The sequence below is a fragment of the Sulfitobacter sp. GN1-4 genome (genome assembly GCF_055693825.1).
In genome coordinates this window covers 2,344,693-2,804,625 of the sequence record NZ_JBVFUQ010000003.1, presented here as the reverse complement: position 1 = coordinate 2,804,625, position 459,933 = coordinate 2,344,693, and the positions used below count along the sequence as shown (strand labels likewise).

Below are 459,933 nucleotides of genomic sequence, written 5' to 3'. Positions count from 1 at the left end.
ATAGTTCAACCGCGAGCGATCCCGCGCGCTGCCGTTGTTGATGTTGGAGTTTGGCGCGAAGGTGAATGTCAGGTCCGTCCGCCAGGGATTGCGCCGTTTGACATAGCGGAAATCCCGTTTGGCCCGTTCGCGCAGCAGATCGTTGGGCGCGTGCTGCACAGCCCGGCGCAGCCACAGCTGGGACCGCGTGCGTTTGCCTTGGCTCGACAGCACCTGCGCTGTGATCAACGCCGAGGAATACCGCTCCTCTTCCGTGTCAGCCAGCCGCCAGGCGGTGCGGGCGGCCTCACGGGCGACGCGGGTGTCCCCCATGTCACGCGCGGCGCGGGCGAAAATAAGCTGGGCGTTCAGGTCATCGGCGTCCCGCGCGATCAGGGCAGCGGCATAGCTGCGCGCTGTTGCGGGATCACCGCCGCGCAATGCCACCGCTGCGGCTTGGCGCAGGGCGTCTGGGCTCAGCGCTCTTTGATCCTGCGCAAGGGCAGGGGCGCAGAGCGCCATCCAGCCCGCTGCCACCCCGCTCAAGAGCTGTCTGAACATGCTTATTCGCTGCGGTAAATGGTGAAGCCCGTGGTTTCGCGTACCGCTTCGGCTGAGGGATCGACGCTGCTGGTCAGCACCATGACGCCCACCAGTTCCTCGGCGTTATCGCCCGAGATGATGCCGTAGTAGTTGCCCGCCTCATATTCCACCGCCTGGCCTGCATCATTCGCAAACCGCGAGCTGAGCGTGCCGGTGATCTCACCATTGGTGTCCAGCGCATTGGTTGAGATGGTGAACACAGCCGTCGGGATCGCCGTCAAAGAAGAACTGCTGCCCTCATTGATGCGCGCCAGCACGTCGGTTGTGATCTCATTGCCGTCCAGATCAAAGATCCGCCGGTCAAACAGGAACCCATCCACCGCACCGCCATACCGGCCGGTGTCGGCGTTGAAATCGTCAAAGTCGATGGCGATCTGAACCGATGAGGTGGTGTATTCCAGCCCGCCGCGTCCGTCATAATCGCGCAGACCCGCGCCTGACCCGTCATAGCGCGCCTGACCCGAGGTCGGCAGCGTCACAGAGCCGTTGCGCTCATACACAAACCCGCCAAAGCCGTAGCCCACGTAATCGCCCGTCCGCACAATCGCGAATTCGGTCTGACCAGAGGTGCTCACCCCGTAAATCGCGCGGTGCCGGAACTGCGCGATGGTCTGGCTGGTCTGGCTGTCTTCAACAACCGACGGTGCCTCATAGACGGCATATGGCCCCAGGCTGCCCACTGCTGTGCCGCGGGTATAGGGCTCGCCGTCGGTGCCATCAAAGGGCAGGTTGTCCACAAAGAACGTATCATTGCTGGAATCATAACGCACGCCTTCGGCAAACCCGTTGCCTGTGCTGCCCTCCTGCGATTCCTTGCGGAAAATCGTCTCATCCGACTGCGGAGAGGTCGTGCCCGGGGGCAGGGTGCGATCACTGTCGATGGTGTCGTCTGTGTTGCTGCCGCCCACCGCGTCTTGCCCGAACGGCGCATCACCGCCGCCGCACCCAACAAGAACGGTACACAACGCAAGCCCTGCTGCTTTGATTTTCATGATCGCCTGCCTATCAAAAGATGTTTTGCGAACAATCCCAACAACATGCCGCCCTTGTCAACGCCGCCCGTTTGATGCGGCCAATTCAGTGCAGGGTGGTGATGAAAAAACAATACCGCATATAGATGTTCCTGCACCTGCACGGGCAAGATATAGTAGTCACCGAATCCTACTTGTAGAAGGACCCGCGCCATGCCCCTGAGCCCCGAACAGACCGCCGAAATCGAAGAGTTGCGCGGCAACACGCAGCCCACCTTGCGCGCCACCGTCCCGGGGATGGAGGCGCATCTTTACAAGGCCCACGCCGTGCTCGACCACGGCTTTGTCCGCGTCATCGACTATATGGGCGATGATGCCGCGATCTGTCAGGCCGCCCGTGTCTCTTATGGCCGGGGCACCAAAAGCGTGCAGAACGACACCGGCCTGATCCGCTATCTGATGCGGCACTGGCACTCGACCCCGTTTGAGATGTGCGAGATCAAGCTGCACGTCAAACTGCCCGTCTTTGTCGCGCGCCAGTGGATCCGCCACCGCACCGCCAACGTGAACGAATACTCCGCCCGCTACTCCATCCTGGACCGCGAATTCTATATCCCCGCGCCCGAAAACCTGAACGCCCAGTCCGTGGTCAACAATCAGGGCCGTGGTGCTCTGCTCGAAGGCGAGGAAGCTGCGCGGGTGCTGGAATACCTCAAGGCGGATTCAACCCGCGCCTATGACCACTACGAAGAGATGATCTCCCAGGACGGCCAAGACGGCCTGGCCCGAGAGCTTGCCCGCATGAACCTGCCCGCCAACATCTATACCCAGTGGTACTGGAAGGTGGACCTGCACAACCTCTTCCATTTCCTCCGCCTGCGCGCCGACGCCCACGCCCAATACGAGATCCGCGTCTACGCCGACGCGATCTGCAAAGTCGTCGCCGACTGGGTCCCGGCGGCCTATGGGGCGTTTGAAGACTACCGCCTGGGTGGAGCGCAATTGAGCGCCACAGCTCTTGAGTGTGTGCGGCGGATGTTGAAGGGGGAGGCGGTGACGCAGGAGACGAGCGGGATGAGCAAGGGGGAATGGCGGGAGTTTGAGGGGGTTATTGGGTGAGCGGTGTTCCGAACGACCCGTAGGGTGCGCATTCATGCGCACCATCCACCATAAAACCACCATCCACCACCGCCCAAAGGTGCGCATAAATGCACACCCTACGCCTCACGCCGATTCAAACCCATGGTGCGCATGAATGCGCACCCTTCGGGTGGTCCCGATGCCATGACGAATATGGCCAATCCTCCACCCGCTCGACAAAACCGTGCTTCACCGGATTGTGCCAACAATATGCGATGTGGTTTTCGTAATCGGTGGCATCGCGAATGTGATGCTCCCAAAACCGCCGCTGCCAAATACCTTTCTCCCGCCGTGCTACATGGCTGGCCCGTCGGAACCCCTCGGGCATCTGTCGCGAAAACCGCGCCTTGATCGATTGTACGCGCGCCGCATACCCGGCATCGCCTTCCGGTAAGGTCCAGACGCAATGCATGTGATCTGGCAAAACCACCCAGGCATCAATCCGAAAGGGCCGCGATGCCGGGGTCGCCTGCACCGACCGTCGCAAGCTGTCGATCTGGTCGACCAAGGTCGTTGAACCGCGCTGGGCGAGCGTTATGGTCAGAAAAAGACATGCGCCGGGCCGACGGGGCCGGATGTAATTGGACATGGGGCATGCTAGGCACGTCATGGTTAACGAAATCTGAAATGCCCCCCGCGCCACACTCCAAGCCCGCCTCGATGCCCTAGACGCCGAAGACGTCGCCACCCAGGACGCCACGCGCCCCGTGACGCTTGATCAGCAATCCACGGGCCGGCTCACCCGCATGGATGCGCTGCAGAACCAGGCCATGGCGCAGGCCCAGGTCCGCCGCCGCGCAGCAGAGCGGCAGCGCATCCACGCTGCGCTCAAACGGATCGAAGAGGGCGCGTGGGGCTATTGCACCGATTGCGGCGATCAGATCGACGCGGCGCGTTTGAACGCGGACCCGGCCATCCCGCTTTGTCGCGATTGTATGGCCGGGTAGAGCGGCCGCTTAACCCTTTGGCGCAACGGACGTGGCGGCACGGGTGTATGCCGCTTTGGTGCACAGGCGGTGCACAATGTGTGACATCGGGTTTGGCAGGGCGGGGGCGTGGTAAGGTAAGGGGCAGGGGCGCCGGCTGCGGCACCCTCCCGGCAGGCCCAATGGCCCCCAAATATGCCCCCGGCCTGCGCCACAGCCCCTAAACTGGGTAGTGACACCTATAAAATGCTGGACTTCAATGGCGCGAAGGGTCAAAATCTCGCCATAAAGAAATGTTAACACATTCGAGCAGACATCCAGAAAGCGAGGGCCTTCATGCGCCTAAGATCCCAACTCATCGCCGGTGTGCTCTACGCCGCATTTGGCCTTGCCCCCGTGGCTGCGCTGGCGATTACGCCAACGCCTGAGACGCCGGAAACACCTGTGACGCCGGAAACGCCCGTGACGCCAGAGAACCCGGTCAAGGAAACGCCGACTGATCCAGAGAACCCTGTGGTGGAAAACCCAGAGGATCCGGTTGATCCTTTGACCAAGGAAAAAGAGAAGAAAGTCGTTGAAAAGCCTAAGGAAAAGGTTGTTGTCAAAAATCCAGGCAAGCCGAGCGTGATGATCTATCCGGTCAAATCAAAGCACAACTTCTGCCCTGCTGGTCTGCAGCCTGTCACCATCGACGGCTCGGTCAGCTGTGGCACGCCGAACAAGGCCGTCACCTACAACCAAATGATGGCGAACCCCGCGCCGGTGCGGCGCAAACAGCCGGTCTTCCACCGCTCCGCGCGACCGTCAAATTGTCAGCCCGGTGTAAAGGGATGTGTCGACCGCTAAGACGCGAAGACGAAAGGCATTTGAACCGGCGGTCCCCCGCCGGTTTTTCCTTTCAAAGCAACGTGATATCCGACGCCATCTGCCGCCCGTCACGCCCTTCAGTCAGCTCAAAGCTGACCTTTTGGTCATCCGCCAGACCGGTCAATCCTGACCGTTCCACAGCAGAGATATGTACAAATACATCATTGCCGCCCCCTTCAGGGGCGATAAAGCCATAGCCTTTTGTGGTGTTGAACCACTTCACGGTGCCTGTTGGCATAGTGTCCGTGCCTCCTTTGCCTTTCCAGTCCCTGCGGTTGGCAGGGGCGCACGCTGGCCGGGGCCCCTGGTGCGCACTATTTGAGATTGCGCGCTTGCAGAAAAAATCAAGGAATGGCGCAGGAAACTTTTTCGTGTATGCCACCAAACAGAGGTGAAGTGATGCTGATCTATGGACTGAAAAACTGTGATACCTGTCGCAAGGCGATGAAGGCTTTGCCGGGGGCGGAGCTGCGCGATGTGCGGGTGGACGGGGTGCCGCAAGAGGTGCTTGAGGCCGCGTTTGCGCAGTTTGGTCAGGCCCTTCTCAACACCCGTTCCACGACCTGGCGGGGCCTGTCTGAGGCGGAGCGCGCAGCCGCGCCGATGGCGTTGCTGGGCGCGCATCCCGCTTTGATGAAGCGGCCACTCATCGCTGTGGACAACCAGCTTTTCTTAGGCTGGAACAAGGATGTAGAGGCCGCGGTTCATGCAGCGGGCTAAGGGCTGCATGACCTCAGACTGTGGTTAAGGGGCGGGCCGTGGCTTGAGCGCGCGGTCAAAGGACAGCGGGCCCGCGCCTTTGATTACCAAGACCAGCAGCAAGAAGATCCAGAGCGCGCGTTGATCTGCGATGATGGCATCTGGAAAGCGGTCAAACCACGCGCCGATCACGCTGTCCTGTCCGTGGCCGTAGACATCTGTCAGGGACTGGACGATCACAAAGCCGATCATGCCCAGGGCGGCCAGCCGCGTCAAAATGCCCAACACGATCAACGCAGGCAAAATGAACTCAGCCCAGGTGCCGCCCAGCACGACAAGCGTGTGATACAGGCTGAGCGCAGAGGTATCGTAGCTTGCGGCCTCCAGCGCTTTGGGGAAGATCTGAGCATAGGCACCGACCGAGGGCGAGAAGATGCCCATGATCCCGTCGCCCAGCTTGGTCATGCCTGAGTTGAGGAAATAGACCATCAGAATCGCGGCAAAGAGCAGCCGGGCCAATGTGGGCAGCAACCAATCAGCGCGATCAAGGCGGGCGGCGATGGCAGCGTAAAGCGACAACAGTTTCGTCATGGTCAGTCCTTATGGTGGAGAGTGGCAAAGGCCTGGGCCGAAAGGGCCAAGGTCAATGCGGCAGTAAGATCAAAGTCGGCCACACGGGCCTGCGCGGCTTCATGGGCGGCCCCGAAGCGTCGCGCCGCGCTTAAGTTCGTGCAGCCAGGTGGCCGCGCCGGGCGGCATGGCATGGGGGACCGGATCGAATTCCGGTCGCGTAATCAGGACGTTCTGGGCCAGGTTGCGGGGCTTGGGGGCACCGTCGGCGTTGTTGAAATGCCAGATGTCAAAGAGCGGCCAGCGGGATTGGATGATCTGGGTTGCGGGGGCCAGTGTGAAGGTGGCCTGCATCAGCACCTCCGGGGGCAGGGCCTGCATCAGGCCCGCATCAAAGGGCGTTGCATCGGCGGCGTGATAGGCGTGGCGCATGCCAAGATCCAGCCGTGCGGCATCCGGCAGATAGCCCAGATGCTGAAGCGGTGCGAAGCCATCGAGGAAGGCGGGAAATTCGGCCCCGTAGAACATCATCACCGGTGAGCGCGGCGGGTGGGCGCGGACAAAGTGCGGCACCAGGCTGTCGAAATTCTGCGGCCCCAAGAGCTTGCGCACTAGGGGGAAGGCGGTCTTCATCGCCTCAATAAGCGAAACGGTGACGTTGTTGCGGTAGACCGCATAGCGCTTGCCAGCCGGGCGCTCCACCCCGTCCAGAAGGCCGTCAGGCACGGGGTGCGCGGGGTCCAGCAGACCTGCGCGGAAGGCGGTTTGGGTTGTCACGAGGCCAACGCACGGGCCGCGCGCGCGGCTTCTGCGCGCAGTTCGGGCCACTCAGGGACATCTGTGTCCCATTCCACCAGGACCGGCGCGGGCCCGGTTTGGGCAAGCGTATAGTCCAGCAAAGACCAGACCGGATCGACAACCGGCTTGCCGTGGCTGTCGATGAGCAGCGGCGCGCCGTGATCGTCTTCGTCTTCATCGTGGCCGCCGACGTGGATCTCACCGACCTTGTCGGTGGGATAGGCGTCGATATAGGCGGTGGCGCTGAGGCCGAGGTTGGTGGCGGAGATGAAAACGTTGTTCACATCCAGCAAGAGCCCGCAGCCGGTTCTGTGGGTAAGTTCCGCCAGAAAGTCGGTTTCTGAAAAGGTGGACGCCGCAAAGCTGAGGTAGCTTGATGGGTTTTCAAGCAGCATTTGCTGGCCCAGCGTGTCTTGGACCTGGTTGATATGTGCAGCCACCCGCGCCAGCGTGTCTTCGGTATAGGGCAGCGGCAGCAGGTCATTCAGGAACTCGGCCCCGTGGGTGGACCAGGCCAAGTGTTCGGAAAAACTGGCCGGTTTGATCCAATCGCAGAGCTTTTTCAGGCGTGCCAGGTGATCTGTGTCCAGGGGATCTTCGCCACCGATGGACAGACCAACGCCGTGGACGGATACCGCAAATTGTTCTGAGAGGGCCGCAAGCTGCGCCAGAGGGCGGCCGCCGTCGCCCATATAGTTTTCGGCGTGCACTTCGATCCATTCAACGGCACCGGGGTTTTCGCGCAGTTCCGTGAAATGCTGGGGCTTATAGCCGACACCGGGTGCATGAGGCAGCCGGTCAAAGCGAGGGGACGTATCAAGCATGCCGCACCTTAGGCTGAAGGGTGCCTCAGGCCGCAAAGCCGCCTGAGGCGAGGGTCATTTATGCTGGCAGATCGCGCTCCAGCGGCTCAAGGGAGCCTTCGCGCTCTGTGCCGTCTGCCATTGTGGGCAGTTCGATTTCTTCGCAGGTGCCTGCGTCAACCAATGTCCAGGCGTTGCCCTGGTAGTCTGTGACAGATGTGCCTGCGCATGTGGTGCCTGGGCCCGCAGCGCAGTCGTTTTCGCCTGCCAGAGACACACCGTAGCATTTCTCTTTTGCCGCCGCTTCGGCGGTTGTTGTGGAATGCGCGGTCATTGCAGCAGCTACAGCACCGGCGATGGCAACAGATTTCATCACGTTAGACATGGATCATCCTCTTTGTTGATCTGTGAAAACTTGGTCGTGAGCACACTAAAACACCCAGAAGGTTTAAACGCCACTCACGACGGAGTGTGTCACGATCCTGTCAGGGGTTGCGTTAGAATGCGCGGGGAAAATTCGGTGATTTTGGGGAAAAGCTGGAGTTTTGTTACAAAATCGGCCCGCCAAATTGCGAAATTGAAACGCGGGCGGGCCGAAATGTTACAGTCTGATCACGCGCGCAGGTCGGGCGGCGTGGCGTCATAGGCTAATGTTACAGCCACATCCGCAAGCGGCTGGACCGAGGTTTGCTTGTCGCCCAAGCGGCGGACGGAGACGGTTTTCTCCTCCACCTCGCGGTTGCCCACGGCCAGGATGACCGGCACTTTGCCGACGGAGTGTTCGCGGACCTTGTAGTTGATCTTTTCGTTGCGCATGTCCGCCTCGGCGCGCACGCCTTTTGCTTTGAGGGTCTCGACGACCTCTTGCACGTAGTCATCCGCCTCGGACGTGATGGAGGCCACAACCACCTGGCGCGGGGCCAGCCAGAACGGCAACTTGCCTGCGTGCTCTTCGATCAGGATGCCGATGAAACGCTCAAATGAGCCCACGGTGGCGCGGTGCAACATCACAGGGCGGTGCTTGGCCCCGTCTTCGCCGATGTAGGTCGCATCAAGCCGTTCGGGCAGGACGAAATCCACCTGGTGGGTGCCGCATTGCCAGTCACGGCCAATGGCGTCGGTTAGCACGAACTCCAGCTTGGGGCCATAAAACGCGCCTTCACCGGGGTTCAGCTCAGGCTCAATGCCTGCCGCACGGGTGGCGGACAGCAGCGCCTCTTCGGCCTTGTCCCAAGTTTCATCGGAGCCTGAACGCTTTTCTGGACGGTCAGAGAATTTGACCTTGAAGTTTTCAAAGCCCAGATCGCGGTACATGGAGGACAGGAATTCGATGTAGGTCGCGGTCTCTGATTCAATCTGATCCTCGCGGCAGAAGATGTGGCCATCGTCCTGTGTAAACCCGCGCACGCGCATGATGCCGTGCAGCGCGCCAGAGGGTTCGTAGCGTGCACAAGAGCCAAATTCGGCCATCCGCAGGGGCAGATCGCGGTAAGATTTGATGCCCTGGTTAAAGATCTGGACGTGACAGGGGCAGTTCATCGGCTTCAGGGCATTCACCGCTTTTTCGCGGGCGTGTTCCTCATCAACCTCAACGATGAACATGTTTTCCTGGTACTTTTCCCAGTGGCCGGACTGAATCCACAGTTTGCGGTCCACGACCTGGGGGTGTTCACCTCAACATAGCCGCCTGCACGCTGCTTGCGGCGCACGAAATCCTGCAGTTCGGTATAGATCCGCCAGCCATTGGGGTGCCAAAAGACCTGGCCGGGCGCCTCTTCTTGCATGTGGAACAGATCCATCTCGCGGCCCAGCTTGCGGTGGTCACGCTTGGCGGCTTCTTCCAGCATGTTCAGGTGCGCGCGCAGCTTTTCCTTGCCGGTAAAGGCCACGCCGTAGATGCGCTGCAACATAGCGCGGTCTGAATCGCCGCGCCAATAGGCGCCCGCGATGGACATGAGCTTGAACGCATCGCCCGGCACCTGGCCGGTGTGCTGCAAGTGTGGGCCACGGCAGAGGTCCTGCCAGTCGCCGTGCCAATACATGCGCAACGGCTCATCACCGGGGATCGCATCGATCAGCTCAACCTTATAGGGCTCATCGTTGTCTTTGTAGAATTGCACCGCGCGATCGCGGTCCCAGACCTCAGTGCGGACGGGATCGCGTTTGTTGATGATCTCTTTCATCTTCTTTTCAATCGCGCCCAGGTCTTCGGGTGTGAAGGGCTCTGCGCGGTCAAAATCGTAATACCAGCCGTCCTTGATCACCGGTCCGATGGTAACCTTGGTGTCAGGCCAGATCTCTTGCACGGCGCGGGCCATGATATGCGCCAGATCGTGGCGCACCAGCTCATTGGCCTGCTCTTCGTCGGCCATGGTGTGGATGGCGATGTCGGCATCTGCCTCAATCGGCCAGGCCAGATCATAATGCGCGCCGTTCACAGTGGCAGAGATTGCCTTTTTGCCCAGCGATTTGGAGATATCGGCTGCGACCTCGCCCGCAGTGATACCTGCGTCATAGGATCTTGCATTGCCGTCGGGAAGGGTGAGTGAGATTTGGGCCATCTTGGCGCTCCTCGTCAGTTTGGCGCCCACGAGACGCCCGGTTGCGGGTTATGTGTGCGCGCCTTTTGTACCTGAGAGAAGGGGGCGTCAAGAGTGGCCACGCGCCTTTGGGGCAAAGCGTGTTGAAAGCACCAGATGCAAAAGTGCGATGGTTGAGGTGAGGCCCGCCGCCGCGCCAAGGGCCAGGATCCCGTAGGTTGCGATGACAAAGCCGCCAATGGCAGAGCCAATAGCCGCCCCGATGTAGATGGCTGCCGCATTCAGCGCCAGCACCACCGGGGCCTGTGGGCCAGCCAGGCCGATCAGGCGGGATTGTTGACCGGCCATGAAGGCCCAGCCAAAGAGGGACCAGAAAAACGACAGCCCCAACAGCAGAGGCATGCTGAAGGGCAAAAGCGAAAAGGCCGGCATGATCAGCATTTGGCTGAGGCACAGAAAGCTAAGTGTGATGCGCCACCCAAGCCTGTCTGCCAGGACGCCCCCCATGATATTGCCGCCCACCGCGCCGATCCCGAACACCAGCAACACAAACGCAATGCCGTCCCGGCCCAGGCCCATCGTGTCGCTGAGCAAGGGCGCGATGTAGGTGTAAAGAACGTAGATGCCGCCAATAAAGCTGGCGGTGAACATCACGGCCAGCATCATGCGGCCTTGTCTGAGCACTTGGCCCAGGTCGTTCATTGTCACGGGTTGAAACCGCAAGCCTGCGGGGACGCGGACCCAGATCATCCAGATCAGCGGCAGGCCAAGGGCAAAGATCATCCAGAAGGTCAGACGCCAGCCAAAGCTATAGGCCAGCCAACTGCCTGCGGGCACGCCCACCACCTGGCTGAGGGTGAGGCCAAAGAAGACCGCCGCCAGCACCTTGGCCCGCTGCGCTTCTGGGTAGAGGGCGGTCGCCACAGCGGCGGCGATGGGGGTGTAGATGCCAGCCCCCGCAGCGGCCACAATGCGGCCTAGGTTCAAGACGCCAAATGTGGGTGCCACAGCTGAGATCAGCGCGGCCAGGCAAACCAACGCGATGGCCGCAGCCAGCACCCGGCGGCGCCCGATCTGGCCGCAAAGCGCCACCAGCACTGGCGACAGCACCGCATAGGCCAGCGCATAGACCGTCAGCAGCTGTCCCGCGCTTGCGGCAGAACGTCCCATATCATCGCCCAGCGGCTCTAGAATGCCGACGATGGCAAAGCCTGCCACCCCAATCAGGAAATTCCCCAATGACAACAGAGGGATGAGAAGAGGGTCGGCGGCGCGAGATGACATCTGTTAGCCCTATCATCTGAGCCTGGCTGCGCAAGGTGGCGTGAGGGCGCGGCACAAAGGGCTGCCAGATCCTGTGCCGAGCGGCGATTGTATACCTAGATATACGTTGACTGCGACGTTTACGTGTTTAAATACGACATAAGTTCACTATCGGAAACAAAACTGGGGGCACGCATGCCAGCATATAATCGGAACTTTGAACTTTCGATCGACGACGTAGACCTGATTGAAGAATCCTTGCGTGCACGTGGCCGGGAACTTTGCCTGATGCGCCGTGCGCTGAGTGATGAGAACCCTGCAGGCATCCAAGCCATCCGTGTGATTGAGGAAGACCTGCGGCGCGGTGAGGAATTGTTGGGCCGGCTGCATGACCAGAAGGTCTTTTACCGGCCCAAGACAGTGCCCTACGTCAGCGGCTGACCCGCGTCCCGCTTAAGCGGCTGCAAAGAACGCGTAGCCCATCAACAGGCAGCACAACCAGCCGCCTGTGAAGATCAGGGGACGCAGGGGCAGTTTGGCCCAGCCTGTGACGTAGCCCACCGCGTGGGCCACGCGCAGCCAGAAAAAGGCGATGGCCGTCCAATAGGTCAGCGCCGTGAAACCATCCACGCGGTCCACCAGCAGTACCAGAATGGCAAAGGGCACACCCTGTTCCAGCAGGTTCAGGTGCGCCCGGTAGGCGCGTTGCACCCAAGGCCGGTGCAAGGCGGGGTTTGCGATGCGGATAAAACCGTCTGGTGCATCGGGGGGCAAGGACCCTTCGGGCGCGCTGTTCACGCCGACGATGTAGGGGATCCAGAGGCTGGCCGCGATCAGGGTGAGGCAGGCCAAGACGCCCAATTCTGTGGGTAAGGTTTCCATTCCTTTGTCCTTTCTGTCTGAAGCTTTTCTGAAGGCTGCTCTGAATGCTACATGGCTGCTTTCAGGCCGGTGCCGGTTTCCAGATAGGACTTGAGCGATGCCGCCAGCCGCGCCCAGCCTTCGGCCACGCCTTCGTGACCTTCGGGAAGGTCGTAGTGCTCAATCGTTAGCTTGCAGGCGGGGCCTTGGGGCTCAATCAGATACACCATCCGAGAGGCAGGCGCGCCGGGGCCAAAGAAATGCGGCTCAAACGTTGTCTCAATGCGCGTCTTCGGCTCCACCTTCGTCACGGATTGGCTGAGCATTGGGCTGCCGTCGGGCCGGATAAAGCGGATGGTTTGGCCTTCTTCTGCGCGGCCTTCTGCGATGTCGCAGGCAAAATGGTAGGCCGCCATGCACTCAGGATCGCTGAGCGCGTGCCACAGCGCGTCTTGGGTGCAACGGATAAACGTCTGCATCATGAAGTCAGGCTTTGTCATTGGGTCTGTCCTTTCCAGGGCCGATTTGAGGTTAAGCACCGCCCGGGCCGCCGGTTTTGAGCGCATCGGCTCAATCCAGCGATCAATCGTCTGTTGCAGGGGCACCGCGTTCAAATAGTGGTATTTGAAGCGGCCCTTCTTGTGGGTCACGACAAGTCCGGCGTCCTCAAGCACGTTGAGGTGCTTCATGACGCCAAAACGTGTCATCTCCAGCAGTTCCGTCAGCTCTTGCAGGGTCTGGCCGTCCTTCTTGCGCAGCGCGTCAAGCAGGGTGCGGCGGGCCTCATCGGCAAGGGCTTTGAAAACAGCGTCCATGGGGGGGTTATAAGTTACTAATTAGTCACGTGACAATATAGTCACCTAAAAATTCATCTGTTGTGCTTGCAGCGTTGCTTGCGCATGATCGAAAAAACGTGAGGGGGAGCCATGGGCGAGACGCAGTTTTTATCAACAAAACAAGGGCGAAAGCTGGCCTATCACCGCACAGAGGGCGCGGGGCCTTGCGTGGTGTTTTTGGGCGGTCTGAAATCCGACATGGAAGGCACCAAGGCGGTGTTTTTGGAGGAATGGGCGCAAAAAGAGGGGCGCGCTTTCCTGCGGTTTGACTATTCGGGTCATGGTGAGTCGTCTGAGGATTTCACCGACGGATGCATCGGCGACTGGGCTGAGGACACGCGCGAAGCGGTCGCTGCACTCACCCAAGGGCCGATCATCCCCGTTGGCTCATCCATGGGGGTGGCAGGCATTGTTGCTGGCCAAGGCGAGCCCCGAGCGGATCGCCGGGATGGTGACAATCGCGGCGGCGCCCGATTTCACCGAAGATGGCTATTGGGCCAACTTCACCCCGGCGCAAAAGCAACAGTTGGAAGAGGGCGGGCAGGTAGAGCTGCCGTCCGATTATATGGAGCCCTACATCATCACCAAACGCATGATCGAGGATGGCCGCACCCAATTGGTGCTGCGCGACGCGCTGGATCTGCCGTTTCCCGTGCGGTTCCTGCAAGGCACCGCCGACACAGCCGTCAGCGTGGATACAGCCGTGCGCCTGCTCGGGCATGCAACGGGCCCGGACATGCAGCTGCGCTTGGTCAAAGACGCAGATCACCGGTTTTCAGACGGGCCGTGCCTGGATCTGATCCTGACCGCTTTGCACGAAGTGATGGAGGCAAGCGCATGAAAAAGCTGTTGAAACGCATCGGCATCGGCCTGGGCGCCTTTGTCCTTGTGATCGGTTTGATCCTGGGAGGGCTGTTTCTGTTTGGCCCCGTGGAAGACGTGACGCTGACGGCCACCTTTGATGACACCCAGCTGGAGGGCGGTGTTGATGCCTATTTCGCCGCCCGCGAAGCGGCGTTTGATGACATCACGCCGGGCGTTGAAAAACAGGTTATCTGGGCAGGCGCGCCTGAGACGGAAACGCAGTGGTCCGTCCTATACCTGCATGGGTTTTCCGCCAGCGCGCAAGAAATCCGTCCGGTCCCTGACCGTGTGGCCGAAGCGCTGGGCGCAAACCTGGTTTTCACGCGTTTGCAAGGTCACGGGCGCAGCAGTGCTGCGATGGCTGAGGCCACCGTGCCGGGGTGGATGGCTGATGTGGCCGAAGGCTTGGCTGTCGCGCGTAAGGTGGGTGAAAAGGTGCTGGTGATCTCCACCTCAACCGGGGGGACGCTTGCGGCGGCTGCTGCGTTGGACAAAGAGCTGTCCAAAGACGTGGCCGCGATGGCGTTTATCTCGCCCAACTTTGGGATCAACAATGGCGCGGCCCCTTTGCTGACCATGCCTGCCGCACGCTATTGGTTGCCACCCTGGTAGGGGCGGAGCGCAGCTTTGAGCCGGCGAATGAGGGGCAGGCGACCTATTGGACCACGACCTATCCCAGCGTTGCCGTGCTGCCCATGGCCGCCTTGGTCAAAGAGGTGGTCGCGCTGGATTTCAGTGCCGCCAAGATACCGGCCCTGTTTTGGTACGCAGAAGAAGATCAGGTGGTCGTGGCTGAGGTGACAGGCCAGATCGCAAAGGCCTGGGGCGGGCCGCATTTCGTCGTGCACCCCGCATTGGGAGAGGGCGATGACCCCTTTGCCCATGTGGTGGCGGGTGAGATCATGTCGCCCAACCAAACCGATCTGGCGGTGGATGGCATCGTTTATTTTGTGGAAGGGTTGTGATGGAACAGCGCCTGTCTTTGATCACATTAGGCACAACAGATGCCGAACGGCTCGCGCGGTTTTATGATGCGTTGGGCTGGCGCCGGGTCGACACCCAGGATGGTGTCATTGCCTATGATCTATTGGACATGACCCTGGGCCTTTATCCGCTGGACAAGCTGGCCGAAGACATCGGCCTGCCCACCGAGGCATTGGGCCACGGGGCGATGACGCTGGGCCATAATGTGCGTGATAAGTCGGATGTTGCCGTCATTCTGGCCAAGGCTGAGGCCGCGGGCGCAAAGATCCTCAAACCCGCAAGTGATGTGTTTTGGGGCGGGCATCACGGGTATTTCGCAGACCCCGAAGGCAATATCTGGGAAGTGGCGCATAACCCGTTTTCGCCCCTGCGCGAGGATGGGGCGTTTCGCTGGAACGGCTACGGCTGATGCGCAAACCGGGCAGCATGTGGAGCCTTGAGACCTTTGGTCGCCAGCGGTTGTCCAAGTACTTTTACATGCGCGATTTCATGTTTTCTGAGATCGCAGCCTTTCATGGGCGCACCAACATCCCGGAAAACCCCGATCTGGTGTTGGAAAACGGGCGTGCGTTTTGCCAGGCGCTGCTTGATCCGTTGGAGGAAACCTTTGGCCGGGTCGCTGTGCGCTCAGGCTACCGCGCGCCTGATTTGAACCGCTATGGCAACGAAAACCGCCTGAATTGCGCGCGCAACACCCATCCGCTGGAATGCCACATCTGGGACAGAGGAGCGGGGGAGGAGGCGATTGCCGGAGCTTCTGTCGTGATCCCCTGGTTTGCCGATCAATATGATCAGGGCCGCGATTGGCGTGATCTGGCCTGGTGGTTGCATGATCATCTGCCCTATTCAGAGATGTGGTTTTTCCCAAAGCTTGCTGCCTTAAACCTGGTGTGGAGGCCAACACCCTGGCGCACGATTTCCAGCTATATCGCGCCGCGCGGGACATTGTTGCGCAAAGGGGCCAGCCCCGATGAGCCCTTGCCGCAAAGACAGGCGCGATATGCGGATTTTCCACCATTTCGGGGGCTGATTTTTCCACAGGCTCCGGTTGATATTGCGGCCCATTCAACCCGTGATATAGATGGATAAAGAAGCAGATCAGGGCGCGTAAACCCCGTGTTATTTCAGGCGAGTTTCTCTCATGGCTGAACCTTTGGTGCTTTTGCCGGGGATGATGTGCGATGCCCGGTTGTTTGGGCCTCAGATCGCTGAGCTGTCGGCTGAGATGGCCGTGATGGCCGCCCCGGTCACGCAGGGTGAGCGGATTGAGGAAATCGCATCGGGGTTGCTGGATATGTTGCCTGCGCGGTTTGCGCTGGCGGGTTTGTCGATGGGCGGGATCGTGGCGATGGAACTGCTGCGCCGCGCGCCCGATCGGATCACCCGGATTGCCTTGATGGATACCAACCCCTTGGCTGAGACACCCGTCGTCGCCGCCAACCGTGAGCCGCAGATCGTCAAGGCGCGCTCTGGTCGGTTGCTGGAGGTGATGCGCGATGAGATGAAGCCGAACTATCTGGCGCCCGGCCCGCAACGTGCTGAGGTGATGGAACTGGTGATGGACATGGCCGAGGTTCTGGGGCCTGAGGTTTTCATCCGCCAATCCCGCGCGCTGCAACGCAGGCGGGACCAGCAGGCGGTTTTGCGCAAATGCCGCGCCCCGGCGTTGGTTCTGTGCGGCGAACACGACCAGCTCTGCCCAGTGAAACGGCACACGTTCATGGCGGAACTTATCCCTTATGCGGAATTGGTGGTGCTGCCGGATGCAGGCCATCTGCCCACGCTAGAGCAGCCAGCGGCCACAACAGCGGCCCTGCGCAAATGGATGCGGCAGCCGTTGGTTTTGCAGTAAAATCAGCTGTTTGCGGCCAGAAGTGCTGCTTTTTCTTCTTTCGAAATCAGCGTCACAGGCGCGATGGGCTTGAGGGTTTTCACGTCATAAAGCGGTGTCTGTCGCCATTTGCCCGATGCGCTGGCACCCAAAGCCCGCATGACCAGCCGCACCAGCGGCCAGATGCCGATGTGTTTGGTTTTGCCGTTTGCCTTGGGCACGAAGGATTTGACGACAACGGGGCCCAGATCGGCTTTGTTTTCAAACCGTTGCGCGGTGATCGACATGAAGGCTGTCTTGGGGTTCGGCTGGCTTGAAAACATCTGCACGCCGCAGCATTTGGTTTTCCACCGCAGGATGCCTTTGGGGCTGAAGGCGAAGGGGGCCAATTGATCCAGCCCCTGGCTGACCTGCACATGCTGTGGCGGCGTGAGGTACAGGTCCAACGGCGCATCTGCTTGCTGATGTGCCCCGCAGTAATTCGCCCCCGCGCGGCAAGAGGCGCAGAAACACTCCAGATGGGCCCCTTTTTCAGGCGTGGCGGTCACGCGGCCTTTGACCTTGCCGCAAGAGCAGGAAAAGGCCGCCGTGCCCATCGCTTAGGCCGCTGCGTTTTTGTTGGCGACTTTCTTCTTGCGATACCCCGGAGGGGTCGCTTGTTCATTGTCGTCAATGAAATCAACCACAAGCGGGCGGATGTTGTTGCGCCAGCTTTTGCCGGCAAAGATGCCGTAGTGGCCTGCGCCTTCTTCGACGTGGCTGGCTTTCTTGCTGTCTGGCAGCCCGGTCAGCAGGTCGAGCGCCGCGATGCACTGGCCCGGGGCCGAGATGTCATCCTTGGAGCCTTCGACGGTTTTGACAGCGACATTCGTGATCTTGCCGATGTCCACCTTCTTGCCTTTCACGGTAAAACTGTTTGAGGCAATCTCACCTGTCTTGAACACCCGCTCCACCGTTGAGAGGTAGAATTCAGCCGTCATATCCATCACGGCCAGGTATTCATCGTAGAACTTGTTGTGCTTGTCGTGATCATGCGCATCGCCATTGGCAACGCGGGTGATCTGATCGGTGAAGGCCTTCATATGCGTCTCACCGTTCATGGAGATGAAGGAGGCCAGCTGCAAAAGCCCAGGATAGACCATGCGGCCCACGCCTGCGTATTTGAAGCCAACGCGCTGGATCATCATCTGCTCCAACTGGCCCATGGTGACGGAATGGCCGAAATCGGTCACTTCGGTGGGGGCCGCGTTGGGATCAATCGGGCCACCGATCAGCGTCAGCGTGCTGGGCTGTGCGGCGGGATCTTCCTCAGCCAGGTATGCAGTTGCAGCAAGAGCAAGCGGGGCAGGCTGGCACACGGCGATCACATGGGTGTTGGCACCAAGTTCGCGCAGGAACTCAACCAGATAGAGCGTGTAATCTTCGACGTCGAACTTGCCCGCGCTGACGGGAATGTCGCGCGCGTTGTGCCAATCTGTGATAAAGACGTCGCAATCGGGCAGCAGGCTGATCACGGTTGAACGCAGCAGCGTTGCATAGTGGCCAGACATTGGTGCCACCAAAAGCACCTTGCGTTTGGGCACCGTGCGGCCCTGCACACGGAAGTGCAGCAGATCGCCAAAGTCCCGTTTCAAAACGATTTCTTCGACAACGATGCGGTCCTGTCCGTTTGAGCCCACGAAGGGGGGATGTTCCAATCGGGCTTTGCCACCATGCGGGCGAAGGTGCGTTCGGTCACTTCTCCCCATGCAGCCATCCAGGACAGGCCGGGATTTGGAAACATCGCAAAAGCGGGATAAGATGCCATGGACAGCGCCGTGGCGCCTAACCACTGATTGGTATTTCTAACTGTTTCCATCAGGTCGTAGGTTGCCATATAGCGCATAGGGGGTCTCCTTTGGTGGCCCGGTTTTGGGCATGTCGTCGCTCCGGCCCCTTAAACGGGCGACGCTATGCTGCAAGTGCGAAGATAGGAGACAAGAGTTAACATGACAACTGAAACCACGGATCATGACGCAACGACACGAGTATCCATGGAGCGGATGTCTGAAAACCTCAAGAAATTAGAGGGGCTTACGGAGCGTCTGAGCAAAGTCATGGCGACCCGAAAGACACACCAACAAGCGCTGGATGGGCCGAATCAAGAGCTGTTTGCAAAGGCAGCACAGTCCTACATGGCTGAGGCAATTAACAATCCGGCCAAGCTGGTTGAGCATCAGATGGACTATTGGGCCAAGTCGCTGGTGCATTTTGTTGACGCGCAACAAGCGCTGGCAAGGAACCCGCTGGAAGCCCCCGAGGACCGCACGCCGACAGACCGCCGGTTTGCCAACCCCCTGTGGGAGACCAACCCCTATTTCAACTTCGTCAAGCAGCAGTATCTGATCAATTCAGAGGCCTTGGAAAAGGCCGTTGATGACATCACCGATATGGATGTGCGCGAGAAGAACCGCACTGGCCTATTTCAATCGCCAGATCATTGATCTGATGGCACCCACCAACTTTTTGGCAACCAACCCTGACGCGCTGGAACGCGCGATGGAGACGGAGGGGAGAGCCTTGTCAAAGGGCTTGAGAACCTGATCAGCGATCTGGAGGCCAATGACGGGGAATTGGTTGTGCGTCTGGCCGATGAAAGCGCGTTTGAACTGGGCGGCAACATCGCGACCAGCCCCGGCAAAGTGGTCTTTCGCAACCGGATGTTTGAGTTGATCCAGTACAGCCCCTCAACCGAGGAAGTGCACAAGACGCCGTTGCTGGTGTTCCCGCCTTGGATCAACAAATTCTACATTCTGGACCTGAAAGCGCAGAACAGCCTGGTGAAGTGGGTGGTTGATCAGGGCTATACCCTTTTCATGGTCTCGTGGGTCAATCCTGATCCCAGCTATGCGGATGTGACGATGGATACCTACGTGGAAGAGGGGTATCTGACGGCCATTGATCAGGTCAAACAGATCACAGGCGAAAAGCAGATCAACGCTGTGGGATACTGCATCGCGGGGACAACGCTGTCCCTCACACTGGGGTTGCTGAAGCAGCGGGGCGACACATCCGTCAAATCGGCGACTTTCTTTACTGCGCTCACGGATTTCTCTGATCAGGGCGAATTCCAGCCGTTCCTTACGGATGATTTCATCGATGGGATTGAGGGAGAGACCGCAGACAAGGGCATCCTGCCCTCAGTGATCATGGCGCGCACGTTTTCGTTCCTGCGTTCCAATGACTTGGTGTATGGCCCTGCCGTTAAAAGCTACATGATGGGCGAGACGCCGCCGGCCTTTGACCTGCTCTATTGGAACGGTGATGGGGCGAACCTGCCCGGGGCCATGGCGATGCAATACCTGCGCGGCCTGTGCCAGCGCAATGAACTGGCTGAGGGTGGCTTTGACATTCTGGGCCATCACGTGACCTTGGATGAGGTGGATGTGCCGCTTTGTGCAGTGGCCTGTGAGACGGATCACATCGCCCCGTGGAAGGACAGCTATCGCGGGATCCAGAAGATGGGGTCAAAGGACAAGACCTTTATCATGACCCAGTCCGGGCATATCGCAGGCATTGTGAACCCGCCGTCAAAGAAGAAGTACGGCCATTATACCAACGCCGATCTCAGCCTGGATCACAGCGCCTGGCAAGAGGGGGCTAACTTCACCGAAGGCTCTTGGTGGCCCCGGTGGGATAAGTGGCTGACAAAGCGCTCTGGCAAGATGGTTCCGGCACGCAAGCCGGGGGACAATGGGCAAGAAATTCTGGGCGATGCCCCGGGCACCTATGTGGCCAAGAAGGCAAACTACTGAATTTCTGGCGCTTTTACGCTAGGTCAGCTGATTTTGCTGCAGTGCAGAAAAAACTTGAAATGCCGCACTGCAGCATGTATATCCTTTTGCAGATGCAGCATGCGGGGCAGGACCTCGCGATATGCCGAAAGGATAAAGACATGACAAATACACCGGATATGACCGCGATGTTCAAAGACGTAATGGGTTCATTCCCAGTGGACGGCTCCGCGCTGGAAGGCGCGTTCAAGACATCCGCTTCTCTGAACGAAAAGCTTTCCACCGTTGCGCTGAGCGCTGTTGAGCAGTCTGCCGACATCTCTTCCAAGTGGACAAAAGACACCGTCGCAAAGCTGACCGAGCTGTCCAAAGCCAAGGCTGAGCCAGCTGACTACACAAAAGCGATGACAGATTTCGCATCTGCCTACGCTGAAACAGCGTCTGAGCACATGGCGGCCTTCGCTGAGGTGGCTAAGAAAGTACAGATGGACACAGTTGAATTGCTGATGTCCGCTGGCAAAGAGATGCAGGAAGAGACAACTGCAGCTGTTAAGAAAGCCACAGACGACGCATCCAAAGCCGCTAAGAAAGCGACTGCGAAGTAAGAGCGTCAACAAGAACTACGCGTCACAGATCCCTTTGTGACGTGAGCGAAAGGCGGGCACCTCGGGCCCGCCTTTTGTTTTGCGGCGGGGTAGGCGGGGCGTGCGCGGCAGGCGTTTGCGTCAGCGCCGCGCAGCAACCTGGGCCAGTTCAGTGCGCAGCACGTCAAAGACCTTGCGGATGCGCGGGGTTGATTTCACCTCAGGGTGTGCTGTCAGCCAGATGGGCAGATACCCCAGCGGATCAGGACCTGAGACGCAGACAAGATCTGGCGTTTGCTCTGCCACTGCGGCCTGGTTGAAGCCGATGCCCAGGCCCGCCTTGACCATCTGCCAACACACCACCTGGTCATCGCTGCGAAAACAGAAAAACTCCCGGTCCACATGCAGCCCCACATCCCGCATCCCGTCGATGATCAGGGTGGATTTGTCATATCCGATGATGTCATGAGACATCAGATCCTGCGGGTCCGGCCCCGGCAAGCCGCGCCGCGCGATGTAGGAGGGCGCGGCATAGGCGGCAAACCCAAGGTCCCCGCAATGGGAGGTGATCACATCCAGCTGTGAGGGGCGGTACATGCGGACGGCGATGTCAGCCTCGCGTCGCAACAGGTTGTCGGTTTCATCCGAGGCGATCAGCTCAATATCAATCTGGGGGTGCTGCGTTCGAATTCTGACCAGGATGTCGGGCAGCAAAAACGTGGCCATGATCCGGCTTGCTGTCAGCCGGACCGTGCCCGACAGCACGTCCCCTGAACCCTCCAGGCTTGCGCTGATCTGTGCCGCGGCATCAGCCATTTTGGCGGCATGCACCAACAGGTTGGCCCCGCTTTCGGTCAGGACCACCCCGGATGTTTTGCGGTCAAACAGGCGGGTGCCCAGTTTGGTTTCCAGTAATGAGATATGTCGGCTGAGCGTCGGCTGGCTGCTGCCCGTTGCCCGCGCCGCAGCCGATAGGGTGCCATGCTCGGCCACGGCGACAAAGGACTGTAGGTAGGACCAGTCTGGCTCTTGTGGGATATTCATATGTGAATGACCTATTTCCAAATTAGCGAAATGATATCCGAATATTGATGAACTACCTAGGGGGCATCACCAAGTTGGAGGATCAAATATGTCAAAAGTGATTGTTCTGGGCGCAAAAGGGCGTTTTGGGCGGGCCGCGACAGCCGCCTTTGCCGATGCGGGATGGCAGGTTCTGGCCTTTGCACGCGCATGGGACACCGCCCCTGAACGCGGGGTGCAGCCATTGACGGGCGATGTGATGGATGCGCCGACGTTGCAGGCCGCTTGTGCGGGCTGTGATGTGATCGTCAACGCCGTGAACCACCCCTATGAGGATTGGGCAGAGATGCTGCCCGGGCTGACAGCCGCTGTCATCGCCGCCGCGCAGCATACAGGGGCCACGGTGATCGTGCCGGGCAATGTCTATAACTACGGGGCCGATGCGGGTGTACACCTGACGGAGGACACCCCGTGGCGGCCCACCAGCCGCAAAGGGCAGCTGCGCGTTGAGATGGAGCAGACCTACCGCGCCTCTGGGGTGCGCACGATTGTCTTAAGGGGCGGCGATTTTCTGGAGGAAGCGGCCAGCGGCAATTGGTTTGATGCCCATATCGCGGCCAAATCGGCTGAGGGCAAAACCATGTATCCCGGCCCTCTGGATCAGGTACACGCCTGGGCCTATTTGCCTGACATGGCCCGCGCATGTGTCGCGCTGGCTGAGCAACGGGGGCGGTTTGCGCCTTTCGAAGAATTTGGCTTTCCCGGCTATGCGCTGACCGGGGCTGAGCTGGTGGGTGCCATTGAAACCGCGGTGGGCCGTCCGCAAAAAGTATCGTCGCTTCCATGGTTTGTCCTGCGCATCCTGGGACTTTTTCAGGCCACGCTGCGCGAGGTCTATGAGATGCGCTATCTGTGGCGGGTGCCGCACCGGATTGAGGGGGCAAAACTGCACGCGGCGCTGCCTGATTTCGCCCCCACACCGCTTGATGTGGCCATGAAGGAGATCCTGCCGGGCTAAATCCAGACCAAGGCGGCAACATGCTTTTCATTTCTCCCCGTTGTGCATAAGCTGCGGTGCAGCACGTCTTCGGGGAGGATCACCGTGTCGGAAAAGTCAAAGCCCTTGTTGATCAAGCGGTATGCGTCGCGGCGGCTCTATAATACAGAGACCAGCGATTATGTGACCCTTGAGGATATCGCCGGTTTTATCCGGGACGGGCGCGAGGTGCAGATTGTTGACCTGAAATCAGGGGATGATCTGACGCGCCAGTATCTGCTGCAAATCATTGCAGAGCATGAGAGCCGCGGAGAATCCGTGCTGCCGGTTGACGTTCTGAACGATCTGGTGCGCAGCTACATGTCTGGCAATGTTTCAGTCGTGCCGCAGTTCTTGCGCGCGTCTTTTGACATGCTGCGCGATGGGCAGACCAAAATGATGGAGAACATGAACTCCATCAACCCGATGGCAAAAATGCCCGGGATGGAGGCGATGCAAGCCCAGCAAGAAGCCTTTATGAAAGCGATGACTGCAGGCTGGGCCGGTGCCATGAAAACCACCACGCCGCAAGATCCTGAGCCGCAACCGGAAAGCGGTGAGGATTTGGATGCCATCAAGCAGCAGTTGGCGGATTTGCAGGATAAGCTTTCCAAGTTAAAATAGACGCTGCTGTCGGGCGTTTGGTCAGGTGGCAGTGCTGAAGGCTCTGTCGCCAGCCGTCCGGCGCGTGGCTTCAAGCGTGGCAGAGTGCGGCGTTTGTTACAGCCCCAACCGGTCGCGCATCGCGTACCATGACATTGCCAGCACCAGCAGCGGATTGCGCATCGCTGGCCCGCCGGGGAAGGGCGTGTTTGGCAGGCTGGCCATGGTGTTGAACCCGGAATCCTGACCTGTGATGGCCTTGGCCATCAACAGCCCTACCTGCGTGGCCTTGCCCACACCGTGACCAGAGTAGCCTGATGCTGAAAGGATGTTCCGGCCCACGCGCGCCAGATAGGGCAGGCGGCGCATGGTAATGGCCAGGGTGCCGCCCCAGGCGTAATCGAACTGAACGTCCTTCAGGTGCGGAAAAATCACCGACATCGGTTTGCGGACCTTTGCGGCGATGTCTTTTGGAAAGCGGTAGCCATAGCTTTCCCCACCCCCAAAGAGCAATCGGCCATCGTGTGACAGGCGGAAGTAGTTCACAACAAACCGGCTGTCGGCCACGGCGACGTCACGGGGCAGGACGTCTTTGATACCATCCCCCAAGGGCGCGGTGGCTGCGATGAAGTTGTTGATCGGCATGACCCGCGCCGCGACCTTGCGGTTGAGCCCGCCCAGATAACCGTTGCAGGCCAGGATCACATGATCTGCGATTACATGCCCCGCGTCGGTCTGGACTTTAAGCGTTTTGCCTTCTTCGATGTGATGCACGGCGCTGCCTTCGTGCAGCCGCGCGCCTGCGGCATCTGCTGCCTTTGCCAGGCCCAGGGCGAAGTTCAGGGGGTGCAAATGCGCGGCCCCCATATCAAGAACGCCGCCAAGATAGTCAGGCGAGGGGCAGACCGTTTGCAAGGCTGTGCGGTCCAGCACCTCTGTCTGGGTATAGCCATAGTGTTTTTCGAGATGGTCGGCATATTTGAAAAGCGCATCCACGTCGGCCTGGGTTGAAGCGGTATGCGCGACGCCGGGTTTGAGGTGGCAGTCGATCTGGTGTTTGGCGATCAGTTCTTTGACCAGTGCTTTTGCCTCTTCGGCCAGCGTCCAAAGCTGGCGGGCGGCATCCAATCCGACCAGCGTTTCCAGCGCGTCTTGGTCCATGCGTTGGCCCGTACCCAGCTGCCCGCCGTTGCGCCCTGAGGCGCCAAACCCCACGCGCTGCGCGTCCAGCAGCACCACATCGCGGCCGGCCTGCGCCAGATGCAGGGCCGCCGACAGGCCCGTGTAGCCACCGCCGATCACACAGACATCTGCCTTGGTTGCCCCCTTTAGCGGGGCAAAGCGCGCCAATGGCGTCGCCGTGGCGGCGTACCAGCTTGCAGGATAGGCACCGCGCGTATCGTTTGCGTAAAGCAGGTTCATGGATCAGACGTTGAGCAGCAGATGCTCGCGTTCCCAGGGGAGATTACTTGCAAGAACTCTTCGTATTCGGCCCGTTTCACAATGCTGTAGACGCGGGCGAATTCGGGGCTCAGCACCTCATGCAGAGCGGTCGCTTGGTCAAATAGATCCAGCGCCTGGCCCAGGACCTGGGGGATGTCCCCATCCCCATCATAGGCGTCGCCCTTGAACTCATCTTGCGGCAACACGCCTTCGGTCAGACCAAGATAGCCGCAGGCAAGTGAGGCTGCGATGCCGAGGTAGGGGTTGCAATCCATGCCCGCCAGCCGGTTTTCGACCCGGCGCGCCTTGGGGCCAGACAGCGGCACGCGGATGCCGGTGGTGCGGTTGTCGCGGCCCCATTCCAGGTTGATGGGCGCTGCGTGGTCTTTGACGTAGCGACGGTAGCTGTTCACATAGGGTGCGATCACGGCCAGTGCAGAGGGCATGTGGTTTTGCATCCCGGCAATGTAGTGCAGGAAGGCTTGCGTTTCTGAGCCGTCGGGATTGGAGAAGATATTCTCGCCGGTTTTGCTGTCCAGAATGGAATGATGGATGTGCATCGCTGAACCAGGTTCATCCGCGATGGGTTTGGCCATGAAGGTGGCATAGCAATCGTGGCGCATCGCCGCTTCGCGGATCAGACGCTTGAAGTAGAACACTTCGTCGGCAAGCTTGACCGGGTCACCATGCAGCAGATTGATCTCTAGCTGCCCGGCACCGCCTTCCTGGGTGATGCCGTCAATTTCAAACCCTTGGGCTTCGGCAAAATCATAGATGTCGTCGATCACCGGGCCGAATTCGTCCACCGCCGTCATGGAATAGGCCTGGCGCGCGGCGGCGGGGCGGCCTGAGCGGCCGATCATCGGCTCAATTTCATGGGCAGGGTCGAGGTTGCGGGCGACCAGAAAGAACTCCATCTCAGGGGCCACAACCGGCTCCCAGCCCTTGTCACGATAAAGATCCACCACCCGTTTGAGCACGTTGCGCGGCGAGAATTCGACCGGCTTTTCATTCCGGTCATAGGCGTCGTGGATAACCTGTAGCGTCCAGTCCCCCGTCCAGGGCGCTGCGCTGGCTGTGGTCATGTCGGGCTTGAGGATCATGTCCTTTTCAATAAAGCCTTCATCCCCCGCAGCCTCACCCCAGTCGCCGGTGATGGTCTGGTAGAAAATGCTGTCAGGCAGGTGGAAAAAATCCTGCCGGTCGAATTTCGACGCAGGCACCGCTTTGCCCCGGGCGATGCCGGGCAGGTCAGAGATGATACATTCCACTTCGTCCAGACGTTTCCCATCAAGATAGACCTGGGCAGGCTCGGGCAGACGTTTGATCCAGTCGGCCATCAGGCCCTCTCTTTCTTAAAGAACGCGGCCATCTTCTGGGCGACGGTTTCTTGTGCCAATGGGGTGCCAAGGCGGTCGCGGGCAGCCGATAGTTGATCGTCAGGCACCACGCCGCGGCCGCGATAGGAAATCAGCCCTTCGATAAAGTCATGGCCGTATTCGGGGTGCGGCTGGATGGTCCAAAACACATCATCATAGATCAGCGCGGCATTGGCGCAGAAATCCGTACTGGACATGACCTGGGCTTGCTGGGGTTTTTCGACCACCTGATCCTGGTGCCAGGCATTGATGGTAACCGTTTCACCGTCCAGCGGATAATCCACCGCGCCAACCGACCAACCCTTGGCGAATTTCTCAACCTTGCCGCCCATGGCCTGCGCGATGATCTGATGCCCAAAACAGACGCCAATCATCGGCACACGTTTGTCAAAGCAGGTGCGGATGAACGCCTCAAGCGGGGGGATCGAGGGGTGATCCTCATAGGCCCCATGGCGTGAGCCGGTGATGAGCCAGCCATCAGCCTCATCCACCTTAGCAGGCAGTTCGCCGCCCTCAACATCCCAGCTGGCATAGGTAAAGGACTGGTCCCCCAGCAACCGTTCAAAATAGGCGTCATATCGGCCGTTGTGGGCCATTTCGGCAGGGGGATGCCCCGTCATCAGAATACCGATTTTCATGCCAGCACCTTACACTGTCCCCAAATAGATCTCGACCTGTTCTTCCGGCGTCAGCTCAGCCATATCGCGCAGCTCTTGCCGTTTGGTCAGGACATAGTTGCGCATCAGATCCGTCGGGAAAATCCGCGCCATATGCGGATCGGCCTCAAAGGTGTCGATCGCGGTTTTCCAGTCGCCGGGGATCTGCGGCAAATCCTGCGTATAGGCATTGCCGGTGATGGGGGCAGGGGGCTCTGCGCCATCCTCAATCCCGTTCAGGGCGGCCCCGAGGACGGCGGCCAGCATCAGGTAGGGGTTCACATCGCCGCCGGCCACGCGATGTTCGATCCTGCGCGCACTGGCGGGGCCAGAGGGGATGCGGATTGCCGAAGTGCGGTTTTCATAGGCCCAGCTGATGCCCGTCGGGGCGTGGGCACCGGGCACCATGCGGTCAAAGCTGTTGGCATGGGGCGCAAAGATCAACGCAGACCCGGGCATCGCCGCCAGACAGCCCGCAACCGCGTGGCGCAGCGCGGGCGTGCCGTCGGGTCCGCCGTTGTCAAAGATGTTCTGCCCCTCTTCATCCAAAACGGAGAAATGCATATGCAAGCCAGAGCCTGAATAATCCGCATAGGGTTTGGCCATAAAGCTCGCGGCAAAGCCGTGCCTGCGGGCCAGACCAGAGACCAACATCTTAAAGAGCCAAGCATCGTCCGCCGCACGCAAGGCATCGTCGCCGTGCATCAGGTTAATCTCAAACTGGCCCAGGCCCGCTTCGGAAATGGCGGTGTCTGCGGGGATGTCCATCGCTTCGCAGGCATCATAGAGATCGTTGAAAAAGGCATCGAACTGATCCAGCGCCCGCATGCTGAGGATATCGCCCGCCTGACGCCGTTTGCCCGACCGGGGTGAGGGAGGGATTTGCAGGGTGCGGCCTGAGTCGTCGATCAGAAAGAACTCAAGCTCAACCGCACAAACAGGCGTCAGACCTTTGGCCTTATACCGTTGCACAACCGCGTTCAGCGCATGCCGGGGATCGCCTGCAAAGGGGCGGCCATCGTCGTGATACATCCAGATGGGCAACAGGGCGGCTGGTGTTTCCAGCCAGGGCATGGGCAGGAACCCGCGTTCTGTTGGTTTCAAAACGCCGTCTTTGTCACCGCTGTCCAGCACCAAGGGGCTGTCTTCGATATCCTCGCCCCAGATATCCAGGTTCAGGACAGAGAACGGGAACCGCGTGCCCCCCTTGAGCGCCTTATCGGCGTAGCGGGTGGGAATACGTTTGCCACGTGGCTGCCCGTTCAGATCCGCCGCAGCGACCCGGATGGAGCGGATATGAGGGTTCTTGCGAAGCCAATCGTTCATCAGACACCATTAAGGCCGCAGTCATCGGGCGGTGGTCTGTACCGCCCTGGCAACCGCTGGCCAAATAATTTGATCAAATTTTGATACTACCTGATCAGGTTGGGACGCAAGCGCAATTTTGGTGTCTCAGATTTGGGCAAATGGCGGTTTAGCCGTCCGTTCACCAGCCCAAAGAGGCCGATAATGATCAGGGTCAGCAGGATGAAATACCCCGCCAGGATCGGATAGGGGACGAAGGGGTTGAATGTCTTGTCCGCGAAATACTGCGCATAATAAAGCGCATCGGCGCGCTGTTGCAGTGCGGGAAAGCCGCTGAAATAGACCAGCGTGGTGGCGTGAAAGAGAAAGATCGCCTCATTGGTATAGGCGGGCCAGGCCAGCCGCAGCATGGTGGGCCAGATCACCCGCCGAAACCGGGACCACCCGGTTAGGCCGTAAGCATCTGCCGCCTCAATATCGCCTTTGGGCACCGATTGCAGCGCGCCGTAGAAAATCTCACCCGTGTAGGCCGCGGTGTTCAGAAACAGCACAATCAACGCGCCCATCCACGCAGCTGAGAGGGGGTCAAAGATCGGTGAGACTTGCTTAAGGCTTAGAAACAGGAAGTAGGCAAAGAAGAACTGAATAAAGAGCGGTGAGCCTCGGAACAGAAAGATAAACCATTCAGCTGGTTTGCGGATCAGCGGGTTGGCGTTGGCTTTGCCAACACCGACAGCCGTGGCCAGGAAAAAGCCCAGACACAGGGCGACAGTGCCAAAGTAGATGTTCCACAGCATACCTGAGCCGATGAGCGTGACTTGTTCGCACAGCGTGAAGCCTTCGCGCGGCAACAGCCGTTCGCCATAGCCAAGCGATCGCAGCCCATAGTCCTGGATCGTTTGCCAGCAACTCATGCCGTTTTCCTTTGCGCTTCGCCCGCCAGGGTGGCCTGGCCACGGGTCAGACGCAGCATGAGCCGGTCAAGGACAACTTCGGACACGCGCGTGAAGGCAAGATAGAAGATCAGCAAGGCCAGGAAATACCAGACCCGCCAGTCGGGATGCGGATAGTCAGTGAAGCGGGGCGTTTTGGCGCTGCCCAGTTCGCGGGCCCAATAGACGATGTCTTCGACGCCCAGCAGGAACAAAAGCGGTGTCGCCTTGATCAGGACCATCCAAAGATTGCTGAGGCCCGGCAGGGCAAAGACCCACATTTGCGGCACGGTGATGCGCCAGAAGGATTGGCGCGGTGACATGCCGTAGGCCTCTGCCGTTTCGATCTGGGCGCGCGGCACCGCACGCATGGCCCCAAAAAGAACATTTGCGGCAAAGGCCCCAAAAACGATGGCAAAGGTCAGCACCGCCAGCGCAAATCCGTAAGCCTCATGCACGGTTTGCGGCGCGCTGCCCAGGGGCATTTTGGCGGCTTGGCACACGATAAAATCGCTGCCCTGGCGGATAGGTTCATCCCAGTCGGGACATTTCCATTTGTGACGCAGGTATTCGATCCCCTGATCCAGAGCGATCACGAAGAACAAAAAGAACGCGATGTCCGGCACGCCGCGCACAACAGCGATGTAGCCTTTGCCAAACCAGCGCAGCGGCATCAGCCGCGACCGTGCGGCCATCGCGCCGCCAAAGCCAAAGGCGAGGGCCGTGGGCGCTGTGACAGCCAACAGCAGCAACACCGTGCCGAAGGCCGAATAGAACGCCATGTGCTTGCCCGTCGTCAGATAGCAGCTGAGCCAGGTCAGCCCTTCCAACGTGTCAGGGTCAGCGCAGTAGGTGAACATCTATAGGGTCTCGGGCTGAGGGGCGCAAAAAAACGGGGGCGGATGTGACCGCCCCCGTCTGAGGGGTTTATTCGTAGACGGCAGCGTCTTCGCCGAACCACTTGATGATGGCGGCATTGAGCGTGCCATCTTCTTTCATGGAGGTGATCGCGGCGTCGAACTTCGCTTTCAGCTCAGCGTCGCTTTCGCGCAGACCCATGCCAACGCCACCGCCCAGAGGCACGTCTTCGCCTGCAAAGGTCAGCTCACCACCGGATTCCTCAACCGTCGGGGCCAGGGCGTCTTTGTCGGCAAAAACCGCATCCGCTTCGCCTGACATGACCGCAGCAACGGTTTCGTCATAGGTGGCAAATTCCAGCAATGTCGCACCGGATTCCGCGATAAAGCCCGCCTGGATGGTGTTCGTCTGGGCCGCGATGATGCCGCCTTCCAGATCTGCATCTGTGGATTTCGCCACGAAGGCAGAAGAGGCTGGTGGGATGTAGTTCTGTGTGAAATCAATTACTTCGTCACGTTCGTCGGTGATGGACATGCCTGCGATGATCGTGTCGTAGTTGCCTGATGTCAGGTTGGGGATGATGCTGTCCCAATCGTTGAGCACCCATTCACAGGTCAGCTCAGCGCGGGCGCAAAGCTCATCGCCGACTTCGCGCTCAAAGCCGTCAACTTCGCCGTCGTCATTGAGGAAGTTGTAGGGAGGGTAGGCCCCCTCAGTTCCCATACGGATGGTTTTCGCATGGCCGTCTGCCAGCGCAAATCCAGCTGTCATCGCCAGTGCTGCGGCGGAAAGGACAAGTGTTTTCATTGGTGATACTCCCGTTTTTCGGTTGGTTACGTTGCGAGGGTTGCAGACAAGAACCCGCGCAGGCGTTCTGATTTGGGCGCGCCGAACAACGTCTCAGGCGGCCCTTCTTCTTCGATCAATCCTTGATGCAGAAAGATGACGTGATCTGACACATCCGCGGCCAGCTTCATGTCGTGGGTCACGATGATCATGGTGCGGCCTTCGCGGGCCAGGTCCTTGATCACCTTGATCACTTCTTGTTCCAACTCTGGATCCAGCGCTGAGGTGGGTTCGTCAAAAAGCAGCGCTTCGGGTTCCATGCACAGCCCACGGGCAATCGCCGCCCGTTGTTGTTGCCCACCCGATAGCTGCGCGGGATAGACGTCGCATTTGTCGCTGATGCCAACCTTTTCAAGGTATTTGCGCGCAGCGGCCTCCACCTCGGCTCGGTCGCGTTTCAAGACGGTCAGCGGGGCTTCCATCACGTTTTGCAAGATGGACATGTGCGACCACAGATTGAACTGCTGGAACACCATCGACAGGTTGGTGCGGATGCGCATGACCTGTTTGGCATCGCCGGGGCGGCGGAAATGCCCGTCACCTTTCCAAGTGACCGGTTCGCCTTTGAACAAGATCTCGCCCTGTTGGCTGTCTTCCAGCAGGTTGCAGCAGCGCAGCAGGGTTGATTTGCCGGACCCTGACGAGCCGATGAGCGAAATAACCTCGCCCCGGTTTGCAGTCAGGCTAACGCCTTTGAGGACTTCCAAAGCACCATAGGCTTTGTGCAAGCCGTTGATTTGGATCACCGGGCGTGTGGTTGTCACTGAATGGTCTCTTCCTGATTCCAAGAGGTATAAAGCGGCAGTTTCACACCAATTGCAATGCAGATCGGGTGCGCTGGGGTCAGCTCACGCTAGGTCAAGAAAGAATTTGCGCGGTTAAGAGGCGTTTTGCACCCGCTGGCGCGCCATGCCGCTGTCGGCGTCCGTGACACCCAAAAGGCTGGCAATCAGTCGCAGCAATGCGTTTTCCTCATCCGACCGGGCACCGTCGGCCAAAACCACTTTCCACAAGGCTTCTATCACACCCAGCCGGTGATCATAGGGCACCGCGTCCTTGATCGCGCGGGTAAAGCGGACCGTGTCCGGGGCTTCGCCTTCCAGGGTTTCGGCATCTTTCAGCAAGGCTGCCGCGTCGTCCTGGCCAAGACCGTAACGGGTGATGATGATGTCGCGGATCATCTCCTGCTCGGACTGGGCGTAGTGGTTATCAGACCGGGCGACACGCACCAAAAGCGCGCTCAGCGCAAGACGCGCGTCGGTATCGGGCAGCGGGGCGGGGTCCGGCTCTGTCAGCCGTTTGAGGAAATCACCAAACATGAACCGGATATAGTCAGCCCGCGGGAAAAGGCCAAGTCACCCAGACCCAGTGGCCGCAATCCGAAGCGCTTCGATGTCAATGTCGGTCAGGCCAAGGGCTTTTTCGATCTCTTGCAACTGGGCCTCTTCGCTGCTGTCCATATGCCCGTCGGCCTGTGCAACGCTCCACATCGCGGCCCCCAAGGCAAGCCTGTCGGCATAATCCACTTCTTCACGCAGGATCTGCGCAAACTCGGGCGTTTCAGGCGCATCGCGTTCCAGCGCTTCGCAGGTGGCGCGCAGCTTGGCCGCGTCGATCGGACCAATATCGAACGTGTGGCTAAGGATGCGGTCGATCTGGCCAATTTCGCCGGGGTGATAATTGCGGTCGGCAAAAGCGACACGGACCAAAAGCGCACCCAAGGCCAGTTGCGCATTGGGTTGGGGCAGCGGGGCCGGCGCAGGTGCGCGGCGCGGGAAGAGACGTTCAAACATACGAAAGGGTTAACTCAGGTCCGGGATTTTTCCAAACCGTATCGTATCAATGGCAAGGCCTTGAGGATCTTGGTTGGTGATGATGAAGCCTGCTAGATCGGCCTGACCGGTGCTGCGCAAGAAGCCAACGGCGAATTCTCCAGTTGGCGAGATTGGCACCACCCCCACCTGCGCGCCGTCGCGGCTGTAGAAACTGACATAGGCGACGCCATCCTCGCCCCCGCGCAGATCGAAGGCCAGGGCGGATTGGTCTTCGTCAAAAAGCACGGCAATGGCCCCTTCGCCCTGAGCCTCGCGTCTGGGAAAGCCCGCGGGGCCAAAGCCGTTGATCACCGTCTCACCGTAAAATTTCACGACCGACAGGTTTTCCCCCTTGGCCCCGGGCATCATGGTGAGCGGCCCAAATGCGCTGCCGCTGACGCGGTCGTGCGCGCCCTCCGGGCTTAGGTTTTGGCCCATGAAGCGTTCCCCAAAGCTGGCCCCGTCAAGTTTGAGCACATCTGGGATATAGCGCCCCGGTCCCATGCCGCTGCTGACGTCTTCAAAGGTGATGACGCGGGGCAGGCTGAGGCTGTCTGGATCAACCAGACAAACCGGGGCCCCGCAGGCCAGAGCGGCACCGGGAAGCAGGGCGAAACATGCAGCAAACAGTGGTCTCATGTGCAAAGGTTAGCACAAGTTTTGCAATGCGCACCCTAGAAGTGTGGATGCGCGGCGCAAATGCGATCCGCGTGCCCATCTCTTTGGCAGATTTTCCGGCGCTTATGAGAGATTTCGGGTAGGTGCACAGGAACCAGCAGCGCTGACAGTGTTCCTAACAGCAGACGTGGGCGAGCCTGCGTGCCACCTCATGTGCCGAGCTAAACGCACGCCACGCTATTTCAACCGCGCAAACTTGTCAGACAGACGTTTGGCTTCCTCTGCCAGTCCGTAGGGTGGATTGATCACAAAAAGCCCCGATCCCACCATCCCGTGGCCCGGCTTGGCCGGTGGAAAGCGGACCTCCGCGCGCAATGCTTCAGGGTGGTCCTGTGTAAGAGCGCGGAGCATCGGATGATGCGCGCCATTGGTCAGCACCGGATACCACAGCGCGATGATCCCCACATTCCAGGCCTTGGCGTATTTGGCGATATGACGCGGAATGGTCTTGTAGTCGTCCTTGACCTCAAAACTGGGATCGATCAACAACAGCCCCCGCCGCGGGGTGGGCGGGGTGAGCGTATGGGCCAAGGCAAAACCATCCTGCTGGTAGATTTTTGCGGCAAAGGGTGACATCGCGAGCGTTAACGCGGCATGCTCTTGTGGGTGAAGCTCGGCCAGGTGCAGGCTGTCCGTCTCACGAAGCAGATGTGCGGCAATCATCGGAGAGCCAGGGTAGCTGCGCGGCCCATGCTCTTGCCGAATGTCCTGCAGCACTTGCAAATAGGGGTGGGCCGCATCAAACCACCCGATGCCCTTTTCAATGCCCTGCGCCGCTTCGCCGGTTTTCAGCGCGGCCGCATCCCCCAAATCATACAGCGCCCGGCCACTGTGGGTCTCAATATAGCTAAGCGGTTTATCTTTGCGGGTCAGATAACTCAGCATCCACGCCAGCAGTGCGTGTTTGTGGACATCAGCCAGATTGCCCGCATGAAAGGCGTGTTGGTAGGATAGCATGGGCCAGATGTGCTTGGGCCGCGCCTGGGATGCAAGCGAATTGCGCAAGGATGCCTCTATCCGCTGTGCGCCCCAGGTATCGGGGTGCGCGGGGCCTACGTTGCTTTTGAGTTTTAGAGGAAAGATGAAGCGGGACGGTGTCGCTTCATCTTTCCCTTATAATTTTTCCACAGAGGCTGCACGTGGCACCCTTTGCGTTCAATCACGCAAAGCGCTGCGTTCTGGATTTAGGACAAGTTTGCGTTCGGCGTCAGGCCTTTGAGCAGTGGCGCGCTAGACCAGGCGCGACATCTCTTTGGCGGCGCGCACAAAGTCTTTGAACAGGGGGTGAGGCGCGAAGGGTTTGGATTTCAGTTCGGGGTGGAATTGCACGCCGATGAACCAGGGATGGTCTGACCATTCCACGATCTCTGGCAGTTTGCCGTCAGGGGACATGCCGGAGAAGGTCAGACCGGCCTTTTCCAGCTGATCGCGGTATTTGATATCAACCTCGTAGCGGTGGCGGTGGCGCTCATCGATGCTGGTGGTGCCATAGGCCTCAGCGACCCGAGAACCTTCGGTCAGCACCGCGTCATAGGCTCCAAGCCGCATGGTGCCGCCTTTGTCATCGCTGACCTTGCGCTCAACCTTGTGGTTGCCCTGCACCCATTCCTTGAGGTGATAGACAACCGGCTCAAAGCGTCTTTTGCCGGCCTCGTGATCAAACTCTTCAGAGCCTGCGGATTTGACGCCCGCCACGTTGCGCGCGGCCTCAATCACCGCCATTTGCATGCCCAGGCAGATGCCAAGATAAGGCACCTGGTTTTCGCGGGCATATTGGGCGGCCTTGATCTTTCCTTCTGTGCCGCGTTCGCCAAAGCCGCCGGGCACCAGGATGGCGTTGAAGCCTTCCAGGTGGGGGGCGACGTCTTCGCCTTGGTCGAAAATCTCGGCGTCCACCCATTCCACCCTGACCTTCACCCGGTTGGCCATGCCACCGTGTGTCAGCGCCTCGGCGATGGATTTATAGGCGTCTTCCAGCTGGGTGTATTTGCCGACAATCGCCACCCGCACTTGACCCTCGGGGTTATGAATGCGGTCTGCCACATCGTGCCAAACGCTCAGATCTGGACGCGGTGCGGGGGAGATGTTGAAGGCGTCCAGGACCGCTTGGTCCAGACCCTGCGCGTGATAGGCCAGCGGGGCCTCATAAATGGATTTCAGATCATAGGCGGCCACCACCGCCTCTTTGCGGACATTACAGAAAAGTGCGATTTTCTCGCGTTCCTTTTCCGGGATGGGTTGTTCGGACCGGCACACCAGGATGTCGGGGGCGATGCCGATGCTTTGCAGCTCTTTGACGGAGTGTTGGGTGGGCTTGGTTTTCAGCTCACCCGAGGCTTGCAGATAGGGCAGCAGCGTCAGATGCATAAAGATGCATTGGCCGCGCGGTTTATCGTGGCTGAACTGGCGGATGGCCTCAAAGAAGGGCAGGCCCTCAATATCGCCCACCGTGCCGCCGATTTCGCACAGCATAAAATCCACTTCATCATCGCCGATGCCAATGAAATCTTTGATTTCATTGGTCACATGCGGCACCACCTGAATGGTTTTGCCCAAGTAATCGCCGCGACGCTCTTTTTCCAAGACGTTGGAATAGATCCGACCGGAGGAGACGGAATCCGTCTTTCGGGCGGGCACGCCGGTAAAGCGTTCGTAGTGCCCCAGATCCAGATCCGTCTCAGCGCCGTCGTCGGTGACAAAAACCTCGCCATGCTCAAACGGGCTCATCGTGCCGGGGTCAACGTTCAGATAGGGATCAAGTTTGCGCAGCCTTACCGAAAAGCCGCGGGCCTGGAGCAAGGCCCCCAAGGCAGCTGAGGCCAATCCCTTTCCCAAAGAAGAGACCACACCGCCGGTGATGAAAATATAGCGCGCCATGTCTCAGAAGACCCCCGTGAACCAATACTTATGCGGGAAACCCGCCCGAACGACGGCAAAAATCCGTTGCTCACGGGGTTAAAGAATAACAGGATTCGGTGTTCGGAGGCAAGCCCAGCCCGCAACATCCTGTTGCTTGCCCTCCAAAAACCTCAACGGGTGGTGTCAGATGTTAGTCGCCCAAGGGCACCAGCGGTGCATTGTCGTCAGCGGTCGGTGGCAACAACAGATCGCCCGATGGCACCTCAGTATCGCTTGGTGTGGCCGCAGGCGGTGTCACGCCCAGACGGTCGATCACAGATGCACCCGAGGATTGCTGCGCCACGATCACGGTCAAGGTGATGGATGTCACGATGAACGCGGCCCCCAAAAGCCAGGTGAGTTTGGTCAGCGCAGTTGCCGCAGACCGGCCCGAGACGGCTCCGCCGCCGCCACCAATGCCAAGGCCGCCACCCTCAGAGCGCTGCATCAGCACAACGACGATCAGCCCAAGGGCCAGCAAAAGGTGGATGATAAGAACGACGTTTTCCATGGGTCGGTGCAGCTTTCGTTGTCCGTTTGGCGCTATCTATGCATCTTTGCCAAAGGGGGCAAGACGGAAGAGCGCCGCAGGCCGGCTATTCGCGTCAACCGCCGCTGGGGGGCAGGACGGGCGCGGGTGGACAGCGGATGGACAAGACGCGCGGGCTGGGGCAGTCTTTGGCCATGCCCCATGACCATTCTCATGATGATGACCCGCACGCCCTGTTGCCCCCTGACCCCGCTTTGCGTGTCAAAGCGCTTGAGACGTTGTTGACGCAGAAGGGATTGATTGATCCTGCCGCTCTCGATGAGATCATCGACACCTATGAAAATAAGATCGGGCCGCGCAACGGCGCGCGCGTTGTGGCCCGGGCATGGACGGATCCCGCGTTTCGTGCGGCTTTGTTGGAGGATGCGACGGCTGTTGTCTCTGAGATGGGATTTTATGGCCGTCAGGGTGAGCATATGGTTGCGGTGGAAAATACCGCAACCCAGCATAACATGGTCGTTTGTACCTTGTGCAGCTGTTATCCTTGGCCGCTGTTGGGCATCCCGCCGGGCTGGTACAAATCAGACGCCTACCGCGCCCGTGCTGTGCGTGAGCCGCGCAAGGTGTTGGCTGAGTTTGGCGTGAGCCTGGGGGCGGATGTGGCAGTGCGGGTCTGGGATTCGACCGCTGAGATGCGGTATTTGGTCATTCCCCAGCGCCCTGCGGGCACGGAAGGGATGGATGAAGAGGCGCTGATGGCGCTTGTCAGCCGCGACAGCATGATCGGCACAGCACTGGCGGGCCGGGCATGACGCGCCCGCATGACATGGGGGGGCGGTTTGGCGATGGGGCCGTGGTGCCGGAGCCTGAAGACGGTGATGTATTCCACGAAGACTGGCACAAGCGTGCGCTGGCCCTGACGCTGGCCTGCGGCAGTTTGGGGCAGTGGAACCTGGACATCTCGCGGCATGCGCGCGAGCGGTTGGCACCGCCTGATTACGCGCGCTTTAGCTATTATGAAAAATGGATGGGCGGGCTGGCGATGCTGTTGGTGGAGCAGGGGGTTGTCAGCCGTGCAGAACTTGCAGGGCAGGCTGAGCCATCGCCCAGCGACCTTGCGGAGCGGGCGCTACGCGCCTCAGATGTGGCGGAGGTCTTGGCCAAAGGCGGGCCGGTGGACCGGCCCAGCGACCTTGCGGCGGCCTTTTCGGTAGGGCAGCGCGTGATCGCGCGGCCGCAGGCCGAGAATGCCAAGGTGCCCGGCGGGCATACCCGGTTGCCTGCCTATATCGCCGGGGCAGAGGGCCGGATCCTGCGCCATCACGGCAGCCATATTCTGCCTGACGCCCATGCCCATGGGTTGGGCGAAGCGGCAGAGCCGATTTATGCGGTGGCTTTTGCGGCCTCTGCGCTTTGGGCGCATCCTGAGCATCCACAGGACGAGGTTATTGTCGACATGTGGCAAAGCTATTTGCTGCCTGCGCCATGAAACCTGAACCGGTTTTTGAAGCGCCTTGGCACGCGCAGGTCTTTGCGCTGACCGTTCATTTGAATGAGGCGGGGCATTTTAGCTGGTCCGCCTGGGCTGACCGGTTCGGAGCGACATTGCAGCGGCACGGGGTGGCGCGCGCGTTGAACGGGGGCGAGGATTATTTCGCGGCTTGGCTGGAAACGCTGGAGCAGTTTCTGGCCGAGATCGGGATGGCGGCACCAACCGAGGTTGCCGCATTGCGCGACGCTTGGGAGGCGGCCTATCTGCGCACGGCCCATGGGGATCCTGTGCGGCTGACGTGAGCTGTTTTTATTGTGGAATGGCTGGGCGCTTGAACGTGGACGGGGGCGTTAAGCGGCACGGGTTGAATTGAGTTTTAAGGGAAAGATGAAGCGATGGGCGGTGGATTTCGGCGCTCATTGCGGGTGCGGAGAGGTTTTTTGGCGGGGCCGTCGGCGGGCGCGTCCTAGATCCCCAGCCTTAGGGGCGGCTGTAGATCCCTGCCTTGCGCAGGAAGCGTTTGAACGATCCTTTGCGCGGTATCCATGATGTGACCACGCGCGACGTGCCTGCGAGGCGATTGAATTCATGGGTGTCGATGATGCGCTCAGCACAGCCGCAGCCCTCTCCTGTGGCGACCTTGTCAAAGTAGAACTTCTGGAAGTCTTCGGTTTTGCCCGGTGTGCGGCCCATGATCATGCTCCTGAAGGATTGGGGGCAGTTTGCGCAAGTCTTTTGCAAAAGTCCATCACATCAGCGGGGGCAAGAAACGTGCGAAGGGTGCGTTTTCCAGTTTCGCGCGGCCCAGCATCTGGGTAAGAGGGGCGCGAAGTTTCTCAGAGGATTGATCATCATGGCAAACGTCGTTGTTGTCGGCGCCCAGTGGGGCGACGAGGGAAAGGGCAAGATCGTAGATTGGCTGTCAGAACGCGCCGATGTGATCGCGCGCTTTCAGGGCGGGCATAATGCGGGCCATACCCTGGTGATTGATGGTGAGGTCTATAAATTACACGCCCTGCCGTCAGGTGTGGTGCGCGCAGGCAAGCTGAGTGTGATTGGCAACGGCGTGGTGCTGGACCCTTGGCACCTGATGAAAGAGATCGCGACCCTGCGCGCCCAGGGGGTGGAGATCACGCCTGAGACTTTGATGATTGCGGAAAACACACCGCTCATCATGCCGTTTCATGGGGAGTTGGACCGGGCGCGTGAGAACCAAAACACCGTGGCCAAGATCGGCACCACCGGGCGCGGCATCGGCCCGTGTTACGAGGACAAAGTGGGCCGCCGGGTGATCCGGGTGGCGGATCTGGCGGATGAAGCGACGCTGGCTTTGCGGGTGGACCGCGCGTTGGTCCATCACGACGCGCTGCGCCGGGGGCTTGGGCTTGAGCCGGTGGACCGCGATGCGCTTTTGGGCCTGCTGCAAGAGATCGCGCCGCAGATCCTGCCCTTTGCGGCACCAGTGTGGAAGGTGCTCAACGAACGCAAAAAACGGGGCGAGCGGATCCTGTTTGAAGGCGCGCAAGGGGCGCTGTTGGACATTGATTTTGGCACCTATCCTTTCGTGACCTCGTCGAATGTGATCGCAGGTCAGGCGGCCACGGGTGTGGGCGTGGGGCCGGGCTCTATTGAGTATGTGTTGGGGATTGTGAAAGCCTATACCACACGCGTAGGCGAAGGCCCGTTCCCCACCGAATTGCTGGACGACGACGGCCAGCGCCTGGGCGAGCGCGGTCATGAATTTGGCACCACCACCGGGCGCAAGCGCCGCTGCGGGTGGTTTGATGCGGTACTGGTGCGCCAGACCTGCGCGACATCGGGTGTGAACGGCATCGCGCTGACCAAGCTTGACGTGTTGGATGGGTTTGAGACGCTGAAGATCTGTGTGGGCTATGATCTGGACGGCGAGCGCACTGGAATATCTGCCCACGGCGGCAGATCAGCAGGCTCGCTGCACCCCGATCTATGAGGAAATGCCGGGGTGGTCGCAATCAACCGAAGGCGCGCGCTCTTGGGCGGATCTGCCTGCGGAGGCCATCAAATACGTGCGCCGGGTGGAAGAGTTGATCGATTGTCCGGTTGCCCTACTTTCCACCTCACCCGAGCGCGAGGACACAATCCTTGTGACGGACCCATTCTCGGATTGATCATGAGGGGCTGACATGGCGCTGAGCTACAAGGCACGCAAACGGTGGTCTTTGGTGATCCTGCTGGTGGCGATGCCGCTTTATGTGATCGTCGCGGTCAACGTGGTTGAGATGTTTGACCGGCCACCGCTGTTGGTGGAGCTGGCGATATTCGTGGCCTTGGGCATTGTCTGGGTCATCCCGCTGAAATCCATCTTTAAAGGCGTCGGCCAAGCGGACCCGGACGCGGAAAAGTGACGCCGCCCCTGCTGGATCGCGGGCATCTTGCCGTGCCGGGTGGGCACCAGATTTATTGGGAGATGGCAGGCAACCCTAACGGCACACCGGCCATCATGTTGCATGGCGGGCCGGGGTCGGGGTGTCAGCCGGGGCATTACGCGCTTTTTGATCTGACGCGGTATTGCGTGATCTTGCTGGATCAGCGCGGGGCAGGGCGCAGCCTGCCTGCCGCGGCTGAGGATGTCGCCGCACTTGATCACAATACCACGGATGATTTGCTGAATGATCTGGAGCTTTTGCGCCGCCATCTGGGGATTGACCGTTGGCTGGTTGCCGGGGGGTCCTGGGGGACCACATTGGCGCTGCTCTATGCGCAGGCTCATGCTGACCGGGTGATTGCGCTGGTGCTGTCGGGGGTTGCGACAACCGGGCGGCGGGAGCTGTTGTGGCTTTATGAGGATGTCGGCAACTTCTTTCCCGAAGCCTATGCCGATTTCACCGCCTTTGCGCCGGAGGCGGCGGACACCTGGGCGTTGATTGCTGCCTACGGCGATGCGCTGTTGGATCCAACGCGGGCCCAGGCGGCTGCCGACAGGTGGTGCCGCTGGGAGATCGGCATTTTCGAACAGACCCTTGAGACCGCCACAGGTCCCTTTGCAGATCCTGCGTTCCGGTTGGGATTTGCGCGGGTGGTCACACATTACTTTCGCAACTTCATGTGGCGGGAAGACAGACATGTGCATGACAACATGCATCTGATCCAAGATCTGCCGGGGGTCATGATCCACAGCCGCTTTGACCCGTCCTGCCCGCTGCGCAGCGCACTGGGAGTTGGCGCAGATTTGGCCTGCTGGCAGGTTGGATGTTTTGGGCGGCAGCGATCATTCGTCACTGTCGGACGCAATGCGGGAGCGGATCCGCGCCGCGACCGACCAGTTTGCAGGGCGGACGTAAAAGGGGCGGCACCCATGGCACCGCCCCGTCAATCATTACAAACCGAAAACGCTTATCCAGCGGCACGCTCATCTGGGCGGAAACCAATGTCGTCTGACACGGTAAAGCGGCCGCCTTTGATCTTTTCGATCTTGCCGGTGCGCAACAGCTGGCCAAAGGACCGCAGCCCTTCTTCGCGGCTAAAGCCCTCATCCCCGCCGGCCTGACGCACCTTGGTCATCAGCTGTGGGCGTGAGAATTGTTCGCGGCCTTCAACGAAGGACAGATAGGCTGCCGCTGCTTCCAACAGCTGCGGCAGGGTGGTCGCGCCAACCTCTTCTGCAAATTGTACAAAGCTTTCGCCGTCGCCTTCGGACTGCATGTCTGCCATCGCGGCCACCCGGCGAGGGCGCACGGGGCCGGAGGCCTTGGGCTGTTCCACATCAATCCGCTGCTCGGCCACCAGTTTCAGCGGGGCCGGACGGCTTTCATCTGGGCGGGACGTGCGGCCCTCTTTCGCCTTGGGACGACGGGGGCGCACAACCTCGGCCAAATCGTCACGGTAGGCGTTGTCGGATTTCCGCAAGGCTTCTTCGGCGTCAATCGTCGCGTCAGCCTTTTTCGCGGCCACTGCGGCGCGCAGATGTTCAAAGGCTTTCCGGCGGTCCGCGCTTTCCGGCTCGTCCAGCTGCTGATCTGTCTCAGCCAGCAGGCGGTTCACGTCAACATTGTCGGCGTCAAGCGATGGCAGGCGGCCACGACCGGGCGCTGCATCGTCGCCCTCACCGGCGGTTGCAGGCTCTGGCGTCTCATCGGCGGGCGTGGGCTCAGCCTCAATGCTGGCGGCAATCGCGTCCAGGGCGGCATCGTCATCGGCGGTGTCTTCTGCAGTGTCTTTTGTCACGTCCGCTGTTTGTGCGGCGAGCGTCTCAACTGCGTCTGATGCTGTGTCATCCGCATCGGCTTGTTCCGATTTGATGTCGGCTTCCAGCTCTGCCAGCTCACGAGCCAGATCGGCCTGGTCTTCTGGGCTGAGCGTTGTTTTGTCGCTTTTTGCGGGGGCCAGATCATCCAAACCTAAGGGCTTGTCCTCAACCGCTTCCGCGGCGTCCTCGGCCACCTCTTCAAGATCGCTTTCATCAATCGCGGCTTCCAGATCCGCGCGCTTGACCTTGAGCACCTGAACCGGCTCATCGGCAGGGCTTTCATCGGTGCTGTCGCCTTCAAAGAGGTTTTCGTCCTCAGTCACGGCTTGCGCCTGTGCGGCAGGGGTCTCCTGCGGCGCGGGGGCTTCGGCGACGGGCACTTCGCTCTCAAGACGGCTGAGGATGCTGGCCACGTCGTCGGCATCATCTGCGGCAGCTTCTGCCGCATCCGCCGCATCCGCTGCGTCATCAATGCTGAGTGCGTTCTCCGCTTCCTCGCGGACCTCTTCGATCAGCGCAGCGGAGCGTTCCACGGCAGGAGAGGCCTTGGTTTCCGCATGCTCGTCTTCGAGGTAGTCGTCTTCTTCGTCGGTTTCTTCGTGGCGGGCCACAACGGCGCGGATGCGCTGCAGCTTGGCGGCAATGTCGTTTGCGCCTGCCTGAGATTCGGGTGCCTCGGACGCGTCTTCCGCGACGGCCTCCTCAATCTCATCCTCGGCTGTTTTGCCAGCAAAGAACGCTTCTACCTCAGCATCGGGCTGACCCGGGACGATGTCGTTGACGTCCTCTGCGATGGGCGCGGCTTTGGCGGGGTTGGCGGCAACAGCGGCCTGGATGGCAGCGATGTCAGCGGCTGTTGGGCCCTGCTCAGCTGCGGGCACGTCGCTGTCAACTGCTTGAGGTGCTGCCTCTTTTTCGGTCACTGCATCAGCCACGATGTCTTCAACATCGGCGTCATCAACCACCGTCTCTGCCGGTGTGATGTCTTTGTCGGTTATGTCTTCGGCCACGGCGTCATCCGCTGCCGGTGCCTCAGGGCTCAGGCTGATCTCAATCGCCTCATCAAGGGCGTCGGGCGCAGGGGTAACATCGGCCACTGACGCTTCAGACAGGTCAACCACTGCAGGCTCTTCGGCGGCATCTGCTTTATCATGGGCCAGCGCAGAGACCACCGCAGGGGCAAAGGAGGCAATCGCAGCGGCTTTCGCTGGTTTGGCAACGGCGGCGGAAGCTGGTGTTTCGACAGCCTCTTCAACCGCCACATCCGCGGCGGCCACGTCAGCGTCACTATCTGTTACAGCAGCTTCCACAGGTGCGGGGGCATCGGCTTCAGCTTCGGCTTCGGCTGCAACGTCGGGGCTGTCGGCCTTTGCCGCAGGTGTGTCAGCTGCTGGGGTTTCCTCAGCAACAACATCTTTTGATACCGCATCCTCTGCCACTGCATCCTCAGCCACGGGTGCGGCGTCGGCACTGCCGTCTTCCAGCGCGCTCAGAACAATGGTGCCATCCTGTTCGCGGGCCTCAACCCGGCGGGCGACTTCCTTTTGAGCAATCCGCGCCAGCATCTCTGCATCGGGCTGCGGGGGTTCCGCACCGAAGTAGCGGTCATCCGCCGCAAGATCCCGGAAATATTCCGCGATGGCTTTCATCGTGCCAAAGGAATCTTCAAACCCCTCCAACGTACAGGAGAAGGTGCCATAGGAGACCGTCAGGATCTTGTTGTTGTTTATCATCGGATGCTCGTCCTCTGGATTATGCAAGAGACCGTTTACCACGATATCCTAGACCAAAGCGGCCCGAATCTGTGCCCTCGACCGTATCATTTCGTGACGAGATTGTGATCTGTTTCCGAAAAGGGCAGTAATTGCCACATGAAGACCTCAATTGTTGCCAGTAACGCGCCGGTTACCCTCATTGGTGGGGGGAAGCTACGGCACAGGACATTCATAACGCGTTAAAGCTTGCACCGCTTTGTGTGGCGGCAGATGGCGGGGCGGATGCGGCGCTGGCCGCAAAGGTCGTTCCGGATGCGGTTATTGGCGATTTTGATTCCGTCTCGGCCGCAGCACTGGCCCCCGTGCCCAAGTCGCAGCAGCACCGCATTTCAGAACAGGACAGCACGGATTTTGAAAAATGCCTGACCCGCATCTCTGCCCCCGTGGTGCTGGGCGTGGGGTTTCTGGGCGCGCGGGTCGATCATCAGTTGGCGGTGTTCCACGCGCTTGCCAAATTCCCCGACAGGCCCTGCATCTTGCTGGGCGCGCATGAGGTGATTTGTCTGGCCCCGCCCCGGACCCGGTTGCCGACCCTTGCGGATGAACCGGTGTCCCTGTTCCCGCTGGGGCCCGTGACGGCGCACAGCGATGGCCTGGCTTGGCCTCTTGATGGGATTGCGTTTTCACCGCTCACTCAGATTGGCACCTCAAACCGGGCGACGGGGGCGGTGGAGATATCTGTGGATGCCCCGGCGATGTTGTTGATCCTGCCCCGGCGGATCATGCCGGCGTTGGTGTCGGCTCTGTCGGCACCTGACGCTGCGCGATGGCCCGCTCTCTGAGTATGATATATAGACCTGCGGCAATGGTCAGCATAATGCCACAGGCGGCAAGGCCGTTGGGCAGTTCCTGAAAAAGCACCAGACCAATGGCTGTGGCCACGGGGATTTCCAAGTACTGCATCGGGGCCAAGGTGGCCGAGGGCGCATAGCGCAACGCCCAGGTCATCGACAGATGCGCAAGCGTGCCAAAGACGCCAATTGCCAAAAGCAACATCCATTCCGTCGGTGTTGGGCTGATCATCTGGAATGCGGGGATCGGCACCGCTGTGCCAAGTAAGAGAAGCGGGATGATCAACGCCATTGCCATCACGCCGCTGACCGCTTGCAGGCCAACCGGGTCGGTGTCTTTGGCCAGCTGACGGGTCAGCAGCATGAAGACCGCAAAGTTGGCCGCGACAAAGACCGGGATCAGCGCGGGCCAGCCCACGGCCTGAAAGCTGGGTTGGATCACCAACAACGTTCCGGCAAAGCCAACGGCGCAGGCCATTAACCTGCGCCCGCCCACTTCTTCGTTCAGGACAAACTTGCCCAAGAGCAGCATGAAGAACGGCAGGACAAAGACAATGGCAATGGCATCGGCCAGCGGCAGATACCGAAGCGCCAGGAACATCGCGGCGATGCCAATGATGTGCAATGAGGTGCGCAGCCACGCCAGCCACAGGATGCGCCCGCGCAGACGCCACATCCGCTGGCTGCCCCAGACCAGAGGGATCAGCAGCGCCACTTGTACGGCAAACCGCAGCAGGACAACCTGGCCAATGGGGACAGCGTTGCTGAGCATTTTGGCGATGGCGTCGCCCATCGGGGCGATCACGCAAAACGCGAGCATCAGCGTAATGCCGGTAATGGGACGGTCTGGCAGCATGGGGGAGGCTATCTGTGATACGGGTGCTGCGCAAGCATGAGTTGTGCGCCCTCCGTAAATGCACGTAATGTTTGAGGTTTGCCGCTCGGGTTATGGTGCGCGCCTTGTCGGATGATCGGGAACAGCGCTGCGGAACTATGCCCTCAGGCGGCGGGGCGACTCACCTGGACCTGATTGCGGCCGTGCCCCTTGGCTGAATAAAGTGCGGCGTCGGCCTGTTCGAGGATGGCGCGGCCCACATCCTCTGGCACGGTGTCTTGTAGATCAACGCCTTTGGCCAGGGCGGCACCCACGCTGATGGTGATCCTGATGGGCGCGCTACTGCCGGGTACGGTAAAGGGCTGGTCAGAGATGCCCGCGCAGATGCGCTGCGCCATGCGTTGGGCATCTGACCGGGTTGTGCCGGGCAGGATGATGATAAATTCCTCCCCCCGGTGCGCGCGACCATATCGGTCTTGCGCACAGCTTGGCGCAGGCGGTGCGCCACTTCGACCAGCACCGCATCCCCCGAGGCGTGGCCGTAGGAATCATTCACCCTTTTGAAGTGGTCCAGATCGGCCACCAGCACCGCAAACCCCTTGGATGTCGTCTGGGCATGGGCCGCGATACGCGACAGGTGGGGGACAACATAGCGGCGGTTATAAAGCCCGGTGAGCGGATCAAAGACAGCCGCCTGCAGGCCGGTGCGCACACTGGCCCGCAATTGCGCGCCCATTTTCTTGCGGCGCGTGACCGCCTTGATCCGCAGCGCGAGTTCAGCGGCGTCAAAACCGTCGGTCATCAGATCGTCCGCGCCCAGATCAAGAGCTTCTGCGCCCAAGGCTGGTTCGGCTTCGGTTTGCAGGACAATCACGCCGGTTTCCCGCACACGCGGGGCGGCGTGCAGTGCCGTGATGCTGCGCAACTCTTTGCGGGCTTTCGCGGGGGTTTTTGACAGCACCAGCACAATCGTATCGGGGGAGAGGCGGTCGTGACACGTTCCATCATCTGATCAATGGGGGCCGTCTTCACCTGATCTTTCAGCCGTTGGGAGAGGGCGGTCGCATATTCAGACAGCGCGGCGCTGTCTTCGCCCACCAGCAGGTGCGTGCCGCGATGGCCAAAGTCGCCGGCAGCCTCAGCCAGGCCAAGCGCCTGGCAGGTATCTTCGCGCATGCGCCATTCCGCACTCTGGTGGTGGGATTTGATCAGGCTGCGGATGCGTCCCAACAGCAGTTGTTCGTCAACAGGGTGGCGCATGACGTCCTGCGCGCCCGCTTCCAGCGTTGCAATCCGGGCGGCGCGGCGCGCCTGTGCCGCCAGAACGATCACGGGTATCTCTTTCGTATGTGGTTTGCGCCTGAGGTCTTGGATGAAACCTGCCGCATCCCCATCCGGTAAAGACTGGGCGCAGATGATCAGATCGGGTTGGACATCTTTCAGCGATGCGCGCGCCTGCGTAAATGAGGTGGCCTGCGCCACCTGATAGAACGCATTTTTGAGCGCGACGCAGAGCGCAATGCGATTGGTCGCGATACTGTCAATGATAAGAACGTCACCTTGCACGCGTCACTCAAACGAAAGAAATGGGACCAATGTATTTCATGCCCTAGTCTTTCGTCCTAATGGTTAACAAAGTGTTTCCGAAACACGTAAATTGGGAAGTTTCGCGTGAGCTATTCACAAGACGCAGCAGAAACCCTTGCGCTTCAGGCGCTTGCTTGGTTGGCCTCAAACGAAGATCTCTTGCCCGTTTTTCTGGGCAGCACCGGTGCCTCAGAGGCCGATCTGAAATCCTCCGCCACGGATCCTGCTTTTCTGGGCGCGGTCTTGGATTTTATGATGATGGATGATGCCTGGGTCGTGGCGTTTTGTGACAGCATTGCTTTGCCTTATGACCGATTGATGATGGCACGCGCGGCCTTGCCGGGTGGCGAACAGGTCAACTGGACATGAGCATGATCAAAGGCATCCTTTTTGACAAAGACGGCACGCTCTTTGATTTCGCAGCAACTTGGGAAAGCTGGGCGCAGGCGTTGCTTTTGCGTTTGGCAGGCGGGGACCGCGCGATGGCCAGCCGCGCCGGGCAGGCCATCGACTTTGATCTCGACACAGCCAAGTTTGCCCCGACGAGCGTGGCCATTGCGGGCACGCCCAGCGAAATCGCACAGGCCTTGGCCCCGCATTTCCCATCGCTCACTCTGGACACCTTAATGCGTGTGATTAATGAAGAGGCCGCCGTCGCACCGCAGCAACCTGCAACGCCGCTTGCGCCTTTGCTGGCAGAGCTGCGCGCGCGGGGGTTACACCTTGGCGTTGCTACCAATGACGCCGAAACACCGGCGCGTGCGCATCTGGATCAGGCCGACGCCACCCCGTTTTTTGATTTCATCGCCGGGTTTGATTCTGGCTACGGCGGCAAACCGGCCCCAGGCCAATTGTTGGCGTTTGCCAAATCCATGGGGCTTGAGCCGGCGGAAGTCATCATGGTGGGCGACAGCCCGCATGATCTGTTGGCCGGACGGGCCGCTGGCATGGGGTGCATTGGGGTGCTGACCGGAGGCGCGCCGAAAGAGGTCTTGGCCCCGCTGGCGGATGCGGTTTTAGCGGACATCAGCGCGCTGCCTGAATGGCTGGATGCGCGCGCGGCGGCGATCTAGCCACAAAAACGACACTTCCCGTCGCGAACGGAAAGGCTGGGCTTTCTCCTGTCGGGCCTTCTGGGTGCGCAATACGGGGAGAGTGACATGGCAAAAGCAGCAACCAGACGCAGCAGACGGGGCGGTGGACGTGCAGGCGCGCAGGAAAGACGCGGCACAACGGTTATCGAACAGATGCCCTGGAACCCACCGGTCAACATTGACCGCCCAGTAGAACCTTTGGGCGAAGAAGGCGTGCAAGCCATTCACGACGGTGCCATGCGCATCCTCGAAGAGGTGGGGATTGAGTTTCTGCACCCAGAAGCCGTTGAAATCCTGCGCAAGGCTGGCTGCACGGTTAACGGCGAAAACGTCCGCATGGACCGCGATCTGGTGATGGAGTGGGTTGCCAAGGCCCCTTCAGAATTCACCCTCACGCCCCGCAACCTGGACCGCACGTTGACGGTGGGCGGAAACAACCTGCTTTTTGGCAATGTGTCCTCTCCGCCAAATTACTGGGATCTGGAGATCGGTAAAAAGGTCCCCGGCACAAGGGAGATGTGTCAGAACCTCCTCAAGCTCACCCAGTATTTCAACTGCATCCACTTTGCCGGTGGCTATCCGGTGGAGCCGGTGGATGTGCACGCCTCCGTGCGCCACCTCGATGTGCTCTATGACAAGCTCACTCTGACGGACAAAGTCATGCACGCCTATTCGCTGGGCAAGGAACGCGTCGAAGACGTGATGGAGATGGTGCGCATCGCAGGCGGTCTGACTCATGAGGAATTTGACGCCTCCCCGCGCATGTACACCAACATCAACTCCACCTCACCGCTCAAACACGACTTTCCGATGATGGACGGCTGGATGCGTCTGGCCAAACGCGGGCAGGGGTTGGTTGTGACACCTTTCACGCTGGCGGGGGCCATGGCACCAGTCACCATGTCAGGCGCTGTGGCACAATCCTTGGCCGAAGCGCTTTGTGCGGTGGTCTTGGCGCAGATCATCCGCCCGGGCTGCCCGGTGGCGATTGGCACCTTTACCTCTAACGTGGATATGAAATCGGGCGCGCCTGCCTTTGGCACGCCTGAGTACATGCGCGCCACGCAGATGACCGGCCAGCTGGCGCGGTTCTATAACCTGCCCATGCGCTCCTCTGGGGTTTGCGCGGCCAATGTGCCGGATGGTCAGGCGATGTGGGAGACGTCGAACTCGCTCTGGGCGGCGGTGCAATCGGGCACCAACATGGTCTATCACGCCGCCGGTTGGCTGGAAGGTGGGCTGATCGCCAGCCCGGAAAAGTTCATCATGGATTGCGAGGTCTTGCAGCACATCCAGCGCTACATGCAGCCTGAGATTTGCGCGACTGGCCCCGATGAGATTGCGTTGGATGCCATTAAATCCGTGGGCAACGCGGGCCATTTCTTTGGGATTGAGCACACGCAAGAACGTTATACCACTGCCTTTTATCAGCCCTTCCTGTCGGATTGGCGCAACTATGAGGGTTGGGAGGTCGCGGGCGGCATCTGGACCCCGGAGCGCGCGCATTACATGTTCAAAGAGATCATCACCAGCTTTGAGGCGCCTGAAATGGACATTGCCATCAAGGACGAGCTGGCTGATTTCGTGGCCCGTCGCAAAGCCGAAGGGGGCGCGCCCACAGACTTCTAACGCCGCGGGGGCAGCCCTTAAAATTCCTAAAATTCAGCATATTGGCCAAATCTTAATCTGTTTCCCGAATGATCAAAGCATCAGGATGGGAGACCTACGGCCATGCATGGGCTGATCAATCGTAGTATCCAGCTCTTTGTTTCAGAGACTTTCGGCCACGATGTTTGGCAGAATGTCACGCGCAAAGCGGGGCTGGATTTTACCGAATTCGAAAGCATGCTGAAATACCATCACAGCTGCACGGCGACCTTGTTGAACGCCACAGCTGAGATTGTCGCGCGCCCCAGAGAAGAGTTGATGGAGGATGTTGGCACCTTCATCGTGTCCAACCGCGGGTTTGAGGCTGTGCGGCGCCTGTTGCGGTTTGGCGGGATCGACTTTGTTGATTTTCTGCATTCGCTGGACGATCTGCACGACCGGGTGCGCCTGGCCATTCCGGACCTGATGTTGCCCCCCATCGAAGTGCGCCACCCGACAGAAAGCTGTTTTGTGCTGCGTTGCCAGTCTCCGCTTGATGGGTACGGCCATGTCCTGATGGGGGTCCTCAGAGCGATGGCAGATGATTATGGGGCCCTGGCCCTGCTGGAGCATCTGGGCGAAAGCGCCGGGTCAGAGGTGGTCTCCATCCGCCTGGTTGAGACAGAGTTTACAGAAGGCAGGCACTTTGATCTTGGTGCCATCGTCACGGGATGAGCCATGTAGACACAGCCGCGCTGGATGTCCTTTGCCCGATGCACATGGTGTTGGCAGCGGATGGCGAAATCCTGCACATTGGCCCCACCTTGCAAAAGATGGAGGCGCAGGGGGCCAAGGTGGGTGCCTGTTTTCTGGAAGTGTTTGAGGTAAAGCGCCCCCGCGCGTTCCGCTCGGTTTGCGATCTGCAATGGGCGGCCCACCACAAATTGCACCTCAAGCTGCGCCAATCGCCCTATACCACGCTCAAAGGAGTGATTGTGCCCACGGGCGCGGATCAGGATACCTTGGTCGTGAACCTCAGTTTCGGGATATCCATCGTGGACGGCGTGCGGGACTATGCCTTAACCAACGCTGATTTTGCCGCGACTGATCTGGCTATTGAAATGCTCTATCTGATTGAGGCCAAAACAGCCGCGATGGAGGCGACGCACCGCCTGAATGCGCGTCTGCAAGGGGCCAAAAGCGCGGCTGAGGAACAGGCCTATACCGATCCACTCACCGGGCTGAACAACCGCCGCGCGCTGAACAATCTGCTGGGCAAGCTGTTGGTGGAAGGGCGCGATTTTGCAGTCATGCAAATTGATCTCGACTACTTCAAAGCGGTGAACGATACGCTGGGGCATGCGGCGGGGGATCATGTGCTCAAAGAGGTGGCCAAGATCATGCTGGCCGTGACGCGGGCCCAGGACGCCGTGGCGCGTATTGGCGGCGATGAGTTCACCATCGTCTTTCCCCAGGTGCGGGATGAAAGAACGCTGCGGCGGATCGGGAACCGCATCATCTCCAATCTGGAAAAGCCGATCATGTTTGAGGGGCAGGAGTGTTTGCTGTCCGCCAGCATCGGTACCGTTTGGGTGCAGGCGGGCCAGGAAGTCAGCAAAGAAGAGATCTTGTCGGATGCAGATGTGGCGCTTTATGCCTCAAAACATGCCGGGCGGGCGAAACAGACGTTTTATACCCCCGACATGCGGTCCCAGAACAACGCCCAACTGCGCAGCTAAGGCGGACGGCGGCGCGTTCAAACGCCTGCCATAAATTCTGTGAATTCAAATTGTACACATTTTGTACAATGTGCTAAAACTCCCGCGACTCAGGCACGCAAGGGGGAGAGCGATGCGCACAGCAAAGGCCAGCAAGGCCGACGTCATAGCACATTTGCGCCACGCGATCCTGACCCAGGTTTTGGCCCCAGGCGAAGACCTGGATGAAACCACATTGTCTGAGCGCTGGCAGCTGTCGCGCACGCCTTTGCGCGATGCGTTGCGCCAATTGGCCGGCGAAGGCTATGTCGAGATCCGCGAAAACCGGGGCGCGCGGGTGGCCGAAATGAGCCATCGGACCCTGCGGGATTTCTTTCTGGCCGCACCGATGATCTACGCGGCGATCCTGCGTCTGGCCGCTCAGAATGCCACCGCAGAGCAGATCTCAGCCCTAAGGGCGGCGCAGGTCATCTTTAGGACAACGTTGCGTCAGGGGGATGTGGCCGCGCGTGCTTTGGCCAACAACCGCTTTCACGAAATCACCGGTGAAATGGCGGGCAATGTCTATCTGATGCCCAGTTTCCAGCGGCTTCTTATTGATCATGCCCGCATCTCCATGACCTTTTTCCGCCCGCGCGACACGGAAACCACGGAAAATCTGGACGCGGCCAGCCAACAGCATGATGCGATCATCGCAGCCATTGAGGCAGGCGATGAGGATGCCGCCGCCGACCTGGCCATCCAGCATTGGAACCTGTCCCGCAATAACATCGAAAGTTTTGTCATGCCGCAGGGGCTGAACTTGCCCCTGGGCCGCGCACATTCCGCATGAGGAGCTTATGACGCCGATCTTTGAATTTAAGGGGATCTACACCCCCATCATCACCCCGCTTCATGCGGATGGCAGCTTTCACAAAGACGCGCTGGCAGATCAGGTGGAACATCTGATTGAAGCTGGCGTGCATGGCATCATCTCGGGCGGCTCAACGGGGGAGAATTACGCGCAAACCGTCGAAGAACGGCTGGCGCTTGCGGCGTTCACCAAAGACCGCATCGCAGGCCGCCTGCCGATCATCGTGGGCACCGGCACCATGCGCACAGCGGACAGCATCGCCCTGGCCTCTGGCGCGCGGCAGATGGGGGCGGATGCGATCCTTTTGGGCACGCCGCCCTATGCCGTCCCTACTGAGCGTGAGAATGCGCTCAACGCCCCGGCCATCGACCGCGCCGCTGACCTGCCGGTGATGCTTTATAACTACCCGGGCCGGATGGGCGTGAACATGGGCGAAGAGTTTCTGGACCGCGTGGGCCGCTCCCGCAACATCTGCGCGATCAAGGAAAGCTCAGGCGATATCAACCGCGTGCACCTGCTGGCCCGTGACTATCCGCATATCCAGATGTCCTGCGGCATGGATGATCAGGCGTTGGAATTCTTTGCCTGGGGCGCACAATCCTGGGTCTGTGCAGGCTCCAACTTTCTGCCCCGCGAACATGTGGCGCTCTATCAGGCCTGCGCGGTGGAGGGCGATTTCGCCAAAGGTCGCCGTATCATGTCCGCGATGATGCCGCTGATGCGGGTGCTCGAGCAGGGCGGCAAGTTTGTACAATGCGTCAAGCACGGCACGACCATGGCAGGCATCGAGGCGGGCGGCATGATGCCACCGCTCAAACCGCTGAACAAAGACGACAAACGCAGCCTAGAGCAGGTGATCCGCGTGCTCAAAGCCACCATTGCTGAGATTGAGAAAGGCTAACCCATGGATCTGCTGACCCGCGAAGAATACGCCGCCCTGGCCGCCAACCTGACCTTTCCCACAACCGCCTTTGTCGACGGCAGCTACCGGCCTGCCGCGACTGGCAAGACCTTTGCAACGATGAACCCCGCCACCGGTGAAAAGCTGGCCGATATTGCCGCCTGTGGGGCCGAAGACGTGGATTTCGCCGTGTCCAAGGCGCGTGACGCTTTTGAGGATGGCCGCTGGTCGCGCATGCATCCGTCAGCGCGCAAAGACATCCTGATCCGTTTTGCCAAACTGCTGACCCGCAATGCGCGTGAGCTGGCGGTGATGGAAAGCCTCGACAGCGGCAAGACCATCTTTGATTGCGAAACCGTAGACATTCCCGAAACCATCCACTGCATTAAGTGGCACGCAGAAGTCATTGATAAGATGTATGATCAGGTGGCACCGGCATCGGACGACCACATCGCAATGGTGGTGCGTGAACCCATTGGTGTTGTGGGACTGGTGCTGCCTTGGAACTTCCCGCTGCTGATGCTCGCCTGGAAGATTGGCCCGGCGCTGGCCGCTGGCTGTTCGGTGATTGTCAAACCGGCTGAGGAAACATCGCTCACCGCGCTGCGCGTGGCGGAACTGGCCCATGAAGCGGGCGTGCCGCGCGGGGTGCTGAATGTGGTGCCGGGGCTGGGGCCGGAGGTGGGCGAACCCATCGGGCGGCACATGGACATCGATATGGTCAGCTTCACCGGCTCCACCGAAACGGGCAAGCGGTTTCTGGGCTATGCAGGCGACAGCAACGCCAAAGAGGTGGTGCTTGAGATGGGCGGCAAGAACCCTTGCATCGTGATGGAGGACGCGGAAAACCTCGACCGTGTCGCGGCGCATATCGTCAACGGGGCGTTCTGGAACATGGGCGAAAACTGCTCAGCCATCAGCCGTCTGATCGTGCAGAAATCCATCAAATCTGAGCTTCTGGACCGGATCGTGGCGCACACCCGTGAATGGCCCCTGGGCGATCCGCTGGATCCTGAAACGCGGTTGGGTGCGATGGTATCAAAGGCGCATTTTGATAAGGTTGCCAGCTACTTGGAAGGCGCACCTCAAGCGCATGTTGGAGGCAGCACCCAGGCCGGCACCTTTGTTGAGGCGACGGTTCTGGACGTCCCTGACAACGCCCACCGCCTAGCACGTGAAGAGATCTTTGGCCCTGTGCTGTCCGTCCTTGAGATCAGCAGCTTTGACGAAGCCATCACCACCGCCAATGACACAGCTTACGGATTGTGTGCGTCGCTTTTCACCGCCAACGCCAAACGGGCCCTGCGCGGCGCGCGGATGTTGCGGGCAGGCACGGTGACCGTAAACAGCTACGGCGAAGGTGACATCGCCACGCCCTTTGGGGGCTACAAACAATCGGGCTTTGGCGGGCGCGACAATGCCATTCATGCCCATGACCAATACACCCAGCTCAAGACCATCTGGCTGGATTTGGCAGACGATGCAGATGAGGCTGTGTCCTGATGCGGGTCGGATTTATCGGAACCGGAGAGATCGCCGTTGCCATGGTGCACGGGCTGGCCGGGCAGGGCCATGACATCCGTGTCTCCCCGCGCAGCGCGGGCAAAGCGGCAGCGCTTGCGGATCGCTTCGCGGAGGTGCAGATCGCTGAGAACGCCAACGTCGTGGCGCAGTCAGATGTCGTGTTTCTGTGCCTGATGGCCGATGTCGCCCGCGCAGAGCTGGCCCATCTGCCGTTCCGCGCTGATCAGACGGTGATCTCGGTCATGGCGGATGTACCGTTGGAGGCATTGCAACAGCTCTGCACACCTGCAGAAGACATCGCAATCACCATACCGCTCTCTGCCATCGCATCCGGTGGGTCGATGCTGCCGGTCTATCCGGCCAACGCAGTGCTGGCCTCCCTTTATGGGGGCACCAACACAATCCTGCCGGTGGCGTCTGAGACCGCGCTGAATGCGCATTTCGGCGGATCGGCTTTGTCTGCGCCGCTGATTGCGTTGATGCAGACAGGGGCAAAGTGGCTGGGGGCTCAAACCGGTGACGAAAAGGCGGCAGAGACCTATGTGGCGGGCGTTTTTGCAGGCTTCTTGCGGCAAATGGCAGAGCAGGGAGATGACTTTGAAACGCTGCTGACCAGCCTGGCCACCGAAGGTGGGCTGAACGCCAGCGTCAAGACGCACATGGCTGAGGCGGGCGCGCATGATGCACTGGTGGATGCGCTTAACTCGCTCAAACCGCGTCTGGGCCTTTGATGTACCGCGCGGCGCGCACGCCACAGTTTGCAACCCCCGCCGCCTGGGCCGAAATCCTGGGCGACTATGCACAGCCCCAACCGCTGCCTACTCCGGCCAAGGCGGACATCACCATCATCGGCGCGGGTTTTGCAGGGCTGTCGGCGGCGCGGCGGCTGCACCAGCTTGACCCAACGCTGCGCATCCTCATCCTGGATGCCCTGCGCGTTGGCGAAGGCTCAGCCGGGCGCAACTCTGGCTTCATGATCGACCTGCCGCATGATCTGGCCTCAGATGACTACGCAGGCGGGGGCGATGACCGCGAGCTGATCGCGCTCAACCGCCAAGCCATCGGTTTTGCGCAGGATGCTGTGGCCGACTACCAGATCAACCCTGCCTATGCCGAACCTGCAGGCAAGGTGAACGGTGCGGCATCCAGCAAGGGTGATGCGCATAACCGGTCCTACGCCACACATTTGCAAAGCCTGGGCGAGCGCAGCGAATGGCTTGACGCCCAAGCGATGCAAGAGCTGACGGGGTCACGGCACTATGTCTCAGGGCTTTATACGCCTGGCACACTGATGTTGCAGCCTGCGGGATATGTGCAGGGGCTGGCCGCTGGGCTCAGACGGCAGGGCGTGCAGATCGTAGAGCATTGCCCCGTCACCGCCTTCACCGAAAAGACAGCCGGATGGCAGGTTGAAACACCGCAAGGCAAGGTTGAGACCGGTCAGATCATTCTGGCCACCAACGGGCATTTAGAAAGCTTTGGCATCGCCAAGGGCGCGCTGATCCAGCTTTTCCTCTATGCCTCCATGACCCCTGAACTGTCCCCGGATGAGTTGAAGGCCATTGGCGGGGCCGCGCGGTGGGGGGTCACACCCGCAGATCCCACAGGCACCACGATGCGCCGTATCGACACCGCGCAGGGCGGCAACCGGATCATCACACGCACCTGTGCCACGGTTGCCCCGTCCATGCAGGCCAGCGCGCGGCAGACCAAAAGGGCCAGCGCCGTTCAAGCCAGAAAACTCGCCGAACGTTTTCCCACATTGGCCCAGCACCCCCCGGAATACGCCTGGGCGGGGCATCTGTGCCTCACGCTGAACGGTGTCACCGTAACCCAAGAGGTGGCGCGCGGCGTTACCACAGCTTGTGTGCAAAACGGGCTTGGCACCGCCCGTGGCACCCTGACAGGCATTGCCGCGGCTGAGATGGCACTGGGTCAGACCTCAGGTATCACTGATTTCTTCGCCCGCGAAGACAGACCCAAACCCTTGCCGCCCCAGCCTTTTGCGACATGGGGCGCAAATGCCTATCTGCGCTGGAAAGAACACCGGGCGGGGGCGGAGTAGTAGACCGCTGTGGCGAACTGGCGTATGGGGATTCTTATGAAGGGCCCTGCGCATATTCTTCGCCGTTTGTGGCACCGCAGCACTGAGCGTCGCCGCCGCTCCCGCTTTGCGCGCGCGCTGCGCCATCTGCACGGACCTACGCAGGACGCCGTCCCTGAAGGCGAGGTGCTGGCCGTCTTTCTCATCCGAAATGGGGCCTATTTCCTGGATGCGCTTTTTGACTATTACCGCGCGTTGGGCATCAACCATTTTGCTTTTATCGACAACGGTTCAACCGATGGCACGCTGGCCGGGATCAAGGCAGAGCCGGGGACGATCATTGATGAATGCCACCTGCCGCTCAGCCAATTCGAAGATCTGATGCGCGAATATCCGGCGCAAACCTACGGTCAAAACCGGTGGTGTCTTTATGTCGATATGGATGAGATCTTTGATTTCCCGGGGCGTGCGAAGATCGGGCTGAAGGGGCTGCTCAGCTATCTTGAGGCGCAAAATGCCACTGCCATGGTGTGTCAGATGCTGGATATGTTTGGCAAAGGCCCCTTGCAGGCCTCAGCGCAGTTGACGTTTGAACAATCCATTCAGGAACAGACCTATTTCGATGTCAGCACCGTTGACAAATTTCCCTACCACAGCCCCGACATCCCGTTTTCAGAGCTTCTGAAACCCAACAGCGTGCCAAACGCCGACATCGCTTTTTGTTTTGGGGGGGTGCGGGGCAAGGTGTTTGGCGAAAACTGCTGCCTGACAAAACATCCGCTAATCTTTAACGGACCCGAGGTCAGCCCGGGCCGCCATCCGCATCTGTCGATGGGGGTGCGCTGTGCCGACATCACCGGGGTGCTGAAACACTACAAATTCGCAGGCGACACCGTTGGCCGGGATACGGCGACCGTGCGGTCGGGTGAGTTCGCCCATGGCGAAGACGCCGCGCGCATTGCCGCTGTGTCTGAGGCTGCGGATCTGACGCTCTTTTCGCTGGATGCCCGCGCCTGGAACCGCGCAGAGCTGTTGGTGCGGGCGGGCTTTCTTGTGGGCTCCCCGGCCTATGACGCCTTTGTAGAAGGATACGCCCCTTGAACATCGCTGCGGTGGTGATTGGCCGAAACGAAGGGCAGCGGTTGGTGGCCTGCCTGGAGGCGTTGCAAGGGCAGGTGGGCGCGATCATCTATGTCGACAGCGGGTCTTCTGATGGCTCGGTGGAGGCGGCCCGCGCACGCGGGGCAACGGTGGTCGCACTGGACATGGATCAGCCCTTTACCGCCGCGCGCGCGCGCAATGCCGGGCTGGAAAGGGTGCCAGACACCTATGATTTCGTGCAGTTTCTGGATGGCGATTGCGTCTTGCGCGACGGATGGCTGGACACCGCCGTGGCTTTCCTGATGGACCGCCCCAAGGTAGCCGTCGTCTGCGGCAGACGGCGCGAGCGGTATCCGGAGGCGTCTGTCTATAACGCGCTCATCGACCGCGAATGGGACACGCCAGTGGGAGAGGCCAAGGCCTGCGGTGGGGATGCGCTGATGCGTGTGGCCCCGGTGCGCGCGCTGGGCGGCTACCGCGACAGCCTGATCGCGGGCGAAGAGCCTGAACTTTGCGTTCGCTTGCGCGCAGCCGGCTGGCAGATTTGGCGGCTGGAGGCGGAAATGACATGGCATGACGCCGCGCTGACCCAGTTTGGTCAATGGTGGCAGCGGGCCAAACGGGCCGGGCACGCCTTTGCAGAAGGGGCCGCCCTGCATGGGGCACCGCCCGAACGCCACTGGGTGGCAGAAACGCGCCGCGCGCTGCTTTGGGGGGCGGCGTTGCCTGCGGTGAGCGTTGTGCTTGCCGCCCTGATCGGTTGGCCTGGCGCGTTGCTATTGGCGGCATACCCGCTTCAAATCGCCCGATTGGCCCGGCGCGAAGGCACTGCATGGGCTGTTTTCACGACCCTCAGCAAGTTTCCCGAAGCCCAAGGGGCCTTGCAGTTTTACCGCAACAAAGCCACGCGGCGCCGCCAGGGCATTATCGAATACAAATAGCGTCTACCGCTGTCGCCACGCGTGCCAGGCCAGCCCCGGCAAGATGGCAAAACACTTGGCATATCGGGGAAACATCCGTCTGGGGCTTTGCAGCGCCCGCCACAGCCATTCAAGCGCCAGCATCCGCATGATCTTGGGCGCGCGCACTTGATGACCGGCCAGAAAATCAAGCCCCGCACCGATGGAGGCAAAGCCAACTTGGGGGCCAAGCTGCGCCCACGGGCGGCAAAAAGCTCCTGTTTTGGCGCGCCCAAAGCGATAAAACACAGCCCCGCACCAGAGCTTGCCAGCTCTTTGAAAATCGCGTCTGCTGCGGTGCCTTGGGCATCAAAGCCGTAGGCGGGCGCGTGGAGATATGCCACCTTCAATCCGGGCACCTGCGCCTGCAAAGCCGTCGCCGCCCCGCTCAGCGCTGCATCCGAACTGCCCACCATCGCGATGGGCACCTTCAGCTCAGCACAAAGCTGACAAAGCGGCAAAATCAGATCAGAGCCGGGCATCAATTCCACCGGCGCGCGCGCCAATTGCGACAGCCAGACCACAGGCCTGCCGTCCGCAACGATCAGATCATGCGCTTTGTAGGCGGCCAGAAAGGCGGGATCGACCGGCAATTTGGTCAGATGATCGAGGTTGATGGTGGCGAGTGCAAAGCCGTCTTTGGCCGACAAACGCTGCCGCACTGCCGCAAACAGGGCAGGGCGGCTGGCCATGTTGATGTCAATCGCCGATGCGGGCGGGCCGATGCGCACGGGGGGATCTCTTTTTTGCTGCTCTTGCCCTTTGGCTTAGGCCAGTTGCCCCAGTAAAAACACAGATATATCCGCATTTGGTGACAGTTTATGCGCTAGGGTGCCAGCATTGCCACGGCCTGTGGTAAGATGACAGATCCCGGGTGGCATGATAAGTGCCATCTCAAACGCGCGTAAAAACAGGACTTTGATGGGAAATCCGCTCGCATATCTGATGCTGGCCATCTGGCCTATGGTGTGCTTCGTGTTGTTTCGCACGGTCAAGCTTGAGCGGGCGTTGATCTGGTCAATCCTGGGCGGCTATTTGTTTCTGCCCCCGGTGACAGAGTTTGACCTGCCGCTGATCCCATCGATGAACAAAATGACCATTCCCAATCTGGCGGTCTTGTTGATCATGGTCTTTGCGGTGCGCCAAAAGGTGCATCTGTGGCCGCAATCCCGTGTCGCCGGGGTGCTTGCCGCTGGGTTTTTGTTCTGTGCCATTCCCACCGTGGTGACGAACCTGGATCCGATTTATTTTGAGATCCTAGCAGGATCAGACCCCATTCAGTTCATCACGCACCAATTGCCTGGCCAGAATCTGCGCGATGTAGGCTCGGTGTTGATCTTGCAGCTGCTGACCCTCGTGCCCTTCCTGTTGGCCCGGCAGTTTCTGTCTACAGAAGACGGGCTGCGTGAGATCCTTTTTGCCTTTATGGTCGGGACCCTGATCTATTCCATCCCCGCCTTGATTGAGATCCGGCTCAGCCCGCAGCTCAACACCTGGATCTACGGCTTTTTCCAGCATTCCTTTGGCCAGACCATTCGGGGCAGCGGCTTCCGGCCTGTGATCTTCCTGGAACACGGTCTTTGGGTCGCGCTGATGGTGTGCACTGGCCTTTTGGCCGCCGCCGCACTTGCCCCGACGATCAAGCCGATTGACCGGTGGAAATACTACCTCGCCACGGGCTATCTTTTTGTGCTGCTGTTGCTCTGCAAAAGCCTTGCGGCTTTCGCCTATGGTCTGGCGCTCACACCTCTGATCCTGTTTACGCCTTTGCACTGGCAGGTGCGGGTGGCGACGATCTTTGCCTTTACGGCTGTGGCCTATCCGATGTTGCGCAACATGCAGCTGGTGCCGATTGACAGCCTGCTGGCGCTGGCGGAATCCATCAATGCAGACCGCGCGCAATCGCTTGGCTACCGCTTTGACAACGAAGAGCAACTGCTGGCCCGCGCCGCTGAACGTCCGCTCTTTGGCTGGTCCAGTTGGGGCCGCAACCTGGTGCGCGATGCTGAAACCGCTGAGATCCTGACGATTCCAGATGGGCGGTGGATTATCGTCTTTGGCACCTTCGGCTGGTTGGGATACATCTGCGAAATGGGGCTGCTGGCCCTGCCGCTGGTGATGATCTGGTGGTCTTTGCGCTACCGCTCTGAGGTGCCGCTCTCTCCCTATTTGCCAGCCCTTTGCCTGATCCTGGGGATCACCTTGATGGACATGCTGTTGAACGCCACGCTCACCCCGCTGACATGGCTGACGGCGGGTGCGATCCTGGGGCATGCCGAAAAACGTCTGCCACAGCGCCGGACCACCCCCGCTTTGCACTGTCACAGGCGGCGATGGGCGGGCAGGGCACACCGCAGGGAAAACGCACGATTCTATAGGCAATCTCGTGCCGGTCCCGAGCGGCTTTGGAGTGAAACGTGGCGCAATTGTTCACGATGCGGCAATAATCCACGGGCTGAGGGTGAAATTGTTGTGATATTCCCCTGACCAAAGGGCAGCAACTTTGCATAAAATTCAGCGATTTTGGCGTCTGCCGGACCTAAAGGCATAAAATTGCCCAGATTGTCCCTTAGATCGAGATCAATTGCAGAACGAACCATGGCGCTCCTGTTTCATTTTCGGCGCCGCGCGGAGTGACGATACAGATGACTAGGTCTTCAAAGCCACTTGGATCCAACAACGACATTGCAATCGTTGGCATGGGCATCAATGTGCCCGGTGCTGCCGATGTGGATGCCTATTGGAACAACCTGCGCGACGGTGTGGAATCCATCCGCCGCCTGTCCGAAGAAGAGCTGCTGGCCGCAGGGGAAACACCCGAAAACATGGCGCGCAAAAACTATGTGCCAGCCGCCGCTGTTCTGGACGATTTTGACAGCTTTGATGCTGATTTCTTTGGGTTTTCTCCAAAAGACGCAGCCATCCTGGACCCCCAACACCGCAAGTTTTTAGAAGTGGCTTGGGAAGCGATGGAGCAGGCCGGTCATCCGCCTGAAACCATCGGCGGTCCGATTGGTGTTTATGCAGGCTGCGGGATGGGCAGCTATTTCTATTTCAACATCTGCTCCAACCCCGATCTGGTGGATGATGTGGGCATGTTCCTGCTGCGCCATACCGGCAACGACAAGGACTTTCTCAGTACCCGTGTGAGCCATGTCTTTGACCTGCATGGCCCCTCGATCAACCTGCAAACCGCGTGTTCCACATCGCTGGTGGCCATCCACTATGCCTGCCAAGCGCTGCGGGCAGGCGAGGTGGATATGGCGCTTGCGGGCGGGGTCACCATCGAATTGCCCCAAGGGCGCGGGTATGAATTTAAGGAAAACGAAATCCTTTCTCCGGATGGCCATTGCCATGCCTTTGACCACCGCGCCCAAGGCACTGTCTTTGGCTCAGGGGCTGGGGCCGTTGCGCTGCGCCGGTTGGAGGATGCGATCGCAGATGGCGATCACATCTGGGCCGTGATCAAAGGCTCTGCCGTCAATAACGATGGCGCGCAGAAAGCGGGCTACCTGGCCCCTTCGGTGGATGGCCAAACCCGGGCCATTGCCGCAGCACTGGATGCTGCCGGGGTGGCGGCGCAAAGCATCGGCATGGTCGAATGCCACGGCACCGGCACATATCTGGGCGATCCCATCGAAGTGGCCGCGCTGACCGAAGCCTACCGCGCGCAGACAGACGCGGTAGATTTCTGCCGCATCGGGTCTGTGAAAACCAACATCGGTCATTTGGATACCGCCGCAGGCGTGGCCGGTCTGGCCAAAGCCACACTTGCGCTGCACCACCGGCAAATGCCGCCCTCGTTGGGGTATGAAGCGCCAAACCCCGCGATCCCCTTTGACGGCTCACCTTTCCGCGTCAATGACCAGCTGACCCCTTGGCAGGACAGCGCCACACCGCGCCGTGCGGCTGTGAATGCGCTGGGCGTTGGGGGCACAAACGCCCATGCCATCCTGGAAGAGGCCCCCGCGCGCGCCCCGTCCGAGGAAAGCGATTGGCCGTTTCACGTCCTTACCCTGTCCGGTGCCTCCAAAGCCGCCCTTGACGCCAATACCGCCGCCCTTGCCGCGCACCTGCGCGCGCATCCCGACCAACCGTTGGCTGACGTCGCCTTTACCCTGAAAAAGGGCCGCCGCGCCTTTGAAAAGCGCCGCGTTGTGGTGGCCGAAACCCATGAAGAGGCCGCCGCCTTGCTTGAGGGGGGCGATACCCGCCAGGTCTTTACCCATGACGCTTTGGGTGAAAATCCCGAAACGGTCTTCATGTTCCCCGGTGGTGGCGCGCAATATGCGGGCATGGCCCGTGACCTTTATGAGACTGAGCCTGAGTTTGCCGAGTGGATGGACCGCGGCCTCGATCATCTGGCCCCGCAGCTTGATTATGACATCCGCGCCCTGTGGCTGCCTGACCCTGATGGGATGGATGCCGCGGCCGAAAAGCTGAAACAGCCCTCCGTTCAGCTGCCCCTGATTGCCATCGTCGAATATGCGTTGGCCAAGCTTTGGATGTCCTGGGGCGTGCAGCCTGCCGCAATGGTGGGCCATTCCATGGGGGAAAACGTCGCTGCCTGTTTGGCCGGTGTGATGACGTTTGAAAACCTGATTGATCTTGTGCTGCTTAGGGGCCGTCTTTTTGACGAAGTGCCTGCGGGCGGCATGCTGTCGATCTCTGCCCCGATGGAGGCCATCGCGCCGCTGTTGGGCGACGAGCTTGATATCGCTTCTGTTAATGCGCGGGAACTGATCGCAGTGTCCGGGCCGCAGGCTGCGCTCAATGCCATGCAAGACCGGTTGCGCAACGCGGGGCTGGAATACCAGCGCATCGCCATCGACATCGCCGCACACAGCCGGATGTTGGAGCCGATCCTGAAACGCTATGAGGATTTCCTCGCCACGCTGGATCTGCAAGCGCCGCAGATGCCCTTTGTCTCCAACCGTTCTGGTCAGATGATCACCGCGGATGAGGCAACAAGCCCCGCCTATTGGGTGGGCCAGCTGCGCAATACGGTAAACTTCGCCGATTGCATCGCCACGCTCAGCGCAGCGCGCAAGCGCGTCTATCTTGAGGTTGGCCCCGGCAAGGCGCTCTCTGCGCTTGCACAAATGAGCGATGATGTGGCCCCGGCCCAAGTGCTCTCCAGCCTGCGCCACCCCGATCAGGATATGGCCGATGACGCCTATTTCCTGGGTGTGATAGGCCGTCTTTGGGCCTGCGGTGTTGAGGCGGATTGGTCTCAGATCTGGGGGGAGGCACGGCGCAACCGCGTGCTGCTGCCCACCTATCAATTCCAGCGGGCGAGCTATTTCATCGAACCTGGCAAAGCCATCGCTGCTGATGTGGCACCTGCGCTGACCCGGTCTGACGACATCGCCGATTGGGGGGCTGTGCCCGCCTGGCGTCCGCGCTTTGCTGACATTGACTTGGATGTCTCGTCTGATCTGGGCGACCAGCCTCTGACCTGGCTGATGTTTGCGGATGCCGATGGCCCCGCAGGGCCAGCCATCTCCGCATTGCGCGGGGCTGGCCATACCGTCATCACCGTTCGGGCGGGCGACAGTTTTGCGGCACATGATGCCCACAGTTTCACACTGGCCGCTGAACAGGGCCGGGCAGGGTATGACCAACTGATGGTCGCTCTGAAAGAGCAAGATGCCATGCCCGACCGCATTGGCCATTTCTGGCTGACGGATCATCATATCGCACCCCGTCCCGGCTCCTCCGCATTTGATCGCAACCTCGAACAGGGCTTTTGGAGCCTGACGTGGCTGGCCCAAGCGCTGAGCGAAGCGGAGATGGATAAGGATCTGCATCTGACAGTCTTCACAACAAGTGCTGCCCAAGTGCGCGGCGAGGCTGTGATGCACCCCGAACAGGCGCTTGTGTCAGGCCCTGTGGGTGTGCTGGCCCGCGAGCTGCCGGGTGTGACCTGCGCCCAGATTGATCTGGAACCGCCTGTGCCGGCAGCGCCCGTTAAAACCGGCTGGTTTGCCAAGCCTGCGCCAAAATCACAGCCCGATGGGGCCGCCACAGAACGCCTGTTAGAAGATCTGTTGGCCGCACCGGCAAACATCATCGCGGCCTACCGGGGCGAAAAACGCTATGAGATGTCATACAAAGACATCCCACTGCCCCAGACGGAAACACCAGCCTTCCGTGCGGGCGGGACCTATCTGATCACCGGGGGCTTTGGCGGTATTGGCCAGACCCTGGCGGCGGATATCCTGCGCAATCACAAGGCGCATGTGGTTCTGCTGTCGCGCGACGCACTGCCAGAGCGGAGCGATTGGGACAGCTATTTGGCCCGCACCTCCACAACCGACCGCAGCGCGCGGCGGATGCATGCCGTCAAACGTCTTGAAGATCTGGCAGCCAGCACCGGCGGACGAATTGAGGTGGCTCATGCCGATGTGACCAACATCGCCCAGATGCGCCGCGTGGTCGAAGACCTGCAGGAACGCCTGGGCGGCCTGACCGGCGTGATCCATGCCGCTGGCCATCTTGATGACGCGCCACTTTTGGCCAAAACGGATGCTCAGATGGAGGCCGTGCTGGCCCCCAAAGTGCAAGGCCTGCGTGTCATTGACCAACTGTTGCCAGATGGCGCGTTGGAGCTTTTGGTGCTCTTTTCATCCACTTCCACCGCCACCCGTTCTGCGGGGCAGGTGGATTACGTTGCCGCCAATGCCTGGCTGAATGCCTTTGCCGCCGCGCGCAAAGACGCGTCGACCAAAGTGGTCGCCGTCAACTGGGGCGTCTGGGCCGATGTGGGCATGGCCGCCAATGCCATCTCAGGCGGGGCCAGCGATGTGTTGCCCGCACGCAAAGTCCGTGGCGCATTGCTGGATACCGCTGGTGCGGACGCGGCGGGCCACCCGGTTTTCACCGCATCACTCAAATCATCAGACTGGGTACTGGATCAGCACCGCACCAAAGACGGCCAAGCCATCTTGCCCGGCACCGGCTATATTGAGCTTTTGGCCGAAACCGCACAGGCACAGGGCCTGACCCGGTTTGAGATCAACGATCTCTATTTCCTGCGTGCCATGTCGGTGGAGGATCACGCCCAACGCGACATGCAGATCACCCTGCACCCAGGCGCTGAGGGATCTACCGTTGAGATGCGCAGCGACTGTGTGCTGCAAGGCAAATCCGGCTGGCAGCTGCATGCCCAAGCCAGCCTCAGCGAAGCGCAGGCCCCCGTGCCTGCTGCCCTGGACCTGGCCACAATTGAGGGCCGTTGTGGCCCGTTGAACCACGCCACCGTGACGGACCGCATCCGGTCCCCGCAAGAAGCCCATCTTGCCTTTGGCCCACGCTGGCATGTGCTGCGCGCCACCGGTCTTGGTGCCTCCGAAGGGATTGCGCAACTTAGCCTGGCGGAGGATCTGCAAGGGGATCTTGAGGACGGGCACCTCATGCATGCAGGACTGATGGACCTGGCCACAGGCTGGGCCATGTCGCTGGTGCCGGGCTATGAAAACAGCCATCTCTGGGTGCCGGTCTCTTATGGCACGATCCGCGTGCATGCGCCGCTGCCTGCTGAAATCCGGTCATGGGTCCGGTTGAGCGACAGCGCACAGGGCGACGGTTTTGCCGCCTTTGACGTCACGATCACGGACACCACGGGTGCCGTGCTGATTGAGGTCATGAACTTTGCCATGAAGCGGCTGGAGGATGGGTTTGATACGGCCCCGCTGACCCCGGCTGAGGTTGTGTTTGACGATGTCGAAGACACCGATGCGCCGATGTCCGCCGCCGAAGAACGCCTGGCCTATCTTGTCTCACAAGGCATCCGTGCGCAGGAAGGCCCCGATGCGCTGCGCCGTGCGTTGGCACTGGGCAAGCCCCAGGTCATGGTATCTTCGCTGCCGCTCAAAGGGCTGATCGCCCAGGCGGATCAACCCGCACAAGAGCAGGCCGCCATGGGCCAAAGCTTTGAACGTCCCGATCTGGATGGCAGCTATGTGGCGCCGCGCAATAGCATCGAAGAGCGTTTGGCCGATATCTGGCAAAACCTGCTGGGCGTCAGCCCCGTTGGCGTCGAAGACAGCTTTTTCGACCTGGGCGGCCATTCGCTGATCGCGGTTCGGCTCTTTGCCAGTGTTAAACGCGAATTCAAGGTGGAATTCCCAATATCGGTGCTGTTTGAGGCCCCGACAATCGCCAAATGTGCCGCCCTCATTGCCGCTGAAACCGGCGATACAGGGGAAGGTGCGCCCGTGGCGGCGGACGCGGCCCCGGTTGAAAAGTTCGAATTCCTTGTGCCGCTTAATCAAAGCGCTCAACAGGATGCGCCACCGCTCTTTATTGTGGCAGGCATGTTCGGCAATGTGCTGAACCTGCGCCACATCGCGATGCCGCTTGCCACTGACCGCAAGGTTTACGGCATTCAGGCCCGTGGTCTGATTGGCGATACCCCACCGCATGATGATATCACCGAAGCCGCGCGGGATTATCTGCGTGAAATCCAGCGGGTGCAGCCGCAAGGGCCCTATCTGATCAGCGGCTATTCCGGGGGTGGTGTCACCGCCTATGAAATGGCCCAACAGCTGCGCGCCATGGGCCAAGAGGTTGCCGTTCTGGCGATGCTTGATACGCCTTTGCCTGTCCGGCCGACTTTGACAAAGCCTGATAAGGCGCTGATTAAGATTGCAGAAATCAGATCTAAAGGTCCGCGCTATCTGGTGGATTGGGCCAAGGCCCGTTGGGCTTGGGAAATGCAAAAACGCTCCGGCGTTGCGGCATCTGAGGACGCGGCAGGCGGCGCGTTTAACGATCTGAAGGTTCAGGCTGGATTCCTGGCAGGTGTGGGCAAATACCAAACGCCCAACTGGGACGGCCCGCTGACGCTCTTCCGTCCGCCGCTTGACCGGCATTGGAAAGTGACCGGTCAGAACTGGGTGAGTGCCGACCGCGAATATGTCTATGAAGACAACCAGTGGCGGCAATATGCACCGCAGCTTGAGGTGATCGAAGTCCCCGGCGATCACGACAGCATGGTGCTTGCCCCCAATGTCACCACCCTTGCCGCTGAGCTGCGCGAGGTTATCGACCGCGCGCTTGACGAAGGCCAGGCCCGCTGGGCACCCGCGACGGCTGCCGAATGACCCAGATGCGCCGTCCTCATATCCTTGTGGTTCTGTTGAACTACCGCACCCCGCAAATGACCCTGCAAGCGGCTGAGGCCGCGCTTGCTGATATGGCGGGCACGCAGGCCCTGTGTGAACTGGTGGTGGTTGATAACGCCTCCGGCGATGGCTCGGGCGAGATCTTGCAACAGGCCATCCGCCAAAAGGGCTGGGATGCTCAGGGCCGTGTGCGCTTTGTCCAGTCGCCTGTGAACGGCGGCTTTGGGGCGGGCAATAACATTGGGTTGGGCATGCAGATGTCGGATGGCACGGCACCTGACTATTTCTACCTGCTCAATTCGGATGCCTTCCCGGATGCGGGCTGTCTTGGTACGCTTTTGCACCATCTGGAAATCACCGCACAGGCAGGGTTTGCAGGCAGCCATGTGCGCGGCGAAGATAACATCGCCCACACCACGGCTTTCCGTTTTCCGTCCGTTTTGGGCGAATTCGAAGGGGCCGCGCGCTTTGGCCCCATTACCCGGATGCTTAAAAACGCTGTGGTGGCACCGGCCTTGCCGGATGACACAACGCAGGTCGATTGGGTCGCGGGGGCCAGCGTGCTGATGCGGGCCGCGATGCTGGAACGGATCGGCGGGTTTGATGAAACCTTCTTTCTCTATTTCGAAGAAACCGATCTGTGCAAACGGGGTGCGGATGCAGGCTGGCAATGCTGGTATGTGCCTGCGGCCAAAGTCGTTCACATCGGCTCTGTTTCAACCGGCATGAAGGACTGGCAGCGCATTCCGACCTATTGGTATGCCTCGCGCCGTCACTACTTTGTCAAAAACCACGGACGCGGCTATGCGGCTTTGGCCTTTGTGGCCAAGCTGGCGGGCGGCGCTCTGCATACGGTGCGCTGCGCGCTCAGCCGCCGGACCCCGCAAGACCCGCCTGGGTTTTACCGCGATCTTATCCGCTTTGGCCTGGGCTTGCCGGCCCGCCCGACACCCGCTTTGTCGCACTGCCCCGTTTCGGAGGAAAAGTCATGACCGCCACCTTCAATCCCAAAGGCTTCACCGCTGTCCTGATGGGGGACGAGATCCCTCACCATCGCTTGCGGTGACATGATCCTGGCCGGTGGCCACAGCCTTGCCGCTGTTGTGACCCAAGACAGCGCCGTGCGCGGCTGGGCCGAAGGCCACAAGCTGACCGTGGCTGAGGCCCCGCGCGATCTGTTGCAGGCGGGCATTCAGGCCGATTGGTTCTTAAGCATCGCCAACCTGCGCATGATCCCGGATGATGTGCTGGCCCTGCCAAGCAAAGGGGCCATTAACTTTCACGACGGCCCACTGCCGCGCTATGCGGGGCTGAACACCCCCGCCTGGGCCATCATCAATGGTGAGCAGACCCATGGCGTCAGCTGGCATGTGATCGAAGGCGGCGTGGACGAAGGGGATCTGCTGGCCCAACGGATGGTCGATATCGCCCCGGATGAGACAGCTTTTAGCCTGAACTCCAAATGCTATGCCGCCGGGATGGAAAGCTTTGCCGCTGTCTTGGCCCAGCTTGAGGCTGGCACCTTGGACCGCACCGCCCAGGATCTGAGCCAGCGCAGCTATTTTGCCAAGGCGCAACGGCCAGAGGGCCAGGGCGTGCTTGATTTCACCCAACCTGCTGAGGCGTTGGACGCTTTGGTGCGCGGCCTTGATTTCGGCGGTTATGCCAACCCGCTCGCTTGCGCGAAACTTGGGCTGGCGGGCGCATTCTATGCGGTGGGCGGTCTGCTGGTGTCGGATCACCCCCAGGGGCCAGCGGGCGAGATCCTGGCGGTCAGTTCAGATGGCGTAACCATCGGCACCGCCACGCAGCCCGTGACCCTCACCGGCTTGCGGCACATGGACGGCAAACCGGTCGATCCCGCCACGCTATGCACCCCGGGCGCGCAGGTGTCCGCAGCGCCTGCTGCGCCCTTTGATGCCGCGGATGAGGCGCATTGGCAGGCCACTCTCCGCCGCGCGGCACCGCTAGCGATCCCGCTGCAGCAAACATCTGACGCGGCACCTGTTTTTGAAACCCGCAACCTGCAGACCCCGAATGGGGTGGATGCCGCTGCACTCTTTACCGCTGCTGCGCTGAGCTTTCAGCGCGGCGCGGGCAACGTGGCTGGCCTGCTCGCTTGGCCCGTTGCCGGCTCTCATCCTCTGGCATCCGCTTGGGTGCCGCTGCACATCTCGGCTGAGGGGGATGCAACAGTCAGCACGCTGCAGGCAGCCTTTGATGCGCAGATCACGCGCGCCCGTGGCACCGCAGGCTTTGCCCGCGATCTGATGTTGCGCGATCCTGATCTTGCTGATCTGTCACACCCCGCCATCGCCCTGACTGAGGCTGCAACACCGCTGGAAGGTGCCGCACTGACGCTTTCGGTCACCGCCGAAGGCGCGCAACTGCACCACGACAGCGGGCGTTTGAGCGCGGCGGCGGTCACGCTGATTGCCGCCCGGCTCGAAGCTGCTTTTGCCAAGATCGGCACCGCTGAAACCGTGGATGACCTATGCGCCTTGCCCGAGGCTGAGTGTGAGACCCAGCTGGCAAGCTGGAACGCAACGCAGCGCGCCTATGACCGCATCACCATCCCTGCTGCGATTGAAGCGCAGGTCGCCCGGACGCCCGCAGATACGGCGCTGGTGTTTGAAGGGGAAACGCTGAGCTACGCGGACCTGAACGCCCGCGCCAACCAGCTGGCGCATGTATTGCGCAGCAAAGGTGCCGCCCCCGGCACCACCATTGGCCTGCACACCACACGCAGCGTGGATCTGCTGGTAGGCGCTTTGGGTATTCTCAAGGCGGGTGGTGCCTATGTCCCGCTGGATCCCGGCTATCCTGCTGACCGGATTGCGCATTATATCTCGGACAGTGCCGCGCCGCTGATTGTCAGCCAATCAGCACTGGCAGACCAATTGCCTGCGCATCAGGCTGAGGTGATCCTGATTGATGCCGATCCGGCACTCCCTGCGGCCTCAACCGCCAATGTCGAAAGTGGGGCAGCGGCCGATGACCTGGCCTATCTCATCTACACCTCTGGCTCGACCGGCACCCCGAAGGGGGTCATGGTGTCCCATGGCAATGTCGCCAATTTCTTTGCGGGCATGGACGACCGCATTGATCACGCAACAGGCGCGGTCTGGCTGGCGGTCACATCGCTGAGCTTTGACATCTCCGTGCTTGAGCTTTTCTGGACGCTGTCGCGTGGGTTCAAGCTGGTGCTTGCGGGGGATGAAAGCCGCACGCTGGTGTCAAACGGTCCCATCGCGGTCTCTGATGCGAAGATGGATTTCAACCTGATGTATTGGGGCAATGACGATGGCGTTGGCCCCAAGAAATACGAGCTGCTGTTGGAAGGGGCCAAGTTCGCGGATGCCCACGGCTTTAACGCCGTCTGGACGCCTGAGCGGCATTTCCACGCCTTCGGCGGCCCCTATCCGAACCCATCGGTTACCGGGGCTGCGGTGGCAGCAGTGACGCAAAACCTCGCCGTGCGCGCAGGGTCCTGCGTGGCCCCGCTGCACCATCCCGCACGCATTGCTGAGGAATGGGCCGTCATCGACAACCTGACCAATGGCCGCGTCGGTCTGGCCATCGCCTCGGGCTGGCAGCCTGATGATTTTGTCCTGCGTCCCGAAAACACGCCACCGGCCAACAAGCCTGCGATGTACAAGGTCATCGAACAGCTGCGCCAGATGTGGGCGGGCGATCCGGTTGAGTTCCCCAAACAGGACGGCACCCTGCACGCGGTTGTCACACAGCCGCGCCCGGTATCCAAAAAGCTGCCCATTTGGGTCACCACCGCAGGTAATCCGCAGACGTGGAAAGAAGCGGGTGAGATTGGTGCCAATGTGCTGACGCACCTTCTGGGCCAATCGGTTGATGAAGTGGCCGATAAGATCAAGATCTATCACCAGGCGCTGCGCGCCGCGGGCCATGATCCGGCGGACTTTACCGTCACGTTGATGCTGCACAGCTATCTGGCCGATACCCGCGAAGATGCCGAAGCCGTCGCGCGCGGCCCGATGAAGGATTACCTGCGCTCGGCTGCGGCCCTGATCAAACAATACGCCTGGGCCTTCCCTGCGTTCAAACGCCCAGAAGGGACATCCAACGCCTTTGATCTGGATCTCGAAGGGCTCAGCGATGAGGAACTCGATGCCATCCTGGAATTTGCCTTTCAGCGCTATTTCAACGACAGCGGCATGTTCGGCACCGTCGCAGACGGTGTTGCGCGCACAGAAGAGCTCAAGCGCATTGGCGTGACCGAAATCGCCTGCCTGATTGACTATGGCATTGATCCGGCCTTGGTGATGGAGGGACTGAAACCTCTGGCTGAGGTGCGCCGCCTGTCCAACCAAACAGCGACTTTGGCTGAGGATGATTTTTCCCTTGCCGCCCAAATCGTGCGCCACGACGTGACGCATCTGCAGTGCACGCCCTCCATGGCTCAGATGCTGGTGACGAATGAGGAAGCGAAGATGGCCCTGTCGCGTGTCGATCACCTGATGGTTGGGGGCGAAGCCCTGCCAGGTACGCTGGTCAAGGCGCTGCGCTCTTGCGGCGCTGCCCGCATTCAAAACATGTATGGCCCGACGGAGACCACGATCTGGTCCACCACCCATGCGGTGACAGATGCCAGCGCGGTCACAACACCGGTGGGCACCCCCATCGCCAACACCCAAGTTTTCATCCTGGATGATAACATGCAGCCGCAAGCCATTGGGGTTGAGGGCGAATTGTGGATCGGCGGGGATGGCGTAACCCAAGGTTATTGGCAGCGCGAAGAGATGACCGCCACACGTTTTGTGGATAACCCATTTGGTCCGGGCAAGCTTTACCGCACGGGCGATCTGGCCGCTTGGGATGCCGCGGGATGCCTGCATTTCTCTGGCCGCGCAGATGCGCAGGTCAAGATCCGGGGCCACCGGATTGAACTGGGTGAGATCGAAGCCCGTCTGGCCGATCTGCCCGGGGTCACCCAGGCCGTGGTCAGCACCGTCCACATCTCAGGCAGTGCGCAGCTTGTGGCCTATGTCACGGGGACGGCGCTGGTGCCTGATGCGGCCCGCGCTGCCCTGATGAAGTATTTGCCTGAGATCATGGTGCCGCAGCATTTCGTCACCCTTGATGTGATGCCCCTGACACCGAACAAAAAGATCGACCGCAAAGCCCTGCCCAAACCGCAACCGCGCCGCGCCGCACCTGCTGCCGCTGCGGCTGCTGCACCGGTAGAGGGCACTCAAGCGGTGATTGCTGCGGTTTGGCAAAAACTGTTGGGGATCAATGAGGTGCAGGGCGAAGATAACTTCTTTACCTTGGGTGGTCATTCGCTTCTGGCGGTGCAGGCGCACCGGGATATTCGCACCCGGCTTGAGGCCAGCCGCCTGTCGATCACCGACATCTTCCGCTTTCCCACGCTCGAAGGGTTGGCCGCGCATCTGGACAAAGGCACCAGCCCCGATCCCGCGCCACAGCCGCAGGCCGAAGCCCCGGCCAAGGCCGACATGATGTCCAAACGTCGCGCCATGCGCGCCGGGCGCAGCCGCACGCGGGCTTGATGCAGCTTTTGGCACCTGATCTGTTGGAGGACGCGCAGGCGGCGATTGCGGGGCTGCTGGACCCGGGCGTTGCCGTGGCCCTGCGCGATCCGCGCCAACCGCAGCCTGCGGTCCTGCCGCAAGAGGCCGCGCAAATCGCACAAGCCGTGCCCAACCGTCAGGCCGAATTTGCAGCAGGCCGGGCCGCCGCGCGGGATGCGATGCGCCAGCTTGGCTTGCCTGCGGCCCCTGTCCTGCTGGGCGCTGACCGTGCGCCCCAATGGCCTGCGGGCCTGCGCGGCAGCATCGCCCACACCGACAGACTGTGCGCCGCCGCAGTCACCCGTGGCGGGCAGCTTATCGGGCTGGATGTGGAACACGATACCGATCTTTCCTCAGATCTGATGGACAGCATCTGTTCGGCGCAAGAGCGGGCGCGCATCGCCGGTCCCAATCAGGCGCGTCTGGCCAAGCTGATCTTTTCCGCCAAAGAGGCCGCGTACAAAGCGCAATACCCCGCCTCGGGGATGCTGTTTGGGTTTGATCACCTGGATGTTGATCTTGATCTTGATCGGCGCACATTCACCGCGACTTTTCTGGCCCCTGCGGTATGTTTCGCCGCAGGAGACCGGTTGCATGGCCGGTTTGATCACGCAGCCGGGCACATCGTGACCGCTGTTTCCATCCCACAAGCCCTGCGCAAAGGAGCCTGAAACCCATGTCCGCACTGACCCGTCGTGCCGCTTTGGGCGTGTTGGCCGTGTCGTTGGGCTACGGCGGTTTTGCCCTGTGGCAGCGCCAGCAAGGCGTCAATGCGGCCAAGGCGCTTTATGCCAATCCGCTGCCCGCGCCCGATGGCGCGCTGCGCGTCTATCATCTGGGCCATTCGCTGGTGGGCCGTGACATGCCTGCGATGCTGGCACAGCTTGCCGGGGCGGGGCACGGCTATGCCAGTCAGCTGGGGTGGGGGACATCTCTGCGCGAGCATTGGGAGCCGGATTTGCCGGTGAATGGGTTTGCGGCTGAAAACGACCACCCCTTCCACCGCCCCGCAAAAGAGGCCCTGTCATCGGGGGGCTACGATGCCGTGGTGTTGACCGAGATGGTCGAGATCGCAGATGCCGTCCGCTATCACGATAGTGCGGCCTATCTGGCCCGATGGGCCGGGCTGACCTGGGATGCCAATCCAGCCGCCCGCATCTATCTTTATGAAACCTGGCACCATACGGATGACACCGATGGCTGGTTGCAGCGCATTGACCGGGATTTGCGCAAATTCTGGCAAGGCCGCGTGAAATATCCTGCGCTTGCGCAAAGCGATGCGCCCATTCATCTGATCCCCGCAGGTCAGGTCAAAGCCGCCTTCGTGCGCGCGGTGGCGGCGGCGGGTGGGATCGCTGAGGTCCGCTCAGTAGATGACCTGATGGGCCTGCAACCAGATGGCACCCCCGACACGATCCACTTTAACGATCTGGGCGCCTATCTGGTGGCGCTGACCCACTTCGCCGTGCTCTATCACAAAGACCCACGCGGCTTGCCGCATGTTCTGCTGCGCGCCGATGGCACCCCCGCCACAGCTCCAAGCGCGCCCGTGGCGGCCGCCATGCAGCAGGTGGTTTGGGATGTGATCCGCCAACACCCTGAAACCGGGGTCGCGGCATGAGCGGGCTTGGCACGGTCTTTTCGGTGTTGATGGTGGGCCACAGCCTGTTTGGCCCCACCGCCCCCGCGATGTTGGAACAGGCGCTTACCGCCGGGCAAGGTGCGGCAGAGGTGCAGGCGCAGATCATCAACGGCGCGCCCCTGCGCTACAACTGGCAGAACGCCGCCACCGCCGAAGGCGTGGACGCGACAGAGGTTTTACCTCAAGGCGACACCACCCACCTGATCCTGACCGAAGCCATCCCACTGGCCAATCACCTGCAATGGTCTGAGACCGGCACCTACGCCCGCGCCTTTGCCGATCTTGCAGCCACTGCGAACCCGGATGTGCATGTCTATGTGCAGGAAACCTGGCATAGCCTGAACAGCGGCACCGGGGTGGCGGTTGAATATGATGACAAGGCGGATATCCCGTGGCGCCAACGCCTCGACGATGATCTGCCCGCCTGGGAAGGCATCCTGTCTGAGATCGCCGCAGGCGGTGCGGCACAGGTGTCGTTGATCCCGGCGGGCCAAGCGATGGCGCTGTTGCACGATGAAATTGCGGCCACGCGCATCCCCGGACTGCCCTCCATCTCGGCGCTTTTCTCGGATGACATCCACCTCAATGATGTGGGCCACTACTTTGTCTCAATGGTGCAATACGCCACGCTCACGGGGCAGGATCCAACGGGACTGCCGCGCGGCTTTGTCGACCGCTACGGGGCAAATCTGGAAACCCCTGAGGATGACCTGGCCACCAGCCTGCAACGCGTGGCCTGGCAAGCGGTGCAGACCTATCAGGGCAACGCCCCGGTGATTAAGGCCGCAACGGCCAGCGCGGAACCGCCCGTGGCCACCACCTTGCCCGCGACACCGGCTGAGATCGTGCTGCCACAGGGGGGCGTGACTGGCACAAATGACGTGGCCATCGGTTTGGCCTCTGTTGCGGATTGGAGCACGCAGCAGCCGTTTTTGGACATCATGAAAACGGCGCGGCCCTGGTTTGGACACCGGACAGGTCAATGGGGCGGTTTTGACAACGCCGCGCTGCGCGCCGAGGGCTTTCTTGACCCCCAGGGCTGGCCCACCGCCAAACCTGCGGGCGTCAGCAGCCTGGGCACCGTGATCCTGACCGACATGCCAGAAGCGGCGCGCTCTCTGGCTGGGCGCTACCGCTTGCAGTTTGACGGCAGCGGCATCATTGAGGTGGCAGGCCGGGCGCGCAACGTGCGTTATGCGCCGGGGGAGGTGTGGTTTGATTACACGCCAGGGCCGGGCGTGGTGGACATCCGCATCCAGCGCATGGATCCCGCCGATCCGCCCCGCGCCCTAACAGTGGTCAAGGAAGACCACATCGCGCTCTTTGAAGACGGGGCGCTTTTTAACCCAAACTGGACCAGCCGCATCAACCGCTTTGGTGCTGTGCGTTTTATGGATTGGATGGAAACCAACAACGCAGAGCTTGCCACCTGGGACAACAGGCCCCGCGTGGATCACGCCACCTATGGTCCTGGCGTGCCGATTGAGGTGCAGATTGCCCTGGCAAATGAGCTTGGCCAGGACGCGTGGTTCAACATGCCACATCTGGCCGATGATGCCTTTGTCCAACAGTTTGCGACACTCGTGCGCGATGGGTTGGATCCGGGTCTGACGGCTTACGTTGAATTCTCAAATGAGGTCTGGAACTGGCAATTCACCCAGTCCCGTTGGGCCGATGAACAGGCGCTGGCGCGCTGGGGCCAGAACGACAAGTGGATGCAATACTACGGTCTGCGCGCGGCTGAGGTGGCGCGCATCTGGTCTGCGGTTTTTGCCGATGCGCCCGAGGGCCGTCTGGTCAACGTCATCTCCAGCCAAACCGGCTGGCTGGGCCTGGAACCCGAAGCGCTTGAGGCACCGCTTGTCCAGGCCGAAGGTCTGCCAGCCCCCGCAGAGGCCTTTGATGCCTATGCCATCACCGGCTATTTCGGTGGCGTGTTGGGGTTGGAGGACCGCGCAGATATGGTGCGCGGATGGATCAGTCAAAGCACCGCCGCCGCCCGACAAGAGGCTGAGGCGCAGGGGCTGACGGGGGAGGCTATGGAAAGCTATCTGTCCCAGCACCGCTTTGATCTTGCCAGCCAACTGGCCGGGCGCGAGCTGACCGACGGGGCGATCAGCGGCCGGTCTGAGGACACGGTCAGCGATCTGATCACCCGCGTCTGGCCCCATCATGCAGCGGTTGCGGCCAACCATGGACTGGCGTTGATCATGTATGAAGGTGGCTCGCATGTGGTGGGCATCGGCCCACAGGTGGAGGATGCTGAGCTGACGGCCTTTTTCCACCACTTCAATTATTCTGCTCAGATGGGCGCGCTCTATGCGGTTTTGCTAGACGGTTGGAAGGCCGTTGGCGGCCAGCTTTTTAACGCCTATTCCGATGTTTATGCGCCCACAAAGTGGGGCGCTTGGGGGGGCTGCGGCATCTGGATGATGAAAATCCACGCTGGTCCGCGCTTTTGGCTTTCCAATGACCACCACCGTTTTGATCCCCGCCCATAATGAGGCTGATTATCTGCCCGCCTGCCTGCGTGCGCTCTTGGCCTCAACGGCGCAGGCGGTTGAGGTGATTGTGATCGCCAACGGATGTACGGATGCCACCGCCCAAATCGCCCGGGATCACGAAGCAGAGGCTGTGGCCAAGGGCTGGAGCTGGCAGGTGATTGAACTGGTTGAGGGCGGTAAGCTGGGAGCGTGGAACGCAGGCGAAGCGGCTGCGACGGGCGAGGTGCTGATTTATCTCGACGCAGATGTGCTGGTCGCACCTGACCTTCTGGGCCAGATCGCAAGTGCCCTGGCCGGTGCCGCGCCGCGCTATGCCAGCGGCACGCCCCATGTGACGGTGGCAGGCCAAGACGCCCTGACGCGGCACTACACCCGGTTCTGGCTGACGATCCCCTTTATCACCCAAGGTGTCCCCGGTTTCGGTGTCTTTGCAATGAACCGTGCCGGGCGCGACCGCTGGGAGGCTTGGCCTGACATCATCTCAGACGACATCTTTGCGCGGCTGAATTTTCAGCCCGCCGAGCGCATCTTGGTCCCGGCGCGCTATGATTGGCCGATGATCGAAGGGTTCAAACGCCTGGTTCAGGTGCGCCGCCGCCAAGAGGCGGGCGTGGCCGAGATCGCCGCCCGCTATCCTGCGCTGATGGGCAATGATGATCCGCAGGGCGGTGCTCAGCCCCTGTGGCATCGCGCAGCGAAAGACCCGTTGGCCTTTGCCTGCTACGTGCTGGTGCGCCTGACCGTGCGCCTGCCCGTGTGGCGCAACAGCACCCGTTGGGCGCGGGGGCGGTAAGGCGTTGAAATCCCTACTTAAGTGTTAATTCCGGCGTAAGGTGTTGGAACGGCGGAATAAGTCGCGTCTGTCCCCGCGGGGACAGGTGCTGTTTGGGGTGTTTTGGCAGGGCGGCATGCCTTGGGGCGGTGGCGTTTGGGGAGGCGGTGCTGTGAGTTTTAGGGGAAAGATGAAGCGCGGGGTGTGGGTGCCAGCTGCGTGGTGTGTGGTGCGGTTTGGGGTTTGCGTGTTTTTGGCGGCGTTGCGTTTGGGGAAGCGGTGTTGTGAGTTTTAGGGGAAAGATGAAGCGCGGGGTCTGCGTGCCTGCTGCGTGGTGTGTGTTGTGGTCTGGGGTTGGCGTGTTTTTGGCGGCGTGGCGTTTGGGGAGGTGGTGTTGTGAGTTGTAGGGGAAAGATGAAACGCAGGGTGTGGGTGCCTGCTGCGGTGCGTCTGGGGCTAGGGGGCTGCTGATCAGCGGATGAGGTTTGCCAGTTTGGCGGCCTCGGCGTGGACGTCGTGGCGGGCCAGCACGCGGGTTCGGGCGGCGTCGCCCATTTTTTTCAGCTTGGCCTTTGGGGCTTTGGCCAGCACATCCATCGCATCCGCAAAGGCCGCCACGTCGCCCGCAGGCACCAGCCAGCCGGTTTTGCCCTCTTGCACCAGCTCTGGCGTGCCCGCGATGTAGGTTGCAATCACGGGGCGGGCGGCGGCCATCGCCTCCATGACCACCATGGGCAGGCCTTCGGCAAAGCTGGGCATCACCAGCGCGTGGGCTGCGGCCAGCTCCGCTTTGACACCATCCTCATCCAGCCATCCCGTGAGCGTGACGCGGGCGTTCAACTGGTGCTCTGCGATCAGCTTTTCAATGGGGGCGCGCAGCTCTCCGTCTCCGATCAGCGTCAGGTGAAGATCGGTTTCCGTTTGTGCCAGCGCCTGGATCAGCGCCAATTGGCCCTTTTGTTCCACCAGACGCCCGATGGCCACGACCCGGCGGGGACCATCAGGCAGCGGGGCGGGGGTGTCGAATTTGGCGGGTTCAATCCCGCAGTGGACCACTTGGATGCGGTCCCAATCGGCAGGATCTGCCCAGCGGCAAAGCTGGGACCGGCCAAACTGGCTGATGGCGATGGTGGCCTTGGCGTGGTGGATCTTGCGCCCCAGCGAAAGTGCGCGGGGGGCGTCAAATTCCTCAGGTCCGTGCACGGTAAAGCTGAAAGGGGCACCGCCCAGCATATGGGCCAGCATCGCCACCGTGGCGGCATTGGTGCCAAAATGCGCATGGGCATGCATCACGCCTTCGGCGCGGCAGCGCTCTGCGATAAAGGCCGCTTCGGCCAGATAAATCAGGTGGCGCAACCGCCCCGTCTCAGACGCCTTTCCCATCGCCAGCGCCTCTTGCAGGGCGGTGGCAAAGCCTGCGGCATCCCGGCCAAGGGCGCGCAGCCCAGCTTGCATCAGCGCAGCTTTGCCTTCGGCCAGCACATATTCGGTCTTGTCCGCCTCTGATCTATCCTGGGCATCGACCAGCGGCACGTTTGCTGCCCGCATGGCAAAACGCAGCACCTCATGGCCCTGGGCCTCAAGCGCGCGAATTTCGCGGCGAATAAAGCTTTGCGACGGTTGGGGATAGGTGTTGAGGATATAGGCGATCTTCAAGGCGGTGGTGTCCCTTAGTGGTTACGGGTTTTTATCCTGACGCTTGCCCATGGACCAAGCGCCAGCGCTGGCCTATCAAAGATTGAGGGCAGAAGTGAGGCAAATGGGTCGTGGCAAGCCGGATCATCCAAGCGCTGGGCGGCAACCGTCTGATGGCGCGCGTTGCGCGGTCGGCGTCGTGGATTGTGCTGGGCTATGGGGCCAGTCAGGCCATCCGGCTTGGCTCTAACCTTATCCTGACGCGGCTGCTCTTTCCCGAGGCCTTTGGCCTGATGGCGCTTTTGAGCGTGATCACCGTGGGGCTGACGTTGTTTTCAGACGTGGGTATTTCGCCCTCCATTGCGCAATCCAAACGCGGGGATGATGCAGCGTTTCTCAATACCGCCTGGAGCATTCAGGTGGTGCGGGGGCTGGTGCTGTGGTTGATTGCCTGCGGTTTGGCCTATCCGGTTGCACTGTTTTATGACCAACCCGACATCGCGACCTATCTGCCGCTTTCTGCTTTGACGCTGGTGATTGCGGGGTTCAACCCGACGCGCATTGAAACGGCGCATCGGCATTTGTTGATGGGTCGGCTGACCGCCCTTGATCTGATGAGCCAAGTCATTGGGATCATTGTGATGATCGTGCTGGCCTTGATCTTGCAATCGGTGCTGGCGCTGGTGATTGGCGGAGTAGTCGGGGCGTTTGCGAAACTGGCGCTGACGCATCTGTTCCTGCCTGGGGAGGGGAACCGCTTTCAGCTGGAGCGCGCGGCGTTCAAAGAGCTGATCAGCTATGGCAAGTGGATCTTTCTGTCCACGCTGTTCTGGTTCTTTGCCAGCCAGGGCGACAAAGCGGTGCTGGGCAAATTCCTCAGCCTTGAGACCTTGGGGATTTATAACATCGGCTATTTCCTGGCGAGCTTTCCGTTCATGCTGGGCCAGACGATCAACGGGCGCATCATGATCCCGGTGCACCGCGAAAACGCGCCTGTGCGGCGGGTCAAGCTGTTGCGCTACGGGGTCAGCGGCGGGGTCATTGGGCTGTTGATTGTGATGGGCCTTTTGGGGCCCTGGCTGATTGGGGTCTTGTATGATGCGCGCTATCAAATGGCGGGGGCGATTGTGGTTTTGGTGGCCATCGGTCTGATCCCACAGATCATTGGGATGACCTATGGTCAGGCGGCCTTGGCGGCTGGGGATTCGCGGCGCTTGTTTTTCTGCAGCGCCATTGCTGCGGTGTTGCAGATCGCCTTTTTGATCATCGGGGTCAGCCTGGCGGGGCTTGTTGGGGCGATTGCGGGCATGAGCCTGTCGATGGTGCTGGCGCATTTTGCGATGATCTGGGTCGCGCGGGCGCATGGGGTCTGGGACCCGGTGCATGATCTGGTCTTTACCGCGTTGGCCGTAGGCGCCGCAGGCTTGGCGCTGTGGCTGCATTATGATGCGATCGTGGCTTTGTTGGCAGTGGCGGGCTAGGTGCCGGGCCTTTTGCACGCGTGCCGCGCTTTGATGTCTGACAGATCTGTGACGGGGCCTGCGATCAGCTGAGTTTGCTGGCGGATTGGCGTGCCATACGGGCTTCGCGCCCGCGTTTGCCAGCGGCACGGCGATCTTGCCAGATGCGGGCCAGGCCAAGGCGTTCCTTGGACGGTTCGGTTTCTGGAATAGAGACGACAGGCATCAAACCCGTTTCGCGGTGCATCTGTGCGGCTGTGCGCAAGACCGGGCTGCGCAGTTCCAGCAGGAACGCCAGACCAATCGCAGCAATGAGCGAGGCCACGCCACCTGCCAGGGCGATGTTTTTGCGCGCTGTGGTGATGGGCAGCTCAGGCACGGTGGCCTCTTCGAGCGTCACAAATTGTTCCCCGCGTGAGGCCGCTTCGAGGGTGAAGGCGACCTCTGCCTCATTACGGCGGACGGTGACCACTTCAAGCTGGCCTTGAAGCTGGGTGATGCGGCGTTCAAACTCAGCCAGACCGCGCTCCACCTCGGGTGAGGTTTCAATGCTTCGGCTCAGCGCATCGCGGCGGTCGCGCAGCAATTGGCGTTGAGTGGTCAGGCTGTTGAGCTGGCGGGTGAGTTCTTCGGTTTCGCGCTGGATCGTGGCCGCGCGGGTGTTGCCCGAACGGTCAATGTTGGTGCGTGCCAGCTGGGTGGTGATGATGTTGCGGTCCAACTCCAGCAGAGAATCATTCAGGCTGGCCAGCTCTTCGCGGCGGAATGCCAGGCTGCCTTCGATGGACAGGTCATTGGCGCGGCGGAAGTCGGCAAGCGCCTCTTCCTGCTTGCGGATCTCGCCCACCAGCGTTTCTTCTTGCTGGCGGAAAAAGGCGAGGGTTTCGCGGGTTTGCTCATCGCGCTGCGCGCTGGCCAGGGTGCGGGTTTGCTCAGCCAGGCCATGTGCCACGGCTTGCGCCTTGTAGGGATCATCCAGCTCAACCGTGATGGTGAGCACGGAAATCGCACCGTCATCGGCAAAGCCTTCGCGCACGGCCGCAACGCCAGTGATGGTGACAGATTGGCGGAACAGGGCCACACGTTCAGTGGTACTGAGCCCATCAAGTCCTTCAAAAAGCTGCATTTCTTCGATGATACGCAACACGTTGTCGCGCGCCATCAGCTGTTGTTCGATCAACTGCAAGCGCCGCGCGGCAGAGCCTTCGACGGTGGAGCGGGCCAGGTCATCCGACACCTTTGGGCCTTCGACCTGAATAACTTCTGCAGATTGATAGATATGGGCCTGGCTAAGCGCAAAGATCACAGAGGCAATGCAGCCCAGGATCGTGACAATAATGATCAGGCCCAGACGCCGCCGCACCAAATCCAGAAAGTCAGCCAGTGAATAAATCGGGCCCATTTTGACCAATTACTCTCGTCTCAATCCGTCCCGGGTCGGCCTTATGCCGCCGCAGGTTTGGTGTGTTTCACCAGAACAATACGGCCATTATAGGGCGTTTTGCTAAGAAGCGTAGAGAAACGCACCGCCGAAGGAGTAGGGCGGGACGTGACAGGATTGGATAGCACTGCGGCCTTAGCTGTAGTTTGGCACGGAATTTGCCCGCGCGCGGTTCAAGACCACGCCCAACAGCGGCACCTTACCTTCCAGCAGGCGTTCGCATTCCAGCAGCTCTTTGGCGTTGGTTTGCGAGCCGTCTGATACCATCAGCACGCCGTCCAATTGGGCCAGAAACGCGGACATATCGTCATGCACCAGCATGGCGGGCATGTCGTAGATCACCATCTCAGGCTGCAGCGCGTCGCGCATCCGCGCAAGGGTTTTGCTGGTTTGCGGGGCCTGCAGCGTTTCGGCTGCACTTTGATCAACAGCGTTGTTCAGACCCAGTGCCAGCGTATCGCTGAGGCGGACCAGATGATCACCGGCAGTTACCCGGCCAGTCAGGAAATCCTGCATGGAGCCGCGTGCGCCCATGTCAAACGCCTTGGCAACGCCAGGGTTGCGCAGGTTCATGTCCATCAGGATGGTACGCGAGCCTTCGATGCGCGACAGGCTGAGGGCCAGGTTCACGGCCGTGAATGTGTTGCCGCAGCCGGAGGTGGGGGACACCACAGCGATGTTGGTCCAGCCGTTTTCCTGTGTGGTCTGGCGCAGGCGGGTGCGCAGCAGATCGAAGGCGCGGACAGAAGTGCTGTCGCGATCGGCGTCTACCACGGGCATGGAGGTTTTGGCGGTGCGGCGGCTGCCCGCTTCAACCAGGGCCAATTCATGCCAGCGGGGCATATCCGGGGTCGGTGCATAGGCAGGGGCCTGCGGTGCCGGCACCGGAGCAGCAGCAGCGGGCACTGGCGGCAAAGGCGCGGGGCGTTCGCTGCGGCGTGCCTCAGGCTTGGCCGGGCGTGGCGCAGGTGCGGCGGTCTCAGTACGTGGCTGGGTGGCAGCCGGTGCGGGCTTTTCCGCAGCAGGGGCCACGACGGGGGCCTCTGCCTCAACCGTCAAATCCTCAAGATCTTCGATGGCGTTGCGGCGGGGACGTATGCTGTGCCGCGGGGCGGCGACGGGTGTATCGTCCAGATCTTCGAGATCCTCGATCTGCGTCATCTGTGCCATTTTGCGCATGGGGCGAATGCCGGGCGACAATGTGGGCGCTGGCGTATCGTCTTCCAGATCAAGATCCAGATCATCAAAGTTGATGTCATCCACGCCGTCACGCTCAGGCACATCGGCCTGCGCAGTCAGCGCTGTTGCACCGGCTTGGGCGCCTGTCAGCGTGTCCGCTTCCAGGCCAAAATCCAGGCCTTCAAGATCGCCGTCTTTGAGCGCGCCATCTTGCACGTTGATATCCTCAAGTCCGTAGTGCTGGAGATCGTCTTCTGCGAATGTATCACGCATTGTGCTCTCCTTTCGAAATCTTGTCATGTGTCAGGGTGTGAAGCGGGGCGGGGCGGGATGCAATGTGGCGCATCGTCAGTGACCTGTAGGGCGCAGAACCACGCCGATGGTTTTGAACAGGATCGTCAGATCCAGCTTGAACGTCAGGGCGCGTTCATAAGCGCCATCCACATCATTGCGATAGTTAAAGCGGGCTGAGTTGCGGGCAGAGACCTGCCACAAACCGGTAATGCCTGGCTTGAGGGCAAAGTAGGATTTCGGGTTGCCGTAAAGCTCAAGCTGATCGGGCAGCATGGGGCGGGGGCCAACAAGGCTCATGTCGCCCAGGGCCACGTTGATCAGCTGGGGCAGCTCATCCAGCGATGTCTTGCGCAGGAGCTGGCCCACGGGTGTGATACGGGGATCATTGCGCAGCTTTTGGATTTCGTCCCATTCGCGGCGCATCTCTGGATCCTTGGCCAGATAGTCCTGCAGCAGCTGATCGGCATTGCGAACCATGGTGCGCAGCTTGATGATCTTGAAACGTTTGCCGTTCTTGCCCAGGCGGTCCTGAGTATAGAAGGGGTTGCCGCTTTCGATCCAAAGCGCCAGGGCGCACAGACCGATGATCGTGACTGAAAAGGGCAGGGTCAGTGCGATGAACAGCAGGTCCAGAACCCGCTTGAGCATGTGGCGGTAAATGTAGACAGGCTCAGATTTCTGAGCGAGCGCTGCATTCCAGACGAGGCTATCGCTCACGCTGCGCGCCGGTTGGGCACGTTCGATAAACGCAGCATTGCCGCTAAAAGCGAGCTGAGCGTAGTCCACAGGACCAGTGACGTTGTCTTTCATCATAACCCCCAGGGTTAAACGTTACTCATACATACCCACGCCTGGCAGATGCGCGGTCACTGCTTCGTTGCTGTCGCATGAGGGATTTGGTGGGGCGGCAGCCTTTACCCATCCTTCATACATCTTCCTTACTGTGCCTCAGTGTCAAACGCTGCGTCATTTCTTGGACGCAATGTCGCAGAGAACTGGGCAAGTTCAGCGCGGTCGCAGTATTCTCGGCCAAGTCTTAGCATTTTCTCGCCCCATTTCCTAAAATGTGGGGAAAATCACACCTATTCTGACAGGTATTGACGATAGTTTAAGGGGAGAATTCGGATTGTTGCGGCATCGTCACCAATCCTGCCTTAATCCAATTTTCGATTCCTCGTAAAAATTGAGTGAATCGGCCCCGATTTGCAGGGCTGCCTTGTTTTCGGCCCAATCAGCGTAGGGCAGCGTTGCACCAATTCAGGGCAAGGTGCAAGCCCGGATGCCAGATTCGCAGATGCGCGCACCTGGCAGGGGTAGAGGTGCCGGGGGGCTGATCAGTCTGGGTGCACGTTTATGAAGAGGGGGCTGGCAGGGGCTGGATCCATCGGGTTCCGGTGGCCTAAGCCTCACCTGCCGAGCACCAAAAGGGTGACACGCGTTTTGCCTCCCTTAGTTTGGTTCGCCAGACCTATGCGCGCAATCGCGCAAAAAAGAAGGGCGGACCTAGAAGGCCCGCCCGTTCCTGCGTCATGTCAAAGCGTTCAGAATGGATTGCTTGCGTCGCTGTTGCTGCCGAACGGATCGCTGAAGTCGCCGCCGCCCACAATCGGCACCTGGCCGCCGTTGTCTGAACCTGAGCCTGAGCCTGATCCCATGCCCGCGCCTGGATCGCTGGGATCGGTGTTGCCGCCGAAGGGATCGCCGAAGTCTCCGCCACCAAATGGGTTGTCAAAATCGCCGCCGCCGCCGCCGCTGCCGTCATCTTCCAGAACTGCGCCGATGACATCAAAGTAGGCCATGGCCGTATCCGTGCCGCCGTTACCGTCTGCGATTTCGTACTCAAGACCGGTTTGGATGGACACGCCTTCGGCCAGGCTGGCGGTGTCGCCATCGACGTCACGCACCAGATACTCACCACTTTGGTTGATGCGGATCTGACCACCGTTGTCTGCATCCTGCCAATCGAACCAACCGTCTGCGTCGGCAGTTGTGTCGTTGCCGGCACGCACGATGGTGATCGCGTCGCCATCGGCGTCGCTGTCATTGTCGAGGATGTTCACCCCAAAGACAGGCAGACCGTCGGCACCAAATGGGTTTTCGCTGAAGTCGAGAGAGGTGAACTCAGGACCAAAATCGTCCATCGCCTCTGGCGGCGTGTTGGGAATGGCCACACCTGCGTTCACATCTTCCAAAGCCGCACCGCCGGTCACTTCGATGACATCCGTGGTGCTGAGGGTGACCGGGAAGCCGTCGACGGTGACTGTGACAATCCCGGTGTCCTCATTCACGTCAGAAGCACTTGAATCATCTGCCAGACCGTCACCATCGAGGTCTTCCCCCTTGGTCACAAAGGCTTTGCCCCGTTCCAGCGAGAAGCCCAGCTTGTAAGACCCGGCGGGCAGATCGTCGATGCTGTATTCGCCGGTGGCATTGTCTGTCGTTGCGACAAAGATCTTGCCGTCTGCGTCTTTGAACACAGTGCCGTCGGGGTTCAGAACCACGACTTGCTGGCCGCCAACTGCGCCATCAACACGGGCTAGAAGGGCGTCGCCGTCAAGATCTTCGAAATAGCGGCCCGCGATGCTGCCGGTGTCTGTCTCACCCAGCACCTTCACAGTCACTTCCGCCGTCTCTGCCACGCGGCCCACCAGCTCCACATTGTCCAGCAATGGGCCATAGCTGTCGTCCACACCGCCGCCGGTGAAGCCGATCACGGTTGTGCCTGCATCCAGCGTCAGGGTGATTTCATAGCGGTTGTAGGCCAGCTCATCCGAGCTGATGGTCTCAACCTCGGCGTCATCCACCATCACGATCAGCTCGCTGGTTTCGGCCGTCAGGTTGCCACGCGAGCGCGGCGCGTAGTCAAAGCTGAGCGTGTATTCACCGGCCTCTGCGATCTGGACCTCTTGGGCGATGCCTGCGTTCGTCATGTCGCTGTCGTGGCTGTCCAGTTCCACAACGGAGTTGAAACCGGGGTTGTCAGGCGTCCCGCCATGGCGGCCTTCCTGGATTTCCAACAGGCCCTGCGGCGTTGTCCAGCCGGTGATGGTGTCAAAGACGTCCCATTTGTCACCATGCGCGCCGTTGCGGTTGAGCGTGCCGTGATCCTCAAACGTGCCGTTGACGATCAGGTTCTCGGTCACATTGGTGCCGATGCTGTAGGCTAGGGTGACTTCCTCAGACTCACCATCGTTTAGCGCATCAAAGTCACCATCTGCATCGAAATCGACGGTGCCGTCGGCGTTGACCGTGACGCGGCCCTTGTCGAGCTCAATCCAGGCACCAACGTTACCGGTCTGGCCGTTGACGGTGACGACGGACTGACCGTGCATGTCGTTGACCAGGATGCTGGATTTGCCACTGTCGAGCTTTTCCAGATCGCCCGCCGCTTCTTTCTCGGTCACGGTGATTGTGTCGTCCTGAGCGACGTAATCCGTTTCGCCCTGAACGCTGACAATAATGGTTGTGGTCGCAGGGTCTGTCGGTGTCAGTTTGAAATCATCAAGGTAGACGCCGTAATTATCTTGATTGCCCGCTGATGTAACAGAAAGCGTATCAGAGCCATCGCCCGCACCCGCGATCAGATCCACGGTGAAGGTTTCAAACTCCCGTCCGTCGGGATCTGCGGTCAGGACAAGTTCGCCGTTCCAATACACCTCAACAGATTCGTCATTGCTGCTGCGGTAGCCGCGGGAGGCCATGAATGACAGGCTATAGCTTGTCCCATCTTGCAGGCCCTGCACGGCTTGGGAGATGGTCAGATCGTCGCCGCGGATGGTTTCGATGTCGAGGGCATAGTTGCCTTCGCCACTGGCGTGACGGACGTTGTTGTCCACCAACTCCACACGGGTGGCACCTGAGACATCCCACCCTTCCAGCAGACTTGTATCGCGGCTGAGCAGGCCCCAGCCCGCGCCACCAAAGCCATCCGTGCTCTCAAAATTGCCGTTGACCAGCAGGTTCGACGCCTCAGCTAGGGTGTATGTGATGGTCAGCGTTTCGCTTTCGCCGTCATTCAGGCTTTCAAAATCGCCGTCTGCGTCGAAATCGACCGTGCCGTCCGCGTTGATCATCACGCGGCCTTTATCCAGCTCAATCCAGGTGCCAACGGTGCCTTCGACACCATTGACCGTTACAATATCGCGGTCTGAGGCGTCATTTTGCAGGATCGACAGATCGCCATTGTCCAGTTTATCCAGATCGCCTGCGGCCTCGGATTCTGTGACAGTGATGACGTTGCTGCCGTCTGAGAGCGCGTGCAGGCTGATGTTGTCGAGGTCAATGTCGCCGTGCACGTAGCCTTCCCCCACAAAGGCGAAGGTTACCTTTGTAGTGCTGTCCTCTGCGGTGAACTGGACGGTCTGGGGGACACTGTCGTGCGGTGCGAGGACATCTTGGCCCATGGTTTTAAGAACCCTTGTGCCTGAGCTGTCTTCGACGATGACATGCAGCTCAGCACCGGACAGCGCGCTAACGTAACCTGTTGAGAAGGTTAGGCTGTAGGCCTGGCCCGGGTCGGTTGTGACCGTCTGTGACAGTTCTTGCCCAGCTTGACCTGACCATCCACCAAGCGCAAAGCCTGCGCCCTCGACGCGGGTGTTGCTAAAGAACACACCGCCTTCGCCGTTGTTGGTGGACCAACCGGCAGGCGTGCTGCCCTTGCCGGTGCCGCCGGAAAGATCCTGAAAGTCACCGTTTTGGATCAGGTTGTCGCCCTGAAGGACGGGGGTGCTGGGGTTTGTCGTCATGTTGTACTCCGAATAATCGTGACACTTCCGGCATCGGGGATTTGCGGAAGCATTTGTTTTTTGTTGGGGGGGAAGGGGGAGGCCGTGCTATGGGCTGGTCAGGTGCTCAACTAAGGTTACTCCGGGGTTAACGTCATTTCGGAGCCGTACTTCGAGGCGAGCTGCGGCAAATTTGTGGCAGTTTCTGTCCTTATTCTTGGCATGTTTACAAAAGGGCCAGAAACTTCCCGGTTTGGTTGATTATTCGATTGTTTGGGAAAAGATTGGACGCCTGTACGCTACTTTGGGGCTAAGCGTTGGGATGCCTCACCCAATTCTGGAGCAAGCGATTCTGATCAGGGTTTGGGGAATGAGCCGGCACTCGCCAAAAAATAGATAATCTATCAGTTGGTATCTTCAGGTCAAAAGACGGCCCCGCAGCAAGGCACCGGCGGCTACAGCGCACGATCGGCGGGCGCGGCGCGCCACGGGGGCGTAAGTCGGCGCTGTTGCTTGTACGAACGTACAAATAAAGGGCGCCGATTTTTACGAGGGATAAAGAAGGTGGTGTAAAAGAAAGGCCACCCCCCAGCCGGTACGCACATAATTTTACTGCGACTGGGGGATGACCTTAACCCGTAATTGCGGGCACGCCGGGAGATGACAGGAAGGACAGCTCCTGGCGATTTAGACTGGCGGGCCGGGGGAGAAGCAGAACGGCCCGCCACCTGCTCACTATCGCGGCTTGTTCATGAAATCGGCGAGGGTCGTACGATCCACGTCTTCTTGGGTCAAACCAGCGTCCCTAAGGGCAGCAGCGTCCAGTGCACGAAATTTGTAAAGCTGTTCCTGTGCCCGAACCAGTGCGACCGGGTTCGGGATGCGACCGAGGGCGGCGCGCAGGCTGGGAAAAGCGATTGTCGTGTTTCTTGCAATGGCCGTCTTCATAATTTTGTCTCCGCTCTGAAATGTTTCGGTCGTTGTGACCGTGAACAATGAATGCCACGCCTGCGCGTGGCGTTCTGTGAAGCGGTTCACAGAAGCGAAAGAAAATTACAAAAAGTCGGAAGTTTTTATTTTTTCCAAAGCCTCAGGGTCGATGACCTTGAGCCGTCCGCGCGCCAGTTCGACAAAGCCGTCGCGGCGCCATTCGGTAAGCGTTTTGGAGACCACTTCGCGCGAAACGCCAACGTAATCAGCCAGTTGCGCCTGGGACAGAGCGACCAATCCGGTGCCTTCGGAGAGGTAAAGAACCTTGGCAGCCAGGCGTGCGGTGGGGGAGAGGAAGACCTGATGCTCCACCTGTTCAGAGAGCCATCGCATGCGTTTTCCAGCAAAACTTAGCAGTTCTGCGGCCAGATGCGGCGCGTTTTCGATCTCTTTGATCACGGCAGACTGCCGCAGGTAGCGCAATTTACAGTCCTCAATGGCGGTTATCCCAGCGGTGCGGGTGCCGGGATCAAACATCGCGATCTCACCAAAGACCGATCCGCTGCGCAAAAGGTTCAGCGCCAGCTTGCGCCCGTTGCTGGAATAAACGCTTACCTCTAGGAGGCCGGAATCGAGGACGTAGAGTTTGTCGTCAAAGTCGTCTTGCTCAAAAAGAGTCTCACCTGCCTTCAGTTCCTGGGTGACAAAACCCGCATCAAAGAGCCGCTTGAGCTCTTGTGAGGCTTCGAGAAAGAAGGTGGCTTGATCCATTTTTATGGCCTTGCTGGGGGTCGCACAGCGGCGGCAGGCTGCCCTGCGCACCGGTGGAACAGATTAGCGCTTTTGCTTCTTTTTCAAAGCATTACTTGTGCCGATGGGGGCAGAATCGGCGAATTTCATTGGATTTTCACCCCTAGGTAGAGCCGTGGCCGGGGTTTGCTGACAAAGTCCTAAGCTGTTGTGCACGTCGGGGTTGCGGCACCGCCTTTGAGCGGTCGCGCGCCGGGTGTTCAAGGGGCGGGGATGAAAAACGTTGATCGAACGAACGTCTTGGGCTTAGTCTAGGTGCATTCAATTTTTAGTGACTGCATTTTGCACCATCATACATTTTTCGGGGGGATCGACCTATGCCCACGCCCAGCCCAGCCTTGGCAGCTGAACTGCAACCGCAACTCGACGCGCTGCGTGCCATACGAGAAGAGTGTTACCGCGATTTTTTCGCCGATCAGATCATTGAGCCTGATGAGCAGGCCATTCTGGACCGGATCGACAACAAACTGAAAGAACTGCAAGACAAGATTTCGCAGGCAGGCAACGTCAATGTCGGCAAGACGATTTCGGGATCTGTCGGCAAAGGTGCCGACAACGGCCCCGATGATGTGTTGGTCGTGCAGACCTTGCTGAACAACAATGGGGCCAGCCTGTCAGTGGATGGGGTCATCGGCCCCAAGACGCGCGCGGCAATCACGGCCTTTCAGGAAAAGGCCCTGGGCTTTGGCGATTGTTATGTGGAGCCCGGCGGCAAGACCATGAAGGCGCTCAATGGCGGAGCCACGGGTGCGCCTGAAGGGGAGGAAGGGACATCTGAGGCCGGTGGCGGCGGTGTGTCTGAGACCGACGGCAGCCAGTCCATTGGTGGATCCGGTGATGAGGGCACATCCCAGACCGGCGGCGGTGGTGTCTCTGAAACCGACGGCAGCCAATCTGTCGGCGGTGGCGGCACGGAAGAAGAGGTGCCAGAGGGCAAGCCAGTTTCAGAGGCGATTGAGGAGGCTGCAAATAGCGGTGATCCGAATGCGCCCATCGTGATCAATGAGGATCCGAACGATCCGAAGGTTGCCGAAGAGATTGTCAAAGAGAAGATGAAACATCTTCCTGATCAGACGATCACGATCAAGGAGCCTGATGATCCCAACGATCTGATTGTCGATACCCTATCTGGTTTGGGCTTTGAGGGTGCTGAGGTTTCCATCGGCGTCAGCGTTGGACCATATAATGGCACGCTGAAGCTGAAGTTGGAAAAAGATGGTCAGGTCGTGCCTGCCATTGAGGTGGACATCCAGGATAGCATCCGGATTGGCAGCGGGGCCTATGCGCTCTTTATTTCGGGTGAGTTCAAACCGCTTTCCGCCGAATTCGCCATCAAGACCACTGGCGACGAACTGACCGCCACCTGCGAGCTTTCCACAAGCGGCTCTTTGATTGCTGGCGTGGGGGCGGCTGCGGGTGAAAGCTGGGCCGGTTTGGGCAAGCAGGTTGAGCTGAAGCTGTCCCAAACCCAGGAAATGAAGGCGACCTTCTCCATCGAGAAGATCAAAGAACTGGCGATGGCTGGTATCAGCATGGCCCCTGAGAAGATGATCTTCTCCGTCCCATCGACGATTGCGTTCAAGGGCGAGGAAAGCCTAGTGCTGGGCGGCAGCGGCGATGTGAAAGCGGTTGGCGTCAGTGCGGCTGCCAAGCTGACCTTGCAGTCCTGGGACCCCATAATCGGCCTTAAGATCACCGAAAACAGCGTTGATATCGTCTATGATTATCTCGCGGAATTCGTGGCCTATCAGACGGCCAAAACGGTTCCGATTTTGAGCACGTTGATGGACGCCTATGAGAATGTGCAAGAGATCAGAAAGTTCCTGGATGATCCGGCGGCCTATGCGCAGGAACAGCGCGAGAAAGCGGAGGAATACCTCAAGTTCATCCGCGATGTGCCACAGGTGGCGCAAGAGATCGTTGCGCGCGAAGCGCGTGAGCTTGAGGCGGTGATTGATCGGTTGGAATCGGAGTTTGAGGAATCCAAACGCCAGGTGACCGAAATGATCGACGGCGTCAGGCAAGAGGCGTCCAACCTTGTTGATGAGTTGGAGGCGGCAGGTGAAGAGCTGTCTGACCTAGCGGGCGGGGCGTATGAAGATCTGCTCAATGAGATCGACAACGCCAAAGACGCAGCCGAGGAAGCGATCGAAGGCGCAGGCGATGAAATTGAGAAGGGTCGCCGCGAAGCAGAGCGGATGCTGGAAGAGATCCGCAAAAAGGTCGAAGAGGCGAAAAAGGCCGCTGGCAGCCTGTTGGAGCAGGCGGGTGAAGCGGTTGGCGACGCTGTCGATGCGGGCCGCGAGATGGCAGAAGACGCGGTAGAAACGGGCGAAGAGCTTCTTGAGGAAGGCCGCCAGATGGTCGAAGACCTCAAGAATGTGGCTGAGGAAGAGCTGGAAGAACTGGCCGATGATTTCATTGAGTTCGCAGATGAGGTCGGCGAGACCGTCGGCGGGGTTGGCAAAGACCTGTTGGATACCATCAACGAAGGCCGTCGTTTGGCGGATGAGGCCAAAAAGAAAGCAGCTGAGGAACTGGCAGAGACCGGCGAAGAGCTGTTTGATGCGGCCAAAGAGGTCGGCGAGGGCATGCTTGAGAAGGCCAATGATGCCATGGAATACGCCAACCAGGCCCGCGACAAGGTGGAAAACACTGTCGAAAATGTCTGGGACCTTGTCAAAGACGCCACCAAAGCAGCCGAGGAAAAGGCCAAATCCGTCAAAGATGGTTTGCAAGACATGGCCGGGGAGGCCGTGGACGAATTGCTGGATCTGGGCGGTGACTTCTGGGATTTCGCAGACGAGCTGTCAGATGAGGCCAAGGACAAAGTGAAATCGCTGGCCGAGGGGGCCAAGAAGGCCGCCGAGACGGCGAAAGAGCAGCTTGAAAACGCCTATAATGGTGTCGAAGAGCAGGTCTCGGAGTTTGGCGATGACATCAAGGAGGGCGCGGAAGAAGCGATCGAGTTCCTTGATGAAACCCGCCAAGGCGTTGTTGATACGGTTGAGGACATGGCCGAAGCGGCCAAGAAGAAAGCCGAATCCGTTCAGAAACAGCTTGAAGGTCTGGCGGGCGATGCGGTTGAATTTGTCGATGACGCAAAGGACGCCGTGGAAGACACGGCCGAAGGGTTGCTGGATCAATTCGACCAAGCCTTTGACAATGCCGCAGACAAGGCAGGCGATTTTGCCAAGGAGGCCATGAAAAAGGCCGAAGAGGCGCGCAAGCTGGCAGAGCAAAAGGCCAAAGAGGCTCAGGACCGTCTGGAAGAGGCCGCACAGGCCGCGCTGGACAAAGCAGCAGAGGCCAAGAAAGAGATCGAAGAGGCTGGCAAAGACCTGATGGACAAAGCCGAGGACACCTTTAACGATGTCAAAGACACGGCGGGCGATGTCGTGGAGAAAGGCAAGAACCTTTTGGGCAAGCTGGGCAGCTTGTTCGGCTAAAGCGCCGCATTTCCAACCTTTGACTAAAGCGGGCTGAGATCACGGATCTTGGCCCGTTTTTGCGTTTGAGGCCCGTTTGGATCCTGTTTGGACGCCAGGTGAAGTGCCATTCAGGCCCATTTGGGGCGCCACATATCCTTTCGGATATTGCAGATATCCCAAGTCGCGCAGCGGTAGGCTTTCGCGGGACTGCCGGTTTTCCCCTCAGACGGGCAGATTGCCCTCACCAGTCAGTGTGAGGATTGACCTGTGAAAGTAATGAGTAAGATACGACTGGGCGCGTATGCCCTTGGTGTTGGTTTCTGTGTTGCGGCGGCTTTGCCGTCAGAAGCGATGGCGCAGAAGAAGAACGCCAAGGACTACGCGGCATTTGCCTTTGATGCGGACAAGCGCAAAAAGACGCGCCGTCCCTTGGGCAAACGACTGACCTACAGCGGCAGTGTTGGCGTCAGCCATCTGAGCGAGGTGGGCCGTGTTTTGGACGATGCAGCGGCCCGCCGGGCCCGCACCGACCAGGCCAACCTGTCTTTTGCCGCACGGCTGAAAATCAATGAACAGCTGCGCGGCTTTGCGCATCTGGAGCTGACGGCCAAGCAAAAGGCATATGGTGCGGTGACCTATCCCGGTCAGACCCGCCTGCGCGTGAAAGAGGCGCATCTGAGCTATGCCCTGTCAGAGCGCACCCAAGTGTCGCTGGGCCGCATGCGGTTTTCAGACCCACGCCGCCGCGCAATGGATGCCGCCGGTGATGGCGTGCATCTGGGCTACAAGACCCCGACCTGGGGCTGGGAGCTGGCGCTCTTCAAGGAAGCCTTTGACGCACGCGGCACCTATGCGCTGGCCCATGCTCAGCGCTATGGCCGGGGCCGGGTGCAAGGGGCCTATGCGCTGATTGAACATGTTGGCGGGGAAGAACGGCTTTATCTGGCGGGCTATGCGCAGTCCAAGTTCAAGGGTGCGCCACTGTTTGATTTCGGTGTCACTGCCGTCCTTGGAGATGCGGCGGGCGGCAAACGCGCGGGCCTTTCGGCGGACGCGACGCTCACGAAAGCCTATGCGTTTCGCGGCCTGAAACCGCAGCTGTCGCTGGGCTTTGCGTTTGGCACCGAAGGGTACGTGCCTGCGCGGCTGGCGTCCAACAAGGCCAAAGAGGGCGGGCAGGCGCAATTCAAGCGGTTCGGCACGGTTTTCCAGCCTGAGTTGACCAATCTGGCGGTGGCCACGGTTGCAGTTGGCATCCGGCCTTCCCGCAAGTTTTCCCTGGATCTGCGTGCCCATGCCTATGCGCAGCTGAATGCCTCTTCGGTGGCACCTGTGGCGCGGGTCACAGGGCGCACAACAGGCCTTTCGCGCCATGTCGGGCACGAGATCAGCTTGGTAGGGGCCTGGCGTCCGTCCAAGACCACCAAAATCGAAATTGGCGCAGGCGTGTTCAAGCCCGGTCGGGCCTATGAAAGCCGCCGCTCCAGCCGCCGCCTTTTTGTGCGGCTCACCCAGTACTTCTGACCCTGAATGACCCTGAATGAGGATGAAACGATGAACATCATGGAACTTTTGTCTCAGCTGCCTGTCTTGCCGCGTGCCTGTCCACAGAAGCGCGGGCCGTTGATACCAGCCTTTATGCTGAGGCGGCACCTGAGGATGCGAGCTTTGTGCGCTTTGTCGGCTTTGACACCAGCGAGACACCGGTTTTTGGCGGCAAGACTTTTGGCCTGACAGAGGTCAAGCCGGGGGCCTATATCCCTGTGTCCTCAGGACTGCTGAAGGACGTGGCAGCGGGCAGCTATGCCAGCGTGGTACGCACGCCTGAGGGCCGCGTTGAGGTGATCACCGAAACACCGCGCAGCCGCGACGGGAAGGTGTCCATCTTTCTGGTTAACGCATCCAATGCCCCGCTTGATCTGCGTTTGGCAGATAATGCGGCAGCGGTCATCGAAGATGTGGAAAGCGGTGCCAGCGGTATGCGGGCGGTGAACCCGGTAAGCGTGTCACTGGGCGTTTTCATGCCCGGCGCAGAGGCACCGATTGAGACCTTTGATGTGACCCTGCAGCGCGGCCAGAACCTGACTTTTCTGGCAACGGATGCCGATGTTTCACTGATTAAACACAGCTTTGGCCCGGTGGCCAAGTAACGACCTGAGCAAGGAGTGGTCCCATGATCTTTTCCAGCACGATATTCATCTTCGGGTTTCTGCCCTTCTTTCTGGGCATCTATTACCTGACGCCGCGCCGGGCGAAATCATGGGTCATCCTTGCGGGCAGCTATGCGTTTTATGCCTGGTGGCGCGTGGATTATCTGGCTGTCGTGCTGGGCATGTCTTTGGTCAGCTATCTGGCCGCTGAGCTTGCCGTTTATGGCCGGTCCGAAAAGATCCGCCTCTGGGCTGTGCGGTGGGGGGTCGGCCTGGTGCTGCTGACGCTGGGCTATTTCAAATACACCATGTTCGTGCTGGGCGGTGTGGACCATCTGGCGCAGATGCTGGGGGGCAGCGGATTGACGGTGCCCGCTATCATCCTGCCGATTGGCATCAGCTTTCACGCGTTCCAATCCATCAGCTACATCGTCGATGTCTACCGTGAAGATGCGCGGCCTGCGCGCCATGTGGTTGATTTTCTGGCCTTTGGGTCGCTGTTCCCGCAGCTGATTGCGGGGCCTGTGCTGCGCTACAAGGACGTGGCCGACCAGTTCCGCTCCCGTGTGCACAGCGTGCAGGGCTTTGCCGATGGCATCGCCCGGTTTGCCCAAGGTCTGGCGATGAAGGTCTTGGTGGCCGATAACGTGGCACCCTTGGCGGATCGCATGTTCGCGCTGAGCGCGCCAACGGCGGCGGAGGCCTGGTTGGGGGCAGGGGCCTATACCGTTCAGCTCTTCTTTGATTTTGCGGGCTATTCGGCGATGGCCATTGGGCTGGGCCTGATGATGGGGTTCCGGTTCGTTGAGAACTTTGACGCGCCTTATGTCAGCCGGTCGATCACCGAGTTTTGGCGGCGCTGGCACATCAGCCTGTCACAATGGCTGCGCGACTATCTTTATGTGCCGCTGGGCGGGAACCGCCACGGCACGTGGCGCACCTATCGCAACCTGATGCTGACGATGGTGCTGGGCGGTTTGTGGCACGGGGCGAACCTGACGTTCATCCTGTGGGGTGCCTGGCATGGTGCGATCCTGGCGGCTGAGCGGATGCTGGGCGGCAAGGGTGCCGACACCGTGTGGCCGCGTGCCATCGCATGGCCGCTGACGATGGTCTTTGTGATGCTGGGCTGGGTGATGTTTCGGGCAACAGATGTGGCGGCAGCCTTGGCGATGTACCGCGGGATGGCCGGGGTGCAAGGTGCCGCTCTGTCTGGCGATGTGGCCTGGCAGATCCAGAACACCGAAGTGGCCGCGCTGATGATTGGTGCCGTGCTGAGCGTCTACGGCAAGCCGCTGAGCGCCGCGCTGCACCGGATGCCTCAGATCGCCCGGCGGGTCGGAGCGGCAGCCCTTTTTGCCTCTGCGGCCACGGCGTTGCTGGCGCAAAGCCACTCCCCTTCCTGTACTTCCAATTCTAAGAGGTTGGTCATGCATTATTCGCTTTCTTCAACAACGTTCTCAGCCGGTATCATGGCAGGGCTGTTTGCATTGGGTGCCATGGGCCACCACAGCGCCACATCCGGTCTAAACTGGGCCAGCCCCTCGATGGGTCCGCACAGGCGCTTTATGAAGCCGGGTTTGAGCGTGACTTCGCAGCACAGGCGCTGGCGGTGGATGTGATGGGTGCGGTGAAATATGCGCTCTTTTCCCAGGCCTCAGACGGGGCCATCGTCGGGCAGGACGGCTGGCTTTTCACGACCGAAGAGCTGGATGTCACGGCAGACTTTGATGCGCATATCGCCGCCTCCGCCGCGCGGGTGCGCGATGCGGTGAAGGCGCTGCAGGCACGCGGGATTGCGGTGCTGCCGGTGATCGTGCCCGATAAAGCAGAGATTTACGCAGACCAGCTGGGTCTCACCCGCCCCGATGCGGTTGCAGCCCGGCGTGATCACTTTGCGGCGCTTCTGCACGAAGCGGGCATTGAGGCGCTGGATGCAACGCCGGTTTTGCGCGACGTGAAAGAGACGCAGAATGCCTTCATGCCAGACGATACCCATTGGTCGCCTGCAGGCAGCCAAGCTGTCGCGGTGGCCGTGGCAGACGCATTGGCCGGGATCCCTTTGGCACCCGCGACCGTGACGACCACTGCAACCGGTGCCGTCCCCTTTGACGGGGATTTGCTGCGCTATGTGCCCACGGGCGACCTGCGCGGGTTGGTTGGCCCGGTGCAACAGCAGATCGCCACGTTTGATACAACGGTTGAGACAGAAGCGGGCCTTTTTGGTGATGCATCTGTCGATGTAGCGCTGGTGGGGACCAGCTTTAGTGCCAAGTCTGATTGGCACTTTGATGGGTTCCTAAAACAAGCACTGCAAGCGGATGTGGTGAATTTTGCCGAGCAAGGCAAAGGCCCCTTCGCCCCGATGGACGCTTTTCTGGCGTCAGAATTTCTAACCTCAACACCTCCCAAAGTCGTGATCTGGGAAATCCCAGCACGCTACGTCTCAAAGGAACAGTAACGATGAAACTCTTTTCAACTCTTGCCACTGTGATGGCCCTTGCAACACCCGCCTCTTTGGCCGCGGCCCCGTTTTGTGACGCGCTTGCCGATGTGGACCAACTGCCCAAGAAATACGCCAAGCGGGGGCCGTTTCATGCTGATGCCACCTCGGGGTGGGTGATCGGGTCTGACCAGTTGAAGGCGTCTTTTGATGTCACGGCTGAGACACAGGCCTTGTGGTCTGCGCTGCACCGCGCGTTTGCGGATCGTGGGGTGGAACTGGTGGTTTTGGCCGCCCCGCCGCGTCCCCTTTTCGCACCTGAAAGAGCCTTGCCGGCTGGCGCTGATCTGAACGCGTTGCAGTCAGGGTTTTCCGACTATGTTGCGGCGTTGAATGCCGCAGGCATTGTGGCCCCCGATTTGAGCGATGCGGCAGAGGGTGAAATGGCGCAGGCGTTCTATTTCGCCCGTGACACCCACTGGACGCCCAAGGGGGCGGCCTGGTCTGCGGTCAAACTGGCAGAAATGATGGGGCGTAACCCTGCGCCGTTGGCAGATGTTGCGTTCACGCAAAGCTATACTGAAAAAGGATCGTTGAGCACTGTTGTCGAAAAGGTCTGTGGCACGCGCCCTGAGGTGGAGACACGCCCGGCACCGCAATTTGCGCAGGCTGGCGGCGCGGCGGCCCTGTTGGGCGATGCGCCTGAGGCCACAGTTGCCCTGGTGGGCACAAGCTTTTCTGACAGGTATCAGACCGACGCCTATCAGGTAGCGGGTGCGCTGTCTTACGCGCTGGGCGCTGAGGTGCAGAACTTTTCTGTCACCGGTGGCGGCCTTGTGGGGGCCATGAGCGGCTTTTTGGAAAGCGGGGCCTTGGCATCACAGCAGTTCGATACCGTCGTTTGGGAAACCCCCTACACCAACCCGCTGACGCAGATCGCCGGGTTGCGCCAGATCCTGGGCGCGCTGGAGGCTGAGGGCACGAAAGCGGATGTTTATGCGGGTGCCATCACCTCTGACTGGCAGGCCGTTGATGTATCAGATGTGAGCCTTGTTGGCGGCAGCCTGCGGATTGAAACACCGGGGGTGAGCGAAGGCCAGTTGACGGTTGAGTTGTGGAGCGCGGACAAAACCAAGCTGCGCTACAAACTGCGCAAGTCTGACCGTTTGGACGCTGATGCGCGCAGCGACATTTGGCACCTTTCGCTGACGTCTTTGCCTGTGACCGATGTGTCACGGGTCAAATTCAAGCTGAACAATGAGGTGATGGACGCAAAAATCGCGCTGATTAACTGATATAAATCAAACAGATAAATAGGTGTCTATACCAAGGTATAGGCGCCTATACCCCTGCGTTATCGCCAGGCTGGCAAAGCTGGCATAGGGATAATGCAACAAATGACAGAACGAGTGTGTGAAAGGTCTCTGATCATGAAAATAGTATCGATTGCATTGAGCTGTGCGTTGTTGGCGGCCTCCCCCGTTATGGCTGACACGCTGCCCACCCCTGATGGGGACGTGCTGGTGACGCTTTCAGGCGCGCTGAGCAATGAGACAGCGAACGGCGTTGTTGAAATGGACATCGCGCAGCTGCAGGCCATGCCGCAGCAAGAATTCACGACATCCACCATCTGGATGGAAGGCACGCAGACCTTTACCGGTGTGAGCCTTAAGGCGTTGCTGGAATATGCGGGCGCAAGCGGGGCAACGATCGAAGCGGTCGCGCTCAACGACTATAAGGTTGAAATCCCGGTCGATAGCCTGACGGATGAGGCCCCTATCGTCGCCTACTTGATGGATGGAGATCGCATGTCACCACGGGACAAAGGGCCGCTTTGGATTGTGTACCCTTACGATTCGGACGCTGATTACCGCAGCGAAGTGATCTATTCGCGCTCAATTTGGCAGCTCGACCGCATCGTTGCCGTGAAATAGCCCCGATCCTGGGGTATGGTGTCCCGATGAGCGCTCGATTTTTTCGCCGTTGGTTTCCGACCTTCATTATTAGCATCAGCATCACTGCTTTGCTGGTGCTGTTCTTTTTGATTGCGCAGAAACTCACCGTCCTGCGGGAAGCACCTGGTGACAATGTCACCTGGGGGCTGTCCCAGGTGCAGGTTGACCTGTTGCATCTGACCAAGGCGGCGCAGCAAGCCCAATTGGGCACCACGCCTGACCTGCGGGATGTACGGCGGCGGTTTAACAACGCCTACAGCCGCGTGTCGGGCATTCGGCAGGGGCCTGTGTTTGGCGTCATGCGCGCGGACGCAGAATTTGCGGACACAGTGAATGATCTGCAAACACAGCTGGATGCGATGGTGCCCTTGGTTGATGGCCCTGACGGCAATTTGCAAGCGGGGTTGTCGGATGTGCTGGCGCAAGTGGACCGGATGGGGCAGGGCGCGCGCGATCTGGCGGTGTTAGGCATTGGCATTCAGTCTACCCTGTCTGATGAAACCCGCCGCGATTTTTCGCAACTGCTTTGGATGGCGGCGGCAGTTACCGCGTCCTTGATCATTTTCCTTGTGGTCATGAGCTATGCGCAGCTTTTGCAGAACAAGGCGTTTCGCAGAGTTACGCGGGCGATGGACCGGGCCAATACGCGTCTTAAATCCTCTTTTGAGGTGTCTCTTGACGCCATTGTTGTGGCCGATGATGAAGGCATCATTCTGGATTTCAACGATGCGGCGGTGTCGGTTTTCGGCTTTTCCCGGGACGAGGCGATTGGCGCGCAGATGGCGGATCTGATCATTCCCCACCATCTGCGCGGGGCACATAACGCGGGCATGGCCCGGCTGAAGCGCACGGGTCAGTCCAAATTGGTGGGCCAGGGACGGATTGAGATCACAGCTTTGCGTAAATCGGGCGAAGAGTTCCCGGTGGAAATTTCCATCGGTCAGACCCAGGACCACACCGGCACGATCTTTATCTCTTATCTGCGCGACATCACTGAACGGCTCGAAGCTGAGCAAGACCTCAAGCAAGCGCGCGATGACGCGTTGCAAGCGGAGCGGGCGAAATCGAACTTCCTGGCGGTGATGAGCCATGAGATGCGCACGCCGCTTAACGGGATTTTCGGGACGCTGGAATTGCTTCGCAAAACCCGGCTGAACAAGGCGCAAGAGAAATACCTGACCATTGCGAAGCGGTCAGGCGACATTCTGTTGCATCACGTCAACGATGTTCTGGACCTGACCCGACTTGACGCGGGTGAGCTGGAGCTTTTTGAAGACGTCTTCGATCTGCGCGGGTTTTTTGAGGACGCAATCAAAACGAATGAGCCTGCCGCCTTGCAAAGCGGCAATGCGCTGACGTTGGATATCAGCGGGATCGAACGGCAGTGGGCCTTGGGCGATGAACAACGGCTGCGGCAGATTTTGTTTAACCTGATCAGCAATGCGCTGAAGTTTACCGATCAGGGCACCGTTGCGGTGACCGGTCGGACGACGGGCGATTACGAATTTCCCTGCCTTGAGTTTGAAGTGGCCGATACAGGGGTTGGCATCTCAGATCAGGATCAGGCGCGGGTGTTTGACCGGTTCTTCACGCAAGAAAAATCCTATGACCGGATGGCGTCTGGGGCGGGGCTGGGGCTGGCTATTTGCCGTCAGATCGCTGTGCTGATGGGTGGCGATATTTCGGTCACCAGTGAAGTTGGTCAGGGATCAACGTTCAAGTTTGTCGTTCCAATTTCCTGGGCCGATGCACCGGATGAGGAAACGGAAGCCGACGCGCCCCAGATTGGGCCGGATATGTTGCAGGGCCACCATATCCTTTTGGTTGAGGACAATGAGATAAACCGCACCATTGTGCGCGAAATGCTGGAGGGCGCAGGCGCGCATGTCAGCGAAGCGCACAACGGGTTTGAGGCCATTCGCGCCGCTGAGGCAGAGGCCTATGCCGCGATCCTGATGGACATTAGCATGCCCACGATGAACGGCGTTGACGCCACGTTGGAGATACGCGGCGGGCGGTCGGTTAATCGCGAAACCCCGATCCTGGCGCTGACGGCGCATGCGCTGGAGGAAGAACAACAGCGGTTTGTCGAGGTTGGCATGAACGCCTGCTTGAACAAGCCTGTCTCCCAGATTGCCCTGGTACAGGGGTTGGCGGACGTGCTGGGGCTTGACTGCGCCTTTGCGGCGCAGGCGCAGGAAGCGGCCCCAGATGTGTTGGACCCCACGATTTTTGGCGGTTTGCAGACGATCCTAAAACCTGAACGGCTCGCTGATTTGGCGCAGAAGTTTGAAGGTGAGATTGAAGGCTTTTTGGCCTCCATTCCGGATCACCTTGAAACAGATGCTCTGGGGCCATTGGCCGAAGCCGCGCATAAATCTGTAGGCTCGGCCGGCGTGATTGGCCTGCTGTCTTTCCAAGCTGATTTGCGCGCGGTTGAGATGGCGGCCAAAGACGGATCGCCCGACGCGGTAAAGCAAGCAGCGCAGCAGGCGCAACGTGCCTGGCCCACGGCGCGGGACGCGCTGAAAGCGCAGGTTTAACCCACCTGCGTCCTGGCCGTGGCGACTATCCTTTGGGATAGCGCGGCTACGCCAATTCCCCTTTCACTGCCCAGTTGCTGTCCCCTTTTTCGGGAGAAGCCGTGGTAGATCACTCCAGTGAGAGAGCACCAGCCCAGCTGGTATAAACGTCTGGAGTATGCAATGAACATTCGCCACGAATGTCCTTTGCCGGACCTGTCCTATGCGGTCGCGGCCCCGCTGTTTGTAACAACAGCGGACGGCACCCTTTGACTGTCAAACGGTGGTCTCTTGAGGGGATCTGGATCGATCCCGACGGCCATGATCTGACCCAAGCGACAGCGCTTGGTGTGCCGTTTCAGGGCGTGGATGTGAACTTTCCCATCCAATTGGCAGAGACCGACGCACCAGATCATTATCTTTTCAAAAACCTCACCGTCCGCCAGCGCGAGACGCTTGCCACGTTTTATCAAGGTGTGCTGTCGGGCAAGATGGTCGCTGTTGGTGATGTGATCACCAGTTTGGACACGCCGGTTGATCTGGTGCCAATGGAAGAAACGGAGGCTGAGAAAGCCGAAGGCATGGCCAAAGCCCGGCCACGGGCGCTGCGGGTGGCCTGGAACGTGGTGTTTTATCTGCTGCTGGCGTCCTTCCTGACGTGGTTCATCGGCGGTCACATCTGGGAACGCCTGTCCCGGATCACGCTGGATCATGGGCGGTTTGTGGCCCCGATTGAGCAATATCTTGCACCTGATACAGGATATATCGAACGTCTATACGTCCGCGTCGGAGATAGCGTGAAACGCGGCGATATCATCGCGCGCCTCGAAGACCCGGACCGCGAAAGCGATGTTGAGGAAGTCCGTGCAGAGATCCGAATTGCCGAGCGCCGTCTGCGCGATGCAAAGGCACGACTGGCGCAGCACATCGCATTGCGCCCCCAATTCCGCGCCCCGTTTGAGGACCGGATGCGCCGGGCTTGGCGTGGGTTGCGCGATCATCATCCGGGCACCTTTCCCGAAAGCGCAGAGGCCTATGCCGCGCGCCGCGCGGTGTTGTGGTTTGATCTGGGGCGCGATCTGACACCCGGTGGGTATCATGCAATCCTGACGGATTTATCCGCGCAGGTTGATGATTTGGATCTGGATTTGCGCCGCTGGAAACGGGAGCTGCGTCACCGCAAGGCGGCTGCTGATGAATATGTGGTGCGCGCCAAAACTGACGGCACGGTCTTCGCGGTGCCGGTGACCAAAGGCGCATACGTCGGGCGCGACACCCTTGTGGCCGAGATCGAAGAGAACACACCGCGCACTGTTGTGGGCTGGCTTGACGACCGGATGGTCACATCCGTCTACATCGGGATGCCTGCCCATGTGCGGTTCAGCTTTCGCGGAGAGCAAACGGTGATGCAGGCCAAGGTGGTGGAGTTGCAGGCCGGCACGGACACCATGCAACCCGACAAATACGGGATGGTTGTCACTCTCAAGGTTGAGGGGGCGGGGCTGAAGACCTCGCGCAAGCTTTTCCGGCGCAACGCGCCTGCTCGGCTTTCGCTTGAACGGAACCCCCTCAGAGAGATGTGGGGAGGAGGGGCCGATGCAGGCTCCTGACACGGTCTATGCCTTTGAAAAGCACCTGGATGGGTGGCTCGCCACGTTGGAGGGGCCATCCCCCACGGGGCTTGCCAAGTGGACACCGGGGTTTTGGCTGCGCTTTACGATCCTCTTTAATCTGCTGCTGGGCGCCTTGGTGTTTTGGCCCAACAACTTCTTTAATCCAGAACTGCTGCATATCACCTTTGTGCTGGGGTCTTTGGGCATCTGGCGCTTTGGCTGGTGGTTCACCCATGCTGTGCGCGCTGAGGTTTTCGCGCGCACGCGCTGGCCGGGCATGCGGCGGCGGGCCAGCAACATCTGGCAGGGCGGGTGGCGGCCCCGGATGCTGCACATTCAGATGACCACCTATTATGAGGAACCGGCGATCACCCGGCGGGTGATCGGATCTATCATTGGCCAGATCCGGCGCGAGGGGATCCCCACAACGCTTTATATCGGCACCGGGTCAACCTACGACGAGGAAATCATCACCGATTTTGTGCGCACCCACGCCCAGGATGTGGATGCCGATTTGGTGTTTCTGCGGCAGAACCAGCCGGGCAAACGCATGGCGATCGGCATGATCTTGCGCGCGATGAACCGCAACGGGATTGAACCAGATGATCTGGTGATCTTTATGGACGGGGATGCGGTTTACGGCATCGATGTGCTGGAAAAGACATGTTCGATGTTTGGCGCGGATCCTGACCTGCAGGCGCTGACCACCAACGAAGAGGTGATCTGTTACGGGCCGCAGTGGATCCAAAGCTGGCTGTCCATGCGCTTTGCTCAGCGGCGTTTGGCGATGCAGAGCCATGCGTTGTCTGATCGTGTGTTGACCCTGACGGGGCGGATGAGCGTGTTTCGCGCGCGCTATATCACGGATGAGAAGTTTATCCGCACGATTGAGGCCGATCACTTGGATCACTGGCTTTGGGGACGGTTCCGGTTTCTGTCGGGCGATGACAAAAGCACCTGGTTCCACCTGCTGTCCTGCCGCGCCAAGATGACATATGTGCCCGACGCCTGCGTCTATACGATTGAACAGATCGAAGGCTCAGGCACGGGCCGCATGGTGCAGAACTTTCGCCGCTGGTCTGGCAATATGCTGCGCAACGGGCAGCGCGCGATTTCGCTGGGGCCTTGGGTGGCCAAGCCCTTTATCTGGTGGTGCCTGGTCGATCAGCGCATCGCGATGTGGACGATGTTGGTCAGCCCCACCTTGGCGCTGCTTACGCTGTTTGTGGAACCGATGTATCTGGCGCATTGCCTGATTTGGATTGTCCTGTCGCGCACGGTGCTGTGCCTGTTTCTGTTTCGCTATGCGCGCAGCACTGACCTGAGCTGGCCGTTCATCCTGTATTTCAACCAGATCATCAACGCGGGCGTGAAGGTGTTCATGATCTTCCACCTCAGCAAACAGAAGTGGTCGAACCGGGGCAATCAGTCTGCGGGCAATGGCACGTCGCTGATGGACAAGGCGCAGAACGGGATGGCTAAGTTCCAGTTGATCACAACAGTCATCGCCTTTGTCGCAGCCCTTGCCGTGATGATGGGCGTGTTGCCGATGCCCATGCTTGTGGCGGAGTTGCTGCGCTAAGCCTTGCCTATCCTTTAGGTCATATCGGCCATGCCATTGGATGCAAAACTGTCCTGTTGGTGCCGCGATTTTCTGAATTTTCTATCTTATTACAAATACATCGGCTCTGACCGAGTGTGAGTGTAAGGAGACTTTGTAATGATCTATCCCGTAATTATGTGTGGGGGCAGTGGCACCCGTTTGTGGCCCTTGTCCCGTAAAAGCTACCCCAAGCAGTTTGCAACGCTGGGGGGCGAAAAGACCCTGTTTCAACAGACCGTTGCCCGCGTCAAAGCGGACAGTTTTGAAGCACCTATTGTTCTGACCCATGCCGATTACCGCTTTACCGTGGCGGAACAGTTGGCGGCCGAAGGCCACGAAGGTGCGACCATCATGATTGAGCCAGAAGCCCGCAACACGGCCCCTGCCATCCTGGCAGCCGCGCTGCATCTGCAGGACAAGCCTGATGCGGTAATGTTGGTGATGCCCTCTGATCATGCGATCCGTGATCAAAATGCGCTGAACCGGGCCATCGCCATGGGGTACGAGGCGGCCAGCGCAGGCAAACTCGTGACCTTTGGGATCAAGCCTGACCGCGCTGAGACTGGCTATGGCTATCTTGAAACCTATGATGCGATCACCACTGAGGTGGCACATGCCCAGCCTCTGAGATCCTTTGTAGAAAAGCCAGATCTGGCCCGCGCGCAAGAGTTCCTGGCCACGCAGCGGCATTTCTGGAACGCAGGGATCTTCATGTTCCGTGTCGCAGAAATTCTCGAAGCCTTTGAGGTGCTGTGCCCGCGTTTGATGATGCCAGTGCGCCGCGCGGTGCAAGGCGCAAAGGCTGATCTGGATTTCCTGCGGCTTGATCCGGCACCCTATGCCACGGCGGAAAACATCTCTGTTGATTATGCGGTGATGGAAGCCTGCGAGACGCTTTCTGTGGTGCCAACCGATTGTGGGTGGTCCGATCTGGGCAGCTGGGCGTCTGTTTGGGAACATGGCCCCGCGGATGTCGACGGCAACGTGCAAAGTGGTGAAACCACCGCGATCAACTGTGAAAACACACTGCTGCGCTCTGAAAGCGACGGTGTTGAGCTGGTCGGTGTTGGCCTGAAAAACATCACTGCCGTGGCCATGGGCGATGCGGTTCTGGTCGCTGACATGAGCCAGACAGAGACGGTGAAACTGGCCGTTGAAGAACTGAAGGAAAAACAGGCCACGCAGGCCGAACGTTTCCCCAAAGACAACCGGCCTTGGGGGTATTTCGAAACCCTGTCCCTTGGCGCGCGTTTTCAGGTGAAGCGGATTGTCGTGAAGCCCGGTGCAGCATTGTCCCTCCAAAGCCATATGCACCGGTCTGAACATTGGATCGTGGTGGCAGGCTCTGCCAATGTGACGGTGGATGACGAGGTTAAGCTGATCTCGGAAAACCAATCCGTCTACATCCCACTGGGCGCAATCCACCGGTTGGAAAACCCGGGCAAAGTGGAACTGCATCTCATCGAAGTGCAGACCGGTGCCTATCTCGGAGAGGATGACATCGTGCGATATGAAGACATCTACGCACGTGACAAAGCTGCATAAACCAAAAACAAAAAGCACTCTCACACCACCTATGGCGGCACCTCGTGTGCCGCCTTTTTTGCGTTCGTTGCAGGTGGATATGGGCAACTATCCTTCAGGATAGCCGGTCTAGTCGAACGCCGCTCGAGCTATACGCTCAGCACAAAGATTGTTTGATCGCAAAGGGTTAGAAATCACTCAACAGTAATAAAGGACCAGTACCATGTTTGATTTCATCCCTACCCAAACCACAAATTCCGCAGCTGTCCCGCTGCGCATCATCGACACCAAGCCTGCGATTTCTGTCGTGGGGCTGGGCTATGTGGGGGCCGTCTCTACGGCCTGTCTGTCCAGTCTTGGCCACACCGTGATTGGTGTGGATCTGGACCCTGCAAAGATTGACGCCATCGGTGCGGGCAAGTCCCCGATCCATGAAAAAGACCTTGAAAGCCTGCTGAGCGAAGGCGTGCGCCAAGGGTTGGTGTCGGCCACTGATGACCTGGAACAGGCCGTTGTCGACACAGACGTGACGTTTGTCTCTGTTGGCACGCCAACAGCCGCAGATGGTGGGTGTGATCACAGCTATATTGATGCGGCTGCACGCTCCATCGGCGCTGGGTTGAAGCGCAAATCTGACTTTCATGTCGTGGTGATGCGCTGCTCTATTCCGCCCGGCGTTACCATGGGGTTCATGGCACCGATCATCGAAGAAGTCTCTGGCCTGAAAGCGGGCGTAGACTTTGGTGTCTGCTTTAACCCTGAGTTCCTGCGCGAAGGCGTCGCGGTTGAGGATTTCTATGCGCCGCCCAAAACGGTGATTGGTGCCAGCGATGACAAAACAGCGAACATCCTGCGCCGGATCTATGACGCAGTGGATGAAGCTCCGATTGTGACCTCCATTGAGACCGCCGAGATGGTCAAATACGTTGACAACGTCTGGCACGCGACAAAGGTGTGTTTCGCCAATGAAGTGGGCCGCCTGTGTAAACCTCTGGGCGTGGACAGCCATGATGTGATGGATGTTTTTGTTCAAGATACCAAGCTGAACCTGTCGCCTTATTACCTGAAACCCGGCTTCGCCTATGGCGGTTCTTGCCTGCCCAAAGAGGTGCGCGCGGTGGCGCATATCGCGCAGGCGCAGGGTGTTCATTTGCCCCTGATCGAGAGCCTGGATGTCTCCAACAAGACCCACATTGAGACGGCTGTCGAGATGGTGCGCAAAACCGGCGCCAAGAAGGTTGGTGTTCTGGGCTTGGCGTTCAAACCCGGCACGGATGATTTGCGCGAAAGCCCCATCCTGGAAGTGATCGCCGCCCTGGCCGAAGAGGGTGTTGAGATTGCGGTTCATGATGTCGCGATCACGGCCCAGACCCCACTGGCTGGTCAGTTGGCCTATGTCAAAAACGGCAGCCCAGGTCTGCAAAAGATGGCCGGTGCTTTGCCTGAGATGCTGCGTGATAATGTGGACGATGTGCTCGACAGTGCCGAGGCGCTGATCGTGACCCACAAGAACGACCTCTATTCAGAGGCGCTAGCGAAGGCAGGAGACACGCCTGTCATCGATGTGGTGCGTGCTGTGTCACCTGATCAAACCACCACGCATGTGAACGGGATCGGCTGGTAATCCAGCCGTCCTGCCCCCCAACCAAAGGAAAAGATATGTCTAGTAACGATGCCCCGACCACATTGGTCGACACCCAATCGGCTGCGCAAATGGATCCCGGCCAGTCCCCCGAATTGGCGGTTGATCCAGCAGCTGATCCTGTCCCCTCTGGCCCAGCCGGAGGGGACAGCGGTCCTCAAGATGCAAGCACCGATGGCGCAGCGGAAGCGGCACCGGTTGCCACGGATTCAGATGCAGATGCGCCGGCACCCGATGCGCCAGCAGATACCTCAGATGATGCGGCAGCAGATACGCCATCGCCAGCAGTGTCAGCTGCGGATGCGACGGCTCCCGGTGACACCGCGTCTGATGTGGCAGACATGCCATCACAAGATGCAGGCATGCTGGTAATGTCGGATGACACTGACCCCAGCTATTCAGTGAGCGACGCGCCTGCAGCCCCGGCGGATGACGCGGACCCGACTTATGCCGTGAGCGATGCGCCCGCAGCCCCGGCGGATGACGCGGATCCAACTTATGCGGTAAGCGATGCGCCTGCTGCCCCAGCGGATGATGTGGACCCAACTTATGCGGTGAGCGATGCGCCCGCGGCTCCGGCGGATGATGTGGACCCAACTTATGCGGTAAGCGATGCGCCAGCGGCTCCGGCGGATGATGTGGATCCCACTTTTGCCGCCAGCGATGCGCCTGCGGATCCGGCAGCATCCAGTGCAGCCGTCGTAGATGCGCCTTCTGATGTGTCTCCGGCACCCGCAGAGCCGACTGCGGTGGACGCGGGCGATCCTGCGGATACGTCCGCTGACACCAGCCCAGATCCCGCATCAGATCCCGACAGTGGCGATGCTTCGCCAACCGTTGTGACACCTTTGCCGACTGTGGTGATTGATGACGATGGCAGCGCAACCATGCTGGGCACTGACGTGTCAGAAGACCTCGCAGGTGCGCCTGAGATTGATGTCATTGTTGGCCTCTCTGGTGATGACAGCATCGAAGGCAGCAAAGGCGAGGACGTCATCCACGGTGACTTTGACCCTCAGAACGTGCTCAAAGGCACAGAAGGGGCCAGCAGCTTTGCCCAATATGGCGAAAGCGACGCCTGGAGCGTGCAGGAAGAGGCGGATGGCCACACCAGCATGACACAGGCGGTTGAGACCTATGCCGGTGAAACCTATTCCATCAACTTTGATCTGGCCGCGAACTATGGCTCTGGCACCGTCAGCGGTGCGGTCGAAGTGTTGTGGAACGGCGAGGTTATTGGCTCCTTTGACACCAACAGTGCGGCGTTTTCATCCACCGAGATGAACTTTGAAGGCATTGGTGGCGTTGGTGAGCTCACGTTCCGCTCCATTGATACGGATGAGCCTTCGGGGCCGGTGATCAACACCGATGGTCCGATCTATTACTATGAGACCCAGAAAGAGATTGGCGGCACCTTGGTCGACGTCAAGGCCTTTGCTGAGGCGCAGCCGAACCTCTATCAGGTGATGGATGGGCAGTTGCAGGTGTTTGATCCGGTAACGGCGACATACACCCCTGCCGGGGTGGATGCGACTGTAACAACCAATGCGATTGGCTTTAACGTCGAAGATGATCTGCTTTATGGGATTGCCGTGCGCGAAGGCACGGACAGCCTGGGCAGCGCGGTAGAGCGCGCGGATCTGGTGATGCTGGATGCCAGCGGTGCGAGCTTCCTGATTGGCTCCACGCCCTATCGGTCTTGGACCGCGGACTTTGATGATGAGGGCAACCTGTGGGCATTCCAGTCCAGCCTGGACCGTGTCACGAAGATTGATGTCGATCAGGTGGGTGACGACGGCGTTGTGGCCAGCGAGACCTTTAAGTTCGACAAGGATCTGGTGACCGACAGCCTTTGGGATGTGGCCTATGACAGTGAGACTGACAGTTTTTATGGTGTCACACGGCCGTCCCAGGAAGGTGCGAATGCGGTGCTTTATGCCACCGACATCTCAGCCGTTGCAGAAGGGGGCGCGCCAAGCATTGAAACCACGCAAGTTGTAGGCACGGTGATTGACGGCACCTTGCATGACGGCGTACCTGCTGTGACCTTTGGTGCGGCGATCAATGATGCAGAGGGCAACCTCTATGTCGCGGGTAACAGCGGCGATCATGACATGGACAACAGCACCAGAAGCTCTGGCGGCATTTACCAGGTAACGGATGGGCCGACAGAGGGCACAGTGGTACTGGAGCTGGTCAGCGACAGCCCAAGTTCAAGGTCAAATGACGGTGCTGCGGACCCGCGTGCAGCGGACCCCTTTGCCGAGGTGGACACCTATGCCACCGTCTTGATCAAGAACCCCGAAGTTACTGTGGTGGCGCAGGTCGATGATACCTATGACGACCAGATCAATGGCGGTCAGGGCGATGACCAGATTGCCACCGGTCTGGGCGATGACACGGGTGCGGGTCAAAGCGGCAATGACTATCTTGAAGGCGCGGTGGGCGATGACCGTCTCTTTGGCGGCAATGCTGACCCAACCACGCCACAGGCCGATGAGTACTATGACGAGGCGGGCAACCGCTTTGCGGCGGACGGCACCCTGTTGGCTGCTGACAACGATGTCTTGCTGGGCGGTGCTGGTGCGGATTTCCTGCACGGCGGCGCTGGGCATGACACGCTTGATGGTGGCACAGACAACGACGCCATGATCGGCGGCAGCGGCTTTGACGATCTAAGCGGTGGCGCAGGAGACGATCACTTGGCAGGCGGCTCAGAACGGGATGTTCTGCGCGGCGGTGCGGGCGATGACGTGTTGATTGGCAGCTACGGCGAGGATGAGCTTTTCGGCGACGAAGGCGCAGATGTCCTGAAAGGAGGGAGTGAAAACGACCGTCTGGATGGCGGCCTGGGCAATGATCTGCTGCAGGGCGGCGTTGGCGACGATGCGCTGATTGGTGGCGCGGGCAACGACACCCTGGAAGGCAGCACAGGCAATGACGTGTTGTCAGATGCGTCTGGCGAGAACGATCTAAGCGGTGGCAGCGGCAACGACACCTTGACCGGTGGCACCGATGTGGATGCGCTGAATGGCGGCTCTGGCTCAGATGTCCTGAGCGGTGGCGGCGGGCGCGATGTGCTCAAAGGCGGCACGGGCGACGATGTGCTGAATGGCGGCGATGACAAGGACAAGCTTTATGGCGGGTCCGGCAATGATGAGATCAACGGCGATGGGGGCAGCGATTATATCAACGCTTCATCGGGGCACGATGTCATCTATGCAGGCGCCGGGCGTGACAAGATCCTGATGGGCGCGGGGGCGGATGCGGCCTCTGGCGGGGCAGACAGCGATTGGTTTGTCTTCAACAGCCAAGACCGCGATGGCCACGGCAACACCATCTATGACTTTGTGCACAGCGGCGGCGAGGCCGACAGGCTTGATTTCCGTGGCCTATCGCTGGTGACTGAGCATCAAGATGTGGACAGCTGGATCTTACAGCACGTCCAGGCGCAAGGCAGCGCTGTCACCATCACGTTCGACGCGTTTGAGCTGACCTTGGTGGATCACCAGGGCTTGGGGGCTGCGTTCTATGATCAGGTCCGGGACGGTATTGAGCTGCTATAAGACAAATAGAGCAGGCGGGTCAGAAAAGGCCCGCCTCCTTTGCGATAATCGCTGCTTGGGTCCGGTTTTTGGCGTCCAGTTTGCGGCAAAGCGTTTTGACGTGCAGTTTGATGGTGACCTCCTGCAGGTCGACCTCGCGCGCGATTTCCTTGTTGGACAGGCCCCGCACCAGGCCGGACAGCACTTCCATCTCACGGCTAGAAAGCACGTCTTCCAGCGGATGTTTGGTGGTTTCCGTTTCCTTGGTCATGAAATCGACGGGGGCATATTTTTCGCCCATAGCCATGAAACGCACCGCGTTGATCAGGCTGCCGGCGGCCATCGTTTTAGGCAAGAACCCAGCCGCCCCAAGATCAAGCGCCTTTTGGGCGACGTTTTTGTCAGCCGTGCCTGAGATCAGCGCAACAGGCTTGGGCGAGACGAGATCAAGAATGACCTGCAACCCATCAAGGCCGTTCATGCCGGGCATTTCGAAATCCAGCAGGAAAAGGTCAAAGGGTTCGTGGGTCTTAACGGCGGTTTGCACGCCGGGCAGGTCTGCGGCCTGAAAGACTTTCAGGGTGCCTTCGCTTTCCAAAAAAGACGCAATTGTTTCGCGTACCAATTCATGATCGTCTGCCAATAGGATGCGCATCGTGGCTCCTTCGCTCTTGCCTCAGATGCACGCTAACAAAGAAAAGTGGCCTTGGTTAGGCTATTTTGGCGCAAATGACGGCGCGTTTACAAAGACACCTGCAGACATCCCCCAAGTGGGGAGCCGCGCCGGTCTTAGCGGGATGGACTTCTGTGGCTTTGCATCAGTGCTTTGATCGCGGCAGGATCCATCTGGCCCTTCAGGCCGATGCAGATCAGGCCGCTGCCTGCGTCACCGCCCGCAAAGGAGACCTCCGCACGCTGGCCTACAAGCTGGATCAGCGCGGTTTTGCCTGAAAGATCTGTCACATGTCCTTTGGCCCTCACCAGCCCCAGTGCTGGATCAGTAAGGTCTTTGGCCAGCTGTGCCGCATCGCAAGGGGTTTCGGGGGTGATCCCAAGGCTTTCGTAAAGCGCATCCGCATGGGGGGCGGTGCCGCGTGTTTTCGGGCCCTGAAAAGCCCCAAGCAGGACCGTGTTGGGCACCTTGCCGTGATCGGCCAGCACCAGGGGGGCGACCGGGTTGTGTTTGGCCAGCTTGGTCTTCAGCGTGCCCAGCTGCGGTGCTGAGATCAGGTCGGTCTTGGTCAGGATGATCAGATCAGCGTCCGACAATTGCCGTTCGATCGTGTCGCCAATGTATTCATCGCGCAGCATTTTTTCGATGTTCAGCCCATCGGCCAGCACGCAAATGCCTTCCATGTGCAAGGCGGGCAAAAGATCAACTGTTTGGGCAATGGCCCCGGGCAGGGCGACGCCTGAGGCTTCGATCACGATGTGATCCGGGCGGGGCTGCATGCCCGTCATCTGTTGCAACGCCGCCGTCAGGTCACTGCCGAAGGAACAGCAGATACAGCCCCCAGCGATCGAAATCAGATCGTCATCGCGGGCTTCAATCAGGTCTTCGTCTATGGGCAGCGCGCCAAATTCATTCACCAGCACCGCGATGCGCAGGCCATTTGCTTGCCGGAGCATTCGGTTGATCAGCGTCGTTTTGCCCGCGCCCAGGTAGCCTGAGATCAGCGTGACGGGCAGGGCGGGCGTCATTGATCGGCAGCGGCAAAGACACGCCCGCCTTGCACCGTGCCCCAGACGCCGATGTCTTTGAGGTCTTCTGCAGGACAGGCTGTGGGATCGTCTTCGAGAATGGCAAAATCTGCCTTCTTTCCGGTCTCAATTGAGCCGATCTCTCCGTCCATGTGCAGGGTATAGGCGGCCCCCATCGTGATGGCCCACAGCGCTTCTTGCACCGAAATACGCTCCTCTGCCCCCTGAACACGGCCGGATGCGGTGATCCGGTTTACGGCGGCCCAGGCGGTAAAGAGCGGTCCAAGCGGGGTGACCGGCGCGTCTGAGTGAATGGCAAGCGGGATGCCTGCATCAAGTGCTGTGCGGCAGGCGTTCATGCGGGTGGCGCGGTCTGGTCCGACGGTCAGATTGTAATGCTCATCCCCCCAGTAGAAGTGGTGGTTGGCAAAAAGGTTCACACACATCCCAAGCTTTGCGGCCTGTCGGAATTGCGCGGCATCGGCCAGTTGGCAATGCTGCAACGTGAACCGGTGATCCATGTTGGGATGCGCCTGCAGGGCGGGGCCGAATTTTTCCAGAACCAGTTGCGTGGCCTGATCCCCGTTGGTGTGCGTATGCACCTGAACGCCGGCTTCCAACGCCAGATGAAAGATCTCAGAGAGTTGTTCGGGGGCGACATACCAAAGGCCGTTGGGCGCGCCGTTGAAATAGCCAGGCCACCGCAGACGGGCTGAAAACCCCTGAATAGAGCCATCCGCCACGATCTTGATCCGGCCCAGGCGCAGCCGGTCGGTGGACATCTCTTTGAGGCGCAGCACTTCGGTGATCAGGTCTTGGGGGGACAGGCCCAAGAAGAAACGCAAAGGCACCACGCGCGCGGGGTAATTGGTTTCTGCGGTGACGCGCAGCATCATGTCCACGCTGTCAGGGTCCAGCCGTGAGGCCAGATCAGTGATCGTGGTCGTACCGGTTCTGACGCAAAGTTTGGCAAAGCGGCGCAGCCCGTCTTCGTCGGCATCCAACAGGTTGCGTTCAAAATCGACGTGCGGCCCGACAGGTGTCATCACCTCGGGGCCCTTCAGCTCGCCCGTGGGAAAGCCATCATCGCCCAGCGGGATGCCCGGATTGTTGATGCCTGTTTTCATCAACCCAGCAAGCTCAAGCGCTTTGGTGTTCACATTCATGATGTGGCCTGACGCATGCAGTATCCCGATAGGCCGGGTGGTTGAAACCCGGTCCAGATCCTGGCGCGTTACCCGCTGGTTATCCATATAGATGGGATCAAGCTGCCAGCCTGAAAGCGGTGCCTCGGGATCCTCCAGCTTGTCTGCCGCCGATTTCAGCCGTTCGATGACCGCGTCAATGGTTTTCACCCCGGGCCAGGTTTTGCCGTCAGGATCGGTGCGGTCAAACCAGCCGCAGTAGGTCTTGGCCCAGAGCGATCCTTCCATCGTGTGGGCGTGGCCTTCGACGAAACCGGGCAGGATCACCTTGTCTGCAAACCGTTCATCAAGCGTGTAGCTGCCCCAGGTCGCCAGTTCTTCCAGGCTGCCCGCGCCCAGAATGCGCCCCTCGCGCACCGCAACATGGGTGGCTGTGGGCCGTGAAGGGTTCATCGTCACGATTTTCCGGGCGGCGTAGATCTGAATGTCTGACATGAAAGGGCCTTGCGTTTGAGGGCGTTCGAAAAGGGTAGAGGGCTTTCAATCAATGAGAAAATAGATTTAATTGACGAATAACCGTGGATTTTTGGTGGAAGGGCGCCGGTGAATTTTACCCTCAAGCAAATGCGATATGTTGAGGCGGCGGGGCGGCTGGGGTCCATCACGCAGGCCGCACATGAGCTGGCGATTTCGCAATCCTCCATCACCGCAGCGATTGATGCGGTTGAGACGTCGCTGAATTACGATCTGTTTTCGCGCACCCCTGCCAAAGGCATTCAGCCCACCCCGACGGGCGAACATGCCCTGCTGCTGATCCGCAATTTTCTGCAACAAGCGCGGTATTTTGAGGCGGATTTGCAGGCGTTGGGGGGGATTCATCGGGGTTGGTGCGGATCGCTTGCTATGCCACGGCGGCCCCGGCGTTCTTGCCACCTGTGCTGCAAAACCTGACGGATAATTTTCCTGGGATGTCGGTTCAGGTGATGGAGGGCAATCTACAATCCATCACCGATTTCTTGGATGAAGGAAAGGTGGACCTGGTTTTTACCTACGCAGACAGTTTGCAGTCCAACCACAGTTTTCTGCCTCTTTTTCAGGCACCGCCCTATGCGTTGATCAATCTGGATGATCCGTTGTCTGGGCAAGCCTCCGTCACCTTTGCGGATCTGGCGGAGCGGCCCATGGTACTGCTGGATTTGCCGCGCACGCGGGAGTATTTCACATCGCTTTTTGATCAACGTGGGTATCGGCCCACCATCGCGCATACCACCCGCTCCGCCGAGATTGCCCGCGCGCTGGTGGCGGGTGGGTTCGGCTATACCATATTGAATATCCGACCCGTTGATTACGTGGAGGAGCGGCTGCGCTACCGTGCGGTTCCGATTGAGGGGTTGGACGCAGGGCAAAGCTTTGGGATTGTCACGCTCAAAAACACGCGCCCGCCCAGGATCGTGCAATCCTTTATCGACAGCTGTGTCGGGCTGAGGGGGCAGGGCGCGTTCGAGACGCTCACAGTATGGGCAGATAACAGTGAAACCGCTAAAAAATAGTGTTAGTGGCAGTAATTAATCTGTTTTCTGTTGGAAAAACCCTCGACTACGCTTTGAGATATAAAAATCAAAAGTCAGGGAGACTAGAATGAAGCAACTTATGAAAGGGTTTGTCGCTTCGGCAGCTCTTGCTGGTCTTTTGGCCGTTGGCCAAGCGACCGCAGAAGAACCCGTGCGTGGCGGGACACTTGTGACAGTTCTGGGGTCTAACGTCCGGAACCTGAACTCAGCGGTGCAGTCTGGCATCGTGACAGGTTTCCCCGGTGCCCAGCTTTTTGCATCGCCACTGCGCTATGACGAAGATTGGACGCCACAGCCTTATCTGGCGGAAACCTGGGAAGTGAGCGAAGACGGTCTGACGGTAACGTTGAACCTGGTCAAAAACGCCAAGTTCCATGACGGCACGCCGCTGACCTCAGAGGATATCGCGTTCTCGGTTGAGGTGATCAAGGCGAACCACCCGTTCAAATCCATGTTTGCACCGGTTGAGACGGTTGAAACGCCAGATGCGCATACGGCCGTTTTGAAGTTGAACAAGCCGCACCCGGCGCTGATGCTGGCGATGTCGGGGCAGCTGATGTCGATCCTGCCAAAGCATATCTACGGCGATGTGCCCATCAACGAAGTAAAGACCCACCCGCGCAACAACGAAGGCACCGTCGGCTCGGGCCCGTTCAAGCTGGTTGAATATAAGTCGGGCGAACATGTCATCCTGGAACGCTTTGATGATTTCTTCATCGACGGGCGGCCCTATCTGGACAAGATCGTGATGCGGATCATCACAGACCCTGCTGCGCGTGCGATTGCCTACGAAAACGGTGAGCTGCATATGGGCGCGTTTGAAAGCCTGCCGCGGATCATCAACCGCCTGAAAGGCGTGGACAGCCTGACTGTCACACCCGAAGGATACGGCGCGATTGGTCCGTTGGATTGGCTGGCGATGAACACCCAGCGCGGGCCACTGCAGGACGTCCGCGTGCGTCAGGCGATTGCCCATGCGGTGGATAAGAACTTTATCAAGAATGCCTTGATGCAAGGCACTGCCGCCGACAGCCGTACCGGCATCCACCCTGACAGCCCGTTCTACAACGCGGATGTGCCAGACTATGAGGTGGATCTGGACAAGGCGAACGCGCTGCTGGATGAGGCCGGCTTCCCAATGGACGGCGACAGCCGTTTCAGCCTGACCATTGATTTCGGCTGGCCCGGTGTGAAGCCGCAGGTGGAATATGTCAAAGCGGCACTGAAAAAGGTGGGCATTGACGTCGAAGTGCGCGCCAGCGCCGATTTCCCAACCTGGGCCAAGCGCATGGGTGAGATGGACTTTGATCTCAGCTGGGACACGGTTTTCAACTGGGGTGACCCGGTGATCGGTGTGCACCGCACCTATGACAGCACCAACATCGGCAAAGGCGTTTGGTCAAACACGCAAGGCTATGCAAACGCCCGCGTGGATGAGCTGATGGCGATGGCCGCGGTGGAAAGCGATCCGGCCAAGCGGACAGCGCTTTATGCGGAGTTCCAAGAGATCATCGCCAATGAGCTGCCGGTCTATCACACCAACACGATCCCCTATCACACGGTCTATTCCGACAAGGTCGGCAACCCGCCGTTGGGCATCTGGGGCACGTCGACACCGATCGACATGACCTATCTGAAAGAGTGATTTGAACCACCTGTCTGCGGCGGTCTTGGGCCGCCGCAGATCATTCGGCTAGCTGGGGACGCACCGCGTGAACACACTGCGCTCACTTTTGATCCGCCTGGGGTATGCAGTGGTTCTGCTTGCTGCGGTGTTGGTGTTGAACTTTTCGCTGATGCATTTGGCTCCTGGTGATGTCGCTGATACGATCAGCCAATCCATGGGCGGTGCAGATCAAGAGCTGCTGGACCAGATCCGGGCGGACTATGGTCTGGATCAACCCTTCCTAGTGCAATTGGGACGCTACGTTGGTGGCGTGTTGCAGGCGGACCTGGGATTTTCTTTTTTCTATAACGAACCGGTAACAGAGCTGATCCTACAGCGGTTGCCTGCCACCTTGCTGTTGGTCTTCTCAGCACAGGTTCTTGCGCTGTTTGTTGGCGTGGTGCTGGGCGTTATCTCTGCTCAGAAGCCTAATGGGGTGGCCAGCTATTTGGTCACTTTCACCGCGCTATTTGGATATTCCGCGCCTGTGTTTTGGACCGGTATCCTGCTGTTGATCGCCTTTTCGCTCCAAATCCCGATCTTCCCTGTCGCAGGTATGCGCGATGTCACGGTTGAGGGCGGGTTCTTTGTTGAGATGGCCGATATCGCGCGGCATCTGGTGTTGCCGATGATCACGCTGGCATCGGTATTTTTGGCGCTCTATTCGCGGCTCGCGCGGGCCTCCATGATGGAGGTTTTGGGATCAGACTATGTGCGCACGGCCAAGGCCAAGGGGCTGGCACCGCGCGATGTAGTCTATAAGCATGCGCTCAAAAATGCGGTATCGCCGGTGATCACGCTGGCGGGTTTGCAGTTCTCTGCCGTCATTTCAGGTGCGGTGCTGGTGGAGGCGGTGTTCAGCTGGCCGGGCCTGGGCACGCTGGCGTTCCAATCCATCATTGCCCGCGATACGCCGACGATCCTGGGGATCCTGTTTTTCTCAGCCTTAGTGGTGATCATCGGCAATCTGCTGACCGATTTTGCATTGCGCCTGGTTGATCCACGCGTCGGAGGGCGGAAATGAGCGATACGACGCCAGACATGGAAACACCCCGCGCCGAAAGCCCACTGCGCGAGGCCTGGGGTATGTTTTTGCGCAATCATGCGGCGGTGGCCGCGTTGGTTGTGCTGATCGGCATCTGTTTTATCGCCGTCTTCGGACCGTTCCTGTATCCCACCGACCCGTTTGAGATGGTCTGGGCACCGTTTTCCCCGCCCGGTGAAAATGGGTTCCTGCTGGGGACGGACTATCTGGGGCGCGATTTGTTGTCGATGATCATTAACGGGGCGCGGGTGTCGCTGTTAATAGGCCTTGCTGCTGCGGTTGTGTCCATCTTTATCGGCGTTTCGGTGGGGGCCTTTGCAGGCTTTTACCGCGGCTGGGTCGAAGAGCTGTTGATGCGCATCACAGAGTTCTTTCAGGTCTTGCCAACGCTGCTGTTCTCCATGGTGCTGGTGGCGCTTTTTGGCGCGTCTTTGCCGATGATCACCTTTGCCATCGGCGTGGTCAGCTGGACGGCCGTTGCGCGTATCACGCGGGCTGAGTTCTTGCGGATCAGAGAGTTGGAGTTCGTCATGGCCTCACGCGCGTCTGGGGTGACAAATGCCAAGCTGATGTTTGGGGTGATCCTGCCCAACGCCCTACCGCCGATCATTGTGCAATCGGCCCTCATGGTCGGCAGCGCGATCCTGTTCGAGGCGGGGCTGTCGTTTCTGGGTCTGACCGACCCCAACGTGGTCAGCTGGGGGCAGATCATCGGCTCCAACCGTCAGTACATTCTTGATGCCAGCTATACCGTGACCTTGCCGGGGCTGGCGATCTTTGTGACCGTGCTGGCCATTTCACTGGTCGGAGACGGCCTGAACGACGCATTAAACCCCAAACTGAGGCAGCGCTGATGGCTTTGTTAGAGGTTGAAAACCTGCGCATTGAATTGACCACGCGGGATGGGACTGCGCCGGTGATTGATGATCTTTCCTTTACGCTCGAAGCGGGGGAAACGCTGAGTTTTGTGGGGGAATCGGGTTGCGGTAAATCCATGACGGCGCTGGCGTTGATGGGATTGCTGCCAGACAAAATCGGGCGGGTTGCCAGCGGTGCCATCCGGTTTGATGGCGAAGATCTGACAACCGCCTCTGCATCGCGCCTGCGCGACATTCGTGGCAACGACATTTCGATGATCTTCCAAGAGCCGATGACCTCATTGAACCCGGTTTTCAACATCGGTGAGCAGATCGCCGAAGTGCTGCGGGCGCATCAGGGACTGTCGCGGCAAGCGGCTTGGGATCAGGCGGTGGAACTGCTGGATGCGGTGCGCATCCCCAATCCCAAGGGCCGCGCCACGGCCTATCCATTTCAGATGTCAGGCGGTCAGCGGCAGCGCGCGATGATCGCGATGGCCTTGGCTTGCAAGCCTAAGATCCTGATCGCGGATGAGCCGACAACAGCGCTGGACGTGACGGTACAGGCACAGATTTTCGATCTGTTGCGGGATCTGCGGCGACAAACGGGCACCTCCATCATCCTCATCACCCATGACATGGGGGCGGTGGCTGAAATGGCGGAACGGATGATCGTGATGTACGCTGGCCGCAAAGCCGAGCTGGGGCCGGTGGCGCAGATCATTGATCACGCGCGCCATCCCTATACCCAAGGTCTGATCTCTTGCGTGCCGCATTTGCATGATGTCCTGACCGAAGAGCGGCCTGAGCTTTTTGAGGTGCCGGGCATTGTGCCATCACTGCGGGATTTTGGCAAAGATGCCTGCCTTTTCGCGTCACGCTGCGCGCATGTGACAGACAAGTGCAGATCACAACGGCCCGGCTCCAAGACATTTGAAAACGGGCAGGTGTCTGACTGCTGGCACGCGGAGGCAATGTAGGATGACTGACGCGCCTTTGCTGGATGTACAAAACCTGACCGTCCGTTTTGAGGTCAAACGCGGCTGGCGGCAGAAAAGCCATCTTTATGCGGTGGACGATGTTTCATTTCAGGTGCCGCGCGGGCAAACCCTGGGTATCGTAGGGGAAAGTGGCTCGGGCAAGACGACAGCGGCGTTGGCTGTGGCCCGGCTGGTTCACGCGTATAAAGGTGTGGCCCTGCTTGGCGCGGATGACATCCTGTCCAAAGAGGGTGAAGAGCTGCGGCAGATGCGCCAGCGGGTGCAGTTCATTTTCCAAGACCCCTACAGCAGCCTTAATCCGCGCAAGCGGGTCAGCGACATCGTGCGAGAGCCGTTAGACAGCCTGTCGGACAAATCAGAGGCCGAGAAGGTTGAGATTGTGGATGGTCTGTTCGAAGCCGTTGGCCTGCGCCGCGAACAACAGCGGCTTTTCCCGCATCAGTTTTCCGGCGGTCAGCGGCAGCGCATTGGCATTGCACGGGCTCTGGCCACGCAGCCTGAGCTGATCATCTGCGATGAAGCGGTATCGGCGCTGGATGTGGCGGTGCAGGCGCAAATCCTCAACCTGTTGCGGCGGCTGCAAAAACAGTTTGGCCTGACTTATCTTTTCATCAGTCACGACCTGGGCGTGGTGCAGCATATGTGTGACAGCATCGCGGTCATGTATATGGGCAAGATCGTGGAACAGGCCGACCGGCTCAGCCTGTTTAACAACCCGCAACATCCCTACACAAAGGCCCTGCTGTCGGCGGTGCCGCGGGTGGATCACCCCGGCCAGATCAGCGACAAGCGCATCCTGATCCCGGGTGATCCACCGGACCCGATGAACCTGCCCGCAGGCTGCCGTTTTGCCAGCCGTTGCCCCAAGGTGCAGGAGGCTTGCGGTGCCAGCGAACCGGCACCGGTTGCAGTGAATGCAACGCATCACGCGGCATGTTTTTTTCTGGATGAAGCCTGAGCCGGGACGCGCGAAAGTCGTCTAGTACTCATCGCCCGCGTAGCGGTTGGGCTGGCCTTCGGCCTCTGGGCTACCGATGAAGGATGCCCAGTCTGATCCGGGCCGCCAAATGCTCTCCATATTGGCAAAGGCCGCGTCCAATGGCATGCCTGCGCCCTCTTTTGCATAGCGGTAGAAAAACGCGCTGACCCGCGCGTTGTAGATGCAATGCACGTGCACCTGTGCGTCGGGGTGGGCCTGTAATGCGGCTTTGAAAGCGTCATAATCGGCATCCGTGGGGTTTTCGAAATCCACCGGGATGTAGGTGTAGCCAAGCCCGAGGGCCGCAAGCGTGCCGGGTTCATCGGCCAGCGTGCCTGAGCCTTCGCTGTGCAGACCGAGGTTCACGATATGTGACACGCCTAACGCCTTGATCTCGGCCATTTGCGTCTCTGTGGGCTGGCCCGAGGTTGTGAGGCGGTCGTTGATGCGCCGCCAGTTCAGGATGTGGGGAAGATCAGTCATAGAAAGGCTCCGGGATCAGCTGTGCAGGTCAGCACATGCGGCATGGTCTTTGGTGAACCGTTTGGAAGAGGCGGGGAATTTTGCCAGCTTGTCCTTGGGCCGCACGGGGCGCGGGACAAAATTGCCGCCGCAGTTGGGGCAGGTGTTGGCAAAACGCGTCTCGGCGCAGTCTGCACAAAAGGTGCACTCGAATGAGCAGATCCGCACATTCTGCGCCTCGGGGGGCAAATCAGTATCGCAGCATTCGCAATTGGGTTTGAGGATCAGCATCGGGGCTCCTTTCATGGGTTAAGGCTAGACTACTGCAATCAGGTTTGGCAGAAATGCCAATATGACCGCAAAAACTGCCAAATCCCCGGATCAGACCACCGCGCCCCGCTTGGTGGTCTTTGTCGTCTATCCCGACATCGTTTTGTTGGATCTGGTGGGGCCTTTGCAGGTCTTTTCGCACGCGTTAAGGGCGGACACGCAGGCCAACGGCTATGACTGCGTGGTGGTCTCCGTTGAGGGCGCGTTGACGCCGACAAACACGGTTGTCTCCATCCCCACAACGCCCATGGCCGCCTTGGAAGGCCGCGACATCCATACGGTGGTCGTGGTGGGTGGTGACGGTGCGATACCGGCGATGCGCGATGCGCAACTGGTGTCACAGATCGCCAAACTGGGCGCACGGGCCGAGCGGTTGTGTTCTGTCTGCTCTGGCGCGTTGGTGTTGGCGGCCACGGGGTTTTTGGATGGGCGCCGCGCTGTGACCCATTGGGATGATTGCCAAATGCTGGCCGAGACCTTTCCGAAGGTGCAGGTTGAGCTTGACCCGATCTATGTCAAGGACGGATCCGTCTGGACCTCTGCGGGGATCACGGCGGGCATTGATATGGCTTTGGCGATTGTGTCAGAGGATCTGGGCCGTGCATCGGCCCTCAACGTCGCGCGGTCCATGGTGGCGCAGATGGTACGCTCTGGCGGGCAGTCGCAGTACAGCCCGGCGCTGGGGCGGCAAATGCGTGATGGGGCGGGGCGTTTTGAAGCCTTGCATGCCTGGATGGGCGAGCATCTGCGGGACGCTTTGAGTGTTGAAGACTTGGCCCAAGCCGCTGGCATGAGCGCGCGCAACTTCGCGCGGGTCTACCGGGATGTGATGGGCACCACACCTGCCAAAGCGGTGGAAGCGATGCGGCTTGAGCGCGCGCAGGATTTGTTGATCACCTCCAAAGCCAGCCTCAAACAAATCGCCGCACGCTGTGGGTTCAAAGACGAAGACCGCATGCGCCGTGCGTTTCAACGGGTGCTGCGGGTGGCACCTTCTGAGTACCGTCAGAACTTTAACGCCCCTGCGGCCTGAGTGCTGGGCCAAATTCCGAATGCCGCCTAGCGCGATTTGTCTAACCTGAGCAGAGATTTTAGGCATTTTTGACAAACGGACGGGGCAGGGTGGCTGACACTGATGCATCTGCTGATATGACATCTTCGCGTCCCCCGCCTTTGATCCGGATCCCCTTTGCATGGCGGATCAGCACGCAGCGTTTGATGCAATCGCCCGTATTCTGAAAGCCATTCATGTGGCCAAAGCCGATCCTCAGCCGGTGTTTGAGCTGCTGGTGGCATAGGCCAAGTGCCTTTTGGGGGCGCAGTTTGCGGGGCTGATCCTTGGCCGCGGGGGAGGCCATTCAGCGGCAAACCTATGGCGTGGTGCTGATGGACGTGCAGATGCCTGAGGTGGACGGGCTTGAGGCTGCACGCCAGATCAACGCGGCTTTTGCGGACCATACCCGCCCTCGAGTTATTGCGATGACCGCAAATGCAATGCAGGGCGACCGTGAAATGTGTATAGAGGTGGGGATGGATGATTACATCGCCAAACCAATTCGTGTGCCCGTTTTGATCGAAGCGCTTTTCAACGTCCCCAGCCAAGGTAGTTAAATCTATGACCGAACACCCGATTGATTTCGATACACTCAATGAGTTGAAAGAGGCCACGGATGAGGCCTTTGCCGCCGAGCTTATCACCACCTTTCTGGAAGAAGCGCCCGGCATGATCGACGAGCTGCGCCAGGCCGTGGCCACCCAAGACGCCGATGCCTACCGACGTGCGGCGCATTCGATCAAATCCAACGCTGCGACCTTTGGGGCCACGGCCCTTGCAGGTCAGGCCCGCGAGATGGAACTGGGCGATCTGCCAGCAAACGGTGAGAGCGGCGAAATTAATGCCCTCCAGTCCAGCTTTGATGCGGCGGCGGCGGCATTGCGGGGTTTTGTTGATGGCTGATCAACCCGGCCACCTGCTGATTGTCGAAGACAACAAGGTCAACCGCCTGCTTTTGGCCCGCAGTGTTGAGCTTTTGGGCCACAAGGCCGCCGTTGCGGAGAATGGCCGCGTGGCGATGGAGATGCTGTCTGCTGGGGCATATGATCTGTTACTGCTGGACATCGAAATGCCAGAGATGGACGGTTTTGAGGTCTTGGAGGCGATCAAATCCACCCCGCATCTGCGCGATCTACCTGTGATCGTCACCTCAGCGGTTGAGGGGATCGACAACATCGTGCGCTGTATTGAGCTGGGCGCTGAGGATTATCTGCCCAAGCCGGTGAACAAGACCTTGCTGCAGGCGCGGGTGTCCAGTGGCTTGGAAAAGAAACGTCTGCGGGACGAACAAAAACGCCTGTTGGAGCGGTTTGCCACAACTGAGGTGGCGCAAGATTTGCAGGAATCGGGTTTTGCCATCGGCGGCAAGCGTGTTGATGCCACGGTGCTGTTTTGTGATTTGCGCGGGTTCACGCCTTTGTCGGAAAACCTCCCTCCTGAGGCGACGATTGAGCTGTTGAACACCTTCTACACGTTGATGTTTGACGCCGTGACCAGCAACGGTGGCATTGTCAGCCTGATGCTTGGCGATGGTCTGATGGCGCTTTTTGGCGTGCCGCAACCGTTGGACAACACAGCCGAAGCTGCTGTGGCCGCAGGCCATGAAATGCACGCCATGATTGAGATGTTGAATAAAGAGCGTCAGGCCGACGGCCAGGACGGCCTGAAAATCGGCATTGGCATCGCCACAGGCGAGGTCGTCGCAGGCTATGTCGGCACCGAAAGCCGCGCGAGCTATACCTGTATCGGCTCACCCGTGAACCTATCCGCGCGGCTGGAGGCGCAGACAAAGACCACTGGCAGCCGCATCTTGGTGGACGAGGTGACCCTGGCACTATTGAACGCCCTCGAGGTGCAGGACACCTTTGAAGACACCCGGATCAAAGGATTTGCGGACCCCATGCGTATTTACGCCTTGTGACACCCGAAGGGGCCGTTATGGAACAGGCCAACGACGCAGGCCAGCGCATTGGACGTGCGCAAATACCTCGTGCGTCGGTAAACTTGGGGGAAAGTGGCAGCCCGTAGGGGAATCGAACCCCTCTTTCCAGGTTGAAAACCTGGCGTCCTAACCGATAGACGAACGGGCCACTCTGGTCGTGAGCGGTTCATTACGGAAACCCCGCGGGCCGCGCAAGTGGAAATTTCGCCTCTGGCCGTTAAAATCGTCTCAGGCAGGTGCGGCATCTTCCAAACGCAGCTGCACCGACTGGCGCCCACGCCAGTTGTTGATGTCCAAACGTCCCGCCAGATGAAAACGCGTGCCGCCGTGGTTCTCAATCGCCGGGCCAAGGGCACCGTCATAAGCCCCAAAGGCAATCGCCTCCATCGTGCCTGAAGCGCCATCCCCAAAGGTCAGTTTCAGATGGCTTTCACCCACCCGTTTGGCAAACTTGATCTGCATGCCCGCCAGCGCAAAACGCGGGGCAGGGGCGCTGGCGCCAAAGGGGCCTGCCTGCTCAATTTGTTCGGTCAGCTCTACGGTCGCGGCTTGCGGCATCAACAGGCCCGTCAGCTCAAGATCAGCAGGGCCTTTCAGATGCGCGCCTTGTTTGGCCAACAGATCTGACAGGCACGCCATGGCGGCCTCAATCTTGTCTTCGGCAACCGTCAGACCCGCTGCCATCTTGTGACCGCCCCCTTTGATCAGCAAACCTTCCGCCGCGAGCCGCTGAATGGGGGCACCCAGATCAATGCCAGACACCGACCGGCCGGAGCCTTTGCCCACGCCATCCTCAACGCCGATGACGATTGCCGGACGGTTGGCCGCTTCTTTCAGCCGGGAGGCGACAATCCCCACCACGCCGGGATGCCACCCTGGCCCGGTGGCCCAAACCAGCGGCGCGTCAAAGCCCCGCGCCTCAGCCTGGTCTAGCGCCGCCGCGCGCACCGCGGCCTCCACATCGCGCCGCTCTGTGTTCAGCGTATCAAGACGTTCTGCCAATGCGGTAGCCTCATGCGGATCTTCACAGGCCAGCAGACGCGCGCCCAAATCAGCCTGTCCAATCCGTCCCCCCGCATTGATGCGCGGACCCAAAAGAAACCCCAGGTGGTAAGACGTCGGCGCTGTCTCCATCCGCGCCACATCGGCAAGGGCCGTCAGGCCCGGCCGGTCCCGCCGCGCCATCACACGCAGACCTTGGCGGACAAAGGCGCGGTTCACGCCGGTCAGCGGGGCCACATCTGCGACAGTGGCAAGGGCCACAAGATCCAAAAGCGCCATCAGATCAGGCCCGGACCGGCCCTTGTCGCGCAGCTGGCGGCCCGCTTCAACCAACATCAAAAACACAACCGCCGCGGCACACAGATGGGCACAGGCCCCATCCTCATCCTGGCGGTTCGGGTTCACCACCGCATGGGCCTCGGGCAGGGTTTCGCCAGCCAGGTGATGGTCCAACACCACCACATCCGCGCCCTTTGCCACCGCAATCGGGCCATGGGATAGCGTGCCACAATCCACACAGAGGATCAGATCATGTTGGGCTGCCAAAGCCGACATTGCCGCGTCATTGGGGCCATAGCCTTCGTCAATCCGGTCCGGCACATAAAGCGTCGCAGTCAGGCCCATCTGGCGCAGCCAAATCAACAGCAGCGCCGCCGAACTGCCGCCATCCACATCGTAATCTGCAAAGACCGCAATTCGCTGGCGCGCGTCCACTGCCGCCAGAAAACGCGTGGCCGCGCGTTCCATATCCCGAAGCGCACGGGGATCTGGCAGCAAATCGCGCAACGCCGGCGCCAGAAAAGCCTCAGCCTCTTCCGGCGGCACGCCACGTTTGGCCAAAACCTGACACACAGCAGGCGGCAAATCAGTCCGCTGCGTCAAAAGCTCAGCGGCCCGCGTCACCTCTGTGCCGGGGCCAATCCAGCGCCGCCCGGTCAGGGAATGCTCAACCCCAAGAAACGCCGCCTCAGACACGGCCCCTCCCGGACTGAGCGCCACCCCTGCGCTTCATCTTTCCACTAAAACTCACTGCCCGGTCTCCGCGCATGCCGCCCTTTGCGGGCGGACGGCTCACAGGCTGTCGACCGGAGTGCGGTAGTTGATGCGCCGCACAGAACCGGTCTTGGAACGCATGATCAGCGTTTCGGTCGTCATCCAGCCCGGCTCGCGGCGGACCCCCGGCAAAAGCGTGCCGCCCGTGACCCCTGTCGCGGCAAAGATCACGTCCTCGGTCACCATTTCATCGCGGGTATAGACGCGGTCAAAATCGGTGATGCCCGCTTTGCTGGCGCGGCCGCGTTCGTCTTCGTTGCGGAAAAGCAAGCGGCCATACATCTGACCCCCCATGCATTTGAGGGCCGCAGCGGCCAGCACGCCTTCGGGCGCACCGCCCGCCCCCATGTACATATCAATGCCGGTGTCGGGATCTGCGCAATGCATCACCCCCGCCACATCGCCATCGGTGATCAAGCGGATGGCCGCCCCTTTGGCCCGGACCTGAGCGATCATGTCCTCATGGCGGGGGCGTTCCAGAATGCACACCGTAATGTCGGACACATCGCAGCCCTTGGCCTTGGCCAGCGCCTCAACCCGTTGACCGGGATCCATATCCAGGGTTACCACGTCGGGGTCATACCCGGGGCCGATGGCAAGCTTGTCCATATAGGTATCTGGCGCGTGCAACATGGAACCGCGCGGCCCCATTGCAATCACCGTCAGCGCGTTGGGCATGTCCTTGGCGGTCAATGTGGTGCCTTCCAGCGGGTCCAGGGCGATGTCCACACCGGGGCCGTTGCCGCTGCCCACTTCCTCGCCGATATAGAGCATGGGCGCTTCATCTCGCTCGCCCTCACCGATGACCACCACGCCCGCGATATCGAGCATATTCAGCTGCTCGCGCATGGCATTCACAGCGGCCTGATCGGCGGCTTTTTCATCGCCCTTGCCGATCAACTTGGCGGATGCGAGGGCGGCGGCCTCTGACACCCGGGCCAGGCCGAGGGAAAGCATGCGGTCTTGGAATTGTGCCGTGGCGGTCATAGGGGGGTCCTTTTGTATTGCGGATCACCGCCTGCAGCAGCAGGGCGATGACTATTCCATTTAGTGTATGCCAGAAAATATGCGTGCCGACCGGGAAAATTTCGCAAAAGGCGATGTCTACGGATCGGAAACTCAGCGATAGGGCAAAGGCAAGGGTTGCGGCCACAAACCAGCGGGTCGCCGGATGCCCTTTCAGGGCCGTGGCAGCAGAGATGACGATCATCAGCGCCAGCGCGGGCACATAGCTTTCAGAGCCATTGATGCGCAGCCCCGACACCGCAGTAAGATAGCCGGTCACACCTAGAAAGGCGACGACGCCCGCCAGATAGCCCAAAACGCGCAGCGGGCCTGCATCGCCGATCAGCGTCAGGGCGATGACCGCATAGCTGATCACAAAAAGCACAATGGGGGCCACATCCGCCAGGCTGGCCCATTGCGTCGCATGGGTGTGGAACAGAAATGAGCCCACGCCAATGGCAAAGGCCAGCGCGGTCGGGGTCCAGATACCCAGGTGACGCAATCCGCGGCGGCGGATTTCCACCACAGCCCAAAGCCCGGCCAGAATGAACGAGACATTGGTCAAGGCATTCAAAGGCTCGGACCAGTAGGAAAAATCAACCCGTTCGCAGTAGATGTCGATCTGGTCCGACCAGTTCACCTATCAGACCTCTTCGATGCGCAGGGCAACAGGCGCACCTGCCAACACACCTGTTTTCTCCATCGCTGCCAGGGCGGTATCCAGTGCGGCCTGGGTGGTTTTATGCGTGACAATCAGAACCGGCGCTTCGGTCGTGTCGTGATCGTATTGACGCATCCGGTTGATGCTCACGCCTTCTTCGCCCAAGACGGCGGCAATTTTGGCCAGCGCGCCGGGCTTATCAACCAGCGTCATGCGCAGGTAATAGGGGGCCGGCAGTTGCGATTGCGTCGCGGTTGAGGTCACAAGGCCGGTTGCAGGCTGGCCAAACACCGGTCCACGCACACCGCGTGCAATATCACAGACATCTGCCATCACTGCGCTGGCTGTGGGGCCTTCGCCCGCACCGGCACCGCGCAGGGTGATCTGACCCACCGCATCGCCTTCGAGGACAACCATATTGGTGCCCCCCTCAAGCTGACCCAAGGGCGAAGTGTCGGGGACAAGGCAGGGCTGCATGCGTTGCTCCAAGCCGCGTCCGGTCTTTTGTGCGGTGCCCAAAAGCTTGATCTTATAGCCCATGTCGGCAGCCGCGCGGATGTCTTCAATGCTGACCCGCTCAATCCCTTCCAGCTGAATGCCGTCAAAATCCACCTTCGTGCCAAAGGCGATGGTGCTGAGGATGGCCAGCTTGTGGGCGGCATCAATGCCGCCGACATCCAGCTGCGGGTCCGCTTCGAGATAGCCAAGCCCATCGGCTTCGGCAAAAATATCTGCATAGGTTTTGCCAGAGGTTTCCATCCGGGTCAGGATGTAGTTGCACGATCCGTTCATCACCCCCATCACGCGGGTGATTTCGTTGCCTGCAAGCCCTTCCATCAGTGATTTGATCACCGGAATGCCGCCCGCCACTGCCGCTTCAAAGCGAATGATCTGGCCCTTGCTTTCGGCCAGCTCAGCCAGGGATTGGCCGTGGATGGCCAGCATCGCTTTGTTGGCGGTGACGACGTCTTTGCCTGCCTTGAGTGCTGCTTCTGTCGCGGCCTTTGCAGGGCCGTCTTCGCCGCCCATCAGCTCAACAAAGACATCCACATCCGCGCGGGTCGCCAGGGCGACGGGATCGTCTTCCCAGGCGTAGCTGCTGAGGCTCACGCCGCGATCTTTGCCTTTGGACCGCGCAGAGACAGCAGAGATCGTAATCTCACGGCCTGTGCGGGCGCTCAGCAGGGCGGCTTGCTGGCGGATGATGCGGACCACGCCCACGCCAACTGTGCCCAAACCAGCAATACCAAGGCGTAAGGGATCAGTCATGACGGGTGGTCCTTCTCGTTGCAGTTTGCCGCGATGTAGCGGGTTCGGGGCGGGCGTGCAACGCAGTGTCGCCTATCTTAGCCCGTCTTTCAGACGCTTCTTTTCGGCCTCGGTGATCACGCTGCCCCGGATACGATTTGCCCGGGCCCGCAAACCGGCCAACCGGCTGGTCAGAGCGGCCTCTTCTGTTGCGGCATCGGTTGTTGGTGTTTCAACACCCGCGAGGATGGGCTCAATCGGGACAAGGGCGGGATAGTCGGCGCCGCGCAGGGTGTCGGACTGGGTGTGATCCAGCTGCGGAAACTGGGTGCATCCAGCCGCCGCGACGGTGATCAAGGCCAATGCAAAAAGGGTGCAGCGCTGCGTCATGCGGTGTTGATGCACCAGGCTGTGGCGTCGCGCAAGCGGGCTTTGCCTTTTGAACAAGCGTTCATTATTCTGTGCCAATGGCGCGAACAACCGGTTCACATGCAGATATTACAGGCCCTCGGGTGCGCAGCGCCGCGATGCGGCTTTTTGCGCAAAAGGGCTATGCCGCTGTTTCGATGCGGGCCATCGCGTCTGAGGTCGGGGTGCAGGCCGGGGCGCTGTATAATTACACGCCGGATAAGCAATCGTTGCTCTTTGATTTGATGAGCACACATATGAAAGACCTGCTGGCGGCGATGGGGCCAGGCTGGTCTGGTGCGCCGATGGCGCGGTTGCAGCGGTTTGTTGAGTTCCACATCCGGTTTCACGCCGACCGGCCAGATGAGGTGTTTATCGCCTACATGGAGCTGCGCAACCTCACGCCCGAGAATTTCGCCGCAATCGAAGCTTTGCGCCGCCGGTATGAAGACGCGCTTGAAGACATTCTGCAGGCCGGTGTCGAGACAGGTGATTTTTCCCTGCCAGACACCAAAATCGGCACACTGGCCATCATCGCGATGCTGACGGGGGTGAACACCTGGTACCGCCAAGAGGGGCGGCTATCGCTGGATGAGGTGGTGGCGCAGTATTGGGGCATGGTGCGCAAAGCGGTCTGTGCATGATGCGGTGGGCGCAGGGCCGTGCCGCATCAGCTTGAATTGACCACGTTAAAAGAGACCCCGGCGCAAGACCTGACGCATCGGGTCGGAGACCCGGAAGGCCGGTTGGTTGTTGCCGTTGTGCCCCAGCGCAATGGACACCCCAATGCGCAACGTGGTTTCGCCGTCCGCTGCATGGGTGCCGCTGAGCCAGTCATGCGTGGCTTCGGCGAACATCGACGCAGGGCTGTCGCCCAGCTGGGTTTTCACGCCAAAGGTCACGTCATGGGCCAGGGCGGAAAAGGCCTGCTCGTCGAATTCTGTGATGTCGTATTGGGCGTAGACCTGCGTGTTGGGCTGCGCCTGCCAGATCACACCCACCCCGGCGGTGATCCAATCCAGATCATTATCCGCTGAAATACCGGCTGCCGCTCGGATTTCTGCGTTCCATTGCGGCGCGATTTCAAACATCCCCGCTGCACCCACCTGACCATAGGTCGATGAGGCGTCGTTTTTGTCTGCTACCATAAAACTCAGCCCATATTTCTGCCCGGGCTTTGGGGTCATATAAAGCACCGTACCAAAGCGGCCGATGCCCCCGGTGCTGCGTTCTTCATACTGCAGGTCAAACTGCGCGCCGTGATACTGGGTGATTGCAACATCCACCGTGCCTGCGGCAAAGCCCCCTTCAAGCGGATGATCGGAAACCCCCAGGCGCAGCTCAGACCCGATAATCCCGATATCATTCTGTGCGGCTGCGGGAAGGGTCAGGGCCGTCAGGGCGACAGCGGCGATAGCGGTGGGTTTCAACATGGGGGTTTTCCTTGGCTTGTGATCCTGATGCGCCGGCCCCCGTCGGCGTGGGTTTAGATATCGCTAAGGATTGGGATTTAGGAAAGTTGAAACTAAACAGAAGGTTAACGGAAAAAAGGTTAACAACTGCGTTAACATATTGGGGGCCAGGTGTGCGACCTGGCCCTCTCTGGCGCATACACTAAAGTGTTGGATTTCAGCGGGTGCCAGCATGCCCCGTCCGATTGCGCCCCGTTTTAGTGTTGCGGTTTGATAAACGTGCCGTTGCGCAGCTCAGCAAAGGCGTGTTCCAGCTCAGCGCGGGTGTTCATCACGATAGGCCCGTGCCAGGCCACCGGTTCTTCAATGGGCGCGCCAGAGATCAGTAGGAATCGCAGCCCCTCGGGGCCGGCCTGAACGGTGACCTCATCGCCCGTGCCAAAGCGGATCAGGGTACGATCCCCCGACATGTCACGAATGTTGACCTCTTCGCCTGCAACCTCTTTTTCCAAGAGCACGCCGGAAGGTTGTGATGCGTCCGCAAATGCGCCAGCACCCTGAAAGACATAGGCAAAGGCCCGGCGATAGGTGTCAATGCGGAAGGTCTTTTTAACGCCAGCGGGCACGGTCACATCCAGATACTGGGGGTCTGCTGCAATGCCGTCCACCGGGCCGGTCTTGCCCCAAAATTCCCCGGTGATGACGCGCACCTTGGTGCCATCGTCGTCGATCACTTCGGGGATGTCCTTGGCGGTGACGTCCTGGTAGCGTGGCGCGGTCATCTTTTGATCTGAGGGCAGATTGCCCCAAAGCTGAAACCCGTGCATCTGCCCCTTGGTGTTCCCCTGCGGCATTTCCTGATGCAGGATCCCGCGTCCCGCGGTCATCCATTGCACGTCGCCTGCGCCCAAAGTGCCTGTGTTGCCCAGGGAATCGGCATGCTCCACCGTGCCTTCCAGCACATAGGTGATGGTTTCTATCCCCCGGTGGGGGTGCCAGGGAAAGCCGCGTTCGAAGTCTTGCGGGTGCTCATTGCGGAAATCGTCAAAGAGCAGGAAGGGATCCAGTTCGGAGGGATCCTGAAAGCCGAAGGCGCGGTGCAGTTTGACGCCAGCGCCCTCCATGGTGGGGACGGCGCGGCGGGTCTCAAGAGTGGGTCTGAGGGACATGTGGGTCTCCTTGTCTTGTGCTTCTGCCATAAATGGGGTGTGCGGGCGTGTAGGCAATGGGCGCGGTTGAACGGGGTCTGTGCAAAAATGCGCGGTGGGGGCGGGCCTTTTAAAAGGCCCGGGCCGAAGTCTTTGAAGACTTCGGGTGGCGCGTGGGATGCGGGGGCGGTTCATTTAAATGAACCGGTGCGAAGTCTTTGAAGACTTCGCCGCGATAGGTCGCGTTTGGGCGCGACAGGTCGGCCTTGACGCAGGCTCATGCCGCAAAACCACGGGAGAATTTCATGAAGGTAGGATTTATTGGGCTCGGCAATGTCGGGGGCAAGCTGGCAGGATCGCTTTTGCGCAACGGGGTCGACCTGACAGTCTTTGATCTGGATGCGGAACTGGTAGCCGGTTTTGCCGCGCGCGGGGCCGGGGCGGGCAGCTCCGCTGCGGATCTGATGCAAAGCTGTGATGCGGTCATCACCTGCCTGCCCAGCCCTGCCGCCTGTGCGGCGGTGATGGCTGAGATGCTCCCGCATGTCGGTCCCGGCAAGATCTGGATGGAGATGTCCACCACAGATGCCGCGCAGATCAAAGAACACGCTGAGGCCATGATCGCCAAGGGCGGTGAGGCGGTGGATTGCCCCGTTTCCGGCGGCTGCCACCGGGCAGATACAGGCAACATCTCAATCTACGCAGGCTGCACCCGCGCGACCTTTGACAAGGTCCTGCCGGTGCTGACGCACATGGGCCGGCGGATTTTGCATGTGGGCGATGTGGGCACGTCCAGCACGTTAAAGGTGATGACTAACTACCTGGCAACAATCAACCTTTTGTCACTCTGTGAGGCGCTGACAGTGATGAAGGCCGCAGGCATGGATCTGGGCGTGACCTATGAGGCGATTGCCGCGTCATCGGGCAATTCCTTTGTGCATGAGACCGAAAGCCAGTTGATCCTGTCAGGATCGCGTGATGTGAATTTCACGCTGGATCTGGTGCAAAAGGATGTGGGGCTGTTTCAAAAGCTGGCCGATGATCACGCGGTGCCACTGGAGCTGTCGCCCTTGATGATCGAGATGCTAACCGACGGTCAGAAACGCTATGGCACGCGGGCGCAGTCAGACCGGATGATTGAGCGTTTGGAGGAGGCCACAGGGCTTTCCATCACGGCCCCCGGCTTTCCGACAGAGCTGGTGGATGATGAACCCGAAGAGCGCGGGTACGAAGTGCCGGTGCGGCGGTAAGGATAGTTCTGGCCCGGTCAGTACCGACCGGGCCAGAACTTAGCTGTTAGGCGTTGGCGTGCGTCTGCGCTTATGTCTCAGACGTATCCGCATCCAGAACGCCGGTGCTGAACAACAGCCCAGCCGCTGCGCCGCCGATCATGGGGGCCACGATAAAGAGCCAAAGCTGGCTCATGGCAGCCGCACCGGAAAAGAGCGCGGGGCCGAATGAGCGGGCAGGGTTCACCGATACGCCGGTGACGTTGATGCCCACAATGTGGATCACGATCAGCGTCAGGCCGATGCCCAGCCCGGCGATTGCCGTGGCAGCTCCTTTGCCGGTGGATCCCAGGATCACCACAACAAAGAGGAAGGTGGCGATGATCTCAAAGATCAGCGCAGAGAGCATATTGAACTCTCCCAAATAGCCAGCGCCCCACCCATTGGCCCCATAGCCGCCGTCATAACCGCCCAGCTTGCCTTGCATGATGATCACCAGCGCCAAAGCGCCCAGCGTGGCACCTGCGACCTGTGCCGCCCAATACCTGATCATTTCGCTACTTTGCATGCGGCCCGCGAGCATTGCGCCCAAGGACACAGCGGGGTTGATGTGGCAGCCAGAGACCGCACCGATCCCGTAGGCCATGCCAATCAGCGCCAGGCCAAAGGCCATCGAAATACCTACCAGGCCGGGGCCCAGATCAGGGTTTGTGGTGGCCAAAACGGCAGAGCCGCAGCCCAAAAAGACCAGTGTGAAAGTGCCGATGCATTCGGCCAATAACTTGTTCATGATGCTGTCCCTTGCATGTTCATACATGATTATGGGACCAGCTATCCCCGATCCGCGCACCTGTGGCACGGGGAAAAAGTCGCTGGCTTTCCCGAAGTAACTGAGCCTAAAGCGCGGACATCAGCAATTGGGAATGTTCACCGCAAGCCCGCCCAGCGAGGTTTCTTTGTATTTCTCGCTCATGTCTTCGCCGGTCTGGCGCATCGTCTCGATGCAAGCGTCCAGCGGGACAAGATGGGTGCCGTCCCCGCGCAAGGCTAAGGATGCAGCAGAGACCGCCTTGATCGCGCCCAAACCGTTGCGTTCGATGCACGGCACCTGCACCAGACCTTTGACCGGGTCGCAGGTCATGCCCAGATGATGCTCCAGTGCGATTTCGGCGGCGTTTTCCACCTGTTCCGGCGTGCCGCCCATAACCGCACAAAGACCAGCAGCGGACATCGCGGCGGCGGAGCCAACCTCGGCTTGACACCCCGCTTCGGCCCCAGAGATGGAGGCGTTGAATTTGACGAGCCCGCCAATGGCGGCGGCGGTCAGCAGGAAATCTTCGATATGCGCCTCAGAGGCGCCGGGCACGTGGTCAAGGTAATAGCGCAGCGTGGCTGGCAGCACGCCCGCCGCCCCGTTTGTGGGGGCCGTGACCACCTGGCCGCCAGCGGCGTTTTCCTCATTCACCGCCATGGCATAAACGCTCATCCAGTCGTTGATCGTATGGGGGGCGGGCTGGTTCAGGCCGCGTTCGGCCAAAAGGGCCTCATGAATGCCCTTGGCGCGGCGTTTGACAGATAGGCCGCCGGGCAAGATGCCATCGGTGCTGAGGCCTCGGTCGATGCAATCGTTCATCACCTCCCAAAGCCGTTTGGTGCCGGTCTTGAGGTGGATCTCTCCGTTGCGGGCCACTTCGTTGGCGCGTTTCATATCAGCGATGGATTTGCCGGAGCGGGTCGACATCTCCAGCATTTCAGCTGCGGATTTGAAGGGGAAGGGCACAGGCGCGCCTTCGTCGGTGGCTTTGCCTGCGGCAAGCTCGGCCTCTGTCATCACAAAGCCGCCACCGATGGAGTAATAAACCTCGCTTAGCGTGACGTCGCCCTGGGCGTCTGTGGCCATCAGCATCATGCCATTGGCGTGGCCGTCGAGCTTGTGATCATAGTCAAAAATCAGGTCAGTTTTGGGATTGAACGCAAGTGGCGGCAGGTCTGGCACGGTGATGACATGCGCCTCTTTGATCGCTTTCAGCGTCTCATCGGCCTGCGTCGCATCATAGCTGTCGGGGGTAAAGCCCGCGAGGCCCAGGATGGTGGCGCGGTCTGTGGCGTGGCCCACGCCAGTAAAGGCCAGTGAGCCATGCAAGGACGCGCGCAGCCCGTGAAACTGAAAGGGAGAGGCGCGCATCAGGTCCAAAAAGCGGGCAGCGGCCACCATCGGCCCCATCGTGTGGGAAGAAGACGGGCCAATGCCCACTTTGAACATCTCGAATACGGACAAAAACATCAGGTGGCACTGCCTTCTGGTGGGGTGGGGAGCTGCGCGTTGCTGAACGGCTCTTTGCCAAGTCCTTCGGCCTGCCGCAAGGCATCAGTGGCACCAAGCGCATCGATCTTGCGGCAAAGGGCGTGCAAGGCGGGGTAGTTGGCCAGCTGGAACCAGGCGGTATCCGCCCCGGAGGGGTAGATTTGGGACCAGCGCAGCAGGGCACAGAGGTAGAAATCAAGCACCGTGGGTTGATCCGCTGCCAGCCATGAGGGGCCAGAGGCTGCAAGATCGTTCAAAGTGGCATAGGCGGTTTTGAGCTTGGCAGCCATCCCGGCGCGCAGGGCCTCCGCAAAAGGCGGTGCGATATAGGTCTCAGCATAAAACATTTGGCGCAGCAGGGGATGCGGCGTGTTTGAGAGATAAAAGAGCCATTTCAGAAAGGCGGTACGCTCTGGATCGTCTGGTGCCGGACCAAGCCCGCCGTGGTGATCGGCCAGCCATAACAAGATGGCCCCGGTTTCAAAGATCGGCCCTTGCTGCGTTTCGAGCACCGGGATCAGCCCATTGGGGTTGAGAGCGCGGTAGGGGGCGCTGTCTTGGGCGCGGGTGGTGCGGTCCACCAGCTGGGTGCGATAGGGAAGGCCGCGCTGCTCAAGTGCGAGGCGGATGATCAGCGATGCGTTATCTGGGGCGTAATGCAGGACATAGGTCATAGGGGTCTATTTAGCCTGCGGCGTATTTGCGTCGGGTGCAAAAACGACCCTGTGCGGGGATCATGCGGCTTTGCGGGTTTTGCATCTGGGGCGGGGTTGCTGGCGCACCAAAACCGAGTGGGTTCTTGGGAGGGGGGCGTTTCGGGGGCGCGCGCGAAAAAAGGTGGCGTTCACGCCTCGCACCTGAGCGGGAATCTCCCTATAACGCGGCAAGATTAAATACGGAGCTGCCCATGGCCGGAGAATTGTCCCCCATCGACAAGGCGAAATTTGTCGCCGCGAAACGTGCGGCGCAATTTGTCGAAGACGGCATGCGCGTGGGTCTGGGCACAGGCTCTACCGCGGCCTGGCTGGTGCGGTGTTTGGGTGAAATGGTGCGCGATGATGGGTTGCGGATCAAAGGCGTGCCGACCTCATCGCGCACGGCTGCTTTGGCGCGGGATGTGGGCATTGAGGTCATAACGCTGGATGAGGCGAAGTGGCTGGATCTGACCATTGACGGCGCGGATGAATTTGACGGCGATCTCAACCTGATCAAGGGGGGCGGCGGCGCGCTTTTGCAAGAAAAGATCGTGGCCACGGCATCGGATCAGATGGTGGTGATTGCGGATGTGGGCAAAGAAGTGGAGACCTTGGGGGCCTTTCCATTGCCCGTGGAAGTGATCCCTTTTGGCTGGCAGACGACGCAGGCTTTGTTGGAAGAGACCTTGATTTCGATGGATGTGCTGGGGCGCAATTCAACGCTGCGCATGAACGGTGATGTGCCGTTTGTGACGGATGAGGGGAACCACATCCTGGATCTACACCTCAACCGTATTGGCAATGCGCGGCAACTGGCCTTGGTGGTCAATCAGATGCCGGGCATCGTTGAGAACGGGCTGTTCATTGATATCTGTGACACGGTTGTGATCGGCTATGGGGATGGCAAGGTTGAGGTGCGCGACATAAATGAGGGCACGGTCGCCACAGAGCGGCTGGATTTTGTTGAGACAGATAACCTCTTCTCAGACCTCAGCGATTAAAGGAGCAGCCATGGCGGATGCGTTTGATTTTGACCTTTTCGTAATTGGCGGCGGTTCAGGCGGCGTGCGCGCGGCGCGTGTGGCGGCAGGCGAATATGGGGCCAAGGTGGGCTTGGCTGAGGATGACCGCTATGGCGGGACCTGTGTGATCCGGGGCTGTGTGCCCAAAAAGCTGATGGTTTTTGCCTCTGAATATGCGGGCCTGCCAGCAGAGGCGCAGGCCTATGGCTGGAGCATCGGGGAAGGCACGTTTGATTGGGCAGGTTTTCGTGGCAAGCTGAACGGTGAGTTGGACCGCCTTGAACAGGTGTACCGCAATTTGCTGTCGGGCTCAGGCGTGGAGACCTTTGATCAGCGTGCCAGCATCCAGGATGCGCATACAGTCGCTTTGGCCGATGGCACCACAAAGACGGCAAAGCATATTCTGGTGGCCACGGGCGGTCACCCGGTGCGGCCCGATATCCCTAATGCTGAGCTGGGTATTGTATCAGATGACATCTTTCATCTGGAGCGCCTGCCCAAGTCCATCCTGATCATCGGCGGCGGCTATATCGCCTGCGAGTTTGCCTGCATCCTGAATGGTCTGGGTGTTGAGGTGACGCAGTATTACCGGGGTGCCCAGATCCTGCGGGGCTTTGATGAAGAGGCGCGCGGTCTGGTGGCTGAGAGCATGCGCGAGCGTGGCATTGATCTGCGCCTGGGCAGCAACATCGTGGAGATGCAGCGGGCGGGGGATCATGTGGATGGCCCCAGCTTTACCGCCTCAGATGCCGCGATGGGGGCACCGGTACAAGAGGCCAGCGCACCGCAAGCGGCGGGTGGGCACGGCGGGCCGGTTTGGGTCAAGTCCACCAACGGCGAAGAGAAGGTCTTTGACATGGTGCTCTTTGCCACGGGCCGGGATCCTTCCAGCAAGAACATGGGGTTGGAAGAGGTCGGGGTGACTTTGGGCCGGCGTGGTGAGATCAGTGTCAACGCGTACAGCCAGACCGCGGTGCCGTCGATTTATGCGATTGGCGATGTCACGGACCGTGTGAACCTGACGCCTGTTGCGATCCGGGAGGGGATGGCCTTTGTCCAGACGGTCTTTGGTGGTGTGCCCACAGCGGTGGATCATGATCTGATCCCAAGCGCTGTGTTCACGCAGCCAGAGCTTGGCACTGTGGGCCTGACCGAAGAAGAGGCACGCGCGCAGGAAGAGGTTGAGATTTATTGCACCTCGTTCAAGCCGATGCAGACCGCTTTTGCGGGCAAATCTGACCGGGTGCTGATGAAATTGGTGGTCTCCAAAGCGACGCGCGTGGTTTTGGGCTGTCACATCGTCGCACCGGCGGCAGGAGAGTTGATCCAGATGGTGGGCATTGCCGTCAAGGCAGGGCTGACCAAAGAACAGTTTGATGCGACATGTGCGGTGCATCCGACCATGTCCGAAGAGCTTGTCACAATGCGCAATCCGATGCGAACGGGTTGAATTTGACAGGGTCAGACACACATTTGACACAGCAGAAATGTGGCGTCAGAGACGCGTGCCGCGCAGCTGCGGCGAGGAAGGGAAAAGAACTACATGGCTGGTAACAATGGCGGCCCCTGGGGCGGCGGTGGAAATTCAGGCGGAGGACGGGACGACGGTCCGGGCGATCGCCGTCCAAATGGGGGCGGACGTGGCCCAGGGCAGGGCGGTGACAAGCCGCCAATCCCCGAGATTGATGAGCTGGTCAAGAAAGGCCAGGAACAGCTGCGGGTCCTGATGGGCGGCGGTGGTGATCGTGGACGCCGGAACGGTGGCGGCGGCGGCGATGGCGGCGGCCCGCTTTTGACGCGCGGCACCGTTGGGCTTGGGCTTGTGGTCGCCTTGGCGGCTTGGGCGTTTGCCAGTTTCTACACAGTGCGCCCCGAACAGCAGTCAATTGAGCTTTTCTTGGGTGAATTCACTGGGGTTGGGACCGAAGGTCTGAACTTTGCGCCCTGGCCAGTTGTCACGGCTGAGGTGTTTGACGTGACCACCAACCGCACCGAAGAGATCGGCGTGGGGCGGGGCAGTTCCGACAATGATGGACTGATGCTGACCACAGATGAAAACATCGTGGATATTGATTTCCAGGTGGTCTGGAACATCAAGAACGCCAAAGACTTCAAATTCTCGCTGCGTGACCCTGAGCAATCGGTGCGTGCGATTTCCGAATCCGCGATGCGCGAAGTGATCGCGCAGTCCGAACTTGCCCCGATCCTCAGCCGGGATCGTGGTGCGGTGGCGGATCGCGTAAAGGAGTTGATCCAGACCACGTTGGACAACCGTCAGACCGGGATCAATGTGCTGCGTGTCAACTTGAACAAAGTGGACCCGCCCAGCCAGACGGTCATCATCACACGGGCTGACGGCACAACAGAGCAAGCCAGCGTTGTGGATGCGTTCCGTGACGTTCAGGCGGCTGAACAGGAACGTGACCGGGTGGAGCGTCAGGCGGATGCCTATGCCAACCGCCGAACAGCTGAGGCGCGTGGTGAATCTGCGCAGTTGCTGGAAGCGGCAGAAGGCTACCGCGCCCGCGTTGTGAATGACGCGATCGGTGAGGCCAGCCGTTTCTCTGCCGTCATGACAGAGTATCAGCAGGCCCCAGAAGTGACCCGCAAACGTCTTTATCTGGAGACGATGGAGAAAGTGTTGGGTGACGTCGACAAGATCATTCTTGAAGGCGGCATGGGCGGAAATGGCAACGCGCAGGGCGTTGTGCCCTATCTGCCATTGAATGAATTGCGTCGTTCAGGAGGGACAAACTAATGCGTGCTTTTGGTCTTTTGATCCCGATTGTCGTGGTTGCGATTGTGGCTGTTCTGTCGTCGCTCTTTGTTGTGGATGAGCGTGAAAAGGCGCTGGTCTTGCGCTTTGGTCAGATCAAGCAGGTTGTGACCGATCCTGGTCTGAACATGAAAGTACCGCTCTTGGATGAGGTGGTGCGCTACGAAGACCGTATCCTGAGCCTTGAGACAGAAGTGATCGAGGTGACGCCTGCGGACGACCGGCGTTTGGAAATTGACGCCTTTGTGCTCTACCGCATTGCGGACATTGTGCAGTACCGCCAAGCGATTGGTGCGGGCGGTGAACGTCAGGCCGTGAATGACCTTTCCGGTATCATGGAATCGCAGATCCGTGCGGTGCTGGGTTCGCAAGGCGTGACCTCCAACACCATCCTGTCGCCTGAACGGGCCGGTCTGATGGACCAGATCCGGGTGCAGGCGGATGCGCGTGCCAATGCGCTGGGCCTTGAGGTTGTGGATGTGCGCCTGCGCCAGACCAACCTGCCGGAGCAGAACTTTGATGCGACACTGCAGCGGATGATCGCGGAACGGGACCGGGAAGCGACAGATGAACGCGCAAGGGGCCGCGAAGCGGCGCAGCGTGTTACCGCCCTGGCGGACCGGACATACGAAGAGATCCTGTCTGAGGCCCGCAGGGATGCGCGCATCATCGAAGGTGAAGCGGATGCCGAACGGAACCGCATCTTTGCCGAAGCTTACGGTCAGGATCAGGAATTCTTTGAATTCTACCGGTCCCTGACAGCCTATGAAGAGGCGCTGCGCGGGCAGAACTCCACCATGGTGATGTCGCCAGATTCTGAGTTCTTCAACTATCTGCGCTCCGATCAGGGGGCAGCTGCTTCGCAATGATGGAACTACTGATCCTAGCTTTGGGCTTGGTCATGATTTTCGAGGGGCTGGTGTACGCACTGGCCCCTTCGCTGTTGGAGCGGATGCTTGAGACATTGCGCACCCTGCCCGAAACCGCAGTGCGCCAGATCGGGGCACTGGTGGTCGTGGGCGGTTTGATCCTGGTGTGGATTGCTTTTCAAATTGGCGTGTAATGCCGGATGGAATGGCGATCTGCTCTGTACATGCCGTTGAAATGGCTGTGACATGCCACATCTTTGATATTGCGACAGGGTGACGGGCAAGGCACTCTGACGAAAACCAGATCACGCGCCAAGGCGCAAAAGAACAAGCAGGAGACCCCCATGCAGCCACAGGGCCCCATCCAGCATCGCCGCCAGGCTCAGGCACGCGCGCGTCGTCTTACCGTGACCCCACAGATTAAGCTGGTTTGGCTTGCTCTGCTGGCCCTGGCCTTTTTCGTGGCACAGGCGGTCGTGGCCTTGGCCAAACCAGAAAGCCTGGCACCGCTGGCTGAAAAGATCAGCCCGTCGGTTGTGAACATCACAACCTCCACGGTGGTGGAGGGCCGGACAGGCCCGCGCGGGATTGTGCCTGAGGGCTCTCCCTTCGAGGATTTCTTCCGCGATTTTCAAGACCGTAATGACGATAACGGCCAGCGGCCGCGCCGGTCCTCCGCGCTGGGATCGGGATTTGTGATTTCTGAAGATGGCTTTGTGGTCACAAACAACCATGTCATCGAAGGCGCGGATGAGATCACGGTTGAGTTTTTCCTGGGCGGTGAGCTGAAGGCCACCGTGATCGGCACCGACCCCAACACCGACATAGCGCTTCTCAAGGTTGAGGCCGAAGAGCCGCTGCCATTTGTCACCTTCGGTGACAGCAACGCGGCCCGTGTGGGCGATTGGGTGATCGCAATGGGCAACCCGCTGGGGCAAGGGTTCTCTGTCTCTGCAGGGATCGTGTCGGCCCGCAACCGCGCGCTATCTGGCACCTATGACGACTACATCCAAACAGATGCGGCGATTAACCGAGGCAACTCAGGTGGGCCGCTCTTTAACATGGATGGTGACGTGATCGGCGTGAACACCGCGATCCTGTCGCCCAATGGCGGTTCCATCGGCATCGGCTTTTCCATGGCCTCCAACGTCGTGACGCGGGTTGTGGATCAGCTAAAGGAATACGGTGAAACCCGCCGTGGTTGGTTGGGCGTGCGCATTCAGGATGTGACCGAAGATGTGGCCGACGCCATGGGCCTGGAAGAGGCGACAGGCGCGCTCATCACCGATGTGCCAGAGGGGCCCGCCAAAGAGGCGGGCCTGCTGACCGGTGATGTTATCCTGTCCTTTGATGGTGTCACCGTTGAAGACACGCGCGGCCTTGTCCGGCAGGTGGGCAATAGCCCCGTGGGTGCAACTGTCCGCGTGACCGTCATGCGCGAAGGAAAAAGCCAGACGGTGCGCGTTGTGCTGGGCCGGCGTGAGGACGCAAATGCAGCAGGCGCAGGCGGTGAAAGCGCACCCGAGCCGGAGGCGGAGCCACAGACCAAAGACCTGCTGGGTCTGACGCTGGCACCTTTGACGGATACTCTGCGTTCTGAGCTGGGAACGGCAGAAGATGCCGAAGGTCTGGCGATCACGGCGGTGGACGAAGCGTCTGAGGCCTTTGAAAAAGGTCTGCGCACGGGCGACATCATCACCGAGGCGGGACAGCAAAAGGTCACCACGATCAGCGATCTGGAAGCGCGTGTGGACGCGGCCAAAGACGCAGGCCGCAAATCGCTGCTGCTCCTGGTGCGCCGCGCGGGCGATCCCCGCTTTGTCGCGCTGTCGTTGGGCGAATAATCCGCAGGCCGGGTGGGTCTGCGCAGGCTGAGTTTTGCGCGGCACCGACGAGCAATAAATGGCACAAGGGGCAAGGTTCGCTTTGCCCCTTTTGTCTGTCTCACGCGTGCCAAAAGGCCCGCGCGATCTGCCTGAGGTCTGTTGGAGCATTCCGGCGGTCAGCGGTCTTTCAGACGAAACCTCAGCTGAAGCACAGGCCCCCCCACACAGTCTTAACAGACCCTAGTCCGCCGGCGTGCGCGGCACGGCAATAAGACCAAGCGTCCGTGCCGTGCTCAGCGCCAGCACGGGGCTATCGAGGCCCTGTGTTCTCTGAAACCGTTGAACGGCCGCTTGGGTTGCAGGGTCAATCATCTGCGTGACGGCACCTGCATAGATCCCCCGCGCGGCCAATGCGCGTTGCAAGGTGGCGATGAACTCCGGTGTGAGCACATCTGCGCACGGGGTCTCAAACCAGTTTTCCTTGCGCGGCGTCACAATCACCTGACGGTCTTGCGTTTCATAAACCGGCAATTCGGCAATCGTCCCATCGGGGTTTACCTTGGCGGGCGTCACCTCAACCCGCTGGCTGACCCGTTCCACCACCGCGGGGCTGACCGTCTTGCCCCAGCAGGTGCCCTCTGGCGCCCCTTCTGGACCATCGCGGGTGGGCGCAAAGACGCCTGGTTCAGCCCGTGGGTTCTGTCCCGTGGAGGCGTCACATGCGCTAAGCGTGGCCACAACCAGCAGGCTCAGCGCCAAGGGCAAGGTTCTTGATTTGAGTGTGCCTGACATTTCAATGCTCGTTTTTTGCGCAGTCTAGTCGTTTTCCCCCCGCAATCCTAGCGCAAGGGTGGAATTGACAAGCAGGCGTGCGCCAAAGATTGCCGAGCGGCGCGGTGCGGCTGTGGCACCTCCTTGTCCCCGCCCGGCGTTTTCTGTCGCAAAGGGGGTGGAAGCCCGTCCCGGCGAGGGCTAGATATCTTCGAGGATTTTGAGGAAGGAACGCTTAGAATGGCGAAGATCACTTATGTTGAACATGGCGGCAAAGAGCACGTTGTGGACGTTGCCAATGGTCTGACTGTGATGGAAGGCGCGCGGGACAACAACATCCCCGGCATCGAAGCGGATTGTGGCGGGGCCTGCGCCTGTTCAACCTGCCATGTGTATGTGGATGAGGCTTGGGTGGAAAAGCTGCCCGCCAAAGACGACATGGAAGAAGACATGCTGGATTTTGCCTATGAGCCCAATGCGACGACATCCCGTCTGACCTGCCAGTTGAAGGTCACGGATGCGCTGGACGGCCTGCGTGTCCAGATGCCTGAAAAGCAGATCTGATGCTGATCCGGGCGGCGCTTTGTGCCGCCGCCCTGGCGCTCCCGGCGGCGGCGGAAACGATCACCGGTGCGCGGTTCGCAGAGCCGACGGCGCGGTACGGCCACGCTGTTCTGGGTGATGCCATTGAATATGGCGCGCTTGAAATGGACGTGGCCGGGCGCGGTACGGTGACAATCACTCTACCCACCGATCACGTTTTCGAAGACATCGCACCACGTCTTTGGGACGTCACCGGCGATGGCCTGCCAGAGGTTGTGGTGGTCGAAACCGACATGGCGCGGGGCGGGGCGCTGGCCATTTACACACCACAAGGCAAGCTGGCCGAAACGCCGCATATTGGGCAAACCAACCGCTGGCTGGCCCCAATCGGTGCGGCGGATCTGGATGGCGACGGGGCGATTGAAGTGGCCTATGTGGACCGCCCGCATCTGGCCAAGACCATTCGGGTTTGGCGGTTCGCTGGTGGTAATCTGATCCCAGTGGCGAATGCGGCAGGGTTCACCAACCACCGGATCGGTGAGGATTTCATCAGCGGTGGGATGCGGCAGTGCGGTGACGGGCCTGAAATGATCTTGGCCACGGCAAACTGGCGCGATGTTGTGGCGGTCCAGTTTGACGGCGCTGTGTTCACGCAGCGCACCGTTTCGGCCATTCGCGGTCCCCAGAGTTTTAAGGCCGCCCTGAGCTGCTAGGGGCCGATTTCTTGCAAGAAATCGTACCGAAGCCTTGAAAGGCTTCGCTCTGGCTCTTTTAAAAAGCCTGACCCTACGAAAGCGCCCGCCAGCCAATGTCCCGACGGCAAAACCCCTCGGGCCAGTCAATCGCATCCACGATTGCATAGGCCCGCGTTTGCGCGTCTTGCAGTGTCTCGCCACGGGCCGTGACGTTCAAAACCCGCCCCCCTGTGGCCACCACCTGACCGTCTTGCAGGGATGTCCCAGCGTGAAAGACCATGTTCTTGCTGTCCTCGGGCACCGCATCAAGGCCAGAGATGACAGAGCCCTTCGCGTAAGCCCCGGGATAGCCATCTGCCGCCATCACAACCGTGATGGCATGATCAGCCGCCCAGTTGACGCGCATGTCCGCCAACCGGCCTTCGGCGGCGGCCTGCATCAGATCAAACGCCTGTGCGCCCAGCCGCATCATCAAGACCTGACACTCAGGATCGCCAAAGCGCACGTTGTATTCCACCAGCCGAGGCTGGCCGTCCTTGATCATAAGCCCGACATAAAGGACGCCCTGATAGGGCATGCCACGTTTCGCCATCTCAGCCATCGTGGGGCGGACGATCTCATCCAACGCCTTTTGCGCCACGCTGTCACTCAGGACCGGTGCGGGGGAATAAGCCCCCATGCCGCCGGTGTTGGGGCCGGTATCGCCTTCGCCTACGCGCTTGTGGTCTTGCGCGGTGCCAATGGGCAAAACATCCGCGCCATCACAAAGCACAAAAAATGAGGCTTCCTCGCCCTGCATGAACTCTTCAATCACCACCTCAGCACCCGCCGCACCAAAGGCACCGTCAAACATCTCATCAACGGCGGCCAGCGCCTCTTCTTGGGTCATGGCGACAATCACGCCTTTACCCGCAGCCAAACCATCCGCCTTGATCACGATGGGCGCACCCTGCGCCTCAACATAGGCGCGCGCCTCTGCCTGCGTGGTGAAATGGGCATAGGCCGCGGTGGGGGCATGTGCGGCGTCGCAAATCTCTTTGGTGAAGTGTTTTGACGCCTCAAGCTGTGCGGCCGCTTTTGAGGGGCCAAAGACCAAAAAACCTGCCCCGCGCAGATCATCCGCCACACCCGCTGCCAGGGGCGCTTCGGGGCCTACGATCACGAAATCAATGCTGTTGGCTTCGCAAAAGGTGATCACAGCAGCCCCATCAAGGATGTCCAACGCTGCGCAATCGGCAATACGCGCAATGCCCGCGTTTCCGGGGGCCACGATCAGTTTATCGCATTTGGGGTTTTGCAGCGTTGCCCAGGCCAGACTGTGTTCCCGTCCGCCGCTGCCCAAAATAAGGATGTTCATGGCGTCCGCTCCCTTGGCCTTTGTTGGGGGGCGTTCTAAGCTCTGGCGGCGGCAGGGGCAAGGATACAACATGGACCTGATTGACGATGCATCAGAAGGGCTGAACAGCCCTGAATTCACGGTCACCGAAATATCGGGCGCGATCAAACGCGTGATTGAGGGTGAGTTTGGCCATGTGCGGATCAAAGGCGAAGTGGGCCGGGTCAGCCGCCCGCGCTCGGGCCATATCTATCTGGATCTGAAAGACGACAAATCGGTCATCTCTGGGGTGATCTGGAAAGGCGTGTCTGCCCGGCTTGAAACCCAACCCGAAGAGGGGATGGAGGTGGTCGCCACGGGCCGCGTCACCACCTTTGGTGGACAGTCGAAATACCAGATCGTCATCGAAGATATCAAACCTGCGGGCATGGGCGCGTTGATGGCGCTGCTGGAAAAGCGCAAAAAGATGCTGGCCGCTGAGGGGCTGTTTGACGCCGCGCGCAAGAAACCGCTGCCTTATCTGCCTGAAATCATTGGCGTTGTAACCTCCCCTTCGGGGGCGGTGATCCGCGATATCCTGCACCGTTTGCGCGACCGCTTTCCGCGCAAGGTGCTAATCTGGCCGGTGGCTGTGCAGGGGGCCAAATGCGCCCCTGAGGTGGCGCGCGGCATTGCGGGGTTCAACGCGCTGACACCCGGCGGAGCCTTGCCGCGCCCGGATCTGTTGATCGTGGCGCGGGGGGCGGATCGGTCGAAGACCTGTGGGGCTTTAACGAAGAGATCGTGGCACGGGCGGCGGCGGCCTCTGACATTCCGCTGATCTCTGCTGTGGGGCACGAAACGGACACAACCCTGATTGATTATGTCTCGGACCGGCGGGCGCCAACGCCGACGGCGGCGGCGGAACTGGCCGTGCCGGTGCGCCATGAATTGATGGCCTGGCTGGACGGGCAAGAGGCGCGGATGTCCGCGTTGATTAGTCAGGGCCTCAGCAATCGGGATCAGCGGTTGCGCGATCTGGCGCGGGCCTTGCCAAAGGCCGACAGCCTGTTGGAGGCCCCCCGCCAGCGTCTGGACCGGGCAGGGGAGCAGTTGGGGCCCGCGCTCATTGCTGGTGTGCAGCGTCGGCGGGTCAAACTGGCGGATGTTTCGGGATCCTTGCGTCCGGCCACCTTGCGTCAACGGGTGGCTGCAGACAGACGGCGGTTGGACGATCTCAGCGCGCGTCTGAACCCGGCCATGGCGCGGGCCTTGGCTGTTAAACGCGACCGGTTCGCGGACCGCAGCAAAGCCTTCCGGCCCGAGGCTTTGGCCCGCGACCGCGAACTGAAGGCTCAGACATTTGCAAAGTTGATCAACCGCTTATCCGCCGCAGGCACCCGGCAGATCCAATCCTGGCATAACCGGTTGGAGGGCATGGACCGTCTGCGTGAAACGCTTAGCTACAAAGCCACATTGGCGCGCGGCTATGCGGTTGTGCGCGGCGATGGCGCGGTGGTGACAGACACCAAGGCCGCCAAAAAGGCACAGGCGTTGGAAATTGAGTTTGCCGATGGCCGCGTAGCCTTGGGCGGCAAACCTGCCCCTGCGCGCAAGAAAGGCCCCGATACGCCCCCCGAACAGGGCAGCCTGCTCTAGCGGGCTAGACGCCCACCTTTGGGCCAAGGCAGATCATTTCCGCGTCCAGCTCCTGCGCCTCATAAAGCTCTGTGGTGTCGGGGCGGTTTTCAAACCGGGCGATCAGCCCCTTTGGCGTTTCCACAAAACTCCAGCATTGCGGGTTGGGATTGTCTTCATAGACAAAGCAAATCAGCCCCCGGTCTTCGTACCATTCGCCGGTTTTGCATTCGCCATCCAGGAACGACCATTCAACGCGTCTGTTTTCGTGATAAATCTCAGCGCCATAGGCTTCGCCGTTCTGGCCGAAAAAGAGCGTCTTTCCCTGCGTATAGGCGTCAAATTCTTCCGCCGTCATCGGGGTTTGCGCCACAGCAGATTGTGCCAAAAGGGCCAATATCAAGAGAAGCTTTTTCATGGGTGGATGTTGCCTCAAAGCGGGCGGTGGTGCCAGTGGCTTTGCGCCATACTCCGCTTGGGCGGGTTTCGTATCGGCAACAACGCACCGTCTGGGGAACAGATGCGATGCGCAGGCCGCGCAAAGCGCTGTGGAATTGTCGCTTTTTGATCGCTTGGCCCCAAGGCTTATTGGTACAAGAACGCAGCAATCGACAGGTGAGGTGCGCAATGGCGCTGGATGATCGTAGCAAATCAGGTGAAGACGCGCCGCGCAAAGGCGTTTGGAAGTCCGGCAAGGGCAAGGGGCGGCGGTTTACCAAAGGCCGTCAGCTGACCGATGCCGCATGGGATGAGGTGCGCGCGCTTTTGGGGGATAAACCCCGCGACCGTGACCTGTTGATCGAACATTTGCATCTTATTCAGGACGAATATGGCCATCTGTCTGCCGCGCATTTGCGCGCGCTGGCCGAAGAGATGCGCATGTCGATGGCCGAAGTTTACGAAGTGGCGACCTTCTATGCGCATTTCGATGTGGTCAAAGAGGGAGAGACCCCGCCGCCCGCGCTGACCATTCGGGTCTGCGATTCCCTGTCGTGTGAACTGGCAGGTGCGCAGCAGCTTAAAGCGGCGCTGGAAGACGGTTTGGACCCCGCTGAGGTGCGCGTGCTGCGTGCGCCTTGCATGGGGCGCTGTGATACCGCGCCTGTGTTGGAGCTGGGCCACAACCATATTGATCACGCCACACCCGAAAAGGTGACTGCGGCCATTGCTGCAGGCGATACCCACGCCCATGTGCCCGCCTATGAAACCTATGCCGATTATGCCGCCGAAGGTGGCTACGGGGTACTGAAAGACCTGCGCGCCAATGGCGATTGGGAAGCGGTCCGAGGAAAAGGTGCTGTCCTCTGGTCTGCGCGGCTTGGGCGGTGCGGGTTTCCCATCAGGCAAGAAATGGGGCTTTGTGCGCGCCAACGAAGGCCCCCGCTATATGGCCGTTAACGGGGACGAAGGTGAGCCGGGCACGTTCAAGGACCGCTACTATCTTGAGCGGGTGCCGCATCTCTTCCTCGAAGGCATGTTGATCTCCGCTTGGGCCGTCGAGGCTGAAAAGGTGTTCCTCTACATGCGCGACGAATACCCAGCCGTGCTGGAGATCCTGGCGCGTGAGATCAAGGCGCTGGAAGAAGCTGGTGTGGTTGAGATGGGCTATATCGACCTGCGACGCGGGGCGGGGGCCTATATCTGCGGCGAAGAATCCGCGATGATTGAAAGCATCGAAGGCAAGCGCGGCATGCCCCGCCACCGTCCGCCCTTTGTGGCGCAGGTGGGCATCTTTGGCCGTCCGACATTGGTGCATAACGTGGAAACACTGCACTGGGTCGCGCGGATCTGCCGTGAGGGGCCTGAGGTGCTTTCAGGCACCGAAAAGAACGGGCGCAAAGGGTTGCGGTCCTATTCCGTGTCCGGCCGCGTTGCCAAGCCGGGCGTGCATCTGCTGCCCGCAGGCTCCACCATCACCGATGTGATCGAGGCCGCTGGCGGTATGGCTGAGGGTCATCAGTTCAAGGCTTACCAGCCTGGCGGGCCGTCCTCTGGCATTCTGCCCGCATCCATGCACGACATTCCGCTCGATTTCGACACGCTGCAGCCGCATGGCACCTTCATTGGCTCTGCCGCTGTGGTGGTTCTGTCAGATCAAGACAGCGCGCGGGGCGCCGCACTGAACATGCTGCGCTTTTTTGAAGATGAAAGCTGTGGTCAGTGTACGCCCTGCCGTGTGGGCTGTGAAAAGGCGGTCAAGCTGATGCAAGCCGATCAGTGGGACACCGGGCTGTTGGAAGAGCTAAGCACCGCGATGGTAGACGCCTCCATCTGCGGCTTGGGCCAGGCGGCACCGAACCCCATCCGCATGGTGATGAAACATTTCCCAGATGAGATCTGATTGCCGCAAAACGGTCTGATTTCAAACGGTTCAATAACAAAGGCCTCGGAGGTACTCCGGGGCCTTTTGATTTGCCGCGTTACTCTTCCGTCTCGTCCGAGACGGTGTATTTCTCAAGCGCCACGATCTGCGTCCACAGAAAGACAAACATGATGACGGGAAAGGCAAAGGTTTCGATCTTGACCCAGGCGTCTGTGGACATGGTGCGCCACACCACCTCATTGGCCACCGCCATGCCGATAAAGAACAGGGTCAGTCGCTTGGTCAGCACCATCCAGCCTTCGTCAGTCAGCGGGATCATTTCCGACATGATATAGGCCAGATAGCTGCGTCCGCGCACCAACCCAATCGCCAGGATTGCAGCAAAGAAGGCATAGACGATGGTGGTTTTCATCTTAAAGAACCGCTCATCATTGAACCAGGCTGTCAGCCCACCAAAAAAGATCACCATGAAGGCGGTGAAGATCTGCATCCGGCTCAGCTGGCCCGTCAGCGCCCACAACACGCCCATTGCGGCCAGCAGGATTGGCACAAAGATCAGCGTGGCCACAATGAAACCGCTGTACTCGGTCCCGCCGAAGGTAAAAACATCGTCGCGGATGCGCAGATAGATCAGGAAAAAGACCACGGGCGGGCCCAGTTCAAGCACCTGTTTCAAAACGGGGTTTATCGGTTTGGGGTCTTGCATGATCCAGTCCTAGTGCGCCCGCAGGACAGGGGCAAGGCCCACTTTGGTCGGCATACCCGCGGCGGCAGGGGGATGGCCCCGGATTGGGGGTGGCAAACCCCGTGGGGGCTTAGCCGCCCATCTCAACAATCACCGCGCCTGCGGCAATCAACGCCATCAGCGCCACGCGGCGGGGGCCAACGGTTTCTTTCAAGAACGCCCAGCCGATGAGGGCTGCAAAAACGGTTGAGGTTTCGCGCAGCACCGCAGCTTCGCCCACCTTATCCAGGCGGGTGGCCATCATGATCGCCCCAAAACTCAAAAACGCCACCCAACCACCGACAAAGCCGCGCGCCATCAGCGGGCCGATCTGTGGGGGATCTGCCATGCGCTGCCACCTAATGGCGGCCACGACGGGCATCACAAGCCCGTCGATCATGAAAAACCAAGCCAGAAAGGTGAAAGGGTTGGCCGTCGCACGGATGCCGTAAGCATCATAGGTAGTGTAGAGCGCTACAAAAAGACCTGTAATCACCGCAAGCCCGAGTGCGGCGCGCAGGGTGTCACGCTCTTTGACAAGGAAGATCATGTTATAAAGCGCCAGCCCAAAGATCCCCGACAGCAGCACCGCAACCCCCAGCCACTGCACCCCGGTAAAGCGTTCATCAAAGATAAGGTAGGCACCGATCACCGTAAAAAGCGGGCCAGTGCCGCGCACCACCGGATAGACCACGGTGTAGGCCCCTTTGGTATAGGCCCAGGCCTGCAGCACTTTGTAGGTGATGTGGATCACGAAAACCCAAAAGAAGATGATCCACATGTGCGGCTCGGGCCAGGGCACCACAAAAAGCGCAAAGGGGGCGGCCATCAGCGCGTAAGAGGCATCAATCGCCCCACGGGTCAGCCAGGGATCATGCCGGCCCTTTTGCAACGCGCCAAAGACGGCGTGCAGAAAGGCCGCCAGCATCGCGAGCGCCAGCGCAACCTGGTGCCCCATGGGCGTACCTTCGATTGAGATAAGCCAGTCTGTCATGGCGCGGGCCTACCCCTGTGCATGATCAGGGTGGAGATAGACAAAACGGAACGGCGTGATGTGTTCAATGATCTGCGGGGTGAACCCATAGTCAGCCAGCGGTCCCGCATCCGTGATCAGCTGGTCCTGGGCGGGGTCAAAAGCGCACAGTGTCATGGTGTCGGGCGCAGTAAGGGTCTTGGCGCGGCCATTGTAGGCCAGCACAGCGCCCTTGCGGTTGATCACATGGGCCATGGCCGGTTTGCGGCGCACCGCGTCCCATAGGCCCCGCCAGCCCAAGTGTTTCAGGACAGAGGCCATGAGCTTGCCGTCAGATTTCGCCGTTCGGCGCAGCTGGCCTGCGCTGATCAGCGCGCCTTTCGTGCTGCGCAAATCAAACGAAACTGCGGTGTCTGTTGGTGTGATGGCACCCACACATGTCTGCGCCTGCAGCCCAAGGTACTCTGAATTATAGGCCACCACTTCGGGGCTGTCGTTCCACAGATGCAGGCTCAGCGCGCCCCAGTCCGGCTTGGTCGCCAGTGCTGCCAAGGCGGCGGCGGGGGCGTCTGGCAGGCGGGCATCTGCGTGTGGCGCGCAAAGTGCTGTGATGTGGAGTTCCAGATGCGGCCCGTGGCTGGCATCGTTGAACTGGCAGATGAAAACCAACAAAACGCCGCGCCCTGCCTCTGTCAAAACCGGAAAGACATCTTGTTCATCGAATGCCGACAAAAGGCATTGCGCGTCGCAGGTGCCCGTCAGCAGCGTGCCGTGGCCGTCGTAGACGTGATAGGGCGTAGGAGCTGCCCCGGTGGAGAGAGAGATTTGCCCGGTGATCGGGTGGTCTTGGAAAATCTGGCGGGCCTGAACGCTCACCGATCGTACCCCACCAAAGCGTCTGCAAATTCCTCTGGATCAAAGGGGGACAGATCGTCAATCTGCTCGCCTACACCAATGGCATGAATGGGCAGACCAAACTGATCGGCAAGCGCGACCAGCACGCCGCCCTTTGCGGTGCCATCCAGCTTGGTCATAACCAGGCCGGAAACATCTGAAATCTCTTGGAAAACCTTCACCTGTGACACGGCGTTCTGACCCGTCGTCGCATCCAGCACCAGTAAGGTGTTATGGGGGGCGGTTTCATCTTTTTTGCGGATCACGCGGACGATTTTGGCCAATTCCTCCATCAGATCGGACCGGTTCTGCAGCCGCCCAGCGGTGTCGATCAGCAACAAATCCGCGCCGTCGGCCTGCGCTTGGCCCATGGCATCAAACGCCAGGCTGGCCGGGTCGCTGCCCTGTGCGGCGGTCAGCACGGGAACACCCGCGCGCTCGCCCCAGACCTGAAGCTGTTCAACGGCGGCCGCGCGAAATGTATCACCGGCGGCAATCACCACCTTCTTGCCAGCGGCCCGGAACTGGCTTGCAAGTTTGCCGATGGTCGTCGTTTTGCCCGACCCGTTCACGCCCACAACCAGCACCACCTGCGGCGTGTTGGGGTAGAGCGGCAGGGGCTTGGCCACGGGCTCCATGATCCGCGCGACCTCATCGGCCATCAGCTGTTTGATCTCGGCCACCGACAGCTTTTTGCCAAAGCGCCCTTCGGCCATGTTCGCGGTGACACGCAAAGCGGTCTCAACGCCCATATCAGCGGTGATCAACAACTCTTCGAGTTGCTCAAGCATGTCATCGTCAAGGGTGCGGCGCACCACCGGCTGGGCGGTGGCCCGGCCCATAAGACGCCCCAGAAGGCCGGGCTTTGCAGGCTCTTCTGACGGCGTGTCCTCAAGCAAATCGGGGGCGACGGGTGTGAGGGTGGTGCGCAGCGGCTCTGGCGCGCTGGCGGGGGCGGGTTCCACCTCTGCGGCGGCCTCCGCCGCGCGTTGGGCTTCGGCTTTCGCTGCCGCCTCAGCAGCTGCGCGTTCGGCATAGGCTTTCGCTGCCGCCTCAGCTGCCGCACGTTCGGCATCGGCTTTCGCCGCCGCCTCGGCTGCGGCGTGCCGGGCCTCTTCGGCGATGCGCGCCTCTTCGGCCAAACGCGCCTCTTCCGCCCGCTGGGCTTCCTCGGCCAGCCGCATTTCTTCCGCCTCGCGTGCAGCCGCTTCTGCCGCTTCGCGCGCGGCGGCATCTGCGGCTTCCTGGATGGCTTTGGCCTCAGCCTCGCGCGCCAGACGCTCAGCCTCCAGCCGGGCGGCGGTCTCTTGGGCGGCGCGTGCCTCAGCTTCTTTTTGGGCTTCTGCTGCCTCTTCAGCTGCGCGCGCCTCAGCTGCGCGTTGCGCCTCAGCTGCGGCTTCGGCCTCCTCGGCCCTGCGGGCCTCTTCGGCAGCCGCTTGTTCAGCGGCCTCTTGCGCGGCGCGCGCATCAGCTTCTGCGGCGGCGGTGTCGACGATCGCCTCTTCGGTCTCTCCGCCGTCACTGACAATCGCTTCTAGGCCCTCATCAATCTTGGATGAGGATTTGAACAAACGGTCTTTGAGTTTTTTGAAAAACGCCAAGGAGGGCCTCCGCACCTGTTTGCTTTGGCTTACTCTTTCAGATGCCGATAGGGAAGGGGCCGCGCTGTGCGGACCTATTTCTTGAAAAGCTTGTCCTGTGCGCCTTTGTCTTTGCCAAAATCCGCGCGCTTGTCTGCATGCAGCGCGCGGCCCGCCTGTACGCCCGGACGGGCGGACATTTCATCCAGCCAGCGCGCCATATGAGGCTTGTCATCCAAGCTTTGCTGCTGTCCTTCCCAAAGGGACGCCCAGCCCCAGATCGAGAAATCCGCAATGGACACGAAATCACCCGCCACATAGCGATGCTTTGCAAGTTGGCGGTCAAGCACGCCATAAAGCCTGCCGGTCTCAGTGCGGTAGCGGTCCTTGGCGTAGGGCAGATCATTGGGTGGATCCATACGCGGGGCGTATTTCAGAAAGTGATGCGCCTGGCCTGCCATCGGGCCCAGACCGCCCATCTGCCACATCAGCCATTCATCCACCGCCACGCGCGCACGCTCGTCCTCGCCGTAGAACTGCCCGGTCTTGCGCGCCAGGTACTGCAGGATCGCGCCGCTTTCGAATACAGAAATCGGGGCCCCACCAGGCCCGTCTGGATCCACAATCGCGGGCATCCTGTTGTTGGGCGCTATTTTTAGGAAATCAGGCGCAAATTGTTCGCCCGCACCGATGTTGATCAGATGGGTGGTATAGGGCAGCCCCATTTCTTCGAGCGCGATGGAGATTTTCCATCCGTTCGGGGTTGGCCAGAAATAAAGGTCAATGGGGGCGTCGCGCATGATCAAAGTCTCTTGTTGGGGTGGGGGCATCATGCCGGTTTGCACGATCCGGGCAAGGGTGGCCAGAAACCGCCCATCACGTTCTTTCAAATCCCTTTGAAGTTGTTGACGCGCCGGGGCGGCAGGAGTAATGCAACCCCGTGGCGATTTGTTACCGGATTGCGGGCCACGTTAAACATCCCGCTAAAAGGTCAGGAGGAAAGACCCCTTTCGCTTGGCCGCGTCTGGGGTTTTTTTGTGCCTGTTTGGCAGGCCGGGAAGGATAAAGTAATGAGCGATACGTGGCGCAAAGGCACCAAGGCGGTGCATGCTGGCACGCGGCGAAGCCAATACGGTGAGGTGTCAGAGGCGATTTTTCTGACCCAAGGGTTTGTCTACGACACCGCAGAACAGGCCGAAGCGCGGTTTGAAGCGGCAGGGCCGGATGAATTCATCTATGCCCGCTACGGCAATCCCACAGTCGCGATGTTCGAAGAACGCATGGCCGCGATGGAGGGGACCGAAGACGCATTTGCTACTGCCTCTGGCATGGCGGCCGTAAATGGTGCGCTCATGTCCCTGCTCAAAGCGGGCGATCATGTCGTCTCTGCGCGCGCGCTTTTTGGCTCTTGCCTTTATATCGCGGAAGAGATCCTGCCGCGTTTCGGGGTTGAGGTTACCTTTGTCGATGGCAGTGACCTCAGCCAGTGGGAGGCCGCGATCCGGCCAGATACGAAAGCGGTGTTTTTGAATCCCTGTCCAACCCCACCTTGGAGTTGGTGGACATCAAAGCCGTGTCTGAGCTGGCCCACCGTCAGGGCGCTTTGGTTGTCTGTGACAATGTCTTTGCCACGCCAATCTATTCCAAAGCGGTTGAGCAAGGCGTTGATCTTGTTGTCTATTCTACCACCAAACATGTGGATGGGCAGGGCCGGGCCCTGGGCGGCGTGATCATGGGAACGCGTGAGCTGATCCGCAAAACGATTGAACCCTATATGAAGCATACAGGCGGCTCGATGAGCCCGTTCACCGCCTGGATCATGCTGAAAGGGTTAGAGACGTTGCGCCTGCGTGTGGCGGCACAAACGCAGACGGCGCAGAAACTCGCCCAAGCGCTGGCTAAGTCCCCAAAGCTAAGCAAGGTGATCTATCCGGGCCTGGAAAGCCATCCGCAACATGCGCTGGCAATGCAGCAAATGGGGGCAGGGGGCACCATGCTGGCTTTGGAAGTCGCGGGCGGCAAAGCGGCGTCTTACCGATTTCTGAATGCCTGCAAGATCGGGGTGATCTCCAATAACCTTGGGGACGCGAAAACCATCATTACCCCGCCTGCTTTCACCACGCACCAACGGCTGCCCCAAGATCAGAAAGATGCGCTTGGCATCACGCCCGGATTGGTCCGTGTTTCGGTGGGTCTGGAGGATCCAGAGGATCTGATCGCTGATTTTGAGCAGGCGTTATTGCAGTGAAAACGTCGGTTTTGCAGCGGCTTAACGCCAGCGCCTGTGCCAAAATGACATATTAGTTGGTTATCTTTGGCCTGCACCCTAAGTAAGGACCACAGGTTGATAAGGGGGCTAAGCCCATGAATGCAATCACTTCTGTGGAAAAAGCGCCAGAACGGTCCGAGGCGCAAGAAGCTCTGGCGACGCTCAAGGCGTGGGCGGCGGGTGCCTCTGCCGCTGAAATCGCGCAGCTTGACCCTGCGGTCGCACGGCTGATCGGTGATGAGCCTGGCTATCCTGAGTTCAACCGCGTCTACCCAGATGATTTTGCGGTGGGGGATGCCTACAAAAGCTCTCTGCCAGACCTGCAAAACGGGCCATCCAGCCTGATCCGCGGTGCGAAAAAGCAAATTCAGCATGTGGGCATTTCCAATTTCCGATTGCCCATCGGTTTCAACACGCGCGACAATGGCGACATCACGCTTGAGACGTCCATCACTGGCTCTGTCAGCCTTGAGGCGGATAAGAAGGGCATCAACATGTCCCGCATCATGCGCAGCTTTTACAAGCACGCAGAACGGACGTTCAGCTTTGATGTGATCGAAAGCGCGCTGGATGACTATAAGGCCGATCTGGAAAGCATGGATGCGCGCATTCAGATGCGCTTCAGCTTCCCGATGAAGATCGAAAGCCTGCGCTCTGGCCTGTCTGGTTACCAGTATTATGACGTCGCACTTGAATTGGTCGAAAAAGACGGTGTGCGGCAAAAGATCATTCACCTCGATTATGTCTATTCCAGCACCTGCCCCTGTTCGCTGGAACTGTCAGAGCATGCCCGCGCCACGCGCGGTCAGCTGGCCACACCGCATTCCCAACGCTCTGTTGCGCGGGTTTCTGCGGTGATGGAAGGCGACAGCCCGCGGTTGTGGTTTGAAGACCTGATTGACGCTTGCCGTCGTGCTGTCCCAACGGAGACACAGGTGATGGTAAAGCGCGAGGATGAACAGGCCTTTGCTGAGCTGAACGCCGCAAACCCGATCTTTGTCGAAGACGCAGCACGGCTTTTCTGTGAACAATTGCAGGCCGATCCACGCGTTGGCGATTTCCGGGTGATCGCGTCGCATCAGGAAAGCCTGCACAGCCATGATGCGATTTCAGTGCTGACCGAGGGGCCAACCTTTGAGATGCAAAGCATTGATCCGAAACTCTTTAACACGCTCTTCCACGTCGGCTAACGCCATCTGGCACAGCGTTTGAAAGGGCCGCCCGTGGGGCGGCCTTTTGCGTTTGCAGCTTTGTTGCGCGGCATGGGCAGCGGGTATGCAGAATTGTCGGTACTGATACGGGCCCGGCTGACCTATCTATCGATCAGGGTGGAGAAAACGTCCTTTTGAGATGAAAACAATGGCTTATCAAACTGTAACTCCTCATTCCGATACCCTGAACGCAGGGGCATCCTTTGTCGGCAAAATCGCAAACGGCATCGGTTCGGCTGTGCGCGTGGTATTCCAATTCATGATTGACGCCTCTATGGCGCGCATGCGCTATGAGATGGTTCAACATCTGGAGGCGCTGTCCGACACGCAATTGGCAGAACTGGGCATCAAGCGCGAAAATATCGTGCGCCACGTCTTCCTGGCCGACTAAGCGCGCGCAGACCTGACAAAGGCTCAAACGCATCTAGGGGCTGGCCCCCGAGGTGCATTTGCTGGCCATCAAAGCCGCAGCGCGCTTGACACCGCTGCGTGCCCGCGCCAACGCTGCGACCATGCTGGACTTGCGCCCTGTTGGATATGTTATTGGCCTGTTGGTGGCCGTCCTGGGCGTGGCCATGGTGCTGCCCTTGCTGGTCGATGTGGCCGAAAACCGTGGCCACTGGCTGGTGTTCGCAGAAGCCGCGCTGATCACCACCTTTGTGGGCGGGATGATTGCGCTGGCTTGCGCCAATGGGGTGCGCGAAGGTTTGACCATTCAGCAGACCTTTTTGCTGACCACGGGTGTGTGGCTGACCCTGCCGATTTTTGGGGCCATCCCCTTTATGCTGGGGGAAACCGGTTCAAACTTTACCGACGCCTTCTTTGAGGCGATGTCAGGGCTGACCACCACAGGGTCCACGGTTCTGTCCGGGCTTGATGAGCTACCCAAAGGCATCCTGCTGTGGCGCGGTATTTTGCAGTGGCTGGGCGGGGTCGGCATCATCGTTGTGGCCATGGTGTTCCTGCCAGAGCTGAAAGTCGGCGGGATGCAGATCTTTAAATCCGAAGGCTTTGACACCTTTGGCAAAATCCTGCCCCGCGCGGGTCAGATCGCCACCCAGATTTCCGTTATCTACCTTTGGCTCACCATCGCCTGCGTGCTCAGCTATCTGGCCGTCGGGATGAGCGTGTTTGACGCGACAGTCCACGCGCTGACCACCATCGCCACGGGCGGTTTTGCCAATTATGACGCGTCTTTTGGCGCGTTCTCGGGGGCGGGGGAATATGTCGCCTCGCTCTTTATGATCCTCGCGGCATTGCCCTTTGTGCGCTATGTCCAACTGCTGAACGGGAACACAATGGCGCTGCACCGTGATCCGCAGGTGCGCGGGTTTCTGTTGACCGTTCTGATCCTTGTCGCCATCGCGGTTTTCCTGCTGCGCAACCAAATGGGCCACCCCCTGGGAGCAAAGCTTTCGGCAGGGGTTGTTCAACATTGTGTCGATCATCTCGGGCACCGGGTATGCCTCGGTTGATTACATGCAATGGGGGGCTTTTGCGGTGGCGTTGTTCTTCTTTATCGGCCTCATCGGGGGCTGTGCGGGCTCAACAGCCTGTTCGATCAAAATCTTCCGCTACCAATTGCTCTTTGCCTCAATCCGCTCGCAGCTGCGCCGCATCCGCTCACCGCATGGTATATTCACGCCCCGCTATGACGGCCGCCCGGTGGGGCAGGATGTTCTCAGCTCAGTGATGTCGTTTTTCATGTTCTTCATCGTGACACTGGGCCTGGTGGCTGTGGTGCTCAGCATGACGGGCCTTGATTTCATCACCTCCGTTTCGGGGGCGGCAGCGGCATTGGCGAACATCGGGCCAGGTCTGGGGCCGGTCATTGGGCCTGCGGGCAATTTCGCCAGCCTCAACGACACGGCCAAATGGGTGCTGAGCTTTGCGATGCTGCTGGGCCGGTTGGAGCTGTTGGCGGTCTATGTCATTCTCACTGTTAAGTTCTGGAGGGCCTGATGGCTGACCAAACGCGGCCCTTGGGCGCACAAATCTCACACATGCTCAAAGACCGGGGCGTTGATGTCATCTTTGGCATACCTGGGGTTCACAATCAGGAAATGTACCGCGGCATAGAAGAGGCCGGGATCCAACATGTGCTGGCCCGGCATGAGCAAGGCGCGGGGTTCATGGCGGATGGTTATGCGCGCGCCTCGGGCAAGCCCGGCGTGGCCTATGTGATCACGGGGCCTGGGCTGTGCAACATCATGACACCCATGGGCCAGGCCTATTCTGACAGTGTGCCGGTGCTGGTGATTTCGTCCTGTTTGGACGAAGTGGCCGCCAAACGGGGGCAGCTGCACCAGATGAAAGATCAGCGGGCCGCAGCAGAAGCTGTCTGCGACTGGTCCGAAGAAGCGCGCTCGCCAGAGGCGGCCTACGGCCTGATTGACCGCGCGTTTGGCGAATTTCAATCCGCGCGGCCACGTCCCAAACATATCCAGGTGCCCATTGCACAGCTGGAAGGGGCGGCAACCCAGGGCTGGGATGCGGCAAGCCGCCTACCGGGCACGCGCACGCCGCCGCATCCAGACGTGGCGCAGGCATTTGCGGATCGTCTCATGGCCGCGCAAAAGCCGCTCTTTATTCTGGGCGGCGGCGCCGCACGTTCAGGCGGACAGGTTGCTGAGGTTATTCGGGCCTCAGGTGCTGCTTCCTTCACCAGCTATGCCGGGCGCGGCGTGATTGTGGATGATCCGCTGCACTATGGCGCCTTTCTTGCGCGTCCTGACAGTGCCGCGATCTGTGCTGAGGCTGATCTGATTGTCACCGTTGGCACGGACCTGGCTGAGGTTGATTTGTGGCGGGCCGAGCTGGGCGGGAACACCCCCTGCATCCACATCAACATTGATGATGAGGTGCTGGCCAAACGCGGCGGCCAGGATGACGCGATCAAATGTGATGCGGGCCTGTTTTTTGAAGCCATACGTCCGCTTATGACAGAGCGCCAAGCAGCTTGGTCGGCCAAGGACATCGCTGCCACCCGTGCCCGCTGGCGCGCCGAAACGGACGCAGAGCGCCCCGGTATTGTGCCGGTCGCGGATGCTTTGCGTGCGGCATTGCCTGAGGGCACGATGATCTACTCAGACATGACGCAATTTGCCTATACCGCGAAAGAGGTCTGGGACATGGACCGCCCCGGTCATTGGCATCACCCCACGGGCTTTGGCACCTTGGGCTACGCCACGCCTGCCGCAATCGGCGGCGCGGTTGCACGCCAGGGATTGCCAACAGTGGCGATTATTGGGGATTACGGCTTTCACTACACCATGCAAGAGCTGGGCGTCGCGGTTGAGTTGGGGTTGCCGATCCCGATTATTCTTTGGGACAATGGCAAGCTGAAAGAGATTGAGGAAAGCATGGTGCGCGCGCAAATTGCCCCCAATGCCGTGGTGGCGCGCAACCCTGATTTCGTCAAACTGGCTGAGGCTTTTGGTGCCTATGCAGCGGCCCCCAAGACGTTGACCGAGATGCAAGAGGCCGTGCGCGCGGCATTCGCGGCAGATGGGCCCACGCTGGTCTACCTCACGCCTGAGATTGCGCACCGTTAGGATAAATGCCGCACCTTTGGGCGGGCCTAGACCGCGCCGGGATCAGATCCCCCCGGGCGGTTATTCCCAACAGCTGACCAGCACGGTCATGCCCTGCGCCGCCAAACGCAGATCACGCGGGGCGATCGCGCCGCTTTGTGCGGAGGCTGCCAGCTGAATGCCCGCTTGCGCTGCGGCCTCGGCAATCACGGACGCATCCACGGCAAAACGCACGTCTTCGGGCAGTTGCTGTGTGCTTTGCGCTGGGGTCTGCAACATGCCCACGACGCTGCCTGCCGCATCAAAAACCGGCCCGCCTGCATCGCCGGGCTGCGCGCGCATCTCAAGCCGGTTCAACGTTTCCTCGCCGCGCAACCCTTTGACGTCAGCAATCTTGCCAAAGGTCAGCGTGGCCGCACTGAGCACGCCTTCGTAGGAATAGCCTGCCACGGACACTTCGGATTGCAGCCGGGGCGTTGCCAGATCAAAACTGGCCACCGCCAACGGCGACAGGGCGCTTTGTGGTGTCAGGATCGCAAAGCCGTGGGTGCTGTCCTGCACCGCGACCTGCGCTTCGGTGTCGCCATCAACGGTCAGCCGCCCGCAAGAGCCGACAACCTCAGATGTGGTCAGCACGCTGCCCTTGTCGTCGATGAAAAAGCCCGAGCGCGAGATTTTGGGCTGCCGTACCTGCAGCCCTGACACCAGGTCAATCGCCTGTTCTGCGTCATTGCCCGCCGCTGGATCCAGCGCGCCTGGCAGACGGGTAAAGCTTTTGGCCATTTCAGCCATAACACGGCGGCGGCGGTCTTCGTCCCCTGCAGGCCAGATCAGCATGAACCCTTTGACCTGGCCGTCTTTCAAAGACACCTGCGTCTGGCTCACAATCCGGGCATTTTCGCCGATGATTTCAAAAGAGTTGTTTTTGCGTTCGCGCGGCCCGTCTAGTGGGACAATCTCCAGCGTCTGGAGGATATCATACAGCCCAAAAAGGGTGTTCTGATCGCCTTGCTGTGAGATTAGGATCACACGCGCACCGATGTCGCCGGTGCTGTCGTAATGGGCGAAGGGAGCTTCATAGCGGGCAAAAGCCACCTCAGAGGTGGGCATGATCATTTCGATGCCCGCATCCTGATCTTGCACAACCTGCAACCCCAGACCTTCGAGAACCGCATTATATTGGCGCAGCAGGGCCGCGCGTTGCAGCGTGGTCAGAACGCCTGTGGCTTCAAAGTTATTGGCCTCTTGCCAGTCCGACATGGAGCGTCGGGTACCACGGCCAAAGGCACCATCAATTGCGGCGTCATAATAGCCTGCCCACTGCAACGCGATTTGCAGGGCTTTACGTTCATCTGCTGACAAGGCGCGTTCACTGCGGCGTGCCTCTGCCGGGGTCTCATCCGCGGGTTCGGGGGGCTCTGGTGTGGCATCTTCGGTTACCGTCGCAGTGGGTGTGGTTGCCACAGATGAGGGGGCCTCAACCACGCCTCGGTTCAGCACGTTGGCCCCGACGGGCCAGAATTGCTGGCGAAACCCGTCTGATTGCTGAATAAAGCTGTCGCGCGGCACGATCCGGTCGCGCACGTAGGTGCGCAGGACAATTTCGGCATCCGCGCGCCGGTAGGGCCCAACCGCGATGCCGTACCAGCCGCCGCCCAAAGAAAACCCGTTCACGTCCTCCAACTGTGCGGCATAGGCGCGCGCGCGGGTTGTGGCCAGCGCCAGGCTTGGCTGGGCTTCGATCTGCACCCAGACGATGTCGTCTGGTGATTGCGCCTTTGCCGCCTGTGGCAAGGCAGTGATGATCAGCATCGAAAAAGCCAGAAGAACGGGGAAAAAGCGCGTCATGGAATACCAGTTACTGTGATTCAAAGGTTGGCGCAGATAAGCAGGAAACCGCTGGGAACGCCATGCTTGCCAGGGCGATTTTGTGGCACCGATGCAATTGACGCCCAAGGGTGCGCGCCGTAGGTAGACAACGCATTCAGCAAGAGGCGATCTGATGTCCGCACCGATGGAAAAACCACGTTCCTTTCAGTCCATTATTCTGGCGCTGCAAAGCTACTGGGCGCAGCAAGGCTGCGCTGTTTTGCAGCCCTATGACATGGAAGTGGGCGCAGGCACGTTTCATCCCGCCACAACCCTGCGGTCCCTGGGCACGCAGCCTTGGGCGGCGGCCTATGTGCAACCGTCGCGCCGGCCCACCGATGGCCGCTACGGCGAGAACCCGAACCGCTTGCAGCATTATTACCAGTACCAGGTACTGATCAAACCCAGCCCGCCCAACCTGCAAGAGCTTTATCTGGGATCTTTGGCCGCGATTGGCATCGACATGGAGATGCATGACATCCGCTTTGTTGAGGACGATTGGGAAAGCCCGACCCTGGGCGCTTGGGGTCTGGGATGGGAAGTCTGGTGTGATGGCATGGAAGTCAGCCAGTTCACCTATTTTCAACAGGTCGGCGGGCATGATTGCCACCCGGTTTCGGGCGAGCTGACCTATGGGTTGGAGCGGTTGGCGATGTATGTGCTGGGCGTGGATCATGTGATGGACATGCCGTTTAACGATCCGGGCAGCGCGATTGAGCTGAGCTATGGCGATGTGTTCAAACAGACCGAAGAAGAATACGCACGCTGGAATTTTGATACCGCCAACACCGAAGTGTTGTTGCGCCAGTTTGAAGAGGCCGAGGCGCATTGCCAGGCCATCCTGTCGCAGCCTGCAGAGGATCCCAAGACAGGCAAGCGGATCGTGATGGCGCATCCGGCTTATGATCAATGCATCAAGGCCAGCCATATGTTCAACCTGCTGGACGCGCGGGGCGTGATTTCGGTCACCGAACGCCAGGCCTATATCGGGCGGGTGCGGGCCTTGGCCAAGATGTGTGCCGATGCCTTTGTGCAGACCCGCGCCGGGGGTGGCGCGCGGATGCAGCCTAGGGTCGTGGGTGCCGCCTGTGCTGCGCCTGTGGCGGGCGGGGCATTTGAGTTTTATTGGAAAGATGAAGCGCAGCGGTGCGCCCGGGTGGCGGGCCGGTGTGTGCTGGGCAGCCCGTGTGGGGGGTATGTGCCGGTATGAGTGGGAAAATCATAGGGATCGTGATCTTGATTGCTGCAGCCATCGCCGGTGGGGCGCTTTATTATTTGCAGATCTACGGGTTTTATGAGGCGGTCTATGAGGAAGACGTGCAGCTGGTCTCTCTTGTCACTGAGGCACCGGAAAGCATCGTTTTTGATAACTTTCAGGCGATTGATGCAGACAGCTCACCCATCCGTTACAGGGCGTGTTTCACCACCGCGCAGAGCCTTGCGTTTTTGACCGAAACCTATGTGCTGGTGGATGAGGCGACCCCGCGCAATGCGCCGGGGTGGTTTGACTGCTTTGATGCCGCAGCCATTGCTGAGGCGTTGGAGGCGGGCACGGCGCTTGCGTTTTTGGGCGGCAAGAACGTGCATTTTGGCGTCGACCGGCTGGTGGCCATCACCGACGATGGCCGCGGCTATGTCTGGCATGAGCTGAATGATTGCGGCGAGAAAGCCTATGACGGCACCATTGTGGGTGAGGAATGCCCGCCCTTGCCCAACCAATAGGCTAGACGCCTGCCTGTCACCCCGTTATCCCCCCCGTGAATGATCTGCCCGAGGAACGCCCGTGCCCGACCTGTTGATTGAACTTTTTTCCGAAGAAATTCCGGCCCGGATGCAAGCGCGTGCGGCTGAGGATCTGAAGAAGCTTGTGACCAATGGTTTGGTTGAGGCCGATTTGACCTATGCCTCAGCAGCGGCGTTCTCAACGCCCCGACGCTTGGCCTTGACGGTTGAGGATATGTTGGCGGCCAGCCCGTCAGTTGTGGAAGAGCGCAAAGGCCCAAAAGCCGATGCGCCTGAGAAGGCCATCGAAGGTTTCTTGCGCGGGGCAGGGGTGACGCGCGCGGATCTGGAAGAGCGCGACACGCCCAAGGGCAAGGTGCTTTTTGCCAAGATCAACAAGCCGGGCCGCCCGGCGGCTGAGATCGTGGCTGAGGTGTTGGAACAAACCGTGCGGAATTTCCCTTGGCCCAAGTCGATGCGCTGGGGCGCGGGATCTTTGCGCTGGGTGCGGCCTTTGCATTCCATCATTGCTGTGATGTCGGCTGAGGAAGGGGCTGAGGTTGTGCCTCTGGACGTGGACGGGATTGTGGCGGGTGATGTGACCTATGGCCACCGGTTCCTGGCACCAGATCCCATCACTGTGACCGGGTTTGAAGATTATGAGGCCAAGCTGGCGCGCGCCCATGTGGTCCTGCGTGCAGAGGCGCGGGCCGAGACGATTTGGAACGATGCCACCAACATGGCCTTTGCAAATGGTCTGGAAGTTGTTGAGGACAAGGGGCTGTTGGCCGAGGTTGCAGGGCTGGTGGAATGGCCCGTCGTGCTGATGGGGCCGATTGGCGATGATTTCCTGGGGCTGCCGCCGGAGGTTTTGCAGACCTCCATGAAAGAGCATCAGAAGTTCTTTTCCGTGAAAAACCCCAAAACCGGGCGGATTGAAAAATTCATCACAGTGGCCAACCGCACCACGGCGGACAATGGGGCCACGATCCTGGCGGGCAATGAAAAGGTGCTCTCGGCCCGGCTGGCGGATGCCAAGTTCTTTTGGGAGAACGATCTGCGCGTCGCGCAGTCTGAGGCGGGCATGGCCACTTGGGTCAAGGCGCTGGAAAATGTGACCTTTCACAACAAGCTGGGCACCCAGGCTGAGCTGATTGAGCGGATGGCCGTGCTCGCGCGTGCGCTCGCCCCGATGGTTGGCGCGGATGCCGATCTGGCAGAGCAGGCAGCCCGGGTGGCCAAGGCGGATCTGTCGTCCGAGATGGTCTATGAATTCCCTGAGCTGCAGGGGCTGATGGGGCGCTATTATGCCCAGGCGGCGGGCCTACCTGAGGAGGTGGCCGCGGCGGCAGAGGCGCATTATGCGCCGCTTGGACCGTCAGATGATGTGCCCACGGCCCCGGTTTCTGTGGCGGTGGCGCTGGCAGAGAAGATCGACAAGTTGGCGGGCTTCTGGGCGATTGATGAAAAGCCCACGGGGTCGAAAGACCCCTTTGCGCTGCGCCGGGCGGCTTTGGGGGTGATCCGTATCCTCATTGAGAATGATCTCTCTCTCCGGTTTGTGGATGTCGTACAAAGCGCACATGCTGGGGCTGATGCGGCAGACCTGCTGTCCTTCCTCCACGACCGTCTCAAAGTATACCTGCGCGACCAAGGTGTGCGGCACGACATCATCGACGCCTGCATCGCCATGGACGGCAACGATGATCTGACATTGCTGGTCAAACGCGCCAAGGCGCTTTCTGAAACGCTGGCCACGGATGATGGTGAAAACCTCATTCAGGGGTTCAAGCGGGCCAACAACATCCTGACCCAGGCCGAGGATGCCGATGGGGTGGAATATTCCTATGGCGCGGATGCAAAGTTTGCTGAGACGGACGAAGAACGCGCGCTCTTTGCCGCACTTGAGGCGGCAGAGGCCCAGATCAAACCGGCAATGGCCGAGCAGGATTTCACCACGGCAATGACGGCAATGGCCGCCCTGCGGGGGCCGATTGATGCGTTTTTTGAAGCGGTTCAGGTCAACAGCGACAACAGCACCGTGCGGCGCAACCGGCTGAATATCCTCAGCCAGATCCGGCAGATTTGTTCCTCAGTCGCCGATTTGACCCGGATTGACGGGTAGCGGGATGACAAAGCGGATGTAACGCTTTGGTGACACTCGCCTCTTGTCAGGCCAAGCAGAACGCCTATGCTGCGCCTGAAACCCAAAGGTGCTGCAGTGCAGAATAATCCAAATACCACCCTTGTGACCGCCACCGCGCCGATCGCCAATGCAACCCATGGCGGACGGGCCAAGTGTTTGCAAAGGCTGGTGCGTTTGGACTTGCCTGTGCCCCGGACGGTGGCGCTGTCGTTTGATGCGGTGCAGCGGATCGGCAAGGGAAATATGCCTGATCTGGCAGCGGTGATTGGGGAAATGCCCCAAGGGGCGCTGATGTGCGTGCGCCCCTCCAGCCAGGACCCTGATTGGGGCGGGCCGGGGGCTGTGCTGAACATCGGGATCAACAACACACGGTTTGAAGAGCTGTGCGGCACCATTGGCGAAGATGCAGCCGCCGCCCTTTATACCCGCTTTGTGCAGTCCTATGCGATCAACGTCGCACGGCTTGACCCTGATATGTTCGATGATGTCAGCGGGGATGGCCGCTCGGGCCTGGCGCAAAGTCTGCATGCCTATGAGGTGGAAACCGAAGAGGCGTTTCCGCAAGACCCGGCGGTTCAGCTGACAGGGGTTTTGCGGTCAATGGCACGGGCCTGGGATGGCACATCAGCGCGGTTGCTGCGCCAGGCCAAGGGGGCACCGGTGGATGCGGGCCTGGGCCTTGTCGTGCAAGAGATGGCCTTTGGCGTGGGCAAGGGGCAGTGCGGCTCTGGCGTGCTGCAACTGGTCTCCAGCGAAACCGGCCTGCCCCAGATCACCGGGCGATACCTTAGCCAAAGTCAGGGCCGCGATGCGCTGGGCGGTGATGCCGCAGCCCTTTATCTGACCAAAGACCCGCGTGGCCCGTCGCTGGAAGAGCTTGCGCCAGAGGCGTTCAAAGAGCTGGTCGCCCACGCGACGCTGATGCGCCAGCGGCTCCGCGCAGAGATGCAGGTTGAATTTGTCATTCATGACGGCGCGCTGCACATCCTCGATGGCGTGCGCATCGCCCGCTCATCCCGCGCGGCGGTGCGGATTGCGGTGGCCCTGGCCGATGACGGGATCATCCCGCGCCAAGAGGCGCTGATGCGCGTGCAGCCCCGGACCCTGTCTGAGATGCTGCACCGTCAAATCCATCCGGGCGTCAAACGCGATGTGATTGGCAGCGGGATCGCTGCCAGCCCAGGGGCCGCCACAGGTAAAATCGTGTTTTCCGGCAATGAGGCGCAGGCCAGTGCCGCGCGCAACGAAAAATGCATCCTGATCCGCCGTGAAACCACGCCGGAGGACATTCGCGGCATGCAGGCAGCGGTTGCCGTTGTCACAGAACGCGGCGGGGTCACCAGCCACGCGGCGGTGATCGGCCGGGGCATGGGCCTGCCTTGCGTAGTGGGGGCCTCCAACATGAAGTTCAACCTGCGGCGCAAGCAGTTGGTCTCAACCGACGGGCGGGTGTTCAACGAAGGCGATGAGATCACGGTGGATGGCTCCAACGGTGACGTCATTGCCGGCAGCGTTGAGATGCAAGAGGCCGCTTTGGATGAGAACTTTAACAAGTTGATGGCCTGGGCCGAAGATGCCGCTGACATCGGAGTGCGCGCCAATGCCGATACGCCGCGCGATGCCCAAACGGCGCGGCATTTCAACGCCCATGGGATTGGGCTGTGTCGTACGGAACATATGTTCTTTGATAGCGCGCGCCTGACGGTGATGCGGCAGATGATCTTTGCCGCCTCCGGGGAAGACCGCCGCGCGGTTTTGGAACGGCTCTTGCCGATGCAGCGGGCCGATTTCATTGAGCTTTTCCAGATCATGGAAGGCCAGCCCGTTTGCATCCGCCTTTTCGATCCGCCGTTGCATGAATTCCTGCCGATGGACCGCGCAGGCCAGCGTGAGCTGGCCGATGCGCTTGATCTGCCGCTGTCCAGCGTGACGCGCCGGATAGAGGCGATGACCGAATACAACCCCATGCTGGGGATGCGCGGCGTGCGTCTGGGTGTCTCCATGCCTGAGATCTATGAAATGCAGGCCCGCGCCATCTTTGAAGCCACGGTTGAAGCCAGCCGTGAGGGCGATCCGGTGGTGCCTGAGATCATGATCCCCTTGGTGTCTGCACGCCGTGAGGTGGAGCTGGTGAAAACCTCCATTGACGCGGTTGCCGCTGCGGTGCGCACGGAACGGGACGCGACATTCTCTTACCGGTTGGGGATCATGGTCGAAACTCCGCGTGCAGCGTTGCGCGCGGCTGAGATTGCGCCCAATTGCGCCTTCCTCAGCTTTGGCACCAATGACCTCACGCAGATGACCTATGGCCTGTCGCGGGACGACGCCGGGCGGTTCATGTCCGATTACGTGCAGCGCGGCGTCTTTAACGAAGACCCCTTCCATGTGTTGGATCTGGACGGTGTGGGGGAGCTGTTGACGCTGGGGGCCGCGCGGGGCCGCGCGGCGCAACCCGGCATCACGCTGTCGCTCTGCGGAGAGCATGGCGGCAACCCCGAATCAATCGCATTTTGTCGGGATGCGGGGTTTGATTACGTTTCTTGCAGTCCATTTCGCGTTCCAGTTGCAAGGCTTGCCGCAGCGCAACTTGCCATCAAACACAAGATTGGGTAGCGGCATCCCGCCTATCTGCTACAAAAGGTGGAAACCGGCAGAAAGTTGCGTGCTGCAACTGCCACGGGTTTACCCATCAGGCCAAAGAGGTTAAGCGCTCGCCGTCCGAAACTGCCGATGAGCTGCTTGATGTCCCGAATTCGCAAAACCGCTGCTGCCTTGCTTGTAGGCAGCCTGTCTTTCCTGCCGCTGACGGCAGGTGCCACGTCTGATATCGCCGCCGATCTGGGGCGGGTTGAGGCGAACGGTCTGAAGGCAGCGGGCGAAAAACGGCTGCAAAAGATGCTGACGGCGGCGGCCCCCTCGGGCGCGAGCGACGTTAAGTTCTCACGCAGCTGGATTGATGCACAGCCCAAGGCGTCAGGCTCCGCGCAGTGGCGCTGCCTGGCCGAGGCGCTTTATTTCGAAGCGCGCGGCGAGACGGTCAAAGGCCAGTTTGCCGTGGCCGAAGTGATCATGAACCGCGTCAAAAGCGGCCGTTTCCCGGACACGCCTTGCGGCGTGATCAATCAGGGGACGGGCAAGAAATACCAATGCCAGTTCACCTATACCTGTGATGGCCATGCCGAGGTGATCTCTGAACCCCGTGCGTTTGCACGGGTCGGCAAGGTTGCGCGTTATACGCTGGACGGCAAGGTGCCTGCACTGACCGACGGTGCAACGCATTATCACACCACTGCCGTGCGCCCGCGTTGGTCACGGGTCTATACGCGCACCGCGAAGATCGGCGTGCATCTGTTCTACCGCCACACCTGGCGCACCGCCTCCAACTAAGCACGGCGCGCAGACGCGCGGTTGGTGATCCCACACCACGGGCCTGATCAAAAATCTGGTGCCAACTATTGCGGGCTGGTAGGCTCGTGCGACGCAGGCTAGACACGGCCCGGCGCAGCAGGGAAAGGCCCGTTTTATGTCCAACGAAGTTCGTCTTGCCTTTGCGCATCCTTCTGAACGGGCGGAAGCGACTGCAGGGGGGATCCATTGGATCGCATTTCCCTGCGCGATCATATCGTCGAGGTTGAGATTGGGGCCTTTCAGGCCGAACGCGGGGTGACCCAGCGCGTGTGTTTTAACGTCGTTGTTGAGGTCCGCCCGCTCAGTGGGCCGATTGATGACGATGTGGACCGGATCCTAAGCTATGACCGCGTAACCGAAGCCATCGCGACAGAATTGGCCGTTGAACGGCTGGCCCTACTTGAGACGTTGGCGGAACGGGTTGCAGAGCGCATACTGCTGGAGCCTCAGGCCATCCGCGCCTTTGTGCGCATCGAAAAGCTGGACCGTGGCCCCGGTGCCTTGGGGGTTGAGATTGTGCGCGCCCGCGAAGCAGCGCCCACGCCTGAGTTGGTACAAGAAGAGGCCCCGCAGCCGCAGTTGGTCTACCTCAGCACGGGGGCCATCGCCTCGCCGCATCTGAAAGGCTGGCTGGACCAACTTGAAGCCTCAGACAAGCCGCTGATCTTATGTGTCGGTGCCTCCGATACGCCCGCCCCTCAGGTGCCCCATAAGATGGCGCAGCGGCGGATTGATCTTTTGGCGATTGAACAAAACGCTTGGGTCTTGGCCTCCAAGGATGACCGCTGTGTGGTGGTGGAAACCCGCACAGAGCTGGATTGGGGGATGAAGAACGGCCAAACCTGCGTTTGGGCACCGTCCAAGGTGGTTTTGGATTCCGTCGATACCCCGTCGGCACAGCCCCGCGATGCGGTCGCCCTGGCGGCGTGGTTCGCCGCCACCTTTGATGCACAAGAAATGGTGGTGATCGGCGACGACGTGCCCAGCGATGTCTCCGTTCCCTTGCGCGTAGTGCCTGAAACCCAGGCGGTATTGTGAGCGCAAGCCGCGATTATTTCCGCCCCCTGGTGCAAGTGGGCCCGCACCGGCCTGAGGGCGCTGCCCCGCTTGCCGGTGGTTGGGGGTGGTTCACCCATGTTGAGGTGTTAAACCGCCAGGCCGCGCCAAAGATCCTGCCGCATGAAGCCTTGCCCGCAGACGTGTTGATGGCGCTGACCGCGCCCCGGCGCGCCGTCTCAGGCCTCTCGCTGGAGCGTCCGCGCCTTATGGGCATTTTGAACGCGACACCAGACAGCTTTTCTGACGGTGGCGATCATGCCGCAGCGTCGGACGCGATTGCCTCTGGCATGGCGATGCGGGATGCGGGCGCTGATATTCTCGACATTGGCGGCGAATCCACCCGGCCCGGGGCCGACACCATCGAGCCAGCAGTTGAAACTGCGCGCACTGAACCTGTCATTGCTGGCCTTAAAGCGGCTGGGGTTCAGACGCTGATCTCAATTGACACCCGCAAAGCCGCTGTTGCTTCTGCTGCTGTGGGGGCGGGGGCAGGGCTGATCAACGATGTCTCAGGCTTCACATATGACCCGGGCTTGGCCCCGCTGGCGGCTGAAAAATCCGTGCCCGTCTGCGTCATGCATGCGCTGGGGGATCCGGCCACGATGCAGCAAGATCCGCAATATGAGGATGTCTTGCTCGATGTTTATGACTTTCTCGACCGCCAGATTGCGGCGCTGACGGCTGCTGGCATCAGCAAAGACCGCATCATTGCAGATCCTGGCATCGGCTTTGGTAAGACCTTGGCCCATAACCTGGCGCTTTTGGCGCGGCTAAGCCTCTTTCACAGCCTGGGCGTTCCGATCTTGCTGGGGGCCTCGCGCAAGCGCTTTATCGGCACCATCGGCCAAGCGCCTGAGGCAAAGGCCCGCGCGCCGGGCAGCATGGCAGTGGCCCTGGCGGCACTTTCTCATGGTATTCAGATCCTGCGGGTGCATGATGTGGCCCAGACTTGGCAGGCGATTGCCCTCTGGCAGGCAGCAATGACAGGGCAATGGCAGACAGAAGGGTGAAGATATGAGCGGGGCAGCCACATCACTTTTTGGCACGGATGGGGTGCGCGGCACGGCCAACACCCATCCCATGACGGCGGATATGGCGCTGCGGATCGGGGCCGCCGTGGGGCAGCGGTTCCGCCGTGACGGCAAGGGCGTGCACCGCGTGGTGATCGGCAAAGACACGCGGCTGTCTGGCTATATGTTCGAAAACGCCCTGACCGCCGGGCTGACCAGCACGGGGATGAGCGTGCTGTTGCTGGGCCCTGTGCCCACGCCCGCCGTTGGCTTGCTGACCCGCTCAATGCGCGCGGATCTTGGGGTGATGATCTCAGCCAGCCATAACCCGGCGCATGACAACGGCATCAAATTCTTTGGCCCCGATGGTTATAAACTCTCAGACGCGGTGGAGCATGAGATTGAGGCGCTGGTTTCAGGCGGGGTTGAGCCTGCGGCGGCCACCGAAATTGGCCGCGCCAAGCGCATCGACGACAGCCGCTATCGCTATATTGAGCGGGTAAAGTCCAGCTTTCCCAGGCAGATGCGCCTTGATGGGCTTAAGGTGGTGGTCGATTGCGCCAATGGCGCGGCCTATCACGTGGCTCCCATGGCACTGTGGGAGTTGGGGGCAGAGGTGATCCCGGTAGGCGTCAGCCCGAATGGTCTGAACATCAACAAGGGCTGCGGATCAACGCAGCCGCAGATGGCGGCGGAATCCGTGGTGGCGCATGGGGCTGATGTTGGCATCTGTCTGGACGGCGACGCAGACCGCGTCATCCTGATTGATGAAAAGGGCCAGGTCGGTGATGGGGATCAGTTTATGGCCCTGATGGCCGCGCGGTGGGCCGAAGAGGGCCGGCTGCGCGGGGATGCGCTGGTGGCCACGGTGATGAGCAATCTGGGGCTTGAGCATTTTCTGGCAGCGCGCGGCGTGGGTCTTGAACGCACTGCGGTGGGCGACCGCTATGTGGTTGAGCGGATGCGGGAAGGTGGCTTTAACCTCGGCGGAGAGCAATCAGGCCACATCGTAATGACCGATCACGCGACAACCGGCGATGGGTTGATGGCAGGGTTGCAGTTCTTGGCGGAAATGCTGCGCTCGGCCAAGCCTGCATCCGAGTTGATGCATCAGTTTGAGAAAGTGCCGCAACTTCTTAAAAATGTACGGTTTTCCGCAGGTCAGACGCCGCTTGAAGCGGACGCCGTGAAAGCCGCGATTGCCGCTGCAGAGGCAGAGCTTGCGGGGCGTGGGCGGCTTCTTATTCGCAAATCAGGGACAGAACCGCTGGTGCGGGTGATGGCCGAACATGAAGATGCAGCACTGATGGAACGCTCAGTTGACCGGGTGGTCGAAGCCGTGGAGGCGGCTGTCTCTGAGTGAAATCCAACCTGGCTGATGTGGCGTGATGCGGGCCTGATGCCCCCCCACTGATGCCCGTCAGGACCGGCTGAACAGACGGCGCAGCGCGCCAAACTGGCTCAGCGCCAGCCCCCCCAAGATCAATACCATCGCCCATAACAGCGAAGGCGGCAGTGGTTCAGCCAGAAACAGCGCGCCCAGAACCACGGACCAGACCGGCACCTGGTAGTTCACCAAAGACATGAAAACCGGCCCTGCGGTGCGGATCACCAGAACACGCAGGAAATTGGCCGCAGCCGTCGGCACAAGGCCCAGAAACGCCAGCACCCACAGCGTCTTTGCATCGGGCAGGGGCGGCGCGCCCTCGATGGCAAAGGCCAGCGGGATGCTGAATGCGGCCCCGATGATCACCAAAACGCTGGCCAATCCGATGGCATCCACCGCCGGCAAGCGGCGCATCAGGATGGATTGGACCGCATAACAGGCCGCTGCTGCAACGCAGGCAATCCGGCCTGCGGTTTCAAGGTTTTCGCCAGAGCTTTCAAAGGCTTGGCCGCCAATCAAAATGACCACGCCGACAAATCCGATAATAAAGCCCGCCGCGCGGCGCAGTGTCATTCGTTCCCCTGGGACAAAGACATGGGCCAGCGGCAGGACGATCAGCGCCACAGAAGCCATAGAGACACCGGCAAACCCGGCCGTGACGTATTGTTGGCCCCAGGCCAGCAACGCAAACGGCATGGCTGAGCTGAGTGCGGCCATGAGGCACAGCATGAACAGATGGTCCCGGTAGCTGGCCGGTGCGGTAAAAAGCGGGAAGCCTCGGCTGGCCCAGATCACGCTCATGACCCCGGCGGCAAGTCCGATCCGGGACGCGGCAAGCCAGAATGGGGTCATCCCGGTCAATGCGATTTCGGTCACCAGAAACGTCCCGCCCCAAACAAAGGCAAGCGTTATGACCATCAGCCAGCTTTTATATGTAATTTCTGGGGGTTGGGCCATGCCCCGCTTAAGCGGCGGCTGCGGCTGCGTCAACGCGCAAAGTGGTGCGCCCAAACGCGAGGGGTGTTGGGGCCTGACACACGGCCAGGCCCCAAGACGTTTTAGTTCTTGGATTTGTCGACCATTTTGCCCGCAGAGATCCAAGGCATCATGCCGCGCAGCTTTTCGCCGGTCTCTTCAATCTGGTGTTCGTCGTTCAGACGGCGCGTGCCTTTAAAGAACGGCTGACCCACGGCGTTTTCCTGCATGAAGTCACGCACGAACTTGCCGGTCTGGATGTCTGTCAGGATCGCTTTCATGCGGGCCTTTGTTTCATCGTAAGGCAGCACACGTGGGCCGGAGACATATTCACCGTATTCGGCTGTGTTGGAGATGGAGTAGTTCATGTTGGCGATGCCGCCTTCATAGATCAGGTCCACGATCAGCTTCACTTCGTGTAGGCACTCAAAGTAGGCCATCTCAGGCGCGTAACCTGCCTCAACCAGGGTCTCAAAGCCCATGCGGATCAGCTCAACCAAGCCACCGCAAAGCACGGCCTGTTCACCAAAGAGGTCGGTTTCGCATTCCTCACGGAAGTTGGTTTCAATGATGCCGGAGCGACCGCCACCGATGGCGGAGCAATAGGACAGGCCGATTTCCAGCGCTTTGCCGGAGGCATCGTTGTGCACCGCAACCAGGCAAGGCACGCCGCCGCCTTTGGCATATTCGCCGCGCACGGTGTGGCCGGGGCCTTTGGGCGCCATCATGATGACGTCCACGCCTTCTTTGGGCTCAATCAGGCCAAAGTGCACGTTCAAACCGTGGGCGAATGCGATGGCAGCCCCTTCACGGATGTTGTCGTGCACGTATTTCTTGTATGTCTCTGCCTGAAGCTCATCGGGCATTGTGAACATGATCAGGTCAGCCCAAGCCGCCGCTTCGGCGATGCCCATGACCTGCAGGCCTTCGCCTTCGGCTTTGGCCGCAGAAGGGGAGCCTTCGCGCAACGCCACAACGAGGTTTTTCGCTCCGCTGTCGCGCAGGTTGAGGGCGTGGGCGTGGCCCTGTGAGCCGTAGCCCAGGATGGCGACTTTTTTGTCCTTGATCAGGTTCACGTCGCAATCGCGGTCGTAATAAACGCGCATGGTTTTATCCTTTGGTTGGTGTCTGTCTGCCGCGCACCATAGGCCGTTCTGCCTGAGTTGTGAGTGTTGGAATTTTGAGTTGTATTAGAAAGATGAAGCGCATAATTCGTATAAATCACGATTTGCGGAAAAATCATGCTTGATGATCAGGATCGACGGTTGTTGCGGTATTGGCAGGCTGAGCCGAGTTTGTCCCCAGGTGAATTGGCGGACCGCTGCGGCATGAGCCTGGGCAAGCTGAACCGGCGGATGGCGCGGCTGGAGGATGAGGGTATCCTCAAAGGTGTCGAAGCGGTGATTGATTGGGCGGCACTTGGCTATGCCGTTGAGGTGTCGCTGCGCGTGACCTTGGACAAGACCCAAGGCAACGCCTTTGACCGTTTCCTTGCTGAGGCGCGGCAGGTGCCTGAGGTGATTGAGGTGCAGACTTTTCTGGGCCGTGTCGATGCGCGCCTGTCGATCATCGCGCGGGATATGGCACATTACCAACAGATCTACCGCAGCCGCATCCTGACCCTGCCGCATATCGCGGATATTGAGGCGTTGATGCTGGTGGCACCGATCAAAACCGAAGAGGCGCTGCCGCTGTGATTGAGCTGGACAGCATTGACCGCCAACTTCTGCGCGCCCTAGCGCAAAACGCGCGCCAGTCGGCCAGCGCCTTGGGCAAACAATTTGGTCTGTCCCAGCCTGCGACCTGGCGGCGGATCAAGCGCTTGGAAGAGGCCGGCGTGTTGCGCGGCAAACGCTTGCGGCTTGATGCCGAAAAGCTGGGCTTTGGGGTGACGGTGTTTTTGGGCATCAAGCTGGCCACCAAGGGCCGCGTGTCGCTGGAAGATTTCGAACGGGCGGTGGCGGCCATCCCTGAGGTGCAAACGGTGGAGCATGTGCTGGGGCTTTATGATTATCGCCTCCGGGTGGTGGCGCGCGACCTGCCTGATTTCGAACGGGTTTTGCGCCGTCGGATCATGACATTGCCCGGTGCCGGAGAGGTTGAGGCGAATGTGCTGCTCAGCGAAGAACAGCGCCCCGGCCCGCTATAGGAACGCGGTGTGCCGAAAGGAAACGCCGCGGCGAAGCTGACGCGATTGTATACCAAGATAGACTTTGCACATCCCGTGCCTGCGCTTTATTTCCTGCCCAATCAGATGTGGAGGAATAAAAGATGGCCCTGTTGAACACCGTTGATCCTGATGGTTTGGAAGAGTTTTCCGTGGTTTTCACCGACCGCTCGCTCAACAGCATGTCGGCTGGGTTTCAGCAGGTGATGCGCGACATTTCCGAGATGCTGAAAGAGGTCTATCAGGCCGATGCAGTGGCCGTCATCCCCGGTGGCGGGACCTTTGGCATGGAAGCCGTGGCCCGGCAGTTTGCCCGTGGTGCTGATGCGCTTGTCGTGCGCAATGGGTGGTTTTCCTACCGGTGGTCTCAGATCATCGAAACAGGCGGGCTGACCAATAAGACAACCGTTTTGAAAGCGCGCCAGCAGGGCAATTCGGCAACCTCGCCTTTCGTGCCCGCAGCGATCGAAGATGTGGTGGCCGCCATTCACGAAGAAAAGCCGCAGGTGGTCTTTGCGCCTCATGTGGAAACCAGCGCCGGGGTGATCCTGCCCGATGACTACATCGCGGAAATGGCCAAGGCGGCGCATGATGTGGATGCGCTGATGGTGCTTGATTGCATCGCCTCTGGCTGTGCGTGGATTGATATGAAGGGCCTTGGGGTCGATGTGCTGATCTCTGCGCCGCAAAAGGGGTGGTCCGCATCGCCTGCGGCGGGTTTGGTCATGATGTCGGCCCGCGCTGAGGCGCGTCTGGCAGAGACCACATCAGACAGCTTTGCGATTGATTTGGGCAAGTGGCGCGCGATCATGAAGGCCTATGAAGACGGCGGTCACGCCTATCACGCGACGATGCCAACAGATGCGCTGCGGATGTTCCGCGACACGATGCTTGAGACCAAGAACTACGGGTTTGAGCGCCTGAAAGAGGCGCAGTGGCAATTGGGTGATGGCGTGCGCAAGATGCTGGGCGACAAGGGCGTCACCTCTGTGGCCGCCGACGGCTATGGCGCGCCGGGTGTGGTGGTTAGCTACACCAGCGATCCTGAGATACAGAACGGCAAGAAATTCATGGCGCAGGGGATGCAAATCGCCGCCGGTGTGCCGTTGCAGGTGGGAGAGCCTGAGGGGTTCAGCACCTTCCGTCTGGGTCTCTTTGGGCTCGACAAGCTTTATGATGTTGAGGGCACGCTGAACCGCTTGGCCCCGGTTGTCGAAGACGTTCTTTGAAAAGACCAAGGCGCGCCGCACTGCGGTGACGGGGGTGCGCGGGCAGGTGTAACGGCCTGCTGCGCGATTAGCCTGCCTTGGGGCCTTCGCTGTCGCGCACGCCAAGTCCCATTTGCATCAGCATTTTGCGCACAGCCGGTAGGGCATAAAGCGTGTCCAACCCCTTGGCGCGCATGTCCCGCGCCAGCGGATGGCTGGCCTGTGAAACTCGGTTCAGCATGTCGATGCCATTTATGCGCAGCTGAATGTCGCCAAAGCGCACTTTGTGATAGGCCTCCAGCATGGCGGCATCGCCTAGGGTGGCGCGGTCCTTCTGGGCCAGCTGCAAAAGCGTCGCAAGGTCTTGCAGGGACATGTTCAGCCCCTGCGCCCCGATGGGCGGCAGAACATGGGCGGCCTCAGCAATCAGGGCAATCCGCTCGCCGGACAGGCGGTGCGCATGTTGGCTGATGATGGGCCAGGTGTCGCGTTTGCTGACAAGGGTCAAAGGCCCCAGCAGCTGGCAAGAGCGTTCTGTGATCTCTGCCTCAAAGGCTGCGACGGGCATCTGGGCGCGGGCCTGTGTCTTGGCCCCGTCGTCCATCCAGACAACAGCTGAGCTGGGCTGGCCATCCCGGTCGGGTAGGGGCACCAGGGTAAAGGGGCCGCCGGTGCGGTGAATTTCGGTTGAGACATTGTCGTGCGGTATGGGGTGGGTCACGCTAAAGGCCAGCGCCTTTTGCCCGTAACGGCGCGTGCTGACGGCGATGCCTGCGGCCTGGCGCATCGGGCTGGCGCGCCCGTCTGCGGCAATCACCAGCTTGGTTGTGATCTTGGTGCCATCCGACAGCCCCACCTTCGCGCCAGCGGTGCGGGTGAAGAGCGACGTTGTCCCCGTGCCGGGGCGGAAATCCACGTTTGGCAAAGCCTCCAGCCGGGCCACCAGAGCGCGCCGCAGCAGCCAATTGGGAAAGTTCCAGCCGAAGGGCAGATCCGAAATCTCAGCCGCGTTGAACGCGCGGGCCACTCTGGGGGTGGCGTCTTCTCCGCCTGCGTCAATTACCTGCATGATCTGCAGATCGGCGGCATGAGGGGCGAGCGCGTCCCAGACACCGGCGTCCTGCAGCACCGCCTTGGCCGGTTGCAGCATCGCGGTGGAACGCATGTCCGCCCCAGAGGCATCCCTGTCAGTGATGGGCGGGGTGGGATCGACGCAAATGACGTCAAAGCCTGCGGTGCCAAAGGCCGCCGCAGCGGTCAGTCCGGCAATGCCGCCGCCAGAGATGAGGATGTCGCAATCATATATCATGCCGCATACCTAATCGGTGAGCTGGCCAAGAAAACGAGACAAATCGTCCGTGTGATAATCAATATGGTCCGCCGCATGGCGGTCAGGGGCCACATGGACCGTGCGCATACCCATCGCATGGGGCACTGCAAGGTTGCGCTGTTCGTCTTCGAACATCGCGGCTGTGGCTGTGTCGATCCCGTCGGTGGTGAACACCGCCTCAAAGGCGGCCCGGTCCGGTTTTGGGTGATAGCCTGCGTGCTCCACCCCATAGACCGCATCAAAAAGGCCCGACAGCCCGCGCGCGGCCAGCACCCGTTCGGCATAGGGCGCGCAGCCGTTGGTGTAGACGATGCGCCTGCCCGGCAGGGACGCGATGCGCGCCGCCAGCGTTGGATCAGGGGTAAGCCGATCCATGGAGATGTCGTGCACGTCTTCCAGATAGGGGGCCGGATCCACATCATGCACGCGCATCAAACCGGCCAGCGTTGTGCCATGTTCGCGCCAATAAAGCGCGCGCAGCCGGTCTGCTTCTTTGGCGTCCACATCCAGCGCCCGCATGACCCAGGCCGTCATGCGCACTTCGATCAGGTCAAAAAGCCGCGCGGATGGCGGATAAAGGGTATTGTCGAGATCAAAAACCCAGGTTTCAACATGAGAGAAAGCATCGCGTGGCATTGGGGTTGGTTAGGCGGTTTGCTGGCGCGCCGCAAGTGGCACGCACGGCGGCTTGCGCAATGAAGCGGGCGCGCTAAAGTGTCGCAAAACTTGGGAAATGACTGATGCCTGTTTCGAAACCTGGACCGACGGACGCCTATTCAATGATCCTCGATGCCATTGACACCGGTGTCTTCCGGCCCGGTGACCGGTTGGTGGAAAGCGAATTGGCTGAGCGGTTCAACGTATCGCGCACCCCCATCCGGGAGGCGCTGCAGCGGCTTGAGACGCAATCCCTGCTGGCCCGCGAAGGGCGCAGCCTGATTGTGGCCTCGCTTGATCACAACCAAACGGCTGAGCTTTATGCGGTGCGCGGTGAGCTGGAAGGTCTGGCCGCTCGTCTTGCCGCGCGTCATGCGACCTCAGAAGAAATGCGCGTCCTGCGTGAGATGGTGGAGGCGGACAACGCCCTGATAGGCGATCCCATCGCCCTGTCGCGCAACAATCGGCGGTTTCACAAGCAGATCCACCTTGCCTCGCACAACCGCTATTTGGTGCAGCAGCTTGATCTGGTCTACCGCTCCATGGCGCTTATGGCGACGACGTCGCTTGCCGCTGAGGGACGGGGGAGATTGCCCAGGCCGAGCACGCCAAGATCGTCGCAATGATTGAGGCGCGGGACGAAGATGGGGCGGACGAGGCGCTGAAATCTCATATTTCGGTGGCGTTTGTGACCCGGCTGAAACAAGAGGCGGCGCGGCTTGAGCAGGAGGGCTAAGCCCATCTGACAAAGGCGTCACGCCATGCTGGGTCTTGTCCCAATAAAACGGGCTTAGGATTGCCTCATAAACTCCTTTGGCTGCAGCAAAAAAGCCCATCGCGAAATAAAGCGGCGTGGTGAAGACCCACCACATCAGATGGCGGTGTTCTTGGCCGGAAACAGCATAAAGCGATATGCCAAGGTTCACGGTTGCCGCCAGGATAAACACCCCCACCATTGCCCACAGGGTGCCGCTGCCCAGCGTCGCCTCTACAGGGTGCGGGATGGGGGTGAGCGCCAGCCAGAAGGACCACAGCAGCGGCGCGCAGAAGAATTGGCAAACCGTCGCAAACAGCATGGTCTGCACGCCCAAGAACCTGCGCCAGCCCAGATCAGACAGCAGCAGGCGGGGCGCGCGCATGTGCACGCACCACGTGATCAAAAAACCCTTGAGCCAGCGTGAGCGTTGCCGGATCCAGGGCAGAGGGCGGCAATTTGCCTCTTCATGGGTGACGGTGGGAATCAGTTCTGTAAGGCATCCCGCGCGGGCCAGTCTGACGCCCAGATCGGCGTCTTCTGTCACATTATGCGCGTCCCATCCCCCCAGCGCCTCAAGCGCGAAGCGGCGAAAGAACAGCGTTGTGCCCCCAAGCGGCAGCACCAGACCCAACCGCGCGGCACCCGGCAGCAGCACACGCCACCAGGCGGCATATTCGATTGTAAAACAACGCGATAGCCAGTTCGCGCGCGCGTTGTAGTAATCGAGAATGCCCTGCAAACAGACCACGCGCGCCGGGGCCTCGGCAAAGCGGCTGACCACCTGTTCGATCTGGTCGGGGGCGGGGGCGTCCTCAGCATCCCAGACGCCAATGATGCTGCCTTTGCAAAAGTCCATCGCGTAATTCAACGCGCGCGGCTTCGTGGTCAGCTTGTTCGCCTCAGGCACCTCAATCACGCTGATCCAATGGGGCAGCGCGGTTTTGGCCAATGTGTCGCGCGTGATGGTATCGCCCGCCTCCAGCACCAAAAGCACATCAAGCTGTGACTTGGGATAGGTCAGCTGTGACAGCCGGTGGATCAGCGCGCCTGCAATCTCCCGTTCGCGCAGCAACGGCACAAGGATCGACACCCGCGGCAATCGGTCTGGCAAGACGGGGTTCAGGGGATCTGTTTGGTATGGTGGAGGTCGGAACAGACGCGCCCAAAGCGCTGCTGCCTTGAAAAGGGTGGTCATCACAAGGGTCGTAAACGCAAACAGCGTGGCCAGCGTCAGCGTCCAAAGCGGGGCAAGGACCAGTGCCACCAACAAGGTGGCGACAGCCAGCACGGACCAGAACCGCCGGGAAAAGGCAGCAGGGTTCCAGCTGCGACAGCTGAGTTTATCTGGGGCACGCGTAGCCGCGTTCAGGGCGAGCTCTGGTCCATAAAGCCTTGATATCTGTGCTTTAACCTGCTGCGCCTGAGCAATAACAGGCAACACCGGCGGGCCGTGAAGCCCGATATCTGTGCGCAGATCCTCAAAGCTTTGCGGCGCGCTGGTCGCAACCAGCAGCAGCCCCCCCAGCGTCATCCAGGGCACGGCCTGGTGTTTCAGGCACAGCGCCGCTGGCAGACGCGCGGCGAGCGTCTTTTGCGGCGGGTCACGGTCCAGATCGACCACCTGCGCATGATGTTGCTCGGCCAGGGCGACAAGGATGTCTTCGGGGTGGGCGGTGCCTTCGGCGACAAGGATCTCACCCAAGGGGGCGTCAACGCGGCGTTGCAGCGCCAGTGCGCGCAGCAAATCCTCATTGGTGATGACACCCATGTCGACCAGATAGCGCCCCAGCGGCGCCCGCTGCCGGGGCTCCGCCACGACCTGAGGGTCTGAAAAATGCAGCCGCTGCCTGCTCATCCCGTGTCCTTTTTGCCTGTCATGAGCATGTCATGGCAGGCGCATGGTAAAGAACGGGTTAATTGTGGCGTTAAGCGTCCTCGGCAGCGCTTGCGCGTTGGGCCATCGCATCCGCGAAGCGTTCAAACAGGTAATAGCTGTCTTGCGGGCCAGGCGAGGCTTCGGGGTGGTGCTGCACCGACCAGACGGGGCGGTTTTCCATTCGAATGCCGCAGTTTGAGCCATCAAAAAGCGACACATGCGTTTCAATCACACCCTTGGGCAGTGTTTGCGCATCCACAGCAAAGCCATGATTCATAGAGGTAATTTCGACCTTGCCCGTGTCATTGTCCTTGACCGGGTGGTTGGCACCGTGGTGGCCGTGGCTCATCTTGATAGTCTTTGCGCCCAAAGCCAGGGCCAGCATCTGGTGGCCAAGGCAAATGCCAAACACCGGCAAATCTGTCTTGTCGAGAACCGAACGGATCATCGGCACAGCGTAGGCCCCTGTCGCCGCGGGGTCGCCGGGGCCGTTGGACAGGAAAACACCGTCGGGCTGATGCGCCATTACATCTTCAAAGGTTGCGCTGGCGGGCAGGACGGTCACGTCACATCCCGCAGAGGCCAGACAGCGCAGGATGTTGCGCTTTGCCCCGTAATCGATGGCGACGACCTTGTGTTGGGGTGCCTGCTGCTTGGGGTAGCCGTCAGGCCAGGCCCACCGCATCTCATCCCAGCGGTAGGACTGCGCGCAGGTGACCGTTTTGGCCAGGTCCATGCCTTCCAGCCCGGCAAAGCCACGGGCCGCTTTGATCAGGGCCTCAATGTCAAAAACGCCGTCAGGGCTGTGGGCCAGAGCGACATGGGGCGCGCCTTGCTGGCGGATGGCGCGGGTCAGGCGGCGGGTGTCGATGCCGCCTACCGCTATGCGGCCCCGTGCGGCCAGCCAATCCGACAGCGGCTGCACATTGCGCCAGTTTGATGGATCGGTGGGCATCCATTTGACAACCATGCCCGCGGCAACAGGATCGCCTGTTTCATCGTCCTCGGGGTTGGTGCCCACATTGCCCACATGGGGGAAGGTGAAGGTGACGATCTGACCTGCATAAGAGGGATCGGTCATGATCTCCTGATAGCCGGTCATGGCCGTGTTAAAGCACAACTCAGCGGTGGTCTGCCCAGTGGCCCCAAAGCCCATGCCATAAAAAAGAGAGCCGTCCGCGAGAGCCAGGCAGGCGGTCGGGCGGTCAGATACGGGCGCACTCATGTGGCAGTCTCCGATGTTTTAGCGGGGTAAACGGGTCGCAAACTACTGCCAGGGCTGGTGAGGGTCAAGGTCTGGAGCGAAATGATATCTATAATGAAATCATATGCTTACGGATATGTCTTTGCATTGCGTGTTGCGATGGCATTGGCTATGGTCGCTGGAAGTTTGCCGTTGGATCAAGGATGCCACGTTTATGCCCCTGCGCACACGGATTTCCGAGGCTTTGAAAAAAGCCATGAAAGACAAAGAAGCAGGCCGTCTGTCGACGCTGCGCCTGATCAATGCCGCCATCAAGGACAAAGACATTGATGCCCGTGCCAAGGGCAATGATGAAGGCGTGGCAGAGGCCGAGGTTCTGGCGATCCTGGGCAAGATGGCCAAGCAGCGCATGGAATCGGCGCGCGCCTATGAAGAAGGCGGGCGGCTTGATCTGGCGGAGCAGGAGCGCAATGAAATTGGCATCATCGAAGAATTCCTGCCCCGGCAGTTGAACGACGATGAAGTGAGCGCTGCGGTTGAGGCGGCCATTGCGGACATCGGCGCAGAGAGCATCCGCGACATGGGCAAGGTGATTGGTGCGTTGAAAACGAAATACACCGGGCAGATGGATTTCGGGGCCGTGGGGCCGATGGTCAAGGACCGGCTGAGCGCAGGCTAGACCTGGGCGTTTCCCCCGCTGACCCGTGCGGAGGTCGCGGTTTGGTGGCCGCTTTTTGGGTGGATTTCGGGGCCGGGTGCGGCGAGGCTTTTCAGTTTGGGTCCGGCCAGACTTTAAATGTCACACATTGTGCACCGCGCGTACACCGCAGGTGCATACAACAGATCACAGTCGGTGCGTTACAGTCGCTGCGTCAAAACCGGCGCATTACTGGCGGCGCAGGCTGCGTTGCAGATCATCGTAAAGGGCCACACGTTCTTCCTCGCTTAGAAAGGCACCGATCTCAACCTCGCGGCCTTCGCCGCGCAGGGTGATGTAGTGCGGGACGGGGCCGTCTTTTTCGTACTTGGTCACCGTGGTCCAGTAGCGGTTGCATTCCCATTCTTTGACCTCCCCCTTTGGGGTGCGGTGGGTCAGGCGCGCTGTGTCTGATCCGAGGGTAAAGACCTCTTCGATCTGGCGGGATTTGTAGTTGGATTGCAGCGCAAAATAGATCCCGCCCACGGCCATCAGCACAAAGGGCAGCATGCCCCAGAGCAGCACGGTGCCCAAAAGGGTGAAGGTCGGGATCAGGATCAGCGTGAAGGTGGCCAGCACGAAGGCCGCAAAGCCCTTGGGCGGCAGCGATTGATGCGGCCAAAGCCGCATTTGTTGCGGGCTGCGGTTGGGAGGGCTGGTCCATTCATAGGGCATGGGCGGGTCCGTCTTAAGCTGGGCGGCAACCTAGCGGATGGGCGGCTTAAGGCAATGCGACAGGATGCTCACCCTGCGGTGTATTGGATCAGATCCCAGCGGTTGCCGAAGATGTCGCGGAAAACCGCCACGGTGCCATAGGGTTCATCGCGGGGGCTTTCTTCAAAGGTGACCCCTGCGGCGGTGAGCCGGCTGTGATCGGCGGCAAAGTCGTCGGTTTGCAAAAACAGCCAGACGCGGCCTGCGCCCTGATTGCCGATCGCCGCTTGTTGGCGCGCATCGCCGGGTTCTGCGAGGATAAACCCCGCCCCGCCGCCCGCGGGTGTGACGCGGACCCAGCGTTTGTGGCCTTGGTCGATGTCTTCGCTCAGATCAAAGCCCAGCACATCGCAGTAATAGGCGATGGCTTGATCGTAGTTCGGGACGATGAGGGTGAGGGCTGAGAGGCGCATGTGAGAGTGAGGAGTTTGAGGGGGAGGCGTGCGGGTCGGGGGCAGGGGATGCTGCGTCTGTGACGGCGGGCGTTTCGGGACGGGGTATGAGGCTTTAGGAAGAGGGATGGGGCTTTAGGACTGGGGCTTTAGGATAGGGGGCAGGGGCTTCAGGCTCACCATCCCAGAGGGGCTGGATCCACCTTCGATTGACCTTGGACATGCCAGTCCATGCCTTGGGGCGCAAGAAAAATAGCCGTCTCCCAGCAGAGCTGGGGCCCTCGGCGATTTGTCTGGCCCCCAAGGCCTGGCCCGGCCTGCCTGCGCTCAAGCGAAGGCGGCTCCAGCCCAGAGAGGGAGGCGGGGGCGTGGAGCCGGTTGGCGGGCGGGGCCGGGCCGGGAGGCGAGGGCGGGGGCCGGTCTGTGGGCGGGGTTACTCCAGCTCGACCAAAAGGTCTTTGGCGTCGATCTGGCCGCCTGCGGTGACATGCACGGCTTTGACCACCGCATCGCGTTCGGCGTGGATGCCGGTTTCCATCTTCATCGCTTCGATGGTCAGCAGCAGATCGCCTGCGCGCACCTCTTGGCCAACTTGCGCACCCACGGTGGCGATCACACCGGGCATGGGCGCGCCGATGTGGTTTTCATTTGCCGGATCAGCCTTGGGCCGCTGCGCGGTGGCGGATTTGACCAGACGGTTGGGCACGCGGATCACGCGTGGCTGGCCGTTGAGTTCAAAGAACACGCGCACTTCGCCGTCTTCTGTGGTCTCCCCCACCGCTTGCAGGCGGATTTCGAGGGTTTTGCCGGGGTCAATTTCTGCGCTGATCTCTTCGCCCGGTTCCATGCCGTAAAAGAAGGTCTGTGTGGGCAGGGTGCGCACCGGCCCGTATTGGCGGTGCCGGCCCATGTAATCGAGAAAGACCTTTGGATACATCAGGTAGCCTGCAAGGTCTTCGTCGTCGACGGCTTTGCCTTCCAGCTGTTGGGAGAGATCCGTGCGGGTGTCTTCAAGGTCAATCGCCTCTAGGTGAGCACCGGGGCGGGCGGTGTTGGGGGCTTCGCCCTTGAGCACTTTGCTGACGATTTCATCCGGAAAGCCGCCGGGGGGTTGGCCCAGGTTGCCGCGCATCATGTCGATCACGGAATCGGGGAAGGCCACATCGGTTTTGGGATCCTCCACGTCGTGGCGCGTCAGGCCCTGAGAGACCATCATCAGCGCCATGTCACCCACCACTTTGGAGGAGGGCGTGACTTTGACGATGTCGCCAAACATCTGGTTCACATCCGCATAGGTGCGCGCCACTTCGGGCCAGCGTTCCTCAAGCCCGAGGCTTTTGGCCTGGGCTTTGAGGTTGGTGAACTGGCCGCCGGGCATTTCATGCAAATAAACCTCAGAGGAGGGGGCCTGCATGCCCGTCTCGAAGGCACCGTATTGGTGGCGGACGTCTTCCCAATAGTCAGAGATTTCGCGCACGGCCTCCATCGACAGGCCGGTGTCGCGGTCGGTGTGTTTGAGGGCCGAGACCACAGAGCCCAGCGTCGCCTGGCTGGTGTTGCCAGAAAAAGCGTCCATCGCGCAGTCCACCGCATCGACGCCCGCGTCGGCGGCGGCCAGGATCGTGGCGGTAGCGATGCCTGCGGTGTCATGGGTGTGGAAATGGATGGGCAGGCCCACTTCGGATTTCAGCGCCTTGATCAGCACACGGGCTTGGGCGGGTTTCAAAAGGCCCGCCATGTCTTTGAGGCCCAGGACATGGGCGCCTGCATCCTGCAGCTGTTTGGCCATGTCGACGTAGTATTTCAGGTCATATTTGGCGCGGTCAGGGTCAAAGATATCGCCGGTGTAGCAGATCGTGCCTTCGCAAACCTTGTCCGCCTCAATCACCGCGTCCATGGCCACGCGCATGTTTTCCACCCAGTTCAGGCTGTCAAAGACGCGGAAGACATCCACGCCCGAGGTTGCGGCCTGTTTGACAAAGAACTGCACCACGTTGTCGGGGTAGTTGGTGTAGCCCACACCGTTTGAGGCGCGCAGCAGCATTTGCGTCATGATGTTGGGCATGCGTTCGCGCAGGTCGCGCAGGCGCTGCCAGGGGCATTCCTGCAAGAAGCGGTAGGCAACATCAAAGGTGGCCCCGCCCCAGCATTCCATTGAGAAAAGCTGCGGCAGATTGGCGGCATAGGCGGGGGCGACTTTGATCATGTCGTGGCTGCGCATCCGCGTGGCCAGGAGCGATTGGTGCCCATCGCGCATGGTGGTGTCGGTGATCAGTAGTTGGCGCTGCTGGCGCATCCAGTCGGCGACGGCTTGAGGGCCTTTTTGCTCCAGCAGGTTGCGGGTGCCCATCATCGGGTCTGCGCGGTTTTCGGGGGTTTGGGCGCGCGGGTGCTGGGCGAAAGGCGGGGATAGCCTTTGGTCTCGGGGTGGCCGTTCACGGTGATGTCGGCGATGTAGGTCAGCACCTTGGTGCCGCGGTCCTTGCGTTTGGTGAACTGGAAAAGATCCGGTGTCTCGTCGATGAATTTGGTGTGGTAGGTGTTGTCGAGGAAGGTGGGGTGTTTGAGCAGGTTCTCGACAAAGGCGATGTTGGTTGACACGCCCCGGATGCGGAATTCGCGCAGCGCGCGGTCCATGCGGGCGATGGCAAGCTCAGGAGTTTGCGCCTTGGCGGTCACCTTGACCAACAGGGAATCGTAATAGCGGGTGATTACGCCGCCGGAATAGGCGGTGCCACCATCGAGGCGGATGCCCATGCCCGTGGCCTCGCGGAAGGCGGTGATGCGGCCATAGTCGGGGATGAAATTGTTCTGCGGGTCTTCGGTGGTGATCCGGGTCTGCAGGGCGTGGCCGTTCAGGCGCACCTCATCCTGAGAGGCTTTGCCGGTGGCCTCAGCGATGGTTTTGCCTTCGGCGATCAGGATCTGCGCCTGGACGATGTCGATGCCTGTCACCTCTTCGGTGACGGTGTGTTCGACCTGCACGCGCGGGTTGACTTCGATGAAATAGAACTTGCCGTCGGCCATATCCATCAAGAACTCAACCGTGCCTGCGCATTCATAATTCACATGGGCACAGATCTTGCGGCCCAGATCGCAGATCTCAGCGCGTTGGTCTTCGGTGAGGTAGGGGGCTGGGGCGCGTTCAACCACCTTTTGGTTGCGGCGCTGGACAGAGCAATCACGCTCATAAAGGTGGTAGATTTCGCCGTGTTTGTCGCCCAGGATCTGAACCTCAACATGGCGGGCCTTGAGGATCATCTTTTCCAGATAGCCTTCGCCATTGCCAAAGGCGGCTTCGGCCTCGCGGCGGCCTTCGAGGACTTTCTCTTCCAGCTCATTTTCATCGTAGATCGGGCGCATGCCGCGGCCACCACCGCCCCATGAGGCTTTGAGCATGAAGGGATAGCCAATCTCAGCCGCTTGGGCGCGGATGAGGTCCATGTCGTCGCCCAAAACCTCAGTTGCGGGAATGACCGGCACGCCAGCCTCTTGGGCCACGCGGCGGGCGCTGGCTTTGTCGCCAAGGGCGCGCATGGTTTCGGCCTTGGGGCCGATGAAGGTGATGCCGTTGTTGGCGCAGGCATCCACGAATTCGGGGTTTTCCGACAGCAGGCCGTAGCCCGGGTGGATCGCATCGGCGCCGCATTCCTTGGCCACGCGGATGATCTCATCAATCGACAGATAGGCGGCCACGGGGCCCAGACCTTCGCCGATGCGGTAAGCTTCGTCCGCTTTGAAACGGTGCAGGCCGAGCTTGTCCTCTTCGGCGTAGACCGCGACCGTGGTTTTGCCCATCTCATTGGCGGCACGCATCACGCGGATGGCGATTTCGCCGCGGTTGGCAATGAGGATTTTCTTAAAATCAGGCATGCTGGGCAAACTCCTTGGCAGATTTGGGCGCACCATAGGCATGATATAGGGCGGCGCAATACCCACAGATACGGAGGGGGTGCGGAATTGTGATTTCCCCTTTGGGAATATTAGTTTCCCTTTGTGAAATTTCGAGAAATAACTTTACCTTACGGCAAGATTTTCGCCTTGGGCAGCGACCTGAGATCGCGCGCACCCAGTTGGCCCATATTTGCCTCAAGGTCTTTGGCAAGGATATCAACAAGATGATCGGGGCCTTTGGCCCCGGGGCCCCCAGCGCAAAGTGAAAGGCGCGGCCCAGCATGACGAAGTCCGCGCCAAGTGCGAGGGCGCGCAGGATGTCGAGACCGCTTTCGATGCCGCTGTCAAAGATCAGGGGCAGGGTGGTTGCGGCGCGCAAGGCGGGCAGCGCCTCAATCGAGGCGGGCGCGCCGTCAAATTGGCGCCCTGCGTGGTTGGAGACCCAGACCGCATCCACGCCAATGCGCTCAAGCTCGGTCGCGTCGTCGGCGCGCAAGACGCCTTTGATGATGAACGGACCTTTCCAGGCATCGCGCAGCCAATCGACATAGTCCCAGTCAGGAGCGGTGCGCAGCAGATATCCCACGTGGGCCGTGGGCGAGCGGCCTGTGCTGGCGGCATCGGTGTATTTATCAAGACCGCGCATATGCGGCATCCCCCGCTGCGCCATGCCCATGGCCCAGGCGGGGCAGGTGGCGATCTGTGCCAGCAGCCTTGGGGTGATGCGGGGCGGGTTGGTCAGGCCTGAGCGCACCTGGCGTTCGCGGCGCGAGGCGGTGGGGACATCAACGGTCATCACCAGCGTGTCAAATCCAGCGGATTTTGCACGGGCCAGCATGTCGGTGCGAATGTCCGGATCGCGGGGGGATAAAGCTGAAACCAGGCCTGGGGGCCGATGTGGGGGGCGATGTCCTCAGGGCTTTGGGTGGCGACGGTCGACATGCAGTAGGGGATGGCGTGCCACGCCCCGGCTTGGGCCAAGAGCGGTTCGGCCCCGGGCCAAATGAGCCCCGACATGCCGATGGGCGAGATGCCGAAGGGGAGCGGGTAGGAATGGCCCATGAGATCCCTACTGAGATCGGGGGTGATTTCGCCGTGCAGGACGGATGGATCAAACCCGATCTGATCCAGTGCGCTGCGGTTGCGCGCCTTGGTGGCTTCTTGCCCGGTGCCACTGTCGAGGTATTCCCAGACGAATGTCGGGATACGGCGGCGGGCGCGGGCGCGCAGATCATCAAGGCCGGGGTAGCGGGCGTGTAGGTCCATGCGGGGCATATGCTGCGATGATGCGGTGATTGTCCAGCCGGGGATGGTTTGCGGTGCGGTGGTGCGGGCGCTGCTGGTTCACCAAAACCAAGCGGTTTCAGAGCCACCCTTGCCCGCCCCCGGCCTGACATCCCCTCACCCCGTTGCCAAGAGAAATAGCCGTCTCCCAGCAAGCTGGGGCCCGCGGCGATTTATCTTGGCAACGGGGCGCTGGGCTGTCTGTCTTGGGGCACGCAACGGTGGCTCCGAAACCAAGGTTTGGGCGGGGGGACGCAGGTGGGAACATCTGGCGAACATGGGCTTTTCCTGATGAGGGAATCCGATTAGGTTGAGGGGATGAGCAGTTTTGATGAAATGGACGCCTTTGAAGGCGCGTCACTGTCAGCGCGCGCGATGGCCGCGCGGCCACAGCCCTATCTGGACGGGCTCAACCCCGCGCAGCGCGCGGCGGTAGAGCAGATGGATGGGCCGGTGTTGATGTTGGCGGGGGCGGGCACGGGCAAGACCAAGGCCCTGACCACGCGGATCGTGCATTTGATGACCCAAGGCAAGGCGCGCCCCAATGAGGTTTTGGCGGTGACCTTTACCAACAAGGCCGCGCGCGAGATGAAGAACCGCGTGGGCGGGATGTTGGGCCAGCATGTGGAGGGCATGCCTTGGTTGGGCACCTTTCATGCGATTTGTGTAAAGCTGTTGCGCCGTCATGCGGAACTGGTCGGGCTAAAGTCCAACTTCACCATTCTGGACACCGATGATCAGCTGCGGCTGCTCAAGCAGTTGGTGGCGGCCGAAGGCATTGATGACAAGCGCTGGCCTGCGCGGATGCTATCGGGGATCATTGATGGCTGGAAGAACCGCGCGCTGACGCCTGAGAAGGTGCCAACGGCGGATGCGGCGGCCTATAACCATCGTGGCACAGAGATTTACGCGGCCTATCAGGCGCGGCTGAAAGAGCTGAACGCTGTCGATTTTGGCGATCTGCTGTTGCATATGGTGACTATCTTTCAGACCCGCGCGGATGTGCTGGCGCAGTATCAACGTTGGTTCAAGTACATCCTGGTGGATGAATATCAGGACACCAACGTCGCGCAGTATTTGTGGCTGCGGCTGCTGGCGCAGGGGCATAAGAACATCTGCTGCGTGGGCGATGATGATCAGTCGATCTATGGCTGGCGCGGGGCCGAGGTGGGCAACATTCTGCGGTTTGAGACGGATTTTCCCGGCGCTCATGTGGTGAAGCTGGAGCAGAACTATCGTTCAACTCCGCATATCCTGGCTGCCGCCTCTGGCGTGATTGCGGGCAATGAGGGGCGGTTGGGCAAGACGCTTTGGACCCAGGCCGAGGAGGGCGAGAAGGTCCGCTTGATTGGCCATTGGGATGGTGAGGAAGAGGCCCGCTGGATCGGGGATGAGGTTGAGGCGATGCAGCGCGGCACGCGCGGGCTGGATCCTGTGGGGCTGGATGATATGGCGATCCTTGTGCGCGCCTCGCATCAGATGCGCGCCTTTGAGGATCGGTTCTTGACCATTGGTTTGCCCTACCGTGTGATTGGGGGCCCGCGGTTTTATGAGCGGATGGAGATCCGCGATGCCATGGCTTATTTCCGCGTTGTCACCTCGCCCGATGATGATTTGGCGTTTGAGCGGATTGTGAACACGCCCAAGCGCGGCCTGGGCGACAAGGCGCAGCAGAAGATCCAGATGAGCGCGCGCCAGAACGGTGTGAACCTGGTGGAGGGTGCGCGGATTTTGTTGGCCGAAGGCGGGTTGACGGGCAAAGGGGCCGCGCAGTTGCGGTTGCTGATTGACGGGATCGAGCGCTGGAACGGCAAGTTGCGCGGCCTGCGCGGCCTGTGGATGTGGAAAACGCGGTGCTGGATGATGAGGACGGCCCGGTGCGCCAGGAGTACGGCCCGCCGGAGCTGAGCCATGTGGAGCTGGCTGAGATCATCCTGGACGAGTCCGGCTATACCGGCATGTGGCAGAACGACAAGACACCCGAGGCGCCGGGGCGGCTTGAGAACCTCAAGGAATTGGTCAAGGCGTTGGAACAGTTTGAGAACCTGCAAGGGTTCCTCGAACATGTCAGCCTGATCATGGACAATGAAAGCGATGATGGCGGCGCGAAAGTGTCGATCATGACGCTGCATGCGGCCAAGGGGCTGGAGTTTCCGGCGGTGTTTTTGCCCGGCTGGGAAGACGGTTTGTTCCCCTCGCAACGCTCTATGGATGAGAGCGGGATCAAGGGCCTGGAGGAAGAGCGCCGCCTGGCCTATGTCGGGATCACCCGCGCCGAAGAGATTTGTACGATCTCCTTTGCGGCAAACCGGCGGGTGTTTGGGCAGTGGCAGTCTTCCATGCCATCGCGCTTTATTGATGAGCTGCCCGAAGAGCATGTGGATGTGCTGACCCCGCCGGGGCTTTATGGTGGCGGCTTTGGTGCGGCTGCAGGCGGCATGCGATCAGATCTGCAGGAACGCGCAGCGGAGGCGAATGTTTATAACTCGCCCGGCTGGAAACGGCTGCAGGCGCGGTCGGGGGAGCGGGGGATTTCGCAACCCTCAGAGGCGCGCAATGTGACGATTGATATGAATGCGGTGAGCAGTTTCATGATGGGCGAACGGGTGTTTCACCAAAAGTTCGGCTATGGGGCCATTATCGGGATCGAAGGCGATAAGCTGGAAGTGGATTTTGAAAAAGCGGGCACCAAGAAGGTTGTGTCGCGGTTTCTGACCTCTTCTGATGATGTGCCGTTCTAAGCGACAGGCATTTGGGTCAGGGGTGCGCCCGCAGGGGATGCAGGCCGCCTTTGACACATCTATTTCAAATCAAACATTGCAAAAGCAAAACCGCCAGACCTTGGGAGGAAGGTCTGGCGGTTTCTAAGTTGGCCCGAAACGACAGGGAGGGTGCGTTTCGGGTCTGGTCCACCTGCAGCGCATCTGAGGGAGGAGAAAGAGGCGCTTTTGGTGGGACAGTCTTGCCACAGGGAGGTGCAGCAAGACCGAACTGTTTAGCAAATACCTTAACCTGAAGTTTCTACCCGGGATGAAATCGAAGATTTCGGGCGGGGATGCGATGCATGATGCCTCAGGTGATGTGTATTTTGCTTAGTGCGTGCCGCCGTAGACGGAGTCCAGTGCGATCGCGCGGATCTGTGAGCGGTGGAGACCGAGGTCTGCCAGCTCACGGTTGCTGAGCGCGCTCAGACCGTTCACGGTCTCGCGGTACTGACGGTACGTGTGAAAACGCTGACGCAGGGTTTCGATACCTGCGGTGAAGGTGCTTGCGAAGGATGCACCGGTTGCGGATTGTGTGTTCAGATATGCCATTGTGGCGCCTCGTTACTTTTCATTTTCGTTTCGGATGCCCTGTACTTACGCGCATCGTTAGCGGAAACAACGCCCATCCCGACAAAGCCGATATGCAGATTTTGCAACTGTCGCCCTCTTGCGAAACAGTTAGGGCGATCTTAGCGCATCTTGCGCATATGGGCGGCGCAGTTTCAAAGAATTCAATGCTTTAGGGAATGTGCCGGGGGCATAAGAGACAGGAAATATGCTTTGGATGCAGTCATCGTGCCATGCGCCGGGTGCATGGCGCGTTTGCCAGTCAGGGGAGAGAAAAAGGGCGGCGACATCAGGGAGGAGGAAGATGTCGCCGCCAAAATCAGACCGTTTCGGGAGGAGGATGAACCGGTCTGTGGTCTCGAAAGAAAGATTGCTCTCTCTATGTCCCTGTTATCGCTGATTTGCTGCGACTGCACAATAACAATGTTTGCAATGCTGCTATGCAGAAAAAACATGGGGGCTGTGCTTGAAAATTAGGCTGCGCGATTAAGCGTTGTGCAAATCGGCCTGACCCCTTGCCCTCGGCGTAAAAACTGCCATGTCACATCCAGCAATGTAGAGGAGCGCCCATGACCGTCACAAAAGAGCAGATCGAAGCCGCTTTGGCCCGGGTGACGCTGCCGGATGGGCGCACTCTGATACAGCATGACATGGTGCGCGCGTTGAATATAGACGGCGGCACGGTGCGCTTTGTGATTGAGGCCCCCAGCGCAGAAGTGGCGCAAGCGATGGGGCCGTTGCGGGATGCGGCGGAAAAGGTGGTGTCTGAAGTGCCGGGGGTGGCGCAGGCGCATGTTGCGCTGACAGCGCATGGCCCGGCTGCAAAACCGGCCGCGCCGCCATCGTTGAAAGTGGGCGGGCATCCCAAACCGCAAGACGGCCCCACAAAGCCCAGCGGCGTGAAGCGCATTCTGGCCATTGGCTCGGGCAAGGGGGGCGTTGGCAAATCTACGGTCAGCTCCAACCTGGCGGTGGCTTTGGCCAAGCAGGGGCGCAAGGTGGGGCTGCTGGATGCAGACATCTATGGCCCCAGCCAGCCGCGCATGATGGGCGTGAACAAGCGGCCCGCATCCCCTGATGGCAAAACCATCATTCCCCTGCATGCCCATGGCGTCACGCTGATGTCCATCGGGTTCATGATGGAGGAGGGCAAAGCAGTTGTCTGGCGCGGTCCGATGTTGATGGGCGCTTTGCAACAGATGTTGGGGCAGGTGGAATGGGGGGAGCTGGATGTGCTGCTGGTCGATCTGCCACCAGGCACGGGCGATGTGCAACTGACGCTGTGCACCAAGTCCGAATTGACTGGTGCCATCGTGGTCAGCACGCCGCAGGACGTCGCATTGATCGACGCGCGCAAGGCGCTGGATATGTTTGGCACGCTCAAGACGCCGATCCTGGGCTTGATTGAGAACATGTCGTTCTTTGTCTGCCCCGATTGCGGGTCTGAGCATGAGATTTTTGGCCAGGGCGGCGTGCGGGCTGAGGCGGAGAAGATGGGCGTGCCGCTTTTGGGCGCTTTGCCGATTGATCTGGAGACGCGGCTGGCCGGGGACAGTGGCACGCCGATTGCCGCCGGGCAGGGCGCGATGGCCGAGGCTTATGCCAAGATCGCCAAGGGTCTGATTGACGGGGGCATTGCCTAAGGCGGCGTTACTGCCCCAGGGACCGGTTTTCTATCAGGTAGCCGTAAAGCGTGGTCAGGACTGAGATAAAGACCAGCCCTTCGGCGATGAAAAGTGCTGTTTGCAGGCCAAAGACCAGATAGCTGTCGCCCACAAGCAGGGGTGCGGTGACGTAGTATAGTGCGGTATTGATCCCGGTGAGCAACAGCCCCACGCCCCAGAGCGGCGCAGAGATGCGCTGCGTTGTGTCCCAGCTTTCGCGGATGCTGAGCGTTTGGCCGAGGGCTGCGGCGGGCAGCACCAGGCTGACCCGCAGCCCGATCCAAAGCAGGACCACAGTGCCCACAAAGCCCAGCAGCGTGGCGACCGCGTCTGTTGCTGAGGCACTGCCAAACCCGGTGCCCACGGCCAAGCCCGCCATGCCAATGGCCGCCATGACCGGAATAGCGGCGAGCACTTGGAAAGCGCCAACGACAACCGCACGCCAGATGTAGCCGAAGTAAAGGCGCGCATCCGGACGCTCTGCCCCGTTGATCAGAACATGCCGATGCCACAAGACCGCCATCAGCGCATAAGAGAGCAGGGCGATCACGCCAAAGACCGCAAAGAGCAACAGGTTCTGCCCGGCGGCGGGGGGCGGGGTGAGCGTGGTGTCATCCAGTGCAAAGATCGTGTCATAGGCAAAAGAGGACAGGATGATCCCACTGACCATCACCATCAATATGGGGGGTAGCAACAGCCGGATGGTGCGGGACACGTCAAACAGCAGCATGCGCAGGGCATGGGTCAATATCGCCAGCGCGTCGCTCATGCCAGCCTCCTTGGTTTTCGCAGTGTTGTGACGTGTTGGTGTGGGGCAGGCAAGGCATTCGAGCGTAAATTAATGTCCTGTGTCCTCTTTGTGGGAATGCATGGGACAGGGTGCGGGATTTCATGGGAAGGCTTTGCTTCATCTTAAGCGGTTCGTGAAAAACGAATCGTTTTTCGGGAATATTCTCGTAAACTCGGCTGGTGTTGGGCATTGGGAGTGAGAACAAAAGTAAAACACTATTAGTGTATTAGCTGTGATCCGAAAAAAGTTGGGAATTTGTGGGAATTTTTGTCCCGCCTTGTGGTGGCACAATATATAGTGTTGATGGGCACTCGTTTCCATAATTGTGCTAATATTTTCGCGTTTTCCTCGTAATGTATGTGCGTCACAGCGGTATCTCATCCCCTTTCGTCCCACGAATTCCCAAAATAATTGTAGACGCCCATGATTTCCCATGGCATCCCTAATGCATCAGATGAGAACGGGACCGGGGCACAAAACGACCCCACACAAAAACAAAACCTAGCAGGTTTCATACAGGCACCTCGATTTCATCAGATACGGATCCGGCGCGCGGGCGAGCAGACATCCCCCCAGGTGGCGCGCGCAGTCGGAGTTCCCCGCTCAGCGGGATGAGGGCGGCGGATTGAACAGTGGCAGCAGTTCAATCCGCCGTACCGTTTTTCAGGGGTGAGATTTTCGCGAAAGGCGCGACCGAGACAACAAAGCGCATCCGCGCACAACAAAGACAGACGCATCAGCGTCAGGCAGGACGAAAACAGTGAGCCGCAGGTTCAGAGGCGAAAGCCACCACAAAGTCGATGCGAAGGGGCGGGTGTCTATCCCAGCCTCTTTTCGGCGTGTGTTGGAAGCCGGTGATCCAAACTGGAAAAGCGGCGAAACCCCTGAGCTGGTGATCGTCTATGGCGATAAGCGCCGCGCATTCCTTGAATGCTACACCATGGAAGCCATTGATGAGGTGGACGCCAAGATCGACGCCATGCCGCGTGGATCGATGGAGCGGAAGATGCTTCAGCGTCTGTTTCATGGCCAGTCCTTTCCCACAACTGTGGATGAAACAGGCCGCCTGGTGCTGCCTGCCAAGCTGCGCCAGAAAATTGATCTGGAGAACGAGGCGTTCTTTATTGCGGCGGGCGATACCTTCCAGATTTGGAAGCCTGAGACCTACGACACGGTAGAGCGTGCCAAAGAAGAAGAGTGGCTGGATGAGCTGCCGGATGACTTTGATCCGATGGCTTTCCTTGACGGACCACCGGGGGACTGACTGTGATGGCTGCTGCGGCCCCCTTCCTGAGACTGCCCCTCATATCCCTGTTTTATTGCGTCCTTTGTTGGCGGCTGTGGCCCCTGTGGGCGGCGTATGGCTGGACGGCACCTTTGGGGCGGGCGGCTATACCAAGGGCCTGCTTGAAGCCGGTGCCGCACGTGTGATCGCTGTGGACCGCGATCCGCTCGCGTTTGAGATGGCGGCGGATTGGATTGAGACAGCGGGGGGCGGATCACACCGCAACCGGGTGTCTTTTCGCAGATGGACAGCTACGGCCAGGATCTTGACGGAGTGGTTCTGGATCTTGGCGTGTCCTCTATGCAACTGGACCTTGCCGAGCGCGGGTTTTCGTTCATGAAAGACGGCCCGCTGGATATGCGCATGTCACAGGCGGGGCCTTCTGCGGCGGATATCGTGAACAGCGCGGATGAGGCGGTGATTGCCGATATACTGTTTCAATACGGCGAGGAACGCGCCAGCCGCCGGATCGCCAAAGCCATCGTCAAGGCGCGCGACCTGGCCCCCATCACCACAACGCTGGCGCTGGCGCGGATTGTTGAGGGCTGCCTGCCCCGCGCCAAGCCGGGCCAAAGCCATCCCGCCACGCGCAGCTTTCAGGGGCTGCGGATTGCGGTGAACAACGAATATGGCGAGCTTTTCAAAGGGTTGATGGCTGCTGAACGGGCGCTGAGGCCCGGCGGGCAATTGGCTGTGGTGACGTTTCATTCGGTTGAGGACCGGATGGTAAAGCGGTTTTTGACCGCGCGTTCGGGCGGCGGGGGCAATGCCAACCGCTATGCCCCCGAGGTGCAGCGTGACGCGCCGCAGTTCACGGTGACCAAGCGCAAGGCGATTGGACCAGACGCGCAGGAATTGGCGGAGAATCCGCGCAGTAGATCGGCGAAATTGCGGGTGGCCACCCGCACGGACGCGCCAGCGGGCGCGATTGATGCAAAATCAATCGGAATGCCGTTTGTTAAGGGGTTTGAGTAGGATGCGAGCGGTTCTTTATATTATGACCTCGCTTGTGGTGATCGGGCTGGCGTTTTGGGCCTACCGCGAAAACTATGCCACGCAGCAAGCGCTGAGCGAAGCGGACACCCTGCACCGCAACATCCAAGAAGCCCATGCCCGTCTGGCGGTGCTACGGGCCGAATGGGCCTATCAGAACCGACCTGACCGGTTGCGCGATCTGGCTGAAATCAACTTTGACCGCCTAGGGCTGCTGGCGTTGCGGCCAGATCAGTTCGGGCAGGTTGATCAGATCGTCTATCCGCCCGCGCCGCTATTGCCCATCACCGACCCCATTGATGTCTCAAGCGCTGCCGCTGGCGAGGAGGACCCGCTATGATCCGCACCCCTCTGCGCCCCTTGGCCCGCATTTTGGATGCCCGTCAAAAGGGGGAAAACCCCGACGCGATTGAACGTGAAAACAAGCGCATCCGACATGAACAGATGCGCGATCAATCCCGGCAGCGTGCCGAAGGGCGGTTGTTGGTGCTGGGCGCGTTTTTCTTTTGCGCCTTTGCCGTTGTTGGCGCGCGCATGGGGCTTTTGGCCACCACAGACCCGGTCGAGCCGCGCGCGCATGCGCCGGGCGCGGTGATTTCAGCCTCTCGCGCTGATATTGTAGACCGGAATGGCAGCATTCTGGCCACCAACTTTGATACCCATGCGCTTTATGCCCAGCCGCGTCACATGGTGGACCCACGTGCCGCCGCGAAGGGGCTGGTGAAAGTGTTTCCTGATCTGGATGAGGAAAAGCTGGTCAAAGACTTCACTGGGAAACGCAAGTTCCTGTGGATCAAAAAGAAAATCTCGCCCGAGCAGAAACAAGCGGTGCATGATATCGGCGATCCTGGATTGCTTTTTGCGCCACGCGACATGCGGCTTTACCCCAATGGGGCGCTGGCGGCTCATGTCATGGGCGGGGCGAGCTTTGGCAAAGAAGGCGTGCACGCGGCAGAAGTGATCGGCGTGGCGGGGGTTGAGAAATACTTTGACGACTATCTGCGTGATCCGTCCAACGGGAATAAACCGCTTCAGCTGTCGCTGGATCTGACGGTTCAGGCGGCATCAGAGCGGGTGCTTTGGGGCGGCATGAAGCTGATGAATGCCAAGGGCGCGACCTCCGTTTTGATGGACGTGAAGACCGGAGAGGTTATCAGCGTGGTGTCTTTGCCCAGCTTTGATCCCAACAACCGCCCCCGCCCTGCGACCGAAGGGGATGCCTCAGACAGTCCGCTTTTCAACCGGTCGGTTCAGGGCGTTTATGAATTGGGCTCAGCGTTCAAGATTTTCACCGCCGCGCAGGCCATTGACCTGGGTTTGGTCAATGCCAACACGGTGATCAACACAAGCGGTCCGATGAAAGTGGGCGGCTTTAAGATCGGTGAGTTCCGCAACAAAGACTATGGCAAGCTGAGCGTGGCAGACATCATCGTGAAGTCCTCAAACCGGGGGACGGGACGCATGGCGCTGCAGATCGGCACCAAGCGGCAGCAGGATTTCCTGCGAAATTTGGGCTTTTTCGAAGCCACACCGTTTGAGATTGTAGAGGCTGCGGGCGGCAAGCCCTTGTTGCCCAAGCGCTGGACGGATCTTTCTACGGTCACGATCTCTTATGGTCACGGGCTGTCTTCTTCGCCCATGCATCTGGCGGCGGGCTATGCCGCGATTGCCAATGGCGGCTATCAGGTTCGGCCTACGCTGTTGAAGCGGGAAGCGGCGGCGTTGGGGCCACGGGTGATGTCGGAACAGGCCGCGCGCGATGCGCGGATGATGCTGCGCAAGGTGGTGTCAGATGGCACGGCCAGTTTCGGTGAGGTGCCGGGCTATCATGTGGGCGGCAAGACCGGCACGGCGGATAAACCCAAGCGGCGCGGGGGGTATTACAACGACAAGGTTATCGCGACCTTTGCCTCTATCTTTCCTGCCCATGATCCCAAGTATGTGCTGATTGTCACGCTGGACGAACCGGTTGAAACCTCGGGCGACAAACCCCGCCGGACAGCGGGGTGGACAGCGGTGCCGGTGGCCGCTGAAATGATCCGCCGCGTGGCCCCTTTGCTGGGGGTGCGGCCAACTGTTGAACCTGCTCGGGCCCCCGTGATAACGCTGACCAGCAGCAACTGATAAAGAGCCCCCCTCATGGCCAGCCCGACCGTTCCGCTTTCCTCTCTTGGCCTGACGGCGCGGGGCGGGGCGAACCCCGCGATTACGGGCATTGCCGTGGACAGCCGGGAGGTGAAAGAGGGGTTTCTCTTTGCCGCCATGCCTGGCAGCCGCGTGCATGGGGCCGAGTTTATCCAATACGCCTTGCGCATGGGAGCGCGGGCCGTTTTGACAGATGCCGCAGGCGTTGAGATGGCAGCAGATGTGTTGCGTGCCTCAGACGCCGCTGTGGTTGTGACAGATGCCCCGCGCGAGGCCTTGGCGCTGACGGCGGCGCTGTGGTTTGGCCCCCAGCCTGAGACGATGGTTGCCGTGACCGGGACCAATGGCAAAACCTCTGTATCGACCTTTGTGCGCCAGATCTGGATTGAGATGGGCTTGCCTGCGGTCAACCTGGGCACCACGGGTGTTGAAGGGGCCTGGACCGCGCCGCTGGCCCACACCACGCCTGAGCCGATCACCTTGCACCGCGCGCTTGCGGATGCGGCGGCCTACGGCATCAGCCACGCCGCGATGGAGGCGTCATCGCATGGGTTGGACCAACGCCGCCTGGAAGGTGTGACGCTGCGCGCGGCGGGGTTTACCAACTTTACCCAGGATCATTTGGATTATCACGAGACCTTTGAGGCCTATTTTGATGCCAAGGCGGGCCTTTTTTCGCGTGTTTTGCCGCAGGATGGCACGGCTGTGGTCAACCTTGATGACCCCAAGGGGGTCGACATGGCCGCCATCGCCAAGGCCCGCGGCGCTGAGGTGATCACCGTGGGCCGGGACGGGGGCGATCTGCACCTGACCGCGCAGCGGTTTGACAGCACCGGCCAGGATCTGCGGTTTGAGTGGCGCGGCAAAGCCTATCAGGCGCGGCTGTCTCTGATCGGTGGGTTTCAGGCGGATAACGTCTTGCTGGCCGCTGGATTGGTCATTGCCTGCGGTGCTGATCCGCAAGAGGTGTTTGACACCCTGCCGCATCTGACAACGGTGCGCGGCCGCATGGAGCTTGCCGCGACACGCGACAATGGCGGGGCGGTCTTTGTGGATTACGCTCATACCCCCGACGCGGTGGCCACAGCGCTGCAAGCGATGCGGCCCCATGTGATGGGACGGCTTGTGGCCATTGTGGGCGCGGGCGGAGACCGCGACCCCACAAAACGGCCCCTGATGGGGGCTGCGGCTGCTGAACATGCCGATTTGGTGTTGGTGACAGATGACAATCCCCGCTCAGAAGACCCTGCCGTGATCCGTGCGGCTGTCATGGTGGGTGCGCCAGCGGCCACCGAGGTCGCAGACCGCGCCGAAGCGATCTTGCGCGGGGTCGATGCCATTGGTCCGGGTGACGCGTTGTTGATCGCGGGCAAGGGGCATGAGACGGGCCAGATCGTTGGGGATGATGTGTTGCCCTTTGATGATGCAGAACAGGCCAGCGTGGCTGTGGCCGCGTTGGATGGGAGATTGGCATGAGTTTGTGGACCAGTGCAGAGGCCGCCGCAGCAACCGGCGGTGAGGCCATTGGCAGCTGGCAGGCCACTGGCGTGTCGATTGACACACGCACGATCGCGCCGGGCGATTTGTTCGTGGCGTTGCAAGACGTGCGGGACGGGCATGATTTCGTGGCCCAAGCCTTGGACAAAGGGGCGGCCGCGGCGCTGGTGTCCTACCGGCCAAAGGACGTGGCAGAGGACGCGCCGTTGCTGGTGGTGGCGGATGTGCTGGCCGGGCTAGAAGCGCTTGGCCGGGCCGGGCGCGCCAGAACGGCGGCCAAGGTGGCTGCTGTCACGGGCAGTGTGGGCAAAACCTCAACCAAGGAAATGCTGCGCGCCATTCTGTCGGATCAGGGGCGCACCCATGCCTCTGTGGCCAGTTACAACAATCACTGGGGCGTGCCGCTGACGCTGGCGCGGATGCCGGTGGACACGCAGTATGCGGTCATTGAGATTGGGATGAACCACCCCGGTGAGATCGCCCCCTTGGCCCGCATGGCCCAGCCCCATGTTGCGATGGTCACCACTGTTGCTGCGGCCCATCTGGAAGCGTTTGAGAGCGTGGCAGGCATTGCCCATGAGAAGGCTTCGATCTTTGAAGGCGTGAAGCCCGGTGGCACGGCGGTGATCAACACCGATATTGAGCATAGCGCCATCCTGGCTGAGACGGCTGAGACCCAGGGGCTGAAATCCATCGGGTTTGGCACGCAGGCGCAGGACTTTGTTCTCAAGGACGTGGCCGTGCAGGCGGAGACAACCGTTGTGCAGGCCGCGCGGCAAGGCAGCCCGCTTTTGTTCAAGATCGCAACCCCGGGTCGGCATTTTGCGATGAACGGCCTGGGCGCTTTGGCGGTGGCTGAAGCGATGGGCGCGGACCTGGCGTTGGCGGCGCAGTCTTTGGGCCGCTGGACTCCCTATACGGGTCGGGGCGGGCGCGAGATCATTGTGCTGGACCCGGTTGAGACGCATCTGGCGCTGCATCTGATTGATGACAGCTACAACGCCAATCCCACGTCGATGGCTGCCGCGCTTGAGGTGCTTGCCGCAAGCCCGGTGACCGACGACACAGGCCGCGTCAGCAAGGGCCGCAGGATCGCGTTTCTGGGCGATATGAAAGAGCTGGGCGGCGCGGCAGACGCGCTGCATCAAGACCTGGCATCGCTGGCGGCCACCAAAGAGCTGGATGTGATCCACTGCATCGGGCCGCATATGAAGGCGCTTTATGCCGCCTTGCCCGAGCATCAGCGCGGCCTGTGGTGTGCAACCTCTGAGGAGGTTTTGCCGGTCTTGCGCAGCAAGCTCGACAGCGGCGACGTGGTGCTGGCCAAGGGATCTTTGTCGATGAAGTTGGGGCTGATTGTTGACGCGATACGCAAAATGGGCCATCCGGTTGAAGGTGTGTAAGAGGGCGGTTCGCCCACAAGATGATGAGTTAGGACGCGTTGAATGCTCTACTGGTTGACCTTGCTGTCGGATGGCGGCGACTTTTTTAACCTCTTTCGGTACATCACGTTCCGGGCGGGCGGCGCGTTTCTGACGGCCTTGGTTTTTGGGTTTTTGTTTGGCAAGCCGCTGATTGCGGTGTTGCGGCGCAAGCAGGGCAAAGGCCAGCCCATCCGCGATGACGGCCCGGAGGGGCATTTTGCCAAAGCGGGCACGCCAACGATGGGCGGTTTGCTGATTGTGGGGGCGTTGCTGACGTCCACCTTGCTGTGGGCGCGGCTGGACAATCCGTTTGTGTGGCTGGTGCTGTTTGTCACCATGAGTTTTGCGGCCATCGGTTTTGCCGATGATTATGCCAAGGTGAGCAAGCAAAACACCTCAGGTGTTTCGGGTAAGGTGCGGCTTTTCCTAGGGTTTTTGATCGCGGCAATTGCGGGATATTGGGCCGCGCAATACCACCCCGAGGGGCTGCAGTATCAATTGGCCCTGCCGGTGTTCAAAGACACGCTGATCAATCTGGGGGTGTTGTTCATTCCCTTTGCGATTGTGGTGATTGTCGGCGCGGCCAATGCGGTCAACCTCACCGATGGGTTGGACGGTCTGGCCATCATGCCGGTGATGATCGCAGCTGGCACGCTGGGCATCATCTCATACGCTGTGGGGCGGGTGGATTTTACCGACTATCTTGATGTGCATTACGTGCCGGGCACGGGGGAGATTTTGATCTTTACCGCCGGTCTTTTTGGCGGCGGCCTGGGCTTTTTGTGGTACAACGCACCACCCGCTGCGGTCTTTATGGGCGACACCGGTTCACTGGCTTTGGGCGGTGCGCTGGGGGCGATTGCGGTGGCCACCAAACATGAGCTGGTACTGGCCGTTGTGGGCGGGCTTTTTGTGGTTGAGGCGCTCAGCGTGATCATTCAGGTGCTCTATTTCAAGCGCACCGGCAAACGGGTGTTTTTGATGGCACCGATCCACCACCACTATGAAAAGAAAGGCTGGGCTGAGCCGCAGATCGTGATCAGGTTCTGGATCATCTCGCTCATTCTGGCCATGATCGGTTTGGCCACGTTGAAGGTGCGGTAAAAGGCCCTGAGAGGGCCTACTGGAGGCTCTGCCTCCAGACCTCCGGAATTGTATTGGAAAGATGAAGGGATGACAGCATGATCCCGGTACGCGGATTGGATGGGGCGCAGGTGGCCGTGCTTGGATTGGGGCGGTCTGGATTATCGGCGGCCCGGGCGTTGCGCGCGGGGGGCGCTGAGGTGCTGTGTTGGGATGACAATCCGGCCGCGCGTGAGGTTGCGGAGGGCGAAGGTTTTGCCGTCATGCCGTTCAAATCCGTTGAGCATATGGCGGGCATTGACCGGTTGATTGTAAGCCCCGGCATTCCGCATCTTTATCCCGCACCCAATCCGGTTGTGGCGCTTGCCTTGGCGGCGGGGGTGGCTGTTGATAACGACATTGGCCTTTTTTTCCAGAGCTTTGCGCAGCCTGATTGGGACAGTTTTGATGTGGCCCCTCGGGTCATCGCGGTGACCGGGTCCAATGGGAAATCCACCACATCGGCGCTGATCCATCATGTTTTGGCCCATGCCCAGCGGCCTTGTCAGTTGGCGGGCAATATTGGGCGGGGGGTTCTGGATCTGGAGCCTGCGATCAATGGGGAGGTGGTTGTGCTTGAGCTGTCCTCATACCAGACCGATCTGGCGCGCAGTCTGACGCCGGATGTGGCTGTCTTTACCAACCTCAGCCCTGATCATCTGGACCGGCATGCCGGCATGGGGGGTATTTTGCCGCCAAACGCCGGCTTTTTGCCGAAGGCGGGCCGGACCGGGCGGTCATTGGGGTGGATGAGGATGAGGGGCGTTACCTAGCCGGCCAGTTGAGCCAGGGACCAGCGGATGACCGGGTGATCCGGGTGTCGGTGGCGCAAAAGCTCACCGGGCCGGGCTGGCAGGTCTTTGCGCGCAAGGGGTTTTTGTCGGAGTACCGCAAGGGCAAGCAGGTGGGCTCCATTGATCTGCGCGGGATCGAAGGGTTGCCGGGCGCGCATAACCATCAGAACGCTTGTGCGGCCTATGCGGCCTGTCGGACCTTGGGGCTGGCGCCGCGGGTGATTGAGGCGGCGTTCCATTCCTTTGCCGGGTTGCCGCACCGTTCGCAGACGATTGCGGAACGGGACGGCGTGCGGTTTGTCAACGACAGCAAGGCCACGAATGTGGATTCGGCGGCCAAAGCCCTGAGTGCGTTTCAAAACATCCGCTGGATTTGTGGCGGGTTGGAAAAAGAGGGCGGCCTGGAAGGGTTGGCCGGGGCGGTGCAGAACGTGCGCAAGGCCTATGTGATTGGCCGCGAGGCGGCAGGATTTGCGATGCAGCTGTCGGTTGAGGCAGAGGTTTGCGGCACGATGGCTGCGGCTGTTGCCCAAGCGGGGGCAGAGGCGGAGCCGGGCGATGTTGTTTTGCTGGCACCGGCTGCGGCGAGTTTTGATCAATACGACAGTTTTGAGCGGCGTGGTGAGGATTTTGCCGCTGAGGTGGCCAAGCTTTCAGGTGGATAGGGCGCGTGCGCAGGCCATGGCGGATGACCAGGCCCATTGGAAATTATACCCCCCCAGCCAGCCGGTGACATCCACTGCTTCGCCAATGAAATAAAGGCCCGGCACGTCGTTGGCTTGCAGGGTTTTGGAAGACAGGGCCTGGGTGTCGACGCCGCCCAGCGTGACTTCGGCGGTGCGGTAGCCTTCGGTGCCTGAGGGGGTGAGCTGCCACTGGGCCAGATCTGCGCAGAGCGCGGTCAGGCGGGTGTCGGAACAATCGGCCAGGTTGCCGGACAGATCCATCTGCGATGAGAGGTGATCGACCAGACGTGCGGGCAAATGCTGGGCCAGTTCGGTGGTCAGGTTCTTGCGCCCTGATTTTTGCCTTTGATCGCGCAGGGCCGCCATCAGGTCGGTTTGAGGGGTCAGGTTGACGGTGATGGGCTGGCCTTCGGACCAATAGGAGGAGGCTTGCAGCACCGCAGGGCCGGAGAGGCCGCGGTGGGTGAAAAGCAGCGCTTCTTCAAAGGTGGTGTCAGAGGCGGTCACGGTGGCAGGGGTGGCCACGCCCGAGATTTCGGCAAAGCGTTTATCGGGAAAGGTAAAGGGCACCAGGGCTGCGCGCGTGTCTGTAAGGGGCAGGCCAAATTGGCGGGCGATGTCATAGGCAAACCCGGTGGCCCCCATTTTGGGGATGGATTTGCCGCCTGTGGCGATGACCAGCTGGCCTGTTGTCAGCTGCGTTGTCCCGTCGGGGGTGTGCAACGTCAGGGCAAAGCCACCGTTTGCGTGCGCGATGTCGCTGACGCTGCTTTGCAGCCGCAGATCTACGCCTGCGTCCTTCATCAGCCCGCGCAACATGGCGATGATGTCTTTGGCGCTGTTGTCACAGAAAAGCTGGCCCAGCGTCTTTTCGTGCCAGGCAATGCCGTGCTGATCCACCAGATCGATAAAGTCCCATTGCGTGTAACGGGCCAGGGCCGATTTGGCGAAATGGGGGTTCTGGCTGAGAAAGCGGTCGGGGGCGCAATAAAGGTTGGTGAAATTACAGCGGCCCCCGCCAGAGATGCGGATCTTTTCGCCGGGGGCTTTGGCGTGATCCACAAGCAGGACGCGCCCGCCTGCGTGGGCTGCGCACATCATGCCTGCGGCACCGGCACCAATGATCACGGTATCAAACTGCATGCCTGCGCCTTGCCCGGATTGACGCCGGGGGTCAAGTTGGCGTGAGCGCTGTTGCATCAGGCGGCGCGAAGGGTCAGCTGTTGGAGAACGGCTAAAACTGGAAAGGACGCTGAGATGAACGGATTGGCTGCGGGATCTGCATTCCCACAAATGGATGTGCCTGTTGTGGGCGGCGGCACGGTGACACTGGGCCAGCCCCGGGGGCAGGCGGATTGGCAAATGGTGGTTGTCTACCGCGGCCTGCATTGTCCGCTGTGCAAGAAGTATCTGGCGCAATTGCAGGAAATGATTGGCGAATTTAACGCCGAGGGGCTGGATGTTGTTGTGGTCTCGGGCGATCCAGAGGCCAAGGCGCAAGCCATGGTTGAGGAAAAGGAGCTGTCCTTGACCACCGGCTATGATCTGAGTGTGGCGCAGATGTCGGCGCTGGGGCTGTACATTTCTGATCCGCGCAGCCCCAAGGAAACGGACCGTCCGTTTCCCGAACCGGGTGTCTTTGTCGTGAACGCTGAGGGAAATATTCAAATCCTCGACATTTCAAACGCGCCTTTTGCGCGGCCTGATCTGGCCAGCCTGCTGAACGGGGTTCGGTTTATCCGGGCCAATGACTATCCGGTCAGAGGCACGCACAAGGCGGCGTGATGCGCCAATGAACTGCCCCACCGCCAGCAGGGTTTGGCGGTGGAAAAGCCCTAGCCTGTTGCGTCAAATGCGTTTATGGTGCCTCCAGAGACCTCAAGAATGAGGCCGCCCTTTAGGGCAATCAGGCAGTGTAAGGCAGAGCATCATGACGGCGATGGCCCATGGGACCGTTCACGTACAGGACGGTGAACCAATTCTTCCAAAATGGTGGCGCACGGTGGACCGTTGGTCTTTGTCCTGTGTGCTGATGTTGTTCGGTGTGGGGCTGCTCTTGGGGCTTGCGGCCTCAGTGCCTTTGGCCGAACGCAATGGGTTCCCGCCGTTCCATTATGTTCAGCGGCAGGCGTTTTTCGGCGGGCTGGCGATACTCGCCTTGGTTGTCACCTCAATGATGTCGCCGACCGTGGTGCGGCGCTTGGCGGTTTTGGGGTTTGTCGTGGCCTTCGTGGCGCTGGCGCTTTTGCCGTTTTTCGGCACCGATTTTGGCAAAGGGGCGGTGCGGTGGTATTCGCTTGGCTTTGCCTCTTTGCAACCCTCGGAATTTCTAAAGCCGGGTTTTGTGGTTGCGGCGGCCTGGATGATGGCGGCCTCGCTTGAGATTAACGGCCCCCCCGGCAAGGCGTGGTCCTTTGCGCTGTGTATCTCCATCGTGCTGATGCTAGCGCTGCAGCCGGACTTTGGTCAGGCCTGTCTGGTGCTGTTTGGCTGGGGCGTGATGTATTTCGTTGCTGGTGCGCCGATGGTGTTGCTGGTCGGGATGATGGCGATGGTGATCATCGCGGGCACGGTAGCCTATGCCAATTCTGAGCATTTCGCCCGCCGCATTGATGGCTTTCTCAGCCCTGATGTCGATCCGACCACGCAGCTGGGCTATGCCACCAACGCGATCCGTGAAGGGGGCCTCTTTGGCGTGGGCGTTGGGGAAGGCGAGGTAAAGTGGTCTTTGCCGGATGCGCATACCGATTTCATCATCGCTGTGGCGGCTGAGGAATATGGGCTGGTGTTGGTGCTGTGCATTATTGCTCTTTATACCTGCGTTGTGGTGCGGTCACTCCTGCGTTTGGTCCGCGAGCGGGATCCCTTTATCCGCCTCGCAGGCACCGGGCTTGCGTGCATGTTCGGGGTGCAGGCGATGATCAATATGGGCGTAGCGGTCAGGCTGTTGCCCGCCAAGGGCATGACCTTGCCTTTCGTCAGCTACGGCGGGTCTTCGGTGATTGCCTCTGGCATCGCGGTGGGGATGCTTTTGGCCTTCACCCGGACCCGGCCACAGGGCGAGATTTCTGATATTTTGGGACGGGGACGTCGATGAGCGCACCGCTGCTGATCATCGCGGCTGGGGGGACCGGGGGGCATATGTTCCCCGCGCAGTCCCTGGCAGAGGTTATGCTGGCGCGCGGATGGCGCGTGCGGCTGTCCACCGATGCGCGCGGCGCGCGCTATACCGGCGGGTTCCCGGATGCGGTTGAGATTGTTCAGGTCAGCTCTGCCACCTTTGCGCGTGGCGGGCTTTTGGCAAAGGCTTTGGTGCCTTTTAAGATTGGTTTGGGCGTTCTTGGGGCCGCCTGGCGGATGCTGCGCGACCGTCCTGCGGTGGTTGTGGGCTTTGGCGGCTATCCGTCGATCCCGGCGCTGGGGGCGGCCACGTTGCTGCGCTTGCCGCGCATGATCCATGAACAAAACGGCGTGTTGGGCCGGGTGAATGAACTGTTCGCCAAACGGGTGGACGCGGTGGCTTGTGGCACATGGCCAACTGAGCTGCCCGAAGGGGTTGAAGGCACGCACGTGGGCAACCCGGTGCGCGCGGCGATCCTTGAACGGGCAGGCGCGGGCTATATCCCGCCCGGTGATTATCCGATGGAGCTGTTGGTGATGGGCGGCAGCCAAGGTGCGCGCATCCTTAGTGACGTGGTGCCGCCCGCGCTGGCAGAACTGCCCATGGACATCTTGCGCAACATCCGCGTCAGCCATCAGGCCCGCGATGAAGATGCCGAGCGGGTGACCACCTTTTATGCCGATCATGGGATTACCGCCGATGTCCGCCCCTTCTTTGATGACGTGCCGCGCCGCATGTCAGAGGCACAGCTGGTGATCACAAGGGCAGGGGCCTCAACGATTGCCGATATGTCCGTGATTGGACGTCCATCCATATTAATTCCCCTTGCCGCCGCCATCCGGGATGAGCAGACAGCCAATGGTCGTGGTCTGGTTGAGGCCGGTGCCGCGATCATGATGCAAGAAGATGTGGCCACGCCGGAGGCGCTGCGCGACCAGGTGCAACTGGTGCTCAGCAGCCCTGACGCGGCCTTGAAGATGGCCAGCGGCGCTTTGTCCGTGGGCAAGCCAGAAGCAGCCGAAACCTTGGCCGGGATGGTTGAGGGGTTGGCAGAGAAAGGACAGAAGTCATGAATGCAGCAGCCACAAAGCTCCCAACTGATGTGGGACCGATCCATTTTGTGGGCATTGGTGGTATCGGGATGTCAGGCATCGCCGAAGTGTTGTTGAACCATGGCTATAGCGTGCAAGGCTCAGACCTGAAGGCCAGCAAGATCACCGACCGGTTGGCGCGGTTGGGCGCGCGCATCTTCGAAGGGCAAAAGGCCGAAAACGTCGCGGACGCTGAGGTGGTCGTGATCTCGTCAGCGATCAAACCCGGCAACGCTGAGCTGGACGCCGCGCGTCTGGCGGGTCTGCCGATTGTGCGGCGTGCTGAGATGCTGGGCGAATTGATGCGGCTGAAATCCAACATTGCGGTCGCAGGCACGCACGGCAAGACAACCACCACCACGATGGTGGCAGAGCTGCTGGTCGCGGGCGGGGTGGACCCCACGGTGGTCAACGGCGGCATCATCCACGCCTACGGCTCCAACGCGCGTATGGGGCAGGGCGAGTGGATGGTGGTGGAGGCCGATGAAAGCGACGGCACATTCAACCGCTTGCCTGCCACCATTGCGATCGTCACCAACATAGACCCTGAGCACATGGAGCATTGGGGTGATTTTGACACGCTGCGGCAGGGGTTTCTGGATTTCGTATCGAACATCCCGTTCTACGGTCTGGCGATCTGCTGCACCGATCATCCAGAAGTGCAAGCTTTGGTGGGCAAGATCACCGACCGCCGGGTGCTGACCTATGGGTTCAACGCCCAGGCGGATGTGCGGGCGACAAACCTGCGCTATGAAAACGGCTCGGCGCATTTTGATGTGCAGTTGCAGGCCGAAGATAAGGTGATTGAGGATTGTGTGCTGCCCATGCCGGGCGATCATAACGTGTCCAATGCGCTCTCGGCCATCGCGGTGGCACGGCATCTAGGGCTGAAGGGGGCAGAGATTCGCAGTGCTCTTGCCGCCTTTGGTGGGGTTAACCGGCGCTTCACGAAGGTGGGCGAGGTCGATGGCGTGACGATCATTGATGACTACGGCCACCACCCGGTCGAGATTGCAGCTGTGCTGAAAGCCGCGCGGCAAGCGACCGAGGGCCGCGTGATCGCGGTGCACCAGCCGCACCGTTACACCCGGCTAAGCCACCATTTCGAAGAATTCTGCGCCTGTTTCAACGACGCAGATGTGGTCGGCATTGCCGAGGTTTTTGCCGCAGGCGAAGACCCGATCCCCGGTGCCTCTCGTGATGATCTGGTGGCCGGTCTGATCCGGCATGGCCACCGCCATGCCCGCGCCGTGACCGATGAAGCAGAATTGGCGCGGCTGGTAAAAGAACAGGCCGTGCCCGGCGACATGGTTGTTTGTCTGGGGGCTGGTACGATCAGCACCTGGGCGCATGGCCTGCCTGAGGCATTGGCCGCCCTGAAAGGGGCTGCTGCGTGACGGGTGTCTGGGTCTGGCCCGGCGGTGCGGGCTGTGCCCCGGCGGTGGGCAGGCCTGTGGCGGGCAGATCTGTGGCGCACATCAAGGCGCGCCGCCTGAGAATTGAACAGAAAGCAAAGCTGGGGGCGTACCAATGACCCTTTTGTGGATTTGTGTGTTGTGGGTTTTCGCCTCAGCAACCGTGGCGATGTTACCGATGCGCCTGCAATATGTGCCGGGTGTGATCCTGTTGATCGCTGCCCCCGTCCTGATTTTCCTGATTGGCCAACAGGTTGGGTGGATCCCGGCGCTTTTGGCGCTGGCGGCTTTTGTTTCTATGTTCCGCAACCCGCTGCGCTATCTTTGGGCACGGTTGCGCGGGCAAAACCCGGAGGTGCCAAGATGAGCCTTTCGCTGACCCTGGCCTGTGTGTGGGCCGTCATTGCCAATGTCATCGCGATGACGCCCAGCAAAGACCACCATTGGCGCAACGCGTATCTGCTGATTGCGGTTGGCATTCCCATCGTGGGCTACACAACTGCGCAACATGGGCCCTGGGTTGGGCTGTTGGTGCTGGCGGCGGGCTGTTCGATCCTGCGCTGGCCGGTCATTTATCTGGGCCGTTGGCTGCGCAAGCAGCTTGGCGCGTCGGGGTGAGCGTGCCGATGCTGATCATGCTGCTGCTTTTGGGGGTATGGCTTGGGGCCTGTGCGATCTGCGGGTATCAGCGCAATGTGATGCGGTTTCTGGCGGTGCTTTTTGCCGGGCTGGCCGCCCATATGGCCTGGATGGTGTTTGGCCTGTCGGCCCATCCGTTTTCTTATGCCAGCATGATGGCCGATGCCTCCATGACGATCTTTGCGCTCTGTGCTTTTGCGGCAGGTTTCTACGCCGGCAGGCTGCGCCGGGTCTGGCATGAAACCACTGTTGATGATGACGCGGTTTGACCCCTGCACCAATTCGGATTAACCGGCCCTCATGACGGATCTTTCCCTTCCCAATGTGCGCGGCACTCTGACTCCTGACCGGGCGCTCGACAGTTTGACCTGGTTGCGCGTGGGCGGGCCTGCGGATTTCCTGTTTCAGCCTGCTGACCTCGCTGATTTGCAACACTTCATGCGCGATCTTGCGCCGGAGGTAGCGGTTTTTCCCATGGGCGTCGGATCAAATCTGATCGTGCGCGATGGCGGTTTGCGGGCCGTGGTGGTACGTCTGGGGCGGGGGTTCAACCAGATTGAGATTGCGGGCAACCGGGTTGTTGCGGGCGCTGCGGCGCTGGATGCGCATGTGGCGCGCAAGGCGGCGGATGCAGGGCTTGACCTGACATTTCTGCGCACCATTCCGGGCAGCATTGGCGGCGCTGTGCGCATGAATGCGGGCTGCTATGGGGCCTACACGGCGGATCATTTCGTATCTGCGCGGGTTGTGTTGCGGGACGGCACGCTGGTGGAGCGGACAAAGGACGCATTTGATTTTCGCTATCGTCAGAGTGACTTGCCAGACGAAGCTATTGTGATTGATGCCACCTTTGAGGCCCCTTCGGGCGATCCCGCCACGCTGCATGCCAAGATGGATGCGCAATTGGCAAAGCGCGACGCCACGCAACCTACCAAAGACCGCACAGCGGGCAGCACCTTTCGCAACCCTGCCGGGTTTTCCTCTACCGGACAAGCCGATGACGTGCATGACCTTAAGGCGTGGAAGGTGATCGACGATGCGGGCATGCGCGGGGCCACGCGGGGCGGGGCGCAGATGTCGCCCAAACACTCAAACTTCCTTGTGAACGCCGGAGGGGCGACAGCAGCTGACCTAGAAGGTTTGGGCGAAGAGGTGCGGAAAAAGGTTTACGATTCAGTAGGGATAACGTTAGAATGGGAAATCATGCGCGTTGGGGAATTTGCAGAAGCCTCTGACGCAGATGAATAAGCCAAGAAATGGCAAATACTAAAGAATAAGGGCCAGAAAGGTCCGGGACATAAGGCAGCATTCGTGGGTACGTCGAGCAGGCAAACCCCGACAGTGGCGGTAATCATGGGTGGCCCCTCGGCCGAACGCGAGGTGTCCCTGGCAAGTGGAAAAGCTTGCGCAGCCGCCTTGCGGGAAAAGGACAGTTATCATGTGGTCGAGGTCGATGCGGGCCCCGATCTTTGCGCTGTTTTATCAGATCTCAAACCAGATGCGGTGCTCAACTGCCTGCATGGCCGGTGGGGTGAAGATGGCTGTGTGCAGGGCATGCTGGAATGGATGCAGTTGCCCTATTCGCATTCAGGCGTGCTGGCCTCTGCCCTGGCCATGGACAAGCAGCGCAGCAAAGATGTCTACCGCGCGCATGGCCTGCCGGTTGTCGACAGCATCATTTGCCCCAAAGACGAAGTTGCATCCCGTCACGTGATGCCAACGCCTTATGTCGTAAAGCCCAACAACGAAGGCTCATCCGTGGGCGTGTATCTGGTCAACGAAGATGCCAACGGCCCGCCCCGGCTGGATGATGACATGCCCGACGAGGTGATGGTTGAGGCGTTTATCCCGGGACGCGAGTTGACCACCACGGTGATGGGGGACCGGGCGCTGTCTGTGACCGATATCCTGACAACCGGATGGTACGATTACGACGCCAAGTACAAAGAAGGCGGGTCGTCACATGTTGTGCCTGCCGATGTGCCCAAAGAGATTTTTGATCTGTGCATGGACTACGCCCTGCGCGCCCACAAGGCGCTGGGATGCCGGGGGTGAGCCGCACCGATTTCCGCTGGGACGAAAGCCGCGGGACAGATGGCCTGTTTTTGCTTGAGACCAACACCCAGCCCGGCATGACCGGCACCTCGCTCGCGCCTGAGCAGGGCGAGGTGTGTGGCTATTCCTTCCCCGATTTCTGCGCCTGGATGGTGGAGGACGCCTCATGTTCGCGCTGATCCGCCGCAGCAAACCAGCCAAGGTTGATCCCGCCCCGTCGCGGTGGGCCTGGCGCATGCAACGGTTGATGTTAACGCCCGCGTTCCGGTTGGCGCTGCGGGCGGGCGTGCCGTTCTGCCTGACCTTGATGGCGGGCACGATATACCTGTCAGATGATGCGCGCAGAGATGCGATTGTCCAAAGCGTGGCCGAGGCCCGCGCCAGCATTGAAGAACGCCCAGAGTTCATGGTCAAACTGATGGCCGTGGATGGCGCGCAGGGTGAGCTGGCGGCTGAAATCCGCGCGCTGGTGCCTTTTGAATTCCCCCACAGCTCTTTTGACATGGATCTGAGCGAGCTGCGCAAAGAGGTGACCGCGCTCAACGGGGTCAAGACAGCGTCGGTTCGGATCCGTCCGGGTGGGGTGCTGCAAATTGATGTGGTCCCGCGCATCCCTGTTGCGGTCTGGCGCAGTGCGGATGGGCTGGCTTTGGTGGATGATGGCGGCGCGCTGGTGGCCTATGTGGCGCAGCGCAGCGATTTTGCCGAGCTGCCGCTGATCGCAGGCAAAGGGGCCACGCAAAATGTGCCTCAGGCGCTTGGGCTCATTCGCGCAGCACAGGCTTTGGGGCCACGGGTGCGCGGCGTTGTGCGCATGGGCGAGCGGCGGTGGGATGTGGTGCTGGACCGGGATCAGCGCATCCTGTTGCCAGAGCAAAAACCGCTGCAATCGCTTGAGCGGGTGATTGCGCTGGAACGCGCGCAAGAAGTGCTGACGCGGGACGTGGTGATGGTCGATATGCGGCTGAGCCAACGGCCAACCCTGAGAATGACGGAACATGCCACCGAGGAATGGTGGCAGATAAAACAACAAAACGGCCAGTAAATGGTCGAGGCAGTCGAGGCAGTAATATGATAAGTGATTTGTATGAAAGCCAACGGTCGATGCGCCATATGCGCAAGATCGCCATGCAGCGCGGGGTTGTGGCGATCCTCGATGTTGGCAGTTCCAAGATCGCGTGTTTGGTGTTGCGCTTTGATGGGGCCGACAAGCTAAGCGAAGAGGGCACGATTGGATCTTTGGCAGGTCAATCGGGCTTTCGGGTGATCGGGGCGGCCACGACACGCTCACGCGGTGTGAAGTTTGGCGAAATTGCCACGATGGGCGAAACCGAACGTGCCATCCGCACGGCACTGCAAGCGGCGCAGAAGATGGCCGGTATCCGCGTGGATCACGTGATTGCCTGTTTTTCAGGGGCGACGCCGCGCAGCTATGGGTTGGATGCGCAGATTGATCTGGAAGGCGATACCGTCAGCGAAGAGGATGTCGCCCGCGTTCTGGCCAGCTGTGACGTGCCGGAATACGGCGAAGGGCGCGAGGTGCTGCATGCACAGCCCGTGAACTTTGCGCTTGATCACCGCTCAGGTCTGATTGATCCGCGCGGGCAGGTGGGCCAATCGCTTGCGGTGGACATGCATATGCTGACGGTAGAGGCCGCAGCGGTCCAGCATTTGGCGCATTGCATCAAACGGTGTGATCTGGAGCTGGCGGGGATTGCCTCCTCTGCCTATGTTTCGGGCATCGCGTCGCTGGTGGAAGACGAACAAGAGCTTGGGGCGGCTTGCATTGATATGGGCGGCGGGGCCACCGGCATTTCGATCTTTATCAAGAAACACATGATTTATGCCGATACGGTCCGCATGGGTGGCGATCACGTCACCCAGGACATTTCACTTGGTCTGCAGGTGCCCACCGCCAACGCGGAGCGGATCAAGACGTTTTATGGCGGCGTGCATGCCACCGGGATGGATGACCGCGAAATGATAGAGATCGGCGGCGACACGGGGGATTATGAACACGACCGGCGCACCGCAAGCCGGGCAGAGCTGATCGGCATCATGCGGCCCCGGGTTGAGGAAATCCTCGAAGAGGTGCGGGTGCGCCTGGATGCGGCCGGGTTTGATCATCTGCCAAGCCAGCAGATTGTGCTGACCGGCGGCGGCAGCCAGATCCCCGGATTGGACGGATTGGCCAGCAAGATCCTGGGCCAACAGGTGCGCCTGGGCCGCCCCCTGCGGGTGCACGGCCTGCCACAAGCGGCCACGGGTCCGGGCTTTGCCTCTGCCGTTGGGCTGTCGCTTTTTGCGGCGCATCCACAGGACGAATGGTGGGACTTTGACATCCCAACGGACAAATACCCCGCACGCTCGCTCAAGCGGGCGGTCAAGTGGTTCCGCGACAATTGGTAAGCCCGTGCAGGGCGTGACAAGCGCGCCTTGGGCGTGTACCTTTAGGGCAAGGCGTTGCGGGACTCACCTCCTGCACCAGAAATAAGCGCCATGGGTCGAGCAGGTCCCAAAGCCATATTTGAGTCGTTTTTGCGCTGAATTTTCAGGGCACGAACCCGTTTTGCTTGTGTCTGCGTCGCTCAGCGCCCCAAGATTTGGCCAAACCGGCGAAATCTCGCGTAGAATGAGGCGAGAATTGCCATATTTAGCGCAAAATTGCCGATTTAGTGGTGACTGAAAGCCGCAAGATCGTTAGAGTTGTCCTAATTTATGATGATGCAGCGCTCATGGGACGTGGGCTAAAATTATAGGCGGACAGCACATGACACTCAATCTTTCGATGCCAGGTCAGGAAGACCTGAAACCCCGTATCACCGTATTTGGTGTGGGCGGTGCCGGCGGCAACGCGGTCAACAATATGATCGAAAAAGAGCTGGATGGCGTTGAGTTTGTGGTGGCCAACACCGATGCCCAGGCATTGCAGCAGGCCAAGTCAGAGAACCGCGTCCAGCTGGGTATCAAAGTCACCGAAGGTCTGGGGGCAGGGGCCCGCGCCACGGTGGGTGCCGCAGCGGCTGAGGAATCAATCGAACAGATCGTGGATCACCTGGCGGGTGCGCATATGTGCTTCATCACCGCGGGCATGGGCGGTGGCACCGGCACGGGTGCCGCGCCGATCATTGCGCAAGCCGCGCGTGAGCTGGGTGTGCTGACCGTTGGTGTTGTCACCAAACCGTTCCAATTTGAAGGCGCTAAGCGGATGCGCCAGGCCGAAGACGGCGTGGAAGCGCTGCAAAAGGTTGTCGACACGCTGATCATCATCCCCAACCAGAACCTGTTCCGTCTGGCCAATGAAAAGACCACCTTCACCGAAGCCTTCTCCATGGCGGATGACGTGCTCTATCAAGGTGTGAAGGGCGTGACCGACCTGATGGTGCGTCCGGGCCTGATCAACCTCGACTTTGCAGACGTGCGCGCCGTGATGGACGAGATGGGCAAAGCGATGATGGGCACTGGCGAGGCGGACGGCGAAGATCGCGCGATCCAGGCCGCTGAGAAGGCCATCGCCAACCCGCTGCTCGACGAAATCTCCTTGCGCGGGGCCAAGGGCGTGCTGATCAACATCACCGGTGGTGATGATCTGACACTGTTTGAACTGGACGAAGCCGCCAACCGCATCCGTGAAGAAGTGGATCCAGAGGCCAACATCATCGTGGGCTCCACGCTGGATCAAAGCCTTGGTGGCATGATGCGTGTCAGCGTTGTGGCCACAGGCATCGACGCGGCCGACGTCGCCAACGACATCCCTGTGCCGCGCCGGTCTTTGAAGCAGCCTTTGGCACCAGCGCCGGTTGTCGAAGAAACTCCGGAAGAGCCTGTTGCAGCCGTTGTTGCTGCAACCGAAGAACAAGTGGCAGAGACGCAAGCGCCACTTTTTGAAGAGCTGGATGTGCAGCGCGCCGCTGAGCAAGAGCAGGCCGAAGACCTCTTTGAGGAAAGCACGGTTGAGGTGACAGATGATCTGCCGCCCCCAGCCTACCAGCCCCAGGTTGCCGCCTTTGAGCCGCGCCAGGAAGAAGACCTTGAAGCAGACGCCGAAAGCTTTGTGGCACCGCGCGCACCCGCGCCCGGCACCCCAACGCCTGAGGCATTGGCACGGCTGCGTGCCGCTGCGCAAAAAGCAGCACCAGACGCGGCGGCCCAACCCCGCGTGGCAGCTGCGCCAGCAGCACAGCCTGCTGCAACCCCCGCTGCTGAGAAGCCTCGGTTTGGCATCAATTCGCTGATCAACCGGATGACTGGCCACAATGAGGCTGACGCTCAGCCTGCGCCACGTCCGACCCGTCAGCAGCCGCCGGTGCAACAAGCTCAGCCCCGCGTGTCCGCCGCCCCCCAGCCGGCACAAGAGCCTGATCCCGATCAGGAGCGGATTGAAATTCCGGCATTTTTGCGCCGCCAAGCCAACTGATCGGCACAAAAACGAACGCAGAAAGGCCGCCCTGGGGCGGCCTTTTTCCTTTTGGTTACAGGGACTTGCAGCTGCATAGGCACCTTTGCGCCCATATGTTACAGCGATGTTTCAGTCCGTTGCAAAGATTGAGTTGAGCTTAATCCCCCCGCAACCTATTCCCTGAGGGCGTAAAGAGCAGAATAGCTTTTGAGGGAAATCATCGTGCAAACCACAATTAAATCCGCGATCTCATTCAGCGGCAAAGGGTTGCATTCTGGTTGCCCCGCAACTGTGACCATCCGCCCGGCGAGTGTACATCACGGAATTTGGTTTTCACGCCTTGATGTGGTGGACGGCGATCCGCTGATCCCCGCACGCTGGGATGTGGTCAACCGCACGCCGCTTTGCACCAAGCTGGAAAATGCCTCCGGTCATTCCGTATCGACGGTGGAGCATCTGATGGCCGCGCTTGCAGGCTGTGGCATTCACAACGCTTTGATTGAAATCGACGGACCTGAGGTGCCGATCCTGGATGGGTCGGCTGTGCCTTTTGTGCGCGGCTTCATGCAGCGCGGCATTCGCCAGTTGGCCGCGCCTGTGATGGCATTTGAGGTTTTGAAAACCGTGACCGTGACCGTGACGGAAGGCGATGCAACCGCAACGCTGGCCCCGTCGGACACCCTGCGGATTGATTTTGAAATCGACTTTGCCGATGCCGCGATCGGGTATCAGCAAAAGTCGCTGGTGATGAACAACGGCTCTTTCGCGCGTGAGCTGTGCGACAGCCGCACGTTCTGTCGTCAGGCCGATGTAGTTGCGATGCAGGCCAATGGCTTGGCGCTGGGCGGCACGTCGGGCGAAAACGCGGTTGTTTTTGATGGCGACCGGGTGATCAGCCCCGGTGGTTTGCGCCATGCCGATGAACCTGTCCGCCATAAGATGCTGGATGCTTTGGGCGATCTGGCACTTGCTGGTGCGCCTTTGCTGGGTCACTACACTGGCGTGCGCGCGGGCCATTCGCTGACCAACACGCTTCTGCGCAAGCTTTTTGGTACACCGGGTGCTGTGCGCATGGTGGAATGCACCGCCTTTACCGCCCGGCGCTTGCCGGGCTACGGCTTGGTTTGGGACGAAATCCCACAGGTTGCCTGACCAATGTGGCCCTGGCGCTGCCCGCAACGGCGCGCGCCCATTGAACCCAATCTTCTAGAGCGATATGTCTTTGATGTGGCTGGTTTTGCGCTGCTGCACAGGCTTGTGTTCGTTCCGGGGGATATGACCAAGAATCGGCGTTTTGCATCGCCGATTAATGTGCTAGCAAGTGGGCAAAGAAGGGTTGCCAAGACCATGGGTGTGAAGATGCGGGACGGTGTGGGCATGAGCAGGACAAAATCTGCCGCGCGGGTGATCGGTGGATTATGTGTTGTGGCCGCTTTGGCCGCCTGCGGCGGTGACCGCAACGCCGGGCGTGTTGGCGGCACATTGCTGAACCCACAGGAAATCCCGCTTGAGACCTATTCAGCCGAACAAATCTTTGAACGCGGCGAATATGAGCTGAACCGCCGGCAGGCCGGTGAGGCGGCGTTCTATTTCTCTGAGATTGAGCGGCTTTATCCTTATTCCGATTGGGCCCGCCGCGCGTTGATCATGCAGGCGTTCAGCTATCACCGCGACAAGGATTACCCAAATTCGCGTGCAGCGGCACAGCGGTTCATTGATTTCTACCCCGATGATGATGATGCGGCGTATGCCCAGTATCTCTTGGCGCTTAGCTATTATGATCAGATCGACGAAGTGGGCCGGGATCAGGGCCTGACCTTTCAGGCGCTGCAATCGCTCAGAGACGTGATTGAGATCTATCCTGAGAGCGAATACGCCAACTCAGCCATCCTGAAGTTCGATCTGGCCTTTGATCATCTGGCGGGCAAAGAGATGGAGATCGGGCGCTATTATCTCAAGCGGGATCACTATACCGCCGCGATCAACCGTTTCCGCGTTGTGGTGGAAGATTTCCAAACCACCTCGCACACGGCTGAGGCGTTGCACCGCTTGGTTGAGGCCTATCTGTCGCTTGGCTTGAACACCGAGGCTCAGACGGCAGGGGCGATTCTGGGCCACAATTTCCAATCCACCGAATGGTATGAAGACAGCTACCGTCTGTTGACGGGGCAGGGGCTGGAGCCTGCGTTCTTTAAGGACAATTGGCTCGCGGCAGCCTACCGGCAGACCATCAAAGGTGAGTGGCTGTAACAACTGGGGCACCGCCCCCTCCGATAGGCTAAGCTGATGCTGCGCGGGCTTGATATCTCGGACATGCTGATCATTGACCGGTTGGAACTTGGCTTTCAACCGGGGTTGAATGTGCTGACCGGTGAAACCGGGGCGGGCAAGTCTATCTTGTTGGATTCTTCTGGGCTTTGTTCTGGGTTGGCGTGGTCGCGCTGATCTTGTGCGGCAAGGTGCGGCACAGGGTGAGGTGACCGCCTGGTTTGATCTGCCCAAGGATCACCCTGCGCATGCCATCTTGCAAGAGGCTGGATTGCCCAGCGGGGATGAGCTGATTTTACGGCGCATCAACAGCGCGGATGGGCGCAAGACGGCCTGGGTGAATGACCGCCGGTGTTCGGGCGAGGTGTTGCGCCAACTGTCTGAGACGCTGGTGGAATTGCACGGGCAACATGACGACCGGGGGCTTTTGAACCCCCGTGGCCACCGCGCCATTCTGGATGATTTTGCGGGCAATGCCGCACTGTTGGTCAAGGTGCGCCGCGCCTGGCAGGCACTGAGTGCCGCGCGCAAGGCGCAGGCTGAGGCGGCAGAGGCACGTGCGGCCATCGCCGCCGAAGAAGAGTTTCTGCGCCACGCGGTGGCAGAGCTGGATCAGCTGGCCCCCGAGGAAGGCGAAGAAGCCATTCTTGATACCAAACGCCGCTTGATGCAGGGGGCGGAAAAGATCCGCGCGGATGTGGTCAACGCCTATGCGGTGATGGGCTCTGAGGGGGCGGAGCAAAATCTGGCCGCCGCTTTGCGCTGGCTCGATGGGGCCGCAGCCCAGGCCGAAGGCGCGCTAGAGGCGCCGATGGCGGCTTTGGGCCGCGCGATGGTTGAGCTTGATGACGCGATGGCAGGGGTGTCCCAAGCCATCGACGCAATGACGTTCAACCCCCTGGAGCTGGAAGAAACAGAAGAGCGCCTTTTTGCGATCCGCGCCCTGGCACGCAAGCATGATGTCGCCCCCGATGATCTGGCGGGCTTTGCAGATACCCTGCGCACCAAGCTTGAGGCGTTGGATGCAGGTGAGGCGGCTCAGGCCGATCATGCCCGCGCCGTCGCCGCGGCTGAGGCGGCCTATGGGGCAGCAGCAGATGCGCTTTCGGCCGCCCGCAAGAAAGCGGCGGGAAAGCTGGACAAGGCGGTCTCAGCCGAATTGGCCCCCCTCAAGATGGAGCGCGCGGTCTTTGCCACGCAGATCGCGCCGGATATGCCGGGGCCCGAAGGGCAGGAAACGGTCGGCTTTACGGTCGCCACCAATCCGGGTGCGCCTGCAGGCCCCTTGGGCAAAATCGCCTCTGGTGGGGAACTCAGCCGCTTTCTGTTGGCGCTGAAGGTATGCCTTACGCAAAACCAATCCGGTTTGACCCTGATCTTTGATGAAATTGACCGGGGCGTGGGCGGGGCCACGGCGGATGCTGTGGGGCGGCGGCTGTCGTCGTTGGCCAGCACCGGTCAGGTGCTGGTGGTCACGCATTCCCCGCAGGTTGCAGCCCTGGGCGCGCATCACTGGCGGGTGGAAAAGGCAGTGAAGAAAGGCATGACCACATCCACGGTCATTCCGCTGTCCGCCCCTGAACGGGTGGATGAGGTCGCGCGGATGTTGTCGGGGGATACCATCACCGATGCCGCCCGCGCCGCTGCCCAAGCGTTGCTGGCAGGCTGAGGGGGAGGCAAAGGTGAGCGAGCGCACTCCAGACCCCTCGTTCCTTTCCCAGCAATTCGACATGGCGCTTGGCGCCTGCAAGCAAGGCCTGCAGGTCATCCGCCAGCGCGGCCCGGGCAAGATCACCTTTTGGTTCATCGCGCTGTTGATCGGGATCGCGGCAGGCTATGCCGCGTTGATATTCCGCAAGGCGATTTATTGGCTGCAATCCACGCTTTACGGCACGGATGATGTGTTCAATTTACACACGTTTATCAGTGGGTTGGACTGGTATTGGGTGGTGCTGATCCCAACGGGCGGCGGGCTGGTTGTGGGGCTGATCCTGCACCACTTTACCAATGACGCCCGCGCGCGGTCTGTGGGAGATGTGATCTTGGGGGCGGCGCTGCATGACGGTCGGGTTGAGACCAAAGCAGGCATCGCATCGGCCATTGCATCCTGGATCACGCTCAGCACCGGTGGCTCATCGGGCCGTGAAGGGCCGGTGGTGCACATCGCGGGCGTGATCTCCACTTGGGTCAGCAACAAGATCAACGCCGATGGCATCACGGGCCGCGACCTGTTGGGCTGCGCTGTCGCAGCGGCGGTGTCGGCCAGTTTCAACGCGCCTATTGCGGGCGCTCTCTTTGCGCTTGAGGTGGTGCTGCGTCACTTTGCGGTGCACGCCTTTGCGCCGATTGTCATTGCCAGCGTTGCTGGCACGGTGATCAACCGGCTCGAGTTTGGCGGCGTCACGGAATATTCGCTGGCAGATTACGTGGATCTGCAGTTCTACGTTGAGCTGCCCGCGTTTTTGCTCTTGGGTCTGACCTGCGGCTTGGTGGCGGTTGCCTTGATGCGCAGCATCTTCTGGGCTGAGGATTTTGGCAACCATCTGCAAAACAAGACCGGCGCGCCCCGGTGGCTGCGCCCCACAGTGGCGGGGGTGCTCTTGGGGCTGATGGCGCTGTGGTATCCGCATATCATTGGGGTGGGCTATGAAACCCTGTCCTTATCGCTCACCGGCAGCATCGGCCTGCGCGAAGCGGTGGTGTTTGCGGTGTTCAAAGTCGCCGCTGTCGCGATCACCTTGGGTGGGCGTATGGGCGGCGGGGTCTTTTCACCCTCGTTGATGATTGGCGCTTTGGTGGGCTTGGCCTTTGGGCTGATTGCGACGGGGGTTTTCCCCGATGTGTCCGGCTCCTCTTCGCTGTATGCGCTGGCGGGCATGGGGGCCGTGGCCGCCGCCGTGCTGGGCGCGCCCATTTCGACAACCCTGATTGTTTTTGAGCTGACGGGCGACTGGCAGACCGGGCTTGCGGTGATGGTGGCGGTCAGCATGTCCACGGCGCTGGCAAGCCGTATTGTCGACAGAAGCTTTTTCCTCACCCAGATGGAACGGCGCGGCATTCATCTTGCCGCAGGGCCGCAGGCCTATTTGCTGGCGATGTTCATGGTGGCCCGGATCATGCGGCGCCCCAATGACCCGATGGCCGCCCCCGAAGACGAATGCTGGGCGTTGATCAACGAAGGCACCTATATCGACGGGGCCGCCACGCTAGAGGCTGCCATGCCGATCTTTGAGACCAGCGGCGCGCGGTTTATTCCGGTGGTCACCCTCTCAGCCGACGCGCCGCCAGAGCTGTTGGGGGCCTTGTTCCATATGGATGCGCTCAAGGCGTATAACCGCGCCCTGGCGGCGACGGCGGCCGAAGAACATTCATGATATCTTAAATCTTTAGGCATTTGGTGTGCCCGCGTCGGATTGTTTCCGGTGCGTGAACAATTGCGTCAGGGCTGCGGGTCTGACGAACACCCCAAGGAGAATGTCTGAATGACCGGTTTGATCTTGCTGTCTGTGCTGGGCGTGGGGGTGTTGCTGTCCTCTTTGGCACCGGAGGTGGAGGATTTTCTACCAGATGAAAGCACGGAGACGGATGATACGGTCAGCACGGATGAGGCTGAAAACCTGCTGGACCAGTTCGAACAGGATGGCACGATCAGCATCATCCGCGGCGAAAGCGGTTTGACCCATTCCCCACCCGATGAACTTGCCGGAACAGAAGGGGAGGACCGGTTGGAAAGCACTCAGGTCTCAATCACGCAGGCCTCAACCGCAACGGCTGAAGACGCGGTGGCCGCACCAGAAGTGGGGGCCGAAGACGCGCCCGAAGAGGGGGCCGACGCGGCAACAGAACTTGCGTCTCCAACAGATCCGGCCTTGGCCGCTGATGTCTCTCCAGAAGCTGAGGAGGAGGTGCTGGCCGATGCAGGGACAGATGCAGATGAAGAAAACCCGGACATTTCTGAGGTGGGATCTGCCGCCGCCGAGGATGACAGCCTGCCCGCCTTAGAAGGCCCGCTTGAAATAAGCGCTTTGGCAGATGCGGAGGCTGAGGAGGCACCGACGGAGGCCGTCGCAGATGGTGTAAACACATTGATTGGCAGCGATGGCGATGACGTTTTGATTGGGGATCAGGCCGATATGGGCACAGAGAATGACGCAACGGACATCATGAAAGTCCTAGGCTTGGACGACAGCGCGCCAAAAGGCGAAGACAAGGTCACGATGACCGATTTCAACCCAGAAGAAGACGTCCTGATCGTGGTGGACCGCAACGGCGAAGAAGTTGCCCTGACCGAAGATGAAGACACCGCCGAAGACACCACCTTTGTTGGCATCAGACCAACCGAAGACGGCGCAGGCACCGAAGTGATCTATGACAACGAGGTTGTCGCGGTGCTGCTGGGCACCGATGTGAGCACTTTGGAAGAAAACGCCGCCTGGCTGGCGAACCGAAATTCGATGGCTTTGGTGTCCTACGCCCGGATGCAGGGGTGAGCAAAAAGCTCAGCGCCCCCAACCGAGTGGTGGGAGGAACGCTTGATCAGATTTGCTCAACCGTGATCTCGTCCATCTTATAGAACGCCAGGTGATCTTTGATGTCGGCCACCGCATCCTTGGGGTCTTCGTAAGACCAGACCGCATTTTCCAGCGTCCGGCTTTTGGTCACCACAGAATAATAGCTCGCGTCGCCCTTGTGCGGACAGTGGCTGGTGCTGTCTGAGGTATCAAGAAAGGCCATCGCGATGTCTGCGCGCGGGAAATAGATGACCGCGGGGGCATCCCCTTCGATCAGCTCCAACGCGTTTGAACTTTCACCCAGCACAGCGCCGCCTGCGCGCACTGTCCATGTGCCAGGTGCCTTTCTGATCGTGATATGACTTGCCATTTTTCCACCCCCCAAATCTGTCTGCGCCAACTTACAGTGCCGCTGTCGCGTTATCCAACCATAGTTTTGTTTCGGGGGAAACACGCGGGCCGATCTTTTCCGCAACGTCCAAATGATACGCGTTCAGCCAATCGCGGGTGGCAGGCTCCAAAAGCTCGGGCACAATCAGGCGCTTGTCGATGGGCGCAAAGCTCAGCGTGCGCCACTGCAGCATCGCGCGGTGATCATCTCCGCCAGGCAGGGCCGGGGCCGGTTCCACCACCAACAGGTTTTCAATCCGTATGCCAAAAGCCCCTTCGCGGTAATATCCCGGCTCATTCGACAGGATCATACCAGGGCGCAACGGCACTTGGCTGATCCGGCTTAACCGTTGCGGCCCTTCATGCACGCTCAGATAAGCGCCCACACCGTGGCCCAGCCCATGATCGAAATCCTGCCCCGCCAACCACAGGGGCATCCGGCCAATCGCTTCAATGTGGCACCCGGCCAGACCGACAGGCCAGCGCAGCCGGCTCATCGCGATCATCCCGCTCAGCACACGACTAAAGGCGGCAGCTGCCTCGGCGGGGGGCGTGCCGATGGCCACCGTGCGGGTGATGTCGGTGGTCCCGTCCAGATACTGGCCGCCTGAATCCAACACCAGCAAATGCCCGTCTTGCAACCGGCTGTCGGTTTCCTCGGTCACTCGGTAATGCATGATGGCCCCGTTAGGGCCGGTGCCCGCAATGGTCTCAAAGCTGATGTCCTGCAGCGCGTTGTCCTTGCGCCGCGCGGCTTCAAGCTGCGTCACGACCTGGGTCTCGGTCAGGCTGCCCGGCGCTTGTGCGTCCAGCCAGGCCAGCAATTCACAAAGTGCGGCACCATCGCGCAAATGTGCCTCTGCGCTGCCCGCAACCTCAGCGGGGTTTTTGCAGGCCTTCGGGATCGCACAAGGATCGTCGCCCCAAACCACCTGATCGCCCAAGGCATCGGCAATGGCCACTGGCACAGATTGCTTGTCCAGCAACACCGCGCCGGAAAGCGCTGCCAGTTCAGTTTGCAAAGCCTGCGGTGCGTGGGCGCGCACCTCAGGCCCCAGATGTTCGGCCAAGCCTTCCAACTTTTGCAGCGCCATGAACAGATCCACGCTGCCGTCTGCGTGCAAGAACGCAAAACCATGCGCCACCGGGTTGCGCGGAATGTCAGCGCCGCGGATGTTCAAGAGCCAGTTGTGGCTGTCGGGCAGGGTGATCACCGCCGTGGCACAGCCTGCGTCCGTGACCACCTTGGCAAGGCGCGCCCGTTTGTCCGCATGGCTTTCGCCCGCAAATTCAAGCGGATGGATCTTGGCTGCGGCCATCGGCGGGGCAGGCTGATCCGCCCAGATCTGGTCCACCAGGTTGTCGCAGGCCTGCAGAGCGATGCCGCTGCCCATCAGCTCTTTGCGCACATCTTCGATCTGGCCGGGCGTGTGCAGCCAGGGATCAAACCCAACAACGCTGCCGTCTGGCAGTTGCTCTTTCAACCATTGGCCCAGGGTCACCTCGGGCCAGGGCACTGGCGTAAAATCAGCCGCCACCTGGGATTTCACCTGCGTACGGTATCGCCCGTCAATGAAAACACCCGCCACGTCACGCAGTGCCGCGCAAAACCCGGCAGAGCCGGTAAACCCGGTGAGCCATGCCAACCGTTCATCATGCGCTGCAACATATTCGCCCTGGTGCACATCGGCACGCGGAACCAGAAAACCATCCACGCAGGCCCGTGCCATTGCCGTGCGCAGATCAGCCAGCCGGGCAGGCCCCTGTTCTGGCCGGGCGGTTACCTCAAAGCTCTGGAACATCATGGCCTCCCTTCAATATTGGGCGTTTCTGTCAGCCTGCCTTGCGCATGCCCATAACACGGGCGCGCGCGCGCGGGTCACTGTCGAACAGGGCGGCAAGCTGCTCTGTCATGGCACCGGCAAGCTGATCCACGTCGGTGATCGTCACCGCGCGGTCATAATAACGCGTCACGTCATGGCCAATGCCGATCGCCAAAAGCTCAACCGCTCTGCGTTTTTCCACCATCGCAATCACGTCACGCAGGTGTTTTTCCAGGTAGTTGGCCGGGTTCACGGACAGGGTGGAATCGTCCACCGGCGCGCCGTCAGAGATGACCATCAGGATCTTGCGCGCCTCATGCCGGGCCAGCATCCGCCGGTGCGCCCATTCCAGCGCCTCACCGTCGATGTTTTCCTTTAGCAGGCCCTCTTTCATCATCAACCCCAGGTTCGGACGGGTCCGCCGCCAGGGGGCATCGGCTGATTTATAGATGATGTGCCGCAGATCGTTCAGCCGCCCAGGCTGAGTGGGACGGCCTTCGTTCAGCCAAGCCTCACGGGCCTGTCCGCCTTTCCAGGCGCGGGTGGTAAAGCCCAGGATTTCGACCTTAACGTTGCACCGCTCCAGCGTGCGCGCCAGCACATCCGCACAGATCGCCGCGATGGAGATCGGGCGCCCCCGCATGGAGCCTGAGTTGTCCAAAAGCAGCGTCACACAGGTGTCGCGGAATTCGGTGTCTTTTTCGACCTTGAAGCTAAGCGGCGTGGTTGGGTTGGCCACAACCCGCGCCAGGCGGCCCGCGTCCAATGTGCCTTCTTCCAGATCAAACTCCCATGAGCGGTTTTGCTGGGCTTGCAACCGGCGCTGCAGCTTGTTGGCCAGACGGCTGACCGCGCCTTTGAGCGGCTCAAGCTGCTGATCGAGATAGGCGCGCAAACGCTCCAGCTCGACTGGTTCGGCAAGCTCTTCGGCACCGATCACCTCGTCATGGGTGTCGAGATAAACCTGATAGTTCGGATCGGCCTCGGAGACGGGCTGAGGGGCAGGCGGCTCCAAGGGCGCTTCGCCCTCGGGCATGTCCGCCTCTTCGCCCAGTTCCTGATCGGCCATGTCGTCCATGGAAACCTGGGCTTCTGCGGAATCCTGTTGCTCTTCCTGGCTTTGCTCGGCTGAGCCTTCGGCGTCATCTTCATCCTGGTCATCCTGGCCGGTGCTGTCGGGATCCTGTTCCTCCTCAGCACCTTCTTCGGCCTCGTCTTCCTGATCTTCGTCCAGCGCGTCAGGGTCATCGCCCAGCTGATCGCCATAGCCCAGATCGGTGATCATCTGACGGGCGAATTTGGCAAAAGCGGCCTGATCATCCAAGAGATCGCCCATGTCCTCTAGCGTGCCGCCCGCCTGATCTTCGATAAACCCGCGCCACAGCTCCATCGCGTTGGCCGCACCGGTGGGCAAATCGCGCCCGGTGGCCAGATGGCGCACCAGGTATCCAGCGGCCGTGGCCAAGGGCACGTCGCTGGCCTGTTTGGCTTGGTCATAGCCGCGCCGCAGCGCCTCATGCTTGATCTTGACGTCGATGTTGCCGGCGGTGCCGGGCATGTCCCGCGCGCCCATGGCTTCGCAACGGGCGGTTTCCATCGCCTCATAAAGGTCACGCGCCATTTCCCCCTGCGGGGCATAGCGGGCGTGGGTCTGGCCGTTGTGATAGCGCCGGTTCAGCGCCAGGGCATCGGCCGTGCCGCGCGCCAACAGCACCTCTTCACGGGTCATCCGGCGGCTGACCTGCGGCAGGCGCATCGTCTCACCCGACAGACCCGACGGGTCGACCGAATAGGTCACATTCAGCTCAGGATCGTTGGCCATTACCTTGGAGGCTTCGGCCAAGGCCTTTTTGAACGCGTCTGCGGGATTGTCGGTAGGTTTGCTCATCAGCGTTAACCGTTTCTTTACGCAAGGTTTACAATTTGGTGGTGCGCTCTCATATTCAACGCATAGGCGCGAAAGGACTTCAACGGCCGACGATACCGAAAATCACACCATCCGGTTGCTGCAAGAGATGCGCGGCGAAATGCGTGAAATGCGCAAAGATATGGGCGGGATGCGTGGCGAACTGGATGCGTTTCGGCAGGAAGTGAATGAACGTTTTGACGAAACCAATCTAAGGATCGACGGTATAAGCCACATAATGGTCCTGCTGGCTGGCAATGTCGCGGGCCACGAAGACCGGCTCGACGCGATGGAACAGACCACTGGCCTGTCCACACCGTAATCGAATGCCGTAGCCCGGATCTCACCCCAAGCTCACGCTTGCCGCACTCTCTGGCAGCTCTTCGTCGAACAAACGCTGGTAGAATTCCGCCACCGTCTGACGCTCAAGCTCATCACATTTGTTGAGGAAGCTCAGGCGGAAGGCATAGCCCACATTTCGGAAAATCTCAGAGTTTTGCGCCCAGGCGATCACGGTCCGAGGTGACATCACGGTGGACAGCTCCCCGTTCATGAAGGCCGTGCGGGTCAGGTCCGCCACGGTCACCATCTGCTTGACGGTCTTGCGGCCCTCAGCGGTGTTGTAATGCGGGCATTTGGCCAGAACGATTGCTGTCTCTGCGTCAATGCTGAGGTAGTTCAACGTCGCCACCAGGGACCACCGGTCCATCTGGCCTTGGTTGATCTGCTGTGTGCCGTGATAAAGGCCCGTCGTGTCGCCCAGACCCACGGTGTTCGCTGTGGCGAAGATGCGGAAATAGGGGTGCGGCTCAATCACTTCGTTCTGATCCAGCAGCGTCAGCTTGCCGTCCACTTCCAGCACACGCTGGATCACGAACATCACGTCCGCACGGCCCGCGTCATATTCATCAAAAACGATGGCCGTCGGGTTGCGCAGCGCCCAAGGCAGGATGCCTTCCTGGAAATCGGTGACCTGTTTGCCGTCGCGCAGCTTGATCGCGTCTTTGCCGATCAGGTCGATCCGGCTGATGTGGCTGTCGAGGTTCACGCGTACCGCAGGCCAGTTCAGGCGTGACGCGACTTGTTCGATGTGCGTGGATTTACCCGTGCCGTGATAACCTTGGATCATCACGCGGCGGTTGTTGTTGAACCCGGCCAGGATGGCCAGCGTTGTATCGGGGTCAAATTTGTAGGTGCTGTCTAGCTCAGGCACACGTTCGGTGCGCTCTGGAAATCCTTTGACCACCATATCCGTGTCGATGCCAAACACCTCGCGGACAGAGATCTCTTCGGTGGGCTTCATATTGAGATCGAGCGCGCCATCGGCCATGTCGGTGTCCTTTCCTGTCCGCTTTTCGGGGAGGTAAAATCCGCCCCGTGGTGCACCATATCCTCGGCCCCTGCAAGGGCTGGCCTAACAGATTGTGCACCCATACGGCCAGTTATATGGATCAGCCGTCAGCCATGGCAACTTGTGCGCAGCCACAAGCGGCCTTTACCGGGCGATCAGCCCGCGCTTCTGCCACATCCAGACGCAGCTTGAGCATGGCCGCATCCGATGTTTTGCCCTGCGCAGTCAGACAATCGTAAAGCCCGCGCAGCGCCCAGACGTTATCGGGATGCTGGCAGGCGCGGGGCAGGCCGGGGGCCAGCCCTAAGTCCTGCCGGAACACCAATTCCGCCTCTGCATGGTGCCCCTGTTCAAACAACAACGCGCCAAGCGCGTGGCGCGTGGGCTGCATCCAGCCCCAGGGCTCATCGTAGGGCAGGGCATCATCCAGCGCCACGGCATCGCGCAAGCGTTTGAAAGCATGGTCAAAATCACCCTTGCGGTAGGCCAGCTCACCGTCCAGCATCGCGGTCGCCACTTCCAGCAATTGCTGAACGGTTGCGTTGTGCAACAGCCGCGATTCTGGCACCGCATCTCGGGCGGCTTCAAAGACGGCGTACTGCGCTTCGGCCTCTTCAATGCGGCCCAGGGCCGACAGGGCCAGCGCCTTGGCGTATTCGATCATCGCCACGCCGCTGCAATAGGTTTCGCGGTCTTCGGGCAGGTCCAGTTTCAGGATTTCTTCCCACATGCCAAAGCGGATCAGCACATGCGGCTCCATCGAGACATAGGCCTCAAAGAAATCGGCCATGGGGGGCGATTTGATCTGCAAGAGCGCGTCGGGCGTGGTGTCTTTCACCCCGCGCACCGCGCGCATGGCCGGTTCAAACTGACCCAGGAACAGCGCGCCGTACATCACGAAGTGATAGTTGTGCTGCCGGTAGCCGGTATAGATGTTAAAAGCGCCCTCGCGCTCATAATAGATCAGATCGGCCTCAATGGCCTTTTCGTTCCAGCGCACCACCCCTTCATAGTCGCCGCATTGCACGTCGATATGGCTGGGCATGTGCACCAGATGTCCGGCGTCCGGCACCAGGGTGCGCAGACGGTCACCCGCTTTCAGCGCCAGTTCCGGGGTGGGCGACATTTCCATCAGATGTACGTAGAAATGCAAAAGCCCCGGATGCGCCATGCCACCGGGCGCGCGCATCAGTCGTTCCAGCGTGGCTTGCGCCTTGGCCGTCTCAGCCCCTTCCGCGATCTGCCCTGTATGAATATCCCACATATTCCAAGGCGTTAGGTTCAAAAGCGCATCAACATAGATTGTGGCCAGATCAAAGTCATCGGGATGCGCTGCCGCGACAGCCTCCATCTTTTGGGCAAAGGCATGATCCCAGGCCTCCATCCCCTCAGCCACATCGCGCTGAGGATATCTCGCGGCAAGCGCGTCAATCAGCGCTGCTTCCGATGAGGTCAGGCCAACGTTCAACGCCTGCGCGCGGGTGAGCGCATCAAAAGCGTCCTCCAACGCCTCACGTCGCCCTTTTTCGTCAAAACGGTCCCAGGGCATGTTATAGTTTGGCCCCGCGGCATAGGCGTGGCCCCAATGGGCCATCGCGCAGGTCGGATCGGCCTCTGCTGCGCGATCAAAGCACACAATCGCTTCTTTATGGTTAAAGCCGTAAAGCCAGTTCAGCCCGCGATTGAACCACAGCTGCGCCTCAGGGCTTTGCGTGGTGACGCGGCACCCATATGTGCCCAGATCATAGGGGTAGTCCATGTGGCCTCCTTGTCCGCGGCATCAGAGGCCGCAGGTTTAATCCTTAAAGTTGCGGCTGTCCTTTAGCTGGTCCCAAGCCCATTTCACCTGCTGCAACTGGTCTTCCTGGCTGCGGTCGCCGCCGTTCATGTCTGGATGAAGAACCTTGACCAAGGCTTTGTAAGCTTTCCTGATTTCCGGCTTCGTCATATTGTCTTTGACGTCCAGAATTTCCACCGCACGGCGTTCTGTCGGCGGCAGACGGCGACCCGCTTGCGCGCCCTTGCCGGGGTTTTGTGTGGCGTTCTTGCCCAGCACCTGGTGCGGGTCTTCGATGCCCAACCGTGCCCAGGCCCGCGCCTCAGGATCGCCCAGCGGTTTGGTTTTGCGTTCCCAAACTTTGTCCTGCGAGCGCTGCGCGTTCATCTCGGCTTCGGTGGTGCCGTCGAAGAAATTCCATTTCAGGTTATATTCGCGCACGTGTTCCTGGCAGAACCAGAAATAGTCGTCCAACACGTCAGGTGCTTTGGGCGCGCGGAACTTGCCGGGCATGTCGCATCCGTCGTGATCGCAGATACGCGTCGAGGTTTCAGACGCCCCTGACATGCCCCGGCGGCCCCGGGGGTTCTTTTTCTTGGAGGAGGACACGGACATGTCGAGATCCAAAGGGATCAGGTTTGCTCATGGGTTACACCTTTCCGACTCAGGCGGTTGAGTTTAGAGGCTATCGGGCAAGATTGAAGGGGCAGAATGCAAAATGCAGGGAAAAAGATCGTGACAAAAACACAAGAGATTGAGACCCGGCTGCGCGCTGCTTTCGACCCGCGTGAATTAGAGGTTGTGGATGACAGCGAAAGCCACCGTGGGCATGCTGGGTTTCAAGAAGGTGGCGAAAGCCATTTCAATGTGCGCATCCGGTCAGAGGCCTTCAAGGGGCAAAGCCGTGTGGCCCGTCACCGCGCTGTGCATGCGGCATTGGGGGCTGATCTGATTGGCCGCATTCACGCGCTGGCACTTGATCTGGATGTTTAAGTTTACCCGCTAAGCATCAGATTTTTCTGACTTTCGACTTGTCGCCAATGCCTCAAGGCTGGTGCTGGGGGCTTTGACGTCGCTGGTGTCTTCGACACCGTTGTCGGCTGCGTCTGTTGCTTCCTTGGCCTCTGTATCCTTGCTGTCGGATGGTTCTGGCGTTGCGTCCTCAGCCGGTTTTGACGGGGCTTTCGCCTCTTCCGTCAACTTGGGCTCAGACGGCGGATCGGCCTCAGATGGGGCGGGCAGCAGCTCGGGTGAGAAGGCGTCGACATCGTCTTCGCGCAGGCGGCGGAAGACCAGGACGTTGCGCCATTCCGTGGTGCTTGAGGTCAGGCCCGCGCGTTCGACAGATGGCAGGGTTTCAGCGCGCTGATATTCCCAGCCTTTCTCGGCCAGGGTGTTCATCAAATGCTGGATTGCGTTTGAAAAACGCGCCTCTGGGGTTTTAAGCCCCTTGGCTTTGAGCCCTTTTGTGGGGGCCGGAACGACTTTGTACTCGTAACGTGGCATGGCATGTCCAATGTGGGTTTTCCCGGTTTTAGCGGCTGGTCTGCGGAAAGGGAACGGGGCGCGGTGTTAACGAAGTGTGAATTGTCACATCTTGTACACCGGGCGTACACCGCAGGTGCATACGCTTGGAAATACGGGCGTGTTAGGGCGCAGCCTTGGGCTTCAGACCGATGCGCCGCCCGATCCGCCCTTCGGGCAGCGGATCTTTTTGACCCGCTTTGTAGGCTGCCAGAGCATCCTGGATGTGTTGCGGCATGGGGGCCACTTTGGGGCCGGATTGATCCACATGCAGCGTCAGCCCTTCGCCGGTGGCGGCCAGCCAGCCGTCTTGATGGTAAAGTTCGCAGTAGAGGTGGAACCGCTTTTCATCAAAATCGACCAGATGGATGACGCAGGTCACGTCATCGCCTTCATGAAGCTCGCGCAGATAGCAGACGTGGAATTCAGCCACATAGGTGGTGCAGCCGGTCTCTTTGACATAGCTCTCCCCAAATCCCCAGGTGGGATAGAGCTGATCCACTGCCTGATCGAACAGGACGTTGTAATAGGCCATGTTAAGATGGCCGTTAAAGTCAATCCACTCAGGCTTGACCGTCTGGTAGGAGGAGCGGAACGGGATCTGCATGGGCCTTTTGGCTCAGGATTTGAGCTTTTGGCTGACCAGCTGGTTCACGACCTTTGGATTTGCCTTGCCGCCGGTGGCTTTCATCACCTGACCCACAAACCAACCTGCCAGCTTGGGGTTTTCCTGGGCCTTGGCGACCTGATCGGGGTTGGCGGCGATGATCTCGTCCACAGCAGCTTCAATAGCGCCGGTGTCGGTGACCTGCTTCATGCCTTCAGTCTCAACGATCTCATTGGGTTCGCGACCGGTGGTGTAGCTGATCTCAAACACGTCCTTGGCGATTTTGCCTGAGATGGCATCGGAGGCGATAAGGTCAATGATCTGGCCCAGCTGTGCCGGAGAGACGGGGCTGTCGGTGATGTCTTTGTCGTCTTTTTTCAGACGGCCAAAGAGTTCGTTGATCACCCAGTTCGCGGCCATCTTGCCGTCGCGGCCTTCGGCTGTCGCTTCAAAATACCCGGCACTGTCCAGATCGGCGGTCAGCACGGAGGCGTCGTAATCGGACAGACCAAAGTCCCCGATAAAGCGCGCCTTTTTGGCGTCGGGCAGTTCGGGCAGGTTGGCGGCGATGTCGTCGACCCAGGCTTGCTCAATCTCCAGGGGGAGCAGATCGGGATCGGGGAAGTAGCGGTAATCATGCGCTTCTTCCTTGGACCGCATGGAACGGGTTTCTTGTTTGTCAGGATCAAACAGGCGCGTTTCCTGCTCAACCTTGCCGCCGGCCTCAACAATGGCGATCTGGCGTTTGGCTTCAACTTCAATGGCTTGCTGGATGAAGCGCATGGAGTTCATGTTCTTAATCTCACAGCGTGTGCCCAGGTGAGAGAAATCCTGCGTTTCCTGATAACGCTCATAATCGCCCGGACGGCAGATGGAGACGTTGACGTCAGCGCGCATCGCACCGGACTGCATGTCACCGTTGCAGGTGCCCAGATAGCGCATGATCTGGCGCAGTTTGGCGAGATAGGCGGCAGCCTCTTCGGGGCCGCGGATGTCGGGGCGCGAGACGATTTCCATCAGGCAGACGCCTGTGCGGTTCAGGTCCACAAAGGACATGTTGGGGTCCATGTCGTGGATGGATTTGCCCGCGTCCTGTTCCATGTGGATGCGTTCCACCCGCACCAGCCGCGCGGTGCCATCGCCCAGTTCCACCAGCACCTCGCCTTCGCCCACGATGGGTTCATAAAGCTGGCTGATCTGATAGCCTTGCGGCAGGTCGGGGTAGAAATAGTTCTTGCGGTCAAAGGCGGATTTCAGATTGATCTCAGCCTTGAGGCCCAGCCCGGTGCGCACCGCCTGTTCCACGCAGTATTCGTTGATGACGGGCAGCATGCCGGGCATGGCTGCGTCCACAAAGGCCACGTTTGAGTTGGGTTCGGCCCCAAACAAGGTGGAGGCACCGGAGAAGAGTTTCGCGTTTGAGCTGACCTGGGCATGGACTTCCATCCCGATCACAAGTTCCCAGTCGTGCTTGGCCCCTGCAATCACGCGGGGTTTGGGGGTCTCATAGGTCAGATCAAGCATCTTATGCCTCTTGCGCAAATGTCCTTGCGCGGTCTTAGGGCAGGGGCGGTGGCGCTGCAAGAGTTGCCGGGGATGCGGGGGCAGAATGCAGGCGATTTCTGCGCCCAAGGGCTGCGAAAGCGGGCGTTAGTCGTCGCGCCCGGGTTCATCGGGGTTGCTGGCATAAAGGCCAATTTTGTTGCCCTGGGGGTCGCGCAGGTAGCCCACGTAGAAATTCGGCCCATAATCTGCGCGAAACCCCGGCGCGCCTTCGTTGCTGCCGCCTGCGGCGAGGGCGGCGGCGTGCAGGTCGCGCACCTGTTGCTGGTTGGTGGCTTCAAACGAGACCATGCTGCCGTTGCCGGTTGAAGCTGGCGCGCCGTTGAAGGGGGATTTGACGTAGAAATCCGGTTGCACAGGCCGCTGGCCTGCGGGGACCGGCAGAACATAGCTAAGATCGCCGTGGTATTCTTCGACCTCATAGCCAAGCGCGGGCAGAAAGGCGGAATAGAACTGTTCCGCCGCTTTCATATCGTCCACGCCAACGGTGATGTATCCGATCATCTGTCGCCCCTCGCGCTTTGTGCGGTCCAGCATTTGCGTTGTAGGCAGATGTCTTGGGTGGCTCAAGGGGCGTGCCGGTTTTGTGCGGGCGTGGTGCGTTAGCGGATCACGTGGACCGCGCATTTGGCGTGCCGGACGACACGGGCAGCGGTGGAGCCAAGAAAGAAATCCTCCAACCCCGGTTTGTGGGAGGCGATGATAATGCAATCCACGCCGTTTTGGGATGCGTAATCCACGATGGCTGATCCGGGATGGCCGTTGATGAGGGCGGTTTTGGCGTCTGGCAAAGCCGCAGCAGAGGACAGCAGACCGCTGTGCATGGCGTCTCGTGTTTCGGTCAAAACGGCATCGGGGATTTGGGTTGCCGCGAATTGGGGGATGGGTTCCATCACGTGCACGACGTGGAACTGCGCGTCATCGGCGGCAAGCGCTTGGGCGATGGCATAGGCCCCGGCGGTATCGTGATCATCATCCAGCAGGACGGGGACGAGAATGTTGGTGTACATGGCAGTGTCTCCTTTCAGCCTTTTGTTCGGGTGACAGGGACAGGGTAGGATGTGCGCGCGGCCAGCACCTTGATATGCGTCAAGAAAAGCTGGGCTTTGCGTTGATGTGGCGCAGGGCGTAGGGGGAGAGCGGGGGTCAGCCCGGCACGTCTGGGACCAGATCGTTGGTGGCGTAGTGGATGATTGAGGGCTCTTGCGAGCGGTCTTGGGTGCCGACAAGGATCATGCCCACGCCATTGAGCAGCATGGAGCGGCGTTGAAGGGAAAACTCTTGCCCGTCGGCGGTGATGATCACACTGCCAGATGAGCTGTGATCGGTGTATTCAAGCTGTGCTGCGCGCAGCTCAAGGCTGCCGTGTTTGCGCGACACCCAAGGGTGTTGCAGCACCACATCGCAATCAGTTGCGCGGCCCACCGTGAGGCTTTCACCGTCCTGCAGTGACCATTGCGCGCCATTGGCATTGAGCGCGACGGATTCGGTACGCCGCCCCGTTTGCGTCGTGCCGGTGGCGCCAAACAGCACCGTTTGCGTGTCCATGTCGCTGACCGCAAAGGAATGGACCTGGACCGGCGCGCCTTTGCCCTTCAGGCGCAGGCCCCCCATGTTCACCAGAATGGCCTGGGTTTTGGCATCCAGCCCGTCAAAGAGCGTATCGCCCAGCAGAACTTCGCTTGGTTTGGCTAGGCTGGCCAGACGCGCGGCGGTGTTGACGGCGTCGCCGTAGATGTCTGCATCGTGGCGGATGATGTCACCGCGATAGGCCCCCGCATGGATCGCCATGCCGTGGGCCCATGTCGTTTCGACCATGGCGCGGGCGGCCAGAAAGGCATCACCGGCATTGGCAAAGATGCTGAGGGTGTCATCGCCTTTGGAACTGACGCATTCGCCGTTATTGGCATCAATGATCCGGCGCATTTCGTCCAGAACGGCGCTGATCTGTGCCAAAGCCTCAGCCTCGGAGAGTTTTTCGTAAAGCGGGGTGCTGCCCGTGATGTCCGCAATCAGAACATGTGTTGTCTCTGATGCCGTCATGTGGTCTGCCGCCCCCTTTTTGCGCCCACGCGCGCCGTGAGCGTACCTTAGGCAGAGCGCACAATCAGTGCAACGGATTTGGGTTTGGGATTTGGGTTTGGGGAGCTGGCGAGGTGGTTTTGGGCTATAGGCTCGGGCCTTGTGACCAGAAGACGGCGGTTGCCGGGGGGCGGGCGTTATGCCCCTTCTTTTTGACCGACAAGCCGGAAGCTGTCCGGTGAGCTTTCAAATACGTCGCGCTTATTGTGATCGCTTGTTGTCTGGTGCCTCAGCCGGGACGTATTTTTTGGGCGCGGCAGAGCGCAAGCCATTGAGATTGTAAAAGATCATCTCGCTTAAGATGCGCCGACCATCATCGGGCCGTACACCATGGCTGTTAAGAAGGTAGCGCCCCGCGGCCTGTCACGTGACCGTCGCTCAGCCAGCAAAGAGGACCGATAAAGTCGCCCAGATTGGGCAGCTTTGATCATTCAGGCAGGAAGGACGCACCCCATTTGATGGGCATAGAGCCTATGAGACTTGAGCCACCGGGCCGGTATCTGTGAACACAATGCGTTTGCCGTCCGCGATTTCGCGGCTGAACATTGAGGTGATGATGCGGATCGCGTCCTCTTTGCCGGAGGCGGCAAATCGCGTGGGCGAGTGGACGCGCAGGTTGTTGTCAAAACCGCGCGCGGCATGGGCCCAGATCATCGGATGCAGTTCGGTCAGATGGTTGCGCACGATCCATTGCGCGCATTTGGCGATCTGGTTGCGGTTATGATCCGCTTTGTCGTTGCCGGAAAAGGCCTGGCCGATGGCATTGGCGCAATAGGCCGCCAAAAGGTTTGCGGTATAGGGGTCAGAGCGGCGCTGCAGGATGTCGCGCAGCCCTTCAACAAAGAACTCAACATCCAGTTTCGCGCAGGCTTCGTCATCATAGCCGATGGCATCAAATTGCACCCAAGTATAGCCGCCAGCCCCCAGGTTTCATGGGTGCGCGCGGCGGTGCGGCGGGCTTCAAGCTCAAGCTCTTCGTAGCTGCCGCTCCAACGGGGCAAAAGCTGATTTCCCATCGCACGCATCGGGCGGGGGTTGCCGGGGTTCAGATCAATCAGCGTCTCATAAAGGTCTGCGGTGCGGCGTTTGTCTGTCTCCATCCCGCCCATCAGCGCGCAGCGGGTTGCAGCCAGCAGAGGGGAGGTTGGTTTTTTCACCGAATGTTCGGCCATGATATCGCCGGCACGGTCAAAGTGCGCTTCAAACGCGGCGCGGTTGCGTTCGGGCACTTCGATGTCCCAGGAGTTGCCGCGCCAGGCCCAGCCGATGTCCATATGCGCCTGGGCCACGATGCAGGCCACGATTTGTGACTTGCTGTGCTCAGCCAAGACATGCTCCAACGCTTCGATGCCCGCCATCAGCGGGGCGTCTTTGGCGGGAAATCCATCCATCAGCGCATGTTCTGCGGCATGCACCACATCGGCACGCGCGCCATAGGCCAAAAGATCTGCGACCGGCATGGTGCCCGGCGTCATGTGGCGTTCCTTATCTGCCGTGTCGATGATGGCGATCACGTCTTCCCAGCGTTCCTGGCGCGCAAAATGCTGCGCGCGGCTGAGGTGGCGTTCACGGATGCTGTCCTCTGCCGTGGGATCGGGGCAGGCGATCATCAGCGCGTCTTCGCGTGTCTGTGCCATCACCGTGCGCTGTGATTTACGCCGGATCAGCGGGGGCACGGGCGCGACCGGGGTTTCCTCAGGCGGTGTGTCCTGAAAGAGCTTCCCCAGGGGGCGACGTGCTTTTGAATGAGGGCGTTCAAAAAGGTCATTCGATAAGGTCCGTTGGGCGGTTAATGCTGGGAAAGATGCCCATCCATTAGGGCAAGAGCGTGGCGGCGGTGCGGATTTACCGCGGTGTTTCTGTTGCATCGGCGGTTCGCTGCCGAGCCAGGGTTGATGCCCGCAACCCCTGATTGTGGCGAATGACGCAACGATTGCGTGGTTTTTGGCGGTTTGTTTCCAAAAGCGGTCCGAAATGTGGCGCTAGATTGCAATTTATCGGTGTTGTCCTGCATATTCGCGTGATGAAAGCGCTACGGGTCTTTGTGTGGATTGTGCTGGGGGGCACGGTCTCTGCTGCGGCAGAGACGGGTGCGCAGTCGCAACCTGAGGTGGTTGAGACCGTGCAGGCCGCCTATGTGGGGCAGGCAGGGTCCGAGGCTTTGCCGCGTTTTGAAACCGACATTCGCCCGCCGGCACGGCCTGCCGGCCTGCCGCGCACCCGGTGGCAGCACATGCAGGGCCATGCGCTTTGGACACGGGCGGCGCTGTCGGCGTTGAAAGACCACGGGCAACCGTTGGTTGAATTGGTGCCAGGCGATATTGACGCCTGGTGCCCCAAATACCCCAGGCCAGCGATGCTGAGCGGCGCGCGTTCTGGGTGGGGTTCATGTCAGCTTTGGCCAAACACGAAAGCACCTATCGGCCCTGGGCCGTGGGGGGCGGTGGCAAGTGGTACGGGTTGTTGCAGATCCTGCCGGCCACAGCACGGGGATATCAGTGTCATGTGGGCACGGGCACGGCGCTCAAGAACGGTGCGGCCAATCTGAGCTGTGCGGCACGGATCATGGCGACCACGGTGCCGCGCGATGGGGTGATCCACGGCTACAAGGGCCGCAAGGGCCAGGGCGTGACAGCAGATTGGGGGCCGATGCATTCAGCGGCCAAGCGGCGCGACATGGCGGGTTGGCTGCGACAGCAGACCTATTGCCTGCCGCTTGATGCCACCCGGCCCCAAGCGCGGCCCTGAGGAGCGCGCAGTCGCATAGGTTGAATTGGGGCGCTGGTGCCGGGGCGGTTTTGGGTGGGTTCACCGGATGGTCAGGGCGCATCATTCTCGCACCGTTGGTTTGACAGATTGTTCTCGTGAAAAGGTGCGTCTGCGCGGGAACGCTTGTTGCATTGCAAGCAGATGTAACGCCTCTTTCCGCGACATTTCTATGCAGTGCGCTGTTGGGCAGCGGCTCAGGGGGAAGATCCGTCAATTCCGAAGGGCGTTTAAAACCGCTTCCGTTCAGCGGCATGGGGTCTTTGCAATGAGCCCGTTCTTTTGAGCATGTATCAAACCACTGAACCTTCGTGGTTTTGACGCCAGTGGTGCGGAATGAATGGGCTCTGACCCCAGGGGTTGCACCGGCGCTGCGGCAAAGCCTGTCTGTTTTATTGCATCAGTTGGAAATGGAACCGCTTGGTGCGGATGCCGCGTGCGGTCAGCGCGTCTTCGAGCGTTTGGTGCGGGGGGTGGCCTCAAAGGGCAGGCGGATTTTGTTGCCGTCCTCCAGCACCAGTGTGACCCGCACGGAGAAATCTAGGCGGGTGTCCATGCGCACATGCTCAAGTTCGCTCAGGCGCACCTCGGCGTGGCGTTTGCCGCTGTGCCATTTGAGAGTGTCGTCATCCAAGGTCAGCCCGCTGGGCGGGTTGGTGACGAATTCCCAGCAGGCGGGCAGGGTAAAGAGTGCGAGAAACCCCACGATCCACCAGGCCGCTTGCAGCCCAAGCCAGACCGCCAGCAGCCCCAGCCAGATGCCAAGGATGGCCAGGGCTGCACACGGGTTGCGGCCCTGGCGGGTGTAGGTGAGCGGCGCAGGCATCAGGCCCCTTGGATGCGGGTCAGCATTTCTGTGGTGTCCCGGCTGAGGTTTGGCGTGGCCAGAATGCGCGCGACCTGAGCGCGGATCATCTCTTGGCGCGCGGTGTCATAGCGTTTCCAGGTCTGGAAGGCCGCGCACATCCGCGCGGTGGTTTGCGGGTTGATCGGATCCAGCGTGATCAGCCAGTCGGCCAGCAGCGCATAGGCGTCGCCTGAGGCGTGGTGGAACCCCGCGTGATGGCTGGCCAGTGCGCCAAATACCGCCCGGAAGCGGTTGGGGTTTTTGTGGTTAAAGTCGGGATGCTGGGTCAGCCGGGCTGCGGTGGCGGCAACGTCCTGAGGCTCAGCCATCATCACTTGCAGGCCGAACCATTTGTCCATCACCAGACGGTCATCCTGCCATTGGGTTTCAAAGGCGCTGAGCGCTTTGGCCCCGGCACCTGCGCGAATGAGTTGCCCCAGCGCGCCCAGTTGCTGGGTCATGTTGTCAGCGGCGTCATATTGCAGCTGCGCCGTGGCCCCGCCATCCTGCCGGGTGATCAGCGCCAGCATGACGCCTGCAAGGCTGCGCATGCCTGATTGTTCGGCATCGGGCGCATAGGGCGCGGTGACGGTGTTGGCGGCATAGAGCGTTTGCGCATCGGATCCAAAGGTGGCGGCCATCGCGGCGCGCATCGCTTCACTGGCGGCGTGGATGGCTTGCGGGTCCGGCGTGTCGCCCGCTTCATGCAGGACGTTGGCCAGTTCAGACTGGCTGGGCGTGCCCATCATCAAGGCGCGGGTGGCAGGATCAAGGCCTGTGTCCATCGCGACGGCGTGGATGCCGCTGAGATAGGCGGGGTTTGGTGCCGCCCCGGTGCGGATCATTTCCAACAGCGATTGGCGCGCCAGGGTGCGGCCTGCCTCCCACCGGGTGAAGGGATCGGTGTCGTGGGCCAAGAGCAGGGCGCGGTCTGCCTCAGACAGGGGTTGGTCCAGAACGATGGGGGCGGAAAAGCCCCGCAGAACGGAAGGCACAGGGCGCGCGGAGAGGCCCGAGAAGGTGACGCTTTGCTGGGCTTGCGTCATTTCAAAGACTTCGGTGGCGCGGACTTCGGTCCCGTCTGCGCCGATTAGGCCCAGGGCGATCGGGATCACCTGTGGTTGCGGGTCTGGGGTGGCGGTTGACGCTGGGGTGCGTTGGGTGAAGGTCAGGGTGAGGGTGTCGCCCTCAAAGTGTTCCTCGACCTTCACGCGGGGCGTGCCCGCTTGGGAATACCACCGTTTGAACTGGCTCAGATCGCGCCCAGTGGTGTCTTCGAAGACTTGCAGCCAATCTTCAATGGTGCAGGCACTGGCCATCGTGGCGGTCAAAATAGAGATCGAGCGCCTGTGCATAGGCGTCATCCCCCACGAGGGTCTTGAGCATCCCAATCACCTCAGCCCCTTTTTCGTAGACAGTGGCGGTGTAGAAGTTGTTGATCTCCTGAAAGCTCTCTGGGCGGACGGGATGGGCCAGGGGGCCTTGGTCTTCGGCAAATTGGCGGCCGCGCAGGTCGATCACGTCTGAGATGCGTTTGACGGGGGCGGAGCGCATGTCAGAGGTGAATTGCGCGTCGCGGAAGACGGTCAGCCCTTCTTTGAGGCAGAGCTGGAACCAGTCGCGGCAGGTGATGCGGTTGCCGGTCCAGTTGTGGAAATACTCATGCGCGATGATCGCCTCAATCCGCTCAAAGTTCATATCGGTTGAGGTTTCGGGCGAAGCGAGGACGGCAGAGGAGTTGAAGATGTTCAGCCCCTTATTCTCCATCGCGCCCATGTTGAAATCATCGACGGCCACGATGTTGAAAAGATCGAGGTCGTATTCGCGGCCATAGACCTCTTCATCCCATTTCATGGATTTGATCAGCGCTTCCATTCCGAAGGCGCATTTGCCCTCATCGCCCGGACGGACATAGAGGTTGAGATCCACCGCTTTGCCTGAGCGGGTGGTAAAGCGGTCGCTGTGGGCCACAAGATCGCCAGCGACCAGCGCAAAGAGGTACGCGGGTTTGGGCCAGGGGTCATGCCACTCGGCGTGATGCGTGGATGCACTGACAGGGTTACCGTTTGACAGCAGCACCGGATGCGGGCCGTCGATGGTGACGGTAAAGACGCTCATCACATCGGGGCGGTCAGGGTAGTAGGTGATTTTGCGAAAGCCTTCGGCCTCACATTGGGTGCAATACATGCCGTTGGACATATAGAGCCCTTCGAGCGCGGTGTTGTTGGCCGGGTCAATCTCAACCTCAGCCTCCCAGATGAAGGGCGCATTTGGCACGTCGCAGGTCAGCCCCTCATCGCTGAGCACCGGGTTGACCTTTTGCCCGTCGATATGTGCTGAGACCAACGTCAGCGCTTCGCCGTGCAGAAAGAAGGTCTGGTCTGTGGCCTGCGGGTTGGGGCGAAAGGCGATGCGGCTTTTGACGCGGGTTTTATGCGGGTCCAGCGTGAAATGCAGCGCCACCTCATCAACGATGAAGCCGAAGGGCGTGTAGTCGGCCAGATAGATTGTCTTGGGGGCAGCATCGCGCATGGGGGGCACCTTTTTGGAACATTTTGGCTAGGGGGCACGTTATCCCCACAGTAAACGGCCCTCAACGGGTCAAATGATAGCAATCAAAAGGAGAGCCTCATGTCGGCCCCCGACACAAACATCGGCCGCCAAGCGCAACAGCACAAACCAGCCCTGCTGGGGATCAAAGGGGCCGCCGTGTTCGGCGCTTTGATGATCATTCTGATGATCGGTGCGACGCTGATGCGGGCTGATGATCCGAATGCCCTGTCCAGTGGTGCGACAGAGACATCACCGGTGGCGCTGGACAGCTATACGCCGGGGACAAACCAAAGCAATTAAGGGCAGGGGATGACCGGTGCCGGCCTGGCACCGGTACAGAGCAGGAGGCAGCCCATGGGGCGCATGCGCAAAAAGGGCGATTTGCCCCAGAAAGTCTGCAAAACCTGCGGGCTGCCTTTCACCTGGCGCAAGAAATGGGCCAAGGTTTGGGACGAGGTAAAATATTGCTCGGACCGCTGCCGCACCACTCGAAAAACGTGAGAATGTAATTTTGGTAAGGTGAGCTTACCAAAAGTGCTTGTGTCGCCATTTCAGACGCTCTAAAGGTTTCCGAAAGGAAACAGGGGGTGTCCATATGACGCAGAGAGTGGAGAAGCACGGGCTTCAGGTAGATACAGAGCTGGTGGCGTTTATCGAGACGCAGGCCTTGCCGGGCACGGATGTGACGGCGGCTGATTTTTGGGCCGGTCTGTCTGCGCTTATTCACGATATGGGCCCCAAGAACCGGGAGCTGCTGGAGACGCGGGCGCAGATCCAGGGCAAGCTGGACGCGTGGCACAAAGCGCACGCCAATCAGCCGCATGATGTGACGGCCTATACAGCGTTTCTGAATGAGATCGGGTATTTGATCCCTGAGGGCGATGATTTCTCCATTGAGACAGCGAATGTCGATCCAGAGATTGCCAGTGTGGCGGGGCCGCAGTTGGTGGTGCCGATCACCAATGCACGCTTTGCGCTGAATGCGGCGAACGCGCGCTGGGGCAGCCTTTATGACGGGTTTTACGGCACGGATGCCATGGGCACGACGCCGCCGCCCGGTGGCTATAACAAGGGCCACGGGGCGCGGGTTGTGGCGCGGGCGCGGGTGTTTTTGGACGAAGCCTTTCCCATCGATGGGGTCAGCCACGCGGATGCGCGACGCTATTCAGTACGCGACGGGGTGTTGCGGGTGGATGACCAGCCGCTGATGCAGCCTGAGAAATTCGTGGGCTACAAGGGCCATCCCAAAGCGCCTGATGCGGTCTTGCTGCGCAACAACGGTTTGCATGTGGAGCTGGTATTTGACCGCACCCATCCGATTGGCAGCCGGGATCAGGCCGGATTGGCCGATGTGCAGCTGGAAAGCGCGGTCTCGGCGATCATGGATTGCGAGGATTCGGTGGCCTGTGTGGACGCTGAGGACAAGGTGCAGGCCTATGGCAACTGGCTGGGGTTGATGCGGGGCGATCTGGAAGAGACCTTTGTCAAAGCGGGCAGTGAGATGACGCGCCGGCTGAACCCGGATCGTGACTATCTGACGCCGGATGGGGCAGGGACGGTGACGCTGAAAGGGCGGGCGCTGTTGTTGGTGCGCAATGTGGGGCATTTGATGACCAACCCCGCGATCCTGGACCGCGACGGCAATGAGGCCTTTGAGGGGCTGATGGATGCCATGATCACCACCTTGATTGCCAAGCACGATTTGGCGCGCGACAGCGGCAATTCGGTGACCGGATCGGTCTATGTGGTCAAGCCCAAGATGCATGGGCCGGATGAGGTGACCTTCTCGGATGAGATCTTTACCCATGTGGAGAAGGTGCTGGGCTTGCCGCAGTATACGGTGAAGCTGGGCATTATGGATGAGGAGCGACGCACCTCGGCCAACCTCAAGGAATGTATCCGGGCGGCCAAATCCCGCGTGGCGTTTATCAACACCGGGTTTTTGGACCGCACCGGGGATGAGATCCACACCTCGATGGAGGCGGGGCCGTTTTCGCGCAAAGATTACATCAAGAACAAGCCGTGGATTAACGCCTATGAGCTGCAGAACGTCGACATCGGTTTGCAGTGCGGCCTGTCTGGCAAAGCGCAGATCGGCAAGGGCATGTGGGCCATGCCTGATGCGATGGCGGCGATGTTGGAGCAAAAGATCGGCCACCCCAAATCAGGGGCGAATTGCGCCTGGGTGCCATCGCCCACGGCGGCAACATTGCATGCGCTACATTACCACAAGATCGACGTTTTTGCGGTGCAGGAGAAGTTGAAGGGTATGGGGCGGCGTACCAACAAAGAGACGCTGCTGGAAATCCCCTTGGCGACCTATCAGAAGTGGAGCACCGATCAGGTCATGCGCGAGGTTGAGAACAACCTGCAGGGCATTCTGGGCTATGTGGTGCGCTGGATTGATCAAGGCGTTGGCTGCTCCAAGGTGCCAGACTTGAATGACGTGGGCCTGATGGAGGATCGCGCGACCTGCCGTATCTCTGCGCAGCATGTGGCCAACTGGCTGCACCACGGTGTTGTAAGCGAAGATCAGGTGACGGGGGCGCTGCGCAAGATGGCGGCGGTTGTGGACCGGCAGAACGCGGGTGATCCGCTTTATGCGCCAATGGCCCCAGGCTTTGACGGGATTGCGTTTCAGGCCGCCAGTGATCTGGTGCTCAAAGGCCGGGAGCAGCCGTCGGGCTATACTGAGCCGGTGTTGCATGCGCGCCGGTTGGAATTGAAGGCCGCAACGGCCTGATGCCCCAGCAGCGTGGCGCAAAGCTGCGGCTGATGGATTGAAGTTATATTGGAAAGATGAAGGAACCGGGATGAGCATATCACTACGCAAGGCGCGCACGATCATACGTAAAGCGCTTGAAAAGGGCCGTGAGTTGGACCTGAAACCGCTGTCTGTTGTGGTGCTGGATGCAGGCGGGCATGTGCAGGCCTTTGAGCGCGAAGATGGCGCGGCACCGGGGCGTTTCGCCATCGCGCATGGCAAGGCTTACGGCTCTATCATGTTGGGGATGGCAGGCACGGCGCAGATGAAGCGGGCCGAGGATCAGGCCTATTTCATGGCAGCGGTGAACGGTGTTTATGGCGGGCAGGTGATCCCGGTGCCGGGCGGCGTTTTGCTGCGCAACGCCAAGGGGGCCATTGTGGGCGCTGTTGGGGTGACGGGCGATCTGTCTGAGAAAGACGCGGAGGCCGCGGTGGCGGGGATTGAGGCCGCGGGGCTGACGCCTGAGGTTTGATGGCGTTGGTTTGATGGGCTTGATTGGATGGCGTTGATCTGACGCCAGTGATCTGATGCGGGATCTGCCCAAATTTAAGGCAAGCGCCCAGATGAGAGGCGTTTTGCACAGAAGCTGTGCGGGCCGGACGGTTGAGCGTCCGGCCTGCTCTGCTTATAAGGGGGCACTCAGGCAAGATGCAGGTGAACCATGCGACGTCCCGTTGTTGGCATTATTGGCAATTCACATTTGTTGAACGATCAATACCCGGTGCATATGGGCGGCTCGATGAACACCGAGGCGGTAGCGCAGGTGGCGGGCTGTGTGCCGATGATCGTGCCAGCCGACCCCACGCACATCAGCCTGTCTGATTTGATGACGGCCTGTGATGGCTTCTTGCTGACCGGGGGGCGGCCTAACGTCCATCCAGAGGAATACGGCGAGGAAGAGACCGAGGCGCATGGTGCCTTTGACCGGGCGCGCGATGCGCTGGTGTTGCCGCTGGTGCGGGCCTGTGTGGAACGTGGGCAGCCGTTTCTGGGGGTTTGCCGGGGGTTTCAGGAGGTGAACGTGGCGCTGGGCGGCACGCTTTATCCCGAGATCCGGGATCTGCCGGGGCGCATGAACCACCGGATGCCGCCCGATGGGACGTTGGAAGAGAAATTTGAGCTGCGCCATGACGTGACCTTTACCGAAGGCGGGGTGTTTCATCAGTTGATGGGGTCCTCCGTGGTGCGCACCAACACGCTGCACGGACAGGGGATCAAAGCGCCGGGGGCGCGGATTGTGATCGACGGGCAGGCTGAGGATGGCACGCCGGAGGCGATTTATGTGCAGGGCGCGCCGGGGTTCACCTTGGCGGTGCAATGGCATCCTGAGTGGAATGCGGCGGGCGACCCGGTATCGCGGCCTTTGTTTGAAAGCTTTGGGGATGCGGTGCGGGCCTGGGCTGCGGGCGGACAGGCACCTGCGTTAAAGGCGGTTTGAGCCTGACGCGCTGCGCGCGGGCGGTGGTTGCTTTCTGGAGTGGCGGGTAAGGCGTAGAGATGCGCGGCCCCGGTGTGGCCTTCGCGGGCCGGGGTGGTCAGGGTGATCCATGGCAAAATGGTATGACAGCGGCGATCTTGGCGCGCGGCAGATGCTGGACATCCCGCCGGTGTGGCTTGTGGGGTTTTTGGCGCTGATCTGGGTGCAGACCCGCGTGCTGCCGGGATTTGCAGTGCCGAGCTTCGGGGCCAAGCTGGTGGGCGGCATGCTGGTCGGGGTTGGCGTGGGGTTGATGGTCTGGGCGCTGGCGGCCTTTCGGCGTCATCAAACCAGCGTGGTGCCGCATCTGGTGCCTGCGCGGATCATCACCACCGGTCCTTTCGCGCTGAGCCGGAACCCGATCTACCTGGGGGATGTGCTGGTGCTGCTTGGGGCTGTCTTTTGGTGGGGGGCGTGGCTGTCTTTGGCGCTGATTCCGATCTTCATTTTGGTTTTGGCGCGACGCTTTATTGCGCCTGAAGAGGCCCGGATGAAAGAAAATTTCGGATCGGAATTCGATGAATTTGCTAAAAAACACGCCGTTGGCTTTGAAAAACGGGCAAAGCGCCCATTTTTCCTGCCTCATGCGCTTGTAGCGACCGGGTGTGCGCGCTACTTGCTGCGGACGCAAACGTGGGGGCCACAGGCCGCCGCGCTATCCGGTGACCAAATATGGGGGAAGACGGAGTGAAGATCGGAACGCCGAAGGAAACCTTCGAGGGAGAAAATCGCGTCGCGATGACGCCCGAATCCGCGACTGCGCTGCAGAAACTGGGCCATGACTGCCTGATTGAGGCGGGGGCAGGTGCCCCGGCTGGGTTTGCAGATGCTGATTATGAGGCCGCAGGGGTGCAGGTGGTCAAGACTGCCGCCGCCTTGTGGAAAGACGCAGACATCGTGGCCAAGGTGCGTGTGCCGTCTGATGCGGAGATGAAAAAGCTGCGCGAAGGGCAGACGCTGATTTCGTTCTTCAGCCCGGTTGCGGATGAAAAGAAAATGCAGGCGGCCGCCAAGAAGGGGGCCACTGTCATCGCGATGGAAATGATCCCCCGGATCAGCCGTGCGCAAAAGATGGACGCGCTGTCGTCCATGGCAAACATCGCGGGCTACCGCGCGGTGATTGAGGCGGGCAACAACTTTGGCCGTTTCTTTACCGGGCAGATCACGGCGGCGGGTAAGGTGCCCCCGGCGAAGGTGCTTGTGGTGGGGGCCGGTGTGGCGGGCCTTGCGGCGATTGGTACATCGACGTCTCTGGGCGCTGTGACCTATGCCTTTGACGTGCGCCCCGAAGTGGCGGAGCAGGTTGAATCGATGGGGGCGGAATTCGTCTACCTTGATTTTGAGGAAGAGCAGCAGGATGGGGCCGCAACGGGCGGCTATGCCTCTGTATCCTCGCCTGAGTTCCGCGAGGCGCAGCTGGCCAAGTTCCGTGAGCTGGCACCGGAGGTTGATATTGTCATCACCACGGCGTTGATCCCGAACCGTGAAGCGCCTGAGCTGTGGACCGAAGACATGGTTGCGGCGATGAAGCCCGGCTCTGTCATCGTGGATTTGGCGGCTGAGAAGGGCGGTAACTGCAAGCTTACCGTCATGGATGAAAAGATCGTGACCGAGAACGGTGTGACGATCATTGGCTACACCGATTTCCCAAGCCGGATGGCAACGCAGGCCTCCAGCCTTTATGCCACCAACATTCGTCACCTGATGACGGACCTCACCCCCAAGGTGAAGGACGAGGAAACCGGCGAAGAGCGTCAGGAATACTTCCACAACATGGAAGACGACGTGATCCGGGGGGCGACGATTGCCCATGCCAAAGAGGTGACCTTCCCGCCGCCACCGCCCAAGGTGGCCGCGATTGCCGCGCAGAAAAAGGCGGAGCCTGCAAAAGAGCTGACGCCCGAAGAGAAGGCCGCAGCAGAGGCTGCTGCGTTCAAGGCACAGACCAAGAACCAGGTGACTTTGCTGGCCATTGGGGCGGCATTGGTGCTGGGCGTGGGGTTGATCCCCGGGATGCCCGCGAGCTTTATGCAGCACTTCATCGTCTTTGTGCTGAGCGTCTTTATCGGTTTCCAGGTGATCTGGAACGTGGCGCATTCGCTGCACACGCCGCTGATGGCGGTGACCAACGCGATCTCATCGATCATCATCCTGGGCGCGTTGATCCAGATCGGATCTTCCAGCGTGTTGATCACGCTACTGGCCGCGCTGGGCATCTTTATGGCTGCCGTGAATATCTTTGGCGGCTTTCTTGTCACCCGGCGCATGCTCGCCATGTTCCAGAAGTCTTAAGGGGGCAAGCAGATGGAAAACGCATTTACCATTGCGGCCTACGTTGTTGCGGCCATTCTATTCATTCTGTCGCTGGGCGGTCTGTCCGGCCAGGAAAGCGCAAAGCGCGCGGTGTGGTACGGCATTGTCGGTATGGCGATTGCGGTACTGGCCACGCTGATTGGTCCAGGTGCCGGCCTTTGGCCGCTGTCGATTGTTCTGATCATTGGCGGCGCGGCGGTAGGCTATCAATTGGCCACGCGGGTTGAGATGACCCAGATGCCCGAACTGGTTGCCATCATGCACTCCCTTGTGGGGCTGGCGGCGGTCTTTGTGGGCTTTAACGCTGACATCATGATCAACTACATCGGCAACATCTACGAGGCCGAAGGCCTTGTGATGGGCGCTGTGGGCGAGGATGGCGTCAAAGCCATTGGTCTGCCCAAAGAGATCTATGAGGGGCTGTCCTCATTCGGTCAGCTGATTGCCAAGAAATCATCGGTTGAGATCGGCATTCTGCGGGTTGAGCTGGTGTTGGGCATCTGGATCGGTGCGGTGACCTTCACAGGCTCCGTCATCGCCTATGCCAAGCTGGCAGGCTCTTCCTCCATGCTGCCCTTTGCGGTTGACACAGGGGCCAAGAAGCTGCCGGGCGGGCATTTCCTGAACGCGGGTGCTGCGGCGCTGTCGGTGCTGTTGTTGATCATCTACCTGTCGGGGAGCGGATCCTGGGCGCTGGTGCTGTTGACGCTGGCGGGGCTCTTTATCGGCTACCATCTGATCATGGGCATCGGCGGGGCGGACATGCCTGTCGTGGTCTCCATGCTGAACAGCTATTCCGGCTGGGCGGCGGCGGCCATCGGGTTCAGCCTTGGCAATGACCTCTTGATCGTGGTGGGCGCGCTTGTGGGCTCCTCCGGTGCGATCCTGTCCTACATCATGTGTAAGGCGATGAACCGGTCCTTTGTGTCCGTGATCCTGGGCGGCTTTGGCGGCCCTGCGGGTGAGCAGATGGCGGTTGAGGGCGAACAGATCGCCATTGAAGCGGACGGCGTTGCCACGGCCCTGAATGAGGCCGACAGCGTTGTGATCATCCCAGGCTACGGCATGGCGGTTGCACAGGCGCAGGGCGCGGTATCAGAGCTGGTGAAAAAGCTGCGGGCCAAGGGCAAGAACGTGCGTTTCGCCATTCACCCCGTAGCGGGCCGTTTGCCGGGGCACATGAACGTGCTGCTGGCCGAAGCCAAGGTGCCTTACGACATCGTGCTTGAGATGGATGAGATCAATGACGACTTCCCTGAGACGGATGTGGCCATTGTGATCGGCTCAAACGACATCGTGAACCCCGCCGCACAAGACGATCCCAACAGCCCCATCGCCGGGATGCCGGTGCTGGAATGCTGGAAGGCCAAGCAGGTCTTTGTGTCCAAGCGTGGCCAGGGCACAGGCTATTCCGGGATCGAGAACCCCTTGTTCTTCAAAGAGAACACGCGGATGTTCTACGGCGATGCAAAGGCATCCTTGGACAAGTTGTTGCCGATGATCGACTAAGGTCGAGGCTATGAAAAACAACGAAACGCCCTGCCGATCTGGCGGGGCGTTTTGCGTTTGAAAACGGGTGTGTCCGCAAGTTGCATACAATTGTATTCCATTAACCTATTGAAAATAATAAAATATTTGAAATTGCTGCAGATGCATCCTATGTAACTGCGTAAGTAAGTAGAAAGCCGCCCCATGGTCCCGATCAAAGACTACCCCCAGCGCTATGCCCTGACAGGTGAGCTGCACGCGCGGCCTTTCCCGTCGTTGGAGGCACCATCGACGGCGATTTTTCTGGCCATCAAACAGCCCGAGGATGCCGCCCACCGCGACAAGCGGGCTGATCTGCAGCACCTGACGGTACTGCTGGATCACTACGGTGCACCGCGCCCTGATCCGGAGGCCACGCATTACTACGGCGAGATGGGCAAGTACTGGCTGAAATGGGAACAACACACTGAGTTTGTGACCTATACCGTCTTTCGCGATGATATGAGCGACCGGGCCTTTGACCCCGACGAATTTGAAGTCTTTCCCGACTATTGGCTCAACGATGCACCCGGCGCACGCATCACCTCTGCGCTGTTGCGGATCATGCCCAAGCCCGCCACGGAGGCTGAGATCAATGACCAGCTGAGCGATTGGTTTGTGCCAGAAAGCCTGGCTGTTGCCTCGGTGCTGGAAGGGGCGGCTGTGGTGGCAACGGACTTTCGGATTGATCCTGCGGGCCATCTGCGGATTGCGCTGTTCAAGAACGACAGCACCGGCGCGCGGCGTACGGGGCGCATCGTGCAGCGGCTGTGCGAGATTGAGACTTATAAATCCGCCTCGATGCTGGGCTTTTCCATGGTCCGCTGGCTTGCACCGCAGCTCAATGAACTTGACACCAAACTGACCGACTTGATGGCGCAGATGCGCGGCCCCGCGTCCAAGGCCGAAGACACGCTGCACAAGCTTTTGGACATCTCCGTTGAGCTGGAGACGCTGGAGGCCAAAACCGCCTTCCGCTTTGGCGCAACGGGTGCCTACCAAGCCATCGTTGACCAACGCATCCAGGTGCTGCGCGAGGTACGCTTTCAAAGCCGCCAGGGCTTTGCCGAATTTATGATGCGCCGCTATGAGCCGGCGATGCGAACCGTGCAGTCTTCTGAGAACCGCCTGAAGACCATGGCGGCACGGGCCATTCGCGCCGCCGAGCTATTGCGCACAAGGGTCGATGTGGAACGCTCTGCCCAGAACCAAGAGATTTTGGCCAGCATGGACAAACGCGCCGATCTGCAACTGCGGCTGCAAAAGACCGTTGAAGGGCTGTCAGTCGTGGCAATCAGCTATTACGCGGTGTCTCTGGCGGGCTATGTCCTCTATCCGGTGGCAGAGGCGACCGATATCAGCAAAGGCGTGCTGCAAGCGGCTGTGACGCTGCCTGTGGTGGCCGCTGTGTGGTGGATGGTGCGACGATTGCGCAAACACCTGGGCTAGGCCGGCGCGCGCCCAGGCTAGCGGCTTTTGTGTGGTGAGGCTGCTTTTGAGTTATAGAGGAAAGATGAAGCGACACCGTCCCGCTTCATCTTTCTTCTATAACTTAAATCTGAACCCTCAGCGGGTGCGACCGCCAGTGTTCAATCCCTAAGGACCCAAAGAAAAAGGAGCGACTTTTGCCGCTCCTTTTGTCGTTCTCATCTGGCGCGCGGGCCTAGCGTCCGCGGATGCGTGGGTCCAAGGCATCGCGCAGACCGTCGCCCAGGTAGTTCACGCTTAGCACGGTGAGGGAGATGGCGATGCCGGGCAGGATCACCCGTTCGGGGAAATCCTGCATCCGTTGTACGGCATCGGCCAGCAGTTTGCCCCAGGTGGGGAAGTCAGACGGGAAGCCCACGCCCAGAAAGCTCAGCGCAGATTCGGTGATGATCGCCGTGGCCAGACCCAAGGTGGCTGAGACCATGATGGGGGAGATCACGTTGGGCAGCAGATGCCGGCGGATGATCTTGCCGCTGGTTGTGCCGATGGAGCGTGCGGCCAGGATGAATTCGCGTTCTTTCAGCGCCAGGATATCGCCGCGCACGATCCGGGCGGTTTGCATCCAGCTGGTCAGTCCGATGATGCCCACGATCAGGATGAACATGCCTCCTTCGGGCCCGAAGCGCGAATTCAGCGGCTGGCGGAAGAGGGTAACAGCCAACAACGTCAGCGGCAGGATTGGCAGAGACAGCACCAGGTCGGTGAAGCGCATCAGCATGAAATCAAGCCGCTTGAAGTAGCCCGACAGCACGCCGATGGCGGTGCCGATAAAGAGCGCCAGGCCCATGGCCGTCCAGCCCACCGCCATGGAGACACGTCCCCCTGCAATCATCTGTGCCAGGATATCGCGCCCCAGCTGATCGCTGCCCGGGGTGGGTCCAACCGGCCTTGGCCTCAGGATCCCACAGCAGGGTGTAGATCGGGCGCCAGTCTTTGTTGCGAATGTTCAGCGCTTTGGGGTCCACGTCCCAAAGGAAGGGCCCCAGCAAAACGCCGAGGGTGATAAAGAGCAAAAAGCCCCCGCCAAAAACCGCGCCTTTGTGTTTGCGGAATTGGTCCCAAACGTCGCGCCACTGGCTGCGCGGTGGTTTTTGCGGCTCTTTGTCGGTGAGCGCGCCAAAGGTTTCCACCTCATCGGGGGTGGTGGCTTGATCAGTCATAGCGGATCCTCGGGTCGAGAAGGCCGTAGAGAATGTCGGCGATGAGGTTAAAGAGCACGATCAGGATCGCAAAGATGAAGGTCAGCGTCATGACCATGGGCAGGTCATTGGCAAAAAGCGCGGTGAGCAAGAGCTGCCCGATGCCGTTCACCTTGAACACGTTTTCGGTGATGATTGCGCCGCCAAAGATCGCGGGCATGCCAAGGGCAATCACGGTGACCACGGGGATCATCGAGTTGCGCAGAACATGCACGGTAACGACGACGCTTTCGCGCAGGCCCTTGGCGCGGGCGGTGCGCACGTAGTCCTGGTTGAGATTGTCCAGCATCGCGCCGCGCATATACCGGCTGATCTGGGCGGTGGTTTGCAGTGCCAGCACCATCACCGGCATGATCATCTGGAAGAACTGTATTTTGAAACTTTCCCAATCGTTGACCACATGGGTGGTGTCATAGATTGAGGGCAGCCAGCCCAGCGTGACCGAGAAGATCACAATCAGCAGTGGGCCGGTGAAGAAAGGCGGGATCGAAAAGCCGATCATCGTGATGAACGTCCCGGCCTGATCAAAGACGGAATAGTGTCTGTAGGCTGAATAGACGCCGATCGGGATGGCGATCAAGATGCCCACCAGATAGGCCAGGCCGACCACCCAGAGGGTCTGGGGCATCCGCTGGATGACGATGTCCATCACGGGTGAGCGTGTCTGCCAGGAGATCACGCGCAGTTCACCTTGATAAAAGCTGGTGTCGGGCAGCCAGCCCAGAAGGGTGCTGGAGTTGGTCAGCCAATCAATGAAAATCTTGGGTTCGATCCAGAAGAACTGGATGAGCCATTTGTAGTATTGCACATACCAGGGTGCGCCGAGGCCCAAGGCTTCGCGCATCTTTTGCTTGACGTCGGGAGGGACGGTCAGTGGCACCTGGGCCATCGGGTCGCCAGGGGCGAGCTGCAGCAGGCCAAAGATGACCAGGCTGATGAACAAGAGCGTCGGGATGGACAGGATCAACCGTCGGAACGTGAAGGTCAGCATCAAAGGTGCCCTAGGATGAGAGGGGGATGTGGTGCAAGCTGCGCCAGCGCGGCGCAGCTTGCGGGGTGGGAAAGCGGGTGCGCCGCTCAGGGCGCACCACAGCCTTTATTCCACGCGGTACCAGTCTGCGATGTTCCACAGCTCAGAGTCCCAAACGTTGAGTTTGATCCCCATCAGGCTGCTGGCATGTGCAGACACACGACCACGGTTGACCAGTGGCACGATTGTCATCGTGTCGGAGGTCAGCATCGCGTTCATCTTCTTGGCAATCTCGGCGCGTGCGTTGATGTCCTGGGTTTGAGCCAGCTCATCAATCATGGCGTCATAGGCCGGATCGCAGAAGCGGTTGATGTTTTCACCCTGCCACTGGCTGGCTGGCTTTGGCTCATTGCCGCAGCGGTAGGCCGCCAGATACTGCTGTGGGTCTGTCCCAGAGAAGGTGTTGGCGTACATTTCAACGTCCGCATAGAACTTCTGGAAGGTGTCAGGCGAGCCTGGGTCACCACCAAAGAACACGGATGCATCGAGGTTGCGCAGCTCTGTTTCAACACCGATCTGGTTCCACCAGTCTTTGATCAGCGCCTGGAAGTCCTGACGCACAGCGTTTGTGGACGTCTGGTACAGGATGGAAAGCTTGACGCCGTCCTTGTCGCGCACACCGTCGCCGTCGCTGTCAACCCAGCCCGCTTCGTCGAGCAGCGCGTTCGCACCGGCGATGTCTTGGGTCAGGCAGTCGGTGTTGCCGGACGCATAGATCGCTGGGGCAGGCACCAGATCGCAGGTTGGTGTACCGGCAGGGCCATAGCCCACTTCGGTCAGGATGTTGCGGTCCAGAGACATGGAGAGGGCGCGGCGCACCTTCTCATCGCTCAGGAACGGGTGGGGTTCCGCAACGGTGGAGCGTGTCTCAGCAGGCAGATCCGGGGATGGGTTCGTCAGGTTCATTTCCAGACGCTCAACCAGCGGACCGAAGCCAGCGACAACGGAGCCTTTGCCGCCTTCTTCCATTTTGCTGATCACTTCTGGTGCCAGCTGCAGGTTCCAGGCGTAGTCAAATTCGCCCGTTTCCAGCACGGAGCGGCCAGCGGCCAATGCGTCACCGCCGCCTTTGAAGGTCACGGATGCGAAGGCTGGCTTGCCTGCTTCACGGTAGTTTTCGTTTGCCGCATAGGTGATCACGTCGTTTGGACGGAACTCTGTTACGGTGAACGGACCGGTGCCAATTGGGTTAAAGTTGGCTTCTGTACACTCAGGCGCCTTGGCACCGAGGCAGTCCGCAAACTGAGCGGCCTGGATGATGGGCGACTGGGCACCAACAAAAGGACCGTAGGGGTTTGGTTTTGGACCAGTGAAGGTGACCTTCACGGTCAGATCGTCGATCACGTCGACAGAGGCCACACCGTCAAAGAATGCAGCCTGCGCGCAGCCGCCTTCGGGGTGCATGCAGTAATCGGCTGAGAATTTGACGTCCGCTGATGTCACGGGTGTGCCGTCAGACCACAACAGGCCGGACTGCAGCGTCCATGTGATGGAGGTCAGGTCTTCGGAGACGCCACCGTTTGCCACTGTTGGCACATCTGTCGCGAGCCATGGCACAAGTGCGCCGGTTTCGTCGTAGCGGGCCAGCGGCTCAATCACCAATGACGAAGATTCGATGTCCTTTGTCCCGCCGGACAAGAACGGGTTCAGGATGGAGGGCGCTTGCCAATAGATGATTTTGACATCGCCATCGCGGCCACGCTCACCTGAGTGGCCATCGGCGAGAACCATTGGCGTCAGAGCGGTCGTCGCGATTGCCCCCATGAGTAGGGTTTTCAACTTCATAATACTCTCCTTGTTGGACACATTTTGCAGTGCCACATATTTGGGCAGACATTGCCTGCCCGGTTTCGTCACACCGGGGGCACTTTAAGAAAACCAGCTAACGCAACGTAATGGCGTGATAATGTGGTGAACTTTCAGCGGACCCCCAGAGCGCATGCCTGCAATGACAACAGGTTTTGGCCAAATTGCAAGCCCAGAGATTGTCCGGCGCGAATTTTGCCTCACAAACAGGCAACTCGGTTTGACCTGTGCCCGCTTTGGCCCTAGCGTCTGCGGGATAACGCTGAAAAATGCGACAGGGGACCTCATGCTAGATCAGACAACCACCGCACCCATTGCGCAAATCCAAGGGCTTCGTGTCGAATTTCAAACCAAGGATGGCCCAGTTGTTGGGGTTGAGGATGTCAGTTTTGATATCAACCCCGGCGAGACGGTTTGTGTGGTGGGTGAATCAGGCTCGGGCAAGTCGGTGTCATCGCTGTCGCTGATGCGTTTGGTGGAATACGGCGGCGGTGAAATTGCCAACGGCAAGCTGCTGTTTGACCGGGCAGAGGGATCGCAGATCGATCTGGCCCAGACCCCGACCAACGACATGCGCCGCATCCGCGGCAATGAAATCGGGATGATCTTTCAGGAGCCGATGACCGCGTTGAACCCGGTGTTCACTGTGGGCCGGCAGATGACAGAAGGGCTGCGCCTGCACAAAGGCATGAACCGCGCCCAGGCCGAGGCGCGCGCGCTGGAGCTGTTGCGCCAGGTGCGCATCCCCGAGCCTGAGCGCCGCCTGCGCCAGTATCCGCATGAACTGTCGGGTGGGATGCGCCAACGTGTGGTGATTGCCATGGCCCTGGCCTGTGAGCCGCGTCTGTTGATCGCGGATGAGCCTACGACCGCGTTGGATGTGACCATTCAGGCCGAGATCCTTGCCCTGATGGACCGTTTGAAGCGCGAAACCGGGACGGCGGTGATGTTCATCACCCACGACATGGCGGTTGTGGCCCAGATGGCGGACCGTGTGGTTGTCATGTTCCGGGGCAACAAGGTTGAGGAAGGCACGGTTGAGGAGATCTTTGAGAACCCGCAGCATGCCTACACCAAGGCGTTGTTGGCGGCGGTGCCCAAGCTGGGTGAGATGACGGGCAAAAAGTACCCTGAACCGATGAAGCTGTTGGGGCGCGACAACAAAGAGATCAAACCCATCGAGGGCAAGGAAGAGGTTTTGCTGAGCGTCAAAAACCTCACCACCCGGTTCCCGGTAAAGGGCGGTTTTTTCCGGCGCACGGTGGCGAATGTACACGCGGTGGAGGATCTTTCCTTTACCATCAACAAGGGCCAAACGCTGAGCCTGGTGGGCGAATCTGGGTGCGGTAAATCCACGGCGGGGCGGTCGATCTTGCGGCTGGTAGAGCCGATGTCGGGTGAGATTAACCTGGGCGGCAAGGACATCATGGCGATGAGGCAGGGTCAGCTGCGCGAGGCGCGGTTGGACATGCAGATGATCTTTCAGGATCCTTTTGCCTCGCTCAATCCGCAGATGCAGCTTGCCGATCAGGTGGCCGAACCCATCCACAACTATGGCACGCTCAAAGGCAAGGCGGTCACGGACCGTGTGGAGATGCTGTTTGACCGGGTGGAGCTGCCGCGCAGCTTCATGCGCCGCTTTCCGCATGAACTGTCTGGCGGGCAGCGTCAGCGGGTGGCCATCGCGCGCGCTTTGGCGCTGAACCCCAAGCTGATCATCGCGGATGAAGCGGTATCCGCGCTGGATGTGTCAGTGCAGGCGCAGGTTCTGAACCTGATGATGGAACTGCAAGAAGAGATGGAGCTGAGCTTTCTCTTTATCAGCCACGACATGGCGGTGGTGGAGCGGGTCAGCCATTATGTTGGCGTCATGTATCTGGGCCGCATTGTTGAGATCGGACCGCGTGACAGGGTGTTTGAAAACCCGTTGCACGCCTACACGCAGGCCTTGATGAAGGCGGTTCCCATTGCCGATCCGCGCCAGCGCCGGGATGAAAAGGACCTGAACTTCAAGCCGATCCCGTCGCCCATTCATGGCACCAAATACAAGGCCAAGCCGTCTGAATATGTTGAGGTGCACCCCGGTCACCATCTGTTGGTGACCGACAGCGGCTATTGATCCGTGCGCCTAACCCAGATCACGCCGTTTGTACCCTGCACAGGTTTGGAAAAGCAGCTGGGGTTTTACCGCGACGTGTTGGGGTTTGAGGTGGGGTTTCAGGCCGAAAACTATGCCTTCCTGCACCGCGATGCCGCTGCTTTGCGTCTGGTTGAGGTAAGCGCAGCGGTTGATCTGACACACCCCGAGCGCGAGGGGTCATTTTATGTGGATGTCGAAGACATTGACGCGGTTTATGCGCAGATGAAGCCCCAGTTGGATAAATTGCCCGAAGGCCGGGTGCGCGCGCCTTTTGATCAGGACTATGGTCAGCGCGAATTTCATGTGCAGGATGAAGACTGCACTTTGGTGTTTTTTGGTGAAGCAGTGAGGACAGGATGAGCGTTAGGTTATCTCCGCTAGAGATCATGGAGAAGTTGATCAGTTTTCCAACTGTATCCCGGGATACGAACATTCCCTTGGTGGATTGGGTGGCGGAATATCTGGACAGCCATGGCATTGAAAGCCACCGCTATGTCGATCCAGATCAGCCCAAGCACGCGCTTTTCGCGCATGTCGGCCCCTGGGAAGAGGGCGCGATTGTCTTGTCGGGGCATACTGACGTGGTGCCTGTGGACGGTCAGCCCTGGGACACCGATCCGTTTTCTGTCGTGCAAAAGGATGGCCGGTATTACGGGCGCGGCACCTGCGACATGAAAGGGTTTGACGCGCTGGCGCTTTGGGCATTGGTTGAGGGCAAATACACTGGCCTCAAACGCCCGTTGCAGATCGCGCTGAGCTTTGACGAAGAGATCGGCTGCACCGGCGCGCCGCCGATGATTGAAGCGATGCAGCCGGTCCTGCCCAAAGGATCCGCCGCCATCATCGGTGAGCCATCGACGATGCAGGCGGTGACTGGGCACAAGGGCGGCACCGGCTATGACACGCATGTGGTGGGCTTTGAGGTGCATTCATCGCTTTTGCACAAGGGGGTGAATGCCATCATGGCGGGGGCCAAGTTGATTGAATGGGCCAATGAGATGAACACCCGCAACATGGATGCCATACCCAGTGACATCGCGGCGATGTTTGATCCGCCCTTTACCACGCTGCATGTGGGCATGATTTCGGGCGGCACGGCGCATAACATCACGGCCAAGGATTGCCATTTCGCGATGGATTTCCGGGTCGTGCCGGGGGAGGATAAGGACTATTGGTCGAAGGCCTATCTTGACAAGGTGCGTGAGGTAGAGGCCGAGATGCAATCGGTGGTTCCTGAAACGCGCATCGACATTGGCGCGCGCTTTGACGTGCCAGCCCTGCAGCCCGAAACCGATGGTGAGGCGGAAACGCTGGTGCGCCAGTTGACGGGGGACAATGCCAGCCACAAGGTCAGCTATGGGACCGAGGCAGGCCAGTTCCAAGAGGCGGGCTATTCCGCCGTCATCTGCGGGCCTGGCGATATTGCCCAGGCGCATCAGCCCAACGAATTTATCGAAGTCTCCCAGTTCAACGCGGGCCATGATTTCATGAAAAAGCTTGTCGCGCGTTTGGCCGCCTGACGATCGTTATGGAACGCTTCCCGATTTCGCACACCACGCCGGCGATGTATGGCGGGACGCCGCCTGCGGCATCTGAGGTGGTGGTGATCGGCGGTGGGATCATTGGTGTTTGCACAGCGATCTATCTGGCGCAGGACGGCCATCAGGTGACGTTGCTGGAAAAGGGCCGCATCGCGGGCGAGCAATCTTCGCGCAACTGGGGGTGGATCCGCCAGCAGAACCGGGATGCGGATGAGCTGCCGATTATGATCGAAGCCATCGCGCGCTGGAAAGAGCTGGCCGCGCAGACAAACATCGATATCGGCTTGCGGCAGACGGGGGTGACCTATCTGACGGCCTCAGAAAAGCGGCTGAAGGGGTTTGAGGCCTGGCTGCCGGTGGCAAAGGCGCATGGGCTGGACACGCGCATGATCACCGGGCTTGAGGCATCGCAGATGTTTGCGGGCATTGCCCAGCCGGTTTTGGGCGGGCTGATGACCGCCCCTGATATGCGGGCCGAACCGGCGCTTGCTGTGCCTGCGCTGGCGGGGATCGCGGTGCGCGCAGGGGCGCGGCTGATTGAGGGCTGTGCGGTGCGCACGCTGGATATTGCGGCGGGGCGTGTCAGCGGGGTGGTTACGGAACGCGGGCTGATCAAAACCAACGCTGTTGTGCTGGCCGGTGGGGCGTGGTCATCGCTCTTTTTGCGCAACCACGGCGTTGATCTGGCGCAGCTGTCGGTGCGTGAAAGCGTGCTGGCCACGCAGCCTTTGCCGCAGGTTCACGAGGGTGCCGCGTCGCATGATGGGGTGGCCTTTCGGCGGCGTTTGGACGGCAGCTATACGCTGGCCCCGTCGGGGGTGGCTGAGCTTTACGTGGGCCCGGATGCCTTTCGCGCCTTGCCTAAATACCTGCCGCAACTCAAACGCGCGCCGTTTGAGCAGACCTATCTGCCTGCCGCCCCTGAGGGGTTTCCAGATGCCTGGCGCACACCGCGGCGTTGGACGGGGGAAGAAACCTCTCCCTTTGAGCGGATGCGTGTGTTGGATCCAAAGCCCAACAAGCGGCAGATGAAACGGCTTTTGGCAGGCTTTGCGGCGCTCTTTCCGGGGCTGCCTGCGCCCCAGGCCCGCACCAGCTGGGCGGGGATGATCGACACCATGCCCGATATCGTGCCGGTAGTGGATCATTGTGCGCAGCTGCCCGGTTTGACGATTGCCACGGGGATGTCCGGGCATGGCTTTGGCATTGGCCCTGGCATGGGGCGCGTGCTGGCCGCTCTTGTGACGGGCCGGCAGACAGGTCACAATCTACATCGTTTCCGGGCAAACCGGTTTGACGACGGGTCCCCCATTATTCTGGGGCCCTGACAGGGAGAAAAGACATGCCAATCAAGAACCGTTTTGCGGAAACGCACGCGGAGATCACCGCGTGGCGCAGGCATCTGCACGCGCACCCGGAGCTGGAATTTGACGTGCACGAAACGGCAGCCTTTGTGGTGGAAAAGCTGCGCAGTTTCGGCATCACCGACATCACCGAAGGGATCGGCAAGACCGGCGTTGTGGCGGTGATCGAAGGGCGGCAGAACACCTCAGATAGGGCCATCGGGCTGCGCGCGGATATGGACGCGCTGCCCATTCTGGAGGCGACAGGCTTGCCCCATGCCTCTACCGTGCCGGGCAAGATGCATGCCTGCGGGCATGACGGGCATACCGCGATGCTGTTGGGGGCGGCGCAATACCTGGCTGAGACGCGGAACTTTGATGGCCGCTGTGTGCTGATCTTCCAACCCGCAGAAGAAGGCGGCGGGGGCGGCAATGAAATGGTCAAAGACGGGATGATGGAGCGCTGGGGCGTGCAAGAGGTCTACGGCATGCACAACATGCCCGGCTATCCCGTGGGGGCCTTTGCGATCCGCAAGGGGGCGCTTTTGGCGGCGGCTGATCAGTTTGAGATCATCATTGACGGGCAGGGGGGCCATGCGGCCGCTCCGCATGAGGCAGTTGATACCAATCTGGCGGCGGCCCATGTGGTGGTGGCGTTGCAAAGCATTGCAGCGCGCAATGTTGATCCGATCAAACAGGTCGTCGTCTCTGTCTGCACCATGCGCAGCGACACCGAGAGCCACAATATCCTGCCGCAGACCGTCAAGCTGATCGGCACGGTGCGGTCTTTGGATGAAGAGGTGCGCGATCTGGCAGAGGCGCGTCTGAAAGACATCGTGACACATACGGCGGCGGCGCTGGGGTGCCGGGCGGATGTGACCTATGAACGCGGCTATCCGGTGACGGTCAATCATGACGCGGAGACGGATATGGCCGCAGATGTGGCCGAAACCATCACCCCCGGCGTTTGGCGCGACACGCCGCCCATCATGGCGGGGGAGGATTTTTCCTACATGCTGAACGTGCGGCCGGGGGCCTATATGATGATCGGCAATGGAGACGGGGCCACCGTGCACCACCCCGAGTATGATTTTAACGATGATGCGATCCCGGCGGGGTGTTCGTGGTACGCCGAGATGATTGAGGCGCGGTTGCCGCTGGGCTGAACGGCGCGCGATCTATCCCTGCGGGGCGTGGCGTCGGGGGATGGTGTCATCTGAGGGCTGTGGCACACCCTGTCGGTGCGGTGCGGTGCGGTGCGGTGCGGGATGGCGTTTGCTATCCTTGCCAAAGCAATGTGCCGGGGTGGAACTGGGACCAGGCAAACCAGAACGCCTGATGGCTGCCAAGGTCTTGGCCCGCCGCATCAACCGCGCGGATGCCGCCGGCATCCAGCCGCAGGCGTACGTTCTCAACCGCAATCGTGCCGCCGCTGCGCAGGGTCAACAGTGCCTTGCTGCGCTGGAAGGCCACGGGTTTGCCTGAGGCGGTCACCACGCCAATGATGTCTTCATGCACGGGCAAACGCGGATCAACATCCCCCACAGGAAAGATCGGGCCGCCAGCATCGCGCCCATTACGAAAATCAAAGTCGCGGCCCAGGGCAAGCGCCTCAATCAGGACGGTGGTGTTGGGGTGCTCTTTTTTCCAGGTGCCCCAATCGGTGGTGATCACGCTGGCCTGTTGCAATTGCACGCCGCGTTTGGCCAAAGGCCCGGTCACGGCTTTGCCCAGGAAGGTGTCAAAAACGGAATAGGTTTCAACATCATACATCACCTTGTTCGAGCGGATCAGCAGGCCCGTGGTGCGCAAGACGGGGCGTTTGACGCCAGCGGGCAAACGATCCGTGAAGTAGGCCTGTGCCGCCCCGCAGAGGGTGCAATAGGGTATGCCCAGATCCCGCCCGCCCAGGGTGTCATTGACCATCTCGCGGACTTCCATGATGCGGCGCGGATAGGCGCGGGCCTCACCGTTGATTTCAATCCCGAAAACGATGTCATCGTCTTTGAGCCAGGTTGCCTCAGCCGCGCTGCTGACCTCTGGGTTGTCCGCGGCGGGGATGCAGTTGCAGGCCTCATCGGTTTTATCAAAGGGACGGTCATCAATGACCACGCCGCCCCATGACACGAGGCGCCAATCAATCTGACCTTCGACAAAGATCTGTTCCCAGCCGGGAATGATGTTGGTGAAGATGGAGCGTTTGGCGGCCAGGTAGTTGGGCGGCGCGGGGATGTCCCAGGCGATCAGGTGATCGGTTATGATGCCCTATGGGTTTTGGCGCGGGGGCTCAATCTCAAGCAGGGTGGCAGACGCCTGGCCCAACTGCGTGCTGAGCTGTGCGCCGGGTGCGAAGCGCAAAAGATCGGCCAGGATCCAGTGCCAGACGCGGATCCTCAGAGGCGGCGATCCGGTCCAGTGCGATGCTTTGGTCTGGCCCCCATTGGCCATCCTCAAAGATCTGAAATGCCACCGTTTGCACGGCGGCCTGCACCTCAGCCTCCAGCGCGCCCGTGGGGATGGCGGGCGGGGTGCCAAATTCTTGAGTGACATAATCCAGCTGGCTGTCTTGCGCGGTGGCGCAGCTGGCCAGCAGGCTGGCAACAAGTACGGTGGCCAGCAGGCGGATCAGGTTTTGCGGCAAGGCCATCGGCGGCTCCTTTTCAGATCGTATCGGGGGTGTTCCCCGGCTGGCCGCAGGGTGCGGCAGGGCGGCGCATATGGCCAATCACGCCTTATCAGGAAAGGGTGAGCATCTGTTTCAGCCGCCTTTTCTCAAACCGCCCTTTCGCCTGTCTTGGCCGCGTACTAGGTATGGGGGCAACTGTTGCCATTCCTGAAAGGACGACCATGCCCGTAAAGAACCGCTTCGCCGAATTGCATGAAGACATCACCGCGTGGCGGCGCGATCTGCATGAACACCCCGAAATCCTGTTTGAAACCCACCGGACCTCAGCCACGGTTGCAGAAAAACTGCGCGCCTTTGGCTGTGATGAGGTGGTTGAAGGCATCGGGCGCACGGGCGTTGTGGGTGTGATCAAAGGCAAGGCGGATACATCTGGCAAGGTGGTGGGCTTGCGGGCGGATATGGACGCTTTGCCGATCCATGAAGAAACCGGGGTGGCCTATGCCTCCAAGACACCCGGTGCGATGCATGCCTGCGGCCATGACGGGCACACGGCGATGTTGCTGGGGGCGGCGCAGTATCTGGCCGAGACCCGCAACTTTGATGGCACCTGCGTGGTGATCTTTCAGCCCGCCGAAGAAGGCGGCGGGGGCGGCAAGGAAATGTGTGATGATGGGCTGATGGACCGCTGGGGCATCCAAGAGGTCTATGGCATGCACAATTGGCCGGGGATGCCGACGGGCTCCTTTGGCATTCGCACTGGCCCGTTTTTTGCAGCCACTGATCTGTTGGAGATCGAGGTTGAGGGCCTGGGCGGCCATGCGGCCAAGCCCAATGAGACCATCGACACCACGGTGGTGGCCAGCCACATCGTCACCGCCTTGCAAACGATTGTGAGCCGCAATGCCGATCCGATTGGCAATATCGTGGTGTCGATTACGTCGTTTGAGACCTCATCCAAAGCGTTCAACGTCATCCCGCAAAAGGTGCAGCTGAAAGGCACCGTGCGCACCCTGTCCAATGAGCTGCGCGATCTGGCGGAAAAGCGGGTGAACGAGATTTGCACCGGCATCGCGGCCACCTTTGGTGCTGAGGCCCGCGTCAGCTATACCCGGAATTATCCGGTGATGGTCAACCACCCCGAGCAGACGGATTTCGCGGCAGAAGTGGCCAAGAAGGTTTCAGGCGATTGTGTTGAGGCCCCCTTGGTCATGGGGGAGAAGATTTCGCCTTTATGCTGGAAGAACGCCCTGGGGCCTACATTCTGGTGGGCAACGGCGAAGAGGGCGCGATGGTGCACCACCCGCTTTATAACTTCAACGACGAGGCGATACCGGCGGGCTGCAGTTGGTGGGCCGGGATCGTGGAAGAACGGATGCCCGCAGCGTAACCCGGTCTGATTTGGGTAGATCACGCGCGCATGGCCTTAGGGGCGGTGCGGGGGTTTTCCTGTGTCTGCTGCAAGGCGGTGCGGCACGTTGGTGTTGTGGCGGGGGATGGGGTGGCATTGAGTTTTATTGGAAAGATGAAGCGCGGGGTGTGGGTGCCTTAGCCGTCGGCCAGGAGGCGGCGGTAGAGGGTGGTGAGGGCCTCGGGCTTCGCGGTCGATGTTGAAATGCTCGGTGACGTGGGGGCGGGCTTTGGAGGACCAGTTGGTCAGGTGTTGGGGCGTTGTCAGCGCCTTGTGGATGGCGGTGGCCAAAGCCTCCGCATCGCCGGGGTCGACCAAGGTGCCGGTTTCTGGGGTGACGATCTGGTCAAAGGCACCCACGCGGGTGGCGATGACGGGCACGCCGCAGGCCATCGCCTCAATCGGGGTAAGCCCAAATCCTTCCCAGCGTTGCGGGGCCACGTAAAGATCCAGAATGCGGTACCAATCGGCCATCTGCTCCACCGGGACTTCCGGCAGAAAGTGCATCCGGGCGGCGATGTCTGGACCGCTGGCCTGTGCCTTGGTTTTCAGGGTCTCGAAAAAGGCGCGGTCCTTGTCGACGGCGCGGCCCATCACCAGCGCATGTGCATCGGTGTCTGCAAGGGTCTGCATGACCGCATCTACAAAGACATCGGTGCCTTTGGACGCGCGGATGCGGCCGTAGCAGCCGATGAGAGGGTTTTGTGTTGGGACACCCAGTTTTTGGCGCAAAGCGGCGCGGTCTGAGGCGGGGGAAAACCCATCCAGATCAATGCCGTGCATGATGACCTGGGCCGGAACCTCCAGATAAGAGGCGGTGCGCGCGGAAGTGGCGATGACGGCGTCCATGCGCCGGATGAGCCAGCGCGTCAGGCCGGTTTGTTGGCGTTGCGAGGCGGAGGTGAAGACCAGTTTGAGTTTTTTGCCCAGGAGGTATTTCAGGGCCAGGCCGCCGATCATCTCTGTGTTGCGCCGGGCATGCCAGACGCGCGCGCCCTTGGGGCCGTGCCGCGACAGGGTGATCAGCGCGCGCAGCGGGATTTGGGGCACGTGATCTGGCAAGACGGGGCCGGTGGCCGCGATGGCGATGTCTTGGGCCTGGCGCGGCACCAGGCGCACGACGGTGGATGTGACCCCTGAGAGGCGCTTTTTGAAGTTGGGGGCAATGACATCAAGGGTGTTGGGATCAACCGGAGCCATCACGACAGCCCCAGAGCTTTGATCAGCCGTGCGGCGATGGTGTCGAGCTGGTCTGTCTGTGCCGCTGTGAAGGCCGCAGCGGCGGCCTTGGCCTGGCGTTGTGCGTCCGCGTCGGTGAGAAAGGCGCTGACGCGGTGTGCGAGGTTTGTGCCATCTGTGACAAATCGTGAGGCACCGCGGGCCTCCATGCTGGCAAAGGTTTCTGCGAAGTTGGCAACATGGGTGCCTGAGAACACCATTGCCCCGGCCTGAGCCGCTTCAAAGGGGTTGTGACCGCCAATCGGAAAGAACGAACCGCCCAGGAAGACCACATCGCTGAGTGCGTACCAGGTGCCCAGCTCGCCCAGGGTATCGGCGAGATAGACCTTGCCTGCAGGGTGTTCCCCAAGCGAGCGGCGGGTGTAGCTGAGGCCTGCGTCCTTGATCAGCGCTGCGACCTTGTCACCGCGATCGGGGTGACGCGGGGCCAGGATGAGCGCGGCATCCGGGACATCGCGCAGCAGCCTGCGGTGGGCTTTGAGCACAATCTCTTCTTCGCCCTCATGGGTCGAGGAGGCGACCCACAGCGGGCGATTGGCCAGTGCTGTCTGCGTTTGAGACAACAGAGCCTCATCGACAGGCAGCGGATCTGACATGGATTTCAGGTTGATGCCGCGCGCGACCCGGTCGTTGGGGGCATGCATCTCAACCATGGCTTTGGCCATTTGATCGTTTTGCGTGAGAATAAGCTCAAAGACTTCAAAGAGGTAGCGGGCCAGGGAAGGGTGCTTGCGCCAGCGGGCCTGGGAACTTTCTGACAGGCGGGCGTTCAAAAGCGCCATTTTGGCACCGCTCGCATGGGTGCGGCGCAGCATTTGTGGCCAAAGCTCACTTTCCACAAAGATTGCCGCGTCGGGGTGCCAATGCGCCAGAAAACGCCTGAGCGGCGCAGGGGCATCGAGCGGGGCAAATTGGTGTTGGGTGCGCGGTGGCAGGCGGTTGGCCAAAAGTGCAGCCGAGGTTGCGGTGCCTGAGGTGATCAGGAACTGCGCGGCGGGCAGCGCCACTCCCATGCGCGTGATCAGGGCCAGCACCGACAGGCTTTCGCCCACAGAGGCTGCGTGAAACCAGATGAGCGGCCCCGCGTCGGGGCGGGGTTCTGTGGCATGGCCCAGCTTTTCATAGGCGCGCAGCCTGGGCAGGCCTGCCTGCCTGAGCTTGCGGGTTTCGCTGCGGGCAAAGAACGGCAGCAAAACCAGGCTCGCCCCAACCCAGGCACGGTAGAGTAAGGGCGCGGCCATGGGGGGTTATCCGCCGGTATGGCTCATGTGGCGGGGCATTTGGCCATCCAGCCGCTGGCGGGAATAGTCAAAATCGTGGCCTTTGGGTTTGTGCGAGATGGCCGCGCGAATGGCCTCTTGCAGGCCCGTGTTGCTTTCAGAGGCACGCAGGGGCGCGCGCAGATCGGCCATGTCTTCCTGGCCCAGGCACATATAAAGCTCACCCGTGCAGGTCAGACGCACGCGGTTACAGCTTTCGCAGAAATTATGCGACAGCGGTGTGATAAAGCCGATCTTCTGCCCGGTTTCTTCCAGCCGGACATAGCGCGCAGGCCCGCCGGTGCGTTCGGCAAGGTCGGTGACGGTATAATGCTCCGCATAGCGCGCGCGCACGTCTTTGAGTGACCAGTATTGGCCCAGCCGGTCCTCATTGCCGATGTCGCCCATGGGCATGACTTCGATCCAGGTCAGATCCATGTCGCGCTCAGCACACCAGTTGGTGATGGTGGGCAGCTCTTCTTCGTTGAAGTCTTTGAGTGCGACGGCGTTGATTTTGACCCGCAGACCGGCCTTTTGCGCCGCATCCACCCCGCGCAGCACCTGGGGCAGGCGGCCCCAGCGGGTGATGTCTGCAAATTTCTGCTCATCCAGCGTATCGAGTGAGATGTTCACCCGGCGCACGCCGGCGGCGTAGAGTTGATCGGCGAAGCGTTCCAGTTGGCTGCCGTTGGTGGTGAGCGTCAGTTCCTGCAACGCGCCGCTTTCCAGATGGCGGGTCATGCTGTTGAAAAACGTCATGATATCGCGCCGCACCAGAGGTTCGCCACCGGTGATGCGCAGTTTCTGCACGCCCATGCCGACAAAGGTGGAGCACATGCGGTCCAGCTCTTCGAGGGTCAGCAGCTCTTTCTTCGGCAAGAAGGTCATGTTTTCGGACATGCAATAGACGCAGCGGAAATCGCAGCGGTCGGTGACCGAGACGCGCAGATAGGTGATGGCGCGGGCGAAGGGATCTATGAGCGGTGCTGTCATGGGCCGAACGTATGCGGTGGCTTGGGGACGGGCAAGCGCGATTTGAGCGATTGCAGCGCGAAGTGTGGGGCTTTATCGTGCAGGCATGTTGCGTATCGGGATCATAGGGGGCGTGTTGGCCCTGTCGGCGGGATGTGCCACGATCACATCCCTTGCCGATCGTGTGGGGGGCGGCAGTGCCCCTGAGGTGCAATCGCAAGAGCCGATTGATCCCTTTGTGGATCAACCCGCTGAGGTCAGTGAGACCGTGCTGGCCCCGGCGACCGCCGCGCCGCCACCCCCTGCCACTGCGCAGACCGTGGAGGCATTGGACACCACCACCGCAAGTCAGCGTGCCGCTGCAACCGCCGCACCGGCCGCCCCGGCGGAGAGCTTGGGGACAACCGTGGCCTCGCTGGGTGATCCGACCGAGCCGGGGCTTTGGTTAAAGACCCCCTTGGTGCAGGCGGAGACCCGGGGGCGCGTGACCAACCCCGCGACGGGCAAGTCATCCCCGGTCACCTTGATCCCGCTGGCCGGGCCAGAGACCGCAGGCAGCCGGATGTCCCTGTCGGCCTTGCGTTTGATTGAGGCCTCCCTGACGGAGCTGACGGAAGTTGAGGTGGCTTTGGCGGACTAGGGAGGGGCGCTGCGGGCTTTCCAACCCGGAACGTCAGAGCCACCCTTGATTGACCCTCTGTCTGGCAGCGCGCGGGCCGCTTCCCAAGGAAAATAGCGGTTTCCCAGCAAGCTGGGAGCCTCCGCGATTTGCCTTGGCAACCGCCCCCGCACCGCCCGCCTGATGTTCAAGCAAGGGCGGCTCCGACCCGGAAGATCAGCGCGAAAGGTGGCGCAGGGCTTCTTTCACGGCGAAGGGTTTCATGGCCGCGCTATGGGTGTCGATGAAGGCCGTGACACGCGGGGCGTCGTGTTTGGACAATTCGCGCAGCCACCAGCCGATGGCTTTTTGGATGAACCATTGGTGATCTGGGACCAGCTGGGCGGCCCAGCCCAGGATGCGGTCGCGGGCGTCAAGTTCGGCTGGTTTGGGGTAGTTTTGTTTGGTCCAGGGCAGGGTGCTGACCAGGGCCGCGCGCCGGGTCCACATGTGATCTGATGTGACCCAGGCGGCCACCTGATCCAGCCGCGTGGGATCTGAGACCAGGCGCTTTTGGCCGGCCATCGCGGCGTGATCGGCAATGGCCCAGCTGTCAAAGTCCGGCGTCCAGGAGGCAATCAGATCCCAGGCTGGCCCGTCATCGGGGCGGATGCGCGCCTGGGTGAGCACTTTGGCGGCGGCCAGGCGGGCCTCATAGATGTTGGTGCGCCACAGGCCGTCTGCGATGGCAACACGGGTAGGTGTGTCCAGGCTGCGGCGCCATTCCTTGGTGATGTCGTTGATTTGCGGGTTGGACAGGCCCAGATAGGGGCGATCCGCCTTGTGATAGGACCGCATCCCGGCTGCGCGTTCGGGGTCGGCCAGCGCCTGGAGCTGCGCCAGATAGGGTTCATGCATCTGGATCGCTCAGGATATGTGTGGGCAGACCGTCGATGGTGTGTTGATTGCGTTCTTGCCAGTAGGTGGCGATGCCTTGCGGGCCTTTATCCTCTGCCCAGCCTTTCAGCACTTCGCGGGGACCTTGGTGGTCATAAAAGGGCACCGCGTAGCCGCAGGAGGTTTGTAGCGTCTCAACCGTCATATCATAGATTTGCCGTGCCCCGACGGAAGTAGGAAAGAGCGCGTTGAGATCCGCAAAGGCGGCATCGCGGGGGTGCAGGGTGCGGGCGGTGCCGTAGGCGCGCATGATCATCGGGCGCGTCTCAAAACCGCACCACATCAGCGTCATGCGGTTGTGCAGCGCCAGGTGGGCGGCGGTTTCATTGCCCGAGCCGGTGAGGTTGCGCCAGACGATGCGGTTGGGGCCCATGACCCGCAGGCTGTCCATGCCCTTGGGCGAGATGTTGACACGGCCCTCATCCGCAGCGGTGCCGCAAAAGAACATGTGTTGGGCTTCGATAAAGCTTTGATGATCGGCTGTGATGTGATCGAATTGCTTGCCCATTATTCCACTGTCACGGATTTGGCGAGGTTGCGGGGCTGGTCCACATCCGTGCCTTTGGCGACCGCCGTGTGATAGGCCAGCAACTGCGCGGGGACCGCATAGAGGATCGGGTTCAGGGCATCGGCCACTTTGGGCATTTCAATGGTGTCCCAGACCCCATGGCTGGCCTCTGACAAGCCTTCGGCATCGGAGATCAGGATCACCTTGCCTTTGCGCGCCATCACCTCTTGCATGTTGCTGACGGTCTTGTCGAAAAGCGCGTCTTTGGGGGCCATGACGACCACGGGCACCTCTTCGTCGATCAGGGCGATGGGGCCATGTTTTAGTTCACCCGATGCATAAGCTTCGGCATGTATATAGCTGATTTCTTTTAGTTTCAGCGCGCCTTCATGGGCCAGTGGATACATCTGGCCACGGCCCAGGAACAGGATGTCGCGGGCATTGGCGAGCTTGTAGGCAACTTCGCGGATGGCGGCATTTTGCTCAAGCGCGGTGTTGATGACCGCAGGCAAACCGCGCAGGGCGCTGATGTGATCTGCCATGCCCGCCGCATCCAGATGGCCGCGGTCTTGGGCCGCTTTGAGCACCATGGCAAAGAGCACGGTCAACTGACAGCTGAACGCTTTGGTGGAGGCCACGCCAACCTCAACGCCTGCGTGAATGGGCAGGGCCAGATCGCTTTCACGCGCGATTGAGGATTCCGGCACGTTGATCACAGAGGCGATTTTGTCCGCCTTTTGCGTGCAATAGCGCAGGGCGGCCAGGGTATCGGCGGTCTCGCCTGATTGGCTGACAAAAACCGCCAGCGTGCGGGCCGGGATGGGGGGCTCGCGGTAGCGAAACTCGGAGGCGACATCCACTTCGACGGGCAGCCGGGCGATTTGTTCGAACCAGTATTTGGCCGTCAGGCAGGCCAGATAGGCTGTGCCGCAGGCCACCATGGTCAACCGGTCGATCTTGGAGAAATCGAGCCCCGCGCCAGGCAGCGTTACCGCGCCGTCGGCGTTGATGTAATGGGCCAGGGTGTCGGCCAGAACAGAGGGCTGTTCGGCGATTTCCTTGGCCATGAAGTGTTTGTGGCCGGCTTTGTCGATGCGGGTGGCATCGATCTGGATGGTGCGCACGGGTCGGTTGGCCAGATTGCCCTGGCTGTCGGTGATCTTTGCGCTGGTGCGGGTGATGACGGCCACGTCGCCTTCTTCCAGATAGCAGATCCGGTCGGTGAGCGGGGACAGGGCGATGGCGTCAGAGCCCACGAACATTTCTCCATCGCCATAGCCCACCGCCAGTGGGGAGCCTTTGCGCGCGGCGATCATCAGATCGTCCTCACCGTCGAAAAGGAAGGCCGGGGCAAAGGCCCCGTCAAGGCGGGCCAGCGTCATGCGAGCGGCCTCTTCTGGTGTGGCCCCTTGGGTCATGTGGTGTTGGGTCAGCAGGGCAACGGTTTCGGTGTCCGTCTCGGTGGCGAATTTCAGGCCCACCTCTGCAAGCTCTTCGCGCAGTTCACGGAAGTTTTCGATGATCCCGTTGTGCACAACTGCCACCGGCCCGGCTTGATGCGGGTGCGCATTTGAAACGGTGGGCGCGCCATGGGTGGCCCAACGGGTGTGGCCGATGCCGGATTTACCGGCAAGCGGTTGGTGCACCAGCGCGTCCGACAGATTGACCAGCTTGCCGACTGCACGGCGACGGTCCAGCGTCCCGCTGTTGACGGTTGCGATACCGGCGCTGTCATAGCCGCGATATTCGAGGCGTTTGAGGGCCTCAACCAGGATTGGGGCGGCTTCGTGGTTGCCAAGTACACCTACAATTCCACACATTTTTAACTGCCTCTTTGCATTCTTGCTTTTTGGATTTTAACATATCGAACAATTTCTTGGCCATGCCGGGTTTTTCGACCTGTGGCGCGCGGGCCAGGGCCAGGGCATCGGCCTCCACATCTGAGGTGATCACAGAGCCGCTGCCAGTCAGCGCACCGTCGCCAATTGAAACCGGTGCGACCAGCATGGTGTTGGATCCGATGAAGGCCCCTGCGCCAATGGTGGTGCGGTGCTTCATCACGCCGTCATAATTGCAGGTGATCGTGCCCGCACCGATGTTGCTGGCGGCCCCGATGGTGGCGTCGCCGATGTAGCTGAGGTGGTTGACCTTTGCGCCTTCGGCGATCTGGGCGTTCTTGACCTCAACAAAATTGCCGATGCGCACGTTTTCGGCCAGCTCTGCACCGGGGCGCAGGCGGGCATAGGGTCCAACGGTTGCCCCGCGAGAGACATGGCATCCTTCAAGGTGGGAAAAGGCGCGGATCGTGGCACCGCTTTCGACGGTCACGCCGGGGCCAAAGACCACATTGGGCTCAACCAGGCTGTCGCGGCCAATGACGGTGTCGCGGGCCAGAAACACGGTTTCTGGCGCGGTCAGCGTGACGCCGTTTTCCATCAGCTCAGCCCGCGCCCGCGCCTGAAAGTCCGCTTCGGCCTGGGCCAGCTCTGAGCGGGCGTTGATGCCAACGGTTTCCCAAGCCTCGCAAGTGACGGCGGTGGCCTTGAGGCCCCGGCTGCGTGCGATTTCGACGATATCCGTGAGATAATATTCTTCGGAGGCGTTTTTGTTGTCCACGGCGTCAATCAGATCGAACAACAGTGCGGCGTTGCAGGCCAAGACACCGGAATTGCACAGCGTGATGGTGCGTTCAGCTTCAGAGGCGTCTTTGTATTCCACGATCCGGTCAAGCTGTTGGCCGTCCATGACAAGGCGTCCATAGCGTGCGGGGTCTTTTGCCTCAAACCCCAGAATGACCACGGCGTTCTCGGAAAGCGCGGTTTGCATTTTCTCCAACGTCTGGGGTTGGATAAAGGGTGTGTCGCCGTAAAGCACGATGGCATTGCCGTCAAAGCCCTCTAGCGCCTTGCGGGCCTGCGCCACGGCATGGGCCGTGCCCAATTGCTCGGTCTGTTCAGCCACCTTGATGGTCATGTCATGGGCGAGGGTGACATTGCGCACCGCCTCCGCCCCGTGCCCTGCAACCACAACGGTGCGCGCAGGCTCCAACAAGGCGGCGGCCTCCAGCGCATGGATCAGCATCGGTTCGCCCGCGATCGGGTGCAGAACCTTTGGCAGATCAGAGTTCATCCGGGTGCCTTTGCCTGCCGCAAGTACAATTAGGGCGGTTTTCATGCGCACTCTTTCTTTACTGCTTCTTGGCTTCTCTTTACGCGCTTGTCACAAAGGCGCAAGACTGCGGCCCATCAAACAAGGTTGCGAGTTGCAACATGGGCGGGCGGGCTTTTGCCCATTCAGGACAGGTGAGGGGAGTGCGCTGTGAAGACAGTGGTTTTTGATCTGGACGGCACGTTGGCCGATACCAGTGGCGATTTGATCGCGGCAGCGAATGTCTGTTTCCGCCAGATGGGGGCCGGTGACATGCTGGATCCTGCAACGGACGCAGGGACGGCCCTGCGGGGCGGACGCGCGATGCTGACGCTGGGCTTGTCGCGGTTGGGGCGGGGCGGTGAAACGGAGACGATTGATGCGTATTATCAAACGCTGCTAGAGGCTTACGGCCAGGACATTGACCGCCACACGGTGCTTTATCCTGGGGCGATGGAGGCGGTGGCCGGGCTGAAATCTGCTGGATTTGGCGTGGCGATTTGCACCAACAAACCAGAAGGTCTGGCGGAAACGCTGATGCAGCGGCTGGGGGTGCGCGACGCCTTTGATGCGCTGGTGGGTGCAGACACGTTGCCGGTGCGCAAACCGGACCCTGAGCCGCTTTTTGAAAGCGCGCGGCGGGCTGGGGGCGACCCACAGAAATGCGTGTTGATTGGTGACAGCGATACCGATCGCAACACAGCCCGTGCAGCGGGCGTGCCATCTGTTTTGGTGACATTCGGCCCCGCGGGCGGGGATATGGCGGCGCTGGCACCTGAGGCGCTTTTGCATGATTATGCGGACCTGCAGGGGATTGTGGTGGATTTATTAGGAGCGGCTGACGCATGAGTGAGGTTTTCAAAGGCAGTTTCACGCAACAAGAACCGATCCCCGAGGCGGGGATTGAGGCGGCCGTCGCGGTCATGCGGTCGGGCCGGTTGCACCGCTATAACACGGCCCCCGGTGAGGTCGCGGAAACCGTCCTGCTGGAGCAGGAGTTTGCCGCCCAGATGGGGGTGAAATACTGTCTTGCCGTGGCCTCTGGCGGGTATGCGATGGCCACAGCTTTGCGTGCGGTTGGGGTGAAACCGGGCGATAGGGTGCTGACCAACGCCTTTACGCTTGCCCCGGTGCCGGGGGCCATTGCGGCCGTGGGCGCTGTGCCGGTTTTTGTGGGGGTAACCCCGTCGTTGGTGATTGACCTTGAGGATCTGGCGGCAAAGGCGGATCAGGCGGATGTTTTGCTGTTAAGTCACATGCGGGGGCATCTGGCCGATATGGACGCGCTGATGGCGCTGTGTGATGCGGCAGGGGTCACCGTGATTGAGGATTGCGCGCATACCATGGGGGCCGCGTGGAACGGGGTGCTGTCTGGCACGCAAGGCAAGGTGGGGTGCTATTCGTGCCAGACCTACAAGCATGTCAATTCCGGTGAAGGCGGGCTTTTTGTTACTGATGATGCAGAAGTGGCGGCCCGCGCGGTGATGCTGTCGGGCTCTTATATGATGTATGAGCGGCATTTGGCGGGCCCGCCTGCGGCGGCTTTTGATCAGATCCGGTATGAAACGCCAAACATTTCGGGGCGGATGGACAACCTGCGCGCCGCGATATTGCGCCCGCAGCTGGCGGATCTGGCCGCGCAATGTGCCCGCTGGAATGCGCGGTATTATGCGATTGAGGCGGGTTTGCGGGACACGCCGGGTCTGACCGTGATTGAGCGCCCGGAAGCGGAGACCATCGTGGGCTCTTCGATCCAGTTTCTGCTGGAGGGCTGGCAGGCAACAGCTGTGGAAGATCTGCTGGCGCGTTGTCTGAGCCGGGGGGTGGAGCTGAAGTGGTTTGGCGGTGCAGAGCCGCAGGGCTTTACCAGCCGCTATGACAGCTGGCGCTATGTCGACGCGCCGCGCATGCCAAAGAGCGATGCGGTGCTGGCCGGGATCGTGGACATGCGCGTGCCTTTGACCTTCAGCCTGGAGGATTGTGCGCTGATTGCGCGGATCATCAAGGCTGAGGTTGGTGCGGTGTTTCAGAGCGCAGAGGCTCTTTAGCCCGCACGGGCTGCATCGCCAGGTGGCGCGCAACGTCAGGTCCTCGCTTGGGGGGCGGGGTTGGAGAATGCTGCGGGTCTCACCCTCCCAGAGAGGGGGAATCGTTGACCAACGGGGCGGGGATCGCTACGTATTGAACAAGCGTTCATTAACCCGCGGAGGAGGGGGCTGATGTTTAATGCCAGTATGAAGTTTGATTTGGGCGAAGACATCGAGGGCATGCGCGACATGGTCCATCGGTGGGCGCAAGAGCGCGTAAAGCCCATGGCCGCGGAAATCGACAAGCAGAATGCATTTCCCTCAGAGCTTTGGACCGAGATGGGCGCGCTGGGCTTGTTGGGGATCACGGTTGGGGAAGACTATGGCGGCTCTGGCATGGGCTATGTGGCGCATACGGTTGCTGTTGAAGAAATCGCGCGCGCATCTGCGTCGGTGTCGTTGTCTTATGGCGCGCATTCCAACCTTTGCGTCAATCAGATCAAGCTGAACGGCACCGACGCGCAGCGCGCGCAGTTTTTGCCCAAGCTGTGTTCGGGCGAGCATGTGGGTGCCTTGGCGATGTCGGAGACATCGGCGGGCAGCGATGTGGTGTCGATGAAGCTGCGCGCAGAAAAGCGCAATGACCATTACCGTTTGAATGGCAACAAATACTGGATCACCAATGGGCCGGATGCCCAGACGCTGGTGGTCTATGCCAAGTCTGATGCGGATGCAGGATCCAAGGGGATCACCGCGTTTCTGATCGATAAGGATATGAAGGGTTTTTCCACCTCTGCGCATTTTGACAAGTTGGGCATGCGTGGGTCCAACACGGCTGAGCTGATTTTTGAAGATGTCGAAGTGCCGTTTGAGAATGTTCTGGGCGAAGAGGGCCGCGGCGTGGCTGTTTTGATGTCTGGCCTGGATTATGAGCGGGTTGTTTTGGCGGGCATTGGGCTGGGGATCATGGCCGCCTGTCTGGATGAGATCATGCCCTATATGGCTGAGCGTAAGCAGTTTGGGCAGCCCATCGGCTCTTTCCAGCTGATGCAGGGTAAGATGGCGGATATGTATACCGCGATGAATTCCGCGCGCGCCTATGTCTATAGCGTGGCCCAGGCCTGTGATCGGGGGGATGTCACGCGCGCGGATGCGGCGGCATGCTGTCTTTATGCCTCAGAGCAGGCGATGGTGCAGGCGCATCAGGCGGTGCAGGCCATGGGCGGTGCGGGCTATCTGAGCGACAACGCGGTGGGGCGCATTTTCCGGGATGCCAAGTTGATGGAAATCGGGGCGGGCACTTCAGAAATCCGGCGCATGCTGGTTGGGCGAGAAATGCTGGCGGCGATGGGCTAGGCCCGTGCCGCGCTGGCTGTGGTGGTTTCCTTTGGGCGTTTTGACGCTGGTGACGGGGCTTTTTGTCTACCGCGCGGGGTTTGTGGCATCCAACATGACGGAAACAGATGTCATCAACCACTATGCAGCACTTTATGTGGCTGAGGGGCCGGAGGGCGCGCAGGTGACCGATTGTGCTGCCATGCCTGATCCTGTTGGGGCGGCTTGGCTGATCATCCGCTGTGCAGGTGTCGGGGGGAGGTGACCCAATACAGGGTCGACCGGTTTGGCAGGGTGCTGCAAGACCCGCCACAGAGGGCGCCTGAGACATGAAGTTGCCGGGGCTTTCAGCGGATGGGGCCTGGGATGTGCCGGCTGCGTTGAACATGGCGGCGCAATGTCTGGCCCAGCCTGGCGCGCAGACCGCTATTGTTGATCTGACAGGTGCGCACCGCCGGGACGTCAGTTTTGCGGAGCTGGGTGAGAGGGTGGATGGATTGGCCCGTGCCTTGCGCGCGAAAGTGGCGCGGGGTGACCGCGTTGGCGTCCTGCTCAGCCAGTCGCCCTGGTGCGCGGCGGCGCATCTGGCGATTTGGAAGATTGGCGCGGTTTCCGTGCCGCTTTTTAAGTTGTTCCAACATGACGCACTGGCCTCGCGCATTCAGGATGCGGGCTGTGAGATTGTCTTGACCGATGTAGAAGGGGCCGCCCAGCTTGGAGATTTGGCCACGCCGTGGCTGGCAGAGACGGCAGGTGAGCCGGGTGAGGCCGTACCATTTTGCCAAACCAGCGCTGAAGATCCGGCAGTGCTGATCTACACCTCTGGCACCACCGGTAAACCGAAAGGGGCCTTGCACGCGCACCGTGTCCTCACTGGCCATCTGCCCGGTGTCGCGGTCAGCCATGATGGCTTGGGGCAGGCGGGGGATTGTTTGTGGACCCCGGCGGATTGGGCCTGGATCGGGGGGCTTTTTGACGTGTTGATGCCGGGGCTGGCGCTGGGCGTGCCGGTGGTGGCCACGCGGATGCCAAAGTTCTCAGTCGCTGGGTGCCAGCAGGTGATCGCGGCAGCCCAGGTGCGCAATGTCTTTTTCCCGCCAACAGCCCTGCGCATGTTGAAAGCGGAGGCGGCTGAGGTGCCAGGCCTGCGCACAGTGGCCAGCGGGGGCGAGCCGCTGGGTGCCGAAATGCTGGCCTGGGGGCGGGGTGCCTTTGGCCTGGAGATCAACGAATTTTATGGCCAAACGGAATGTAACATGGTCGTCTCATCCTGTGGGGCGGCCTTTGCGGCCAAACCGGGGTGCATCGGTAAACCCGTGCCCGGACATGAGGTTGCAGTGATTGATCCAGATGGCAACAGCACGACGCAGGAAGGCGATGTCGCGGTCAGACGCGGCTCTGCGGCGATGATGCTGCGCTATTGGAACAAGCCGGAGGCGACGGCACAAAAGTTTCGCGGCGATTGGATGCTGACCGGGGATCGGGGCATCTGGGAGGGCGCGTATCTGCGGTTTGTGGGGCGGGAAGACGACGTGATCACCTCAGCAGGCTACCGCATTGGGCCAGCTGAGATTGAAGATTGCCTGCTGACCCATCCAGATGTTGCGACCTGCGGTGTCGTCGGCAAACCCGATGCGCTGCGGACCGAGATTGTGAAAGCCTATGTGGTGCGCAAACCGCAAGCCACGGTCAGCGCGGAGGACTTGCAGGCTTGGGTGAAAGAGCGGTTGGCGCGGTATTCCTACCCGCGCGAAGTGAGCTTTGTAGAGAGCCTGCCGATGACCGTGACGGGCAAGGTGATCCGCAAAGAGCTCAAGGCACGCGCAGCAGCGGAGGGGACGGGATGAAAAGGGCGATGATGGCGGCGTTTTTATGTGCGGCAGGTGGCGTCTGGGCGCAAGCGGCGGATGCAAACCCGGTGCAGGCCTGCTTTGCTGAGGCCGGACCGGGGGAGGTTGCGCCGCCTTGCATTGGGCTGGCAGCAGATGCCTGTCAGGCCGCTGGGGATGACACGACCATTGGCATTGTCGGTTGTATCCAAGAGGAAACAGCGGCTTGGGATGCCTTGCTGAACCGCGAATATAAGGCCGTTCGCGCTGCTTTGACCGCACAGGATCCGGCCCTGGGCGATGTGTTGCGCGATGCGCAACGCGCCTGGATCGCGTACCGCGACGCGGAATGCGGGTTGGACTATGCCCGCTGGGGCGGCGGCTCTATCCGGCAGATCGTATTTGCCAATTGTATGATGCTGGAAACAGCGGAACGCGCGATCGAGTTGCGCGATAAGAAAGGCTATTGATGTGAAACTGTCCTCACAGGCGCTGCCCTCCTCTGACACCTTCAAGGCCAACACGGCTGCCCATCTTGCCGCCCTGGCTCAGGTGCGCGACGCGGCTGAGGCCGCAGCGCTGGGCGGCGGCGAGAAATCGCGCGCGCGCCATGAAAGCCGGGGCAAGATGCTCCCGCGTGAGCGGGTGTCGAACCTGCTTGATCCCGGCGCGCCTTTTTTGGAGGTCGGTGCAACGGCTGCACATGGGCTTTATGATGGGGCGGCCCCTTGCGCGGGTGTGATTGCGGGCATTGGGCGGGTGCAGGGCCAAGAGGTTATGGTTGTCTGCAATGATGCCACGGTGAAGGGCGGGACCTACTACCCGATGACTGTGAAAAAACATCTTCGCGCCCAAGAGATCGCCGAGGCAAACCATTTGCCCTGCATTTACCTCGTCGATTCCGGCGGGGCGAACCTGCCCAATCAGGATGAAGTGTTCCCCGACCGCGACCACTTTGGCGCGATCTTTTACAATCAGGCGCGCATGTCCGCGATGGGCATCCCGCAGATTGCAGTGGTGATGGGGTCTTGTACGGCGGGCGGGGCCTATGTGCCGGCGATGTCGGATGTGACCATTATCGTCAAAGAGCAGGGCACGATCTTTCTTGCTGGTCCCCCGCTGGTCAAAGCGGCCACGGGAGAAGTGGTCTCAGCCGAGGATCTGGGGGGCGGGGATGTGCATACCCGCCTGTCGGGGGTGGCGGATTACCTTGCCGAAGACGACGCCCACGCACTGGCGCTGGCGCGCCGTGCGGTGGCGCAGCTTAACCGCACAAAGCCAAGCACGGTGCAATGGGAAAGCCCTGAGCCGCCCGCCTATGACCCGGATGAAATGCTGGGCGTGGTGCCCGCCGATCTGCGTACGCCTTACGACATCCGAGAGGTGATCGCGCGGTTGGTCGATGGCTCACGTTTTGATGAGTTCAAGGCGCGCTTTGGCGAAACGCTGGTTTGCGGCTTTGCCCATCTCAAAGGCTGTCCCATTGGCATCATTGCCAACAACGGCGTGTTGTTTTCAGAAGCCGCGCAAAAGGGCGCGCATTTCATTGAGCTGTGTTCTCAGCGGCGCATCCCATTGGTTTTTCTGCAAAACATCACTGGTTTCATGGTGGGGCGGAAGTATGAAAACGAAGGCATCGCGCGGCATGGGGCCAAGATGGTGACGGCTGTGGCCACCACAGCCGTGCCCAAGATCACGATGCTTGTTGGCGGCTCTTTTGGGGCCGGAAACTATGGCATGTCCGGGCGCGCGTACCGGCCGCGGTTTTTGTGGACCTGGCCCAATGCGCGGATATCGGTGATGGGCGGGCCGCAAGCGGCGGGGGTGCTGGCCACCGTCAAGCGCGACGCGATTGAGCGCGGCGGCGGCAGTTGGTCGGACCAAGAAGAGGCCGCGTTCAAACAGCCCACCATTGATATGTTCGAGGAACAAAGCCATCCGCTTTATGCCTCAGCGCGGCTTTGGGATGACGGGATCATCGATCCGCGCAAATCCCGCGATGTGTTGTTTCTAAGCCTGTCGGCGTCGCTTTGTGCGCCGATTGAGCAAACCCGTTTTGGTGTGTTCAGGATGTGAGCGCAGGGATTTTCGGGGCGCTGCCCCGGACCCCGGAATTGTATTTGGAAAGATGAAGATGAGGGGACGGCGCGATGTTTGACACGATCCTGATTGCAAACCGGGGGGAGATTGCCTGCCGGGTGATGGAAACGGCGCGTGCTATGGGGGTGCGCTCAGTTGCGGTCTATTCGGACGCGGACGCGGGGGCCAAACATGTGGCTTTGGCGGATGTGGCGGTGCATATCGGCGGCTCAGCCCCGGCGGAGAGCTATTTGCGCGGCGATGTGATCATTCAGGCCGCTCTTGATGCAGGTGCCCAGGCGATCCATCCGGGCTATGGTTTTTTGTCCGAGAACCCTGATTTTGTGGCCGCGGTTGAGGCCGCCGGGCTGACATTTATTGGCCCCTCAGCCGATGCCATTCGCGCAATGGGACTGAAAGACGCAGCCAAAGCCCTGATGGTCGAGGCAGGTGTGCCGGTGGTGCCGGGGTATCACGGGACTGATCAGGATGACGCCTTGTTGGCGCAAGAGGCCGGCAAGATCGGCTATCCGGTGTTGATCAAGGCAGTCGCCGGGGGCGGCGGCAAGGGGATGCGCTTGGTTGAGGCTGAAGAGGGGTTTCAGGCGGCGCTCGACAGCGCGCGTTCGGAGGCAAAAACCGCCTTTGGCAACGCGGATGTTTTGGTGGAGAAATTCGTGGCCCAGCCGCGGCACATTGAGGTGCAGATTTTCGGCGACGGGCAGCGGGCGGTGCATCTGTTCGAACGCGATTGTTCGTTGCAGCGCCGACATCAGAAAGTGATCGAAGAAGCGCCCGCACCAGGCATGACCCAAGAGATGCGCGATGCGATGGGGGCTGCGGCGGTCCGGGCCGCCGAGGCGATTGGCTATAAAGGGGCAGGCACGGTTGAGTTTATCGTCGACGGCTCAGATGGATTGCGCCCCGATGGCTTCTTTTTCATGGAGATGAACACGCGGTTGCAGGTGGAGCATCCGGTCACTGAGATGATCACGGGTGTGGATCTTGTCGAATGGCAGTTGCGGGTGGCAGCGGGTGAGGCTTTGCCGGTCGCGCAGGACGCGCTTGCGATCTCAGGTCATGCCTTTGAAGCGCGGCTTTATGCAGAGGATGTGCCTGCGGGGTTTTTGCCAGCAACGGGCAGGCTGACGCATTTGCGCTTCACGCCTCAGACCCGGGCAGACAGTGGGGTGCGGGCTGGGGACACCATATCTCCTTTCTACGATCCGATGATTGCAAAGGTGATTGTACACGGGCCCACGCGGGCGGTCGCGCTGTCGAAGCTGCGCGCGGCTTTGGCCGGGGTTGAGGTGGGCGGCACTGTGACGAACCTGGCGTTTTTGGGTGCCTTGGCCGCGCACGAGGGGTTCGGGCGTGGCGAAGTGGATACAGGTCTTATTGCGCGCGATATTGAGGCGCTGACCCAGCCTGCGGCGGTCGCGCCGCGCCATGCGGCTTTGGCGGGGATGGCGGCCCTAGATCTGCTGGAACCTGGTGACATGGCCGGGTTTCATCTGTGGCGGCCCTTGCGGCGGCAGGTGATGCTATCCTGGGAAGGAGAGGCGCATCTCCTGAAGGTGCGCGTCATCGCGCCAGATCACCAGGTTTGGACAGTGGAGGGCCAGGAGGTGGAGGCCGTTCGGGCGGGCGCGGGCTGGCGCGTGGGCGGGGCACCTGCGGCACCTGTGGCGGTGCATGATGGTGTGCTGACGGTTTTTGAAAGCTACGGCATGACCTTTGAGGTTGTGGATCCGCTGGCCCAGGCCAGTGGGGCGGCGGGTGATGGCAACCTGATTGAAGCGCCAATGCCGGGCCTGGTGCGGCAGGTGGATGCGCAGGTGGGCGCGGCTGTAAAAGCGGGCGACCGGCTTGCCATCCTGGAGGCCATGAAGATGGAACATGCGCTTTTGGCGCAGCGCGATGGTGTGGTGGCAGAGGTGTTGGCCCAGCAAGGCGATCAGGTTGAGGCCGGTGCCGCCCTTGTGCGTCTTGAGCCAGAGGAGGCGGCAGCATGATCACCTTGCATCATTGCCCGCAGACCCGGTCGATGCGGTCGTTGTGGCTGCTTTATGAGCTGGAGGTGCCTTTTGAGGTGAAGGTCTATGCCTTTGACAAATCCCTGCGCGATCCAAGTTATCTGAGCCTGTCGCCGGCGGGCCGGGTGCCTGCCCTGGAGATCGACGGAGAGCGGATGTTTGAGACCGGGGCGATCACCGAATATTTGTGTGAGAGGTTCAGTCCGGATCATCTGGGCCGGTCTGTTGGCGCGCCGGATCGTATGGCCTGGCTGGTCTGGGTGCATTTTGCCGAAACCATCAGCCAGCATTTGGCCGCCCTCACGCAGCAACACATCGCCCTGCGCGAAGATCATATGCGCAGCCCCATCGTGATGAAACTAGAAGCCGCGCGGGTGGCGAAATGCTATGATGCGATTGAAGCGCGGTTGTCTACACCGGTGGAGAACCGCGACTATCTGCTGACGTCGGGCTTTTCTGCGGCAGATATTTCAGTGGGGCAGGCGGTCTATATGGGGCAGTTTTTCGTGAAGCTGGATCAGCATCCGGCGGTGGCGGCCTGGTTTGAACGGATATCGGCGCGGGCGGCGTTTCAAAAATCACTGCCGGCTCAGATGGGGATCTATGCGCAATCGTTCTATCCGCCTTGGCCGGTGGCTGAGGCTTAGGGTGATATGAGTTTTATTGGAAAGATGAAGCGGGGGGATGTGGCATGAGTATGGGGCCGTGCGAGATATTTGAGGTGGGTCCAAGGGATGGGCTGCAGAACGAGGCGCGCGATATTCCGGTGGCGGAAAAGATTGCGCTGGTAGACCGGCTGAGCGATGCGGGGTTTCGGCGTATTGAATGTGCGTCTTTTGTCTCGCCCAAGTGGGTGCCGCAGATGGCCTCTTCTGGTGCGGTGCTGGCGGGGATCAAGCGCGGGGATGGCATCCGCTATGCGGCGTTGACGCCCAACATGCGGGGGTATCAGGACGCGCTGGCAGCGGGGGCGGATGAGATTGCGGTCTTTGGCGCGGCCTCAGAAGGGTTCAGCCAGAAGAACACCAATGCCAGCATCGCCGAGAACCTGGCGCGGTTCCGGCCTTTGTTGGAGGAAGCCCGGCATATCGATTTGCCGGTGCGGGGCTATGTCTCATGTGTGGTGGATTGTCCCTATGACGGCCCTGTGGCCCCTGCGGCGGTGGCTGAGGTGGCGGATGCGCTTTTTGCGATGGGGTGTTATGAGATTTCATTGGGCGACACTATTGGTGCGGGCACGCCTGACCGGATTGCGCGGATGCTGTTGGCGGTGCGCGATGTGGTCCCGGTGGGGCGGCTGGCAGGGCATTATCATGACACGCACGGCCGGGCGATGGACAACATCGACGCCTCTTTGGCGCTGGGCGTGCGGGTTTTTGATGCCGCTGTGGGGGGCTTGGGTGGTTGCCCCTTTGCGCCGGGGGCTGCAGGCAATGTGGCGACAGAGGCGGTCAATGCGCATCTGACCGGGTTGGGGTATGAGACCGGGCTGGACCAAGCCGTGATCGAAGAGGCCGCAGCGCTGGCGCGGGGGATGCGCGATGTTTGAGACCCTGACGCTGGAGACCGATGCCCGTGGGGTGGCCACGCTGCGTTTGAACCGGCCTGACAAGCACAATGCGATGTCGGCCCAGATGCTGGAGGAGCTGACCCAGGCAGCAGTGCAGCTGGGGGCCGATGACACAGTGCGGGTCGTGATCTTGACGGGGGCGGGCAAGAGTTTTTGCGCCGGTGGCGATCTGGCCTGGATGCGGGCGCAACGCGAGATGGACCGCGCCACCCGTGCAACAGAGGCCGGCAAGCTTGCCGGGATGTTGGGCGCGCTCAACCGTTTGCCCAAACCGCTGATTGGCAAGGTGCAGGGCAACGCCTTTGGCGGCGGTGTGGGCATGGCGGCGGTCTGTGACGTAGCGATTGGTGTAGATGGGCTCAAGATGGGGCTGACGGAGACGCGGCTGGGGATCATCCCGGCCACGATCGGGCCTTATATCATCGCGCGCATGGGGGAGGGGCGCGCGCGGCGCGTCTTTATGTCCTCGCGGCTGTTTGGTGCGCAAGAGGCGGTCGCATTGGGGTTGCTGGCGCAAGCGGTGCCAGTGGAGGATCTGGACGCCGCGATTGAGGCAGAGGTGGTGCCCTATCTGAGCTGCGCACCGGGGGCCGTTGCGGCGGCCAAGAAGCTGGCGCAGGACCTGGGCGGGCTGGCGTCTGAGCAGGCAGTGGCGATGTCGATTGAGGCTTTGGCGGATCGCTGGGAGACGCCGGAGGCGGCTGAGGGGATTGATGCCTTCTTTGACAAACGCAAGGCGGCTTGGATGATCTGAACAATCTTTGCAATTTGCAAATTTGCACTTAGGCTTTGCATATTTGGCGAAAAGGAGGGGCTAATGGCCATCAACTTCAAGAAACCAGAGAAGAAAGACTTTACCCCGTCCAAGACGCTGCGTGAGGCGGTGGCCAAGACACAAAAGACACCAGCGGATACCAAGGCGCTGATCAAAGCGCAGCGCGAGCTTGAGGCGGCGGTTGAGGTTTTGGGCCAGGCGATGACGGCCTCTCATGCGGCGTGCGACAAGATGGTAAAGCTGGACCCGCGGGCGTGCAAAACAGAAAAGCCGCCTGCCGTGCCTATTCCCTATCCCAACTTTGCCAAAGTGGAGAAGGAAGCCAAGAACACAGCACAAGCGGCTGAAAAGGCGTTGAAAAAGGTCAAGGTCGCGCAGAAGAATTTTGAGCAAGTCGCTGACAAGGAGCTTAAGAAACTCAGCACCTATCAAAAATCGTCAGGCGATGCGGATGCCGGTGCCGCCAAGAAGGGCCTGGTGACGTCCAAGGCCAAAAGCAAGGCGTATTTCATTCAATGGAGCATGGATGTGAAGGCTGAGGGCAAGAACGTCACGCGCTTGTCTGATATTTTGACATCGAACCATTAACCCGGCGCGGCCCAACAGTGGGCTGCGCAGCCATGGGCACCGCCTCGGGCCCAGCATTCAGGCACCTGTGTAAAAACCCCCGCCTGCGACGGTTTTACAATCCTGATCCCGTTGACCCTTCTGAGCGATAGCGGTAGACCGTTTTCAGACGTTCAGCCAGCGTCCACACCAGCCATGTGGACGGCACAGCCAAAAGGAGCCTCCCTTGGACGATATGCTGCGGGAATACCTGCCGATCCTGATGTTTCTTGGCGTGGCGATAGGGTTGGGGTTGGTCCTGATCTTGGCGGCCGTTGTGCTTGCCGTGCGCAACCCGGATCCTGAAAAAGTCTCGGCTTACGAATGCGGGTTCAACGCCTTTGACGATGCGCGGATGAAGTTTGACGTGCGCTTCTACCTCGTCTCCATCCTGTTCATCATTTTTGATCTGGAAATTGCTTTCCTCTTCCCCTGGGCTGTCGCGTTCAAAGACATCTCAATGGTCGGGTTTTGGTCAATGATGGTGTTCCTGGCCGTGCTGACGGCGGGCTTTGCCTATGAATGGAAAAAAGGAGCGTTGGAATGGCAGTAACCGACGCAGGCGCATACGGTGGCAACACCGCAGGTGCGGACAAAGATGCAGGCGCGCGGGCGATCAACGATGCGCTGCAAGACAAGGGTTTTCTGGTCACCTCCTCCGCGGATGTGATCAACTGGGCGCGTACAGGCTCGCTGCACTGGATGACTTTCGGGTTGGCCTGCTGCGCGGTTGAGATGATGCACACCTCCATGCCGCGCTATGACCTGGAACGCTTTGGCACGGCCCCACGGGCCTCCCCCGCCAGTCGGATCTGATGATCGTGGCGGGCACGCTGACCAACAAAATGGCACCCGCGCTGCGCAAGGTCTACGACCAGATGCCAGAGCCGCGCTATGTGATCTCCATGGGGTCTTGTGCCAATGGCGGCGGCTATTACCACTATAGCTATTCCGTGGTGCGCGGCTGTGACCGGATCGTCCCGGTCGACATCTATGTGCCAGGCTGCCCGCCCACGGCAGAGGCGCTGCTTTATGGGATCCTCCAATTGCAGAAAAAGATGCGCCGGACAGGGACAATTGTAAGATGAGTGACGCGCTGCAAGAACTTGGGGCCTACATTGAGGCCAAGCGCCCGGATTGCGTGCTGGCCTGGGATGTCACCCATGATGAGCTAAACCTTGACGTCACGCTGACCAACATCGCGCTGCTGACCGAGTTTCTGAAATCAGACCCGACGTGCCGTTTCTCCACTCTCGTTGATATTACGGCGGTGGATTACGCGGGCCGCGCCAAACGCTTTGACGTCGTCTACCATTTCCTGTCCATGTACCAAAACCAGCGCATCCGGCTGCGTGTGGCTGTGCGGGAAAAGGACATGGTGCCCAGCCTTGTGGATGTGCACCCCAGCGCCAACTGGTTTGAGCGTGAAGTCTTCGATATGTTCGGCATCCTGTTCTCAGGTCACCCTGATCTGCGCCGCATTCTGACGGATTACGGTTTCCGTGGCTATCCGCTGCGCAAGGATTTCCCAACAACGGGCTACACCGAGGTGCGCTATGACGAGGCGCAAAAGCGCGTGGTCTATGAGCCGGTGAACCTGGTGCAGGAATACCGCCAGTTTGACTTTATGAGCCCCTGGGAAGGGGCGGAATACATCCTGCCGGGTGATGACAAGGCGGAGGCAAGCTGATGGAGGGCTTTTGGTGGCTGATCCTTTCGGCGCTGACGGCCATCCCCATGGTGAAACTGCTGCCGTTCTTTGGCATCAACAAATACTGGGCGGCGGTCTGTCTTGTGCCGCTGGGCACCATCGCGCTGCTGTGGTGGATGGGCCTTAAACTGCAAGAGTTGGAGAAACTGTGATGATTAAGTTTCTGGAAGAATTGATTGCAGACCTGATGGGGGCCCGTGACAACGTGGCGATCCCGGTGCGGGCGGAGGATAAGCGCCCGAATGACAAGCTCTTGAAAGGGCGCAAATGATGGACGGCGATATTCGCACCAACACCTATGATGACGGCTCAGTTGATGCGGTCACTGGGGAACAGAAGATCCGCAATTTCAACATTAACTTTGGTCCGCAACACCCTGCGGCACATGGCGTTTTGCGCCTGGTGCTTGAGCTGGACGGCGAGATTGTAGAGCGTTGCGATCCCCACATCGGCCTGCTGCACCGTGGCACCGAAAAGCTGATGGAAAGCCGGACGTATCTGCAAAACCTGCCGTATTTCGACCGGCTCGATTACGTGGCCCCGATGAACCAGGAACACGCCTGGTGTTTGGCCATTGAAAAACTGACCGGCACGCAAGTGCCGCGCCGCGCCTCGCTGATCCGCGTGCTCTTTTGCGAGATTGGCCGCGTGCTGAACCACCTGCTGAACATCACCACGCAGGCGTTGGACGTGGGCGCGCTGACCCCGCCGCTGTGGGGTTTTGAAGAGCGTGAGCAGCTGATGGTGTTCTACGAACGGGCCTGCGGTGCGCGTCTACACGCGGCCTATTTCCGCCCCGGAGGCGTGCATCAGGACCTGCCGGATGCGCTCTTGGATGATATGGAGGCCTGGGCGGAGCAGTTCCTAACTGGCTTCATGGTCGACATCGACACGCTGCTGACCGAAAACCGCATCTTCAAACAGCGCAACGTGGATATCGGCGTGGTGAGCGAGGAAGACATCCTCAACTACGGCTTTTCTGGCGTAATGGTGCGCGGCTCTGGCCTGGCCTGGGATCTGCGCCGCGCGCAGCCCTATGAATGCTACGATGAGTTTGAGTTCCAGGTGCCGGTGGGCAAGAACGGCGATTGTTATGATCGCTATCTGTGCCGCATGGAAGAGATGCGCCAGTCCACTTTCATCATCCAGCAGGCGATTGCCAAACTGCGCGCGCCTGAGGGGCAGGGCGATGTCTTGGCACGTGGCAAGATCACACCGCCCAGCCGCTCTGACATGAAGCAAAACATGGAAAGCCTGATCCACCACTTCAAGCTTTATACCGAAGGCTTCCACGTCCCTGAGGGCGAGGTTTATTGCGCGGTTGAGGCCCCCAAGGGCGAATTCGGCGTCTATCTGGTGGCCGATGGCACCAACAAACCCTACCGCGCCAAGCTGCGCGCGCCGGGGTTCTTGCACCTGCAGGCGATGGACCATGTCTCCAAGGGGCATCAGCTGGCTGATGTGGCCGCGATCATCGGCACCATGGACGTGGTGTTCGGAGAGATTGACCGGTGAGCAGCACGGCTCAGGCGGACCGGGCACCGGTTGGTTTGATCGGGGTGGCTGTGGTCCTGACGGGCAAGGTTTTGACGCGGCGTGACAAAGGGGTGGGCGTTTCAGCGCCCATGCGCGCATGAACGCGGTGGGCCTGCGAAGCTTAGGCCCGAAGACAACACTGGCTGACCAGCACGGGGGCCATATGACATACACAAGCGGCGCGGATGCTGCTGGAACTGAGAACTAGGACTGGACTTCGATGCTAAGACGCCTCCACCCAGAACAACCCGACAGCTTTGCGTTTACCCCCGCCAATCAGGCGTGGGCTGAGGCGCAGATCACCAAATATCCCGAGGGGCGTCAGGCCTCAGCGATCATCCCGCTGTTGTGGCGCGCGCAAGAGCAGGAGGGCTGGCTCAGCCGTCCTGCGATTGAACATGTCTCAGAGATGTTGGGCATGGCCTATATCCGCGGGCTTGAGGTGGCGACGTTCTACTTCATGTTCCAGCTGCAACCGGTTGGTTCTGTGGCACATATCCAGATTTGCGGCACCACGTCCTGCATGATCTGCGGGGCCGAAGATCTGGTGTCGATCTGCAAAGAGAAAATCGCGCCGAACGCCCATCAGCTTTCCGCGGATGGCAAATTTTCCTGGGAAGAGGTCGAATGTCTGGGGGCCTGTTCCAACGCGCCGATGGCCCAGATCGGCAAAGACTATTACGAAGATCTGACGGGCGATAAGCTCATCGCGCTGCTGGACGATCTGGCCGCAGGCAAGGTGCCCACGCCCGGGCCGCAGAACGGGCGGTTCGCGGCAGAGCCTTTAGCCGGTCTGACCAGCCTCAAAGACCACGACAGCGGCAAGACGCAGTATAACGCCTCCGCCCAGCTGGCGGTCGATATTGGCGACACGGTCAAGCGCATCGACGGCACTGAGGTGCCTTTGCTGGCCCCGTGGCAAGGCAAGGCCGCCAACACCGGCAAGAAGCCTGCCGCGAAATCCGCAGGATCAGCAAAATCCGCAGGGTCCGCGAAGGTCTCAGAAAAGATCGCGGCGGCGGCGGAAAAAGCCACCTCCAAAGCCAAGCCTAAAGCCGCCGCAAAGGGGGCAGAGGCCAAAAAGCCTGCCGCTGATACCGCTGCGGCAGGGGCGGGCAAAAAGCCCCGCACCATGAAAGCGCCGCGCAAGGCTGGGGCGGATGATCTTAAGTTGATCAAGGGTGTAGGCCCAAAGCTGGAAAGCATGCTACACGGAATGGGCTTTTTCCATTACGACCAAATCGCCAAGTGGGGCGAGGCGGAAGTGGCATGGGCGGATCAGAACCTTGTTGGGTTCAAAGGTCGCGTCAGCCGAGACAACTGGGTGGGACAAGCGCAGAAGCTAGCGGCAGGGGAAGTGACAGCCTTTGCTGCCAAAGCCCAAAAAGACGGGCGCTATGAGGGCGACACCTAAAAGGTCTGCCCCACCAAGAGGGAAGTGAACGATTATGTCGAATAAGCAAGGTAGCTTTGATTGTGCGGTGATCTGCTGGGGGATCGCTGGGGTGATCGGGTTGATCGCCATGTTGGTCCTGTATTTTGTAACTGGTTTTGATGGCAATCAGGCATTCTTTACCGGCGGCGCGATAGGATTTGTTGTGGGCTTGGTGTTGAGCCTGTTCGTCTGCCGGGGGCAGACAGCGGCGGCGGACCTGGCCGCGGATGAAAAACCAGCCCAGCGTTACGCACGTGAAGCGGCAGAAGCAAAAGCAGCCCGCGAAGGCGCTGCGGCCCCTGCGGCAGCAGCGGCGGCAGCGGCGCCATCTGCCCCGGCGGCAGACCCTGCACCGGCAGCAAATGATGCACCAGCCGCCAGCAGCGCCGCTTCAGCGGCGGCACCAGCAGCTGCGGCCGCATCTGCGGCGTCAGCGTCCTCTGTCATCAAACCGTCGGCGTCCTTGCCCGGTGAGGCCGAGCTTGCCGAACGCAAAGGCGCGTGGAAATACGAAGGCGATGCGGCGGAAAAGAAGCCCGCCAAGAAGAAAGCTGCGGCCAAGAAGGCACCTGCCGAAAAGGCCCCCGCGAAAAAGGCACCTGCGAAAAAAGCGGCGGCCAAAGACAGCGCGCCGGCGGCGTCCGGCGGCGACACACCAATGCTCTATACCGCGCCGCCGGCTGAGGGTGCGGATGATCTCAAGCTGATCAGCGGCGTTGGTCCCAAGCTGGAGCAAACCTTGAACGACATCGGCATCTACCGGTTTGATCAAGTGGCCGCATGGGGTGCCAGCGACATCGCTTACGTCGATGATCGTTTGCGGTTTAAGGGCCGCATTGAACGGGACGATTGGATGGCCCAGGCGAAAATCCTGGCCGCAGGCGGCGAGACTGAGTTCTCAAAGCGTAAAAAGTAAACGAACGGGCGCTGCGACATGGCAAAGCACGGCGATACCCCTTTGGCAAAAAAAGGCCAGACCGTCGGTCTGGTCATTGCCATTACGATGGTATTGTGGCTGATCGCGAATATCGCAGGGCCCGCACTTGGGTTACCGGGGCGCTATGCGCTTTTGTTTGATTTTGCCGCTCTGGCGGCGCTCTTTTGGGCCATGGTGGTCATCTACCAGATGTGGCAGGCCCGACAGGACGAAAAGAAATAGCACTTAGGTGCAGGATGCATTGGCCCCAGCCAGGGCCGTTTGAGAAGAGTAGGTAGGGACATGCTTGCAGATCAGGACCGGATTTTCACCAACATCTACGGGATGCATGACCGGACGTTGGCGGGTGCCAAGGCGCGGGGCCATTGGGATGGCACAGCAGGCATCATCAAAAAGGGTCGCGATTGGATTGTGGACCAGATGAAAGCTTCTGGCCTGCGTGGACGCGGCGGGGCGGGCTTTCCCACCGGTCTGAAGTGGTCCTTCATGCCCAAGGAAAGCGATGGCCGCCCGGCATATCTGGTGGTGAACGCCGACGAATCTGAGCCCGGCACCTGCAAAGACCGCGAGATCATGCGCCATGATCCGCACACGCTGATCGAAGGCTGCCTGATCGCCAGCTTCGCGATGAATGCGAACGCCTGCTACATCTATATCCGCGGCGAATACATCCGCGAGCGTGAAGCGCTGCAAGCTGCCATTGATGAGGCTTATGACGCGGGCCTTCTGGGCAAGAACGCCGCCAAATCCGGCTGGGATTTTGACCTCTATCTGCACCACGGGGCAGGGGCCTATATCTGCGGCGAAGAAACGGCGCTGTTGGAAAGCCTTGAGGGTAAAAAGGGCATGCCCCGCATGAAGCCGCCGTTCCCGGCGGGTGCGGGCCTTTATGGCTGCCCGACCACGGTGAATAACGTGGAATCGATTGCTGTGGTGCCGACAATCCTGCGCCGCGGCCCCGAATGGTTCGCAGGCTTTGGCCGCCCCAACAACGCGGGCACCAAGCTTTTTGCCATCTCCGGGCACGTCAACAACCCATGTGTGGTTGAAGAGGCGATGTCGATCACCTTTGAAGAGCTGATTGAGACCCATTGCGGCGGCATTCGCGGCGGTTGGGATAATCTCAAGGCGGTGATCCCGGGTGGATCTTCGGTACCGATGATCCCCGGCAAGGACATGAAAGACGCGATCATGGATTTCGATTATCTGCGCGAGCAGCGGTCAGGTCTGGGCACAGCGGCGGTGATTGTCATGGACAATTCTACTGACGTGATCAAAGCGATCTGGCGTCTGTCCAAGTTCTACAAACACGAAAGCTGTGGCCAGTGCACGCCGTGCCGCGAAGGCACCGGCTGGATGATGCGGGTGATGGACCGTCTGGTGACCGGCGATGCGGAGCCTGAGGAAATCGACATGTTGCTCGATGTGACCAAACAGGTTGAGGGCCATACGATCTGCGCCCTGGGGGATGCAGCGGCTTGGCCCATTCAGGGTCTGATCCGTCACTTCCGGGATGAGATTGAGGACCGCATCAAACACAAACGCACCGGCCGCGTCAGCGCGGTTGCGGCGGAATAGGCGTGGCGGCGTTTGACGCCTACAGCCACGCCATCGCGTCGCTGGCGTTTTGGGGGCTGATCATGATCGCCCTGTCGATGATCTCCACCGGGGGCAAGGTGCCAAAGGACCGTGCCGAAAGCGGTCTGCCCAAACGCGATTACAGCAATGAGGCCTATCGCCGTCACCGGGCGTTTCAGAACGCCATTGAAACCTCGCCCGCCTTTATTGCGACCACGCTTGCCGCCATCTTGGCGGGGGCCAGCCCGCTCTTGGTGAATATCTTTGCCTCGCTCTTCATCATCTCACGACTGGCGATGGCCTATGTGCATGTGAAGACGGAAAACCAACCACTGCGCTCTGCGTGCTTTGGTTTTGGCTGGTTGATGATCATCTTTCAGGCGCTTGCCGCGTTGTGGGCCGCATTTTGATCCGGCGCTGGGGCATGGCGGTCTGCCTTGCCCTGATGCCGGTCGCGGGCGCCACCCAGGGCAAAGCACCGGCCCCTGAATTTGCGGTGGCCTATAATTTCCAGGAAACCCTTGCACGGCTCTTTGCGCAGGATTGCGCGAACCTGTCGTTTGATCATGATGGGTTTGATCGCCATGTCCGCGCGCTTTTTGCTGAATATAGTGACCGGGGCCATCATTCCCGCCGCATCCAAGAGCTGTTTGCGCCGATTCAGCCCGCGCGGTATGAACCCTATTTTGAGGCGTTCATCGAAAAATATGACCTGAACGCCGATACCCCGGATGCGGTTTGGTGTGCTGCCGGTGTGGCAGAGGCGGAATGGCGCACGCCCATCGGGCGTATGTTGAGGATTGAGAGCAAATGAAACAACCTGCTGACCATCACTTGGCCGAGTTTAATCTTGGCGTTCTCAAATACGATTGGGACGATCCGCGTGTGGCTGATTTCCAGAACGGGTTGGATCTGGTCAATGGCGTTGCCATGCGCAGCGCGGGCTTTGTCTGGATGCTGGACGGGGACGGGATGGAAGCGGCCCAACTTGACCCCAATGGCGCGCTTGGCGGAAACCCCCGAACCGCAAGCACGTTGAGCGTTTGGGAAGATGCTGCCAGCTTGGAACACTTTGTCTGGAACACCGTGCACAAACGGTTCTACGACCGCAAAGCCGAATGGTACGATCACACCGACGCGGTGCGGCTGGTGATGTGGTGGGTGCCCGCCGGGCACCGGCCCACGGTGGATGAGGCAATGGAACGCATTCGGCACTTGGAACAACACGGCCCCAGTGAATTTGCCTTTGGCTGGGCGGCGTTGCAGGATGCACAACAGTGGAAACACAAAGCCTGCGGATGAGAGGGATCATGGGCAAGCGGATGTTTGAAGCAACCTATGCTTTCGTGGCGTGCCTTTTGACCGTTGTGGCCTTTGGTTTTGCGCTTTGGGCCAGCCATCAGGCCATCACCTACGGGTTGGCACCGCCTTTGGGATATATCGCCCTTGCGGGCCTGGCGTTGGTGGGGGTGAACCTTGCCGTGTCGCTGCTGCGCCACGCGATCAAAGTGCTTAGAACAGGAGAAACCTCATGACCGACATGCATTTGGCTGAACTAAACGTTGGCCGGCTTTTGGCCCCGACAGAGGATCCGCGTGTGCAGGAGTTCATGGAAAACCTCGACCGGATCAATGGGCTGGGCAAACGGATGCCGGGGTTTGTGTGGATGATGGAAGGCTCAGGTGAGCCGGGGACCGGCAACACCGAGGCCAAGATTGACGGCGATCCGCAATATGTGTCGAATCTCACCGTGTGGGAAAGTGTCGAAACCCTCGAGACCTTCGTGTGGGGCACCATCCACAAGCAGTTTTATGAGCGTCGCCAGGAATGGTTTGAAGTGATGGGGGACATGCATTTCGTGATGTGGTGGGTGCCAAAAGGGCACCAGCCGACGTTGCAAGAGGCTCTGGAACGGTTGGACCATCTGCGCGCACATGGCGATAGTGATCATGCTTTCGGCTGGTCGCACCTGAAAGAAGCGCAGCTGCACAAATCGCACGGCTGCCGCCCGGCGGTGCCTGCGTGAACGCAGTCCTTGCCGCAGCGGGACAAGGCGGGTAACACATGGCGCATCACCCACCCGGTGCCGTTAGGTTTTGGGGTGGGGGCCAAGGCAGGCGAGGGGTGAATGATGAAAAAGACCATTTTAGCAGCAGTTGTAGGGGCTTGTGTCCTTGCGGCCTGTACCGACAGCCGCAATCGCATCCCCTTTGACGGTCAGTTTTTCCGCACCAAAGTGGCGAAGGTAGACAAGCAACGTGGTGTCTTTACTGTGACGATCCGCGATGTATCGCGGTCGCTGGATGGGGCCCGCGAAGCGGGGCGTCATGCGGGCAACGCCTATTGCGTTGAACTCTTTGGCAGCTCCAAAATTGCCTGGTCCGTGGGGCCAGACACGCCACCCGAAGAATTGACCATCATAGATGACACTTTGACCTTTCAAGGCGTTTGCCCTCAGGTCTGAAATCAGCGATAAGGAAGCGTAACGGGCTAGCCGTCCGTTATTGCATATCAAAGGGACAAAACCCCATCTGCAGCCAGGGCACATTTGCCCAAGTTACAGAAGGGAAGACACGCATGAGATACTTTGGTGCCGCACTGCTAAGTGCCGCTTTGGTGGCTGGGCCTGGATGGGCGAAACCCCCGCTTAGGGACGTGCCTGCCATTGATGATGCGCTCTTTGATCTGGGCATTGCGGACCGGATCCGCAAAGAATGTCCCAGCATTGATGCCCGCATGTTCCGCGCCATCGGATATGTGCGTGATTTGCAAAGCCAGGCCCGCGCCATGGGCTATTCCAAAGCAGAGATCGAAGCCTATACCGACAGCGATGTCGAAAAGGATCGTATGCGGGCCAAAGCAAAGGACTTTTTCGCACAAAGAGGGGTCGATACTTCGGACCCGCAAAGCTATTGTGCGCTTGGACGGGAAGAGATTCAAAAATCGAGCCGGATCGGCTCGTTACTGAAGGCGAATTGAGCATATGAGCGACCTCCGCACGATCATCATCGACGGCAAAGAAATTGAGACCGATGGGGCCATGACCCTGATCCAGGCCTGTGAGCAGGCGGGCGTCGAAATCCCGCGTTTCTGCTATCACGAACGCCTGTCGATTGCGGGCAATTGCCGGATGTGTCTGGTTGAGGTTGTGGGCGGCCCGCCCAAGCCTGCGGCCTCTTGTGCGATGCAGGTGCGCGATCTGCGCCCCGGTCCCGAAGGCCAGCCGCCCGTGGTGAAAACCAACTCTCCCATGGTCAAAAAGGCCCGCGAAGGGGTGATGGAATTCCTGCTTATCAACCACCCGCTGGATTGCCCGATCTGCGATCAGGGGGAGTGTGATTTGCAGGATCAGGCGATGGCCTACGGCGTCGATTTCTCGCGCTACCGCGAGCCCAAGCGCGCCACCGAAGATCTTGATCTGGGCCCGCTGGTTGAAACCCACATGACCCGCTGCATTTCCTGCACCCGCTGCGTGCGCTTCACCACCGAGGTCGCGGGCATCACCAAGATGGGCCAGACCGGCCGGGGTGAGGATGCTGAGATCACCTCATATTTGGGTGAAACGCTTGATAGCAACATGCAGGGCAACATCATTGATCTGTGCCCGGTGGGGGCTTTGGTCTCCAAGCCTTACGCCTTTACCGCCCGCCCGTGGGAGCTGACCAAGACGGAATCCATCGACGTGATGGATGCGCTTGGATCCAACATCCGGGTGGACACCAAGGGCCGCGAAGTGATGCGCTTTTTGCCGCGCAACCATGACGGCGTGAATGAGGAATGGATTTCCGACAAAACCCGCTTTGTCTGGGACGGTCTGCGCCGCCAGCGGTTGGACAAACCCTATATCCGTGAAAACGGCAAGCTGCGCCCCGCTGAATGGCCCGAAGCACTGGCCGCAGCAGCGGCCGCGATGAAGGGCAAGAAGGTCGGCGGTCTGGTCGGCGATCTGGCCTCGGTTGAGGCGAGCTATGCGCTCAAGTCCCTGATCGAAGGGCTGGGCGGCGCTGTTGAATGCCGCACCGATGGCGCGCAGCTGCCTGCGGGCAACCGCTCTGGCTATGTCGGCACGGCCACGGTGGAAGATCTGGACACAGCCCAGGCCATCATGCTGATCGGCGCAAACCCGGCGGTTGAGGCACCGGTGCTGAACGCGCGCATCCGCAAGGCCTGGACGCGCGGCGCTGGTGTTGGCGTGGTCGGCCCTGCGGTTGACCTGACCTATGAGTACAACCACATCAGCGAGGATCCCGCGATCCTGACCGCATTGATGAAGCGGGACCACAGCGATGTCGGTGAGAAATCATCGGTGATTGTAGTAGGCCAAGCCGCTTTGGCGCGTGAAGATGGTGCGGCGGTCCTGGCCGAAGCCATGGCGCTGGCTGAAAGCACGAAATCGAGCTTTATGGTGCTGCACACTGCCGCCTCTCGGGTTGGCGCGCTGGATGTCGGTGCCACCGCCGAAGGCGGCGTGATGGAGGTGCTGGAGGCTGAAGTGATCTATAACCTCGGTGCCGATGAGGGTGAAATCCCCGCCGGTCCCTTTGTGATCTACCAGGGCAGCCACGGCGACCGCGGCGCGCACCGCGCGGACATTATCCTGCCTGCCGCCGCCTATACCGAAGAGCCGGGGCTTTTTGTGAACACCGAAGGCCGCCCGCAAGTGGCGCAACGCGCCAGCTTTGCACCCGGTCAGGCCAAGGAAAACTGGGCCATCCTGCGCGCCCTGTCGGCCGAGTTGGAGGCAACGCTGCCGTTTGATTCCATCGCCGCCCTGCGCCAGCAATTGGTCAAAGACGTCCCCCATTTGGGCCAGGTCGACCAAGTGGCCGAAAATGAATGGCAGCCGCTGCCGCGCGGCAAGGTGGACAGCGCGCCCTTTGGGGCAGCAATCGCTGATTTCTACCTGTCCAATCCCATCGCGCGGGCAAGCCAGCTGATGGCCGAACTTTCCGCCAATGCGGCAGCGCGCGCGGCCAAACCGATGGCGGCGGAGTGAGGCGGATGATGGCCCTTGCCCCACTGGCAGTGGCCGCATGTGAGCCGGGAGTGCCGGTGGCTTCTGATTTTATCCCTGATTACAGAGGGGTAGAGACCGCATTGCTGGATGGGGATCTGGTTCAGTTCATGGTTGAAATGACCAATGCGCAAAGCGTCGCAGACGTGGAAGACTACGCCGAATGTGCGGCGGCTCAGTACACATTGATCAGAGGGTACGGATTTGCGCGACACGTTCGTACAAATGTGGCCGAAGAGGGTGGCCTTTGGCGAGGTGATGCTGTTTATACAATCTCGCCGAGCTTGCCACGCGGCATAAAGACAATCGACGCCGAAGTCGTCGCAGCACACTGCGCCGAACGCGGCATACCGACGGTATGATGAGGGACAATGGCTGACTTCTTTACGCAAACAGGCCTCGGTATGGGGCTGGTCATTGTGGGACAAATCCTGCTGTTGGTGGTGCCGCTGCTGCTCGCTCTGGCGTTCCTGATGTACGCAGACCGCAAAATCTGGGCCGCCGTGATGATGCGACGCGGCCCCAACGTGGTGGGCGTGTTCGGTCTGCTGCAGTCTTTCGCGGACTTTTTGAAATACATCGTCAAAGAGATTGTCGTGCCTGCGGGTGCGGACCGGGCGGTGTTCTTCTTGGCCCCTATGATTTCCTTCGTGATGGCGATGATCGCCTGGGCGGTGATCCCGTTCAACGAAGGCTGGGTGCTGGCCGACATCAACGTGGCGATCCTTTATGTCTTCGCGATTTCCTCGCTTGAGGTCTACGGCGTGATCATGGGGGGCTGGGCCTCCAACTCGAAATACCCGTTCCTGGGCTCGCTCCGCTCTGCGGCGCAGATGATCTCATATGAGGTGTCGATTGGCCTGATCATTATTGGTGTGATCATCTCCGCAGGCTCCATGAACCTGACCTATATCGTGAACAGCCAAGATGGGGCAGGGATCCTCAGCTGGTATTGGCTGCCGCATTTCCCGATGCTGATCTTGTTCTTTATCAGTGCCTTGGCCGAAACCAACCGCCCACCTTTTGACCTGCCTGAGGCGGAATCAGAGCTGGTGGCGGGCTATCAGGTTGAATATTCCTCCACGCCCTTCCTGCTCTTTATGATTGGGGAACTGGTCGCGGTTGTGCTGATGTGCGCGCTGGTATCGCTGCTCTTCCTGGGCGGCTGGCTGTCGCCGGTTGAATTCTTGCCCGATGGCTTCTTCTGGATGTTCATCAAGATGCTGTTTGTCTTCTTCATCTTCTCGATGGTGAAGGCGATCACGCCGCGCTACCGCTATGACCAGCTGATGCGTCTGGGCTGGAAGGTGTTCTTGCCGTTCTCGCTTTTCTGGGTGGTCTTTGTGGCCTTTGCCGCAAAGTTCGAGTGGTTCTGGGGTGTCTACACCCGCTGGGCCGTGGGGGTTTGACGCAATGACCCTAAGCCCAGCCAGCGATCAGCAAAGCCGAAACAAAGAAATACAGGGGATCAAGTGATATGAGCCAGATCGACTATTCCCGCGCAGCCGGGTACTTCCTGCTGACCGACTACGTCAAAGCGTTCTTTCTTGGGATGCGGTATTTCTTCAAGCCCAAGGTCACTCTGAACTACCCCCATGAAAAGGGCCCGCTGTCCCCGCGTTTCCGCGGTGAACACGCGCTGCGCCGCTATCCCAACGGCGAAGAGCGTTGCATCGCTTGCAAGCTTTGCGAAGCGGTGTGCCCCGCGCAAGCCATCACGATTGATGCAGAGCCGCGCGAAGACGGCTCGCGCCGGACAACGCGGTACGACATCGACATGACCAAATGCATCTACTGCGGCTTCTGCCAAGAGGCCTGCCCGGTGGACGCCATTGTCGAAGGCCCCAACTTTGAATTCTCAACTGAGACCCGCGAAGAGCTGTATTACGACAAGGCTAAGCTCTTGGAGAACGGCGAACGCTGGGAAGCTGAGATTGCCCGCAACCTTGAGCTGGACGCACCCTACAGATGACCAGCACGCCAAACCCCTTTGAAGCGCTGTTTAAGCAGGCCCAGGAGATGACGAAAGCCATCCCCATGGTCGATGCGTTTTCGCCCAAGGTTTTTGAGGCGATGATGGGCACGATGCCAAAGGACATGATGGAAATGATGTTCGGCAACACCGTGAACAAAGGCGGGTTGGATGCCAAAACACGTCTGCTGCTGACCATTGCGGGCATGACCACGCAGGGCGCGCAGGTCGATACCGTGTTCCGCCAAACCGTGCGCCACGCGCTTGAGGCCGGGGCCACAGAACAACACATCAAGGAAACCATCGCACAGACATCGGTCTTTGCGGGCATTCCTTCCATGACACGGGCGCTTGAGCTGGCTGGCCAGGTGTTTGACGAGAAAAAGGGTGACGCATGAGTGTCTTTGCCTTCTATCTGTTTGCCATTTGCGTGATCGCAGGCGGGCTGTTCACAGTGATCAGCCGAAACCCGGTGCACTCGGTGCTGTGGTTGATCCTGGCGTTTCTGTCCTCTGCTGGTCTCTTCGTGCTGTTGGGCGCCGAGTTTGTGGCGATGCTATTGATCATCGTCTACGTCGGCGCGGTCGCGGTGCTGTTCCTCTTTGTGGTGATGATGCTGGATGTCGACTTTGCTGAGCTGAAGGCCGAGATGGCGAAATACCTGCCGCTGGCGCTGCTCATTGCCCTGGTCATCCTGATGCAGTTCGTCATGGCCTTCGGCGCATGGGAAAGCAACGCTGCCGCTGAAAGCCTGCGCGCGCAGGTGACAGACGCCAATGTGCAGAACACCGCCGCTTTGGGCCTGATCCTCTATGACGAATACTTCCTGCTGTTCCAGCTGTCCGGCTTGATCCTGCTGGTTGCCATGATCGGGGCCATCGTGCTGACGCTGCGCCACCGTGTGGATGTCAAACGTCAGGATGTGGTCGCGCAGATGATGCGTGATCCTGCAACCGCGATGGAACTGAAGGACGTCAAACCGGGGCAGGGCCTCTGACCGGTGCGGTGTTTGCCCACATATCTTGCTGCCGCAGCAATGGTCATGCTGGCGGGCCAGGCGAGCGCTTTGGCGCTGTCTGACTGCACGCGCACGACGCATATCTCTCATGGTGGCGAAGCGGCGCATCAGGATCTGGGTTTGGGCCGGGTGGCCTGGCTGGACTGGTGGAGCCAAGAAGGCTCGGCACACGATATCATGATCGTGGAATGCGCAAGCGGCGACGCGCTGCGCTTTCGCACGCATGAGGACAACATGAACGCGCGCACGCCGTTCAATAAAACAGAGAAAGCACGGCAGATTCTGGAAACGGAACACCAGGGCGCGCGTGTCTTTGCCACGCTGCCGCGTCTTGCGGCCGCCGTCAAAGACGTGGCCCGCGACATCAAGATTTTCACGTTGGCGGATGAGCCCTGCGCCTGTGCAGCGCTCTACGCTGAATTGCGCGGGGACAAACCCGCATTCGAGCTAGAAGGCGCAAAGCCATGATCCGCATCCAGTCGGTTCCGACAAGACAAGGAAAGACGCCATATGATTGGACTTGAACATTACCTCACGGTGGCGGCGACGCTGTTTGTGATTGGCATCTTTGGCCTGTTCCTGAACCGTAAGAACGTGATCATCCTGCTGATGAGCATCGAACTGATGCTCTTGGCGGTGAACATCAACCTTGTGGCGTTCTCCAGCTTCCTGGGCGATCTGGTAGGCCAGGTCTTTACGCTCTTTGTCCTGACGGTCGCTGCCGCTGAGGCGGCGATTGGTCTGGCCATCCTCGTCTGTTTCTTCCGCAACCGTGGCACGATCGCGGTGGAAGACGTCAACGTGATGAAGGGGTAAGGAGCCATGGAAACCATCATCCTTTTCGCCCCTCTGGTTGGCGCGCTGATTGCGGGCTTTGGCTGGAAGATCACCGGTGAAACGGCCGCTCAGTGGATCACCACGGGGCTGCTCTTTGTCGCCGCAGCGCTTAGCTGGGTTGTGTTCCTTACCCATGACGGTGTGACCGAACAGATCCAGATCCTGCGCTTTATTGAATCCGGTACACTCAGCACCGATTGGTCCATCCGCCTGGACCGGCTGACCGCCACCATGCTGATTGTGGTGACCACGGTCTCAGCGCTCGTGCATCTCTATTCCTTCGGCTACATGGCCCATGATGAGAATTTCGGTGAGGGCGAGAATTATAAGGCGCGTTTCTTTGCCTATCTGAGCTTTTTCACCTTCACCATGTTGATGCTGGTGACCTCAGACAATCTGGTTCAGATGTTCTTTGGCTGGGAAGGCGTGGGCGTCGCGTCATACCTGCTGATCGGCTTTTATTATAAAAAGCCATCTGCCAATGCCGCTGCGATCAAGGCGTTCGTGGTCAACAGGGTGGGGGACTTTGGCTTTGCCCTGGGCATCTTTGCGCTCTTCTACCTCACAGACAGCATCCGCTTTGACGATGTCTTTGCCGCCGCACCGGATCTGGCGGAAACAACCGTCAGCTTCCTTTGGGCAGAGTGGAACGCGGCTAATCTGGTGGCCTTCCTGCTCTTTATCGGCGCGATGGGTAAATCCGCGCAGCTGATCCTGCACACCTGGCTGCCCGACGCGATGGAGGGGCCCACGCCCGTGTCCGCGCTCATTCACGCCGCGACCATGGTAACCGCGGGCGTGTTCCTGGTCTGCCGCATGTCGCCTGTGATGGAATTCGCACCTGAGGCGATGATGTTCGTCACCGTCCTGGGGGCCACAACGGCCTTCTTCGCCGCGACCGTGGGTCTGGTGCAGAACGACATCAAACGCGTCATCGCGTATTCGACCTGTTCGCAGCTGGGCTATATGTTCGTGGCCGCGGGCGTGGGCGTTTATTCGGTGGCGATGTTCCACCTCTTCACCCACGCGTTCTTTAAGGCGATGCTGTTTTTGGGCGCAGGCTCTGTCATCCATGCGATGCATCACGAGCAAGACATGCGCAACTACGGCGGTCTGCGCAAAAAGATTCCCTATACCTTCTGGGCGATGATGATCGGCACGCTGGCCATCACCGGGGTGGGCATTCCGCTGTCGGGCTGGATTGGCTTTGCGGGCTTTGCCTCAAAAGACGCGGTGATTGAGAGCGCCTATGCGGCAGGTCCCATGGGCTATGCCTTCTGGCTGCTGGTGATCGCGGCGCTCTTTACCAGCTTCTATTCCTGGCGATTGATGTTCCTGACCTTCTTTGGTGAGCAGCGCGGCAACAAACACACCCATGAGCATGCGCATGAAAGCCCGATGGTCATGTTGGTGCCGCTCGGTGTCTTGGCGCTGGGTGCCATCTTTGCCGGTGCCATCTGGTATTCCAGCTTCTTTGGCAAAACCAATGAGGTGGTGAAGTTCTTTGGCGGCAAATACGGCGAGCCGACCGCAGAGCTGGTTGAAGATGTGCATGAGCGCAGCCCCAAAGCCTCCAAGCTGAAATACGTCATGGAGAGCAAGCCGGGCGAGGCGGCCATCTATATGGCACCTGAGAACACGATCCTGCATGAGGCGCATTACGTGCCTACATGGGTCAAGCTGTCGCCCTTCATTGCGATGCTGCTTGGTCTGTTCACAGCGCTGTGGTTCTACATCTGGAACCCAAGCCTGCCCAAGAAACTGGCCGAGGATCAGCAACCGCTGTATCAGTTCCTGCTCAACAAATGGTACATCGACGAAATCTACGATTTCATCTTTGTGCAGCCCGCCAAAGCGATTGGCCGCTTCTTGTGGAAACGCGGCGACGGCTCGGTGATTGATGGCACGCTCAATGGCATCGCCATGGGCATCATCCCGTTCTTCACCCGTCTGGCTGGCCGTGCGCAGTCTGGCTACATCTTCACCTATGCCTTCGCCATGGTGATCGGCATTGCGGTGCTGGTGACCTGGATGACGATGACCGGAGGGTCAAAATAATGGACACCCATTTGCTTTCCATTGTGACCTTCCTGCCTGCGGTTGCAGCGTTGATCCTGGCGCTGTTCCTGCGGGGCGAAGATGTGGCCGCGCAGCGCAACGCCAAGTGGCTGGCCCTGATCACTACCAGCGCGACCTTCCTGATCTCGCTCTTTGTGTTGTTTGAGTTTGATCCAAACGACACTGGCTTTCAGTTCGTGACCGAAGGCGAATGGCTTTTGGGTCTGAACTACCGTTTGGGCGTTGACGGCATCTCTGTGCTGTTTGTGATGCTGACCACCTTCATCATGCCGCTGGTCATTGTCGCCTCTTGGGATGTGAAGACGCGGGTCAAAGAATATATGATCGCCTTCCTGGTGCTTGAGACGCTCATGCTGGGGGTCTTCGTTGCGCTGGATCTGATCCTGTTCTATCTGTTCTTTGAGGCCAGCTTGATCCCGATGTTCCTGATCATCGGCATCTGGGGCGGGGCCAACCGCATCTACGCCAGCTTCAAGTTCTTCCTTTATACCTTCTTTGGCTCCGTGCTGATGCTGGTGGCCATGGTGGCGATGTTTGCCGACGCAGGCACCACCTGCATCGGTGGCTGTGACGTGAGCCTCTTGAACCACCAGTTCGGGTCTGAAAGCTTCTCCATCCTGGGCGTGCAAGTGATCGGCGGGATGCAGACGCTGCTGTTCTTGGCCTTCTTCGCCAGCTTTGCCGTGAAAATGCCGATGTGGCCGGTGCATACCTGGTTGCCTGACGCCCACGTGCAGGCCCCCACGGCGGGTTCTGTGGTGCTTGCGGCGATCTTGTTGAAGATGGGCGGCTACGGCTTCTTGCGCTTCTCTCTGCCGATGTTCCCGGTGGGCAGCGATATCCTGGGGCCGGTGGTCTTGTGGATGAGCGCCATCGCCATCGTCTACACCTCGCTGGTGGCGCTGGTGCAAGAGGATATGAAAAAGCTCATTGCTTATTCCTCTGTCGCGCACATGGGTTTTGTGACCATGGGCATCTTTGCTGCCAACCAACAAGGCATTGACGGGGCGATCTTTCAGATGATCAGCCACGGCTTTATCTCGGGCGCGCTCTTTCTTTGCGTAGGGGTGATCTATGACCGGATGCACACCCGTGAGATTGACGCCTATGGTGGGCTGGTGAACCGGATGCCGGTCTACGCGCTGATCTTTATGCTCTTTACCATGGCCAATGTGGGCCTGCCGGGCACCTCTGGTTTTGTGGGCGAATTCCTGACGCTGATGGCGACCTTCCAGGTCAACACCTGGGTTGCCGCTGTGGCCACAACAGGGGTGATCTTCTCTGCCGCTTACGCGCTCTGGCTTTACCGCCGTGTGGTCATGGGCGAGCTGATCAAGGAAAGCCTCAAGGCCATCACTGACATGACGCCGCGGGAAAAGTGGACCTTTGCGCCGCTGGTAGTGATGACACTGCTGTTGGGCATTTACCCCGCGCTGGTGCTGGACCTGATTGGTCCTTCCGTCTCCGCGTTGGTTGATAATTACGCAAGCGCGGTAGAGGCGGCTGAGGCTGCCATCCAAACCGCCGAAGCTGCAAACTAAGGACATCGCGATGATTGCCGCTGACCTCAATGTGATCCTGCCAGAAATCCTGCTGTCGCTTTTCGCGATGGTCGGTCTGTTGGTCGCTGTCTACACCACCAAAGACCGGATGGGCACGCTGCTGGTCTGGGTCACTTCTGCCGTCTTTGTGGCCCTTGGCCTTTGGATCATGATGACGGGCGAGGGGACGCGCGAAGCCTTTGGCGGCATGTTCATCGAAGACAGCTTTGCCCGTTTTGCCAAGGTGACGATCCTTTTCTCAGCCGCAGCCGTGCTGGTGATGTCTGAGGCCTACATGCGCACACGTGGCATGTTGCGCTTTGAATATCCGGTGCTTGTGGCGCTGAGTGCTGTTGGCATGATGATGATGGTCAGCGCGGGCGATCTGATGGCGCTTTACATGGGCCTCGAACTGCAATCGCTGGCGCTTTATGTGGTGGCCTCTTTGCGGCGCGACTCTGTGCGCTCTACTGAGGCGGGTCTGAAATACTTCGTGCTGGGCGCGCTCAGCTCTGGCTTGCTGCTGTATGGCGCGTCACTGGTCTATGGCTATTCTGGCACAACGCTTTTCTCCGGCATCATCACAACGGCGCAAGACGGCAATACCTCTATCGGCCTGTTGCTGGGCATCGTTTTCCTGATTGCAGGCATGGCGTTCAAAGTCTCCGCAGTGCCGTTCCACATGTGGACGCCTGACGTCTACGAAGGCTCACCCACGCCCGTAACCGCCTTCTTTGCCACCGCCCCCAAAGTGGCCGCTATGGCGCTTTTCGCCCGTGTGTTGCATGACGCCTTTGGCAATGCGGTAGGCGATTGGCAGCAGATTGTGGCGCTGCTCTCAGTGTTGTCGATGTTCCTGGGGTCTGTGGCCGCGATTGGCCAGACCAACATCAAACGTCTGATGGCGTTCTCTTCCATCGCGCACATGGGCTACGCACTCATGGGTCTTGCGGCAGGCACCGCCTTTGGCGTGCAGGCGATGCTGGTGTATATGGCGATCTATGTGACGATGAACGTGGGCACCTTTGCCTTCATCTTGATGATGGAAAAGGACGGTGCACCCATTTCTGACATCGGCGCGCTGAACATGTACGCCAAGCTGAACCCGGGCCGCGCTCTGGCGATGCTGGTGCTGCTGTTCTCGCTGGCCGGTGTGCCGCCGATGCTGGGCTTTTTTGGCAAGCTTTACGTGCTGCGCGCGGCCTATGATGCGGGTCTGGCTTGGCTGGCCATCCTGGGCGTGATCGCCTCTGTCATCGGGGCCTACTACTATCTGCGCATCGTCTTTTTCATGTACTTTGGTGAGGACCGGTCAGATCAGTTGGACAACCCCAAAGGCGGCGTGCTGCCGATCTTTTTGACCGCCTCTGCACTGATCATGGTGCTGGGCATCATCAACATGTTTGGCGTTGAAGGGGCCGCGCAAGTGGCCGCTGGGGCCTTGGTCAACTGAGCTTAATGCAAACACTCTACCCGCCAAAAAGGCCAGCGGCATGAGCGGCTGGCCTTTGGGCTATACGCGCCATGTCTACGACAGCGTGGACAGCACCCTGGCAGAGGCCGCGCGCCTGGCCCCCGGCCTGACCGGCCCCACCTGGATCGTCGCGGAAGAACAGACCGCCGCCCGTGGTCGCCGGGGCCGGGCCTGGTCCACCCCGCGTGGCAATTTCGCAGGCACCTTGATCCTGGAGCGGCGCGAAGAGCCGGGCATCGCCGCCCTGCGCTCCTTCGTGGCCTCGCTTGCGCTCTATCATGCATGTGTCGCAGTGACCGGCAGGCCAGAGGCCTTCCAGCTCAAATGGCCCAACGATGTGCTGCTGCAGGGCGGCAAGCTGGCGGGCATCCTGCTTGAGACGCGCGGCGATCACCTGATCATCGGCATCGGGGTGAACCTGGCCCATGCGCCCGATCCCGCGTTGGTCGAACCCGGCGCGCTGCCCCCCGCAGCCTGAGGGGCGATCTGGGTCTGGACATCACACCGCCTGACTTTCTGGATGCGCTGGCCGCCGCCTATGCCCCGCTGGAGGCGCAGTTCACCACCTACGGCTTTGCCCCCATCCGCCAGGCCTGGCTTGAACAGGCCGCGAAACTGGGCGAGGTCATCACCGCGCGCACCATGCGCGATGAAACCACCGGCACCTTTGAGGATGTGGATGCAGCGGGTAACCTCATCTTGCAAACCGCCCAGGGCCGCGTGGCGATCACAGCGGCGGATGTCTATTTCTAAAGGAGGGTCGCGCCATGCTTTTGGCCATTGATTGCGGCAACACCAACACGGTTTTTTCCATCTGGGACGGTAGGCAGTTTCTGTGCACCTTCCGCACCTCCACCCATCATGCCCGCACCTCGGACGCCTATTTCACCTGGTTCTCGACCTTGCTGAAACACCACGGGATTGAGCCTGAGATCACGGATGTGATCATCTCGTCCACCGTGCCGCGCGTGGTGTTCAACCTGCGGGTCTTTGCCGACCAATACTATGGCTGCCGCCCTTATGTGGTGGGCAAACCTGATTGCCTGCTGCCCACGCAGCCACGGGTCGATCAGGGCACGCTGGTGGGGCCGGACCGGCTCGTGAATGCCGCAGGGGCCTATGACCGGCACGGCGGCAACCTGATCGTGGTGGATTTCGGAACCGCCACCACGTTCGACGTCGCAGGCCATGATGGCGCATATGTAGGCGGGGTCATCGCCCCTGGCGTGAACCTGAGCCTGGAAGCGCTGCATATGGCCGCGGCGGCCCTGCCGCATGTGGACATTACCAAACCGCAACGTGTAGTAGGCACCAACACCGTGGCTTGCATGCAGTCGGGCGTCTTTTGGGGTTATGTCGGCCTGGTGAAAGAGATCTGCGCACGCATCAAGGCGGAACGCGACCAAGACATGAAAATTATCGCAACAGGCGGGCTGGCCCCTCTGTTTGCCCAGACCGAAGACTTATTTGACGTCATAGAAGACGACCTAACGATGCACGGGCTGACCGTCATCCACGCATATAACAAGGACAACACCTGATCTTATGAGCAGTGAAAGATTAATCTACCTCCCCCTTGGCGGGGCAGGTGAAATAGGCATGAACGCCTATGTATATGGCTATGGGGCCCCCGGCAAAGAACGGCTGATCGTTGTGGACATCGGCGTGGCCTTTCCTGACATGGACAGCTCTCCGGGGGTGGACCTGATCATCGCGGACATCAGCTGGCTGCGTGAGAGGCGCGACCAGATTGAGGCGGTCTTTGTCACCCACGCCCATGAGGACCACGTGGGCGGCATCGCCCATACCTACGCCCAGCTGCAAGCGCCGGTTTATGCCCGCCGCTTTACCGCTAACATCGCGCAGCGCAAGATGGCCGAACACGGCCACCCCGATGATGCGGTGAATGTCGTCAGCGCATGGCCCGAGGTGGTTGAGGCGGGGCCTTTCAAGGTCAGCTTCCTGCCGATCTCGCATTCCATCCCAGAAAGCTCTGCACTGGTGATCGACACCCCTGAGGGCCGCGTGATCCATTCAGGCGATTTCAAGATTGACCACACACCGGGGGTGGGCGAACCCTTTGACCCGGAGCTTTGGGCTGAGGTGTGCAAAGACGGTGTCAAAGCGCTGATCTGCGACAGCACCAATGTGTTCTCGCCTGAACCCGGCCGCTCAGAAGGGACCTTGGGGCCCGCCATCGAAGAGCTTGTTTCAAGTGCCACCGGCATGGTCGTGGCGACCACCTTTGCCTCTAACGTCGCACGGGTGAAAACCCTGGCCGTGGCGGGCGACAAGGCGGGCCGTTCCATCGTCCTGTTGGGCCGTGCCATGAAACGGATGGTGGATGCGGCGCTGGAGACCGGCGTGATGACCGATTTCCCCACGACCGTCAGCCCCGAAGACGCCCGCGCCATTCCGCGCGAAAACCTGATGATGCTGGTCACCGGCAGCCAGGGCGAACGCCGCGCGGCCTCAGCCCAATTGGCGCGGGGCAAGTATCAGGGGATTGAGATGCAAGAGGGCGATATGTTCCTCTTTTCCTCCAAGACGATCCCCGGCAATGAACGCGGCGTGATCCGCATCATGAACCAATTCTCAGAGCTGGGCGTGGATGTGGTGGATGACAATGGCGGCAAATACCACGTCTCTGGCCACGCCAACCGTCCCGATCTGGAAACCCTGCATGATGTGGTTAAACCGCAGGTGCTGATCCCGATGCACGGCGAACACCGCCACCTGCGCGCCCATGCCAAATTGGCCAATGATCGCGGGCTGAATTCGGTGCTGGCCGTCAACGGGATGATGATTGACCTGTCCGGCAACCAGCCCAAGGTCACCGAATACATTGAGACGGGGCGCACCTATATCGATGGCTCTGTGCAGGTTGGTGCGCTGGACGGCGTGGTGCGTGACCGCATCCGCATGGCGCTGAACGGGCACATCACCGTCACCGTGATCCTGGATGAAGAGGACGAGCCGCTGGGCGAGCCGTGGGTCGATTGCATGGGCCTGCCCGAGCAGGGCAGCAGCAATGCGCCCTTGGTTGAGGTGTTGGAAGAAGACCTGAACCAATTTCTGGGCCGTGCCAAGGCCGCTACCCTGCGTGACGACAACAAGCTCAACGAAGAGCTGCGCCGCTTGGCGCGGTCCTCTGCGATGTCAGAGATTGGCAAAAAGCCGGAAGTCACCGTGGTGGTCAGCCGGCTAAGCTAAGCAGGGGGCGGCGGCGCGGATGCAAATCCCTACTTAAGGGTAAACACGCGCCTAAGCTCTTGGTGTTGAACGAAAAAGCCCATCCGTCCCCGCGGGGACAGGTGGGCTTCGACGTGTTGAGGCGGGGTTTGGAGAACACCATGGGCGTCGCGTCGGGGGGCGAGGACGGTTCAGGAGTTGTATTGGAAAGATGAAGGGGAGGTTGGTGTTCCCTTTAGGCGTGGGGACGGGATGTGAGGGGCTTGTGGTGTGTTCCAACGGTGGGGCGTATTTGGTGAGGGCATGTTAATTTGAATGCATCGCTGAGGGAAAAGGACAGGCGGCGCATAGAGTGCCGTGTCAGAATGCGCGTGGCGTTTTAGGAGTGCGCTCAGATTTGCTTTTCCAGCGCTTTTAGCGCGCTGAAATGTCCATTATTCGGGCACTTGGTTGTCTTGGACCAAGGCAGCCGTTTTGGAAGACGACTGGGGGCGAGTAGGTGATCGCTCTTGCGCCCTAATGACGGTCGGCAAAGCTAAGGCCAATGAAGTCTGGCGTATGATCGCCTAGGCCCACAACCTTGTTGTGGCCGCCCCGGTCATTGCTTCTGCCGCCGCTTTTGCCACCACGGCTGTTGCTGCGCCGGTCTGATCTTGGTTTCTCTGCGCGCGGTGCCTCGGGTGTCTGTTCCGCAGGCGCAGCAGGGCTGGCCGCCGTTGTCTCCACCGCCTCGGGCTTTGCGGCCTCTGGTGTCTCATCGCTCTTGCGTTTGCGTGAGCGGCTGCGCTTGGGCTTTTCGCTGGTCTCAGCACTCTCTGCCTCTGCCGGTGCGGCAGATTTCAGCGGGTTGTCCAGACGCGGGATCTCATGCTGCACCAGGCTTTCCACATCAGCGAGGTTTTTCTCATCGCGCGGCACGCAGATCATGATCGCCGTGCCATCGCGCCCGGCGCGCCCCGTGCGGCCAATGCGGTGCACATAGTCTTCGGCATGGCTGGGCACGTCGAAGTTAAACACATGGCTGACCGAAGGCACATCAAGACCGCGCGCGGCCACATCAGAGGCCACCAGGAAGCGCAAGCTGCCTTCGCGGAAGCCATCAAGCGTTTTTGTTCGCTGGCTTTGGTCCAGATCGCCATGGATCGGGGCGGCGTCATAGCCATATTTCTTCAGCGATTTCGCGACGATATCCACATCTGACTTGCGGTTGCAGAAGATGATCGCGTTGGTGCATTTCTCACCCTCACCATCGATTAGCGCGCGCAGCACTTTGCGCTTTTCGGTGCCTTCACGGTCCTTGCGGGACGCTTTAAATGTCAGCACGCCTTGGGTGATGTTCTTGTTCGTGGTCGCCTGACGGGCAACCTCAATCCGCTCAGGGTTGCTGAGGAAAGTGTTGGTGATCCGCTCAATCTCGGGGGCCATGGTGGCTGAGAAGAACAGCGTCTGGCGGGTAAAGGGCGTCAGGCCAAAGATGCGTTCGATGTCGGGAATAAAGCCCATGTCGAGCATGCGGTCGGCTTCATCCACCACCATGACCTTCACGTCATTCAGGATCAGCTTGCCGCGTTCAAAGTGATCGAGAAGGCGGCCGGTGTCGCGATCAACACGTCCACGCCTTTGTCGATCAGCAGATCTTGTTCCTTGAACGACACACCGCCGATCAGCAGCGCTTTGCTCAGCTTTACGTATTTGGAATAGGTGTCGAAGTTTTCCGCCACCTGTGCGGCCAATTCCCGTGTGGGGCAGAGCACCAGCGATCGCGGCATGCGCGCGCGAGCGCGGCCACGGGCCAGGGCGGTGATCATCGGGAGCGTGAAACTTGCGGTTTTCCCGGTGCCGGTCTGGGCAATGCCCAAAACGTCGCGGCCTTCAAGGGCGGGGGGGATGGCCCCGGCTTGGATCGGGGTGGGTTCGGTATAGCCCGCTTCGTCAACGGCTTTAAGGACTTTGGGGCTGAGCTTTAGATCAGAGAACTTTGTCATATGTGTCCGATTTTGGCGGACACTGACTTGGCCCGCTGCGTCTGTTATATCGGCCCGCATGGCCCAGTGGCGGCCTCTGCCGCGATATGTGGTTCGCATAGCAACTTGGCGTGCGGGCGTCAAACCAATCGCAATTTATGGGTGATATCCCGGAAAATGAGCGTTCAATGTGGTATTTAGGCCCAAATTAGCGCGACGCAGGAAACCCAGGGCCGCCAGTCTTTCGCGCAAATCGGGGCTGTCGGCGACCACTTCATCGAAAAAGCGGCGCAATCCCGGCTCACCGTTCTGCGCGTGCAGGTCCGTGAAAAGGGCGTGTAGCGTCACGCCCCCTGGGCTGCGGGTTTGTTGGGCGCAAGCTCATCGCGGTAGGATCCCTTTTGCATGCGAAAGGTGAAGGCGTGCAGCCAGTCTTCCCAAGTTTTGGCGTGACAATGGGCCAGATCGATGCCGTCTGTATCCTCAGGGCCTGTCAACATCTCGCCTGCCTGAAAGCAGTTGTGGATCTGCACCTTGATATCCGGCAGGCCGGTTCTGAGGAACACCTTACCGGCCAGATGGCTCAGAAACCCGCCTTTGATCTTGTCCCCAAAGGTTGGGTAAAGGGCGGCGACCGTTTTGGTGCGGGCCGGGCCATTGGGGATGAACGCCTTGAAATGCGTCCCGTCCCCGGCAAGCTGTTCCATGGGGCGAATGCGCGCCAGCACCTGGTCGGCGGGTAGAGCGGCCAGCACAGCGTTGATGCCTTTGGGGGCCACCAGAAACTCATCCACGTCCATATGGATCAGCCAGTCCACCTCTGATCTACGAGAGTAGGCATGGGTTGCGTTTTGGCTTTGCCGCACCTGGTGCTTTTTGGGGCGTTTGCCCTGCCACCAGCTGTCATCACACAGCACGGGCCGGATTTTCGGGTGCGCCTTGAGGTGGCGGTAGGTCTCAGCGTTCGCATCGTCCAGATAGAGGTAGAGGCGGTGTGCGCCTGCCTCCAGATGATAGGCGGCGAACTGCAGGGTTTCAGCGACAGGGGCCTTGATGGTGGCCGCAAGCCCCCAGCTGGGCATCACACCATCATCTCTTTCGTAGCGGTCAGTTTGACATCCGGGTAGTCGCGTTCAACCCGGTCAATGTCCCACTGCAGGCGGGTCAGATAAACGATGTCGCCGTCATGATCGTGCGCAATGTGCTGTTTGTTGGTATCTGTAAACTTTTCAACGGCTTGCTTGTCACCGCTCACCCAGCGGGCGGAGGTGAACTGTGAGGCTTCAAAGCGCACCGGCAGGCCGTATTCCAGCTCAATCCGGCTGGCCAGCACCTCAAACTGCAACTGGCCCACAACACCCACGACAAAGCCCGACCCGATGGAGGGTTTAAAGACTTTGGCGGCACCTTCCTCGGCAAATTGCATCAGCGCTTTTTCCAGATGCTTGGCCTTCAACGGATCGCCCGCGCGCACCCCTTGCAGCAGTTCTGGTGCGAATGAAGGGATACCGGTGACGCGCAGCGCCTCGCCTTCGGTCAGCGTGTCGCCGATGCGCAATTGGCCGTGGTTGGGAATGCCGATGATGTCTCCGGCCCAAGCCTCTTCCGCCAGCTCCCGGTCGGAGGCGAGGAACATCACCGGGTTGCTGATCGCCATTGGCTTTTTCGTACGCACATGGGTCATCTTCATGCCGCGCGTGAAATGACCCGAGGCCAGGCGGACAAAAGCCACACGGTCGCGGTGTTTAGGATCCATGTTGGCCTGGACCTTGAAAACAAAGCCCGCAACCTTCTTTTCCTCAGGCAGGATTTGGCGGGGTTGGGCGGTTTGGATCTGAGGCTCAGGCCCATAGTTGGCGATACCGTCCATCAGTTCCTTGACCCCGAAAGAGTTAATGGCAGAGCCAAACCAGATCGGGGTGAGTGAGCCTTCGGCCATCAATTCGGCATCCAGCGGTGGGAGCAATTCACGCACCATTTCAAGGTCTTCGCGCAGTTTGCTCAACAGGTTTTCTGGCACGTGTTCGGCCAGCTTTGGATCGTCCAACCCGTTAATTTCGATGCTTTCGGCCACCTTGTTGCGGTCTGCGCGGTCCATCAGCTCAAGCCGGTCGCGCAGGATGTCGTAGCACCCGATGAAATCGCGCCCGATCCCGATGGGCCAACTGGCCGGGGTGACGTCAATGGCCAGGTTTTCCTGAATCTCATCAATGATCTCAAAGACATCCCGGCTTTCGCGGTCCATCTTGTTACAGAAGGTCAGGATCGGCAGATCGCGCATCCGGCAGACCTCAAACAGCTTTTGGGTCTGGCTTTCCACCCCTTTGGCGCCGTCAATGACCATCACGGCCGCGTCCACCGCCGTGAGCGTGCGGTAGGTGTCCTCCGAGAAGTCTGAGTGGCCGGGGGTGTCCACAAGGTTGAACCGGAACTCTCTGAAATCAAACGACATTGCAGAGGCGGAGACAGAGATGCCGCGGTCTTTTTCCATCGCCATAAAATCAGACCGGGTGCGGCGGGCTTCGCCCTTGGCGCGCACTTGGCCCGCCATCTGGATCGCCCCGCCAAAGAGCAGGAATTTTTCCGTCAGTGTGGTTTTGCCAGCATCCGGGTGGCTGATGATCGCAAAGGTGCGCCGCCGCGCAATCTCGGGCGGGAGTTCTGGGCGATTTGTGTTATTGTCCAGCATGTTGCGGGGCGATCCTAAGTCAATGAAACCTCAGATCCAGCGCACTTTCAGAGCGGATCTGTTGGCGGATACACATACCTGACTGATCGGCTGAGGCAAGCCATTGCGCACGCCTTAGGCGCGTGCGCCAAAGGCTGCGGCTTGCAATTTGGTGATGGCGTCTGCGGCGGGCAGGTGATGACGGTCCAGCACCCGGCCCAAGCCGCCGGGGCGTTCTGTCCAGACGTGGTGCAGGGCTTGGGGCAGGATGGGCTGCGTTCGGGTGTCCAGGCGCGTGGTTTCGGCCCCGATGCCCTGGGCAAAGACGATCTGTTGGCGGTCAAACGCCAGCTGCACGTAATCGGCAAAGCCCCCCGTGGCCTGGGTCACCGTGGTTCCATTGACCAGATCGCGGGCGGCGATCAGCACCTCGGCCTGGCCTGCGCCGATGTGATCGGTGCGTTGGTAGACAAACAACCGGTGCGCGGCACTGACCGTCAAAGGCGCGCTGTTGTTGAGCGCGCCTGTGGCGATGGTCACAGGGGCCAGCGGCCCCGTGGCGCGCAGGGTGTCACGCGACACCCAGCACAGCGGTTGCACGCCGTCATCCCGCGTCAGCAACCGGTCGCCGGCGCGCAGGTTTTCCACAGGGGCCTGCGCGCCGGAGCCCAGCGTGATCAACGTACCTTTGTGAAAGAACGCCGCACCGTGCTGTGCCACCCGGCGGCGGGCGGTTTTACGGTCAATGCGCATCAGTTGGTATTCCGTGCGCGGCTTCAAGGGGGTGAGCGGGCTGGCAAGCACCTCATCCACATAGCCTTGCGCATCAAGTGCGACCAACACCATGATGTCTGCCGCAGGCCCTGTGGGCGACATAAAGCTAAGGATGCTGTCCAACACCAGAGGTGCAGAGGGGCCCATGCCTGCGCGTTCAAAATGCCCATCCGGGCGGCAGGACAGTTGCATGTCTTGCTGGGTGGCATCGGGTGTCAGGGCATAGATATCATCCAGCGTCAGCTCCGTGGCAAAGGAAAGCCCGTCGCCTTCGTTGGCCCCCCGGATCACCCGAAACTGAGCGGACGGCAGGATCGGCACCTGCAAGGTGCTATGGGCGAGGGGCGGTTGCGTTTTGGAAGCCATGCAAAACTACACCGCAGTTGTTTTAAGATTTGCCTAAAGGGGCCAGGATGGGTGTTCCAATGCTTGCTGTCTTTGGCTTCACCTCATGCATGGGCGCAATAAGGCCCGGCTGCTTTCGATTAACCTTGGCCTCAAAGTGCATTACCTCTGGGGCAAAGAGGAAAGGAATCATGCCATGGATTTAGGGATTGCTGGGAAAAAGGCGCTTGTTTGTGCGTCCTCCAAAGGGTTGGGGCTGGGCTGTGCTGAGGCGCTGGCGGAGGCTGGCGTGCATCTGGTTATGAACGCGCGGGGGGCGGATGCGCTGCAGGCCGCTGCGGACCGGCTGCGCACCACCTACGGGGTTGAGATTACGACCGTTGCCGCAGATGTCGCCACGCAAGAAGGGCAGGCGGCTGTTATCACCGCTGCTGAGGACGTGGATATTCTGGTCAACAACGCAGGCGGCCCACCTCCGGGCATGTGGCACGACTGGGACCGCGAAGATTTCATCAAGGCGCTGGATGCCAACATGTTGGCCCCGATCGCGCTGATCAAAGCGCTGGTGCCCGGCATGATGGAGCGCGGCTGGGGCCGGGTGGTGAACATCACCTCGCAATCTGTGCGCGCGCCCATCGGCGTCTTGGGCCTGTCCAATTCAGCCCGTACGGGCCTGACGGGCTATGTGGCAGGCACGTCGCGTCAGGTGGCGGGCAAGGGGGTGACGATCAACAACCTTTTGCCAGGCATTCACGCCACGGACCGCGCGGATGCGCTGGACGGGGGTGTTGTGGCGGCGCGGAACATCTCTCTTGATGAGGCCCGCGCTGAGCGCGCAGCGACAATCCCGGCAGGGCGGTACGGCACCAAAGAAGAGTTCGGGCAGGCCTGCGCCTTTCTTTGTTCGCAACATGCGGGTTTTATCGTGGGCCAAAGCATCCTGCTGGATGGTGGTGCGACGAACCTGACGATGTAGAGGCGCGCGGGCGGCATGGCGGAGAAATTCTCGCTCAAAGATCATCTGTTTCATGCTGGCACCGTGGGTCAATTGGCCCAAACCTTTGCCCAGTGCGGTGCCCGGCTTTGACGCGGACCGCTTTACGGACGAAGCACTGGCGGGATTTCCCACGCGTGAGCTGATGGCCCGGCTGGACTGGATGGCCGATTGCCTGGAAGGGCAGTTGGCCCACGATTTCCCGACGATGGCCGATCAGCTGACCGCCGCATTGCCCCCGCGGCTGGATCCGACCCTGAAAGACGATGACTTTGGTCACTTTATCAACGCCTTGCCGGGTATTCTTGCGGTTCGCCACGGCCTAGAGCAGCACCGCGACCGGGCGCTTGATCTGCTTTATGAGGCGACGCAGCGGTTCTCAATGGAGTTCTACATCCGCGCCTTTCTCAACCGGTGGCCAGAAGAAACGCTGGCCCGGCTGGCGCTTTGGGCGGCCGATGACAATTACCACGTGCGCCGCCTGGTCAGTGAAGGCACCCGGCCGAAGCTGCCTTGGGCCAAGGCGGTCACGCTCAGCACCGCGCAGCGTCTGCCCTTTTTGAACCGGTTGCACGCAGATCCTACGCGTTTTGTTACCCGGTCTGTGGCCAATCACCTCAACGACATTGCCAAAACGGAACCTGATGTTGTGATCGGCCTGCTGCAAGACTGGGCAAAGGCAGGCCGGCAAAGCCCAAAAGAGCTTGCCTGGATGACGCGCCACGCGCTGCGCACCCTGGTCAAGGATGGGCATCCGGACGCATTGGCACTCTTGGGTTACCGCATGGATGTCAAGGTGACCGGCACGCTGGATCTGGGCCGCGCGGCGTTCCACATCGGTGAGAAAATCCCCGTCAGCTGCCTGCTGGAGGCACAGAGCGATCTGCCGGTGATGGTGGATTACAGGCTGACCTTTGCGCGGCCCAGTGGCGTGCCTGCGGACAAGGTCTTTAAGCTCAAGATGGCTCAGATCAAAGCGGGCACGCCGCTGCGGCTTAGCAAACAGCATTTCCTCAAAGGCGACGCCACCACCTTCACGCTGCATCCAGGGCCGCATAAGATCACCTTGCAGGTGAATGGCCTGGATGTCGCATGGGCGGCATTTGAGCTTTTGGCCTGAGGGGTTGCGTCATTCCCCCGCTTGCAGGGACGCGGCCTGGCTGATAGCTGCAGCCTGAGCAAAACCATCGGATATTCATGCAGACCGTCACGCCGCGATTGGAAATCAAGAACCTGCGACGCTCCTTTGACGGGCGCGCGGTGGTGGATGGCGTTTCACTGCGCATCATGCCGGGGCAGGTGACCTGTCTTTTGGGGCCGTCTGGATGTGGCAAGTCCACCACCTTGCGGATGATCGCAGGTGTGGAAATGCAAGACAGCGGTGAGATCTATGTCGATGGCAAGCTGATCTGTGACACAGTGACCCGCGTGCCGCCGGAACGACGTGAGATCGGGCTGATGTTTCAGGATTTCGCGCTGTTTCCGCATCTGTCGGTGGCCGACAACGTGGGCTACGGCCTGAAAGGCAGCCGCGCCAGCAAACGTGCGCGTGTCGAAGAGCTGTTGGACCGGGTTGATTTGCGGCGCTTCATTGATGGCTATCCCCATCAGCTGTCGGGGGGCGAACAGCAGCGCGTGGCGCTTGCCCGCGCGGTGGCCCCAAAGCCCCGCATCATGCTGATGGATGAGCCGTTCTCGGGCCTCGACAACCGGCTGCGTGACGGCATCCGCGATGAAACCCTCAGCATCCTGAAAGAAGAAGACACCGCCGTTCTGCTGGTCACCCATGAGCCGGAAGAGGCGATGCGGATGGCCGATGAAATCGCGCTGATGCGCGACGGCAAGATCGTGCAACAAGGCGCGCCCTATAACGTCTATACCCGCCCGCATGACCGCGACGCTGTTGCCTTTTTCTCAGATGCCAATGTGATTGCAGCGACGGTGCAGGGCGCGCTGGCCCAAACCGCCTTTGGTCAGTTCCTGGCCCCCGGCATGCCGGATGGTACAGCCGTGCAGATTGTCTTTCGCCCCCAACATGTGCGGATCGACTTTGACAGGGGCGGCAAAGGCCCCAATCCCACCACCAAAGACGGTACCGCCGCCCGCGCGGTGGTCAAACGCGCGCGGTTCATGGGATCCGAAAGCCTGGTGGAGTTTGTGATGGATCATGACGGCTCTGTCCTCAGAGCCACCGTGCCCAATGTCTTCTTGCCGCAGCCGGGTGCTGTGATGTGGTTGACCATTCCGCGCGACCGCTGCTTTGTTTTTGCGCAGTCTTAGGATCAGGACCCACTAATTTCGCACCACTGGCGTCAAAACCGCGAAGTTTCAGTGGTTTGAGACATGTCCGCGACGAACGGGTTCATTGCAAATGGCTCATGCCGCTGAAAGGAAGCGGTTTTGACGTCCTTCGGATTTGACGGATTTTCCCCGTGAGCTGTGTTACATCTGCTTGAAATTCAACTAGAGTTCCTGCGCAGCTGTGCCTTGTCACGAGAAAAATCTGTCAAACCAGTGGCGCTAAATTAGTGGGTCCTGACCCTAACAACGAACTTAATAACGAAGGAGCATAGGGATGGCTGAACCGCTTTTGGTCGAATTTGGCATGGGGTCCTCGCTCCGGCGGGGGGATTACACCCAAGCTGCGGAACGCGCGGTGCGCGACGCGCTGTGGCACAATTCGATCAACCTGGCTGAGCTTTTCGGTTTTGATAAGACCGACATGCAAATCACCCTCGACGTGGGCGTGCAGCAGCCCGATGCCGTTGACGTTGAGGCGCTGAAGGCTGTCTTTCCCTACGGCAATGTGACGGTCAAACTGCATAAGGGCGGGCTCGACGTGCCGCGCCCCGCGGGACAAGAGGGCGCAGGCCACCCCACGGTGATGGCAAACGTCGCCCTCTCCGTTGGCTTTGACATGGAGCGGAAAGATGACTGATCAGATGCACCGCGTGATCATCGAAATGGGCATGGGCAACGATCTGCACGGCATGGATTACACCAAAGCCGCCGCCCGCGCGATCGAAGACGCCCTGCGCCATTCCTCGCTGCCGCTCTTTGGCGTCACAGGCCTCAACCACGCTGAGATGCAGGTGCAGGTCACCGTGGCCGTGCAGGACCCGGGCGCGATCGACATCGCAGCACTTGAGGCCAAACTGCCGCGCGGCAAAGCCACCGTGACCGCCGTCATGGGCGGTCTCAACGTCCCCGCAGGCGACGAAACCATCGTGATCGCCCAAGCCAGTGTTGAGGCGTTCTTGCCCAAGCAATCCGGCTGGCGCCTGCGCTGAGCGCTTCATCTTTCCCTTATAATTCTGGGGAGGCGGCCTTTCAGGCCGACGGGGCAAAGCCCCCATAAGAAATCCCTCAGCCCCTGGGGCTGAGGGCCTCAGCGGTCCGCCCCACATACCACCGCTCACGGCACATAATCGGCCAACCGCTTGCCCGGCTCTTCGACGAAAAGATCCGGCAATGCCTCTGCCGTCTCAATCAAATCCAGCCGGAACACGCGAAAGCCTGCGCGCAGCTCGCACCAGGCGGTCAGCGTCCAGACCCGCCCCCAATATTCCATGTGCAAAGGTCGGATCACCCGCCCCGTCACCGCACCTTCGCGTGAGGTATAGGTTAGCCGCACCTTTTGGCGCGCTTTGATCGCAGAGCGCAGCAGCGGCATATGTGTCAGGTTGCGGGTCGGATCGGCAAAGGGATAGACCGCGAATTTCCACGCCTCAGCCTCGGCAATGGTCTGGGCGGGCAGCACCGCGTCGATCTTGTCGGCCAGGGTCTCAGCCGCCGCTTTAAGGGTGTCATCGGCGGCTTGACCGACAATGGCCAGCCCCAGGTTCAGCGCCTCAAGCTCTGAGACGCTCAGGGTGAGCGGCGGCAGGCTGATCGCTTCGGTGATCATATAGCCCACGCCGCGTTCCCCTTCGACCGGCACGCCAGAGGCCATCAAGGTTTCCATGTCGCGATAGATCGTGCGGGTGGACACCTCCAGCCGCGCGGCAATGTCCTGCGCGCGGTGCAATTTGCCGTCGCGCAGGATTTGGATGATGTCAAAAAGCCGGTCTGTGCGGCGCACGTCTACTCCTGTTGGTAATGGATCTGGGCATGGCGCATCTTGACGCCGTTGGGGTCTATCATCTGCATCATGGGCGCGGCGTCTGGATCGACCATGATCTGCTCTGCCGCCGCTTTGGCGGCCTGCTGGCTGGTCCAGATGATATGATCGGTCCAGGTGCCGTTCTCATCGGCTGAAAGCGTGCGGGCCAGCATCTGGCCCGTGGCGCGCAGTTTCGGCTCCAACGCGCGGGCATGGGCCACAAAGGTGGCCGCATCTGCGCCTGGGATCAGGCGAAAGGTGACGATTTCGGCAACGGTGGTATCGGTCTGTGACATGATGAACTCCTTTGGTCATGTGTGGGACCGACATAGAGGGGTCCAACTGACATAAACCTGTCAGTTGAGTGCGGCAAGGGCTGATCTGGTTACATTTTTCCGCGCGGGACGGGCCAATTTTGCCGCTCCGCGCTTTGATGCGTCCGCAGCAATGCCTAAACCAAAGACTGAAAGAGGGGCCGCGCATCGGCCTTGTAACCTATTTGGGAGTTTATCATGGGACTGGGAAATATCGGACTGCCGGGCATTCTGCTGATTGCCATTGTTGTGTTGGTGCTGTTTGGGCGCGGAAAAATTTCAAGCCTGATGGGCGAAGTGGGCAAGGGCATCACCAGCTTTAAGCGCGGCATCAACGAAGGCGACAAAGAGATTTCTGAGCAGGCCGACGTTGTTGAGGCCGAAGTGGTCGCCGAGGCTGACAAGCCAAAAGACAAGGCGTAAGTCATGTTCGATCTCGGCTGGGCCGAGCTTTTGGTGATTGGCATTGTGGCGCTCATTGTGGTGGGCCCCAAGGATTTGCCTGTGCTGTTTCGGCGTGTCGGTCAGTTTGTGGGCAAGGCGCGCGGCATGGCGCGTGAGTTCAGCTCTGCCATGAACGATGCCGCAGATCAGTCGGGCATGCGCGAGATGTCGTCTTCGATCAATTCATCGCTCAAAGCGGCCACCAACCCTGTGGGCACGGCGATGGACAGTGTGAAATCGGCGGCAAGCTCATTGGCGGATGTCGATCCTGACAGCGAGACGGGCAAACTGGCCGCAAAGCGCGCTGAGGATGCCGCCAAGATCCAGGCAGCAACCGCCCGGGCGCAGGCTGAACGCAAGCAACGCGAAGCGGCTGAGGCGATGGCCAAGGCAGACGAGCTTGAGGCCAAAGTGCCCACGCCTGCCGCGAAAAAAGAGTAAAGTATGAGCGCTCAAGACGACACTGACGAAATTGATGCCTCCTCTGCGCCGCTGATTGAGCATCTGGCAGAGCTGCGCACGCGACTGATCCGCTCAGTGCTGGCGCTGTTTGTGACCATTTCGTTCTTTTTCATCCCGATCAACGGGGATTTCATTGCAGAGCATGTGATGAATTTCTTGCTGAACCCGGTGGTGCAGACCCTGCGCAGTCTGGGCGATGAAAACCCCGCGCTGCAGTTCACCAGCCCGCAAGAATACCTGTTCACGCTCTTCCGCGTGTCGATGGTGGGCGGCTTTGCGCTGGCGTTTCCGATCATCGGCTATCAGATGTGGCGCTTTGTGGCGCCGGGGCTCTACCGCAATGAAAAGAACGCGTTCCTGCCTTTCCTGATCGCCTCACCGGTGATGTTTTTGCTGGGCGCCAGCTTTGCCCAGTTTGTGGTCACCCCACTGGCGATGAGCTTTTTGTTGGGGTTTGCGGATGCGTCTTCTGTTGTGACCAACCTGCTGTCCACTGCGACAGGGGGGACGGTTGAGGCGGTTGAGGCGAGCTCAGGCCCCACGATTACCTTTTTCGGCAAGGTGAATGAGAGCCTCGATATCTCGCTCAAGTTCATCATGGCCTTTGGTCTTTGCTTTCAGCTGCCGGTTTTGCTGACGTTGATGGGCAAGGCGGGGCTGGTTTCATCCGAAGGTCTGAGCAACGTTCGCAAATATGCCATGGTGGGCATCCTGGTGCTGGCCGCTTTGGTAACGCCGCCCGATGTGATCACCCAGCTGATTCTCTTTGTGGTGGTCTACGGCCTTTATGAGATTTCGATCCAACTGGTGAAGCGGGTTGAGAACAAGCGCGAAGCGCAGCTGCGGGCCGAAGGCTATTACGATGACGACGATCTGATGGACGATCATGAGCCGGAAGGTGACGCCAAGTGATCGACGATCCCATGGACCGCATCGCGGCGGCGCTGGAGCGGATGGCTCCGGCGCCGCTGAGCGCCCCTGACTTTGATGCGGCTGCGGCCTTTGTCTGGCACACCGAGCCTGACCGGCTGGAGCCTGTGGCCGAGGTGAGCCGGGTCGATCTTGCCCTGCTTTTGGGCGTGGAACGCGCGCGCGATACGCTGTTGCAAAACACCCGCCAATTCGCAGCAGGGTTGCCTGCCAATAACGCGCTTCTTTGGGGTGCGCGGGGCATGGGAAAATCAAGCCTGGTCAAGGCGATACATGCTGATGTGCAAGCGTCACATGAGGCGCTGAAGATCGTTGAATTGCAGCGCGAAGACCTGCCAACCGTGGGCCGGTTGCTGAACCTGCTGCGCGGCGCACCGCAGCGGTTTATCCTGTTCTGCGACGACCTGAGTTTTGGCCATGACGATGCGCATTACAAATCCCTCAAGGCCGTGCTGGATGGCGGGATTGAGGGGCGGCCTGAGAATGTCGTGCTTTACGCCACATCCAACCGTCGTCATCTGATGCCCCGCGACATGATCGAAAATGAGCGTGGTTCTGCGATCAACCCAGCAGAGGCGGTGGAAGAGAAAGTGTCTCTGTCGGACCGGTTTGGGCTGTGGCTGGGCTTTCACGCCTGTGATCAGGACCAATATCTGGCGATGATCCAAGGCTATTGTGATGCCCATGGGGTGCAGATTGACCCGGATACGCTGCGGGCTGAGGCGGTGGAATGGCAGGCCACGCGCGGCTCACGGTCGGGCCGGGTGGCGTGGCAGTATTTCGTTGATCTGGCAGGGCGCAAGGGCGTTGCACTGCGCTGACGTGAAACCGCCACCCCGGGGAGGACAGGATGGCGGCTTTGCCTTTGGAGGGCTGCCTGCGCGTGCGCGCGGCGATGTTACGCAGCCTTGGCGGTGCCGGACAAATGGCACTACTTGAACCCTCGGTACCTTGCTTTTGTCCCCAGAGCGGTGGGGAGCGTCCGTTATAACCGTATAGGTTGCGTTGGGATTGTTTCTAGACTGGAAACATGGCCAAAGAATGGCGAATTGTGACCATTTTGTGGCCAAACCCTTTGGGGCGGGCACAACAGGACTGCTGCCGCGCGATGCGCGTAAGGTTTCCCAGTTTAAATGAACAATTTCAAAGGGTTGTGTGCTGTGCTCGGCGTGCCCGCTGAAATGCTTTAGTCGAGGAATGGGGCGGGATCGACGGAATCAAAACCTTGGCGGACTTCAAAATGCACGTAATTGTCGCCACCGCCGCGCAGTTTCGCGATTGCCTGCCCACGCGAGACACTGTCACCCTTGGCCACTGAAACGTCGGTGACATTGGCGTAGACGGTCAGCAGGTTATCGGCGTGGCGCACCACGACGATGGGAATGCCATCAGCGCTTTTGGTGATGGCGGCCACGGTGCCCCCATCGGCAACTTTGACGGCCGTGCCAGCGGGCGCCTTGATGTTGATTCCTTCGTTGCGGCCCTTGGCGTAGCCGCGGATGATGGTGCCGTCCACCGGGGTGACCAACTTTGCCGCGGGCGCAGGTTTGGTCGTCTCACCCACATCTGCGACAGGCTCAGTTGCTTCGGGGGCCGGGGCAGGTGCCTCATCCTCGGGCAGCGGCGTGGCGGCTGAGGGGGTGTGGGCGTGGGCGATCCGGTGCCCGGCAGGCTGGGTTCAGCGGTCGCCGCGGGCGTGGTCTCAGGCTGGGGTGGCAATTGCTTGGCCACGGGAATGAGCAGGAACTGACCCTCCCGCACCGCAAAGTCCGCGCCAAGCCCGTTCCATTCAGCCAGCGCTTTGACCGGCACGTTATAAAGGCGGGCCACGGTATAGGCGGTCTCTCCGCGTTCGATCTTGTGGCGGATCGGCTCTGTCCCGGTTTGCACCGAGGATGCAGCGCTGGCGGGCGGCAAGGAGGCGGTTTCAACCCCAGGCGTGGCAGGCGCGCGGTCAATGGCGTTGCCAGCAAGTGAGGTGATATCAACAGGCTGGATCGGGCCAGTGCCCGCAGCCCCCGTTGCCGGTGAGGGTTCGGCCACCCGGCTGGGCAGGGCGATCACCTCATCCTTGCGTAGTGGCACGTCAGGGTCGATGCCGTTGAAACGCGCCAGCGTATCGGCATCAAGGCCCAGTGCGCGCGGCCACATCGACCAGCGTGTCACCCCGGCGGGCCACAGCGACCTGGTAGTTGGGATAGGAAATCACACCGCGGTTGTCGGGACGGGGCCGATTAGCCAGGGGGCCGGTTGCGGCCTCTGCCGTGCTGAACCCGCCGCCGATGCCGCGCAGATCAAAGTCCAGCGGTCGATCGCCGCACGCGGCCAGCGCCAGCGCGCTTGTGCCAACCAAAACCCCAACCCGCATGCGGGTCTTCAGGAAAGAATGATGCATCTGCCAATCCTCATCGCCATATATCCCATGTGATCCGGGATTTGCGCGTGAGCTTACAGCATTAACCGTCCTTGCCCAAGCCCTCGAGCAACGGAACAAAGCGGACTGAGCGTAATTCGTCGTATTCCAGTGCCCTCAGGCGTCTTGCGGACCCGGATCAGGTGTTGCACCGCGTCCGATTGGCCCACGGGCAGCACCATGATGCCGCCTTCTTTGAGCTGCGCCAGCAGCGGGCCGGGGGTCTTCGGCGGCGGCGGTGACGATGATGCGGTCAAAGGGAGCCTGATCGGGCAAGCCGTGGCTGCCATCGGCGGTCAGGGTCGTGATGTTGACCAACCCCATGTCGTCAAAGACGCCCCGCGCCTCAAGCACCAGACGGCGGTGACGGTCGATGGTGTAGACGCGGCGGGCCAGTTTCGACAGGATCGCAGCCTGATAACCAGAGCCTGTGCCGATCTCGAGCACCTTGTCGCGGGGGCTGACCTCAAGCGCTTGGGTCATCAAGCCCACGACAGAAGGCTGGCTGATGGCCTGGCCGCAGGCAATCGGTAGGGGCATGTCTTCGTAGGCACGTTCGGCGAAAAGACCGCGAATGAAGGGGCCACGGTCCACCGCCTCCATCGCGCCCAGTACACGCGCGTCCGTCACCCCCTTGGAGCGCAGCGCATAGAGAAACTGCATTTTGCGCTCTGCATCTGAAGGGGGCTCTGCGCTCATGTGTTGATCCCAGAAAGGGGGCCCATCATGTCATGGGCCGTCAGATCCGCGCGCATGGGCGTGACAGAAATATAGCCCTCAAGATTGACCGCCGCGTCTGAGCCGGGGCCTGCGGGCACCTGCTGATCGCCGCCCTTGATCCAGTGCAAAGCGCCGGCCTGAGGGGGCGATGTGCGGTTCAGTGCCGAACACCACACCGGGGCGTCTGCCTTGGGTGGCCAGTGCGGATGCCTGCGACATCTGCCGCGGGCTTGGGCGGGAAGTTGACGTTATAAAACAGTGGATAGTCCGCGGGCTCATTCGGAGTGGCATCCAGAATGCGGCGGCAGACATCCGCGCCATGGGTGGCCGCCGCTTCAAACGGGTCGGCCAGATCGCGGTTCGCGGGGCCATAGTATTGAGACAAGGCAATCGCCGGATACCCCTGAAGTGCGGCCTCCATCGCGCCGCCGATGGTGCCGGAATACAGCGTGTTCTCAGCTGAATTGTTGCCCCGGTTCACACCTGAGAGCACCAGATCGGGCGCGTTGCCCGCCATCACGTCATGCACGGCAATCAGCACACAATCCGCAGGTGAGCCTTCGGCGGCAAAGCGGCGCGGGCCCAGTTGGCTCATCATTGTGGGATGCACGTAGTTGATGCAATGGCCCACACCTGATTGTTCAAACGCGGGGGCCACGACCCAAACCTCGCCATCTGGACCGGCAAGCTCAGCTGCGATCCCCTCAAGCACCTTCAGGCCGGGTGCGGCGATACCGTCGTCGTTTGTAATGAGAATGCGCATGCGTTTCTGCCCCTTTTGGCCTTGATAGGTGAGGGGGCGCAGACGGGCAAGCGTGGGCTGGTTAAGGCCGGTGTGCGGCCCGGTTCAGAGTTGCGCCAAAACCGCAGCCGCTTCGGCGTGGCGGTCGGCAAGCGTGTCTTTGTCTTCGCCAGGAAAGAACTTGGCCCGCGTGGCTGTTGGCATCGGCTTGGGTGTCAGAATATGCACCTTTGGCCCGATTTTCGCGGTCTCATTCTGCCAGCTGCGCGCCAGCGCAATCTGCGCGGCTTTGGTGGCACCGTAGCTGCCAAAGAACTGTTCGCCCGCGCGCGGGTCTTCGAAAAAGACAGCCGTGCCATCGGTGCCCAGTAAGGGGCTGACATAGGAAATCAGCGTTGCGGTCGCCGCCACATTGCACGCCATGGAGCGGGTCATATCCTTGGTGTCGATATGATCCACCGGCGACAGGGGCACCGCATGGACGGCTGTGTGCAGCCAAAGATCCAGCGCGCCCCAGCGGTCATGAATACCCCGGCAGAGGACAGCCATGGCATCAGCATTGGTGATGTCCATCGGGGCCAGCGTTGCCGCACCGCCCTTGGACTGGATCCGGTCGTCCAGTTCTTCCAGCGCGCCGGTGGTGCGAGCCACGGCGATGATGTGATGCGTCTCAGCCAAGGCTTCGGCAAGGGCAGCGCCCAGCCCCCGCGAGGCTCCGGTGATCAAAGCAGTTTTTGTCATGCTGCGGATGTGCCTTGCTGGTGGGGCGGGGTCAAGGGCCGGTCAGGACTTTGGCATGCTCAGCGCTTTTGTCGCACCGCCTTTGGCCAAAAGCACGCGGTCAGTGTCGATGGCCGCTACCGTTCTGTTGGCCACACGGTCCCCGGTGGTGACGCGGTGGGTTTCTCCGTCGGGGGTGCGGATGAGTGCCGCGCGGCTGTCTTGCGGGCCAAAGACGCCCAAAAGCGCCAGACGCGGTAGCCTAGCTTGTTGGGTGGCAAGGTCTGCGACGTGGTTTGGTGTGGGATCGTGAAGGGGGTGAAATGCGGTCATTGGGATGCTCTGCCAAGGCCCTTTGCGGGCGTTTGGCGCTGCGGTATCAGGCGATTTTACCAAGCAAAAGGTGCGCTATGCACCGTTAGCAGGGTTCAGCCGATTGACCCTGCGGCAGGTTTCTTGCGGTGATAAGTAAAGGTCATTTCCGCGAGGTGCGCCAAGGCCTGTTGGGGCAAATCCGTGCTGAGGGAAATGCCGATCTGGCGACGTCCATCGTTGTGCGGCAAGCCGGGATAGAGCGTCTGCATCCGCGCGGCCAGATCGGTTTTGCAGTCTACAAAGAGCGCCAGCTTATCCGGGTTTTGCTCAGACCAAGACATCCGCAGGGTGGAGCCGGTGCGCGGGCGTTTGGGCCGCCATGCCGGTTGCCCCCATTTCAACGCCTCGTCCAGCTGGCCAACGTCGGTTTCTGAGGCGATCTGGTGAAACAGCGTCCGGCACTGCCACAGCCCTTGCTGCGCAGGCTCAGGCCAGTGGCTGATGTGGTCCAAAAGCGGGGCAGGTGCGTGATCCATGCTGCTGAGCATAGCAGGGATCTCGTGACAGAATGTGTCAGCAGATCACTCAGCGGCGGGTTTCATCTCAAAACCCTGTTCCATCTGGTCTGCTGGAATGACCGGGTATTCCCCTGAGAAACAGGCATCGCAATACTGCGGGCACGCGGCGTTGCGCCCCTCAGCCTCGCCAACCGCGCGGTAAAGGCCATCCAGAGAGATGAACTTGAGGCTGTCCACGGCCAGATGATCGCGCATCTCATCCTCAGACATGGTGGCGGCCAGCAGCTTTTCGCGCTGTGGCGTGTCGACCCCGTAAAAACACGGCCACGCCGTGGGCGGGGAGGCGATGCGGAAGTGGACCTCTTTCGCGCCAGCATCCAGGATCATCTCTTTGATCTTGCGGCTGGTGGTGCCGCGCACAACGCTGTCGTCGACCAGAATGACCCGTTTGTCCTTGATCAAGGCGCGGTTCACGTTGAGCTTCAGGCGCACGCCCATGTTACGGATCTGCTCTGTCGGCTCAATAAAGGTGCGGCCCATGTATTGGTTGCGGATGATGCCCATCGCGTAAGGAATGCCGCTTTGCAGGCTAAAGCCGATGGCCGCGGGCGTGCCGGAATCGGGCACCGGGCACACCAGATCGGCCTCCACCGGGCTTTCCTTGGCCAATTCGCGGCCAATGTTTTCGCGGGTTTCATAAACGGAGCGTCCGCCCAGGATACTGTCGGGACGCGAGAAATAGACATGCTCAAAGATGCAAAAGCGCGGGGTCTGCCGGCGGAAGGGGAAGTGGGATTCCATGCCCTGCGGTGTGATAACCACCATTTCGCCCGGTTCGATTTCGCGCACGAACTCAGCGCCGATGATATCAAGCGCGCATGTCTCAGAGCTAAGCGCCCAGCCATCGCCCACCTTACCCAGCACCAGGGGGCGCACGCCCAGCGGATCGCGCACACCGATCAGTTTGGTGCGGGTCATCGCAACAACGGAAAACGCCCCTTCGACGCGGCGCAGCGCGTCTTCCATCCGCTCAGGGATGTTGCGCTGAAGCGAGCGAGCCATCAGGTGGATGATGCATTCGCTGTCAGAGGAGGATTGGAAGATGCTGCCGCGTTCAATCAATTCGCGCCGCAGTGCATTGGCGTTTGTGATGTTCCCGTTATGGGCAATCGCGGCACCGCCCATGGCAAATTCGCCAAAGAAGGGCTGCACGTCGCGGATGGCTGTCTGGCCTTTGATCCGGCCGTGGAGTAGCGCACGTGGCCGATGGCCAGCTCACCCGGCAGATGTTTCATCACCCCTTGGGAGGTAAAGTTATCACGGACATAGCCGAAGCGGCGGGCAGACTGAAACCCGGCTTCTTTGTCGTGGCTGACAATGCCGCCTGCTTCTTGGCCTCTGTGTTGCAGGGCGTGTAGGCCGAGGGCGACAAAATTCGCGGCATCGGTCACGCCGATCACGCCAAAGACGCCGCATTCTTCTTTGAGTTTGTCGCCATCATCTGCATCACGCAGGTAGGAGGCATCAAATGGATGGGCGGGCGGAAGGATTTTGGACAACGGGGCAGCTCCGAATCCGGCTAGCGTTGCCGGAGTATGTAGGGCGCATCGCCCGGTCTGTCACCCCGCTGTAACGTTGAAGCTGGTTGTTTCTGCAATCTGTGCCCGCAAACCCACCATCAGGCAGAGTGGCGGGGCCGTTCATCGTAGCCTTGGGCACCTTCATTGGTCTGCGCCAGGCTTGCGGGCAACAGTTGATCCGGCCCGATCATTTCACCAGGCAGGGAAAAGCGGACAACCGCGCCACCGCCGTTGGGGCGGTTGCGGGCTTCTAAGGTGCCGCCACGGCTGGAGATCAGCCGTTTGACCCCAAACAGCCCATATCCGCTGTCGGCGCGAAAGGCCGCGCCGTTGATGACTTTCAACGCGCCGTCAGAAAACCCGCTGCCGTCGTCAGACAGGGTCACTTCCAGCATGCCGGGCAGGCCAGAGGTTGCTGTGATTTCCATTTTTAAGGCAGGTTTGCCGCCATGCTTGATGGCGTTTTCCATCAGGTTGCGCAGGGATATTTGCACCGCACTTCGGTCCGCCTTGATCGCGGATAGCGATGTTTTGATCTGGTGGGTGCCTTGGGGATCAAGCGTGGTGGAGATGGTGTGGCAAAGGGCGGGAAAGCTGAAAACAGATTCGCGTTTGACCGATGCCACCGCCTGCGCATGGCTGAGGACATCTGCGATAAGGTCCATGGATTTGGCCGCCACGTTGTCAATCAGGTTGAGAACGTTCAGCGGTGAGGCGGGGACATCTTCGCCCAATTCCTCACGCAGGATATCGGCCAAAAGCGCGATGTTGCGCAGCGGCGCGCGCAGATCATGCGCGGCAAAGGCCACAAATTCCTCCATCTCAGAGGACATGGTGTCAAATTCTGCACGCGCGTCGCGGGCGTGACGTTCATCGGTGACGTCGATGCTGCTGCCAAATAGGTGAGAGATGCGGCCTTGGGCATCTTTGACGGGTTTCAGCGTGACCCGCAGGCTGCGCAATGTGCCATTCAGCGGCAGATCCAGATCATAGGTGCAGGTCTGGCCCGTCATGATCGTTTCGCAGTGGCGCGCATAGGCCGCACGGCCATAGGACGACGGATAGACATCCAGCGCGCTGCGGCCCAGATAGTCAGAGGCGGGACGATCCGCCACCGCCCGCGCGTGGGCGTTCACGGCCACATATGTTGGCTTTCCATCCGCCCCAACCTCTAGCACAAAGATAGATGCGGATATGTGATCGAAGCAGTCGTAGTTCGATGCAGGTGTCATTTGGTGCCCCATTTGTTGGGGAAACCAATATGCAATCTCAGTTAATTTTGCCTTAAGATCGTAAAGATCACTGGCCGCAGGCGCTGACCAATGCCTCATAGCGTGATGTGATCCATCCCAGCGCGGCCTCAGGGTTCTGATCCTCAATTTGTGAGGTAAAACGCGAGAAGACCACAGCAGAGCGGCTTTCATCCACGATGGTGAATTGCTGCCCGGTCATAACCGTTTGGTAGACGAAAAACGCGATGGCAACCAACAGGATGCCGCGCGCCACGCCAAACACAAACCCAAGCCCCTGATCCAATCCACCCAGCACCGAGCGTTGGACCAGTGTTGAAAAGAGCGGGGTGAAAAGGGACACAACGATCAGCGCCAGAGCAAAGACCAGGGCAAAAGCACCGATCAGCGACAGCTCACAGCTATCGGCCAGGAAATCGCCGATCACGGGGATCTCTCGCACCAGTGGTTCAACCTGCGGCGCGAACAGGAAGGCCAGCACAGCGGCGGCGATCCAGCCCACGATGGCCATCGCCTCGCGGACAAGCCCGCGGCCGTAGGCCAGCAGGGCGGACAGCACGATGACCAACGCCACCACCCCGTCAACGATTGTAAAACCTTCCATCACTGCCTGCCTTTTTGCCTGCCGGCGCGTTACCCTGCGCCAAATACTTCACCCACAAAGCCTGTCAGATCGCTCATCGTGTTGAGCGTCATGCCGTTTGCTTCAATTGCTTTCCCACCTCGCGGCGCAATCGCGCTGGTAAAACCAAGTTTTTGGGCTTCTTTCAACCTATTTTCCGTCTGAGAGGCGGGGCGCAGCGCGCCAGAGAGGCTGATTTCACCGAAAACGACGGTCTCAGCGGGCAGCGCACTATCTTCGCGTGCACTCAGCAGTGCAGCTGCCACCGCAAGGTCAGCGGCGGGTTCGGACACTTTCATCCCGCCCGCAACGTTGAGATAGACATCAAGCCCTGCAAAGGGGATGCCGCAGCGCGCTTCGAGCACCGCAAGGATCATGGCAAGACGGCCCGAATCCCATCCCACAACAGTGCGCCGGGCCTGCGAATGAGGCGAGGGGGCGACAAGCGCCTGCAGTTCCACCAGCACCGGGCGTGTGCCCTCAATACCTGCAAAGACCACTGAGCCTGCCGCAGGCTGGCCGCGTTCTGATAGGAACAGCGCCGACGGATTGATGACCTCTGACAGGCCCCGACCCGTCATTTCAAACACCCCGATCTCATCTGCGGGGCCAAAACGGTTTTTCACACTGCGCAGGATGCGGAACTGGTGGCCGCGTTCGCCTTCGAAATAAAGAACCGTATCGACCATGTGCTCAACCACGCGCGGCCCGGCGATCTGACCTTCTTTGGTGACGTGGCCCACAAGGATCACGCTGACGCCGCGGCGTTTGGCAAAGCTGGTCAATTCATGGGCTGCGGCGCGCACCTGGCTTACCGATCCCGGTGCGCTTTCGACGTTGTCGGCCCACATGGTCTGAATGGAATCGATGATGGCAAGCTGCGGTTTTTCCGCCTCTAACGTTGTTAGAATATCGCGCAGGTTGGTTTCTGCGGCCAATTGCACGGGCGCATCGGCCAGGCCCAAGCGTTGGGCGCGCATCCTCACCTGGGCTGACGCCTCTTCCCCGCTGACATAGATGGTTTTGAGGCCCGCCTTGGCGAAATGGGCTGCGGCTTGCAACAATAGGGTGGATTTGCCGATGCCGGGATCGCCGCCCACCAGAATGGCGGAGGCTGGCACCAGGCCGCCGCCCAGCACGCGGTCAAGCTCGGCAATGCCGGATTGGCTGCGGGGGGGCGGTGCTTCTTCAGTTGAGAGGTCAGACAGGACCAGCGTGGATCCGCGTTTGGCCCCGAGCGATTTGCTGGGCGGGCCTGCTGAGATGCCGGTGTCTTCCTGAATGGTGTTCCACTCACCACAGTTGTCACAGCGGCCGGACCACTTGTTAAAGCGCGCGCCGCAAGCGGAGCAGGCGAATGTCTTGGTTGATTTTGCCATAGCGCGGTTGTGGCCGAGGCAGACAGGCACGTCAAAGGGAAATGCGCCGCCTGGCGTGACGGATTATTCCGCCGCCTTGGTCATTTCGACCACGGTGGCGTCCACGGTGATCATGCGGTCTTCGGGCCAGATGCGGTCAATCTCCAGCTCGGGCATGATTTCTTCCAGCTCAGCCCGCAGACGGCGCAGTTGCACAGCGGCCAGGCTTTCTTCCATCTCAACTTCATGCACCCAGCGCTTGAGCTCATCGACCACGACTTTGGCGGTGTGTAGGCGTTCATGAAAATCGACGACTTCGGCCTGACGCTCTTCCAGCACACGGCGGGCGCGGTCGACTTTTTCATCTGAGTAGATATCGGCGAGTTCGCGGCTGATGTAGCTCATCTGCGCTGCAACCTCCAAAATCGACGGCTCAAGCGAGCTGAGCTCAGGATGGTCGCGCAAATAGATCAAGCGTTCGCGCACGGCATCGAATTCTGAGCTGAGTTGGAAGGTGTCAGCGCGGTCTGCAGCATGCACGGCGGCATAGGCGCGGGTGACATCGTTCATGCCCATGGCAAAAGAGCGATGAGAATCTTCAAGTTGCATGATCCGCCGGTTTGACGGCAGGAAAAAGCACAGGCTCAGCGCAAGGACAGTCAGGCCGATCTGCGCGTACATACCCGCGTTTTCAATTGTGCTGCCCTGATATGAGATGGAAAGTGAGATCCAAGACCATTCGCCTAAGAAGGCCATGATGCAGGATCCCAAGAGGGCCAAGGCGGACACCACAAAGACCGCCAATGCCAAACGCTGCATCAGATACTGAGTAAATTGCGCAACTGCGCGAACCGTTAACACTTAGACCATCCCCCCGGATATGTCGTCATCAGCGAAAATATGCCGAAATTGGGGCGATCCTAGGGGAAAAATCTGGCTTTTTGATCAATGTGGCCGGATTGGGTGGAAAAGCCACAGTTTTGCCCCTTTGTTTCTTGTGTGCGATCAATCCCTTGCAGGCTTGGTGTATTGTTGCGTGAGCCATGAGATCAGAAGCGACAGCAAGATGCAGGCGGTGAACAGATACAGCCCCCAAGCCACCTCAATCCGGCCCACACCGATGCCTTTGGACAGCGTAATGTAAAGCGCGATGAGGAAAATATCGGCCATGGCAAGCTTGCTCAGCAGGTGCAGGGCAGGAAGGGTTTGGGGTTTCAGCAAGCCGAAATGCAAAAGCGCCAGGCCAATGGTTTTCAGATAGGGCGCAAAGAGCGCGAATAGTGTGACCACAAGAGCAAGGAAGATATCCGTGCCCCAAAGAGACTGCAGGCCGGTGAGCACTGAGATTTCGTTCAGCGAAAACAGCGGCAGCAGGCCTGCCCGTAAAAGCGGCGCGTTCCAGGCCACGGGGTAGAGCACCAAAAGCGCCAGGTTCAACGCGATCAATGCCCAATGCGGCCTGCGCATCAGATATAGACCCGATCGTAGCGCCCGCCCAATGAGGTCAGGATTTCATAGCCGATGGTGCCTGCAAAATCTGCGACCGTATCCACAGATTGATGCGATCCCAGCAGTTGCAGGTGGGTCGGCGTGCTGGCGATGGCGCTGACATCGACGGTGATTAGGTCCATGGACACACGCCCGATCACAGGCAGTTTGCGCCCCTCATGGGTGAGGTGAGCCTGCGGCCCCATGGCGCGGATCAGGCCATCTGCATATCCGGCAGCAATGGTGGCCACGCGCGTGGGCGCATTGGCGACAAAGGCGTTGCCGTAGCCCACGCTTTCCCCGGCGGTGACCTCACGAATTTGGATCACAGGGATGTCCAATTGCACCACCGGTGTGGCATCCACAAACGGCAGCCCGCCATAAAGTCCGATGCCCGGACGGGTGAGATCAAAGTGAAAGCTTTGGTCCAGCAGCACGCCGCCTGTGGCCGCCAAAGACAGCGGGGCGTCAACGCCTTGGGTCATCTCAAGAAATGTGTCGCGCTGTTGGGCGTTCATCGCATGTGCAGGTTCATCCGCGCAGGCCAGGTGCGACATGACCATGCGCGGGCCTTGCGCCAGCGCGATGTCGCGCAGTGCGGACCATTCGCCAGGCTCCATGCCCAAACGGTTCATGCCGCTGTCCAGTTGGATGCCAAAGCTGTGGCCGGGCAGGGTTTCGACATGGGTCAGCAGCTGGTCCACTGAGTTGATCAGGGGGATCAGATCTGCGCCCTGAATGCGGTCAGCATCGCCGGCCATATGGCCAGAGAACACGCAAATTTCCGGTCCCGGCCCCAAAACGCGGCGCAGGGCGACGCCTTCTTCGGCCAACGCTACAAAAAAGAGCCGCGCGCCCGCTTGGGCCAGGGCAGGGGCCACTTTGTCGATGCCAAGACCGTAGGCATCCGCCTTGACCGTTGCGGCCGTCTCACAGCTGGTGCGTTTGTCGAGGTTGCGCCAGTTGTTTGCGATGGCGGTCAGGTCGATGGTCAGGGTCGGCGCGCTCATGTGCTGTCCTTGGCTGGGCTTTTGCGCGGGGTCTATCGCGTTTTCAATTTAACCTGCAATAGTGGCTGTCTGGCAAAGCATTGAAATCTTGCGCTGCCCGGTCATTCGCTCGGCCAGGGGTTGCGCATCCCGACGTCAGGCGCTCAGCAGGTCACCGTCTCAGCGCATTGCGCACGCTGGCCCGCGATCAGCGCGGCAACAGGCGACGTGTCGGCGTTCCAGTCGGGGTTTGAACAGAAAAAGTCCTGATGCTGGATCAGATGTGACTGGATCGTGCCTTCCCATTCTGTGCTGACAGAGGTGACCTGTTCCGCGGTATAAAGAAGGTATTCGATATAATAGCTGTATGCGGCGAACTCGGTCGGGCTTTGCTGGAGGGCGCAGTAATCGGGGGCTGCGAATTGTGGTTTGCTGACGGAGAGTGCGACAAATTCCCGGTAGATGTCGCGCGCAGATTGCTCCGCCTGTAAGGCCGCGTTGGCGCGGATTTGCAGCGGCACAGCGATAAGCGCCACCAGCGCGATACAGGCGGTCAACAAGGCCGCAACCGCTTCGATGGCCTTCTGCATGTCGGCTGAGCCAGCTCATCCGGGCATCTGCTGGGTGGCGCAATGGATGCCCCCGCCCAATTCGCCCAGCACATCAACGTTTAGCGTGACAATTTCACGTCCGGGATAGTGACGGGCAAGGGCGTTTTGCGCCATTGCGTCGGTTTCAGGATCGCCAAAGGCCGCGGCGATGATGGCACCGTTACAGGCGTAGTAATTGGCGTATGAAGCAACGAAATCTATGGATTTGACCCGCCGGCGCACAGGCTCCGGGATCACCTCCACCTCAAGGCCTGCCGCCACAAGCGCGTCATGGGTATCTAGTGCTGCCACATGGAAGGGGTCTTGCATGTCTGGATCATCTGGAAGGTTGATCAAGACGCGCCCCGGCCCCGTGAACCGCGCCAGGCTGTCGATGTGATAGTCCGTGATGTCTTCGCCATAAACGCCGGTGGTCCAGATCATCTGCTCGGCCCCGTAAGCGGCCAGAAGCCGCGCTTCCAGCTGCGCCTGGCTTTGACCAGGGTTGCGATTGGGGTTCACCCAAGAGCTTTCGTGCGCCATCAGCAGCCCGTGGCCGTCATGCTCAATCCCGCCCGCTTCGCCCACAACGCCGCTGGGCACCAAGGGCAGGCCCAAGCGTTCGGCCACGCGGGCGGCGACCTGGCTGTCATGGGTGTTGATTTGCTTGTTGCCCCAGCCGTTGAACTGAATGTGGCTGATGACAAGGGCATCGCCCTGATAGGCAAAAAGCGGGCCTGCATCGCGCGCCCAGAGATCCTCGGTGGGGACGTCCCACAGCGTGACCCCATCGCTGAGCAGTTTGCGCGCGCGGGCGTGTTCGGCTTGATCTGCAAGCATGATCACCGGCTCAAAAGCGGCGATGGCGTTTGCCACATCAGCGATGGTCTGCTGCACATCCCGCAGAAAATAGCGGTCGCGATAAACTTTGCGGCTGTTGGGCCACATCATGAAGGTTTGGCTGTGCGCGCCTTCTTCGGGGGGGACATAAAGGGACGTCTGCGCCATCGCGGGCAATCTAGGCGCAAGGGCCAGGGCCGCAGCCCCTTGCAAAACCCTGCGCCTGCGCATCAGAACTCTTGATCGCCATTGGGTTGCTGCCAAGACTTGGCCAGGTTGCCAAAGCGGGTAAAGCGACCCTCAAAGCTCAGATCGACGGTGCCGATGGGGCCGTGGCGCTGCTTGCCAATGATGACCTCCGCGCGGCCATGAAGGCGTTCCATCTCTTCTTGCCACTTTGCCATAGCCTCCAGATCGTGATCGCCGGGTTTTTCGCGTTCCTTGTAGTATTCCTCGCGGAACACGAACATCACCACATCGGCGTCCTGTTCGATGGAGCCGGATTCGCGCAGGTCTGACAGCTGCGGGCGTTTGTCTTCGCGGCTTTCAACCTGACGCGAAAGCTGGGACAGGGCGATGACCGGGATGTCCAATTCCTTGGCGATGGCCTTGAGACCCATGGTGATCTCAGAGATTTCGTTCACCCGGTTTTCTGAGGACCCGGTGCCGCGCACCAGTTGCAGGTAGTCCACGATCAGCACATCCAGCCCATGGGTCCGCTTGAGCCGCCGGGCGCGGGCGGCCAGCTGGCTGATCGGCAGGGCGGGCGTGTCGTCAATGTAGAGCGGGCAGGCCTCAAGCGCCTTGGCGGCATCGACAAAGCGGCGGAACTCAGTCTCTGTCATGTCGCCTGAGCGGATCTGCTGGGACGGGATCTCTGCTGCCTCGGACAGGATACGGGCAGCCAGCTGCTCGGCGCTCATCTCAAGCGAATAAAAACCGACCACGCCGCCGTCTACTGCCCCTTCGTTGCCGTCAGGCAAGGTGCCTTTGCGATAGGCTTTGGCCACGTTGAAGGCGATGTTGGTGGCCAGGGATGTTTTACCCATGGAAGGACGACCCGCCAGGATCAGCAAATCTGAGCGGTGCAGGCCACCCAACTTGCCGTCCATGTCGATGAGGCCGGTGGAGACGCCAGAGAGCCCGCCATCCCGCTGGTAAGCGGCGTTGGCCACATTAACAGCGTCCGTTACTGCCCTGAGAAAGCTTTGAAATCCGCTTTCGACCTGGCCTTGCTCAGCAAGCTTGTAAAGCTGCTGTTCAGCCTCAACAATCTGTTCGCGCGGCTCGGATGAGACATCGACCTGCGCCGCCTTGGCCGAAATATCGCGGCCTAGCTGGATCAGATCCCGGCGGACCGCCAGATCATAGACCATCTGGGCATAGTCACGTGCCGCAAAGGCCGAAATCGCAGCCCCCGCCAGACGCGCAAGATAGGCAGGGCCGCCCAGTTCTTTCAGGCCTTCATCGTCTTCCATGAACGCTTTGAGCGTGACGGGTGAGGCCAGGTTGTTTTTGGCGATGCGGCTTGCGGCAATTTCGAAAATGCGCGCGTGTACCGGATCATAGAAATGCTTGGGACCAATGATCGCGGCGATGCGGTCATAGATGTCATTGTTGGTCAGAATTGCGCCCAGAAGCTGCTGTTCGGCTTCGATGGAATGCGGCATCGTTTCCGGTGCCTGCACTGCAAGAGAGTTCGCGTTCAGTGACGTTATTTCGTTCATTGTTCCACCCGTTGTCCCAGGCCGCTTGAATAGATCAGCCAGCAGCGCGGGTGCAAAATGTATCTTTTGTGAGTTAGTTGTGGATAACGTCACACCCACTACATATTGCCGCAATTACCCTTGCTGCGTCAATATAGTGGGTCTGTCCGCTTAACTTTTGTGCGCTTCTTGCCAGGCCTGCGGGGCGTTCAGAAACTTCTCAACTTCCGCCAGGGTTGCAGGGGAAAAGGCGTTTTGCGCCTTGGCTTCGGCCAATACGTCCCACCAGGTGCACAGATGATGCAGGCTTACCCCATGATCTCCCAATGTCTTTTCGGTTTGGGGGAAGATGCCGTAGTAAAAGATCACCGCCGTATGGCCGCAGGTGGCCCCGGTTTCACGAATCGCATCCACAAAGCTGAGCTTTGAGCCGCCATCGGTGGTCAGGTCCTCGACCAACAGAACACGCTGGCCTTCGGACATGTCCCCCTCAATCCGGGCGTTGCGGCCATAGCCTTTGGGCTTTTTGCGCACATAGGTCATGGGCAGGCCCATCCGTTCTGCCACCAGCGCGGCAAAAGGGATGCCCGCCGTTTCGCCGCCTGCGATGTTATCAAAGGCTTCAAAGCCTGCGTTGCGCATGACGGTGACGGTCAAAAAGTCCATCAGCGTGCTGCGGATGCGCGGATGCGAGATCAGCTTGCGGCAATCGATATACGTCGGGCTGGGCAGGCCGGAGGCGAGGGTGAAAGGCGTGTCAGCATTGAAGTGTACAGCATTGATTTCTAACAACATGCGCGCGGTCAGGCGGGCCATTTCTTGCGGGTCGGGATAGCTGGTTGGGATCATGACACACTCCTGATTTGGGGCGAGGCGTTGCGCACTCAGAAAGGCTGGGACGGACGTGCCGCCGTTTGGTTTGCTTCTACCCCGGTGCGGCGCCGGGGGCCAGTCACTCTGAACCGGCGATGATGGCGGCGTATTTGGCCGCGTCAATGTTGCCACCGCTGAGAATGGCCCCCACGCGCAATCCGGCCAGTTGTGCGCGTTCTTGCATCACCGCGGCCAGTGCCACGGCGCCTGCGCCTTCGCTGATGTTGTGAGTGGCGCGAAAGGTAAGGCGCATGGCATCGCGGATCTCATCATCGCTGACTTGGACAATGTGGTCTGCCCCTGCGACAATCAGATCAACCGCCGTTTGGTTCGGCTCACGGACGGCCACGCCTTCGGCCAGTGTTTGTACCGCATTTGTTGGCACGACTGCTTTGGCATCAAAGGACAGGGCATAGGCATTGGCCCCCGTGGCGACGACCCCGACAACCTTGGTTTTCAGCCCCAAAAGGTCGCGCATGCCCATCACGCCGCAGATGCCAGACCCCAAGCCAATGGGCACATAGACCACATCAAGCTCGCCTGCGGCCTGGAACAGTTCATAGGCGTAGGTGGCGACGCCCTGCACCAGGTCAGTGTGAAAGCTGGGGATCATGTCGAGGTTTTCATCTGCCGCCAGGTTTTTGGCAAAGGCGACGGCATCTGCAAAATCGCGGCCCGTTTCAATCAGCCGCGCCCCCAGCGCCCGCATCGCGGCGTTTTTCTCAGCTGAGTTGTTCTCTGGGACGACAACTGTCGCCTCAATGCCTTCAAGTCGGGCGGCATTGGGGATGGATTGACCGTGATTGCCCGTTGAGGCGGTGATGACCCCGTTGAGCCTGCCTGCTTCCTTGCGCCGGCGCATGTGCACCAACCCGCCGCGCACCTTGAAGGCACCAAGCGGGGTTTGGTTTTCGTGCTTCAACCACAGCTCGCACCCCAGTTCTTCGGTCAGCAGAGGCCAGTTGTGCTGCAACGTGGGTTGCAGGTGCTGATAGACGATGGCCTTGGCCTCATCAAAGGCAGCGGCGTCAAACATCAGCCGGCGACACGCCAATGCAGGGCAAAGCCGGGGTCGAAGACCGTGACGGGCCCTTCGTCCGTATCGATGTGATCCGGATAGCTGACCGGTTGGCGTTCCAGAGTGAGCGTGTCTTCGTTCACCGGCAGGCCGTAATAGGCCGGGCCATTGAGCGATGTGAACGCCTCCAGATGCTCAAGCGCGCCGTCTTCTTCAAACACCTGTGCGAGGATCGACATGGTGTTGGGCGCGGTAAAGCAACCTGCGCAGCCGCAGGGCAAAAGCTTGTTCTCATCGGTGTGCGGGGCGCTGTCGGTGCCCAGGAAAAACCGGGCGTCACCAGATGTGGCCGCTGCCCGCAACGCCAGACGGTGTTCTTCGCGTTTGGCCACCGGCAGGCAGTAGTAGTGCGGCTTGATCCCACCGGCCAGGATATGGTTGCGGTTGATCACCAGATGGTGGGTTGTGATCGTCGCCGCCAGATTTTCGAGAGCGGACATAACGTAGTCTGCGGCGTTCTTGGTGGTGATATGTTCCATCACGACGCGCAAGCTTGGATGTTTGCGCCGGATCGGATCCAGAACCCGGTCGATGAATACAGCCTCGCGGTCGAATATGTCGATGTCGTGATCCGTCACTTCACCGTGGGTGCACAGGGGCAGGCCAATCTCTGCCATCTTCTCAAGCACTTGTGCGACGTTGTCAAAGTTGGACACCCCGCTTGCAGAGTTGGTGGTGGCTCCGGCGGGATAGAGCTTCACGGCCTTGATGAGACCTGAGGCATGGGCCTTGGCGACATCTTCGGGGTCGGTGTCTTCGGTCAGATAGAGCGTCATCAAAGGCTCAAACGCAGCCCCGTCTGGCAGGGCGTCCAGAATGCGCGCCTGGTAGGCGGCGGCGTCAGCACCGGTGACCACTGGGGGCACCAGATTGGGCATGATGATGGCCCGCGCAAAATGGGCGCTTGTGTGGGGCAGAACGGCTTTCAGCATGGCACCATCACGCAGGTGCAGATGCCAGTCATCGGGGCGGCGGATCGTTAAGGAATGGGTCATGAAACCCGGCTAGCACAGCATCCTGCGGATCGCTATAGGCTTCGTGATCTGCGCAGGCCTTGAGCTATTCCGCGTCTTCAACATGCTGTGCGGAGCGCAGCTGGCGCAGACGCAAGCCAAATCGCGGGGCCTTCATCCGCCCGGTGACGTTGGCGCAAAGCGCCTCGATCAGGTCAAGCCGTTCTTCACGTTCCAACGTTTCCAGCAGATTGCGCAGATAGGGACGGTAATCGCGGCGGGCGCGGTTCAAGGTGGCGAAGGCTTGGGCGTCCAGCGTGTCTTCGGCGGCGGCTTTCAAGATCTCTACCCACGTGCCCATTTCCAACAGATCGGTCTGCAAAGCATCGCCCATGAAAGGCATCCGGCGTTTTTCCACGTTGGCACGGGTAAAAAGGGCGGCGTGCATCGCATCAAGCTTTTCGCGCGGATCATAGATCACATAAGCCTGCTGCGCGGCATCCAGCATGTCTGGGGCGTATCCATAGCGGCTGGTAAAATCCTTGGCGCGCATATCAATGAAACGGTCGTCCCATTCGGTGATGCGCGGATCAAGCGTGGCTTGCGGCTGAATGGCAAGCACCCGCGCCCCAGGGGAGGCGACGGAGTAGGCGGCAGCGGCATAGCCACAAGGGCCCGCGCCGTAAAAGAGGACTGTTTCGAATTCGTCAAAGAACCCATCGTCGATCAGACGGTCAAAATAGGCATAGACCGCAGGATCGCGAAACCAGGTGTCCCCGTTGCTGATCAGCGTCAGATTGGACCACCCGCAGGATTTGACCATGTCCCATCCCAACGGCTGGCCTTTTTCTGAAAGCACCTGAATGCCTTGCAGTGTCTCAAAGCTGACAACCAACGTGGGGCTTTTTTCAAAAAAGACGGCGTGGTGGCGGCGGCCGAGGTTTTCGACGTATCCGTCTTCATCCACGATGGATCTCGACAGCCGAAAGCCACTCCCTGCGGGGGAGCTCAATCAACGAGCTGTCGAGCGTGAGCGCCTCTTGCGTCATTGCTGCGTCCTCAATCCATCATATCGCCGTTTTTTCGCGATTTGGATCAGACGCTAGCCGTCCAATGGGGCGAAATTAGGGAAAATACTTGTGCAATTGAGGCTAAGTGCCACCGCCGGCATGTGCAAGCTGTGCGTGGCGGATCAAGAAACGCGCCTGTGCGGCGGTCAGGGGTTGGCTGGGCGGTGTCATCAGCAGACGGCCAAAGAGCGCGCGGTAGGGTTCTTGGGCCAGCAGCTCTTCAAACCGGGTCTTGCGCCAGGCCACGGCGTTTTGATGCAGCTCAGCTAATGCGGCGTCCTCTGTCAACGCCCGCAGCTTTGCCGCGCGCGGCTTGGCCAGCCGGTTCACGCTGTCATCTGTGTCTGTGTTGAAGTTGCGTTCGGTGAAATAATCCAGGCCCAGCGTGTCACCCGCATGGACCGCGCGGCCCCTGTCAGCCTTGAGCACATAGCTTTCCAAGGCCCCCAAGGGATAATGGTTCAGCTGGACCAGCCCAAAGTTGTCATGCCCAAAATCCGAAAAGATACGTTTGGTTTTGAACGGCTCGGGCAGGGGGCGGCCGCTGCCATCAAACCACCGGGCGGCCTCCAGCCGTTCTTGGCGCGGGGCGCGGGGGCGGTGCACGCCAGGTTTTCGGTAGGTGCCATCGTTGCGGTAGAGCGTTTTGAACATCGCCGCACGCCAGGGCCAATGCAGGACCGCGGGCGCGCAGCGCGTGAAGGTCTCTGTCACCGGCGTGTCGGCGTGTCGCACCTGACCTGCGGTGCCAAAAAGCCGCCATGTCAGGGTGATGGCGGTAGCCTCGGGCAGGGCGCTCAGCAGTGCCTTTAGGGTGTGATCACCGGTGTGGATGTTGACGAATTCGTCGATATCCAGGGGCAAGATCCAGTCTGCGTCCTTTACCTGCGCCATCTTGGCCGCCGCCTTGAGGGCGGTGAACTGGATGCCGCCCCCGTCATAGGGGCCATCATTGCGCACGTGGGTCAGGTGGCCCAGAGCTTGCAACCGGTCCAGCATGGCATCGGTGCCGTCCTGGCAATTGTTGGAGAACACCAAAAAGTCGTCGAACCCCACAGCCTGATGATGTGCCAGCCATTCCAGCACAAAGGCCCCCTCATTTCGGACACAGAGGATGGCCAGATGGGTCATTTACCAATCAGTCCGAAACGCCAGTACCTTGCCGTGGCTGCCCCGGTGGTAATAGGCCAGTCCCGCATCCATGAAGGCGCGCATGATCTTGTTGATGCCCTGCGGGCCGATCCACTGGGGGTGCGTTTCGATGATGGCGGCGCGAAAGCCGCTGAGATCAAGGGAGGGGATCAAATCCACCTCAGCCCCTTCGATGTCACAAATCAGGACATTTGCGCCGATCTCTTTGAAGGTGGCTTTGGCATTCAGCACATCAACCTTCACGCTGGGCGGATCGACCTCACCTTCAAGCACCTGCATGGACGATCCCAGCATCGGGGTGCGGACATAGAAATCAACGCTGCCTTTGCGGGGGCCAAGGATGGCGTTGGTCACATGGGCGTTGGTGACGCCATTGGCTGAGTGCACCGATTGAATATAGGGGATGAGGGCCGGATTGGCCTCATAGACATGAACCGATTTGATTTTGCGTTTGGTGGCAACCAGGGTGGACATATAGCCAATGCCGCCGCCCAGCTCGACCACGACATCGCCCTCGCGCACCACGCGCAAAGCGGCCTCAGTTTCTTTGCTTTCATAGTCGTTCTTGCGCAGCAAGCGCCGCACCCGACCTTTGATCACCTCTGGGTTTTTGGGGAAGTTCATGCCGCGCGAACGGATGAAACCTGGCTCTTCTGGTGGGAATTGTCCGTCCATGTCAGCTCTCCATATCAAGTGACAATGCGTATGCTACACGCTCAGTTTCGTTCAGCTTCACGTCCAGCGCCTGCTGATAAAGTGCGGCAAACTCGGGCATGGCGTGCAATTCATCCGCCTTGGCGCGGTGCCATTTCAGCCCGTCCAGGTGGGCGGCGGCCAACACCGGATCCGCCATCAGGCGGTCATACTCGGCCCGCAGGCGGGGGATGTTGCGTTTGATGGTGATGTCGCGAAAATCCGACCAGTCCATGCGGATCCAGTAGTTGATCCCGATGGAGCGATCGACATGCAAGGCCCGCCCCTTTGGCGTTTGATCAAGAAACTCTCAGCAGAGCGCAGCGCATAGTGATTGAGCTGCAGCAGGTCGTATCCGACGTTGGATTTTGACGACCGCCAGCCATTGTGGGCCGCATCACGGGTCATGTCGTGGCCAGAGCCGTTGACCCATTTTACTTTACTTTCAGACCCTTCCACCAGTTTGTTCGGACGGTGGCATGAGATTTTTCCATAGGCTCCGATGTTTTGGAACATGGTCTTAAATCCCCAAACGGTATGCGGCTTGGGACAGTATTTTGGCGCGCAGGTGTCGAATTGTTCAATGACAAAATCGTCGTTCAGCCGTGTGACCCCGTTGTGTCCGAACAGCCGCCAGGTCATGGCAAAGTTCGTGGCATCGGGCACAGCGGCGAACAGATCATCCAGCGTGCCGTTGCCGGTGCGCACGTTCATGAACTCATCAACGTCAATATGTGCGATCCACTCTGCGTTCTGGATCAACGGTTCTTTCAGTGATTGGTTCAGCGCATGCTGCTGGGGCGAATTGCCCTTCCAGTTGTCGTTGTTGCGGTGCTCAAGGACCCCCAGTGCCATCAGGCGGCTCAGGATTTCATCAGTGCCATCGGTGCAATCGTTCGTGTAGATCAGGAAGTTATCCACCCCAATGGCGCGGTGATAGGCGATCCATTCAATGATATAGGGGGCTTCGTTTTTCATGCAGCCCACGATGACATTGCCGGTGGAGCCTGACTTCAGCGCGCGAGGCGGCATTGGGGTATAGGCGGCGGCAAGCTCTTCTTCATTGACTGCGCCAAGATTGTTGTGGGGGCGGAACTGGCTGGTCAGCACCATCTGGTGGTTCACCTTCACCCGGTTCAGCAAGCGTGTCTGGGCCGCTTGTTCCTCTGCGTCGGTGTTTTGCTGTCCCAGGATCGTATCGAATTTCTTAGCTGCTTCCTGAGCCGCCTCAGCTTCGGCCTGTTTCTCAGCGACCGGCGTGCTGTTTTTCCGCAAGGAATAGGCATAAGCGGCCAGGTATTGGCTGGCGCGGAAGCCGTTCATTGGATCGGCTTCGGTCCATTCAGGCAAAGGCGCATCGGGCGTAAGCGCCTGTTTCAGGTCAGGGAACTTTTTCACCAAGGCGGCGTTGGCGGATTTGAAATGCTTGGAGACTGCTGCCAGGCTTCCCGGTGCGATCGGGTCGCCCGCGATGCGCACGTTGCGGTGCACCATGCTCCACACATCGCGCGGGATGATCATCTGACGCGCCTGGCTGTAGCGGATCATCACCTCGTTCATCTGCCGCATCCTGGTGAGGGACGGGGCAGGTTCGGGGTGGAAACGCCGGGCTGTTGCGACCGGGCCAAAGGTGTCAGCAATGCCCAAGGTGCGGCAAAGTTCTTGCATGCCATTGGGCGAGGTGAGCTGCGGCAGGTCAAGCGGGCGCAGCGTTACGTTCTGCGCCCCAAAGACGCCCCCCAAAGCTTGATAAGTGATTTATAATCAAGCCATTGCGGCGGTGCCTGAATGTCGTTGAAAAGACCGAAATGCGGCTCCGTTTTGCCTTGCTGGGCCAAGGCACCGGCCCACCAGTCTTTGCCCTTTGCTAAGGCAAGCTCCTGGCTCAGCGGATGCCGGCGCCCTTCGAGGACGGCGTAGATGTAGTGCTCCACCAACAGTCGTGCCTGTTCGTCGACATGGGCAACGATCTGGATGTCGTCAAAGTGCGGCGTGAAGAGCGCTTGCAGCCGTGAAACCTCATCCGGCTGCGTTAAAAGGTTCCCCAATTGCGCCGCGGCGACCACCACGTGATCGGCTTTCAACGCAGGCACGTCCTTTTCCAGAAGGGAGGTGAATTCGGCCGTCAATGTTTGTTGCACCAAGGGGCTGTGCAGCCCACGTCTGTAGCGCAAGACGCCTACAGCTTCGGCCTCAGCACAGGCCGCATAAAGGCGCACATGGTTCCACTCAGGCGCTGCAACGCCGGCTTTTTCCAGCGCTTTTGCGTGATCTTTGAACAGCCCGCGAAATCGCATTGCGGCTTTTTCAGTAGGGCCAATAAGAAGCGTCAGTTTCATGATGCGGCCTGTTGTGGTTTGCCCATGTTGCTTTGCCCCCACCAGGGCAAGTCGATCCCCAGATAGGCGCTGATCTTGTCAGGGGCGTCCGGGTCTTCCACGTCGTAGGACATGAAATGCGCGGCCCCTTCAAAGACATGGTGGCAAAACGCATAATGCGCCCGCTGCCACTGGGCCAGTTGCGCTTCTGTGCGGCCAAAGCCACGGGGCAGGCCGGGGATATCAGCCTGCGGCAGGCGGCGTTTGCCCAGGTTGTTCCACCGCATCATGGAATTGGCGGTTTTTTCTGGATCGCGCATCGTCAGGATGAATTTCACACCCGGGTGGTGCGCGCGGATCGCGGAAATCAGCCCCCAATCCGTTTGCGGCCAAAGTGAGCGGTCTTCGCGCACGGCGGACATTTCATTGATCACATCAAACTCATCCAGCCGCGCCAGCGGATCGCCAGAGGCGTAATAGTCGTCGTAAACGATCTTTCCGATGTGCATGCGGGGGATGTCACTGCGTGTCGATTGGCCCGGACGGATCCGCCAATCCGCAACCGTCAGCCCCGCGTGCCGCAGCGCATCGGTCAGCGTGGTGGTGCCCGTTTTGGGCAGGGCCAGGTTTACAACACGCAATCGGGTCATGGGGTTTCTCCCAAAGCCAGGCCAATTTCTTCGCGGATCTTGGTTTCCGCAGCCGAATAAGGGGGCGCATTGCGCAATTGTGCCTGCATGGCGCGGTATCCCTCTTGCGCCAACAGCGCGTCGCGCTTGGCAAGGTGAAGCTGCACGGCCTCTTCATGCAGCGCGCCCACACCATCCAACGCCTTCAATCGAGCCATTTCGGCACGCAGCGGTGCGGCGTAGCGCAGGATGCTGTCATCGAAAAAGCCGCCATCATTGCGCTCACGCCAATAGCTGTCGTCAAAGGCGCGGTGTTCGCGGTTCACATCGCCGCGGTCGTTTTTCACCAGATAGCTGTCCAATGACCGCAAGGCGTAGTGGTTCAGTGTGGCAAAGCTGCGCGCCCCTCGGGCCGGAAAGGCGCGAATGCGCCGTTTGTTGGCGCAGCTCCGAAAGGGGCCGGGCACAGGGCGGCCCGCCCCATCTGTCCAGACAGGCTTGGATTTGGCTTCATCATGAAACGGACGATGGGCACCAAAATAGTCGGTAGGAAAGTCCCGGTGCACCAGCGATTTTACCTCAATCGCGGTGTCGGCCCCCCAAATGTCTGGATTATGGCTGCGCAGAAACTGGGTGATGACCGGTTCATCCACAAAGCTCTCAATCCCGTCATTGGCCATGAATTGAAACGTAACCGAGATTGCCTGCGGATCGCCGCAGGCCTCTATGAGGGCAGGGAGGCTGTGATCACCCACGTGAATGTTGATGAACTCATCAACATCCGCAATCCAAACCCAATCCGCCGCCTTGACCAGGGGATGTTGCTTGGCCGCCTTTAACGCCTGCATCTGGTAATTGCGGTTCTTGGCGGGGTTAGGCAGATGCGTGACAACCCCGTGCCCGCCAAGCTGGTCCAGCAGGCGGTCCGTCGCATCGGTACAATCGTTTGAATAAAATAGGAAATCCGTCACGCCAATGACACGATGAAACGCGATCCATTCCAACAGAAACGGACCTTCGTTTTTCACGCAAGTGACGGCTGTGATGCGCAAGGGCTGCATCACCCACCTGTCCTGGGGTTGAAAATGCTCATCGTCTACACTGCCTCTGGGCTCAGGTGCGCGTGGCCCTGATCCTCTCTTTGCTTGGTTAACAATATGTCAGCAGGGGCGAATCACGTCAATCACGCTGGTAAGGCCCGCACATTGCGTGACAATTTCGCACGGGCTCCCTTGACCCGGGCCGGACCACATGCACCTTTGCTGCATCGGGGAGAACGGGATGAGCGATTTTTCAAGCATAGACGCAGTGCAAGAAATGCTGGGCGCGCAGGGCTACATCTGTGGCCGCGCCTTGGGGACGGTGGTGTTTCTCAGCCTGACGCTGGGGCGGCCATTGTTTCTGGAAGGCGAAGCTGGGGTTGGCAAAACTGAGATTGCCAAAGCCTTGGCGGCGGGTCTGAACCGACGGCTCATCCGGTTGCAATGCTACGAAGGCCTCGATGCGGCCTCTGCGGTCTATGAGTGGAACTTTCCGGCACAAATGGTGGCCATCCGCACGGCTGAGGCAGCAGGCGGGGCCGACCGGCAAGCGCTCACAGAGACGCTCTTTAGCGATGAGTTCCTCATCGAACGTCCCCTGCTTGAGGCGATGCGGCCTGACGCACAAGGCGCGCCGATCCTGCTGATTGACGAATTGGACCGCACAGATGCCCCGTTTGAGGCGTTCTTGCTCGAGGCGCTCAGCGATTTTCAGGTAACAATCCCTGAGTTGGGCACCATCGCCGCGCCCGAGCCCCCGATTGTCATTCTCACCTCCAACCGCACCCGCGAAGTGCATGACGCACTCAAACGCAGATGCCTCTATCACTGGGTCGACTACCCCGCTTTTGACCGAGAGATGGAAATCCTCGCCGCCCGCGCGCCGGAGGCCTCTGAGGCGCTCAGCCAAGAGGTTGTGGCCTTTGTGCAAAGGCTGCGCACCGAAGATCTGTTCAAAAAGCCCGGTGTGGCTGAAACGATTGACTGGGCCAAATGCTTGCTGGCGCTGGATGTCATTACGCTGAGCCCTGAGGTGATCGCCGACACGCTGGGGGCGATCCTGAAATACCAAGATGACATCGCCAAACTGCACGGGTCTGAGGCCAAGCGGATCCTGGATGAGGCCAAAGCCTCGCTGGCCCCGGTCTGATGCTTCATCTTTCCACTACACCTCTGGGAGGTCTGGAGGGTAGAACCCTCCAGTCAGCCATTTATGGCTGAATTGCCCCCGCTTGAATTGCCGGACGACCCAAAGCTTGTGGGCAACATCACGCATTTCGCGCGCGCTTTGCGCCGGGCGGGGCTGCCCATTGGCCCTGGCCGGGTGATTGACGCCATCCGCGCGGTGCAGGCTGCAGGTTTCACGGACAAGCGGGATTTTTACTGGACGCTGCACGCCTGTTTCGTCAACCGGCCTGAGCACCGCCCGACCTTTGCACAGCTTTTCCGGCTTTATTGGCGCGATCCCCGCTATATGGAGCATATGATGGCCGCGATGTTGCCGGCCATTCGCGGTGTGCAAGAAGAACGCACAGCCCAGGCGGCTGAAAAACGCGCAGCTGAGGCTTTGCTGGACGGGGCCGAAGCGCCGCCAACGGATGTGGCCGATACCCCGGACGAGGACGCGCTGATTGAGGTTGATGCCAGCCTGACCATGTCCAGCGCCGAACGGCTGCGGACGCTTGATTTTGAACAGATGAGCCTGGCTGAGATGGCTGAGGCCAAGCGGATGCTGGCCCGCATGCGCCTGCCCGTAAAGCCGATCCCGTCGCGGCGCGGGATGCCCGCCCATCTGGGCAAAATCGATGCGCGTCAAACCCTGCGCCAGTCCCTGCGGCGGGGGGTGAATTGCACCAGCTGGCCCTCAAGACACCCCGCCCGCGTTATCCCAACCTGGTGGTGCTTTGTGATATTTCAGGCTCAATGAGCCAGTATTCCCGTGTGATCCTGCATTTCCTGCATGCGGTCAGTAATGCCAAGGGGGCGGGATGGGCCAAGGTGCATGCCTTCACTTTTGGCACGCGGCTGACCAACATTACCCGGCATCTTGCGACCCGCGATGTGGATGCAGCTCTGGCCGCTGCCGGGGCTGAGGCGCAGGATTGGGAAGGCGGCACGCGGATCGGGGCCTGTCTTGAGAGCTTTAACCGGGATTGGTCGCGGCGGGTGATGGGGCAGGGGGCTGTTGTGCTGTTGATCACAGACGGTTTGGACCGCGACGCGCCCGAAGATTTGGCCGGGCAGGTGGAACGGCTCCATTTGACCGCCCGGCGGCTGATCTGGTTGAACCCTTTGTTGCGGTGGGACGGTTTTGCGCCGAAGGCGGCAGGCATCCGCGCGATGTTGCCGCATGTGGACAGCTTTCGCGCGGGGCATTCGATTGCGTCTTTGGAAGAGCTCGCTGCGGTTATTTCGCGGCCAGAGGACATGGGCGAAAAAGCGCGGTTGATGGCTCAGGTGGACGCTCATCAGCCCTAAAGGCTTCTTCGCTTGGAAGGGGCGCTGCGGGCTCACCAAAACCAAAAGGTTTCAGATCCACCCTTGCATGATCCCGTCTGGCAGAGCGCGCCCCGCTTCCCAAGAACAATAGCGGTATCCCAGCAAGCTGGGAGCCTCCGCGATTGTTCTTGGCAATCAGGCCCCGCTCAGCCCGTCAGGCTCAAGCAAGGGCGGCTCCGAAACCAAAAGGTTAGGCGAAGGTGGCCCCAAAGCTGTTGCGGTAGATTTCAGACAGCTCTTCCAGCGGGGCGGTGGTGCCGCCAAAGTTCACATCTGTGCCGCCGAATTTGCCGACGGTTGTGACCGACAGGCCCGCAGTTGAGGCCGCGATCATCAGCGCCTCGGCCTGATCGAAGTTACAAGCAATCAGGTAGCGGCCTTGGTCTTCGCCAAAGAGTGTGGGGGTATCTGCCGCCTCAAGCGTGACGCCGACGCCTGCGGTTTCAGCAAGCTCAAAGGCCGCCAGGGCCAGGCCGCCATCGGAGAGATCCGTGCAGGCTTTGATCATGTCGCGGTTGTCGCGGATGAAATCGCCGTGGGCTTTTTCCGCCGCAAGATCAACGGTGGGTGCATCGCCTTCGGTGCGGCCAAAGACGGTGGCCAACAGGGCGGATTGGCCCAGGTGCCCTTGAGTGTCGCCCAGCACCAGGGCCACATGGCCTTCGCGCACATCGCAGCCGATGATGTCATCGGGGTGATTGATCAGCCCTACCGCACCGATGGTGGGGGTGGGCAGGATCGCCTGGCCATCAGTTTCGTTATAAAGCGAGACGTTGCCCGATACGATCGGCATATCAAGCGCTTCGACCGCGGCCCCGATCCCTTGGATGGCGCCCACGAATTGGCCCATGATCGCGGGCTTTTCAGGATTGCCAAAGTTCATATTATCCGTTGTGGCCAGGGGTTTGGCCCCCACCGCTGTCAGGTTGCGATAGGCTTCGGCCACGGCCTGTTTGCCGCCCTCAACCGGGTTGGCCTCCACATAGCGGGGGGTCACATCCGAGGTGAAGGCCACGGATTTATCGGTGCCGTGCACGCGGATGATGCCCGCGCCAATGCCCGGTGTGCGGGCGCTGTCGGCCATGACCATGGTGTCGTATTGTTCAAACACCCAGTTTTTGGCGGCATAGTTTGGATCAGCGATCAGCGCCTTGAGCCCGTCGATGGGATCAATGCCCGGGACATCTGCCAGCGGCTCTGCGGCGGGTGTGGGCTCCCAGGGGCGGTCGTATTCGGGCGCTGTGGAGGCCAGCTTGCTCAGCGGCAGATCGGCTTTGACCTCACCGTTCAGCATGATCAGAAACCGGTCCTCTGCGATGGTTTCGCCCACAACGGCGAAATCGAGGTCCCATTTGTCAAAGACGGCTTTGGCCTCAGCCTCCAACTCAGGGCGCAGGACCATCAGCATACGCTCTTGGGATTCTGACAGCATCATCTCATAGGCGGTCATGTTCTCTTCGCGCACAGGCACTTTTTCCAGATCAAGGCGCACGCCCAGACCGCCTTTGTCGCCCATCTCAACCGCAGAACAGGTCAGCCCGGCTGCACCCATATCCTGAATTGAGATCACAGCACCGGTGGCCATCAGCTCCAGCGTGGCTTCCATCAGCCGTTTTTCGGTAAATGGATCGCCCACTTGCACGGTGGGGCGCTTTTCCTCAATCGTGTCGTCAAATTCGGCAGAGGCCATCGTAGCCCCGCCGACGCCGTCGCGCCCGGTTTTGGCGCCCAGATAGACCACGGGCATGCCCACGCCGGAGGCGGCGGAGTAGAAGATCTTGTCCGCATCCGCGAGGCCCGCGGCAAAGGCGTTGACCAGGCAGTTGCCGTTATAGGCGGGATCAAAGCGGACCTCGCCGCCCACGGTGGGGACGCCAAAACAATTGCCGTAGCCGCCGACACCAGCCACCACGCCGTGCACCAGCTGGCGGGTTTTGGGATGCGCGGGTTCGCCAAAGCTGAGCGCGTTCATCGCGGCGATGGGGCGTGCGCCCATGGTAAAGACATCGCGCAGGATGCCGCCCACGCCGGTGGCAGCCCCTTGGTAGGGTTCGATGTAGGAAGGGTGGTTGTGGCTTTCCATCTTGAAGATCAGCGCCTGACCATCGCCGATGTCGACCACACCTGCATTTTCGCCGGGGCCGCAGATGACCTGGGCCCCGTTGTGGGCAGGGTGCGGAGCCATTTCTTGGAAGACTTATACGAGCAGTGTTCGTTCCACATCGCTGAGAAGATGCCCATTTCGGTATAATTGGGCTCTCTTTGAAGGATCTGCTTTACCTCGGCAAATTCTTCCGGCGTGAAGCCATGGGCTGCGATGATGTCTTCGGTGATGGCAGGTTCCTGCATCCGTCTTCCCCTCATGTCGTCGCGGTGGTCATAGGCCATCCCGCCGGTGGGGAAAAGATGTCATTCCATAGAAGAAGGGCCGCCCTGGATGGGGCGGCCCCTTTTGGAGTCGTTTTGGCGAAATGATTACATCACAACAACGGTTGTGCGGGTTTCATCGTCGCGTTTGGATCCCGATTGCGCCTGCAGATAAAGCTCATCGGCTGTGGTATCGATCAGGATGGCGTTGTCATCCAGCGTCACACTGTCGGACAGCAAGGTCAGCACCAGCGTGTCGGCGTCAATCTTGGCGTCGTCTAGCATGTCGACCACCAGCTCGGGGTTGCCTTGCGCGTCAACGGTGACGGCTTTGACCGACCCCAAGAGGACGTCGTCAGAGGTTTTGAAATCAGCGCCGACAGCCTGACTGAGGGCCACATATTCTTCGGTGCTCATCGGTGTGGGCATGGGGTCTGCTTCTGAGATACCAATGCCGGGGCGCTTTGTGGCCATGTCCGATGTGCGGTTAATGGAGCCTGCGTCATTTGCCATGCCGCCGTCCAGAATGCGGGGCGAGTTCCCTGTCAGGTCACCTGCACTGGTCTCAGCGCTGAGCGCGAGGGGGCGGTGATCAGAGTGGCAATTGCAGTCGATTGGATGAGAAACGTACGTGTCATAGTTTCAGTTCTCCTTTTGGTTCGTGTTTGAGAGACGCAGTATCGCGCCGCTCCCCCTAACAACGGGTGGGCGGAAGAGATGTTCCAAGATTTCTAGAAAAAATTTCGCAGGCCCTGATGAGATGTCTTGCTGGGCATGCAAATCTGCCTGGCCCAAATCAGACCAAAGCCCGGACCAAAAAAAGGCCGAGCACGAAGCTCGGCCAAGTCCAACAGGGAGGTATAGAACGAGCAGCCGTTTGGCGCTCAACTCTATATCGCTGAATTAGGCGGCTCGATGCTTGCAATCAAGGCAACGGTGCAAAGAAAAACAGCATACCGGCTATGCATTCATTGCATAGCAATCGGTTTTTACATTATTTTCAGGTTCTTGCGGTAAGAAATGATCTCATCCTGTACGAAGTCCTTGAAGGCGGCCACGCGCTTGGATTGCCGCAATTCTTCTGGATATGCCAAAAAACAGGCACATCCGCAGATTTCGTCTCAGGCAGCACTTGGACAAGGTCAGGGAAGTCCTGCACCACATAGTCCGGCAGCACCCCGATCCCTAGATCATGTAGCACACCCTGTAGTACGCCGAAGTAGTTGTTCACCGTCAGCAAAGACCGAAGATCATAAAGCATCAGCTTTTGCACCAGGTTCAGACCGGCACCCACCTGATCGCTGTCGGTGTTCTGGCAGATCAGCCGATGTTCGGTCATATCCTCAATCGTCTCAGGCGTGCCATTGCTTTCAAGATAGGAGGCGCTGGCATAGAGGCACATGCGGATCATCATCAGCTTTTTGCGAATGAGGTCAGCCTGTGAGGGTTCTTTCATGCGGATCGCCACGTCCGCTTCGCGCATGGGCAGGTCAAGCACGCGTTCCTCAAGCATCAGGTCTACTTTGAGGTCGGGGTATTTTTCATAAAGCTTGGGCAGCCGGGGGCGAGCCACAGGGTGCCAAAGCCCGTGGTGGTGGTCACGCGCAGCTCTCCGAACACTTCTTCTTCGCTGTCGCGGATGCGTGCGGCGGCAGCATCCAGGCGTTTGGTCATGGCGGCAGTGGCGTCAAACAGCAGCTCCCCCTGTTCCGTCAGGATCAGGCCGCGGGCATGGCGGTGAAACAAATTGGTGTTAAGCTGTTCTTCTAGGCCACGAATTTGTCGCGAAACGGCAGATTGCGACAGGTTTAGTTTGTCGCCTGCGTGCGTGAGCGATCCCGCATCTGCGACGGCATGAAAGATTCTGAGTTTGTCCCAATCCATGGCGATACTTTCTTGGTATGCTGGCTGCTTACAATAAATTGATGAAAAGACCACCAATGCATACTTCATAAAGTGAAATGAGCGGAAGTTTTTGCTATACAGGTCAGCAATTGTGACCTAACATTTGGCAAAACTTGAGCAAGACTGACGGAACGTAGGGAGGGCCGCCATGACCAGCCAGAGGATTTCACTTAACGATCGTTTCGATTTGGAGAAATCTCCGGTCCTGTTGAACGGGACGCAGGCCTTGGTGCGGATGATGCTGATGCAGTCGGCGCGGGACAAGGCCGCGGGGTTGAACACTGCGGGTTTGTGCACAGGGTATCGCGGCTCACCACTTGGGGCGGTGGATATGCAGATGGCGCGGGCAGAAAAAGTGCTGGCCGAGCACGACATCACCTTTCAGTCAGGCCTGAACGAAGATTTGGCAGCGACTGCGATTTGGGGGGCACAGCAGGCTGAATTGCGCGGGGAAGGTAAATACGACGGGGTCTTTGGGCTGTGGTATGGCAAAGGGCCAGGCGTTGACCGGTCCGGCGATGCGATGCGCCACGCCAATATGGCGGGCACGGCGAAAAACGGCGGTGTCATCATGGCGATGGGTGATGATCACACTGGTGAATCATCAACCGTGCTGCATCAATCCGAATTCGCGATGGTTGATGCCTATATGCCTGTCGTCTCTCCTGCTGGTGTGCAGGAAATTCTGGATTACGGTCTCTATGGTTGGGCGCTGTCGCGCTATTCGGGCCTTTGGGTTGGTCTTAAGACCATGAAAGACACGGTTGAAGTGACGTCGGTTGTGGATGGTGATCCGCACCGTCTGTCTTTTGTGACGCCAGATTTTGCTCTGCCGGAGGGGGGCTGAACATTCGGTTGGTGGACGACCGGATTGAACAAGAGGCGCGGCTGATTGATTACAAACGCCACGCGGCTGAGGCGTTTTCCCATGCCAACAAAATGGACAAACGTGTCTGGGGCAAACCGGGGGCGAAGATCGGGTTTGTGGCAGCTGGCAAGAACTGGCTGGACCTGGTGCACGCGATGAGCCTGCTGAACATCGATGCGGCCGAAGCTGAGCGTTTGGGCATTACCACCTACAAAGTGGGTCAAACCTGGCCGCTGGATATGAAGGGCTTTCACGATTGGGCCGAAGGTCTCGACCTGATTGTTGTGGTTGAGGAAAAGCGCAAGCTGATTGAGGTGCAGATCAAAGAGGCCATCTTTGATGACCGGCGCGGACGTCGGGTGTTTGGCGGCACCAAGAACGGGGAAGAGTTCTTTTCCGCGCGCTGGGCGCTCGATCCGATTGATATTGCTGAAAAGCTGGGTCAGGTGCTTTGTGATGAGGGGCGCGATACCGATGGGATCAAGGCAGGGCTTGCCGCCCTCGACGAGGCGCGTCGCGCAGATAATGCCGAAGATATCGCGGCCCGCTTGCCTTATTTCTGTTCGGGCTGTCCACATAATTCCTCCACCAAGGTGCCCGAAGGCAGCCGGGCCTATGCCGGGATTGGCTGTCACTTTATGGCGCAATGGATGGACCGGGATACGTTGGGCTTTACTCATATGGGGGCGGAAGGTGCCAATTGGATCGGAGAGGCACCGTTTTCAACCCGAGACCATGTTTTTCAAAACCTGGGCGATGGCACCTATAATCACTCTGGCGTGCAGGCCATTCGGGCCGCTTTGGCCTCCAAGGCCAACATCACCTACAAGATCCTTTATAACGACGCGGTCGCCATGACCGGCGGGCAGGGCAACGATGGGGATCTGAGCGCGCCGCGCATTGCGGCTGAGCTGAAGGCGATGGGCGTCAAAGACCTTGCGGTGGTCTATGATGAAAAAGAAGATGTAGACCCCGCCGCGTTCAAAGGCATTGCGATGCACGAACGGGCCCAAATGGACGCGGTGCAAAAGGATTTCGCCACCAAAGAGGGCGTCAGCGCGATCATCTACGTACAAACCTGTGCAGCTGAGAAACGTCGGCGGCGCAAGCGGGGATTGTTCCCGGATCCTGATAAGCGGGTGTTTATCAATCCCGATGTCTGCGAAGGCTGTGGCGATTGTGGGGTTCAGTCCAACTGCGTTTCCATCACACCCAAAGAGACTGAGCTTGGCCGCAAACGCGCGATCGATCAGTCCAGCTGCAACAAGGACTTCTCTTGTGTGAATGGGTTTTGCCCCTCTTTTGTGACGCTTGAAGGGGCCAAGGTCCGCAAAGAAGCGACAACTGAGGTCGACATCCCTGATTTGCCACACCCCGACCTGCCGCAGATCAATGGCACCCATAACGTGATCATCACAGGGGTTGGTGGCACCGGGGTTGTCACCATCGGTGCCGTCCTGGCCCAGGCGGCGCAGATCGACGGCAAAGGGGCAGGCATGATGGAGATGGCTGGCCTCGCGCAAAAGGGCGGGGCGGTGCACATCCATTGCCGTCTGGCCAACGCGCCCGAAGATATCTCGGCCATCCGGGTGGCGACGGGGGAATGTGATGCGCTGATCGGGGGGGACCTGGTGGTGTCGGCTGGCTCAAAAACCCTAGGTCTGACCCAGGGTGGGCGCACGGGTGCCGTGGTCAACAGCCATGAGATAGTCACCGGTGATTTCACCCGCGATACTGAGTTCAAGATCCCCCATGACCGGCTGAGCCTTGCGTTGGAAGCCCGGCTCAAGGACGGGGTTTCGATGTTTGATGCCTCGGATCTGGCAAAGGCGACATTGGGCGATTCAATCTATTCCAACATGATGGTCTTTGGCGGGGCCTGGCAGCGCGGCTTGCTGCCCCTGACTTTGGAGGCTGTCGAGGACGCGATCCGGCTGAATGGGGCCGCGGTTGAGAACAACCTACGCGCCTTTGAGCTGGGGCGCTGGGCGGTGCTCTATCCCCAAGAGGCGGAAAAGGTGCTGCAGCCCAACGTCGTCAGCTTGCCCAAAACCCTGGCTGAGAAAATCAGTTTCCGGCAGGATCATCTTGCGGCCTACCAAAGCAAACGTCTGGCCAAACGGTACACCAAGTTTCTGGACGCCATCGCGCATGATGGGGTCAAGGCCGCGGCAGCAACTGGGTATCATAAGCTGTTGTCATACAAGGATGAATACGAAGTCGCACGGCTGTTGCTCAGCAGCCGGGAAAAGGCGCAAGCCGAATTTGATGGTGATTTCAAAATGACCTTCAATCTTGCGCCGCCCCTGCTTTCTAAGATGGGGCCCAATGGCCGTCCGATGAAGCGCGCGTTTGGACAATGGCTTGAGCGTCCGCTCAAACTTTTGGCCCGGCTCAAGGTGCTGCGCGGCACGCCTCTGGACGTTTTTGGCTACACAGCGGAGCGTAAAATGGAGCGCGCCCTGATCAAGCAATACGAAGGTGACATGCATGAGGTCCTGCCGATGCTGTCAGACGCCACAGAAGAGGCGATTATCGCCTTGGCTGAATTGCCTTTGCAGATTCGCGGCTTTGGCCCCGTCAAAGAAGCAAACGAAGCCAAAGCTGCCAAACGGCGCGAAGAACTGCTGAGCGTGATCAGGGCCGGTGGCACACAGACCGCGCGCGCGGCAGAATAGGCGTGCAACAAAACTGACGCAGTTGGCTGCTACCGCTTGGTCAGCGGCCAGGTGAGGGGATCATGACACGCACCACCCGAGAGATCAGCTATGCCTATGCGGCTGAGACGCGGTCGGGCCGTGCGCTGATCCGTTTGATGGAAAACAGCACCGGGCGGTTGCGGCTGATCAAAAGAGCGCGCGGATATGAGCAGGATGTCGCAGCGGGTGCCGCGTTCTTTGACGTGATGGTGGAACGCTACGGGCTGACGTTGGATGTGTTCAAGGGCAGCACCGAGCTTGTTCCGGCACAAGGTCCGGTGATCTTTATCGCCAATCACCCTTACGGGATTCTGGACGGTCTGATGCTGGGACACTTAATGAGCCTCACCCGGCAAGACTTTAAAATCATGGCACATTCCGTGTTTCGTCGCTCCCCCGATATTGATCGCCACTTGCTGCCCATCAGCTTTGAACAGGACCGTGCAGCCTTGGCGCTTAACCTTGCGACGCGCAAGACGGCCCTAGACTATCTTGCGGACGGCGGGGCGATTGGTGTCTTTCCGGGCGGCACGGTCAGCACCGCGGCGCGGCCCTTTTCCCGACCCCTCGATCCAGGCTGGCGCAGTTTTACGGCGCGGATGATTGCCAAATCTGACGCGGTTGTGGTGCCCGTATATTTTGCAGGCCACACCAGCCGGATGTTCCAAATCGCAAGCCATCTGCATCAGACGTTGCGCATGGGGTTGATGATCAAGGAATTCCGCAAACGGGTCGACACCCCGGTGCGTTTGGCCATTGGCGCGCCAATTGGGCGTGATGTTTTGGACCCTATCGCCAAGGATGGCAAAGGCATGATGGATTTCCTGCGCCAAGCCACGTATGACTTGGCACCAGAGCCGCCGGTTCCCACAGAGCTGGGCTTTGAATTTGAGCAACACCACCGCGCCTAAAGGGCAACGCTATGGCCATCGGGATCTTTGACAGTGGGTTGGGCGGGCTGACCGTCCACCAAGCCGTGCAAGAGCGGCTGCCAGAGCTGGACATCGTCTATCTGGCCGACAGTGCCCATGCGCCCTACGGCGTGCGCACGGCCGATGACATCTATGGCCTGACGACCAAGGCGGTATCGCGTCTGTTCGATGCGGGATGCGATTTGGTCATTCTCGCCTGCAACACCGCCTCGGCGGCGGCCCTGCGGCGGATGCAGGAAGGTTGGGTGGCGCCGGACAAGCGTGTTCTTGGTGTTTTTGTACCGCTCATTGAGGCGCTGACCGAACGGCAGTGGGGCGATAATTCGCCGCCCCGCGAAGTGGATGTGAAACATGTCGCTCTTTTTGCGACGCCAGCCACGGTGGCTAGCCGTGCATTCCAGCGGGAGCTGGCGTTCAGGGCCATTGGCGTGGATGTTGAGGCACAGGCCTGCGGCGGTGTTGTTGATGCCATTGAGGATGGTGATTTCATCCTTGCCGAAGCCTTGGTGCGCAGCCATGTCGATGCGTTGAAGCGCAAGATGCCGAACCCGCAGGCGGCCATTTTGGGCTGTACCCATTACCCGCTGATGCTGGACACCTTTCAGGAGGCTTTGGGCGAGGGCGTTAGCGTCTATTCCCAAGCGCGCCTGGTGGCAGACAGTTTGGCTGATTACCTTGACCGTCACCCCGACAAATACGGCAGCGGCGCGCCTGCGTTTTTGACAACGGGTGATCCCGCACAGGTCAGCACGCGCGCCACTCAGTTTTTGCGACGACAGATCAGCTTTATCGCCGCTTGATTTTCTCGTAAACACCGCCCGAACAAGGGAAACCGACCATGTATTCAATCGCCATTCTTGGTGCCTCCGGGTATACCGGGGCCGAACTTATCCGGCTTATCGCTGGCCATTCCTCCATGCAGATCAAGGCTTTGGGGGCCAACTCTAAAGCTGGTCAGTCGATGGCGGATGTCTTTCCGCATCTTCGTCATCTGGATTTGCCGAACCTGATCACAATTGATGAGATCGACTTTTCTGCCATTGACCTGTGCTTTTGCGCGCTGCCGCATAAGACCTCGCAAGAGGTGATATCAAAGCTGCCGCAAGATCTGAAAATCGTGGATCTGTCCGCGGATTTCCGGCTGCGTGATCCTGAGGCCTACGCCAAGTGGTACGGCAACCCCCACGCCGCTTTAGAGCAGCAGAAAGAGGCAGTCTACGGCCTGACCGAATTCTACCGCGACGACATTGCAGCCGCCCGGCTGGTGGCGGGCACAGGTTGCAACGCGGCCACGGGTCAATTTGCGATGCGGCCCTTGATTGAGCAGGGGCTGATTGATCTGGATGACATCATCTTGGATCTGAAGTGCGCCGTGTCTGGCGCGGGGCGGTCTTTGAAAGAAAACCTGCTGCACGCAGAGCTGTCTGAGGGCTATCACGCCTATGCCATCGGTGGCACGCACCGGCATCTGGGGGAGTTTGATCAGGAATTTTCTGCCATTGCAGGACGGCCCGTGAAGGTGCAGTTCACGCCGCATCTGGTGCCGGCAAACCGGGGCATTCTTGCGACCTGCTATGTCAAAGGCGATGCGGAGGCGATCCACGCCGCGCTCAGCACGGCCTATGCAGATGAGCCGTTTATTGAGGTGATCCCCTTTGGTCAGACGCCCAGCACGCGGCATATTCGGGGCTCAAACTTTTGTCATATCGGGGTGAGTGCGGACCGGATCGCGGGCCGGGCGATTGTCACAGCAGCGCTCGATAATTTGACAAAAGGTAGCAGCGGGCAGGCGTTGCAGAACGCCAATCTGATGTTAGGTATACCTGAGACCGAGGGGCTGATGATGCCCCCCTTGTTCCCTTAGGGTGCCCAGATGAAGAGCCTGAAAAAGCAACGCCGCATACAGATCATCGCTTTAGCGGTTATCGCCCTCATCGGGTCAACGGCCCTGATCGGCTATGCGATGCGCGATGGCATCAACTTCTTCCGCGCCCCAAGCCAGATCATGGCCGAACCACCAGCGCCCGAAGAGGTGTTTCGCATTGGCGGCCTGGTTGAAGAAGGCACATTGGTGCGCGGCGAAAGCGAAACGGTGCGTTTCAGTGTGACCGATGGCGGGGCATCCGTGCCGGTGACGTTCACGGGCGTGCTGCCTGATCTTTTTGAGGAAAATCAGGGGATGGTGGGCACAGGATCTTACGTGAACGGCGTCTTTCAAGCCACTGAAATTTTGGCGAAACACGATGAGACCTATATGCCTGCTGAGGTGATAGATGCGCTGAAAGAACAGGGCGTCTATGTGGAACCTGAGAGCTAAGGCGGCTGCATTTCAGGCCTCAGAAACCGGCATCATCCGATGCACCTAAAGCCACCGTTTCAGCCTGCTATCTGACCAAGGCAAGCCCTCCGTACCGGTTCCAGACCGCACGGGCTGGTTAGCATTCTTTAACCACGCTCTGACGTTCTAGCTCTCGTTTTGGACGACGGGGGTGCCATGCCAAACGTGCAGCAAATTGCAGATGACATCGTGCGCCGCGAAGGCGGCTTTGTGAATGATCCAGATGATCCCGGTGGGGCCACAAACCACGGTGTGACCATTCACACCATGCGGCGGCTGGGCCTTGATCTGGATGGGGACGGGGCGGTGACAGCGGCAGATGTCCGGCAGCTTAGCCGGGCGCAGGCGGTTGATATCTTCATCCGAGATTATTTCGAACGCCCGCGGATCGGTGAGTTGCCAGAGCCTCTGCAGGCCAGTGTTTTTGACATGTACGTTAACGCAGGGGGCAACGCCGTGAAGATCCTGCAGCGCTTGTTGGGGGCCTTTGGTGTGCCTGTTGCCGTGGACGGCGTTTTGGGCGCACAAAGCCTGGCCGCTGCTGCGCAGGTGATGGTGCTGGCCCCCGATCATTTGGTCGATGCCTACGGCATTGCACGGCGCAATTACTACTTTCGTCTGGCTGACCGCCGACCTGCCAGCCGCAAATTCGCGCGGACGCGGGCAGGGGGCAAGGGCGGTTGGATCACACGGGCCGAAGAGTTCATGGCCCCTATTTACCGGCTCACAGAGGCCAGTTTTCAAAAAAGGACCGCGGCATGGGACTGATGGATCGGGTGCTTACGTTGCTTTTTGGCGGCGCGCAGAATGTGGTGAAGGACACTGTTGAGGTGTTTCGTGAGAACGCAGAGGCTGGCGCGCAGCGCCGCACCGGGGTGCAAACCCACGCGATGGCGCAATTCGGGGCGGAGTTTCTGGTGGCTCGTCAGGGCCGGTTTGACCGGTTCATGGATGGGTTGAACAGGTTGCCCCGGCCCGCTTTGGCGCTTGGCACGCTGGGGCTTTTTGTGTCGGCCATGGTGCATCCGCTTTGGTTTGCCGAACGCATGCAAGGCATTGCCCTTGTGCCAGAGCCGCTTTGGTGGCTGTTGGGGGTTGTGGTGTCTTTCTACTTTGGCGCGCGCCATCAGGTGAAAGCCCAGCAGTTTCAGCGCGAAATTGCAGGCACGATGGCCCTGGTCCCGCAGGTGTTGGAAAACCTTGATCAGGTTGCGCAGTTTAAATCCAGCCAGACGTCTGATGCCAGCCAGACACCAGGTGCAGCAGAGCCGGGCAGGGATGCGGTGGTGATCCAGCAGAGCATTGCCCCTGATCACAACGCCGCACTTGAGGCATGGCGGCAAAGCCGGGCCTGACTGCGACGCTTTGTGTCCCAAAACACGGTGAATTTACGTGGTAAGTGGGCTTTAGCCCCATTATATCAAACGTATGATTACAGAGCTTGGACACTTCGCAATGATCCTCGCCTTTTTGGTGGCGCTGGTTCAGATGACCGTACCGCTGATTGGGGCGCACAAACGCTGGCCGTCTTGGATGGCCCTGGCGGAACCCGCCGCGAACGTGCAGTTCGTGCTGACCGCTTTTGCGTTCGCCGCCCTGATGTGGGCCTTCATCGTGTCAGACTTTTCGCTGCGCCTGGTTTGGCTCAACAGCCATTCTGACAAACCCATGCTTTACAAAGTCAGCGGCACTTGGGGCAATCACGAAGGTTCCATGCTGCTTTGGGTGTTGATTGTGACGCTGTTTGGCGCGATGGCGGCGTGGTTTGGCGGGAACCTTCCGCCGACGTTGAAGGCGCGCGTGCTGGCCGTTCAATCCGCCATTGGTGCTGCGTTTTTCGCCTTTATTATCTTCACGTCTAATCCGTTTTTGCGCATGGAAACCCCGCCCTTTGACGGACAAGACCTGAACCCGCTGTTGCAAGACCCCGGTTTGGCCTTTCATCCGCCGTTTCTGTACCTTGGCTATGTTGGGCTTTCTATGGCGTTCAGCTTTGCGGTGGCGGCGCTGATTGAGGGGCGCGTGGATGCGGCCTGGGGCCGCTGGGTGCGGCCTTGGACCTTGGCGGCCTGGGTCTTTTTGACCATCGGCATCGCGCTTGGGTCCTGGTGGGCGTATTACGAACTGGGCTGGGGCGGTTTCTGGTTCTGGGATCCGGTGGAAAACGCGAGCTTTATGCCCTGGTTGCTGGCGGCGGCCTTGCTGCATTCCGCGATCGTTGTGGAAAAGCGCGAGGCGCTGAAAAGCTGGACCATCCTGCTGGCGATCCTCGCGTTCGGCTTTTCGTTGATTGGCACATTCATTGTGCGCTCGGGCCTGCTGACGTCCGTGCACGCCTTCGCCAATGATCCTGAGCGGGGCGTCTGGATTTTGCTGATCATGGGCTTTTTCATGGGCGGGGCCTTGGTGCTGTTCACTTTCCGCGCAGGTGTGATGGAGGCCAAAGGTGTCTTCAGTCTGGCCAGCCGCGAATCCGCGCTGGTTGTGAACAATCTCTTGCTGGCGGTGTCCTGCTTTGTGGTCTTTGTCGGAACGATGTGGCCGCTGGTGGCTGAGATGTTCTTTGACCGCAAGCTCAGCGTCGGCCCGCCGTTTTTTAATGCAGCCTTCACCCCCTTCATGGTGGTGCTGGGATTGCTGTTGCCGCTGGGGTCCGTCTTGCCCTGGAAACGCGCCCGTATCCTGCGGGCGATGGTGCCGCTGCGCTATGTCTTTGGCCTGTCGCTGGCGATTGGGGGGCTGACCTTTGCGATGCAAACCGGGCGCAGCCTGATCGGCCCGGTGGGCATGTTCCTGGCGGCTTGGCTGGTGATGGGCGTCATTGTTGAGCTGGCACAGCGCACAGGGCGCGGCCCAAACCGTTGGGGCCGGTTGCTCCGGCTACCTAGGGCGGATTGGGGCAAGGCCGTGGCTCACGCAGGGCTGGGCGTGACGATGGCCGGAGTGGCCGGGCTGACCGCTTGGACCATGGATGACATCCGTGTGGCGCAGATTGATGAGCCGTGGAGCGTGGGGCGGTATGAGTTGACCTTGAAAGATGTCCAAGACGTCCGGGGGCCGAATTACATCTCAACCATAGGTGTCCTGACCCTGTCTGAGAACGGCCGCCCCTTGGGTGAGCTGCGGCCCGAGAAACGGTTCTACCCTGTCGCGCAAATGCCAACGACGGAAGCCGCGATTGATTATGATCTGCGTCGCGACGTCTATGTCGTGATTGGCGATCAGCAGAACAACGGCGGTTGGACGGTGCGCACATACATCAAACCGATGACCAATTGGATCTGGATCGGCTCGGCTTTGATGGCACTGGGCGGTTTGCTGAGCCTGAGCGACAGACGGTTCCGCGTGGCCGCAGGTGCGGCCCGCCGCCGCCCTACACCGGTGCCAGCAGAATGAAACGGCTGCTTTTGATTTTGTTGCTGTTGGGTTCACCCCTGTGGGCGGTGCAGCCCGATGAGATCCTGGATGATCCGGTGCTTGAAGACCGCGCGCGCGAATTGTCCAAAGGCCTGCGCTGCCTTGTGTGCCAAAACGAAAGCATTGACGAAAGCGAAGCGACCCTGGCGCGGGATCTGCGGATCTTGGTGCGTGAACGTCTGGTGGCGGGCGACAGCGATCAAGAGGTGATTGATTTTCTGGTCGCGCGCTATGGCGAATTTGTTTTGCTGACCCCAACCACAACTGGTGCCAACTGGCTGTTGTGGGCCGCAGGCCCGCTGATGTTCCTGTTGGCGGGGGGCTTGGGGCTGGTCTATCTCAGGGGCCGGTCCACGGCGCAGGCCGGGACCGAAGCCCCGCTTAGCCCAGAAGAACAGGCCCGCCTGGACGACATTCTTCGCCAGTGACGTCCGGTTTCACTGGTGATGCCGGCGGACTTTGCTATCACTGAGCTGGAAAAGCGCAAAGGAAGGCCAATCATGGATTATCAGACCATCACCTATACCGTGGAAGCGGGTGTTGCGACCATCACATTGGCGCGGCCCGATAAGATGAATGCGCTGACGACACAAATGCGCGCTGAGATTGCCCACGCGGCCACCCAATCGGGCAAAGACGCGCGCGTGTTGGTTGTGACGGGCGAAGGGCGGGCCTTCTGCTCTGGTCAGGATCTGGGCGACCGTGCCAATGGCTCATCCGTTGATATGGAACGCACCCTGCGCGACGAATATGCGCCGATGCTGCGCGCCATCGTGAATGCCCCCATCCCGACGATTTCTGCCGTGAACGGCCCGGCGGCGGGCGCAGGCGCGAACCTTGCCCTGGCGGCTGACGTGGTGATTGCGGCGGAAAGCGCCTATTTCATGCAGGCGTTCACACGGATCGGTTTGATCCCTGATGCGGGTGGGACTTATTTCCTGCCCCGGTCGATGGGGACGGCCAAGGCCATGGGGGCCGCGCTTTTTGCGGATAAAATCAGTGCGCGTCAGGCGGATGATTGGGGCATGATCTGGGAAGCGGTGCCCGACGCCGAATTTGACGCCCACTGGCGCGCTAAGGCTGCGCACTTGGCAGCGGGCCCAACCGTGGCCTATCAAGCCGCGAAAGAGGTTATTCGGGGCACGTGGGACAACACCTTCGAAGGCCAGTTGACCGCTGAGGCACAGGCGCAGGGCACCTGCGGGAAGTCTCGGGACTTCAAAGAAGGTGTTTTGGCCTTCACTGAAAAACGCGCCGCGACCTTTGAAGGCCGCTAAAGCGTCACATCCCAGCACCGGCAAGCGCGACCCTGCCTGACATCTATGATATCAAAGGGTTGCGCTACGAAGTTTCTGCGCGAAACGCTGCGGCTTTCGCCCTAGACCACGCGTTCAATCAACAGCACATCGCTGGGCATCAGCGTTGGGCCATCTGCGCGCGCAACCACGGCCACAGCGACGCCATCGGCGAGAACGGTTTGCACCGTATCAGACAGGGTCTCCACCGTGATCATCGGGGGCGTCTGGCCTTTAGGGTATATCACTGCGACGTGGTCGTAGGGGGCCTCTGCGTCGGGCACACTGGCCCCAATTGGCGCGCTTTGCGCCTCTGCCAGAAGCCCGGGCATGCCAGCGGCCTCTGCCCAACAAAAAGTATCACTGCCGATGCCGGTATTCATTTCTGCCCCCGAGTTGCATCACTTGCACCCTGTCTGAAATGGGCCGTTCCCCGATATGCTGTGAACCCAGTGTCACAGGCGTTTTCAGTCAAAAGATCGTGAAAGAAAGGGTGGTTCATGTCATTCCCAGTGCTTTGGTAGAGCGACACTAGGGATGATCCAGAAACAGGGTCAAGAAAGGCTTTGTAACTGTTCGGGGCCGCGAAACAATGCCACATTTGCGCCTTGTTTTGGACAAGCCTGTTTCAGATTTGGAAAAATTGTCCTGCGAAAAGCTGCCAATTTTCCAACAAACCAAGATCTGTTGCGCAGGACGAACCGATGATTCGCGTGGGCCGGGAAACCGGCCCTTAGGTTTGGGGGTTTGCCACAATTCCGCCACATTTTCGCCAGATCGCTGCCCGGCTTGTCCGTCCAGGGTGGGGGGACCTCCCAAACAAAAAGCCCCGGCACGGGGGCCGGGGCTTGGGACCGTTAAGTCTTTGATTTAGCGGTTTTCGATGTCGACATAGTCCCGCTGAGTTTCGCCAAAGTAGAGCTGACGCGGGCGGCCGATCTTGTTCTGTGGGTCTGCGATCATCTCTTTCCACTGAGAAATCCAACCCACCGTGCGGCTGAGCGCGAAGATTGGGGTGAACATTGATGTGGGGAAGCCCATCGCCTCCAAGATGATGCCGGAATAGAAGTCCACGTTGGGGAAGAGCTTCTTTTCGGCAAAGTAAGGATCGTTCAACGCGGCTTTCTCAAGCTCTTTGGCGACCTGCAGAATGGGGTTGTTGTCCACACCCAGAAGCTCCAGCACCTCATCAGCGCTTTCCTTCATCACAGTCGCACGTGGATCGAAGTTCTTATAGACCCGGTGGCCAAAGCCCATCAGGCGGAACGGATCATCCTTGTCCTTGGCGCGCGCGATGAATTCAGGAATGCGGTCCGGCGTGCCGATCTCTTTGAGCATTTCCAGACAAGCCTGGTTCGCCCCGCCATGTGCGGGGCCCCAAAGACAGGCAATGCCCGCCGCGATACAGGCAAAGGGGTTCGCCCCAGAGGAGGACGCCAGACGCACCGTCGAGGTTGAGGCGTTTTGTTCGTGATCGGCATGCAGCGTAAAGATCCGGTCCATGGCACGGCTCAGGATCGGGTCCACCACATAGTCTTCTGCTGGGACGGCAAAACACATGCGCAAGAAGTTGGAGGCATAGTCCAGATCATTGCGCGGATACACGAAGGGCTGACCGATCGTATATTTATAGGCCATCGCCGCAATCGTTGGCATTTTGGCGATCAGACGGATAGAGGCCACCTCGCGCTGCCATTCATCGGTGATGTCGGTGCTGTCGTGATAAAAGGCAGACATCGCGCCGACCACACCCACCATAACGGCCATCGGGTGCGCATCCCGGCGGAAGCCGCGGAAGAAGTTCATCATCTGCTCATGCAGCATCGTGTGATTGGTCACACGGGATTCAAAATCCTCAAGCTGGGCAGGGGTTGGCAGCTCTCCGTACAGAAGCAGATAGCACACTTCGAGGTAGTGCGATTTGCCCGCCAACTGATCAATCGGATAGCCCCGGTGCAGCAGAACGCCTTCGCCACCGTCAATATACGTGATGGTGCTGTCGCAAGACGCCGTTGAGGTGAAGCCAGGGTCATAGGTAAACACGCCCGCCTGCCCATAAAGCTTGCGGATGTCGATCACATCGGGACCAGCGGTTGGGGAAAAGATCGGAAGATCATATTCCTTACCATCAATGCTGAGTTTGGCTGATTTATTGCTCTCTGTCATACGGTCCCTTTCGTCCGATGGGCGGCAAAGCGAAATGCCTCGCCGTCTGGGCGCGGCCCCGTGTGGGCCGGTCGTTTTGTTGTCGCAGCGGTCCCGTCAGGCGGCTGACCTCAGGCGGCTGCGTCTTTCAGGCGGGCCAGTGTTTCATCCCGTCCCAACACAAGCATCATGTCGAAAACAGAAGGGGTCACTGCGCGCCCGGCAAGGGCTGCCCGAAGCGGCCCTGCAAGTTTGCCGAATTTGGTGTCTTTCGCAGCCGCAAAGCCGTTCAATGCCGCCTCCAGCGTTTCTCGATCCCAGCTATCATTTGGCAGGTGCGGCGTCAATTCATTCAGTATACCACGGGATACTAAATCAAGGTTTTTGGCTGCCTTTTCATCTGCCTCAATGGGGCGTGAAGTTAGAATAAAGTGACCTTTTTCAATAAGTTCGGGCAGGGTCTTTGCGCGTTCTTTCAGGCAATACATCGCCTTTTCCAGCCCTTCAGTTTGTTGTGCGCTGAGCGCGGGCAGTCCGGCTGCGGCCAGATAGGCGACGCATTCGTGCCGCAGTGCAGCGTCATCCGCTACCGCGATGTGCTGGCCACAGATGTTTTCAAGCTTTTTCATATCAAATTGCGCAGGGCTTTTGCGGATGCCAGACAGGTCAAACCACTCTTGTGCCTGCGCATCGGTAAAGAATTCGTCATCACCGTGGCTCCACCCCAGCCGCGCGAGGTAATTGCGCATGCCCGCCGCAGGATAGCCCATCGTCTGGTATTCCTGCGCGCCCAATGCGCCGTGGCGTTTGGAGAGTTTTTTCCCGTCCGAGCCGTGGATCAGCGGAATATGCGCCCAGACCGGCACGTCCCAGCCCATGGCGGTATAGATCATCATCTGGCGCGCGGCGTTATTAAGGTGGTCGTCCCCACGCACCACATGCGTCACCCCCATGTCATGATCGTCCACCACAACTGCCAGCATGTAGACAGGCGTTCCGTCAGAGCGCAGCAGCACCATATCATCCAGCTGATCGTTACGGATGGTCACGTCGCCCTGCACTTCATCGCGGATCACTGTCTCACCGCTTTGGGGGGCTTTGATACGGATCACATAAGGCGCGTCAGGATGGCTGGCGGGATCCGCATCGCGCCAGGGAGAGCGGAAAAGCGTGCTCTTGCCCTCAGCCTTGGCGGCCTCACGGAAGGCGGTGATCTCTTCTTGTGTCGAGAAACACTTGTACGCCTTGTCCGCCTCCAACAGCGCCAGCGCAACCTCTGCATGGCGTGGCGCGTTTTCAAATTGGCTCACGATCTCGCCGTCGTGATCCAGGCCAAGCCAGGCCATGCCTTGCAAAATCGCCTCTGTCGCCTCTGGGGTTGAGCGGGCGCGGTCGGTGTCTTCGATCCGGAGCAAGAATTTACCGCCACGCCCCCGGGCATAAAGCCAGTTAAACAGCGCCGTGCGTGCGCCACCGATGTGCAGAAAACCGGTGGGGGACGGGGCAAAACGGGTGACGACTGGCGCAGACATGAACAGCTCTTTCTAATGACGGAAGGGGTGGCGCGCAGTGGTGTTTACCATTTGCTAACCAAGCAGCCCCTAGGGTTTTGCGACTGTCTAACCAGTGCAGAGAACGGGGGCAAGCATGGGGCGCTTGGCCCTTCTGTGCCAGCAAATCGGAACAAGCATCGCAGCTGAGATTGCCCGCCAACGCGGCCATCTGCTGTGTTGGGTGCCGGTCTGTTTGGCCATCGGCATCGGCGTCTATTTCGCGCAGCGGGTTGAGCCCGCAACTGCGGTCTATGCGGGTTTGATTGCTGCTGCTCTGATGTGCGGGGTCTTGACGCGTTTCCTGCCCGAGGCGCTATCCCCCTTCGCCGCCGGGATGGCCTTATGTTGTATCGGTTTCCTTCTGGCCGGATTGCGCGCGCATATGGTGGCTGAGCGGGTATTGGGCTGGCGCTATTACGGAGCCATTGAGGGGCGCGTGATCGCCATGGACAGGAGCCATTCCGACGCGTTGCGTCTGACCCTGGATCAAGTCGCACTTGCCCGTGTCCCGCCCGAACGCATGCCCGCGCGGGTCAGGATATCGTTGCACGGGGACGCGGGGAGCACGCCGGAACCTGGCCTGAGGGTTATGACCACGGGGCATCTTTCCCCTCCCTCAGGCGCGGTTGAGCCGGGTGGATTTGATTTTCAACGCCACGCCTGGTTCGCCCGGCTGGGGGCTGTGGGCTATACGCGCGTCCCGCTTCTGGCCGCCGCTGAGGCGGAGGAGGGGCGCACAGGTTTGGCGGTCTTTCGGCTGCGCATGGCCGCCTCCGACCATATTCAGTCACGGCTGCCCGGCGACACAGGTGGATTTGCTGCGGCCATCACCACCGGAGATCGCAGTGCGATCAGCCAAGAGGCGCTGACCGCCCTGCGCACCAGCAACCTTGCGCATTTGCTGGCCATCTCGGGGCTGCACATGGGGTTGCTGACGGCCGTCGTCTTTGGCGCGCTGCGCCTCATCCTGGCGGCGCACCCCCGAGTGGCACTGGCATGGCCCACCAAAGGCATCGCCGCACTTGGTGCACTTGGCGCGGCATCGGTCTATCTGGCGCTTTCGGGCGGCAATGTTGCAACCCAGCGGGCCTTTATCATGGTGGCCGTTGCATTGGGGGCACTGGTGATTGGCAGACGGGCGTTGTCGCTGCGCGCGGTTGCGGTTGCGGCAACGATTGTCCTGATGCTGCGGCCTGAGACCTTGATGGGCCCGGGGTTTCAGATGTCCTTTGCCGCCACAACCGCGCTGGTTGCTGTGTTTGCCGTGCTGCGCGGGGTTGAGCAGGATGTCCTCTGGTGGTGGGCCAAACCCGTTTTCGGGGTCTTCATGTCGTCTTTGGTTGCCGGGCTGGCCACGGCGCCCATTGCCGCCGCGCATTTCAACGCCTTTGCCCACTATGGATTGTTCGCCAACCTGATCTCTGTGCCTTTGATGGGCGTTCTGGTGATCCCGGCAGCGGTGCTGGCGGTTGTGCTTTATCCCATCGGTTTGGACTGGCTTGCGTTATGGGCGATGGGCTGGGGGTTGGATTGGATCCTGGGCGTGGCGCATTGGACAGCGTCGCTGGACGGTGCGCGGGGATATGTCATGGCCCCACCGCCTGCTGTTTTACCGCTGGTGGCACTGGGAGGTGTCTTCCTGGTGCTTTGGCAAGGCCGCTTGCGCCTTCTCGGGGGGGTGGTCTGCGCGGGCGCCTTCGCGCTCTGGCACCAAAGCGGGCGGCCGGATGTTCTGATCTCTGATCGCGGCACCTTGGTGGGGCAGATGACTGAGGCCGGGCGCGCGCTGAGCAAGGCAAAGGGCGCGGGATTTGTCGCCCGCAATTGGCTTGAAAACGATGGTAACGGCACGACGCAGCAGCAAGCCGCCCGCGTGTGGGACGCGGGGGGAGATGTGGTGCATCTGTCGGGGAAACGGGCAGTGGCCGGGTTTGAGGGCTGCCGGGCGGATCAGATTATCGTGGCCTCAGCCCCTATAGAAACGCGGGGCCGGTTCGATTGCCTGATCTATGATGTCGATACTTTAAAGGCCACCGGGGCGGTGGCCTTGTGGCGGAGGCCAGCGGGTGGCGGCAAGTGACATCGCGTGACGTTACCGGGGACCGTCTGTGGACGGTCTGGCCGGATTTGAGAGAGCAGGATTAGGGCGGAGAGGCAGAGGGCAGAAACGTAAGGGCCAACATCACTTGGATTGGCCCTACCGTTTCGTTCACCCCCGATAAGATGCGCCTGACCCCAGCTCACATCGGCTGACCCTTAGTAGGTGCGGATCAACCCCACCAGGCGGCCCTGTACCTTCACTTTGTCCGAGGCAAGTTTGCGTGTGGCATAAACAGGGTTTGCCGCCTCAAGCGCGATCAGCGTGCCTTCGCGGCGGAAGGTTTTCAACGTTGCCTCACTGTCCTCAACCAGGGCCACGACAATGTCGCCATCATCTGCCACAGAGGTTTCGCGGATCACCACGACGTCGCCATCGTTGATCCCCGCCTCAATCATCAGATCCCCTTTGACTTCAAGGGCGTAGTGATCGCCTTTGCCCGCGATCATGCCCCCCGGCACACTGACGGAGTGGGTGACATGGTTGATCGCATCAATGGGCACACCTGCCGCGATCTGGCCCATCACTGGCACGCTGATGGCCGCATCCGCAGACACCTCCATCGCGGTTGCAGGGGGTGGGACATCGGGGCGGTCACCGTCAATCACGCGTGGGGTAAAGCCGCTGGATGGTTGTCCCCCAAGGCTTTCGGGCAATTTGACCACCTCAATCGCGCGGGCGCGGTGCGCCAGGCGGCGGATGAACCCGCGTTCCTCCAGTGCTGTGATCAGCCGGTGAATGCCGGATTTGGATCGCAGGTCCAACGCCAGCTTCATTTCATCAAAGCTGGGTGGTACGCCATCGCGTTGCACGCGCTTGTGGATAAACGCCAAAAGATCGAGTTGTTTCTTGGTGAGCACTGCTGTCCCTCCACCTATGGTTTTTCTTTGTTCTACTCATGTTCCCGTTTTGTGTCAACGGTGGTAGATCAAAGCGGCAGAAAGGACACCTCATCACCCGCACTTCGGGCCGGGTCAGCAACCGGGCGCACCATCAGCGCATCTGCTGTGGCCAGCACGGACAGAAGCGCGCTGTCCTGGCGGTTGTCTGGAAAGATCATGCCGTCTTCCAGGCGGGCCCGCATGTAATGCGCGCGGGGGCCGTTGGCGGGTAAATCCACACCCAGTGGTGCGCTGTGGAGGGGAGCAGGCGCTGTGCCCAGCCCCAGCATTTTGCGGATCATCGGGGTGACAAAGACAGTGCCGCAGACCATGGCAGAGACCGGATTGCCGGGCAGGCCAATCATGGCGATATCGCCCAGCTTGCCTGCCATCAGAGGTTTGCCTGGGCGCATCGCCACTTTGTAAAAGCTTTGTTCCAACCCCAGCGTCGCCGCCGTTGGTCCAACCAGATCATGATCCCCCACAGAGGCACCGCCGATGGTGATCAAAAGGTCCGCACCCTGGGCCAGCGTAAAGGCCTGCGTCAAGGACGCCGCGTTGTCGCGTGCGATGGGCAACAGCCGTACCTCAGCGCCCAAAGCTTCCATCATCGCGGCCAGCCCATAGCTGTTGGAGGCGACAATCTGATCGGGGCCGGGGGTTTCGCCCGGTTGCACCAACTCATCCCCCGTGGCCAGAATGGCCACCTTTGGGCGGCGGGTCACCGGAACCTCAGCGATGTTCATGGCAGCAAGCAGTGCGATGTCAGTGGGCCGCAGACGCAAGGGGGCCGCCACCTTTTGCCCGGCTTCAAAGTCCCCCCGGCAGGGCGGATGTTGTTTTTGTCTGCGATGTTGTGTCCCAGTGTGATCAGATCGCCGCGCTGGGTGACATCTTCTTGAATCACAACGAAATCAGCGCCGTCAGGCACCGGGGCACCGGTAAAAATTCGGACGGCCTGACCGGGCTTTACGGTGCCGTCAAACCGGTGCCCAGCGGCGGCTTCGCCGATCACCTTGAAAAGCGCGTCCGGTTCAACCTCAGCGCGGCGCAGCGCGTAGCCATCCATGGAGGAGGCGGCAAAAGGCGGCTGCGTACGCGTGGCGGCCACGTCTTGTGCCAACACGCGGCCAGCGGCATGGCGCAAAGGCACTTTTTCGACCGACAGAGGGCTTGCCAACGCCAGCAACGCGTCAAGGGCTTGGGCGACAGAGATCATTCCGCTTCAAAGCGGCCAGATTTACCGCCGTCTTTCAGAATGACGCGCAAGCCGCTGATTTCCATTTCTTTATCGACCGCCTTGGTCATGTCGTAAACGGTCAACGCGGCCACGGACGCAGCCGTGAGCGCCTCCATCTCCACCCCCGTCTGGCCGGTGGTCTTTACCGTTGCCGTGATACGCACGCCGGGCAGCTCTGCGTCCAGCTCCAGATCGACACTGACCTTGCTGATGGGCAGCGGATGGCAAAGGGGATCAGATCGGGCGTCTTTTTGGCGGCCATGATGCCCGCCAGGCGGGCCACGCCCAGGACGTCGCCCTTCTTTGCGCGGCCTTCTTGAATGATATCAAACGTTTCTGGCCGCATTTTGATGTGGTTTTCAGCGATGGCGATCCGCGCTGTCACCGCTTTTTCAGAGACATCGACCATATGGGCGTCGCCCTTGGCATCAAAATGCGTCAGCGCCATCACATGCCTCCGGGCGTCAGAGGATTGGCCAAAAGCGTGCGTGTGGCGGCGGTCACATCCTCTTGCCGCATCAGGCTTTCCCCGATCAAAAAGGTGCGCGCGCCGTACATCGCCATATCGGCGAGGTCCTGCGGTGTGTTCAACCCGCTTTCGCAGACGATCATCCGATCGGCCGGCACCTGCTTTGACAGCTGCCGGGTGGTATCCAGCGTGGTCTCAAAGGTTTTGAGGTTGCGATTGTTGATGCCCATCATCCGGCTTTTCAGCTGTGTCGCGCGCTCCAGCTCTTCGGCGTCGTGCACTTCCAGCAGAACGTCCATGCCCCATTCAAAGGCGGCGGCTTCCAGCTCGGCCGCTTGCGCATCTGACACGGAGGCCAGGATGATCAGAATGCAATCCGCGCCCAGGGCGCGTGCCTCTGCCACCTGATAGGTGTCATACATGAAATCCTTGCGCAGCACCGGCAAATCGCAGGCCCCACGCGCCTGGCCCAAAAATTCCTTTGCCCCTTGAAAGCTGGGCGTATCGGTCAAAACAGACAGGCAGGTGGCCCCGCCTGCGGCATAGGCATCGGCCAGGGCGGGCGGGTCAAAATCAGCGCGGATAAGGCCCTTGGAGGGGCTTGCTTTTTTGATCTCAGCGATCAGGGCATAGCCTTCACGCGCGGCGTCAAACAAAGCATCTGCAAAAGGCCGCACCGGCGATGCCGCACGGGCTGCGTCTTCTATATCGCTGAGCGGCATCGCGGCTTTGTCGGCGGCCACTTCCTCCAGCTTGTAGGCTTTGATTTTGTCTAGAATGGTCTCAGTCATGGTGCCTCCGGGTCGCCCCAGTTTATGGGGTCTAAGCCTTGGGCCTGCAACCACGCATTGGTGCGGCTGAAGGGCCGCGCGCCGAAAAATCCCCTGTGCACAGACAGCGGCGAGGGATGCGCGTTGGCGATGATCAAATTGGGTGTCTGCGCAACGCCGCTTGCGGCTTTCTGCGCGGGGCCGCCCCACAGCAGATAGGCCCGCGGGGTGTCTGCCAGATGGGCCAGTACGTCGCGGACAAGGTTGGCCCAGCCCAGCTTTGCATGCGCTTTGGCCGCCCCCTCTGGCACTGTCAGCGCGGTGTTGAGCAACAGCACTCCTTGATCGGCCCAATCGCCAAGCGAGGTTTTGGTGCGGGTCACGCCCAGATCGCTTTCGATTTCTTTGAAGATGTTGCCAAGGCTATCGAGCCGCCCGCCAAACCCTTGGGGGATGGAAAAAGCCAGTCCATCCGCCTTGCCGGGGGTGTGATAGGGATCTTGGCCCAATATGACCACGCGCACGTCTTTGGGTTGCGTCCGCTCCAGCGCGTGAAAGACCTGTGCGGTTGGTGGGAAAACCGGGCGGGTCTCAGCTGCAAGGGCGGTTTCAATCGCGGGCAGGGTGGTTTGAAAGAACGGCAGAGCCGACCAATCCCTCAGCCGCGAAAGATCAAAGCAGGTCATTTACCCTGTGACACCGCCGCCACGCGGGTGATTTTGTCTTTTGCCGCGCCTGAATCGATGCTGACCTTCGCCATCTCAACACCTGCTTTCAGATCAGGTGCCGCATCCGCCACCACAAGTGCAGCCGCCGCGTTCAGCAATACCGCGTCGCGGTAGGCGGAGGGCGTTCCGTCCAGCAGCGCGTTGAAATCGCGCGCGTTTTCCTCCGGGGTGCCGCCAACGATGGCCTCAAACGGGTGGACCGGCAACCCGGCGTCATCCGGGTGCACTTCAAATTCCGTTACTGCGCCATCCGCCACCTGTGCAACCCAGCTTGTGCCGGTGATCGTCAGCTCATCCGTGCCGTCAGAGCCATGCACCAACCAGGCTTTCTCGGATCCCAGCGCCAGCAGGGTTTCCGCCATCGGGCGGATCAAATCCCGCAGGTAAGCACCGGTCAGTTGGCGTTTGACCCCGGCAGGGTTGGTCAGCGGTCCCAGGATGTTGAAAATCGTCCGCGTGCCCAATTCCGCGCGCGTGGGCATCACATGGGCAATCGCTGGATGATGCATAGGGGCCATCATAAACCCGATGCCGGCCTCTGCCAGCTCACGTTCAACTACATCAGGGCCAACCATGACGTTCAGGCCCATCTGGGTCAGCGCATCTGCGGCCCCGGATTTGGAGCTGAGGTTGCGGTTGCCGTGCTTGGCCACTGTCACGCCCGCACCTGCGACCACAAACGCGGTTGCGGTTGAGATGTTGAGCGTGCCCTTTCCGTCGCCCCCGGTGCCCACGATGTCCATCGCGCCTGCGGGGGCTTTCACGGCGTTGCATTTCGCGCGCATCACCGATGCAGCGGCGGCGTATTCGTCAACGGTTTCGCCGCGCGTGCGCAGCGCCATGAGAAATCCACCGATCTGGCTGGGAGTTGCTTCGCCTTCAAAAAGGATCTGAAAAGCAGCTGCCGCCTGATCACGGGACAAGGGGCCGTTGGCTGCGGCATCGATCAAGGGTTTGAGTGCGTCACTCATGCCGGCACCTTCATTTCATTCAGGAAGTTTTTCAGCAGCGCATGCCCATGCTCTGAGCGGATGGATTCTGGGTGAAACTGAACGCCGTGCAGGGGCAAGTCGCGGTGCTGAAGCCCCATGATCGTGCCGTCTTCAAGCTCCGCTGTGATTTCAAGGCAATCTGGCAGGCTGTCCCGCTCCACCACCAGGGAATGATAGCGGGTGGCGTCAAAGGGGCTGGGCAGCCCTGCAAAGACGCCGGTGCCAGTGTGATGCATCTTGCCCAGCTTGCCGTGCACGATATCGCCCGCGCGCACCACCTTACCGCCAAAGGCCTGACCCAGGGTCTGATGGCCCAAGCAGACCCCAAAGAGGGGGATGCGGTTTTCGGCAGCGGCGCGCGTCACTTCCAGACAGATGCCTGCCTGATCAGGGTCGCAGGGGCCGGGTGACAGCAGAATGCCAGCGGGCTTTTTTGCGATGGCCTCAGCAACAGACAGTTTGTCATTGCGGTGGACTTCCACCTGGGCCCCAAGCTCGCCCAGGTAATGGACCAGGTTGTAGGTAAAGCTGTCGTAGTTATCTATTAGCAGCAGCACGGGTCAAACTTTGCTTCCGATGGGGTTAAGGGTGGCGAGGGGGGCATCCCCCAAGCTATAGTGCGCCTAAATGTTCAGGCTTGCCCTGCGCCGTCAAGAGCGTGCGCAAGTCAAATTGAGCGGCGGCTGAGCGGTCAGCACCGATTTGCAGGAGAATGTGCATCATGGCACGTGGTTTTATCTTGGGAGCGCTGTGGGGCGGTGCGTTGGGCGTGGGCGCTGTGACAGTGGCCTCTATTGTAGCGCCTCCGCCGCAATCGCCTGAGGTCACGGATGCGGTGGCCGCAGATGGGCAGGGGCCTACACCGGTCTTGAGCGAAGAACTGCAAGCCCGTGATGCCGCTGCCGAAGCACAGCCCACAGCGCAAGCGGATGCACCCGCAGCGGCGCCAGATCCGGACACGCTGGCGCTGGATGACGATACCATTGCCTCGGCTGAGGTCCCCAGCACCGGCGGCATAGACGGGATGACGGCCCCAGAGGCCCCTGAAGAGGCAGGCAGCGTTGCTTTGGAAGGGGATGCGCCTGTTTTGCCCAACCCGCTTGCCTTGGCACCGATGGAGCCGCAGGCGGCAGATGAGCTGTCGATCAGCACCGAACCGGCGCAGCCCCCTCAGCCTGAGGCACCAGATACCGAAACCGCCTTTGCCGAAGCGACACCGCAAGCAGAGGATGCTGATCCGGGTGAGACGGCTGAAACGGCTTCGACACCGGCAACGGGTGAAGAGGCGGTAGCCGATAGCGCCGTTCCCTCTGAAACATCTGAGGCCGAAGAGACAGCGCAAGTGCGGCCGGAGGATGAAAGCCCCGCTGCCGCTGAGACGCAGAGCACCGCAGAGGCTGATGTGACGACCCAGACTGAGGGCGCGGCCCCATCGTCCGAGGAAACGGCAGAAGCAGCGCCGCAACCCGAGCCGTCAGATGCGGCCCCGTCGCCTGAGATTGCGGAAGCGCCAACAGTTCCGGTCGCACCTGAGCCCGACGTGGCGGAGCAACCTCAAACACCCAGCTTGACAGAGCCAACAGAGCCCGAGGTGGCGGAAACTACCCCGGCAGAGGCTGAGGCGGCGGAGCAGCCTGAAACGCCTAGTGTGGCAGAGCCTGAGGTCGCAGAAACCACCCCGGCAGAGCCTGCGCCCGCCCCAAGTGCAGAGGAAAACACTGATGTGGTCGCCCTTGCACCCGCGCTGCGGCCGCAAATCGGAACGCCTGGCATCTCTTTGACGGACCGCAATACCGACGGCGTTTCGGTCAACCGGATCATCACCAGCCAACAAGAGCAAGAAACCGCAGATGCTGAGGCATCTGAGCCTGATACTGCACCGGAGGCCGATGCCGATCCCCGCCCGATTGTCCGTTTCGGGCAGCCTTTTGAGAACCCTGAAGGCAAACCGTTGATGAGCGTCGTGTTGATCGACGATGGCACGGCACCCACCTCTGGTGCCGCTGGCATCGCAGCGCTTAGCAGCTTTCCTTACACCCTGAGCTTTGCGGTGGATGCCGCATTGCCAGATGCGGCCGAGCGCGTGACGCTTTACCGGGAGAAGGGGTTTGAGGTTCTAGCGATGATCGACCTGCCCGAAGGGGCGCAGGCCTCTGACGTGGAAACAACGCTAGGGGCCGTTTTGCCCCAGTTGGGTGAGGTTGTGGGCGTCTTGGAGGGTGTAGGGGCCGGGCTGCAGCCCAGCCGCAGCGCCTCTGATCAGGTCAACGCCGTTCTGGCGGAGACGGGACATGGGCTGGTCACGCAAAGCCGGGGGCTGAACACGATGCCGACGCTGGCCCGCCGCGAAGGTGTGCCGGCCAGCCCGGTGTTCCGGGACTTTGACAGCAAAGACCAGACCGCGACGGTGATCCGGCGGTTCCTGGATCAGGCGGCCTTTAAGGCTGGACAGGAAGGGGCGGTAATCATGCAAGGCCGCCTGCGGCCCGACACGATTTCTGCTTTGCTTTTGTGGGGTTTGCAGGACAGAGCGGGCCAGGTCGCGCTGGCCCCGATCTCAGCGGTATTGCTGCAAGGCCAATAAGCGCCCCGTTCGGACCTAACGGTCAGGACGTGCAGCCTGCCATGGCGATCTCAGCGGTGGCAGAGCTGTCAAACGTGGCCTGCAACGTCTCTTCGCCCAGATCGGCACGGATGGTGGCACCGGAAATCTCTGACCCGTCGACTGTGATCTCGCGGCCACCGCCCGTGTCATCCACATCAATAGTGAAAGCCACCGCTTTGCCTGCTGCAAGCCCGCTAAAATCCAGCGCGATGGCTGAATCGCCATCCAACACGGCGGGCAGGCTGGTCAGGTTCTCAGCCCCTGCCACCAGTTCAAAGGGTTGAAACACCTCAACCCCTGCACCAGCGCCTGTGACATCGAAAATCAGACCCGCAGGCGCTGTGCCCAGATCCAGGACAACCTGCATCTTCGGCAATGCGCAATCACCAGTGTTGGTCAGGGTAAAGCGGTCTTTGGGTGCACCTTCGCTGAAACGGACCGCCAGGTCCGCTTGTGCGGCAGACGTGGTCAGGGCCAAAATAAGTGCGGTTAGTCTGAGCATGGAAACCTCCCCGGTTTTCCTGAAGATAGCTTTGAGGGCCAAGTTGGCAATCCTCATATGATCTCATCTTCATCAAAGAGCGGATCGCTTTCGAGCTGGCTGGCCAGATCATCCACCGTGTCTTCGGCAGCCTGTGGGCTGAGCTGTGCCAGGTGAAAGACCGCGTCGCCTTCGTTGACGATGGGCAGGATCGCACGGCCAATCAGAATGCCAGCCTCGGGCGCTGTGAGATCGGTTTCAACAGCACCAAAGGGATCGGAGACCGTCGCCAGAATATCGCCCTCAGCTACTGTCTCGCCCTCTGCGCGGAAGGTGCGCAACAGACCGCCCGCAGGCGCGCGCAGCCAGGTCGAAGACGTGCAGATCAGTGGCGCGGCCTTGGGCTTGGCGATGCCTTTGGCGGGCAGCATGTCTTGGCCTCGCATGACGCGCAGAATGCCCGCAACTCCGGCCCGAACCGCCATTTCATCAAACCGCAAGCCTTCGCCCGCCTCATAAAGGACGATCGGTTTGTCATGCTTGGCCGCCACCGCCCGCAGCGAGCCGTCGCGCAGCGCAGAGGTCAGCACAACCGGCGCGCCAAAATCCTGTGCCATCTTGCGGATCGCCTTATCACCGGGCGACACGCGGACCTGGGGCAGGTTGGTGCGGTGGATGGCGGCGGAATGCAGATCAATGCCGAAATCACAGCGCAATACGACATCATTGAGAAAGATATGGGCCAGCCGCGCGCCCAGTGAGCCGTAAGGATGGCCCGGAAAGCAACGGTTCAGATCGCGTCTGTCCGGCAGATACCGCGACCGGGACAAAAAACCGTATGAGTTCACCACTGGGATCACCAGCAACGTCCCTCTTATCGCGCTCAGCTGCGGGGCGCGCAGCAAACGGCGCACGATTTCCACGCCTATGACTTCATCCCCGTGCACTGCGGCGCTGACAAACATCGTGGGGCCGGGGCGTTTGCCGTGCAGCACCTCAATTTGCAGACCGACGGGCGTGTGATCAGGCAGGGTTGAGACGGGCAGAGTGACCGTTGATCTGCCGCCTGGGGCCACGGTCTGCCCTGCGATCTCAAAGGCGGGGCGCGCGGCAGACATCGCTAGTTGCGTCCCGATCCGTCAAAGCGCGCCGCATCGGCGGCTGCGCGGCGAATGGCGCCGGATTTGTGCACCGTTTCCATGAACTCAGCCTCTGCGTCGCTGTCATAGACCACGCCACCGCCTGCCTGGATATAGAGGGTGTCATCCTTGATGACGGCTGTGCGCAAGGCGATACACATGTCCATATCACCGCCTGCGCTGAAATAACCCACGCCGCCGCCATAAATGCCGCGCTTTTCTGGCTCCAGTTCGTCGATGATCTCCATCGCGCGGACCTTGGGGGCGCCAGATACGGTGCCCGCAGGCATCCCGGCAAAGAAAGCGTCCAGCGCATCGCAGCCGTCGTTAAGCTCACCCACCACGTTGGAGACGATATGCATCACATGGCTGTAGCGTTCGACGATGAATTCCTCGGTGGGACGTACCGTCCCGATCTTGGCGACACGGCCCACATCGTTGCGGCCCAGATCAAGCAGCATCAGATGCTCGGCCAGCTCCTTTTCATCGGCCAAAAGCTCAGCCTCCAGCGCGCGGTCTTCCTCTGGGGTGGCACCGCGGCGGCGGGTGCCCGCAATCGGACGAATGGTCACCTCGTTGCCAAAGACGCGCACCAAAATTTCAGGCGAGGCGCCAACAACGTGGAAGCCGCCAAAGTTGAAATAGAACATGAACGGCGAGGGATTGGTGCGCCGCAATGAGCGATAGAGAGAGAAGGGCGGTTGCGGGAAATTCTGCGCCCAGCGTTGCGACGGCACCACCTGAAAGATATCGCCTGCGACGATGTAGTCGCGTGCTTTTTCAACAGCCGCCAGGTAGGCATCTTTGGAGAAGTTGCTGACAGGTTCGCCCGTTTCGGTCGCATCGCCCAGGTTGCGCGAGGCACCGGGCATCGCGCGTTCCAGATCACGGACCGCGTCCATCACCCGTTCTGCGGCCTGCGCATAGGCGGCGCGGGCGGTCTGCCCTTCTGACACCCAGGCGGGTGAGACGATGGTCACCTCGCCCTTCACCCCGTCCAGCACAGCCACCACAGAGGGGCGCATCATCAGCGCGTCCGGCACGCCCAGGGGGTCAGGGTTGACGTGGGGCAGGTGTTCCACCAGCCGGATCATGTCATAGCCAAGATAGCCAAAAAGGCCCGCCGCCGCACTGGGGCAGGTCATCGGGCAGGTCGATCTTGGATTCGGCAATCAGGCCGCGCAGGGCATCCAGCGGATTGCCCGCGACAGGTTCAAACGCATCCGCATCATAGCGCGCTGAGCGGTTGATCGCTGAGGTTTCACCATCACAGCGCCAAATCAGGTCTGGCTTCATCCCGATGATGGAATAGCGGCCGCGCACCTCACCGCCGGTGACAGATTCCAGCACAAAGCTGTTTTCTGCCGCACTGGTCAGTTTCAGCATCAGCGAAACCGGTGTGTCCAGATCCGCCGCCAGACGGGTGTAGACAATCTGGTTGCGGCCTTCGGCATAGCCGGTCTCAAAGGCGTCGTAGGAAGGGGTCAGGGCCATGATCTTGCGCTTAGGGGAAATTGACGTGCACGGCTTGCAGCGCACGTTGGTCTACTTGGGGCACCGCGCGGCGAACAACGTCATCGGCATAGACGTTGAACAGATCTTGGGCCAAGGCCTGATTGATCTGCGCGCCAAGCTGTTCGGCCAAGGCCACGCTTTGGGCATCCTCGGAGGCGGGCGTGATGTCATCAAGCCGGACAATGACCACGGTGTCATCGCCAGACAAAACCCGAAGATCACCAGGGGCCATGTCGAAGACTTCTGACATGAAACCAGCCGGGGTGCCGTTGATAAAGGCGTTGCGGGTCTGACCGGTCTCAATCACCGCGTCAAAGCCTGCGGCCTCAAACGCGCCGTCGCCTTGCAGATCGCTAAAGGTGGCTTCGGCCTGCGCATTCAAAAGGGTGACGGTCTGTTCGGCCTCCCATGCGGTGCGCACAGTCTCAATGGCCGCTTCAAAGGGTTCGGGCCGCTCAGGCAGTTCCTCATCCAGGCGCATCGCATAAACACTGCCGTCATCAAGCTGTTTGATCTGCGGGAAATCACCTTCAGCCAGGGCGCTGGCCTCTTGGCGGAAATCGTCATAGGCCGCGATGCCTTCGGAGGTGACAGCCGTCCAGTTGATCTGTCCCAAGGTCATTTCGGTCTCATCGGCCAGCTGCTCCAGCGTGGTGCCACCGGCCAGTTGATCGTCAAAGTCCTGTGCGCGGGCCTCCACAGCACGGACGGCGCGTGTCAACGCCAGTTCCTGCTGCAGGTCGGGGCGGGCTTCTTCAAACGATGTGTTTTGCGCAGGCAGAACCGCGTTCACCCGGAAAAGCGCCGGTCCAAGGGAGCTGGGCAGGGGGCCCACAACGTCGCCAACCTCAGCTGTGAAAACGCCTTCGCCCGCGGCATCCAGTTCAAGCCGGCTGACATCGCCCAGATCCACATCCGCCAGCTGCAAGCCGCGATCCTCAACCAAGGCGCGGAAGGTCGTGCCGCCTACTTCCAGGTTGGCGGCCGCTTGATTGGCTTCGGCCTCATCTGAAAAGACCAAACGTTCCACCAAGCGCCGCTCAGGCTGGTTATAAAGATTGGCGCGGGCGTCATATTCTGCGCGCAGCTCGTCTTCGGGCACTTCGATCTCATCCACAAGCGCGCCGGGTTCCAGCAGGGCATAGGTAATCACCTTGGTTGCAGGCAACATGAAGCGGTCGGTGTTGGCATCGTAAAAGCTGCGCAGCTCTTCGGATGTTGGGGCGCGCAACGGCTCAGCCAGATCGTCCGCCCCCAACAGGGTCCAGGTAAAGCTGCGCTGTTCGCCGACGTAGTTCACCAGCGTCTCGGCATAGACCGAGGGCATTTCAACGCCGCCCAGGATGGCGCCCTGAAGCAGGGTACGCGCGGCTTCTTCGCGCAAGGACAGTTCAAATTCGGCTTCCGTAATCCCGCCTTGTTGCAGGGCAAAGCGATAGCCTTCGCGGTCGAACTGGCCGTTTACGCCCTGAAATGCCGGGATTTGCAGGATTTCTTCGCGCAGGGCCTCATCCCCAATGGACAGACCCAATTCGCTGTTTTCGTGATCCAGCGCGCGATTGCGCACAAGGCGTTGCAGCACGGCACGGTCCAGGCCAATTTGCTGGGCTTCTGCAAAGGGAAGCTGTTGGCCGGTTTGCTGTTCAATAGCGCGGATTTCGTTTTGCAACTGCCGGGCATAGGCATCTACCGGGATCGGCATTGTGCCCACTGTGCCAATTGTGCGGATGTTGCCACTCAGGTTGACCGCCCCAAAGCCCGCCAGGCCCAGGATAAGAAAGCCCATGAGAACCCACATCGCAGATTTGCCGATGCTTGAACCTTTCGCCATGTGAGCCGCCCCTTCGCGCCTAAATCCATTGCCGCCCGTGTCTATGCGCGTCTGCGGGGCGGGGCAAGAGCACTAAGTGGTCTCAAGAGCTGCCAGACGATCAAAGAGTGTTGAAATGCCCGCCGCATCAAGGTTGGCAAAAGCGATGCGCAACTCCTGCGCGCCTGTCGGATCATCGGCGGGATAAAACATGGTGCCCGGTAGGCAAAGCACACCTGCATCGCGCACAAGCTGCGGTGCCAAATCAGCTGAGCTGATGCCAAAGGGGTGGCGCATATAGGCAAAATAGCCCCCCAGGCCCAACAGCTCCCAGCCGGCGGCGGTCAGTTTGGGCATGTTTTCGGTGATCGCAGCGCGGCGCGCCAGAATCTCATCCCGCTCACTTGCCAGCCATTGGCCCAGGTTTTGCATGCCCCAAAGGGCGCCAATCTGGCCCACTTGGCTGGGGCAGATGGCAACGGTATCGAGGAATTTCTCTGCCTCTGCCAAGCGGGCCGCGCCTGATACCATCGCACCCACACGGTGACCGGTCAGCCGGTAGGCTTTGGAAAAGGAATAAAGGTGGATCAGCGTGTCGTCCCAGGCGGGATCGCTGAACAAATCATGGGGCGGGCCGCTGCGGCTGTCGAAATCACGGTAGGTTTCATCGACAATCAGGGCGATGCCAGCCTCTCGGGCCAGCTCAAAAAAGGCGCGCACGAGGGGGGCGGGATATTCGACGCCCGCCGGGTTGTTCGGCGTCACCAGCGCGATGGCGCGGGTTTTATCCGTGATCGCGGCCCGCGCGGCGTCAACTGTGGGCAGCATGTCGGATCCCGTAGTCAGCGGCACCGCCGCGACGCCGGACATGTCCAGCCACATCTTGTGATTAAAGTACCAGGGCGTGGGCAGGATCACCTCATCACCTTCGGCACAGAGCATGGCTATCGTTGCTGAAAAAGCCTGATTGCAGCCTGAGGTGATGCAGACCTGATCGGGCGTGATGGTGCCCGCATAATGCGCCGAGATCTGAGACGCCAGCGTGTCGCGCAAGGCAGGCAGGCCCAGAACGGGGCCGTAAAGATGCGCCTCATCCTGGGTGAGGATGGCGTCCGCCATGGCTTGGCGCAGGCCTTGGGGTGGGGGATCCACCGGTGCGGCCTGGCTGACATTGATCAAGGGGCGGTCCGCAGGGTGCGTCACACCTTGAAGCCAACGGCGGGCTTCCATCACGGGGGGCGGAAAGGTGGCGGTGGTGCGGGGCTGTGTCATCTGGCGGCTCTGCTTTGCAAGTGGCATGCGAGGGGCCAGCCCCTCGCGCTCCCTGGAGGTGTAGTGGAAAGATGAAGGTGCGGGTTAATCGCGGCCCCGGTAGGGTTCAACATATTGCAGCGCCATATCCCATGGAAAGAAGATCCAGGTGTCCTGGCTGACGCCGGTGATAAAGGTGTCGACCTGCGGCTCACCTTCGGGTTTGGCGTAGACGGTGGCGAAATGTGCTTGTGGGTAGTGTTGGCGGACCAATTCCAGCGTTTTGCCGCTGTCCACCAAATCGTCCACGATCAGCACGCCGGTGCCGTCGCCCATCACCTCTGGATCGGGGGCTTTGAGCACTTGGGCCTCGCGGCGCTGATCGGCTTTGCCGCCGCCGGAGTGGTAGGACATCACCGAAATGGTATCCACGGTGCGGATGTCCAATTCGCGCGCCACGATCATGGCGGGGGCCATGCCGCCACGGGTGATGGCCACCACAGCTTTCCACGCGCCGTCGCCGGGGCCGCGTCCATCCAGCCGCCACGCCAGGGCGCGGCTATCGCGGTGGATTTGATCCCAGGAGATGTGGAAGCCTTTTTCATGGGGCAAACGATCAGTCATATTATTTCTCCAAGATCAGACGCAGACCAAGCGCGCCCAGCAGGGTCGCCGCGATACGGTCCAGGATGGGTTTCAGCCGCAGATAGCCCCGGCGCGCGGGGGCGGTGCTGAGCAAAACAGCGAAAACGGCGTAAAATGCAAGTTCCAGCAGCCAGTGGTTCATCACAATAATGGCAATATCAAGCGGTGCCAGGCCCTGGGGAACACAACCACGATCACAGCGGCGGCAAAGAGCATGGATTTGGGATTGCCAAAGTTCAACGCGAGGCCTGAGAGCACCGCTTTGCCCCGTGGGGTCGGGGCCTCGCCCAGGGGCGCATGGGCGTGCCGCCAGGTCTGCACCGCAATCCAGATCAGATAGGCAGCACCCCCAAGTTTGAGTGCAGTATAGGTCCAGGGGAAGACGGCAAAGACCACCTCAAGCCCCATAAGTGCTGCCAGCGTCCACAGCGCGGCAGCCGTGCCCAGGCCCACACCCGTGGCAATGCCTGCGGCACGGCCTGACGCCACTGTTGTTTTGATAAAATAAAGCAGCGCTGCCCCCGGCGCGGCAATGGCGGCCATCAGCACCAGATTGAACGCGATCAGGTCGGCCAGCGTCAGCGTCAAAGACCTATTCCTTTGCCATGTCCGGGGCGTCTACGGCTTTCATGCCAACGACATGATATCCGGCGTCGACGTGCAGGTTTTCACCCGTGGTGCCGCTGCCCAGATCGGACAACAGGAACAGGGCCGCTTTGCCCACATCTTCGATAGAGACGTTCCGGCGCAGTGGGGAATTGTATTCGTTCCACTTCATGATGTAGCGGAAATCGCCAATGCCGGAGGCGGCCAGAGTTTTGATCGGGCCTGCTGAGATGGCATTCACGCGGATGCCGTCCTTGCCCAGATCTTCGGCCAGGTATTTCACCGATGCCTCAAGCGCGGCCTTTGCCACGCCCATCACGTTATAATGTGGCATGACCTTTTCAGCGCCATAATAGGTCAGCGTCACCGCGCTGGCCCCCTCATTCATCATCTTCTCTGCGCGCTGCATCACAGCCGTGAAGGAATAAACGGAGATGTCCATCGACATCGCAAAATTGCTGCGGCTGGTGTCCACATAGCGTCCGCGCAATTCGTTTTTGTCAGAGAACCCGATGGCGTGCACGATAAAGTCCAGGCTGCCCCAAGTTTCTTTGAGTTGTGTAAACAGCGCGTCAATCGACGCCTCATCCCCAACATCGCAGGGCAGGACGATTTCGCTGCCCAAACGGCCGGCCAGGGGCCCCACACGTTTTTTAAGCGCGTCGCCTTGATATGAAAACGCAAGCTCGGCTCCGGCATCTGCCAAAGCCTGTGCAACACCCCAGGCAATCGACTTGTCATTGGCCAGGCCCATGATCAAACCGCGCTTGCCTTTCATTAGATCGTTGGCCATGTTTTGAACAATTCTCTCATAAAATTCGCGTTGTTGACGTTTAGGCCATTGAAGGCGGGCCATCAAGAGACCGTGAATGTCGCAATCCACCCTGCAGGTGGCGTTTTCAGGCATGCCGGAGGGGTTTTTTGTTAACGCCGCTGCTTTGCCTTGTTGGGTAAGTTTTAATCCTATAGCCCTGACTGCGTGCAATGAGACAGCCGCCAGAATGTGCGCTTTCTCGTGAAATGAGTGATTTATGACAAGTCGGTCTGGCAAATTTGCAGGGGAGAACCCCTTTGATATCGCGAAGGTATGGCTGACCGAGGCTGAGGCCTCGGAGGTGAATGATGCCAATGCGATTGCACTTGCCACGGTCGATGTCGATGGGCTTCCCAATGTTCGGATGGTTTTGTTGAAAGAGATCGAGGCAGACGCCTTTGTCTTTTACACAAACTACGACAGCCAAAAGGGCCAGGAATTGATGAGCGCCGGCAAGGCTGCTTTCGTCCTGCATTGGAAATCATTGCGCCGCCAGATCCGTGTCCGGGGTTTGGTGAGTAAAGAGGATGGGCCACAAGCAGACGCTTATTATCAATCGCGTTCGCTCAAAAGCCGTTTGGGGGCTTGGGCTTCTGCCCAATCACAGCCCCTTAGCGGGCGTGCTGCGTTGATGGCAGAAGTGGCCAAAGTGACCGCAACCAAGGGTGTGAACCCTGATCGCCCGCCATTTTGGGGCGGCTTTCGCGTGCGGCCGGTAGAAATTGAGTTTTGGGCAGACGGGGATCACAGACTGCATGACAGGTTCCGCTGGCGTAGGAAGACGCCGGACGCGGACTGGGATGTTGTGCGGCTGAACCCCTGACAAATGCAATGGGAGTGCAAGCAGGTCTGCGGCGCAAGTTTTGCGCAGGCAGCCAATGCTCAAGAATGACGTAGGATGTACGTGGAAGACGAAAGAACAGAAGACACGCAAGACCCAATTGCGGACGCTGAACAAACCCCGGTCAACGGGGTGGTCAAGTGGTTCGATCCCTTCAAAGGGTTTGGTTTTGTTGTAGCGGACACAGGTGGGCCTGACATTCTGCTGCATGTAAATGTGCTGCGCAATTTCGGTCAAAGCTCAGTTGCCGATGGGGCGCGGGTGGCTCTTTTTGTGCAAAAGACGGATCGCGGGGTCCAGGCGACCTCTGTGGTATCGATTGAACCGCCCGAGGGCGGCGTGCCTGCCTCCTTCGCGGATATGGCGGGGATCGACGCCAGCGAATTGCACGATGTGCCGTTGGAGCCTGCGCGCGTGAAATGGTTTGATAAAGCCAAGGGTTTTGGTTTTGCCAATGTGTTTGGGCGGCCTGAAGATGTCTTTGTGCACATTGAAATCTTGCGCCAGTCCGGTTTGTCTGATCTTCAACCGGGAGAGGCGCTTGCGGTTCGGGTGATCGAAGGCAAGCGTGGGAACATGGCGGTCGAGGTGCAGGCTTGGGAAAAGGTTCTTCATCCCAATTGATCTTCAGGGCGTTTGGCGCGGCGGTGTTTGTTCTGTGCGGTGCTGCGGCGCTGGCGCAGGAGTGTGCGCCGGACAAGGTATATCTGCGCGGAGACTGGGGGACCGCCCAGTTCACCATCGAACTGGCCGATGAGCCTGATGAAAGGGCGCAAGGCCTGATGCACCGCGAAAGCCTGCCGCTGTCATCGGGGATGTATTTCGTAAATGAGCGGCCCCGCCCAACCAGCTTTTGGATGCGCAATACGCTCATTCCTTTGGACATGCTGTTTATCAACGCCCAAGGCATCGTCACCCATATTCACCACAACGCAGTGCCACTGGATGAGACGGGCATTGATGGGGGGCGGGACGTCTTGACCGTGTTGGAGATCAACGGCGGTTTGGCCAAGCGTCTGGGGATCACCGAAGGGTCAGAAGTGCGGCACCCGGCCCACGAGGAATGGTCGCCGGTTTGGGCGTGTTAATTTCCTTCAAACGGGGGCTTTTCTTTCGCCTGAACACGCACTAAAGAGTGCGCAGTCGGAGCGTGGCGCAGCCTGGTAGCGCACCTGTTTTGGGTACAGGGGGTCGGAGGTTCGAATCCTCTCGCTCCGACCACTTCACACTAGATATAGACGGTAGGCATCCCTTTCTGGGGAGGGTCACGGCATGGGCAAATTGATATCGGTGACCGCTATATGTTGTGTGTCATCCGGTCACGCCCACAACATCCGCGTGATTTGCGACTCGCATTGGGGTGATTCCACTGCTCATGTTGCAAAATTTACACGATTTACCGCTTCGCCATCTGGCAGCCGCTGTGCTGACATCTGCCGCTTTTGTGGGCAGGTCAGAGAGTGTTAACGCATGGTAAACTGTGGATAAGTTCAACCAATCTCGTAACGTCCGCCGTTAAACCTGCCGGTTTCTTTGGAAAATAGGCATTGCGCGGCTGTGCAGCACCCCGCGGGATCTGTGGACATTTCAGGGCGCGGAGAATCTGCTGCACCGCAGCAGATCGGGCCTAATTTTTGGCAAGCTTTCTTTTTTGCCAATTCGAGAAAAAATCCGTTGACCGCCTAGGGCATGATACGCCACTTTGTGTCTGTCGACGATGCAGCCACTAAATGTGGTGGTTAAACACCTAAGGGCGCATCGCGGTGCAGAACAGGCAAAATGACCAACCTAAATGGGGTTGTCACATGTGCAGCCGGAGCCTTGCGGCCTCCGGAGCAGGCAGTTTTGCGCCGAAGAACGGCATGTGTGGGGACAACTCGGGTATCGGGTCTGCTCTGGGGTGAAACGCTGGGAACGAGGCGGCGAAAATGAAGATTGAACGTAAATTTACCAAGGCTGGTCAGGACGCATACACTGACCTGGATTTTGTGAGCACGGTCTCAGAGATCCGCAATCCAGATGGCTCCGTCGTGTTCAAATTGGACGATGTTGAGGTGCCCTCAAGCTGGAGCCAGGTGGCCAGCGACGTGATCGCTCAGAAATATTTCCGCAAAGCTGGCGTGCCAAGCGCGCTGAAGAAGGTAAAAGAAAAAGGCGTTCCTGAATTCCTGTGGCGCTCCGTTCCTGCTGAGGGCGCAGAGCTGGGGGGCGAGACGTCTTCCAAGCAGGTGTTTGACCGTCTTGCAGGCGCGTGGGCGTACTGGGGCTGGAAAGGTGGGTATTTCTCCACCGAAGACGATGCGCGCGCCTATTTTGACGAAATGCGCCATATGCTCGCGTCCCAGCGCGCGGCACCAAACTCGCCTCAGTGGTTCAACACGGGTCTGCACTGGGCTTACGGCATCGATGGGCCGGCACAGGGGCATTACTATGTGGATCACAAGACCGAAAAGCTGACCCGCTCCAAGTCCTCCTATGAGCATCCGCAGCCACATGCGTGCTTCATTCAGTCCGTAGCAGACGATCTGGTCGGCGACGGCGGCATCATGGATCTTTGGGTGCGCGAAGCGCGTCTGTTCAAGTACGGCTCTGGCACAGGCACAAACTTCTCCTCCCTGCGTGCCGCCGGAGAGCGCCTGTCAGGCGGAGGCAAGTCCTCCGGCCTGATGGGTTTCTTGAAAATCGGTGACCGTGCTGCGGGTGCCATCAAGTCTGGCGGCACAACGCGCCGGGCGGCGAAGATGGTCATCGTGGATGCCGATCACCCCGATATCGAAGAATTCATCAACTGGAAGGTGCTGGAAGAGCAAAAGGTGGCGTCCATCGTTGCTGGCTCAAAAATGCATGAGCAAAAGCTCAACGATATCTTTGCTGCGATCAAAGCGTGGGATGGGGCAGAGGCCGACGCTTATGACCCTGCCAAGAACGAACAGCTGAAAGCGGCTGTGCGCGGCGCAAAGAAGTCATCTATCCCAGAGACGTACATCAAGCGGGTGTTGGATTATGCCAAGCAGGGCCACACCAGCATCGAATTTCCAACCTACGACACGGATTGGGATTCTGAGGCCTATAACTCCGTCTCTGGCCAGAACTCCAACAACTCAGTCCGGGTGACCAATGCCTTCCTGACAGCCGTTGAAAAAGACGCGGATTGGGAATTGAAGGACCGCGTGACAGGCGAGGTGGCCAAAACCATCCGTGCCCGCGATCTGTGGGAGCAGGTCGGCCACGCCGCCTGGGCCTGTGCCGATCCCGGCATTCAGTACCACGACACCGTGAACGACTGGCACACCTGCCCAGAAGACGGTGCAATCCGTGGCTCAAACCCTTGTTCTGAATACATGTTCCTGGATGACACCGCCTGTAACCTGGCGTCCATGAACCTGCTGACCTTCCTGGAAGACGGCGTGTTCAACGTCGAGGATTACATGCACGCCTCGCGTCTGTGGACCGTGACGCTGGAAATTTCTGTCATGATGGCACAGTTCCCGTCCAAGGAAATCGCACAGCGGTCTTATGACTTCCGCACGCTGGGTCTGGGCTATGCAAACATTGGCGGTTTGCTGATGAACATGGGCTATTCCTATGACAGCGACGAGGGCCGCGCGCTTTGTGGTGCCCTGACTGCGATCATGACGGGCGTGTCCTATGCCACCTCTGCTGAGATGGCGAGCGAACTGGGCACATTCCCCGGCTATGCCAAGAACGCCGATCACATGCTGCGGGTCATGCGCAACCACCGCACGGCCGCACACGGCAAGGTCGACGGCTATGAAAACCTCGCGGTCAAGCCTGTGGCACTGGATCACACCAACTGTCCCCAAGCGGGTCTGGTGGACGTGGCCATGGCGTGCTGGGACGAAGCACTGGCCTTGGGTGAGAAGCATGGCTACCGCAATGCGCAAGCCACGGTTATCGCGCCCACCGGCACCATCGGTCTGGTGATGGATTGCGACACCACCGGGATTGAGCCTGACTTTGCCCTGGTGAAATTCAAGAAGCTTGCGGGTGGTGGTTACTTTAAGATCATCAACCAATCCGTTCCATCTGCTTTGGAAAAGCTGGGCTACAGCTCTGCTCAGATCGAAGAAATCGTCAGCTACGCGGTGGGCCACGGCACCATCGGCAATGCGCCCGGCATCAACCACACCACGCTGACCGGTCATGGGTTTGGCCCCAATGAGCTGGCCAAAGTGGACGCGGCATTGGCGCAGGCCTTTGACATCCGTTTTGTGTTCAACCAGTGGACGCTGGGCGAAGAGTTCTGCACCCAGGTGCTGGGCATCCCAGCAGACAAGCTGAACGATCCGACCTTTGATCTGCTCAAGTCCCTGGGTTTTGCCCGGTCCGACATTGAGGCCGCCAACGACCATGTCTGCGGCACGATGACCCTGGAAGGGGCACCGCACCTCAAGGAAGAGCACTATGGCATCTTCGACTGCGCCAACCCCTGCGGCAAGAAGGGCAAGCGTTTCTTGTCCGTCAACAGCCACATCACCATGATGGCTGCCGCGCAGAGCTTTATCTCAGGCGCGATCTCCAAGACGATCAACATGCCGAATGACGCCACGATCGAGGATTGTCAGAAAGCCTATGAGCTGAGCTGGTCCTTGGGCATCAAGGCCAACGCGCTCTACCGCGACGGCTCCAAGCTGAGCCAGCCTTTGGCCGCAGCTTTGGTTGAGGATGACGATGACGCGGCTGAGGTGCTGGAAACCGGCTCCATCCAGGAAAAAGCTGCAGTATTGGCCGAAAAGATCGTTGAGAAAGTGGTGGTCAAAGAGATCATCAAATCCCACCGTGAAAAGATGCCTCAGCGCCGCAAGGGCTATACGCAGAAGGCGATGGTCGGCGGGCACAAGGTCTATCTGCGCACCGGCGAATATGAAGATGGCACCTTGGGTGAAATCTTTATCGACATGCACAAAGAAGGCGCGGGCTTCCGGGCGATGATGAACAACTTCGCCATCGCGGTTTCCGTTGGTCTACAGTACGGCGTGCCGCTGGAAGAGTTCGTGGATGCCTTCACCTTCACCAAGTTTGAGCCCGCGGGCATGGTGCAGGGCAACGACAGCATCAAGAACGCAACCTCGATCCTGGACTATATCTTCCGCGAATTGGCGGTCAGCTATCTGGATCGCACGGATTTGGCGCATGTGAAGCCGGAAGGTGCTACATTCGATGACCTGGGTGCGGGCGAGGCTGAGGAAAACGTGGCCAATGTGGCTGAGCTTTCTGAGACAGCGGCCAGCAAATCACTGGATGTGCTGAAACAGATCTCCTCCACCGGGTATCTGCGCAACCGTCTGCCTCAGGAACTTGTGGTTTTGCAGGGCGGCATTGAGACAGGTGCGGCGATTGCCCCAGATGTGGGCGGCGGCGGCGTTGCGGTTGCGGCGATGTCCAGCACCACGGCAGTGGCGTCGGGGTCTGTCGCACTGGATGCACGGACCAAGGCCAAGATGCAGGGGTATGAGGGCGAGGCCTGCGGCGAATGCGGCAACTTCACCCTGGTGCGCAACGGCACCTGCATGAAGTGCAACACCTGCGGCGGGACGTCCGGGTGCAGCTAAGGAGAGATAGTATGCGCTCTCTAAGAGACGTGTTTAGAAAGCTGCCCATTGATGGTGAACTGCGGCAAAAATTGAGAAATTTCAATATTATGCCGCAGCGCCACAATAAGGCTGCGTCAGCAAAAGAGCTCGCGGAAAGTCTTGGTGTCGATGTAAGAATGATGAACTTGCCGAGAGGATTTCGTGGGCGACTTGTTCAAGACGCATTCAGTGAAAGTGGTTTTTGCATCGAGGTTAACATTCAGGATGATGTCAGAATCCGTCGTTTTACAGTGCTGCATGAGTTGGGGCATTTTCTCCTCCATGCAGACCGGCGTGATCCATTTGCCGAGCCAATGCACTTGAACAGGCGCGATGATGAATTCTACTTGGACCTGGGCGCTGAAAATGAAGCAAACGATTTTGCCGACTGTTTGCTTTTTGCGGATGGTGCGCTCGCCGCAGCTCACAGCATTTATGGCGGAAAAACTGACCAGTTGGCGCATTACTTCGGAGTTACGGAAAGGACTATCGCGGTTGCTTTAGAGAAATTTAATATACCGGCCCGCTGATTGGCGCGCCAATGTATAGGGGTGGCAACCCTCGTTCTGTCCGAACGTTTGCCGCCACTCCGCAGCCCCGGGTTTGCCCCCGGGGTGCGGGACACGGAGCGGGTGCGCTCGCTCTGGACGACGTTCAGGCCGCAGGCAAATAAACACCGAGCGGTTAACATATTGAGCCTGAACGGCGAACCTGGGGAGGGCCTCGTCCCTCCCCATTTTCTTTTTCCCACTGCTTAGCAATTAGGTTTTGCGCCCACTTGCCGGATCTGCGCGGCCGCGTCACGTATAGGCAAAGGCGCGCAGGACGGTCAGAGAAGCTCTATGACAGAGCGTTTCACCCCCATCTGTGCGCGCAGCTGTGCACGGGCCCGGCCTAGGCGGGACATCACCGTGCCCTTGGGCAGGCCCAACCGTCGGGCCAGCTCTTGCGGGCTGGTCTCACCGCTCATCACCAAACGAATGAGCGCGGCTTGCGTGGGGGGCAAAGTGGTCACCGCTTCCTGCACCGCAGCACAGGCCAGGCGGGCAGGGGCTTCGGGTGGGGCTTGCAGCATATCGTCGGTCAAGGGCTCCATCGTGCGTTTGCCGCGCCAAGACTGGCGCGCCAGATTGTGCAGCAGGGTCATGGCGTATTGCTCAGGCGCTAGCACCTGCGTGTCGCCGCCCAGCACTTGCAGCAACCTCAGCGCGGTTTCCTGGGTCATGTCCTCAGCCTCATCGGCGGATGCAGCCAACCTGCGGGCGCGCTTTTTGATCTTGGGCAGCAGTGTCAGAAGCATGTCATGTGTCATAGCAATCTCCGGGCCTGTTTTGCGCAGTATGCGCCCTTTGATCGCGGCAATCTCTGAGGGATATTTCGCCGATGGGGCGCGAAGGCCCTTTTTGGGCAAGGCTTTGCCCAACCCCGCCGCGCTGATCGGCAAGCCATCGCAGAGCTGTGGTTGGTGCCGGATGCCACCCCCCGTTTTTGCGTCTGACAAGGGGAAGGCAGCAACGCCTTCGATTTTGTAACCCTGAAAGGGAGTATCAACATGACCAAGACCATTCGACTGACCGCACTGGCCCTGACCGCCTTTTGTGTGCCTGCCTTCGCCATGGGCGCAGGTGCGGCTGAGGTGGATGCAAACGGCGACGGCATCCTCAGCGTCGCTGAGGTGCAAGCGGTGTACCCGGAGGTCACTACGGAACAGTTTTCCGCCATGGATCTGAACGCCGACGGGGCGCTTGACGATGGCGAGGTTCAGGCCGCGCAGGAAGCCGGCCTGATGCCCATCGCCTCTGAGGGGTAGGGCAGTGTTGGGCCGCAAAGGGCGGCAGCTCACCTTTGTGGCCTGACACCAAAGCCGTTTTCAATGGACCTGCATCGCCAAATGCATCCTGCACCAAAGGCTTAGGCCGCATAGGTGATGTCGGGTGTCGCACGTAAATTGAAATGGCTTTAAGAGGCCCGGCACCCCCAGCGCCGGGCCTCTTTTTTGCAAGTCACAAGGGCACTAATGGGCCCTTAAGTTTCAGATGCACCCCGCCGCGCAATCATCTGAAACCGCTTGGATAAGCTGCATTCAGCTGGGACGCTTGGTGGGCTTTGGATCTAGAGCGGCAAGTGAATGTTGAACCGTTCACGGATCGCTTGATCCAGCACCGGATCAAGCCGCGCCCGAGAGCTGCGCGCCAGGATCTCTTCCTTGCGCTGTGTGGCGTTCTTGATCAGATCGGGCTTGCCAAGTTCATCCCATTCCTTGGGGGAGGACCGGTTGGCAAGGGAGGGATAGACATGGTCCATCTCCATCCGGCTGAGTGTCTGTTCGGTGCCCAGGTAGTGACCCGGCCCGCCCAGACAGACCTCACGCATCTGATCCAGCGCCAGGGTTTCTTCTGTCACTTCAATGCCGCGCACACAGCGCATGGCCTGACCAATCAGATCATCGCCCAGGATCAGCGACTCGTGGCAAAATCCCAGCAAGGAGGCATGCATCCCGGCGGCCTCATAGACCATGTTCAGGCCTGACAACCCGGCCATCACGTTGGAGCACATCTGCTCCCATCCGGCTTGCATATCGGGCATTTTGGCATCCGCGATGCCGGCCGCAGCCCCGCCGGGCAGGCCGTAAAAGCTGTGCATCTGCGCGCAGCCTGCGGTCAGCAGGGCCTGTTCGCCCGAGCCGCCCGTCATAGCCCCGGTGCGCAGGTCCAGCCCGAAGGGCCAGGTGCCAAAGACCGCAGGATGGCCAGGTTTGACCGCGTTTACATAGACCAGACCGGCCAGACATTCCGCAACCGCCTGCACAATGGCGCCTGCCACGGTAGAAGGTGCCGTTGCCCCCGCCATGCCCGCAGAGAGCAGCAGCACAGGCATGCCGCCTTTGATGCAGGCCTCCATCACTTCGCAGGATTCAGTGGCGAATTTCATTGGGGGCACGACAAAGCAGTTGGAATTCAACACGAATGGCCGCTCGCGCCATTTGTCCTCACCCCCTGCAATCATATGCAGCAATTCAAGCGCTGCGGGGATGTTCTCAGGCTCTGAAAAGGACGTGCCGATGTGTTTTAGGGTGCCAGAGCAGGACGCGTAGATGGTGTTCAGATCCATCTCCAGGTTGTCGGTGATGTCCCGGCAAACGATGGGGCGTTGCAGAAAGTGGATGTTGTCCAGCGCATCCGTGATCCGCGCCGCATCGTAAAGGTCTTGCACCCCGCATTCGCGGTAGCTGTTGTCCTCTACATCGACCAAATGCACCGCCGCGCCAGCGGTGCCGTAATGCACCCGGTTGCCCGACAATTCGAGGTCGTATTGCGGATCGCGCGCAAACAGCGTGACGGAGCGGTTGGCATTCGCCAGCGTATCTTCGACCAGCGCGCGGGGAAACCGAAGGCGGCCATCGTCGCCCAAGGTAGCACCGGCTTGGGTCATGTATTCCACGCCTGAGGGCGGGGCATCGACAAGGCCTACGGTCTCAAGCGCTTCTAGGGCGGCGTTATGGATGTCTTGGACGCCCTTGTCTGAAAGGGGCTTATAGGTGCCGCCCTCCATACCAGGGCGGATGGGGCGCATGTGGTCGGGCAGGGCTTTGGCGCGCGCAGCACGACGGGCCGCTCGGCCGCCGCTGCGCAATGGGGTTTGATCTGTCATGTAGGTATCCGGGTTTTTTGATCCAAAGAACGGGTGGCGCGCTACACCGGAAAAGGTGCGCCCCGTGCCGCCCGCCCTCGGACGGCGCCAATGGTCAAACAGACCCTTGTGATGATGCAAATATCTGCTTTCATCCCAACTCCTCTGAGCGGATGTTGTCAGCGGAACAGGGCGCGTTCTGTTCTATTTGCGGCCCCGCGGTCTGTTTGCGACCGCTGCAAATGCAGCATTTTTCGCAGCATTTGCCGGATTTCTTCCCACAGGTTACGCCGTTGCAATCATACTCTCTGCAAAGTTGCAAAGCGTCGTGATCGCGGCTTCAAAGGCGCTGTCTTCGATGGTCATCGCTACCCGCAAATGACCCGCCGCTGCCCTGCCAAAGCTTTCACCCGGCATCACCGCGATGTGGTGTTTGTCCAAAAGCGCATAGGCGAAATCCTCGCCGCTGAGCCCGGTGGCCCGGATATCCAGCATCAGATACATGGCACCATCTGCGGGCACCAAGCCAGTCGCATTGTGACGCGCCAGAATGCTTTGGGCGATGGCCCGGCGACGGCGAAATGGTTCGGCAATCTCTGCTTCAAACGCGTCGCCTTGCTGAAGCGCAAAGAGGGCTGCGTCCTGGACAAAGCCGGGCACACCGTAGGTCGTGTGCGTGGCAAGGTTGATCAGGTGATTGACGACATCCTCTGGCCCAACCACCCAGCCACAGCGCGATCCTGTCATGGCGTGGGATTTGGACATGGAGCCCACCACCAGCGTGCGCTCTTTCATGCCGGGCAGGGCGCGGGGCGACAGGTGGCTGCCCTCCCAGACTTGGGTGTCATAAACCTCATCCGAGATCAGCCAGAGATCATGATCCTGACAGACCCTTGCGATGCCTTCGAGGGTTTTGCGGGTATAGATCACGCCGGTGGGGTTGTTCGGTGTGTTGATCAGCAGGGATTTGGCCCCCGGTGCGGCGGCAGCGATGTCAGCGGCTTGCGGTTGAAAGGCATCTGCGGCGTTGGTCTCCACCCGGACAGGCACAGCACTGACGCCGCGCAGCGTGCCGGGATAGGTGGCATAGTAGGGATCAAGGTACAAAGCGCGGTCGCCCGGATCGCAGGCCGCGACGTGGGCGGCATAAAGGGCGGACTGCCCGCCAGGGGTGATCATGATGTTGTCGCGTGTCGTTGGCACGCCTGTGCTGTCTTGCACCCTCGGCGGCAACGGCATCGCGCAGCGCTGCCACACCGGGGATGGCGGCATAGCCGGTATGCCCGCCCATGGCCGAGCGGTGCATGTCTTGCAAGATCGGGGCGGCGGTGCGGATGTCATGCTCCCCAATGGTCAGTTCGGTCACCTTGATGCCATCCGCGATCATCGCGCGGGCTTTGTTGAACACATCCCAGCCGTCAGACCCGCCGCCAAGGATATGTGTGATGCGCTGTGATGCCTGCATCGGTGCCTCCTGTTGCTTGTCCGCAGGGGCGCAGAGGCGGTTTGATCTGTCAATTGGCCTTGACCCCAAGCCAGCTTGCGGGCTACCAGATCTGCATGACGATGAAGATTTGCACAATTACCTGCTGCATTACCGCTTGAGAGACATCTCGCGGGCCGTCATTCATGTCATTTCCAAACTGAGAGATATGTGGCAAGCCCGCGTCAGATTTGCGCGAGGAAAGACCAATGACGACGATCACGCTGCACAATACCAAATCCCGCCGCAAAGAGGCGTTTGAGCCGATTTCGGCGGACAATGTGCGGATGTATGTCTGTGGGCCCACGGTGTATGACCGCGCCCATATTGGTAACGCGCGGGCTGTGATCGTGTTTGACACGCTCTTTCGGTTGCTGCGTCATGTCTATGGCGCGGATCAGGTGACTTACGTACGCAACTTTACGGATGTGGACGATCGCATCAATGAAACCGCGCAAAACCGCAAAGCCGCCGGGGCACCGGGCAGTCTGGAAGAGCTGATTGCAGAGCGCGCAGAAGAGACCATCGGCTGGTATCACGACGACATGGACGCCTTGGGCGCGCTGCGCCCCAGTGCTGAGCCGCGCGCCACGGCTTATATCGCGCAGATGATCGCCATGTGTGAGGATCTGATCGCTAAGGGCCATGCCTATGCCGCCGAGGGCCATGTGCTTTTTGCGGTGGAAAGCTATGCGGATTACGGCGCGCTTTCGGGGCGCTCGGTTGAGGATATGATTGCAGGCGCGCGGGTGGAGGTGGCCCCCTACAAGCGTAACCCGATGGATTTCGTGCTGTGGAAGCCCTCAGACGACGATCTGCCGGGCTGGGACAGCCCCCGGGGCCGGGGGCGGCCGGGGTGGCACATCGAATGCTCTGCCATGGCGCATGAGCTGTTGGGCGAGAGCTTTGACATTCATGGCGGCGGCAATGATTTGCAGTTCCCCCATCATGAGAACGAGATCGCCCAAAGCACCTGCGCGGGCCACGGCTTTGCCAAGGTCTGGATGCACAATGAGATGTTGCAGGTGGAGGGCAAGAAGATGTCCAAATCCCTGGGCAACTTCTTTACGGTGCGCGATCTGTTGGAAGAGGGCGTGCCGGGTGAGGTGATCCGCTTTGTGCTCCTGTCCACCCATTACCGCAAGCCGATGGATTGGACGGAAAAGAAGCGGGCAGAGGCTTCGGACACACTCAGGAAATGGCGGAGCCTTTCAGCCTCAGCGAGCGGCAACGGCGTTCCATACCAAGATGTGGTAGCTGCAGTTTCTGACGACCTAAATACGTCAAAGGCTATCTCAAGGTTGAAGCTAACTGCCAAAGAACTGCTTAAACGGCAAAGATCGGACGTTTCACAATCTGAGATGGATGATTTCGCTGCTTCTGCGCAGTTGCTCGGATTGCTTGAGGATAGCCACACAATGGGTTCGTGGGTTTTTGATGGGGCCGTAGAGTCTTCGTTGCTCAAACCAATTGAAACCCAGCTGGCCGCGGCCCGCGCCACGGCGATGCAAACCAAGGACTTCGCGGAAGTCGACCGGATCAAATCCGCCCTAGTGGCAGCCGGGGTTGAGGTTCAGATGAGCAAAGAGGGCGTCACGCTTGTGGCCCCGCCCGGCTTTGATCCCGCCACATTGGAGGGGGTGTTATGAGCAAAGAGCGCCTCTATCTTTATGACACCACGCTGCGCGACGGGCAGCAAACGCAGGATGTGCAGTTCTCCACGGAAGAAAAGCAGCAGATCTCGCGGGCGCTGGATGACCTTGGGGTCGACTATATCGAAGGCGGCTGGCCGGGGGCGAACCCCACCGACAACGCGTTCTTTGACGCAGCCCCCAAAACCCGCGCCAAGATGACGGCCTTTGGCATGACCAAACGCCCCGGTATATCCGCGCAGAACGATGATGTTCTGGCGGCTGTCCTGAATGCGGGCACCGGATCGGTCTGTTTGGTGGGCAAGACGCATGAGTTTCACGTCAAGACCGCGTTGGGGATTACCCTGGACGAAAACCTTGAGCTGCTGCGCGAAAGCGTGGGGCATTTGGTGGCGTCGGGTCGCGAGGCGCTGTTTGATGCAGAGCATTTCTTTGATGGGTACAAATCAGACCCTGATTATGCGCTGACCTGCCTGAAGACGGTGTTTGACGCCGGCGCGCGCTGGATTGTCCTTTGCGACACCAACGGCGGCACCTTGCCCGCTGAGGTGGGCGACATCACCCGCGCGGTCATCCAAAGCGGCATTCCCGGCGATCATCTTGGCATCCATACCCACGATGACACGGAAAACGCAGTTGCCTGTTCTCTTGCCGCCGTTGATGCGGGCGCGCGGCAAATTCAGGGCACTTTGAACGGTCTGGGGGAGCGTTGCGGCAACGCAAACCTAACAGCGCTGATCCCGATCCTTTTGCTGAAGGAACCCTACGCCAGCCTCTATGACACCGGCATCACGCTTGACGCTTTGGCCGGGTTAACCCGCACCAGTCGGATGCTGGACGAAATCCTCAACCGTGTGCCGCGCAAGCAGGCGGCTTTTGTGGGGGCATCGGCCTTTGCGCATAAGGCCGGTCTGCACGCCAGTGCGATCTTGAAAGACCCCTCAACCTACGAACATGTTGAGCCTGCCACGGTGGGCAACACGCGCATCATCCCGATGTCCAACCAAGCCGGGCAGTCGAACCTGCGCAAAAGGCTGGTGGAGGCTGGATTGCAGGTTGAAAAGGGCGATCCCGCCTTGGGCCGCATTCTGGAAGAGGTCAAGGCGCGTGAGGCAGAAGGCTATGCCTATGACACCGCGCAGGCCAGTTTTGAGCTGCTGGCCCGCGATGCGCTGGGGAAGATGCCGACACTGTTTGAGGTCAAACGCTACCGGGTGACAGTGGAGCGGCGCAAAAACAAATATAACGAGATGGTCAGCCTGTCCGAGGCGGTTGTCGTGGTCAAAGTTGACGGCGAAAAGCGGCTGTCTGTCAGTGAAAGTATGGATGAGATCGGCAGTGACCGGGGCCCTGTAAACGCGCTGGCTAAGGCGCTTGTGAAGGACCTTGGCAAATATTCCACCATGCTGGGCGACATGCGGCTGGTGGACTTTAAGGTGCGGATCACCCAGGGCGGCACTGAGGCTGTGACCCGCGTCATCATCGACAGCGAAGACGCGATGGGCCAGCGGTGGTCCACCGTTGGCGTCAGCCCCAACATCGTAGACGCCAGCTTTGACGCGCTGTTAGACGCGATCCGTTGGAAGCTGGTCCGCGATCTGGAGGGACCACAGACATGATGGATCAGGCCTATATGGACGCGTTCTTTCAGCTGCACAGCGATTTGCCCCGCGAAGGGCCGGGGCTGGCCGAAGATGTGCTGTGGGCGGCTGAGATCGCGGGCACGCCCCAGAACGCATTGATGGCGGATGTGGGCTGTGGTCCGGGGGCCGATATCGCGGCGCTGTTGCAGGTGGCACCCAAAGGGCAAGTGACAGCACTTGATACCGCAGCGCATCTGGTCAAAGAAGCCCGCCAGCGTTGGAAAGATGAGGACCGTGTGACCGTCTTGCAGGCGGATATGGCCCGCATTCAGAACACTTATGATCTGATTTGGTCTGCGGGGGCGGTTTATTTTCTGGGCGTCACGCAGGCGCTGCAAACCTGGCGCAAAGCCTTGCGGCCCGGCGGAGTGGTGGCCTTTTCTGAGGCGTCCTGGTTCACGCAAGACCGCTCAGACCGGGCGCGCGCGCTTTGGGACACTGAATATCCCACCATGACGGACGAGGCGGGTGTGCAGGCTCAGATTGCGGCTGCAGGCTATGAGGTGCTGGGCAGCCGGCGTTTGTCTGATGCGGCTTGGGAGGCCTATTTCACACCGCTTGAGGCCCGCATCGCGGCCCTTCGGCCTGATGCGGATGAGGTGCTGCGCCAGGTCCTGGATGAGAACGCCGAAGAAATTGCCTGCTGGCGCGCGCACCGGGATGAGTTTGGCTATCTGCTGAGTGTCGCGCGCAAGCTATGAGCTTTGATGCGGATCTGACGGCCTGCGCGGCATTGGTGGAAAAGGGCGATCCTTGGCGCTTTCGTGGGGCGATGGCGGCTTCGCCTGATGCGCGGCGCGTGCTTTTTCCGCTTTACGCCTTCAACGTTGAGGTCGCGCGCGCGCCCTGGGTCACCCAAGAGCCGATGATTGCGGAGATGCGTCTGCAATGGTGGCGCGATGTTTGCGAAGAGGTGGCCGAAGGCAAACCGGTGCGCCGTCATGAGGTGACCACACCGCTCAGCGCCGTGCTTGGGGCGGGTGATGCGCCGCTCCTGGACCGCCTTGTGGCGGCGCGGCGATGGGATATTTACCGCGATCCTTTCGAGGACGCCGCGCATTTTGCCCGCTACATGGATGAAACCGCCGGTGCGCTGACATGGGTGGCGGCAAAGTCGCTGGGCCCTGCGGATGAACGTACCGTGCGGGATGCGGGATTTGCGCTTGGGATAGCGGGATGGCTTTGCGCCATTCCCGAGCTTGAGGCGCAGGGCAGGGTGCCCTTGCTGGACGGCACCGCTCAGGGTGTGAAGGATCTGGCACAAGAGGCGCTTCAACGCTTGGCCCAGGCCCGCCAGCAGCGCCGCCTTGTGTCGCGCCCGGCGCGGGCTGCGTTGTGGCACATCGGCCTTGCAGACCGTGTTTTGCAACTTGCGGCGCAAGACCCCGGCATGGTTGCTGCCGGAGCCCTGCCTGATCCCGTGGCAGGTGACCGTTGGTTGGCCTTTCGCGCGCTTTCCGGGCGCTGGTGATCAGGCGGCCTCTGGCCGAGGGCGCAGCACCAGCCAGATCAACGCGCCGCCTGCCAGTGGCCAGGAAGGGGATCATGGCGATGTTCACCGCGGCCCATCCGGCCTCTGGCGTCCCGCCAGAGCAGTTCATCAAACCGCCCGAGGCAAGGGAGGCCAATGTCACCCCGCCAAAGACCAACAGATCGTTCAGCCCCTGCATCCGGCCCCGTTCATGCGGGGCGTGGCTGCTGGCCAACAGCGTCGTTGCACCGATAAAGCCAAAGTTCCACCCCAGCCCCAGCAGAACCAGCGCGATATAGAAGTTGGTTAAGGCGACACCCTGCAGTGCGACCATGCCTGCCACGCCCAGAATGGCGATGCCCAGCCCCATGATCTTTTCCACCCCAAAGCGGGCGATCAGGTGGCCGGTGAAAAAGGACGGCGCAAACATTGCCAGCACATGTGAGGTGACGACGTTCGATGCATCGGCCACCCCGTAGCCACAGGCGACAACAGCCAGCGGTGTTGAGGTCATCACAAGGTTCATCAACGCATAAGAAACCATGCCGCAGATCACCGCGACCGCGATGCGCGGTGTGGTCAAAAGCTCCCAGCGGGTGCGGCCTTTGGGGCTGTCCATGGTGGGGGCCGGGGGTTTGGGGATGTCGAGCAGGAAGAACAGCAGCATGCCCAGCACATTCAGCCCCATAGCCGCGATATAGACCGGGAAGAACCGCATCACGGTCGCGTCTGGCCCATTGGACAGCACAGAGACCAGCTGCGGCCCGATGATGGCCGATATCAGCCCCCCCGCCATCACATAAGAGATGGCTTTGGGCCGGAACGCTTCAGACGCGGTATCGGCCGCGGCAAAACGGAAAAACCCCTGAGATGACATGTAGATACCAGTGAGGTAGCTGCCCACCAGGAAGACCCAAAAGTTGCCGATGGTCAGCGCATAGGCGCAGACAATCGCACCGGCCAACCCGCCAAGCGCACCCATCAGAAACCCCGCACGGCGGCCATGTTTCTGCATGAATGGTGACAACCAGGGCGCCGAGGTCATGGAGCCAAAGACAATCATTGAAATGGGCAGTGTAGCCAGGCAGACGTTTGGCGAAAGTTGTTGGCCTGCCAGCCCACCGATCACAAAGATCATCGTAATTTGACTGCCCAAAAAGGCTTGCGCCGCAACAAGAACGGCCACGTTCTTTTTGGCCCTGGTATCATCGATCATAAACTGTCCCTTCACCGCCAAGCCGTACTCCTGCCCATGGACGGGGGCAAGCCCCAGAGCGCCTCTTGTGTTGGGCGCTGGTCTGCCTATGGTCGCGCATATGAGCGGACGGGCGGATATTTTGCTGCTGGCAGGCAGTATGGAGGCACGGGCGATTGCCCAAAGCATCGCGGGGCTGGGATTGCAGGTGCACGCGGTGCTGACAGAGCCCTCCAAAGGACCAACCCCGCCGCCCGTGCCCTTTGATTTGATTGAACAGCCCCGGGCAGAGGATCTGATGGCATTGGCAACGGGCGCGCGGGCCATTGTGGACGCAAGCCACGGTTTTGATCAGGCTTTAACAGCTGCGGGCTTTGCCGCGGCGACCGCTGCCAGCATCCCGTTTCTGAATTTCTCGCGCCCAGCTTGGTCTGATGCGGAAAACCCACTGTGGCGCGCCGCCCCGGATGTGCGTGCGGCCATGCAGCTTGTACCGCCGGGTGCGCGGGTGTTTTCGGCCACGGGTTGGTCCAGCTTGCCTGACTGTGCCACGTTTCCCGGATCGAAGCTGTTGCTGCGCCAGACCCACAGGCATGACCGGCTGCCACCCTTTGATTTTGTTGAGCTGGCTTTTGATCAAGCGCCCTTCACAGTGGCGGGTGAGATCGCGCTTTTTCGCAAGCGCGCCGTTGATTTGCTGATCTGTCGCAACCTGGGCGGGGTGGCCAGCCGGCCGAAACTGGACGCGGCTGCGGCATTGAAGATGCCGGTAATCTTGGTCAACAGGCCTGCCTTGCCCCGGGGGCGCGCAGTGTCGACAACACTGCCGCCGTTGTGGATTGGGTCGCAGGGCTTTGACCGCCTCTTGGGTGATCACCTGTGATGCAGACGTCGCCGCCGGTGCCGCCTGGTTGGCCCGGCAAGAGACGCGGTTTGCCGAGGCTTTGGCACAGACCGGCCCCTTGCCCTTGCGGCTGCGCCCCGGAGGGTTTCAGGGCCTTGTCGATATCATCATCAGCCAACAGGTCAGTGTCGCCTCTGCCGATGCGATCCGGGGGCGGATGGTTTCTGCGGGACTGGTCAGCGAAGATGCGGTTCTGAGCGCTGGTGAAGACGGCTTGCGCGCGGCAGGGCTGAGCCGGCCCAAGGCGCGCTACGTCCAGCTTTTGGCGCAAGAGCAGGTGGATTATGCGGCCCTTCACGCTTTGCCCCAGGATCAGGCCATGGCGGCCCTGATCGGGCTGACGGGCATCGGGCCTTGGACGGCTGAGATCTATGTGATGTTTTGCATGGGTGCACCGGATGTTTTCCCGGCAGGCGATCTGGCTTTGCAGGTTGCCGCCCAAGACCTTTTTGATCTGCCCGAACGGCCCAAACCGGACGCACTGCGCGCCTTGGCTAAAGATTGGTCGCCCTGGCGATCTGTTGCAGCGCGGGCGCTCTTTGCCTACTACCGAGTGATAAAGAACAGAGAAGGGTTCTCATGACACGGGTATTGAACGCAGAACGGCGCGCGCCGGTCTCAGGCACGACACGCTCCATCGTCGTATTTCTGCACGGCTACGGGGCCAATGGGGCTGATCTGTTGGGTTTGGCGGATCCGTTGGGTGAGCATTTGCCTGACACGATGTTTGTAGCCCCCGACGCGCCGGAGAATGTGCCTGGCATGATGGGCGGCTATCAGTGGTTCCCGATCCCGTGGATTGATGGCTCCTCCGAAGAGGAATCGATGCGCGGCATGGAGCAGGCGGTCACGGACCTGAACGCTTTTCTAGACGCGCTGATGGTGGATGAAGATGTGCTGCCTGAACAGGTCGTTCTTTTCGGGTTTTCCCAAGGGACAATGATGGCCCTGCACGTGGCCCCCCGGCGCGAAGACGCGGTGGCGGGGATCGTCGCCTTCTCCGGTCGGTTGTTGTCCCCTGAATTGCTGGCCGAAGAGACACAGGTGCGCCCGCCTGTCTTGTTGGTGCATGGCGATGCGGATGATGTGGTGCCGCCGCAATCTTTGCCGCAGGCCGCAGAGGCGCTGCAAGAGGCAGGCTGGCAGGACGTTTTTGCCCATATCATGAAAGGCACCGGTCACGGCATTGCGCCTGATGGGCTGAGTGTGGCCTTGGCGTTTATGCGCGACAAGCTTAGCCTTTAGGGTCCTGACACAAAGCAAAGCCGCGTCATAGCGTCAGAAAACAGTCACATTCCCCTGCCATGACGGTCCGCGACATCTTGTGCCATGCTTGGGCTTGCCAGAGCAAAACCACGAGATATAGTGATCTTGATGAGCAGGGGTGGATGCAGCATGAACGGGGACTTCAGAACTGAATTTACCAGGCAGCCAGCGGGGCTGAAACACAGGCCGGCGCTGGTGCTGAATGCGGATTACCGACCGTTGAGTTATTATCCGCTTTCGCTTTGGCCCTGGCAGGACGCCATCAAAGCAAAGTGGCTGGAGCGGGTCGATATCGTCGCTGAATATGACGATGTGGTGCGAAGCCCGACGATGACGCTCAAAATACCGTCAGTAGTTGTTTTGAAAGACTATGTAAAACCTCAAAAGCGCGTGGCCTTCACGCGCTTTAATTTATTTCTGAGGGACGAATTTCAGTGTCAGTACTGCGGTGCGCGCGGCGAGCTGACGTTTGATCATGTGGTCCCGCGTGCCTCGGGCGGGGTGACGTCCTGGCAGAATGTGGTGGCGGCCTGTTCGTCGTGCAATCTGAAAAAAGGCTCAAAGTCACTGCACCGCACGGGCATGCATCTGCGCAAGCCGCCCCGCCAACCGGGTGCGGAAGAGCTGCGCAACATGGGGCGGAAGTTCCCGCCGAACCATCTGCACGAAAGTTGGATGGATTTCCTTTATTGGGACGCAGAGCTGGAGGCGTGAGCCGCTGATGCGGTTTTGTGTGGCCGGGCTGGGTTGCGCTGCGGGCCCACCATCCCAGAGGGTCTGGCGCCGCCCTTGATCGAACCTCTGCCTGGCATGGGCCCGCCCGTTTCCCAAGACAAATCAACGTATCCCCAAAGGGGCCCCGCGTTGATTTATCTTGGCAACCGGTCCGCCCCATGCCCGTCTGATGTTCAAGCAAGGGCGGCGCCAGACCAGAGATGTCAGGACAGGTCGTTCAGGTAATCCTTGGTGAAGGCAGTGTAGCTGGGGGCCGTTGATTTCAGGTGGCTGCGCATCTTTTGGTGCAGCTGCGGCAGCGCGTGAAAAGGCACCTGCGGCATGGCATGATGTTCTGCGTGATAGGGCATGTTCCAGGCCAGGAAACGCACAAGACGGTTGGTGAATGTCGTGCGGGTGTTTTCAAGCATATTGGCCACCGGTGGGCAGTGCCCATGTTCGGCCAGCAGATAGAGCCGCAGAACCGGCTGGCCCAGCAGGGCGGGGGCGATCCAAAGCCAGAAGGCGAGCGGTGAGATCAGCAAGCTTAGTCCCAGCAGGGCATAGCCTGCCAACATCCACCGGGCCTCCCTTCGCATTGCGGGATGTTTGCGGGCGGGCAGGTAGGGTGCGTTGAGGGGGCCAAAGGCATTGCGCCAAAGCGTCAGCGCCATGCCCCGCCAATAGCGCCACCCGCTGAGATAGATCAGATAGGCGCGCCAGGTTTCAGGCCGGCCCCTTCCAGTTCGGGATCACGCTCAGGATCGTTTGTCCATTTGTGATGGGCAAAGTGGAAGTAGCGAAACCAGGTGAAGGGCAGCATCAGGGGCAGGGCCACAGCATGGCCCACCAGGTCGTTCAGCCGGGGATGCGCAAAGGGGGTTGCATGGGTGCATTCATGGCTGAGGGTAAAGAGAAACATCATCGTCACCCCGTAAGGCAACAAAACCAAGCCCCAATAGGGGGCTTGCAAGGCGATCCATGTCGCCATGAAGAGCAGGGCAGCAAGATGCCCCGCCAGATGCAGCAGGCCTTTCGCCGTTGATTTGCCGTGCAGTGCTGCGCGCTCAGCGGTGGTCAATGAGGCAATGAAGGTGGTGTGATCCATGGGGCCAGCTAAGCCTACCCGTTGGCGTTTGGCAAAAGCGGAATGTCAAAGTCCGCTGGGGCCAGGGTGAAGCCATCAAAATCAAAACCGGGAGAGACTGTGCAGCTGACCAAGGTGAAGGCCCCTGTGCTGCGGGCGGCTTGCCAGTGGTTTTGGGGGACAATGATCTGCGGTGCGCCCTTGGTTAGATCAGGGGTTAGCAGATGTTCTGTGGCGGGGCCCTTGTCCGTTTCAGACAGGCTCAGGATCAGCGGCGCGCCTGCGTGATAGAGCCAGATCTCAGTGGCATCCACTTTGTGCCAGTGGCTGCTTTCCCCCGCTTTGAGCAGAAAATAGATGCAGGTGCCGGTGGCGCGGCCAGGGTTTTCAGCAATCCATGTCTGACGGTAGTGGCCGCCTTCGGGATGCGGAGCCAGGTTGAGGTGGGCGATGATGTCATCAGCGGTCATAGGGTCAGCTCATAGAACAACAGATGGGGCAGCATGGCGTCTGGGATCTGTTGATAGGGTCCGCGCTGGGCAAAGCCCAGACTGTTATAAAGTGCCTGCGCAGCGGCAAGGTTTTTTGAGGTGTCCAGGACCACTTGTGTAAAGCCGTCTTGCCGGGCTTGATCAATCAGGGTGGTGCAGATCTGGCGTGCCACGCCCAGGCCGCGGCCCTCAGGTGTGACAAAAACTCGTTTGATTTCTGATCTTTGCGCGCTAAGCGCTTGGCTCATCCCGCAGCCCACTGGTGCGCCTTCCGCGTTGCGTGCCAACAGCATCAGACCCGTCGGGCGGGCGTGATGGCGGGGCAGCGCAGACATCAGCGCCTCGTATTTTGGCACAGGATAGAAGGTTTCGGTGATCTTCCGGTCCACCTCAGACAGCTCAAACAGAAACGCGCGGTAGTCCCAGCACAGGCGACGGACGGCGTCCACGTCCGCCTCTGAGGTGGCTTGGATGATCTCTATGTCGGACACCGGCGCGCCTGGCACAGCTTATTTTAGAATGCTGCGGCCTGCATATTGCGCGGTCTCGCCCAGCATTTCTTCGATGCGGATCAACTGGTTGTACTTTGCCAGCCGGTCAGACCGGGCCAGAGAGCCGGTTTTGATCTGGCCGCAATTGGTGGCGACGGCCAGATCGGCGATGGTGGCATCCTCCGTTTCACCAGAGCGGTGCGACATCACATTGGTGAAGCCCGCGCGGTGGGCCATGTCCACGGCTTTCAAGGTTTCCGTCAGGCTGCCGATTTGGTTGACCTTGACCAGCATGGAATTGGCGCTGCCCTTCTTTATGCCGTCGGCCAGGCGCGCGGGGTTGGTGACAAAAAGGTCATCGCCCACCAGTTGGACAGATCCGCCCAGCTTGTCGGTCAGGGCCTTCCAACCGTCCCAGTCATCTTCTGACATGCCGTCTTCGATGGAGATGATGGGATAATCTGAAACCAGCGCGGCAAGGTAGTCCACATTCTCTTCACTTGTGAGCGTTTTTCCCTCACCTGCAAGGACATACTTGCCGTCCTTAAAGTATTCTGTCGCCGCGCAATCCAGCGCAAGGTAAATCTCTTCGCCGGGTTTGTATCCAGCTTTGTCAACGGATTTCAGAATGAAATCAAGCGCGTCCCGAGTGGAGCTAATGTTGGGGGCAAATCCGCCCTCATCGCCGATGCCGGTGGAGAGGCCTGCTGCGGAAAGCTCTTTTTTCAGGGTGTGGAACACCTCAGACCCCATGCGCACCGCATCGCGGATGTTCTCTGCGGCCACTGGCATGATCATGAATTCCTGGATGTCGATGGGGTTATCCGCGTGCTCCCCCCGTTGATGATGTTCATCATCGGCACGGGCAACACCCGCGCAGAGGTGCCGCCGACATAGCGGTATAGCGGCTGGGTGCAGTAATCAGCCGCAGCTTTTGCGGTGGCCAAGGACACGCCCAGGATCGCATTTGCGCCCAAACGCGACTTGTTGTCGGTGCCGTCAAGCTCAATCATGGTTTCATCAATTTCAACCTGATCCGTGGCATCGATGCCAACCAGCGCTTCGGCAATTTCGCCGTTTACAGCAGCGCAGGCCTCAAGCACCCCTTTGCCCATGTAGCGCGCCGCGTCGCCGTCGCGTTTTTCAACGGCTTCATAGGCACCGGTTGAGGCACCTGAGGGTACTGCCGCCCGGCCCATGGTGCCGTCTTCCAAGATGACATCAACCTCCACCGTTGGGTTGCCTCGGCTGTCCAGGATTTCGCGGGCGTGGATGTCGATGATGGTGCTCATGGAAGGGTCCTCTGGGTTACGTTGGCTTGTCTTTACAGGGCCAGCGCAGCAGGGGAAAGGCGCTTGTTTGCGCTAACATGTCTTTGCGGTAGGTCTAGCGCTGTGCCAACCGCCGCTCACGCCAGACGGTATAGATGCCTGAGGCCACGATGATGGCAGCCCCCGTCAGGGTCAGCGCATCGGGGGATCTCGTTGAAGACCATGACGCCAATCACCAGCGCAAAGAGCAATCTGGCATAGCGGAAAGGGGTCACAAAGCTCACGTCGCCCACGCGCATGGCCGCCACAATCGCGTAGTAAGCCCCCAACCCAACGATCAACGCGGCCGCAAACAGCCACATCTCACGACCTGTTGGCTGGGCAAAGGGTGTGTTGGTCACCAGCATCAGCCCGATCCCGGCAGGCACCAGCACGACGAACCCCAGAAAGCTCAGTTGCATGGTTGAGGTCTCAGGTGGGATGCGGCGCGTGGCAAGATCGCGCGCGGCCAGGCCCAGTACACCCAAGACTGCCAACAGAGACAGAACCTCAAAGCTGTCAAAGCCGGGGCGGATGATCAGCAAGACGCCGCACAGGCCCACCGATACCGCGCTCCACCGGCGCCAGCCGACCTGTTCGCCCAAAAACAGCGCCGCCCCCAAGGTGACGACAAGCGGTGTGGCCTGCAAAATGGCAGAGGCGCTGGAGATGGAGGTAAAGACGATGGCCGAAATAAAGCCCATCGTGCCCACAATCTCACCCAAGGCGCGTATGGCCGTGGGCAGGATCATCATCTCACGCGACCAAAGTGCATTGCCCTGCGCCAGCACCACCGCGCCAAAGAAAAGGGCACCACCGCCGCCCAGCATGACCATGATCTGGCCCACGCTGATGCCACCGGCCATGAATTTGATGAACATATCCTCTACGGCAAAGCCAAGCATGGCCAGCACCATCAGGGATGCACCGCGTAGATTATCCATCTGTTGTCCTTGAGTGTCTTGCCTTGCGCTTGGCATGACGGTTTTACCGGACAAGGGCAAGGGGCAGTGATAGGACAGGGGGCATGCGCCTTGCCACCCCGACATCCAGCCTGATGGCAACACTGATGACTTTGGCAGTTGCGGTGTGCGGCGCTGGCGTGGGATGGGCGGTGTCGGCCCCTGTGTTCATGCTTTTGGGGCCTGCGGTGGCTGTGACGCTTGCGGGGCTTTTGGGGGTGGCCACGGCAATTGATGATCGGTTGCGCGATGTCTGTTTTATCGTTTTGGGGCTGGCAGTTGGATCCGGCTTTGACGCGGATGCCTTGGCCGCGATGATCCGCTGGCCCTTGGCCTTTGTGGCGATGGCAATTGCGATGTGGTTGGTTTTGCGCCTGTGTGCTGCCGCTTTGGTGCGGTGGTTCGGATTTGAGCCGAAGGCGGCGATCCTTGCTGCCGCACCGGGGCATTTGAGTTTCGTGATTGCGGTGGCGTCTGATCTGCGCACTGACGTGGCGCGGATTGCGATCACTCAGTCGGTGCGCCTGTTGTCGCTGACCATCGTGGTGCCCTTTGTCGCGCTGGCGCTTGGCATTGAGGTTTCAGGCAGCATCGCACCGCAGGGCGATGCCATGGCGCTGGTTCATATCGCTGCATTGGCCGGGGGTGGCGTCGTCTTGGGGCTGCTCTTCAAGCGTTTGTCCGTGCCAGCACCCTTGTTGATGGGGGCAATGGTGCTGTCGGCGGCCGGACATCTGAGCACTCTGACCCCGGGCGTTCTGCCGGAAGAAGTGGTGCTGCCGGCGTATCTGGTGCTTGGGGCGCTCATTGGCACCCGGTTTGCGGGGGTGCGGCTGGCAGACCTGCGTCAGGGCCTTGCAGCGGGGCTGTTCGTGACCACGATCGCGGTTGCGGTTGTGGCGGTTGCTGCCGTGCCGGTCGCTCTGCTTTTGGGGATGCCATCTGCGCATGTGCTTATCGCCTTTGCCCCCGGCGGGCTTGAGACGATGATTGCCATGGGGGCGGTTTTGGGGGCCGTGCCGGGGTTTGTTGCGGCCTGTCACATCGCCCGGCTAATGGTGTTGACCTTTATGCTGCCCGCCATGCTGGCGCGGGCTAAGCCCATCACGTCTCGGACGGTTTGATCGGCACGCCGTAAAGCTCCAACCGGTGGCCGCGCAGCTCATAGCCCAGCTTGCGGGCAATCTTTTCCTGCAGCGCTTCGATTTCGGCATCGACGAATTCGATCACTTCGCCTGAGTTCAGATCAATGAGGTGATCGTGATGATCCCGCTCGGCATCCTCATAGCGCGCGCGGCCATCGCCAAATTCCAGCTTGTCGAGGATGCCCGCCTCTTCGAAAAGCTTCACGGTGCGGTAGACCGTCGCAATGGAGATCCCATTGTCCAGCTTGGCAGCCCGGCTAAAAAGCTCTTCGACGTCGGGATGATCGTCGCTGTCCTGAATGACCTGTGCGATGATGCGACGCTGGCCGGTCATGCGCAGGCCCATATCTTCACAGCGTTGCAAGATGGTTGTGCCCATCGGTGCGTCCTCAGTCAAATCGTGGTCCTTCCCTTAGCGTCCTTTTGGATGCGGTGCCACCGGATTTCCTGTTGCCGGTTGACTTATGCGGGCGCGTGCCCCATCTGCAGGGCAGGCGATGCCTTCTGCCGCGTGAGCAGGGTTGGTGCCGGAGCGATCCGCTGCACAACCGCCCAAGGCCGCCCCTGTTCCCAAGATCACGCGTGGGGCAAACGCATTGGACGGCTGGATGTCATTGTGGACCCGGCCGCGATCCGATTTGCGTGACCCACCCAGGACGCAGGACGCGTCCCGCGAAACATGCGCCTGAAAACCGGGTGCTGAAAGAGAGATATGAGCGATTTTGATATGATGGACCTGCCGCCAAAGCTGGTGGCGCGTCTGAAAGATATGGGCATTACAGATCCCACCCCGATCCAGAAACAAGCCATCCCACATGCGTTGAATGGCCGTGACGTAATGGGGCTGGCCCAAACCGGCACCGGCAAGACCGCCGCTTTTGGCGTGCCGCTGGTCGCGCAGATGCTGGCCGATCCCAAACGCCCCGCACCGCGCAGCGTGCGCGCCCTGGTGCTGGCCCCAACACGAGAGTTGGCGCAGCAGATCATGGTCAACCTCAAAGGCTACTGCGAACGGACGCCGTTGAAGGTGCAGATGGTCGTTGGCGGGCAGGGCATCAACCCTCAGATCAAGCGGTTGGAACGCGGGGTTGATATCCTTGTTGCCACGCCGGGCCGCTTGCTGGATTTGATGGACCGCAAGGCTGTGCGGCTCGAAGAGACGACGTTCCTGGTGCTGGATGAGGCCGATCAGATGCTCGACATGGGCTTTATCCATGACCTGCGCAAAATCTCAGCCGTGATCCCGAAAGAGCGTCAGACGATGCTCTTTTCGGCCACGATGCCCAAGCTGATGAATGAGATTGCCAACACCTATCTGGACCGCCCCATCCGGGTTGAGGTCTCACCCCCGGCAAGGCCGCCGATAAGGTCACGCAAGAGGTGCATTTCATTGCCAAGGCGGAAAAAACGTCATTGCTGATTGAGCTTTTGAGCAAGCACAAAGGCGAACGGGCGCTGGTTTTTGGCCGCACGAAACATGGCTCAGAAAAGCTGATGAAGACGCTGGTGAAGGCGGGTTTTGACGCGGCCTCCATCCACGGCAACAAATCCCAAGGTCAGCGGGACCGCGCGATAGCGGGGTTCAAGGCTGGTGACATCACGGTTCTGGTGGCTACGGATGTGGCGGCGCGGGGCCTCGACATCCCGGATGTGAAGTTTGTCTATAACTACGATCTGCCCAACGTGCCGGATCAATACGTGCACCGCATTGGCCGCACCGCGCGCGCGGGTAAAGACGGCGCTGCGGTTGCTTTTTGTGCACCCGATGAGATGGGCGAGTTGATTGCCATTCAGAAAACGATGAAGATCCGCATTCCAGTGGCCTCTGGCCGCGCATGGGAAGGGGCCGAGATCGAAGAGAAACCCGCCCGTGGTGGCCGTGGCCGCAGGTCCGGCGGTGGTGGTGCGCGCAAACCGGCAGGGGGACAAGCCAGAGGTGGCGGTGCGCCCAAGTCTGCCAATGCAGGTAAGCCCGGCGGCAACGGTCAGCGCCGTCGCCGCGGCGGGCGCGGGAAAGCCAGCGCTGCCTAGGGTCAGGGTCCATTAATCTCACACCGCTGGTTTGACAGATTTTTTTCGTGACAAGGCACATCTGCGCAGGAACTCTTGTTGAATTTCAAGCAGATGTAACGCAGCTCATGAGGAAAATCTGTCAAATCCGAAGGACGACAAAACCGCTTCCTTTCAGCGGCATGAGACATTTGCAATGAACCCGTTCGGCGCGGACATGTCTCAAACCACTAAAATTTCGCGGTTTTGACGCCAGTGGCGCGATATGAATGGACCCTGACCCTAACAGCGCTGGACCCGACTGATCAGGTATAAAGGGACGGCACGCCCATCTGGCCGTGGATGTCATTCACCTGATCCGCGCTCATACCGTAGGCCTGTGCAAGTTTGTGCAGATACTGCGCCTCTTGCTGGGTATCGAGGTCGATGCCCAGGATCGACATTGCGTAGATCTGAGGCTCCATCCCCCGCGGTGTGTCGCGCACCAGGCCTTCGACATCGACAGGCGCTTGTAATTGCGCCTGCACAAAGGCGGCTTCCTCAGCATCGACATCGCCCAGCTGGTTGAGAAGCTTGTCTTTTTCAGCCTCATCAAAGGTTCCGTCAGACTTTGCCGCCTGGATCATCGCAGCCAGCATCAGCCCTGCGGCGGCTTCTTGTTCTTGCGATGGTTCAATCTCGGGCTCTGGTGTGGCCGCGAATTGAGAGTTCAGGACCGCGCCAAAGTCATGGGCATTCTGGCTGGGTCGTTTTTGCACAGCCGCCCCCAGGCCGCCCAGCAGGCCACCTGCACCAGCAGCCCCGGCCAGACCGCCCAGCAAATCGCCCAAACCGCCGGATGATCCAGCGCTGCTGGCACCGCCCAGTTGGTTCAACAACCCGCCCAGTCCGCCGGGCATGCCACCGCCCGTGCGCCCACCGGCACCGCCCAACAGGCCGCCCAGCATATCTTCGATACCGCCGCCCCGGCCAGCAGCGCCGCCACCGACACCGCCTGCCGCACCCGCAAGACCGCCTAGCAAGCCGCCCAACCCTCCGGCTGAGGCCGCTTGTGTGCCGCCGGTGTTGCGCATCATGGCGCTGGCCCCTTTGGCAACAGCAACGCCTACGGCCACTTTGGCCAGTGTTTTCATCAAGCTCATGTTGTGATCCCCCACATTAATCGAGTCGCCCGCCACTGTGGCAGGTTTTCCCCGGTGAGGGAGGGGAAATTCAAACAATCTGCCGCATCGGCAACAGTTTACGCATTGACAGCCCCGGCGTGCTGCGCGCTGGTGAGAGGATGGAACGCAAAGAACACATGGACTTCTTGGGTGCAGCGGCATTGATCGCTTTTGCGCTGCACCTGGCCTTTAACCAAGTGGTGATCAAGGTCACATCAGACGGGATCAGCCCGGTTTTTCAGGCGGGCGTGCGCTCAGCTGGGGCGGTTTTGGTGCTGGCGCTTTGGATGTGGCTGCGCGGTATCAGCTTTCATGTGCCCAGATCGGCCTGGGCAGGCGGGATCGCTGCTGGGTTGATCTTTGCGTTGGAGTTCATTTGCCTTTTCACCGCGCTGGACATCACCACGGTCAGCAGGGCCTCCGTGATCTTTTATTCCATGCCCGTGTGGCTGGCGCTTTTTGCGCATGTCTTTTTCCCGGGCGAGGGGCTGACCAAAATCAAATCCATCGGGCTGGTCATGGCCATGGCAGGCGTTGCCATCGCGATGGCGGACCGGGACGGGGGCGAGGTGAGCTGGGCGGGTGATCTTTTGGCGTTGATGTCGGCGCTGTGTTGGGCGGCCATCGTGGTCTGCGTGCGGCTGACACCCTTGTCCAAGGTGCCGCCGACGCAGCAATTGCTGTTTCAGGTGGCGATCTCCGCGCCCATCCTGCTGCTGCTTGCGCCCGCATTTGGCCCCTTGGTGCGCGATATTGAGCCCCTTCACTACGCGGCAATGGCGTTTCAGATCATCGGCGTGGCCAGCCTGGGATTTCTGTTCTGGTTCTGGCTGATGACGATTTACCCTGCGTCCTCAGTCGCCTCCTTCAGCTTTCTGTCGCCGGTGTTTTCGGTTCTGTTGGGCTGGCTGCTGCTGTCAGAAGAGGTCGCCCCCTCCATTTGGGGCGCGCTGGTGCTGGTGGCCGGTGGGATATTTCTGATCAACCGCAAACCCAAAACGGCGGCATAGCGGGCCTTTGTGAGCTTGGCGTCTTAGAGGCCGCCAAAGACCGTTGCCCAAGCGCGCTTTAGGTGCCGCAGAAGGTGGCTGGCACGATCTCTGACTGGGCAGGCGGTCGGCTAAGCTCGGCGTCCGTTTCGACGAAAGGTGTCCGCAGCGCGCCCATCAGCCGTTTAAATGGGGCCATGTCCTCTGCAACGGCAGCTTGGATCATCTCCTCCATCCGGTGGTTGCGCGGGATGACAGCGGGGTTGGCGGCGGCCATCCGGTCGCGCGCGCCCGTTTCGCGCGCCAAACGGGCCTGCCAAAGCGCGGCCCAGGCATCAAATGCGTCGCGGTCCGTTAGCTGGTCACGCGCAGCGTCGGTGCCAAGCGCGCGGAAGGTATTGGTGAAATCAGCACCATCTTTCTGCATCAACGCAAGCAGGTCTTCGATCAGCTTGGTGTCCTCGGCTGTGGCTGAGGCAAGGCCGATCTTGGCCCCAAACCGCTGCCGCCACCCGGCTTCCAGCAAAGCTGGCATGGCGTGCACAATCTCGGTGGCTTCTTCAACGGCGGCGTCGCGGTCATCGAAAAGCTGGATCAGGCTGGTGGCAAGCTGCGCCATGTTCCACACCACGATGTTTGGCTGATTGCCAAAAGCATAGCGGCCTTGCTGGTCAATGGAGCTGTAGACCCGGTTCTGGTGAAACGCGTCCATAAACGCGCAGGGGCCATAATCAATGGTCTCTCCGCTGATGGTGCAATTGTCGGTGTTCATCACGCCGTGGATAAAGCCCACCGACATCCAGCGGGTCAACAAATCAGCCTGTGCGGCACAGACCGCGCGCAACAGGTCCATGGGGCCTTTGGCCTCAGGGTAATGCCGATCAATGGCGTATTGGGTTAGTTTGGCAAGGTTCTCAACTTCGCCGCGGTGGGCAAAGATCTGAAACGTACCCACGCGCAGATGGCTTTGCGCCACGCGGGTCAGCACCGCACCGGGCAGCGCCCCTTGTTCGCGCCAGATCTGATCGCCGGTCGCAACAGCGGCCAGCGCGCGGGTGGTGGGAATGCCAAGGGCGTGCATCGCCTCTGAGATCACATATTCGCGCAGCACCGGACCCAGCCACGCGCGGCCATCGCCCATCCGCGAATAGGGCGTTGGACCTGACCCTTTGAGCTGGATGTCCCGGCGTATCCCGTCCGTGCCGACAACTTCGCCCAGCAAAAGGGCCCGGCCATCGCCCAGCTGCGGGTTATAGGTGCCAAATTGGTGGCCTGCATAAAGCTGCGCCAGCGGCTCTGCGCCTTGTGGCACGCTGTTGCCGCCAAAGACCGCCGCCAAACCTTCCACATCGCCTGCGGTAATGCCCAAGAGGGCCGCAAGATCATCGTTGAAGGCCAGCAGCTTTGGGTCTGAGACCGCGGTTGGCGTGAGCTTGGTGTAAAAGCCGTCGGGCAGAGTGGCGTAGCTGTTATCAAAGGGGATGTGCATCGGTTTCAAAGCTGCTTTGACATGAACATATATTGGTCTCTTGGCTGAAACCCGGCGCGTTTATATAGCTTCAGGGCGGCCGCATTGGTCCGGTCCACTTCCAGGTGGATGGCCCTTAGGCCCGCGCCAGACAGGGCGCGTGGCAAGGCAATCAACGCTTCTGTTGCGATGCCGCGCCCGCGCACGCCGGGCCGGATATAAAGCTCATCAATGATGGCATCGAGCCCGCCAAATTCCACCGACCAGCCAAAACAGACCACGATATAGCCGATGGGAGCCGAAGCCGGACCGATCAGATAGATGGCACCATATGGCTGCCCCTCTAACAGCGGCAACAAACCTGCTTTGCGCGCCTCGTCGTTCAGGCTGATGCCTTCTTCGGTATGAAAAGCGGTACAAAGCTTGACCACCTTTTCCAGATGTTCGGGTTTGGCAAGGGTGAGGGCCGCGCTCACAACCGGGCCAATCGTTCGGTGAGAAGGGCGAAAAAGCCGTCAGCGTCGATATCCCCCATGAACGTCGCATTTGGCGGGCGGTCCGTCACGCGCCACCAATCGGCGACGGTCATGCCCATGGTCAGCTCTGATTGTGTTTCGATCTCAACGTTGATGTGACGGCCCGCGAAAAGTTCAGGCTGGATGAGATAGGCGGTGACACAAGGGTCGTGCAATGGTGCCCCGGCAGAGCCATATTTTTCCTTGTCAAACCGTTCAAAGAAATCGGTCATCTCTGCCACTGCAATCCCAACCGGTGTGCCCAGAGCGCGGAAGGCATCGTTGCGGGGTTTCGTCACCAGTGCCTTGTGCGTGACATCCAGCGGCATAACAACAATATCAACGCCTGATTTAAACACGATATCGGCGGCTTGCGGGTCGACGTAAATGTTGAATTCAGCAGTTGGCGTGATGTTGCCGCCTTGGAAATAGCCGCCGCCCATCAGGACGATCTGCTTCACGCGCTGCGCAATGTCAGGGGCCTTTTGGAACGCGGTTGCGATGTTGGTGAGCGGGCCAAGCGGGCAAAGCGTGATGCTGTCCGCAGGCTCTGCGCGCAGGGTGTCAATAATGAAGTCTACCGCATGACCTTGGGCCAGCGGCATCTGCGGGTCGGGCAGGTTGGGGCCATCCAGGCCGGTTTTGCCGTGCACATGCTCTGCCGTAACCAAGTCGCGGCCCAAGGGGCGGTCACATCCGGCATAAACCGCAACATCCGTTTTGCCCGCTAACTCACAGATAATACGCGCATTCTTTGATGTCAGATCCAGCGGGACATTGCCTGCAACACAGGTGATGCCCAACACGTCAAGGTCTTCGGGGCTGGCCAATGCCAGCAAGATCGCGACCGCGTCATCTTGGCCGGGATCTGTATCAATGATGATTTTTTGGGGTGCCATGTCACTTCCTTTACCGGGCACAGATAAGCGATCGTCCCTCAGAACAAAAGGGGCGCGTCAGGTCTTTGCGGCGCGCTGCCGCTCATCCACTTTGACCGCATCCCAAAGCGCGTCCATCTCTTCGAGATTACTGTCGCCTGGCGTTTTGCCAAGTGCGGCCAGACGCGCTTCGACCGCTTCAAAGCGGCGGATAAACTTGGCGTTTGTGCGCCTTAACGCAGCTTCTGGATCCACGCCCAGATGGCGCCCAAGGTTGGCCATGACAAAAAGCAAATCCCCAAACTCATCTTCAACCGCATCCGGTGTCAGGGTATCGCGCGCCTCCACCAGCTCGCCTGCTTCTTCGATCAGCTTGTCGATCACCTTGTCGGTGTCGGGCCAATCAAAGCCCACCCGCGCTGCCCGTTTTTGCAGTTTGAGCGCCCGTAGCAAGGCTGGCAAACCCACCGCAACCCCGTCCAACGCGCCGCTTTGCGCTTTGCCTGCACGCTCTTGCGCCTTGATCGCTTCCCAGTCAGCGGTCTGTTGCTCTGCGCTTTTGTCACGGCTTTCTTGCCCAAACACATGCGGATGCCGGGCCACCATCTTGTTTGAGATGTTCTGGACAACGGACTGAAAGGTGAAGTGGCCAGCCTCTTCGCCCATCGCGGTGTGATAGACCGATTGCAGCAGCAGATCGCCCAATTCGCCTTCCAACTCCGCCCAATCGCGCCGCTCAATCGCGTCCGCGACCTCATAGGCTTCTTCGATGGTGTAGGGCGCGATGCTGTCAAAGTCCTGCTCAATATCCCACGGGCAGCCGGTTTCGGGGTCGCGCAGGCGGCGCATGATTTCCAGCAAGCGTTCTATCCCAGCGTCATTGTCGTGTATCAGGTCGTCGCCCATTGCAGCTTTGCCTTTTTGTGTGTCAGATGCACCCTGTTGCAGCCGCGAAAAGGAGTCCAGCCCATGCCAGTGATTAACCGAATTGCGGATTACAGCGCCGATATGACAGCATGGCGGCGGCATTTGCACACCATCCCTGAGCTGGGGCTGGAATGCCACCAAACCTCGGCCTTTGTGATTGAACGTCTCAAAGAGTTTGGCGTGGATGAGCTGCATACCGGCATCGCTAAGACAGGTATCGTGGCCATCATCAACGGGCAGGGGGATGGGCCAACGATTGGGCTGCGCGCCGATATGGACGGGTTGCCCATCACAGAAGAGACAGGTGTGGACTACGCCTCCACCCATGCAGGCAAAATGCATGCCTGCGGCCATGACGGGCACACAACGATGTTGTTGGGGGCTGCGAAGTATCTGGCAGAGACGCGCAAGTTTTCGGGCCGCGTGGCGTTGATCTTTCAGCCCGACGAAGAGCAGGGGGGCGGTGCTGAGGTTATGGTCCAAGAAGGGATCATGGACCGGTTCGACATCTCTGAGGTCTATGCCATGCACAACGCGCCGGGGCTGCCTTTGGGCCATTTCTTTACCACGCCCGGTCCGGTGATGGCGGCTGCCGATACCTTTACCGTGACCTTAACAGGCGTGGGCGGTCATGGGGCGCAACCGCACAATTGCGTGGATCCGGTCGTGGCGGCCTGTTCGCTGGTGCAAGGGTTTCAATCCATCGTCAGCCGGAACCTTGATCCGTTGGAGCGTTTGGTCATCTCGGTGACGCAGATCCACACCGGCACGGTTGACAATGTGATCCCGGAAACAGCGATGATCAACGGCACCTGCCGCACCTTCAGCAAAGAGGTGCAGGCGATGGTGGTGGCGCGGATGCAGGCACTTGTTGACGGTCATGCCGCGGCCTACGGGCTGAAAGCAGAGCTGAATTTTGAATACGGCTATCCGGCAACGGTGAATGACGCGGCCAAAACCCAATTTGCGGTGGATGTCGCCCGCGACGTTGCGGGGCAAGAGGCGGTCATGCCTGCGATGCCACCGGTCATGGGATCAGAGGATTTCTCTTTCATGCTTGAGGCCGTGCCCGGTGCCTATGTGGCTTTGGGGCAGGGCGAAGGGCCGGGGCTGCATCACCCGGGCTATAACTTCAATGATGACATCGCACCCATCGGGGCCTCTTATTTTGTGCGGCTGGTGGAGCATGCACAGCCTTTGGCGGCGGGCTGATCCATGGCGCTTGAGGATGCAAAGAACCAGATTGATCTGGCCTTCACCCGTGAAGACCTCAAAGGCCCCAGCTTTGAAGTGACCTTTGGCGGTGCGACGTCGTTTTTGCGGCGCAAGTACACCAAGGATCTGACGGGCGTTGATATCGCTGTGACGGGCGTGCCTTTTGATCAGGCCGTTACCAACCGGCCCGGCACACGCCTGGGCCCCCGCGCGATCCGCGAGGCGAGCGCCTTGCAGGCACCCGATGCGCCCTATGGTTGGGATTTCGATGTGCTGAGCGAATTTGCCATCGCAGACTATGGTGATCTGGCCTTTGATCACGCCAATGTCCCGGCCTTTCCGGATGCGCTGACAGGGCATATCCGGGGCATTTTGGACGCTGGTGCCGCCAGCGTTGTGTTGGGGGGCGATCACTATATCACCTACCCAATCCTAAAGGCCTATGCCGAAAAATACGGGCCGATCAGCCTGCTGCAGTTTGATGCCCATACCGATACCTGGGTTGACGATGACATGGACCGGATCGACCACGGCACCATGTTTTACAAGGCGGTGAAGTCCGGCATCGTTGATCCTGCGACCTCGGTACAGGTTGGTATTCGCACGGTGAACGAAGACACGTTGGGTGTGCACATCATCGACGCGGCAGAAGTGCATGAGATTGGCCCAATGGCGGTGGTTGCACGGGTGAAAGAGATCTTGGGCACGCGGCCATGCTATCTTACCTGGGACATTGACGCGCTTGATCCGGCCTATGCGCCGGGGACGGGCACGCCGGTCTGGGGCGGGCTGACCTCAGCGCAGGCAGCCGCGATGCTGCGCGGCCTTGCGGGGATCAACATAGTGGGCGGGGACGTGGTAGAAGTCTCTCCCCCTTTGACACCACAGGGGCCACAGCCATTGCCGGCGCGCATGTCGCAACAGAGCTTTTGTCGCTGCTGGGTGCCAGGATGCGTCAGGCATGACGGACAAGAACCAGCCCATCAGCGGCAATGATCTGGCGCGGTTCTCGGGGCCCAATACGTTCATGCGGCTGCCCTCGGCAGCGGATCTGTCCGGGCTTGATGTGGCCGTGTTGGGGGTGCCCATTGATATCGGCACCTCTTGGCGGTCCGGGACGCGCTTTGGGCCAAAACAGGTGCGCGCCGAAAGCGCGATGTTGCGGCCCTATAACCTTGCGACTGGTGCCGCGCCCTTTGACAGTCTGCAGGTGGCAGACATTGGCGATCTGGCCATCAATACGTTTTCATTGGCCGAAAGCCTGCGCATCATTTCAGATAGTTACGGTGGTATCTTAAAGTCAGATGTGATCCCGCTGGCCATTGGCGGCGATCATTCCCTGACATTGCCGATCCTGCGTGCGATTGCCGCCAAACATGGGCCGGTTGCGCTGGTGCACGTGGATGCCCATGCCGATGTGAACGACGAGATGTTCGGAGAGAAAGAGGCCCATGGCACCGTGTTTCGACGCGCATATGAAGAAGGGCTGATAAACGCCTCAAAAACCTACCAAATTGGCCTGCGCGGCACGGGGTATTCGGCAGAAGATTTCAAAGAGGCCGCTGGCTGGGGATTTCAGCAGTTCTTGGCGCAAGAGCTGTGGGGGCGCAGCCTTGCCTCGCTCAGTGCTGAGATCAGGCGCGATATCGGCGGGCTGCCGACCTATGTGACCTATGACATCGACAGCCTCGATCCCGCCTATGCCCCCGGCACTGGCACGCCTGAGATCGGCGGGTTGACCACCCCGCAGGCCATGGAGTTGATCCGAGGGTTGCGTGGCCTGAACATCGTCGGTGGCGATCTGGTTGAGGTTTCGCCTCCCTATGACACAAGCGGGAATACGGCCTTAACTGGTGCGAACATTCTTTATGAGATGCTTTGCGTTCTGCCCGGCGTTGCCTACCGGTAACGAGCAGACCTGGTGTGAACAAATTAAAGGAGACAGGCCGCATGGCTATTTGGTTGATATTGGCAATTCTGGTGGCCTTCGCGGTCTATGTGCGGCTCGCCCCCTCAGATCCGGTGCGGTGGCACAAACAGGCCAAACCTGCGGCCGTCGAAACGGTCAAACGCAAGAATGGCTACATCTGGCGCAAGGTTGTGGACGGGGACGGCGTATCAGAGTTCAGATCGGTTGTGGGCGCTGCCCAGAAAGATCCGCGCACGCGCGTTCTGGCAGGATCGGTTGAGGAGGGTCAGATCACTTTGATCAGCCGGACCGCCGTGGTCGGATTTCCCGATTATACTACGATCGGCCTTTACGCGATGCCCGACGGCACGCGGTATCTGGAGGTTTACGGGCGCTTGCGCTTTGGACGGTCAGATCTTGGGGTAAACACCAAGCGGATTAAAGGGTGGCTCGCTGCTGCGCAGCTCTGAGGACAGGCACCCCTGTTGGACCTCGCGCCACATGGGCACGTTCAAAGACATCTGACACTGCGCCATGAACATGCGGCCATCTACCTGCATGCAGATCATTTCCCCCAGTTCGATCCGGTTGCGGTTCCGGTCCGTGCAATAGCAATCAACCGTTTTACCACTTGGGGATGTGACATCTGCCGACGCTGGCAGCGCAAGAAGAGCGATAAAGAAGCTAAGACGTTTCATGGTGCTATCATACCACGAACCCGCTCTTGACCAAGCCCTTTCCATCAGCGACATGAGGTCGCCATGATACCCATGGACCGCCTTGAACAGATCGTGCAGCGTTTTCAGTACCTGGAAGCGTCTATGTCTGCCGGATCAGACGGGGCGGACTTTGCCGCCCTGGCCAAGGAATACGCGGATCTTAAGCCGGTGGTTGAGCAGGTTTTGGCCTATCGCCAGTTGTTGGATGATCTTGCCGCAGCCGAAGCCATGCTGGACGATCCCGAAATGGCTGAGCTGGCGCAGGATGAATTGCCCGCGCTGAAAGCCGCGTTGCCGCAGGCCGAAGAGGCGTTGCAGATTGCGCTGCTGCCTAAGGATGCGGCGGATGCAAAGCCTGCGATGCTGGAAATCCGGCCCGGGACTGGGGGCGACGAAGCCGCCCTTTTTGCGGCGGATTTGTTGCGCATGTACCAACGCTATGCCGAAGCGCGCGGCTGGGGCTTTGATTTGATCGAAGAGCAGATGACGGAGCTGGGCGGCGTGAAGGAAGTTGTGGCGCATATCACAGGCCAGAATGTCTTTGCGCGCATGAAGTTTGAAAGTGGTGTGCACAGGGTGCAGCGGGTGCCCAGCACGGAAAGCGGCGGGCGTATCCACACCTCTGCCGCAACCGTCGCGGTTTTGCCCGAAGCCGAGGATGTCGACATTGAGATAAACGCCAATGATCTGCGGATTGATACCATGCGGTCCTCAGGCGCGGGCGGCCAGCACGTGAACACCACCGATTCCGCGGTGCGCATCACCCATTTGCCAACCGGCATTGTGGTCACCAGCTCGGAAAAGTCCCAGCACCGCAACCGTGAAAAGGCAATGCAGGTGCTCAAGGCCCGGCTTTATGATCTGGAACGCTCACGTGTGGATGACGAACGCTCAGCCGACCGGGCGGCCCAAGTGGGATCTGGCGACCGGTCTGAGCGGATCCGCACCTACAACTTCCCCCAAGGGCGCATGACAGATCACCGGATCAACCTGACCCTTTACCGTCTGGATGCGGTGATGCAGGGCGATTTGGACGAAATCATTGACGCGCTCACTGCAGATGCGCAGGCTCAGCAAATGGCTGAGATGAACCAATGAGCACAGCAGGTGAAGCGATGGCGGCGGCGGCGTCACGGCTGCGGGCGGCGGGCGTGCCGGATCCTGCGCGGGATGCGCGGGTTCTGTTGGCCCATGCCGCATCGGTCGATGCCGCACGGGTCACATTGATCGCGCCTGAGGAAATTGCCCCTGAGATCGAAGAACGTTTTGAGCATCTGATTGCCTTGCGGGCTGTGCGGGTGCCGGTGTCTCAACTGGTGGGCAGCCGGGCGTTTTATGGCCGTGATTTCAAGATTAGCCGCAATGTGCTGGACCCGCGCCCAGAAACGGAGACGTTGATCGAAATGGCGCTGACGCGGCCCTTTGATACGGTGCTGGATTTGGGGACGGGATCGGGCTGTATTCTGGTCACGCTCTTGGCTGAACAGCCCGATGCAAAAGGCGTGGGCGTTGATCTGTCAGAGGATGCCTGTCTGCAGGCCAGCGCCAATGCGGTGCATTTTGGCGTGAGCGGGCGGGCAGATGTCTTGCAGTCTGATTGGTTTGAAAATGTCCAAGGCCGGTTTGATCTGATCGTCGCCAATCCGCCCTATATTGCTGCATCCGAGATGCCCTCCATTGCGCCAGAGGTGCGCGAACATGAGCCGCGCATGGCCCTGACAGATGGGTTTGATGGGTTGTCTGCATACCGCGTTATCGCCCAAGAGGCGCAGGGGTATCTGACGCCTGCTGGACGCGTGATGGTTGAGATCGGGTGGCAACAGGGGCCAGCTGTTGCTGAGATTTTCATGCGGTCTGGCTGGGCCTCTGTTGAGGTGGTGCAGGATCTGGGTGGCAAGGACCGTGTCGTTTGCGCAAGCGAACCGGCATAGATTTGCAAATTCACCTGCCAATTGCGCCTTTTTGTGCGTTTTCGCTTGCCGTGCTCGTCCAGCCATGCTTATTCAAAGATGTTGTAGCGGTGGATGCTTAGGCGGTCCCGCGCGGCAGATTGCCCAACACTCCCATCTACCGACAATATGATGCGCCCTGCGCCGTTCGGTTAAAAAGCGAAAAGCACCAAAGGCTGTTATCCTTTCATGAAGTCCACAAGATCCCGGTCCCGGTCGAAGAATAACCGTAACCGCAACCAACAGGGCGGCAACGTCGTCAACCGTGTCTTTGACAGTTCAGGACCCGAAGGCAAAGTGCGCGGCACCCCGCAGCAGGTGATTGAGAAATACAATCAGCTTGCCCGTGATGCGCAGCTAAGCAATGACCGCGTGGCGGCTGAGAACTTCCAGCAGCATGCTGAGCACTACCTGCGCCTGTTGGCGGAGGCTCAGCGGGAACAAGAGCAGCGCCGCGAAGAGCAAGAGCGTCAGAACCGCGAACGCCAGGCCGAGCGGGATCGCGAGCGGGCGGAGCGGCAGGAGCGTGAGAGCAATCAGGCCTCACAGGCGCCTCAGCCTCAATCCCAGCCTCAGCCAGAGGTGGAGGGCGAGGCCAAAGTCTCTGACGATGATAGCGGTCTTGTTGAAACGCCTGAGAGCAAACCCAAGCCCAAACGCGCGCCCCGCCGCAAGCCCAAGCCCAAAGCGGATGCCGATCAGCCGCCAGCACCGGATGGCGGGGATCAGCCGGAAGCGGCAGAATAATCACAGAGGCCCGGCAAACACCGGGCCTTTTTTGTGGCTGGCTTTGTTGATGGGCTCAGGGCTTTCGGAGCATGCAGTCAAAGCCGCGGGGGCGCGGCCAGTGATCCTGTCGTGCGGTGCACATAACGGATACGGCCTTTTTCGCGCAGCACCTGCGCGCGCGGTTGCCAATCGTATCGGGTGTCTTGAGCCACGTTTTCCCAAAATAGGCGGCCACCATATCGCCACGGATCCACAACAACGCCGGTTTCCATTGCGGCCCCTGCTGCTGTGATCACCGCCGTGGAATGGTCGATTAAAATGGCGCTGTCAGCATTCGCAATCGCACGCGCGATGTCCAACGTGACAAAGCCCTCTTGTTCCAACCGCGCTTGCAGGTCTTCGGCCCAATGATAACACAGGCCCCGCGGCTTGGTGCCTGCGTTGACCTTGGCGTTGTGGATCAGCGGCGGGTCGGTGATTTGATAGCTGCGGGCCAACGCTTGGGTGGTTGCAAAGGTGAGGGCGGCGGCGCGCTGCGCCTCGGTGGGGTCCACCTGGGGCGACAGGGCGCGCAGCCGCTGGGCCGGGGCTGCAACCTCATCCGGGTTGGCCGTTTGTGGGCCGTAGCCGCCGCAGGCAGTCAGCAAGAGCACCAAAAGACAGGCCAGCCACCTCATGGGGCCGCAATTTCGCGGGCCAGCGCGCAGAACCCTTCCAGAGGGATTTGTTCAGCCCGGTCGGTTGGTTTCAGCCCCGCCGCAAGCAACCGGTCCTCAATGTCTGGTGCCACGCCTTTGAGGGCCGCGCGCAGCATCTTGCGGCGTTGATTAAACGCAGCTGCCACAACCCGCGACAGCACCGCGGCATCGGCCGGATAACGTGGTTCCGGCAGAGCGGTCAGATGCACCACACTTGAGGACACCTTGGGCGGCGGCGTGAAGGCCCCGGGCGGGAGCTGCAGCGCGATCTTAGCCTCAGCGCGCCATTGGGCCAGAATGGCCAGCCTGCCATAAGCCTTGCTGCCGGGCTGGGCCACAATGCGTTCGGCAACTTCGCGTTGGAACATCAGCGTCAGGCTTTGCCAGAAGGGTGGCCATTCAGGTGGGGTCAGCCATCTGACAAGCAACTCAGTGCCGACGTTATAGGGCAGGTTGGCGGCCACCCGGATGGGGGGCGTTAGATGGGCCAGCGGGTCGATCTCTAGTGCGTCGCCTTCGACGATTGTCAGCCTGCCGGGATAGGCTGCTGCAATCTCATTCAGGGCAGCAATGCACCGGCTGTCTTTTTCAATGCACAACACATGGCGCGCGCCTTCAGACAGCAGCCCCCGGGTTAGCCCGCCGGGGCCGGGGCCGATCTCCAGCACATCGCAATTGTGCAGATCGCCCGCTTGTCGTGCAATTTTCGCGGTGAGGTTCAAATCCAAAAGGAAGTTCTGCCCAAGGGATTTCCGCGCCGACAGGTTATGTTGGGCGATCACCTCGCGCAGCGGGGGCAGGCTGTCAATCGCGCTCATGAGGTGGCCATTTTATGGGCCAGCTTGATCGCTTCAATCATGCTGGTGGGGTTGGCGATGCCTTTGCCTGCGATGTTGAAGGCGGTGCCGTGATCGGGCGATGTACGCACAAAGGGCAGACCCAGCGTGACGTTCACGCCCCGGTCGAAATCCAGCGTCTTAATCGGGATCAGCGCCTGATCGTGGTACATGCACACCGCCGCATCATAGGTCGCACGAGCAGATGCGTGAAACATCGTATCGGCGGGCAAGGGGCCGCTCAGGGCATAGCCTTCGGCCTGCATGGTGGTGACCAGATTGTTCATCCAGCTCAGCTCTTCTTGGCCCATCGCACCGCCTTCACCTGCGTGGGGGTTTAGACCTGCGATGGCCAAACGCGGCGTGGCCAGGCCAAAGCGGTCTTGCAGGCCGCGGTGGGTGATGTCGATCACCTGTCGCAGTTTGCTGGGGGTGAGGGCCTGAGGCACATCGGAAAGCGCGATGTGGATGGTGGCAGGGACAACGCGCAGGGCGTCAGAGGCCAACATCATCACAACCTCATCCACCCCCGCCAATGCGGCAAGGTATTCAGTGTGGCCGGGGTATGAAAAACCCGCACCATCCATCAGTGCCTTTTTGTGGATGGGGGCCGTACATACTGCGGCGGCCTGCGCCTGCTGGGTCATCCTGACCCCTTCGGCGATCATGTCGATCACATGCTTGGCGTGCTCTGGCAGCGGCTGACCGGGACGGGCCGCTGGGCCAAAATCACGCGCCATCACCGGCAAGGCCTGCGGGGTCACGCCAATGGCCGCATCCGGGCTGTCGATGATCTGGTAGGGCGTACCAGTGCGGCAGATGCGCAGGATCGCCCAAAAACACCATTGGGATGTCTGCGCGCAGCTCTTGCCACGCCTTGGCTGCGATCTCAGGACCGATGCCTGCCGGCTCTCCGCAGGTCAGGGCAACCGGCAGCGGCGACATTACTGGATCAGGATGCGTGCGTCCGCGCGCAGCTGTTCCATCAGCACATTGGCAAAGCCTTGCAACTTGCGTTGGCGCAGGACGCTGATCACGTTTTCACGCGTGGCTTCGGCATTGGCGGCGGCGGTTCTGTTGCACAGCATCAAGAACACCAGCGTTTCCCCGTTTGAGCGGGTCAGCGCGGTGGAGCTTTCGCCCGGATCAAGCTTGGCCAGCTCAATCGCGATGTCGCGGGGGATGTCACCGGGTGCCTTTGCGCCGCGCTCAAGCACTTCTTCGGGCTGGCCTTTGGCGATGCCGTAAAGATCATCGCAGACATCCACCTCAGCACGCAGTCGGGCGGCGGCGGCGAGGCCTGCTTCACTGCGTCCGCCTGCGATGTAGTAGGCGGCATATTCAATCTCGGCGTATTCTTTGGCGGGGGTACCGGTTTCTTCAATCCCGCGCAGTTGGAACAGCGCCACAGCGTTCGGGATGGGCAGAGGGGCCGTGACCTCACCCACACCCAGATCCAGCAAGATCGGATGCAGTGACGGTGGCAGGTTTTCCAGCGGTGTCCATGGCATGCGTCCGCCACGGCCACGAGATGCGGTTGCAGAATACTGCGCGGCATAGCGCGAAAACTCGCCCTCTGACTGGGATTGCGCGATGCGGTCGGCCAATGCGTTGACCTGTGCCGCGCGCTGGGGCGGAGCGGGAATGATGATCTCAGACAGCAAAACCCGGATGCCGCTGCCGTTCGAACGGGTGTTGCCAAGCGCCTGATCAATCTCGTCTTCGCTGATCTGCACCCGGTTCAGGTAGAGGCCCCGGACCAGTTCGCGCCACAACAGGGAGTTGGCAACGAAATCACGGAAGGTTTCGCGCGCCACGCCTTGCTGTTCGAGAGATTGGGAAAATTCTTCTGCCGTCAGGTTGGCTCGACCGGCGAACTCTTCCAGACCTTCTTGGAGACCCTCGGCGGTCAGCTCAAGCCCGGCGTCACCGACGGCGCGCACGCGCAGACGGTCATCAATTAGCGTGTTCAGCGCGGATTCGCGGTCTGTCCCGGGTGCGTTCAGCAATTGCATGAACCGCATCCGCTGTTGGACTTCGAATTCGGTGACCACCATGTCGTCGACACGCGCGGCGGGCGCAAAGAGGTTCTGCGCATCCGCCGTCTGAAGCGTCAAGACGGTGGCCGCAGCGGCCAGAAAACCCCGGATGGATGGGAAGAATGTCATCAGCTTCACCTGTTGCATGAGCGAATGTATTGTTTGTTGCCCGATGAGGCCGCAAAGCCCCTCAGGCCCACGTTAAACCCGAAATTGGTCGTAGGCTCAACCGCTGTGGACGAAGAATAGCTGCGGGCGACAGTGACATCGACTGCCACGCATTCGTTGTTATAGCTCAGCCCCAGCCCCGCAGTGGCGGCGCGGTCGTCTGCCACGTTAAACCGCCAGTCCGCGCGCAGGGCCCAATGGCGGTTGATATCAAACCGTCCATCCAGCAAAATTTCTGACACCGCCTCTGCGCGGTCTTCGGCGGGATCTTCATCCAACCAGACGTATGAGCCGCCAAGACTGCCCCGCGCAAAGCCCCAGTTGCCGCGCAATTCAGCCTTGGAAAAGCGGAATTCCTTATCAAACAGGCTACGGCCCGTTATGGAAACGCCGTTGGGGGTCTTGACCTGTGCGGCCAGCAAGAAGTTTGATGATGTGCCGCGCAAACCGGATGAGGATGAGAAATCATCATCGGCGTCTTTGCGAAAGACCTGTCCCAAGGTGACGTTTGTGTCCCAGCCCTGGGGGTTGATGCGCGACCAATAAAGGCCCACAGCGGCTGCGAGCCCGCGTTCGCGGCGGTCGGGGCGGGGAAAGCGCGACAGCGACAGCAAATTGCCTTCGTCAAATTCAACGCGGGTGCTTTCCTCATTCGGTACGAGCAAGCGGTGGCCGCGCGTCCAGCCAATTTGGGCCACGGGCTCTAACACATCCGTAATGCCGCCAGCCCCACGTCTGATCATGGGATAGCGAAAGGTCACCGCTGCGCGCGGCACGATGTCGGATTGGTTCTGGGCAAAGGAGGCATCTTGCGTGATGTCAAAAAGGTTGAAGCTGACCCCGGCCTGAACATCCGTCACAAGGCCCGTCTGCCAGGTAAAGCGCCTGAGGTAATCCACGCGTCCGTGAATACGGGCAATGTCGCGCCCATCGACCTCGGTATCATCATCAGGCCCGTCCACATCAAGGTCTGAGTTCCTGCGGTGGCTGTGAGCTTCAACCCGCAGGCGCAATTCACCGCCAAAGGCACGGGGGAAATAACGCCGCTCATATTCGCCATCAAACACCACTGTGGGCAGGTTGTCATTGATGTCACCCGCTCTGAGGCTTTCGAAGTTGTAAAGAGAGCCGCGCACCAGCTGATCCCGCCGGGCGCGCAGAACGGACACCTGGCTTTCCAGCCTATCTTGCAGGAAATAGCCGTATTCATTGAGATAGCCACGGTCTGTCGTGGTCTCAATGTCGAACGTCAGGGTATAATCCCGCTCAAGCGTGAAGATACCCTGACCAAAGAGGTATCCACGGTTCTGGCCGGGCTGTTGATCATCGCGGGTGATGGCGGCATCAAAGTTGATGCGCCCCCGGCGGAAGGCTTGACGGTAGCGCAGCTCCAACGTGCGGGTCACGCTGGACAGATAGGGCGTGACGGTCAGGTCCCGGTGCTCACCCAGGGTGATGAAATAGGGGATCTTTAGCCCCGTGCCCAACTGTGATGTTGTGCGCACAGACGGCACCAGAAAACCCGTCGCCCGGCGCAATTGCGGTCCCGGCAACCGCAGACGGGGCAGGTAGAACACCGGCACGTTCAGAATGCGGAACTGGGCTTCGTCGAAATAAAGCTGCTGTTCCAGCTCATCATGGATCACCCGGCGCGCCCGGATTTGCCACAGCGGCGGTGCACCATCATTGCAGATCCGACATGAGGTGACAGAGGCTTTGCTGAGCTGGTTGTAGCGTCCATCGACCCGGTCCACTTGCAGGGCGGCGATTTGAAGCTGTTGGGCCAGGATCAGGCGGGCCCCCACCAGCAGACCATTGCGAAATTCAGCGTCCAGCTCGCCTGCGTCGGCAAGGATCACCGTGTCGGCCCCTTCGGTAAGCGTGATGGGCCCCTGAATGGTCAAACCGCCCGTGTCCGGGTTGTAGCGGATTGACTTGGCTTGGATGCGTGTGCCGTTCTGAAAGGCCTCCACATTGCCCTGGGCCACCAAGCTGCGGTCCGGTTCAATCACCAACTGATCGGCAATCAGCACCGCAGGTTCGGTCTGTGCCAGGGCCACGCAGGGCAAAAGAACCGCAAGGAGCAGGGCAAAGAGACCGCGCATCTCAGCCATCCTCCGCATGCAGCAAAAGACCAAGCGCCAACAGCGTGGCCGCAATCGGCGCAGCCCAAGCGGCCAGCAGCACCGGGATCTGGCCATTCTCGCCCAGGATCTGCGCAAAGCTGCGCACGAAATAAAGCGCAAAGCCCAACAGCACGGCAGAGAGCACCGCAACACCCGTGCCACCAAAGCGGGTGTGGCGCATGGTAAAGGCCGAGGCGATCAGGACCATGGCCATCAAAAAGAGGGGCGCGCAAATTCGGCCTGAAGCCACACTTTGTGGCTGCGCGCGCTAAAGCCTGCTTGCTCCAATTGGCGGATGAAGGTGGGCAGGTAATAGATCGACACGGCTGCGGGTTTGCCAATGCTTTCGCGGATGCGTTCCAATGTCAGGGTGGAGGGGATCACCAGCGTCTCAAAGAACTCTGCATTGGCCTCTGCGTTGGTGCCGCGGGCCAGGGGCCAGGATTTGGCGTTGCGCAGCGACCAGTTACCGTCTTGTAGCGCGGCACTGCCTGCCTCAATCCGGCGGATCGGGCCATTGGCGGTGTCATAGGTCAGGAAGGTCACATCATAAAGCACCGAGGCATCGGCGTTTGAGCGCCAGGCGCGGATCACAGTCTGCCCCTCAGCGCTGCCTTGGCGCAGCCAAAGCCCTTCGTCGCTAATAGACAAGGCAGATGCACCGCCCGCTTTGTAGCTTTCTGACAGCTGCAAGTATCTGTTGCTGGTTGCTGCAACGATCGGGTTCAGCATCGTCACAGCCAAGCCGCCAATGATCAGGGCGACAACCACAGGCGCAATCAATGCCCGCAACGCGGATCGGCCAGCGGCGCGGGTGACCACCAGCTCAGACGACCGGGCGAGCGAGATAAAGAGCGTGATCGTGGCCAGGATCATGATCAACGGCAGGATCAAGTTGATGGTTTGCGGGGCGTTCAGCAGGGTCAGGCCCAGGATGCGCTGCCATCCGATGTCAAATTGCCCAAATCTGCGGGCCTGTTCCACTGCGTCGATCAAAACCACCAGCGCAAAAAGCACGGCAGTGATCAACACGAATGCCATGGCAAAGCGACGGGCAAAGTAGACATGCAAGATCATGAGGCGGCCCTGCGCAGTTTCAGGCGGGCCCGCCATCCGGGATTGGCGATATGCGACAACAACCCGATGACCACCAAGGCGCCGATGGCGGAGGGGACATACATCAGCGGCCAGGCACCCGGATCGCTGCGCACCGTGTTGACCAATGTCCCGCGTATGCCGTCGATCGCAATCAGCATGGCAAAGGCGATGGCAATCTCGCGCCAGACGCCAAAGCGGGAAAAGCCGCCCGCCAATAAGGTCGCAAAACCGACCAACGCGGCCACGATACAAAAGAGCGATTGTGCGAAACGGGAATGAAGTTCTTCTGCGATGACGCCTTTGCTGTCACCGGTTTGGCTGGCGATGCCGTCCCAATCGCGCAGCAAGGCGGGTGTCACCATATTGGGAACCGACACGGAGCGACCGGCGCTTTCGCTCACAAGCGACGAGATATCAAATGAGAAATCACGGAACGTCGCGGTGGCAAGCCTTTGTTGTTCTTTTTCCAACCGCTGTGCCTGACCGTCTACCATGATCAATGTCGTATCCTCTCCGTTGCGGACAAGATAGGCCTCAGCGGCAGTATAGATCACACCTTCGGCAGGGTCCCGCCGGTCTGACAAAAGACATCCCTCAGCACGCCGTCGGCGTCGATGACGCGGGTGTAGAAGGTGACATTCTCAGTGGGGTGCAGGAAACGCCCCTCGCGCAGCAGGCTTGCGGTGACGTTTTGAGAAATCTCAGTTTCGCGCTGGCTGAGCTGGGCTTGCGCCATGGGAACCAGGAAATGGCTGAGAATGCTCATCATGAGGGCCACACAAAGCCCGTAGATGAACACAGGCCGCCCCAATCGCCAGGGGCTGCTGCCGGTGGATTGCAAAACCGTCATCTCAGATTCGCCGCTCATCCGGTTGGTGACATAGACCGCGCCGGCGAAGGTGGCGATGGGCAATACCGTGGTGATCAACTTTGGCAGGCCAAGGGCGGTAAATTCCAGGAAAACAAGCGCAGATTGCCCATCACCGATCAGCCGGTCAAACAAAACAACAGCGCGATTGATCCAGAAAAGAGCCACAAGCACGAGCGCAAAGAAGCCAAACAGCAAAAGCAGCTGCGCCAGCATATAGCGGTCAATCCGTGCCACTGCAGTCCCCCAAGAATGCCTGTCTGGCTTTTTCCGATTTGTTTAGCGTAAAACCGCGCCGGGGCAAACTGCTAACTGGTCAGCAATTGCCAGTCGGGCTAAGTCTTGCGGAACACATGACAAAGAGGATCATCATGACCGCATTGACGCCTATCACATTTCACGAAACTGAGATTGATCTGATCGCAGATCACGCAGGGCGCGTTGCGGTCTTTGTGGATCCAGAAGGGCGGTTGGATGTTGGCGCGCGCCGGGTCAACAGGCTGACGCGGGGTGCGCTGACGCGGCTGGTGGAAAGTGAGGCTTTTGGCAAGCTCAAGCCCGGCGATACGGTCACGATGGGTTATCCAACAGGGATGGCGGCGGACGCTGTCGATGTGGTGTGTCTGCCGCGGGCGGCCTCAGTTGCGCAAGCGCGCAAAGCGGGTGCCGCCTTGGCCAAAAAGCGGGGCACGTCCGACGCGCTGATCTTGGCGGCAAACACCCGGCGCGTTGCTGAGATGGCTTACGGTCTGGCCATGCGCGATTACACCTATGAGGACAACAAAAGCGCCCCAAAGCCGCGCGATGGCACCGTCAAAGTGATGTGCAACAAGCCTGAGGCTGCAACTGAGGCTGCCGCACCGCTGCTGGCGGTGGCGGACGGGGCCTTTATGACCCGCGATCTGACCAATGCGCCTGCCAATGTGCTGACCACCTCTGCCTTTGCTGCGCAACTGGCTGAGATGGAAAGCATCGGGTTAAAGGTAGAAGTGCTTGAGGAAGACCAGCTTGAGAAGCTGGGCATGCGCACGCTGTTGTCCGTGGGGCAGGGATCAGACAGCCCGTCAAAGGTTGTTGTGATGGAATGGTCAGGTGGCAACAAAGGGGACGCACCGCTGGCCTTGATCGGCAAAGGCGTGGTCTTTGACACCGGGGGCATCAGCCTCAAACCCGCGGGCGGGATGGAAGACATGACCATGGATATGGGCGGCGCGGGCGTTGTGGCTGGTGCCATGCGGGCCCTGGCGCTGCGCAAGGCCAAGGCAAATGTCGTGGGGCTGGTGGGCCTGGTGGAAAACATGCCCTCTGGCAATGCCACACGTCCCGGCGATGTCATCGCCTCCATGAAAGGGGACACGGTGGAGGTGATCAACACCGATGCAGAGGGCCGTTTGGTGCTGTGCGACGTGATGTGGTACGCGCAAGAGCGGTTTTCGCCCGCTGGCATGATTGATCTGGCCACGCTGACGGGGGCCATCATCATCGGGCTGGGGCATGAAAACGCCGGTGTATTCTCAAACGATGACGCACTTTGCAATGCGTTCCTCAAAGCGGCTGAGGCCGAAGGCGAAGGGGCCTGGCGGATGCCGCTGGGTCAGGCCTATGACGATCAGCTCAAAAGTCGGATCGCGGATATGAAAAATGTGGGCGGTCGCCCGGCAGGCTCCATCACTGCCGCTCAGTTCCTGCAGCGGTTTGTCAAAGAGGGCACGCCGTGGATCCATCTGGACATTGCCGGTGTTGCATCGGTGAAATCCGAAACTGCGCTGGCCCCTAAAGGCGCAACAGGCTGGGGTGTTGCCGCCCTGAACCGGCTTGTCGCTGACAAGTTTGAGCAAGGCTAGCATGGGGGCGGCCTACTTTTACCACCTTACGCGGCGGCCTTTGGTTGAAACGTTGCGGATGCTGTTGGGCAAATCCCTCGACAACGGGTGGCGCGTGGCCGTGCGCGGCACCGATCCTGGCGGGTTAGAGGCGCTGGATAAGGCGCTTTGGCTGGGGCCCGAGGACGGTTTCCTGCCCCATGGCCTGGCCGGCGGGGCGCAGGACGCAGATCAGCCTGTGTTGCTGACAGCCACTGCTGAGGCTCCTAATAAGGCTAATTGCGTGATGTCCGTACACGGGGCTGCCATCACAGCCGAAGAGGTTCAGCGCCTTGACCGGGTTTGCGTGCTGTTTGACGGCAATGACGAGGCGGCGCTCATGACCGCGCGCGGGCAGTGGAAAATGCTCAAAGAGGCGGGGTGCGCTGCGCAATATTGGTCTGAAGAAAGCGGACGCTGGGAAAAGAAGGCGGAAACCGGCACCGCCTAGCGGGTCAGTAGAAGTTCTCCGTCCGCGATTTCAATGCGTCCCCAGCGTTGCAGGTATCCCATCCCCAAAAGCGACTGCGCCATCTCACCTTCATTCACAACCGCATTCACGTTGCGGTCCGTCACGGTGCCCAGACGCACTTCCTCCAGTTGGACGTAGGCGGTGCGGACTTCGCCGTTGGCGGTACGCGCGCGACCGAGATAGTTTAACGCCTCAAGGTCGATACCCGCCCGTGCGGCGTCTGCCTGGGTCAGAACCATGTCCGTCGCCCCTGTGTCCACGACAAAACGCACATTGGCATCGTTGATGTCCAAGCTGAGGTAGTAATGCCCGTCACGGGCACGCGGCACGATGATCTGATCACTGCCAGACAGGCTGATCTGCGATTGTCGTGCGTCCCGGCTGATGTCTTGCCACAGCCCGACGGCGGCGGCCCCACCGATAAAGATCATCGCCCAAATCGCCGCATATTGGAGCGTCTTGTTCATGCTAGGACGCGATTGCATAAAAAACCATCCCCCCACCATCGCCAAAAGCACGACGAGGTAGATCAGCTCTGCGGTCTGAAAGCTTTGCATAGATGCGCTCCTTGCTCGGGGATCATATAGGAACGGCCCGCCCTTTTGTCAGGAGGCCCCCGGCCCGAAACCAAATGCGGCCAAGCCATCAAGGACAAATTGAACCGACAGCGCTGCCAACAACATCCCCAGGATCCGGGTGATCACGTCAATACCGGTTTTGCCGATCAAGCGGTCCACATAGCTGCTGGCCATCAGGATCAATACCATGCCGAGCATCACAAGTGCTGTGATCCCCAGCACGGTCACCATGCCTTCGCCGCCGGGCCTTTCGCCGATCAACAGAATAACCGACGCAATCGCGCCGGGGCCCGCCATCAGCGGGATGGCCAGCGGAAAAACCGATGGGTCATCAAAGTCGGTTTCCTCATTGCGGTCCTCGCGGCGCTTGGTGCGGCGTTCAAACAGCATGTCGAGCGCTGTCAGAAACAGCAAAATCCCCCGCGATGCGGAACGCGGGCATGGAGATGCCGACAAAACCCAAGAGCGCTTCGCCAAAGAAAGCGAAAAGCGCCAGCACCAGAAAGGCAATTGTGACAGCCCGCAGCGCGATCCGGCGGCGCTGGGCTGCGGACATGCCCGGTGTGAGGGCCAGAAACAGCGGCGCGATGCCAATGGGGTCAATCACCACGAACATCGTGACAAGAGCGGTGATCATATAGGCGGTGTCTAAAGGCATGGGGCAGTCTTTGGGGCAAGAGGGGTAAGGCGCTGTGGCACAAGCGGGCTGGATAGGCTTTTGCGACGGGATAAATGCCGCTTAGGCGGTGGCGCGTTCCAGTTTTTCTTCGGCCTGCATCCACAGCGTTTCAGCACGCTCCAGCGCGTCCATCACTTCGGCGTATTTCTTGTTCCACACGTCCAACTCTCCGATGTTGCTGTCTTCGTAAAGCTCAGGATCAGCCAGTTTCTGCGAAAGCCGGTCGCGCATGTCGTTCAGTTTTTCCAGGCGCACTTCGGCTTTGCGTACCTCGGCGCGCAGGGCCAAAACCTCATCCCGGCTGGCGCGTTTGGGTTTTGGTGCAGGCTTGGCTTTGGCGTTTTTGCCCGCAGGCTTGGCCGGGGCAAGCAGCATCTGCCGGTAGGCTTCGAGGTCTTCGTCGTAAGGTTTGACCGTCCCGTCCGAGACCAGCCACAGCCGGTCTGCCACCATGCTCAGCAGGTGCATGTCGTGACTGACCAGGATCACGGCACCGGTGTATTGGGTCAGCGCCTCAACCAAGGCTTCGCGGCTTTCGATATCCAGGTGGTTTGTCGGTTCATCCAGAATAAGCAGATGCGGCGCATCCAGCGTTGCCAGCAAAAGCGAAAGCCGGGCCTTTTGCCCCCCGACAGCCTGCGGACCTCGGTATCCGCCTGATCCGGGCCCAGGCCAAAGCCCGCCAGTTGCGCGCGCAGCCTGGTGGCCAACACGCCTGGCCGGGCAGCGATCATATGCTGCAGAGGCGTTTCATTGATGTTTAGCTCTTCCACCTGGTGCTGGGCAAAAAAGCCCACGCGCAGCTTGTTGGCCTTAACGGCCTTGCCCTGCAGCAACGGCAACCGGTCTGACAGCAGTTTTGACAGAGTGGATTTGCCCTGACCGTTCTTGCCCAAAAGCGCGATGCGGTCGTCTTGGTCGATCCTCAGCTGCAATTTGCCCAAGACAGGCGTGCCGTCATAGCCGACAGCGCCGCCTTCGATGTTGATGATGGGCGGCGACAGCTCTTCTGGTTCGGGAAAGGTAAAGACCCGCTTGGCGGCTTGTTCAGGAGATGAGATCATCTCCATCTTTTCGATCATCTTGATGCGCGATTGTGCCTGTTTGGCCTTTGACGCCTTGGCTTTGAACCGGTCAACGAAGGCCTGCATGTGGTCACGGCGGGCCTGCTGTTTCTTGGCCATGGCCGCCTGAACCGCGCGTTGTTCGGCGCGTTGGCGGGCGAATTGGTCGTAAGGTCCCTGATAATAGGTAAGCTTGCGGTCCTCCAGATGAAGAATGCCGCCCACCGCACGGTTCAGCAGGCCGCGATCGTGGCTGATGATGATGACGGTATGGGGGTATTTGGCCAGATAGCTTTCCAGCCAAAGCGCGCCTTCCAGATCAAGATAGTTCGTAGGTTCGTCCAAAAGCAGCAGATCAGGCTGCGCAAAGAGTACGCCCGCCAGGGCCACGCGCATCCGCCAGCCCCCTGAGAAGGCAGAGCAGGGCATCTGCTGTTCGGCGTCGTCAAAGCCCAAACCTTTCAGGATGGATGAGGCACGGCCTTCGGCAGACCAGGCGTCAATATCGGCAAGACGGGCCTGAATTTCTGCGATGCGGTTGGGATCTGTGGCGGTGTCGGCCTCAGCCATCAGGCTCGCGCGTTCGACATCGGCCTGCAGAACGGTGTCCAGTAGTGAAGTGGCTGAGGAAGGCACCTCTTGGGCAACGCCGCCAATCTTGGCGCGCGACGGCAAAGAGATGGTGCCACCATCCAGGCTCAGCTCGTCCCGTATGATTTTGAAAAGGGTGGTTTTTCCAGCCCCGTTGCGCCCGACAAGGCCCACTTTGTGGCCCTCTGGGATGACGGCAGAGGCATCCTCAAACAGGGGTCTGCCTTCGACCGAATAGTTGATTTCTGAAATACGCAGCATGGGGCGGGTGTGACCCAATGCGAAAGAGAGGTCAATCGCGGGTTTTCAAGGGCCATACCCCATGTTAGGAGGCGCGCAAATTCACATCCCATAGGAGCAAGCCACATGGCCCTTGAGCGTACATTCTCCATCATCAAACCTGATGCCACCCGCCGCAACCTGACCGGTGCCATCGTCAAGAAATTCGAAGACGCAGGTCTGCGTGTGGTGGCGTCCAAGCGCATTCACCTGTCAAAGGCGCAAGCGGGCGAGTTCTATAAGGTGCACGCGGAACGCCCGTTCTATGACGAGCTGTGCGAATTCATGGCTTCTGCTCCGATCGTGGCGCAGGTTCTGGAAGGCGAAGATGCGATTGCAAAGAACCGCGAAGTGATGGGTGCAACCAACCCTGCGGATGCGGCACCCGGCACCATCCGTGCCGAATTTGCTGAAAGCGTTGGCGAAAACTCCGTCCACGGCTCCGACGCGCCTGAGACGGCAGCTGTTGAGATCGCGTATTTCTTCTCCGGTCTGGAGCTGGTTGGCTAAGCCAAGCCACGCTTAAAGATATTCGGAAGGGGCCGCAGCGATGCGGCCTTTTTCTTTGGCGGGCATCCTCACTCAGCGCGTCTGACGCCGATGTCATCCAGGATGCGGTCCAATTCAGACATAGGGTCTGTGGGGCGGGCCGCTTTGAGCGCGTCAAAGCGTTTGCGCAGCGCTTTCTTCTCCTCGCCCTGGCAATCGTTCCAGGGGCGGCCCTGCAACGCCATTTCCAGCACATAGTAGCCGATGAAATGCGGTTTTGTTCCGCTGGCTAACAGTTTGGCATAGGCTGCGTCCGTGCCAAGCGCGCGCAGCGCGTCTGCGCTGTGGATACCGGCCTTGGTGCAGGCTTCGTCCATCGCGGGACCAAGGTTGCGCAAAGAGGAGACAGGTTCAGCCATGGGCGCAGATTAAACTGCCAGCCCTGGCTTTGTCATGGCTCAAATGCTGGCGAAATCCGTAATGATCGGACGCGGCTTTGGCTTGGGGGTGGCACCCATGGATTTCTTGGTGCCAGCGGCTGGCACGTTTGGGCCAGGGTTTGGACGTGTGGTTTCTGGACGTATCATTGGACTGCTCCGGTTTCGGCCATGGGAGGTGTGGCCTGCAAACAGGCTGCGGGAAAAGGATGCCGGAGCGAGGGCTAAATTGCGGCGATGTCGGGGTTTTTAAGTTGCTGCGGCGTTAACAGCACAGGCGTTAACTGGGCGGAGTCAAATGGTACTTGGTCACTTGGGTCCAGGTTTCACCGGGCCGCAGGGTGATCTGGGGAAAGGCGGCGTGGTTTGGGGCATCGGGCCAACCTTGCGGTTCCAGCGCCAGGCCGGCATAGGGCGCAAGCGCTGTGCCGTCGTCCCTGGCACCCGGCACATCGGGCAGGAAGGCCCCTGCGTAGACCTGCAGGCCCACCGCTGTCGTTTCAATCCGCAAGCGCGTGCCATCCGCGCCCGTCAGCGTTGCGGCAGGTGCCGGCATGTGCCCCCCGCCTTGGCTGAGGCAGAAGTTGTGATCAAGCTGGGGCGACAGTGGCACCGGACGCGCTTCGCGAAAGTCAAAGGGGGTGCCTGCCACAGCAGCAGGTGCGCCTGTCGGCAGGTTTTCGGCATCGGTGGGCAGATACTGCTCTGCGTTGACCTGCAGACTGTGGCCTGAGATGTCGCTTGCGCCATCGAGGTTCCAATAGGGGTGCAGCGCGATGTTCATCGGTGTGGCCCTGTCGGTTGTCGCGGTGAGCGTGACACACAGGGTTGCCCCCTCAACCGTGTAGCGCGCGGTCAGCTGCCGGTTCCCTGGCAGGCCCTGCAGACCATCAGCCAGCGCAAGCGACAGGGTGACGGCGTCTGAACGGTGCTCCGTCACGGTCCAACTGTGCTGGTGGATGCCCTCAGGGCCAGAGTGCAGCGTGGTGCGGCCCGCTTCATTCAACGGCATCTGATAGTGGGTGCCGTCGATCACCAGCTGACCCCTGGCCAACCGGTTGGCCACGGGCCCCACCAAAAAACCCGCATACGCAGGGATGCGCAAATGATCAGCGGGGTCGGCAAAACTCACAAGCAGGTTGCGCCTGTCTTTGCCAAATCGCACGCCGGTCAGCGCGGCCCCTTGGGCCATCACGGTGACGTACAAATTGTCTGAAGCAATAGCGATGTGATCAAGGCTGGTCATGGCGCGCAACTTCCTACGGGAGCACCGCCATGACAAGACCGATCAAAGCAAGCGGCGCAGTTCTGTGGCCAGTGGCAAGAACACCTCACGGGGGACGGCTGTGCCCGGCTGAACGGAGCGGCAGGCATTGACGATTGCCTTGTTCTCAGTGCCCGGCAAGCCCTGTGCGCGCAGCTTCACCAACATCCGCTGGGCCGCGTCACCGCGTGCCTTGGCGGCCACACGGGGCAGGGGGATCTTGGTGGGGTGGAAGGCTACGGCCACCACCATGTCAGGGGCGGTAAAGTAGATCGCTGCGTTCTTGACGCCAACGGTGTGGGCGGTCTCAGCAAATTCGTTCTGGATGCGACGCCGCTCAGAGCGGATCTCAGGTTGGCCCATCATCTCTTTACGCTCTTGTTTTTGTTCCGTCTTCGTCATGCGTTGTTCGATCTTGAAGAAGGCCTTCTGGACGATGACGTCAAACCCGACGGCCATCACAATCATAGCGGCCACCGCGATGAGCAGCGTCCAGGCGATGTCTTCTGCGATCATCTGCGCACATGAAGGGACACAAAGGTCGAGATTGATCAGCGTCCCGCCCCAGACCCACGCCAGCCCGCCGCAAACCACCAACAACAGCGTCATCCGCGTCAGTGCGGCGGCAAATTCGATCAGGGCTTGCGGTTTGAACAGGTTCTTTGTGCCAGAAATGGGCGAGACATGGCTAAGCTTCGGGGCGATCTGCGAGACGGCAAAGACAAAGCCGCCGTTGACCAGAATGCGAAAGCCGATGCCCGCCACCAAAACGGCGGCGATGACAGCGACGACGGGCAAATGGATCTCCAGCAGGAAATAGCGGATCAGCGCCATGTGACCCTGGCTGGAGGGTTCGTTCAAAGAGGTGAGGGCGACGTTAAGGCCATCTTTCAGCCGCTCGATCATTATTGGCAACATCATCGCTGTCACGGCAATGCCGATGCCAACACCGATGTATTCCGCTCCGATGGAGCTGGTCGCCAGAATGCCGTCTTCCCGAAGTTTTTGGAGTTTTCGGTCAGAGGCCTCTTCTGTCTTTTCTTCTGACTGGTCATTGCTCATAACCCAATCAGCCTTTCCAATAAGCCCAAAGGAACGGGCGCACGTGCGAAATGCGCCTCAATCGCTCTTGCCCAGCTAAAGATGAAAATGGGCATGATCAGGACGAAAAGCAGGTTTTTCGTTAGAAAGTCGATCGCGGGTACGTTGATCTTGCCTGCAAACCGAAAAACCAAGCTCAGCCCGAATTCGATCAGCACCATGATGAGGATGATCGGCAGGGCCAGCAGCACAAGGGCGGCCATGACCTCTTGCAAGATCAAAGAAAGCCCGCTGCCGAAGGACGGGGGCAGGCCCAGGGTTGGAACGGCGGGAGGAAAGCTTTGATAGCTTTCGTAAAGCGTGCGCAGGGTCAGCATCAGCCCGCCTGCGTCGATAAAGATGAATAGCACCATAATCACGCTCAGGCTGCCAAAGGCCCCCACAGTGCTTTCCTCAGGTGCGGGGTTGCCGGGGCTGAAATCCCCTCGGTACTGGTCGATCAGCATGGAGGCCCCGAGCACGGCAAAGAAGGGGATGGAGATCAGCATGCCAATGCCAAACCCCAGCGCAAGTTCACGCAAGGGGATCAACAGCACGGCAAAGCGCGTGGTTTCGGTGGCAAGCGCGGCAAACTCCTGGCCTTGCGTGACCAGCATCGGTGCGGTCAGCAGGATCGCCAACAGGGTGCGCAGCATCACCGCTGGGCCGATCAGAAAGGTGATCCCCCAAAGACCGTAAAGCACCCCCATCGCCCGGCTGGCCCCAGCCATGAGCACAAAAAAGCCCACCGTTGGCGGAAGGCTAAGCAGGTCTTCTGTGATGGCTTCCATCAGCGATAGGTCCAGAAGTCTGAAAAGACTGCCGTGGATCCTTCAACAAGAGGGCCGACCAGGGCACCACCCATGGCCAGGAAAGTGACCGCGATGGCGACCATCTTGGCGGTCTGGGACAGCGTCTGATCCTGGATCTGGGTCACGGCCTGCAGGAATGAGATCACCAGCCCGATGACCGTTGCCAGCAGCAAAGGGATCCCCGCGATCACCGCAACAGCGGTCATAAAGACCACCAGTTGATCGAAGTAGACCTCAAACCCCATCGGTTACACCGTGTAGGACAAAAGCAGCCCCTCCACGAGTTTCGCCCAACCATCCACCGCCACAAAGAGCAGGATTTTGAAGGGCACCGAAATGATTGTGGGCTGCACCAACTGCATGCCAAGCGCGATCAGGATCGCGGTTACAGCCAGATCAATTGCGACAAAAGGCAGATACAGCAAAAAGCCGTATTCAAAGGCGGCCGTCAGCTCTGTCAGCACAAAGGCCGGGATCTGCAGGATGGCCATTTCAGGATCAGGCGTGATGCCTGACCCCTGCCAAACCTCACCAGCGACGGCGACAAAGAATTCGAGATGCTGGGGATTGGTATGCTGGGTGATGAAGCCTTTGAACGGGTCCAGGCCTGCGGTCCAGACGGCGATCAACGTGTCCACCGAACTATCAAGCGGGCCAAGATCGTCAATCGCGGCAAAGGCCTGCGTGATGGCAGGCACGGCGATGAAGGCTGACAAAAACAGCGACAGCGCCATCACAATCATGTTGGACGGCACCTGCTGAAGCCCCAGCGCATTGCGCACAATCATCAAAACAACTGAGATTTTGATGAAGGCGGTAAAGGCCAGCAACGCCACCAGGAAAAAGGAGGCGAGATAGCCAATGACAAGGGGGGATAGGTTCTCCATCGCGCTTAGATCAGTCTTGTGACCTGCACGCCGATGACGCCATCCAGTTCCACCAGACGGCCATCAGCCACCGGATCGCCATTGGCGCAGATGCGCACGGCCTCTACGTTTTTGATGTCCATGTCAAAGACCCCGCCCACTTGAAGCGCTTCCACGTCGCTCAGCGCCATTTTGGTACGTTGTAATTCAATGGTCACCACCGTTGTCGGATTGCCGATGGAGCCGGATTTGTCGTGCTGTGATGAGGACATGTTATATTCCTGAATAAGACGCGAACGCAGTTCGGCGAAGTTTTGCTCTGGGCCAGACAGGACAAAGCCGCCGTCGGTTTCGTCCAGTCGCACCAGATGTTCATTGGCGATCAAAAGATAACATTGCGGGTCTTGTTCCCCTGCGCTGTTTGTCGGAAAGATCACATCCCCCGGCCCCAGGGCGGCGACATTTGGGGTGGGCATGGGCATCAGGTGCTGCAGCACAACCGCATCCACCTGTTGATTGCGCAAATCGCGTTTGGGCAGGGGGCTGTGCCACTGACCAACAGGTTCACCAAATCCTCTGCCGGATCGGCTGACAAAAAACCCAATCCCATCGCCATGCCATCCCGCGTGATGGCAAAGCAGGCCAGCGCATCACCGGTCAGAAAGGTGACGTCTGTCTGGGCTGATTGCACCTCTACCTTGATGTCCCAGGCCATCTCTAGATTTGACAGACCGACAGAGGCGGCGTGTTCAATCGTTAGCCCCAGAATTTCCGGGTCCATCTGATAAAGCTCAGGCGATTGGATATGCGCAGGCAGGGTGGCAAAGACATCAGCGGTGATGTGCAGTGTCACGGGCATGTCATTCACGAGAAGCTGAAATGCAGTGCCGCGCCCGCGCTTGGCCAGAGGCACCGGTTGGGGCGTGTATTCAAAACTGTGTCCAAAGATCTCAACCGACCCCGAGAGGTCATGCGCAGAAAGCGCTGTCCACATCTCAGCCTGGCGTCGGCCCACCTGAGGCAGCTTGAGCTGAGGTGGCGGCAAGAACATTCTGCCCGATTGCATCATCGCCTGTACTATCCTGTCCTGCTCATTGACATCGTGCTACCACGGGTCATGAATTGCTCGAGCGCGTTCTCTTCTTCGCGCGCTTCGGTTTGAGCGGCTGCTTTGCGTGCGGCACGGTTGAACAATTCGTCCACCGATTTTTTCCGCGCTTCTGCGTCCACAAGCACCCTAAGTATCCAATCGACGTTCTCAGTCATTTCGTCAAGGTCTGCGCGCGCATGCGTGATCGCCTGATACGCATCTGCCTCACTTTGCCGTTTCCGCTCAAGCGCGTGGGCCAGGGCGATGAACCGGGTTGAGGGGTCAGCCAGATAGGTGTCATCGGTGATGTCGACGTCGTTGACCTCTTGCGCGATCAAGGTCGCATAGACCTCTTTGCGGTGGGCCAAACGGTCGGTTGCTTCCTGCACAACCGAGCGCGCGCGCACAAGCTCGCGTTGAAGGCGGTCCACTTTGGTCTGACGCAGCTCAGACAGTCTGCGCAATTGCTCCATCTGGATCATCGCAGAATCTCCGACAGCTCATCCACGGTGTCCTCCATGCTCCAGGGCCGCATGTCGCCTTGATGCAGGAAGCGGGTCAGCCTTGGGTGCACATCCAGCACCCTGTCGGTGCTTTCGTCCTGGCCGTAGCGGTATTCGCCGATCTGAACGAGCATTTCGAGCTGCTCATACCGTGTCAGGACATTGCGCACATCAACCAGCATGTCGAAATGGCACCGAGGGACCACGTCTTTCATCACGCGGCTTTGGCTTTCGGTCACATTGATGGGCGGGAAGCGTCCTTCGGCAAAGAGGTTCGCATCCAGAACGATATGGCCGTCCACAAGGCTACGGGTTTCTTCGACGATGGGGTCGTTGTGCGCATCGCCTTCGGCCAAAACCGAATAAATCGCCGTGATAGAGCCTGTTTTGCCCGGGCCTGCACGCTCCAAAAGCTCAGGGATCTTGGCAAAAACAGAGGCCGGATAGCCGCGCCGCGTTGGTGCCTCGCCTGCGGACAGGCCCACTTCGCGCATCGCACGGGCAACGCGGGTCAGACTGTCCAGGATCAACAGCACCGATTTGCCCTGATCGCGGAATTGCTCTGCGATGGAAGTGGCGATGTTGGCGGCATAGATGCGTTCCAGCGCAGGACGGTCCGCCGGGGCGGCCACGACGCACATTTTGTCCTTCATGTCGTCGGTCATCTGACGCGCCACGAAATCCGCAATCTCGCGTCCGCGTTCACCAATCATGCCAATCACGACCACATCTGCGGTGCAATTGCGCGCAATGGCGGTCAGCAGGGATGATTTGCCCACGCCGGGCGGACCAATGACCGCAATCCGCTGGCCTTTGGCCAGGGTGTTCATGCCATCAATGGCGCGGATGCCGGTTTGCAAGGGTTCAGTGATCAGATGCCGGTCAAGCGGGTCAGGCGCGGGATTGACCATCGCGACCTTGGTCCAGTCTTTGGCCGCCGGTTGGTCGCCCACAACTTTGCCCAAGCCGGTCACCGCATGGCCCAGCAACGCGGGTGAGAAATCAAATTCCAATGTGCTGCCGGATTTGCGCACCCGGTGCCGTGGCCGATGCCCTTAATGGGGCCCAGCGGCGTGACCATGGTCAGATCGCCCTGAATGCCAATCACCTCGCCCAAAAGCGGCGCGCCTTGGCCCAGCAGGAATTCGCACATATCGCCAACTTTGAAGCCCGGCGATTGGATACGCACCACAGGCCCATGCACATCGACAACGATGCCGTAGCTGTCCACCAAAGGCAGGGCAGACAGGTGCTGAGCATAGCGCGTCAGGCGATCGGCGACGGGGGGCAGGGGTGCGGTTTGCATTAAGGGGCCTCAGCGGCTTTGAGGTCTTGATCCACCATCAGTTCCAGGGCGCGGGTGAACGCCTCAACCTGGGTGGTGACGCTTACATCCAGAATGCCTTGCCGTCCGATCAGCAGGCAATCGTCAAGATCAAGGTCGTGATCGACCTGTATTTCCTTGATCGCATCGGCCAGTTCGGGCTGGTGGGCGACGATGTCCTTAAAGGCAGGGGCCAGATCAGGATGGCAGCGCAGGATAAGATCCCAACGTTCGCGCATCTCGGCCATGGTGTTGACCAAGGCCTGTTCCAGCACCTCTTCGCGGGGCAGCGTGCCCAGCACGCGGTTCAGCGCTTGGCCCACAAGATCGGTGAGCCATGGTTTGAGATCATCAAAGTCACGCCGCACCTTCTGTGCCTCGTTCACCATCGTCACAAGGCCGTCCGCGACTTCATCAAGCGCGCGGGTGTTGACGAATTTCTCAAGCTCTTGTTCAGAGATTTTTTCCAGGCCTGCACGCACATCATCTGCCTCAGCCTCGGCGGCGGCGATGATTTCGGCTGCGCGGGCTTCGGCCTCTTCAATGAGGCGCGTCGCCTCAGTTGAGGCGCGTTTGCGGTCTGCTTTTTCTTCCATTGCGGCCTGAAAATCGGCGGCCGACATGACACGGGGGCCAAGCTGCGCGGGGTGCGCTGACATGTTAACTCTCCTCTGGATCGGGTAGCCTCATGGCGACCGCGGCCACCAGCTCTGCTTTGCCAATGTCCACCGCCCCCGGCTGGACATCGCAAAACAATGCTAAACGTTTCTGAATATCTGGATCGGCAGAGGCCACCCAGGATGAAATACATGCCGCCCCGTCGGACCGGATGTCGGCAGATGTGAGTGTCTCAAGCGTCGCTGACGGTGCGCCTGCCGCTTGTGCGGTGTCTTCCGGGATCTTGGTGATCAGTGGTTTGAGTTGGTCAAGCGGCAGATCCGGCAAATGCTGATCAATTTTGCCCCAAGTGATCCATTGGATCAGCGTTGCGCGGTGCAGGGCGCAACCGGTGCGCAGGGCCAACGCGTCTGGCCCATGTGTCATCAGGCATCCAACAACCCGTTCGGCTGTCGGCGCAAGTGTCAGGGTGGTGTCAGATGAGACCCCTGCGGCCTGCAGAAGCCGGTCCATGATCCGGCCTTCCAGCCTGGGGTTCGCCATGATCTCATCAGCCAGTCCGGGCTGCGGCCATTGCGCTTTCCACCGGGCCACGAGCGCAGGCTGCACCGACGCAAGCGTCGGCGCGTGAAAGCGCTCAAGTGCCTGGCTGAACCCTTGGGACATGATCAGACCTCAGCCTCTTCGCGCACGGGCCGGCCCATTCGGCGGAACCACAGAGTGATAAAGCGCACGGCGGCCATCAGCACAAAGATGATCGCAAGCCCTGCGAAAGGCACCTGCCAGCTCTGCGACGGGCGCGCCTCTTGTGGAACGTCAAGGCCATTGGCCGCGACCACAGAACCCGGTGCGATTGGATCGGCTGTTGGTTCGACCACAAAACCCACGGACAGGAAGTAGTTGGTTGAGATATTCTCAACCTCCAGGCCAGGAACCGCATAGGCCACCAACGCTTTGATCCGAGAGGAATACTCCGCCGGGCTAAAGCTGCGGTCATGGAAGACCGCGATGGAGGCGCGGGCCGGTTCCGTGGTGGCCCCAAACCGTTCTTCTTGCGGGATCACCACATGCACACGGGCGGAATCCACCCCTTTGATGGAGGTGATCGTGCGCGACAATTCTTCGTTCGTGGCATAGGCAAAGCGGATGCGTTCTTCGAACTTGGTGCTGACAACACCCGCATCGCCAAAGACCTCGCCCAGCGTGGCAAAGTTTTCACGCGGCAGGCCTGCGTTTTTCAGCACTGTCACCGCAACCGCGATGTCATCTTTGTCCACAGAGACCGAATAGCTTTGATCCTTGCCCACTTCACGCGAGGCCGGAACACCGGACAGCACCAGAAGGGCGACCATCTCATTGGCGTCATTCTCTGTGAGGTTTGAATAGAGCACCTCTTGGCAACCGGCCAGCATCACAAGCGCTGAGATCAGCGCGATCAGGCGGCAGCGGGCGGTGTTTAACCAATTCAACATCGTCATTTTCTCACATCCTCTTCAACATCCGGCGTCATTCAGCCGGATGTGCTGGTTTGGGCAGGCCAATGCGGACCAGCGGGTGAACGTTAATTTCGGGCGACAGCTCATGCGGGGCCAAGACAGGCAGCATCACACGGTTTGCCGATAGATAGTTACGCAGGCGGCGGCGGAAGGGCGCCGTGATGATCACCACGGGCGTGGGTTCATCGGGCACCAGGCCCGCCACAAATTCCCTCAGTTGCCGCAAGATGCTTTCAGAGACGTCAGCGGTCAGCGGCAACCCGTCCGAGCTTGCCGGGCTGTCATGGCGCGCTGTGGCGTCAATTGCTTCGCGGGCGGCGTGTTCAATGGCCGGATCCAGCAGGACCACGCCCATCACACCCCGCTCAGCCGATAGGGCGTGGCAAATCTGACGCTTGAGGTTGGCGCGGATATATTCGCTCAGCTCCAACGCGCTGGCGGTGCCGTGGGTCTGAAGCCAGGTCAGGAAGGTATCCGCGATGAGCGGGGCAGGGCGCAGCGGCACGCCGTCTTCTGCCAGAAAGCGCAGCGTCTGGAAAAAGATCACGCGGTCTGCGCGTTCCAGGATTTCCTTGTGCAGTACAGGATTTGACCCGGCGAGCTGTTCAAGGAAATGGTCGTAGTGACTGTGGCCAAACAGCGTGCCGACGTTGGTTTCATAGATGCGGAACGCAACGGTCGCGAAATGCGT

Annotated in this window: 392 protein-coding genes, 2 tRNA genes, 53 pseudogenes and 1 riboswitch (2 of these 448 cut by a window edge); of the genes and pseudogenes, 240 read left to right on the top strand and 207 right to left on the bottom strand. The window is 60.1% G+C overall.

The window, feature by feature from the left end; translation table 11 throughout:
- Both ACZ1HM_RS14395 and ACZ1HM_RS14390 read right to left on the bottom strand, forming a co-directional pair.
- On the bottom strand, positions 1–540 hold the 5' portion of the coding sequence (locus tag ACZ1HM_RS14395; RefSeq protein ID WP_472743378.1) for a surface lipoprotein assembly modifier. It extends 840 nt beyond the left edge of the window; 540 of the gene's 1,380 nt are visible here — the first part of the coding sequence; its start codon is at positions 538–540; its stop codon lies off the left edge, out of view.
- A 2-nt stretch (positions 541–542) separates the two neighbouring features.
- Complete coding sequence (locus ACZ1HM_RS14390) at positions 543–1,574, bottom strand: hypothetical protein (RefSeq protein ID WP_472743377.1); 1,032 nt, start codon at positions 1,572–1,574, stop codon at positions 543–545.
- A gap of 192 nt (positions 1,575–1,766) precedes the next feature.
- Here ACZ1HM_RS14390 and thyX point away from each other — a divergent pair, with 192 nt between their 5' ends.
- The gene (gene thyX, locus ACZ1HM_RS14385) at positions 1,767–2,672 is read left to right on the top strand and encodes an FAD-dependent thymidylate synthase (RefSeq protein ID WP_472743376.1); all 906 of its coding nucleotides are present in this window, start codon (positions 1,767–1,769) and stop codon (positions 2,670–2,672) included.
- A gap of 115 nt (positions 2,673–2,787) precedes the next feature.
- Here the strand turns inward: thyX and ACZ1HM_RS14380 are convergent, their stop codons facing one another.
- Positions 2,788–3,282, bottom strand: a complete 495-nt coding sequence (locus ACZ1HM_RS14380; RefSeq protein WP_472743375.1) for an REP-associated tyrosine transposase — start codon at positions 3,280–3,282, stop codon at positions 2,788–2,790.
- A 118-nt stretch (positions 3,283–3,400) separates the two neighbouring features.
- Here ACZ1HM_RS14380 and ACZ1HM_RS14375 point away from each other — a divergent pair, with 118 nt between their 5' ends.
- Both ACZ1HM_RS14375 and ACZ1HM_RS14370 read left to right on the top strand, forming a co-directional pair.
- Positions 3,401–3,640, top strand: coding sequence for a TraR/DksA family transcriptional regulator (locus ACZ1HM_RS14375; RefSeq protein WP_472743374.1), 240 nt, complete (start codon positions 3,401–3,403; stop codon positions 3,638–3,640).
- Positions 3,641–3,955: 315 nt separating this feature from the next.
- Positions 3,956–4,465, top strand: a complete 510-nt coding sequence (locus tag ACZ1HM_RS14370; protein ID WP_472743373.1) for a hypothetical protein — start codon at positions 3,956–3,958, stop codon at positions 4,463–4,465.
- Between the two features lie 52 nt (positions 4,466–4,517).
- Here ACZ1HM_RS14370 and ACZ1HM_RS14365 read toward each other — a convergent pair whose 3' ends face one another.
- Complete coding sequence (locus tag ACZ1HM_RS14365; protein ID WP_164352087.1) at positions 4,518–4,724, bottom strand: cold-shock protein; 207 nt, start codon at positions 4,722–4,724, stop codon at positions 4,518–4,520.
- A 161-nt stretch (positions 4,725–4,885) separates the two neighbouring features.
- On the opposite strand from ACZ1HM_RS14365, the gene ACZ1HM_RS14360 reads away from it, so the two are divergent.
- Positions 4,886–5,206: an ArsC/Spx/MgsR family protein gene (locus ACZ1HM_RS14360; protein ID WP_472743372.1), complete on the top strand. Its 321-nt coding sequence runs from the start codon at positions 4,886–4,888 to the stop codon at positions 5,204–5,206.
- A 24-nt stretch (positions 5,207–5,230) separates the two neighbouring features.
- Here ACZ1HM_RS14360 and ACZ1HM_RS14355 read toward each other — a convergent pair whose 3' ends face one another.
- The 6 genes and pseudogenes from ACZ1HM_RS14355 to ACZ1HM_RS14330 all read right to left on the bottom strand — a co-directional run bounded on the left by ACZ1HM_RS14355 (position 5,231) and on the right by ACZ1HM_RS14330 (position 11,180).
- Positions 5,231–5,776, bottom strand: a complete 546-nt coding sequence (locus ACZ1HM_RS14355; RefSeq protein WP_472743371.1) for a DoxX family protein — start codon at positions 5,774–5,776, stop codon at positions 5,231–5,233.
- 99 nt (positions 5,777–5,875) lie between these two features.
- Positions 5,876–6,532, bottom strand: a complete 657-nt coding sequence (locus ACZ1HM_RS14350) for an HvfC/BufC family peptide modification chaperone (protein WP_472743370.1) — start codon at positions 6,530–6,532, stop codon at positions 5,876–5,878.
- Positions 6,529–7,377: an MNIO family bufferin maturase gene (gene bufB / locus ACZ1HM_RS14345; protein ID WP_472743369.1), complete on the bottom strand. Its 849-nt coding sequence runs from the start codon at positions 7,375–7,377 to the stop codon at positions 6,529–6,531. The genes ACZ1HM_RS14350 and bufB overlap by 4 nt, the downstream gene beginning before the upstream one ends.
- Positions 7,378–7,435: 58 nt before the next feature.
- Entirely contained in the window at positions 7,436–7,741 is a 306-nt protein-coding gene (locus tag ACZ1HM_RS14340; RefSeq protein WP_472743368.1) for a BufA1 family periplasmic bufferin-type metallophore, read from the bottom strand.
- A gap of 227 nt (positions 7,742–7,968) precedes the next feature.
- Positions 7,969–9,917 (bottom strand): annotated as a pseudogene (gene thrS / locus ACZ1HM_RS14335) (threonine--tRNA ligase).
- Positions 9,918–10,004: 87 nt separating this feature from the next.
- A complete protein-coding gene (locus ACZ1HM_RS14330) occupies positions 10,005–11,180 on the bottom strand; it encodes an MFS transporter (protein ID WP_472743367.1) in 1,176 nt (391 codons plus the stop codon).
- 174 nt (positions 11,181–11,354) lie between these two features.
- Here ACZ1HM_RS14330 and ACZ1HM_RS14325 point away from each other — a divergent pair, with 174 nt between their 5' ends.
- Positions 11,355–11,600 (top strand): hypothetical protein, encoded by a 246-nt coding sequence (locus ACZ1HM_RS14325; RefSeq protein ID WP_472743366.1) that lies wholly within the window; start codon positions 11,355–11,357, stop codon positions 11,598–11,600.
- A gap of 12 nt (positions 11,601–11,612) precedes the next feature.
- On the opposite strand, the gene ACZ1HM_RS14320 is transcribed toward ACZ1HM_RS14325, so the two are convergent.
- Together ACZ1HM_RS14320 and ACZ1HM_RS14315 are read right to left on the bottom strand one after the other, a co-directional pair.
- Positions 11,613–12,041 (bottom strand): MAPEG family protein, encoded by a 429-nt coding sequence (locus ACZ1HM_RS14320; RefSeq protein WP_472743365.1) that lies wholly within the window; start codon positions 12,039–12,041, stop codon positions 11,613–11,615.
- Between the two features lie 47 nt (positions 12,042–12,088).
- Entirely contained in the window at positions 12,089–12,835 is a 747-nt protein-coding gene (locus ACZ1HM_RS14315) for an ArsR/SmtB family transcription factor (protein WP_472743364.1), read from the bottom strand.
- A 111-nt stretch (positions 12,836–12,946) separates the two neighbouring features.
- On the opposite strand from ACZ1HM_RS14315, the pseudogene ACZ1HM_RS14310 reads away from it, so the two are divergent.
- From ACZ1HM_RS14310 to ACZ1HM_RS14285, 6 genes and pseudogenes are all read left to right on the top strand, one after another.
- Positions 12,947–13,697 (top strand): annotated as a pseudogene (locus ACZ1HM_RS14310) (alpha/beta hydrolase).
- Positions 13,694–14,332 (top strand): alpha/beta hydrolase, encoded by a 639-nt coding sequence (locus ACZ1HM_RS14305; protein WP_472743363.1) that lies wholly within the window; start codon positions 13,694–13,696, stop codon positions 14,330–14,332. The pseudogene ACZ1HM_RS14310 and the gene ACZ1HM_RS14305 overlap by 4 nt, the downstream one beginning before the upstream one ends.
- On the top strand, positions 14,314–14,685 hold the full coding sequence (locus ACZ1HM_RS14300; RefSeq protein ID WP_472743362.1) for a hypothetical protein: 372 nt from the start codon (positions 14,314–14,316) through the stop codon (positions 14,683–14,685). The genes ACZ1HM_RS14305 and ACZ1HM_RS14300 overlap by 19 nt, the downstream gene beginning before the upstream one ends.
- Positions 14,685–15,113, top strand: a complete 429-nt coding sequence (locus tag ACZ1HM_RS14295; RefSeq protein WP_472743361.1) for a VOC family protein — start codon at positions 14,685–14,687, stop codon at positions 15,111–15,113. The genes ACZ1HM_RS14300 and ACZ1HM_RS14295 overlap by 1 nt, the downstream gene beginning before the upstream one ends.
- A 17-nt stretch (positions 15,114–15,130) precedes the next feature.
- Positions 15,131–15,793 (top strand): hypothetical protein, encoded by a 663-nt coding sequence (locus ACZ1HM_RS14290; protein ID WP_472744627.1) that lies wholly within the window; start codon positions 15,131–15,133, stop codon positions 15,791–15,793.
- Between the two features lie 52 nt (positions 15,794–15,845).
- Positions 15,846–16,556 (top strand): alpha/beta fold hydrolase, encoded by a 711-nt coding sequence (locus ACZ1HM_RS14285; RefSeq protein ID WP_472743360.1) that lies wholly within the window; start codon positions 15,846–15,848, stop codon positions 16,554–16,556.
- 2 nt (positions 16,557–16,558) lie between these two features.
- Here ACZ1HM_RS14285 and ACZ1HM_RS14280 read toward each other — a convergent pair whose 3' ends face one another.
- Together ACZ1HM_RS14280 and phaZ are read right to left on the bottom strand one after the other, a co-directional pair.
- A complete protein-coding gene (locus ACZ1HM_RS14280) occupies positions 16,559–17,131 on the bottom strand; it encodes a DUF6151 family protein (protein ID WP_472743359.1) in 573 nt (190 codons plus the stop codon).
- A 3-nt stretch (positions 17,132–17,134) separates the two neighbouring features.
- Positions 17,135–18,420, bottom strand: a pseudogene (gene phaZ, locus ACZ1HM_RS14275) (polyhydroxyalkanoate depolymerase).
- Positions 18,421–18,523: 103 nt separating this feature from the next.
- Here phaZ and ACZ1HM_RS14270 point away from each other — a divergent pair.
- From ACZ1HM_RS14270 to ACZ1HM_RS14255, 4 genes and pseudogenes are all read left to right on the top strand, one after another.
- Positions 18,524–19,018 (top strand): hypothetical protein, encoded by a 495-nt coding sequence (locus ACZ1HM_RS14270; protein WP_472743358.1) that lies wholly within the window; start codon positions 18,524–18,526, stop codon positions 19,016–19,018.
- Positions 18,951–19,306 (top strand): annotated as a pseudogene (locus ACZ1HM_RS14265) (class I poly(R)-hydroxyalkanoic acid synthase); the annotation flags it as partial. The gene ACZ1HM_RS14270 and the pseudogene ACZ1HM_RS14265, both read left to right, overlap by 68 nt.
- Positions 19,295–20,329, top strand: coding sequence for a PHA/PHB synthase family protein (locus ACZ1HM_RS14260; RefSeq protein WP_472744626.1), 1,035 nt, complete (start codon positions 19,295–19,297; stop codon positions 20,327–20,329). The pseudogene ACZ1HM_RS14265 and the gene ACZ1HM_RS14260, both read left to right, overlap by 12 nt.
- A gap of 140 nt (positions 20,330–20,469) precedes the next feature.
- Positions 20,470–20,913 carry a phasin, PhaP gene (locus ACZ1HM_RS14255; RefSeq protein ID WP_472743357.1) on the top strand — a complete coding sequence of 148 codons (444 nt, stop codon included), beginning with the start codon at positions 20,470–20,472 and terminating at the stop codon, positions 20,911–20,913.
- Positions 20,914–21,033: 120 nt separating this feature from the next.
- On the opposite strand, the gene ACZ1HM_RS14250 is transcribed toward ACZ1HM_RS14255, so the two are convergent.
- Complete coding sequence (locus ACZ1HM_RS14250) at positions 21,034–21,936, bottom strand: LysR family transcriptional regulator (protein WP_472743356.1); 903 nt, start codon at positions 21,934–21,936, stop codon at positions 21,034–21,036.
- 88 nt (positions 21,937–22,024) lie between these two features.
- Here ACZ1HM_RS14250 and ACZ1HM_RS14245 point away from each other — a divergent pair, with 88 nt between their 5' ends.
- Both ACZ1HM_RS14245 and phaR read left to right on the top strand, forming a co-directional pair.
- Positions 22,025–22,933 (top strand): NAD(P)H-binding protein, encoded by a 909-nt coding sequence (locus ACZ1HM_RS14245; protein WP_472743355.1) that lies wholly within the window; start codon positions 22,025–22,027, stop codon positions 22,931–22,933.
- Between the two features lie 84 nt (positions 22,934–23,017).
- Positions 23,018–23,575, top strand: a complete 558-nt coding sequence (gene phaR, locus ACZ1HM_RS14240) for a polyhydroxyalkanoate synthesis repressor PhaR (RefSeq protein ID WP_472743354.1) — start codon at positions 23,018–23,020, stop codon at positions 23,573–23,575.
- Positions 23,576–23,671: 96 nt separating this feature from the next.
- On the opposite strand, the gene ACZ1HM_RS14235 is transcribed toward phaR, so the two are convergent.
- From ACZ1HM_RS14235 to secG, 14 genes and pseudogenes are all read right to left on the bottom strand, one after another.
- Positions 23,672–24,976: an NAD(P)/FAD-dependent oxidoreductase gene (locus ACZ1HM_RS14235; RefSeq protein WP_472743353.1), complete on the bottom strand. Its 1,305-nt coding sequence runs from the start codon at positions 24,974–24,976 to the stop codon at positions 23,672–23,674.
- Between the two features lie 3 nt (positions 24,977–24,979).
- A pseudogene (locus ACZ1HM_RS14230) lies at positions 24,980–26,337 on the bottom strand (glutamine synthetase family protein).
- A complete protein-coding gene (locus ACZ1HM_RS14225) occupies positions 26,337–27,014 on the bottom strand; it encodes a type 1 glutamine amidotransferase (RefSeq protein ID WP_472743352.1) in 678 nt (225 codons plus the stop codon). Before ACZ1HM_RS14225 ends, ACZ1HM_RS14230 begins: the two are co-directional and overlap by 1 nt.
- A 9-nt stretch (positions 27,015–27,023) precedes the next feature.
- On the bottom strand, positions 27,024–28,358 hold the full coding sequence (locus ACZ1HM_RS14220; protein WP_472743351.1) for a glutamine synthetase family protein: 1,335 nt from the start codon (positions 28,356–28,358) through the stop codon (positions 27,024–27,026).
- A gap of 86 nt (positions 28,359–28,444) precedes the next feature.
- Entirely contained in the window at positions 28,445–29,251 is an 807-nt protein-coding gene (locus tag ACZ1HM_RS14215; protein ID WP_472743350.1) for an ABC transporter permease, read from the bottom strand.
- A complete protein-coding gene (locus tag ACZ1HM_RS14210; protein ID WP_472743349.1) occupies positions 29,248–30,129 on the bottom strand; it encodes an ABC transporter permease in 882 nt (293 codons plus the stop codon). Before ACZ1HM_RS14210 ends, ACZ1HM_RS14215 begins: the two co-directional genes overlap by 4 nt.
- 67 nt (positions 30,130–30,196) lie before the next feature.
- Entirely contained in the window at positions 30,197–30,934 is a 738-nt protein-coding gene (locus ACZ1HM_RS14205; RefSeq protein WP_472743348.1) for a transporter substrate-binding domain-containing protein, read from the bottom strand.
- A gap of 26 nt (positions 30,935–30,960) precedes the next feature.
- On the bottom strand, positions 30,961–31,737 hold the full coding sequence (locus tag ACZ1HM_RS14200; RefSeq protein ID WP_472743347.1) for an ABC transporter ATP-binding protein: 777 nt from the start codon (positions 31,735–31,737) through the stop codon (positions 30,961–30,963).
- Positions 31,738–31,851: 114 nt separating this feature from the next.
- A complete protein-coding gene (locus ACZ1HM_RS14195; protein WP_472743346.1) occupies positions 31,852–32,292 on the bottom strand; it encodes a tellurite resistance TerB family protein in 441 nt (146 codons plus the stop codon).
- A 36-nt stretch (positions 32,293–32,328) separates the two neighbouring features.
- Positions 32,329–32,766, bottom strand: a complete 438-nt coding sequence (locus tag ACZ1HM_RS14190; RefSeq protein ID WP_472743345.1) for a tellurite resistance TerB family protein — start codon at positions 32,764–32,766, stop codon at positions 32,329–32,331.
- 9 nt (positions 32,767–32,775) lie between these two features.
- Complete coding sequence (locus tag ACZ1HM_RS14185) at positions 32,776–33,426, bottom strand: hypothetical protein (RefSeq protein ID WP_472743344.1); 651 nt, start codon at positions 33,424–33,426, stop codon at positions 32,776–32,778.
- A 216-nt stretch (positions 33,427–33,642) separates the two neighbouring features.
- On the bottom strand, positions 33,643–34,422 hold the full coding sequence (locus tag ACZ1HM_RS14180) for a 23S rRNA (adenine(2030)-N(6))-methyltransferase RlmJ (protein WP_472743343.1): 780 nt from the start codon (positions 34,420–34,422) through the stop codon (positions 33,643–33,645).
- 273 nt (positions 34,423–34,695) lie between these two features.
- Positions 34,696–36,342 (bottom strand): CTP synthase, encoded by a 1,647-nt coding sequence (locus tag ACZ1HM_RS14175; protein ID WP_472743342.1) that lies wholly within the window; start codon positions 36,340–36,342, stop codon positions 34,696–34,698.
- Between the two features lie 172 nt (positions 36,343–36,514).
- Positions 36,515–36,874, bottom strand: coding sequence for a preprotein translocase subunit SecG (gene secG / locus ACZ1HM_RS14170; RefSeq protein WP_472743341.1), 360 nt, complete (start codon positions 36,872–36,874; stop codon positions 36,515–36,517).
- A 173-nt stretch (positions 36,875–37,047) separates the two neighbouring features.
- Here secG and nthA point away from each other — a divergent pair, with 173 nt between their 5' ends.
- From nthA to ACZ1HM_RS14155, 3 genes are read left to right on the top strand one after another with little or no spacing between them, the layout of a single operon-like run.
- The gene (gene nthA / locus ACZ1HM_RS14165; protein ID WP_472744625.1) at positions 37,048–37,665 is read left to right on the top strand and encodes a nitrile hydratase subunit alpha; all 618 of its coding nucleotides are present in this window, start codon (positions 37,048–37,050) and stop codon (positions 37,663–37,665) included.
- On the top strand, positions 37,662–38,342 hold the full coding sequence (gene nthB, locus ACZ1HM_RS14160; protein WP_472743340.1) for a nitrile hydratase subunit beta: 681 nt from the start codon (positions 37,662–37,664) through the stop codon (positions 38,340–38,342). The genes nthA and nthB overlap by 4 nt, the downstream gene beginning before the upstream one ends.
- On the top strand, positions 38,339–38,647 hold the full coding sequence (locus ACZ1HM_RS14155; protein WP_472743339.1) for a nitrile hydratase accessory protein: 309 nt from the start codon (positions 38,339–38,341) through the stop codon (positions 38,645–38,647). The genes nthB and ACZ1HM_RS14155 overlap by 4 nt, the downstream gene beginning before the upstream one ends.
- Before the next feature lie 178 nt (positions 38,648–38,825).
- Here the strand turns inward: ACZ1HM_RS14155 and ACZ1HM_RS14150 are convergent, their stop codons facing one another.
- Positions 38,826–39,038 (bottom strand): hypothetical protein, encoded by a 213-nt coding sequence (locus tag ACZ1HM_RS14150; protein ID WP_472743338.1) that lies wholly within the window; start codon positions 39,036–39,038, stop codon positions 38,826–38,828.
- A 160-nt stretch (positions 39,039–39,198) separates the two neighbouring features.
- Between ACZ1HM_RS14150 and ACZ1HM_RS14145 the strand changes: the two are divergent.
- The 3 genes and pseudogenes from ACZ1HM_RS14145 to ACZ1HM_RS14135 all read left to right on the top strand — a co-directional run.
- Positions 39,199–40,492 (top strand): annotated as a pseudogene (locus ACZ1HM_RS14145) (adenylosuccinate synthase).
- A gap of 15 nt (positions 40,493–40,507) precedes the next feature.
- Positions 40,508–40,729: a DUF2842 domain-containing protein gene (locus tag ACZ1HM_RS14140; RefSeq protein WP_472743337.1), complete on the top strand. Its 222-nt coding sequence runs from the start codon at positions 40,508–40,510 to the stop codon at positions 40,727–40,729.
- Positions 40,730–40,791: 62 nt separating this feature from the next.
- Positions 40,792–41,139, top strand: a pseudogene (locus ACZ1HM_RS14135) (alpha/beta fold hydrolase); the annotation flags it as partial.
- Positions 41,140–41,717: 578 nt separating this feature from the next.
- Here ACZ1HM_RS14135 and ACZ1HM_RS14130 read toward each other — a convergent pair.
- On the bottom strand, positions 41,718–44,303 hold the full coding sequence (locus ACZ1HM_RS14130; RefSeq protein WP_472743336.1) for a hypothetical protein: 2,586 nt from the start codon (positions 44,301–44,303) through the stop codon (positions 41,718–41,720).
- 242 nt (positions 44,304–44,545) lie between these two features.
- Here ACZ1HM_RS14130 and ACZ1HM_RS14125 point away from each other — a divergent pair, with 242 nt between their 5' ends.
- Positions 44,546–45,127 carry a thiamine diphosphokinase gene (locus ACZ1HM_RS14125; RefSeq protein WP_472743335.1) on the top strand — a complete coding sequence of 194 codons (582 nt, stop codon included), beginning with the start codon at positions 44,546–44,548 and terminating at the stop codon, positions 45,125–45,127.
- Here ACZ1HM_RS14125 and ACZ1HM_RS14120 read toward each other — a convergent pair.
- The 3 genes and pseudogenes from ACZ1HM_RS14120 to ACZ1HM_RS14110 all read right to left on the bottom strand — a co-directional run bounded on the left by ACZ1HM_RS14120 (position 45,066) and on the right by ACZ1HM_RS14110 (position 47,537).
- Complete coding sequence (locus ACZ1HM_RS14120; RefSeq protein WP_472743334.1) at positions 45,066–45,992, bottom strand: DMT family transporter; 927 nt, start codon at positions 45,990–45,992, stop codon at positions 45,066–45,068. The genes ACZ1HM_RS14125 and ACZ1HM_RS14120 overlap by 62 nt on opposite strands.
- A 143-nt stretch (positions 45,993–46,135) precedes the next feature.
- Positions 46,136–46,707 (bottom strand): annotated as a pseudogene (locus ACZ1HM_RS14115) (GGDEF domain-containing protein).
- A 134-nt stretch (positions 46,708–46,841) separates the two neighbouring features.
- On the bottom strand, positions 46,842–47,537 hold the full coding sequence (locus ACZ1HM_RS14110; protein ID WP_472743333.1) for a response regulator: 696 nt from the start codon (positions 47,535–47,537) through the stop codon (positions 46,842–46,844).
- Positions 47,538–47,642: 105 nt separating this feature from the next.
- Here ACZ1HM_RS14110 and ACZ1HM_RS14105 point away from each other — a divergent pair, with 105 nt between their 5' ends.
- The 12 genes from ACZ1HM_RS14105 (at position 47,643) to ACZ1HM_RS14050 (ending at position 59,321) form a co-directional block, all read left to right on the top strand.
- Positions 47,643–47,927, top strand: coding sequence for a DUF3572 domain-containing protein (locus ACZ1HM_RS14105; RefSeq protein WP_472743332.1), 285 nt, complete (start codon positions 47,643–47,645; stop codon positions 47,925–47,927).
- Entirely contained in the window at positions 47,924–48,631 is a 708-nt protein-coding gene (locus ACZ1HM_RS14100; protein ID WP_472743331.1) for an HAD family hydrolase, read from the top strand. Before ACZ1HM_RS14105 ends, ACZ1HM_RS14100 begins: the two co-directional genes overlap by 4 nt.
- A gap of 87 nt (positions 48,632–48,718) precedes the next feature.
- Positions 48,719–50,281 (top strand): trimethylamine methyltransferase family protein, encoded by a 1,563-nt coding sequence (locus tag ACZ1HM_RS14095; protein ID WP_472743330.1) that lies wholly within the window; start codon positions 48,719–48,721, stop codon positions 50,279–50,281.
- A gap of 102 nt (positions 50,282–50,383) precedes the next feature.
- The gene (locus ACZ1HM_RS14090; protein WP_472743329.1) at positions 50,384–50,974 is read left to right on the top strand and encodes a heme NO-binding domain-containing protein; all 591 of its coding nucleotides are present in this window, start codon (positions 50,384–50,386) and stop codon (positions 50,972–50,974) included.
- Positions 50,971–51,978, top strand: coding sequence for a diguanylate cyclase domain-containing protein (locus ACZ1HM_RS14085; RefSeq protein WP_472743328.1), 1,008 nt, complete (start codon positions 50,971–50,973; stop codon positions 51,976–51,978). Before ACZ1HM_RS14090 ends, ACZ1HM_RS14085 begins: the two co-directional genes overlap by 4 nt.
- A 112-nt stretch (positions 51,979–52,090) precedes the next feature.
- On the top strand, positions 52,091–52,789 hold the full coding sequence (locus tag ACZ1HM_RS14080; protein ID WP_472743327.1) for a GntR family transcriptional regulator: 699 nt from the start codon (positions 52,091–52,093) through the stop codon (positions 52,787–52,789).
- A gap of 7 nt (positions 52,790–52,796) precedes the next feature.
- Positions 52,797–53,711 carry a dihydrodipicolinate synthase family protein gene (locus ACZ1HM_RS14075; protein WP_472743326.1) on the top strand — a complete coding sequence of 305 codons (915 nt, stop codon included), beginning with the start codon at positions 52,797–52,799 and terminating at the stop codon, positions 53,709–53,711.
- 3 nt (positions 53,712–53,714) lie between these two features.
- Positions 53,715–55,214 (top strand): aldehyde dehydrogenase, encoded by a 1,500-nt coding sequence (locus ACZ1HM_RS14070; RefSeq protein ID WP_472743325.1) that lies wholly within the window; start codon positions 53,715–53,717, stop codon positions 55,212–55,214.
- The gene (locus tag ACZ1HM_RS14065) at positions 55,214–55,966 is read left to right on the top strand and encodes an NAD(P)-binding domain-containing protein (protein WP_472743324.1); all 753 of its coding nucleotides are present in this window, start codon (positions 55,214–55,216) and stop codon (positions 55,964–55,966) included. Before ACZ1HM_RS14070 ends, ACZ1HM_RS14065 begins: the two co-directional genes overlap by 1 nt.
- A complete protein-coding gene (locus tag ACZ1HM_RS14060; RefSeq protein ID WP_472743323.1) occupies positions 55,966–57,300 on the top strand; it encodes an NAD(P)/FAD-dependent oxidoreductase in 1,335 nt (444 codons plus the stop codon). The genes ACZ1HM_RS14065 and ACZ1HM_RS14060 overlap by 1 nt, the downstream gene beginning before the upstream one ends.
- Before the next feature lie 36 nt (positions 57,301–57,336).
- Positions 57,337–58,380 carry a glycosyltransferase family 2 protein gene (locus tag ACZ1HM_RS14055; RefSeq protein WP_472743322.1) on the top strand — a complete coding sequence of 348 codons (1,044 nt, stop codon included), beginning with the start codon at positions 57,337–57,339 and terminating at the stop codon, positions 58,378–58,380.
- Positions 58,377–59,321 (top strand): glycosyltransferase family 2 protein, encoded by a 945-nt coding sequence (locus ACZ1HM_RS14050; protein ID WP_472743321.1) that lies wholly within the window; start codon positions 58,377–58,379, stop codon positions 59,319–59,321. Before ACZ1HM_RS14055 ends, ACZ1HM_RS14050 begins: the two co-directional genes overlap by 4 nt.
- Before the next feature lie 3 nt (positions 59,322–59,324).
- On the opposite strand, the pseudogene ACZ1HM_RS14045 reads toward ACZ1HM_RS14050, so the two are convergent.
- Positions 59,325–60,031, bottom strand: a pseudogene (locus tag ACZ1HM_RS14045) (WecB/TagA/CpsF family glycosyltransferase).
- 229 nt (positions 60,032–60,260) lie between these two features.
- Between ACZ1HM_RS14045 and ACZ1HM_RS14040 the strand changes: the two are divergent.
- The 8 genes from ACZ1HM_RS14040 to ACZ1HM_RS14005 all read left to right on the top strand — a co-directional run bounded on the left by ACZ1HM_RS14040 (position 60,261) and on the right by ACZ1HM_RS14005 (position 78,973).
- The gene (locus ACZ1HM_RS14040; protein WP_472743320.1) at positions 60,261–61,826 is read left to right on the top strand and encodes a hypothetical protein; all 1,566 of its coding nucleotides are present in this window, start codon (positions 60,261–60,263) and stop codon (positions 61,824–61,826) included.
- A gap of 158 nt (positions 61,827–61,984) precedes the next feature.
- Positions 61,985–68,446: a type I polyketide synthase gene (locus ACZ1HM_RS14035; protein ID WP_472743319.1), complete on the top strand. Its 6,462-nt coding sequence runs from the start codon at positions 61,985–61,987 to the stop codon at positions 68,444–68,446.
- Positions 68,443–69,459: a glycosyltransferase family 2 protein gene (locus tag ACZ1HM_RS14030; RefSeq protein ID WP_472743318.1), complete on the top strand. Its 1,017-nt coding sequence runs from the start codon at positions 68,443–68,445 to the stop codon at positions 69,457–69,459. The genes ACZ1HM_RS14035 and ACZ1HM_RS14030 overlap by 4 nt, the downstream gene beginning before the upstream one ends.
- A gap of 75 nt (positions 69,460–69,534) precedes the next feature.
- Positions 69,535–74,013 carry a MupA/Atu3671 family FMN-dependent luciferase-like monooxygenase gene (locus tag ACZ1HM_RS14025; protein ID WP_472743317.1) on the top strand — a complete coding sequence of 1,493 codons (4,479 nt, stop codon included), beginning with the start codon at positions 69,535–69,537 and terminating at the stop codon, positions 74,011–74,013.
- Positions 74,013–74,705 (top strand): 4'-phosphopantetheinyl transferase family protein, encoded by a 693-nt coding sequence (locus tag ACZ1HM_RS14020; RefSeq protein WP_472743316.1) that lies wholly within the window; start codon positions 74,013–74,015, stop codon positions 74,703–74,705. Before ACZ1HM_RS14025 ends, ACZ1HM_RS14020 begins: the two co-directional genes overlap by 1 nt.
- A 5-nt stretch (positions 74,706–74,710) precedes the next feature.
- On the top strand, positions 74,711–75,655 hold the full coding sequence (locus ACZ1HM_RS14015) for a hypothetical protein (protein ID WP_472743315.1): 945 nt from the start codon (positions 74,711–74,713) through the stop codon (positions 75,653–75,655).
- Entirely contained in the window at positions 75,652–78,177 is a 2,526-nt protein-coding gene (locus ACZ1HM_RS14010) for a hypothetical protein (RefSeq protein ID WP_472743314.1), read from the top strand. The genes ACZ1HM_RS14015 and ACZ1HM_RS14010 overlap by 4 nt, the downstream gene beginning before the upstream one ends.
- Entirely contained in the window at positions 78,146–78,973 is an 828-nt protein-coding gene (locus ACZ1HM_RS14005; RefSeq protein WP_472743313.1) for a glycosyltransferase family 2 protein, read from the top strand. Before ACZ1HM_RS14010 ends, ACZ1HM_RS14005 begins: the two co-directional genes overlap by 32 nt.
- A 450-nt stretch (positions 78,974–79,423) precedes the next feature.
- On the opposite strand, the gene ACZ1HM_RS14000 is transcribed toward ACZ1HM_RS14005, so the two are convergent.
- Complete coding sequence (locus tag ACZ1HM_RS14000) at positions 79,424–80,608, bottom strand: glycosyltransferase (protein ID WP_472743312.1); 1,185 nt, start codon at positions 80,606–80,608, stop codon at positions 79,424–79,426.
- Positions 80,609–80,760: 152 nt separating this feature from the next.
- Between ACZ1HM_RS14000 and ACZ1HM_RS13995 the strand changes: the two genes are divergently transcribed.
- Positions 80,761–82,068 carry an oligosaccharide flippase family protein gene (locus ACZ1HM_RS13995; protein WP_472744624.1) on the top strand — a complete coding sequence of 436 codons (1,308 nt, stop codon included), beginning with the start codon at positions 80,761–80,763 and terminating at the stop codon, positions 82,066–82,068.
- A gap of 64 nt (positions 82,069–82,132) precedes the next feature.
- On the opposite strand, the gene ACZ1HM_RS13990 is transcribed toward ACZ1HM_RS13995, so the two are convergent.
- The 6 genes from ACZ1HM_RS13990 to ACZ1HM_RS13965 all read right to left on the bottom strand — a co-directional run bounded on the left by ACZ1HM_RS13990 (position 82,133) and on the right by ACZ1HM_RS13965 (position 91,389).
- Positions 82,133–83,449 (bottom strand): GumC family protein, encoded by a 1,317-nt coding sequence (locus ACZ1HM_RS13990; protein WP_472743311.1) that lies wholly within the window; start codon positions 83,447–83,449, stop codon positions 82,133–82,135.
- A gap of 174 nt (positions 83,450–83,623) precedes the next feature.
- Positions 83,624–84,940 (bottom strand): P-loop NTPase family protein, encoded by a 1,317-nt coding sequence (locus tag ACZ1HM_RS13985; RefSeq protein WP_472743310.1) that lies wholly within the window; start codon positions 84,938–84,940, stop codon positions 83,624–83,626.
- Between the two features lie 75 nt (positions 84,941–85,015).
- Positions 85,016–85,771 carry a sugar transferase gene (locus ACZ1HM_RS13980; protein ID WP_472743309.1) on the bottom strand — a complete coding sequence of 252 codons (756 nt, stop codon included), beginning with the start codon at positions 85,769–85,771 and terminating at the stop codon, positions 85,016–85,018.
- A gap of 731 nt (positions 85,772–86,502) precedes the next feature.
- Complete coding sequence (locus ACZ1HM_RS13975; protein WP_472743308.1) at positions 86,503–89,709, bottom strand: DUF642 domain-containing protein; 3,207 nt, start codon at positions 89,707–89,709, stop codon at positions 86,503–86,505.
- A 714-nt stretch (positions 89,710–90,423) separates the two neighbouring features.
- Positions 90,424–90,636, bottom strand: a complete 213-nt coding sequence (locus ACZ1HM_RS13970) for a hypothetical protein (protein WP_472743307.1) — start codon at positions 90,634–90,636, stop codon at positions 90,424–90,426.
- 105 nt (positions 90,637–90,741) lie between these two features.
- Entirely contained in the window at positions 90,742–91,389 is a 648-nt protein-coding gene (locus ACZ1HM_RS13965; protein WP_472743306.1) for a Crp/Fnr family transcriptional regulator, read from the bottom strand.
- A 356-nt stretch (positions 91,390–91,745) separates the two neighbouring features.
- Between ACZ1HM_RS13965 and ACZ1HM_RS13960 the strand changes: the two genes are divergently transcribed.
- The 13 genes from ACZ1HM_RS13960 (at position 91,746) to ACZ1HM_RS13900 (ending at position 113,877) form a co-directional block, all read left to right on the top strand.
- Positions 91,746–94,877, top strand: coding sequence for a peptidoglycan-binding domain-containing protein (locus ACZ1HM_RS13960; RefSeq protein WP_472743305.1), 3,132 nt, complete (start codon positions 91,746–91,748; stop codon positions 94,875–94,877).
- A 258-nt stretch (positions 94,878–95,135) separates the two neighbouring features.
- Positions 95,136–96,383 (top strand): alginate export family protein, encoded by a 1,248-nt coding sequence (locus ACZ1HM_RS13955; protein WP_472743304.1) that lies wholly within the window; start codon positions 95,136–95,138, stop codon positions 96,381–96,383.
- A 77-nt stretch (positions 96,384–96,460) separates the two neighbouring features.
- Positions 96,461–97,009 (top strand): alginate O-acetyltransferase AlgF, encoded by a 549-nt coding sequence (locus ACZ1HM_RS13950; RefSeq protein ID WP_472744623.1) that lies wholly within the window; start codon positions 96,461–96,463, stop codon positions 97,007–97,009.
- A gap of 23 nt (positions 97,010–97,032) precedes the next feature.
- Positions 97,033–98,631, top strand: coding sequence for an MBOAT family O-acyltransferase (locus tag ACZ1HM_RS13945; RefSeq protein WP_472743303.1), 1,599 nt, complete (start codon positions 97,033–97,035; stop codon positions 98,629–98,631).
- The gene (locus ACZ1HM_RS13940) at positions 98,631–99,470 is read left to right on the top strand and encodes an alginate O-acetyltransferase AlgX-related protein (RefSeq protein ID WP_472743302.1); all 840 of its coding nucleotides are present in this window, start codon (positions 98,631–98,633) and stop codon (positions 99,468–99,470) included. Before ACZ1HM_RS13945 ends, ACZ1HM_RS13940 begins: the two co-directional genes overlap by 1 nt.
- Before the next feature lie 2 nt (positions 99,471–99,472).
- The gene (locus ACZ1HM_RS13935) at positions 99,473–100,747 is read left to right on the top strand and encodes an alginate O-acetyltransferase AlgX-related protein (protein WP_472743301.1); all 1,275 of its coding nucleotides are present in this window, start codon (positions 99,473–99,475) and stop codon (positions 100,745–100,747) included.
- Between the two features lie 135 nt (positions 100,748–100,882).
- A complete protein-coding gene (locus tag ACZ1HM_RS13930) occupies positions 100,883–101,386 on the top strand; it encodes a putative pterin-binding protein (protein ID WP_472743300.1) in 504 nt (167 codons plus the stop codon).
- Between the two features lie 26 nt (positions 101,387–101,412).
- Entirely contained in the window at positions 101,413–103,950 is a 2,538-nt protein-coding gene (locus tag ACZ1HM_RS13925; protein WP_472743299.1) for an ATP-binding protein, read from the top strand.
- Between the two features lie 248 nt (positions 103,951–104,198).
- Positions 104,199–105,539, top strand: a complete 1,341-nt coding sequence (locus ACZ1HM_RS13920; RefSeq protein WP_472743298.1) for an HlyD family secretion protein — start codon at positions 104,199–104,201, stop codon at positions 105,537–105,539.
- A complete protein-coding gene (locus ACZ1HM_RS13915; RefSeq protein ID WP_472743297.1) occupies positions 105,526–107,124 on the top strand; it encodes a glycosyltransferase in 1,599 nt (532 codons plus the stop codon). The genes ACZ1HM_RS13920 and ACZ1HM_RS13915 overlap by 14 nt, the downstream gene beginning before the upstream one ends.
- Before the next feature lie 138 nt (positions 107,125–107,262).
- Positions 107,263–108,690, top strand: a complete 1,428-nt coding sequence (locus ACZ1HM_RS13910) for a mannose-1-phosphate guanylyltransferase/mannose-6-phosphate isomerase (protein WP_472743296.1) — start codon at positions 107,263–107,265, stop codon at positions 108,688–108,690.
- Positions 108,691–108,892: 202 nt separating this feature from the next.
- Positions 108,893–110,293: a nucleotide sugar dehydrogenase gene (locus tag ACZ1HM_RS13905; protein WP_472743295.1), complete on the top strand. Its 1,401-nt coding sequence runs from the start codon at positions 108,893–108,895 to the stop codon at positions 110,291–110,293.
- 35 nt (positions 110,294–110,328) lie between these two features.
- A complete protein-coding gene (locus tag ACZ1HM_RS13900; protein WP_472743294.1) occupies positions 110,329–113,877 on the top strand; it encodes a calcium-binding protein in 3,549 nt (1,182 codons plus the stop codon).
- 19 nt (positions 113,878–113,896) lie between these two features.
- On the opposite strand, the gene ACZ1HM_RS13895 is transcribed toward ACZ1HM_RS13900, so the two are convergent.
- From ACZ1HM_RS13895 to ACZ1HM_RS13885, 3 genes are all read right to left on the bottom strand, one after another.
- The gene (locus ACZ1HM_RS13895) at positions 113,897–114,511 is read right to left on the bottom strand and encodes a response regulator transcription factor (RefSeq protein ID WP_472743293.1); all 615 of its coding nucleotides are present in this window, start codon (positions 114,509–114,511) and stop codon (positions 113,897–113,899) included.
- Between the two features lie 134 nt (positions 114,512–114,645).
- Positions 114,646–115,557, bottom strand: coding sequence for a CobW family GTP-binding protein (locus ACZ1HM_RS13890; protein WP_472743292.1), 912 nt, complete (start codon positions 115,555–115,557; stop codon positions 114,646–114,648).
- The gene (locus ACZ1HM_RS13885) at positions 115,554–117,197 is read right to left on the bottom strand and encodes an amidohydrolase (protein WP_472743291.1); all 1,644 of its coding nucleotides are present in this window, start codon (positions 117,195–117,197) and stop codon (positions 115,554–115,556) included. The genes ACZ1HM_RS13890 and ACZ1HM_RS13885 overlap by 4 nt, the downstream gene beginning before the upstream one ends.
- A 108-nt stretch (positions 117,198–117,305) precedes the next feature.
- On the opposite strand from ACZ1HM_RS13885, the gene ACZ1HM_RS13880 reads away from it, so the two are divergent.
- The 7 genes from ACZ1HM_RS13880 (at position 117,306) to ACZ1HM_RS13850 (ending at position 123,800) form a co-directional block, all read left to right on the top strand.
- On the top strand, positions 117,306–117,653 hold the full coding sequence (locus ACZ1HM_RS13880) for a LysR family transcriptional regulator (RefSeq protein ID WP_472743290.1): 348 nt from the start codon (positions 117,306–117,308) through the stop codon (positions 117,651–117,653).
- The gene (locus tag ACZ1HM_RS13875) at positions 117,590–118,252 is read left to right on the top strand and encodes a LysR substrate-binding domain-containing protein (RefSeq protein WP_472744622.1); all 663 of its coding nucleotides are present in this window, start codon (positions 117,590–117,592) and stop codon (positions 118,250–118,252) included. Before ACZ1HM_RS13880 ends, ACZ1HM_RS13875 begins: the two co-directional genes overlap by 64 nt.
- 88 nt (positions 118,253–118,340) lie before the next feature.
- The gene (locus tag ACZ1HM_RS13870) at positions 118,341–119,918 is read left to right on the top strand and encodes an ABC transporter substrate-binding protein (protein WP_472743289.1); all 1,578 of its coding nucleotides are present in this window, start codon (positions 118,341–118,343) and stop codon (positions 119,916–119,918) included.
- Between the two features lie 67 nt (positions 119,919–119,985).
- Positions 119,986–120,963 carry an ABC transporter permease gene (locus tag ACZ1HM_RS13865; protein ID WP_472743288.1) on the top strand — a complete coding sequence of 326 codons (978 nt, stop codon included), beginning with the start codon at positions 119,986–119,988 and terminating at the stop codon, positions 120,961–120,963.
- Positions 120,960–121,838 carry an ABC transporter permease gene (locus ACZ1HM_RS13860; protein WP_472743287.1) on the top strand — a complete coding sequence of 293 codons (879 nt, stop codon included), beginning with the start codon at positions 120,960–120,962 and terminating at the stop codon, positions 121,836–121,838. The genes ACZ1HM_RS13865 and ACZ1HM_RS13860 overlap by 4 nt, the downstream gene beginning before the upstream one ends.
- Positions 121,838–122,821 carry an ABC transporter ATP-binding protein gene (locus ACZ1HM_RS13855; RefSeq protein WP_472743286.1) on the top strand — a complete coding sequence of 328 codons (984 nt, stop codon included), beginning with the start codon at positions 121,838–121,840 and terminating at the stop codon, positions 122,819–122,821. The genes ACZ1HM_RS13860 and ACZ1HM_RS13855 overlap by 1 nt, the downstream gene beginning before the upstream one ends.
- A gap of 1 nt (position 122,822) precedes the next feature.
- Positions 122,823–123,800: an ABC transporter ATP-binding protein gene (locus ACZ1HM_RS13850; RefSeq protein ID WP_472743285.1), complete on the top strand. Its 978-nt coding sequence runs from the start codon at positions 122,823–122,825 to the stop codon at positions 123,798–123,800.
- Between the two features lie 21 nt (positions 123,801–123,821).
- Here ACZ1HM_RS13850 and ACZ1HM_RS13845 read toward each other — a convergent pair whose 3' ends face one another.
- Positions 123,822–124,304: a protein tyrosine phosphatase family protein gene (locus ACZ1HM_RS13845; RefSeq protein ID WP_472743284.1), complete on the bottom strand. Its 483-nt coding sequence runs from the start codon at positions 124,302–124,304 to the stop codon at positions 123,822–123,824.
- A gap of 15 nt (positions 124,305–124,319) precedes the next feature.
- The gene (locus ACZ1HM_RS13840; protein ID WP_472743283.1) at positions 124,320–124,574 is read right to left on the bottom strand and encodes a DUF1272 domain-containing protein; all 255 of its coding nucleotides are present in this window, start codon (positions 124,572–124,574) and stop codon (positions 124,320–124,322) included.
- A 61-nt stretch (positions 124,575–124,635) separates the two neighbouring features.
- On the opposite strand from ACZ1HM_RS13840, the gene ACZ1HM_RS13835 reads away from it, so the two are divergent.
- From ACZ1HM_RS13835 to ACZ1HM_RS13820, 4 genes are all read left to right on the top strand, one after another.
- Positions 124,636–125,646, top strand: a complete 1,011-nt coding sequence (locus tag ACZ1HM_RS13835) for a GlxA family transcriptional regulator (protein ID WP_472743282.1) — start codon at positions 124,636–124,638, stop codon at positions 125,644–125,646.
- A 305-nt stretch (positions 125,647–125,951) separates the two neighbouring features.
- Positions 125,952–126,224 carry a response regulator gene (locus ACZ1HM_RS13830; protein WP_472743281.1) on the top strand — a complete coding sequence of 91 codons (273 nt, stop codon included), beginning with the start codon at positions 125,952–125,954 and terminating at the stop codon, positions 126,222–126,224.
- A gap of 4 nt (positions 126,225–126,228) precedes the next feature.
- Positions 126,229–126,570, top strand: coding sequence for an Hpt domain-containing protein (locus ACZ1HM_RS13825; protein WP_472743280.1), 342 nt, complete (start codon positions 126,229–126,231; stop codon positions 126,568–126,570).
- The gene (locus tag ACZ1HM_RS13820; RefSeq protein WP_472743279.1) at positions 126,563–127,588 is read left to right on the top strand and encodes an adenylate/guanylate cyclase domain-containing protein; all 1,026 of its coding nucleotides are present in this window, start codon (positions 126,563–126,565) and stop codon (positions 127,586–127,588) included. The genes ACZ1HM_RS13825 and ACZ1HM_RS13820 overlap by 8 nt, the downstream gene beginning before the upstream one ends.
- Positions 127,589–127,682: 94 nt before the next feature.
- On the opposite strand, the gene ACZ1HM_RS13815 is transcribed toward ACZ1HM_RS13820, so the two are convergent.
- The 6 genes from ACZ1HM_RS13815 to ACZ1HM_RS13790 form a co-directional block, all read right to left on the bottom strand.
- A tRNA-Glu gene (locus ACZ1HM_RS13815) sits at positions 127,683–127,757 on the bottom strand.
- 80 nt (positions 127,758–127,837) lie between these two features.
- Positions 127,838–129,610: a single-stranded-DNA-specific exonuclease RecJ gene (recJ, locus tag ACZ1HM_RS13810; protein ID WP_472743278.1), complete on the bottom strand. Its 1,773-nt coding sequence runs from the start codon at positions 129,608–129,610 to the stop codon at positions 127,838–127,840.
- 72 nt (positions 129,611–129,682) lie between these two features.
- Complete coding sequence (gene glpX, locus ACZ1HM_RS13805; RefSeq protein WP_472743277.1) at positions 129,683–130,651, bottom strand: class II fructose-bisphosphatase; 969 nt, start codon at positions 130,649–130,651, stop codon at positions 129,683–129,685.
- The gene (locus ACZ1HM_RS13800; RefSeq protein WP_472743276.1) at positions 130,545–131,309 is read right to left on the bottom strand and encodes a ceramidase domain-containing protein; all 765 of its coding nucleotides are present in this window, start codon (positions 131,307–131,309) and stop codon (positions 130,545–130,547) included. The genes glpX and ACZ1HM_RS13800 overlap by 107 nt, the downstream gene beginning before the upstream one ends.
- 3 nt (positions 131,310–131,312) lie before the next feature.
- A complete protein-coding gene (locus tag ACZ1HM_RS13795; protein WP_472743275.1) occupies positions 131,313–132,599 on the bottom strand; it encodes a homoserine dehydrogenase in 1,287 nt (428 codons plus the stop codon).
- Positions 132,600–132,671: 72 nt separating this feature from the next.
- On the bottom strand, positions 132,672–132,968 hold the full coding sequence (locus ACZ1HM_RS13790) for a hypothetical protein (RefSeq protein ID WP_472743274.1): 297 nt from the start codon (positions 132,966–132,968) through the stop codon (positions 132,672–132,674).
- 77 nt (positions 132,969–133,045) lie between these two features.
- Between ACZ1HM_RS13790 and ACZ1HM_RS13785 the strand changes: the two genes are divergently transcribed.
- Positions 133,046–133,630 carry a TetR/AcrR family transcriptional regulator gene (locus ACZ1HM_RS13785; RefSeq protein ID WP_472743273.1) on the top strand — a complete coding sequence of 195 codons (585 nt, stop codon included), beginning with the start codon at positions 133,046–133,048 and terminating at the stop codon, positions 133,628–133,630.
- A 45-nt stretch (positions 133,631–133,675) separates the two neighbouring features.
- Here ACZ1HM_RS13785 and ACZ1HM_RS13780 read toward each other — a convergent pair whose 3' ends face one another.
- Together ACZ1HM_RS13780 and ACZ1HM_RS13775 are read right to left on the bottom strand one after the other, a co-directional pair.
- Positions 133,676–134,419, bottom strand: a complete 744-nt coding sequence (locus tag ACZ1HM_RS13780; protein WP_472743272.1) for a hypothetical protein — start codon at positions 134,417–134,419, stop codon at positions 133,676–133,678.
- Positions 134,420–134,655: 236 nt separating this feature from the next.
- Entirely contained in the window at positions 134,656–135,567 is a 912-nt protein-coding gene (locus ACZ1HM_RS13775; RefSeq protein ID WP_472743271.1) for a pirin family protein, read from the bottom strand.
- 284 nt (positions 135,568–135,851) lie between these two features.
- Here ACZ1HM_RS13775 and ACZ1HM_RS13770 point away from each other — a divergent pair, with 284 nt between their 5' ends.
- A complete protein-coding gene (locus ACZ1HM_RS13770) occupies positions 135,852–136,796 on the top strand; it encodes an NAD(P)-dependent oxidoreductase (protein ID WP_472743270.1) in 945 nt (314 codons plus the stop codon).
- 70 nt (positions 136,797–136,866) lie between these two features.
- On the opposite strand, the gene ACZ1HM_RS13765 is transcribed toward ACZ1HM_RS13770, so the two are convergent.
- The 3 genes from ACZ1HM_RS13765 to ACZ1HM_RS13755 form a co-directional block, all read right to left on the bottom strand.
- A complete protein-coding gene (locus tag ACZ1HM_RS13765) occupies positions 136,867–137,565 on the bottom strand; it encodes an aquaporin (RefSeq protein WP_472743269.1) in 699 nt (232 codons plus the stop codon).
- Positions 137,566–137,685: 120 nt separating this feature from the next.
- Positions 137,686–139,059, bottom strand: coding sequence for an L-serine ammonia-lyase (locus ACZ1HM_RS13760; protein WP_472743268.1), 1,374 nt, complete (start codon positions 139,057–139,059; stop codon positions 137,686–137,688).
- Positions 139,059–139,754, bottom strand: a complete 696-nt coding sequence (locus ACZ1HM_RS13755; RefSeq protein ID WP_472743267.1) for a glutathione S-transferase family protein — start codon at positions 139,752–139,754, stop codon at positions 139,059–139,061. Before ACZ1HM_RS13755 ends, ACZ1HM_RS13760 begins: the two co-directional genes overlap by 1 nt.
- A gap of 233 nt (positions 139,755–139,987) precedes the next feature.
- Here ACZ1HM_RS13755 and rpiA point away from each other — a divergent pair, with 233 nt between their 5' ends.
- From rpiA to ACZ1HM_RS13725, 6 genes are all read left to right on the top strand, one after another.
- Positions 139,988–140,776 carry a ribose-5-phosphate isomerase RpiA gene (gene rpiA, locus ACZ1HM_RS13750; protein ID WP_472743266.1) on the top strand — a complete coding sequence of 263 codons (789 nt, stop codon included), beginning with the start codon at positions 139,988–139,990 and terminating at the stop codon, positions 140,774–140,776.
- 10 nt (positions 140,777–140,786) lie between these two features.
- Positions 140,787–142,247, top strand: a complete 1,461-nt coding sequence (locus ACZ1HM_RS13745) for an FAD-dependent oxidoreductase (RefSeq protein ID WP_472743265.1) — start codon at positions 140,787–140,789, stop codon at positions 142,245–142,247.
- Positions 142,248–142,340: 93 nt separating this feature from the next.
- Entirely contained in the window at positions 142,341–143,555 is a 1,215-nt protein-coding gene (gene hflK / locus ACZ1HM_RS13740; RefSeq protein ID WP_472743264.1) for an FtsH protease activity modulator HflK, read from the top strand.
- On the top strand, positions 143,555–144,442 hold the full coding sequence (gene hflC / locus ACZ1HM_RS13735; protein ID WP_472743263.1) for a protease modulator HflC: 888 nt from the start codon (positions 143,555–143,557) through the stop codon (positions 144,440–144,442). The genes hflK and hflC overlap by 1 nt, the downstream gene beginning before the upstream one ends.
- Positions 144,442–144,636, top strand: a complete 195-nt coding sequence (locus ACZ1HM_RS13730; RefSeq protein WP_472744621.1) for a DUF2065 domain-containing protein — start codon at positions 144,442–144,444, stop codon at positions 144,634–144,636. Before hflC ends, ACZ1HM_RS13730 begins: the two co-directional genes overlap by 1 nt.
- 150 nt (positions 144,637–144,786) lie before the next feature.
- The gene (locus ACZ1HM_RS13725) at positions 144,787–146,286 is read left to right on the top strand and encodes a Do family serine endopeptidase (protein ID WP_472743262.1); all 1,500 of its coding nucleotides are present in this window, start codon (positions 144,787–144,789) and stop codon (positions 146,284–146,286) included.
- A gap of 222 nt (positions 146,287–146,508) precedes the next feature.
- On the opposite strand, the gene ACZ1HM_RS13720 is transcribed toward ACZ1HM_RS13725, so the two are convergent.
- The gene (locus tag ACZ1HM_RS13720) at positions 146,509–147,060 is read right to left on the bottom strand and encodes a peptidoglycan-binding domain-containing protein (RefSeq protein WP_472743261.1); all 552 of its coding nucleotides are present in this window, start codon (positions 147,058–147,060) and stop codon (positions 146,509–146,511) included.
- A 219-nt stretch (positions 147,061–147,279) separates the two neighbouring features.
- Between ACZ1HM_RS13720 and ACZ1HM_RS13715 the strand changes: the two genes are divergently transcribed.
- Both ACZ1HM_RS13715 and ACZ1HM_RS13710 read left to right on the top strand, forming a co-directional pair.
- A complete protein-coding gene (locus tag ACZ1HM_RS13715; protein WP_472743260.1) occupies positions 147,280–147,603 on the top strand; it encodes a 2Fe-2S iron-sulfur cluster-binding protein in 324 nt (107 codons plus the stop codon).
- Entirely contained in the window at positions 147,603–148,295 is a 693-nt protein-coding gene (locus tag ACZ1HM_RS13710) for an FG-GAP repeat domain-containing protein (RefSeq protein ID WP_472743259.1), read from the top strand. Before ACZ1HM_RS13715 ends, ACZ1HM_RS13710 begins: the two co-directional genes overlap by 1 nt.
- A 73-nt stretch (positions 148,296–148,368) precedes the next feature.
- On the opposite strand, the gene purD is transcribed toward ACZ1HM_RS13710, so the two are convergent.
- The gene (purD, locus tag ACZ1HM_RS13705; protein ID WP_472743258.1) at positions 148,369–149,634 is read right to left on the bottom strand and encodes a phosphoribosylamine--glycine ligase; all 1,266 of its coding nucleotides are present in this window, start codon (positions 149,632–149,634) and stop codon (positions 148,369–148,371) included.
- A gap of 70 nt (positions 149,635–149,704) precedes the next feature.
- Between purD and xseA the strand changes: the two are divergent.
- A pseudogene (gene xseA / locus ACZ1HM_RS13700) lies at positions 149,705–151,251 on the top strand (exodeoxyribonuclease VII large subunit).
- A 4-nt stretch (positions 151,252–151,255) separates the two neighbouring features.
- Here the strand turns inward: xseA and ACZ1HM_RS13695 are convergent.
- The gene (locus ACZ1HM_RS13695; RefSeq protein ID WP_472743257.1) at positions 151,256–151,648 is read right to left on the bottom strand and encodes a hypothetical protein; all 393 of its coding nucleotides are present in this window, start codon (positions 151,646–151,648) and stop codon (positions 151,256–151,258) included.
- 209 nt (positions 151,649–151,857) lie between these two features.
- On the opposite strand from ACZ1HM_RS13695, the pseudogene ACZ1HM_RS13690 reads away from it, so the two are divergent.
- Positions 151,858–153,571 (top strand): annotated as a pseudogene (locus tag ACZ1HM_RS13690) (NAD(P)H-dependent oxidoreductase subunit E).
- A gap of 79 nt (positions 153,572–153,650) precedes the next feature.
- Here ACZ1HM_RS13690 and ACZ1HM_RS13685 read toward each other — a convergent pair.
- From ACZ1HM_RS13685 to ACZ1HM_RS13665, 5 genes are all read right to left on the bottom strand, one after another.
- A complete protein-coding gene (locus tag ACZ1HM_RS13685) occupies positions 153,651–154,259 on the bottom strand; it encodes an inner membrane-spanning protein YciB (protein WP_472743256.1) in 609 nt (202 codons plus the stop codon).
- 109 nt (positions 154,260–154,368) lie between these two features.
- Positions 154,369–155,271, bottom strand: a complete 903-nt coding sequence (locus ACZ1HM_RS13680; RefSeq protein WP_472743255.1) for a DMT family transporter — start codon at positions 155,269–155,271, stop codon at positions 154,369–154,371.
- Between the two features lie 9 nt (positions 155,272–155,280).
- Positions 155,281–156,126: a hypothetical protein gene (locus tag ACZ1HM_RS13675; RefSeq protein WP_472743254.1), complete on the bottom strand. Its 846-nt coding sequence runs from the start codon at positions 156,124–156,126 to the stop codon at positions 155,281–155,283.
- On the bottom strand, positions 156,123–157,745 hold the full coding sequence (ftsY, locus tag ACZ1HM_RS13670; RefSeq protein WP_472743253.1) for a signal recognition particle-docking protein FtsY: 1,623 nt from the start codon (positions 157,743–157,745) through the stop codon (positions 156,123–156,125). The genes ACZ1HM_RS13675 and ftsY overlap by 4 nt, the downstream gene beginning before the upstream one ends.
- Before the next feature lie 74 nt (positions 157,746–157,819).
- Positions 157,820–158,524 (bottom strand): glutathione S-transferase N-terminal domain-containing protein, encoded by a 705-nt coding sequence (locus ACZ1HM_RS13665; protein WP_472744620.1) that lies wholly within the window; start codon positions 158,522–158,524, stop codon positions 157,820–157,822.
- Between the two features lie 130 nt (positions 158,525–158,654).
- Positions 158,655–158,731: riboswitch (SAM riboswitch) on the top strand.
- 63 nt (positions 158,732–158,794) lie between these two features.
- Here ACZ1HM_RS13665 and metZ point away from each other — a divergent pair.
- From metZ to ACZ1HM_RS13640, 5 genes and pseudogenes are all read left to right on the top strand, one after another.
- Positions 158,795–159,972, top strand: a pseudogene (gene metZ, locus ACZ1HM_RS13660) (O-succinylhomoserine sulfhydrylase).
- A 116-nt stretch (positions 159,973–160,088) separates the two neighbouring features.
- Positions 160,089–161,183 carry a GTP cyclohydrolase FolE2 gene (gene folE2, locus ACZ1HM_RS13655; RefSeq protein WP_472743252.1) on the top strand — a complete coding sequence of 365 codons (1,095 nt, stop codon included), beginning with the start codon at positions 160,089–160,091 and terminating at the stop codon, positions 161,181–161,183.
- A 169-nt stretch (positions 161,184–161,352) separates the two neighbouring features.
- Positions 161,353–161,595: a DUF1127 domain-containing protein gene (locus tag ACZ1HM_RS13650; protein ID WP_472743251.1), complete on the top strand. Its 243-nt coding sequence runs from the start codon at positions 161,353–161,355 to the stop codon at positions 161,593–161,595.
- 121 nt (positions 161,596–161,716) lie between these two features.
- Positions 161,717–163,166, top strand: a pseudogene (locus ACZ1HM_RS13645) (TrkH family potassium uptake protein).
- Positions 163,166–164,758 (top strand): thiamine pyrophosphate-binding protein, encoded by a 1,593-nt coding sequence (locus ACZ1HM_RS13640; protein WP_472743250.1) that lies wholly within the window; start codon positions 163,166–163,168, stop codon positions 164,756–164,758. The pseudogene ACZ1HM_RS13645 and the gene ACZ1HM_RS13640 overlap by 1 nt, the downstream one beginning before the upstream one ends.
- A 60-nt stretch (positions 164,759–164,818) precedes the next feature.
- Here the strand turns inward: ACZ1HM_RS13640 and ACZ1HM_RS13635 are convergent, their stop codons facing one another.
- Positions 164,819–166,585 (bottom strand): serine protease, encoded by a 1,767-nt coding sequence (locus tag ACZ1HM_RS13635; RefSeq protein WP_472743249.1) that lies wholly within the window; start codon positions 166,583–166,585, stop codon positions 164,819–164,821.
- Between the two features lie 154 nt (positions 166,586–166,739).
- Between ACZ1HM_RS13635 and ACZ1HM_RS13630 the strand changes: the two genes are divergently transcribed.
- The 8 genes and pseudogenes from ACZ1HM_RS13630 (at position 166,740) to glmM (ending at position 177,314) form a co-directional block, all read left to right on the top strand.
- On the top strand, positions 166,740–167,816 hold the full coding sequence (locus ACZ1HM_RS13630; RefSeq protein WP_472743248.1) for a glycine--tRNA ligase subunit alpha: 1,077 nt from the start codon (positions 166,740–166,742) through the stop codon (positions 167,814–167,816).
- Entirely contained in the window at positions 167,813–168,328 is a 516-nt protein-coding gene (locus tag ACZ1HM_RS13625; protein ID WP_472743247.1) for a DUF6446 family protein, read from the top strand. The genes ACZ1HM_RS13630 and ACZ1HM_RS13625 overlap by 4 nt, the downstream gene beginning before the upstream one ends.
- A gap of 61 nt (positions 168,329–168,389) precedes the next feature.
- Entirely contained in the window at positions 168,390–170,453 is a 2,064-nt protein-coding gene (gene glyS, locus ACZ1HM_RS13620) for a glycine--tRNA ligase subunit beta (protein WP_472743246.1), read from the top strand.
- Between the two features lie 66 nt (positions 170,454–170,519).
- Positions 170,520–173,087 carry a putative PEP-binding protein gene (locus tag ACZ1HM_RS13615; RefSeq protein WP_472743245.1) on the top strand — a complete coding sequence of 856 codons (2,568 nt, stop codon included), beginning with the start codon at positions 170,520–170,522 and terminating at the stop codon, positions 173,085–173,087.
- 129 nt (positions 173,088–173,216) lie between these two features.
- Positions 173,217–173,861: a cell wall hydrolase gene (locus ACZ1HM_RS13610; protein WP_472743244.1), complete on the top strand. Its 645-nt coding sequence runs from the start codon at positions 173,217–173,219 to the stop codon at positions 173,859–173,861.
- A 136-nt stretch (positions 173,862–173,997) separates the two neighbouring features.
- Positions 173,998–174,920 (top strand): annotated as a pseudogene (locus tag ACZ1HM_RS13605) (dihydroneopterin aldolase).
- Positions 174,917–175,951: a dihydropteroate synthase gene (gene folP / locus ACZ1HM_RS13600; protein WP_472743243.1), complete on the top strand. Its 1,035-nt coding sequence runs from the start codon at positions 174,917–174,919 to the stop codon at positions 175,949–175,951. The pseudogene ACZ1HM_RS13605 and the gene folP overlap by 4 nt, the downstream one beginning before the upstream one ends.
- Positions 175,952–175,955: 4 nt before the next feature.
- Positions 175,956–177,314 carry a phosphoglucosamine mutase gene (gene glmM / locus ACZ1HM_RS13595; RefSeq protein WP_472743242.1) on the top strand — a complete coding sequence of 453 codons (1,359 nt, stop codon included), beginning with the start codon at positions 175,956–175,958 and terminating at the stop codon, positions 177,312–177,314.
- A gap of 57 nt (positions 177,315–177,371) precedes the next feature.
- Here glmM and ACZ1HM_RS13590 read toward each other — a convergent pair whose 3' ends face one another.
- A complete protein-coding gene (locus tag ACZ1HM_RS13590; protein ID WP_472743241.1) occupies positions 177,372–178,295 on the bottom strand; it encodes a DMT family transporter in 924 nt (307 codons plus the stop codon).
- Between the two features lie 101 nt (positions 178,296–178,396).
- Positions 178,397–179,419 carry a ketol-acid reductoisomerase gene (ilvC, locus tag ACZ1HM_RS13585; RefSeq protein WP_472743240.1) on the bottom strand — a complete coding sequence of 341 codons (1,023 nt, stop codon included), beginning with the start codon at positions 179,417–179,419 and terminating at the stop codon, positions 178,397–178,399.
- Positions 179,420–179,554: 135 nt separating this feature from the next.
- Here ilvC and ACZ1HM_RS13580 point away from each other — a divergent pair, with 135 nt between their 5' ends.
- The 3 genes from ACZ1HM_RS13580 to ACZ1HM_RS13570 all read left to right on the top strand — a co-directional run bounded on the left by ACZ1HM_RS13580 (position 179,555) and on the right by ACZ1HM_RS13570 (position 181,709).
- The gene (locus ACZ1HM_RS13580; RefSeq protein ID WP_472743239.1) at positions 179,555–180,010 is read left to right on the top strand and encodes an Lrp/AsnC family transcriptional regulator; all 456 of its coding nucleotides are present in this window, start codon (positions 179,555–179,557) and stop codon (positions 180,008–180,010) included.
- On the top strand, positions 180,007–180,462 hold the full coding sequence (locus ACZ1HM_RS13575) for an Lrp/AsnC family transcriptional regulator (RefSeq protein ID WP_472743238.1): 456 nt from the start codon (positions 180,007–180,009) through the stop codon (positions 180,460–180,462). Before ACZ1HM_RS13580 ends, ACZ1HM_RS13575 begins: the two co-directional genes overlap by 4 nt.
- Positions 180,463–180,584: 122 nt before the next feature.
- A complete protein-coding gene (locus tag ACZ1HM_RS13570) occupies positions 180,585–181,709 on the top strand; it encodes an aminotransferase class V-fold PLP-dependent enzyme (RefSeq protein ID WP_472743237.1) in 1,125 nt (374 codons plus the stop codon).
- Between the two features lie 67 nt (positions 181,710–181,776).
- On the opposite strand, the gene ACZ1HM_RS13565 is transcribed toward ACZ1HM_RS13570, so the two are convergent.
- Positions 181,777–182,997 carry a UbiH/UbiF family hydroxylase gene (locus ACZ1HM_RS13565; RefSeq protein WP_472743236.1) on the bottom strand — a complete coding sequence of 407 codons (1,221 nt, stop codon included), beginning with the start codon at positions 182,995–182,997 and terminating at the stop codon, positions 181,777–181,779.
- Between the two features lie 9 nt (positions 182,998–183,006).
- Complete coding sequence (locus ACZ1HM_RS13560) at positions 183,007–183,654, bottom strand: pyrimidine 5'-nucleotidase (protein ID WP_472743235.1); 648 nt, start codon at positions 183,652–183,654, stop codon at positions 183,007–183,009.
- Positions 183,655–183,758: 104 nt separating this feature from the next.
- Here ACZ1HM_RS13560 and ACZ1HM_RS13555 point away from each other — a divergent pair.
- A pseudogene (locus tag ACZ1HM_RS13555) lies at positions 183,759–184,411 on the top strand (GntR family transcriptional regulator).
- 295 nt (positions 184,412–184,706) lie between these two features.
- Here ACZ1HM_RS13555 and ACZ1HM_RS13550 read toward each other — a convergent pair.
- Positions 184,707–186,200 (bottom strand): annotated as a pseudogene (locus tag ACZ1HM_RS13550) (glycosyltransferase); the annotation flags it as partial.
- A gap of 157 nt (positions 186,201–186,357) precedes the next feature.
- Positions 186,358–187,533, bottom strand: a complete 1,176-nt coding sequence (gene carA, locus ACZ1HM_RS13545; RefSeq protein ID WP_472743234.1) for a glutamine-hydrolyzing carbamoyl-phosphate synthase small subunit — start codon at positions 187,531–187,533, stop codon at positions 186,358–186,360.
- Positions 187,534–187,726: 193 nt separating this feature from the next.
- Between carA and ACZ1HM_RS13540 the strand changes: the two genes are divergently transcribed.
- Positions 187,727–188,191 (top strand): GatB/YqeY domain-containing protein, encoded by a 465-nt coding sequence (locus tag ACZ1HM_RS13540; RefSeq protein WP_472743233.1) that lies wholly within the window; start codon positions 187,727–187,729, stop codon positions 188,189–188,191.
- A 207-nt stretch (positions 188,192–188,398) separates the two neighbouring features.
- Here the strand turns inward: ACZ1HM_RS13540 and ACZ1HM_RS13535 are convergent, their stop codons facing one another.
- The 4 genes and pseudogenes from ACZ1HM_RS13535 to ACZ1HM_RS13520 all read right to left on the bottom strand — a co-directional run bounded on the left by ACZ1HM_RS13535 (position 188,399) and on the right by ACZ1HM_RS13520 (position 194,475).
- On the bottom strand, positions 188,399–188,884 hold the full coding sequence (locus ACZ1HM_RS13535) for a DUF2244 domain-containing protein (protein ID WP_472743232.1): 486 nt from the start codon (positions 188,882–188,884) through the stop codon (positions 188,399–188,401).
- 68 nt (positions 188,885–188,952) lie between these two features.
- A complete protein-coding gene (locus tag ACZ1HM_RS13530) occupies positions 188,953–189,336 on the bottom strand; it encodes a VOC family protein (protein ID WP_472743231.1) in 384 nt (127 codons plus the stop codon).
- Between the two features lie 412 nt (positions 189,337–189,748).
- A pseudogene (locus ACZ1HM_RS13525) lies at positions 189,749–193,188 on the bottom strand (pyruvate carboxylase).
- Positions 193,181–194,475: pseudogene (locus ACZ1HM_RS13520) on the bottom strand (alpha-hydroxy acid oxidase). Before ACZ1HM_RS13520 ends, ACZ1HM_RS13525 begins: the two co-directional pseudogenes overlap by 8 nt.
- Before the next feature lie 336 nt (positions 194,476–194,811).
- On the opposite strand from ACZ1HM_RS13520, the pseudogene ACZ1HM_RS13515 reads away from it, so the two are divergent.
- Positions 194,812–197,234, top strand: a pseudogene (locus ACZ1HM_RS13515) (ATP-dependent helicase).
- A gap of 351 nt (positions 197,235–197,585) precedes the next feature.
- Here the strand turns inward: ACZ1HM_RS13515 and ACZ1HM_RS13510 are convergent.
- Positions 197,586–197,807 carry a DUF1127 domain-containing protein gene (locus ACZ1HM_RS13510; RefSeq protein WP_472743230.1) on the bottom strand — a complete coding sequence of 74 codons (222 nt, stop codon included), beginning with the start codon at positions 197,805–197,807 and terminating at the stop codon, positions 197,586–197,588.
- A 231-nt stretch (positions 197,808–198,038) separates the two neighbouring features.
- Here ACZ1HM_RS13510 and ACZ1HM_RS13505 point away from each other — a divergent pair, with 231 nt between their 5' ends.
- Both ACZ1HM_RS13505 and ACZ1HM_RS13500 read left to right on the top strand, forming a co-directional pair.
- Positions 198,039–198,302: a hypothetical protein gene (locus ACZ1HM_RS13505; RefSeq protein ID WP_472743229.1), complete on the top strand. Its 264-nt coding sequence runs from the start codon at positions 198,039–198,041 to the stop codon at positions 198,300–198,302.
- A 92-nt stretch (positions 198,303–198,394) separates the two neighbouring features.
- Positions 198,395–199,468, top strand: a complete 1,074-nt coding sequence (locus ACZ1HM_RS13500; RefSeq protein WP_472743228.1) for an Mrp/NBP35 family ATP-binding protein — start codon at positions 198,395–198,397, stop codon at positions 199,466–199,468.
- A gap of 7 nt (positions 199,469–199,475) precedes the next feature.
- Here ACZ1HM_RS13500 and ACZ1HM_RS13495 read toward each other — a convergent pair whose 3' ends face one another.
- A complete protein-coding gene (locus tag ACZ1HM_RS13495; protein ID WP_472743227.1) occupies positions 199,476–200,258 on the bottom strand; it encodes a hypothetical protein in 783 nt (260 codons plus the stop codon).
- A gap of 781 nt (positions 200,259–201,039) precedes the next feature.
- Between ACZ1HM_RS13495 and mraZ the strand changes: the two genes are divergently transcribed.
- The 8 genes and pseudogenes from mraZ to murD all read left to right on the top strand — a co-directional run bounded on the left by mraZ (position 201,040) and on the right by murD (position 210,204).
- The gene (mraZ, locus tag ACZ1HM_RS13490) at positions 201,040–201,543 is read left to right on the top strand and encodes a division/cell wall cluster transcriptional repressor MraZ (protein ID WP_472743226.1); all 504 of its coding nucleotides are present in this window, start codon (positions 201,040–201,042) and stop codon (positions 201,541–201,543) included.
- Positions 201,521–202,539: pseudogene (gene rsmH, locus ACZ1HM_RS13485) on the top strand (16S rRNA (cytosine(1402)-N(4))-methyltransferase RsmH). The gene mraZ and the pseudogene rsmH overlap by 23 nt, the downstream one beginning before the upstream one ends.
- Position 202,540: 1 nt before the next feature.
- Positions 202,541–202,897: a cell division protein FtsL gene (gene ftsL, locus ACZ1HM_RS13480; RefSeq protein ID WP_472743225.1), complete on the top strand. Its 357-nt coding sequence runs from the start codon at positions 202,541–202,543 to the stop codon at positions 202,895–202,897.
- Positions 202,894–204,681, top strand: coding sequence for a peptidoglycan D,D-transpeptidase FtsI family protein (locus ACZ1HM_RS13475; RefSeq protein WP_472743224.1), 1,788 nt, complete (start codon positions 202,894–202,896; stop codon positions 204,679–204,681). The genes ftsL and ACZ1HM_RS13475 overlap by 4 nt, the downstream gene beginning before the upstream one ends.
- Before the next feature lie 15 nt (positions 204,682–204,696).
- Positions 204,697–206,178 (top strand): UDP-N-acetylmuramoyl-L-alanyl-D-glutamate--2,6-diaminopimelate ligase, encoded by a 1,482-nt coding sequence (locus ACZ1HM_RS13470; protein WP_472743223.1) that lies wholly within the window; start codon positions 204,697–204,699, stop codon positions 206,176–206,178.
- A complete protein-coding gene (locus ACZ1HM_RS13465) occupies positions 206,175–207,602 on the top strand; it encodes a UDP-N-acetylmuramoyl-tripeptide--D-alanyl-D-alanine ligase (protein WP_472743222.1) in 1,428 nt (475 codons plus the stop codon). Before ACZ1HM_RS13470 ends, ACZ1HM_RS13465 begins: the two co-directional genes overlap by 4 nt.
- A gap of 42 nt (positions 207,603–207,644) precedes the next feature.
- Complete coding sequence (gene mraY / locus ACZ1HM_RS13460) at positions 207,645–208,727, top strand: phospho-N-acetylmuramoyl-pentapeptide-transferase (RefSeq protein WP_472743221.1); 1,083 nt, start codon at positions 207,645–207,647, stop codon at positions 208,725–208,727.
- Positions 208,728–208,804: 77 nt separating this feature from the next.
- Positions 208,805–210,204, top strand: a pseudogene (gene murD, locus ACZ1HM_RS13455) (UDP-N-acetylmuramoyl-L-alanine--D-glutamate ligase).
- Here the strand turns inward: murD and ACZ1HM_RS13450 are convergent.
- A complete protein-coding gene (locus tag ACZ1HM_RS13450; protein ID WP_472743220.1) occupies positions 210,193–211,368 on the bottom strand; it encodes a BaiN/RdsA family NAD(P)/FAD-dependent oxidoreductase in 1,176 nt (391 codons plus the stop codon). The pseudogene murD and the gene ACZ1HM_RS13450 overlap by 12 nt on opposite strands.
- 114 nt (positions 211,369–211,482) lie before the next feature.
- On the opposite strand from ACZ1HM_RS13450, the gene ACZ1HM_RS13445 reads away from it, so the two are divergent.
- The 17 genes and pseudogenes from ACZ1HM_RS13445 to ACZ1HM_RS13365 all read left to right on the top strand — a co-directional run bounded on the left by ACZ1HM_RS13445 (position 211,483) and on the right by ACZ1HM_RS13365 (position 229,703).
- On the top strand, positions 211,483–212,010 hold the full coding sequence (locus ACZ1HM_RS13445; protein WP_472743219.1) for a peroxiredoxin-like family protein: 528 nt from the start codon (positions 211,483–211,485) through the stop codon (positions 212,008–212,010).
- 145 nt (positions 212,011–212,155) lie between these two features.
- Positions 212,156–213,322 (top strand): putative lipid II flippase FtsW, encoded by a 1,167-nt coding sequence (ftsW, locus tag ACZ1HM_RS13440; protein ID WP_472743218.1) that lies wholly within the window; start codon positions 212,156–212,158, stop codon positions 213,320–213,322.
- On the top strand, positions 213,319–214,419 hold the full coding sequence (locus ACZ1HM_RS13435) for a UDP-N-acetylglucosamine--N-acetylmuramyl-(pentapeptide) pyrophosphoryl-undecaprenol N-acetylglucosamine transferase (protein ID WP_472743217.1): 1,101 nt from the start codon (positions 213,319–213,321) through the stop codon (positions 214,417–214,419). Before ftsW ends, ACZ1HM_RS13435 begins: the two co-directional genes overlap by 4 nt.
- A complete protein-coding gene (gene murC / locus ACZ1HM_RS13430) occupies positions 214,416–215,834 on the top strand; it encodes a UDP-N-acetylmuramate--L-alanine ligase (RefSeq protein ID WP_472743216.1) in 1,419 nt (472 codons plus the stop codon). The genes ACZ1HM_RS13435 and murC overlap by 4 nt, the downstream gene beginning before the upstream one ends.
- Before the next feature lie 133 nt (positions 215,835–215,967).
- On the top strand, positions 215,968–216,219 hold the full coding sequence (locus ACZ1HM_RS13425) for a DUF2484 family protein (RefSeq protein WP_472743215.1): 252 nt from the start codon (positions 215,968–215,970) through the stop codon (positions 216,217–216,219).
- Entirely contained in the window at positions 216,216–216,470 is a 255-nt protein-coding gene (locus tag ACZ1HM_RS13420; RefSeq protein WP_472743214.1) for a DUF2484 family protein, read from the top strand. Before ACZ1HM_RS13425 ends, ACZ1HM_RS13420 begins: the two co-directional genes overlap by 4 nt.
- A complete protein-coding gene (locus ACZ1HM_RS13415) occupies positions 216,467–216,760 on the top strand; it encodes a hypothetical protein (protein ID WP_472743213.1) in 294 nt (97 codons plus the stop codon). Before ACZ1HM_RS13420 ends, ACZ1HM_RS13415 begins: the two co-directional genes overlap by 4 nt.
- Before the next feature lie 31 nt (positions 216,761–216,791).
- Entirely contained in the window at positions 216,792–217,739 is a 948-nt protein-coding gene (gene murB, locus ACZ1HM_RS13410; RefSeq protein ID WP_472743212.1) for a UDP-N-acetylmuramate dehydrogenase, read from the top strand.
- 105 nt (positions 217,740–217,844) lie between these two features.
- Positions 217,845–218,725 (top strand): annotated as a pseudogene (locus ACZ1HM_RS13405) (D-alanine--D-alanine ligase).
- Positions 218,713–219,591 carry a cell division protein FtsQ/DivIB gene (locus ACZ1HM_RS13400; RefSeq protein WP_472743211.1) on the top strand — a complete coding sequence of 293 codons (879 nt, stop codon included), beginning with the start codon at positions 218,713–218,715 and terminating at the stop codon, positions 219,589–219,591. The pseudogene ACZ1HM_RS13405 and the gene ACZ1HM_RS13400 overlap by 13 nt, the downstream one beginning before the upstream one ends.
- A gap of 29 nt (positions 219,592–219,620) precedes the next feature.
- Positions 219,621–220,955, top strand: a complete 1,335-nt coding sequence (gene ftsA / locus ACZ1HM_RS13395; protein ID WP_472744619.1) for a cell division protein FtsA — start codon at positions 219,621–219,623, stop codon at positions 220,953–220,955.
- A gap of 361 nt (positions 220,956–221,316) precedes the next feature.
- On the top strand, positions 221,317–222,963 hold the full coding sequence (gene ftsZ, locus ACZ1HM_RS13390) for a cell division protein FtsZ (protein WP_472743210.1): 1,647 nt from the start codon (positions 221,317–221,319) through the stop codon (positions 222,961–222,963).
- Positions 222,964–223,167: 204 nt separating this feature from the next.
- Entirely contained in the window at positions 223,168–224,097 is a 930-nt protein-coding gene (gene lpxC, locus ACZ1HM_RS13385) for a UDP-3-O-acyl-N-acetylglucosamine deacetylase (protein WP_472743209.1), read from the top strand.
- A gap of 225 nt (positions 224,098–224,322) precedes the next feature.
- Positions 224,323–225,195 (top strand): outer membrane protein assembly factor BamD, encoded by an 873-nt coding sequence (locus ACZ1HM_RS13380; protein ID WP_472743208.1) that lies wholly within the window; start codon positions 224,323–224,325, stop codon positions 225,193–225,195.
- A gap of 36 nt (positions 225,196–225,231) precedes the next feature.
- Positions 225,232–226,882 (top strand): annotated as a pseudogene (gene recN / locus ACZ1HM_RS13375) (DNA repair protein RecN).
- 61 nt (positions 226,883–226,943) lie between these two features.
- Positions 226,944–228,587 carry a chloride channel protein gene (locus ACZ1HM_RS13370; protein ID WP_472744618.1) on the top strand — a complete coding sequence of 548 codons (1,644 nt, stop codon included), beginning with the start codon at positions 226,944–226,946 and terminating at the stop codon, positions 228,585–228,587.
- A gap of 108 nt (positions 228,588–228,695) precedes the next feature.
- The gene (locus ACZ1HM_RS13365; protein ID WP_472743207.1) at positions 228,696–229,703 is read left to right on the top strand and encodes a hypothetical protein; all 1,008 of its coding nucleotides are present in this window, start codon (positions 228,696–228,698) and stop codon (positions 229,701–229,703) included.
- A 46-nt stretch (positions 229,704–229,749) separates the two neighbouring features.
- On the opposite strand, the gene ACZ1HM_RS13360 is transcribed toward ACZ1HM_RS13365, so the two are convergent.
- From ACZ1HM_RS13360 to cobT, 3 genes are read right to left on the bottom strand one after another with little or no spacing between them, the layout of a single operon-like run.
- The gene (locus ACZ1HM_RS13360) at positions 229,750–230,094 is read right to left on the bottom strand and encodes a DUF427 domain-containing protein (RefSeq protein WP_472743206.1); all 345 of its coding nucleotides are present in this window, start codon (positions 230,092–230,094) and stop codon (positions 229,750–229,752) included.
- Positions 230,095–230,125: 31 nt separating this feature from the next.
- The gene (locus tag ACZ1HM_RS13355; RefSeq protein WP_472743205.1) at positions 230,126–231,916 is read right to left on the bottom strand and encodes an aminopeptidase P family protein; all 1,791 of its coding nucleotides are present in this window, start codon (positions 231,914–231,916) and stop codon (positions 230,126–230,128) included.
- Positions 231,917–231,947: 31 nt separating this feature from the next.
- Entirely contained in the window at positions 231,948–233,825 is a 1,878-nt protein-coding gene (gene cobT / locus ACZ1HM_RS13350; RefSeq protein WP_472743204.1) for a cobaltochelatase subunit CobT, read from the bottom strand.
- Between the two features lie 127 nt (positions 233,826–233,952).
- On the opposite strand from cobT, the gene ACZ1HM_RS13345 reads away from it, so the two are divergent.
- Positions 233,953–234,165, top strand: a complete 213-nt coding sequence (locus tag ACZ1HM_RS13345) for a hypothetical protein (protein WP_472743203.1) — start codon at positions 233,953–233,955, stop codon at positions 234,163–234,165.
- A gap of 21 nt (positions 234,166–234,186) precedes the next feature.
- Here ACZ1HM_RS13345 and cobS read toward each other — a convergent pair whose 3' ends face one another.
- From cobS to ACZ1HM_RS13330, 3 genes and pseudogenes are all read right to left on the bottom strand, one after another.
- Positions 234,187–235,173 carry a cobaltochelatase subunit CobS gene (cobS, locus tag ACZ1HM_RS13340; RefSeq protein WP_472743202.1) on the bottom strand — a complete coding sequence of 329 codons (987 nt, stop codon included), beginning with the start codon at positions 235,171–235,173 and terminating at the stop codon, positions 234,187–234,189.
- A 121-nt stretch (positions 235,174–235,294) separates the two neighbouring features.
- The gene (locus tag ACZ1HM_RS13335) at positions 235,295–236,953 is read right to left on the bottom strand and encodes a hypothetical protein (RefSeq protein WP_472743201.1); all 1,659 of its coding nucleotides are present in this window, start codon (positions 236,951–236,953) and stop codon (positions 235,295–235,297) included.
- Positions 236,954–236,989: 36 nt separating this feature from the next.
- A pseudogene (locus tag ACZ1HM_RS13330) lies at positions 236,990–237,617 on the bottom strand (J domain-containing protein).
- 89 nt (positions 237,618–237,706) lie between these two features.
- On the opposite strand from ACZ1HM_RS13330, the gene ACZ1HM_RS13325 reads away from it, so the two are divergent.
- Entirely contained in the window at positions 237,707–237,964 is a 258-nt protein-coding gene (locus ACZ1HM_RS13325; RefSeq protein ID WP_472743200.1) for a BolA family protein, read from the top strand.
- Positions 237,965–237,973: 9 nt separating this feature from the next.
- Here ACZ1HM_RS13325 and ACZ1HM_RS13320 read toward each other — a convergent pair whose 3' ends face one another.
- The 9 genes and pseudogenes from ACZ1HM_RS13320 to ACZ1HM_RS13280 form a co-directional block, all read right to left on the bottom strand.
- The gene (locus ACZ1HM_RS13320) at positions 237,974–238,477 is read right to left on the bottom strand and encodes a DUF4177 domain-containing protein (protein ID WP_472743199.1); all 504 of its coding nucleotides are present in this window, start codon (positions 238,475–238,477) and stop codon (positions 237,974–237,976) included.
- A 142-nt stretch (positions 238,478–238,619) separates the two neighbouring features.
- Positions 238,620–239,102, bottom strand: coding sequence for a thioesterase family protein (locus ACZ1HM_RS13315; protein WP_472743198.1), 483 nt, complete (start codon positions 239,100–239,102; stop codon positions 238,620–238,622).
- Between the two features lie 12 nt (positions 239,103–239,114).
- Positions 239,115–240,626 (bottom strand): Asp-tRNA(Asn)/Glu-tRNA(Gln) amidotransferase subunit GatB, encoded by a 1,512-nt coding sequence (gene gatB / locus ACZ1HM_RS13310; protein WP_472743197.1) that lies wholly within the window; start codon positions 240,624–240,626, stop codon positions 239,115–239,117.
- A gap of 126 nt (positions 240,627–240,752) precedes the next feature.
- On the bottom strand, positions 240,753–241,169 hold the full coding sequence (locus ACZ1HM_RS13305; protein WP_472743196.1) for a VOC family protein: 417 nt from the start codon (positions 241,167–241,169) through the stop codon (positions 240,753–240,755).
- Between the two features lie 98 nt (positions 241,170–241,267).
- Entirely contained in the window at positions 241,268–241,675 is a 408-nt protein-coding gene (locus ACZ1HM_RS13300) for a universal stress protein (protein ID WP_472743195.1), read from the bottom strand.
- Positions 241,676–241,811: 136 nt separating this feature from the next.
- Positions 241,812–242,708: an adenylate/guanylate cyclase domain-containing protein gene (locus ACZ1HM_RS13295; protein ID WP_472743194.1), complete on the bottom strand. Its 897-nt coding sequence runs from the start codon at positions 242,706–242,708 to the stop codon at positions 241,812–241,814.
- A gap of 181 nt (positions 242,709–242,889) precedes the next feature.
- Positions 242,890–243,095, bottom strand: a pseudogene (locus ACZ1HM_RS13290) (IS5/IS1182 family transposase); the annotation flags it as partial.
- Positions 243,096–243,218: 123 nt separating this feature from the next.
- Entirely contained in the window at positions 243,219–243,431 is a 213-nt protein-coding gene (locus ACZ1HM_RS13285) for a hypothetical protein (protein WP_472743193.1), read from the bottom strand.
- Entirely contained in the window at positions 243,416–244,384 is a 969-nt protein-coding gene (locus ACZ1HM_RS13280) for a hypothetical protein (protein WP_472743192.1), read from the bottom strand. Before ACZ1HM_RS13280 ends, ACZ1HM_RS13285 begins: the two co-directional genes overlap by 16 nt.
- Positions 244,385–245,078: 694 nt before the next feature.
- On the opposite strand from ACZ1HM_RS13280, the gene ACZ1HM_RS13275 reads away from it, so the two are divergent.
- Positions 245,079–245,495 (top strand): transglycosylase SLT domain-containing protein, encoded by a 417-nt coding sequence (locus tag ACZ1HM_RS13275; RefSeq protein ID WP_472743191.1) that lies wholly within the window; start codon positions 245,079–245,081, stop codon positions 245,493–245,495.
- 460 nt (positions 245,496–245,955) lie between these two features.
- On the opposite strand, the gene ACZ1HM_RS13270 is transcribed toward ACZ1HM_RS13275, so the two are convergent.
- A complete protein-coding gene (locus ACZ1HM_RS13270; RefSeq protein WP_472743190.1) occupies positions 245,956–246,339 on the bottom strand; it encodes a hypothetical protein in 384 nt (127 codons plus the stop codon).
- Positions 246,339–248,892 (bottom strand): annotated as a pseudogene (pepN, locus tag ACZ1HM_RS13265) (aminopeptidase N). Before pepN ends, ACZ1HM_RS13270 begins: the two are co-directional and overlap by 1 nt.
- 99 nt (positions 248,893–248,991) lie before the next feature.
- On the opposite strand from pepN, the gene ACZ1HM_RS13260 reads away from it, so the two are divergent.
- From ACZ1HM_RS13260 to ACZ1HM_RS13220, 9 genes are all read left to right on the top strand, one after another.
- Positions 248,992–249,213: a hypothetical protein gene (locus tag ACZ1HM_RS13260; RefSeq protein WP_472743189.1), complete on the top strand. Its 222-nt coding sequence runs from the start codon at positions 248,992–248,994 to the stop codon at positions 249,211–249,213.
- 54 nt (positions 249,214–249,267) lie between these two features.
- Complete coding sequence (locus ACZ1HM_RS13255; protein ID WP_472743188.1) at positions 249,268–249,414, top strand: DUF2256 domain-containing protein; 147 nt, start codon at positions 249,268–249,270, stop codon at positions 249,412–249,414.
- A 94-nt stretch (positions 249,415–249,508) separates the two neighbouring features.
- Positions 249,509–251,656 carry a malate synthase G gene (locus tag ACZ1HM_RS13250; RefSeq protein WP_472743187.1) on the top strand — a complete coding sequence of 716 codons (2,148 nt, stop codon included), beginning with the start codon at positions 249,509–249,511 and terminating at the stop codon, positions 251,654–251,656.
- Between the two features lie 70 nt (positions 251,657–251,726).
- On the top strand, positions 251,727–252,152 hold the full coding sequence (locus tag ACZ1HM_RS13245) for a GlcG/HbpS family heme-binding protein (RefSeq protein ID WP_472743186.1): 426 nt from the start codon (positions 251,727–251,729) through the stop codon (positions 252,150–252,152).
- 189 nt (positions 252,153–252,341) lie between these two features.
- Positions 252,342–253,118 (top strand): gamma-glutamyl-gamma-aminobutyrate hydrolase family protein, encoded by a 777-nt coding sequence (locus ACZ1HM_RS13240; protein ID WP_472743185.1) that lies wholly within the window; start codon positions 252,342–252,344, stop codon positions 253,116–253,118.
- A 109-nt stretch (positions 253,119–253,227) separates the two neighbouring features.
- Positions 253,228–253,848: a methyltransferase family protein gene (locus tag ACZ1HM_RS13235; RefSeq protein ID WP_472743184.1), complete on the top strand. Its 621-nt coding sequence runs from the start codon at positions 253,228–253,230 to the stop codon at positions 253,846–253,848.
- Complete coding sequence (locus ACZ1HM_RS13230; protein WP_472743183.1) at positions 253,845–255,449, top strand: Re/Si-specific NAD(P)(+) transhydrogenase subunit alpha; 1,605 nt, start codon at positions 253,845–253,847, stop codon at positions 255,447–255,449. The genes ACZ1HM_RS13235 and ACZ1HM_RS13230 overlap by 4 nt, the downstream gene beginning before the upstream one ends.
- Positions 255,450–255,461: 12 nt before the next feature.
- Positions 255,462–256,979, top strand: a complete 1,518-nt coding sequence (locus tag ACZ1HM_RS13225; RefSeq protein ID WP_472743182.1) for an NAD(P)(+) transhydrogenase (Re/Si-specific) subunit beta — start codon at positions 255,462–255,464, stop codon at positions 256,977–256,979.
- Between the two features lie 183 nt (positions 256,980–257,162).
- Complete coding sequence (locus ACZ1HM_RS13220) at positions 257,163–258,446, top strand: DUF3422 family protein (protein ID WP_472743181.1); 1,284 nt, start codon at positions 257,163–257,165, stop codon at positions 258,444–258,446.
- A 214-nt stretch (positions 258,447–258,660) separates the two neighbouring features.
- Here ACZ1HM_RS13220 and ACZ1HM_RS13215 read toward each other — a convergent pair.
- From ACZ1HM_RS13215 to ACZ1HM_RS13205, 3 genes and pseudogenes are all read right to left on the bottom strand, one after another.
- Positions 258,661–259,645: pseudogene (locus ACZ1HM_RS13215) on the bottom strand (ABC transporter permease).
- Complete coding sequence (locus ACZ1HM_RS13210) at positions 259,638–260,675, bottom strand: ABC transporter permease (protein WP_472743180.1); 1,038 nt, start codon at positions 260,673–260,675, stop codon at positions 259,638–259,640. The pseudogene ACZ1HM_RS13215 and the gene ACZ1HM_RS13210 overlap by 8 nt, the downstream one beginning before the upstream one ends.
- 105 nt (positions 260,676–260,780) lie before the next feature.
- Positions 260,781–262,499, bottom strand: a complete 1,719-nt coding sequence (locus ACZ1HM_RS13205; protein ID WP_472743179.1) for a peptide ABC transporter substrate-binding protein — start codon at positions 262,497–262,499, stop codon at positions 260,781–260,783.
- 307 nt (positions 262,500–262,806) lie between these two features.
- On the opposite strand from ACZ1HM_RS13205, the gene ACZ1HM_RS13200 reads away from it, so the two are divergent.
- The 5 genes from ACZ1HM_RS13200 to ACZ1HM_RS13180 are packed head-to-tail and all read left to right on the top strand — an operon-like array spanning position 262,807 to position 268,710.
- The gene (locus ACZ1HM_RS13200; RefSeq protein WP_472743178.1) at positions 262,807–264,639 is read left to right on the top strand and encodes an ABC transporter ATP-binding protein; all 1,833 of its coding nucleotides are present in this window, start codon (positions 262,807–262,809) and stop codon (positions 264,637–264,639) included.
- 3 nt (positions 264,640–264,642) lie between these two features.
- On the top strand, positions 264,643–265,020 hold the full coding sequence (locus ACZ1HM_RS13195; RefSeq protein ID WP_472743177.1) for a bleomycin resistance protein: 378 nt from the start codon (positions 264,643–264,645) through the stop codon (positions 265,018–265,020).
- The gene (argE, locus tag ACZ1HM_RS13190) at positions 265,017–266,180 is read left to right on the top strand and encodes an acetylornithine deacetylase (protein ID WP_472743176.1); all 1,164 of its coding nucleotides are present in this window, start codon (positions 265,017–265,019) and stop codon (positions 266,178–266,180) included. The genes ACZ1HM_RS13195 and argE overlap by 4 nt, the downstream gene beginning before the upstream one ends.
- Positions 266,181–266,188: 8 nt before the next feature.
- Positions 266,189–267,529, top strand: coding sequence for an NAD(P)/FAD-dependent oxidoreductase (locus ACZ1HM_RS13185; protein ID WP_472743175.1), 1,341 nt, complete (start codon positions 266,189–266,191; stop codon positions 267,527–267,529).
- A 14-nt stretch (positions 267,530–267,543) separates the two neighbouring features.
- Positions 267,544–268,710, top strand: a complete 1,167-nt coding sequence (locus ACZ1HM_RS13180; RefSeq protein WP_472743174.1) for a M20 aminoacylase family protein — start codon at positions 267,544–267,546, stop codon at positions 268,708–268,710.
- A gap of 112 nt (positions 268,711–268,822) precedes the next feature.
- On the opposite strand, the gene ACZ1HM_RS13175 is transcribed toward ACZ1HM_RS13180, so the two are convergent.
- Entirely contained in the window at positions 268,823–269,656 is an 834-nt protein-coding gene (locus ACZ1HM_RS13175; RefSeq protein WP_472743173.1) for a DUF3179 domain-containing (seleno)protein, read from the bottom strand.
- A 181-nt stretch (positions 269,657–269,837) separates the two neighbouring features.
- Positions 269,838–270,191, bottom strand: a complete 354-nt coding sequence (locus tag ACZ1HM_RS13170) for a hypothetical protein (RefSeq protein ID WP_472743172.1) — start codon at positions 270,189–270,191, stop codon at positions 269,838–269,840.
- 200 nt (positions 270,192–270,391) lie between these two features.
- Here ACZ1HM_RS13170 and ACZ1HM_RS13165 point away from each other — a divergent pair.
- Positions 270,392–271,557 (top strand): annotated as a pseudogene (locus ACZ1HM_RS13165) (M20 aminoacylase family protein).
- Between the two features lie 36 nt (positions 271,558–271,593).
- Here ACZ1HM_RS13165 and ACZ1HM_RS13160 read toward each other — a convergent pair.
- The 3 genes from ACZ1HM_RS13160 to moaA are packed head-to-tail and all read right to left on the bottom strand — an operon-like array spanning position 271,594 to position 275,069.
- Complete coding sequence (locus ACZ1HM_RS13160) at positions 271,594–272,778, bottom strand: glycosyltransferase family 4 protein (RefSeq protein ID WP_472743171.1); 1,185 nt, start codon at positions 272,776–272,778, stop codon at positions 271,594–271,596.
- Entirely contained in the window at positions 272,778–274,058 is a 1,281-nt protein-coding gene (locus ACZ1HM_RS13155; protein ID WP_472743170.1) for a 3-deoxy-D-manno-octulosonic acid transferase, read from the bottom strand. The genes ACZ1HM_RS13160 and ACZ1HM_RS13155 overlap by 1 nt, the downstream gene beginning before the upstream one ends.
- 6 nt (positions 274,059–274,064) lie before the next feature.
- Entirely contained in the window at positions 274,065–275,069 is a 1,005-nt protein-coding gene (gene moaA, locus ACZ1HM_RS13150) for a GTP 3',8-cyclase MoaA (RefSeq protein WP_472743169.1), read from the bottom strand.
- A 64-nt stretch (positions 275,070–275,133) separates the two neighbouring features.
- On the opposite strand from moaA, the gene ACZ1HM_RS13145 reads away from it, so the two are divergent.
- Entirely contained in the window at positions 275,134–275,688 is a 555-nt protein-coding gene (locus tag ACZ1HM_RS13145) for a hypothetical protein (protein WP_472743168.1), read from the top strand.
- 195 nt (positions 275,689–275,883) lie between these two features.
- Here ACZ1HM_RS13145 and ACZ1HM_RS13140 read toward each other — a convergent pair whose 3' ends face one another.
- From ACZ1HM_RS13140 to glmU, 4 genes are read right to left on the bottom strand one after another with little or no spacing between them, the layout of a single operon-like run.
- On the bottom strand, positions 275,884–276,564 hold the full coding sequence (locus tag ACZ1HM_RS13140; RefSeq protein WP_472743167.1) for a DNA alkylation repair protein: 681 nt from the start codon (positions 276,562–276,564) through the stop codon (positions 275,884–275,886).
- Complete coding sequence (locus ACZ1HM_RS13135) at positions 276,557–277,111, bottom strand: pyridoxamine 5'-phosphate oxidase family protein (protein ID WP_472743166.1); 555 nt, start codon at positions 277,109–277,111, stop codon at positions 276,557–276,559. Before ACZ1HM_RS13135 ends, ACZ1HM_RS13140 begins: the two co-directional genes overlap by 8 nt.
- Entirely contained in the window at positions 277,111–278,931 is a 1,821-nt protein-coding gene (glmS, locus tag ACZ1HM_RS13130) for a glutamine--fructose-6-phosphate transaminase (isomerizing) (protein ID WP_472743165.1), read from the bottom strand. The genes ACZ1HM_RS13135 and glmS overlap by 1 nt, the downstream gene beginning before the upstream one ends.
- On the bottom strand, positions 278,876–280,285 hold the full coding sequence (gene glmU / locus ACZ1HM_RS13125) for a bifunctional UDP-N-acetylglucosamine diphosphorylase/glucosamine-1-phosphate N-acetyltransferase GlmU (RefSeq protein ID WP_472743164.1): 1,410 nt from the start codon (positions 280,283–280,285) through the stop codon (positions 278,876–278,878). The genes glmS and glmU overlap by 56 nt, the downstream gene beginning before the upstream one ends.
- A 144-nt stretch (positions 280,286–280,429) precedes the next feature.
- Here glmU and ACZ1HM_RS13120 point away from each other — a divergent pair, with 144 nt between their 5' ends.
- The 43 genes and pseudogenes from ACZ1HM_RS13120 (at position 280,430) to ACZ1HM_RS12910 (ending at position 316,860) form a co-directional block, all read left to right on the top strand.
- Positions 280,430–281,107: an HAD-IA family hydrolase gene (locus ACZ1HM_RS13120; protein WP_472743163.1), complete on the top strand. Its 678-nt coding sequence runs from the start codon at positions 280,430–280,432 to the stop codon at positions 281,105–281,107.
- Positions 281,104–282,306, top strand: a complete 1,203-nt coding sequence (locus ACZ1HM_RS13115) for a DegT/DnrJ/EryC1/StrS family aminotransferase (protein WP_472743162.1) — start codon at positions 281,104–281,106, stop codon at positions 282,304–282,306. Before ACZ1HM_RS13120 ends, ACZ1HM_RS13115 begins: the two co-directional genes overlap by 4 nt.
- 171 nt (positions 282,307–282,477) lie before the next feature.
- A complete protein-coding gene (locus ACZ1HM_RS13110; RefSeq protein WP_472743161.1) occupies positions 282,478–283,641 on the top strand; it encodes an acyl-CoA dehydrogenase family protein in 1,164 nt (387 codons plus the stop codon).
- A gap of 4 nt (positions 283,642–283,645) precedes the next feature.
- Positions 283,646–283,885 (top strand): hypothetical protein, encoded by a 240-nt coding sequence (locus tag ACZ1HM_RS13105; RefSeq protein ID WP_472743160.1) that lies wholly within the window; start codon positions 283,646–283,648, stop codon positions 283,883–283,885.
- Positions 283,886–283,949: 64 nt separating this feature from the next.
- Positions 283,950–285,467 carry an AMP-binding protein gene (locus ACZ1HM_RS13100; RefSeq protein ID WP_472743159.1) on the top strand — a complete coding sequence of 506 codons (1,518 nt, stop codon included), beginning with the start codon at positions 283,950–283,952 and terminating at the stop codon, positions 285,465–285,467.
- Positions 285,464–285,919 (top strand): lysozyme inhibitor LprI family protein, encoded by a 456-nt coding sequence (locus ACZ1HM_RS13095; protein ID WP_472743158.1) that lies wholly within the window; start codon positions 285,464–285,466, stop codon positions 285,917–285,919. Before ACZ1HM_RS13100 ends, ACZ1HM_RS13095 begins: the two co-directional genes overlap by 4 nt.
- Before the next feature lies 1 nt (position 285,920).
- Entirely contained in the window at positions 285,921–287,525 is a 1,605-nt protein-coding gene (locus ACZ1HM_RS13090) for a carboxyl transferase domain-containing protein (RefSeq protein ID WP_472743157.1), read from the top strand.
- 74 nt (positions 287,526–287,599) lie between these two features.
- The gene (locus tag ACZ1HM_RS13085) at positions 287,600–289,543 is read left to right on the top strand and encodes an ATP-binding protein (RefSeq protein WP_472743156.1); all 1,944 of its coding nucleotides are present in this window, start codon (positions 287,600–287,602) and stop codon (positions 289,541–289,543) included.
- Positions 289,540–290,211 (top strand): glutathione S-transferase family protein, encoded by a 672-nt coding sequence (locus tag ACZ1HM_RS13080; protein WP_472743155.1) that lies wholly within the window; start codon positions 289,540–289,542, stop codon positions 290,209–290,211. The genes ACZ1HM_RS13085 and ACZ1HM_RS13080 overlap by 4 nt, the downstream gene beginning before the upstream one ends.
- A 44-nt stretch (positions 290,212–290,255) precedes the next feature.
- Entirely contained in the window at positions 290,256–291,113 is an 858-nt protein-coding gene (locus ACZ1HM_RS13075) for a hydroxymethylglutaryl-CoA lyase (RefSeq protein ID WP_472743154.1), read from the top strand.
- A complete protein-coding gene (locus tag ACZ1HM_RS13070) occupies positions 291,106–291,888 on the top strand; it encodes a crotonase/enoyl-CoA hydratase family protein (RefSeq protein WP_472743153.1) in 783 nt (260 codons plus the stop codon). The genes ACZ1HM_RS13075 and ACZ1HM_RS13070 overlap by 8 nt, the downstream gene beginning before the upstream one ends.
- Positions 291,889–291,951: 63 nt before the next feature.
- Entirely contained in the window at positions 291,952–292,497 is a 546-nt protein-coding gene (locus ACZ1HM_RS13065; protein ID WP_472743152.1) for a DUF4150 domain-containing protein, read from the top strand.
- Positions 292,498–292,702: 205 nt separating this feature from the next.
- Positions 292,703–293,068 carry an NADH-quinone oxidoreductase subunit A gene (locus tag ACZ1HM_RS13060; protein ID WP_472743151.1) on the top strand — a complete coding sequence of 122 codons (366 nt, stop codon included), beginning with the start codon at positions 292,703–292,705 and terminating at the stop codon, positions 293,066–293,068.
- Positions 293,059–293,603 (top strand): annotated as a pseudogene (locus tag ACZ1HM_RS13055) (NuoB/complex I 20 kDa subunit family protein). The gene ACZ1HM_RS13060 and the pseudogene ACZ1HM_RS13055 overlap by 10 nt, the downstream one beginning before the upstream one ends.
- Positions 293,600–294,205, top strand: a complete 606-nt coding sequence (locus tag ACZ1HM_RS13050) for an NADH-quinone oxidoreductase subunit C (RefSeq protein ID WP_472743150.1) — start codon at positions 293,600–293,602, stop codon at positions 294,203–294,205. Before ACZ1HM_RS13055 ends, ACZ1HM_RS13050 begins: the two are co-directional and overlap by 4 nt.
- A complete protein-coding gene (locus ACZ1HM_RS13045; RefSeq protein ID WP_472743149.1) occupies positions 294,205–294,378 on the top strand; it encodes a hypothetical protein in 174 nt (57 codons plus the stop codon). Before ACZ1HM_RS13050 ends, ACZ1HM_RS13045 begins: the two co-directional genes overlap by 1 nt.
- 115 nt (positions 294,379–294,493) lie before the next feature.
- Positions 294,494–295,741 (top strand): NADH-quinone oxidoreductase subunit D, encoded by a 1,248-nt coding sequence (locus ACZ1HM_RS13040; RefSeq protein ID WP_472743148.1) that lies wholly within the window; start codon positions 294,494–294,496, stop codon positions 295,739–295,741.
- Positions 295,738–295,863, top strand: a complete 126-nt coding sequence (locus tag ACZ1HM_RS13035) for a hypothetical protein (RefSeq protein WP_472743147.1) — start codon at positions 295,738–295,740, stop codon at positions 295,861–295,863. The genes ACZ1HM_RS13040 and ACZ1HM_RS13035 overlap by 4 nt, the downstream gene beginning before the upstream one ends.
- 119 nt (positions 295,864–295,982) lie before the next feature.
- Positions 295,983–297,176 (top strand): NADH-quinone oxidoreductase subunit E, encoded by a 1,194-nt coding sequence (locus ACZ1HM_RS13030; RefSeq protein ID WP_472743146.1) that lies wholly within the window; start codon positions 295,983–295,985, stop codon positions 297,174–297,176.
- Positions 297,177–297,210: 34 nt separating this feature from the next.
- Complete coding sequence (locus tag ACZ1HM_RS13025) at positions 297,211–298,113, top strand: endonuclease (protein WP_472743145.1); 903 nt, start codon at positions 297,211–297,213, stop codon at positions 298,111–298,113.
- 18 nt (positions 298,114–298,131) lie between these two features.
- The gene (locus ACZ1HM_RS13020; RefSeq protein WP_472743144.1) at positions 298,132–298,356 is read left to right on the top strand and encodes a DUF5337 domain-containing protein; all 225 of its coding nucleotides are present in this window, start codon (positions 298,132–298,134) and stop codon (positions 298,354–298,356) included.
- A 60-nt stretch (positions 298,357–298,416) separates the two neighbouring features.
- Positions 298,417–299,712: an NADH-quinone oxidoreductase subunit NuoF gene (gene nuoF, locus ACZ1HM_RS13015; protein ID WP_472743143.1), complete on the top strand. Its 1,296-nt coding sequence runs from the start codon at positions 298,417–298,419 to the stop codon at positions 299,710–299,712.
- Positions 299,713–299,714: 2 nt separating this feature from the next.
- Positions 299,715–300,122 carry an MAPEG family protein gene (locus ACZ1HM_RS13010; RefSeq protein WP_472743142.1) on the top strand — a complete coding sequence of 136 codons (408 nt, stop codon included), beginning with the start codon at positions 299,715–299,717 and terminating at the stop codon, positions 300,120–300,122.
- Complete coding sequence (locus ACZ1HM_RS13005) at positions 300,107–300,526, top strand: hypothetical protein (RefSeq protein ID WP_472743141.1); 420 nt, start codon at positions 300,107–300,109, stop codon at positions 300,524–300,526. Before ACZ1HM_RS13010 ends, ACZ1HM_RS13005 begins: the two co-directional genes overlap by 16 nt.
- Complete coding sequence (locus ACZ1HM_RS13000; protein WP_472743140.1) at positions 300,523–301,014, top strand: DUF3291 domain-containing protein; 492 nt, start codon at positions 300,523–300,525, stop codon at positions 301,012–301,014. Before ACZ1HM_RS13005 ends, ACZ1HM_RS13000 begins: the two co-directional genes overlap by 4 nt.
- Entirely contained in the window at positions 300,990–301,247 is a 258-nt protein-coding gene (locus tag ACZ1HM_RS12995) for a hypothetical protein (RefSeq protein WP_472743139.1), read from the top strand. Before ACZ1HM_RS13000 ends, ACZ1HM_RS12995 begins: the two co-directional genes overlap by 25 nt.
- Complete coding sequence (locus ACZ1HM_RS12990; protein WP_472743138.1) at positions 301,244–301,738, top strand: DUF3291 domain-containing protein; 495 nt, start codon at positions 301,244–301,246, stop codon at positions 301,736–301,738. The genes ACZ1HM_RS12995 and ACZ1HM_RS12990 overlap by 4 nt, the downstream gene beginning before the upstream one ends.
- A 105-nt stretch (positions 301,739–301,843) precedes the next feature.
- A complete protein-coding gene (locus tag ACZ1HM_RS12985; RefSeq protein WP_472743137.1) occupies positions 301,844–302,176 on the top strand; it encodes a hypothetical protein in 333 nt (110 codons plus the stop codon).
- A 113-nt stretch (positions 302,177–302,289) separates the two neighbouring features.
- Positions 302,290–302,691, top strand: a complete 402-nt coding sequence (locus ACZ1HM_RS12980) for a DUF5333 domain-containing protein (protein WP_472743136.1) — start codon at positions 302,290–302,292, stop codon at positions 302,689–302,691.
- 4 nt (positions 302,692–302,695) lie between these two features.
- A complete protein-coding gene (nuoG, locus tag ACZ1HM_RS12975) occupies positions 302,696–304,708 on the top strand; it encodes an NADH-quinone oxidoreductase subunit NuoG (RefSeq protein WP_472743135.1) in 2,013 nt (670 codons plus the stop codon).
- Between the two features lie 8 nt (positions 304,709–304,716).
- Positions 304,717–305,088, top strand: coding sequence for a hypothetical protein (locus ACZ1HM_RS12970; RefSeq protein ID WP_472743134.1), 372 nt, complete (start codon positions 304,717–304,719; stop codon positions 305,086–305,088).
- A gap of 9 nt (positions 305,089–305,097) precedes the next feature.
- The gene (nuoH, locus tag ACZ1HM_RS12965; protein WP_472743133.1) at positions 305,098–306,135 is read left to right on the top strand and encodes an NADH-quinone oxidoreductase subunit NuoH; all 1,038 of its coding nucleotides are present in this window, start codon (positions 305,098–305,100) and stop codon (positions 306,133–306,135) included.
- A 68-nt stretch (positions 306,136–306,203) separates the two neighbouring features.
- A complete protein-coding gene (gene nuoI / locus ACZ1HM_RS12960; protein ID WP_472743132.1) occupies positions 306,204–306,698 on the top strand; it encodes an NADH-quinone oxidoreductase subunit NuoI in 495 nt (164 codons plus the stop codon).
- Positions 306,695–307,096: a carboxymuconolactone decarboxylase family protein gene (locus tag ACZ1HM_RS12955; RefSeq protein WP_472743131.1), complete on the top strand. Its 402-nt coding sequence runs from the start codon at positions 306,695–306,697 to the stop codon at positions 307,094–307,096. Before nuoI ends, ACZ1HM_RS12955 begins: the two co-directional genes overlap by 4 nt.
- The gene (locus tag ACZ1HM_RS12950) at positions 307,093–307,695 is read left to right on the top strand and encodes an NADH-quinone oxidoreductase subunit J (protein ID WP_472743130.1); all 603 of its coding nucleotides are present in this window, start codon (positions 307,093–307,095) and stop codon (positions 307,693–307,695) included. The genes ACZ1HM_RS12955 and ACZ1HM_RS12950 overlap by 4 nt, the downstream gene beginning before the upstream one ends.
- A gap of 12 nt (positions 307,696–307,707) precedes the next feature.
- Positions 307,708–308,184: a hypothetical protein gene (locus ACZ1HM_RS12945; RefSeq protein ID WP_472743129.1), complete on the top strand. Its 477-nt coding sequence runs from the start codon at positions 307,708–307,710 to the stop codon at positions 308,182–308,184.
- Positions 308,185–308,226: 42 nt separating this feature from the next.
- Positions 308,227–308,532 carry an NADH-quinone oxidoreductase subunit NuoK gene (gene nuoK / locus ACZ1HM_RS12940; protein ID WP_008553673.1) on the top strand — a complete coding sequence of 102 codons (306 nt, stop codon included), beginning with the start codon at positions 308,227–308,229 and terminating at the stop codon, positions 308,530–308,532.
- A gap of 6 nt (positions 308,533–308,538) precedes the next feature.
- A complete protein-coding gene (gene nuoL / locus ACZ1HM_RS12935) occupies positions 308,539–310,611 on the top strand; it encodes an NADH-quinone oxidoreductase subunit L (RefSeq protein ID WP_472743128.1) in 2,073 nt (690 codons plus the stop codon).
- Positions 310,611–312,173: an NADH-quinone oxidoreductase subunit M gene (locus ACZ1HM_RS12930; RefSeq protein WP_472743127.1), complete on the top strand. Its 1,563-nt coding sequence runs from the start codon at positions 310,611–310,613 to the stop codon at positions 312,171–312,173. Before nuoL ends, ACZ1HM_RS12930 begins: the two co-directional genes overlap by 1 nt.
- Before the next feature lie 10 nt (positions 312,174–312,183).
- Positions 312,184–313,626, top strand: coding sequence for an NADH-quinone oxidoreductase subunit NuoN (gene nuoN, locus ACZ1HM_RS12925; RefSeq protein ID WP_472743126.1), 1,443 nt, complete (start codon positions 312,184–312,186; stop codon positions 313,624–313,626).
- 40 nt (positions 313,627–313,666) lie between these two features.
- Positions 313,667–314,400: pseudogene (locus ACZ1HM_RS12920) on the top strand (biotin--[acetyl-CoA-carboxylase] ligase).
- Between the two features lie 14 nt (positions 314,401–314,414).
- The gene (locus ACZ1HM_RS12915; RefSeq protein WP_472743125.1) at positions 314,415–315,188 is read left to right on the top strand and encodes a type III pantothenate kinase; all 774 of its coding nucleotides are present in this window, start codon (positions 314,415–314,417) and stop codon (positions 315,186–315,188) included.
- A 4-nt stretch (positions 315,189–315,192) separates the two neighbouring features.
- Entirely contained in the window at positions 315,193–316,860 is a 1,668-nt protein-coding gene (locus ACZ1HM_RS12910) for a ribonuclease J (protein WP_472743124.1), read from the top strand.
- Positions 316,861–317,355: 495 nt separating this feature from the next.
- Here ACZ1HM_RS12910 and ACZ1HM_RS12905 read toward each other — a convergent pair.
- From ACZ1HM_RS12905 to ACZ1HM_RS12890, 4 genes and pseudogenes are all read right to left on the bottom strand, one after another.
- A pseudogene (locus ACZ1HM_RS12905) lies at positions 317,356–318,824 on the bottom strand (DEAD/DEAH box helicase).
- A gap of 323 nt (positions 318,825–319,147) precedes the next feature.
- Positions 319,148–319,885, bottom strand: coding sequence for a glycosyltransferase family 2 protein (locus ACZ1HM_RS12900; RefSeq protein WP_472744617.1), 738 nt, complete (start codon positions 319,883–319,885; stop codon positions 319,148–319,150).
- Positions 319,885–321,492: a peptide chain release factor 3 gene (locus tag ACZ1HM_RS12895; protein ID WP_472743123.1), complete on the bottom strand. Its 1,608-nt coding sequence runs from the start codon at positions 321,490–321,492 to the stop codon at positions 319,885–319,887. Before ACZ1HM_RS12895 ends, ACZ1HM_RS12900 begins: the two co-directional genes overlap by 1 nt.
- A 114-nt stretch (positions 321,493–321,606) precedes the next feature.
- A complete protein-coding gene (locus ACZ1HM_RS12890) occupies positions 321,607–322,611 on the bottom strand; it encodes a Hint domain-containing protein (RefSeq protein WP_472743122.1) in 1,005 nt (334 codons plus the stop codon).
- 175 nt (positions 322,612–322,786) lie between these two features.
- Between ACZ1HM_RS12890 and ACZ1HM_RS12885 the strand changes: the two genes are divergently transcribed.
- The 5 genes from ACZ1HM_RS12885 (at position 322,787) to ACZ1HM_RS12865 (ending at position 326,874) form a co-directional block, all read left to right on the top strand.
- Complete coding sequence (locus tag ACZ1HM_RS12885) at positions 322,787–323,566, top strand: SDR family oxidoreductase (protein ID WP_472743121.1); 780 nt, start codon at positions 322,787–322,789, stop codon at positions 323,564–323,566.
- Between the two features lie 52 nt (positions 323,567–323,618).
- A complete protein-coding gene (locus ACZ1HM_RS12880; RefSeq protein ID WP_472743120.1) occupies positions 323,619–324,704 on the top strand; it encodes a DNA alkylation repair protein in 1,086 nt (361 codons plus the stop codon).
- Between the two features lie 77 nt (positions 324,705–324,781).
- The gene (locus tag ACZ1HM_RS12875; protein WP_472743119.1) at positions 324,782–325,864 is read left to right on the top strand and encodes an ABC transporter ATP-binding protein; all 1,083 of its coding nucleotides are present in this window, start codon (positions 324,782–324,784) and stop codon (positions 325,862–325,864) included.
- A 295-nt stretch (positions 325,865–326,159) separates the two neighbouring features.
- Complete coding sequence (locus ACZ1HM_RS12870) at positions 326,160–326,522, top strand: Lin0512 family protein (RefSeq protein WP_472743118.1); 363 nt, start codon at positions 326,160–326,162, stop codon at positions 326,520–326,522.
- Positions 326,515–326,874, top strand: a complete 360-nt coding sequence (locus ACZ1HM_RS12865; protein ID WP_472743117.1) for a Lin0512 family protein — start codon at positions 326,515–326,517, stop codon at positions 326,872–326,874. The genes ACZ1HM_RS12870 and ACZ1HM_RS12865 overlap by 8 nt, the downstream gene beginning before the upstream one ends.
- Before the next feature lie 125 nt (positions 326,875–326,999).
- Here ACZ1HM_RS12865 and ACZ1HM_RS12860 read toward each other — a convergent pair whose 3' ends face one another.
- Together ACZ1HM_RS12860 and ACZ1HM_RS12855 are read right to left on the bottom strand one after the other, a co-directional pair.
- Positions 327,000–327,665 (bottom strand): helix-turn-helix transcriptional regulator, encoded by a 666-nt coding sequence (locus tag ACZ1HM_RS12860; RefSeq protein WP_472743116.1) that lies wholly within the window; start codon positions 327,663–327,665, stop codon positions 327,000–327,002.
- 2 nt (positions 327,666–327,667) lie between these two features.
- Positions 327,668–327,982 carry a hypothetical protein gene (locus tag ACZ1HM_RS12855; protein ID WP_472743115.1) on the bottom strand — a complete coding sequence of 105 codons (315 nt, stop codon included), beginning with the start codon at positions 327,980–327,982 and terminating at the stop codon, positions 327,668–327,670.
- Between the two features lie 216 nt (positions 327,983–328,198).
- On the opposite strand from ACZ1HM_RS12855, the gene ACZ1HM_RS12850 reads away from it, so the two are divergent.
- The 4 genes from ACZ1HM_RS12850 to ACZ1HM_RS12835 are packed head-to-tail and all read left to right on the top strand — an operon-like array spanning position 328,199 to position 330,657.
- Positions 328,199–328,423 carry a twin-arginine translocase TatA/TatE family subunit gene (locus ACZ1HM_RS12850; RefSeq protein WP_472743114.1) on the top strand — a complete coding sequence of 75 codons (225 nt, stop codon included), beginning with the start codon at positions 328,199–328,201 and terminating at the stop codon, positions 328,421–328,423.
- Positions 328,424–328,426: 3 nt separating this feature from the next.
- Positions 328,427–328,885, top strand: coding sequence for a Sec-independent protein translocase protein TatB (gene tatB / locus ACZ1HM_RS12845; protein ID WP_472743113.1), 459 nt, complete (start codon positions 328,427–328,429; stop codon positions 328,883–328,885).
- A gap of 3 nt (positions 328,886–328,888) precedes the next feature.
- The gene (tatC, locus tag ACZ1HM_RS12840; RefSeq protein ID WP_472743112.1) at positions 328,889–329,818 is read left to right on the top strand and encodes a twin-arginine translocase subunit TatC; all 930 of its coding nucleotides are present in this window, start codon (positions 328,889–328,891) and stop codon (positions 329,816–329,818) included.
- Entirely contained in the window at positions 329,815–330,657 is an 843-nt protein-coding gene (locus tag ACZ1HM_RS12835) for an ATP-binding protein (protein WP_472743111.1), read from the top strand. The genes tatC and ACZ1HM_RS12835 overlap by 4 nt, the downstream gene beginning before the upstream one ends.
- A gap of 365 nt (positions 330,658–331,022) precedes the next feature.
- Here the strand turns inward: ACZ1HM_RS12835 and ACZ1HM_RS12830 are convergent.
- The 27 genes and pseudogenes from ACZ1HM_RS12830 to ACZ1HM_RS12700 all read right to left on the bottom strand — a co-directional run bounded on the left by ACZ1HM_RS12830 (position 331,023) and on the right by ACZ1HM_RS12700 (position 355,505).
- Positions 331,023–332,231, bottom strand: a pseudogene (locus ACZ1HM_RS12830) (peptidoglycan DD-metalloendopeptidase family protein).
- A 61-nt stretch (positions 332,232–332,292) separates the two neighbouring features.
- A pseudogene (locus ACZ1HM_RS12825) lies at positions 332,293–332,948 on the bottom strand (protein-L-isoaspartate(D-aspartate) O-methyltransferase).
- Positions 332,945–333,732 (bottom strand): annotated as a pseudogene (gene surE, locus ACZ1HM_RS12820) (5'/3'-nucleotidase SurE). Before surE ends, ACZ1HM_RS12825 begins: the two co-directional pseudogenes overlap by 4 nt.
- An 84-nt stretch (positions 333,733–333,816) precedes the next feature.
- Complete coding sequence (locus ACZ1HM_RS12815) at positions 333,817–334,452, bottom strand: SDR family NAD(P)-dependent oxidoreductase (protein WP_472743110.1); 636 nt, start codon at positions 334,450–334,452, stop codon at positions 333,817–333,819.
- A gap of 42 nt (positions 334,453–334,494) precedes the next feature.
- Positions 334,495–334,764, bottom strand: coding sequence for a pilus assembly protein PilZ (locus ACZ1HM_RS12810; protein ID WP_472743109.1), 270 nt, complete (start codon positions 334,762–334,764; stop codon positions 334,495–334,497).
- Between the two features lie 95 nt (positions 334,765–334,859).
- Entirely contained in the window at positions 334,860–335,294 is a 435-nt protein-coding gene (locus tag ACZ1HM_RS12805) for a hypothetical protein (protein WP_472743108.1), read from the bottom strand.
- Between the two features lie 33 nt (positions 335,295–335,327).
- Positions 335,328–336,823 (bottom strand): annotated as a pseudogene (purF, locus tag ACZ1HM_RS12800) (amidophosphoribosyltransferase).
- A gap of 119 nt (positions 336,824–336,942) precedes the next feature.
- Positions 336,943–338,076 (bottom strand): sensor histidine kinase, encoded by a 1,134-nt coding sequence (locus ACZ1HM_RS12795; protein WP_472743107.1) that lies wholly within the window; start codon positions 338,074–338,076, stop codon positions 336,943–336,945.
- 67 nt (positions 338,077–338,143) lie between these two features.
- Entirely contained in the window at positions 338,144–338,698 is a 555-nt protein-coding gene (locus ACZ1HM_RS12790) for a CvpA family protein (protein ID WP_472743106.1), read from the bottom strand.
- A gap of 29 nt (positions 338,699–338,727) precedes the next feature.
- Positions 338,728–340,095: a DNA repair protein RadA gene (gene radA / locus ACZ1HM_RS12785; protein ID WP_472743105.1), complete on the bottom strand. Its 1,368-nt coding sequence runs from the start codon at positions 340,093–340,095 to the stop codon at positions 338,728–338,730.
- A 63-nt stretch (positions 340,096–340,158) separates the two neighbouring features.
- Complete coding sequence (locus tag ACZ1HM_RS12780; RefSeq protein WP_472743104.1) at positions 340,159–340,935, bottom strand: DNA repair protein; 777 nt, start codon at positions 340,933–340,935, stop codon at positions 340,159–340,161.
- A gap of 144 nt (positions 340,936–341,079) precedes the next feature.
- Positions 341,080–341,541 carry a paraquat-inducible protein A gene (locus tag ACZ1HM_RS12775; RefSeq protein ID WP_472743103.1) on the bottom strand — a complete coding sequence of 154 codons (462 nt, stop codon included), beginning with the start codon at positions 341,539–341,541 and terminating at the stop codon, positions 341,080–341,082.
- Positions 341,541–342,572 (bottom strand): alanine racemase, encoded by a 1,032-nt coding sequence (gene alr / locus ACZ1HM_RS12770; RefSeq protein WP_472743102.1) that lies wholly within the window; start codon positions 342,570–342,572, stop codon positions 341,541–341,543. Before alr ends, ACZ1HM_RS12775 begins: the two co-directional genes overlap by 1 nt.
- 143 nt (positions 342,573–342,715) lie before the next feature.
- Positions 342,716–343,141 (bottom strand): hypothetical protein, encoded by a 426-nt coding sequence (locus ACZ1HM_RS12765; RefSeq protein WP_472743101.1) that lies wholly within the window; start codon positions 343,139–343,141, stop codon positions 342,716–342,718.
- 15 nt (positions 343,142–343,156) lie between these two features.
- Positions 343,157–344,212, bottom strand: coding sequence for an agmatine deiminase family protein (locus tag ACZ1HM_RS12760; protein WP_472743100.1), 1,056 nt, complete (start codon positions 344,210–344,212; stop codon positions 343,157–343,159).
- Complete coding sequence (locus tag ACZ1HM_RS12755) at positions 344,212–345,708, bottom strand: replicative DNA helicase (protein ID WP_472743099.1); 1,497 nt, start codon at positions 345,706–345,708, stop codon at positions 344,212–344,214. The genes ACZ1HM_RS12760 and ACZ1HM_RS12755 overlap by 1 nt, the downstream gene beginning before the upstream one ends.
- A 150-nt stretch (positions 345,709–345,858) precedes the next feature.
- Positions 345,859–346,536 carry an orotate phosphoribosyltransferase gene (locus tag ACZ1HM_RS12750; protein ID WP_472743098.1) on the bottom strand — a complete coding sequence of 226 codons (678 nt, stop codon included), beginning with the start codon at positions 346,534–346,536 and terminating at the stop codon, positions 345,859–345,861.
- A gap of 103 nt (positions 346,537–346,639) precedes the next feature.
- Positions 346,640–347,596, bottom strand: coding sequence for a threonine dehydratase (locus ACZ1HM_RS12745; protein ID WP_472743097.1), 957 nt, complete (start codon positions 347,594–347,596; stop codon positions 346,640–346,642).
- The gene (pyrC, locus tag ACZ1HM_RS12740; protein WP_472743096.1) at positions 347,596–348,633 is read right to left on the bottom strand and encodes a dihydroorotase; all 1,038 of its coding nucleotides are present in this window, start codon (positions 348,631–348,633) and stop codon (positions 347,596–347,598) included. The genes ACZ1HM_RS12745 and pyrC overlap by 1 nt, the downstream gene beginning before the upstream one ends.
- A gap of 64 nt (positions 348,634–348,697) precedes the next feature.
- Positions 348,698–349,558 (bottom strand): phosphoadenosine phosphosulfate reductase, encoded by an 861-nt coding sequence (locus ACZ1HM_RS12735; RefSeq protein ID WP_472743095.1) that lies wholly within the window; start codon positions 349,556–349,558, stop codon positions 348,698–348,700.
- A 184-nt stretch (positions 349,559–349,742) separates the two neighbouring features.
- Positions 349,743–350,792, bottom strand: a complete 1,050-nt coding sequence (locus tag ACZ1HM_RS12730; RefSeq protein WP_472743094.1) for a glycosyltransferase family 2 protein — start codon at positions 350,790–350,792, stop codon at positions 349,743–349,745.
- The gene (locus ACZ1HM_RS12725) at positions 350,793–351,488 is read right to left on the bottom strand and encodes an FkbM family methyltransferase (protein ID WP_472743093.1); all 696 of its coding nucleotides are present in this window, start codon (positions 351,486–351,488) and stop codon (positions 350,793–350,795) included.
- Between the two features lies 1 nt (position 351,489).
- Positions 351,490–351,666, bottom strand: a complete 177-nt coding sequence (locus ACZ1HM_RS12720; protein WP_472743092.1) for a hypothetical protein — start codon at positions 351,664–351,666, stop codon at positions 351,490–351,492.
- Positions 351,666–353,249 carry a glycosyltransferase family 2 protein gene (locus ACZ1HM_RS12715; RefSeq protein ID WP_472743091.1) on the bottom strand — a complete coding sequence of 528 codons (1,584 nt, stop codon included), beginning with the start codon at positions 353,247–353,249 and terminating at the stop codon, positions 351,666–351,668. The genes ACZ1HM_RS12720 and ACZ1HM_RS12715 overlap by 1 nt, the downstream gene beginning before the upstream one ends.
- Positions 353,219–353,845, bottom strand: a complete 627-nt coding sequence (locus ACZ1HM_RS12710) for a hypothetical protein (protein ID WP_472743090.1) — start codon at positions 353,843–353,845, stop codon at positions 353,219–353,221. The genes ACZ1HM_RS12715 and ACZ1HM_RS12710 overlap by 31 nt, the downstream gene beginning before the upstream one ends.
- On the bottom strand, positions 353,842–354,474 hold the full coding sequence (locus ACZ1HM_RS12705; protein ID WP_472743089.1) for a sulfotransferase: 633 nt from the start codon (positions 354,472–354,474) through the stop codon (positions 353,842–353,844). The genes ACZ1HM_RS12710 and ACZ1HM_RS12705 overlap by 4 nt, the downstream gene beginning before the upstream one ends.
- On the bottom strand, positions 354,471–355,505 hold the full coding sequence (locus ACZ1HM_RS12700) for a glycosyltransferase family 2 protein (protein ID WP_472744616.1): 1,035 nt from the start codon (positions 355,503–355,505) through the stop codon (positions 354,471–354,473). Before ACZ1HM_RS12700 ends, ACZ1HM_RS12705 begins: the two co-directional genes overlap by 4 nt.
- 229 nt (positions 355,506–355,734) lie before the next feature.
- Here ACZ1HM_RS12700 and ACZ1HM_RS12695 point away from each other — a divergent pair, with 229 nt between their 5' ends.
- A complete protein-coding gene (locus ACZ1HM_RS12695; RefSeq protein ID WP_472743088.1) occupies positions 355,735–356,643 on the top strand; it encodes an AAA family ATPase in 909 nt (302 codons plus the stop codon).
- Positions 356,644–356,706: 63 nt separating this feature from the next.
- A pseudogene (locus ACZ1HM_RS12690) lies at positions 356,707–357,971 on the top strand (vWA domain-containing protein).
- Between the two features lie 211 nt (positions 357,972–358,182).
- Here ACZ1HM_RS12690 and purL read toward each other — a convergent pair.
- The 3 genes and pseudogenes from purL to ACZ1HM_RS12675 all read right to left on the bottom strand — a co-directional run bounded on the left by purL (position 358,183) and on the right by ACZ1HM_RS12675 (position 362,243).
- Positions 358,183–360,341, bottom strand: a pseudogene (purL, locus tag ACZ1HM_RS12685) (phosphoribosylformylglycinamidine synthase subunit PurL).
- 126 nt (positions 360,342–360,467) lie between these two features.
- The gene (locus tag ACZ1HM_RS12680) at positions 360,468–360,872 is read right to left on the bottom strand and encodes a hypothetical protein (protein WP_472743087.1); all 405 of its coding nucleotides are present in this window, start codon (positions 360,870–360,872) and stop codon (positions 360,468–360,470) included.
- A gap of 476 nt (positions 360,873–361,348) precedes the next feature.
- A pseudogene (locus tag ACZ1HM_RS12675) lies at positions 361,349–362,243 on the bottom strand (LysR family transcriptional regulator).
- A 169-nt stretch (positions 362,244–362,412) separates the two neighbouring features.
- On the opposite strand from ACZ1HM_RS12675, the pseudogene ACZ1HM_RS12670 reads away from it, so the two are divergent.
- From ACZ1HM_RS12670 to ACZ1HM_RS12625, 10 genes and pseudogenes are all read left to right on the top strand, one after another.
- Positions 362,413–365,810: pseudogene (locus ACZ1HM_RS12670) on the top strand (indolepyruvate ferredoxin oxidoreductase family protein).
- Positions 365,811–365,872: 62 nt separating this feature from the next.
- The gene (locus ACZ1HM_RS12665; protein ID WP_472743086.1) at positions 365,873–366,742 is read left to right on the top strand and encodes a lysophospholipid acyltransferase family protein; all 870 of its coding nucleotides are present in this window, start codon (positions 365,873–365,875) and stop codon (positions 366,740–366,742) included.
- 11 nt (positions 366,743–366,753) lie between these two features.
- A complete protein-coding gene (locus ACZ1HM_RS12660) occupies positions 366,754–367,563 on the top strand; it encodes a glutamate racemase (RefSeq protein WP_472743085.1) in 810 nt (269 codons plus the stop codon).
- A gap of 38 nt (positions 367,564–367,601) precedes the next feature.
- Positions 367,602–368,627 carry an N-acetyl-gamma-glutamyl-phosphate reductase gene (argC, locus tag ACZ1HM_RS12655; RefSeq protein WP_472743084.1) on the top strand — a complete coding sequence of 342 codons (1,026 nt, stop codon included), beginning with the start codon at positions 367,602–367,604 and terminating at the stop codon, positions 368,625–368,627.
- Positions 368,628–368,636: 9 nt separating this feature from the next.
- On the top strand, positions 368,637–369,080 hold the full coding sequence (gene ccmE / locus ACZ1HM_RS12650; RefSeq protein ID WP_472743083.1) for a cytochrome c maturation protein CcmE: 444 nt from the start codon (positions 368,637–368,639) through the stop codon (positions 369,078–369,080).
- A 177-nt stretch (positions 369,081–369,257) separates the two neighbouring features.
- On the top strand, positions 369,258–369,869 hold the full coding sequence (locus tag ACZ1HM_RS12645) for a holin-associated N-acetylmuramidase (RefSeq protein WP_472743082.1): 612 nt from the start codon (positions 369,258–369,260) through the stop codon (positions 369,867–369,869).
- Positions 369,860–370,456 (top strand): holin family protein, encoded by a 597-nt coding sequence (locus ACZ1HM_RS12640; protein WP_472743081.1) that lies wholly within the window; start codon positions 369,860–369,862, stop codon positions 370,454–370,456. The genes ACZ1HM_RS12645 and ACZ1HM_RS12640 overlap by 10 nt, the downstream gene beginning before the upstream one ends.
- Before the next feature lie 73 nt (positions 370,457–370,529).
- On the top strand, positions 370,530–372,497 hold the full coding sequence (locus ACZ1HM_RS12635) for a heme lyase CcmF/NrfE family subunit (RefSeq protein ID WP_472743080.1): 1,968 nt from the start codon (positions 370,530–370,532) through the stop codon (positions 372,495–372,497).
- Complete coding sequence (locus ACZ1HM_RS12630) at positions 372,494–372,946, top strand: cytochrome c-type biogenesis protein (RefSeq protein WP_472743079.1); 453 nt, start codon at positions 372,494–372,496, stop codon at positions 372,944–372,946. Before ACZ1HM_RS12635 ends, ACZ1HM_RS12630 begins: the two co-directional genes overlap by 4 nt.
- A 72-nt stretch (positions 372,947–373,018) precedes the next feature.
- Positions 373,019–373,795: an enoyl-CoA hydratase-related protein gene (locus ACZ1HM_RS12625; RefSeq protein WP_472743078.1), complete on the top strand. Its 777-nt coding sequence runs from the start codon at positions 373,019–373,021 to the stop codon at positions 373,793–373,795.
- Between the two features lie 101 nt (positions 373,796–373,896).
- Here ACZ1HM_RS12625 and ACZ1HM_RS12620 read toward each other — a convergent pair whose 3' ends face one another.
- The 3 genes from ACZ1HM_RS12620 to gltX all read right to left on the bottom strand — a co-directional run bounded on the left by ACZ1HM_RS12620 (position 373,897) and on the right by gltX (position 377,490).
- Positions 373,897–374,145: a hypothetical protein gene (locus tag ACZ1HM_RS12620; RefSeq protein ID WP_472743077.1), complete on the bottom strand. Its 249-nt coding sequence runs from the start codon at positions 374,143–374,145 to the stop codon at positions 373,897–373,899.
- A 538-nt stretch (positions 374,146–374,683) separates the two neighbouring features.
- Positions 374,684–375,979: a citrate synthase gene (gene gltA / locus ACZ1HM_RS12615; protein ID WP_472743076.1), complete on the bottom strand. Its 1,296-nt coding sequence runs from the start codon at positions 375,977–375,979 to the stop codon at positions 374,684–374,686.
- Between the two features lie 110 nt (positions 375,980–376,089).
- Positions 376,090–377,490, bottom strand: a complete 1,401-nt coding sequence (gene gltX, locus ACZ1HM_RS12610) for a glutamate--tRNA ligase (RefSeq protein ID WP_472743075.1) — start codon at positions 377,488–377,490, stop codon at positions 376,090–376,092.
- 115 nt (positions 377,491–377,605) lie between these two features.
- Between gltX and ACZ1HM_RS12605 the strand changes: the two genes are divergently transcribed.
- Positions 377,606–379,591, top strand: a complete 1,986-nt coding sequence (locus tag ACZ1HM_RS12605; RefSeq protein ID WP_472743074.1) for a ComEC/Rec2 family competence protein — start codon at positions 377,606–377,608, stop codon at positions 379,589–379,591.
- Positions 379,592–379,767: 176 nt separating this feature from the next.
- On the opposite strand, the gene lexA is transcribed toward ACZ1HM_RS12605, so the two are convergent.
- The 7 genes and pseudogenes from lexA to ACZ1HM_RS12570 all read right to left on the bottom strand — a co-directional run bounded on the left by lexA (position 379,768) and on the right by ACZ1HM_RS12570 (position 385,246).
- Entirely contained in the window at positions 379,768–380,469 is a 702-nt protein-coding gene (gene lexA, locus ACZ1HM_RS12600) for a transcriptional repressor LexA (RefSeq protein ID WP_472743073.1), read from the bottom strand.
- 68 nt (positions 380,470–380,537) lie between these two features.
- Positions 380,538–381,709: pseudogene (locus tag ACZ1HM_RS12595) on the bottom strand (molybdopterin molybdotransferase MoeA).
- Positions 381,706–382,178, bottom strand: a pseudogene (gene moaC / locus ACZ1HM_RS12590) (cyclic pyranopterin monophosphate synthase MoaC). Before moaC ends, ACZ1HM_RS12595 begins: the two co-directional pseudogenes overlap by 4 nt.
- Positions 382,178–382,990, bottom strand: coding sequence for an indole-3-glycerol phosphate synthase TrpC (trpC, locus tag ACZ1HM_RS12585; protein WP_472743072.1), 813 nt, complete (start codon positions 382,988–382,990; stop codon positions 382,178–382,180). The pseudogene moaC and the gene trpC overlap by 1 nt, the downstream one beginning before the upstream one ends.
- Complete coding sequence (locus tag ACZ1HM_RS12580; RefSeq protein ID WP_472743071.1) at positions 382,987–383,655, bottom strand: uracil-DNA glycosylase; 669 nt, start codon at positions 383,653–383,655, stop codon at positions 382,987–382,989. Before ACZ1HM_RS12580 ends, trpC begins: the two co-directional genes overlap by 4 nt.
- Positions 383,652–384,668, bottom strand: a complete 1,017-nt coding sequence (trpD, locus tag ACZ1HM_RS12575) for an anthranilate phosphoribosyltransferase (RefSeq protein WP_472743070.1) — start codon at positions 384,666–384,668, stop codon at positions 383,652–383,654. Before trpD ends, ACZ1HM_RS12580 begins: the two co-directional genes overlap by 4 nt.
- A complete protein-coding gene (locus ACZ1HM_RS12570; RefSeq protein WP_472743069.1) occupies positions 384,665–385,246 on the bottom strand; it encodes an anthranilate synthase component II in 582 nt (193 codons plus the stop codon). The genes trpD and ACZ1HM_RS12570 overlap by 4 nt, the downstream gene beginning before the upstream one ends.
- 164 nt (positions 385,247–385,410) lie before the next feature.
- On the opposite strand from ACZ1HM_RS12570, the gene ACZ1HM_RS12565 reads away from it, so the two are divergent.
- On the top strand, positions 385,411–387,273 hold the full coding sequence (locus ACZ1HM_RS12565; protein WP_472743068.1) for a divergent polysaccharide deacetylase family protein: 1,863 nt from the start codon (positions 385,411–385,413) through the stop codon (positions 387,271–387,273).
- 22 nt (positions 387,274–387,295) lie between these two features.
- On the opposite strand, the gene ACZ1HM_RS12560 is transcribed toward ACZ1HM_RS12565, so the two are convergent.
- The 9 genes and pseudogenes from ACZ1HM_RS12560 to fabI form a co-directional block, all read right to left on the bottom strand.
- Positions 387,296–387,796, bottom strand: coding sequence for an aggregation factor core (locus ACZ1HM_RS12560; RefSeq protein WP_472743067.1), 501 nt, complete (start codon positions 387,794–387,796; stop codon positions 387,296–387,298).
- A gap of 53 nt (positions 387,797–387,849) precedes the next feature.
- On the bottom strand, positions 387,850–388,893 hold the full coding sequence (locus ACZ1HM_RS12555; RefSeq protein WP_472743066.1) for a succinylglutamate desuccinylase/aspartoacylase family protein: 1,044 nt from the start codon (positions 388,891–388,893) through the stop codon (positions 387,850–387,852).
- 2 nt (positions 388,894–388,895) lie between these two features.
- Positions 388,896–390,408, bottom strand: a pseudogene (gene trpE / locus ACZ1HM_RS12550) (anthranilate synthase component I).
- Between the two features lie 10 nt (positions 390,409–390,418).
- Positions 390,419–392,260 carry a peptidyl-prolyl cis-trans isomerase gene (locus ACZ1HM_RS12545; RefSeq protein WP_472743065.1) on the bottom strand — a complete coding sequence of 614 codons (1,842 nt, stop codon included), beginning with the start codon at positions 392,258–392,260 and terminating at the stop codon, positions 390,419–390,421.
- A 72-nt stretch (positions 392,261–392,332) separates the two neighbouring features.
- Complete coding sequence (locus tag ACZ1HM_RS12540) at positions 392,333–393,511, bottom strand: aminotransferase (protein ID WP_472743064.1); 1,179 nt, start codon at positions 393,509–393,511, stop codon at positions 392,333–392,335.
- An 84-nt stretch (positions 393,512–393,595) separates the two neighbouring features.
- A complete protein-coding gene (gpt, locus tag ACZ1HM_RS12535) occupies positions 393,596–394,114 on the bottom strand; it encodes a xanthine phosphoribosyltransferase (RefSeq protein WP_472743063.1) in 519 nt (172 codons plus the stop codon).
- 1 nt (position 394,115) lies between these two features.
- On the bottom strand, positions 394,116–394,277 hold the full coding sequence (locus ACZ1HM_RS12530; protein WP_472743062.1) for a hypothetical protein: 162 nt from the start codon (positions 394,275–394,277) through the stop codon (positions 394,116–394,118).
- Positions 394,277–394,723 carry a LysE family transporter gene (locus tag ACZ1HM_RS12525; protein ID WP_472743061.1) on the bottom strand — a complete coding sequence of 149 codons (447 nt, stop codon included), beginning with the start codon at positions 394,721–394,723 and terminating at the stop codon, positions 394,277–394,279. Before ACZ1HM_RS12525 ends, ACZ1HM_RS12530 begins: the two co-directional genes overlap by 1 nt.
- Positions 394,724–394,727: 4 nt before the next feature.
- Complete coding sequence (gene fabI, locus ACZ1HM_RS12520) at positions 394,728–395,534, bottom strand: enoyl-ACP reductase FabI (protein WP_472743060.1); 807 nt, start codon at positions 395,532–395,534, stop codon at positions 394,728–394,730.
- A gap of 238 nt (positions 395,535–395,772) precedes the next feature.
- Here fabI and pdxH point away from each other — a divergent pair, with 238 nt between their 5' ends.
- From pdxH to ACZ1HM_RS12490, 6 genes are all read left to right on the top strand, one after another.
- On the top strand, positions 395,773–396,378 hold the full coding sequence (gene pdxH / locus ACZ1HM_RS12515) for a pyridoxamine 5'-phosphate oxidase (RefSeq protein WP_472743059.1): 606 nt from the start codon (positions 395,773–395,775) through the stop codon (positions 396,376–396,378).
- A gap of 75 nt (positions 396,379–396,453) precedes the next feature.
- Entirely contained in the window at positions 396,454–397,020 is a 567-nt protein-coding gene (locus tag ACZ1HM_RS12510) for a cold-shock protein (RefSeq protein WP_472743058.1), read from the top strand.
- Positions 397,017–397,484, top strand: a complete 468-nt coding sequence (locus tag ACZ1HM_RS12505) for a DUF192 domain-containing protein (RefSeq protein WP_472743057.1) — start codon at positions 397,017–397,019, stop codon at positions 397,482–397,484. The genes ACZ1HM_RS12510 and ACZ1HM_RS12505 overlap by 4 nt, the downstream gene beginning before the upstream one ends.
- Positions 397,485–397,540: 56 nt before the next feature.
- Positions 397,541–397,617, top strand: a tRNA-Pro gene (locus ACZ1HM_RS12500).
- 707 nt (positions 397,618–398,324) lie between these two features.
- The gene (locus ACZ1HM_RS12495; RefSeq protein WP_472743056.1) at positions 398,325–401,969 is read left to right on the top strand and encodes a vitamin B12-dependent ribonucleotide reductase; all 3,645 of its coding nucleotides are present in this window, start codon (positions 398,325–398,327) and stop codon (positions 401,967–401,969) included.
- An 11-nt stretch (positions 401,970–401,980) separates the two neighbouring features.
- Positions 401,981–402,520, top strand: coding sequence for an ImmA/IrrE family metallo-endopeptidase (locus ACZ1HM_RS12490; protein ID WP_472743055.1), 540 nt, complete (start codon positions 401,981–401,983; stop codon positions 402,518–402,520).
- Between the two features lie 299 nt (positions 402,521–402,819).
- Here ACZ1HM_RS12490 and ACZ1HM_RS12485 read toward each other — a convergent pair whose 3' ends face one another.
- Positions 402,820–403,491, bottom strand: coding sequence for an RNA polymerase sigma factor (locus ACZ1HM_RS12485; RefSeq protein WP_472743054.1), 672 nt, complete (start codon positions 403,489–403,491; stop codon positions 402,820–402,822).
- A gap of 51 nt (positions 403,492–403,542) precedes the next feature.
- Here ACZ1HM_RS12485 and ACZ1HM_RS12480 point away from each other — a divergent pair, with 51 nt between their 5' ends.
- Positions 403,543–403,800 (top strand): EF-hand domain-containing protein, encoded by a 258-nt coding sequence (locus ACZ1HM_RS12480; RefSeq protein WP_472743053.1) that lies wholly within the window; start codon positions 403,543–403,545, stop codon positions 403,798–403,800.
- 302 nt (positions 403,801–404,102) lie between these two features.
- On the opposite strand, the gene ACZ1HM_RS12475 is transcribed toward ACZ1HM_RS12480, so the two are convergent.
- The gene (locus ACZ1HM_RS12475; RefSeq protein WP_472743052.1) at positions 404,103–405,641 is read right to left on the bottom strand and encodes a trimethylamine methyltransferase family protein; all 1,539 of its coding nucleotides are present in this window, start codon (positions 405,639–405,641) and stop codon (positions 404,103–404,105) included.
- Between the two features lie 264 nt (positions 405,642–405,905).
- A pseudogene (locus ACZ1HM_RS12470) lies at positions 405,906–407,085 on the bottom strand (pyridoxal phosphate-dependent aminotransferase).
- Positions 407,086–407,312: 227 nt separating this feature from the next.
- Here ACZ1HM_RS12470 and cysS point away from each other — a divergent pair.
- From cysS to ACZ1HM_RS12450, 4 genes are read left to right on the top strand one after another with little or no spacing between them, the layout of a single operon-like run.
- Positions 407,313–408,752 (top strand): cysteine--tRNA ligase, encoded by a 1,440-nt coding sequence (gene cysS / locus ACZ1HM_RS12465; protein WP_472743051.1) that lies wholly within the window; start codon positions 407,313–407,315, stop codon positions 408,750–408,752.
- On the top strand, positions 408,749–410,374 hold the full coding sequence (gene cimA / locus ACZ1HM_RS12460) for a citramalate synthase (RefSeq protein WP_472743050.1): 1,626 nt from the start codon (positions 408,749–408,751) through the stop codon (positions 410,372–410,374). Before cysS ends, cimA begins: the two co-directional genes overlap by 4 nt.
- Positions 410,371–411,099, top strand: a complete 729-nt coding sequence (locus ACZ1HM_RS12455) for a class I SAM-dependent methyltransferase (protein ID WP_472743049.1) — start codon at positions 410,371–410,373, stop codon at positions 411,097–411,099. The genes cimA and ACZ1HM_RS12455 overlap by 4 nt, the downstream gene beginning before the upstream one ends.
- Positions 411,096–411,869, top strand: a complete 774-nt coding sequence (locus tag ACZ1HM_RS12450; protein WP_472743048.1) for a squalene/phytoene synthase family protein — start codon at positions 411,096–411,098, stop codon at positions 411,867–411,869. Before ACZ1HM_RS12455 ends, ACZ1HM_RS12450 begins: the two co-directional genes overlap by 4 nt.
- On the opposite strand, the pseudogene ACZ1HM_RS12445 reads toward ACZ1HM_RS12450, so the two are convergent.
- A pseudogene (locus ACZ1HM_RS12445) lies at positions 411,870–413,085 on the bottom strand (MFS transporter). It abuts the gene before it with no gap.
- Positions 413,086–413,185: 100 nt separating this feature from the next.
- On the opposite strand from ACZ1HM_RS12445, the gene ACZ1HM_RS12440 reads away from it, so the two are divergent.
- From ACZ1HM_RS12440 to ACZ1HM_RS12425, 4 genes are all read left to right on the top strand, one after another.
- Positions 413,186–413,947, top strand: coding sequence for a precorrin-6A/cobalt-precorrin-6A reductase (locus ACZ1HM_RS12440; protein ID WP_472743047.1), 762 nt, complete (start codon positions 413,186–413,188; stop codon positions 413,945–413,947).
- The gene (locus ACZ1HM_RS12435; protein WP_472743046.1) at positions 413,919–414,551 is read left to right on the top strand and encodes a DNA-3-methyladenine glycosylase family protein; all 633 of its coding nucleotides are present in this window, start codon (positions 413,919–413,921) and stop codon (positions 414,549–414,551) included. The genes ACZ1HM_RS12440 and ACZ1HM_RS12435 overlap by 29 nt, the downstream gene beginning before the upstream one ends.
- Positions 414,548–415,213 (top strand): alpha/beta hydrolase, encoded by a 666-nt coding sequence (locus ACZ1HM_RS12430; RefSeq protein WP_472743045.1) that lies wholly within the window; start codon positions 414,548–414,550, stop codon positions 415,211–415,213. Before ACZ1HM_RS12435 ends, ACZ1HM_RS12430 begins: the two co-directional genes overlap by 4 nt.
- A gap of 150 nt (positions 415,214–415,363) precedes the next feature.
- The gene (locus ACZ1HM_RS12425; RefSeq protein ID WP_472744615.1) at positions 415,364–415,948 is read left to right on the top strand and encodes an HNH endonuclease; all 585 of its coding nucleotides are present in this window, start codon (positions 415,364–415,366) and stop codon (positions 415,946–415,948) included.
- Positions 415,949–416,172: 224 nt separating this feature from the next.
- Here ACZ1HM_RS12425 and ACZ1HM_RS12420 read toward each other — a convergent pair whose 3' ends face one another.
- The 6 genes and pseudogenes from ACZ1HM_RS12420 to ACZ1HM_RS12395 all read right to left on the bottom strand — a co-directional run bounded on the left by ACZ1HM_RS12420 (position 416,173) and on the right by ACZ1HM_RS12395 (position 420,271).
- Positions 416,173–416,622, bottom strand: coding sequence for a fatty acid desaturase (locus ACZ1HM_RS12420; RefSeq protein WP_472743044.1), 450 nt, complete (start codon positions 416,620–416,622; stop codon positions 416,173–416,175).
- A gap of 32 nt (positions 416,623–416,654) precedes the next feature.
- Positions 416,655–417,056: a fatty acid desaturase gene (locus ACZ1HM_RS12415; protein WP_472743043.1), complete on the bottom strand. Its 402-nt coding sequence runs from the start codon at positions 417,054–417,056 to the stop codon at positions 416,655–416,657.
- Between the two features lie 14 nt (positions 417,057–417,070).
- Positions 417,071–417,505, bottom strand: coding sequence for a cupin domain-containing protein (locus ACZ1HM_RS12410; RefSeq protein ID WP_472743042.1), 435 nt, complete (start codon positions 417,503–417,505; stop codon positions 417,071–417,073).
- A complete protein-coding gene (locus tag ACZ1HM_RS12405) occupies positions 417,502–418,017 on the bottom strand; it encodes a GNAT family N-acetyltransferase (protein ID WP_472743041.1) in 516 nt (171 codons plus the stop codon). The genes ACZ1HM_RS12410 and ACZ1HM_RS12405 overlap by 4 nt, the downstream gene beginning before the upstream one ends.
- A gap of 18 nt (positions 418,018–418,035) precedes the next feature.
- A pseudogene (eno, locus tag ACZ1HM_RS12400) lies at positions 418,036–419,309 on the bottom strand (phosphopyruvate hydratase).
- A 94-nt stretch (positions 419,310–419,403) separates the two neighbouring features.
- Positions 419,404–420,271, bottom strand: a pseudogene (locus tag ACZ1HM_RS12395) (DMT family transporter).
- 83 nt (positions 420,272–420,354) lie between these two features.
- Here ACZ1HM_RS12395 and ACZ1HM_RS12390 point away from each other — a divergent pair.
- Positions 420,355–421,413, top strand: a complete 1,059-nt coding sequence (locus tag ACZ1HM_RS12390) for an AbrB family transcriptional regulator (protein ID WP_472743040.1) — start codon at positions 420,355–420,357, stop codon at positions 421,411–421,413.
- Here the strand turns inward: ACZ1HM_RS12390 and ACZ1HM_RS12385 are convergent.
- The gene (locus tag ACZ1HM_RS12385) at positions 421,394–421,813 is read right to left on the bottom strand and encodes a Fur family transcriptional regulator (protein WP_472744614.1); all 420 of its coding nucleotides are present in this window, start codon (positions 421,811–421,813) and stop codon (positions 421,394–421,396) included. The two genes, ACZ1HM_RS12390 and ACZ1HM_RS12385, sit on opposite strands and share 20 nt — an antisense overlap.
- 333 nt (positions 421,814–422,146) lie before the next feature.
- Between ACZ1HM_RS12385 and ACZ1HM_RS12380 the strand changes: the two are divergent.
- Positions 422,147–423,465 (top strand): annotated as a pseudogene (locus ACZ1HM_RS12380) (DEAD/DEAH box helicase).
- Positions 423,466–423,749: 284 nt separating this feature from the next.
- On the opposite strand, the gene ACZ1HM_RS12375 reads toward ACZ1HM_RS12380, so the two are convergent.
- On the bottom strand, positions 423,750–424,586 hold the full coding sequence (locus ACZ1HM_RS12375) for a tellurite resistance TerB family protein (protein WP_472743039.1): 837 nt from the start codon (positions 424,584–424,586) through the stop codon (positions 423,750–423,752).
- A 140-nt stretch (positions 424,587–424,726) separates the two neighbouring features.
- On the opposite strand from ACZ1HM_RS12375, the gene ACZ1HM_RS12370 reads away from it, so the two are divergent.
- Positions 424,727–425,617, top strand: coding sequence for a DMT family transporter (locus ACZ1HM_RS12370; protein WP_472743038.1), 891 nt, complete (start codon positions 424,727–424,729; stop codon positions 425,615–425,617).
- A 58-nt stretch (positions 425,618–425,675) separates the two neighbouring features.
- Here ACZ1HM_RS12370 and ACZ1HM_RS12365 read toward each other — a convergent pair whose 3' ends face one another.
- Genes ACZ1HM_RS12365 through mazG form a run of 4 tightly spaced genes read right to left on the bottom strand, consistent with a single transcriptional unit; the run spans position 425,676 to position 429,363 of the window.
- Positions 425,676–427,085: a protein adenylyltransferase SelO gene (locus ACZ1HM_RS12365; RefSeq protein ID WP_472743037.1), complete on the bottom strand. Its 1,410-nt coding sequence runs from the start codon at positions 427,083–427,085 to the stop codon at positions 425,676–425,678.
- Positions 427,086–427,090: 5 nt separating this feature from the next.
- Positions 427,091–427,540 carry a GNAT family N-acetyltransferase gene (locus ACZ1HM_RS12360; protein ID WP_472743036.1) on the bottom strand — a complete coding sequence of 150 codons (450 nt, stop codon included), beginning with the start codon at positions 427,538–427,540 and terminating at the stop codon, positions 427,091–427,093.
- Positions 427,537–428,478 (bottom strand): nucleoside hydrolase, encoded by a 942-nt coding sequence (locus ACZ1HM_RS12355; RefSeq protein ID WP_472743035.1) that lies wholly within the window; start codon positions 428,476–428,478, stop codon positions 427,537–427,539. Before ACZ1HM_RS12355 ends, ACZ1HM_RS12360 begins: the two co-directional genes overlap by 4 nt.
- A 57-nt stretch (positions 428,479–428,535) precedes the next feature.
- Positions 428,536–429,363, bottom strand: a complete 828-nt coding sequence (gene mazG / locus ACZ1HM_RS12350; RefSeq protein WP_472743034.1) for a nucleoside triphosphate pyrophosphohydrolase — start codon at positions 429,361–429,363, stop codon at positions 428,536–428,538.
- 63 nt (positions 429,364–429,426) lie between these two features.
- Here mazG and ACZ1HM_RS12345 point away from each other — a divergent pair, with 63 nt between their 5' ends.
- From ACZ1HM_RS12345 to ACZ1HM_RS12330, 4 genes and pseudogenes are all read left to right on the top strand, one after another.
- On the top strand, positions 429,427–430,596 hold the full coding sequence (locus ACZ1HM_RS12345) for a M20 aminoacylase family protein (RefSeq protein ID WP_472743033.1): 1,170 nt from the start codon (positions 429,427–429,429) through the stop codon (positions 430,594–430,596).
- A 3-nt stretch (positions 430,597–430,599) separates the two neighbouring features.
- Positions 430,600–431,564: pseudogene (gene speB / locus ACZ1HM_RS12340) on the top strand (agmatinase).
- A complete protein-coding gene (gene speB / locus ACZ1HM_RS12335) occupies positions 431,561–432,508 on the top strand; it encodes an agmatinase (protein ID WP_472743032.1) in 948 nt (315 codons plus the stop codon). Before speB (ACZ1HM_RS12340) ends, speB (ACZ1HM_RS12335) begins: the two are co-directional and overlap by 4 nt.
- A gap of 41 nt (positions 432,509–432,549) precedes the next feature.
- Entirely contained in the window at positions 432,550–432,978 is a 429-nt protein-coding gene (locus ACZ1HM_RS12330) for a DUF1499 domain-containing protein (protein WP_472743031.1), read from the top strand.
- Here ACZ1HM_RS12330 and ACZ1HM_RS12325 read toward each other — a convergent pair.
- On the bottom strand, positions 432,919–433,206 hold the full coding sequence (locus ACZ1HM_RS12325; RefSeq protein ID WP_472743030.1) for a hypothetical protein: 288 nt from the start codon (positions 433,204–433,206) through the stop codon (positions 432,919–432,921). The genes ACZ1HM_RS12330 and ACZ1HM_RS12325 overlap by 60 nt on opposite strands.
- Before the next feature lie 63 nt (positions 433,207–433,269).
- Here ACZ1HM_RS12325 and prfA point away from each other — a divergent pair, with 63 nt between their 5' ends.
- The 3 genes from prfA to ACZ1HM_RS12310 all read left to right on the top strand — a co-directional run bounded on the left by prfA (position 433,270) and on the right by ACZ1HM_RS12310 (position 435,923).
- A complete protein-coding gene (prfA, locus tag ACZ1HM_RS12320; protein WP_472743029.1) occupies positions 433,270–434,325 on the top strand; it encodes a peptide chain release factor 1 in 1,056 nt (351 codons plus the stop codon).
- Complete coding sequence (gene prmC / locus ACZ1HM_RS12315; protein ID WP_472743028.1) at positions 434,322–435,158, top strand: peptide chain release factor N(5)-glutamine methyltransferase; 837 nt, start codon at positions 434,322–434,324, stop codon at positions 435,156–435,158. Before prfA ends, prmC begins: the two co-directional genes overlap by 4 nt.
- Positions 435,159–435,365: 207 nt before the next feature.
- Positions 435,366–435,923, top strand: a complete 558-nt coding sequence (locus tag ACZ1HM_RS12310; RefSeq protein ID WP_472743027.1) for a DUF4167 domain-containing protein — start codon at positions 435,366–435,368, stop codon at positions 435,921–435,923.
- A gap of 77 nt (positions 435,924–436,000) precedes the next feature.
- Here ACZ1HM_RS12310 and ACZ1HM_RS12305 read toward each other — a convergent pair whose 3' ends face one another.
- The 7 genes and pseudogenes from ACZ1HM_RS12305 to lptF form a co-directional block, all read right to left on the bottom strand.
- A complete protein-coding gene (locus ACZ1HM_RS12305) occupies positions 436,001–436,582 on the bottom strand; it encodes a hypothetical protein (protein ID WP_472743026.1) in 582 nt (193 codons plus the stop codon).
- Positions 436,579–437,421 (bottom strand): 16S rRNA (adenine(1518)-N(6)/adenine(1519)-N(6))-dimethyltransferase RsmA, encoded by an 843-nt coding sequence (gene rsmA / locus ACZ1HM_RS12300; RefSeq protein WP_472743025.1) that lies wholly within the window; start codon positions 437,419–437,421, stop codon positions 436,579–436,581. Before rsmA ends, ACZ1HM_RS12305 begins: the two co-directional genes overlap by 4 nt.
- Positions 437,418–438,384, bottom strand: a pseudogene (gene pdxA / locus ACZ1HM_RS12295) (4-hydroxythreonine-4-phosphate dehydrogenase PdxA). The gene rsmA and the pseudogene pdxA overlap by 4 nt, the downstream one beginning before the upstream one ends.
- On the bottom strand, positions 438,384–439,607 hold the full coding sequence (locus ACZ1HM_RS12290; protein ID WP_472743024.1) for a peptidylprolyl isomerase: 1,224 nt from the start codon (positions 439,605–439,607) through the stop codon (positions 438,384–438,386). The pseudogene pdxA and the gene ACZ1HM_RS12290 overlap by 1 nt, the downstream one beginning before the upstream one ends.
- A gap of 5 nt (positions 439,608–439,612) precedes the next feature.
- Positions 439,613–441,751 carry an LPS-assembly protein LptD gene (locus ACZ1HM_RS12285; RefSeq protein WP_472743023.1) on the bottom strand — a complete coding sequence of 713 codons (2,139 nt, stop codon included), beginning with the start codon at positions 441,749–441,751 and terminating at the stop codon, positions 439,613–439,615.
- A gap of 1 nt (position 441,752) precedes the next feature.
- Positions 441,753–442,849 (bottom strand): annotated as a pseudogene (lptG, locus tag ACZ1HM_RS12280) (LPS export ABC transporter permease LptG).
- Positions 442,846–443,954, bottom strand: a pseudogene (gene lptF / locus ACZ1HM_RS12275) (LPS export ABC transporter permease LptF). Before lptF ends, lptG begins: the two co-directional pseudogenes overlap by 4 nt.
- A 155-nt stretch (positions 443,955–444,109) precedes the next feature.
- On the opposite strand from lptF, the gene ACZ1HM_RS12270 reads away from it, so the two are divergent.
- Positions 444,110–445,582 carry a leucyl aminopeptidase gene (locus ACZ1HM_RS12270; RefSeq protein ID WP_472743022.1) on the top strand — a complete coding sequence of 491 codons (1,473 nt, stop codon included), beginning with the start codon at positions 444,110–444,112 and terminating at the stop codon, positions 445,580–445,582.
- A gap of 1 nt (position 445,583) precedes the next feature.
- The gene (locus ACZ1HM_RS12265) at positions 445,584–446,051 is read left to right on the top strand and encodes a DNA polymerase III subunit chi (RefSeq protein ID WP_472743021.1); all 468 of its coding nucleotides are present in this window, start codon (positions 445,584–445,586) and stop codon (positions 446,049–446,051) included.
- Here ACZ1HM_RS12265 and ACZ1HM_RS12260 read toward each other — a convergent pair.
- The 3 genes and pseudogenes from ACZ1HM_RS12260 to ACZ1HM_RS12250 form a co-directional block, all read right to left on the bottom strand.
- Positions 446,048–446,629, bottom strand: a complete 582-nt coding sequence (locus tag ACZ1HM_RS12260) for a retropepsin-like aspartic protease family protein (RefSeq protein ID WP_472743020.1) — start codon at positions 446,627–446,629, stop codon at positions 446,048–446,050. The genes ACZ1HM_RS12265 and ACZ1HM_RS12260 overlap by 4 nt on opposite strands.
- 48 nt (positions 446,630–446,677) lie before the next feature.
- Positions 446,678–447,308 (bottom strand): annotated as a pseudogene (locus ACZ1HM_RS12255) (MarC family protein).
- Between the two features lie 81 nt (positions 447,309–447,389).
- Positions 447,390–449,245, bottom strand: a pseudogene (locus ACZ1HM_RS12250) (ABC-F family ATP-binding cassette domain-containing protein).
- 105 nt (positions 449,246–449,350) lie between these two features.
- Between ACZ1HM_RS12250 and ndk the strand changes: the two are divergent.
- On the top strand, positions 449,351–449,773 hold the full coding sequence (gene ndk, locus ACZ1HM_RS12245) for a nucleoside-diphosphate kinase (protein ID WP_472743019.1): 423 nt from the start codon (positions 449,351–449,353) through the stop codon (positions 449,771–449,773).
- 68 nt (positions 449,774–449,841) lie between these two features.
- Here ndk and ACZ1HM_RS12240 read toward each other — a convergent pair whose 3' ends face one another.
- The 16 genes from ACZ1HM_RS12240 to ACZ1HM_RS12165 form a co-directional block, all read right to left on the bottom strand.
- The gene (locus ACZ1HM_RS12240) at positions 449,842–450,171 is read right to left on the bottom strand and encodes a TfoX/Sxy family protein (RefSeq protein ID WP_472743018.1); all 330 of its coding nucleotides are present in this window, start codon (positions 450,169–450,171) and stop codon (positions 449,842–449,844) included.
- A 39-nt stretch (positions 450,172–450,210) separates the two neighbouring features.
- A complete protein-coding gene (locus tag ACZ1HM_RS12235) occupies positions 450,211–450,339 on the bottom strand; it encodes a hypothetical protein (protein ID WP_472743017.1) in 129 nt (42 codons plus the stop codon).
- Between the two features lie 130 nt (positions 450,340–450,469).
- Positions 450,470–451,435, bottom strand: a complete 966-nt coding sequence (locus ACZ1HM_RS12230; protein WP_472743016.1) for an aldose epimerase family protein — start codon at positions 451,433–451,435, stop codon at positions 450,470–450,472.
- A 42-nt stretch (positions 451,436–451,477) separates the two neighbouring features.
- Positions 451,478–452,515, bottom strand: coding sequence for an EscU/YscU/HrcU family type III secretion system export apparatus switch protein (locus ACZ1HM_RS12225; RefSeq protein ID WP_472743015.1), 1,038 nt, complete (start codon positions 452,513–452,515; stop codon positions 451,478–451,480).
- Positions 452,512–453,324 carry a flagellar biosynthetic protein FliR gene (locus tag ACZ1HM_RS12220; RefSeq protein WP_472743014.1) on the bottom strand — a complete coding sequence of 271 codons (813 nt, stop codon included), beginning with the start codon at positions 453,322–453,324 and terminating at the stop codon, positions 452,512–452,514. Before ACZ1HM_RS12220 ends, ACZ1HM_RS12225 begins: the two co-directional genes overlap by 4 nt.
- A complete protein-coding gene (locus tag ACZ1HM_RS12215) occupies positions 453,324–453,590 on the bottom strand; it encodes an EscS/YscS/HrcS family type III secretion system export apparatus protein (protein ID WP_472743013.1) in 267 nt (88 codons plus the stop codon). The genes ACZ1HM_RS12220 and ACZ1HM_RS12215 overlap by 1 nt, the downstream gene beginning before the upstream one ends.
- A gap of 3 nt (positions 453,591–453,593) precedes the next feature.
- Positions 453,594–454,232, bottom strand: coding sequence for an EscR/YscR/HrcR family type III secretion system export apparatus protein (locus ACZ1HM_RS12210; RefSeq protein WP_472743012.1), 639 nt, complete (start codon positions 454,230–454,232; stop codon positions 453,594–453,596).
- 5 nt (positions 454,233–454,237) lie between these two features.
- Positions 454,238–454,693 carry a FliM/FliN family flagellar motor switch protein gene (locus ACZ1HM_RS12205; protein ID WP_472743011.1) on the bottom strand — a complete coding sequence of 152 codons (456 nt, stop codon included), beginning with the start codon at positions 454,691–454,693 and terminating at the stop codon, positions 454,238–454,240.
- Positions 454,693–455,226 (bottom strand): hypothetical protein, encoded by a 534-nt coding sequence (locus ACZ1HM_RS12200; protein ID WP_472743010.1) that lies wholly within the window; start codon positions 455,224–455,226, stop codon positions 454,693–454,695. Before ACZ1HM_RS12200 ends, ACZ1HM_RS12205 begins: the two co-directional genes overlap by 1 nt.
- Before the next feature lie 62 nt (positions 455,227–455,288).
- Positions 455,289–455,783, bottom strand: coding sequence for a hypothetical protein (locus ACZ1HM_RS12195; protein WP_472743009.1), 495 nt, complete (start codon positions 455,781–455,783; stop codon positions 455,289–455,291).
- Positions 455,780–456,817, bottom strand: coding sequence for a FliI/YscN family ATPase (locus ACZ1HM_RS12190; RefSeq protein WP_472743008.1), 1,038 nt, complete (start codon positions 456,815–456,817; stop codon positions 455,780–455,782). Before ACZ1HM_RS12190 ends, ACZ1HM_RS12195 begins: the two co-directional genes overlap by 4 nt.
- Complete coding sequence (locus tag ACZ1HM_RS12185) at positions 456,775–457,110, bottom strand: hypothetical protein (protein ID WP_472743007.1); 336 nt, start codon at positions 457,108–457,110, stop codon at positions 456,775–456,777. Before ACZ1HM_RS12185 ends, ACZ1HM_RS12190 begins: the two co-directional genes overlap by 43 nt.
- Positions 457,110–457,787, bottom strand: a complete 678-nt coding sequence (locus ACZ1HM_RS12180; protein ID WP_472743006.1) for a hypothetical protein — start codon at positions 457,785–457,787, stop codon at positions 457,110–457,112. The genes ACZ1HM_RS12185 and ACZ1HM_RS12180 overlap by 1 nt, the downstream gene beginning before the upstream one ends.
- A gap of 1 nt (position 457,788) precedes the next feature.
- Positions 457,789–458,412, bottom strand: a complete 624-nt coding sequence (locus ACZ1HM_RS12175) for a hypothetical protein (RefSeq protein ID WP_472743005.1) — start codon at positions 458,410–458,412, stop codon at positions 457,789–457,791.
- Between the two features lie 2 nt (positions 458,413–458,414).
- Positions 458,415–459,224 (bottom strand): type III secretion system inner membrane ring lipoprotein SctJ, encoded by an 810-nt coding sequence (gene sctJ, locus ACZ1HM_RS12170; RefSeq protein ID WP_472743004.1) that lies wholly within the window; start codon positions 459,222–459,224, stop codon positions 458,415–458,417.
- 28 nt (positions 459,225–459,252) lie between these two features.
- Positions 459,253–459,933, bottom strand: the final stretch of a protein-coding gene (locus tag ACZ1HM_RS12165) for an FHIPEP family type III secretion protein (protein ID WP_472743003.1). 1,446 nt of this gene lie beyond the right edge of the window; only the last 681 of its 2,127 coding nucleotides appear in the window; its start codon lies off the right edge, out of view — the gene reads right to left on this strand; it ends in the stop codon at positions 459,253–459,255.

Coding starts and splice junctions, on each gene's coding strand:
- ACZ1HM_RS14390 (WP_472743377.1), bottom strand. CDS start 1,574: ATGAAAATCAAAGCAGCAGGGCTTGCGTTGTGTACCGTTCTTGTTGGG.
- thyX (WP_472743376.1), top strand. CDS start 1,767: ATGCCCCTGAGCCCCGAACAGACCGCCGAAATCGAAGAGTTGCGCGGC.
- ACZ1HM_RS14380 (WP_472743375.1), bottom strand. CDS start 3,282: ATGTCCAATTACATCCGGCCCCGTCGGCCCGGCGCATGTCTTTTTCTG.
- ACZ1HM_RS14370 (WP_472743373.1), top strand. CDS start 3,956: ATGCGCCTAAGATCCCAACTCATCGCCGGTGTGCTCTACGCCGCATTT.
- ACZ1HM_RS14365 (WP_164352087.1), bottom strand. CDS start 4,724: ATGCCAACAGGCACCGTGAAGTGGTTCAACACCACAAAAGGCTATGGC.
- ACZ1HM_RS14360 (WP_472743372.1), top strand. CDS start 4,886: ATGCTGATCTATGGACTGAAAAACTGTGATACCTGTCGCAAGGCGATG.
- ACZ1HM_RS14355 (WP_472743371.1), bottom strand. CDS start 5,776: ATGACGAAACTGTTGTCGCTTTACGCTGCCATCGCCGCCCGCCTTGAT.
- bufB (WP_472743369.1), bottom strand. CDS start 7,377: ATGCTTGATACGTCCCCTCGCTTTGACCGGCTGCCTCATGCACCCGGT.
- ACZ1HM_RS14340 (WP_472743368.1), bottom strand. CDS start 7,741: ATGTCTAACGTGATGAAATCTGTTGCCATCGCCGGTGCTGTAGCTGCT.
- ACZ1HM_RS14330 (WP_472743367.1), bottom strand. CDS start 11,180: ATGTCATCTCGCGCCGCCGACCCTCTTCTCATCCCTCTGTTGTCATTG.
- ACZ1HM_RS14325 (WP_472743366.1), top strand. CDS start 11,355: ATGCCAGCATATAATCGGAACTTTGAACTTTCGATCGACGACGTAGAC.
- ACZ1HM_RS14320 (WP_472743365.1), bottom strand. CDS start 12,041: ATGGAAACCTTACCCACAGAATTGGGCGTCTTGGCCTGCCTCACCCTG.
- ACZ1HM_RS14315 (WP_472743364.1), bottom strand. CDS start 12,835: ATGGACGCTGTTTTCAAAGCCCTTGCCGATGAGGCCCGCCGCACCCTG.
- ACZ1HM_RS14305 (WP_472743363.1), top strand. CDS start 13,694: ATGAAAAAGCTGTTGAAACGCATCGGCATCGGCCTGGGCGCCTTTGTC.
- ACZ1HM_RS14295 (WP_472743361.1), top strand. CDS start 14,685: ATGGAACAGCGCCTGTCTTTGATCACATTAGGCACAACAGATGCCGAA.
- ACZ1HM_RS14290 (WP_472744627.1), top strand. CDS start 15,131: ATGTGGAGCCTTGAGACCTTTGGTCGCCAGCGGTTGTCCAAGTACTTT.
- ACZ1HM_RS14285 (WP_472743360.1), top strand. CDS start 15,846: ATGGCTGAACCTTTGGTGCTTTTGCCGGGGATGATGTGCGATGCCCGG.
- ACZ1HM_RS14280 (WP_472743359.1), bottom strand. CDS start 17,131: ATGGGCACGGCGGCCTTTTCCTGCTCTTGCGGCAAGGTCAAAGGCCGC.
- ACZ1HM_RS14270 (WP_472743358.1), top strand. CDS start 18,524: ATGACAACTGAAACCACGGATCATGACGCAACGACACGAGTATCCATG.
- ACZ1HM_RS14255 (WP_472743357.1), top strand. CDS start 20,470: ATGACAAATACACCGGATATGACCGCGATGTTCAAAGACGTAATGGGT.
- ACZ1HM_RS14250 (WP_472743356.1), bottom strand. CDS start 21,936: ATGAATATCCCACAAGAGCCAGACTGGTCCTACCTACAGTCCTTTGTC.
- ACZ1HM_RS14245 (WP_472743355.1), top strand. CDS start 22,025: ATGTCAAAAGTGATTGTTCTGGGCGCAAAAGGGCGTTTTGGGCGGGCC.
- ACZ1HM_RS14235 (WP_472743353.1), bottom strand. CDS start 24,976: ATGAACCTGCTTTACGCAAACGATACGCGCGGTGCCTATCCTGCAAGC.
- ACZ1HM_RS14225 (WP_472743352.1), bottom strand. CDS start 27,014: ATGAAAATCGGTATTCTGATGACGGGGCATCCCCCTGCCGAAATGGCC.
- ACZ1HM_RS14220 (WP_472743351.1), bottom strand. CDS start 28,358: ATGAACGATTGGCTTCGCAAGAACCCTCATATCCGCTCCATCCGGGTC.
- ACZ1HM_RS14215 (WP_472743350.1), bottom strand. CDS start 29,251: ATGAGTTGCTGGCAAACGATCCAGGACTATGGGCTGCGATCGCTTGGC.
- ACZ1HM_RS14210 (WP_472743349.1), bottom strand. CDS start 30,129: ATGTTCACCTACTGCGCTGACCCTGACACGTTGGAAGGGCTGACCTGG.
- ACZ1HM_RS14205 (WP_472743348.1), bottom strand. CDS start 30,934: ATGAAAACACTTGTCCTTTCCGCCGCAGCACTGGCGATGACAGCTGGA.
- ACZ1HM_RS14195 (WP_472743346.1), bottom strand. CDS start 32,292: ATGTTTGGTGATTTCCTCAAACGGCTGACAGAGCCGGACCCCGCCCCG.
- ACZ1HM_RS14190 (WP_472743345.1), bottom strand. CDS start 32,766: ATGTTTGAACGTCTCTTCCCGCGCCGCGCACCTGCGCCGGCCCCGCTG.
- ACZ1HM_RS14185 (WP_472743344.1), bottom strand. CDS start 33,426: ATGAGACCACTGTTTGCTGCATGTTTCGCCCTGCTTCCCGGTGCCGCT.
- ACZ1HM_RS14180 (WP_472743343.1), bottom strand. CDS start 34,422: ATGCTATCCTACCAACACGCCTTTCATGCGGGCAATCTGGCTGATGTC.
- ACZ1HM_RS14175 (WP_472743342.1), bottom strand. CDS start 36,342: ATGGCGCGCTATATTTTCATCACCGGCGGTGTGGTCTCTTCTTTGGGA.
- secG (WP_472743341.1), bottom strand. CDS start 36,874: ATGGAAAACGTCGTTCTTATCATCCACCTTTTGCTGGCCCTTGGGCTG.
- nthA (WP_472744625.1), top strand. CDS start 37,048: ATGCCCCATGACCATTCTCATGATGATGACCCGCACGCCCTGTTGCCC.
- nthB (WP_472743340.1), top strand. CDS start 37,662: ATGACGCGCCCGCATGACATGGGGGGGCGGTTTGGCGATGGGGCCGTG.
- ACZ1HM_RS14155 (WP_472743339.1), top strand. CDS start 38,339: ATGAAACCTGAACCGGTTTTTGAAGCGCCTTGGCACGCGCAGGTCTTT.
- ACZ1HM_RS14150 (WP_472743338.1), bottom strand. CDS start 39,038: ATGGGCCGCACACCGGGCAAAACCGAAGACTTCCAGAAGTTCTACTTT.
- ACZ1HM_RS14140 (WP_472743337.1), top strand. CDS start 40,508: ATGGCGCTGAGCTACAAGGCACGCAAACGGTGGTCTTTGGTGATCCTG.
- ACZ1HM_RS14130 (WP_472743336.1), bottom strand. CDS start 44,303: ATGATAAACAACAACAAGATCCTGACGGTCTCCTATGGCACCTTCTCC.
- ACZ1HM_RS14120 (WP_472743334.1), bottom strand. CDS start 45,992: ATGCTGCCAGACCGTCCCATTACCGGCATTACGCTGATGCTCGCGTTT.
- ACZ1HM_RS14100 (WP_472743331.1), top strand. CDS start 47,924: ATGAGCATGATCAAAGGCATCCTTTTTGACAAAGACGGCACGCTCTTT.
- ACZ1HM_RS14095 (WP_472743330.1), top strand. CDS start 48,719: ATGGCAAAAGCAGCAACCAGACGCAGCAGACGGGGCGGTGGACGTGCA.
- ACZ1HM_RS14090 (WP_472743329.1), top strand. CDS start 50,384: ATGCATGGGCTGATCAATCGTAGTATCCAGCTCTTTGTTTCAGAGACT.
- ACZ1HM_RS14085 (WP_472743328.1), top strand. CDS start 50,971: ATGAGCCATGTAGACACAGCCGCGCTGGATGTCCTTTGCCCGATGCAC.
- ACZ1HM_RS14080 (WP_472743327.1), top strand. CDS start 52,091: ATGCGCACAGCAAAGGCCAGCAAGGCCGACGTCATAGCACATTTGCGC.
- ACZ1HM_RS14075 (WP_472743326.1), top strand. CDS start 52,797: ATGACGCCGATCTTTGAATTTAAGGGGATCTACACCCCCATCATCACC.
- ACZ1HM_RS14070 (WP_472743325.1), top strand. CDS start 53,715: ATGGATCTGCTGACCCGCGAAGAATACGCCGCCCTGGCCGCCAACCTG.
- ACZ1HM_RS14065 (WP_472743324.1), top strand. CDS start 55,214: ATGCGGGTCGGATTTATCGGAACCGGAGAGATCGCCGTTGCCATGGTG.
- ACZ1HM_RS14060 (WP_472743323.1), top strand. CDS start 55,966: ATGTACCGCGCGGCGCGCACGCCACAGTTTGCAACCCCCGCCGCCTGG.
- ACZ1HM_RS14055 (WP_472743322.1), top strand. CDS start 57,337: ATGAAGGGCCCTGCGCATATTCTTCGCCGTTTGTGGCACCGCAGCACT.
- ACZ1HM_RS14040 (WP_472743320.1), top strand. CDS start 60,261: ATGGGAAATCCGCTCGCATATCTGATGCTGGCCATCTGGCCTATGGTG.
- ACZ1HM_RS14035 (WP_472743319.1), top strand. CDS start 61,985: ATGACTAGGTCTTCAAAGCCACTTGGATCCAACAACGACATTGCAATC.
- ACZ1HM_RS14030 (WP_472743318.1), top strand. CDS start 68,443: ATGACCCAGATGCGCCGTCCTCATATCCTTGTGGTTCTGTTGAACTAC.
- ACZ1HM_RS14025 (WP_472743317.1), top strand. CDS start 69,535: ATGATCCTGGCCGGTGGCCACAGCCTTGCCGCTGTTGTGACCCAAGAC.
- ACZ1HM_RS14020 (WP_472743316.1), top strand. CDS start 74,013: ATGCAGCTTTTGGCACCTGATCTGTTGGAGGACGCGCAGGCGGCGATT.
- ACZ1HM_RS14015 (WP_472743315.1), top strand. CDS start 74,711: ATGTCCGCACTGACCCGTCGTGCCGCTTTGGGCGTGTTGGCCGTGTCG.
- ACZ1HM_RS14010 (WP_472743314.1), top strand. CDS start 75,652: ATGAGCGGGCTTGGCACGGTCTTTTCGGTGTTGATGGTGGGCCACAGC.
- ACZ1HM_RS14005 (WP_472743313.1), top strand. CDS start 78,146: ATGACCACCACCGTTTTGATCCCCGCCCATAATGAGGCTGATTATCTG.
- ACZ1HM_RS13995 (WP_472744624.1), top strand. CDS start 80,761: ATGGCGCGCGTTGCGCGGTCGGCGTCGTGGATTGTGCTGGGCTATGGG.
- ACZ1HM_RS13990 (WP_472743311.1), bottom strand. CDS start 83,449: ATGGGCCCGATTTATTCACTGGCTGACTTTCTGGATTTGGTGCGGCGG.
- ACZ1HM_RS13985 (WP_472743310.1), bottom strand. CDS start 84,940: ATGCGTGATACATTCGCAGAAGACGATCTCCAGCACTACGGACTTGAG.
- ACZ1HM_RS13980 (WP_472743309.1), bottom strand. CDS start 85,771: ATGAAAGACAACGTCACTGGTCCTGTGGACTACGCTCAGCTCGCTTTT.
- ACZ1HM_RS13975 (WP_472743308.1), bottom strand. CDS start 89,709: ATGACGACAAACCCCAGCACCCCCGTCCTTCAGGGCGACAACCTGATC.
- ACZ1HM_RS13970 (WP_472743307.1), bottom strand. CDS start 90,636: ATGAAGACGGCCATTGCAAGAAACACGACAATCGCTTTTCCCAGCCTG.
- ACZ1HM_RS13965 (WP_472743306.1), bottom strand. CDS start 91,389: ATGGATCAAGCCACCTTCTTTCTCGAAGCCTCACAAGAGCTCAAGCGG.
- ACZ1HM_RS13960 (WP_472743305.1), top strand. CDS start 91,746: ATGCCCACGCCCAGCCCAGCCTTGGCAGCTGAACTGCAACCGCAACTC.
- ACZ1HM_RS13955 (WP_472743304.1), top strand. CDS start 95,136: ATGAGTAAGATACGACTGGGCGCGTATGCCCTTGGTGTTGGTTTCTGT.
- ACZ1HM_RS13945 (WP_472743303.1), top strand. CDS start 97,033: ATGATCTTTTCCAGCACGATATTCATCTTCGGGTTTCTGCCCTTCTTT.
- ACZ1HM_RS13940 (WP_472743302.1), top strand. CDS start 98,631: ATGGGTGCGGTGAAATATGCGCTCTTTTCCCAGGCCTCAGACGGGGCC.
- ACZ1HM_RS13935 (WP_472743301.1), top strand. CDS start 99,473: ATGAAACTCTTTTCAACTCTTGCCACTGTGATGGCCCTTGCAACACCC.
- ACZ1HM_RS13930 (WP_472743300.1), top strand. CDS start 100,883: ATGAAAATAGTATCGATTGCATTGAGCTGTGCGTTGTTGGCGGCCTCC.
- ACZ1HM_RS13925 (WP_472743299.1), top strand. CDS start 101,413: ATGAGCGCTCGATTTTTTCGCCGTTGGTTTCCGACCTTCATTATTAGC.
- ACZ1HM_RS13915 (WP_472743297.1), top strand. CDS start 105,526: ATGCAGGCTCCTGACACGGTCTATGCCTTTGAAAAGCACCTGGATGGG.
- ACZ1HM_RS13910 (WP_472743296.1), top strand. CDS start 107,263: ATGATCTATCCCGTAATTATGTGTGGGGGCAGTGGCACCCGTTTGTGG.
- ACZ1HM_RS13905 (WP_472743295.1), top strand. CDS start 108,893: ATGTTTGATTTCATCCCTACCCAAACCACAAATTCCGCAGCTGTCCCG.
- ACZ1HM_RS13900 (WP_472743294.1), top strand. CDS start 110,329: ATGTCTAGTAACGATGCCCCGACCACATTGGTCGACACCCAATCGGCT.
- ACZ1HM_RS13895 (WP_472743293.1), bottom strand. CDS start 114,511: ATGCGCATCCTATTGGCAGACGATCATGAATTGGTACGCGAAACAATT.
- ACZ1HM_RS13890 (WP_472743292.1), bottom strand. CDS start 115,557: ATGACGCCCGCCCTGCCCGTCACGCTGATCTCAGGCTACCTGGGCGCG.
- ACZ1HM_RS13885 (WP_472743291.1), bottom strand. CDS start 117,197: ATGTCAGACATTCAGATCTACGCCGCCCGGAAAATCGTGACGATGAAC.
- ACZ1HM_RS13870 (WP_472743289.1), top strand. CDS start 118,341: ATGAAGCAACTTATGAAAGGGTTTGTCGCTTCGGCAGCTCTTGCTGGT.
- ACZ1HM_RS13860 (WP_472743287.1), top strand. CDS start 120,960: ATGAGCGATACGACGCCAGACATGGAAACACCCCGCGCCGAAAGCCCA.
- ACZ1HM_RS13855 (WP_472743286.1), top strand. CDS start 121,838: ATGGCTTTGTTAGAGGTTGAAAACCTGCGCATTGAATTGACCACGCGG.
- ACZ1HM_RS13850 (WP_472743285.1), top strand. CDS start 122,823: ATGACTGACGCGCCTTTGCTGGATGTACAAAACCTGACCGTCCGTTTT.
- ACZ1HM_RS13845 (WP_472743284.1), bottom strand. CDS start 124,304: ATGACTGATCTTCCCCACATCCTGAACTGGCGGCGCATCAACGACCGC.
- ACZ1HM_RS13840 (WP_472743283.1), bottom strand. CDS start 124,574: ATGCTGATCCTCAAACCCAATTGCGAATGCTGCGATACTGATTTGCCC.
- ACZ1HM_RS13835 (WP_472743282.1), top strand. CDS start 124,636: ATGACCGCAAAAACTGCCAAATCCCCGGATCAGACCACCGCGCCCCGC.
- ACZ1HM_RS13825 (WP_472743280.1), top strand. CDS start 126,229: ATGACCGAACACCCGATTGATTTCGATACACTCAATGAGTTGAAAGAG.
- ACZ1HM_RS13820 (WP_472743279.1), top strand. CDS start 126,563: ATGGCTGATCAACCCGGCCACCTGCTGATTGTCGAAGACAACAAGGTC.
- glpX (WP_472743277.1), bottom strand. CDS start 130,651: ATGACCGCCACGGCACAATTCCAAGACCGCATGCTTTCCCTCGGCCTG.
- ACZ1HM_RS13795 (WP_472743275.1), bottom strand. CDS start 132,599: ATGACTGATCCCTTACGCCTTGGTATTGCTGGTTTGGGCACAGTTGGC.
- ACZ1HM_RS13790 (WP_472743274.1), bottom strand. CDS start 132,968: ATGACGCAGCGCTGCACCCTTTTTGCATTGGCCTTGATCACCGTCGCG.
- ACZ1HM_RS13785 (WP_472743273.1), top strand. CDS start 133,046: ATGGCGCGAACAACCGGTTCACATGCAGATATTACAGGCCCTCGGGTG.
- ACZ1HM_RS13780 (WP_472743272.1), bottom strand. CDS start 134,419: ATGTTGAAACCCACCGCTATCGCCGCTGTCGCCCTGACGGCCCTGACC.
- ACZ1HM_RS13775 (WP_472743271.1), bottom strand. CDS start 135,567: ATGTCCCTCAGACCCACTCTTGAGACCCGCCGCGCCGTCCCCACCATG.
- ACZ1HM_RS13770 (WP_472743270.1), top strand. CDS start 135,852: ATGAAGGTAGGATTTATTGGGCTCGGCAATGTCGGGGGCAAGCTGGCA.
- ACZ1HM_RS13765 (WP_472743269.1), bottom strand. CDS start 137,565: ATGAACAAGTTATTGGCCGAATGCATCGGCACTTTCACACTGGTCTTT.
- ACZ1HM_RS13760 (WP_472743268.1), bottom strand. CDS start 139,059: ATGTTTTTGTCCGTATTCGAGATGTTCAAAGTGGGCATTGGCCCGTCT.
- ACZ1HM_RS13755 (WP_472743267.1), bottom strand. CDS start 139,754: ATGACCTATGTCCTGCATTACGCCCCAGATAACGCATCGCTGATCATC.
- rpiA (WP_472743266.1), top strand. CDS start 139,988: ATGGCCGGAGAATTGTCCCCCATCGACAAGGCGAAATTTGTCGCCGCG.
- ACZ1HM_RS13745 (WP_472743265.1), top strand. CDS start 140,787: ATGGCGGATGCGTTTGATTTTGACCTTTTCGTAATTGGCGGCGGTTCA.
- hflK (WP_472743264.1), top strand. CDS start 142,341: ATGGCTGGTAACAATGGCGGCCCCTGGGGCGGCGGTGGAAATTCAGGC.
- hflC (WP_472743263.1), top strand. CDS start 143,555: ATGCGTGCTTTTGGTCTTTTGATCCCGATTGTCGTGGTTGCGATTGTG.
- ACZ1HM_RS13730 (WP_472744621.1), top strand. CDS start 144,442: ATGGAACTACTGATCCTAGCTTTGGGCTTGGTCATGATTTTCGAGGGG.
- ACZ1HM_RS13725 (WP_472743262.1), top strand. CDS start 144,787: ATGCAGCCACAGGGCCCCATCCAGCATCGCCGCCAGGCTCAGGCACGC.
- ACZ1HM_RS13720 (WP_472743261.1), bottom strand. CDS start 147,060: ATGTCAGGCACACTCAAATCAAGAACCTTGCCCTTGGCGCTGAGCCTG.
- ACZ1HM_RS13715 (WP_472743260.1), top strand. CDS start 147,280: ATGGCGAAGATCACTTATGTTGAACATGGCGGCAAAGAGCACGTTGTG.
- ACZ1HM_RS13710 (WP_472743259.1), top strand. CDS start 147,603: ATGCTGATCCGGGCGGCGCTTTGTGCCGCCGCCCTGGCGCTCCCGGCG.
- purD (WP_472743258.1), bottom strand. CDS start 149,634: ATGAACATCCTTATTTTGGGCAGCGGCGGACGGGAACACAGTCTGGCC.
- ACZ1HM_RS13695 (WP_472743257.1), bottom strand. CDS start 151,648: ATGAAAAAGCTTCTCTTGATATTGGCCCTTTTGGCACAATCTGCTGTG.
- ACZ1HM_RS13685 (WP_472743256.1), bottom strand. CDS start 154,259: ATGCAAGACCCCAAACCGATAAACCCCGTTTTGAAACAGGTGCTTGAA.
- ACZ1HM_RS13680 (WP_472743255.1), bottom strand. CDS start 155,271: ATGACAGACTGGCTTATCTCAATCGAAGGTACGCCCATGGGGCACCAG.
- ACZ1HM_RS13665 (WP_472744620.1), bottom strand. CDS start 158,524: ATGCGCGACGCCCCCATTGACCTTTATTTCTGGCCAACCCCGAACGGA.
- folE2 (WP_472743252.1), top strand. CDS start 160,089: ATGAATGCAATCACTTCTGTGGAAAAAGCGCCAGAACGGTCCGAGGCG.
- ACZ1HM_RS13650 (WP_472743251.1), top strand. CDS start 161,353: ATGGCTTATCAAACTGTAACTCCTCATTCCGATACCCTGAACGCAGGG.
- ACZ1HM_RS13640 (WP_472743250.1), top strand. CDS start 163,166: ATGGCTGACCAAACGCGGCCCTTGGGCGCACAAATCTCACACATGCTC.
- ACZ1HM_RS13635 (WP_472743249.1), bottom strand. CDS start 166,585: ATGACGCGCTTTTTCCCCGTTCTTCTGGCTTTTTCGATGCTGATCATC.
- ACZ1HM_RS13630 (WP_472743248.1), top strand. CDS start 166,740: ATGTCCGCACCGATGGAAAAACCACGTTCCTTTCAGTCCATTATTCTG.
- ACZ1HM_RS13625 (WP_472743247.1), top strand. CDS start 167,813: ATGAGTGGGAAAATCATAGGGATCGTGATCTTGATTGCTGCAGCCATC.
- ACZ1HM_RS13615 (WP_472743245.1), top strand. CDS start 170,520: ATGCTGCGCCTGAAACCCAAAGGTGCTGCAGTGCAGAATAATCCAAAT.
- ACZ1HM_RS13610 (WP_472743244.1), top strand. CDS start 173,217: ATGTCCCGAATTCGCAAAACCGCTGCTGCCTTGCTTGTAGGCAGCCTG.
- glmM (WP_472743242.1), top strand. CDS start 175,956: ATGAGCGGGGCAGCCACATCACTTTTTGGCACGGATGGGGTGCGCGGC.
- ACZ1HM_RS13590 (WP_472743241.1), bottom strand. CDS start 178,295: ATGGCCCAACCCCCAGAAATTACATATAAAAGCTGGCTGATGGTCATA.
- ilvC (WP_472743240.1), bottom strand. CDS start 179,419: ATGCGCGTTTATTACGACCGCGATTGCGACGTGAACCTGATCAAGGAC.
- ACZ1HM_RS13580 (WP_472743239.1), top strand. CDS start 179,555: ATGCTTGATGATCAGGATCGACGGTTGTTGCGGTATTGGCAGGCTGAG.
- ACZ1HM_RS13570 (WP_472743237.1), top strand. CDS start 180,585: ATGGCCCTGTTGAACACCGTTGATCCTGATGGTTTGGAAGAGTTTTCC.
- ACZ1HM_RS13565 (WP_472743236.1), bottom strand. CDS start 182,997: ATGATATATGATTGCGACATCCTCATCTCTGGCGGCGGCATTGCCGGA.
- ACZ1HM_RS13560 (WP_472743235.1), bottom strand. CDS start 183,654: ATGCCACGCGATGCTTTCTCTCATGTTGAAACCTGGGTTTTTGATCTC.
- carA (WP_472743234.1), bottom strand. CDS start 187,533: ATGAGTGCGCCCGTATCTGACCGCCCGACCGCCTGCCTGGCTCTCGCG.
- ACZ1HM_RS13540 (WP_472743233.1), top strand. CDS start 187,727: ATGCCCCTGCGCACACGGATTTCCGAGGCTTTGAAAAAAGCCATGAAA.
- ACZ1HM_RS13535 (WP_472743232.1), bottom strand. CDS start 188,884: ATGCCCTATGAATGGACCAGCCCTCCCAACCGCAGCCCGCAACAAATG.
- ACZ1HM_RS13530 (WP_472743231.1), bottom strand. CDS start 189,336: ATGCGCCTCTCAGCCCTCACCCTCATCGTCCCGAACTACGATCAAGCC.
- ACZ1HM_RS13510 (WP_472743230.1), bottom strand. CDS start 197,807: ATGGCATATCTGAACACACAATCCGCAACCGGTGCATCCTTCGCAAGC.
- ACZ1HM_RS13500 (WP_472743228.1), top strand. CDS start 198,395: ATGACCGTCACAAAAGAGCAGATCGAAGCCGCTTTGGCCCGGGTGACG.
- ACZ1HM_RS13495 (WP_472743227.1), bottom strand. CDS start 200,258: ATGAGCGACGCGCTGGCGATATTGACCCATGCCCTGCGCATGCTGCTG.
- ftsL (WP_472743225.1), top strand. CDS start 202,541: ATGCGAGCGGTTCTTTATATTATGACCTCGCTTGTGGTGATCGGGCTG.
- ACZ1HM_RS13475 (WP_472743224.1), top strand. CDS start 202,894: ATGATCCGCACCCCTCTGCGCCCCTTGGCCCGCATTTTGGATGCCCGT.
- ACZ1HM_RS13470 (WP_472743223.1), top strand. CDS start 204,697: ATGGCCAGCCCGACCGTTCCGCTTTCCTCTCTTGGCCTGACGGCGCGG.
- ACZ1HM_RS13465 (WP_472743222.1), top strand. CDS start 206,175: ATGAGTTTGTGGACCAGTGCAGAGGCCGCCGCAGCAACCGGCGGTGAG.
- mraY (WP_472743221.1), top strand. CDS start 207,645: ATGCTCTACTGGTTGACCTTGCTGTCGGATGGCGGCGACTTTTTTAAC.
- ACZ1HM_RS13450 (WP_472743220.1), bottom strand. CDS start 211,368: ATGCAGTTTGATACCGTGATCATTGGTGCCGGTGCCGCAGGCATGATG.
- ACZ1HM_RS13445 (WP_472743219.1), top strand. CDS start 211,483: ATGAACGGATTGGCTGCGGGATCTGCATTCCCACAAATGGATGTGCCT.
- ftsW (WP_472743218.1), top strand. CDS start 212,156: ATGACGGCGATGGCCCATGGGACCGTTCACGTACAGGACGGTGAACCA.
- ACZ1HM_RS13435 (WP_472743217.1), top strand. CDS start 213,319: ATGAGCGCACCGCTGCTGATCATCGCGGCTGGGGGGACCGGGGGGCAT.
- murC (WP_472743216.1), top strand. CDS start 214,416: ATGAATGCAGCAGCCACAAAGCTCCCAACTGATGTGGGACCGATCCAT.
- ACZ1HM_RS13425 (WP_472743215.1), top strand. CDS start 215,968: ATGACCCTTTTGTGGATTTGTGTGTTGTGGGTTTTCGCCTCAGCAACC.
- ACZ1HM_RS13420 (WP_472743214.1), top strand. CDS start 216,216: ATGAGCCTTTCGCTGACCCTGGCCTGTGTGTGGGCCGTCATTGCCAAT.
- murB (WP_472743212.1), top strand. CDS start 216,792: ATGACGGATCTTTCCCTTCCCAATGTGCGCGGCACTCTGACTCCTGAC.
- ACZ1HM_RS13400 (WP_472743211.1), top strand. CDS start 218,713: ATGTTCGCGCTGATCCGCCGCAGCAAACCAGCCAAGGTTGATCCCGCC.
- ftsZ (WP_472743210.1), top strand. CDS start 221,317: ATGACACTCAATCTTTCGATGCCAGGTCAGGAAGACCTGAAACCCCGT.
- ACZ1HM_RS13380 (WP_472743208.1), top strand. CDS start 224,323: ATGAGCAGGACAAAATCTGCCGCGCGGGTGATCGGTGGATTATGTGTT.
- ACZ1HM_RS13370 (WP_472744618.1), top strand. CDS start 226,944: ATGGCGCTTGGCGCCTGCAAGCAAGGCCTGCAGGTCATCCGCCAGCGC.
- ACZ1HM_RS13365 (WP_472743207.1), top strand. CDS start 228,696: ATGACCGGTTTGATCTTGCTGTCTGTGCTGGGCGTGGGGGTGTTGCTG.
- ACZ1HM_RS13360 (WP_472743206.1), bottom strand. CDS start 230,094: ATGGCAAGTCATATCACGATCAGAAAGGCACCTGGCACATGGACAGTG.
- ACZ1HM_RS13355 (WP_472743205.1), bottom strand. CDS start 231,916: ATGTTCCAGAGCTTTGAGGTAACCGCCCGGCCAGAACAGGGGCCTGCC.
- cobT (WP_472743204.1), bottom strand. CDS start 233,825: ATGAGCAAACCTACCGACAATCCCGCAGACGCGTTCAAAAAGGCCTTG.
- ACZ1HM_RS13345 (WP_472743203.1), top strand. CDS start 233,953: ATGCGCGGCGAAATGCGTGAAATGCGCAAAGATATGGGCGGGATGCGT.
- cobS (WP_472743202.1), bottom strand. CDS start 235,173: ATGGCCGATGGCGCGCTCGATCTCAATATGAAGCCCACCGAAGAGATC.
- ACZ1HM_RS13335 (WP_472743201.1), bottom strand. CDS start 236,953: ATGGACTACCCCTATGATCTGGGCACATATGGGTGCCGCGTCACCACG.
- ACZ1HM_RS13320 (WP_472743199.1), bottom strand. CDS start 238,477: ATGCCACGTTACGAGTACAAAGTCGTTCCGGCCCCCACAAAAGGGCTC.
- ACZ1HM_RS13315 (WP_472743198.1), bottom strand. CDS start 239,102: ATGCAGATCCCGTTCCGCTCCTCCTACCAGACGGTCAAGCCTGAGTGG.
- gatB (WP_472743197.1), bottom strand. CDS start 240,626: ATGCTTGATCTGACCTATGAGACCCCCAAACCCCGCGTGATTGCAGGG.
- ACZ1HM_RS13305 (WP_472743196.1), bottom strand. CDS start 241,169: ATGATCGGATACATCACCGTTGGCGTGGACGATATGAAAGCGGCGGAA.
- ACZ1HM_RS13300 (WP_472743195.1), bottom strand. CDS start 241,675: ATGTACACCAACATTCTCGTCCCCGTCCTGCTGGATGATGATCACGAT.
- ACZ1HM_RS13295 (WP_472743194.1), bottom strand. CDS start 242,708: ATGACGGCATCAGAGACAACACATGTTCTGATTGCGGACATCACGGGC.
- ACZ1HM_RS13280 (WP_472743192.1), bottom strand. CDS start 244,384: ATGGCACAGACACGCGAAGACGCGCTGATGATCGCCTGCCCCGATCCC.
- ACZ1HM_RS13270 (WP_472743190.1), bottom strand. CDS start 246,339: ATGCCTGCGCCGCTCACCTACACCCGCCAGGGCCGCAACCCGTGTGCA.
- ACZ1HM_RS13260 (WP_472743189.1), top strand. CDS start 248,992: ATGTCGGCCCCCGACACAAACATCGGCCGCCAAGCGCAACAGCACAAA.
- ACZ1HM_RS13255 (WP_472743188.1), top strand. CDS start 249,268: ATGGGGCGCATGCGCAAAAAGGGCGATTTGCCCCAGAAAGTCTGCAAA.
- ACZ1HM_RS13250 (WP_472743187.1), top strand. CDS start 249,509: ATGACGCAGAGAGTGGAGAAGCACGGGCTTCAGGTAGATACAGAGCTG.
- ACZ1HM_RS13245 (WP_472743186.1), top strand. CDS start 251,727: ATGAGCATATCACTACGCAAGGCGCGCACGATCATACGTAAAGCGCTT.
- ACZ1HM_RS13240 (WP_472743185.1), top strand. CDS start 252,342: ATGCGACGTCCCGTTGTTGGCATTATTGGCAATTCACATTTGTTGAAC.
- ACZ1HM_RS13235 (WP_472743184.1), top strand. CDS start 253,228: ATGGCAAAATGGTATGACAGCGGCGATCTTGGCGCGCGGCAGATGCTG.
- ACZ1HM_RS13225 (WP_472743182.1), top strand. CDS start 255,462: ATGGAAAACGCATTTACCATTGCGGCCTACGTTGTTGCGGCCATTCTA.
- ACZ1HM_RS13220 (WP_472743181.1), top strand. CDS start 257,163: ATGGTCCCGATCAAAGACTACCCCCAGCGCTATGCCCTGACAGGTGAG.
- ACZ1HM_RS13210 (WP_472743180.1), bottom strand. CDS start 260,675: ATGCTGACCTTCACGTTCCGACGGTTGATCCTGTCCATCCCGACGCTC.
- ACZ1HM_RS13205 (WP_472743179.1), bottom strand. CDS start 262,499: ATGAAGTTGAAAACCCTACTCATGGGGGCAATCGCGACGACCGCTCTG.
- ACZ1HM_RS13200 (WP_472743178.1), top strand. CDS start 262,807: ATGCTAGATCAGACAACCACCGCACCCATTGCGCAAATCCAAGGGCTT.
- argE (WP_472743176.1), top strand. CDS start 265,017: ATGAGCGTTAGGTTATCTCCGCTAGAGATCATGGAGAAGTTGATCAGT.
- ACZ1HM_RS13185 (WP_472743175.1), top strand. CDS start 266,189: ATGGAACGCTTCCCGATTTCGCACACCACGCCGGCGATGTATGGCGGG.
- ACZ1HM_RS13180 (WP_472743174.1), top strand. CDS start 267,544: ATGCCAATCAAGAACCGTTTTGCGGAAACGCACGCGGAGATCACCGCG.
- ACZ1HM_RS13170 (WP_472743172.1), bottom strand. CDS start 270,191: ATGGCCTTGCCGCAAAACCTGATCCGCCTGCTGGCCACCGTACTTGTT.
- ACZ1HM_RS13160 (WP_472743171.1), bottom strand. CDS start 272,778: ATGGCTCCGGTTGATCCCAACACCCTTGATGTCATTGCCCCCAACTTC.
- ACZ1HM_RS13155 (WP_472743170.1), bottom strand. CDS start 274,058: ATGGCCGCGCCCTTACTCTACCGTGCCTGGGTTGGGGCGAGCCTGGTT.
- moaA (WP_472743169.1), bottom strand. CDS start 275,069: ATGACAGCACCGCTCATAGATCCCTTCGCCCGCGCCATCACCTATCTG.
- ACZ1HM_RS13140 (WP_472743167.1), bottom strand. CDS start 276,564: ATGCATGAACCCTATCTGGCGCAGCTCCAGGCGCTGGCCGACCCCGAA.
- ACZ1HM_RS13135 (WP_472743166.1), bottom strand. CDS start 277,111: ATGGGCAAGCAATTCGATCACATCACAGCCGATCATCAAAGCTTTATC.
- glmS (WP_472743165.1), bottom strand. CDS start 278,931: ATGTGTGGAATTGTAGGTGTACTTGGCAACCACGAAGCCGCCCCAATC.
- glmU (WP_472743164.1), bottom strand. CDS start 280,285: ATGAAAACCGCCCTAATTGTACTTGCGGCAGGCAAAGGCACCCGGATG.
- ACZ1HM_RS13115 (WP_472743162.1), top strand. CDS start 281,104: ATGAGTGAGGTTTTCAAAGGCAGTTTCACGCAACAAGAACCGATCCCC.
- ACZ1HM_RS13110 (WP_472743161.1), top strand. CDS start 282,478: ATGTTTAATGCCAGTATGAAGTTTGATTTGGGCGAAGACATCGAGGGC.
- ACZ1HM_RS13100 (WP_472743159.1), top strand. CDS start 283,950: ATGAAGTTGCCGGGGCTTTCAGCGGATGGGGCCTGGGATGTGCCGGCT.
- ACZ1HM_RS13095 (WP_472743158.1), top strand. CDS start 285,464: ATGAAAAGGGCGATGATGGCGGCGTTTTTATGTGCGGCAGGTGGCGTC.
- ACZ1HM_RS13085 (WP_472743156.1), top strand. CDS start 287,600: ATGTTTGACACGATCCTGATTGCAAACCGGGGGGAGATTGCCTGCCGG.
- ACZ1HM_RS13080 (WP_472743155.1), top strand. CDS start 289,540: ATGATCACCTTGCATCATTGCCCGCAGACCCGGTCGATGCGGTCGTTG.
- ACZ1HM_RS13075 (WP_472743154.1), top strand. CDS start 290,256: ATGAGTATGGGGCCGTGCGAGATATTTGAGGTGGGTCCAAGGGATGGG.
- ACZ1HM_RS13070 (WP_472743153.1), top strand. CDS start 291,106: ATGTTTGAGACCCTGACGCTGGAGACCGATGCCCGTGGGGTGGCCACG.
- ACZ1HM_RS13065 (WP_472743152.1), top strand. CDS start 291,952: ATGGCCATCAACTTCAAGAAACCAGAGAAGAAAGACTTTACCCCGTCC.
- ACZ1HM_RS13050 (WP_472743150.1), top strand. CDS start 293,600: ATGAGTGACGCGCTGCAAGAACTTGGGGCCTACATTGAGGCCAAGCGC.
- ACZ1HM_RS13045 (WP_472743149.1), top strand. CDS start 294,205: ATGGAGGGCTTTTGGTGGCTGATCCTTTCGGCGCTGACGGCCATCCCC.
- ACZ1HM_RS13040 (WP_472743148.1), top strand. CDS start 294,494: ATGATGGACGGCGATATTCGCACCAACACCTATGATGACGGCTCAGTT.
- ACZ1HM_RS13030 (WP_472743146.1), top strand. CDS start 295,983: ATGCTAAGACGCCTCCACCCAGAACAACCCGACAGCTTTGCGTTTACC.
- ACZ1HM_RS13025 (WP_472743145.1), top strand. CDS start 297,211: ATGTCGAATAAGCAAGGTAGCTTTGATTGTGCGGTGATCTGCTGGGGG.
- ACZ1HM_RS13020 (WP_472743144.1), top strand. CDS start 298,132: ATGGCAAAGCACGGCGATACCCCTTTGGCAAAAAAAGGCCAGACCGTC.
- nuoF (WP_472743143.1), top strand. CDS start 298,417: ATGCTTGCAGATCAGGACCGGATTTTCACCAACATCTACGGGATGCAT.
- ACZ1HM_RS13000 (WP_472743140.1), top strand. CDS start 300,523: ATGAAACAACCTGCTGACCATCACTTGGCCGAGTTTAATCTTGGCGTT.
- ACZ1HM_RS12990 (WP_472743138.1), top strand. CDS start 301,244: ATGACCGACATGCATTTGGCTGAACTAAACGTTGGCCGGCTTTTGGCC.
- ACZ1HM_RS12985 (WP_472743137.1), top strand. CDS start 301,844: ATGAAAAAGACCATTTTAGCAGCAGTTGTAGGGGCTTGTGTCCTTGCG.
- ACZ1HM_RS12980 (WP_472743136.1), top strand. CDS start 302,290: ATGAGATACTTTGGTGCCGCACTGCTAAGTGCCGCTTTGGTGGCTGGG.
- nuoG (WP_472743135.1), top strand. CDS start 302,696: ATGAGCGACCTCCGCACGATCATCATCGACGGCAAAGAAATTGAGACC.
- ACZ1HM_RS12970 (WP_472743134.1), top strand. CDS start 304,717: ATGGCCCTTGCCCCACTGGCAGTGGCCGCATGTGAGCCGGGAGTGCCG.
- nuoH (WP_472743133.1), top strand. CDS start 305,098: ATGGCTGACTTCTTTACGCAAACAGGCCTCGGTATGGGGCTGGTCATT.
- nuoI (WP_472743132.1), top strand. CDS start 306,204: ATGAGCCAGATCGACTATTCCCGCGCAGCCGGGTACTTCCTGCTGACC.
- ACZ1HM_RS12955 (WP_472743131.1), top strand. CDS start 306,695: ATGACCAGCACGCCAAACCCCTTTGAAGCGCTGTTTAAGCAGGCCCAG.
- ACZ1HM_RS12950 (WP_472743130.1), top strand. CDS start 307,093: ATGAGTGTCTTTGCCTTCTATCTGTTTGCCATTTGCGTGATCGCAGGC.
- nuoK (WP_008553673.1), top strand. CDS start 308,227: ATGATTGGACTTGAACATTACCTCACGGTGGCGGCGACGCTGTTTGTG.
- nuoL (WP_472743128.1), top strand. CDS start 308,539: ATGGAAACCATCATCCTTTTCGCCCCTCTGGTTGGCGCGCTGATTGCG.
- ACZ1HM_RS12930 (WP_472743127.1), top strand. CDS start 310,611: ATGGACACCCATTTGCTTTCCATTGTGACCTTCCTGCCTGCGGTTGCA.
- nuoN (WP_472743126.1), top strand. CDS start 312,184: ATGATTGCCGCTGACCTCAATGTGATCCTGCCAGAAATCCTGCTGTCG.
- ACZ1HM_RS12915 (WP_472743125.1), top strand. CDS start 314,415: ATGCTTTTGGCCATTGATTGCGGCAACACCAACACGGTTTTTTCCATC.
- ACZ1HM_RS12910 (WP_472743124.1), top strand. CDS start 315,193: ATGAGCAGTGAAAGATTAATCTACCTCCCCCTTGGCGGGGCAGGTGAA.
- ACZ1HM_RS12900 (WP_472744617.1), bottom strand. CDS start 319,885: ATGCCCAGCTGGGGGCTTGCGGCCACCATCAAGGCCCCTGTCGCTGAA.
- ACZ1HM_RS12895 (WP_472743123.1), bottom strand. CDS start 321,492: ATGCTGGACAATAACACAAATCGCCCAGAACTCCCGCCCGAGATTGCG.
- ACZ1HM_RS12890 (WP_472743122.1), bottom strand. CDS start 322,611: ATGGCTTCCAAAACGCAACCGCCCCTCGCCCATAGCACCTTGCAGGTG.
- ACZ1HM_RS12885 (WP_472743121.1), top strand. CDS start 322,787: ATGGATTTAGGGATTGCTGGGAAAAAGGCGCTTGTTTGTGCGTCCTCC.
- ACZ1HM_RS12880 (WP_472743120.1), top strand. CDS start 323,619: ATGCTGGCACCGTGGGTCAATTGGCCCAAACCTTTGCCCAGTGCGGTG.
- ACZ1HM_RS12875 (WP_472743119.1), top strand. CDS start 324,782: ATGCAGACCGTCACGCCGCGATTGGAAATCAAGAACCTGCGACGCTCC.
- ACZ1HM_RS12870 (WP_472743118.1), top strand. CDS start 326,160: ATGGCTGAACCGCTTTTGGTCGAATTTGGCATGGGGTCCTCGCTCCGG.
- ACZ1HM_RS12865 (WP_472743117.1), top strand. CDS start 326,515: ATGACTGATCAGATGCACCGCGTGATCATCGAAATGGGCATGGGCAAC.
- ACZ1HM_RS12855 (WP_472743115.1), bottom strand. CDS start 327,982: ATGTCACAGACCGATACCACCGTTGCCGAAATCGTCACCTTTCGCCTG.
- ACZ1HM_RS12850 (WP_472743114.1), top strand. CDS start 328,199: ATGGGACTGGGAAATATCGGACTGCCGGGCATTCTGCTGATTGCCATT.
- tatB (WP_472743113.1), top strand. CDS start 328,427: ATGTTCGATCTCGGCTGGGCCGAGCTTTTGGTGATTGGCATTGTGGCG.
- tatC (WP_472743112.1), top strand. CDS start 328,889: ATGAGCGCTCAAGACGACACTGACGAAATTGATGCCTCCTCTGCGCCG.
- ACZ1HM_RS12815 (WP_472743110.1), bottom strand. CDS start 334,452: ATGACAAAAACTGCTTTGATCACCGGAGCCTCGCGGGGGCTGGGCGCT.
- ACZ1HM_RS12810 (WP_472743109.1), bottom strand. CDS start 334,764: ATGACCGCATTTCACCCCCTTCACGATCCCACACCAAACCACGTCGCA.
- ACZ1HM_RS12805 (WP_472743108.1), bottom strand. CDS start 335,294: ATGCTCAGCAGCATGGATCACGCACCTGCCCCGCTTTTGGACCACATC.
- ACZ1HM_RS12795 (WP_472743107.1), bottom strand. CDS start 338,076: ATGACACCTGCATCGAACTACGACTGCTTCGATCACATATCCGCATCT.
- ACZ1HM_RS12790 (WP_472743106.1), bottom strand. CDS start 338,698: ATGGAAGGTTTTACAATCGTTGACGGGGTGGTGGCGTTGGTCATCGTG.
- radA (WP_472743105.1), bottom strand. CDS start 340,095: ATGGCAAAATCAACCAAGACATTCGCCTGCTCCGCTTGCGGCGCGCGC.
- ACZ1HM_RS12775 (WP_472743103.1), bottom strand. CDS start 341,541: ATGCGCAGGCCGCATTGGGCATTGATCGCGTTGAACCTGGCGCTTTTG.
- alr (WP_472743102.1), bottom strand. CDS start 342,572: ATGAGCGCGCCGACCCTGACCATCGACCTGACCGCCATCGCAAACAAC.
- ACZ1HM_RS12765 (WP_472743101.1), bottom strand. CDS start 343,141: ATGCAGAAGGCCATCGAAGCGGTTGCGGCCTTGTTGACCGCCTGTATC.
- ACZ1HM_RS12760 (WP_472743100.1), bottom strand. CDS start 344,212: ATGCGCAGGCGCAGGGTTTTGCAAGGGGCTGCGGCCCTGGCCCTTGCG.
- ACZ1HM_RS12755 (WP_472743099.1), bottom strand. CDS start 345,708: ATGAACGAAATAACGTCACTGAACGCGAACTCTCTTGCAGTGCAGGCA.
- ACZ1HM_RS12750 (WP_472743098.1), bottom strand. CDS start 346,536: ATGATCCCAACCAGCTATCCCGACCCGCAAGAAATGGCCCGCCTGACC.
- ACZ1HM_RS12745 (WP_472743097.1), bottom strand. CDS start 347,596: ATGTTTGACGCCGCTGCCTTTGATGAGGCCAAGGCCATCGTCTATCAG.
- pyrC (WP_472743096.1), bottom strand. CDS start 348,633: ATGACCCATTCCTTAACGATCCGCCGCCCCGATGACTGGCATCTGCAC.
- ACZ1HM_RS12730 (WP_472743094.1), bottom strand. CDS start 350,792: ATGACCCATCTGGCCATCCTCTGTGTCCGAAATGAGGGGGCCTTTGTG.
- ACZ1HM_RS12725 (WP_472743093.1), bottom strand. CDS start 351,488: ATGGACGGACAATTCCCACCAGAAGAGCCAGGTTTCATCCGTTCGCGC.
- ACZ1HM_RS12720 (WP_472743092.1), bottom strand. CDS start 351,666: ATGGCGGATCCGGTGTTGGCCGCCGCCCACCTGGACGGGCTGAAATGG.
- ACZ1HM_RS12710 (WP_472743090.1), bottom strand. CDS start 353,845: ATGAAACTGACGCTTCTTATTGGCCCTACTGAAAAAGCCGCAATGCGA.
- ACZ1HM_RS12705 (WP_472743089.1), bottom strand. CDS start 354,474: ATGACCCGATTGCGTGTTGTAAACCTGGCCCTGCCCAAAACGGGCACC.
- ACZ1HM_RS12695 (WP_472743088.1), top strand. CDS start 355,735: ATGAGCGATTTTTCAAGCATAGACGCAGTGCAAGAAATGCTGGGCGCG.
- ACZ1HM_RS12680 (WP_472743087.1), bottom strand. CDS start 360,872: ATGGCAAATGACGCAGGCTCCATTAACCGCACATCGGACATGGCCACA.
- ACZ1HM_RS12665 (WP_472743086.1), top strand. CDS start 365,873: ATGACACGCACCACCCGAGAGATCAGCTATGCCTATGCGGCTGAGACG.
- ACZ1HM_RS12660 (WP_472743085.1), top strand. CDS start 366,754: ATGGCCATCGGGATCTTTGACAGTGGGTTGGGCGGGCTGACCGTCCAC.
- argC (WP_472743084.1), top strand. CDS start 367,602: ATGTATTCAATCGCCATTCTTGGTGCCTCCGGGTATACCGGGGCCGAA.
- ccmE (WP_472743083.1), top strand. CDS start 368,637: ATGAAGAGCCTGAAAAAGCAACGCCGCATACAGATCATCGCTTTAGCG.
- ACZ1HM_RS12645 (WP_472743082.1), top strand. CDS start 369,258: ATGCCAAACGTGCAGCAAATTGCAGATGACATCGTGCGCCGCGAAGGC.
- ACZ1HM_RS12640 (WP_472743081.1), top strand. CDS start 369,860: ATGGGACTGATGGATCGGGTGCTTACGTTGCTTTTTGGCGGCGCGCAG.
- ACZ1HM_RS12635 (WP_472743080.1), top strand. CDS start 370,530: ATGATTACAGAGCTTGGACACTTCGCAATGATCCTCGCCTTTTTGGTG.
- ACZ1HM_RS12630 (WP_472743079.1), top strand. CDS start 372,494: ATGAAACGGCTGCTTTTGATTTTGTTGCTGTTGGGTTCACCCCTGTGG.
- ACZ1HM_RS12625 (WP_472743078.1), top strand. CDS start 373,019: ATGGATTATCAGACCATCACCTATACCGTGGAAGCGGGTGTTGCGACC.
- ACZ1HM_RS12620 (WP_472743077.1), bottom strand. CDS start 374,145: ATGCCCGGGCTTCTGGCAGAGGCGCAAAGCGCGCCAATTGGGGCCAGT.
- gltA (WP_472743076.1), bottom strand. CDS start 375,979: ATGACAGAGAGCAATAAATCAGCCAAACTCAGCATTGATGGTAAGGAA.
- gltX (WP_472743075.1), bottom strand. CDS start 377,490: ATGTCTGCGCCAGTCGTCACCCGTTTTGCCCCGTCCCCCACCGGTTTT.
- ACZ1HM_RS12605 (WP_472743074.1), top strand. CDS start 377,606: ATGGGGCGCTTGGCCCTTCTGTGCCAGCAAATCGGAACAAGCATCGCA.
- trpC (WP_472743072.1), bottom strand. CDS start 382,990: ATGACTGAGACCATTCTAGACAAAATCAAAGCCTACAAGCTGGAGGAA.
- ACZ1HM_RS12580 (WP_472743071.1), bottom strand. CDS start 383,655: ATGACCTGCTTTGATCTTTCGCGGCTGAGGGATTGGTCGGCTCTGCCG.
- trpD (WP_472743070.1), bottom strand. CDS start 384,668: ATGAGTGACGCACTCAAACCCTTGATCGATGCCGCAGCCAACGGCCCC.
- ACZ1HM_RS12565 (WP_472743068.1), top strand. CDS start 385,411: ATGGCACGTGGTTTTATCTTGGGAGCGCTGTGGGGCGGTGCGTTGGGC.
- ACZ1HM_RS12560 (WP_472743067.1), bottom strand. CDS start 387,796: ATGCTCAGACTAACCGCACTTATTTTGGCCCTGACCACGTCTGCCGCA.
- ACZ1HM_RS12555 (WP_472743066.1), bottom strand. CDS start 388,893: ATGTCTGCCGCGCGCCCCGCCTTTGAGATCGCAGGGCAGACCGTGGCC.
- ACZ1HM_RS12545 (WP_472743065.1), bottom strand. CDS start 392,260: ATGGCGAAAGGTTCAAGCATCGGCAAATCTGCGATGTGGGTTCTCATG.
- ACZ1HM_RS12540 (WP_472743064.1), bottom strand. CDS start 393,511: ATGACACAGCCCCGCACCACCGCCACCTTTCCGCCCCCCGTGATGGAA.
- gpt (WP_472743063.1), bottom strand. CDS start 394,114: ATGACTGATCGTTTGCCCCATGAAAAAGGCTTCCACATCTCCTGGGAT.
- ACZ1HM_RS12530 (WP_472743062.1), bottom strand. CDS start 394,277: ATGAACCACTGGCTGCTGGAACTTGCATTTTACGCCGTTTTCGCTGTT.
- fabI (WP_472743060.1), bottom strand. CDS start 395,534: ATGGCCAACGATCTAATGAAAGGCAAGCGCGGTTTGATCATGGGCCTG.
- pdxH (WP_472743059.1), top strand. CDS start 395,773: ATGACAAGTCGGTCTGGCAAATTTGCAGGGGAGAACCCCTTTGATATC.
- ACZ1HM_RS12510 (WP_472743058.1), top strand. CDS start 396,454: ATGTACGTGGAAGACGAAAGAACAGAAGACACGCAAGACCCAATTGCG.
- ACZ1HM_RS12495 (WP_472743056.1), top strand. CDS start 398,325: ATGAAGATTGAACGTAAATTTACCAAGGCTGGTCAGGACGCATACACT.
- ACZ1HM_RS12490 (WP_472743055.1), top strand. CDS start 401,981: ATGCGCTCTCTAAGAGACGTGTTTAGAAAGCTGCCCATTGATGGTGAA.
- ACZ1HM_RS12480 (WP_472743053.1), top strand. CDS start 403,543: ATGACCAAGACCATTCGACTGACCGCACTGGCCCTGACCGCCTTTTGT.
- ACZ1HM_RS12475 (WP_472743052.1), bottom strand. CDS start 405,641: ATGACAGATCAAACCCCATTGCGCAGCGGCGGCCGAGCGGCCCGTCGT.
- cysS (WP_472743051.1), top strand. CDS start 407,313: ATGACGACGATCACGCTGCACAATACCAAATCCCGCCGCAAAGAGGCG.
- cimA (WP_472743050.1), top strand. CDS start 408,749: ATGAGCAAAGAGCGCCTCTATCTTTATGACACCACGCTGCGCGACGGG.
- ACZ1HM_RS12455 (WP_472743049.1), top strand. CDS start 410,371: ATGATGGATCAGGCCTATATGGACGCGTTCTTTCAGCTGCACAGCGAT.
- ACZ1HM_RS12450 (WP_472743048.1), top strand. CDS start 411,096: ATGAGCTTTGATGCGGATCTGACGGCCTGCGCGGCATTGGTGGAAAAG.
- ACZ1HM_RS12440 (WP_472743047.1), top strand. CDS start 413,186: ATGAGCGGACGGGCGGATATTTTGCTGCTGGCAGGCAGTATGGAGGCA.
- ACZ1HM_RS12430 (WP_472743045.1), top strand. CDS start 414,548: ATGACACGGGTATTGAACGCAGAACGGCGCGCGCCGGTCTCAGGCACG.
- ACZ1HM_RS12425 (WP_472744615.1), top strand. CDS start 415,364: ATGAACGGGGACTTCAGAACTGAATTTACCAGGCAGCCAGCGGGGCTG.
- ACZ1HM_RS12420 (WP_472743044.1), bottom strand. CDS start 416,622: ATGGCGCTGACGCTTTGGCGCAATGCCTTTGGCCCCCTCAACGCACCC.
- ACZ1HM_RS12415 (WP_472743043.1), bottom strand. CDS start 417,056: ATGGATCACACCACCTTCATTGCCTCATTGACCACCGCTGAGCGCGCA.
- ACZ1HM_RS12410 (WP_472743042.1), bottom strand. CDS start 417,505: ATGACCGCTGATGACATCATCGCCCACCTCAACCTGGCTCCGCATCCC.
- ACZ1HM_RS12390 (WP_472743040.1), top strand. CDS start 420,355: ATGCGCCTTGCCACCCCGACATCCAGCCTGATGGCAACACTGATGACT.
- ACZ1HM_RS12385 (WP_472744614.1), bottom strand. CDS start 421,813: ATGGGCACAACCATCTTGCAACGCTGTGAAGATATGGGCCTGCGCATG.
- ACZ1HM_RS12375 (WP_472743039.1), bottom strand. CDS start 424,586: ATGAGCTTGATGAAAACACTGGCCAAAGTGGCCGTAGGCGTTGCTGTT.
- ACZ1HM_RS12370 (WP_472743038.1), top strand. CDS start 424,727: ATGGAACGCAAAGAACACATGGACTTCTTGGGTGCAGCGGCATTGATC.
- ACZ1HM_RS12365 (WP_472743037.1), bottom strand. CDS start 427,085: ATGCACATCCCCTTTGATAACAGCTACGCCACTCTGCCCGACGGCTTT.
- ACZ1HM_RS12355 (WP_472743035.1), bottom strand. CDS start 428,478: ATGGCACCCCAAAAAATCATCATTGATACAGATCCCGGCCAAGATGAC.
- mazG (WP_472743034.1), bottom strand. CDS start 429,363: ATGGGCGACGACCTGATACACGACAATGACGCTGGGATAGAACGCTTG.
- ACZ1HM_RS12345 (WP_472743033.1), top strand. CDS start 429,427: ATGCCAGTGATTAACCGAATTGCGGATTACAGCGCCGATATGACAGCA.
- speB (WP_472743032.1), top strand. CDS start 431,561: ATGACGGACAAGAACCAGCCCATCAGCGGCAATGATCTGGCGCGGTTC.
- ACZ1HM_RS12330 (WP_472743031.1), top strand. CDS start 432,550: ATGGCTATTTGGTTGATATTGGCAATTCTGGTGGCCTTCGCGGTCTAT.
- ACZ1HM_RS12325 (WP_472743030.1), bottom strand. CDS start 433,206: ATGAAACGTCTTAGCTTCTTTATCGCTCTTCTTGCGCTGCCAGCGTCG.
- prfA (WP_472743029.1), top strand. CDS start 433,270: ATGATACCCATGGACCGCCTTGAACAGATCGTGCAGCGTTTTCAGTAC.
- prmC (WP_472743028.1), top strand. CDS start 434,322: ATGAGCACAGCAGGTGAAGCGATGGCGGCGGCGGCGTCACGGCTGCGG.
- ACZ1HM_RS12310 (WP_472743027.1), top strand. CDS start 435,366: ATGAAGTCCACAAGATCCCGGTCCCGGTCGAAGAATAACCGTAACCGC.
- ACZ1HM_RS12305 (WP_472743026.1), bottom strand. CDS start 436,582: ATGAGGTGGCTGGCCTGTCTTTTGGTGCTCTTGCTGACTGCCTGCGGC.
- rsmA (WP_472743025.1), bottom strand. CDS start 437,421: ATGAGCGCGATTGACAGCCTGCCCCCGCTGCGCGAGGTGATCGCCCAA.
- ACZ1HM_RS12290 (WP_472743024.1), bottom strand. CDS start 439,607: ATGACATTCTTCCCATCCATCCGGGGTTTTCTGGCCGCTGCGGCCACC.
- ACZ1HM_RS12285 (WP_472743023.1), bottom strand. CDS start 441,751: ATGCGCGGTCTCTTTGCCCTGCTCCTTGCGGTTCTTTTGCCCTGCGTG.
- ACZ1HM_RS12270 (WP_472743022.1), top strand. CDS start 444,110: ATGACCGCATTGACGCCTATCACATTTCACGAAACTGAGATTGATCTG.
- ACZ1HM_RS12265 (WP_472743021.1), top strand. CDS start 445,584: ATGGGGGCGGCCTACTTTTACCACCTTACGCGGCGGCCTTTGGTTGAA.
- ACZ1HM_RS12260 (WP_472743020.1), bottom strand. CDS start 446,629: ATGCAAAGCTTTCAGACCGCAGAGCTGATCTACCTCGTCGTGCTTTTG.
- ndk (WP_472743019.1), top strand. CDS start 449,351: ATGGCCCTTGAGCGTACATTCTCCATCATCAAACCTGATGCCACCCGC.
- ACZ1HM_RS12240 (WP_472743018.1), bottom strand. CDS start 450,171: ATGGCTGAACCTGTCTCCTCTTTGCGCAACCTTGGTCCCGCGATGGAC.
- ACZ1HM_RS12235 (WP_472743017.1), bottom strand. CDS start 450,339: ATGATACGTCCAGAAACCACACGTCCAAACCCTGGCCCAAACGTGCCA.
- ACZ1HM_RS12230 (WP_472743016.1), bottom strand. CDS start 451,435: ATGACCAGCCTTGATCACATCGCTATTGCTTCAGACAATTTGTACGTC.
- ACZ1HM_RS12225 (WP_472743015.1), bottom strand. CDS start 452,515: ATGAGCAATGACCAGTCAGAAGAAAAGACAGAAGAGGCCTCTGACCGA.
- ACZ1HM_RS12220 (WP_472743014.1), bottom strand. CDS start 453,324: ATGGAAGCCATCACAGAAGACCTGCTTAGCCTTCCGCCAACGGTGGGC.
- ACZ1HM_RS12215 (WP_472743013.1), bottom strand. CDS start 453,590: ATGGGGTTTGAGGTCTACTTCGATCAACTGGTGGTCTTTATGACCGCT.
- ACZ1HM_RS12210 (WP_472743012.1), bottom strand. CDS start 454,232: ATGGAGAACCTATCCCCCCTTGTCATTGGCTATCTCGCCTCCTTTTTC.
- ACZ1HM_RS12205 (WP_472743011.1), bottom strand. CDS start 454,693: ATGCCCATGCCCACCCCAAATGTCGCCGCCCTGGGGCCGGGGGATGTG.
- ACZ1HM_RS12195 (WP_472743009.1), bottom strand. CDS start 455,783: ATGATCCAGATGGAGCAATTGCGCAGACTGTCTGAGCTGCGTCAGACC.
- ACZ1HM_RS12185 (WP_472743007.1), bottom strand. CDS start 457,110: ATGCAAACCGCACCCCTGCCCCCCGTCGCCGATCGCCTGACGCGCTAT.
- ACZ1HM_RS12180 (WP_472743006.1), bottom strand. CDS start 457,787: ATGTCAGCGCACCCCGCGCAGCTTGGCCCCCGTGTCATGTCGGCCGCC.
- ACZ1HM_RS12175 (WP_472743005.1), bottom strand. CDS start 458,412: ATGTCCCAAGGGTTCAGCCAGGCACTTGAGCGCTTTCACGCGCCGACG.
- sctJ (WP_472743004.1), bottom strand. CDS start 459,224: ATGACGATGTTGAATTGGTTAAACACCGCCCGCTGCCGCCTGATCGCG.